The sequence below is a fragment of the Flavobacterium sp. M31R6 genome (genome assembly GCF_013284035.1).
Lineage (GTDB): Bacteria > Bacteroidota > Bacteroidia > Flavobacteriales > Flavobacteriaceae > Flavobacterium.
Map to the genome: position 1 here is coordinate 2,825,900 of NZ_CP054141.1, position 461,373 is coordinate 3,287,272.

Below are 461,373 nucleotides of genomic sequence, written 5' to 3' on the forward strand. Positions count from 1 at the left end.
CTTCAATATGTTGCAAAACATTTTGCAAAAATGAAATTCGGGTTTGTAGATTGCTGATCATAGCATAAATAATAGGTTTGCTTTCACCATTAACATCCAATTCATGCTTGATTTTTTCATAATCGCTATCTAGCGATTTCATTTGTTGCAATGCATCATTTACAATTTTTTCATTCTCAGGTGATTTTTTAGCTTTAATTTGTTCTAATTGATGTTCAATCAAAACGGTAAAAATTGAATCTGTTTGTTTGGTTTCTTTAGACGCAAATTTAAGTTCTTTAGGCCTTTCATTACTATTGGTATAAAACAATGTAATCCCAAGCATAACAACCACGGAAGCAGCTATAGCATAAATAAATCCAAAATCCTTTTTTCGTTTTTTAAGAGCCAATTTTTCTGAAAACCGATTTTGATGTTGGCTATCCATTTCATGAACATCCCATTGATTTTCTAGATTTTCAAATAATTGATCTAATTTTTCATTTTCATTTTTCATTTTCATATCTCATTTAATTTTTTTCTTAAACTTTCTTTAGCTCTGCTTAATGTAGTTCGACAATTGGCATAACTAATTTTAAGAATTTCACTTATTTCTTCTTGATCGTAACCCTCAATATAGAATAAGGTAAGAACCATGCTGTAATTGTATTTCAAGGACTGAATGGCGTCCAAAACCTGTTTGACTTTTAAATCGTTAAAATCTAATTTTTCCTCCCAATCATTTTCTGGTTCTTCTAGTTTGTAAAGTGTTTTTTCAAAATCTTCTGTTTTAAATGGATTATTCTTTTTGTAAAAATCAATACTATAATTCACTATTATCCGTTTCAACCAAGCTCCAAAGGCTACTTCTTGTTTGAAATCATTTATTTTGGTAAATGCTTTCAAAAAGCCTTCTTGCATGACGTCTTCGGCAAAATGCTCGTCTTTCACAATTCGATAGGCCACATTATACATCGCCTTGCAATAGCGATTATAAATCTCGAATTGTGCTTTCTGATTGTTCTCTTTGCAAAGCGAAATTAATTCCTCGATATTTTGACTGGTCAGATTCAATTAAATAGTTATGATTTGTAGTAAAGACATGAAAGTTTTTGGTTTGTTACAGTTTACGCTTTTTTTTTTTGATAAATAAAAAACTGTAATATTTAGATTAAAAAAAAACATAATTATAATATTTTTTAGTAATAAAAATAATGTTATTTTTGGCTTATAAAATATAAAACCAATTTATGAAAAATTTTACAACTTCTTTTTTATTACCGCTTTTAATAGCATTCTCTTTTGTTGCGTGTACTAATGATTCTTCAAGTGATGATTCAGTTGCCGAAAATTCGACTGGTGATTATTGGCCAACAACGGTAGATAATAATTGGGTTTTTACTCAAAATGGGGAAGAAACCACGATGAAAATAATTGGTACTGATGAAATGGATGGAGCTAAATATTATAAATTCAATCAAATGGTTGGAGCTACAGCTTCACTTGATGCACAAACATCTGTTTGGATTAAGAAAAACAAAGGAGATTATTATATCAAAATAGGAGAGATTAATATTGATTTTGGAAGTTTTACAGGTAAGATGACAGGATACGAATTTATTATCTTAAAAGATTATTTGGAAGTCAATCAAACCTGGAGTGGTAATTTTAAAAATACTACAAGTTATAATGTTCCTGATTTCCCCAGCATTGTCACAGCAGTAAATTATACAGGAAAAATTTTAGAGAAAGGATCCGTTTTAATAGTTAATGGTACAACGTTTAAAGATGTGATTAAATTTAGCTTTACACAAAAAGCTTCTGTTAGCGGACAAGCTAGTTCTGAAAGTGTAACAAATTATTGGATCGCAAAAAATGTAGGTGTAATAAAAATGGAAACTAATGGAGCTCTCAGTGAACTTAAATCATATGTTATAAAATAACATTTTAAAAATTTAATTCAAAAACCCAAAATTATTTTTTGGGTTTTTTTATGCTTTTTCGTTATAGTAACTCCTTTATTTTTTATAATTATAAAATAAAATAAAAATCTTGGTCATCGATTAATACTTTTTGGCACAATGATTGCCTTATTTTAGAGCTCAATATTATACTGTATTTATACATCGATATTAGCCTAAAATATTGTTGCGATACCTTATATTTGCGTTCCGATTTAAAAAATTAATGACAAAAAGACTTAAATACTACTATGTCAAATCATAAAATACTTACTATTGACAATCTGTCACTTCAAGAATTTGATTCTGAAGCCGAATTAATTCCATTATTGACTCCAGAAGATGAGGAAGAAATGAACAACGAAGAATTACCGGATTCTTTACCTATTTTACCTTTACGCAATACGGTTTTATTTCCTGGAGTAGTTATTCCGATTTCAGCTGGAAGAGATAAATCAATCAAATTGATTAATGATGCTAATGCAGCCGGAAAAGTAATAGGAGTTGTGGCTCAAATCAATGAAGAAGATGAAGACCCAACATTTAATGATATTCATAAAATTGGTACTGTAGCCCGAATTTTAAGGGTTTTAAAAATGCCTGACGGTAACGTTACAGTAATATTACAAGGGAAAAAACGTTTTGAAATAGCCGAAATGGTTTCAGAAGAACCTTATCTTACGGCCAATATTAAAGCGGTTCCTGAAAAAAGACCAACCAAAAAAGACTCTGAATTCAATGCAATAATTGATTCGGTAAAAGAATTGGCAGTTAAGATTGTCAACGAAAGCCCAAACATTCCTTCAGAAGCAACATTTGCCATCAAAAACATTGGAAGTCCTTCATTTTTGATCAATTTTGTTTCTTCCAATATGAATTTATCGGTAAAAGAAAAACAAGATTTATTATCGATAAATGGACTGAAAGAACGTGCCTTGGAAACACTTCGTTTCATGAATGTTGAGTTGCAAAAACTAGAATTAAAGAACGATATTCAATCCAAAGTTCGTTTTGACTTAGATCAACAGCAAAGAGAATATTTCTTGCATCAGCAAATGAAAACTATCCAAGAAGAATTGGGTGGTGTTTCACAGGAGGAAGAAATGGACGAAATGAGTGTGAAAGCCAAATCCAAAAAATGGGACGAAAAAACGCAAAAACATTTCGAAAAAGAATTGTCCAAAATGCGCAGAATGAATCCACAAGCTCCTGATTTTGGAATCCAAAGAAACTATCTTGAACTATTTTTGGAATTGCCATGGGGCGAATATTCTAAAGATAATTTTGACTTAAAACATGCCCAAAAAGTATTGGACAAAGATCATTTTGGATTGGAGGATGTCAAAAAAAGAATGATTGAGCATTTGGCCGTTCTTAAATTAAGAAATGACATGAAGTCTCCAATTATTTGTTTAACGGGACCTCCAGGTGTTGGTAAAACATCTATCGGTAGATCTGTTGCAGAAGCTTTGGGAAGAGAATATGTTCGTATCTCATTAGGTGGATTACGTGATGAAGCTGAGATTCGTGGTCACAGAAAAACCTATATTGGAGCTATGCCAGGACGAATCATCCAGAGTTTAAAGAAAGCTGGAACATCAAATCCTGTGTTTGTTTTGGATGAAATAGACAAACTCTCTTCTAGTCATAACGGAGATCCTTCTTCTGCATTATTGGAAGTTTTAGATCCAGAACAGAATAGTTCGTTTTATGATAATTTCCTTGAAATGGGTTATGATTTATCCAAAGTGATGTTCATAGCCACTTCCAATAATATGGCCGCTATTCAGCCCGCTTTGGTAGACAGAATGGAAATCATAAAAATGTCAGGTTATACTACTGAAGAGAAAGTTGAAATTGCAAAAAAACATTTGTTCCCAAAACAATTGACTGCTCACGGTTTGAAGGCCAAAGATTTGAGTATTGGCAAAAAGCAATTGGAAAAAATTGTTGAAGGTTACACTCGTGAATCTGGTGTCCGCGGATTGGAAAATAAAATTGCGCAAATCGTTCGTAATGCAGCCAAATCGGTTGCGATGGAGGAGGAGTACAACAAAAAAATAACCGATGAAGATATTGTAAAAGTATTAGGCGTTCCAAGATTAGAAAGAGACAAATATGAAAACAATGAAGTTGCCGGTGTCGTTACAGGTTTAGCTTGGACAAGTGTTGGTGGCGACATTCTTTTTATAGAATCATTACTTTCTCCAGGAAAAGGAGCAATGACGATTACTGGTAATTTAGGTACTGTAATGAAAGAATCGGCTACTATTGCTTTAGAATACATTAAAGCCAATGCCGAATTAATGGGATTGAATCCAGAAATACTTTCTAAGTACAACATTCATTTACACGTTCCGGAAGGAGCCACTCCAAAAGATGGTCCAAGTGCAGGTATTGCCATGCTGACATCGTTAGTTTCGTTACTTACTCAAAAACGAGTGAAGAAAAACTTGGCTATGACAGGAGAAATCACTTTGCGAGGAAAAGTATTGCCTGTTGGTGGTATAAAAGAAAAAATATTGGCAGCCAAAAGAGCTAATATTAAGGAAATCATCTTATGTCACGAAAACAAAAGTGATATCGATGAAATTAAAGCTGAATATTTAGAAGGTCTTACCTTTCATTATGTGAAAGAAATGAGTGAAGTTTTGGAATTGGCCATAACTAAAGAGAAAGTCAAAAATGCAAAAGAATTAAAATAACAAAAAATAAAATTTCAATTCTAAAAGGAATCATTTTTGATAGCCTATAAAATTCCAAACTCCAATTCATACAATTGGAATTTGGAATTTATTTTTAAAGTTTAATATAAGTATTTTATAATTTTATAATTTTATAATTTTATCTTCGCAGCTGCGTTTTAAATATTAGAAACAGCTTTTAAAGTATGTCCCAAAAACTTTTGTTATTCTATTTATTTTCTATATCTATGGTATCATACGGTCAAATAGGAGGGAAGTATACTTATGAGTTTTTAACCTTGGTTACATCTCCAAGGCAAGCTGCTCTAGGAGGAAAAACAATTACAATTTATGATGAAGATGTTAATGAAGCCTTGTTTAATCCTGCAACAATAAATGAAGAAATGAACAATCATTTGGCAGTGAATTATGGTAATTACTATAAAGAAGTTACTTATGGTACGGCTTCATATGCGTATACCTACGACCAACATTTACAAACATTTCAGGCAGGTATAAATTATATCAATTACGGAAAATTTGAAGGTTATGACGAAAACGGTTTGCCTACATCAGAATTTACAGGAAGTGAAATTGCTCTTTCTCTGGGATATGCCTATAATATTCCTTATACTGATGTTCATTTGGGAGCCAATGCCAAACTGATTGAATCTACACTAGAAAGCTACAATTCCTTTGGGGCTGCCGTAGATTTAGGAATGGTTTATATTGACGAAAAAAATGATGTGAATTGGGCATTGACCTTAATGAATATTGGAACTCAATTTACTACTTACGACGGTACCAGAGAAAAATTACCCTTTGAAATAATCGCTGGAGTTTCGCAGGAATTAGAACATGTTCCCATACGCTGGCACTTCACACTCGAAAATTTACAACAATGGAATTTGGCTTTTTCAAATCCTGTTCGCTCAGAAACTTCAATTGATGGCAGCATCACAGAAGAAAACATATCTTTTTTCAACAATGCGTTGCGGCATATGATTTTGGGAGTTGAACTTTTTCCAAAAAAGGCTTTTAACCTTAGATTAGGATATAATTTCCGAAGATCCGCTGAATTGCAAATCCAAGACCAGCGAAATTTTTCTGGTCTTTCCTTGGGATTTGGATTAAAACTAAATAAATTAAAATTCAATTATTCTTATTCGAAATATACTCTGGCGGGAAATACAAGTTTGTTTGGACTGACAGTTAATTTTAATGAGTGATTTATGAAAAAATGGCATAGACATTGATGCAGTTAGTAATGATAAAAAGTCTAATTTATAAATAAGTTAAAGTGATGAGAAAAATACTTTTAATTTTTATTCCACTATTTCTTTCGAGCTTTAGTATAAATTCTGATGATAATTCAACTGAAGAAAAACTTAATACTCAAGTTGAAGAAGTAAGAAAAATCGTTAATGAAAATCCTAAATTTAATAAGGAAATTGCTTTTTTTATTGATATGGAAATACGATCAGGTAAAAATCGCTTTTTTATTTATGATTTGAAAAATAATACAATTATTGATGAAGGATTAGTTGCCCACGGTTCAGGCTCAGAAACTGGAATTCCAGGAAAACTAAAATTTAGCAATGTAGCTAATTCTCTTAGTACATCATTGGGGAAATATTCGATAGGAAAGTATTACAATGGCCAATTTGGCAAAGCATATAAATTATATGGATTAGATGAAACAAACAGTAATGCTTTTCGCAGAAGTATAGTTTTGCACAAATTTTGGGCAGTTCCTTATGAAGAACAAGATAAATGTATATGTACAAGTTATGGCTGTCCTATGGTTAATGAAACTTATTTTAGTAGAATAGAAAAAATAATAGACAATTCTAAAACAAACATTATTCTTAGCATTTACTACTAAAGAGTAACTACTAAGAATAATGTTTGTTTTATAAAACGATATAAGACAACACAAATAATTAATTTTAGAAAATTGAAAAAAATTACCATAGCAATAGACGGATTTTCATCCACTGGAAAAAGTACTTTGGCCAAACAGCTTGCCAAACATTTGGGATATGTTTATGTAGATACAGGAGCTATGTATCGTGCTGTTACTTTGTATGCGATGCAAAACAATTGCGTTGGAACTGATTTTTTGGATAAAGAAAAATTGGTAAAAAGCTTACCTTCTATAAAATTGAGTTTTAAATTCAATCCTGAATTGGGTTTTGCCGAAATGTACTTGAACGATATCAATGTGGAGAAGGAAATCCGAACTTTGGAAGTTTCCAATTTTGTTAGCAAAATAGCAGCTATTTCAGAAGTGCGTTCTAAATTGGTAGAACAACAACAGGAAATGGGCAAAGAAAAAGGAATTGTTATGGACGGTAGAGATATTGGAACGGTTGTTTTTCCTAATGCAGAACTTAAAATATTCATGACTGCTGGAGCAGATACCCGTGCGCAAAGACGTTTTGACGAATTACAGGCAAAGGGCGATTCAGTTACTTATGAAGAGGTTTTAAAGAATGTGGTTGACCGCGATTATGTTGATACCCACCGAGATGACTCTCCTTTGGTAATGGCAGAGGATTCTATAGAAGTTGATAATTCTTATTTAGATCGAAAAGAACAATTTGATGTGGTTTTGGAGTTAGTAAATGAAGTAATTAATACTTTATAATTTTTTTGGTAATCTCAATTTTAATAGTAGATTTACGCGCCACAAAAATTCTACAAACATTAAAACGCAATTCATCTTATGGGAATTAAAAACAGATTGATAATAATGAGCTTTCTTCAATTCTTTGTTTGGGGAGCTTGGTTGATTACAATTGCAAATTATTGGTTTGGAACCAAAAACTGGGAAGGTACTCAATTTGGTTTAGTCTTTGGAACAATGGGAATTGCTTCTCTTTTTATGCCTACAATTGCTGGTATTATTGCTGACCGATGGATTAATGCCGAAAAATTATACGGAGCCCTTCATATTTTATATGGTGCAGTTTTGTTTTATATCCCAGAAGTTAGTACTCCAAGTACCTTTATTTATGTTATGCTTTTGGCTATGTGTTTTTACATGCCAACAATCGCTTTGAGCAATTCAATTTCATACAATGCTTTAAAGATTAACAACAAGGATGTTGTTAAAAATTTCCCGCCAATTCGTGTTTTTGGAACTATTGGATTTATAGTGGCGATGTGGATGACTAATTTAACAGGAAACAAAGCAACCGCTTATCAATTTTATATCGCTGGAATTGCAGCTGTTGTATTGGGAATTTATTCTTTTACTTTACCTAAATGTAAACCACAACGCTTAATCAAAGAAGACGCTTCTTTGATGGAAACATTAGGGCTGGAGTCTTTCAAATTATTTGCTAATTACAAAATGGCATTATTTTTTATTTTTTCTATGTTTTTGGGAGGTGCTTTGCAACTAACAAACGCTTATGGCGATGTCTTTTTGGATGAGTTTAAGCATTTTCCAAAATACGCTGATTCTTTTGTAATAAAATATTCTACCATTATTATGTCTATTTCTCAAATTTCTGAGACTTTATTCATACTTGCCATCCCATTTTTCTTGAAACGTTTTGGAATCAAACAGGTAATGTTGATTAGTATGTTGGCTTGGGTATTGCGTTTTGGATTGTTTTCTTTTGGAAATCCTACCGATGGATTGTGGATGATTATATTGTCTTGTATCGTTTATGGAATGGCTTTTGATTTCTTCAATATATCAGGTTCTTTGTTTGTGGAGACACATACTGATGCTAAAAATCGTTCGTCAGCTCAAGGAATGTTTATGATGATGACCAATGGAGTAGGAGCAATACTGGGAAGTACGACTTCAGGATGGGCAATTGATCGTTTTTTTACAAAGTCGTTTAATTCTACAACTGACTTGGCTTCGTTTTTACAAACAGATGTTACAAACTCAAAAATGGTCGAATTTGTAAAAAGTCAAGGAAATTCTATTTCTGCAGATGGCTTGTTTGATAAAGTAATTATGATGAAAGATTGGCATATGATTTGGTTGGCTTTTGCTGCTTATGCTTTGATTGTTGCGATTGCGTTTGCCATTTTATTCAAGCATGAGCACAATCCAAATGAAGAGGTAGTTGAGAATTTGAGTCATTAATTCTAATTTAGATTGAAATATACAATCCTAACAGGTTTTAAACTTGTTAGGATTTTTTACTTATAAAGACAAATTATAAAAGACAACTACAAAAACGATAATTATGATGAAACAAATTTTAGGGGTAATTACAGGTTATGCCATTTTTGTGATAAGTTCTGTGTTACTTTTTAGGCTTTCAGGTGTTAAACCACATGTCGAAGCATCTGTTGCTTTTATGTTTTTGACATTCATTTATGGAACTGCCTTTTCATTCCTTAGCGGGTTAGTTACTCAAATTATTGCCAAAACAAAGAACCTAAAAGTCAATTATATACTTTTTATTATTATGGCTGGTTTTGCCACTTTTTCTCTTTTTAAATCTGATGGTACTTCTTGGACTCAGTTGTTGGCTATTTTTGTTTTTTCTCCAATTTCGATTTTAGGCGGATTGTTTATAATCAAAAAAACAATATAACCTAACTAGCCCCGATAGCAGTGAAAATCCTCCCGCTTTTTTCGGGAGATTGCAACGGATAGCGGGAACAATGCCAATAAATACGCCTAATCGTTCGCTCCTAAACCTTTTTTTTGGCTGTTTAACGTTTTGTGTAAATATCTCTCTATAAATATTTTGCCATATTAAATAAAAGAATTAATTTTGCACACCTTTTGGTAGAGAAGAGTTTCCTTTAGGTATCAACAATTTAAGTAAAACAACTTCTGTATTTTTCTATCGCATGAAGAAACTCGAGAAAAAACAGAATACAAATTTTTTATCAGCATGTCTGAACAATTAAAATCACAAGAAGAGTTTTTAGCAAATTTTAACTGGCATAACTTCGAAGAAGGTATCGATGCAGTAGATGAGAAAAACTTATTGGAATTCGAAGAACTAGTATCAAAAACTTTTATTGCAACTGACCAAGAAGAAGTAGTTGAAGGAGTAGTTGTAAGAATCACAGATAGAGACGTTATCGTTGATATCAACGCAAAATCGGAAGGTGTTATTTCATTAAACGAATTCCGTTACAACCCAGCTTTAAAAGTAGGTGATAAAGTAGAAGTATTAATTGACATCCGTGAGGACAAAACTGGTCAATTGGTATTATCTCACAGAAAAGCACGTACTATCAAATCTTGGGATAGAGTTATTTCGGCTAACGAAACAGGAGAAATCGTTAATGGTTTTGTAAAATGCAGAACTAAAGGTGGTATGATCGTTGACGTTTTCGGAATTGAAGCTTTCTTACCAGGATCTCAAATTGACGTTAAGCCAATTAGAGACTACGATGTATATGTAAACAAAATGATGGAATTCAAAGTGGTAAAAATCAACCACGAATTCAAAAATGTTGTTGTTTCTCATAAAGCGCTTATTGAAGCGGATATTGAAGTACAGAAAAAAGAAATCATCGGTCAATTACAAAAAGGACAAGTATTAGAAGGTGTTGTTAAAAACATTACTTCTTATGGTGTGTTTATTGACTTAGGTGGTGTTGATGGATTAATTCACATTACTGACCTTTCTTGGAGTAGAATCAACCACCCAAGTGAAGTTCTTGAATTAGACCAAAAATTAAATGTTGTAATCCTTGATTTCGATGATGAGAAAACAAGAATTCAATTAGGATTGAAACAATTGAACGCTCACCCATGGGATGCTTTAAATGCTGATTTGAAAATTGGTGATAAAGTAAACGGTAAAGTAGTTGTAATCGCTGATTACGGTGCATTTATCGAAGTTGCTGAAGGTGTTGAAGGTTTAATCCACGTTTCTGAAATGTCTTGGTCAACTCATTTACGTTCTGCTCAAGATTTCGTAAAAGTTGGAGATGTTGTTGAGGCTGTTATCTTAACTTTAGATAGAGATGACCGTAAAATGTCATTAGGTATCAAACAATTGACTCAAGATCCTTGGACTGACATTACTTCTAAATACCCAGTAGGTTCTAAACATACAGGTATCGTTAGAAACTTTACAAACTTTGGAATTTTCGTAGAATTAGAAGAAGGAATTGATGGATTAATCTACATTTCTGACCTTTCTTGGACTAAGAAAATCAAACACCCATCTGAATTTGTAAATGTTGGTGAAAAATTAGACGTAGTTGTATTAGAATTAGATGTTGACGGACGTAAATTATCTTTAGGTCACAAACAAACTACTGCTAATCCTTGGGATCAATACGAAGATTCTTTCGCAGTTGGAACTATCCACACAGGTGAAATTTCTGAAATCGTTGACAAAGGAGCTACTGTAGAATTCGGAGATGATATCGTTGCTTTCATTCCTACACGTCACCTTGAAAAAGAAGACGGTAAGAAATTGAAAAAAGGTGATACTGCTGATTTCAAAGTAATTGAATTTAACAAAGAATTCAAAAGAGTAGTTGCTTCTCACACTGCTATCTTCCGCGAAGAAGAAGAGAAAAATGTGAAAGCTGCAACTGAAAATACTTCATCTGCATCTACTACAAACGCACCAGCTGCAACTTTAGGAGATAACAATGATGTATTGGCTGCATTGAAAGCTAAAATGGAAAAATCAGAGAAAAAATAATTTCTTGATTTTTTGAATATAGGAAGCCCCGCAAACTGCGGGGCTTTTTTTGTTTTAAAAATCATTCAAACTTATTATTGTTAAAACTCAAACTTATTTTGATCGTTAATATTAAATAAAAAGTTAAAAGTATGTTAAGTTATGTCAAAATGTTTATTTTTGGCAAAATCAAATAATATTTATGGTTCCAAAACTACGTTTTCCTACTCATTTTACATTTTATTCTTTTCTTACATTTTTCATTCTCTTTTTCTGTTCTATTGATGTTAATGCACAATGTGCGGGAATTGCAGGGAGTGATAATAACAGTTTGAATGTTTGTAACATTGCTGATCCATCAAGCGCATCTGTAGATCTGAATCTTCAATTAGGACCTCATACGATTGGAGGAACATGGTCTGATGATAATAAATCTTTAGGATTAAGCACGACAACTGGTTTTTTAAATGCACAGCAAATCAAGAAAAGTGGGATCTATAATTACACTTATACCGTTTCAGATGGGTTAGGGTGTACGGACTCTGCTGTTGTAACTGTTACTATTGGAGGGTACGCTGGAATTGCTGGTCCAGATTTTTCAGTTTGCAATAATGAAAGTTTGAATTTATTTAAGCTTTTTAAAGGAGTTCCAACGCCTTCACCACAAACAAATGGTACTTGGAATGATGATTCTGGTGCTGGTGGCTTATCAAGTAATACTCTAAACACAGCTATTCCACCCCCAGGTCAAACATATCCTTATACATATACAGTTCAATCTCCAGTAGGATCGACATGTAATCCAACTGTTTCTTCAACTGTAAATGTTTCAATATTTAGGGGTCCGGAATCGGGTACCCCAACGAATTTGCAATTGTGTTCTAATGTATTAGGCACCTACACTAATTTTGATTTATTTGGACAATTAACTGGACAAGATTCAGGTGGAGTATGGACGGATGCCGGACTAGGAGAAATAACTAGTGCCACAGATTCTAATATTAATATTCAGAATATTTACAATACGAGAGGACCAGGTATTTATAGATTTACCTATACCGTACTTTCAAATGATTTGATTTGTTCTGATAAATCATCGTTTGTAGATATAACTATAGAAAAACAACTTGATTTTACTGGGGCGACGTTAGTGGTAAACTCTGATATATGTGAAAATGAAATTCCAACAGCAACTTATAATGCGGTTTTAACACAAGGTACTCAAGTTATACCAAATGGTACTTATAACGTTACCTACACTATTTCGGGAGTACCTACACCAATACAAACTACAAAAAGTTTTTCAGGTGGTGTATTAACTTTTCCAATTCCGTCGACATATTTTCAACAAGTCAATAATTATTCCATTGATATTATCAATATAGTAGATGCAACTAGTCTTGGGATTTGTAACAATATTATTGGAACAATTGAAGATATTTTACATGTATATCCTATTCCTAAAATTAATAATGCTACACTTACTATTACACCAGTTTGCCAAACCTTTGACGTGCCAATTGATTTTTCAGGTACATCAAATCTTACTGACGGAAATTATGACATTGTTTACAACATAAGCGGTAATAATACTGCAACTGCAAAAACTACTATTATTAGTATTACTGGAGGATTAGGTGCTTTTACCATTCCAAAAGCTTTAATACCAAATGCAGGAGCAAACACAATTACAATTACCAAAATCACCAATTCTACTACTGGTTGCACCAATACATCTACACTTAATCAATCGTTTACGATAAATCCACTACCTGATGCAACCAATCTGACTGCAACAATTAAAGACATATGTCAAGGTCAGGCGACAAACGTTAAATTATCGGGTTTAGGAACATTGACTTCAATTTCGATTAATTACAATCTTTCTGGATCGAATATTACTGGTTCTCAAATTATTCCTTTGACAGTTATAGCTGGTGAAACCAATTTTGTTATTCCAACAACTGACATACCAAATGCAGGACTGACCTCTTTCACCATAACTGATTTGACCAATACAGTAACGGGTTGTACTTTGAGTATCAACAATAAAACGGATTTTACAGTAAATTCGATTCCCACTATTCCTGTTGCAAATGACCAGATTTTTTGCACTTCAGATAATGCAACAGTTGCTAATTTAATTCCACAGGGAAGTCAATATCAATGGTTCGATTCGGCAACAAGTACCGTTCCATTAACTAATACAACACCTTTAATTTCAGGAAATTATTTTGTGAAAGAGGTAAATGTGTTGACTGGTTGTGAATCAAGCTTAAAACCTATTGTTGTACAAATTAATGCAACTCCGCAAATAAATAGTGCAACATTAACAATTGTGCCAATTTGCCAAGGCTATTCAGCAAATGTAAATTTCTCAGGGACTTCCAATCTTGCAGATGGAAATTACAATATTCTTTATAACTTATCTGGAAGTAATATAGCAACTGCAATTCCCGCAACTTTAAGTATTGCTTCTGGGTTAGCTACTTTTAGTATAGCCTCCAATTTAATTCCGAATTCAGGAAATACAACTATAGCAATTACCAATATTACAAATGCCTTAACCAATTGTACGAGCACATCAACATTATCAAAAGTATTTATTGTAAACGGATTACCTGATATTGCCAATATGGTTGTAACCGTAAAAGACGGCTGTTTAGGTCAAGCCATAAATGTTGATATTACGGGATTGGGAACCTTATCGAATATCACTTTGAGTTATGCCGTATCTGGAGCAAACGCAATAAGTTCGCAAACAATTCCTTTAGCAGTAAGCGGGGGAAAAACATTTTTTTTAATTCCTGCCGGTAAACTTTTAAATACAGGAAGTAATACTTTGGTTATAACAGATTTAACCAATACTGGAAATGGTTGTTCTACAATAATCAATACTGTTTCCAAAAATTTTGTCATTAATTCCATCCCAAACAGTCCAACTGCGAGCAATCAAAAATTTTGCGAAACCAATTTAGCAACGGTAGCTAATTTAGCTCCTAACGGAAACCAATACAAATGGTATGATACTCCAACAAGTACAATTCCTTTAGCATCAAGTAAACTTTTGGTAACAGGAAATTATTACGTTAAAGAAATGAATGTAACTACTGGTTGTGAATCATTATCAACTCCGATAAGTGTGCTGATAAATACTGTTCAAATACCCGTTTTAAAACCAAATGGAGAAGAATTTTGCGGTATTGACAAGCCTACTATTCAAAATTTATCAAATAATACCTTTGCATCCGCAAATTTAGTTTGGTATGACGCTTTAACAAATGGGACAATAATTCCTAATACTGATTTGCTTTTAGAAGGAGCAACTTATTATGGTTTTGATTATGATGCAACAACTCAATGTTATTCTAGTGCATTGCCGGTAGCGGTTTCATTAACAGATTGCACTTTAACTCCTGACAAATTGAAGATTCCTGATGGATTTTCACCAAATGGTGATGGCGTAAATGATACTTTTCAAATTGTAGATATCGAATTTTCTTTTCCGAATTATACGTTAGAAATTTTTAATAGATACGGAAATGTGTTATTCAAAGGTGACATCAACAAACCGGATTGGAACGGAAAAAATTCAAATTCAAGCTTTATAGACGGTGATGCACCAGCTGGAGTCTACTTCTATATTATCAACTATAATAAAGACAATTTGCCTCCTAAACAAGGCCAACTTTATTTAAACCGATAATTCATTTCTTACCTATTAAATTTATTCTAATGAAAAAAATAATACTTTTTGTGTTTTTTTTCCTTTCCATACTAAAGGCAATCGCTCAGCAAGATCCTCATTTCACACAATACATGAACAATATGAGTGTTGTAAATCCTGCTTATGCAACGGCAACTCCCGCAATCTTAAATTTAGGAAGTTTGTATCGTTACCAATGGGCCGGAATCGAAGGAGCACCAAAAACCCTAACCTTATTTGCACACACACCTATAAATGAAAAGATAGAAGGAGGTTTCTCTTTAGTTTCAGACAATATCGGTGATGGTGCCAAAAAGGAAACAAATTTCTTTGCCGATTTCGCCTATGTTCTTCAATTGAATGAAAAGCAAAAACTTTCATTTGGGGTAAAGGCTGGTTTTTCATCAATAAGCACCAACTTTAATGGATTTCAATTAAATAGCGGTGATATCTCCACAGACAAAGCATTTGCTGAAAATATAAATGAAACTGTACCCAATATTGGAGTAGGAGCCTTTTATTTTAAGGATAATTATTATGTTGGACTTTCTGCACCAAACTTGCTTTCGGCAGAACACATAAAATCAAGACCTGACATTAATTCCTTTGGTCCTCGAGAAATTCATACTTATTTAACGGGAGGATATGTTTTTGACATTAATGAGGCTTTTAAATTTAAACCTGCTTTTATGGCAATATTTGTAAAAGGAGCACCGGTTTCTGTAGATTTAACGGCTAATGTATTGTATAATGAAAAATTCGAACTTGGTGCTGCTTATCGATTTGGTGATTCCGCAAGTTTATTGATGAATATCAATGTCAATCCAAATTTGAGAGTTGGTTATTCCTATGATTATGTCACTTCAAATCTAAGCCAATTCAGTTCTGGTTCACATGAAATTGTGCTATTGTATAACTTGGATTTATTAGGCAAAGGGTATGACAAATCACCAAGATTTTTCTAAAAAAGTAAACATGAAATCGACATGATTCAAATTTCAAAATATAATTTAGAATGGCGACACCATGTTCCTTTAAAAATCAAATATTAACTCCACATGAAAAGAATATATATAATCCTCATCGTATTTTCAATCCAATTCATTCAAGCCCAACAACAGGATTTGCAACGAGCAAACCTTTTGTTTGCTAAAACCTATTATAGTGCCGCAATTCCTTTGTATGAAAAAATTAGTACCAAAATCCAAACGGAAGAGGTAATTCAAAATTTAGGCGATTGTTATTATTTTACAAATGATTATGATAAAGCCCAAGAATTATATTCTCTATTAATTCAAAGTAAAGGCAAAGAACTAAATGAAGATTATTATTTCCGATATGCCCAGACATTGAAAGCCAAAGGAAAATATAATGAAGCAAATGACATCATGCGAAAGTTTTATTTGGCTTCCAATAATACTATAGCCATTGAAAAATTAGAGAGGGATATCAAAACCTTAAAGAACGTCAGCGCAATTGGACAAAGATTTGATATTCAAAATTTAGCAATAAATACAGCTAATTCAGAGTTTGGTGCTGTAGTTTTTGGAGATAACTTAGTTTTTGCAGCTGTAAAAAAGAAACCTAATTTATTTGATAAAACCTATAAATGGAATAATGAATCCTATCTCAATTTAGTCACCATTCCATTAAAAAATGTAAATGCAAATGATTCTATTGTGGCTTATTTTTCAAAAGATTTGAAATCGCCTATGCACGAATCGAATGCTATTTTTACAAAGGATGGCAAATTCATGTATTTTACCCGAAACAATTCAAACAACGGCAGGAGAGGGAAGAATACAGACAAAATATCGAACATTCAAATTTTCAGAGCTGAGTTTGTAAAGAATAAATGGACTAATATTGTGGCATTGCCTTTTAATAGTCCAGATTATTCTGTAGAGCATCCAGCTTTGAGTCCGGATGAAAAAACACTCTATTTTGCATCAGACATGCCTGGGACATTAGGCTCATTTGATATTTTTAGTGTTTCAATAGCGGGCTCTATTTATGGTAAACCAATGAATTTGGGAGAAAAAATAAACACTCCCAAAAGGGAGCAATTTCCATTTGTTTCGAGAGACAATAAATTATTTTTTTCTTCCAATGGTCATGAAGGCTACGGAGCTTTGGATATTTTTGTTTCAGACATTCAAGACAATACCTATTCTAAAGCTTCGAATGTGGGACTTCCAGTAAACTCGGGTTATGATGATTTTGCCTATTACATAGATTCTGATACGAAGGAGGGTTATTTTTCTTCTGATAGACCCGGTGGAAAAGGGAAAGATGATATTTATTCTTTAAGAGAAACCAAAGAATTACTTATCGAAGATTGCAAACAATATATTTCCGGTGTAATAACTGATGTCGATTCGCATCTTGTATTGGAAAATGCTATTGTAATCTTGAAAAACTCTGCCAATCAAGAGCTTGAAAAAACAATCACTACAGTAGATGGTAAATTTAGTTTTACAATTGCTTGTGAATCTAATTATTCATTATTGGCTACCAAAGAAAATTATACCGAGAATTCAAAATCGTTCCATATTTCGGGAGAAAGAAATAAATCGAATGATGGTTCTATGGAAATTCGATCTATAGAAATTATCAAAAAGGAAGAACAAGTAGCTTTGGAGAAAAAAATTGCTGCGGATTTAATTATAGCTCAACAATTGAAAGCTGCCGAATTAGTTGCACTTGAACAAAAAAAGAAAGCTGATGCAATTGCTCTTCAGGAAAAGAAAATCGCCGATGCCAATGCACTCAAACAAAAGAAAAAAGACGACGCTATTGCTCTTGAATCCAAAAGATTAGCAGACCTAGAAGCTGCTCAGCAATTGAAAAAAGACAAAATAGCTGCTGACAAAAAAGATAAAGAAATTGCTGCCGCCAAGAAAAAAGAAAAAACGGCTGCTATCGTTGCTGCCGAAAAAGATGTAGTCAAAGATAAAGACAGATTAATTATCAAGACTGATCCAATCTATTTTGATTATAACATGTGGTATATTCGAAAAGAATCGAAAAGAATATTAAATCGTATTGTTGAATTGATGAACAAATATCCTGAAATGGTTGTAGAAATTGGTTCACACACTGACAGTCGTGGAAATGCAAAATTCAACGCGGAGCTTTCTCAAAAAAGAGCGGATGCAACAAAAGATTATATTTTAGAACAAGGAATTCCTAAAAATAGAGTTCTTGCCAAAGGTTATGGAGAATCAGTTCCAATTGTAAAATGCATTCCTGATAATTCTTGTGATGAAGAACAACACGAATTAAACAGAAGAAGTGAGTTTGTGATAAAAAACTTGTAATAAATAATAGCACACAGCTGTATCATTTAAAAAAGGCAATCGGTTTTAAAACCTATTGCTTTTTTTTATTCTATTAAAAAAACATAACAAACTAAAAATCAATCAAAAAAGCTTTTTTTTCATCTTCTTAAGAAATAAAATTAAAAAAAATCATTTTTTATAAAACCAAAAGCAATCTGTTTACGTAAATGTCTTTATATAACTTTTAAAAATAGATTTTTATGAAAACTAGAAAATTTTTATCGATTGCATTTTTTGGATTAATGTTAGGAGTAACTTCTTATGCTCAAAAAAGTGTCATGGTTGGCGGAGCTGCTATGTACCCAACCAAAAATATTATTGAAAACGCAGTAAACTCAAAAGATCATACCACGTTAGTTGCTGCTGTAAAAGCAGCTGGTTTAGTTGAAACTTTACAAAGTACAGGACCATTCACCGTTTTTGCCCCAACAAATGCTGCGTTTGACAAATTGCCAAAAGGAACAGTAGAAAATTTGCTGAAACCTGAAAATCTAAAAACATTGCAAACCATTTTAACTTACCATGTAGTTGCCGGAAGAATGAATGCTACTGATATAGCAAATGCAATTAAAGAAGGAAATGGAAAAGCAATGTTGAAAACAGTGAGTGGTGGAACATTAATTGCCTGGATGCAAGGAAAAGATTTATATATTTCCGACGAAAATGGAAATAAAGCTAAAGTAACAATTGCCAATGTAAATCAATCAAATGGAGTAATTCATGTAATCGACACGGTTCTTTTACCTAAACAATAATTGTTTGTTTGATGTTAATTAGTTTATTGCCAAGTTCTGATTGATTACCAGAACTTAAAAAAAATCCCAATACTAAAAAAAATTAGTATTGGGATTTTACATTTATTATAAAGAAATTATCTCAAACTTGCTCCAAGTTCAGTTTCAAAATTCTTTATTAGTTTATTCATTATTTTATCAATCTGCGCATCTTCAAGTGTTTTCGCAGCATCTTGAATTGTAAAACTCAATGCGTAGGATTTTTTACCCTCAGGTAAATTTTGTCCCTCGTAAACGTCAAACAAATTGACATTTTTCAATAATGATTTTTCTGTTTGTCTGGCAATGGCATAAATAGCATCATAAGTGACATTTTGATCAACCAATAAAGCCAAATCTCTACGAACTTCCGGATATTTTGGAATTTCAGTATATTTTATTTTGCTCGACATTAATTTTAAAACGGCAGCCCAATTGAAATCTGCGTAGAAAACTTCTTGTTTGATTCCGAAATGTTTTAATACTGATTTCTTAACCACACCAAATTCAACTAAAGAATCATTTCCTAAACCTAAAGCAATTCCTTCTGAAAACACATCCGAATTTACTGATATACTTTTTGCGTTAGTAATTCCTAATCTTGAAAGTATGCCTTCTACATATCCTTTGAATAAAAAGAAATCGGAAGGTTTTGGGGCATTCGTCCAATTTTCTTGGTTTCTATTGCCTGTTTGAAATAAAGTTAAATGCTTAATTTCTTCGTAACCTGATAAAAATTTATGATATGATTTTCCAAATTCAAATAATTTTAGATCAGAATTTTTACGGTTTATGTTATACGATATCGCTTCCAATCCTGAAAATAACAAAGACTGACGCATTGTTGCCAAATCACTACTTAATGGATTTAACATTGTTACATTGTGTTCCTCTTTAAGCATTTCTGAAAGTTGCACATAAGAAGCAGTAGTCAATGAATTGGCCATCATTTCATTAAAACCTTGGGAATTCAATTGATTTGCTACTGTATTTTGTACTTTGTAATCCTCATTTCGTGGAGAATTTGAAACTGTTGCATTCAATTTTTTGGAGAATACAATGTTGTTATAGCCATACACCCTCAAAATTTCCTCGATCACATCAATTTCTCTTTGCACATCTACGCGATAAGCAGGAATAACCAACCCTAAACCAGCATCCGAAACACTGTTTATTTTTATTTCCAAAGAAGCTAAAATTTGTTTAATCGTATCTTTTGGTAGTTCTTGCCCAATAATGCGTGCAACATTTTTGAAATTTAAAAATACTGTAAAGTCTTCAATTTTCTTTTGATAAATATCTACAATATCGGATGTGATTTCTCCCCCTGCCACTTCTTGTATCAATAAAGCAGCTCTTTTCAAAGCATACTCCGTAATTGTTGGGTCAATTCCTCTTTCAAATCTAAAAGAAGCATCGGTATTCAATTGATGTCTTTTGGCAGATTTACGAATACTCACTGGATTAAAATAAGCACTTTCTAGGAAAATAGAATTGGTTGTTTCAGTCACTCCTGATTTTTTTCCTCCAAAAACACCAGCAATACACAAAGGTCCTTTTTCGTCACAAATCATTAAATCTTCTTCATGTAAAGTTCTTTCTACATCATCCAAAGTAACGAATTTTGTACCAGCGGGAAGTGTTTGAACAACAATCTTTCCTTTAATTTTTGCGGCATCAAAAGCGTGTAATGGTTGTCCTAAATCATGTAATACATAATTGGTAACATCCACAATATTATTTTTTGGATTGATTCCAATGGCTTTCAATCTATTTTTTAACCATTCTGGAGATTCTTTTACTGAAATACCAGAAATAGTAACGCCACAATATCTTGGCGCAAGATGAATTTCTTTGACATCAACATCTATTTTTAAAGTTCTTTTGTCAACTCTAAAATTACTTACAGATGGCGTAATTAATTCAACATTAATTCCTTTTTGAATCAATCCAGCTCTTAAGTCACGCGCAGTACCTAAGTGACTCATTGCATCAGCACGATTTGGCGTTAAGCCAATCTCAAAAACTTCGTCGTTTTCTATTTTGAAAACTTTTGACGCCAATGTTCCAGCTGGAATAGAATCATCAAGTATCATGATTCCGTCATGACTTTCGCCAAGACCCAATTCATCCTCTGCACAAATCATCCCATGACTTTCCTGTCCTCTTATTTTCCCTTTTTTAATGGTAAAAGAATTTCCATCCTTATCAAATAAAACAGTTCCAATAGTCGCTACTGGCACTTTTTGACCTACATCAACATTACTGGCACCGCAGACAATTTGCAAAGGAACACCATCGCCTAAATCAACTGTCGTGATTTTTAATCGATCAGCATCTGGATGAGGCACACAAGTAAGAACATGTCCTACAACGATTCCTTCTAATCCGCCTTTTACCGATTGGTATTTCTCAACGATTTCAACTTCAAGTCCTAAATCGGTAAGTAATGCTGATGTTTCATCCGATTTCCAATCAATTTTAATAAATTGTTTTAACCAGTTGTAAGATATTTTCATGCGAAGTTATTATATGTTTTTAATTAGAAAATGGTATTACATTTAAAATTCCAATTTAAATTTTGGAATCTAGCAATTTCATGTTTCGTTTTTTTCAAGATTACTTTGTCCGTTCGTCCTCCAGACTCGGGTGCAAATATAATCAATGTTTCGTGAGGGTCAAAACTAGTGAGCTGCAAAAATTGATTCAATTGTAACAAATTTTGATACTCTTTTTATAAAAGTTCCTCAATGTGCTTTTTAATGTTTTCTGCGATTTTTGTAGTAGGTAAATCGTTATCATCGTAACCAAAAGGTTCTTCAATTTCTTCGGAAATTAATTCGATGCTGGCCAATACATAAAAAACAAAAGACACTACAGGAATTACATAATATCCTAATGTAAAAGCGTGAGGAAAAGGCAATGTTAAAATAAAAATAAAGATTATTTTTTTAATGAAAGTACTGTACGAATATGGGATTGGGGTGTTTTTTATTCGTTCACATGCACCACAAATATCAGTAAAAGACTGAATTTCACTATTTAAAACAATCAATTGATCACCAGAAATTTTATTGGCAACATACAAATCGTTTATTTTTTGGAACAGCATCTTAGCGATTTGATTCGGTCTATGTTTGTGATGATCAATCTCTAAGTCAACATGCTCAAACAATTGCATACTTGTTTCTTCATCTTTCAAATGCTTGTTTAACATCGAAGCGTAGCTTGGAATTAGTTTCCTGAAATAAGCCAAATCCCTTTCATCCTTTAATATAACCGAAAGTTTGATAGCGAGATTTCGACTGTTATTAACCAAAGCGCCCCATAATTTGCGCCCTTCCCACCAACGATCATAGGCCGAATTGATTCTGTAAGCCAATAATAAGGAGATAACAAAACCCAATGTAGTATGAATTACAAAAAGGTTTTTGACGTGACTGGTTTCCTCTAATTTAAAATAATCAATCTCCAAGTATGCCACCACACCTGAATAAATTACAATTAAAAATAATATTGGAAATAATTGTCTAATCGTATCCGATCTATGAAAACGAAAGATATAAGCGAACCAAATCTTAGGATTGTATGAAACCATTCTTACTTTTTGGTATAAAAATAGCTAAAAATTAAGATTACCGGCTAATTCCCTTAGTGTAATTTCAGATAATTTTGCTTGGAACTGCGCACTGCTCAAACGAATTCTTGAATTGATAAAATTCAATTGGGCAGCTCTAATCTCAACAGAAGTAATGGTTCCTATTTTAAATTTTTCGGCAGTAATTTCAAGATTTTGCTTAGAAATAGCGGTATTATTAGCTTCTAAATCAATCAGCTCCAAATTGGTCAAATAAACCTGGAAAGCAACTGTCAAATTACTTCGCAATTGATTCAATTGTTTGTCAATCACTAATTTAGAATTATCAACTTGCATTTGGGCAATCTTTTCATTTCTGTTTTGTGCATCGCCATCAAACAAATTCAAAGAAGCCGAAAAACCATAGTTCAAGCCATGCGCAGATGATTGAGTCGTAAAACCAAGGCTCGATTTTGTATCATTAAAATTATATCCCGAATTTAATTTAATTGTAGGATAGCGTTCCCCTTTGATTTGCTTCAATTCTAGTTCGGTTACTTTTTTATTGATGATTTGCATTTCTAACTCTGGATTTTGCTTTTCTGCCAATGCTATCAGATCAACAAGTTTCAGTTTTCGATCTACATTGATTCCTTCAGTAACTTTAAAATCAGTGTTTAAATCTCTCGCCAATAGCTGATTCAAAAGCGTTTTGGCATTAGCATAAGTTTGTTTTTCTTTTAATAAATTACCAAGATCCGTATTCAAATCCACTTGGGCATTCAACACATCCAGTTTGGAATTTTTCCCGATAGTGTATCTGTTTTTGGTGAACTCCAGTCTCTTTTGGGAAATGATAATTGTAGAATCCAAATCAAATAACTTTTGCTGTTCCTGTATCAAATCATAATAAACCGAATTGACACTGCTTACTTTATTGATAATGGTCATTTTCAATTGGGCATCGCTCATATTTTGCAATTCTTTCAATTGATCATATTTGGCAAACATTTTTAAACCATCAAATATGGTCCAATCCAAAGCCACGCCATAATTCAAGTTATTATTTTTGGCGTTTTTTAAGTTTACCGTTGTTCCGTCTGACCGGGTTTGGGAAGTATTCAAAATACTATTATTGTCTGTAGCAACTGCACTTAGGGAAGGCAACATTCCTGCATTTCCAATAGCTACATTTGTTTTGTCAATTTTTAAATTATTATCGGCAATTTTTATTTCATAATTGTTTTCCAATGCAATCTTAACGGCATTTTCCAGAGTAAGCAATTCTTGTGCATTTCCTATTGTGAAGCAGAAGAAAAACAGCAGGAAACTTTTAAAAAACAGTTTGGTATTCATCATTGTTGTTTGTTTAAATAGATGCTAAGACACTAAGTGGCTAAGATTCTAAGTTTTTGATTATATTTTAATTAAGATGCTAAGACTCTAAGCGGCTTTCCCGATAATTATCGGGACTAAGTTAATTTACATTCTTTTCAAAAAATCTTAGTGACTCAGAAACTTAGAGTCTTAGCAACTCAAATTTACTTTTTTACATCGTTTTCATATTCATCAATATGATCAAATTCTGGGTAATGTTTACGAGCCTTAGACCACATTAGATATAAAGCCGGAATTACAAATAGAGTAAGTACCAAAGAGAAAATTGTACCTCCAACGATAACAACCCCCATTCCAATTCTACTTGTTGCAGCGGCACCTAGCGACAATGCAATTGGTAATGCTCCCAACGAAATAGCCAAACTGGTCATCAAAATTGGGCGCAACCTTGACTCTGAAGCTTCCAAAATCGCTTCTAGTTTTGGTTTTCCTTGCTCTCGTAACTGATTGGCAAATTCAACAATCAGGATTCCGTTTTTCGTTACCAATCCAATCAACATAATAGTTCCAATTTGACTAAAAATATTCCAGGTTTGATTGAATAGCCAAAGCGAAAATAAGGCTCCTGCAACCGCCATTGGTACAGTTAATATAATGATAAACGGGTCTACAAAACTTTCAAACTGGGCTGCTAATATTAGAAAAATCAACAATAAAGCCAATCCAAAGGCGAAAGAAGTATTCGAACTACTTTCGACAAAATCTCTCGATTCACCACCTAAATCAGTGGTAAACGAATCATCAAGAACTTTGGCCTTGATCTCGTTCATCGCATCAATTCCATCGCTAAGACTTTTGCCTGGAGCGAGACCTGCGGAAACTGTAGCCGACATGTATCGATTATTATGATACAACTGCGGCGGATTACTTTGTTCTTCTATCTTAACAACATTGTCCATTTGAATGAGTTCCCCTTTATTGTTTTTGACATACATTGATGTTAAATCCAACGGTTTGGAACGATCTTCTCTTTCAAATTGACCAATTACTTGATATTGTTTTCCGTTTCTGATAAAATAGCCAAAACGCTGACCACTTAAGGAAAGCTGTAATGTTTGAGCAACATCTTTCACTGAAATTCCTAAACTTTCTGCTTTTGCTCTGTCGATTGAAACATTAATTTCAGGTTTGTTGAATTTCAAATTCACATCGGTAACAGAGAAGACATCACTTTTTGCAGCTTCATCCATAAACAAAGGAATCTTTTCCCTAAGTTTTTCAAAATTGGGTGCTTGAATAATATACTGAACCGGTAAACCACCACGTCTGTTTACCGCGATAGTAGGCTGTTCAATTACCGATGTTTTAGCTTCGGAATACTGACTAGTCAATTTGGTTAATTTATCTGCAATTTCCTTTTGGGACATTTTTCTTTGATCCGGTTCCACCAATGATACTCGTATAAAACCGCTATTAACAGAAGAAGAGTTAAAACCTGGAGAAGTAATCACCAGACTCACTTTTTTCTCTGGAATAGAATCATCTACCAATTTGGAAACTTCCTGCATAAAACGATCCGTATAATCATAGGAAGAGCCTTCGGGAGTTGTCATACGCATTACGAAACCACTTCGGTCGTCATAAGGAGCCGTTTCTTTTTTCAAAATATTGAAAAACAAATATATCAATCCAAAACAAACAATAAGAATTGGAAAACTTAACCATTTTCTCTTCATAAAACGTTCCAGCGCATTGGCATAAGTGCTGTTTAATTTTTGAAAATAGGGTTCAGTACGAATGTAGAACTTTGATTTCTTTTGTTCCCCGCCTTTCATCAAGTAGGCATTTAGCATCGGGGTTAATGTCAAGGACACAAAAGCCGAAATCAATACGGCAGCTCCAATGACCACACCAAACTCTCGAAACAATCGTCCGACAAAACCTTCGAGGAAAATAACCGGCAAAAATACAGCTGCCAAAGTAATGGATATCGAAATTACTGCAAAGAAAATCTCATTGGATCCTTTTATTGCGGCTTCTATAGGCGACATTCCTTCTTCTACTTTTTTGAAAATATTCTCGGTGACCACAATACCGTCATCCACAACTAGTCCGGTGGCAAGAACAATGGCAAGTAACGTCAATACATTTATAGAAAATCCAAAAAGCCACATAATAAAAAATGTTGCAATCAAGGAAACCGGAATATCGATTAAAGGTCTGAAAGCAATTGCCCAATCCCTAAAAAACAAAAAGATAATTAAAATCACCAATACAATCGATATTCCTAACGTTTCGGCTACTTCAATTACTGATTTTTTTACAAAAACCGTATTGTCAATCGCTATATTTAATTTGATATCACTTGGCAAATCCTTTTTTAAGCGCTCAAACTCTTTGTAGAATGCACTTGCAATATCCAAATAATTGGCACCCGGAAGCGGTACAATCGCCACACCAACTAGTGGAGTACCCGATTGCGTCATTTTGGTTTCAACATTTTCAGGGCCTAACTCTGCTGTACCAACATCGCTAAAACGGACTATTTTTTCACCAACTGATCGAATGATGATATTGTTGAATTGTTCTGGTTTTGAAAGATTTCCAACTGTTTTAACCGTCAATTCGGTATTGTCACCCGTAATTTTTCCAGAAGGCAATTCTACATTTTGGCTATTCAAGGCATCACGAACTTCAGCGACAGTACAACCATATGAAGCTAACTTTTCTGGATTAATCCACAACCGCATCGCATATCTTTTTTGTCCCCAAATTTGAACTCCACTAACACCTGGAATGGTTTCGAGTCTTTGTCCGATTACATTTTCGGCATAATCACTTAGTTCCAGTGCACTTCGAGTATCACTTTGAACAGTCATCGAAATAATAGCATCTCCATTAGCGTCAGCCTTAGAAACAACTGGAGGAGCGTCAATATCTTGCGGTAAATTCCGAATCGCCTGTGATACTTTATCACGAACATCATTGGCGGCTTCTTCTAGATTTTTATCCAAATTAAATTCGACAGTAATTGTGCTGCTCCCTTGAGCACTCGAGGAAGTTACATTTCGAATTCCATCTATAGAATTGATTGCTTTTTCTAAAGGTTCGGTAATTTGGGATTCAATAATATCCGAATTGGCTCCAGTATAGTTCGTTCGAATCGAAACTTGGGCTGGATCTATCGATGGAAATTCTCTAACTCCCAGATAAGTGTAACCTATAATACCAAACAAAATAATCGTTAAGTTCATAACGATGGTCATTACAGGTCTTTTTATGCTTAAAGTGGATAAACTCATAGAGATTTATGATTTTAGAATGCTGATTTAGATTTATCTCTAAAGGCAACTAATCTTTATATTTAATAATTTCTTGTTATGTATTTTTGATTTTAGACTTTATAAAACTGCCATTTTACGGTTCTTTTTTAAAATCTGAAATGCTTCACCAATTCACTTTCGCTCGGGTCAGCAATCATTAATCTTCAATCCAAAATTTATTTTTTTATGCCTAAAATCACTTTTACCTTAGTAGAATCTTTCAAAGACATTACACCACTGGTTAATAGTGTATCTCCTGCTTTTAGGCCGGAAAGCACCAAGATAGAAGCATCCGTTCTGGTAGCTGTTTCTACCATAAGTTCTTTGGCTAAACCATTTTTGGCTATGAATACTTTTTTACCGTTTTGAACTGGAATAATCGCTTCGGTAGGAACGACAATCGCATCTTTTATAATGCTCAAAGGCAATGCTACATTTGCAAAAGTACCTGGCAATAATTTCCCCTGGCTATTTTCGGTAATAGCTCTTACCTGAAGAGTTCGTGTGGTTACAGCAACTTCTGGCTCAATAGCATAGACTGTTGCCGTAAATTTTTCATTAGAACCTTCAACTGTAAAACTCAAAGGCGTATTTGTCTTAACTTGAGAAGCATATTTCTCTGGAATCGAAAAAGTAATTTTCAATTTACTGCTGTTTACTAATTTTGCAACCAAAACTGTTGGTGTAATATAAATTCCTGGCGAAATAGAACGAAGTCCAATTTTTCCCGAAAAAGGGGCACGAACCGATGTTTTCGCAATTTGTGCTTTGATTAATTGGCTTTGCGCTTGAGTTGATTTATGGTCAGCTCTTGCAATATCATATTCTTCTTGACTAATTGCTTCTTTTTGAAGTAATAATTTAGCTCTTCTTTCATTTTCGGCCGCCAACCCTTCTTTGGTATTGGCTTGAGCTAATTGAGCCCTTAATTCAATATCATTAACTTTGAACAATAGTTGTCCTTTTGTCACATTACTTCCTTCCTGAAAATAAATGCCTTCAACAATACCTGAAACTTCCGAACGAATTTCGATTTGTTCGTTGGCTTCGATAGAACCCGAAAGTGATAAATTATTATCAAAAGTTTTAGGATGAACTACAATGCCTGTTACAGTCATTGGTTTATCTTTATCATCTTTGTCTTTTGGACCACTATTTTTGGCATTATTGGAAGAAATTCTGTAGGCAATAAATCCACCAAACCCTATTAACAATAAGGCATAAACAAGATTTTTTATTTTCATTTTATAAATGTAAAAGAAGTTTAACATATCCTTTGATAAGGAAAAGACAAATTTAGGTTTTAGAATTGTGAAAAATTGAATTGTTAATTTTTATTTAACGTTTGTACATACAAATATTAAAGTTAAGCCAAAACTGCTACTTGACTTAAAGGTTTAGACAGTAAAAAAATAGAAAGGTTTAATTGGAAAGGGAAGTTTCTAAGCTACTGAGATGCTAAGATGCTAAGATGCTAAGATTCTAAATCTTTGTTAATTTGCATTTTTGAGATTTAAATAATCCACTTTTATCCATAATAAATAATTAGCCGAATTCCAGTTTGAAATAGGAGTTAAATTATGATTTTGGAGCAGAAAGATGTGGTGTTTTTAGTAAGTATGGAACCCGCTTTCCGTTACAATATTATATGCCGAACCCCGGCATATAATGATTTTAACTGTAAACGAAGTTCACTGAACTCCTATAAAAATAAATGTAAAGTGAAGTAATCGGGGCTAAAGGGAAAGATTTTTGTTTTTTTTTCAGTCATCCAAAAAAAACTTAGAATCTTAGCATCTCAGAACCTTAGTAACTAACTAATATAATTCCAAATATTTTTCTTTTTGGTCAATTCTATAAAAACTGCTTTTAGGATAGCGTTTTCCGGTTTTTGCATAGGAGCATCATCCTTCAGAATTTTTATGGCATAGTTTCTTGCCAACATTAAAATATCCCTGTCTCGAACAATATCGGCAATTTGAAGGTTCAGTACGCCACTTTGTTGAGTTCCCATCAAATCCCCAGGACCACGAAGTTTTAAATCGACTTCGGCTATTTCGAAACCGTCATTAGTACTTACCATAGTTTCCATGCGGGTTTTACTGTCACTTGACAATTTGAAGGAAGTCATCAAAATGCAATAACTTTGATCGGCACCACGTCCCACGCGACCTCGCAACTGATGGAGTTGAGATAATCCAAAACGCTCGGCACTTTCTATAATCATCACGCTCGCATTAGGCACATTTACACCAACTTCGATTACGGTTGTGGCAACCATAATATTGGTTTTACCTTCGGCAAAGCGTTTCATTTCTTCATCTTTGTCTGCAGGTTTCATTTTTCCATGAAGAATTGAAACTGAATACTGAGGTAATGGAAAATCGCGAGAAATACTCTCGTAACCATCCATTAAGTCTTTGTAATCCATTTTTTCCGACTCCTGAATCAACGGATAGACGATGTAAATTTGGCGTCCCAGCGCAATTTCATCCCGAATGAATTTCCAAACTTTCAATCGATTCGAGTCAAAACGATGTACAGTTTGAATGGGTTTTCTACCAGGAGGCAATTCGTCAATAACGGAAATATCCAAATCTCCATATAAACTCATCGCCAAAGTTCTAGGAATAGGGGTGGCCGTCATAACCAAAATATGAGGCGGAACTGTATTTTTCTTCCACAATTTGGATCGCTGTTCCACTCCAAAACGGTGTTGCTCGTCAATAATCGCCAATCCTAAATTTTGAAATTTTACTTTGTCTTCCAATAAAGCGTGAGTACCGATAAGTATTTGTAAAGTACCATTTTCCAACTCTTCGTAAATGATTCTACGAGCCGCTATTTTGGTCGAACCCGTGAGTATTTTTATGTTGATATTTAAGGAAGCTGCCAATTCAGACAATCCTATAAAATGCTGGTTGGCCAAAATCTCTGTTGGCGCCATCAAACAGGCTTGAAAACCGTTATCCAATGCCAACAACATACTCATAAAAGCCACAATGGTTTTCCCGGATCCCACATCACCTTGCAGTAATCGGTTCATTTGGGCATTGCTGCCCATATCGGTTCGAATTTCTTTGATAACCCTTTTTTGGGCATTTGTTAATTCAAATGGTAGGTGATTTTGATAAAAATCATTGAAAAAATCTCCAACTACTGAAAAAGGATGTCCTTTTATTTTATGTTTCCGAATCAAATTCTTCGTTATCAATTGCAATTGAATGAAGAACAATTCTTCAAATTTTAATCGGAATTGGGCTTTCGCCAAAATTTCGGCACTTTTGGGAAAATGTATATTGAATAAAGCTTCGTTTTTGGGAATCAGTTTGAGTTCGCTTGTCAAATAAGAAGGCAGGGTTTCACTGAATAATGCCTGTGTTTCGAGAAACAATTGCTGCATCATTTTGTTTACCACGCGATTCGTTATGCCGCGATTTGCCAACGTTTCGGTTGATGGATAAACGGGCTGCATGGCGGAACGCAAACTTTTCTCGTACTCACTCAACAACTCGATTTCGGGATGCGCCATGCTGTATTGGCTACCATATTGCGCGCATTTTCCAAAAATCACAATAACTTCGTTGAGTTTTAAACTCTCTTTAATCCATTTGTGACCTTGAAACCAGTTGAGATCCATTTGTCCTGTATCATCAACAAATGTGGCTACTAGTCGTTTTTGGTTGCGACCAAATTCAACTGTTTTGATATTAATGATTTTACCAATAATCTGTACTTCGGCAATATTGTTTTGCAACTCATTAATCTTATAATAACGAGTGCGATCAATATAGCGATTCGGAAAAAAATTGACTAAATCTCCGTATTTAAAAATCCCTAATTCCTTACGCAACAACGCGCCCCGATTGGGACCAACGCCTTTGAGGAATTCTATTGGAGTTTCTAGGAGGTTATTGGACATTTTTTAGATTGCAGAATTTAGATTGCAGATTCTAGAATTTAGATTTTTGGAGTCTATTCTCTTTGTTCTATATTCTTTTCTCTTTTTTAGAAAGCGAAGATAGTTTTTTGTTGGGAAATTTGGAAATGGGATTGTTTAGGAAATTCTTATAATTCACAATACCTTTGAAAACAAATTAAAAAAACATAAAATGGTTATCGATAAAATTGAAAATTACAGACTATACAGTAAGCTTACCAAAAGATTGGCTAAAGGATTTGAGTTTATTACCGAAACTGATTTAGTCGCAATAGAATCAGGGAAACACCAAATCGATAATGACGATGTTTTTGCCATTGTTCAAGAATATGACACCAAAGAAGAAAAAGATTGCATCCTGGAAGGGCACCACAAATACATCGATATTCAGTATGTAATTCAGGGGGTTGAATTAATGGGATTTACCCCTTTGACTAATCAGGTTTCTGTTGAAGAAGACCTAGAAAAAGATTATACATTCTATAATGGAGAAACTTCAATGATTAGAGTGGAGGAAGGAATGTTTACCATATTTTTTCCGGAGGATCTTCATAGACCATGTGTAAAAGCAGGACAAATTTCGAAAGTAAAAAAAGTGGTTGTAAAGGTAAAAATTTAACAAACTATCATTTACCATCAATAAACACGATACTTTTACAATTATAAAAAATAAAAAATGACAACTCATCTCGCACTTCTTCGTGGCATCAATGTTTCCGGTCACAATATGATAAAAATGGACGCTTTGAAAACAACTTTAGAAGCTATTGGTTTTCAAAATGTGCAAACGTATATCCAATCGGGAAATGTTTTTGTGGATACTGAGGAGGAAAATGCGGCATCAGTTGGTTTCAAAATCAAACAGGAAATTTTCAAAGCTTTTGGACATGAAGTTCCTATCGTAGTCATTGGAAAATCCGATTTAGAAAAAAGTCTCAAAAACAATCCATTTCTAAAAGAAAAAGACGTTGATTCTAAAAAGTTATATGTGGCTTTTGTTTCCATAGCCTTGCGAAGCGACAATATCAACGATTTAAAAATGAGTCAGGTAAAACCTGATGAAGCAAATATCGACGAAAGTAGAATCTACATAAAATATTCTGTAGGAGCAGGGAAAACGAGATTTGACCAAAAATACATCGAGAAAAAACTTAATGTAACGGCAACCATTCGTAATTGGAATACCGTAACACAGTTGTTGAAAATGTATGAGGAAAGATAAATTCATCTTTTTCAAAAAAATAATTATAATTTGACGCAACCTTTTGCAATTTAAAGCATCTTATTAAGTAACTCCAAAAACTTAAGGATGAAAAGTCTTGCTATTATTGTTGTTTTCCTTGCTGTTTTTTCTTCTTGTACAAAAGACAAAGAAGAAACCACAACTACAACCGATTATCATGGAAAATGGACATTAGTAAAAATGTCTGGCTCTATGATTAATTCGGAAACCACAGGAACTGCAATGGATTGGCAAGATTCCTATTTATTCAACAATGACGGTACATTTACAAAATCCAGAACCCGAAACACAGTAAAAACAACAGTTTCGGGGACATATACTACTCAAAATATTTCTGATGTATTGTATTTAGAATTAACATATCCCAAAGAAAGCGAACTCATAGGAAGCTGTTATGGGAATCTAAAAGAAGAACTTTATTTTTCAGCTTCTGCTACTTTGTCCAGTACCTGGAAAAACTGTGACGGACCTGGATTAGATTACGAAAAGGTAAATTGATTAGGATTGTTTACCCGCATTGTTAATAATTTGATGTTTGGTTAATTTCAATTATTGCAATTTTGGAAAAGAGAACTCTAAAGTGTTTTTACTTTATTGTTCTTTTTTTTATTTATAACCAGATCGCGGTTGTTACTATTTTCTTTTTCTAAATGACAACAAAAAAGACAGAATGCTAACCTTTAGCCCCGATAGCAGTGGAAATCCTTATGGCCCGGGGTTCGGGACATAAGATTGCAACGAAAAGCGGGACGATATTTCCTAAAAACACCTAATTTTTCTGCTCCAAAATTATTAATCAAACTCCCGTTTTTAACATTACATAGGAAGAAAAAAATATGCCAACTGCAAAAAATATTTATATTTACTTCCAATTAATCAAAATCAAATCCTTAAACCAAAACAAAAATGAAATTTAAACTTTCTATTATTCTCACTCTGGCTATGATTTGTTCAACAATAGCTCAGAATGGCAACCCTAATGATTATTTATCGGCTCAATTTCACAAGGAACGAAGAGAGGCTTTACGTAAAAAAATGCCAAAGAATAGTGTAGCGGTATTTTTTGGAAATGCTGTTCGAAATAGAGCAAATGATGTCGATTTTATATACCATCAGGATCCAAATTTTTATTATTTGACCGGATATAAAGAACCTAATTGTGTTTTGGTTATTTTTTCGGATAATCAAACAAATAAAGATGGTAAAACATATAACGAACTGCTTTACGTTCAAGAAAAAAATCCAAGAGCAGAACAATGGACAGGTGTGCGCTTGGGAGTTGATGGAGCCAAAAAAAGTTTAGGTTTTGAGAATGCCCTTAACGGAAAGGAATTTTTAAACTCTGGTATTGATTTTTATAGTTTTAGCAATGTATTTTTTACGGATTTCAAAGATGATTATCGCGACTCTAAGAAAGAAGAGGCTGATTTGTACAAATTAGTCGGTTCATTTAAAGCTCAAATTGGCTACAATACAAAAACAGAAACCAAAACCGATTCTAATATCAAAAATGAAATCAATACAACCAAAACTATTGCTGCAAAAAAAGCGAATATAGACACCAAAGCGATCACAACCTATATGGCGAGTTTACGTGAGGTTAAGTCTAAGGAAGAAATGGTTTTATTGACCAAAGCAGTTCGTATTTCAGCAATGGGACAACGCGAAACAATGAAAGCAATGCATCCAGGAATGTCTGAAGCAGAGATTCAAGGAATTCACGAATTTGTGTATAAAAAATATGGCAGTGAGTATGAAGGATACCCTTCCATAGTAGGAGCCGGAAACAATGGTTGTGTTTTGCATTACATCGAAAACAGCAAGATGAAGGTTGAAAATGATTTGGTTTTAATGGACTTAGGAGCTGAATACCATGGTTATACTGCCGATGTAACAAGAACAATTCCTGCCAACGGTAAATTTTCACCAGAGCAAAAAATCATCTATGATTTGGTTTATGAGGCTCAAGAGGCAGGTATTGCAACAGTTAAAATTGGAAATAGCTTTACCGACCCAGATAAAGCCGCTCGTGATATTATCACCAATGGTTTAATGAAATTAGGAATCATTAATAAGGCTGAAGACTCCAGAAAATATTTCCCTCATGGAACTTCACACCATATAGGACTGGATGTGCACGATCCAGGTATGTACAACACATTCGAGAAAGATATGGTATTAACGGTAGAACCTGGAATTTATATTCCAAATGGTAGTGATTGTGATAAAAAATGGTGGGGAATTGCGGTACGAATCGAAGACGACATATTAGTAACAGATAATGCTCCTGTAAATTTATCTAGTGAAGCCCCGAGGAAATCAAGTGAAATAGAAGCGCTTATGGCTGAAAAAAGTCTTTTTGATAATTATAATTTACCAAAACTAGACTAGAACGTTTATTTAAAGTGATATGGCTGTCCATAATTCGTACATGTCTTTTTTTGCCACAGATTCAAAAGATTAACACAGATTATATAGATCCTATTGAAGAAATCTGTGTTAATCTTTTGAATCTGTGGCTAATTTTATAGCTTTGGTACTAGTCGCGGACAGTCTATAAAATAAACCTAAAAGCTCCGTATTTCTTAAATTACGGAGCTTTTTTATATACTTATTTTGAAAGCAGATCGCAATACCAAAATCCGTAATCAAAAGCATCCGAAGCTGAAGTATCACAAGCGGTATCAGATGAATCTTCCTCTTTTGGTTTTTCATATTTGCGATAAACCACTTCCCCAACTTCAAACTGAATCGGTTTACTAAAAATGGGCCCATCAAAAGTAAACGTATGGAATTCTCCATTTTCGCCACAAACATCCACATTTTCAGGTAAATCATTGATAAAATCTTGATCAATGACACGTCCTACAAAACTCTTGTCTAAAAATCGTTCGTTGACACAAACCACAATTGTTTTGAAGCCTAATGCGATGAATTCCTGAATCAAATCTAGAGTTGGCACTTTCCAAAGCGGAAACACTCCTTCAAAACCTATTTCGGCTAATTTATCTTCTCTGTATTTCCTCAAATCTTCCAGAAAAATATCTCCAAAAATAGAATGAGTAACGCCTTGATTCTTCAATTTGGAGAGCGTAGTTTGCATAACTGCTTCGTACACTTCCATAGTCGGCATTTCTGGAATTTGCATAATTTCAAGCGCTAATCTAATGCTTTGGGCTTGTTGTTCTAATAATTCTACCCGAACACCGTGCATAGAAATACGTTGAAACTGCTGATTTACACTGGTTAACAAACAGCTGATTTCGTATTCATCATTTTGCTGAATTTTGTACAGTGCCAAGGCAGAATCTTTGCCGCTGCTCCAATTAAATAGGGCTTTCTTTTTCAATTGTTTTCTATTAATTTATTCTGGAAGTAAACTTACAAATTATGTTCGATTTGTTGGTAAAACCTTTGTAACTTTGGATAACTTAGCAACAAATTCAATTTTAATGAAGTATTTTTTCCTATTTCTATCCACATTTGCATTCGCACAACAAACCAAATCGGTTGATTTTAAATATGTAAATGGGCAAATATCAATTAATCCAAATAATAAAAGTATTGCAGGTGCGATTACTTATTGTTTTGAAGTGCTGAAACCTATTGACACCATCAAAATTGATGCGCAGAATATGACTTTTTCAGAAGTGGAACTGAATGAAAAAAAAATCCCATTTACAACTAACGGAAAAGAATTGATATTAATTTATCCGTTCCAAAAAGGAAAAAACTCAGTTCAATTTACATACGAAGCCAAACCCAAACAAACCATGTATTTTGTAGGTTCTGAAGAAACAGACAATTTACAGATTTGGACACAAGGACAAGGAAAATACACCAGTCATTGGTTTCCGAGTTTTGATGATGTCAATGAAAAGGTGATTTTCAACATGGATATTGTTTTTGATTCGAAATACCAAGTGGTATCCAACGGTATTTTAAAAAACAAGGTCGAAAATAATGGTGTAATATATTGGAGTTATCAAATGAAAAAGCCAATGAGTTCCTATTTATTGATGATTGCAATTGGAAAATATGATAGAGGAACACAAAAAGCCAAATCAGGAATTCCATTAGAAATGTATATAAATCCAAAAGATATTGCTAAACAAGAACCTACCTATCGATACTCTAAAGAAATATTTGACTTTCTGGAAAAAGAAATAGGAGTGAAGTACCCTTGGGAAATCTATAGACAAGTTCCGGTTTCTGAGTTTTTGTATGCTGGTATGGAAAATACAAGTACTACGTTATTTACAACCCGATATGTTGTTGACAACATTGGCTTTGAAGATCGAAGTTATACCAATGTGAATGCCCATGAACTGGCTCATCAATGGTTTGGCGATTTGATTACGGCACAAAGCGGGAAAGACCATTGGCTTCAGGAAGGATTTGCAACTTATTATGCATTATTAGCCGAAAAGGAAATTTATGGGGAAGATTATTTTTATTCTAAATTATACGAATCGTCTATGCAACTTAAACAGGCCTCCAAAACCGATACCATTCCGGTACTGAACGCCAAAGCCAGTTCGTTGTCATTTTACAAAAAAGGGGCTTGGGCGTTACATGTTCTGCGCGAAGGAATAGGGGAGAAAGCCTTCAGAAAAGCAGTGAAGAATTATCTAAAGAAATATGCGTACAAAAATGTGACAACGCAAAATTTCTTCGAAGAAATCAAAAAAGTATCTAATTATGATTTGGAAAATTTCAGTAAAGTTTGGTTGGAATCATCAGCTTTTAATAGCGAAATAGCCAATGGATTATTAGCTAAAAATAAAGCAATGCAAGTACAGCTTGAAGTTGCCAAACTCAGAAACAAACCGTTGGCAGACAAATATGCTTTTTTCGAAAAAACACTGGAATCGGATGTGTATTTTACCGTAAAAGCGTCTATTGTTGGCCAATTAATGAAAGAGAAATTCGAAGATAAAAAACAATTATTGCTATTGGCGTTGCAAACCCAAAATATTCAAGTTCGTCAAGCTGTTGCAAGTACGCTACAAAAAATACCCGAAGAATTCAGAACCGATTACGAAACATTGCTGGATGATAAATCCTATCAAACCCAAGAATTTGCACTGTATTATTTGTGGAATAGTTTTGAAAATAAAAGAGCGGAATATTTAGCAAAAACCAAAGATTGGGTAGGATTTAATGATTTCAATCTGCGTATTTTATGGTTGTCATTGGCCATTTCAACACCTGAATATTCAGCCAATAAGGAAACCGTTCTTCAGGAATTGATTAATTATTCTTCGACTAATTATGAAGCCACAACACGACAAAACGCTTTGGAATACCTAATTAATTTTGACGTTATCAACGAGGCTGTTTTGAAGAATTTAGTCAATGCCACCACGCATCATATGTGGCAATTTTCTAAATTTGGAAGAGAAAATATTCGGATTTTATTAAAAAATCCTGAAATCAGAACTACGTTCCAAACTATATTACCTAGTTTGAACGAAAAAGAACAATTTCAATTGAATAGATTACTCAAAGAATAAAGATTTAAGAATTTTGATTAACGATCTGAGAATTCAGATGTAAATCAAAAATCGTTAATCAGCAATCAAAAATCTAAAATCATGCGAGCACTAGTAATTTCAGGAGGAGGCAGTAAAGGCGCATTTGCAGGTGGTGTCGCCCAGTATTTGTTGCAAAATAAAGGACGGAATTACGATCTATTTTTAGGAACATCTACCGGAAGCTTGCTAATTCCGCATTTGGCATTAGGGAATATTGAGAAACTCCATACAATTTACACGAGTGTCAATATGGATCAGATATTTGACATCAATCCTTTTATTATCAAAAAGAAAAACAAAATAAATTACGTAACTATAAACCATTTTAATGTCATTCGGCAATTTTTGAGAGGAAAACGAACTTTTGGCGAAAGCAAAAACCTTCAAAAATTTATCAAAACCAATCTAACGGTTTCTGAATTTGAATACCTGAAATCGTTACCAATAGATGTCATTGTAACCGTTACCAATATTTCCAAAAACGAAGCTGAATACAAATCCATTAAAGACTGTACGTACAATGAATTTTGCGATTGGATTTGGATATCGAGTAACTACATTCCGTTTATGAGTTTGGTCAAAAAAGGGGGATGTGAATACGGTGATGGTGGATTTTCAAGTTTGGTACCCATTCGTGAAGCCATTCATCGCGGTGCCACCGAAATAGACGTTATTATCTTGGAAACCGAAATCACATTGACCAAAACCACTTTGGGAAAGAACCCCTTTTCACTAATGATTGATTTGTTTCTGTTTTCTTTGGATCAGCTTGGGAAACATGATGTCTCTATAGGAAAACTGTCCGCTACAAACCATAATGTAAAACTCAATTTATACTACACCCCAACCAAACTAACCAATAATGCACTCATTTTTGATCAAAAGAAAATGAAAAAATGGTGGCAACTTGGATTTTTATATGCCCAAAACAAAAGCGAAGTGATGAGTGAAATGAGGTGATGAAAAAGATCCTAAGATTCTAAGTTGCTAAGACTCTAAGACAAAAAAGTCCGAATCTTAGTTTCTCAGAATCTTAGAAACTCAAAAGTTACCACATCTGGCTCACTTCTTTTTTGATATATCCCAGGGCAGCACTGCTTGGTGTTTGTCTATCCATCAAATCATTCAATAAAGCTTCTCTCAATTGATCGGCGTTATTCACAGCAGGGCTCAAAGCCGCTTTACGAATCATCTGAATTGTAGCATTCTTGGCAGTCGTGATGATTGTCCAACACTCATCAGTCATGTAGATTTGTTGCGCTAAATTGTGTTCAAATTCTTGTTCAATTTGAGCAATAACAAAATTGCTGTAATCATTTTTATCCGTCGAAATTGGAGAAATTCTAATCAATAAATTGGAAAGACTAATACGCTCCAAAAACAAAGTCATACGCTCATAAGCTTGCAAACGCAAGGGCATAGAGTTTTTTTGTCCCTCTTTCATCAATAAATAGCGACGTCTTCCTTCCTCATTTTTAGTGTGTAAATTAAAAAAGTAATAAGCAACCATCCCTGTGATAATGGCTGGCAAGGTATAACTCAGTAGTTCAAGCAATTTTGATAAATCCATTTTGTTTTCGTTTTAAAAAAAGCAAAAATAATGTTTTTGAAACTAAATCAATCGCAAATTTATCGCAATAATATAAAGTGGATTGGTATTTTTGTCTTTTCTCGCTAAGCCGCAGAGTCCCAAAGTTTCAAACTGTTTTCTTTGCCTCTTCGTGCCTTTTCGAGCAAAATGAAGCTCAACTCAAAGACAGAGCGCTGAACTTCAAAATAATTATTCCGAATTGAAACTTATTGTATGGAAACCTACATCATCGTATTACTTTGTTTAGCTGCCTTTTTCGCGGGATTTATAGATGCCATTGTAGGAGGAGGTGGACTTATACAAACACCTGTGGGGCTCATACTTCTGCCCAATCTTCCCGTTTCAACCGTGATAGGATCTTTGAAAATCCCTGCCTTTAGTGGCACCTCATTTGCAGCTTACCAATACTTAAAAAGAGTCACTATCAATTGGAGAATCCTAATTATTATGATGCTGTTGGCTTTTCCTGCTGCCTTTTTGGGATCGACATTATTGACCTATGTGAGCAATGATTTCATGAAACCTATACTACTTGTAGTCCTTTCTCTCTTAGCTATTTATACGTATGCAAAGAAGAATTTCGGGCAACATCAAGTTAGAGACCTTTCTGCCAGAACTCAAATTTTGAATGCTGTGGGAATCAGTTTTGTGGTGGGTTTTTACGACGGATTCATAGGACCAGGAACTGGAAGCTTCTTGGTTGTTGCTTTCATCGCAATAATGGGATTTGATTTCCTGCATGCTTCTGCAAATGCCAAGATGGTCAATCTCGCCACCAATTTTGGTTCAATCTGCCTGTTTATGCTCAAAGGCAAAATCATTTGGGCCATCGCCTTACCCATGGCTGCCAGCAACGCAATAGGAGGGTGGATAGGCGCCAAACTCGCCATCAATCGAGGGAACAAATTTATCCGAATCTTCTTTTTGGTAGTTGTTATAAGCACACTGCTACGTTTTGCCTACGATGTCTTTTTCAAGTAATATTTATTGTTATTTGGGCGTAACCTCCACTAGAAAAAAGGGCAACCAATAATACTGCTTATACGCCCTTTTTCCTATTGGCGGTCAGGCTATTCGCGCTACTTTGGTAGCTTGCTGCTATCCTTTACGCGAACAAAACGGATTTAAGGAAAAATGAAGATATTTTGGTATTTTTAAGAACTTTTAAAAATAATTATTCTAAGATTTAATGCGTATTTTTTTTATATTTTAGCAATATTGAAAATGATTTAATCACACAAATCTAAAGTTATGCGTCAGTTTAACCGAACGAATCCAAAAACAGAAATTAATATTTATGAAAGCTAACAAGAAAATTTTATTTATTCCGATTTTCTTTATTTGTGTATTGACGATAAATTATTTTTGTTATACTTATTATTCAAAAAAAGAATTTAAGCAGAAAATAAATTTTTCGATTGCTAAAATTAATATTACTCCTGCCCTGAGATGTGAGTTATATGATAAAAATGGAACTGAACTAGATTTAAATAGTTATACTTTTTTTAAAACTGACAGTTTAAGAACAAATGATAGTATTGTGAAAAAAGAAAACTCATCAAAAATGTTAGTTTACAGAAAAAATAATAGTGGAAAATATATCATTTTCTCAGAATTTCAACCAGATTGAATAAAAACCGAACGCACAACAGCTACTACAACGGATTTTGGTAATTGTCTTAATGGGCAGTTGGTTTTGTATTTGGAATATTTGACAAATCTGAATGATAGGCTTAATTTAATCCCAAACCAGCAAACATCAACAAATTTTAAACTCCGAACCAAACAAAATGCTACAGAACAAAAACACAATCGAAGTCCCAAAAGTAAAGTTTGATGAAAATGAAAATTTAGTAATTATAGCTTCGCCAACTTCATCCAAACATGATTTTGATTTTTATCAGGGGAAATGGAAACTCAAAAATCGCAAACTAAAATCACGATTGAACAACTGTAAAGAATGGATTGAGTTTGAATCTACTCAGGAAATGTATAGCATACTGAATGGCATTGGAAATATTGACAATTATCTTGCAACATTTGATGGTGAGCCTTTTGAAGGAATGTCATTGAGACTTTTTAATCCAAAAACAAAACTTTGGACTATTTACTGGGCTGACTCCAATGAAGGAGTTTTACAGCCAGGTGTTGTGGGTTCGTTTGAAAACAGCATCGCTCATTTTTTTACCAAAGACACTTTTAATGGGAAGGAAATAATTGTTGTATTCCGTTGGGATGCGAGGGACAAAGAGAATCCCATTTGGAGTCAGGCATTTTCGGACGATAAGGGAGAAAACTGGGAATGGAATTGGTATATGTTTTTTAGTCTTTTTGATAAAATTTAAAAACAAACACGAATTTCACGGATTGTCACTAATTACTTTCTGGAATTATTACGATACTGCAACAACCACATCGATTAGTGATAATTAATAAAATTCGTGTTTAATTAGAATTTACTAATAATCATTTATCAACACATTCAACGGTTGTAAATTTATATTTGACTTTTTCAAAATCGATTGGGGTGCCTTTGGCAAAATAAGAGCGTCCCAAATAAGTTTCTATTTTCCCACTGCCCAGAATGAGTTCGTTACCTTTTTTTAACATTGCCATTGGATTTTTGAATATTTTTTTATCATACGTTCCCTGAAAAAAGGTGTAGTCTACAAATAAGGTGTCTCCATGAAACCCACCGACAATTTTTCCAGTTTTTACAGGCATATCCATAATTTTCATCACCATATCTCCTGTGATTTTATTATCTTTTAAAGTGTTGATTTTTAATTCAATTGTATCATTCTCATACAACGCTTTATAGCATGCCACACTAATAGGCTCTTCAACCTTGGCTTTGGCAGCTTCAACATCTTTTTGGGGTTCATTTTTTTTACAGCTTTGGAGTCCAATGCAAGCCAATAACAAACAGAATAGGCCTAAATTTTTCATAGTAGTACAGATTTTAATTAATAAACTAATAGCATAGCTAATTTACGAATAAATAACGTGCATTGATAGATTCTGCATTTTATATTTTGCAGGACAATTAACTCAATAAAATAATTGTATCAAGAAATATATTTATGTATAATTTTTAAAAAAAATATTTTATAGCACTGATAATCAGATTCATTTTGCAATCATATAAGAAATTTGTATTAACTTTGATAAAAGAAATTTTACAAACAATTTAATATACTTATACTATGAAAAAATTAAATGTTATTTGGGTAATGTTGATGATTTGTGTTATTGGCACGACATCTATATTCGGACAATCAGACTCTAAAAAGGATAAAATTATAGCTGACAGCAATACGTCAAAAGCTGAGTTTATTAAAACCGACCATCTCATGAAATCAATTTTTGACAATGCCTACGGCTATGTCATTTTTCCGAATGTTGGTAAGGGTGGAGTCGGAGTTGGAGGAGCAGCTGGTAATGGAGCTGTTTATGAAAATAATCATTTGATAGGCATGGCAAAGTTATCTCAGTTAAGTATTGGTTTTCAGGCTGGAGGGCAAGCATATCGTGAGGTAATATTTTTTGAGTCAAAATCGGCAATGGAACGTTTTAAACAAAGTAAATTTGAGTTTGCAGCTCAAGTTTCAGCCGTAGCCGCAAAAGCTGGCGCTTCAGGAAATGCAAAATATACTAACGGTGTTATGGTGTTTACCATGCAAAAAGGAGGACTTATGTATGAGGCTTCTGTTGGAGGACAAAAATTTAAATTTAATAAAATATAATTTTTGCTTGTGAAAGCAATGATTGAAATATAATGGTTTTATAAAAAAGCTACAATACACAAAAACCATAAGCTATGATTTAAACAAAATCATAGCTTTTTTTATTTTTCTTCTAAGGAAAGTAGTTTCATTATAGCAATAGTATATCCGTTTTTCGAAATATTCATTACGAAATACTAAGCAATTTCTAAACCTTTGGGAAATACCTATGTATGATTATTTTAATGACAATCAATAAATTGACAAGCTAACAATTGTTAATTTTAATTTAAATATTCAGTTCCAACCCAATATCATAAATATTTGGCATTAAACTTGTACTCAAACTGATACAGATTTAAACATTTAGAGACAGTAATACAAGTTTGAATACTGCCATACAATTATTTATAATATAAGGTAATCATGAAAAATATAATTCCTGAAATTGATACAAATCATGTAAGAGAATTTATAGATCAAAAAGACAATAAATTCGAATATGATCAAAATCAATATTCAATAGTAGAGCAAAAACAAAAGAAAAAAAAATCGTCAAAGTTTATTAAAGGAAAAGTCAAAGTTTATAATAGCAGAGCAAAACTTATAAATAGTGAATACCATGACGACGAATCAGAATTAAATCTAGTTTCAGAAAGAATGTTACTTTTCTTGAAATTTACTTTTCTTTTTTTGATACTGACTGTTTTCTTCTTATTCCTTAAAAAAAGCATCTAAAAAAAACATAACGAATTGAGTTTATAGTAATCATTCAATAACAGCGATTTAGTTCGTGTTTTTGTTATAGCCTAGATGTAATTCGTCGCATAATGCGTCAAAAAAAAAAGTACTACATATAAAAACTAAAAGCTACGATCTTAAAAAGTCGTGGCTTTTTTTTATCTTTAAAATATCTAGGCTAAATAACTATACAATTTTTAAAATTACCGCATGGCAAAAAATAAGACAATTGAAACCGAAAATAGTGTCGCCGATTTTTTAGCATCCATAAATGATGTGAAAAGGTGTTAAGACTGTAAGTCAATAATCGACTTACTAAACAAATTATCCGGTTATGAATCCAAAATGTGGGGGACAGCGATTGTTGGTTTTGGTATTTATAATTACAAATACGAAAGTGGGCATGGTGGAAATGCACCACTTGTCGGGCTTGCTTCACGGAAAAATGCCATAACGGTGTATCTTGCTTCCACTTTTGAAGAAAAAGAAACATTACTTTCCAAATTAGGAAAACATAAAACTAGTAAAGCGTGTTTATACATTCAAAAATTAGAAGATATTGATATCCCTATATTGGAACAATTGGTACAAAAATCGATTGCCCGTATTAAGGAGTTGTATCCAAATTGATCTTAATAACCAAATAACTTCTATTTTTATCTTTCAAATAAAAACCAAATCTTCTCGCAAAACATGAAACTACAGTTTTCAAAAAATGATTTCCCAGCAAATCCCAAGATAAAAGAAAATTTTGTTTTGGAATTCAACGATGAGTTTGAAAAAGATACAATCAATACCGAAAATTGGTTTCCGTTCTATTTACCACAATGGAGTTCGAAGAAAATGTCCCAGCCACAATATGAAATTAATAATGGTAATTTGGTTTTACAAATTACAGAAGAACAAAAGCCTTGGTGTCCCGAATTTAACGGAGATGTAAAATGTTCTTCAATTCAAACAGGCGTTTTTTCCGGAGAAGTTGGCAGTGCCATTGGACAGCACAAATTTAATCCAAATTGTGTGGTAAGAGAAAAGCAAAACGCAGCCAAAACCTATTTGCCTCAATATGGATTTTTTGAAATTAGAGCCAAATCATTAGATACCCAATCAAATGTTGTGGCTTTGTGGATGATAGGATTTGAAGACAGACCCGAAAAATCAGCGGAGATTTGCATTTTTGAAGTTAAAGGTTTTAATGTTCAGAAAAACAAAGCTAAAATTGGCTATGGAATTCATAAATTCAATGACCCAAAATTAAAAGAAGCCTTTTATGAAGATGATTTTGACATTGATGTCACCCAATTTCATATTTATTCGGCTGAATGGACTCCTGAAAAAGTGATTTTCTATATTGACAACCAAAAAATTAGAGAGATTAAACAATCTCCAAATTATCCAATGCAATTTATGTTAGGCATCTATGAAATTCCCACAGAAATTGAGGACAAAAAAGACAAAATCTATCCTAAAAACTTTGTAATCGATTATGTCAGGGGTTACAAACATAAATAATTTTACTCTATCTCTTTTACTTTATAATAAAACCCGTTAGTTTCCAACTGACTTTAAATATTATTACGTACATTTGAAATACTTGATTAACAAGATATTGAGTGTTATTTATTTCAAAATTCCATAGCTTATTGTCCCAACAATAATTCATAACCTATATTTTTAATTACTTAAATAGGGAATTATGAAATTATATTTAGCCATTATTCTACTGTTATCTTCAATTGCCACTTTTTCTCAAACGGAAGATCAAGATTTACTTAAGCTTTTGGATAGCGTAAAGGCAATTGACCCAATTGAAAGTTTAAATTCTCAACTTATAGAACTAGATCTACAAAAAACACAAGCAAACATAGATTTGTTTGCATTGCGTCAAGATTATAACATGCTATTAGAATTTTATGTAAGACAAGATTTGTATAGAAAAATAGTTGACCAACTTGAATTAGGAATTAATCCAGACCAATCTGAATTAGAGCCTTTCAATTCTTCTCCAGGAAGGGTGAAAGAGTTGTATTTGGGCAATTGGTCTCTAGTGCAGATTCCACCCGCTGGCAGCACTCTTCCAATTACAATCTACATAGATTCAAGTCTTGGTGGCAATCCCTATTTTTGGTATTATCCAACAAAAGATTTTGGCTTAGCACTTAGTAAAGAGGATGCTATGCTAAAAAAGGTGTATCCCAAAGTTTTTGATATGATAAAAAATGGAAAGATTATTTTTCAATACAAACCATTAGCTCCGCAAATTGTAATGGCTATGCATCTTCCAGGTCTTCATTTTCCCTCCGATTTATCCAATAATTCAAATAAATCGTTGAAAAGCAAACAAAAATATGCCGATGTTTTACTCGATTGGATTTCAAACGATTTAAGTCATGCGATGGAGAGTATTGATCCAAGTAGGGATGTGTTAGGCGATTATATGAAAATTGAAAAAAAGGCATATAAGAAGGCTACAATTGATGAAAAAATTACTTTAAGAATTGAATATATTGAATTCCTCAAAAAAAAATATAGAATGACATGGAACTAAAACTATTAAATACTTGGATACTAATTATATTACTGTGTATAAGTTCTGTTATTATGCATGCACAAAAACCTCTTAAAACCGAGGATGATGCGGTGACTGAGTTTTTGGTAACACATGATTCTCTTGAAAAGAAGAAGGTAAACATACAGAGACCACCTCAGTTGGAACTTAATGTAGTTGGTTCGTCGGGAAACTCTGTTCATGACTCCATCCAATTTGATCGACAGTTAAAACAATACGATTTTGCAGTTATGCACCAACAGCGTAGTTTTGCTTGGCAGTTTTACAGCAGTATAATTATTTTTATTATGGTCGTTTTTATTGTAGTGATGGGCATTATACTGTCGTATAAACAATTTAAGCTCACGGAGGTTCAGGTAAAAGCAAATATTTTAAAACCTAAATCGGAAACCACCGAGGTATCATCTGAAGACACAAATATCGAAATTTCACAAACCGGCCTGAAAATAAATACTGGAGTTATTGGGCTTGCCATATTATTCCTCTCGCTTGCTTTTTTCTTTTTGTATCTCAAGTATGTATATCAAATTGATATTATTGATGTTGGTAATTAGATTTTTTTTGAAGAGTGCATTGTTAGTCTCTTTAAAAACGAAGTATCCGCTTTTGCAGAATCTCGCGTGAGGGGTAGGAGTAAGCTACCGAAGTAGCACGGATGACCCGACCACAATAGAGAAAGAGGCGAATGGACACAAGCTATATTGGCCTCTTTCTCTATTGTGGTCACGCCCAGAGGATTTTTAGATTGCAGAATCCTGAATTCAGTTTTTTCTATCTAGAAACTGCTATCTAAATTCTATTATCTGAATTCTGTCAAGACTCGTTTATTCATTCTTAAATTCTTATTTTTGCATTAAACTGAATTTTTTCTATGCAAAAATATATAGAACAACTTAACGAGGCACAACGTGAACCTGTATTACAAAAGGATGGTCCTATGATTATTATTGCGGGTGCAGGCTCCGGAAAGACTCGTGTACTTACCATCAGGATTGCTTATTTGATGCATCTTGGTGTTGATCCATTCAATATTTTATCCCTTACTTTTACTAATAAGGCAGCGAGGGAGATGAAGAAACGTATCTCGGATATTGTTGGTGCCAGTGAAGCCAAAAATCTATGGATGGGAACTTTTCACTCCGTTTTTGCCCGAATTTTACGTTCGGAAGCGGAACATTTGGGTTATCCGTCGAATTTTACGATTTATGATTCGCAGGATTCTTTACGTGCAATATCAGGAATTATCAAGGAAATGCAGTTGGATCGTGATGTGTACAAACCGAAACAGGTTTTGAGTCGAATTTCTAATTTTAAAAACAGCCTGATTACCGTAAAAGCTTATTTTAATGATCCCGATTTGCAAGAAGCCGATGCGATGAGCAAAAAGCCTAGAATGGGGGAGATTTATCAGAATTATGTAGATCGATGCTTTAAGTCGGGTGCGATGGATTTTGATGACTTACTATTGAAAACCAATGAATTACTAACTCGTTTTCCAGAAGTTTTGGCAAAATACCAGAACCGTTTTCGCTACTTATTGGTGGATGAGTACCAAGATACCAACCATTCACAATATTTGATTGTTCGCGCTTTGTCTGATAAATTTCAGAATATTTGTGTGGTAGGTGATGATGCACAGAGTATTTACGCTTTCCGTGGTGCGAACATTAATAACATTTTGAACTTCCAGAAAGATTATGAAGGTGTAAAAACCTTTAGACTGGAACAAAATTATCGTTCGACCAAGAATATTGTGGAAGCGGCTAATACCATTATTGACAAAAACAAAGTAAAACTGGACAAAGTAGTCTGGACAGCCAATGAATTTGGTCCTAAAATAAAAGTACACCGCAGTATTACCGATAATGAAGAAGGGCGTTTTGTGGCTGCTACCATTTGGGAACAAAAAATGAACCATCAGTTGCACAATGGTGCTTTTGCAATTTTGTACCGCACCAATGCACAATCCAAAGCCATGGAAGATGCTTTGCGAAAAAGAGATATTCCGTATCGTATTTACGGAGGTTTGTCTTTTTATCAACGAAAAGAGGTTAAAGATGCTCTGTGTTATTTGAGATTAGTTATCAACCCAAAAGATGAAGAAGCTTTGATACGTGTTATCAATTATCCAGCACGTGGAATTGGAAATACAACAATCGAGAAGCTTACAATTGCTGCCAATCATTACAAACGCTCCATTTTTGAAGTGATGCAAAATATTGAGCGAATTGACTTGAAGCTGAATTCAGGAACGAAGCAGAAACTATTGGATTTCGTTACGATGATTCAGAGTTTTCAGGTGATTAATGAGAATCAAGATGCATTTTATGTTGTAGAACATGTAGCCAAGAAAACAGGGTTGATTCAAGAATTAAAAAAAGACGCTACTCCTGAAGGAATGGCTCGAATTGAAAATATTGAACAATTGCTGAATGGAGTTAAGGATTTTATAGAAGGGCAAAAAGAGGTTGATGGAGCTCGTGGTGCATTATCTGAGTTTATGGAAGATGTGGCACTTGCAACTGATTTGGATAAAGATACCAGCGATGAAGACCGCGTGGCATTGATGACCATTCACCTAGCCAAAGGACTTGAGTTTCCTCATGTATTTGTGGTAGGAATGGAAGAAGATCTGTTCCCAAGTGCCATGAGTATGAGTACACGAAGCGAATTGGAAGAAGAACGTCGATTATTTTACGTAGCTTTAACTCGTGCGGAGCATCAGGCGTATTTGACGTATGCCCAATCACGTTACCGTTGGGGAAAATTGACCGACAGTGAACCTTCTCGTTTTATTGAAGAAATTGATGGCCAATATTTGGAATATCTTACACCAGCCGAAAGCAATTACCGTTTCAAACCTATGATTGACGGTGATATTTTTGGAGATGTGGATAAATCCAAATTACGTCTGGCCAAACCGATAGGAAGTACGCCACCAAAACACGTTGCTGATAACGAGCCAAAATCGGATATTAGTATTCGAAAACTGAAACCGGTATCGGGAAGTAATCCTTCAGCTGGAAGCGCTAATTTATTTGATAATACACTAGTTGCTGGAAATGTGGTTATGCACGAACGTTTTGGAAAAGGACAAGTGATCAACCTCGAAGGTGTTGGTGCTGATAAAAAAGCAGAAATCAAGTTTGAAGTAGGCGGTTTAAAAAAATTATTGTTGCGTTTTGCAAAATTAGATATAATAGGATAAAAAATGTTTCAGGTTTAAGGTTTCAAGTTTTGTTACAGAACAACTTTAAACTTTTAAACTTTAAACTTTAAACAAAATGACATGGCTCAAATTATAAAAATATACGAAGACAAACCCAACGAAGCAGCAATTGCCAAAGTCGTTAAAGTCTTAAAAGACGGTGGTTTAGTTATTTATCCAACTGACACCGTTTATGGATTGGGTTGTGATATCACCAATTCACGAGCTCTTGAAAAAATTGCTAAAATAAAAGGAGTCAAGTTGGAAAAAGCCAATTTTTCTTTTATTTGCCACGATTTGAGTAATTTATCAGATTATGTAAAGCAAATAAATACTTCGACCTTTAAATTGCTTAAAAGAGCCTTACCAGGACCTTATACTTTTATTCTTCCAGGAAATAATAATTTACCTAAAGAATTTAAAAAGAAAACGACCGTTGGTATTCGTGTACCCGATAATTCCATTGCATTAGAAATTGTGCGCCAACTGGGAAATCCAATTGTTTCAACATCCATTCGTGATGAAGATGAAGTAATCGAATATACAACCGATCCTGAACTTATTTTCGAAAAATGGCAAAATTTGGTAGACCTAGTTATCGATGGCGGTTATGGAGATAATATTGGCTCTACAATTATCGATTTATCTGGAGATGAACCAATTGTAATCAGAGAAGGTAAGGGAAGTCTTGATATTCTTTAAAAAAATATTAAATTTTTTATAAATTAATTGGATAATTTAGAATAAAAGCCTTAATTAGTGAAATATTTAAGAAATTAATTCATGTAGAGGCATTTATAGCATGTAATTCTTAATTTATATTTAATTGGTTGTTAAAGAAAAAATTAGGGATGCATAAAAGCAGGACTTTAGTTCTGCTTTTTTTGTGTTCAATTTTTAGCTCAAAAATTAGATTCATTCCAATTTTAAAAAACTGATTTCAAAAAAAATAAAAGTAAAAAAAAACGCCTCGAAATTATTCGAGGCGTATCTCTAATATTTAAAATGATTTATTTTTGAACCGGTGCTGCTGCAGTTGGTTTTTTCATTTCTTTTTCAACCATATCATAGAACTGATCTATTTTTGGCATTACATAGATACGAGTTCTTCTGTTTTTAGATTTATTTTCTGCAGAATCATTAGGTACCAAAGGAACGTAAGAACTTCTACCTGCCGCGATTAATTGCGCTGGATTAACTCCTAAATCATTAGATAAAATACGGATAATAGCCGTAGAACGTTTTACACTTAAATCCCAGTTGTCAATTAAACAAGAATTACCTTTTAGAACATCAGTATCGGTATGACCTTCAACCATACATTCAAAGTCTGGTTTGTCGTTAACCACTTTCGCAACTTTACTCAAAACTCCTTTAGCTTTATCACTTACTTCATAACTACCGCTTTTGAATAACATTTTATCAGATATAGAGATAAATACCACGCCTTTATCAACATTGATTTCGATGTCTTGATCATTCATCCCAACAACAGATTTCAAACTAGTAACAACTGCAAGAGTAACACTATCTTTTTTGGTCAAAGCATCTTGCATTCTCGTAATTTTCAAGTCTTTTTCTTTGATAGATTCCAAAGCTTTTTCGATATTTTCGGCACCTTTAGTAGACAAAATTGTCATATCTTTTGAAGTGCTTATTAAATGTTGATTAGTTTCTCTCAACCCATCTACAGTTGCTTTAAGACCCGCTTTTTCTTCTAAGCAAGAATTTAGTTTTACTGTACAAGTATTTAATAAATCTTGAGTTTCTTTATTCTTAGCTTCCAAAGCTGCATATTCTTTTTTAGACACACAAGATGTCAAAAGAGCTAAGGCCGATAGAGTAATCATTAATTTTTTCATAGAATGCAAATTTTAATTAAACGTGAATTACAAAGTTAGTTTTTAAATGTTAATTTTAAATGTAAATTATTGTTAAATAATGTCCGCAAAAACTGTGCCATTTTTAACATAATAACCATAAACGATGCTTTTTGTTTTAAAGTATATTTCAACCTGTTTTTTTTCTCTTTTTTTATAATTCTTTAAAAATAACCCATAAAAAGAAAAATGTGCGCGTATAATAGCCCAACAATGAGAGAATTGACCTTCTATGATGAATTTCATTCCAGCGATTCCATCCAGAAGCATTCGAATTATAAGAACCTGAAAAAGAGTATTTTGTGGTAAATTCTTGGTTAACATTAATAGTGAATTTCTAAAATTTAGATATGTTTTTTTGGGGTTCGCTTGTTGCAAAGTAGCTCCACCAACATGATAAACTATTGATTCTGAGCAATACTTTATTTTAAACCCTCTATTGATGGTTCTCCAACATAAATCAATTTCTTCTTGATGGGCAAAAAAATCTTCATCAAAACCTTTCTGTTCCTTATAAACAGAAGATCGAATAAAAAAACAGGCACCGGAAGCCCAAAATATTTCCGTGCTATCATTATACTGTCCGTTGTCTTTTTCCAAAGTATCAAAAATGCGTCCACGACAAAAAGGGTAACCAAACTGATCAATAAATCCACCGCCAGCTCCAGCATACTCAAAATAGTCTTTCTTTTTAAAATCTAATATTTTAGGTTGAATGATTGCCGTTTCGGGTTCCGTTTTAAAAGTTACCAAAATAGGTTTCAACCAATTTTCGGTAACTTCAATATCAGAATTTACTAGAGCATAAATTTCGGCATCTATATGTTGCAAGGCATCGTTATATCCACCTGCAAATCCTTGATTCATTTTGTTTTGAACTATTTTAATTGTGGGATAATTTTTCTTTACAAATGCTATGGATTCATCTGTTGAGGCATTATCGGCAACATACACAGTTGCTTCGGGAGAATATTGAATTACAGAAGGCAAAAACTGTTCTAAAAGTTTTACTCCATTCCAATTCAGAATTACTACAGCTATTTTTTCCAAGGAAGTTTATTTATGTTTAATGAATTCGAAATTAATACTCAAAATTTTCATTTTATATTTTGCTCTCTATATTCTTTTTTGTCACACCATAATCGGGAAGTTCTTTCAAAAACTCGTATTTCTCATTTTCGAAATCCATTAGACAAAAATAATGATTTAGACCGTTGGTAACCATTAAAAATTCAGCTTCCAAAGTCATGTTATATCTCGCAATTTGATCAAAAGTTGCTTGCGCGATTTTAACTTCAGGTGCTTTGCATTCGATTAATATAAGAATAGTGCCATTTGGATTGAAAACCACAACATCATAGCGTTTACGCAAACCATTGACCATTAAAACTTTCTCTACATTAATCAAGGATTTTGGATATTTTTTTTCCTCCAATAAAAAATGTACAACATGTTGGCGAACCCATTCTTCGGGTGTAAGAATGATGAATTTTTTCCTGATTGCATCAAAAATTGATACTTTATTTTCGCTATTTTTGAAACGAAAAGTATAGGAAGGAAAATTGAGTTTTTGCATGAGGCGAAATTAGTTAATTTAGTTTAAAGTTTAAAGTTTCAGGTTTACAACATGGAACTTTAAACTTTAAACCTGAAACAAAAAAACATGGACGAAGTTGTAAAGATTGTTAATGATATAAAGGCAGGAAACATCAAACCTATTTATTTTTTGATGGGAGAGGAACCTTATTATATTGACAAATTATCAGAATATATAGAAGAAAATATTTTATCCGAAGAGGAAAAAGGTTTCAATCAAACTGTTTTATACGGCAGAGATGTTACTATTGAAGATGTTGTTTCCACAGCCAAACGTTATCCTATGATGGCTGATCGTCAGGTAGTCATTATTAAAGAAGCCCAGGAATTATCAAGAACAATCGACAAAATCGAAAGTTATGTCGAAAACCCAATGCCTTCAACCGTTTTGGTATTTTGTTATAAATACAAGACCTTGGATAAACGAAAAAAAGTTACTAAACTTTTAGCCAAAAACGGAATTGTTTATGAAAGCAAAAAACTGTATGAAAATCAGGTAGGAGATTGGATTAAGCGAGTATTGGCTGGAAAAAAATACACTATTGAACCCAAAGCTTCTGCTATGCTGGTAGAGTTTCTGGGAACTGATTTGAGCAAAATCAATAATGAACTGGAAAAACTGCAAATCATATTGCCTGCAGGGACTACTATTTCGGCCAAAGATATAGAAGAAAATATCGGGTTCAGTAAAGATTATAATGTCTTTGAATTGCGAAAAGCCATTGGCGAACGCGACCAACTGAAAGCCTATAAAATAGCCGATAATTTTGCACAAAATCCAAAAGACAATCCAATAGTAATGACGACTGGTTTGGTTTTTGGTTTTTTCGTCCAATTATTGAAATACCACGGTTTAAAAGATAAAAATCCTAAAAACGCGGCCTCTGCTTTAGGAGTTAATCCTTTTTTTCTAAAAGATTATGATGTGGCAATCAAAAACTATCCGATGAGAAAAGTTAGCCAGATAGTTGCTTCATTACGAGATACCGATGTAAAAAGCAAAGGAGTTGGCGCTAATAGTTTGTCACAGGCCGATTTGTTACGAGAAATGCTTTATAAAATATTTAATTAAACAATGAAACTATGTTTGGTTCCACTAAAAAATTCCATTTCGTAATTGGTTTACTTCTCACAGCAAATTTTGCCATGACTCAAAACTCAAAAATAAACACCATTCAATATGCTTCTTTTGATACTTATCCTGTCTATTTGAATGGTGATTTAGGGGTAAATTATACAAGCAACAAAACCACAGTTAAATTATGGAGTCCCAATGTGGAGGAAGCCAGAATCAATTTGTACAAACAAGGCAATGATGGCGAAGCTATAGCTACTAAAAGTTTAGATTATGACGCTAAAACCGGAGTCTGGCAAATTGTTTTAGACGGTAATTATCATAACACCTACTATACTTTACAAGTAAAAAACAAAGGGAATTGGTCCAAAGAAATGCCCGATCCTTATGCAAAAGGAGTTGGTGTCAACGGAAATCGTGGTTTAATCTTCGACTCAAAACTAACCAATCCTTCTAATTGGAATACAGACAAACAACCTGAATTAAAATCTGTTTCGGATATTATATTGTACGAAGCACATGTACGCGATTTTTCTATTGATCCTTCATCAGGTATAAAAAACAAAGGAAAATTTCTCGGATTAACAGAAAAAAACACCAAAAATTCTTTTGGAGAAGCAACAGGATTAGCTCATTTACAGGAATTAGGAATTACCCATTTGCATTTACTTCCTGTGTTTGATTATAAATCTATTGACGAAACTTCATTAGATAAAAATCAATATAATTGGGGATATGATCCACAGAATTACAACTCTTTAGAAGGATCTTATTCAACCAATCCTTTTGACGGATTAGTGCGTATGCAGGAATACAAACAGATGGTTATGGCTTTGCATGAAGCTAAAATTCGTCTGGTAATGGATGTGGTTTACAATCACACCAGCTCTACCGATATTTTTGACCAATTGGTTCCAGGTTATTATTACAGAAGTTGGCCTGATGGAAAACGTTCGGATGCAACGGCCTGCGGAAATGAATTTGCCTCCGATCGAATTATGGCTAGACAATTTATGCTGGAATCACTTAAATATTGGGTAAAAGAATATCATGTTGATGGATTTCGATTTGACTTAATGGCCGTGCACGATATTGAAACGATGAATACTATTTCGGCAGCATTAAAGGAGATTGACCCAACAATATTTTTATATGGTGAAGGATGGACAGCTGGTAACTCACCTTTACCAATAGAAAAAAGAGCGTTAAAAAACAATGCCAAAAAATTAAATGATATTTCGGTTTTCTCAGATGACATTAGAGATGGGGTGAAAGGACATTGGTCTAATGTTACCGAAAAAGGTTTTGTAAGCGGCAATCCAAATTACAAAGAAGTAATTCAATTCGGAATTGTTGCTTCCACAAATCATCCTCAAATAAAATATGATTCTAAAAGAGGTTATGCTCAATTCCCTTATTCTGACAGCCCTACAAAAGTTATTGGTTATGTTTCCTGTCACGACAACAACACTTTGTACGATAAACTAAAAATAGCCAATCCAAAAGCAACTGAAAAGGAATTGGTGCAAATGGATAAATTAGCCAATACCATTATTTTGACTTCACAAAGCATTCCTTTTCTACATATGGGAGTAGAAATGAAACGAACCAAAATGGGAGTTGAGAACTCTTATAAATCACCAGACAGCATCAATAAAATCGATTGGAACTGGAAACACGAGAATAAAGAACTAGTTCAATACTACGAAAACCTTATTGTGTTAAGAAACAATCATCCAGCATTCAAAATGACATCCGAAAAGATGATTCAAGAACATTTGGAATTTTTAACAATAAATGATTTCTTACTTGTTGGATATACCTTGAAAAACAATGCTAATGGGGACAAATGGAAGAACATAAGAGTCTATTTTAATGGAGATGAAAAAGAAGCAAAACAAACCCTTGACGGAACATGGAAAATAGTTTGTGATGGCGAAATTATCAACCAAAATGGCATTGAAACTATTAAAAATCAATCTATAACAATTCCTGGAAGAAGTGCTGTAATTTTGTATCAGGAATAACTGTTTTAATTAAAAAAAGTTCTAAAAAATACCGATATTTGCACCTCTCTAAAAACAAATACTACAATTATGGGAATGAATAAAAATACTATTCTTGGATGGGCGACCTTTATAATGATACTCATGGGATTATTACTGATAGGATTAGGCGCTTTTCGATATGATGACGTAGCAGGCTGGGGATTTGCGGCTGTAGGATTTGGTTTTTTGGCTAATGCTTGGGTATTTAGTTCTCTTAAAGGAAGAGTTTAATTTGCATTCAAAACCAATAATTAATCACAAAATAAATTAAAACATTTAAATATGTCAGACGATAAAAAAGTAATTTTCTCAATGCAAAAATTGAGTAAAACGTATCAAGGAGCAGATAAGCCTGTACTTAAAAATATTTATTTGAGTTTCTTTTACGGAGCCAAAATTGGTATTCTGGGTCTAAATGGTTCTGGAAAATCTTCTCTTTTAAAGATTATAGCAGGAGTTGACAAGAACTATCAAGGAGATGTTGTTTTTCAACCTGGTTATACTGTAGGTTATTTGGAACAAGAACCAATTCTTGATGATTCTAAAACGGTTATCGAAATTGTTCGTGAAGGTGCTGCCGAAACAATGGCGGTTTTGGAAGAATACAACAAAATCAATGATTTATTTGGTCTTGAGGAAAACTATTCTGATCCAGATAAAATGGATAAATTGATGGATCGTCAAGCTGCATTGCAGGACAAAATTGATGCTCTTGGTGCTTGGGAAATCGATACGAAATTAGAAATCGCAATGGATGCGTTGCGCACGCCAGAAGGTGATACACCAATTAAAAACCTTTCTGGAGGTGAGCGTCGTCGTGTGGCTTTATGTCGTTTGTTATTGCAACAACCTGATGTATTGCTTTTGGATGAGCCTACGAATCACTTGGATGCTGAGTCTGTACTTTGGTTAGAGCAACATTTAGCACAATATTCAGGAACTGTAATTGCTGTAACACACGATAGATATTTCTTGGATAACGTTGCTGGTTGGATTTTGGAACTGGATAGAGGAGAAGGTATTCCTTGGAAAGGAAATTATTCTTCTTGGTTAGACCAAAAATCAAGCAGAATGGCATTAGAAGAAAAAGTGGCTTCTAAACGTCGTAAAAATTTAGAACGTGAGTTGGACTGGGTTCGTCAAGGTGCGAAAGGCCGTCAAACCAAGCAAAAAGCACGTTTACAGAACTACGATAAACTTTTGAATGAAGACCAAAAACAATTGGACGAAAACTTGGAAATCTACATTCCAAATGGACCTCGTTTGGGTACAAATGTTATCGAAGCCAAAAATGTAGCCAAAGCTTTTGGAGACAAATTACTGTATGATAATTTGAATTTTACTTTGCCACAAGCTGGAATTGTTGGAATTATCGGACCAAACGGTGCTGGTAAATCAACTATTTTCAAAATGATAATGGGAGAACAAAAAACTGATAGTGGTGAATTCTCAGTTGGTGATACAGTGAAAATCGCTTATGTAGATCAGGCGCACTCAAATATTGATCCAAACAAATCCATTTGGGAAAACTTTGCCGATGGACAGGAATTGATTATGATGGGTGGAAAACAAGTGAATTCAAGAGCTTATTTATCACGTTTCAACTTTGGTGGTGGAGAACAAAACAAAAAAGTATCGATGCTTTCTGGTGGTGAGCGTAACCGTTTGCACCTGGCAATGACTTTAAAAGAAGAAGGAAACGTATTGTTACTGGATGAGCCAACGAATGATTTGGACGTAAACACGCTTCGTGCACTTGAGGAAGGTTTGGAGAATTTCGCAGGTTGTGCAGTAGTGATTTCGCACGACAGATGGTTCTTAGATAGAATTTGTACACACATTTTAGCTTTCGAAGGAGATTCTGAAGTGTATTACTTCGAAGGTGGATTCTCAGATTATGAAGAAAACAAAAAGAAACGTTTGGGTGGTGATTTAACTCCAAAACGTTTGAAATACAGAAAATTGATTAGATAATAATTCAATTTCTATAAAAAGCAAAAGAGGATGTCCACAGAAAGGCATCCTCTTTTTTTAGACAAAAAAAACTAATCATTTCTTTTTACCAGAATTCATCATCATAAACACAGTTCCAATTAAACCAATAATTACCAATCCGAAAACAACTACCATTATAAACGCACCGTTTTCCCATGAATAGAGTGATATATTTCTCATAAAAATTAATTTTTAAGATTAGTCAAATTTATGATATCTATACGTTTAAAGAGATGACATTTATCATGAAATCCAATTATTACAAAAATTTTATTTTTAATTCTGGAGTTGGTATCATACAACTTTCTTTTTTACCGTACCATTTATATCTGTTCTTGGCAATGTAGTCGTATAGAAAGTTTCTTATTCCGATTGGAATAATTTTAAAAACAGTTCCAAAATGCCAAAATCCACCCAGATTTTGCGCTATTTGAATGGCTGCGGATGATTTGTAATAATAAGCCACTCCAGGTTCGTACAGAACAATACTATCAATATTTTTAGCATTAATCCCAATATAAGCAAGGATTTCTTGCCCTAATTCTGACTGTAAAGCCACAAACCTAAAAATATCTTTTTTATCGTGTTTAACCACAAACTGCACTGCTGAATTACAAAGATTGCAAACACCATCAAAGAGAATTATTTTTTTGTTTTTTGGAAGATTCAAAATGAATTTGTTTAAAGTTTCAAGGTATTCAATTCTTTTACGACTTTGCTAACATCGCTGCCGCCCCATTCTACTAGGGTAAATCCTTTTCTTTCGGTTTTAGATAAATTCTGTACAGAAATTTCTATACTTTTATCTAAACCATAAAATTCCATAAAAATTCTGATTGATGTTTCAGGCTTTGGAAAAACATTATTTTTCGAAATAACATCATAATCATCATTGATATAAAAATGGATAAAATTAGTTTCATTTTGCTCAAGGATTGGAAGCCAATATTGAACAAATTCATTGGTTTCAACAGTATTTAAACCAATGTATTCTAATTTTTCAATTAAGAAAGAGGTTAAATCATTTTTTGAAACAACAAAACCAGATAGATAATTATAATGCTCTTTTGTAAAATTTTGTGTTCCGTCCCAAAAAAGTGAACTATAAAAACGATTGGTTTTGGAATCGAAAATTCGTCCATCAGGATAGGCGGTAACACTCCAGTTTTTATTATATTTCGGAAAAGTTGTCAATAATTCCCCTTTGAAATTTAATTTAATAGTAATATCTAGTTTTTGAGTAGGATAGAGATAGATTACTGGTTTTTCTATCGTTTCAGAACCTAAAGAAGAAGTTCCTATTTTATATAAAACTACATTTGTTTTTTTTTCATTTCCACCATTACCCATTCTTTGAGTTACAAATCCTTCTAAAAAGCAAACCAAAATATCATTTTTATTTGCCTTCAAAGAATATTTTCCTTTAAAATCAGATTTATAAGATTCACTTTTACTTAAATTAGTAACGATAGCTCCTGAAATTGGCTTGTTTTCAGAATTAGAAATTAGTCCAGAAATTGTTATTTCATTTTTATCTCTTTCATTAAAAGGATAGGCTTTGCTTAATTTTTCTAAACTATTAATTTCATGGTTTTTTAAGGTTATTTTTTGTACACCATTTATTGCTTTTTTGCCATATAACTTGGTTGCAATTTTAGCTTCTAAATAGTCACTTTTTTTTATTTCATTCTCTTTGATTCTAGAAAAATACAAACTATTATTTTTACTATAGATTCCATTAATAATATAAATTGCATTATTTTCCTTTTTGTACAATTCTATATACAATTGCTGGCTAGAAGTCAGTTTTGGCTCTTTAAATGTGTTTTTCGATTTTTTATCCTGACCCATAGTTACACAGTAATTTACCAAAACAAGCAATAACACTACAAATTTTAAATTTTTCATATTTATTTGTTTCTAAATTTATTGTACACTATTTCTTCCCAGCTTCTACAAACTCCAAATCGTCCAAACTTACTTTCGAAGTAAACAAGCCATAATTCACCACAGCTTTATTTTTTTCAATCTTATCAATACTTCCCACAGATTTTCCGTCCAACATTCGTACTCGGTCACCCACTTTTAAAATAGGTTTCGGTTTTTCGATTACAGGTTTTAGTTTCTTCTCTTTCTTTTCCTTGCGAATCTCTTCTACAACAACTGCAACTTCCTCGATGATTTCCTTTTTCTTCTGGATTATCGCTTTCGCCTCTTTGGGAGTTGCTTTTTTACGTTTGGAATTTTCTATTTCGATGATTTTCAAAAACTCCCCAATCAGGTCTTTTTTGTTTTTATTATTGAAATATTTCTCGGCGATATCTTCTATTTTTTGACCAATGTAAATCGTCTTTTGATTGCTGTCATATAATTCCTGATAGCTTTCCAATTTTTGCTTGATTTTGATATTGATATCTTCCATTTTCTTGCCTTCCTGCCGTGCTTTCGTTTCCTCTTCTTTAAGTGTCTGGGATGTTTTCTCCATTTTGGAACGCTCCTTTTGTAAGTTGGCAATTGTTTTATCAAAACGAACTTTTCCAACCTCAATTTTCTTTTTGGCTCGATTGATTAAACTAAAAGGAATTCCATTTTTTAAAGCAACTTCAAAAGTAAAAGAGCTTCCCGCTTGTCCTAGAGCCAATTTATACATTGGTTCTAATGATTTTTCGTCAAATAACATATTGGCATTGGTTGCACAAGGGAGTTCATTAGCAAGAATTTTTAGATTTGAATAATGCGTGGTGATTAATCCGAATGCTTCTCTATGATAAAACTCTTCCAAGAATATTTCAGCCAAAGCACCTCCCAATTCAGGATCGGAACCCGTACCGAATTCATCTATCAAGAACATGGTTTTCTTGTTGCACTTTTTCAAAAAGTAGTTCATGTTCTTCAAACGGTAACTATAAGTACTTAAGTGATTTTCAATAGATTGATTATCTCCAATGTCTGTCAAAATTCTATCAAAAAGAAACGTTTCACTGCGTTCGTGAACAGGAATCAACATACCTGATTGCAACATCAATTGCAATAAGCCAACGGTTTTCATTGAGATAGTTTTACCTCCTGCATTAGGTCCCGAAATAACTATTATTCTATTTTCTTGACTTAGTTCGATGGTTTGCGGATGTGTAACTTCCTTTTTCTGCTTGTTGTTCAAATACAAAATAGGATGATAGGCCTCCCTGAAATAAAGACGACGTTCCTCTGTAATTGTTGGCAGAATTCCGTTGATTCTATTGGCGTATTTTGCTTTGGCAGCAATTACATCAATATCGCTAAGAAAATCCTGATACTGAATCAATAATGGTAAAAACGGCCGAACAGCATTCGATAACTGCTTTAGAATTCTTGTAATTTCCTCTTTTTCCTCATATTCCAAGTTACTTAGTTCCCGAGAATATTTAAGTGTGTTTTCAGGCTCTATATAAGCAATACTTCCAGTTTTGGAACTTCCCAGAATGGAACCCTTTACTTTTCGTCTGTACATAGCCAAAACAGCCAAAACACGACGGTTTTGCACAAAACTCTCTTTGATATCATCCAGATAACCCAAACTATTGTATTGTGTCAAAGCTGAACCGAAACTTTGATTCACTTTTCCGCGAACCAAATTCATTTCACGGCGAATTTCCAACAATCGGGGAGAGGCATTGTCTTTTATCTCTCCATATTTATCCACCACAGCATCCACAAGTGTGATAATCTCTTTGGTGAGTTTAATTCCAGAACTTTTGGCACAAAGATTTGGGTAATAATCATTGAATTTATTTAAAAACGCCAAAAGAACATTCGTTGTTTCTGATATTGTCGCAATTTTTCTAAATCCGCCCACTTCCAGAAAACTGTCTTCGATGGCTAGAAATTTTATTTCGTATGTAATGGCATCAAAACCGTGATTGGGAATGGCATTGTTATTCTGGAAAGAGGAAACATACTCTGAAGTTTGCAACAATACTGCCATCAAAGTGTCTTTATCCCTAAAAGGAGTTATTTCCAAGGCTTTTTGTTTTCCTATATCAGTATTACATATTTCGGAAATCGTTTCGAGAACCGTAGGAAATTGTAAATCTTGTAACGTTTTTTCGGTAATGGAGATCATTTAATAATTTGATTTTACGTTACAAAAATAAGCTTATTTAATAAAGAAACATAGCGTTATTTCGCAGAGATTCGCAGTGCAAAAATCACGTAGAATTGATTCCAGTTAGCACTTTTGTTTTCATTTTTAAACGATTCTCATTAAAATCTTAGTGTATCTTTGCGAAATAACTTTTGAATATGAACCTCAACTTAATACCTTCCTGGCAAACTATTTTATCAGATGAGATAGAGAAACCATATTTCCGCGAATTGATGGATATCGTTGAACAAGAATATCAAAATTCGGTTTGTTTTCCTCCAAAAGAGCTGATTTTTTCGGCTTTCAATAATTGTTTTTTTGAAAATATAAAAGTGGTCATTATCGGCCAAGATCCGTATCATGGCGACGGGGAAGCAAACGGTTTGTCCTTTTCGGTAAATGATTCGGTGCGAATTCCGCCTTCATTGCGTAATATTTTCAGGGAAATCAATACCGATTTGGATTCTATTTTCATGCCTACATCAGGGAATCTAGAATCTTGGGCCAAGCAAGGTGTTTTATTACTGAACGCATCCTTAACCGTGAGAAAAGACAATCCAAACAGCCATAAACATCTCAAGTGGAATCTTTTTACGGATGCTGTTATTCAAAAAATATCAGAGGAAAAAGAAAATGTAGTTTTTATGTTATGGGGAAGCTTTGCACACAAAAAAGGAGCAAAAATTAACAGGGAAAAGCATTTGGTTCTAGAATCGGGGCATCCTTCGCCCATGAGTGCCAATCAGGGAAAATGGTTTGGAAATAAACATTTTAGTCAGACGAATTTGTATTTGGAGAAGAATAATTTAGGGAAGATTATTTGGCTGTAATTTCAATTAAAAACAAAATGTCTTAATTACACTAAATATCTTGGTCACGAGTGAGGGATAAAAGCTAGCTACCGAAGTAGCGCGGATAGCCCGACAGCATAAAGGAAAGAGGCCTAATCACCACAACGAAGATTAGGCCTCTTTTCTTTATGGTGACACTCCCAAAATATTTTTATTTTATTCCAATGTCAACGCCCCCAATATTTCTTCGGACAGAAAGGGACCTCCAGGATATTTTGCCGTATAATCGAGATTTAACCATACTTGATTGCGTTCATCGATGTGGTAATTAATCTGTTTATTGCGACTTTCCTGCACAAATAATACATTTTTGATAAGATAATTTGCTTTTTCAAGATCCTTCATGCTTCCGATTAAAATTTCGGGATAGATGTGACCTTTAGTATGAATCAGCCTTGGTGTTCCTCCAATAGATCTAATGGCAGCGGCCATCAAAATGGAATGATCATCACAATCACCCGAAAAATAAAGCAATGATTCATGGGCTGTTGCAATATAATCTCCATTTTTGGGATCATTTACATAATTCCATCGACTATTGATTTCTTTGAAAACGGCAAAACACTGGATTAAGTTCCTGTAATCAGGATAGCCCCGAACTTTCTTAAAATGCTTTGTTGTTGCCATTATGGCAAAGTTTCTCACCTTTGGATTCTCGTATTCTATTGCTTTTAAAATTTCATCCTTATTGGGAAACGGTAGCAATTTGGCGACAATAATATCCTGTGGAAATGGATTATTATTCATGGTGTACAGCATCGCATTGTAATCGTCAAAAACGGAATTGAAACTAAAATTTCCGAATAAGCTACCATAAATGAGTGCCAAAAAATAGAGCGCCAAACAAATAATAATTATAGTCCTTAATGAGTATAAAGCAAGGTGAACAATTACCAAAACAAGAATAAAAAGCAGTATTCGATCCAAATTAAAATACCAATGTGGATCAATTAAATTTTGGTGAAGTACTATAAATAAAGGAATTGTAATAAGAATACTTAAAAGAAAGATAACAAAACTATCCCAAGGTTTTTTCAACTGAAACTTGGACTTTACTAAATGAAAATTCGTTTTGTTAAGTTGTATCATAATACCCAAAAGTAGGGACTTGGATTGCTTTTTTTAAGTTACTAAGATACTAAGTTTCTAAGTAACTAAGTTTTTTTTTAGTTACTAAGTTTTTACAAAGTTGCTAAGTTACTGAGGTACTAAGTTTCTAAGAGTCTTACGTGCTTAGAAACTTAGTATCTCAGCTACTTACTTAAACATTAATATCCTTAAAATCATTCAAAATGGCATAGCGAATCATATTGGTAAACGCCTCATTATCCAATTTTGGGATTTCAAGAATCGAATTCAGTAAAGTGGTGTCGTATTCGTTGGGATTGGTAATAAAATAAGGTTTTAAATGCTTACCAATACTTTCGTAATACAGTTTTTCGATGGTGTTTTTGTATTTGAAATCAAGGGGGTTTTTGATTAAAGTAAAATTAGTGTACCCCACTTCTTTCATAATCAACTGTAAACCTTTCACAATATTGAAGCTTTTGTCGTTTACGATATTCAATTGTTCAATGTCGTCACGTTCGAAAGTGTTCACAATGACTTTGGCCACGTAATCGACTGGTATAATATTTAAACCCGTCTCTTCATTGATTATAAAACGAACGTTTTCCTGTTCTCCTTTTCGCTGCGAAGTAAAGTGAAAAAACTTGGCCAAAAGATAAAAAACCATGTATTTTGGAATGAAATAAGGGCTTTCGGTTCCCAACATTTTACCTCCAATGACACTTGGTCTCAAAATTTGAAAAGGCAATCCCAACCTTTTGCATTCTTTGGCTATGAAATTCTCAGAATGAAATTTGGCATCCTCATACGCATTTCGATGCTCTGGTTTAAAATCCAAATTATGGAAATCATTATCAATCAAACCTTTTCGGATTCCGGATGAAAACGCAGTTCCGATGTAAATGAACTTCTTGATAAAAGGATGGAAAGTCTTGAAAAGCGATTTGGTTATTTTGGCATTTTCGTCAAAAATTTTCTCTTTTAGATTCTCGTCCGTAGACAAATTAACGTAACCTGCGGAGTGGATAAAGTATGCTCCTTTTATTTTTTCGGAAAAAGTATCCTGAAGATTCGCTAAATCCGAATCTATAATTTCAATATATTCATGTAGTTTTTCCAAACCGCTTTTTCGTAAAACCTGAGGAGTGTAATCACTTGTCAAAAGTTCATTAACACGATTAATGGCGCTAACTTTCCCTTTGTTTCTGGCAATAATAAAAAGTTTTCCGTTATTGTTTTGTTTGATAAAAAGCTCCAGAATATCATACATAATATGCGATCCCAAAACTCCCGTTGCTCCAGTAAGTATTATTTTCATTGGTTTATTTTTCAAAATGCAAAGATAGTTCTAAAATAAAGAATGAGGAAGTTTAAAAAGAATACTTCAAGGAGGCTTATTTTAATAAATCGTCACTGTGTTTTTTAGACAAACAAGGTTCAGCAAAATCTAATATTTCTAATTCTAAATATTCATTTAAAAAATGTTTCACTACTGAATAATCAATATCCTCTTTAATTTCTACAACAAAATACTTTTCATTAAACCCTTCTGATAAACAATTCATTACTTTGAGTTTTTCTCTAATAATTTCCTTATCAAAACTGTCTTTTAAAATTACAACCTGAATTATAGAATTTCCTGAAATTTCAATTGTTTCTTTATAAACGACTGTTTCTTCGATCTCATCATATTTAGCATAAAAAATATCATCTGTTGCAATGAGTGGACCATAGAATGGAATATTATCTAATTTATAAATTCCTTTTTCCGAATCAATTATTTCCGACCACAGGGTTTCAACCACTTCTTCGTCTAAAATATCACTATGATATCTAAATAAAATTTTTGCGTGAGTTTCTGTCATCTTTTATTTCTCTGCTAATTTCCCCAATGTATATTCAATCAATTCATCTACGGCTTTATATGGATCGCTGCTAAAAGTTCCGTTGGCACGGTTAGCAATAATCGCATTTAATGACAACGCATGATGCCCTAAAAGAGCGGAAAGTCCATAAATGGCTGAAGTTTCCATTTCGAGGTTGGTAATTCTGGTTCCTTCAAAAAGGAAATTATCCATTTTGGAATTTAATGTTGAATCTTGAATATTCAAACGCAAAATACGTCCTTGCGGGCCATAAAAACCACCTGCAGTTGCTGTGATTCCTTTGTGCATTTTGTCACTTTCTATTCTTTTTTCCAATACCGAAGAACAAGGAATAACAACAGGTTTTCCTTTTCGCAAGTCCCAATTGGTGTGTTCAACAAATGCATTTTCCATTTCAACATTTGAAACAGTATCAACCAAATAGGAGCGGAGCATATTGTCTAGTCCCAAACCAAATTGGGCCATCACAAAACTATCCACAGGAATATCCGCATGCAAAGAACCCGAAGTTCCTATTCGGATTATGTTTAAAGATGTTAGCTTTTCTTTTGGTTTTCTGGTTTCCAAATCTATATTAACCAATGCATCCAGTTCATTGATAACAATATCAATATTATCTGGACCAATTCCGGTAGACATCACCGTTAAGCGTTTGCCTTTGTAAGTCCCTGTTTGAGTTTTGAATTCTCTTTTTTGAGTAGAAAATTCAATAGAATCAAAATGTTTGGTAATTTTTGCCACTCGATCTTGATCCCCCACAAAAATAATATCGTGAGCGATATGTTCGGGTTTCAAATTAAGATGATACACACTCCCGTCAGGATTGAGTATTAATTCGGATTGTTGAATAGCCATTATTTTAGTTTGAATTGTTTAAAGTTTAATGTTGTTTAAAAGTTTAAATTGTTTAAGTTTTAACATTGTTTAATATTATAACAACTTTAAACCTTAAACTTTAAACCATTTTAAACTTTTCCTATCCTCCAACGCGTTTTACTTTAAAACCTTTTTCTTTTAAAATAGTCATTATTTTATCACGATAATCACCTTGAATGATAATAGAATCATCTTTAAAAGTACCACCAACACTCAATTTGGTTTTGATTTCTTTGGCCAGTATTTTAAAATCTTCGTCAGTTCCTTCGTAACCTTCAATTATAGTGGTCGCTTTTCCTTTTCTTTTTTCGAATTTGCAAATCATAGGCTCTTTTTGAACATATAATTCATGTGCTTCTTTTTCAACTGCCTCCTCGGGAGCCATTTCGTGGTCTGGAAAAAGATTCTTCAATTGGTCTTTTAAATCCATGTTTTTCAAATTATAAAAAACCAAATTCCAAATTCCAAAAAGTGTATCATTGGAATTTGGAATTTTGGTTTTTGAATTTTATTTTTTATTTCTTAATTAAACCTAAGTCAACTAGGCGCTCGTACAAATAGTCTCCCGCAGTAATATCCTCGAATTTTTTAGGGTTTTCAGCATCAATGCAGTTCTCTAAGCAATCCAATTTCATATCACTCACTGGGTGCATAAAAAACGGAATAGAATAACGCGAAGTTCCCCATAATTCTCTTGGTGGATTAACCACTTGATGAATCGTAGATTTTAACTTGTTATTGGTATGACGGGATAACATATCACCTACATTAATTACCAATTCATCTGGTTCTGCAACGGCATCAATCCAATCACCATTATGGTTTTGAACTTGCAACCCTTTCCCTTGAGCTCCCATCAACAGAGTAATCAAGTTGATGTCACCATGAGCTGCTGCACGTATGGCATTCTCTGGTTCGGATGTAATAGGAGGGTAGTGAATTGGTCTTAGGATTGAATTCCCGTCTTTGGCATATTCGTCAAAATAAAATTCATCCAATCCAAGATGCAATGCCAAAGCTCTCAATACATAAACACCTGTTTTTTCAAGCATTTGATAAGCTTCTTTACCTACAACATTAAAACGGGGTAATTCTTTTACCTCAACATTTTCTGGGTATTCTGAAGCATATTTGGAACCTTTATCCACATACTGTCCAAAATGCCAAAACTCTTTCAAATCCCCTTCTTTACGGCCTTTGGCATGTTCTTTTCCAAAAGAAACATAACCTCTTTGTCCACCAATTCCAGGAATCTCATAGCTGTTTTTTGTCTCTAATGGCAACGAAAAGAAATTCCTGATTTCGCCATACAACTCATCAACTAATTGATCGTTTAAAAAATGCCCTTTGAGCGCTACGAAGCCTATATCTTCGAATGCACTTCCGATTTCATTTACAAATTTTTGTTTACGTTTCGGGTCGTCCGAAAGGAAATCACGCAAGTCAACACTAGGAATGTTTTGCATATTATGTCTGTATTTAATACTTTAGAAGTTTTAAACTTCTAAAGCACAAAGATAAAAAATAAAACAGATAAGTTATTTTAAAAATTATTGACATTTCAAAATAATATAACAATTTTAAATTAAACTGTTATATTTATTTATCTTTGAGATATAGCAACAAATACTACTAAAAATGAATTTTGATAAAAAAAATCTATCTAACGACACCTTACTAGATCTATATAAAAGAATTCTGAAACCGAGACTGGTAGAAGAAAAAATGTTAATCCTCATCAGACAGGGAAAAGTGTCCAAATGGTTTTCCGGTATAGGACAGGAAGCCATTTCTGTCGGTATTACAGCTGCTTTAGATACAGATGAATATATTTTACCAATGCACCGGAACTTAGGAGTATTTACAGGAAGAGATATTCCATTGCATCGTTTATTTTCTCAATGGCAAGGCAAAGCCAATGGTTTTACCAAAGGTAGAGACCGAAGTTTTCACTTTGGAACACAGCTTTATAAAATTATAGGAATGATTTCGCATCTGGGGCCTCAACTAGGCGTTGCCGATGGAATAGCATTAGCCAATAAATTACAGAAAAACGGAAAAGTAACAGCAGTTTTCACCGGTGAAGGAGCAACAAGTGAAGGAGATTTTCATGAAGCCTTGAATATTGCTGCAGTTTGGGATTTACCAGTTCTATTTATAATTGAAAATAATGGATACGGATTATCTACTCCAACCAACGAACAATACCGTTGCGAAAACCTTGCCGACAAAGGAATAGGCTACGGAATAGAAAGCCACATTGTTGACGGAAATAACATATTGGAAGTTTTTAATTTGTTGACCGAATTAAAAGCTTCGATGGTTGAAAATCCACGTCCAATTTTATTGGAATTCAAAACATTCAGAATGCGAGGCCATGAAGAGGCGAGTGGCACTAAATATGTTCCTCAGGAATTAATGGATTTATGGGCTGCAAAAGACCCTGTAGACAATTACAGAAGTTATTTGTACCAAAATAATATTCTTACCAAAGAACATGATGACGAAATACAACACGAAATCAAAAAAGATATCGATGAAAGTTGGGCTATGGCCAATGCCGAACCAGAAATAGTTCCTACTTACGAAGGAGAATTAAATGATGTTTATCAACCCTATGTCCATGAAGAGTTCCATCCGAATACAGAAGTAGAAAATATTCGATTTATAGATGCAATTTCCATTAGTTTACTACAATCTATGGAACGACATGAAAAATCGGTTATAATGGGACAAGATATTGCAGAATATGGCGGTGCTTTCAAAATAACTGATGGCTTTGTGGCACAATTTGGCAAAGACCGCGTTCGTAATACGCCTATTTGCGAAAGCGCCGTAGTTTCAACCGCAATGGGATTGTCCATTAATGGATATAAAGCGATTGTCGAAATGCAATTTGCCGACTTTGTATCCACAGGATTTAATCCAATCGTAAATTTACTGGCCAAATCACATTACCGCTGGTTGGAAAAAGCCGATGTGGTTGTTAGAATGCCTTGTGGAGGCGGAACTCAGGCGGGACCTTTTCATTCCCAAACCAATGAAGCCTGGTTTACCAAAACTCCAGGTTTAAAAGTCGTTTACCCAGCCTTTCCCTATGATGTCAAAGGTTTGCTCAATGCTTCAATCAACGACCCAAATCCAGTGCTTTTCTTCGAACACAAACAATTATACAGAAGTTTGTCCCAAGACGTTCCTAAAGATTATTACACCATTCCATTAGGGAAAGCCGCTTTATTAAAAGAAGGAAATGATGTTACTATCATCTCTTTTGGAGCTGCAGTCCATTGGGCATTGGAAACATTGGACAAAAACCCTGAAATAAAGGCAGATGTATTGGATTTAAGAACACTTCAACCTTTGGATACCGAAGCGATTTACACCTCGGTTAAAAAGACAGGAAAAGTGATTATTTATCAAGAAGATTCTATGTTTGGTGGTGTTGCCAGCGATATTTCGGCTTTGATTATGGAAAATTGTTTCGAATACTTGGATGCTCCTGTAAAACGCGTAGCGAGTTTGGATTCACCAATTCCGTTTACAAAAGCACTAGAAGATCAGTATTTGCCGAAAGGCCGATTCGAAACGGAATTAAAAGCTCTTTTGGAGTATTAATTTTAAAAAAAAGCATTAGGGCGAGACCCCATTATGGCAAGTGGGCTACTTTTCATATCGCTCATTCGCCCACTAGCCATAATGGGGTCGGGCTATTCGCGCTACTTTGGTAGCTAGCTTCTATCCCTCTCGCAATCCAGTTTTCATAACAAAATTTATTGGAATTTCATCTTTACCAAAGACTCATAAAAAAGAGGTTGTCTAAATAGATATAGACAACCTCTTTTGGTTGAAATAAACACAAAATTCATCAACTCGCAAACAGAAGAATAAGCAACTGTGCCACTAATATCCTGCTGATAGTTACTAACGGATAAACAGTAGCATATGATTGATTAGGTATATCAGAATCTAAATATTTGGTACTAAAAGCCAATGCAGCTGGATCGGTATAAGAGCCGCTCATGATACCCACCATTTGATAAAAATTAAGCTTGAACACAAATCGGCTGATTAATACCAAAAGTGTCAAAGGTATAAAAGTAATGTAGCAACCATAGTATATCCACATCCATCCATCATTTGCTATAAAATTATCATAAAAACCATGACCCGCTTTAATTCCAACAGCTGCAAAGAATAAACAAATACCGAAATCTTTCATGAAATGAATTGCACCATTATTGATATACGAATGAATTACACCAACGCCACCATAACGACTTATAAATAAAGCGGCCAAAAGAGGTCCCGCAGCCAATCCCAATTTTAGGGGAACAGGCAAAGATGGAATCATAATAGGAATAGATCCAATAATAACTCCAAAAATCAATCCTCCAAAAAGAGAAAGAAAATCAGGTTCTAAAAGTATTTTTTTTGAATTTCCTATAATATTTTCAGCTTCTTGAATTGCTTCTTTACTGCCGACTACCAATAAAGTATCTCCATAATAAAGTTCCAATGTAGGCTGTGCTAAAATTTCTAATCCAGAACGAACTACACGAGTAACTTTTAACCCAAATTGATTGTATAAATCCAATTGTGCCAATGTTTTATGAGTAGCTGTTTTTTTAGTTACACTAAGGATTTTGGTTGTAACATCATCTTCAGATTCAATAAATAAATCCGTTGATACTTTTCCAACAGTATCAATAAACTTATTAATATCTTTTTGTTTCGCAACTACCATCAAAACGTCTTTCTCTTTTATTATAGAATCTAATGCAGGAGAAAACACTTCCTTGGTTCCGCTTTGTTTTTGTCTCGAAATAATTACGTCGTCAATGTGGTATTCTTTAAATATTTGTCGGATTGTTTTTCCTACTACATTAGGCTGTGTAACTCTGCATTTTTGGCGAACTATTTTATTTTCAGAGTCTTTATTTTTTTTATTAAGTAAAATAACTTCATTCGACAAATCAATTTTTAAAAAATTTTTGGCTAAAATTATAATTACGATAATCCCAAAAACTCCAATTGGATACGTGATCGCATACGCAATGGCGGGATCCGAAAAGTGATCAGAAGGAAGGTTCAATTGTTTTTGAATTTCAATCAAAGTCGATTTGGCAGCCCCTAATCCTGGAGTGTTTGTTACTGAACCTGACATTAATCCAACAGCATTTTCAATTTTAACATTGGCTAACAAATGAATTAAATAAGCAATAATTCCACCCAAAAAAACGGTTCCAACCCCCAAAGCATTAAAAATTAACCCTTCTTTTTTAAACGAAGAAAAAAAACTGGGGCCAACTTGAATACCAATACCATAAACGAACAGTATCAATCCAAATTCCCGTACGAATTGAATTAATTCAGCATCCATGCTAAAGCCTAAATGACCTAAATAAAGACCTACAAACATTACCGCGGATACCCCAAGCGAAACACTGCCTATTTTGAGTTTTCCTGCAAAAAAACCAACACTTATTGCCATGAACAATACAATTAAAGACTGCGTCATCTCCGGGGTCTCAGTCGGGGTAAACAATATTTTAAACCAATCAAACATAATATTATATTTTAGTTGTGAATAATGATGTAAATAAATTAATAATTTTGTTATATTAATATGATAAAAATCAGTTTTGACTTACTTTAATACTAAGAATCAACTCGTTAACAAAAATTAGTATCACTTAAAAAAATACTTTCTAACTCCTTGTAAAACAACGCAAAAGCGAAAACGTTTGCGTATATTTTTTTGACAAACATGATAAAAATCAGTTTTTTTCTTTAATAACTGGAGTACTTTTGATAAAGAAATTAACACATCAAATTACATAAATAGAAAACCATGAAAAACATCAAAATTATTCAGGAATTACACAATTTAGGAATCACAGGATACCATGAAGTTGTATACAACCCTTCTTATGAAGAACTATTCAAAGCAGAAGTTTCTAATAAAAGAAAAGGATATGAAAAAGGTGCTTTAACTGATACAGGTGCGGTTGCAGTAAAAACAGGAGTTTTTACCGGGCGTTCTCCTAAAGACAGATACATTGTTAAAGACTCCGTTTCAAAAGACACCATTTACTGGGATGATAAAGTAAATTTCCCTACAACTCAAGGAATTTATGATGAGTTGAAAGGACTAGTTCTAAAACAACTTTCAACATCTCCAAAATTATATGTAGTGGATGCCTTTTGCGGGACAAATCCAGACACAAGACTAAAAGTCCGTTTCGTAGTGGAAGTGGCTTGGCAAGCACACTTTGTAACTAATATGTTTATAAGACCTTCAATTTATGAATTGGAAAACTTTGGACAACCAGATTTCATTGTAATGAACGGGTCAAAAACGGTAAATCCTAATTGGAGAGAACAAGGATTAAACTCTGAAAATTTCGTTGTATTTAATCTTACTGAAAAAATTCAAATTATTGGAGGAACTTGGTATGGTGGTGAAATGAAAAAAGGAATGTTCTCTATGATGAACTACTACTTACCTTTAAAAGGAATGGCTTCAATGCACTGCTCTGCAAACGTTGGCGAAAAAGGAGATGTTGCAGTATTCTTCGGGCTTTCTGGAACCGGAAAAACTACACTTTCTGCCGATCCAAAAAGATATTTAATTGGTGATGATGAGCACGGATGGGATAACAATGGAGTGTTTAATTACGAAGGTGGTTGTTATGCTAAAGTAATTGACTTATCCGAAGAAAATGAGCCAGACATCTGGAGAGCTATCAAAAGAGATGCATTATTGGAAAACGTAATCGTTGACGAGTACGGAGAAATTGATTACTCTGACCATTCAATCACTGAAAACTCTAGAGTTTCATATCCTATTTACCATATCAACAAAATTGTATTACCATCAAAAGCTGGACACGCAAGCAAAATCATTTATCTTTCTGCTGATGCCTTTGGAGTATTGCCTCCAGTATCTATCTTAGATGAAGATCAAGCCCAATATCACTTCTTGTGTGGATATACTTCTAAATTAGCAGGAACTGAAAGAGGAATTACTGCACCAGAACCTTCTTTCTCTCCAGCATTTGGTGAAGCTTTCTTAACATTACACCCAACAATGTATTCTAAAACATTAATTGGAAAAATGAAAGAACACGGAGCAAAAGCATATTTGGTAAACACAGGTTGGAACGGAACAGGAAAAAGAATATCTCTTAAAAACACAAGAGCTATCATTGATGCCATCATCAGCGGTGAAATCGATTCTGCAGACACAAAAACAATTCCATACTTGAACTTGACTATCCCAACCGCATTAACAAATGTTAGCGAAGGAATCCTTGATCCAAGAGATACTTATAAAAATGCCGAGGAATGGGAAAGTAAAGCAAAAGATTTATCAGAGCGTTACATAAAAAATTTCGAACAATACACAGATACTGAAGAAGGAAAACGTTTAGTCGCTGCGGGACCTTCTTTGGAAGCAGTTTTAAATTAGTAGCTTACTAATAATTATTTAGGGTTGGTTAAACACCTATTGATAATGCGTAAAAAACAGTATTGGTAGGTGTTTTATATTTAAAAGTAAAAATATTACCCAAGATTAATTCGTTTTGTAATAATTTAATAAACTCATTCAATTCGTATTTTTTAATTTAACAAATAATTATTGAAACGTTAAAATAAAAATTGGATTGTAACTGATTTATCCTCTATATTTGCAAAAGAAACAAAGAGTTATCTAATTTTATAAAGTTATGTTATCAATTCAATTACATCATCATCATTCTCATAATTGCTCTCAAGCGATGTGTTAATGGTATGCGTGTAAATCACAATAATCTAAACCCGTTTGAGTACATCAAACGGGTTTTTTATTACCTATTCTTTGTACTCAAGCATTAATTTAAACTAAAAACTAAAAAACTACAAATGAGTACACTTAAAATTGCAATTCAAAAATCAGGACGTTTAAACGAAGAAAGCATCCAAATCCTTAAAGACGCGGGTATTTCAATCGATAATGGAATAGATCAATTAAAAGCAGAAGCATCAAATTTCCCTTTAGAGGTTTTATATTTACGAAATTCAGATATCCCTCAATATTTAATCGATGGAGTAGTTGACATTGCTATTGTTGGAGATAATTTATTGGTTGAAAAAGGAAAAAATATTGAAGTAATTCAAAAATTAGGCTTTTCAAAATGTAAAGTTTCTGTGGCAGTGCCTAAAACTTTTAATTATAAATCAGTAAAAGATTTAGAAGGGATGCGAATAGCAACTTCTTATCCAAACACTGTAATTGATTTCTTTAGCTCTAAAGGAATAACTGTTGATATTCACCAAATATCCGGTTCGGTAGAAATTGCACCAAATATAGGTTTGGCTGATGCAATTGTAGATATTGTATCCAGTGGAAGTACTTTATTCAAAAATAATTTAAAAGAAGTTGAAGTTATTTTTAAAAGTGAAGCGGTATTAGCAGTTTCCCCAAAAGTAAGTCCTGAATCTCAAAAAATAATAGACACGTTAAAATTCAGAATCGAATCAGTATTAAGAGCAAGAAAATCAAAATACATTCTGATGAATATCCCAAATGACAAAATTGATGCAGTTGGGAAAATCCTTCCGGTATTACGAAGCTTAACTGTTTTGCCTTTGGCGCAAGAAGGATGGAGTAGTGTTCACTCAGTAATCGACAAAGACACCTTTTGGGAAGTAATTGATCAATTGAAAGAAGTTGGTGCGGAAGGAATTTTAGTTTGTCCAATTGAGAAAATGGTACTTTAATCCGTTAATCACCTAAAGAAATCTAAACTTAAAAGCTCAGCATCTTAGAAACTTAGTAGCTAAAAAAATGAATAAAATATACAATCCAAAACCAGAAACTTGGTCAGCAATTTTAGAAAGACCAACCAAAACAGTTGATGATATTGAAGCAACTGTAAAAGGAATTTTCAAGGAAGTACAGTCAAAAGGGGATTTTGCTGTTGCAAAATATACATCGCTTTTTGATGGTGTTTCAGTTCCTGATTTAGAAGTTTCACAAACCGAAATAGCAACTGCAATCGCAACTATTTCAAAAGAGTTAAAAGAAGCCATTCAATTGGCAAAATCAAATATTGAAAAATTCCACGCTGCACAAAAAACAAATCGCATAGTAGTGGAAACCATCGAAGGTGTGAATTGCTGGCAAGAAAAAAGACCAATCCAAAAAATCGGCTTATACATTCCAGGCGGAACAGCTCCTTTATTTTCAACTGTATTGATGTTGGCAGTACCCGCTAATCTTGCAGGTTGCAGCGAAATCGTATTGTGTTCTCCTCCAGATAAAAATGGAAACATCAATCCAGCCATTTTATATGCCGCTTATTTATGTGGCGTGACCAAAATTCTGAAAGTAGGAGGAATTCAGGCCATTGCGGGAATGACTTTTGGAACTGTAAGCATTCCAAAAGTGTATAAAATATTTGGTCCCGGAAACCAATTTGTAACTGTTGCCAAACAATTAGCTACCCAGTTTGGAGTTGCTATCGATATGCCTGCAGGTCCATCAGAACTGTTGATTGTCGCTGATGATACCGCTATTCCTGCTTTTGTTGCTTCCGATTTACTATCGCAAGCTGAACACGGAACAGACAGCCAAGTGATTTTAGTTTCTACTTCAAAAGAATTGATTGATGCCGTTGAAACGGAAATCCAATCTCAAATGGACGTTCTACCCCGAAAAGCTATTGCTGAAAAAGCCATTGCCAATTCAAAATTGATTTTTGTAGAAAATGATACCATTGCTTTGGAATTAATCAATGAATACGGACCGGAGCATTTTATTATTTGTACCAAAGACGAAGCTTTCTATATAGATAACATTGCTAATGCAGGTTCTGTTTTCATTGGAAACTATACTCCAGAAAGTGCGGGAGATTACGCATCAGGAACGAATCATACCTTGCCTACGAACGGTTACGCCAAAAATTACAGCGGAGTAAACCTTGACAGTTTCACCAAATCGATGACTTTCCAAAAAATTTCTGAAAAAGGAATACAAAACATTGGTTCGGCGATTGAAATTATGGCAGAAGCCGAAGGACTACAAGCCCACAAAAATGCAGTTACTTTACGATTGAAGAGTTTAGAATAGAAAAAGAGACAAGAAGCAAGACTATAAGAAGAATAAAATTGAGCAATTGAAGATCGAGTCTTTAATCTGGCATCTTTCTTCTTTCGTCTAAAAAAATAAAAAAAATGACAAATAGTTTTAATTTAGATAGTTTAGTTCGTGACAACGTCAAGGTTTTAAAGCCTTATTCGTCAGCAAGAGATGAATTTGAGGATTTTGACACGGCTGATATGGTTTTTTTGGATGCCAATGAAAATCCGTTCAATAATGGGGTAAATCGTTATCCTGATCCGCAACAAGCTTCTGTAAAAAGCATATTAGCAAAGCAAAATAAAGTAAATCCGAACCAAATGCTGTTAGGAAATGGCAGTGATGAGGTACTGGATTTGATTTTTAGAGCGTTTTGTGAACCAAAAGTGGACAATGTGATTACGTTACCACCTACTTACGGAATGTACGGCGTTTTGGCTAATATAAATGCAGTAGAAAATAGAGAGGTATTGCTTACAACCGATTTTCAGCCTCAAATTGAAAAAATATTTAAGGCAATTGACGACAATACTAAAATGATCTTTTTGTGTTCGCCGAATAACCCAACTGGGAATTCTTTTTCAGAAGAAAGCATAACAACTTTATTGGAACACTTTAATGGTTTGATCGTTATTGACGAAGCGTATATCGATTTTTCTGAAAAAGAAAGTTGGTTACAAAAAATAGACCAATACCCTAATTTGATTATCACGCAGACACTTTCAAAAGCGTATGGCTTAGCCGGAATCCGATTGGGAATTTGTTATGCTTCCACAGAAATAATCTCGGTTTTAAACAAAATAAAGCCGCCTTATAATGTCAATGAATTAACTCAAAGAAGAGCTTTAGAAAGATTAGATAATACTGCAGCTATAAAATCTGAAATTACAGCAATTATAAAGGAAAGACAAGAATTACTTAAAGTATTACTTGATATAAAATACGTTGAAAAAATATATCCGACTGAAGCTAATTTCATTTTGATAAAAGTGGACGACGCCAATAAAAGATACAATGATTTGATTGCTAAAGGAATCGTAATCCGTAATAGAACAACTCAGCCATTATGTGATAATTGTTTGCGTTTGACTATTGGAACAGAAGAAGAAAATAAAAAATTAATTGAAGCATTAAAAGCTTAACAAAATGAAAAAAATACTTTTTATAGATCGTGATGGAACCATTGTTTTAGAACCTGAAAATTATCAATTAGACAGCTTGGAAAAATTGGAATTTTATCCAAAAGCATTTCAGTATTTGGCGAAAATAGCCAAAGAAATGGATTATGAATTGGTTATGGTTACCAACCAGGATGGATTAGGAACCGACAGTTTTCCTGAAGACACCTTTTGGCCTACGCAAAACTTTATCTTGAGAGCTTTTGAAAACGAAGGCGTTCTTTTTGATGATATTTTTGTGGATCGTTCTTTTCCTGAAGACAATGCACCAACCCGCAAGCCAAGAACTGGAATGTTAACTAAGTACATTGATAACCCCGAATATGATTTAGCCAATTCATTTGTCTTAGGCGATCGAATTACCGATGTAGAATTGGCTAAAAACTTAGGGGCTAAAGCTATTTTTATGAAATCAGAAGATGATTTAGGAGTAGCAGAAATTTCAAGTAAAAAAGAAGAACTAGACGAGGTTATTGTATTACAATCTACGGATTGGAAAGCTATTTATGAGTTTTTGAAACTTGAAGCGCGTTCCGCATCGATTACAAGAAAGACTAATGAAACCGATATTTACATCAACTTGAACTTGGACGGAACAGGAAAAAGCAAAATCGAAACTGGAATAGCTTTTTTTGACCACATGTTAGATCAAATTGCCCGTCACGGACAAATGGATTTAGAAATCTTGGTAAAAGGCGACCTCGAAGTTGATGAACACCACACAATTGAAGATACAGCCATTGCGCTTGGAGAGGTTTTTGCCAAAGCATTAGGAAACAAATTAGGGATTGAGCGTTACGGCTTCTGTTTGCCAATGGACGATTGCTTGTCGCAAGTAGCGATTGATTTTGGAGGCAGAAACTGGTTGGTTTGGGAAACCGAATTCAAGCGTGAAATGGTAGGTAAAATGCCAACAGAGATGTTTTATCATTTCTTCAAATCTTTCTCGGATGGTGCCAAAGCCAATATTAACATCAAGGCCGAAGGAACCAACGAACATCACAAAATTGAAGCCATCTTTAAAGCTTTTGCGAAAGCGATAAAAGTAGCCGTAAAACGCGATACAGAAAAGATGATTTTGCCGAGCACGAAGGGAATGTTGTAATAAGTCATAAAGTCGAATGTCTTAAAGTCGAAAGTAAAGCGACATTAGGACTTTTGACTTTTGACTTTAAGACTAATATAAATGAAAATAGTAATCATAAATTACGGAGCAGGAAACATTCAAAGCATTATGTTTGCTATCGAAAGATTGGGATTCAAAGCAGTTTTAAGCAACGATATGGAAGAAATTAAGTCTGCTGACAAAGTAATTTTTCCTGGAGTAGGAGAGGCGAGTTATGCGATGAAAATGCTTAAAGAAAGTGGTTTAGACACTTTAATTCCAACGCTAAAACAACCCGTATTCGGAATTTGTTTGGGTATGCAATTGATGTGTAATTCTTCTGAAGAAGGAAATACCGAAGGATTGGGAATTTTTGATGTGGATGTAGTGAAGTTTTCTTCAAAAGTGAAAGTGCCGCAAATGGGTTGGAACAACATTTACAACCTAAAATCAGATTTATTCAAAGGAATTGCGGAAAACGAATATATGTATCTGGTACATAGTTTTTATGCGCCAATTTGCAAAGAAACTATCGCAACTACTGATTACGACTTGGAATATTCTTCAGCTTTAGAGAATGATAATTTCTACGGAACGCAATTTCACCCTGAGAAAAGCGGTGATGTTGGTGAGCGCATTTTAAACAACTTTTTAAACCTTAAACTTTAAACAAATTATGCGAATAATCCCCGCAATAGACATCATAGAAGGAAAATGTGTTCGCTTATCCAAAGGCGATTACAATACCAAAATCATATACAATGAAAATCCGCTTGAAGTAGCCAAATCATTTGAAGCTCACGGAATTGAATATTTGCATTTAGTTGACTTGGATGGCGCAAAATCTAGCAAAATCGTCAATTATAAAATATTGGAACAAATCGCCTCGCAAACCAAATTGAAAATTGATTTTGGTGGTGGTCTTAAAGCCGATTCTGATTTGAAGATAGCTTTTGAATCTGGTGCAAACCAAATCACAGGTGGGAGTATCGCCGTAAAAAACAGAACCATTTTCGAGAAATGGATTGCAGAATATGGTTCGGACAAAATTATTTTGGGAGCTGACGCTAACAATGAAAAAGTAGCCGTTTCAGGATGGTTGGAAGATTCAAATGAAGATTTGGTTCCGTTTATCCAAGATTATCAAAAGAAAGGAATTCAGTATGTAATTTGTACCGATATTGCCAAAGACGGAATGCTGGAAGGACCAAGTTTTGATTTATATGCCAAAATTTTAGCGGAAGCAAAAGGTATTAAATTAATTGCATCAGGAGGAATTTCAACATTTGATGAATTGCCTAAACTTGCCGAATTGGGTTGCGAAGGAACTATCATTGGAAAAGCCATTTACGAAGGTAGAATTTCGTTGAAACAATTGGAAAATTATATAATAAAATAGATTATTCCGCAAAGAAGCACAAAGAAGACACAAAAATTCACCAAGATTTTTGTGTATCTCTGCGAAACCTTTGCGAATCTCTGTGTAACAATTATAAAAAATGTTAACAAAAAGAATAATACCCTGTCTCGACATTAAAAACGGAAGAACTGTAAAAGGCGTTAATTTCGTAGATTTGCGTGATGCCGGAGATCCTGTGGAATTAGCCAAAATCTATTCGGATGAAGGTGCTGATGAATTGGTTTTCCTGGATATTTCGGCAACCGAAGAGCGAAGAAGAACTTTGGTGGATTTGGTTCGCAAAGTAGCGGCTACCATCAATATTCCATTTACAGTTGGTGGTGGAATTTCAGCAGTGGAAGACGTGGAAGTTTTGCTTCAAAATGGTGCGGATAAAGTTTCCATTAATTCATCGGCGGTAAAAAATCCGCAGTTGATCAATGATTTGGCACAAAAATTCGGAAGCCAATGTGTGGTTGTCGCCATAGATGCCAAACAAATTGACGGAGAATGGATTGTACATTTAGTTGGAGGAAAAGTCCCCACAGAAATAAAATTATTTGATTGGGCAAAAGAAGTAGAACAAAGGGGAGCTGGAGAAATTCTTTTTACCTCAATGAATCACGATGGAACTAAAAATGGATTTGCTAATGAAGCTTTGGCCAAATTATCTCAATTGGTCAATATCCCGATAATTGCCTCAGGTGGAGCGGGAAATATGCAACATTTTGTAGATACCTTTATTGAAGGAAAAGCGGATGCAGCATTGGCGGCAAGCGTATTTCATTTTAAGGAAATAGAAATCAAAGCATTGAAAAAACAACTTAAAAATAACAATATAGAAGTTAGGATATAAATCGAAAATCCTAAATCTAAAATCTAAAATTGAATATGGACATAGATTTTTCAAAAAGCGCACACGGGCTAATTCCTGCTATCATACAAGACAGTGAAACCAAAAATGTTTTGATGTTGGGTTATATGAATGCCGAAGCCTGCCAAAGAACAATTGATACCCAAAAGGTGACTTTCTACAGCCGTTCTAAGCAAAGGCTTTGGACAAAAGGTGAAGAAAGCGGTAACTTCTTAAATTTGGTTGATATCAAAAACGACTGTGATAACGATACGCTGTTAATTCAAGTACAGCCTGTGGGTCCAACTTGCCACAAAGGAACTGATACTTGCTGGGCAACCGAAAACAAGCAAGATTATGGTTTTATTTCCAGTCTAGAAAACACCATCAAAACTAGAAGAGAAAATGCCGATTCCGAGAAAAGCTATGTAGCTTCCTTATTCAAATTGGGAATCAACAAAATTGCCCAAAAAGTTGGAGAGGAAGCTATAGAAGTGGTAATTGAAGCCAAAGATGATAACGATGATTTATTCTTGAGTGAAAGTGCTGATTTACTTTTTCATTATTTAATTTTACTACAAGCCAAAGGTTTTCAATTGAATGACGTGGTTGATGTTTTGAAAAGCCGTCAGAAGTAAAAATCAGTTTTCAGTTTTAAACATTGTACTGAAACTTTAAATTTTAAAATAATTAAGTTATAAAGCCCGATTGCAAAATTAATTGCTTTTGGGCTTTTTTTTGGTTCTAAAAAATAAAAAAAGTGTGTAGTTTTGGTAAAAATTTATCAAATACATGAAAAAATATCTTAAGCTATTATTAATTTCATTTTTAATCTCTAATGGAATACAAGCCCAAGGACTTCTTGGCAAGCCTGAAGTTGCCTTTACAAGACAAGATTCTTTAAGAGGTAGTATCACCAAAGAAAGAGCTTGGTGGGATGTAAAACGTTATTTCTTAGATGTAAAAGTAAATCCTGCAGACAGCACAATTACAGGTTCTAACACCATTCAATATAAAGTTTTACAGCCTTATAACGTAATGCAAATTGATTTGCAAACTCCAATGGAAATTACCAAAATTACACAAGACGGTACAGCATTAAAATACAAAAGAGAAGGTAATGCCTTTTTCATAACATTAGCTTCTGCGCAAAATACGGGTGCCATAAAAGAAATAAAGATTTTTTATCACGGCAAACCAAAAGTAGCTGTTAGACCACCATGGGACGGCGGATTAACTTGGAAAAAAGACAAAAATGGGAACAATTTTATTGCTTCTTCCTGTCAAGGATTGGGAGCAAGTGTTTGGTGGCCAAACAAAGACCATATGTATGATGAGGTTGAAGGAATGAAAATTAGTGTGAATGTTCCCGGAAAATTAACCGATGTTTCTAATGGTCGTTTGGAAAATGTAAAAACATTAAAAGACGGTACCAAAACCTATACTTGGGTGGTCAAAAATCCGATCAACAATTATGGAGTAAATATCAATATTGGTGATTACGTGACTTTTTCAGAGAAATACAAAGGTGAAAAAGGTGATTTAGATTGCACTTATTATGTTTTAAAAGATAATTTGGCAAAAGCCAAAGAACAATTCAAAGATGTTCCTAGAATGTTAAAAGCTTTTGAACATTGGTTTGGTCCTTATCCGTTCTATGAAGACAGCTACAAACTAGTGGAAGCTCCTTACTTGGGAATGGAACACCAAAGTTGCGTAACTTATGGAAATGGTTATCAGAATGGCTATTTGGGACGCGATTTGAGTGGAACTGGTTGGGGATTAAAATTTGATTTTATTATTGTACACGAATCAGGACACGAATGGTTTGCGAACAACATTACCTACAAAGACATTGCCGATATGTGGATTCACGAAAGCTTTACTTGCTATTCTGAAAGTCTATTCTTAGAATATTATTATGGAAAAGAAGCTGGAGGTGAATACGTAAGAGGTATTCGAAAAAACATTCAAAACGACAAACCTATCATTGGTCATTATGACGTAAACAATGAAGGTTCTGGCGATATGTACTATAAAGGCGCCAATATGCTCAATACAATGCGCCAATTGGTAAATAATGACGAAAAATGGAGAAATATTTTGAGAGGTTTGAACAGTACTTTTTACCATCAAACGGTAACTACTAAACAAATTGAAGATTATTTAAGCCAGCAAGTTGGCATGGATTTAAATCCGTTCTTTAATCAATACTTGAGAGACATTAGAATTCCAACCTTAGAATATACTTTTCAAGACAACACTTTAAAATATCGTTGGACAAATATTGTAACTGGTTTTAATATGCCTGTGAAAGTTGCCCTAAGCGGAACAGAAGTTACTTTGAACCCAAAGGCAGACTGGAGTGAATTTACAAATTCTTCCAAAATTGAAAAAGTAGAAATAAATAAAGATTTCTATGTTTTCTCTAAGAATGCTAATTAATTGATATTACTTTTTTTAATACAAAAAGACCAGCAATTAGTGGTCTTTTTGTATTAAAATTTTTTTGTTTTACAACTGAATCTAATTAAGAAATAGCAAAATAAGTTTAAATTAAATTTTTAGATACATAATCCCAACTAGTTTTAATAGAATCAGTTGGATTTGGAGAGTAGTTAGTCTCTTGTTCTACAAAAAAGTGTTGCATTCCCGAAAGTTTAGCTTCTGCAAAAATGGATTTAAAGTTGATACTTCCTTCTCCAATTTCTGTATTCCATTCTACTTTGGATTTATCCATATCTTTTACATGCCACATCGTAAATCGACCAGGGTTAGCTTTAAATAATTGCAAAGGATCATTTCCTGAGCGAACTGCCCAGTATAAATCCAATTCAAAATCCACTAATTTTTTATCTGTTTCTTTCAATAAAACATCATAACCACATTGATCACCATACTTCTTGAATTCAAAATCATGGTTGTGATAAGCCAACTTCAATCCAGATTGTTTACATAAAACTGCGGCTTCGTTTACTTTTTGTGCAATACGTTTGTAATCGTCTAAATTGCTTCTTAAACTTTCTTCCAACCAAGGAACAGTAACATATTCACTTCCTAATACATTGGCACATTCAATAGATGTTTTCAGAAAATCGACATTATTGTCTTTTATAAATGATTTAAAATCATAATGACCACTTGTTGCTTTTAGTCCATTATCAGTTAGTATCTTTTTGAAATCTTTTGGAGAAGTGCCAAAAAATCCTTTTTCAGCTGAAAATCCATACGTTTCCACTTCTTTATACCCAGACTTAGCCACATGTTCTAAAACGCCTTTTACGTCTTTAGAAAATGCTTCTCTCAAAGTATACAATTGAAGACCAATATTTTTTGGTTTTATTGAAAAGGCTAGGGAAGGGGCAATTGCCAATGCACCCAACGCCAAACCGCTGTTAATTATAAAATCTCTTCTCTTTATCATTGTTTTTACTTTTTACTAGATTAAAAATTAAATATCACAAATCGCAATTGCCTTTTTCAAAGAGGCTATTTTATCTTTTTGTTTAGGAATAAACTCTTGTCCCACAAAACCTGTAAAACCGCTATCAGCAATGGCTTTCATTATAGCGCTGTAATTGAGTTCTTGGGTTTCGTCAATTTCATTTCGTCCCGGAACTCCACCAGTATGATAGTGGGCGATGTGATTGTGATTTTCTTTGATAGTTCGAATTACGTCACCCTCATCAATTTGCATATGGTAAATATCATATAGCAATTTAAAATTTTCCGAATTAATTCGTTTCACCAATTCTACTCCCCAATAGGTTTTATCACATTGATAATCCTTGTGATCAATCTTACTGTTTAACAGCTCCATAACCAAAGTTACTTTATGTTTCTCTGCCAATGGAATCAATGTTTTCAACCCGAGTACACAATTATTCCAGCCTTCTTCATCAGTTTTTCCTCTCCTGCTTCCGCTAAAACAAATCAAGTTTTTATAACCCGCTTCAGCCACTAAAGGAATCATTTCCGTATAATTTTTAATCAATTGTTCATGAAACTTTGGATCGTTGAAACCGTCCACTAAATTTAATTCTGCCCCATTACACATGGTGGAAACAAGATTGTGTTTTTTTAGTATTGGCCAATCCTTTGGACCAACCAAATCAATACCGGTAATTCCAATTTTTCTAGCTTCCAAACAAAGCGTTTCAATATCAAAATCACTGAAGCACCAACGAGCTACTGAATGGTTAATTCTTCCTTTCAACATATTAGATTCTAAATTTAATTCTTCTTTCGGTATTGCCAGAGCCGATAATCCTGTTGGAATTCCTAAAGTCACAGTCCCTGCAAGAATGCCCTTTATAGCGGTTCTTCTATCAAAAGTTGCACTCATTTTTTTTGTATTTAAAATATTTAAACTTCTTCCACCAATTTGTTTTTATCTTGAAATAAAAGAGCGAAAATCAAGAATACTGCAAAAGCAATTCCGGCAGGAATTATCCATACCATTTGCCAATTGATTGCTCCTTCAGCCGTTTTATAATTATCCGTAATCCAGCCTGCAACTGCAAACCCAATTAACATTCCAATACCATAAGTTGCCAATGTTATCAGTCCTTGGGCAGCGCTTTTGTATTTTTCTCCTGCTTTTGAATTGGTATAAATTTGTCCTGAAACAAAGAAAAAATCATAACAAATTCCATGCAAAGCTATTCCGATAATAAGCATAAAACTCAAATCAACACCATTGCCATATGCAAATAAAACATAGCGAACTGCCCAAGCTAGCATTCCAACCAGAATTGTTTTCTTGAATCCAAAACGGGCAAAAAACACAGGAATGAATAATAAAAATAATGCTTCGGATATTTGTCCTATTGCCATTTTCCCTGTTGGGTTTTCAACTCCGGCAGCAGTTAGAAAAGGATGTGCATTTTGATAATAAAAAGCCAATGGAATGCAAATCAGAATCGATGAAATAAAAAATATCAAGAAATTTTTATCCTTTAAAAGTTTTAAAGCATCAAGGCCAATAATATCGGTAATTTTAATTTTTCCCTCACTAACTTTGGGTGGCGTTTTCGGCAATGAAAAACTTAACAAACCTAAAACCAAAGCTGCAATTCCTGCTAAAAGGAAGGTATTTTTAAGTAATCCATTAGAAACAGCTTCCGCAGAATCCCAATGAAACAAGAAACTAATAGACAATCCTGCTAAAATCCAACCAATGGTTCCCCAAACTCTAATATTTGCAAACTCTTTCTCTGGATCTTTCATTTGGTTGAATGCCACTGAATTTACCAAAGCCAATGTTGGCATATACAAAACCATATAACTCAATACATAGATATAAAATGATCCAACATCTGCCGATTGATACATCTGATACATTAAAAATGCACCTACCAGATGTAAAATACCTAAGATTTTCTCAGCATTAAAATAACGATCTGCAATCAAACCAATAATAAAAGGAGCAATGATGGCTCCCCATGATTGGGTGGAAAAAACTGCTGCCGTCTCTGAACCAGAAGCTTTTAAATTGTTCCCTAAAAAGGTACCAAGAGTGACAAACCATGCCCCCCAGATAAAAAATTCCAGAAACATCATTACAGATAATTTAATGCGGATAGTTGTATTCATAAAAGAGGTTAATTTTTGGTTAAGTTTATTTTAGAGCTATTATTTACAGCCAGTTGTAGTTTCCATCGTATTCCATTCTTTAATCATGATGTTACGATACCACACATTGTTGCCGTGATCCTGCAAAGCAATTTTTCCTTTTTTAAACGTTCCAAAACCTGGCCAAGCAGCAAATTTGCTCCCTGCAACCAATGCTTTAAAGTTGTCATCCCAAAGAGTTGTTTCAACAACAATAACTCCGTTTAAAACGTAAGTCAGTTTTCCATTTTTACAAACAACTTCAGCTGTATTCCATTCTCCAACTGGTTTAACTGGTTCCGATTTACTTTGAATTAAATCATATAAATCTCCTGCACGATGTTTGGTAATTTTTCCATCAGGGTGACCATCATTATCCAAAACTTGCATTTCTAAACCAGTTTCATAGGTGTTTTTATATTTCTCTGGATTTTCATTTACATAAAAAATAATTCCACTATTGCTATTTGGGGCAATTTTCCAGTCTACTTTTAAATGAAAATTTTCATATTCAGCATCAGTTACCAAATCTCCTCCTTGACCATTTTTGGCTGCCTCTGGATCAAAATGCAAAACGCCATCTTCAACTTTCCATCCAGCACTAGCCGAAGTTTTACCATAAGTATGCCAACCTGTTGTTGTTTTTCCATCAAAAAGAGGCTTAAAACCTTTTTGAGCATGCATGGTTTGAAATAAAGTGAATACTAATACTGCTGTTATAATTTTTTTCATGGTTTTACTATTTAATTTTACTATTTTAAAAACTTAGGTTTTTCCAACCTTCTCTATAATTACGTTTAACAAATTGATTGACATCATCGATATTGGTTACTTTCTTGGCATCATTATCCCAAAGTAGTTTAACCGAACGGCCCGGATACACATCTTCTCCTAATACTTCATTGTGCAAATCATAACCTCTTACGGCAAGATTGGCCATTAATAAGGCTTCTGTTAAAGGACCAGCAATTTCAAAAGGCGAACTCAATTCTTTTTTACCATAACCAGCAATACAGCCTTCTATCCATTGTTTTTGATGACCACTGGCACCATCTTTTACTCGAGGGTACTTCTCAGCTATTTTTAGATTCTCATTACGACTTAAAGGCAATAATCTTGGATTTTCACTATAAGTGTCACAAATCATTTTTCCTTTTGTTCCAATGAATAAAGTACCATTCCCTCCATCACCAAATATTTCGTTTGCTCCTAATTCTTCAGGACGTTCTGGTTGAATACCACCATCCATCCAATGTATTTTGACATCTCCTTTCGTTTTGTCTGTCTTAGGAAATGTTAACATCACATGACTGGAAGGAGGACAACTTTCTGGAAAATAACCTCTTTTGAATTCATCAATATAAACTGAACCTACACTGCACTGAACATCTTTGGCATATTTTAGATTTAATACTGAGAATGGTGCTTCCATTAAATGACACCCCATATCTCCCAATGCGCCAGTTCCATAATCCCACCAACCACGCCAGTTGAACGGCACTAATTTGTCCACATAATTTTTATTCGGAGCAGTTCCAAGCCATAAATCCCAATCTAATTCTTTAGGAATTTCAGTATTTGCCGTTGACCAAGGAATTCCTTGAGGCCAAACAGGTCTATCTGTCCAGGCGTAAACTGTATGAACATCTCCAATCAAATCGGCATCATACCATTCTTTTAGGATTCGAGTACCATCATTAGATGATCCTTGATTACCCATTTGTGTTACTACTTTATAACGAGCTGCTGCTTGAGTCATCATGTGAGCTTCATAAATATCATGTGCCATTGGTTTTTGTACGTACACATGTTTACCTAACTGCATAGCCGAAAAGGCTTGAATAGCATGATTATGATCGGGTGTAGAAACTGAAACAGCATCAAAGTTTTTATGTTCTTTATCGAACATTTCGCGCCAATCCTTGTAAAATTTGGCTTTCGGCAAAGCTTTTACACTATCAGCAGCTCTTCGTGTATCAACATCACACAAAAAAGCTACATTAGCGAGGCCACTTTTCTCAAAAGAAGCGACATCTGACCTTCCTTTTCCACCAACACCAATACTAGCAATTAATAATCTGTCACTTGGTGCCACAAAGCCTCTACCCATGACATGCCTCGGAATAATCATAAACGCAGCTGTTGCTAGCGCGCCTTTTTTTAGAAAATCCCTACGAACAATCGATTCTGGTTCTTTTTTTTGATTGAAGTCTTGATCCATATATTAGGTTTCAATTTATTTATTCAATGATAGAATGTATTTGGCGATTTTTTTAGCGTCGTCTTTTTTTAATGCAGTATGAGCTGCCATAGGTATAGCGCCCCAAACTCCAGAACCTCCTTTGATAATTTTATCTGCTAAATAATTGATGTTTTTATCATTCATTGGGTATTTTTTGGAAATATCCAAAAAAGAGGGTCCAATTACTTTTTTATCAATTTTGTGACAAGTAGCACAATCTTGTTTCTTCATTATTAACTCTCCTTCAGAAGGTTGAACTTCTTCTTTACCACTATACTCCGTTGGAATTGATTTATAATTCGAAAAAGAACATAAACCACCGAGAGCTATTATCGCTGCTAAAATTTTAATTTTCATATATGTGAAATTTATTTGTTATTGGTCATATATGTTATCGTCTTTTATTTATTTGTTTTTGCTTACGCAAACCTATAGTTATTGACGATTTCATATTGTATTAATTAAAACAATTTATATTCCTAAATTTTTTCTATTAAGCTGTGTGTTGGTTTCGACCGCAGCAAAATCATCAAAAGCTTTATCAGTAACCTTAATTATGTGTTTTTTTATAAATTCGGCTCCCTCACGAGCACCATCCTCTTGATTTTTCAAACAGCATTCCCATTCCATCACCGCCCAACCTTTGTAATCGTATTGTGCTAATTTGCTAAAGATGGTTTTAAAATCAATTTGACCATCACCAGGCGAACGATAACGGCCCGCACGATTCAGCCAACTTTGATACCCTCCAAAAGTTCCTTGTTTTCCAGTCGGATTAAACTCTGCATCTTTCACATGAAAAGCTTTGATTCGCTCGTGATAAAAATCAATGTATTGAATATAATCCAATTGTTGAAGGACAAAATGTGAAGGATCGTACAAAATACAAGCTCTTTGATGATTGTTTACCGCTTTGAGAAACATTTCATATGTTTCACCATCAAATAAATCTTCACCTGGGTGGATTTCATAACAAACATCTACACCATTTTTATCAAATTCATTAAGGATTGGCAACCAGCGTTTAGCCAGTTCTTTGAATCCATCTTCAATTAAACCAGGTGGACGTTGAGGCCAAGGATGAAAATATTGCCATAATAACGAACCGCTAAAAGTCGCATGTGCATTAAGACCTAAATTTTGAGAAGCTTTTGCTGCATAATGCAATTGTTGTACTGCCCATTCTTGTCTTGCTTTTGGATTACCTCGCAAAGCCTGCGGAGCAAATCCATCAAAAAAATCATCGTAGGCTGGGTGAACTGCAACCAACTGACCTTGCAAATGCGTAGAAAGTTCAGATATTTTTAATCCGTAGGAACCAACAATTCCTGTAAGTTCATCAGCGTAAGTTTTACTTTCTGCTGCTTTTTTCAAATCTATAAAACGGGAATCCAGAGTTGGTATTTGTATTCCTTTAAAATCTAGATTGGCAGCCCATTGGCAAATTCCTTCCAATGAATTAAAAGGAGCTTCATCAGAAATAAATTGCGCTAAAAAAACCGCAGGTCCTTGCATCGTGGTCATTTGTTGTGATTTAAATTTTAAATTCAGTCCATTTTTGAGATGATTTTCCTGAAGCAATTACATTTTCTATAAAAGCCATTCCTCGAACACCATCTTTTGCTGTTGGAAAATCAAGCATATTTGCAGTTGGTTCTTTGCCTTCTAATTTTGATTGCAAAGTCAAAGCAAAGTTTTTGTATAGATTCCCAAACGCTTCTAGATATCCTTCTGGGTGCCCGCTTGGAATTCGGGTATTGAAAGTAGCAATTGGTGATAAATATCCATTTCCAGTACGATACAATTGAGTAGGGGAGTCTAGCCACTTTACCACCAAAGTGTTTGGTTCCATTTGATGCCATTCTAGACCACCTTTTTCTCCATATACTTTAATTTTTAAGCTATTTTCTTCACCTGCGGCAATTTGGCTGGCCACTAAAATCCCGTTGGCGCCATTGTCAAATTTAAGCAATACATTTCCATCATCATCTAATCTTCTGTTGGCAACAACAGTATTTATATCCGCACAAAGCTGTGTGATTTTTAATCCTGAAATATATTCAGCTAAGTGAGCAGCATGAGTTCCAATGTCGCCCATACAACCGCTAATACCACTTTTGGATGGATCCGTTCTCCAAGCCGCCTGTTTGTTTCCTCCGCTTTCAAAGTTTGTACTTAACCAGCCTTGAGGATATTCAACCATTATTTTTCGAATGTTTCCAAAATCATTCTCAGCTACCATACTGCGGGCTTGCTTTACCATTGGATAACCAGAGTAAGTGTGTGTCAAGCACAAATAAAGTCCAGTTTCTTTAACTTTTTGTTCCAATAATTTGGCTTCCGCTAAAGTCAAAGTCATCGGTTTGTCTAAAACCACATGAAAGCCATTTTCTAATGCCAGCATTGCAGGAGCAAAGTGGGCATGATTTGGAGTCACTATAGAAACAAAATCCATTCTCTCATTTTTAGGTAATTTTGCTTCGGTCTCAATCATTTGCACATAGGATCCATAACATTTATCTTCTGCCAAACCGAATTCTTTACCAGATTCAAGAGATAAATTAGGATTGGAACTAAAAGCACCACAATGCAATTCGATCAATCCATCCATGTTGGCCGCAATGCGATGAACTGCTCCAATAAAAGCATTTTTGCCACCGCCAATCATTCCCATTTTTAATTTTCTCATAATCTAATAATCCAAAAATCTAGATATTTTTTTTCTTTAATTCTTTTACTGCATAATCACAAGCTCTGGCAGTTAAAGCCATGTATGTTAATGAAGGATTTTGACAAGCAGTTGAAGGCATACAAGAACCATCAGTAACAAACACATTATTCACTTCGTGCATTTGATTCCATTTATTTAACACAGATTCTTTTGGATCATTCCCCATACGGGCAGTTCCCATTTCGTGAATAGCCATTCCGGGAAAACAACCATTGTCATAGGGTTTTACATTTTTCATACCTGCAGCTTCCAGCATTTCGGCAGCATCATACATCATGTCCTCACGCATTTTAGCTTCATTTTCTTTGTATTCACAGTCAATTCCCAATACAGGTTGTCCCCATTTGTCTTTTTTAGAATGATCGATGTACACTTTATTTTCGTAGTAAGGAAGCATTTCTCCAAAACCTCCTAATCCCATTGTCCAAGAGTCTGCAGGTCTTGATAATGTTTCTTTGAAATCACCTCCAAAGGCTAATTCGGCAACTTCTTTATGCCAATTTCCTCTACTGGCTCCTCCTTGATATCCAAAACCACGCAAATAATCACGTTTGTCTCCATTAAAATTTTGATACCTTGGAATATAAATACCATTGGCTCTTCGTCCATAAGTATATTTGTCTTCAAAACCTTCAGCACTACCTTCAGCACCACATCTAAAATGATGATCCATTAAATTATGCCCCAATTGTCCACTACTATTACCCAAACCATTTGGATGAGCTTCTGAAGTTGAATTCAATAAAACAAAAGTAGAACCTAGCGTTGATCCATTTACAAAAACAATTTTTGCATAAAATTCCATGGTTTCATTGGTCTCGGCATCAATGACCATTACCCCTTTGGCTTTTTTGGTTTCTTTATCATAAATAATATGATTAACAATCGAGTAGGGGCGAACAGTAAGTCTTTTAGTAGCCATAGCTGCTGGCAATGTAGAAGACTGTGTACTAAAATAGGCTCCGAATGGACAACCTCTACTGCATAAATTTCTATATTGACAACTACCTCTACCTAAATGAGGTTGAGTAAGATTTGCAGTTCGTCCAATTGTCATAATTCTGGACTTATTATAATGCTTTTCAATGCGTTCTTTTACTGATTTTTCAACGCAATTCATATCCATAGGAGGTAAAAATTGACCGTCTGGTAATAAAGGCCAATTTTCATTTTGGCCGCTTATTCCGGCAAATTTTTCTGCATAATCATACCAAGGGGCAATGTCTTTATATCGAATTGGCCAGTCATTTCCGTGACCATCTCTGGCATTATCTTCAAAATTATGATCACTTAAGCGATAACTCTGACGTCCCCACATTAAAGACTTTCCACCTACATGAAAACCTCTGTACCAATCAAAACGCTTGTCTTCGGTATAAGGACATTCTAAATCGTTTACCCACCAGCTTTCATTAGCCTGACTGTACGGATAATCTCTGGTTTGCACGGGATGAGTTCGCTTTTGTTCTTCTGTCATTTTTCCGGCATACGGTATTTCCCAAGGGGCTTTCATCGCCGAATCATAATCTTTTATGTGCTCGATGTTCATACCACGTTCTAACATTAGGACTTTTAATCCTTTTTCCGTTAATTCTTTGGCTGCCCATCCTCCACTTATTCCTGAACCTATGACAATTGCGTCATAAGTATTTTGCTTCTTTAAATCTGTATTGATATTCACGAGTCTCTTTTTTAGGAATTAATAAAATTAGTTACAAATACTTCGGCATTATGTGGCCCAAGCCTTCTGACCAGGTTTGTATTCGGCATTTCCATCATATTTCCCAGGTATAGGCAAATATTCTCTAGCCATTGTACAACCAATTTCCGAAGAAAAATAACCCAACAGGGTCAAATCTCTAGCAATCAAAAAGAAAGAAGGTTCCTTATTGCTATCGATAGCCTGTTGCTTTAATTCATTCATGAGTTGATTTTTTTCTTCAGTATTGAGACTTAGAAATTCTTTGTTGAATTTAGTTTTGCATTTTGCCAACATATCTGCAAATCCATTCTTAAAGACTTCTTGCAGTTTTGGAGGATAACAATCTTTTACAACTAATGGAATAAAAGCACCAACACCTGCAGCTTTTGCTCCAGGAGATTTAGCAGTTGTCGGTAAAATAATTTCTGAAAATTCAGCTAAAATTTCTTCATCCGTAACCGTAAAAGAATAGGTATTCTGTTCGGGATCGAATACAGTAAAACTTTCAAATAATACACCCATTGTGGTGGCAGAAATTGCTCCTCCCATCAAATAAGCTAACTTTTTTAGTGCCTCTCGTCTTTCCATTTGCGAAATATTAAAAATATTATTTAATAATTATCAATAATGCAATTATCAATACATTACAATAATAAATAAAAAACAAACATATTCGCCATAAATGCGTTAATTAAATAAAACAAATTAAGAATTCACAATTAATAAAACGTTTTAGTGAATAATATAAAAAATACACGACGTCAAGCTCTAAGAAGCAAGAAAAAATGCAAAGTTTTAAGAAGGTGCTTTTTAAGAAAATTTCGGTATAAAATAATTATGAGGCTTTATATACTATAAAAATCTTATTAAAAATTATCAATAAGATTAAAAACTCATTTCATTGCGTTAAAACAACACACTAACTAGACTGATTAGCTCTCCTTATCAAACAACTGAACTTGACTTTTCAATCTTTCAATCAATAAATTCATCATCCTTTTGTTCAGACTGGAAGAGTTTTGAATATATAGTGCATATTCATCAGTTGTAAACAATGCGATAATCATTCCCTTTAAGGCATTTCGGAATTTAATGTCTTTTTGAATCGCATTTTCAATAATAGCTAATTTGTTTTCAACCGATTTGGTGTAAAAATCTCTTTTGTATTTACTGATATAATTTAAAAAAGAGGCGATAAACAAATCGTTCTGTAATTTCAAAATGGGCCTAAGTACTTCATTTTGAAACAACTCATCTGAAGACGACTGATTACTCACATTTCCCAATGATTCTCCTCGAATTTCTCTGATTAATTTATCTCTTTGATTCATCTTTTTTTCTTTAAAAATATAAAAATTACTGTTAGCAATGTCTTATTTTAGCATTATTAAATCAAAAAATATGCGATTTCATACTAGAAAATGGGTAAAACCAGAAGACTTAAACCCTAACGGGACATTATTTGGCGGAAAATTATTGGCTTGGATCGACGAAGAGCTGGCTTTGTACACCATTATACAATTAGAAAATTCCAGAATTGTTACTAAACACATGTCTGAGATTAATTTTAGAAGTTCTGCCAGACAAGGAGACATAATCGAAATTGGAATTGATGTTGTAAAATTTGGGCGCAGTTCTATTGAATTAATATGTGAAGCCAGAAATATGATGACACGCGAAACAATCATTACCATAGACAGCACTACAATGGTAAATCTAGGCGAAGACGGAAAACCAAAAGCGCATGGAAAAACCGAAATTGAATATGTAAAAGACAGAATAGGTTAAAAGAGAGACTAAGCTTCTGAGCCTCTAAGTTTCGCAATCTTTAATAACTTTAATCATTAAAAAAATCTTCTTAAATCTGCTGAATTTGCATTGCATTCAAATTCAGCAGATTTAAGAAGATTATGTTTTTTTTTAAAAATTCGGTCTTATCTTACGGCTTAACAATATTTTCAGATGGCATTACAAAAATTTCCAAACCAAAGTAAGAAACTGAAGCAATAATATGATCAAATATGTCCGATTGGATGTATTCATAATTCTCAAAACGTTTGTCTTTAGAAAAAGCATAAATCTCCAGAGGAATACCATATGGAGTGGGTTGTAATTGTCTGCAAAGCATTAGCATTTCTTTATTCAATCCAGGATATTGCTGTAGGTATTGGGTAATGTATTTTCGGAACAAACCTAGGTTGGTTAAGTTGCGACCATTTATAGCCAGCGTTTTATCGATTTTATTTCCCAAATTGTAGTTGTCAATTTCGCTTTTTCGAAGATTAATATAAGAGGTTAGAAGATCTATTTTTTTTAAATCAAGGAGTTCCTGATCTTCTAGAAAACGAATACTATTGGCTTTGATTATGATATGTCGCTTGATACGCCTTCCGTCAGAGTTAAGCATTCCTCTCCAGTTTTGAAAGGAGTCGGAACTCAAACTATAGGTTGGAATCGTGGTTGTGGTATTGTCAAAATTTCGAACTTTAACCGTAGCCAGATTGATTTCTATCACATCACCATCGGCACCATAACGATCCATAGTAATCCAGTCACCAATACGCACCATGTCGTTTATTGCAACTTGGACACTTGCCACAAAACCCAAAATAGTATCTCTAAAAATCAAGATGATTACTGCCGAAACAGCTCCCAAAATAGTCAGCAATTCCTTTTGGTCAATATCAAAGAGTTTTGAAATAATCAAAGCAATTCCAAACATCCACAGCACAATCATTATAACCTGAATGAAGCTATCGATAGGCTTGTCGCTGTATCGTGGAATCAATTTTAGATAGTCACGCAGGGAATTAAAAATGGTTCGGATAATCCATAAAATCAGCAAAACAATATAAACACCCACGGTTTTGCCAAAAATGCTTTCCCAGTATTCAAACTTATCCAAAATCACTGGAACCGACTTAAAGACAAAAAATAACGGAACCAAATAAGCAATATACTTAGCTGTTTTATTACTTACTAATAAATCATCAAATCTAGTTTTGGTTCTTTGGGCGACAATGGCCATTATAGTCACCAAGATAAATCGGAAAACCACGTACAAGCCATAAGCCAAAAAACAAAGCAAAATAGTATTGAAAAACAAACTCAAATAAGTCGATGTAGTTCTGCTCATTCCCCAATGTCTAAAAATAGGGTAGAGGAATTCAAAAATGAATTGAATGAGTTTGTCCATAATTTTACAAGTATTTTTTTTCTATATAGAAGGTACCAAACGGAACTAATGAAGCAATTAGTATAATCCCAAAGGCTTTAAAATTCCAATTTTGAGCCTTTTTCAATAAAAAAGCCAATAAAACGTAACCAATAAATAATACACCATGAGTCATTCCCAACGGACGTAACATAGTATGATAAAGTTCGGGATTGTTTGTTTTAATAAAAAGCATATTCGAAAATAAAACCAGAAAAGAGATGCCTTCTAAAATGGCAGTAATCTTGAAAATTTTAAGCATTTGTAGTTGTTTTTTCAATTATAAAGGGCAAAATTAGTCAATATCAATCATTATTGATGTATTCATTAGAAAACTAAATTACTTTTGTATTCTTAAACTTTGAAAATGAGCAAGCGCGATTTAAAAAAATATTTGAATGAACTCAATAAAGAGCAATTAGAAGAGCAAATACTTGAATTGTATGAAAAGTTCCTTCCCGTAAAAGTCTATTACAATTTTGTTTTCAATCCAAAGGAAGAAACCTTGTTACAGGAGTGCAAACTCAAAATCTCCCATGAATATTTTCCATTGCAAAACAAAGGCAAAAGAAAAAAGCCAAAAATGAGACGCTCGGTTGCTCAAAAATACATCAAGCATTTTATTTTATTGGGGGTTGATCCCTTTGTCATAGCCGATGTGATGTTGTATAATGTTGAAATTGCCCAAACTTTTTCTTCAGAAAACATAATAAAACAAGAATTATTTTATAAAAGCATGTTCAATTCTTTCGAACAAGCCTCAAAATTCATCATTTCAAATGGAATTATCAGTGAATTCAAAAGTCGATTAATCGCTATTTGCGATGAAGCTTCTTCCCAAAAATGGAAGAATGTCGCTGATTTCAAAACAACTATTGAACTTTTGGAGGACTGAGAGCCCCATTTGTAATTGATTTTAATTAATCCGTCCTATATATTTTTAAAAAAAATTGGCCGAATAACTGTTTTTTAGGCGTATTTTTGCAAAAATCGAAAAATATACAATGCATCAAGAGAGTTTAGAAATTGAAATCGAAGCCAAAAAAGAACTTTACGCTTACCAACAAGGAGACATTGACGCCATATTTGAGCGTATAGACAATGCACCTGCACAACATCATTTATTATACCAATTGCCTACCGGTGGAGGAAAAACAGTTATTTTTTCTGAGATTGTTCGCCGTTATTTGTCACAACACAACAAAAAAGTGGTAGTGCTAACGCACCGTATCGAGTTGTGTAAACAAACTTCAAAAATGTTGAAGGGTTTTGACGTAAAAAATAAAATCATCAACAGCAAAGTAAAAGAACTTCCAGACCAAAATGATTACTCTTGTTTTGTGGCCATGGTCGAGACTTTGAAAAACCGTATCAATGACGAAAAACTACATTTAGACAATATTGGTTTGGTTATTATCGATGAGGCGCATTACAATTCCTTTAGAAAATTATTAAAATCTTTCAAAAATGCTTTCATACTGGGAGTAACAGCTACTCCTTTGAGTTCAAACATAAAATTACCAATGCACCAAAGCTATGATGAACTAATCGTGGGTGACACCATTAGCTCATTAATAGAAAACGGTTTCTTGGCAAAAGCGGTTACCTATAGTTATGATGTTGGATTAACATCCTTAAAAGTAGGTATCAACGGAGATTACACCGTAAAATCTTCCGATGATTTATATACCAATATGGCCATGCAAGAAAAATTATTGCATGCGTACACCGAGAAATCTTTAGGCAAAAAAACCTTGATTTTCAACAACGGAATCAACACATCCTTATATGTGTATGAGACTTTCAGGGAAGCAGGCTACGGTATTCGCCACCTCGATAACACTAGCAGTACCGAAGAACGAAAAGAGATTCTGCATTGGTTTAAACATACACCTGATGCTATTCTTACTTCTGTCGGAATCCTCACCACGGGCTTTGATGAACCTACCGTTGAAACTATTATTTTGAACAGAGCGACCAAATCCCTGACTTTATATTTCCAAATGATTGGTCGTGGTTCTAGAAAATTACCCGGAAAAGACGAATTTGCCGTAATTGATTTAGGAAATAATGCTGCTCGTTTCGGACTCTGGAGCGATCCAGTAAATTGGCAACATATTTTTAAATCACCTGAGTTTTACTTAGAGAATTTAAGGGATGACAGCGAAATAGAAACGCATTTCAAATATTCGATGCCGCCAGAATTACGTGCCAAATTCAGCAAAACGGCAGACGTTACTTTTGATGTAGATGAAGAACACAAACTGGCTATAGCTCAGAACTTAAGATCCAAAGTAGTTTTAGAAAAATCAATTGACCAACACGCAGCCATGTGTGTGGACAATACCGAAGAATTACAGGAAGCCAAAGCGCTTTCAAAAGAATTGGAAGCCGATATCGAATATCGCGTAAAACGTTTTTCAAAATGCCTTAGTCAATGTAGCAAGAACTACAGAGAATGGCTAATGGACGATTATAAATTAAAAATGACCTTATTAATCGGTAAAAAATACCGTGAAAAAGTCATGAACGAAGCCGATTAAAACATTAAATTTCAGCATAGAGACGCAATACAATGTGTCTCTATGTTGATTTATATGACTGTCCGAAAGTGTACCAAGTATACTTTTTTTGCCACTGATTACACAGATTCTCACAGATTTCATACTCATTATTAAAGAAATCTGCGTAAATCTTTTTAATCTGTGGCCAATTTTATTGATTTGGTATTAGTCACGGATAGTCATGTTCATTTATATAAATAATAAAATCTGTGTAAATCTTTTTAATCCGTGGCCAATTTTATAGGTTTGGTATTAGTCACGGATAGTCATGTTGATTTATATAAATAATTTTTAGGAGCTATTTCCGGCTGTCCGCTATATCTTTTCTTGCCTAAAGGAGGCAAGAAAAGGATGCCGCTACGATCCGGGCTAAAACAACATTTTGCTATTCAAGAGCATTTTACAATTAAAAAAACAAAAAAGCATGTCAACACAATTCTCAGATTTAGGGGTTTCAAAAGGAATACTAAAAGCGATTACCGAAATGGAAATTGTAACCCCAACCGAAATTCAGCAAAAAACCATTCCGCTATTGTTAGCTAACACTACCGATATCGTAGGACTTGCCAAAACAGGAACGGGAAAAACCGCTGCTTTTGGATTGCCGTTATTGCAATTGATAGACACCAATGTCGCTGCAGTTCAAGCCGTAATCCTAGTACCTACAAGAGAATTAGGTCAACAGATTTTTACTAATCTGGAGAGTTATGCTAAGTATCTTCCAGAAGTTTCCATCGCAGCCGTTTGCGGCGGAATCCCAATCAAACCACAAATCGAAAGATTAAAATCACCAACACATATTGTCGTGGCCACACCGGGTCGTTTGATCGATTTGTTGCAACGCAAAGCCATTAGCCTAAAAGAAACCAAATTTCTAGTTCTCGATGAAGCCGATGAAATGGTGTCTATCCTTAAAGAAGCTTTGGACGAAATCATTACCGAATTACCCAAAACATACAGAACCTTTTTGTTTTCGGCGACTATGCCTGGAACAATCAAGCAATTAATCCAGAATTACTTAAACAAAAACGTAGTGACGGTAAGCGCCAGTATGGAAACTGTGGGTAATCAAGGAATTGACCATAATTATATTGTGGTAGATCCTATAGAAAAATTGGATGTTTTAATGCATTTCCTGAATTCTAAAGATGGAGAACGCGGAATTATCTTTTGTAAAACCAAAGCTGCTGTCAATAAACTGGCCAAAAACCTAGCAATCAATAGATTTTCATCAGGAGCTTTACACGGAAGTTTGTCTCAAGGAATTCGTGACCGAATTATGGAGCAATTCCGTGAGGGACACATCAATATTTTGGTGGCTACAGATTTGGCCGCTAGGGGAATTGACGTGGCAGCAATCTCCTATGTAGTCAATTATCACTTGCCTGATGTCTATGAAGTTTACGTTCACCGTAGCGGAAGAACGGCTAGAGCAGGGGCCAAAGGACTTTCTTTGACTGTATTGCAACCCGAAGAAGTTGCTGAAATTGCTGATTTTGAAAGAGAATTGGGAATCCAGTTTTCCAAATACAAAAAACCATCCGTAGCTAGTATTGAAGAGAACAACACGCTTTTATGGGCGAAGCAAATCTTCAAAACCAAACCCAATCACGACGTTGATACCGAATTAAAAACAAAAATAAAAACCATTTTTCATCATCTTACCAAAGACGAATTGATAGAAAAATTATTGGCCAATTATTTGTTGCAAAACAAAACCGAAATAGCTGAAAAGCCTGTTAAAAAACTAAAAAGAAACTAATTATTTAAAAGTTTTTTAATAATCCATATTTTTATAGCATCCATAAATAGTGTATATTTATGGATGCTTTTTTTTTAATAACATCAGCTCGTTGGGTGCATATTTTTTACCACATAGAGACATAGAAATTATGACTCTTCAAAAAGAGTTCGATAGATGTTTTACTTTTCGCATAGTCTAGCTATGTGAAAAATAGTATTATTTTCTATTATTTCTTTAATGAGTTTTTTATTTCTATGTTTCTATGTGGTTAAAGAAATACTTTTTTGAGTTGCACAGCAGATTAACATCATATAAAAAAACAATATGCAAATAGTAATTATAGGCGGAGGTTTTGCCGGAATTAATTTAGCCAAAGAACTCGCCAACCAAAAAGGAATTGAAGTAACCCTTGTTGACAAAAACAATTATAATTTCTTTCCGCCACTCATCTATCAGGTAGCCACAGGCTTTTTGGAGCCCTCAAGCATAAGTTATCCTTTCCGAAAGTTTTTTGCAGGCAAAAAGAATCTGCAGTTTCGCTTGGGCGAATTACTTAAAGTAATTCCTGGCGAAAACAAAATCATCCTCAATAACGGCGAATTGCAGTATGACTGCTTAGTTTTTGCAACGGGAGCCGAAACGAGTTATTTTGGAATGGAAAATGTCAAGAAAAATGCCATTCCGATGAAAACCCTCAATGATGCCATCGAAATGCGCAATGCATTATTGAAAAATTTGGAAAAAGCTGCCATTTGCAAAGACATACACGAACGCAGAAAACATTTAACCATTGTCGTAGTTGGAGGAGGCCCAACAGGAGTGGAAGTTTCCGGAATGTTTGCCGAGATGCGAAAAAACATTTTGCTCAAAGAATATCCCGAATTACAAACCTCCGCCAGTAATATCTATTTGATCGATGGGGGAGATGCCTTGTTATCGCCTATGAGCTTGGAATCACAAGCCGATACGCTCAAAGCAGTGACTCAACTTGGAGTCGTTGTCAAACTAAATACCCGAGTGGTTGATTACAAAGACGATACCGTTTTCTTCGCCGATGGAAAAACCATACAAACCAAGAACTTAATTTGGGCGGCAGGAGTTTCGGCAAGGGAATTTGAAGGAATTCCGGCAGAAAGTTACGGTCGTGGCAAACGAATGGCTACCGATGCATTCAACAAAGTTAACGCTACCAATAACATCTACGCCATTGGCGATACCGGCATCCAACTCAACGATGCAAATTTCCCGGGAGGTCACCCCCAAGTGGCGCAAGTGGCAATCCAACAAGGATTAAACCTTGCCGAAAACTTCAAATTAATGATTCAAAACAAACCTTTGAAACCCTTTAAATACAACGACAAAGGTTCAATGGCAATCATTGGAAAAAACAAAGCTGTTGTCGATTTACCCAAACCCAAAATGCATTTCAATGGCTTTTTGGCTTGGATGATTTGGTTATTTGTTCACTTGATGTCCTTGATAACGTATCGCAATAGAATCAACACGTTTTACCATTGGATGATTGCTTATTTCTCAAAAGACCAATCGTTACGAATGATTATCAGACCTGAGAAGAGAACGAAAGGGGAGGTGTGATACTTAAGAAATAAAAACTGATATTCTATGTAAGATACTTCTATATTTAATTGTTAAAATTCAATTAAATTAAACTATTTTAAGCAAGATGATATCTATATTTATCAGAAATTAAAAACAAAAAATGTATAGATTTTTTTTCGCAATTACTCTTTCAGTTAGCTTAAACTGTTACGCACAAACGATAATTGAAGGAAATGTAAAAAGCATAGACAATATAATAGTTCCTTATTGCTCAATTGGAATAAAAGACACAAAACTAGGAACAATTACTGATGAAAACGGAAAGTATAAATTTGAAATTCCAAATAATTTAGACAATAAAGAAATAGTTTTTAGTTCTATTGGATATAATGACAAGATTGTTTCTATAACTGACTTACAAGCAAATCCTAAAATTATTTTAGATTATAAAACAACGAATCTTAATGAAGTTGTCATTAAGACAAATAAAATGAAAAAAAAAGTTGTTGGACAAAAAACCAGACCTTTTCTAACGTTTTCAAAGATGTTTGATAAAAATGTACCAACAATTGAACAAGGTAGTTTCTTTCCAGTTTATCAAAAAACAAAGCTGAAATCTTATAATTATCATATTATACCAAGTTCAAAATTTAAGGAAATCACTTTAAAACTCAATATTTACAGTATCAAAAATAATGTTCCTGATCAATCGCTTCTTAACGAGAACATCATTTATAAAACTTCTACAACTGGCTGGCAGAATATTGATTTATCAAAATATAAACTAGTTTTTAATCATCTGGATAAGATTGCTATAACCCTACAATTAGTTGATTACAAACCATTAGAAGATACTGAATTTATATTTGGACTGTCAGCAAAAAAAACACTTTCCAAAAATTTACTTTTCAGATATCAAAGTCAGGGAATCTGGGAGTCAAGTGAAGGAGGTTTTATTTCAAACCTTGAAATCAGTTATACTAAAAATAAAGACGAAAAGAATCTAACTGAAGAAGATAATAGCACCGATAATACTAATACCGCCGATAATAGTGATACTAAAACTTTGATTGAAGTTATTACAAATAAAGAAAAAGCGCTAAAAACAAGTTATGGAAAAAGTATGGATGGAAAATATATTGATTTAGGAAATGCAAAAATATATTATGAAGAATACGGTAAAGGACATCCTTTAATATTTCTTCACGGTAACAATGGGAGTATTTCGGATTTCTATCAACAGATACCATTTTTTTCAAAATATTATCATGTAATTGCAATTGATACTCGGGGTCAAGGAAAAAGCACAGACTTAACAAAAGAGGACTATACTTATGAAGAATTCGCTGATGATTTATATAAGGTCATTCAGCATCTGAATTTGGAAAAAATGAGTATTATTGGTTGGAGCGACGGCGGAAATACAGGATTGATTTTCAATTCGCAACATCCTGAATTGGTAAATAAACTGGTGACAATCGGTGCCAATTTAAATCCTTCTGGAGTGAGTGAATATTTCATAAATGATTTAAAAAAACAAATTTCAGAAAATGAGGCAGACAATCAACGTTTAATCAAACTGATGTTAAATCATCCAGATATAACTTCAAAACAACTCATTCATATTACTAATCCAGTATTAATAATTGCTGGAAGCGATGATGTAATAAAAGAAGAACATTCTAAAGAGATACAGAAATTGATACAGAATTCTGAATTAGAAATCATTCCGAATGCAACACATTATATACCTTTTGAACAACCAAAAAAATTAAGTGAATTAATCTTCGAATTCTTAAGAAAATAAATAAACATATAACACTAAGAACCCGATAGCGTACATTTGCAATCCATCCCCGTAAAGTAAATCCACAATAAAGATTATCCTGTTGTTTCTCAATACCAAAAACAGAAACTTCCTGCAATTACAATAGATTTTAGCATTTGACTAAATTAAAAAATAGTTTTTATTGGATGTCTCGTTACAAATCCGAAGATTAGGCTTAATTTAGCATCAAACTAGCTGAATAAAGCAACATTATGAGCAATGGTGTTTTGTATAATACCTACTATTTCATCATAATGACTAAAATAAATCCAATGGAAACCAAACAAAATTTCACAAAAGTCCTTAAAAATAAATACATACCAACGGCTGAGTTTTATAGTCAAATAATTGACAGTTTACAAGATTATTCCATTTTTACATTAGACAATGACTTTATCATAAATAGCTGGAGTTCAGGTTCTACAAAAATATTTGGTTACGAAACAGATGAAGTTATTGGTGAACCTTTTGATCTAATATTTACAGAGGAAGATTTAAAAAATGGTATTCCAAAAAAGGAAATCGAAACCGCTTTAAAAGAAGGTAGAGCAACAGACAATAGATGGCACATTGCCAAAGACAAGAGCCTGTTTTATGCTTATGGATTGGTTTTTCCGCTCATCGGTTTAAACGGCGAAATGTTAGGCTACGTCAAGGTTTTAAGGGACTTGACTGACAGAAAACAATCAGAGGATGCGATAAAAAATTACATTAAAGAATTGGAAGATCTTAATACTCATAAAGAGAGTGTTATGGCGATACTTTCGCACGATTTGAGAAGTCCGCTGTCAGCAATTATAGGAACTGCAAAATATCTAAAAGAAAATTTTCGCAAAATGAATCCTGATACTGTGCAGGAAATGCTTGATTTGGTTTATAAATCGGCAACAGATGAATTGGAAATGTTGGACTATTTAGTGGAATGGGCAAGAATAAAATACGCATCAGATACCTTTTCTCCAACAAAATTGAAACTTATTGAATACATTGAAAAAGTATTTGAAACTTTAAATGAAACGGCGTCAATAAACACTATAAATCTTCATCATGAAATCGAAGAGAACACTTCAGTATTTGCCGATAGCAAAATGTTAATTTCCATCATTCAAAATATCGTTTCAAATGCCATAAAACATACCGAAAAAGGAGGTTCAATAAAGATTTCAGCAAGTAGCAAAGAGGATAAAATTATTGTTCAGGTGAAAGATACTGGAATTGGAATGTCTAAAGAAATCATGGAAAAACTTTTCACTCCGCAAATGAAAACACTTTCTGAAACAAGAAAAGAGAATAAAGGCGCTGGAATAGGTTTATTATTGGTAAAAGGCTTTTTAGAAAAAAATGGCGGTGAAATATGGGTAGAAAGCATTGAAGGGGAAGGTTCTACTTTTTATTTTACATTACCCATTGAGAAACCTCTATACAAGATAGGCAGTTCAGATGAAATTATGTTTGATGAAAGTGCCTAGTTTTTAAAAATCAATGTTATTAAGTAAGCCTCATTTCGAAAAATAAGACTATAACCTTGAAAATTCATTAAAATGCGATTTATAGTAATCTCAATGTCCTACCATAATCTCATCATCTCCAGAATTCACAACGGTTTCCTTGATTTTTCTTTTACCAATATTCAAAATAATAAAAGCGATAATAGTAGTGCAAGTCATTATCGCAACCATCGGTACCATCGAATCTTTGACAAAAATACCCACCGCGAAAGAAGATAAAGCACCAATCCCCAACTGAATAGCCCCCATCAATGCTGACGCACTTCCTGCATTTTTAGCAAAAGGAGCAAGGGTCAATCCTGCTGTATTAGGGTTAGAAATACCCAAGCAAGCCAAAAACAGAAATAGCATGGCGATTGTACCATACAATCCCAAAAGTCCATTAAGAGCCAAAATCAAAAAGGTTACACTGATTGTTATTTGGGCAACCAAAGCACCAAAAATCATCTGTTCGCTGGAAAATCGTCTCAATAATAAAGAATTCAATTGGCTGGAGCCAATAAAGCTCACCGACATAAAAGCAAAAATCCAACCATAAACCGTCGCGTCCACTTTCAAAATATCCATAAACAAAATTGGAGAGGCCGCAACATAAGTGAACAATCCTGAGAACGCAATTGAGCCAGTCAAAGCATAGGTATAAAACTGCGGTACTTTGATAATTGATACAAAATTATTAATGATAGGTTTGGGTTTTAATGAAATAGTACGATCTGGTTTGTGTGTATCAGGCAAGCCCAACTGTGATGCGATTAGCACAAAACCTCCCAGAAACGTAAGGATAAAAAATATGGGATGCCAACCGTAATAGGTTGTTACATAGCTTCCAATAGTGGGTGCCAACATTGGAGAAAGTCCAAGAACCAGCATTAATTTGGACAAAACATTAGGTATTTCCTTTACCGGAAACAAGTCCCGAACCATCGCAACCGAAGCTACTGTGGCCGCACAACTCCCAACAGCCTGAATAAACCGAAGTCCTATAAAAACATGAATATCAGCCACAACAGCGCATCCTAAAGAAGCCAAAATATAAACAAGCAATCCAATAAATAAAGGCTTTTTTCGCCCGAAACGATCCAATAAAGGCCCATACAACAATTGCCCAAACGAAATCCCGATGAAATAACTGGATAAGGATTCGGAAACTATCGTTACTGTAGTGTGAAGATCTTTGGCAATCCCTGAAAAACTGGGCAAATACATATCAATCGAAAATGGTCCAAGCGCAGTCATCGAACCCAAAATTAAGATCAGCTGTATGTATTTCCCTTTTGTCATAATCTTTTTTGTCTTTTGCAAAGATAGCATATTGAAATATCATTTTAATTTCCATAATAGGCATTCCAAAGAATTGTGTTTTCCAATTTTTCACTATCTTTCTGTTTGAAAATTACTTACATCCCGTTTCAAACACTAAAATAATATAACAATGGAACCAGAAATTTTCTCAACAACTCCAGACTGTGAAATTGTAACTACGAGAATTATGAACTTTCCCATAGATCTTTCTTTTAAAGCTTGGACTGATCCAAATCATTTAAAAAATTGGTGGGGACCAAAAGGATTCACAAATACTTTCAATGAATTTGACTTACGACCAGGCGGCAAATGGAGTTTTATTATGCACGGCCCAGACAAAGGAAATTATCCCAATGAAGTTGAATTTATAAAAATTGACGAACCAAATCTAATTGCCTGGAAACGTCATTCAAAGCCGCTTTTTAAAGTTCTTGCTACATTTGAAGAAATATACAGTGACAAAACAAAAATTATTTTCAGAATGATTTTCGACACAGCAGAAGAATCCAATAAATTAAGACCATTTGTAGTTGACAAAAACGAAGAGAACTTCGACAGACTTGAAGTTGAGTTGGTAAAGATGGCTCAATAATGGTAAAAAAGGCTCCTTTCGCTATTTTTTGTATAGTGCAAAATGAACTATAATTTATAGTATGAATATCAAAACTACATTACAAGCGTCTAACGCTTAGATTAAAGACAAAAAAACTCTTTTTTCAAATAACTGCCAGCTGGCATAATATTTGAAAAATATGACACAAAAAGAGTTAAGAATGCACAATGAATTATTGAATTATCGCAAATTTGTGATAAATTGTGATTTGCTACGTAATTTATCCCCAATTAATTTACGTACAATCCAAAGGCTTGCATATCCTCATGCAAAGACTCAAAGTATGGGAGTCAACCCTGACAAGCCGACTAGAATAACTTTTCGTTTAAAAAATTCCAAACGCTCAATTTCTATAACGCAGTTGCCTGACAATTACGTTAAAGATGTTTACTTTTTTGAAATTGGTTGGACTGATTGTAAATATGATAAGCTTGTGATTTCTGCCAAATCATGCAAGGAAATCATGTTTAAGATTAACCATGTCTACAAATTAACAAAACCGAAAAAATTATGATGTCGGTTTTATTGGCGATTGTTCCGCCCGAATATCAAGAAACGGAAAAAAGGTTTCTTTATTATCTAAAGACTTTAAAGGACAAAGTGTATAAAAAGGATATTCCTGAAGTTTCTCAGTATCAAGTACAAATTAAAAAGGATTTGAAAGGTTTGACTATTGTCAATCACGGTCATTATAAAACTGAGGTCGTTTCGCAAACTTGGAAACAATTAGAGGAACGTTTAAGGCTTCACTTTGAAAAGGAAGACATTCAGCTTCCTGATGAACAAAAACAATTTTTACTAGACCTACGATTTTAAAAAAACTAGCCGTTAGGTAAAACGGCTATCAATTCACCCAAATAAATTAACATAATGCACCCAAAAACCTTAATATCAATAGATTACCTAATAATTAATTTAAAGGGCGATTTAACCCCTAGAACGTCTAATAATTCGCTCGATTTTGAATTGCATTTAGAACCGTTCGGAACTAAAACTTTTGCAAACAAAAACCTTGTGAAGTACAAAGGGGAACAAATCGGTTTTATTTTGAGTAATCCACGTTCTAGTATATTAGATGACCAACTAAATCAATTTCAATTTGAAAATCATGTTTTTTACAGCAAATCATTAACCGAAATACGTACTATTATTTATGAATTTACCGACTTTTATAACCTTGAATTTACTGCCATTAATAGGCTCGATATTGCTTATGATATTAACGATAACAATGGCTATTATCGTGATTTGGCAAATAATGTCACTACGGGAAAGGTTAAACTTGCCGGACGTAAAAAGTCTTTTTCAACTCATAATGAACTTGTTAAGGGCGTATGTATTAACAATGGCTTTAATCTTGGTTCTCGTTCTAGCACTAAATTTTTGCGAGTATATAACAAAAGTTTATCTCTTGAGATAAAGGAAAAACAACATATAATTGATTTTTACAAAGCGAATGATTTTGAAAATCAGAATGTTTGGCGTTTTGAATATCAATTAAATGCTTCGTTTTTCAATAATTTAAAAGCCTTCGGTTATGATAAAGACTTTTTTGACATTTCGGGCGAAAAATTAAAACTTCCTTTTGAAGATTTGACTTGGTCTGTTTTTGATTATGGGGCATTAATTAACCTTACTATTATGGCACAAAAGAATTTTTTTGAATTGCGTACCAATACGGGGAAGAGTCAAACCAATAAAGAGGAAAGTGTTCGTTTTATTTTGGATTTTGAATATTTGTTAGAAACGAGGTCAAATTATAAGCCTTTGTTTGTTAAGTTAAAAAGGACGCATGTCCCTAGTGTTTTTAAGCGAAAACGCTTGGCGAAAGCCTTATTTCGGGAGTATTGCGCAAATTTTCAGAATGTAACTTATATAGTTGCTTTAAACAGGGTTTTAGACGAGATTAACCCCTTTGACGGTAAACCGTTAAAACATTGGTTCATAAATAAAATGTCTTTTTACTTGGCGGAGTTCCGACAACTTGAGAAAATGAACATAAAATTCGATTATTTACTTTACAAAGAACAAAACAACTTATTTATAGAATAATGGCGAAGCAACTACCAACACAAAAAGTCAATAAAAAGCAATTATCCGTTCTTTTGGATGTTTCCTATAAAACAGGAATTAAAGAATATCAAATCATTTTAGATAGCCTCTCTTTAACCCGAAAATATTTAACCGTTGGTGATTTGGTTGCTTATGGTTTACTGCCTTAAAATTGGTAAAAATGACCAAAAAAGAGTAATAAAGTGTAAAAAGTGGTAACCCCTTTTTGATTCTTAACAAATATTTGCATCAGTAAAATATTAAAAAAATCAAAAAAAAATGAAAATTATTAATTTAAACGGTGTTACCAAAAGTCAAGAGATTACAGTTTCTAAGTCTATCGGTGCTTTGATTGTTTGCAGTGATGTTGCGGTTCAGAACTTGTCAACTGAAAAAATTTCAGTTTATGTGGAAAGGGCGAATGGTTCAAATGTTATCCTAGCTAACAAAATTCCTTTAAAGGATTTTATTTTGGCTTCTACTTATGGAAATGAAGCGATTCAATCTGACCCAAATTTTCATACAATTGCGTTATGTGAGTTGGCAATGGACGGGGGTATTTTCTTGGACGAAAAGGAGCAAATTAAAATCTTGTTAGAGGATTTGATTGATGCAAATGAGTATGAACTTCATGGTGTAGAAGAACCTAATGCAACAAACAACCTTTATTTTTTCGAGCAAAAAACAATAGCTTCTGAGGAATTTAGTAAAAAAATGGACGTTCACGGGTTTGATTTGGCAATTATGACCGTAAAAGCAACCATTCATGATGTATCGTACACTTTTGAAAGTGGTCAAGTGGTTAAGTATTCACCTTTCGAGTTACAAACTTTATCTTCAAATGTTGACCCAGTCTCGTACATCAATGGTGTTGATGTTTATCAAAGGATAGATGGTCGTTTGTCGCTTCCTTTGGTTCATGTGGATTATATTGAGGTTAATAAGTCTCAAGGTGATGTTATTAATTTCGTAGTAAGAAACATTAGGGCGGTTTAAAAAATCCAATAATTAATTTAAAAAAAAATCTGATATTATGGGATTATTTAAAAAACTCGGTGAGAAAGTCAAAAGGGTTGTTTCCATCAAAAATGTGATAGGATTGGCTACGGGCAATTATTTAGGTGTTGCAAAAGATGCTATGAGAGTGGCGACGACAAACAAGCCTAAAAAGGCTGTGGGTGAACCTACGGTATTAACACCAGATGAAACTTTCTTAAGTCCTACTACTCAATTGCCTCAAGTGGTTCAAGATACTTTAATTACAAAGGGTGCGGAGCAAACCAATAAAATGGTTGCTAAATTGGCTACTAATAAAGACGTTCAAAATGCTGCTGACCAGTCAACAGGTTTTTTGTCAAAAGTCTATCTAAGTGCTATGTATGAAAAACATAAGACTTTGATTTGGGTTGCAGGTGCTTCTTTGGTTGCTTTTGTGGTGTATTGGTTCGGTTTTCGTAACAAAACCGCACAACGTGGCCGTAGGAGATAGAAAACCTAGAAATTACAAACGTATCTACTTGATACTTTTTATAGTAGATACGTTTGTTTTAATAGTGAAAAAATTCACTGAAATTTTATTAAATATTAAACATTTATTTATTAAATAATGGCAAATTATAAAAAAAAGACCTACTCAAATAACAGTAGTGATAAAAAGGATTACAAAAAGCATTCGGGCGCAAAAAATACCCGATATACTCCTAAAACGGGTGCAAATGCGGGTGTAGAACAACATCTTACAACGGGTTGGCGTTTGGCGGGAAAAGATTTGATTTCATTTTCTTGTGTGACCACTTCTAAAAGTGTTTTGAGTGAAAAAGGGTGGTACGGTTCAGTTGGTTGTAGCGTAGTGAATACCAAAACAGGTGCAAAGCAATTCTATTGGGGTATGATGGAAAAAAAGACGGGTAAAGTTGTGATTGCTGAAATGGCTTTGGTTCTTAATCCAAAAGCGAAAAACGGCGGTTATTGTGGAACGTTTTTAGGGTCTTAATGTTAAAGAGAATTATTAATATGATACTTCCCCGCTTAATTGACGGGGTGGTGTCTGCTCTAACTGAAAAGTATATTTTAAAGGAGCGTAAAAAATCAGATTATGAAAAGTATTAAGGGTGTGATTTCTATCATCGGTTTAATTGTCAAGTATTCCGCTATTGTAATGGCTGTAATCAAAGGAATCGAGGTAGTCTATTCTGAATTACAAAAAATCGATTTAGGAGAATCAAAGAAAAATGTTGAATCTCAAAATTTTGAAAATGAGTAATTTCTTAGGGCGAAAAGATTTGTCTAGGGGTATTCGAAATAATAATCCTGGGAATCTTAGAATGACCAAAAATAATTGGCAAGGTAAAATTCCATATGATAAAAATAAGGATGCAAACAAAGCTTTTGAGCAGTTTGAAACTATGCAATTTGGTATTCGTGCAATGCTTCGTAATTTGGTTACTCATATCGATAGGGGTGAAAATACCATTAGAAAATTGATAACCACTTATGCGCCTCCCGTAGAAAACAATACTGAATTGTATATAAAACAAGTTGCGTCCGCTGTAGGGTTAACCCCCGATGCGACGATAAAAAAAGTTGATAGTACAATGTTGTTTTTGCTTGCAAAAGCCATTATTAAAAAAGAGAACGGGCAAGATGCAAAGTATGTCTCCGATAGTGATATAACGGATTCTATCAGTAAGTTAGGTTCTTTTGATGTTGCAAATATTACGGTTGATACCTCCAAAAAAATCAGTCTTGCTTTTATTATGGGTTTGTTGCTTTTTCTTTATACTGTTTTAATCGTTTCAGTTTAAAAAAACGTAGAATTAGATAAATTAAAAATCAAAAAAAAATATTGTTATGTTAGAAAAAATAAAATTGTTTTATGCTGAGCATAAACTGTATGTGAATATCGCTTTGGGTGCTTTGGTTGTTTTCATTGGTTGGAAACTTTTGAAAAGAAAGTAATGACTGCTCGTATTAATTATAAAAAACCCGTTTCGAGTGATTCGGGTTTTTTGCAAATTTTAAGAACTAATTGGCTCTTACTCGTTGCGTTGCTTCTTGCTATGCCGGTGTTATATCGTTGGATTACCAATTTAATTGCGCAAATGAAAGGTGCTAATTTAAGCGCTGAAAAGATTGTCAACAATGCGGAAAACGGCAAGTCTAGCCCCGTTATTATTACAAAGAAATCTTTTGATATTTTTAAAAAATATCCAAACGTGAAACCGTCTGAAATGGAGCGTTATAAGGCTGTGGCACAAAAAGTGGCTGTTGCTTTGGGTACGAATGTCGAGGATAATCATTTCATTGTTAATACTGACTTGTATAACGTTAATGCTTGGTTCGAAGACGAAAAAACCGTGGTTGGATTGCTTAAAACAGTGCCTACCACTTTTCCAATTGTCGAGGATTTGTATTATAATGTTTTTACGAGGTCGAGGAATTTAAAAACCGATTTATATAAATATTTAGGTGTAGAAGAGTTGGTTCAAATTAGGGGAGTGTTTAAAAAATATGGTAAAAATTGGCTTTAGCCTTAAAAGAAAGATAAATGAAAAATTTTGTACAATATATTGATAGTACGTATGCGGTAAAGGTAAAAGAATTGCAGTTAGTTGCTCCCGATTCGCTTTTAGAAAATTATGTTTTAAGTGGTATTAACGATGATTTTTTTCCCGTTTCTGTATTTATAAAAAACAAAAGGGTTGACGGTGTTTCTTTGGCAAATGTCGATTCCTTGTTCGGTGAATCCGTTTTAAATGATTTGGGGGATTTGGATTTAAATATTATTCCGAAAAATCATTTTTTTGCCCCTTTACAGCAATTAATATTAGCGGTTCAAAAGCCCATTAGTTCCGTTGTTTCAGTGGGTTCAAATTCTGATTATTTGGGTTCTTTGCAATCTTCAAAGGTTTCTAATTATCCAAAAAGTGATAAATATGGAATTGTTAGACCTGTAATAACGACAAAGGAAAATTTTGAGTTGTATTATGGTTTTCCTTTTCCTAATGATTTGAATGTCAAACGTCTTTCTGTTTCTTATGACGCTTCGATTCAAATGTTTTCGAAAAGTGTCGTTCACAATTTGTTGTATGACCCTTTGAATCCTGATTCTCAATTTAATAGTTCGACGTATTATCATGAACAAATGACAACTTCGAGTTCGAATTATGTTTTTCATATCGATGATATTTTTGTAAATATTGCCGAATTTCCACTTGCTGAAAGTTTCGCTTTTGAGGTTGTTGTTTATCCAAATTATAATTTTGTTTGTCTCTCAAACGTTAACGGTTGGAAAGTTTTTGATGTGATAGACAATTATTGGGGTGATACTAATACCTATATTTCTTTTTCTCGATTAAGTGATAATAGTAGAGGTTTAACTATGCATGTTGATTGGAAAAAACCGCCTGTTATTGATGTGCGTCCTTTAGACGTTAATATTCTGAATCCTACCAATTTGGTGTGTCATTGCGATTGTGAGTGTTCGGGAGGTGGTTCTTCCTCTAGTCTTTTTGTGATACAATTCTCTGGTGAGGGTGAAGGCAATATAAATATAGATTATCATCCTTCAACTCCTGTTGCTTCGTATGTTCTTAACTTGTCCCGTGATGGTATTGATTTTCAAAATATAGCGGTTATAGACGGCTCACGTGTCAATTTTGATGTTTTTGTACAATCGTATGTGCAGTATATCAGATTGTTTGATTTGACTAATAATTGTTATAGTAATATTTTGGAATTGGCTTCAAATGTTGTTGGTGGTAGTGGTGTGAATGATTATTGGTATATGGGGCAATGGAATGAAGACGATACGATACATAACCCGAATGTCAATAGTTGGGTTGACTATATTGACTTCCAAGACGTTCAACAACGTTTTATAGTGGGTGGTCTTGAAAATGGCTGTCAATTGTTACAAGCGAAATCCATAGTTGCCCATAACGGTTGTCATATTTGTGACCCTTTAAACCCTTAATCTATGGCAAATAACACTCCAACGCCTTATAAATGTGTTGTGTTTCATAAGGATAAAACAAAGCATCCTTTAATTTATGCTTTTGTAAAGAGTATTTATTATTTGCATAAGCTTTTAGAGAAAGAAAATTATGATTACCATTATATAAATATTTATAACCGTAAAACTGACGTTTATCTCGGACGACAATATTTTGATAAATTCATAGTAGACAAGCCACCGTATTAAGTACGGTGGTTTTTTTTTGAAGTTAATTATTAATTCTCTGTAAGGAATATTCTCACAGCATATTATATAAATAGGTTCAAAGTTTTTTAAGGTTTATTATTAATTCTCTGTAGGAAATAAAGACAATGTATATTATATTTACGCACAAACTAAATAATTATTTTATGAGAAAAATTACGTTTTTGTTTCTTTTGGTTTCTGTTTTGGGTTTTAGTCAAAAAAAATTAAAGGCTTATGAACAGGAGACCGTGGCGGTTTCTTTTGACCAGTACGATTTGATAAAAAAAGTTAATGAATATTACCCCGATATTTTTGTTTCTAAATCAATTACAAACAATTATACTAATGATTTAAAGGAAAGGGTATTGGTTGAAAGTTATTTGGTGTATGAAATGCCGTTAAATTGTACATCTTATAGTGTTTTGGTTTATCCCGATAATACAAGACTAGATTATTCTTATAATCGTAAAGATAAAGGCTTTTTTTACGGAAATGTAACAATATTTAATGGTAGTGTTTATCGAACCGTTTTTAATATAAACGGAGATAATCGCTATTCAAGTTATTATATTGACGGAAAATTGATAAATGAAGTAAAAATATAAAGTGTTAAACCCCAGTCAAATGGGGTTTTTTTATGTTCTATTTTTTAAATTCTCACCTTAAGGAATAGGATATATTAAATAATTGTATATATCTTTGAAAAAAAAGTGAAAAGAGAGTAATTTTTTTTTAATCTGCAATGCAGTTTTTTGAACTATAATTTATATTATGTAAAATAGAATATTTTAAACACGGTATATCCTAAGTATTTCTTTTATATTTATCATTAAAAAAAACACCTTCTATTCTGCCACTTTCACAATAAATCAGAGCAAAAAAAATCATCGCCAATTTAATGACGATGATTTATAAAAATTATAAAAAAAATTATTTTACGCTAAAACCAATAATCCATTTTTCCCAAACTAATTCTACATCGGTTGCATTTATAATATACGTTAGTTTTTCCGTAGCTGAATCAGCTATTTGTGGTTTTACTTTTACACGCAGTTGATCAACTTTGTCATTGTATTTATATGCGCCCCATTGCTTGGCTTCTTTATTAAAAATAACGACGCATTCGTTTTGATTAGGAATAACAAAAAACGAATACTTTCCTGCCGGCAATCTCAACCCTTCAATGGTAAGATCTTTATCGGTTTCAAAAGTTGTAGCTTCATTAGCTCCAGCACGCCAAACTTCATTAAAAGGAACTAATTCTCCCCAAATTTTTCGGCCTCTCACCGAAGGACTTCCATAATTAATTTGAATCGTTGCTCCATTAATCGTTCCAGTCACTTTTTCTGGGGGACTCTTTGGCTTCTCTTGGGCATTTACAAATGAAATCGCAAAAAACGAGAACACCACTAGTAATGAGATTTTTAAAATTTTCATAGTTTATTTATTTATTTAGCATTAAAATTAAATAATTGCATTCAATATCATTCTAAGACATAGTATTTTATGAAAAATTTAACTATACCGCAATTTATCAAAATTAGTTTTTATAGCCTTACTTTTAAAATCTATTTTTATTATTTTTACAAGCATTACTTTACAACAAGACTATGAATACAATTGCAGAAAATATCGCTGACTTTTTGAAAGAATACCCACCATTCGACAACTTGACTTTTCAAGAACTATCAGCCATTGCTACAAGTATTCGGGTTTTGAACCTGGAAAAAAATGAAACTTTATTCCAAATAAATGACAAACTGCATGATTGTTTCTATGTAGTTGCCTCCGGTGTGATTCATTTATCCGTTATCGCTGATGCCGAAGAAACCTTGTTGAATAAGTGCCATGCAGGTGATGTCTTGGGTTTAAGACCATTTTTCGCCAAAAATAATTACATGATGACGGCCAAAGCCCGTGAAGAAAGTATTATTTATGCCATACCAATTATCACTTTTAGGCCTTTTGTAGCCAATAATCCGGATGTATTGAATTTTCTTTTAGAAAGTTTCGCTACGAATACCTGGAATCCAAAAGAAAAAGAAAACCTAAGAGGCAAATTAGCCAATGATAATGTCGTCTATATTGATCAAAAATCTGAAATGCAATATTTTCAGTCATTGACCTATAATAGACTACCACTTACGGCAACTATCAATGACATTGCCAAAGATGTTGCTCTACTAATGACAGAAAACAGTTCTACCAGTGTAGTTATTTGTGACAATCAATTACCCATTGGAATAGTTACCCATACTGATATGTGTTCCAAAATTGCAACAGGGCAGTTTCCTTTGACCGTAACCATGAAAGCTATCATGTCTGCTCCGGTTGTAACCGTTGTAGAAAATGTCTCTTTGGCTGAAGCCCAGCTTTTGATGCTAAAAAACAATGTAACCCATTTATGCGTCACTTCAGACGGAACAGATAAATCCTCCGTGAAAGGAGTGATTTCAGAACATGATCTGATTATAGCCCAAGCCAATAACCCAGGTGTTTTGATCAAAGAAATCAAAAGATCATCCAATGGAAAGGAACTAAAACATCTACGAGAAAGATTGACTGAATTGATTCAGAATTCAATCCATAAAAATATTCCGCTTTCTAATATAAACAATATTGCGAGCGAAATAAACTCAGCCATACTAAAACGTGCCGTTGAATTATCCATTTTAGATTTAGGCTCTCCTCCTGCACGCTTTGCATGGCTAAGCACGGGAAGCCAAGGTAGAAAAGAGCAATTATTACTGACTGATCAAGACAGTTTATTAATATTTGAAGATGTAGCTCCCGATAAATATAGAGACGTACGAGATTATTTCTTGAAATTAGCAAAAAGAACAACTGCAACACTGGAAAAAGTTGGTTATGAATTATGTCCAAATGGTCATATGGCAAGCAATATGCTTTGGTGTAAATCATTGACAGACTGGACTAAACAATACGACAGCTGGATGAATACTCCAGGTGAAAACAGTAATGATCTTAGTAGCATCTTTTTTGACCTGGAACTTGTTTTTGGAGAAAAAAAGATATTTGAAGCTATTGAAAATGTGATTCTAAAAGACTTGGATCATAACACATTGTTTTTTGACTTCTTAGGAAATGATGCATTAAGAAAAAATTCTCCTCTTACCTTTTTCAAGAAATTTGTAGTAGAAGAAGACGAACCTAACAAAAATAAATTTGACATAAAAACCAGAGCATTAATGCCTTTAATTGACGGAGCCAGATTATTTGCCTTGCATTTCAACATCAAAGGATTAAATAATACCTACCTGCGTTTCAAACAATTAGCAATTATTGATGCGAAAAATGCAGATATTTACTTAAATTGTGCTGAAGCATTTTTGACTTTATCAAAATTTAGAGTAAATGAAGGTTTAAAAAATGAAAATTCAGGACAATATATAAACCTGAGCGAACTAACAAAATTAGATAAAGAAAAACTAAAGAATGCCTTAGCCCCAATGAAAGAACTGGAAGAATTAATTAAAAGTAATTTCAAACTAACGCAATTTTCATAATGATGCTAGATTGGCTAAAAAATATAAATAAAGAATATCCTGATTTTTGGAAAACTTACCTCGCTAAGTTTGAACACAAATCAAAACGCTATGTTGTGTTTTCTACTGAAACTTCTGGACTTAATCCCGATAAGGATGTTATTTTGTCTATTGGTTCCTTTGCCATCGTGAATAACAAAATTCATATAGGTGACAGTTTTGAATCTATTTTACTGCAATACAAGTATTTTCACGATAATGGTCTATCAAATGAATTCATTTTGGAAAGCAAGATGAAAAAACTAAGTGAACCAGAGGCAATCGAAGCTTTTATAGATTATATAGGAAATGCCGTTTTAATTGGACATCACGTGGATTTTGATGTCGACATGATCAATAGTGCTCTGATGAGACTGGATTGCGGCAGATTAAAAAACGAAGCTTTAGACATTGATGTGATGTATCGTAAACTGATAGATGTCAACGACAAACAGTTTTCACTTGACGAATTATCAGAAATTTTTAAATTACCGAAAAGCTACCGAAAATCTCCTTCTGAAGAGGCATACACTATCGCATTGCTGTTTTTAAAACTGAAGAACAGATTAGGAATCAAATAAATTTTCAAGCTACCAGTCCAATGCAATTATCCTTTGAAAACGTCCATGATGTGTTATGGAAACTGGAGCAATTGCATTTGAAAAAGCATCCAAAATATAAGGGATTCCATTTTCTTTTTTTATATTTTCTAAAGAATCCAAAGTCTTTATTTTACTAAAAAAATCCATTTTGGAAACAGCAATTGAGTAAATATAAAATTCAGTAATATAAGTTTGGGTATAAAAAACAAACCCATCAATAGAAACCGTTCCAGAAATTTCGTCTTCATAATGACATTGCAATCGCCGCGGAAAATAACCGCTTATCCCTGTTTCTCGATTGTAAATTTTATACGCAGCTTCTTTTCTGCTCCATAAATTCCAAACCATGGTCTCCGGATTAGAATTATTAAGAATCAAGCATTGTTCTTGCTGAGAAAAAATTTTATCCAAAAATCCTTTCCGCTTACAATTGCTTTCTTTTCGGGCTAAATCAAGATCAACTATATCATTACCAATCATTGTTTTAATAATTCGGTCTCTATAACACCAATAGCTGCTTTTACATTGACCATTTTCTCCATCGATTCATTATCAATTATAATATCGAATTTTTCTTCAATATCTAATATCACATCAACCAAATTAGCCGAATTGATTCTCAAATCATTCACAAAATCAGTTTCTTCTGTAAGAGAATCAAATGCTTCCTGATTTTGAACATAAGGCTTTACTATATTCTTTAACTGTTCTATTGTCGCTTCTCTACTCATAAAGTTTATATTTTGTTAAACCAATTACTAAAACTTATCATTTACTAAGATTAATATTTTTTAAAAACAACACATCCATTCACATCTCCAAATCCAAAACTGGCTTTCATGACAATATTTAAATCTTTTTCAATCAGTTGCAATGGAATTCTTGACGAATCGATGATTTCGGTAATTTCTGGGTGCAAATCTTCACAATTACGATTCGGAAAAATAAAACCTTGATGCAATTGCAAAATACTGGCCACGCTTTCTATACTCCCCGCAGCCGATAAACAGTGTCCCACAGTTGATTTCAATGAATTAATATAAGGAAAATCCACTCCTCGTCTACCTAAAGCCATGCTCCAATTCGAAATTTCCAAACTATCCTTACTCGTAGCAGTAAGATGGCCATTAATCAAATCAACATCTTTACCTGTAATTCCAGCAGTCCTCATTGCATTTTGAATGCATTTTTGAACAGCCATAGGATTTGGAGCCGTTAAGGTACCCAAACCTCTTTGCCCTCCAGAATTTAAATTTCCTCCTAGCACTTCTGCATATATCCTAGCGCCTCTTGCCATAGCCGCCTCCAAATCTTCCAAAACTAAAGCACCGGCCCCGCTAGCAGGCACAAACCCTGATGCGCTCGTCGACATAGGTCTTGAACCTGTTTCAGGAGAATCGTTATGTCTAAATGTACAAACCCTCATAGCATCAAATCCTCCCCAAATGTAAGGACCGGAATCACTGGTGCTTCCAGCCAAAATACGCTTGGCTTGACCTGATTTTATACGATCATACGCCATAATAATACTTTCTGTTCCAGTCGTACAAGCTGAAGAATTGGTCGTAACTTGATTGCCCAAACCCAATTTTCCCGCTAAATAAGCACTTATCCCACTATTCATTGTTTGGATCACAGTGGTGCTTCCCAAACTCCTGCATTTTAAATCATCAATTTTATAAATACTTTCTCTGAATTTTTCAATACCAGAGGTTCCCGATCCAAAAATAGTCCCACTGTCCCAATCGGGCTCTTCCTGCACCTTCATTGACAAGCCGGCGTCTTTCCATGCATCAATTCCCGCTATAACACCATATAAAATCCCTGTCGCATTAAAATTCTTAAGTTCTAGTTCAGAAAAATATTGCAACGCCAATTCAGAAGAAACATCTGGCATTCCAGCAATTTGGCACGAAAATTTTAATCTTTCCAATTCCTCAAAATGTTTTATTCCGGAAATTCCGTTCTTAATCGCATGTTGAAACGTGTCAAGACCTACCCCATTTGGAGCGACTACGCCAAGACCTGTTATAACAACTCGATTTTTCATTTTTAATTAATTTTAAACTATCATACCTGCAATTATTCCACTGCAAACAATTTCTTCTTTTGCATTTTTCATACTGACTTTGCATTTTAATTTTCCAAATCTAAAATAGATTTTTTGAGAAATTACAGTTACTTTTTCATTTGGAAAAACAGGCTTTAAAAAATCAATACTAGTTGATGTTAAGGCGATTACCGACATTGAATTTAATTTTTCATTTAATAAAAATATTCCCAAACAAACCACCCCAATCTGAGCCATAACCTCCGTTAAGATCACTCCGGGAGTAACTGGATTTCCTTTAAAATGACCTTTGTAAAATTCCAGATTTTCATCAAAAGTATATTCTCCCTCCACGCCATCTTCATTAATTCTTACTATTTCATCCACAAACAAAAAAGGTTTGGAATAGGGCAATTTTGAAATTATATCTTTTTTTTCCATTGATTTTACTTAAAACAAATAATACACAGAATCTCACTAGTATTCTAAAACTGCAGCAATACTTTTTGAGCCGAAAATCCGGGTCCAAAACTCAACATCAAGCCCTTAGAGCCTTTTTCGGGTTTTTTATCCATAAATCGCTCTAAAACATACAACACGGTTGCGCTTGACATATTCCCGTAAAGCTTCAAAACAGCTTTGGTATCGTCTATATTTTTTCCATGGTCGAAAAAGAGATTCTCAACAATCTGAACGATTTTTTTTCCTCCCGGATGAAAAATTAAATGATCAATATCTGATATTTTCAAATTATTCTTTTTCAGGAAAGGATGAATAATATCGCCAAAATGAGAACTTATCGTCTCCGGAACATCAATATCCAAAACCATTTGCAATCCTGAATTGGTAAGCTTAAATCCCATCATATGAATATTGTCAAAAAAATGATACATTTCTTCTGCCAAAATCTCTGGACCTTCCTCTTCTTCAACTGATGAAAGCAAAACACAGGCCGCTCCATCACCAAAAATTGCAGCGCTCACAATGTTCGCCATCGAAAAATCATTTAATTGAAACGTAGCTGTCGGACTTTCAATCGCAATAACCGCCGCTTTTTTACCTGGATTAGCCTGAAGAAAATTCTTTGCATATATAATTCCCGAAATTCCCGCCGCACAACCCATTTCGGTCACCGGCAATCTCACTATATCCTGCCTTAATTTCAAACTGTTAATCAAATAAGCGTCCAACGAAGGAATCATTATTCCAGTGCAGCTCACAGTTATGATATAATCCAAATCCTCAGGGAGCCATCGGGCTTTCTTCAATGCTTTGCTCAGGACTTTTTCACCCAAATCAATCACTTCCCTGATATAGATATCATTTTTATCTTCAAATGAGGTGTTTTCAAAAACCTCTAACGGATCCATTATCGAATAACGCTTATCTACTCCTGCACCTTCAAAAATTTTTTTAACTTTTCGAATAAAACGCTCTTCTTGACCTTCTAACCAAATATCCAAAAAAGGAAGAATCTCCTCTGTAGTTCTTGAAAACTTTGGCAATTGCTTGGCAACACATTTTATTTTTACACTCATTATTTTCTTTTGGGGTTTATCTAAATTTCAAAAATCAACATCGTTTTATTTCTCCACAATCCATTGGTAGCGAAAAGCCCATTTCCACTGAATACTGTATTTTTTAAATCTCAAATTTTCCGAAAATGCAATCAGCTCGTCTTTTTTAAAACCTCTCAATATAGAGGTCAAGCCATCTTCCCGTGACATTTTATTCATTCGAAAAACAAAACAAAATCCCTGAAATAATCGATACGCAACTGAATTGCGATGTAAATCATTCACAACAAAACCTAGTTTGGAATTTCTATTGAATATCGTTAATAATTCAATGATTTCATCATTACTAAAATGATGTAAAGTCAAGGTGCAAAGTAATATATCAAACTTTAACTCATTAAAAGATTGACTAAAAACATCCTCGCATCGGTATTTAATATTGGGGTAATTTCTGGACAAATCGATAGCGTAATTCACGGTAAATGGATTTGCATCAACCCCTATCAATTCCAGATTTAGATTATTCTGAAAACCAAAATCGGCTAATTTTCGCAACATATCCCCATTACCGCAACCAACATCTACAATTGTGACCGGGCTTGAATTGGATTCATTTTTTAATAATTTCGCAACACCTTTCAAAGTCAATCGGTTCCCTCCTAAAAGTTGGTTTATTTGCGCTATTTTATCCAATGCTAATTTCAAAGCATCTCCCTCCAAAGTAAAATCATCCATTATTTCAGGATTACCGGTCCGATGTTTTGTGTTTACAAGCATTAATTTTTAATTATTTCAAAATTAAACTCAATTGCTTCTTTTGCCTTAAGCTCTCTAATCGCTTGTAAGTTATGAAAAAAAAATTCGGCCAAGCACAAAAATCATTAAAAACTACAATTGTGCAAAATGAATGCTTCTCATTGTAACTCTATTATTTCAGTTACATGACGATCTTAATTTTAGACATATCAAAATTCTTCCGAAGTACCGAATCGTATATGATTTCTTTCTTAATTAGTATTTTTTGAGGTGATTTTTTGCGCTTTTTATTTAAAATAACACTGCAAATCCACCAGTGAATTTATTGAAGGTATCCACGCCTATTTCAACACCAAAATCTTTATTAATTTCATACATTGCTCCAACGCCAACAAGAGGTTTATACAATACTTTATCAATTTTATTGTATATTAACTGACCATTATCGAATGTTATTTTTTTGTTATAAACAGACAATCCTGCTTTGTATTTTATTAACACTTTTCTAATGAATCCGGTACCGCCTACACCATAGATTGAGCACCATTCCTCATTTAATGATTTGGTAGCATATTGCATCTCTGATTCACTTATATGTCCGTATGCGATGGTACCATCGGATTTTTTCTGATTTAGTGCTCCGCTAAATCCTCCGCCAATATAGGAAGATTCTGTGCCTCGTATATTGAATGTCATTTCACTTCCAGCTATTTGTGACGTTCCGTAATAGAAATGTACTGTAGTTGTAGAAGTTTGCGCATAGCACATACCCGATACTAATAGTAAATAAATTGATGTTTTCATTTTATTTTGATTTTTTGGTTGTTACGTTTTCCACAGCAATTACATATGAATCTATGAATAGCTTTAGTTGTAGGCAGTGTTAACAATATTTAAAAATGATTTAGGGGCATCATCTTTGCGCAATAGTGAGAATTTGAAACAAACCTCATTTGCATTTTTACAAAAAATTAAAATATTCAGATTTATCAATTTGGGGAATGATACTTAAAAGCTCCATAACTTGTTTTATACATAACAGAGTATGATTTTTACTTAAAATCTTATCCGTTAAACACCAAGTATTCTTTCAAGAATATTTTTACAAAATTATTTTTAGAACATACATTGCAATTGCTTTTTTATTCAAATCATTTCACGGCAATTACTTTCCCGTGGGTCTGCTTTATAATAAATGGCATTAAAGACGGGAATTCAATCATTATTTTCATCAAAAAAGCCGAGACTTTTTGTTTTTGCAGTATAAAAGCCAAAACACGACCAATTCTCAATCTTTTTTTAAAATTAGCATTCCATTCTGCAACGTACTTTTTCTCCAATTCCTCTCGCGATTTTATCTTGCCTGTATGAAAATCACCAATCAACTCAGAAACTATTTTGGCACTATGAATCCCCATCGCCATACCATTACCACATAAGGGATGGATTAAACCCGCAGTATCCCCAATCATCAAAATATGATTTTCTACGCTTGCTTTTTTATCAAATGACACTTGACTGATCGTCAATGGAGTCTCAAAAAGCATTTTATTCGTATCAAAAATCTGTTTCAAATGAGGATTATTATTTACTATTTGACTCTGAAACTCCTCAATGCTTTTGTATTTCTTGAATGACTCGTAACTTGCCAAATAACAAATATTAATAGCATTATTTTCGACTTTTGAAACACCGCAATACCCTCCTTCAAAATTATGCAAACCCACCAAATCATTGGGAAATTCACCTGAATAATGGGCTTTCACAGCTAACCAATGTGATTTTTCTTGAATAAATCCTCTTTTTAATTTCTGATCAATATTAGATCGTTTTCCAAAGGCTCCAATAACAATTTCAGAAGTAATGATTCTACTCTTTAAAGTCGAAACAGTAAAAAAGCCGTTTTTATAAACGATATCATCTACATTGTCCTGAACAATTTCACACCCATTTTCGATAGCTTTTTTACATAAAAACGCATCCAATGCAAACCTACTGACACCAAATCCACCAAGTGGTAAATCACAATTGATTAATTTTCCATTTGGGGTTGAAAAATCCAATTTTGAGATATGAGTAGGATTTAATTCTGAAATATCCAGCGAAAGCCAATTCAGATAAGGCAAAACTTCATTTGAAATGTATTCGCCGCAAACTTTATGCTTTGGATATTCATTTTTTTCTATAACAATAACGTGTAAACCAATTTTTGACAAATGTATTGCTGCCGTCAGCCCTGCCAATCCTCCTCCAACAATTGTAACCAACTTATTAGTAATCATATAGAAGTAAATTTATAAAGAATGTTAATAAAATGTTCTGATTGTCTTTGAAAAGCCTAAATACTCGTTATAATAATTAAAAATGTAAGTGAAATACACAAATGTAGTTCGAAAATCGTACTCGAATGGCATTTTGACAAGAAAACTATAAGCTTAAAAAATTAAAATTTTGGTTCTTGCTTTTTGATTTTTCAAGTCCTATATTTGCTTTCGAATAAAAAAACCTATGGAACAATTTGTAGTATCGGCACGTAAATACCGTCCCCAAACATTTAAAGATGTGGTGGGACAAAAAGCGATTACCAATACATTACTTAATGCCATAGAAAACAACCATTTAGCTTCCGCTCTATTATTCACTGGACCTCGTGGTGTTGGAAAAACAACTTGCGCTCGTATTTTGGCTCGAAAAATAAATCAGCCAGGTTATGATGATCCCAACGAAGATTTTGCTTTTAATGTCTTCGAATTAGATGCTGCTTCCAACAATTCAGTTGATGATATCCGAAATTTGATTGATCAAGTGCGTATTCCTCCACAAACCGGACAATACAAAGTGTATATCATTGATGAGGTTCATATGTTATCTTCGGCTGCTTTTAATGCTTTCTTGAAAACATTGGAAGAACCGCCAAAACACGCCATTTTTATATTGGCTACCACCGAAAAACATAAAATAATTCCAACGATATTATCGCGTTGTCAGATATTTGACTTTAAAAGAATCACCGTAAAAGATGCCAAAGAACATCTTGCTGATGTTGCAACTAGTCAAGGTGTCGCTTTTGAAGATGATGCACTCCATATTATTGCCCAAAAAGCAGATGGAGCGATGCGTGACGCTTTGTCAATTTTTGACAGAGTAGTTTCTTTTTGCGGAAATAACTTAACCCGTCAGGCCGTTACCGAGAATCTAAACGTCTTAGATTACGAAACCTATATTAACGTTACCGATTTAATTCTGGAAAACAAAATCCCAGATTTATTGATGGCTTTTAATGATATTTTATCAAAAGGTTTTGACAGTCATCATTTTGTTTCAGGATTGGCTACACATTTCAGAGATTTATTGGTGAGTAAAACACCTGCAACACTCGTATTACTAGAGGTTGGGGAGCAAGCTCAAAAAATGTACGGAATTCAGGCTCAAAAATGTAGTCAGGACTTTTTGTTGAAAGGAATCGATATTGCCAACGATTGTGATTTAAAATATAAAGCCAGTCAAAATCAACGACTTCTTGTCGAACTTTGCTTGATGCAACTAGCCTCTATCACTTATGATGGAGAAAAAAAAAAGTTGAGCAATTTATAATTCCGCCTACTTATTTTAGAAAAGCTGCAGATTACTCTATAGTTGAAGCTGTTAAAAAAGAAAGCAATGTCAATGGCAATTCCAATGAAAATGAAAATGAAAATGAAAATGAAAATGAAAATGAAAATGAAAATGAAAAGATTGAAACTGTAAAACCAATTGCAGTTGCTGAAGAAAAACCTCAGATTCCAAATCCTGCAGTTTCAACACCTTCAAACAGCGAAGTTAAGTTTTCAGCTTTATCACTTTCCAGTATTCGAGCCAAAAAATCTTTGGAAGAAAACTTAAAAGGATTTGTAAAGGAAGAAAACACCAATTTACCTTCTGAGGCTTTTACAGAAACCGAAATGCTTTTGCAATGGACTAAATATGCTCAGCGTTTAGGAGAAAAAGGATTCAAAATAATGGAATCCTTATTATTGATCAATGATCCAAAATTAGACGGTACCAGCATCACTTTTGAACTTCCGAATGAGGGATCAAAATTAGATTTTGAAAAGGAAATGATTGGTCTTTTAGGACATTTGCGTGGTCATTTACACAATCACGACATTACCATCGAAGTGAATGTAAATGAAAGCATCGAAATAAGAAGAAGCTTTACTGACCAGGATCGTTACAACAGACTTCTGGAAATCAATCCAAATATTGAATTATTGAGAACCACTTTTGGCTTGGATTTAGATGCCTAAAAAATCAATTCTACAAAAATAGGAAATTCTACAATAAATGTTATTTTTACACCAATAAGCATTCAAGCATCATGCTATAATTAACCTTTATTAACTACTAACAAACCAAAAATGGAGAACAAAACAGCTAATCCAGCACCTTTAGGCCTTTTGGGCTTTGGAATGACCACAATTTTATTAAACATCCACAATTTGGGATTTTTCCCGGTAAGTGCCGTTATCATATCAATGGGCATTTTTTATGGAGGATTGGCACAGATAATTGCCGGAATACTATCATATAAAAACGGAAAAACATTTGCAGGAACTGCTTTCACTTCCTATGGTTTCTTTTGGCTTACTTTGGTTGGTATTTGGCTTTTTCCAAATACTGGATTTGAAATGGCAGGAACAACTCCTGCACCATTTTTCGGTTGTTATTTAACTCTTTGGGGGATTTTTACTGCTTTTATGTGGTGGGGAACTTGGGGTGGCAGCAAAGTACAGCAATTTGTCTTTTTATCATTAACCATTTTGTTTTTCGTTTTGGCTATAGAAAAATTTACCGGAATTGAAGCTTTATCTCCTGTTGCTGGTGTGATTGGTGTAATTTGTGGTAGCAGTGCTTTTTATTTAGCAGTAGCCGAACTTTTGGAAGAAACAAAAAACAAAAGAGTACTACCTTACTAATATCAGAATTCTAATTATACTAAAAGAAAAAGGCACAAAACAATATCTGTTTTGTGCCTTTTTCTTTTAATACGTTTTATTTTTTTGTTTAAAGACCTAAAAAGCATCAATTTCCAAATTCCAATCCAATTCACTACTATACCATAATTGTCCTTCAGAAACCAGTAATGGACAATCAAAATTATTGGTATATAATGCCCCTGTTCCTAATCCTTGTGGCATTGAATTATTCAATGTAAATGTCCATTGAGCGATAGCATTCAATCCAATATTACTTTCCAAAGCCGAAGTAATCCACCACCCGATATTGTGTTTTTCAGCCAAGGAAATCCATTCTTGAGTACCCTGAAATCCACCCACAAAACTAGGCTTCAAAATGATGTATTGCGGTTTTATTTTGAGTAACAATTCTTCTTTTTTAACAGCTGTAAACACTCCTATCAGTTCTTCATCTAATGCAATAGGAAAAGGTGTCGTTTTACACAACTCTGCCATACTGTCAGTGTTGTTTTTTTGAATCGGCTGCTCAATACTATGTAGTTTAAATTCAGATAATTGACTTAATTTAAATAAAGCATCATTTAAAGCAAAAGCACCGTTTGCATCAACTCGTATTTCGACTTGTTCCGCAGTGAAATGTTGTCTAATAAAACGCAATAATTGCAGTTCTTTATCAAAATCTATGGCACCAATTTTGAGTTTAATACATCGAAATCCATTGACTAATTTCTCTTCGATTTGTTGCTTCATAAACGCCTCTTCTCCCATCCAAACCAACCCATTTATTTCGATTGATTTTGCACCATTTGTGAAGCTTGAAGGAAAAAGTAAAAAAGGAGTTTCACTAGCCAAAGACAGGAACGCCATTTCGACTCCAAACTGTATTGAAGGAAATTCTAATAAAGCATCCCAAAGTTTATCTTTCCCGAGATGAATATTGACGCAAGTCCATTTCAATTTTTCCTCATAATCGGGACGGTCATCAATACTCAGCCCTCTTAGTATTCCACACTCACCTATCCCCTTTTTACCATTTTGCTCCAAAACAATAAACCAAGTCTCTTTTTCGGTCATTACACCACGGGAAGTTCCTGATGGACGTTTGAAGTTTAGAATGTATTTATGATAAGACGCTATCATATTTTAGATTTTAGATTTAATGAATACTAAAAATTAAATTATCGCAAACAAAATACTGCTCACTCCAAACTGAATACTGCCAACTATCGCTTACTCTTTCATCAATTTCAGCACTTTCTCAAAATCCTCGTTCTGAATTCCAGCTTTTTTGAAAGCCAGAATATCTTGTTCTGTTTTTTGAGTCCAACTCAAGCTGTCTGTTACGTTTTGATTTTGGTATTTCTTGTAGATTTTTTTGGCTTCTTTGTAATTATCATTTAGCAAATAGGCGTGGGCTAAATTCAATTGAATCAACAACTCAGTATCATCAAGTTTTTCACCATCTTTGAGGTATTTTAAAGCCTTTCCGTATTGTTTGGTCAAAAGATAACTGCTCCCAATTGCATTATAATCCAGAACTGTAGCTTTACCATCATTTATAATTACCCCTAATTTCTCAATTGCATCACCATATTTGCCCTTTTTTATCAAAAGTGATGCTTCTTTACGCAAGTCGGCATAAACCGCACTAGAGGTGCTCGTTTCGCCAAAACAATTATCTCCAGCATCTTTAAAAACTTTGGAACGTTCTACCGGTAATAATTTTTGAAACTCTTGGTATTTGTACTTAGTTTGAATTTTGTCTAATACGCATACGCAAAAGTTATCCGAATTAACCATTTTTTGAGCCAAATTGGAGGTTTTACATTGATCAATAATGGATTTTCGGTTATCCAAACTCCATCCTCGGCTTAATTTTTTATCTACCCAAGGCACGACTTCCAGAATAATTTTTTGCTTCATAATCCAATTCTTGCTTTCAAAACCAAACCATAAAACGGTAGAATTTCCGTTAAGACAACTTGATTTATCAACAGAAAGACGTTTGGCATCTTTACTGACTGGTTCGTCCTGAATCAAACAGGATTCGAGAGTTTTTCCCGAATCTTTATATTCTGCAGCTAATTTATCATCAGAAAAAATAGCATAAGTACATTTATCGTCACCAGAAATTTTTGACAAGACAAAAACGGCTCCAGCAGAACCCTGACTGATTCCAGTTGGATCGGGAATTGATTTTAAGACAGAAACCAAACTGCTTGCCAGTTGCTGATTTTCGTCCAAAAGCGTGATTCTATATACAATTTCAGTGGTACCAAGGGGCAAATCCTCAGTTTTGATAATAATTCGATCTCTTGCCGAAACATTAATTTCTTTGGTAGTGGAACGGTCTTTATCCCAATAACCGTCTTGTTGCGAGAAAGCATTGATGGAGAATTGAAGCGCAATAAATAATAGAAAATATTTTTTCTTCATTATGAAAATATTGATCTTTCTTTAAAATAAAAGATATTAAATAACGGAATACCATAGCCCTGATAGCAGTGAAAATCCTTGTGAGCCGGGGTTCGGCTCACAAGATTGTAGCGAATAGCAGGAAATAGCTCCTAATTATAATTCGATAAAACTGCCAATTTCTAGTAACATCAAGTCTTTTCCTTTGTCAAAGAATTTCTTGATGGCTTCCTCGTGATTGATTTCGATATACCCGAATGTATCGTAATGATAACCTAGAATCTTATCACATTCAACAAAATCAGAGGCAATTATGGCATCATCCACATCCATTGTAAAATTATCACCGATAGGAAAAATAGCCAAATCGAGTTTGGTGCGCATCGGAATGAGCTTCATATCCATTGTAAGTGCAGTATCGCCAGCAATGTAGATGTTTTTATGTTCACCCTCGATTACAAAACCACCAGGATTCCCACCATAGCTTCCGTCCGGAAAAGAACTAGAGTGAATGGCGTTTACATATTTTAGTTTTCCGAAATCGAAATTCCAGCTTCCACCATGATTCATAGGATGCGATTGAAAACCTTTTTTACCGTAATATCCAGCGATTTCAGCATTAGAAACAATCACTGCACTGGTGCGTTTCGCAATGGCTTCAACATCCAGAATATGATCTCCGTGTGCGTGAGTCAATAAGATAAAATCTACTTTTAGCGTATTAATATCAATATGTGCGGCTTTTGGATTTGCCGAAATATAAGGATCCACAAGGATGTGCTTACCACCAACTTCAATTCCTAAAGAGGCGTGACCGTAGAATGTTATTTTCATTTTATTTTAGATTTAAAATTAAAATATTGCAAAAATTATAAAATTATCTTCCTCCCAAGAAAACATTTACAATGATGTCTGAAATTAAAGAAATCATACATAAAGATAATAATATCGAAAGCAAAAAGGTACTCAATGCCACTTTCTTTAATTCTGGATCAAGTAGTTTTGGATCTTGGTTTTTAGAAACTGTAATTAAATGCTTAGTCAACGGAATGTAAGCCAATAAAAACAAATATTGATCGAAATGAAAACCACTCAATACTGCAAAAACAAGTACTGATACCATAGCGGTAACGATTAGAAAGTAATGGTATTTTTTGGCTGCTTCTGCTCCTATTTTCACCACGATGGTATTCTTTCCTGACTTGGCATCCGAAGCTTGATCACGCATATTGTTTAAATTCAGAACTCCTACACTTAATAATCCAATTGCCATAGCTGGCAAAATAAGTACCAAATCCAATTGTTTTGAATATAGAAAATTAACCCCTAAAGTACTTACTAAACCGAAAAACACAAAAACAAAAATGTCTCCATATCCACGATATCCATAAGCCGAAGCTCCCACTGTATAACGAATCGCTGAAGCAATCGCCAAAATTCCCAATACTAAATAAAATAAGGAATAAACAAGATTGGTTTCACCAAAAGCAACATAAATCAAGAATATTGCAGAAGCCAAAGTTAGTGCAGAAGTAATCACAAGTGCTTTTTTCATCGTTTGTGGCGTTATCACACCGCTTTGGATTGCACGTTTTGGCCCTACTCTATCTTCATTATCGGTTCCTTTAACTCCATCGCCGTAATCATTGGCAAAATTAGAAAGTACCTGTAACCCTAAAGTTGTCAATAAGGCAAAAGCAAAAATTTCCCAATTAAAAACTTCTGTTGGTGTAAGTACATTCTCGGTAGGGTTTGCCAATGCATACATACTTCCTACTATAATTCCAGAAACTGATAATGGTAATGTTCTTAATCTTGCTGCTTCAATCCAGTGTTTCATATTTTTTGTTTAAAGTTTAAAGTCTCCTATTTTCAAGCTTCAAACATGAAACCTGAAACTTGAAACTATTTTTTACATCCAATTACTATCGGAAGTTTCCATTTCGTACAACCAAAGATTAACGTATTGTTTTATAGCTGTAAAATTACCCAATTGAAAACTAATATTCCCTCCAGCAGTATGCAAAGTTAATGATCCAATATTGATATTTTTATGCCAAAATAGTTGAGAAGTTGTAATCGCCTGAATTTTACTGGGTAAAATAATTTTGTTCGTAACATCCCAAGCACCACTCTGCAAGATTATGAAGTCATTGTTTATGTAGAGTCGGTTGTTTTTGAATATATAAAATTGAATAATTCCAACAAAAATAACATACAACAATACTAAATAATCACTCATGGGCAATTGTTCCATTATGAAATCTCTAATAAAATAGAACCCTAATAATGGCAATCCAATTGTTAGAAAAACAGAAAAACCGAGTTTTCTAAAATTAGGCTTTAACATTACTCCCTTTTCAGGAATTTTTTTAAATAACAGTTTCAGAATTCCCTCTTTTTCTAATTCGTTACAACCTGGAATTTCGATAAGCTGTTTATTGCCTTCTTTTTCTCCACCAGTTGCCTGTTTTATTTTTAGCTGTAAAACATTCATTTTCTTTTGGAAAAAATTCTGTGTAACACTTGTAATTTGAACTTTCTCTGGCTTTATAATAGTACTTTTAGTATTCAACAAACCATAAGACAGTAACAAAGAGCCTTTTTGTCTTGCAATTTTATAATCAAAGTAAGTAAAAATAGTTCTTACCAAATTAATGACAATTACCGTCAAAAAGAAAACGATAAATAATGTTAAAAATGCTGTCGCAATCTGGCTTCTGTCTACGTAATCCTCAATATTTTGATCATTTAAAACATCTCTTCCTGTAATTTGTTTAATATGATCATAGAGCGAAATAAAAAAAGCCAACAAAACAAAAAAACTTTTTACATAATTTGAGGTAATTCCAATTTTCAATAAACTCAAAAAACTGATCCTTATAAACGGAATTTCAACATCGCTTCTTTTCTCAATTGAAATTTCATCTGAAGCGGTGATGTCATCATGAAAAACCAAAGCCTTTTTACTCTCATTTTCCAATAACCGAGTTTTTAGGTCCAATGCCAAAGCGTGCGAAATTGCCTTGATACTTCCCTCTTTTTTATTAGAACCTGCCGTATCGACAACCAATTCATAGACACCTACTAATCTTTGGATTAAAGACTGATTGATATTTACTTGCTGAATTTTATAAAGCTGGATAGTTGTTATAGTTTTATTTAAAATACCCTCAGTTATAATAAACTCATTATTTTCGTGATCGATATAAAATGTGAAGTTCAAGTATCTTAAATAGGATATAATTCCCATAATAGAAAAAAAAGCCAAAACAATCAATACACCTATTAATACATTTAATTTATCAAACTCATTAAATTTAAGGATACAAATTACCAATAAAGGCCAAAATGCTTTTGCATAACCCTGAATAGAATAAATGAACATTACAAAAATCCCCACAATGGACTGTCGCTGAGGCTTACCGAAATCCTCCTCCATCACAATTGTTTTTGAATTTTACCCATCAAAAGCTGCTTGATATTTTCGGCCTGTTCTTTGGCAATTCCAGGAATTTCAATATCACTGGAGCTACCACCAGCAGTAAAAATTTCTATTTTGGCCAAACCAAAAAATCGGGATAATAACCCTTCATGTAAAGCTACATGTTGCACTCTGTTATATGGAATTACAAGAGTATTCGTCGCAATTATTCCATGTCTGAACAACACATCATGATTACGAAATGCAAAACCTTTTTTCTTGAAACCCAATCTGCAAAAGAAAAGCACAATTAGCAACAAAACAACATAAGCTATACTCAATTCCGTAATAAACACGGCTAATTCCTCATTAAAATATAATGCAAGTCCTAAACCAATTCCAGTAATCAAAAAGAAAACCGATAGGCTTATCAAAATAACTTTCCAATAATTGGGATGCAAAACAGAGAATTCAACTTCCTCATATTTTGGAAGTTGCGTAGTATCGATAGTTTCGTTTGTAAAATCTTCCATTTATAACTTTTGTTTCAGATTTCAAGTTTCAGGTTTCAGCACAAATGTGAAACTTAAAACCTGAAACTTTTAAACCTTTAAACTTTTCTTATGGCAGCCATTTTTTTTCAAAATTCGGTTTACGCTTTTCAAGAAATGCATTTCTACCTTCTTTGGCCTCTTCGGTCATATAAGCCAATCTTGTTGCTTCTCCCGCAAACACCTGTTGCCCCACCATACCGTCATCAGTAAGATTCATGGCAAATTTAAGCATTTTGATAGCCATAGGAGATTTTCCTAAAACTTCTTGAGCCCATTGGTAAGCAGTGTCTTCTAATTCCGCGTGTGGAATAACGGCATTAACCATACCCATTTCAAAAGCCTCTTGAGCCGAATAATTACGCCCTAAAAAGAAAATCTCACGTGCTTTTTTCTGCCCGACCATTTTGGCAAGATAAGCTGAACCGTATCCTCCATCAAAACTGGTTACATCGGCATCAGTTTGTTTAAAAATAGCATGTTCTTTACTAGCCAAAGTCATATCGCAAACCACATGCAAACTGTGTCCACCGCCAACTGCCCAACCCGGAACAACAGCTATAACCACTTTTGGCATAAAGCGTATTAATCGTTGCACCTCAAGAATATTCAAACGATGTTGTCCATCATCTCCCACATAACCTTGATGTCCACGGGCATTTTGATCTCCTCCACTACAAAAAGAATACACCCCGTCTTTAGAAGAAGGTCCTTCAGCAGAAAGCAAAACCACACCTATAGATGTGTCTTCTTGCGCATCATAAAAAGCTTGGTATAATTCAGATGTTGTTTTTGGTCTAAATGCATTGCGCACATCAGGTCTGTTAAATGCAATTCTAGCAACACCATTACATTTTTTATAGGTTATATCTTCAAATTCTTTGGCGGTAATCCAATCCATTCTATTAACTTTTAAATTATTTTACTGTAAAAATAAACCATTTTTTTACATTTTTAAAGCATAAAATATTTTAAAACTACATTACAGCCAATAAATAAAATTCAAAATAAGCATATTTATCTATTGATGCAAGAAATTAGGGCGAGACCCCATTTTTGGAAAGAGCCATATAAAGACAGCCTATAATCTAAATCAACAACTCCGAGGGATTTACAATAAAAATAATGATAAGCATATTGCCATGACCAAACTAGCTCATTGGTATAGAAACGTAGAAGAATCAGGCTTTAAAAACTTTAATATTCTACTCAATACCATAACTTTAAATTACAAATCAATCTTAAACTATTTTGATAACAGAAGTACGAATGCTTCTACCGAATCTTTCAATGCAAAAATAAAAGCTTTTAGAAGTCAATTTAGAGGAGTGAGAAATATAGATTTTTTCTTGTTCAGATTATCGAATCTTTTTGCATAATCCCCAACTTTTGCACCTGATCCCCTAAAACTTTTATAAAAGAAAAAACCCCGTTTCTTTCGAAACGGGGTTTTGTAAAAAAAGGCAGCGACATACTCTCCCACATAACTGCAGTACCATCTGCGCAGGCGGGCTTAACTACTCTGTTCGGGATGGGAAGAGGTGAGCCCCGCCGCAATAACCACCTTAAGTCGTTAGTTGCTTTGGACAACTTTTTTAATTAATAATTAGCTTCGCTCCGTTCGGCTTTCGCCTCGGGTGATCATTAACCATTAATAATTAAAATAATATCTTAACATACTGAGATAAAGAACATAAAAAGTATTAGAAAGTTTCTCCCCCCGACTTGCATCGGGGGAAAAGGTGTACATAAGCTTACGGGTTATTAGTACTACTCGACTATGACATTACTGCCTTTACATCTATAGCCTATCAACGTGGTCATCTCCCACGACCCTTAAAAGAAATCTCATCTTGTGGTGGGTTTCGCGCTTATATGCTTTCAGCGCTTATCCCTTCCCAACGTAGCTACTCTGCGGTGCCCCTGGCGGGACAACAGATACACTAGAGGTTAGTCCAATTCGGTCCTCTCGTACTAGAATCAGATCCACTCAAATTTCTTGCGCCCACAGTAGATAGAGACCGAACTGTCTCACGACGTTCTGAACCCAGCTCGCGTGCCACTTTAATGGGCGAACAGCCCAACCCTTGGGACCTTCTCCAGCCCCAGGATGTGACGAGCCGACATCGAGGTGCCAAACCCCCCCGTCGATATGAGCTCTTGGGGGAGATCAGCCTGTTATCCCCGGCGTACCTTTTATCCTTTGAGCGATGGCCCTTCCATGCGGAACCACCGGATCACTATGCTCTACTTTCGTACCTGATCGACCTGTATGTCTCTCAGTCAAGCTCCCTTATGCCATTGCACTCTACGCACGGTTACCAAGCGTACTGAGGGAACCTTTAGAAGCCTCCGTTACTCTTTTGGAGGCGACCACCCCAGTCAAACTACCCACCAAGCAATGTCCCCCGAATTTCGGGGTTAGGCCTCAGATAAACAAAGGGTTGTATTTCAACAATGACTCCACAACGCCTGGCGACGCCACTTCACAGTCTCCAACCTATCCTACACATCATTTATCCAAGGTCAATACTAAGCTATAGTAAAGGTGCACAGGGTCTTTTCGTCCCACTGCGGGTAAACGGCATCTTCACCGTTACTACAATTTCACCGAGCTCATGGCTGAGACAGTGTCCAGATCGTTACACCATTCGTGCAGGTCGGAACTTACCCGACAAGGAATTTCGCTACCTTAGGACCGTTATAGTTACGGCCGCCGTTTACTGGGGCTTCAATTCAATGCTTCTCCGAAGATAACATCTCCTCTTAACCTTCCAGCACCGGGCAGGTGTCAGGCCCTATACTTCATCTTACGATTTTGCAGAGCCCTGTGTTTTTGATAAACAGTCGCCTGGACCTCTTCACTGCGGCCTCTGATTACTCAGAGGCGACCCTTCTCCCGAAGTTACGGGTCTATTTTGCCTAATTCCTTAGCCATGAATCTCTCGAGCACCTTAGGATTCTCTCCTCGACTACCTGTGTCGGTTTGCGGTACGGGTACTAATTACCTGAAGTTTAGAGGTTTTTCTTGGAAGCCCTTAGGCGCACTATCTCTTTGTCCGAAGACTCCGAGTACTATCGTATTTCCCCAAGCCGCGTGGATTTGCCTGCGCAGCTTATAGGTAGGTACTTCAACGAACTATTCCGTCAGTTCGCGGCGCTTTCATCACTCCGTCACCCCATCACAGTAATCAGTAGTACGGGAATATTAACCCGTTGTCCATCGACTGTCCCTTTCGGGTTCGCCTTAGGTCCCGACTAACCCACAGCTGATTAGCATAGCTGTGGAAACCTTAGTCTTTCGGTGTGCGGGTTTCTCGCCCGCATTATCGTTACTTATGCCTACATTTTCTTTTCTAACCAGTCCAGCATACCTTACGATACACCTTCAACCCTGTTAGAATGCTCCCCTACCACTTAGAGTAAACTCTAAATCCATAGCTTCGGTAATATGTTTATGCCCGATTATTATCCATGCTCGTCCGCTCGACTAGTGAGCTGTTACGCACTCTTTAAATGAATGGCTGCTTCCAAGCCAACATCCTAGCTGTCTGGGCAGACAAACCTCGTTCTTTCAACTTAACATATATTTGGGGACCTTAGCTGATGGTCTGGGTTCTTTCCCTCTCGGACTTGGACCTTAGCACCCAAGCCCTCACTGCACGGAAACATTATATAGCATTCGGAGTTTGTCAGGAATTGGTAGGCGGTGAAGCCCCCGCATCCAATCAGTAGCTCTACCTCTATATAACTTTGCGCCGTGCGCTGCACCTAAATGCATTTCGGGGAGTACGAGCTATTTCCGAGTTTGATTGGCCTTTCACCCCTACCCACAGGTCATCCGAAGACTTTTCAACGTCAACCGGTTCGGACCTCCACACTGTGTTACCAGCGCTTCATCCTGCCCATGGGTAGATCACACGGTTTCGCGTCTAACACTACTGACTAAAGCGCCCTATTCAGACTCGCTTTCGCTACGGATCCGTGGCTTAACCACTTATCCTTGCCAGCAACGTTAACTCGTAGGCTCATTATGCAAAAGGCACGCCGTCACCCCACAAAAGGGCTCCGACCGCTTGTAAGCGTATGGTTTCAGGATCTATTTCACTCCGTTATTCACGGTTCTTTTCACCTTTCCCTCACGGTACTGGTTCACTATCGGTCTCTCAGGAGTATTTAGCCTTAGCGGATGGTCCCGCCAAATTCAGACAGGGTTTCACGTGCCCCGCCCTACTCAGGATACCACTATCAATATCTTCTATTACTTATACAGGGCTATCACCTTCTTTGGCTCTACTTTCCAGTAGATTCTAATTCTATCCGCATTAAATCTCGTGGTCCTACAACCCCAACATTGCCGTAACAACATTGGTTTGGGCTAATCCGCGTTCGCTCGCCACTACTTACGGAATCACTTTTGTTTTCTTCTCCTCCGCCTACTTAGATGTTTCAGTTCAGCGGGTTTGCCCACCTATCGGTGTACTATGTCTTCAACATAGTGGGTTGCCCCATTCAGGTATTTACGGATCATATCGTGTGTGCCAATCCCCGTAACTTTTCGCAGCTTATCACGCCTTTCATCGCCTCTGAGAGCCAAGGCATCCCCCATACGCCCTTATTTTGCTTATTGTACCAATCGTAAAATCAATTACGACCGTTTTTTTTCGTTTTCTCTAATAAATTAGAAAAAACTGCTTTCTACTTTTTATTATTTCTTATCTCAATATGTCAATGAACTTTTATCCTTTCGGATCTGTGGAGAATAACGGAGTCGAACCGTTGACCTCCTGCGTGCAAGGCAGGCGCTCTAGCCAGCTGAGCTAATCCCCCAATTTTTTGAGTTATTAGTTGTTAGTAATTAGTTATTAGTCTAACTCTTAACTTCTCAACTCTAGAATTTCCTTTTTTTTAAAGGTGAAAATAGTTGTCTCGGACAGACTCGAACTGTCGACCCCTACATTATCAGTGTAGTACTCTAACCAGCTGAGCTACGAGACACTCTTCATTCTTATTTTTGCGCTTTTTTTAATTTTACGCATGTTTTTTAAATTAACAGCAAGAGTAATATAATCTTTGTTTTTGTAACCAATAGTTCTTTTCGTCTTCTTTCCTCAGCGTGTATTGCTACTAACACTAAGGCTCTAGAAAGGAGGTGTTCCAGCCGCACCTTCCGGTACGGCTACCTTGTTACGACTTAGCCCTAGTTACCAGTTTTACCCTAGGCAGCTCCTTGCGGTCACCGACTTCAGGCACCCCCAGCTTCCATGGCTTGACGGGCGGTGTGTACAAGGCCCGGGAACGTATTCACCGGATCATGGCTGATATCCGATTACTAGCGATTCCAGCTTCACGGAGTCGAGTTGCAGACTCCGATCCGAACTGTGACCGGTTTTGTAGATTCGCTCCTGGTCACCCAGTGGCTGCTCTCTGTACCGGCCATTGTAGCACGTGTGTAGCCCAAGGCGTAAGGGCCGTGATGATTTGACGTCATCCCCACCTTCCTCACAGTTTGCACTGGCAGTCTCGTTAGAGTTCCCGACATGACTCGCTGGCAACTAACAACAGGGGTTGCGCTCGTTATAGGACTTAACCTGACACCTCACGGCACGAGCTGACGACAACCATGCAGCACCTTGTAAATTGTCTTGCGAAAGATCTGTTTCCAAACCGGTCAATCTACATTTAAGCCTTGGTAAGGTTCCTCGCGTATCATCGAATTAAACCACATGCTCCACCGCTTGTGCGGGCCCCCGTCAATTCCTTTGAGTTTCATTCTTGCGAACGTACTCCCCAGGTGGGATACTTATCACTTTCGCTTAGCCACTGAGATCGCTCCCAACAGCTAGTATCCATCGTTTACGGCGTGGACTACCAGGGTATCTAATCCTGTTCGCTACCCACGCTTTCGTCCATCAGCGTCAATCCATTAGTAGTAACCTGCCTTCGCAATTGGTATTCCATGTAATCTCTAAGCATTTCACCGCTACACTACATATTCTAGTTACTTCCTAATAATTCAAGTCTGGCAGTATCAATGGCCGTTCCACCGTTGAGCGATGGGCTTTCACCACTGACTTACCAAACCGCCTACGGACCCTTTAAACCCAATGATTCCGGATAACGCTTGGATCCTCCGTATTACCGCGGCTGCTGGCACGGAGTTAGCCGATCCTTATTCTTACGATACCGTCAAGCTCCTTCACGAAGGAGTGTTTCTTCTCGTACAAAAGCAGTTTACAATCCATAGGACCGTCATCCTGCACGCGGCATGGCTGGATCAGGCTTGCGCCCATTGTCCAATATTCCTCACTGCTGCCTCCCGTAGGAGTCTGGTCCGTGTCTCAGTACCAGTGTGGGGGATCTCCCTCTCAGGACCCCTACCCATCGTAGCCTTGGTAAGCCGTTACCTTACCAACTAGCTAATGGGACGCATGCTCATCTTTTACCGTTGTGACTTTAATGTGAAAATGATGCCATTCTCACATACTATGAGGTATTAATCCAAATTTCTCTGGGCTATCCCTCTGTAAAAGGTAGATTGCATACGCGTTACGCACCCGTGCGCCGGTCTCTAATTCCGAAGAACTATACCCCTCGACTTGCATGTGTTAAGCCTGCCGCTAGCGTTCATCCTGAGCCAGGATCAAACTCTTCATCGTATATTGCTTGCTTAATTGCTTAAGCTATTAATGTTTGACTGAAGTTCTAGTGGTTCTTTATTCAAATCTTCCGATTCTATTACTCTTATTCTTTTGTTCTGATTTTCATCAGAACGGCTGTCAATTCAATATGTCTAGGAACGTGTTCTTCTTGTTTTTTGTGCGCCAGTCTCTCGATTAGCGGGTGCAAAAGTACAAAGCTTTTTCTTCTCTCACAAGCTTTTTTGAATATTTTTTGAAAATAAATTTTCAGTTTCAATTCGTTTGCTTGCCAGTATGTAAAAGAACTTGTGCGTTGTTGCGGGTGCAAAAGTAGCTAGTTTATTCGTTTAAACAATGGCTTTTTGCAATTATTTTACTTTAATTTTACAATTAATTTTTAATGCATTGATATATTGAAATTTACAGATGACCTTTTTTGTGGATATCAAAATTTCAATAGGCCATTTCTGATAATTTAATCGCTTTTGTTCCTTTTTGGTTTGTTTTGGGGTTGGGAAGGCTTGAATATAATGTAGAGAAAACACATTTCCACGAATCTTTCCTTTTCAAACCTCGTATTCTATATATAAAGGTGCGGATTTCCTTCTGTAAATGTATCTCCTATCTATATGATATGAATCTTTCACTTTCTTTCTTATGAAAAACCTGGACCCCTAGCCCCGATAAAAGCGGAAATCCTTATAAGCCGGGGTTCGGCTTATAAGATTGTAGCGGATAGCGGGAAATAGCTCCTGAATATTGGGATTAGCCTAAAAACAAAAAAAAGAGGCAACTACTTTGGTAATTACCTCTTTTATACTCAATACAAAAGTTTATTTATTTTACTTTATTACTCCAAGACTCCTCTAACTTATCAAAATCTATTGGATTTGCAGCCTCTTGCTTACGTAGTCTACCCGACTCGAACCCCCTGACCAATATAGTCTCTATTAAATAATCCTCATTGACCTCATAAGGCTGGTACTTTAATTTCAAATCAATATTAAACATACTAGCCGTTGTATTGGACCAAAATGCTTTCCAACCACTTTTGAGATTCTTTATTAAATCATAGGTCGTAGTTCCAGTTTGCCTGTCTATTAGCTTGACCAATATTTGACCTTGCTTTTTGGAGAGTTTTTTTAATCTTGCTTCAAATTCATTACTTAAATAATCTTCTACAATTTTAAAATATCTCTTTTTATCCTTGTTATTGGTAAATTTCGCCATACCCCTATTCAGCGATGTTAATCTTTCGGCTGCGATTCTGGCATAAGGATAAGTAGCGTAAACCCTTTTTTGAAGTAACAAAAATTGCTTTTTGTCTTCATCACTCATCTTATGCCTTTCAATTACCAATTCAGGTAGTACTATGGTATCTCCAAATATGCTATCGGCTTCTGTTAAGACATACCCCATTTGAGTGTTGTCATTTTGGGTTTTCGTGTCTTGCGCATAACCAGAGAGTGATATGAAAAAAGAAAAAACTAAGATTCTATAAAGCTTCATGAAGAAATATTTTTAACACAAAATTATACATTAAATATAGAACTATAAAGACAAATTTTTAATTTAGCGAAAAAATAATTTATATGAGTACTGAATCAATATTGAAAGCATCATCCATAACTTTTTTGGAGAACTATTTGAATAATGCCTCCCCAACTGGCTATGAAAGCGAAGGTCAAAAAATATGGATGGATTATTTAAAACCATACGTAGATACTTTTATTACCGACACCTATGGAACTGCTGTAGGAGTTATTAATCCGGATGCACCATACAAGGTAGTTATAGAAGGTCATGCTGACGAAATTGCCTGGTATGTGAATTATATAACGGATGATGGAATGGTATACGTAATTCGTAATGGAGGTTCTGATCACCAAATCGCTCCATCGAAACGTGTTAATATCCATACTAAAAATGGAATTGTAAAGGGAGTTTTTGGATGGCCAGCCATTCATACTCGAAACAGAGATAAAGAAGAAAATCCGAAGATTAGTAATATTTTTATTGATTTGGGTTGTGAAACCAAAGAACAGGTCGAAAAAATGGGAGTTCACGTAGGTTGTGTAATCACCTATCCTGATGAATTCATGATTATGAACGAAAATAAATTCGTTTGTCGCGCCATAGATAATCGCATGGGAGGATTTATGATTGCCGAAGTTGCCCGCTTATTGCACGAGAACAACATCAAATTGCCTTTTGGTTTGTATATCACTAATGCCGTTCAAGAGGAAGTTGGTTTAAGAGGTGCCGAAATGATTACACAAACCATCAAACCGAATGTAGCTATTATTACTGATGTTTGTCACGATTCTACTACTCCGATGATTGACAAAAAAATTGAAGGTGATACTAAAATAGGAAAAGGGCCTGTAGTTACCTATGCTCCTGCTGTTCAAAATAATTTGAGAGAACTAATTCTAGATACGGCTGTAGAAAAAAACATTCCGTTCCAACGTTTGGCATCATCAAGAGTTACGGGTACAGATACCGATGCATTTGCGTACAGCAATGGTGGTGTAGCCTCGGCTTTAATTTCGCTTCCGTTGCGATACATGCACACTACGGTTGAAATGGTCCACCGTGAGGATGTAGAAAACGTAATCAAATTGATTTATGAAACATTACTGAAGATTGAGAATAACGAAACTTTCTCTTATTTTAAATAAAAACGAAAGCATCATTTTATAATGGTGCTTTTTTTATGAAAAAAATTTTCTTTTTAATTGAACAGTTTAAACTTAGGCTCTTCATTATGAATCCATTCCAACTACATTTAAAAAAATATAAAAACATTAGTCCAAAACGTTACAAAAGACAGTAGTCTAATTGATTAATTATGACACATTAGTCATGTTTCTATCGTAAATTTACACATACTTTTAAATAAAATATTCTTATCATGGATGTTGAAATACTAGCCCGAATACAATTTGCCTTCACAATTGCCTTTCATTATATCTATCCCCCATTAAGTATTGGTATTGGATTGATAATGGTAATTATGGAAGGGCTTTACCTTAAAACAGGAAATAAAGATTACGAAATTCTGACCCGTTTTTGGATCAAAATATTTGCATTGACCTTTGGAATCGGTGTTGCTACCGGAATCATTATGGAGTTTGAATTTGGAACCAATTGGGCTGTGTATTCACGTTATGTCGGTGATATTTTTGGAAGTGCACTAGCAGCCGAAGGGTTATTTGCCTTTGGCTTAGAGAGCACTTTTCTTGGAATATTGCTTTTTGGATGGAATCGTGTAAAACCTTGGGTACATTTTGTATCTACTTTAGGAGTGTTTTTAGGTTCTATGTTCTCTGCCGTTTGGATCGTAGTTGCAAATTCATGGCAGCAAACTCCAGCAGGCTATCATATTGTTGGAACGGGATTACACGCACGTGCCGAAGTAACCGATTTCTGGGCAATGGTTTTCAATCCCTCGAGTGTTGACAGAATAATACACACTTGGCAAGGCGCTATTTTAGCAGGAGCTTTTTTAGTTTTAAGTGTACATGCTTATTACATCAGAAAAGGCCGATATGTAGAAATATCTAAAAAAGCGTTCAAAATTGCTCTGGTAGTTGCAACCATTTTTTCACTTTCACAATTGATTTCTGGTCACAGCACGGCTGACGGAGTTGCTGTTAATCAACCTGCAAAACTGGCTACAATGGAAGGGCATTTTGAAAAAGACAAACCTGCCGATTTATATCTTTTGGGTTGGGTAGATAAAGAAAACCAAAAAGTAACCGGAATTGGAATTCCAGGGGGATTATCATTCTTGGTTCATCAGGATTTTAATGCACCCATAAAAGGATTAAATAATTTTCCGGTTGAAGACGGACCTAGTCAGATAAATGCCGTTTTTCAATTTTATCACATTATGGTTGCGATAGGAATGGCATTAATCGGGCTTTCATTATACGCCAGTTTTTTATGGTGGCGAGGAAGATTATTTGAAACAAAATGGCTTTTATGGATTTTCTCATTTGCTGTCATTTTACCACAAATTGCCAATCAAGTGGGTTGGTTTACAGCCGAAATGGGAAGACAACCTTGGGTAGTATATGGACAATTACGTACCAGTGATGCATTTTCCCAAGAGGTTGCCGCCAATCAAATTGTATTTTCATTAGTTATGTTCACAGTTGTCTATTCCCTGTTGTTAGCTTTATTTTTGTACACGGTCAACAAAAAAATCAAACACGGTCCTTATGATGAGTCAAAAACACCAGTAACCTTCAAATCCTTTTAATCTTTATAGTATGGAAACTTTTTTAGGAATTGATTATCCTACTTTATGGTATTTAGTAATCGGATTATTATTTTCAGGTTATGCGATATTAGAAGGTTTTGATTTTGGAGCAGGGGCCTGGCATTTATTTTTTAGAAAAGATTTAAGCCGAAGAATCGCAATAAACGCAATTGCTCCCGTTTGGGATGCCAATCAGGTTTGGCTAATTATTGGTGGTGGAGCATTATTTGCTGGATTTCCAATAATGTATGCCACCATGCTATCGGCGATGTATGTTCCGTTTATGCTTTTTTTAATGCTAAATGTACTTCGGGCTGCAGCCATTAAATTTAGAAGTGTCGAAGAAATGAAGTGGTGGAGAAACAGTTGGGATATCATCTACAGTGTTTCAAGTATTCTGATTGCTTTTTTACTGGGAGTTGTTTTAGGTAATATTTTGCAAGGTTTCGCTTTAGGCCCAAATTTTAGTTACCAAGGCGGTGTGTTTTTTTCTTTTTTAAATCCATACGCTATAATGGTTGGATTAACTACTCTTTCTATTTTCATGACACAGGGCGCTATCTATCTTTTATTGAAAACAGAAGGGCGATTACATGCTAGGCTGACATTCTTGCTAAAAAAAGGAATGATATTTTTCATCATCAGCTTCGGAATTACAACGCTTTATACTTTAGTTTTTATTCCTGAAGTTACTGCCAATTTCAGGGCTAATCCCGTTTATTTTGTTGTTCCTGTCATCTCTTTTTTGGCTGTAGCCAATGTTCCTAGATTAGTTTCAAAAAAACAATACATGCTGGCATTGATATTTTCGTCATTAACAATGGCCTTTTTGTTGATTCTTGTTGCTTTGCAATTATATCCCACCCTACTAATCTCTACAATTGACCCAAAATTTAGTGTGACAATTTACAATGCAGCTTCTTCTCAAAAATCATTAGGAATCATGTTAACTATTGTTGCCATTGGTGCACCATTATTAGCCGCTTATTTTTTCTTTTTGTACAGAACATTCAATGGAAAAGTAAAACTTGATGATACCAGCTACTAATTTAACCTATTTTTAAAATCAAAAAATGAAATACATTTACATATTACTAATTCTATTTAGTGCAACTTTCCTTTGGTCAATTATAAATCCGAAAGAAGGCTTTACTTGTTTCCTAGAAATTATTCCCGCATTAATTGGGCTTTTGATATTAGCATTGACATTTAAAAAATTTCGATTTACCGATTTCACTTATACTTTGATTCTAATTCATTGTATTATTCTCTTCATAGGAGGACATTACACCTATGCCGAAGTTCCATTTTTTGATTATATCAAAGAGATCTTTCATCAAAGCCGGAATAATTATGATAAGGTTGGTCATTTTGCACAAGGTTTTGTTCCTGCAATGATTATTCGAGAATTATTTATCCGAAAAAAAGTAATTGCAAACCAAAGCTTTTTCAATTTTATTATAGTTTCCATTTGTTTGGCAATTAGTGCAGCCTACGAATGGATTGAATGGTTTGTTTCTATCGCTACCGGAGATGGTGGAGATGCTTTTTTAGGAACACAAGGATATGTTTGGGATACACAATCGGATATGTTGTTTGCAACTATTGGAGCTATAGCTGCTTTAACATTATTTTCAAAAGTACAAGACAAGCAACTTATAAAAATGTAATTTTAATTATAGTTCATAAAAAAAAGCATCATTATGCTCTTCATAATGGTGCTTTTTTATATCCCTAAATAAGCTTTTGCCTGTTTCACCAAGTCTTCTGTTAATTCATTCCAATAATTTTTTTAGAATTAAATGTGTTAATCAGCAAAGAATTGTTATTTATTTCCTTGAAATTCAATGGTCTTGCTTCATTGCTTTCAGTACTTTCAATGATCATTTCAAGTTCGGTAATTTCATCTTCTAATGTTCTTTCGCCATAAAGAGGGCAAGTTTCATTTGAAACAGTATTCTCAATAATTAAATCAGATTGAGCGATTATTTCTTTCATTGATTCTTCATAGGCTATAAACGCCAAATCATCTGAATTTGTATTCTCAATGATATTGTCCCCTTCAGCTATAGCTTCTTTCACTGTTTTGCGATTAAAAGCAATAACCGTTTCTGGGTTAAACACTTCTGCATCTCCGCTTAATGAAGGTTTGGTTATTTTTACTCTCTCAGTTGATACTATCCCTTCATTTTCTTTTGCCAAAACGTCTTCTTTAAATGAATTAACTGGTCTGTCAACGGTATTTGTTGCATTACAAACATTAGTTAATGACACTAATGTTATTCCTAAAATTAAAAGTGAATTTTTCATGATTGATTTGATTGATTTGATTGATTTGATTGTTTTTTTTTAATGGGACATCACATTTGATAATGTCCCATTAATTTTTTTTTAATTTTGTTTCAAAATTTGAATAGCTTCATTTGCATTTGATAATTCAGCATATTTCAAAGCAGTAAATCCATTTTCATCTTTTTCGTTAAGACGAGCTCCTTTTGAAAGTAAAAATTTAATTATTTCGGTTTTGTTGTAACGAGCTGCAATCATTAATGGACTTAAGCCGTCAGAATTTTCGTTTACATCTGCACCGTATTCAATAAATTTTTTCACAGTCTCGAAATCCCCTTTTCTAATAGCCACGCTTAAAGGCGTCATTGTTCCGCTAAATTCGATTTTGTTTTTGATTTCAGAAAATGAATTTCCATTTGATGCTAAAGAAACATTTGCAAAAGCTACTAAAGCTACTCCTAAATAAACGATTGATTTTTTCATAATAATTGATTTTTTTGATTGATGATTGATTTTTGGCTTATTAAACTTGATTCATATAATAATATCCTATACAAATATATGTCTTAAAAAAGGTATTGTGTATCACATAGTACTTAATTTTAACTTTTTATTAACTTATGCGGTGTTTTTATTGGAAAAATAAATGCTGTACTATTTAAATGAAGTACCATAATAACCTGTTTTATAATAACTTGATATTCAATAGACTTTATTTTTTTTATAATGTTACTGCAATTAATAAAAATTTAACATTGGCACAAAACATCTTAGTTTTTGATACTTTTTTTTTGCATTAGATTACATGAACCATTATATTAGAAATTAATTAATAAAAAAAACTGCTTCAAATTTTGAAGCAGTTTCTATAGATATTAAAAAATAAATAGCTTTACACTATTTTCCCTTGTACAATTTCATCTACGATTTCAGGATTTAGTAATGTTGTTATATCACCAAAATTAGAATAATCGCCTTCGGCAATTTTACGCAAAATACGTCGCATAATTTTTCCTGATCTAGTTTTTGGTAAACCGTTTACAAATTGAATTTTGTCAAGCTTAGCAATTGGTCCAATGTGATCAGACACATGTTGATTAATCTCTTTAATCAAATTGTCTCTATCTCTATACTCTCCAGATTCTTTCAATATTACATAACCATACAATGCATTTCCTTTAATATCATGTGGGAAGCCAACAATTGCAGACTCAGCAACAGCTGGGTGTTCATTAATAGCATCTTCAATAGGTGCTGTTCCTAAATTATGTCCAGAAACAATCACTACATCATCCACACGTCCTGTGATTCTGTAATAACCTACTTCATCACGTAAAGCACCATCTCCAGTAAAATATTTACCTGGAAAAGTAGAGAAATAAGTGTCTTTATATCTTTGATGATCTCCCCAAATAGTTCTTGCAATACCTGGCCATGGAAATTTGATACACAAACTACCATCCACTTGATTTCCTTCAATTTCATTGCGCTTCTCATCCATTAAAACTGGCTGAATACCAGGCAAAGGCAATGTAGCATATGTTGGTTTTGTTGGTGTAGTAAATGCCAATGGTGCAATCATAATACCACCAGTTTCAGTTTGCCACCAAGTATCTACAACAGGGCAACGCTTCCCTCCTACGTGATCATTAAACCAGTGCCAAGCTTCCTCATTAATAGGTTCTCCTACAGAACCAATAACTTTCAGTGATTTTAAAGGAAATTTTTGAACATAAGATAAGTTCTCTTTCGCCAAAGCACGAATGGCTGTTGGTGCAGTATAGAATTGAGTAACCTTATGCTTCTCGATTGTTTCCCAAAAACGACTAAAATCAGGATAAGAAGGAATTCCTTCAAAAATTACAGTAGTAGCTCCATTCAATAATGGTCCATATAATATATAAGAGTGACCAGTAATCCAACCTATATCAGCAGTACACCAAAAAATATCATTCTCTTCGTAGTTGAATACATTCTTAAATGTATAGGCTGTATAAACCATATAACCAGCCGTAGTATGCACCATTCCTTTTGGTTTCCCTGTAGATCCCGAAGTATATAATATGAATAAAGGATCTTCGGCATCCATAATTTCGGCAACACTATTATTTATTGCTTTGTCAAGTAACGGTGCCAACCATTGGTCACGACCTGCTTTCATTTTGATTTCGGCATTGGTTCTTTTGGCTACCAAAACTGAAGTAACAGTTGGACAATTTACTAAAGCATCATCAATTATTCCTTTCAAATCAATGGTTTTATTTCCACGATATCCACCATCAGAAGTAATAACCATTTTACATTCACTGTCATTTATTCTTGAAGCCACAGCAGACGCTGAAAAACCAGCAAAAATAACAGAATGTATCGCTCCAATTCTGGCACAAGCCAAAACTGAAACTGCCAATTCAGGTATCATTGGTAAATAAATACAAACACGGTCTCCTTTGCTAATACCTTGTTCTCTTAAAACATTGGCCATTTTTGAAACTCGTTCGTATAATTCGTTATAACTTATGTGTAATGCTTCTTCAGAAGGGTCGTTAGGTTCAAAAATAATAGCTGTTTTTTCACCTTTTTTTGCCAAGTGTCTATCGATACAGTTCTTTGTAATATTAACTTTTGCATCAACAAACCATTTTACTTCGGCATCCGCCATATTAAAATCGACAACTTTGTCCCAGTATTGATACCATGTGAAGTTTTCTTCGGCAATTTTTCCCCAGAATTTTCTAGGTTCACGTATTGATTTATTATAATGTTTAAAGTACTGTTCTAAACTGTCAATTTTAAAATAACTCATCTTTTTTAATTTTTGTATAAAAGTATTAAATCTGTTCGGTTTTCAAAACTATTAATTTGTAAAATGTTTTAAAAAAATAATAAAAAACGGCACTTCTTCAAAATTTTATGAATTTTTAATAACATTTTAGTTTTATCTGCGTATTTAAAGCAAGAAAAGGACATAATAGAAAACTAAAATGCCCTTTTATTAACAATATTTAACAACAATTATATTCTTTCTTTTAAATCAAAAGAATCTTTTTACAAAATAATAAACTAGGGATTACTTCACTTAACTTACAGCTCGTATGAAGTTAAGTGAATGTAAAAGCATAAAATATCATCAATTGTCCAATAAGTGCTTACTAATTCAAAATATTTAAACCTATTTGATATTATGCAAATCCCAGCACACCCTCATGTGTGGTAATCCTAATTTTTATTTTATTTATCCAATTTTTTTCATTGCAGTCATAGATTCTCTCAACCAAGCTCCAACTTCTTCAATTGGATGTTGACGAATGCTTTTATTAACCGCAATAAGAACAGCATTATCTACACCATTAGTAGTAGAAAAAGGTTTTCCAATAATATTGGTTTCAACTGTTTTCATGAATTCAGTCAATAATGGTTTACAAGCGTGATCAAATAAATAACAACCATATTCTGCTGTATCCGAAATAACACGATTCATTTCAAATAATTTTTTTCTTGCAACCGTATTTGCAATCAATGGCAATTCATGTAAAGATTCATAGTATGCCGATTCTTCAATAATACCAGCTTCCGTCATAGTTTCAAAAGCCAATTCAACACCCGCTTTTACCATTGCAATCATCAATACACCATTATCAAAATATTCCTGCTCAGAAATTTCGGCAGTTGTTGGCGCTGTTTTCTCAAAATTAGTCTCTCCAGTAGCAGCTCTCCAAGTCAATAAGTTAACATCATCATTTGCCCAGTCAATCATCATGTTTCTAGAAAACTCTCCAGACATAATATCATCTTGGTGTTTTTGAAATAATGGACGCATGATATCTTTTAATTCATCTGCTAATTCATAAGCTTCTATTTTTGCAGGATTAGAAAGACGATCCATCATATTAGTGATTCCTCCATGTTTCAACGCTTCGGTGATAGTCTCCCATCCGTATTGGATTAATTTTGAAGCATATCCTGGCTCGATTCCTTTTTCAACCATTTTATCAAAACATAAAATAGATCCAGTTTGCAATAATCCACAAAGGATAGTTTGCTCACCCATTAGATCTGATTTTACCTCTGCAACGAAAGAAGATCTCAAAACCCCAGCTCTATGACCACCAGTTGCTACAGCATAAGCTTTAGCTTGCTCTAATCCTTCTCCATTTGGATCATTTTCTGGGTGAACTGCAATAAGAGTTGGCACACCAAAACCTCTTTTATATTCTTCACGAACTTCAGATCCTGGACATTTAGGAGCACACATAATAACAGTTAAATCTTTACGGATTTGCATTCCTTCTTCAACGATATTAAACCCATGAGAATAAGCCAAAGTAGCTCCTTGTTTCATCAATGGCATGATTGCTGTAACTACAGCTGTGTGTTGTTTATCTGGTGTAAGGTTACACACTAGATCAGCCGTTGGAATTAATTCTTCATAAGTACCCACTTTGAAACCATTATCAGTAGCATTTTTAAAAGAAGCTCTTTTTTCAGCGATAGCGTCAGCACGCAATGCATAAGAAATATCTAAGCCCGAATCTCTCATGTTTAAACCTTGGTTCAAACCTTGGGCTCCACAACCGACAATGACTACTTTTTTTCCTGCTAATGCCTCTATGCCATTTTCAAATTCTGATTGATCCATGAATTCGCAAACTCCTAATTGTTGTAATTGTAATCTAAGTGGTAATGAATTGAAATAATTTGCCATTTTTTTTTAATATTTAATGAATGTAAAATTTAATAATTGAAAATTGTAATCTGTAAAAATTCTTTATGTCTGCTACAGATTTAGTTTATTTTAATGCTTCTAATAATGTTGATATTTCCATTTTTTCTTTCGAAATTGATATTCTTCCCGAACGAACAAATTGCATAATTCCAAAAGGTTTTAGTTTTGCGTATAATTCCTCAATTTCTGATCGTTTACCCGATTTTGAAATCACAAAAAAATCTCTTGATACCGTAACAATTTCAGATTTACTGTCTTTTATGATGTTCTGAATTTGTCTTTCGTCAAAAAGCAAACTGGATTCTATTTTGAAAATTGCACTTTCCAAAAAGATAGTTTCTTCATCGATATGATAAAATGCCTTAATAACTTCAATTTGTTTTTCTATTTGGCCTACAATGTTTTGCACCCATTTTTCTGTTGTATTTACAACAATTACAAATCTCGAAACATTCTCAATTTCAGATTCGGAAACATTTAGACTCAATATGTTGATGTGGCGTTTCAAGAATATACCCGATATTCTATTTAGCAAGCCAACATTATTTTCTGAATAAACAGAAATGGTGAACATTTTATTTTCCATTTTTTTTTGTTTAAAGTTTTTTTTGTTTAAAGTTTAAAGTTGATAATCGCTATTGAATTACTTCTGTTGCATTTATTAAACAACTTTAAACCTTAAACTTTAAACTATTTTAATTCAACCTTATGTCAGAAACTGAAGCTCCTGTTGGGATCATCGGAAATACGTTATTTTCTTTCTCAACCATTACTTCCAAGAAATAAGATTCTTTAGAAGCCATCATTTCAGCTACTGCAGCGTCCAAATCTTCTCGTTTGGTTACTTTTTTGGATTTGATATAATACCCCTCAGCAATTGCAATAAAATTTGGGTTTATCATTTTGGTAGATGCATATCTATTATCAAAAAACAGTTCTTGCCATTGACGTACCATTCCTAAAAACTCATTGTTCAATACCACAATTTTAACAGGAACCTTAGTTTGAAAAATAGTACCCAACTCTTGAATTGTCATTTGAAAACCGCCATCACCAATAATTGCGACCACTTCTCGATCCGGCATTCCCATTTTTGCACCAATAGCTGCTGGTAAAGCAAATCCCATCGTTCCTAAACCTCCTGAGGTAATATTACTTTTAGATTTATTGAATTTAGAATAACGACAAGTAAACATTTGGTGTTGCCCCACATCCGAAACCATAATGGCATCACCATTAGAGTGTTTATTAATCATTTCTATAGTTTCTCCCATAGAAATGCCACGATTATTTGAAGGTGCCAATTCTTCATTGATAACTGATTCCAGTTCTATTTTATACTTTTCCTTGAACTCGTTATGCCAAGCATCATGAGATTTACTTTCAACAAGAGGAATCAAAGCGTTCAATGCTTCTTTCACATCTGCTAATACAGCTACTGTTGTTTTTACATTTTTATCTACTTCAGCAGGATCAATTTCAAAGTGAATTACTTTGGCTTGTTTGGCATAAGTAGCCAGATTTCCTGTCACGCGGTCATCAAAACGCATTCCCAATGCGATTAATACATCGCATTCATTAGTTAAGATATTTGGACCGTAATTTCCATGCATACCTAACATCCCTACATTCAAAGGATGGTCTGTTGGCAAAGCAGAAAGACCTAAAATTGTCCAAGCTGCTGGAATACCTGTTTTTTCAATCAATGCTTTTAATTGTTCTTCAGCTTCACCTAAAATAATTCCTTGACCAAAAATGATATATGGTTTTTTGGCATTGTTTATTAAATCCGCAGCTTCTTTAACTTTTTCAAGATTTAAAGTAGGTCTTGGTGTATAGCTTCTAATGCTAGTACATTTTTCATAACTAAAATCCAATTCGTCAAATTGAGCATTTTTTGTAATGTCTATCAATACTGGTCCTGGACGTCCTGATCTTGCAATAAAAAAAGCTTTTGCAATAATTTCTGGAATTTCATGCGCTTCGGTAATTTGATAATTCCATTTGGTAACTGGTGTAGATATTCCTATAATGTCTGTTTCTTGAAAAGCATCCGATCCCAATAAATGTTTACCTACTTGACCCGTGATACATACCATTGGAGTAGAATCTATTTGAGCATCTGCTATTCCAGTAACTAAATTAGTTGCTCCGGGTCCAGAAGTAGCAATTGCAACTCCAACTTTTCCTGTAGCTCTTGCAAATCCTTGTGCAGCATGCGTTGCACCTTGTTCATGACGCACCAAAACGTGATGCAATTGATCTTGAAATTTATATAATTCGTCATATACAGGCATTATCGCTCCTCCAGGATAACCATAAACTAGGTCAACTCCTTCGGCTAATAAGCATCTTATAACGGCTTCTGCTCCTGATATTTTCATTTTATTTATATTTTTTACCTATAAATCTTTATAATTTTAGACTTAGAGGCTTGTTAGTTTTTATTAAATTATTTGTCGGTAACACATCCCTCAGAGGCACTGGAGACCGAACGCATATATTTAAGCAAAACTCCTTGTTTGATTGGTGATTCTGGTCGTTTCCAATTGGCTTTACGTTTAGCCATTTCTTCGTCAGAAATTTTCATATTAATGGTATTATTTACCGCATCAATTATAATAACGTCACCATTTTCTATCAATGCAATTCCACCACCTTCATACGCTTCTGGAGTGACGTGTCCGACGACAAATCCGTGAGAACCTCCAGAGAAACGTCCGTCAGTAATCAAAGCAACCGAATTTCCTAAACCAGCTCCCATAATTGCAGATGTTGGTTTTAGCATTTCAGACATACCAGGACCTCCTTTTGGACCACAGTAACGAATAATGACCACATTACCTGGCTTCACTTCACCTGCTTGTATTCCTCTAATTACATCTTTTTCACCTTCAAAAACTACTGCAGTTCCTTCAAAAAACTCTCCTTCTTTACCGCTGATTTTAGCAACACAACCTTCTGTTGCTAAGTTTCCGTACAAAATCTGAATATTACCAGTCGCTTTTAATGCTTTTTGGATTTCATGAATTACTTCTTGACCATCATGTAAATCAGGAACTGAAGCTAAATTCTCTGCAATTGTTTTTCCTGTTACTGTCAAACAATCACCGTGTAACAGACCTTCTTTCAATAAATATTTCATTACTGCTGGAACACCACCTACATTATGCAAATCTTCCATTAAATATTTACCGCTTGGTTTCAAATCGGCCAATAATGGTGTTTTATCACTGATATCTTGGAAATCTTTCAACGTCAATTCAATACCTACAGCATGTGCCATTGCAATTAAGTGCATTACTGCATTTGTAGAACCTCCTAAAACAGCTACCATCGTAATTGCATTTTCAAATGCTTTACGAGTCATGATGTCTCTAGGTTTAATATCTTTTTCTAATAATATTCTGATTGCTTTACCAGCATCAACACATTCTTGTTTCTTTTCCGGACTCAAAGCTGGATTAGAAGAACTGTAAGGCAAACTCATCCCTAATGCTTCAATAGCAGATGACATTGTGTTAGCAGTATACATTCCACCACATGCACCTGCACCTGGACAAGCATTTTGAATTACTCCTTTAAAATCTTCTGGTGTAATAGTGTTCTTAATTTTTTTACCTAAAGCTTCAAAAGCAGAAACAATATTCAAATCTTCACCTTTCCATTTTCCTGGGTGAATAGATCCTCCATAAACCATAATAGAAGGGCGATTTACTCTACCCATAGCCATTAAAGCTCCCGGCATATTTTTATCACAACCTGGAACAGCAATTAAACCGTCATACCACTGGGCACCCATAACTGTTTCGATAGAATCAGCAATTACATCACGAGAAACCAATGAAAAACGCATTCCATCATTACCATTAGATATACCATCACTTACACCAATAGTATTAAAAATCAATCCAACTAAATCTTCTTTCCAGACGCCAGTCTTAATATCTTTAGCCAAGTCATTTAAGTGCATGTTACAAGGATTTCCGTCGTAACCCATACTCACAATTCCTACTTGCGCTTTTTTAAGATCCTCTTCAGTTAAGCCAATTCCGTAGAACATAGCTTGAGAAGCTGGTTGTGTTTCGTCTTGCGTGATTGTTTTGCTGTATTTATTTAATTCCATTCTATTATTAATTTGTGTATTTTAAATTTTATCTAAAAAAAAACCTCCCAAAATTATGGGAGGTTTTAAATATGTTTTCACTTATATTTATACCAATCCCTTTTCATATGTGATAATCACAATGACACTTAGAACTAAAAGGACGTTGGTAATGCGTTTCATTTTCTTAAATTTTTAACCCTGCAAAAGTATAAAAAACAAATCCAATAAAAAAACATTTTATCAACAAACTAAGAGTTTTTAGTGATATAATTCAATATTTTATGATATTTATTAACTAAACGATAGTTGATTGCCCAATTTGAACATTATCGTTTTTGAAATACAAATCATCTTTACTTAATATGACATTCGAAATAAAATCTCCAACATCATTAGTTCCAAATCTTGAACCGGGGTTCAAATCAATGGTAACCACCTTATATTCAATAGCTTTCTCTACAGCTTCATATACTTTTTTTGCTTCTTTTTCTAATCCAAAGTGTTCTAACAACATGGCTGCAGATAAAATAGAAGCAATTGGATTAGCTATATTTTTTCCTTTCGCTTGTGGATAAGAACCGTGAATAGGTTCAAAAAGGGCTTTATTATTACCAACAGATGCCGATGCCATCAAACCTATAGATCCCATAATAGCACAAGCTTCATCCGACAGAATATCACCAAATAGATTTTCAGTTAAGATTACGTCATATTGTTTAGGATCCGTAATTATTTGCATAGCGACATTATCAATGTATTGACATACTAATGTTACATCTGGATATTGAAGTGCAATATTTTTAACAATTTTTCTCCACAATCTAGAAGTCTCCAATACATTAGCTTTATCCACTAATGTTACTTTTTTTCTTCTTTCTTGCGCTGCTTTGAATGCTTGATGTGTAATACGATTAATTTCATTTTCAGAATATTCACAAATATCTGATGCGAAAGTTCCTTCTTCATTAATTACTTTCTCACCATAATAAGAACCTCCGGTCAATTCTCTAAAAATTACAAAATCTACATTTTCGATAACCTCTTTTTTTATAGGAGATGCATCCAATAGATTTTTAAAAGGCTTAATCGGTCTAATATTAGCATAAAGTCCTAACTCTTTTCTAAGCTTTAACAAACCTTGTTCTGGACGAACTTTTGATTCCGGATTATTATCATATTTTGGATTTCCAATAGCTCCAAACAATACTGCATCTGTATTCAAGCAAAGATTCAGCGTTTGTTCCGGTAATGGATTTCTTGTTTTTTCGATGGCAGTTGCGCCTATTAATGCATCCTCAAAAATAAACTCATGATTATAGGCAACACTAATAGCGTACAATGCTTTTTTAGCTTGCAAAATAACCTCTGGTCCAATTCCATCTCCTGCAAGTACAGCTATTTTTAAGTTCATAATTATTTATTTTTTAGAAGTGATTTTTTCTATTAATAGTTATTGACGTATATTTTACTTGCTTCAATAATTTGATGAATATCTTCATCCAAAACTTCTTTTTTGATATCGGCGAATTTTAAAAACTCAACATAAACGATATCCAATTGCACTTTGGTAAGTTCGTAACCTACTTTTTTGGCTCTGTAAGCCAAAGCCGCTCTACCACTTCTTGCTGTTAGAATAATTGACGACTCATTGACACCAACATCCAAAGGATCCATAATTTCGTAAGTTGCTCTGTTTTTAATTACTCCATCTTGGTGAATTCCTGAGCTGTGTGCAAAAGCATTGGCACCAACAATAGCTTTGTTTGGCTGTACAATCATTCCCATGCTTTCAGAAACCAATCGACTCATTTCGTTCAATTGTTTGCTGTCAATATCAGTATATAAGTTTAAGTATGGATGTTGTTTGAAAATCATAACCACTTCCTCAAGTGCTGTATTTCCTGCTCTCTCCCCTATTCCGTTAATTGTACATTCTATTTGACGAGCTCCATTTACAGCTCCTGCGATTGAGTTGGCAGTTGCCATTCCTAAATCATTGTGGCAATGACAGGAAAGGATAACATTCTCAATACCTTTTACATTTTCTCTTAGGTATTTTATTTTTGCACCGTATTCTTCTGGCAAACAATATCCAGTTGTATCCGGTATATTAAGAACTGTAGCACCCGATTTGATTACTTCTTCACAAACTCTTGCCAAGAATGCATTTTCAGTTCTACCGGCATCTTCAGCATAAAATTCAACATCTTCAACATAAGATTTAGCATGCGCAACTGCACGTTTTGCTCTTGTTATCACATCCTCACGAGTTGTCTGCAATTTGTGGATGATATGAGAATCAGAAGTTCCGATTCCTGTATGTATTCTAGGTCTAACTGCATGTTTCAATGCCGCTGCAGCAACATCAATGTCATTTTCTACAGCTCTCGTAAGACCACAAACAGTTGCATTTTTAACAATTTTACATATTTCAGAAACAGATAAAAAATCACCTGGACTAGAAACAGGAAAACCAGCTTCAATTATATCTACCCCCATTTCATCAAGGCGGTTAGCTATAACGAGTTTTTGGTTGGTGTCTAATTTACATCCTGGGACTTGTTCTCCGTCTCTTAAAGTGGTATCAAAAATTTGGACTTTCTCTCTATTCATTTTAATTTATTTAATGTAATTTCACATCTTAAAACAAAAATAGTTTTCATTTATATAGAACTAAACCTGTTTTTGAATAAATATACTACTTATAAAGTAAAAAATAACATCTCAATAACCTGCTAATCAATAAGTTAAATACTTTTATAATACAATGGCTAACCATCAAAAAGATTTTTTATTTGTATTAATAAAATCCCTTTCCAAATCTGAAAAAAGACAATTTAAGATATTTGCAAGTCGGCTTGAAACAAGTTCCAATACCAAGTTCATCGAACTTTTTAATATTTTGGATAAATCAGAAGTGTATGATGAAAAACTGATCTTAAAGAATGGCTTGATTAAAAAAGTACAATTATCCAACCTAAAATCATATTTGTACAAGCAAATATTAGTGAGCATTCGCTTGAATATTCCAAGTCAGAACATTCGTTACCAACTAAGAGAACAAATTGATTTTGCTGCAATTCTCTATAACAAAGGACTTTACAAGCAAAGTCTAAAAATATTGGATAAAACCAAACAACAAGCCATAGAAAATGATGAAAAATACATGGCTTTTGAAATTGTTGAGTTTGAAAAACTGATCGAATCACAATACATCACGCGAAGTATTCAAGGCCGAGCTGATGAACTAGTTATTCAGGCCAAAGAATTGAATTATCGCAACACTATTTCGAGCAAATTATCCAATTTGTCGCTTCAATTGTATGGTATTATGCTAAAAACCGGATTTGTCAAAAGCGATGAGGAATACAAATACATCGATGATTATTTCAATAAACATATCGCTCACTTAGATCAATCTAAATTTGAGTTTAGAGAGAAATATTGGTTTTACAATGCCAATCTATGGAGAAGCTTTTTGGTGCAAGATTTTCTTTCTTGTTATAAATATGCCTATAAATGGGTAACGCTTTTTTATGACAATAAAAATATGATTTTTCTAAATCCTGTTTTCTTCCTAAAAGGAAATCATTATTTATTGGAGTCTTTATTCATGCTCAAATACAAATCAAATTTCAAAAAATATTTAGAATTACTGGAAGAAACAATCAATGACCCTCGTTTTCCCGTAAACGATAACATCGCTTCACTGTCCTTTCTTTATTTGTATAACAACAAATTAAATTATCATATTCTCGAAGGCACTTTTGATGAAAGCGAATATTTGGTTCCTGTTATTTTAAATAAAATGAAAGTTCACAGCGAACACTTGGATGAGCACCATGAGATGATGTTCTATTACAAGATTGCCTGTATTTACTTCGGAAATGAAAAGTACCAAGAGTGTATCGTCTATCTTGAGAAAATCATCAACAACAAAAACCTCACGATGAGGGAAGATTTGATGTGTTTTGCAAGGATTTTATGCTTGATTGCACATTATGAACTAGGCAGGGATTATTATTTGGAGAATCAGCTTAAAAACACCTATAAATTTTTACTTAAAATGAATGATTTGCACGAAGTGCAAAAAGAGATTATTCGTTTTCTAAAGAATTTAAGCAATTTGTATCCAAGCGATATCAAAAAAGAGTTCATCAAAATGAGAGAACGTTTTATTGAATTGGAAAAAAACACTTATGAAAAAAGAGCCTTCCTATACCTTGATATTATTTCTTGGCTGGAAAGTAAAATTGAAAATCGAAAAATAAGCGATATCATAAAAGAAAAAGCGAAGTTAATTAATCGCTAATTTTCAATACATTCTTAAACAGAAAAGCGATTCAAAATGAATCGCTTTTTTTATATCTAAATTAAATTTAAAAATTAATCTTCCTTTTCTTCCGATTGCTTTACAACGCCATTAACCATTGTGTTGGCGTTTGCACGAATTTCGGTATGGCGAATTTCACCACCGGAAGTTCCAACTTTTTGCACCAAAAACAATCCGGTAGTTGCCACACCCAGTATCAAAAAGGAAAGTAGCTTTGATTTTGCATTATTTTTATAGTTCAAATATAAACCTGCAAGCGACAATCCAGCCAAAACATAAAGCAATATGGCTAATTTTTCAGCCAATTCTTCGTGCTCGTGAATAATCTGTTTTCCTATATTCGGCATATCTTCAACCAATTCCTCTGCTCCCTCCCCGGTTCCCATACTAAATGCTCCGAAAATAGCGGCGACAATGAACAATACATAGGAAGTATTTATCAATGTTTTATTCTTCAAAATCAGTCCAACAATTAAAATACCAAATCCAAAAATGGTTCCAATAATTGGAAAATGGTTTACTACCATGTGTAAATGTGCATCGTTCATAATATTAATAATTAAAGTTTTTAATAAATTTCATTAGTTAAATTGTAGTAGCTATCTACATTGTGCATTATATTATTCAAACCTTCTTTTATGCCGCCAAAGAAACTCCAATTAGAGAACCTATTCCATAAGTGATTGCGGCGGCAGCCAATCCAAATGCCACTTGTCTAAAACCTGAAAACAAAATACTTTTTCCTGTCAACAATGTAATAGCCGCCCCAATCCCAAAAAGACCAACTACACTGCTTGCAATACTCAGTAAAATGGCATTTTTCCCATCCAAGATCATAAAAGGATAAAGTGGAATAATTGCCCCTATAGAAAACAAAATAAAGGAAGCAATTGCCGCTTCCCAAGCTGAGCCCCCTAATTCTTCTTTGTCAATTCCCAATTCTTCGGTAATAATTGCATCAATGGCGGTTTGAGGATTTTCGAATGCTTTATCTGCAAGTTTTTGAGCTTCATCTGCATCCATTCCTTTAGCTTGATACAATAAAACAAGTTCTTTTTTCTCCTCTTCGGGAGAAGCTTCGAGTTCCTCTGTCTCCAGTTCTATCTGTCGTAGATTCAATTCTCTTGAACTTTGAACAGACAACCATTCCCCCAATGCCATTGAAATTGCGCCAGCTAATAAACCCGCGATACCCGTTAGTAAAATAGTACCATTAGAAACTGCTGCACCCGCAACTCCCATCACTAAGCTCATATTGGAAACCAGTCCATCATTGGAACCCAAAACGGCTGCTCTCAATGCATTTCCACCCACTGATTTATGTCTGCTTTCAAATTTGGACAACAAGCCTCCAGAAATGTTCAATGCCGAATTGTTATTTATGGCTTCAATAATATTAAGATGATTGTGTTCAAAGCCTGTCAGTTTCTCCCCTTTTTCAATTTTATTTTTTAATGTATTGATTGCAAATTGCTTTTCCACATTGGACAAACTACTAATAATCGAACTGTAACCAAACAGTTTACCCAATTTCAATTGAAACTTTGCTTTTGAAGAAGGAAATGGCATTTTGCATTTTGAGTCAAAAGTCAAAATTTTATCCAACATGTGCTTAGCATGTCCCTTTTCAATTGAAGCTAAGCTTTGTAACACTTTGGTTAAATTCTCATCTTCTTGAACTGCAGCAATACTTTCATATAAAAATGCAGTATCGACTTCTATCTGCAATTGCTCTTTGAGTTTCTTTAAATCCATAATTGGTTTTATTTAGTTTGCAATATCAAACACACCTTTGATCAAAATTTTTGAAGAAGCATTAAATTCACTATCTGGGAGTATCTCAACATATTTTTCGGTTTTTTCACCAATTGAAACTTTGACTTTTTTAAATGAATACTCTTTTTTGGAGCTATCTAATAAAAGTACGAAATTTTTATTACTTTCTGTTATTAAAGCTTCAATAGGGATTGCCAAACCTTTTTTTGTGTCCACCGATATTCCTGCCTCCACAAACATGCCTGTCAATAATTTCTGTTTTATATTATCTTCCAAATGTCCATGAACATTTATAGTTCTATCATTGCCTTCAATTGATTTTCCCACCAAATGGACTTCTGCGTTAAACACCTCTTTTGTTGCTTCAGGCACTGTAAACTCAATTTTTTGACCTTCCTTTATTTTTAAAATATCTTTTTCAAAAACAGCCAATTCCAAATGTAAATGTTGAGTGTCTACAATTTCCAATATTACATCAGAAGGTGCAATTGGCATACCCACATTAGCATTCATAATGACAATATCTCCTGAAATTGGTGAATAAATGGTAATCACAGAAGTTAATTTTCCTTTTTCGACTTGAGCAGGATTAATGTTGAGCATTAATAATTTTTCGCGCAAACTTTGATACATTGCTTTTGTTTTACGATAATCACTCTCTGCTTTCAAATAGTTTTTTTGTGAAGAAATTTTCTCGTCATACAATGTTTTTTGACGCTCGTATTCTGATTTCAGATAATTTATTTGTTCTGCGACTTCCAGATATTCTTTTTGAATATCCAAAAATTCTGTATTCTGTAAAGTCAACAAAGCTTGTCCCTTGGTCACTTTATCACCCACCAAAAGATGAGTTGACTTAACATATCCTCCAATAAAAGTGGTTATCTGGGCTCTATTTTGTGGAGGAACATCTATTTTTCCGGAACATTTGACAACAACTTTAAAATCCTGCTGAGTTGGTGAAGCGATTTGCATCCCCGAAGATTCAAATTGTTGTTTAGTTACCGTAATTAATCCATCATCCTTAGGTGTATCTTGAACTTTTTTTGCATCCTTACAAGAAAACAATAATGACGTAATTAAAAGGGGGTATATGATTCGTTTCATGTATGTAAAATTTAAAAATTAAGATATTGTAAGTCCAATTGGGTACTATTGAATTGCAAAACGGTATCAAGATGTTCAATCTGAATGGTTGTTGCATTTTCTAAGCTTTGAATATATTGAAAAAAGTCAATTTCACCCTGCTTATAACTCTTGTTGGCTACTTTGAGAATCTCCTGTGACAACTTTTTCCCGTATTGGTTATAGTAATTAATGGCTTCTTGATATTTTGTAAGTTCTTCATTTTTTTGCGCTATATAAGTATCAATTTTTAGTTCTTCGTTTTGTTTCTTTTGTTCCCAACTTTGTAATTCGAGCTGGGCAACTTTTGTTTTGGATACAGTCCCCGAAAATAAAATTGGAACTGCCAAACCTACCTGAAATCCATACAAAGATTGAGTTAATCCATTGTTTTTCCCTTGAAAATAATCAACATTGATATCAGGTAGCCAATTTTGTTTTCTTAGTTTCACTTGGTTTTCATAAACACCGGTTACATTATTCAAATAAGCATTGTAAAATGATTTGGCAGTCTCGCTTGTTGATTTTTCAAGTGGCTTAATTTGATTGTTTTTTATGATAACTTTTTCATCCGCCTGAATCAAAGAATATAAGATTTCATACTGCGCTCTTTTGTCGCTTTCAATTTGGGAAAGCTTCGACCTGATGTGTCTGAATTTCGATTCGGCCGTAATTTTCTCCAAATAATTGGTTTCTCCCAATTCAAACTTTCTTCCGCTTGCATTAGAAAAATTTTGGTACAAACTATCCAAATACACATACAATTTTTCTTGATTTTGCAAAAAAACAATGTGCTGATAAACTTTTGAAACCTCTAAGGAAAGCTTCATTTTTTGAATATCATAATTAGCTTTTTCTTTTTCGTATTCTGAATTGTAAACCTTTTTTTGAGCGCCATAAACAGTTGGGAATTCAAACTTTTGCTGTACTCCAAATACTTTTAACGGTACATTATTCAAGGCCAAATTATTCTGGTCGTAACTATAATACACATTGGTTTTATCAAAAGAATAAGCCGTTTTTGTATTCTCATCCATTCGTTGAACTTGAAGTTGAGCCGCTTTTATCCCTTTGTTGTTTGCCATGGCTTTTGATACCAAAGTGTCTAATTCCGGGTTAGTGTTTTGAGAAAACGCCAATGAAGTACTCAACAACATTAATATAATTAGACTCGATTTATTGTGCAATTTGAATTTTGGTTTTTTACTTTCTTTTTCATCCATGACCTTATACAAAATTGGCAAAACGATCATTGTTAATATTGTTGCCGTGAAAAGCCCACCAATAACAACCGTTGCTAGTGGTTTCTGAACTTCGGCTCCTGCAGAAGAAGAAATAGCCATTGGTAAGAAACCTAAAGCCGCCGCTGCTGCTGTTAATAAAACTGGACGCAATCTGTCTGTCGTTCCTTTTAAAATCAATTCATCTAAATCTGTCATTCCTTTATGTTTGAGTTCTTTAAAATGCTCGATAAGCACTATCCCGTTCAGCACTGCGATTCCGAAGAGGGCAATGAACCCAACTCCTGCCGAAATACTGAAAGGCAAATCGCGAATCCACAAAAACAATATTCCCCCAACAGCCGAAAGCGGTATCGCCGAATAGACCATCATGGCTTCTTTAATCGAACCAAAAGCAAAATGCAACAGTATAAATATCAATACCAAAGCAATAGGAACGGCAATAGTCAAACGGGCTTTGGCACTATTTAAGTTTTCAAATTGTCCTCCATACTTTACGTAATAGCCTGAAGGTAATTTTATCTTGGTATCTACAATTTTTTGAATATCTGTCACTACGCTTTGCAAATCTCGATTTCTAACGTTTACTCCTACAACAATCCTTCTGTTAGTATTATCTCTTGAAATTTTGGCAGGACCTTCAGTATATTCAATTTTGGCCAATTCACTCAACGGAATTTGTTGTCCATTAGGCACCGAAACATACAAATTTCTCAAATCCTCAATATCATGACGATTGGCCTCATCCAAACGAACCACCATGTCAAAACGTTTTTCTCCTTCAAAAACATTTCCAACAGTTTTCCCTGCAAAACTCAATGCAATCATATCATTTAGATCTGAAATATTGAGTCCATATCTTGCAATTTTCGATCGATCATATTGCACATACATTTGTGGCAATCCAGCTGTTTTTTCGATAATAACGTCCGAAGCTCCTTCAACGTTTTTGATTGCTCTTTCTATTTCATGGGCTTTTTCTGCTAAAATATTCAAGTCTTCACCAAAAACTTTAATGGCTACATCCGAACGTGTACCGGATACCAATTCGTTGAATCTCATTTCGATTGGTTGTGTAAACTCAACTTCCATATTTGGAATCTGGGCTGTAATAGCCGCTTTTATCTTATCTGCCAATTCATCTTTACTCGAAGCTGAAACCCATTCTTCTTTAGGTTTCAATTTCACAATAACATCGCTTTCCTCCATAGACATCGGGTCTGTCGGAACTTCCGCGGCCCCAATTCTACTCACAACCTGAAGTACTTCGGGAAAATTTTTCAAAATAATTTTTTCAATTTTTGTAGTCGTGGCGATTGTTTTAGTCAAAGACGTACCTGTTTTTAATACGGGCTGAATCACAAAATCTCCCTCATCAAGCGTTGGAATAAACTCACCTCCCATAGTAGAAAACAATGCGATGGCAAAAACCAAAAGGGCTACTGAACCATAAAGCACTTTTTTGGTATTCTGCAAGGCCCAAGTAATTACTGGAACATACCAAGAATTTAATTTTTGAATCAGCCTGGAGGATATTGAATTTGGATTTTCCTTTGTGGGTTTCAAAAACAAAGAAGATACCACTGGAACATAGGTAAAACAAAAAATCATAGCTCCCAATAATGCAAAACTGAAAGTCATAGCCATCGGTTTAAACATTTTTCCTTCAATTCCTGTCAAAGAAAGAATAGGAATGAATACAATTAAAATGATAAGTTGTCCGAAAATAGCAGAATTCATCATTTTGGAAGCGCTTTTATAAGTAATTTGATCAATTTCCAATTGTCTGTCTTCTTTAGTCAAAGTAGCCAAATTTGCCGATTTACTGGCTATTTGAAAAGCAATAAATTCCACTATTATTACAGCTCCATCAATGATTATCCCAAAATCTATAGCTCCCAAACTCATCAAGTTGGCATCAATACCAAAAACATTCATAAATGAAATAGCAAACAGCAAACACAATGGTATTACCGAAGCAACCACCAAGCCCGAACGCCAATTCCCCAGCAAAAGAACCACAACAAAAATTACAATAAGACAACCCAAAATTAAATTTTCGGCAACAGTGAAAGTGGTTTTCCCTACCAATTCGCTGCGTTCCAAGAAACCATTGATATAAACGCCTTTTGGCAATGTTTTTTGAATTTGGGCCACTCTTTCTTTTACAGCACTAATCACTTGTTTCGAATTGGCATCTTTTAACATCATTACCTGACCGAGAACTTTTTCTCCCTCTCCATTACCGGTAATGGCTCCAAAACGATTGGCGTGACTAAAGCGAACTTGAGCTACATTTTTGATGTAAATAGGAATACCGTTAGTATTACTTACCACAATATTTTCGATATCTTCTATTGAATTAACCTTTCCTTCACCACGAATAAAATAACTTTGATTTACTTTTTCGATATAGGCACCACCTGCAATACTATTGTTTTTTTCCAAAGCAGTAAAAACATCTCTCATAGCCACATTCATCGCTTTCAAACGAGATGGAACAATGGCAATTTCATACTGTTTTAAAAAACCTCCCCAAGTATTAATCTCAACAACTCCTTTTATTCCTGATAATTGTCGTTTCACGACCCAATCCTGAAGTGTACGTAAATCGGTAACCGAATATTGTTTTTTGTATTCTGGTTTTACCTCCAATGTATATTGATAAATTTCACCCAATCCTGTTGTAATTGGCCCCATCTCTGGAACTCCAAAACCTTGTGGAATTTTTTCGGAAGCAGATTTCAACTTTTCTGCAATCAATTGTCTTGGCAGGTAAGTACCAATATTATCGTTAAAGACAATAGTCACAACTGATAAACCAAATTTTGATATCGACCGAATCTCTTCAACACCAGGTAAGTTTGCCATTTCAATTTCGACAGGATACGTAATAAACTGCTCAATATCTTGTGTGGAAAGGTTTCGTGAAGTTGTAATCACCTGTACTTGATTATTGGTTACATCAGGTACAGCTCCAATAGAAATTTGGAAAACCGAAAACAATCCAAATCCCAATACCGAAGCCGTAAAAAGTAAAACAACTGCTTTATTTTTTAAACTGAAAGCGATAATTTTTTCTAACATTTTAACCTTATTATTTATTGAGTATAAAATTACACCTTAAAAATAAGGAAAAACTTAAGAACAAATTAAAACAAGCTTAGCAACACCTTAAATAGAAGTGATTTAAATAAAATGTTTTGTTTGGACTTATAACCTTAAGAATGAACTAATAGCAACCAAAAAATGCTTAATAACTTCAGTTAAAAATCAAAATTACTGTAGTTCCTTTATTTAGCTCACTTTCAATTTTGAATTCAACATCTAATAATTGTGTTATTCGTTCAACAATAGAAAGTCCTAAACCGGATCCTTTAATTTCAGGATGAAATGTTGGATTTGATCTAAAAAACGGATTCACAATTTTATCCAAATCTGTTGCAGGGATTCCCATTCCACTATCCGAGATAGAACAAATGGTTTTCGAACCGCTTTTGGAAATATTTATCGAAATTTTGCCATTATCATAGGAATATTTTATGGCATTCGAAATTAAATTACTGATAATTGTCGAGACCAAATAGTTATCGGATTTAACAAAATAATCTTTTGAAAAATCATACGAAACCTGAAGCTTTTTATCATTTATTTTATTTGAATACAAAGAAAGAACGTCAAGAATTATAGCATTCAAATAAATCTTTTCTATTCGTAAACTTTGTTTCTGATTTTCGAATCGAGCCAATAAAAGCAATTGATCGACCAAATTATTCAAACGATTTACCTCCGAAATACTGAAATTAATTTTCTCTTCATATTCAGCTTGACTTCTTGGTTTGCGTACCAAAACTTCCAGAGTCCCTTTTAAAACCGTCAAAGGAGTTCTCAACTCGTGGGAAGCATCGGACGTGAATTGCTTTTCTCTTTCGACTGCATTTTCTATTCGATCCAATAAATCATTAATTGTTTTCGAAAGCACAAATAATTCATCCTTATTTTGAGGCAAAATTATTCTGTCTTTCAGATTGTCTTTTGTTATTCTGCTTGAGGTTTCGGTAATTAGCGTTACTGGTTTTATACTGCGCCCAGCAATGAGTCTGGCTATAAAAAACAAGAGTACTAAAATTAATGGGAAAGCTATAAAAAGTGTATTTCTAAGATTGGTCAAGATTAATGTAGCTTCATCCAAGGACATCGCGACAAAAAGATATCCCACTTTTTTATGTTTATCAAAAAGCGGAATTTGGATTTGCCTGATTGGTTTTTTATTCAAATAGGAATCCACAAATTGATTGTCTTTAGTGTGTTTGTGCAACTTAAGCTGTAATCCTTTAAGATTGGGGGACTTATCAATTAATTTGTTTTTATTATCTAAAAACTGAACAAAAACAGGATTTACATTCACTCTATTATTGTCGCTTTCTCTCCATTGATCAACCTGAATCAGATAGGCGTTATTATCATCCATTTCAATCTGTTCCAAATATTCACTGGATTCTTCTAAAATATCATCATTAATATGTTTGTTGATACTGTATAAAGTGATTCCATATATAGTACAAAACACTACCGATATCAATAGTGCTGTACTGAGAATATAATTAAAAGCAATTCTGTTTTTATAGGATAATAAATACATTAATTTAATTTATATCGTTTGCTATGTACCCGACACCTCGAATGGTTTTTATAAGATCTTCTTCTTTACTTAAATTGAGTTTTTTTCGGATAGCATTCATAAAAACATCGATTACTCCTGTATCGTACTCAAAATGTATATCCCAAACATCATTAATAATTTCATTTCTTGTACACACTTTACCTTTATTTTTTATCAAGTAATTAAGTAACTCGTACTCTCTTTGTGTAAGCGAAACTTCTATGTCATTTGCTGTCACTTGATGTTTGGACGGGGTAATTTTAATTTTTCCAAGCGTAAGCACTTCATTTTGGTTTTCATTTCTAAAATGAATTTTGATACGTTCTACCAATTCATCAAAACTAAATGGTTTTTTGATATAATCATTGGCTCCAGCTTTCAGACCTTCAATTGTTTCCTGAATGGTATCTTTGGCGGTTAAAAACAAAATAGGTGTTTTCGAATCTTCTTTTCGGATTTCTTTACATACGTCAATTCCTAACATTTGAGGTAAAATCCAATCCAGCAAAATAATATCCACTTTTTGGTTAATAGCACTTTCGAGTCCTGATTTTCCATCATTCGCTACTACTACTTCATAGCCTTCCTCTTCCAAACCTTGTTTTAGAAAATTAGCAATTCCAATTTCATCTTCTACAATTAAAATTTTCATATTTTATTGAAACACAAATTTAAATCCAATAGTACCAATATTTGCAGTTAAACCGTCACTTCTCACATAATGATTGAACCTGAAATCTATATTTTTTAATCCAAAAGAAAATATCTGGGCTTTTGTAAAAAGATCAGTATATGAAACTCCAAAACCATATTGATTAGCCGAAAACGTTGACAAATCAAAATCAGAAGTATAAAATTGCTCTGTTGACAAATGCGTCTGATAAGGAGCAAAATACTTGGCTTGGGTTTGTGTATAATAACGATACATAGGGTAAGCAGTGAATTTATCTGAAATTTTTACTGGTATTTCTATGTTAAAGGTATGAGCTTTTAGATCCCAATCATCAGTATAATACCTATAATATGTTCTAACAATAAAATGTTCATTAATATAATAATTGAAACGGGCACCAATAGGCAACTTAAAACGATTATCGGGAAGCCTTTCAATATCGTCAGCCAGCTCGTAAACACCGACATTACTTGGACTCGTATACTCGTTTATATATTGTGGCTGACCAATGTAATAATGCGATTTATCAGCAAAATAGGTTCTGTGGTATGGGGTTGACAATAAACCTTGTTGCTGCAATACATCAAAAAACACCGAAAACTGGAAGTTTTTTGTCAGCACTTGAGAAAAAGCGAATGAAGCCGAATAAGAATTCCTGTTAACAGAACTAATGGTTTCAAACTTGGAAGGTAAATAATCTTTTGAAGGCTGACCATTTTGATCCAAAATAGTTACACCATTGAGATATCCTTGGTTTTGAAAATTTGATCCGTAAAGGGAATATTCATGAAGCTCTGTTGGATAAATTGGTCTCCACTGATCGAGATAAACATTACCTTTCAAACTTACTTCTGTGTTTTTATCATTAAAAAGCTTGGTAACTCCACCGCCAAAACCAACTGATGTATAATCGAATTCATTAGAAAAGGAAACATCTCCATTCCAAATAAAATTTCGATCGTCACTGTTATGTGTATAAGTGGCTACTGCCGATAATAACTGGTCACTTTTTGAAGCTCCAGATGAGGCTAACCAAGGAGTTGGATTGCTAAAATTAGTTCCATTATCATCATCACCACCAGATGATCCAGAGGCACCAGTAGAAGTGGAATTAAATGGATTGATATTACTGGATGAAGCCGATGAATATGCTGACAAACCTAAATCTACAGTTAATACATCATCATCATTCAATGGCATAGCAACGGTAATATTGGTAGCAAAATCATTCAACTTTTCAGAACCTATTCCTCCTGAAACTGCAGAATGGATCCCATCTTGATCATAATAACTGGCCAAAAAATCAACTTCGGTACTTTCTAAAACTCTCTTTTTAAATACAACGGTTGAATCTTTCTCTTGCCCGTAAGAAATAGAAGCTATTAAGAAGAGAAAAAGAAATAATACTTTTATAATTTTCATTTTGGGTACTTTATTAGATAAAAAGCTTCTAAGATTCTTAGTCGCTGAGATTCTATGTTAATGTTAATATTTATGCTTTTTATTTTATCTTTTTAATTTCATGCTTAAATCTGAGACACTTAGCGTCTTAGATTCTTAGCAACTAAAAAACTAATTACAACCGCAACCTCCACCCGATTTACCTCCATTAGCTCCAGCCGCAGCCTCTCTATACACCTGAAAAGTAGTCTCATACCGTTCTGTTGTCTTTGCTCCCAATTTCATCTCAGGATCATTGATATTCACTTTTTGGTATTCTTTAACCGAATTACAGGACTGTAAAACAATGACCATTATTACTAATACAACTTTCTTCATGCTACTTTTATTTATTGTATTTCTTAATATCTATACCTTTTGACGCAAAGATTTTACCTTTATCATCAACAATAATACATTCAATTCCTTTGAGTTGATTGACTAAATCCAAACCTACATCAACCCCCAAAACAAAAATTCCCGTTGCCAGAGCATCTGCAATTTCGGTTTGTTTGGCAAATACGGATACACTTACAACCCCCATAGCCGGATAACCCGTTCTAGGATCTATAATATGTGAATATCTTTTCCCGTCAAAAATGACGAACTTCTCATAACTTCCCGATGTTTCTACTGCACTGTTTTCCAACGGGAAAGTGGCAAAAATTTTATTTTTGTTCAATGGATTCACTATTCCAACAGTCCAAGGTTTTCCATTAGGCTGTGTACCCCAGGCAAAAATATCGCCAGAAACATTTACCAATCCAGAATTACAACCTTTTGACATCAACAAAACATGAATTTTATCGGCAATGTAGCCCTGACCTATACCTCCAAGACCTAATTTCATTCCTTCCATTTTCAAGAAAATGGTATGCTCCTTTTTGTCTAAAATAATATTCTTATAACCAATTTTTTCTACCGATTTCTTAATGGCTTCCGGTGTTGGCATTTCTTTCATAGAACCATCAAACTTCCAAATTTTATCCATGGAAGCATAGGAAATATCAAATGCTCCAGATGTAATTTCCGAAACTTTAATTGCTCTTTCCACCAAATCAAAGACTTCAACAGGCACTTTTACAGGTTTTATCCCAGCGTTTCTGCTGACTTCTGAAATGGGAGTTGTTGGAATCCAATCCGAGATTTCATTTTCAATTCTTCTTACTTCACCAACCGCCATGTTGATGTAAATATTGGCTTCAGTAGTATCTTTGGCCACAACCGTCATCTCAAATGGGCTGCCCAACATTGATAATTTTCGCTTATGGATTATTTGTGCAAAGGATGAGAATGCAGCAAACAAAAAAACAAGAGATAGTATTTTTTTCATTATTTTTCGAATGAATGAATGAGTTTAATATAGTCTTGTGCAGAGACATTTTTGAAACCTGTAATTCCAAGTACTTTTCCTTTTTTATCCAAAAGCAAGACCAATGGAAAACTACCGTTCTTATTGTATTTTTCAGCTAATTTATTATTGCTTTCTGTTAATTCTGGTGAAAGTTGATTGGCTTTTTTCTTTGGAAAATCCGCTTTATAAACAACCCAATTTTTATCGGATTCGGCTTGAAATTCGGGTGATTGCCAAACTACTTTATCCAATTTTATGCAAGGGCCACACCAATCTGAACCAGAGAAAACCAGCAAAATGTTTTTATTTTCTTTTTCGGCTTTTACTTTTACATCTTCAAAGTTGGTATTCCAATTTTGGGAATAACCAACGCTTACTGTAATTAACAAAAAGAAAGTGATTATGGATTTCATATGTCTAAAATTTATTTATCAGTAGTTTATATAGTATTCACTTTTGTCTATTGCATTTATCTCGCAATGTTTTACTTTCCAAAAAGGAATTTATTTTACAAAAATAACTCAAATAGTTTCGTTTAATTGCATGAATAAATGGGTCTTAAGCCAAATTTAAGAATCAAAGAATTGTTAAATAAATACCATTTTAGATTCATTTCTGTACTTTTGCAAAAAAATAATACTTTATGAATTTTTTAAAAAAGTTTTCCCCTTTTTATAACCTTGCTCTTTTTTATATCCTTGTAAGCTTTGTTTTAAGAATTGTTTTGGTCTTCCATCCCATTACACAAACCTCTTTTTCTTTTATCGATAGTTTGAAAATCTTTTCAATGGGATTGATTTCGGACACTTTTGTGTTTGTGATAGCAACCGGTTTTTTATGGCTGTACCTTATTTTTATATCCAATTCAAAATATTATAAGCCTTATGGTTATATTATATTTGGATTCTTGGTGGCATTATTGTTTTATGTTGCATCGGGAAAAACAATTCTGAATGAATATGGTGGAGCGTTGCCAAAAATTGGGATGATTTTTGTGGGTATCAAGACTTTGCTTTTTGGTTTGTTGCTTTTTTTACCAAAATACAGAAGCAAAATCAGATTTTGGTTATTCACTTTTGTGATGTTTTTATATGTTGTCCTTATTCTTCAAAACGGGATTAGTGAATACTTCTTCTGGAATGAATTTGGGGTTAAATATAATTTCATAGCCGTAAATTATTTGGTTTACACCAATGAAGTAATCGGAAATATCATGGAATCTTACCCTGTAATTCCTTTGTTTTCGGCATTATTTCTAATAGCGGGTACAGTAACTTATTTTATTGTCAAAAGAACGAGAAACTACATTGATGACATTCCAACTTTTAATGATAAATTAAAATTATCTGCAATATATCTAGCCTTATTTGGTGTTTCCTTGTTGGCAGTTCCTTATTTAGCCAAAAAAGAAAATTCCCAAAATGTATTTGCCAATGAACTACAGTCAAATGGGATGTACCGTTTTTACTTGGCCTTTATGAACAGTGAATTGGATTATTTTAAATTTTATAAAACAATGCCCGAAAATGAAGCTTTTGCTTTGCTGGACAAACAAATACCTTCTATATCTGGGATATCGACCATAAGACAAATACAAAGCAACACGGCTGAAAATACTAAAAATGTAGTTTTAATCACTATTGAAAGTTACAGTGCTGATTTTATGAAAGCATACGGAAACAAGCAAAATATCACTCCATTCCTAGATAGTATTGCTCAAAAAAGTTTGTTGTTTACCAATTTATACGCTGTTGGAAACAGAACCGTTCGTGGTCTTGAAGCAGTAACTTTATGCTTTCCTCCTACTGCCGGAGAAAGTGTAGTAAAAAGGGAGGACAACAAAAACAAATTCTCTACTGGAGCTCTTTTTAAACAAAAAGGATACAATGTGAAATTTCTTTACGGAGGAGATGCCTTTTTTGATAATATGGAAGATTTCTTTTCTGGAAATGGTTATGACATTGTCGATAAAAAATCATTTACACCCGAAGAAGTTACTTTTGCCAATATTTGGGGCGTTTGTGACGAGGACATGGCCAATAAAGCCATAAAAGTGATGAATGAAGAAGCTAAAACAGGTAAACCCTTTTTTAATCACTGGATGACCGTGAGTAATCACCGTCCTTTTACTTATCCTAACGATAAAATTGATATTCCTGGCGACGCAAAATCTCGCGACGGTGGCGTAAAATATACGGATTACGCTTTGAGAAAATTCTTTGCAATGGCGAGCAAACAACCTTGGTTCAAAAATACCGTGTTTGTAATACTTGCCGATCACTGTGCTTCGAGTGCTGGAAAAACTGAACTTCCTGTTGATAAATACAGAATCCCGGCCATGATTTATAGCCCAGGTTTTATTGAGCCCCAAAAGTATACTAATGTAATGTCTCAAATAGACGTTATGCCGACGCTTTTTGGATTATTGCATTTTAATTACCAAAGTAAATTTTACGGACAGGATGTTTTGAAATCCGATTATAAACCAAGAGCATTGATTGCAACTTATCAGGATTTGGGATTAATAAAAGACAATGTTTTGACTATACTTTCTCCAAAACAAACCGTAAAACAGTTTCAATTGACTTTGAAACCGGATCAAAAAACAGCTTCAGACTTTCAAATTTATTACGATCAAATTCCTTTGACCAACAAGAGAACTGATCTTATAAACGAAACCATATCTTATTATCAAACGGCTTCGGACATATTGAAGAAAAAGAAATACCAAGTGATTGTTGATTAAATTTCAATCATTCAGAAATAGAAAAGCCTGTAAAACTAAAAATTTACAGGCTTTTCTATTTATTTAAGGCTACATACTAATTAAAAATCATTCTCACTTTCCAAACCAAAAAGTTTTCCGGTTTTCCAAAGTTTTAAATCATTTTTTAAATTCTTTTTATGGCGATTGGTCAATTCTTTAGAATCTAATCCATCCAAATCTGGTTTTCCTGCATTGACCCAAGCAGTGTACCAAAAATTAGCCGTTGAAACAATTGCTTTTCTCATCTGGCTCTCCACCATTCCATTCAAGGCAGTATGGAATTGAGCTACATATTCTTTAGAATATATTAAATCTCCAAACTTGTTTTTGGCAATATTTCCTTTCTCATCCTTGTTATACAGGGTCTCTGGAGTAAAGGTTGCGCGAAGTTTTCTATCAATTAATAAAAGAGGCTCTACTTGACTGTGGGAGTCTTTTAGCATATCCCAAGTTGCTTTTTCAACATTATCAACATACTTGGCTTCTCCAGTATAGTAATTATAATTTTTTCCAAACATTTCCGGAATACGAGATTCAAACATAGAATGAATTCCTTTTTGATTGGTAAGCTGTCCGTCATGGTTGGCAGAAGTATGCAATGGCATGTTTGCATCACCTATGTAATGGGCCAAATCAGCAGCCAAAAACAAAATTTCAGTTTTTCTTTTGTCTTTCATTGCTTTTGTCAATTTGGTCATTACTTCCTGAATATACCAAGGCAGAATACCATTATCGGCTAAAAATTTCTCATCGTACTTTTTCTTTGCTTCTTCAAAAGGCAACGGAATAGATTCTACGTCACCAAAATTCTCCAAATCCATAAAATGGCGTGGATTTTCGGCTTTATCACGTAAAGTATATTTACGCAAATCCGGAACAGTTGATTCCTGGGTAATAAAATCTAGGTGATTGTAAAAAAAAGTCTGCATTGGCTTTGGCAAGGCCATAACTGCTGCATTATTAATATGCTCATGACCAAAAATACCCCAAGACAAAGTAATAAAAGCAACACCAATTGCTGAAAAAGTAAGGACTGACTGTTTTAATTTAAAATTTTTCATTATATTTATTTAATTGAAATACAAAAGTATTTTTTTTAAAGATAAATTAAACAAATCAGGTTTAAATTTATGTTAATCCAAAGAAAATAAATTAAAATGTTTAGACATAAAGGCAGAAGCAGAACTTCTAAACATAATTTACGTCTCGCTACATTATTATCATTTGTAGCTGGTATCGTGAATGTAACGGGGGTTTTGTCCGTAAAAACATTGACTACCAATGTTACTGGACATTTCGCCTATTTTGCCGAAGAAGTAACTAAACACGATTACCAAGCTGCCATTGTATTTTTAATTTATACATTATTCTTTTTGGCGGGAGCATTCACATCCAATTTTCTAGCCGAATTGATTTCCAAAAAGAAACAAGAACTTTCCCATTTACCCTCAATAACAATTGAATTTCTTATTTTGGTTAGTTTGGGCCTTTTGGGCACACATTCAAATTTTTATTTATTGAATGGAAAATGGATTGCCTTCGGTCTTCTTTTTGCTATGGGAATCCAGAACGCTTTAGTGACCAAAATTTCGCAATCAACCGTCAGAACAACACACCTAACGGGACTCTTTACCGATTTAGGAATTGAATTATCACAATTGTTTTTTTATAAAAAACCAGAGGAAAGAAAAACGTTAAAAACCAGTATTTATCTAAGGCTGTCCATTATTTCATTCTTCTTTCTGGGATGTTTTATAGGCGGATTTATTTATGGCTATTTAGCACTTCAAACGCTATTGATTGCAGCTTTTTTTCTATTGGTCGCTCTTTATTATGACTATATTCGATTGCATTTTATCGCTATTAAACGAAAGAAAAAAACATTTTAGAACCCGTTGGGTGTAATTATTTTAAACACATAGAAACATAGAATTTATAGTTTTTAAAAGAACTTGATAGACGTTTTACTATTCACATAGCAATCTATGTTAAAAAATAGTGCCATTTCTATTCGTTCTTAAATGATTTGATAGTAAATCTATGTATCTATGTGGTTCATTTTTAAATTTAATTGAATTTCACCCAACAGGTATTTTAGAAATACAATATTGCCAATAAAGTCCCAACAGCAATACTCACCCAAAGCAACACACCTTGCAGCAAAGGCAATAATCCAACGGATTTCAAAACGGTACTATTCAGTCCTGCCCCAATCAAAAATAGAGTAACAGTAAGGCCTGTTTTTGCAATGGAAACCAAATGTGGAGCTACGCTCGCAACGGGAGAAAAATAAGTATTGCAAACCATAGCCAAAATAAACAATCCGATGAAGTAAGGAATCTTTACTTTGCTCTTTTTATTTTTAAAAACCACTGCTGTAATCAAGGCCACGGGAATAATCCACAAAGCTCTTGCCAATTTCACTGTTGTGGCCACTTGCAAGGCTTCTGCACCATACTTATTGGCCGCTCCAACTACAGAACTCGTATCGTGAATTGCGATAGCACACCACAAACCAAAATCGTTTTGAGACATATTCAACCAATGTCCCACCAATGGAAATACAAACAATGCAATCGAATTAAGAATGAATATAACACCTAAAGCCACCGAAGTCTGTTTTTCATCTGATTGAATTACGGGAGCGATTGCAGCAATGGCGCTTCCACCACAAATTGCCGTTCCGCAAGAAATAAGATGAGATGTTTTCTTCTGAATTTTAAACCATTTTCCCAATAAAGTGCCAAAAGTTATAGTTGCAACAATAGAACCAACCGTAAAAAAGAAACCTTCCTTTCCTGCAGTAACTGCACTATGGACATTCATACCAAACCCCAATCCAACTACCGAAACTTGCAGTAATATATTGGTCGCTTTATGATTTAAGTGCAAAAAAGGATGTCCCGATACATTGGCTATAACCAAACCTAATACTAAGGCGACAGGAGGAGAAATAATTGGGAATAAACAGAGAAGAAGTACCAAAACAAAGATGATTTGTCGCATCGTTGCATTGATTCTGATAAAATTTGATGTACTGACGCTATTGGTTTTCATTTCAATGGAGCATTTTATTAAAGCAAAGGTCATTATAAAACGCTAAGCACGCCAATCGTTATAAATAATCCACTATAACTTTAGATTATAATAACTTGAAATGTTTTTAATGAATAATTCAGAAAGAGAATCCGATTTCCCTTGTAAAGTAATAATGTAAAAATAACGTTCAATTGTCAAATTATTTACGTCAATAATTTGTAATTCCTTGTTTTTCAATTCCTTTTCGACAGCATGTATGGACATAAAAGCAACACAATTCGAATTCATCAAATAGGATTTGATGCTTTCAGTGCTTCCTAGTTGCATTTCAATCTGTAATTGGTCAATTTTGATATGGAAAGGTTTCAAGGCATATTCAATAACTTCAAGTGTTCCAGAACCTTGTTCTCGAACAAGAAAATGCAACGATTTAAGATCAGCTGGATCGATTTCTTTTCTTTTAACCAATGGATTATTGGTATTACAAACCAAAACCAGTTCATCCCTAATGAATTGAGTGTATTTTATGGATTGATTTTTGGATTGTCCTTCGACAATTCCAATTTCAATTTCTTTGTTTAATAAGGCATTTTCGATTTGCTCCGTATTGCCGTTAAGTAAATTCACTTTGACAGATTCCAGTTTTTGATGAAAACGAGCCAAAAGCGGCGGAATAATATACTGAGAAATCGTAGTACTCGCTCCCAATCGCAGCAAGCCTTTACGTTCATTGATAAACGTACTCATATCAAAGTCTATTTCCCTGTAAATCTCAAAGATGCTTTTGGTATGTTTCAATAACACTTCTCCAGCGTTAGTGAGTGCTATTTTCGAACCATTTCTTTCAAAAAGTTTGATCTTGTATTCCTCTTCCAATTCCTGAATATGCTTGGAAATTGCGGGTTGCGTGATGAATAATTCGGCAGCGGCTTTGGTAAAGCTCAATCGCGTAGCTACAGTGTAAAATACTTTTAGTCTAAAATCCATATTTGCTCTTTGAATTCTAATTTATTAGAAATCTATTCTATAAAATCAAAAAAAAATATAGAAGACTAATCTTCTATATTTTCTATTTCAATTTTTAAATTTTCTAAATGACGATTTATTATTGCCCAAACTATGGAATTATCAATACTGTCATAAGCGTGAACTAAACGATTACGAAAACCGATAATTTGTTTGTCATTTTCAATCACGATTTCAGATTCAACCTGTCTTAATTTATTTAAAGCCTCCCCAATAATAACCAATTGTCTTTCGACAGCACTTTGAGTTTTTTTGTCTTTATCATAAATATTGAAATCTGCAATATCAATAGTAAATTCGCGAATTAAGTGTATCGCCATTAAGACATCAGAAATATACTTTTTGCTCTTTTCCGTCATAAAGTAAATTTTTTGTGGTGTCTATATTTTTTCTAAGAATAGGATTTTTAATGGATGAATTAGTCAATAAATCAACTTTTCTTTGAAAAAATTCTTCGAGTTTATCCCAAATATCCATTAAGTTTTCTCCACGCTCAATTGGATCTTCGTTATCAATTTCGATTAATAAATCAATATCACTCGATTCATCATTGAAATTTTCAGTCACAGCAGAACCAAAAGCATAAATATTCTTAACATTATGACTTTTGCATAATGCTAAAAATTCAGCTAACTTCATTTGTATGGACTCTTTCATTTTCATAAAGCTAAGATAGTTTATTTTTTTGAAAGTTATCTACCAACTAATCACTAAGAACCATTAACTAATCACTCTGAAAAGCTACAACATCCCATTATACTTTCGAACAAACCATTCCGTAGAAAGGAAAACAGCGATCAAAACCAGTAACCATTTCCAATCAATCAAAGGAGATTTGGTCACAACATCTTTTTGAACGGCTTTGTATTCCTCATTCTCCAACAATGTTTTTATCAAAACATCGATTTGATTTGGGTAAAAATCCTTTCCTTTTGTTTGTGCTGCCAATTGTTTCATTTTTTGAACATCCGGGTTTACAAACTGCTTTTCAATATCAAAATCCAGGATTTCAAAATGCCCAGAATATGACGTTTTCGAATTCAGTTCCTTTACTGAGAAATTATAACTTCCCGCCAAAAGCCCGTCTAGATTCACTTTGTAGGTATTGTTTCCTTTCAAAAGGTCAAAGTTCTTCGTTTGCTTCGTCTTAACATTGGTAACTGCGATTGTCAAATTTGCTTTTTCATCAAAATCATAGTTCTTGTTGAAATATTGAGCAGTGATTTCGATAGCTTCACCAGAATTGTAAAAGCTTTCGTGATTGACAACCAATGATTTTTTAGCATTATTGGAAGCCAAATATTGTATAATCTTATTGATGAAAACATCATATTTCTCAAAGGATTGATTGTTGATATGACTTTGCAGACTCCATTTCCAACTGTTTTCCCCAAACAAATAAGCCGCTCTTTTCCCTTGATTCTCCGTAAAAGACAATAAAGGTGCCTTGGTATCAATATTTCTTATTTTGGCAGAAAGCAATATATTGACTTCCCCATTTGAGGTTATTGAACCATAATTATTCTGCAAAGGCGGTAAATTCTCAAAACCTAAATTATCCACTGCAAAAAGATTAAACTGCGAATCGAAATCGGCCAAATAGTCTTCTTCCTGACCGCTCATTTTAAAAACAAAATTGTTTTGCTCTTGGTTCAAAAATGTAAAATCGGTTGCAGTTCCCGTAATGATAAACGTATTCAAATTGGCTTTTTTATTTGCATCAAAAACCGATTTGAAAGCCGTAGTTGGCTGATATAAAATCAGCACATTGTAATCTTCCAAAGACTTCACCTCATTTGGTTTCAATAATACCACTTTATGTTGTAAATTCGATTCAATAGCTCTTTTGAAAACACCAATATCAGGATGATTGATAGCCGAAACAATAGCAACAGTCGTTTTTTGGTCAATAACTTCAACCGCAAAATTTTTGATGTTATTGAAAGTATTTTTTTCGCTTTCCTTCGATTCAATTTTAGCTTTATAAACTTGCAGTCCCACTTTATTTGCAGGCAAAAGTACATTTACGACAGCCGTTTTCTTTGATGGCGAGAATGAAACGCTTTCTTTATGCAACACTTCATTTCCTTGTGTGATACTAAAATTTGCAGTCACATTTTTATCCCCTGCATATTGCAAAAACACTTCAACCGGAAATTTATTCTTCAAGAATGCGTATCTATTAACGTTCAGCTGATTGATTTTTAAATCAAAAACTTTGGTCGTATCTCCTAAAATTAAAGGATACACTTTATTATTTTCATCAAAACTATAGACGTAATCATTGCCCGAAGTTTGATTCCCGTCGGTTATGATTACCGTTGGATAAAACGCATTTTTATAGATACTCTTCAAGTTTTTGGCAACCAAATCCAAATTGGTTTGATTTCCTTTAAAAGTCATACTATCCGATTGTCGAAAATCGGTATCAAAAAGATAGGATTGCACTTCAAATTTTTCCTGAATGGCATTATTTGAAGTTAGTTTTTTGGCTAATTCAGTTGCTTTCTCTTTGGCATTCAAAAAAGAAATAGAGCTTGAATTATCAACCACTATAGGAAATGGCGTTTTGATAATTTCAAGTTTGTTGGTTGTGATAATGGGATTTATCAAAAGCAACAAAATTGAAAAAATACTTAGAAAACGCAAAAAAGTCAAAAACAAATACACATTCGATTTGTTTTTGACTTTGTATAAATATTGAAAAAATGACAAGCAACCCGCTATTATTAAAGAAAGTAGAAGTAATAGAATCGTTCCTGCTGTCATATTTTTATATTTTAAACAATGAATTTTTAATTATTGCTACATTCAAAATTCATCATTTATAATTCATAATTATTTTAGGTAAGCATTCCACCGCAAACATTCAAAACTTGACCTGTAATATAAGAACTCATATCAGAGGCCAAAAACAAACAAGCATTTGCAACATCTTCTGTAGAACCTCCGCGTTTCAAAGGAATACCTTCTCTCCATCCTTTTACTACATCCTCACTCAATTTTGCAGTCATTTCAGTTTCAATAAAACCTGGAGCAATCGCGTTACAACGAATGTTACGTGAACCCAATTCCAAAGCTACCGATTTAGTAAACCCAATGGCACCTGCTTTCGAAGCTGCATAATTCGTTTGACCTGCGTTACCAGAAACACCAACCACAGAACTAATATTGATAATAGAACCCGAACGTTGTTTCAAAAATGTTTTCTGAATCGCTTTAGTCATATTGAAAACCGATTTCAAGTTAACATCGATAACTTGATCAAAATCAGCCTCAGACATTCTCATTAATAAATTATCTTTAGTGATTCCAGCGTTGTTAATCAAAATATCAACAGTTCCAAAATCAGCCAAAACTGCATCAACAAAAGTTTGTGCTTCATTAAAATCAGCTGCATTGGATTTATATCCTTTGGCTTTAATTCCCAAAGCATTCAATTCATTTTCCAAAGCTTGTGCGGATTCTACTGATGAGCTATAAGTAAAGGCAACATTTGCCCCGTTTTTTGCAAAAACTTCGGCTATTCCTTTTCCAATTCCACGACTTGCGCCAGTAATAATGGCTACTTTTCCTTCTAGTAATTTCATATTCTAAAATAATTTTAATTTTTATTAGGAGCTATTCCCGCTATCCGTTGCAAATGCAATTCACTGAACACCAAAACAATTATTAAATTGGTGAAGTAATCTTTTGTGTTTGAAAAAAAACACAAAAGGATTTCCACTGCTATCGGGGCTAATAACATTCGTCAAATATATAATAAAAATGCGGAATGAAAAAAATTACAATTTCAATTCTACCGTTTTTACAATCGAGTCCTTTTATAAACTTGGAGCAGAAACATTTGGATTTTTCAGGAGGCATTGGTCCCGCACACGAGGCTGAAAGCCGAACTGGCGAAGCAATCCGTTACAATCTTATATGCCGAACACCGGCATATAAGGATTTCCACTACTATAGGGGCTAAAGGGAGATATTTTGCTTTTTTGTCATCATTAAAAAAAGGAAAAAATTAAAAATAGCTATCAGAAGCTCGCAAGAAGCAGTCCGAAGACTGTTTGAAGGAGTCCGAAGATCGTTTGATGCATTCCGAAGACCGTTTGAGGGAGTCCGAAGCTACTATCAGGCTGTCCGAAGCATACAACAGGGACTCCGAAGCTCGCATCAGGCAGTCCGAAGCACGTATCAGGGCATTATTTTCTCTTCGTATGCCCTATTTTACTGAACGGAGTATAAAAACAGTTGAAATAACCAAAATTCACCTTTTACAGGATTGTGACTATTATTTTTTATCTTTGAAAGAAAGTATAAAACGAAGTAAAACTTCGCTAATCAATAAACGAATTTTGATTTTATAGGCGCTACTTTATAGCAAGTATGTACAAATTATGCGTAAGCAACCGACCCGCTCAACAGAATAATAATTTATAAATAATTAATGCTATGAAGAAAACTATAGTTTTATTAATTCTTATAATAACTACATCAAATATTCTTGCACAAGTTCAAGATAAAAAAAATAGTTCAAATGGAAGTAGAGAAAAAAAACAGAACAATCCAACCGCTATCTATCAACTTTTTCCAACACAAAATAGGTGGACATTTATTAAGTTAAACACACGAAATGGACAAATGTGGCAAGTTCAATACGGTTTAGAAGATGGAAACAATTTTGAGACAAATTTAAATTCTGTTTCTTTAGTTACCGAAGAAAAAGAAATAGATGGTCGATTTACTCTTTACCCAACCCAAAATATTTGGAATTTTATTTTACTTGATCAAGTTGATGGATACACGTGGCAAGTTCAATGGTCAACAGAAGCTACAAGCAGATTAGTTATTCCAATCCATTAAATCAGATAAATTTGTCGAACGCATAACAGCTACTGCAACGGATTTAGGCAATTCGCTTAATATAAAGTTGATTTTATATTAGGGATGATTTCGCAAATCCTAATAATAGCATAATTTAGCCCAAAACCAATTGTATTAGCAGGACGTTGGATACAATACAATTTAAAGCAAGAACTTAAATGGAAAAATTTAAAGTAGATTCCAAATTAGAAATTTTATTTAAAAACGAAGAATGGCAAATAATTTCGAACGGAATACCTTTGGAAACTAGCACTAAAAATTTATTTAAGTATTATTCCTTAACGGAATTTAATATTGATGCACTTGAAAACAACTATTTCTATTTAAGTAATCCAAAAGATTTTAATGACCCTTTTGATTGCAGTAGAAATCTAATTATCGAAAATCAAAAGGAGCTCTCTGATTGGCAATATGTAGAATCATTAAATAACAATTCAAAAGTTGGAATTACTTGTTTTTCAAAGAATGGGCTAGAACCATTGATGTGGAGCCACTATGCAAATTCATATAGAGGATTTTGTATAAAGTTAAAACCTAAATTTGTTAACTCGGCAAATGAAGAATTAATAAAACTAAAGCGGGTAATTTATTCTAACGACCCAAAGGCTATTTCAACACAGTCAAAATTTTCAAAATATTATCAGCTAATTGTAAAGCTGGAAAATTGGAGCTATGAAGAGGAATGGAGATTACTTTTTAAGAATCCTATAAGCGTTTTAAATAAGTTTTACTATAATGAGGATTCTATAGAAGAGATTTCGGTTGGATATCAATTTTTTGATGTAAGAACTGAAGCTGAAAGAAAATTAAAGGAGCGTTTTTTTAAATTAAGAGAAGGAAAATTTAAGAATATTCCGTTATACACTGTCGGACCATATCAAACAAAACTTGAATTACAGAAATTATCACTAATAAAAGGTACCGTTGATGATGGTTTAGAAAAAATTGCACATTTGTTTAAAAAATAAATTGTAACTAACACGCTTCTCTAGTCATTTACAAACCTCGATAGCGGATTTGCAATCCGTGTCCTCTCTAACTTATTTTTTTGTTATTTTCTTTTTGATGCTTGTTACAAAAAAACCCAATGCCGGCTCATTAGCCCTGATGGAAGCGGTATCCCTTCCCGTCTTTTTTAGACGGGAAGGAATATACGCGGACAGCAGGAATCCATCATTCTGATAAAGCCTAATCTTTCGCTCCTGAAACTTAAATTACTTCAACTGGGAAATCACTATAAAAACTACTGCAATCAAGGCCAGCAAAAGACCTGTTATATTCAGCTTGGTTACTTTTTCCTTGAAAATAAAAATCCCCACAAGACTGCCAATCATAATAACTCCCATATTCATACCGGCAAAAACGGTAGAAGGATTTTCGGCAAATGCTTGATGCGCTTTTAGATAAAACAGGATGTTCCCAAAATTAAAAATCCCAACCAAACCTCCAAAAATAATGCTCTTGAAATCGATTTTGGTCTTTTTAAAAAGTATTTCATAAGCATTAAAAAGTATCATTATAACAAGCGCTATCGAGAAAAGAACAAATAACGAACTCGTAAAAGGCAGTGTAGAAGTCAATGCAATTTGTTTAAAAAGAAGGTCAATCACTCCAAAACCAAGTAATACAAGTGTTGGGTAAATCCATTTGTTCTCTTTGTTTTCGGTGGGTTTATCCAAAATAAGGATGATTGCCGGAAATCCAAACAAAAGAGCCGTCAGTTTAAGTCCGCTGAATTGCTCTCCAAAAAACAACCAGGCTCCTAAAATGGAGATAATCAGTGATAATCGTTGAGCAACATCGGTTTTTACGATGCCCATATGTTTTATGGAAGTCGCCAGAAAAAGAAATACAACAGGCAACAAAATACCCAATGAAATGAATATTCCCCAAGGCGAAGAAGCGTCCAAAACCGTTAAATCCGGGCTAAAAACCAAATAACACAACGCTAAAGCAAATACATAATTATACCCCACAATTTGTGTAGCTGATACTTGATATTTGCGAGCAATTTTGAAAATAACACCTACAGTCACACTGCAAATAACAGACAGAATAAGAAATAACATAGTTCTATTTTTATTCCTGCAAAAATACTATTAAAACCTAGAATGCACATTAAATTCTCAAACCAAACATCTTTTAAATTTTACCGCAGATTCGCAGATTAATTTCTTGAAAATTAAATTTTCTAATTTCAAAGAAATCAATTTATTGAATAGGTATTCATTAAAATCTGCGAATCTGCGGTTATTCTTTATACTCTTGTCTTTAACTAGAATTAAATTCAGCTCCTATCAACAAATATGGCTACACCGAATTATTTTTAATCAATTTTATACTATTTTTAATATTATTTAAGTTCTATAAAACTAAATTGCACTAAAATAAATTGAATATGGAGAACATAAAAATACTTTGGGTTGATGATGAAATCGATTTGCTCAAACCACATATATTATTTCTGGAGAAAAAAAACTATAGCGTTACTACTTGCAATAATGGTCGTGATGCCATAGATATTTTTGACGAAAACAATTTTGACATTGTTTTTCTTGATGAAAATATGCCCGGAATGAGCGGTTTGGAAACATTGTCTGAGATGAAAGAGAAAAAATCTTCTATTCCGATGATAATGATTACCAAAAGTGAAGAAGAATATATAATGGAAGAAGCTATTGGTTCCAAAATCGCCGATTACCTTATCAAACCAGTAAATCCTAATCAGATTTTGTTGAGTTTGAAAAAAAACTTAGACCATTCCAGATTGATTTCGCAAAAAACGACTTTGGATTACCAAAAAGAGTTCCGAAAAATCACGATGGAAATGGCAATGGTCAACTCCTATGAAGATTGGGTGGAATTATACAAAAAACTTATTTTTTGGGAACTTGAATTGGAAAACATCGATGACCAAGGAATGATTGAAATTCTGGAATCCCAAAAAGTCGAAGCTAATTCTCAATTCGGAAAATACATTGAACGCAATTATGAAGATTGGTTTGCACCAAAAGCGGACAAACCGATTCAATCCCATAATTTATTCAAAGAATTGGTCGTACCTGAGATTCTTAAAAAAGACAGGCCCGTACTTTTTGTTGTAATTGACAATTTACGCTATGACCAATGGAAATCATTTGAAAGCGTTGTTGGCAATTACTACAAACTCGAAAAAGAAGTTCCTTATTTCTCTATACTTCCTACGGCTACGCAATATGCCAGAAATGCTATTTTCTCTGGATTAACTCCTCTTGAAATGGAAAAACAGTTTCCACAGTATTGGAAAAATGACCCGGAAGAAGGAGGTAAAAACCTTTATGAAGCCGAATTTCTAACGGCTCAAATTAAAAGACTCAGACTCGATTTAAAAGAAGATTATTTCAAAATCACCAATTTGGCCGGCGGAAAAAAACTAGCTGAAAGCTTTAAATCCCTAAAAGATAATGATCTTGTAACTGTGGTTTATAATTTTGTTGATATGCTTTCACACGCCAAAACCGAAATGGATGTGGTCAAAGAACTGGCTTCTGATGATAAAGCGTATCGTTCGTTGACTTTGAGTTGGTTCAAAAACTCGCCGTTGCTTGAAATTATTCAACAGGCACAAAAATTAGGATTCAAATTAATCCTAACTACCGATCACGGAACTATCAATGTAAAAAACCCATCAAAAGTGGTAGGTGACAAAAACACCAGTTTGAATTTGCGTTACAAAACAGGACGAAGTTTGACTTACGAACAAAAGGATGTTTATGCCGTAAAAGAGCCAAAACTTATTGGTTTGCCTGCAATAAATATGAGTAGTTCGTATATTTTTGCAAAAAATGATTTGTTTTTGGCTTATGTAAACAACTACAATCATTACGTGAGTTATTACAAAAACACCTATCAGCACGGTGGAATCTCATTGGAAGAAATGATTATTCCTTTTCTGGTTTTCAATCCAAAATAAAAAGAGAAGGCAGTTTTCAGTTTTTAGTTAGCAGTTATTATGCTGATGAAAAAATTGAAAACTGCATTTAAAACTATAATTCATAACTGAATACAAAAGAATGACTATCACATTTTCTATTGAACAACTTCCAGAAGTTGCTCAACAAATTTTAGATCAAAACCCCAATAAAGTAATCCTTTTCAATGGAGATATGGGCGTTGGTAAAACAACATTAATCAAACAGCTTTGTAAAACATTGGGCGTAAATGATGCAACCAGCAGTCCTACGTTTTCTTTGGTGAATGAATACCAAACAGACAATAATCAAACGGTTTATCATTTTGATTTTTACAGATTAAACAAAGAAACGGAAGCATTGGATATGGGTGTAGATGATTATTTATATTCCGGAAATTGGTGTTTTATCGAATGGTCTGAAAAAATTGAGAATTTGATTCCACTACAACATACTGTAATTACAATCGAATTACTTCCAAATGGTGAGCGTTTATTAGAATTAAAGTAATTGAATAATGAGTTTAGATACCAATAAAGTCGAAATCATCCCTTTTTCAATTGAATTAAAGGAGCCAATCAAAACCTTAAATTTAGAATGGCTTCATAAATATTTTAAGGTTGAACCTAAAGATGAAAAGGTATTATCCGATCCTCAAGGTGAAATAATAGACAAAGGCGGAATGATTTTTTATGCCCGATACAACAATAAAATTGTGGGTACTGTTTCTTTATTAAAAATAGATGATGCCACATTTGAATTAACAAAAATGGCTGTTTCTGATGGAAATCAAGGATTAGGCATTGGTAAAAAACTGATGGAACATTGTTTGAATGAGGCAAAAGAAAAAGGAATTCAAAAATTGATTCTATATTCCAATCGAAAATTACTTCCTGCAATACATTTATATGAAAATTTTGGTTTTACTGAAATTCCTGTAGAAGAAGGTGTTTACGAAAGAGCCGATATCAAAATGGAGAAAATATTATCTTAATTCTGTTGTTTTTTGATAATTTAATTAGATGCTAGAGCAAACTCATAAGCAAAAAAACTGACCGCAGATTCGCTGATTTATTTTTTTAAAAAAAATAGAATTTTCTTATTTTATAAAAACTAATTTGCGCTAATTTTGCTGAAAGCGGTTAATTCATAATGAATTTTACATTAGAATCTGCGAATCTGCGGTAAAAAACTCATATGCTTGCCCTGAATTAGGTACTACTAAAAGATAATACTTTGAATCTTTTTTGTAAATTGTACCACTAATTTCATGCCATCAATGTCTATAAGTCCATTCACAAAAGAACAATTACTGCCTCAGGAAGAAAAACTAGAAATAGCTAGACATAAAAGCCAACTTTTTATAGGAATTCCAAAAGAGACCAGTTATCAAGAAAGACGCATTTGCCTTACACCTGATGCCGTGAATTCCCTTACCTATCAAGGACATAGAGTAATGATTGAAGCTGGAGCTGGTGTAAGTTCCAGTTACACTGACAAAGAATATAGCGAAGCCGGTGCCGAAATTACCCAAGACACAAAAAAAGTTTTTGGTTGCCCAATGCTTTTAAAAGTAGAGCCGCCAACAGTCGCCGAAATCGAAATGATGAATCCAAAAACAATTGTTTTATCTGCGATTCAATTAAAAACCAGAAAAAAATCATACTTCGAAGCTTTATCCCGAAAAAAAATAACAGCACTTGCTTTTGAATACCTAAAAGATACTGATGGCTCCTACCCTGCCGTAAAATCATTGAGCGAGATTGCAGGAACTGCTTCCATACTGATCGCTGCCGAATTAATGATTACCAATGAATTCGGAAAAGGGTTATTATTCGGAAACATTACTGGAGTTGCCCCAACCGAAGTGGTAATACTTGGAGCTGGTACAGCCGGAGAATTTGCCGCCAGAACTGCTATCGGACTTGGAGCGAGCGTTAAAGTTTTTGACAATTCGATAACCAAACTTCGTCGTTTACAAAACAACTTAAATCAACGCATTTTCACATCTACCATTCAGCAAAAAGCATTACTCAAAGCTTTAAGACGCTGTGATGTAGCTATTGGTGCTATGCGAGGTGCAGAACGATGCCCGGTTGTAGTGAGTGAAACCATGGTCGAACACATGAAAAAAGGCGCCGTAATCGTTGATATCAGTATTGACACGGGAGGTTGTTTCGAGACATCCGAAGTTACAACCCACGAAAAACCTACTTTTATAAAGAATAATGTTTTGCACTATTGTGTGCCTAATATTCCTTCCCGTTACTCTAAAACAGCTTCGCTTTCCATAAGCAACATTATCACTCCCTATTTATTGCAAATTGCAGAAGATGGTGGTATCGAAAGCGCTATACGCTGTAATGCAGGCCTAAAAAACGGTATTTATTTGTATCACGGAATACTAACCAACAAAGCCATTGGCGATTGGTTTGATTTACCTGATAACGATATTAATTTAATTGTTTTTTAACTAAACTTTCCCATACCTTTGCGCAAAAATTAAAATATGAAATGAGCATACATTTCAATAGGTTGTTAACACCAATAGTAACTATGCGAATTACATATTACCAATAAAAAACAATAAATATTAAATATGAATTTCATACAACGTTTTGCTTACTATCTAGTAGGTTTGATAATGGGTTTATTTGTAGTTGCAGCAATATTCAGCGGAAAAGATACTCGTTGTAATTATTTCCCAAATGCCAGAGTTTTGAAGGATTTAAGCAGTAAACCTTTTTTCTATTCTGATAAAGCTTCCCTTATTTTATCCCAAAAATGGATTGACACTACCGATATTAAAAATACACTTAAACTTGGAGACGTCGATTTTGACCAAAGTAATGTTCCTTACAAAAAAGGAAAACTATACGTTATTGAAGGCAGAACGAGAAAAAACCAAGAAATCATAATTAAAGTGATTAATTACGAGAACAAAGCGGTCCTAGAAGACATCAATAAAAAATAAGCATATCAAACTCTTCATCTCGAAGAGTTTTTTTTTGCCCAAAAAATAGCAAGGAGCGAAAGAATTGGCTCTATCTATAAACAGGATTCCCGCTGTCCTTCCAATTCTTTTGGGAACTTTGTCAAAGTTTTGAACTTTGACAAAGTTCCCAAAAGAATATTCCCTCCCATCGGGGCTAAAAAGCCAGCATAGTCTATTTTTGGAAACGCTACGAAATTGCATAAAAAAACCATAATTCAAAATCTGAATTATGGTTTATATTTTTATCGCTATTTAGCGATTTGATTCTAATTATCTTTGTGCCAAATAAGCCAAAACGTTTTTTTCAATTCTTTCATTAATATTCGAGATATCGGCTTTTACAAACTTCTCACCAAGAATATTTTCATACAACTCAATATATCTATCTGAAACAGTTTCGATATATTCATCAGTCATATTGGGAATTTGCTGTCCTTCCAATCCTTGAAAACCGTTTTGAATCAACCAACGTCTAACAAATTCTTTTGACAATTGTTTTTGCTCTTCCCCTTTATCTTGTCTTTCTTGATATCCTTCAGAATAGAAATAACGAGAAGAATCTGGAGTGTGAATTTCATCAATCAATACAATAACGCCGTCTTTGGTTTTTCCAAATTCGTATTTTGTATCCACCAAAATCAAACCACGACTTGCAGCAATTTCAGTCCCTCTTTTAAATAAAGCACGAGTGTATTTTTCTAACACTAAATAATCTTCTTCAGTAACGATTCCTTTTTCTAGAATAGCTTCTCTTGAAATATCGGCATCGTGTTCTCCGTTATCCGCTTTTGTAGTTGGTGTGATAATCGGTTCTGGAAACTTGTCATTTTCCTTCAAACCTTCAGCCATTGTCACTCCGCAAATTTGTCTTTTTCCAAGAGCATATTCACGAGCAGCATGTCCCGAAAGATATCCACGAATCACCATTTCAACTTTAAACGGTTCACATAAATGACCAACAGCAACACTAGGATCTGGAGTGGCAATTAACCAATTTGGTACAATATCTTGAGTCAATTCCATGAATTTTGTTGCAATTTGGTTCAAAATTTGTCCCTTGTATGGAATTCCTTTTGGTAAAACTACATCAAATGCAGATAGTCTGTCAGTAGCTATCATTACAAGTAAATCGTCATTGATATTATAAACTTCCCTTACTTTTCCGCGATACACTGATTTTTGATTCGGAAAATTAAAATTGGTAGTGGTAATTGTATTGCTCATTAGTAGTGTGTTGTTGTTATTTTTATGGATGCAAATTTAAAACTAATTAATAGAGAACGCAAGGAAAACCAAAAGTTCTATTTACAAGCCAAAAGCCCTTTTCCTGATGCTTTTATTGAAGCTTTGAGTGTGCTTAGTGTAGTCTCTTTTAAGATTTTTACCTTTTGAATTGGAACTATATATATTTCACTCCCATCAGAATTGGGAATATTTACAACCGCATTTCCCTCTTCTTCATTCTGTTCTATCAAAAAACCGGGTTGCCAATAATCACCAAATTGTATTAAAGCAGGAATGTCAGTTTCTATTTTCGGTTCATCGACCAACTGCTTTTTGGCCATTTCTTTATGTTTCTCATAACCTGGAATTACTTCTTTAAGTTTAGCATCTATGCCATCACTTATTTTTTGAAAAAATGCCAATCGTACCAAATAACCACATACATATACAAGTGCCAACAAAATTAATGCTCCGAAGAAATTGGCGGCATTCGGTCCTAATATTTTGTCAAAACCAATTATTTTGGCAATTCCACCTCCAAACTTAGCGAAGTAGCCAAAAACTTTTTTAACTAAGATCAATAAAATTAAAACAGGTAATAAAAATAAAATTCCTGAGATACAGTTTTGCTTAACTCTTTCAAAATAACTGGTCATATCTATTTATATTAAGATGAAACACTAAATCCTTCTAAAATTTCAGTTAAATATTTGGCTACACCGTCTTCATTATTGGTTGAAATCACTTCTAAATGAGGTAATTTATTTTTTAAATTTTCTGGTGCATTACCCATTATTAATCCTATTCCAGCTGCGTCTAGCATTTTCTCATCATTAAAACCATCACCAAAAGAAATGGCTTGATCAAAGGAATAGCCTTCTCTTTCTAGAATCTTGGCAATTGCGACGCTTTTATCAACCGATTTATCCATAAACTCTAAACAAATAGGCAAGCTAAAAGCATGACTAAAAACATCTGAGTGGTCTTCAAGAATTTTATCTCTTAAATTTACTAATTTTTGATGATCATCATGAGTAAAAAATATTTTTATGGCGCTATAATCATCCAATGTCGCAAAATCGACCACTTCTGGAGGATATGCCAAGTCTTTTTGAAAAGCATTCAGTTTTTTATTCGTTTTTGAGGTTTGCCAAACTTTCTCCTTGAATAAAACCGTTGTAATCTCTGGATCTATATCCAATGATAAAATCGATTTGACTGCATCTCCTTCCAAATTAAAAGAATACAAAAGCTCTTTTTTTGGCGAATGGATTCTCGCCCCATTTGAAGTTACCAAATAAACAGGAAGTTCCAAACTGCTGATTATTGCCATGGCATCCATGTGATGACGTCCTGTTGCCACAATAATCAAATAATTTTGTTCATGCAATTCTTGAAAAACAGATTTGGTATAGGCAGATATTGTATGGTCTGAGTTGAGTAATGTTCCGTCTAAGTCGCTAATTACTACTTTGATTTTTTGCTTCGATATTTTCTGTTTCGACATTTCTTATTTCATTTTCATTTTTAAAACATCTCAAATTTATTGCATTTCAAGAAGATACCCAAAAAGTTACCCATATATAAACCGCTTTTAACTTAATTATATCGATATGTTAAGTTTAATTGGGAAATCAAATACAGAACTAAGAATCTTCTACATTTTCCAAAGAAAAAGGAGAAACTCTATAATTGAATTTCTCCTTTTTCTAATTTTATTATTACTTATATCTTTATACTTATAACTGCTCTAATTTTAATAATCATTATTTTCAATTTGCTTGTAAGCATCAATTACCTTTTTCACCAATCGATGACGCACAATATCTTTATCATCCAGATAAATAATCCCAATTCCGTCAACATCTTTCAAAACCAATATCGCTTCTTTGAGTCCTGAAATTGTTCTTCGAGGCAAATCTACCTGACCAGGATCACCGGTAATCATAAACTTGGCACTTTTTCCCATACGGGTCAGAAACATTTTCATTTGCGAATGCGTTGTATTTTGTGCTTCGTCCAAAATCACAAAAGCATGATCTAAAGTTCGTCCACGCATGAAAGCCAAAGGTGCTATTTGAATAATGCCCTTTAATATATAGTCTTCCAATTTTTCATTTGGTAACATATCGCGCAACGCATCATATAATGGCTGCATATAAGGGTCGAGCTTTTCTTTCATATCACCGGGAAGAAAACCTAGATTTTCTCCAGCTTCTACTGCAGGACGGGTCAGAATAATACGCTTGACTTGTTTTTCTTTCAATGCTTTTACAGCCATGGCAACACCTGTGTAGGTCTTTCCGGTACCCGCGGGTCCAACAGCAAAAACCATATCATTTTTTTCCATTGTATCCACCAACAACTGTTGATTGGGAGTCATAGGTTTAATGATTTTGCCACCTACGCCGTGAACCAAAATTTTGTCATGACCTAAAGCTTTTCTTTCCTCCTGATCATCACTTTGAATCACTCGTTCAATTACATTGTCATCAATAGTATTGTATCGGGTGAAATGCAGCATCAGACGCTGAAACCGCTTTTCAAATTCGTCTAAAACATCTTTATCTCCAAAAGCTTTAAGAGTAGTACCTCTTGCGACAATTTTTAGTTTTGGATAATATTTCTTAATTGACTCTAGGTGGGAGTCGTGAGTGCCCCAAAAATCTTTTGGAGCAATGTCGATGAGCTCGATGATTCTTTCGTTCAAAATAAGAAGTTTTTAAGTTAATTAATTGAGTTAAATCAATTTCAATATTTACGCTGCAATACTTCCATTACAGTTTTTAATTACTAAACCGGTAAATAATACTAAAAAACATCTTTCTAGAATCTGGGTCGTTCTAGTTCTAAATTATACGTTAGCTTTTAATTTTTTTAACATAGATTCATTCAAGAAATCAGAAGCTTTAATAGATAAAATTTCACAAAGATTGTCTTTTAAAAGTAATTCAATCTCAGTTTCGTTTATGTCTCTAACTGTAATAGCTTCTATTTTTTCTTTTTCAATTTCCCCTGATTTACCTAAAAAAATCGACTTATCGGTTGTGGTATTTGACAAATCGTTCTGGCTAAAACATTGCAGGCTACAAAAGAAAAGAAATAAAATCACAATAAACTTAGGCATAAATTTTTGTTTTTAATTCTAATTAAATTCTGTTCAAATAAAGTATAAAATACTTTAGCTTTGCATTTCTCAAATTTAAGAAAAAATAAGTTTCAGACGCTACAAAACCCAATAGTTATAAACAATTTTATGTCAATAATTACCCTTACTACCGATTATGGCTTGAAAGACCACTTTGTTGGTGCTTTGAAAGGGAAAATATTATCTGAGTATTCTGACGCTACAATTATTGACATTTCACATTATATCGATCCATTCAACACCGTTGAAGCCAGTTATATTATTTCGGCCTCCTATGACAGCTTTCCAAAAGGGACTGTTCATATTATTGGAGTCGATTTAGAAGCAAACAAAGAGAATCAACATATTGCCATGCAATGGAATGATCATTACTTTATTGCTGCCGATAATGGCATTTTAAGTATGCTTTCGCAAAAGATTATTCCTCAAAAAATAGTTGCAATAACCATTCACGATCGACTTCATAGCGATGCCACCGATTTGGATGTTTTTGTCAAAGTGGCTTGTCATATTGCCAAAGGTGGTGTTCTTAATGTAATTGGGAAAGAAATTAAAAGCCTGAAACAAGTAACCGATTTGCAAGTAGCTCTTTCCGACGACGGGAACCAATTAAAAGGAAATGTAATTTACATTGATCATTTTGGGAATGTGGTCACCAATATTTCAAAAAAGCAGTTTTTGGAATGTGTGAAAGGAAGAGACTATGAAATTATATACAGAAACCAATCCATCAAAACTATTTTACCTTATTATTCTGCCATTGCCAGTTCCGATAAATATCCGGTAAAATATTATGAAGGTCAAAGATTAGCCATTTTCAACGAGGCTGGTTTTCTCGAAATTGCCATTTTCAGAAGCAACCCTTTAACAGTAGGTTCTGCAAGTACTTTATTAGGGCTTAATTATAGAGATGTGATTTCGATACAATTTAAGAATTGACCCTAATTTTTTTTTGAAATTGACATTGTCATTGAAATTGCTTTTGCATTAAATAAATTATAAACATGTTTGTACGAATAGTAAAACTGAGTTTTCACGAGGAAAATATTCCTGCCTTTTTGGAAAACTTCGAATTAATGAAAGATAAAATACGAAATGCTCCCGGTAATAGTTTTCTGGAACTATATCAGGACAAAAACAACAAAAGCATTTTCTTTACTTATAGTTATTGGGAAACCGAAGCGGATTTGGAAAACTATCGAAATTCAGAGCTTTTCAATACCGTTTGGACATTTACCAAACAATTATTCAATGCAAAACCAGAAGCTTGGAGTGTAGATAAATTAGTTTCTTTGGTTTAACGTTTAAAGTTGTTTAATTTGGAACCAAATTCAAAAAAAAAAAAAAAACATTAAACTTTTTAAACATTAAACTTTTTTAAACATTAAACTTTTTAAACAAAAAATAAATAAATGAAGTCAATCGTATTTCGCGAAATAAAATCCTTTTTTGGTTCACCAATCGGGTATTTGGTAATTGCCCTTTTCTTAATTGGAAATGGATTATTCCTTTGGGTTTTCGAAGGTGATTATAATATCTTGAATACAGGTTTTGCCGATTTAACTCCTTTTTTCACCTTAGCTCCATGGATTTTAATCTTCTTGATTCCCGCGGTAACCATGCGCAGTTTTTCGGACGAAAAGAAACAAGGAACACTTGAATTATTATTAACCAAACCAATTAGTCTTTGGGAAATTGTAAATGGAAAATTCTTAGGCGCTTTTCTATTAATTGTAATGGCCATCATCCCCACTTTTATTTATGTGGAAGTGGTTTGGAATTTGGGTTCACCCGAAGGAAATCTTGATTTAGGAAGTACTTTAGGTTCCTATTTTGGTTTATTGTTTTTAATAGCCGCTTATTCTGCCATTGGAATCTTTACTTCATCTGTTTCCGAGAATCAGATTGTGTCCTTTATTATTGCAGTTTTCCTTTGCTTCTTTTTCTATTTTGGATTTCAAGGATTGGCATCTGTGTTGCCTAGTTTTTCATCTTTTATTTCTTATTTTGGAATGCAAGACCATTACAAGAGTATGAGTCGAGGTGTTATAGACACAAGAGACGTAATCTACTTTATTAGCATTGCTATTTTGTTCCTTTCTTTTACAGTCTTTAATTTAAAATCTATTAAATCGTAATGAGAGCATTTAACATTAAAAACGTCAAATCATTATTGATTACTGTTGCGGTAGTATTCCTTTTAAACATCATTAGTAATTTCTTTTTTCATCGTTTTGATTTAACCCAAGACCATCGATATACCCTATCCCCTACGACTTTAAAAATTCTTAAAGACGTAAAGAATCCTTTGTCCATAAAAGTGTATCTGCAAGGGGAATTACCTGCTGAATTCAAACGATTACAACTGGAATCCAAACAACTGTTGGAAGAATTTCAAGCCTATAATTCTAATATCATTATCGAATTTGTAGATCCTTTGGAGAACAAAGACGAAAGTATGGACAATATCAAAGAATTGTATAGAAAAGGCTTAACGCCAATAAATATTACTGTTGACGACAAAGGAAAACAGTCGCAATCAATGGTTTTCCCTTGGGCGATTGCTGTTTACAATAACAAAGAAGTCAATATTCCGCTGTTGAAAAACATCATGGGAGCTTCTACAACTCAAAAAGTGATTGGATCTGTTCAGCATCTTGAATATTCTATTTCGGATGGAATCAATAAAATTTCCAAAGACAAACAAAAGAAAGTTGCTATCATAAAAGGAAACGGAGAACTTCAGGAACGTCACATTGCTAAATTCCTAATGCAAGTACGCGAAAGTTATTTCATTGGTCCATTTACGTTAGATTCTGTTGCCAAAAATCCAGAAGGAACATTAAAATCCTTGCAAAATTATGATTTGGCTGTCATTGCCAAACCAACTGAAGCTTTTACTGATGAAGAAAAACTGGTTTTAGACCAATTCATTATCCATGGAGGAAAAACGCTTTGGCTAATCGATCAAGTCAATGCCGAAATGGACAGTCTTTATAACCCTTCAGGAGCTACATTGGCATTTCCAAAAGACTTGAATCTAAATGATATGTTCTTCAAATATGGAGTTCGTATCAATCCTGACTTAGTCAAAGATGAACAAGGAAGTCCAATAAAACTAGCTAGTGGAGAACAAGGAAGCGGAACGCAATACCAGGATTTTAATTGGAAATTTGCTCCGCAGGTTTATCCTATCAGCAAACATCCGATTGTAAAAAATCTTGGAGGAATCAAATTTGATTTTGCCAATGCAATGGACACTTTGAAAAACGGAATCAAAAAAACAGTTTTACTGCAATCTTCCGCATATTCCAAAAAAATAGGAACTCCTGTAGAAATCAGCCTGAATATGGTTTCAGAGCAAACTTCGCCAGCGGATTACCTTAATAAAGGAAATATCCCAATGGCCGTTTTACTGGAAGGTTCTTTTCACTCCATGTTTGAGAATCGCATTTTGCCTTTTGAAGAAAAATCATTTCAAGCCAAAGGAACAGAAAACAAAATGATTGTGATTTCGGATGGAGATATTATAAAAAATCAATTGGATAAAACAGGACAACCAGTAGAATTGGGCTATGACCAACGTTCTGGGAATTTATATGACAACAAAGATTTTATGATGAATTGTGTAAATTATCTTTTGGACGACACCGGACTTATTAACATTCGAAGCAAGGATCTTGATTTACCATTATTGGATAAAGAAAAAGTATATGAAAACTATACCTTTACTCAATTCATAACTATCGGGCTTCCAATCTTAATTTTGCTACTGTTTGGCCTTGGATTTACATTCCTCAGAAAAAGAAAATACAGTAAATAGATGTTAATAAAAAATTTGCAATACTAGAATAGTTTACAATATATTTGTAAAGTGTATTCTAAATTTTAATTCAGAAAAAGCACACCATAAAAAACAAAACAATACAGATGAAATTTATAGTATCGAGTTCGTACTTATTAAAACAATTACAAGTTTTAGGTAGCGTTATCAACAGTAACAACACTTTGCCAATCTTGGATAACTTCTTATTTGAATTAAATAATAACGAATTAACTGTTTCGGCGTCCGATTTGGAGACTACTATGTCAGCCACATTGACCATCGACTCCAAAAGTAAAGGAAGTGTTGCAGTACCTGCAAAATTATTATTGGAAATCCTTAAAACATTTCCAGAACAACCCTTAACTTTCACAATTGAAGAAAACAGCACTATAGAAATTAGTTCCAACTCAGGAAAATATGCTTTGGCTTATGCTCCGGGTGAAGAATTCCCAAAATCAGTAAACTTAGAAGAGCCATCAGTAACACTTGTACCTGCAGATGTTTTGGCGACTGCTGTCAGCAAAACTATCTTCGCAGCAGGAAACGACGATTTGCGTCCGGTAATGTCGGGAGTTTTCTTCCAATTTTCTCCAGAAGGTTTGATTTTTGTTGCGACTGATGCCCACAAATTGGTAAAATACGCACGCACTGATGTAAAAGCATCACAAGTGGCCGAATTTATTATGCCAAAGAAACCTTTGAATATTTTAAAAAGTATCCTAAGCAGCTCAGATGCTGAAGTAAAAATAGAATACAACGATTCAAACGCTACTTTCTCTTTCGATAACTACATTTTATTATGTCGTTTAATCGATGGGAAATACCCAAATTATGAAGCGGTTATCCCAAAAGAAAATCCAAACAAATTGATGATGGATCGTTCTCAATTCTTGAGTTCTGTTCGTCGTGTTGCAATTTTCTCCAACAAAACAACGCACCAGATTCGTTTGAAAGTTGCCGGAGCCGAATTGAACATTTCTGCCGAAGATATTGACTACTCTAACAAAGCAGAAGAAAGATTGACTTGTGATTATCAAGGAGACGATATGCAAATAGGATTTAACTCCCGTTTCTTGACCGAAATGTTGAACAACCTACAATCAGACATGATTATGCTTGAAATGTCATTACCAAACAGAGCCGGAATCTTAACTCCAATAGATGGACTAGAAGAAGGCGAAACCGTAACAATGCTTGTGATGCCAGTAATGCTAAACAGCTAGTTACCTCAAAATACTAAACTAACCAAAACCATTTTTATATTTGAAAAAACCAAAATTCCTAACCAGAGTTTTGGTTTTTTTTTGGGCTTATCGCAACCGAGGTTTGGACGGTAAATATTATTCTGTTAAAGAATCACTTGGGCGTAACCCCCGCTAGAAAAAAGGGCAAGCTGCTTTGTCGTCATTGCCCTTTTTCCTACCGGCGGTCGTGCTATCGACGCTACTTCGATAGCTTGCTTCTATCACTTACGCGTACACAAGAACTCTAAGAAAAATTATAAGATTTTGTATTTCAAAAGAACTAATATATTTTAATCGTTTACTATCCTGCAAGGTTTTTTTTGGAACCTTGTAGGTATGAAACATAACGCAAAACAGCAATTCCTACAAGGTTGAAAAAAACCTTGCAGGAAATCGTTTCAATTAATCTTTGTCAAAGTTTTGAACTTTGACAAAGATGACTGTGACTGACCACTCCTAAATAACTCCCATTTTCTTCATTAAGAAAGTGGCACTTTTATTTTTGCAAATACCATCGCGAAGTTTATAGTCAAAATGCAATTCGTTGTTGTTAATTTCAACTTCGAAGCATTTGTTGGTCAGAATATCGGGGAATTCATTAGTAGTTAGACAAACTTCAATATCGTGCGTTGCGATGGCTCCGATTGCTTTTTTGGCAATTACTTTTTTGACAACTTCGATCGTTCCATTGCGTTTGTCATCAGAGTTGGTTCCACGCAAGATTTCGTCCAAAAGGACAAAAGCAGGATTTCCTTCCAATTCATCCATAATTTGCTTCAAACGCTTGATTTCGGCAAAGAAATAAGATTCACTGTCGGATAAGGAATCCGAGAGTCGCATAGACACTAAAACAGGCAGAGGATGAACATTCGCCTCACTCGCACAAACTGGAGAACCCATTCCAGTAAGTACCATATTCACTCCCAAACTACGCAGAAAAGTACTCTTACCAGACATATTCGAACCTGTCAGAATCATAAACGACTGTGGGTGGAATTTAACCTCATTTCCTACTCTTGTTGTCGGGTTCAATAAAGGATGACTTAAATTGGAAAAATCTATCTCATAATTGGAATTTAACTTTGGGTATACAAATTCAGGATTGTTATACGAGAAATTTGCCAAACTGTTCAGCATTTCAAACTCCCCTATCACTTCAAGCCATTCTTCCAAAACAATGGCATGCTGTTTTTTCCAAGCGATCATTGATTTCAAGACGTGCACATTAAATAGAAAAGTTCCATTGAACAGTATGGAGGTCACAAAATTTCCAATGCTATCCATTTTGGAAAATAACTCGGCCAATTGCTCCAAATGAACGCTCGCTTTCTCATTTTGAAAGTTTAGTTTTTGCTGTAAAGCAATTAATTTTTCAGATTTGAAGCTTTTATTTTCAATTTTTTGCACTAATAAACTGTATTGACTGATAATCACATTGATATTATCTGCCTGAGCAATTTCCATTTTGATTCGTTTTACGAAATTCCCTAAAATGGTCAAATTACAAACAAACAAAAATGAAAAATAAGAAAGAAAAACAATATTTGAAGTTATTAAATACCCCAAAAAGCAACTTAAAAGCAATGCCGGAAACAAATAGGAAATAAACACAGCTACTTTGGACAAAGGCTTGCTATTAAAGACACTCCATTGTAATAAGGTTTTGTAAAATGTTTCATTATCCTGTCCAACTTTGGCAACAGCCAAAAACTCCTGACGCCAATCTAATTTCTCTTTTAATTCCTGAACTGCTTGATGATTATTTAGTATTTCATCATTTGGCAAAAGCGTTAGCAATTGTTTGGCCAAGGTCTTTTTACCAATAAAAGTAGCGGTTCTGTTCAGATTTTGAAATAATGAATGCTCCCCAAAAATATCCAAATCATAAGCATACGGATGGTGAAAATCATTGAATTCTAATCCGTTTTCAAAAGGAATTGATTTACGTTCTAAATAAGTAATTTCATTTTGGTTGATTTGAACCAAAGCACTTTTTATCTTTTTTTGAAATGATAATTTGGAATGGATACGCATCAAAACAAGAAAACCAGCGAACAGCAAAATTGCCGATATGACAAATACTGATTCGCTGGTTTTTATGTAATAAAATAAGCTTCCTAAAAAAAGTAAGATACTAATAAACCTAAAAAAGCTGATTGTATTGTATTTAGTATTGATTGCTTTTAACTCCTCAGAATAATTCTGGCTATTGCCTTTGTATATTTCCATTGTTTGTTTTAATGATATACAAATGTAGGGAAAGTCAACTTCAATGGCAATGAGAATTTCAATGACAATATCAATAGCAAAACTAAAAAACAAAAAATCTAAAATCTACATTCTAAAATCTACAATCACTCCTCTTCATGAAGTGCTAATATTGGTACAATTGAAATATTGGATAATTTTTGGGTCAGGCTTGGGGTAAACAACTCGGAGAAAAAATTACGTTTATGGGTTATCATTGCCAAAATATCGATGTTTTTATGGGAAACAAAATCCAAGATGGTATCTTTAACGACATCACTTTTTACAACTGAAAACTTAACGGGTTCGTTTTCAAATTCAGTTTTCCATTGATTTATCGTTTCTTCTGAAATATCTGATTTAGCCGTTTTTACATACAAACATTTCACGATTGCGTGTGTTTTTTTGGCTATTTTGATAACTTGTCTTAATGGCGCTTTGTCTTTTTCTCTAAAACGTGTGGTAAAACCAATGGTTTCAATCTTTTCAAATTGGGCTTCAGCAGGTACACTAAGTACAGGAACATCTATAGCAGTAACAATTGCTCCAGTATTGGAACCAATGAAAAAAGATTCCCAACCTGTTGCGCCAGAAGTACCCATTACGACAAAATCTATGTTTTCTTCTTTGACAACTTTCTTGATGGCATAAATTAAATCGCCGTCCATGAGTTTGTGGCTTAATTTAATATGGTCTAAGTTTCTTTGTTTGGCCAGTTCACGAAGTTTAGGAATTTCCTCTTTGAACATGTCAAATTGAGCCAATTGTAAAGAATCAAAAATACTATAATAATTGTCAGGAATAAATTGATTATCGACAATGGGCAGTTCAAAAGTATGTAACAACAATAGTTCTCCATTTACAATTTTTGCAAATTCTAATGCATGGATAAAAGCATTATTGGCGACTTCAGAAAAATCGGTGGGGAATAAAATCTTTTTCATTTCTATATGAATTTAGGTTTAATTTTTGATAAACGTTTCTGCTTACTAATTTGATACTCCTACAAAACTAAACGAAAGCTCTTTTCTTTTATACGGTTATTTGTTGTTTTGCAGGTTGCGCGTGAGGGATAAAAGCTAGCTACCGAAGTAGCGCAGATAGCCCGACCCAGTTGAGCAAAGGGGCGTATAAGCGACTCTATACATAAGCCCCTTTGCTCAACTGGGGCACGCCCAAATTATTTTAAAATTAATAGTTTTAATGAACGGACAAAATTGGTATATTGATATGAAATGTCAGCTTTTTGCTAAGGCTTACCTGAAAAATTTTTTCGAAGAAACCTCTATGCCGTTCATGAATGGCTACCATATTTATTTTATTTTTCTCAATAAAGCTTAAAATTTCTCCTTCTATATCGTTAGCTAAAACGGAATGAAAAGTAATATTCTGGTCTTTGAAAATATTTTTGAAATCGACCACAAAATCATCTTTATAGACTGTATGTGGTGCCTTTATGTTCAAACAATCGATGTGAGAGTGAAAAACATTAGCCAAAGTCACTACTTTTTTTAACGGTTCAATATCGTCCATATGGAATCTTGTGTTGAACAATATTTTTTCAATAGGCATATAACTGCATTTTTCGGGAATAGCCAAAACTGTGGCATCGCATTCATTCATTATTTTTGTAGCCACCGTTCCCAAAAACACTTCCCGCAAATGGGTTACTCCTTTGGTTCCCATAACAATAAAGTCTATATTTTCTTTTTTGGAAAGCTTGACTACTTCTTTCACTAAAAACCCTTTTATAAGAACGTTACTAATTTTTATATGCCCCATACTATTTTCTTCGGCAATATTTCGCAACAGAGGAACTTCGTCTTTATAATTTTCAAAATCACTTAACTCTTCGTACTCATAGATATCCTGCAAGTAGATGGAAACATCTAAATAAGTAGGCGAATCCAATTCATAAACGTGCAAAGTAATAATTTCGGCATGAATGGCATCGGCTAGTTTTAAAGCGTAAATAAAGGCATTTTTCGAAACTTCTGAAAAATCTGTAGGGAACAATATTTTTTTCATATCCTTAATAATTTACTGAATATCAATATTTTATATAAAGTTACAAAACTTCTAAAAAGAAAGTATGATAATTGTCATTTTGATTTATAATTAATAAAAAAATAACATAAAATGCATTGATTTAGTAGACTTGTAAGGTGGTAAGTTTTGCTTACTTTTGCATAAATTTTTTGTTATGATCCAAAACGATTCAATAGTTGCGTTGGCCACTCCTTCGGGAGCGGGAGCAATTGCCGTAATTCGAATTTCTGGCGAAGATGCCATTGCTATAGGGCACTCTGTTTTTCGATCCATAAAAAACAAAGATTTAAGACAGCAAAAATCACATACCCTTCATTTGGGGCATATTGTTGATGACCAAAAAACCCTGGACGAGGTTTTGGTTTCTGTTTTCAAAGGACCAAATTCATACACGGGAGAAAATACAATTGAGATTTCGTGCCACGGTTCAACCTATATTCAGCAGCAAATTATCCAGTTATTATTGCGAAAAGGCTGTCGAATGGCCGATGCTGGGGAGTTTACCCTTAGAGCTTTCCTGAATGGAAAACTAGATTTATCACAAGCCGAAGCCGTAGCCGATTTGATTTCTTCTGATAATGAAGCTTCACACCAAATTGCGATGCAACAAATGCGTGGTGGTTTCTCCAATGAAATTGCCAAACTGCGTGAGGAACTCTTGAATTTTGCCTCGCTCATTGAACTTGAATTGGACTTTGCTGAAGAAGATGTAGAATTTGCTGACAGAACCCAATTTCATGAATTGTTGAATCGAATTGAGTTTGTCCTCAAGCGGTTAATCGATTCTTTTGCAGTTGGGAATGTTATCAAAAACGGAATTCCAGTGGCAATTGCAGGTGAACCTAATGTTGGGAAATCAACTTTATTGAATGCTTTACTGAACGAGGAACGCGCCATTGTTTCGGAAATTGCGGGAACTACCCGTGATACAATTGAAGACGAATTGGTAATAGGCGGTATTGGTTTTCGATTCATCGATACAGCTGGAATACGTGAAACTGTAGATGTGGTTGAAAGTATTGGGATTAAAAAAACGTTCGAAAAAATTGAACAGGCACAAGTTGTTGTTTTTTTGTTTGATGGTTTCAGGTTTCAGGTTTCAGGTTCTGACTACATCATAGAAATTGAAAAAGTTAAAAATAAATATCCACTTAAACCAATATTAGTTGTTGTAAATAAAGTCGATTTATTAAGTGAAAATGAAATCGAAAAAATTGATCAAAAACTTGAAACTTTAAACCTGAAACTTTTAAAAATTTCTGCCAAAGAGAAACTAGGCGTTGATGAACTTAAAAATCAACTGCTATCTTTTGTAAATACAGGCGCTTTACGAAATAACGAAACCATTGTAACCAACACCAGACATTACGATTCGCTACTCAAAGCACTGGACGAAATTCAGAAAGTAAAATTTGGATTGGAGACCAATCTTTCCAGTGACTTAATGGCATTAGATATTAAAGAAGCTTTATACCAATTTGGAATGATTACAGGTCAGGTTACCAATGATGAGTTGTTGGGGAATATTTTTGCTAATTTCTGCATCGGAAAATAGCAAAACAAAACATCACAAAAAAACAACAAATAAACGAGTTAAAGTATTAATAAACAATATTTTAACTTGTTTTTTTACTTCCTTTTCATCTTGGATAGTATGCGATATTTTGCTTAAATTTGTACCTCAATTGTACCTTGAGAATTTGAGGTACAAAAAATATTTTTTTTTGGCCAAATTATGGCACGTGTAGACACACATAGTCACAGTGGGACACATAAAGTCACATTTCTATGAGTACAAACATTAGGATTGCCCGCATCTGGGAATTCTGCAGAAATGAAATCACAGCCAAAACAACAAAAACGCAGTATTGTTCATTAAAATGCAATAGTAGAGCCTGCAAGGCAAGAACAAGGCAGTCCAAAATTACAGAAAGCAATAAACAGACTGAAATCGCCCAAAATCATAATCTTGAAATAGTGAAAACAAAAGATTTCATTAGCGTGAATCATGCCAGTCTTTTGTTTGGAATTAGTAGAAAAATAATTTACAGAATCTTTTACAGAGGAGTATAACACTAGCAAACTTCTTATGCAGGCTAATTTAATAGTATTGAGAACTGGGCAGTTCAGAAATCTTTTGGCAGCCGATAAAACGTTTCATTTCTCGTATAAATTCTCCGCTCTCCCCTACTTACTCTTTAACTTTTAATCATACCCTTTCACAATACTCTGTTTGATCTTTGCAGCTAGACATTAGAAATCTAAAATACTATCTTCGCAATACTATCCTTGCTTAGAGGCTTTTCAATGTAACCCCGTACATTTTTGTTTTCATTTGCACGATCTTTATCGAGCTGGTCAGTCGAAGATGAAAGCATATAAATTTTTAGTCGCTCTTTTACATCAGTATCAAAACCCTCAAATTCTTCCAGGAAATCCCAACCTGAAAGTATAGGCATGTTAATATCAAGAAGTACTATTGTTGTCTTTCCAGGGGAATAGGTATAAATAGACTTGATAAATAAGAGTGCTTTCTCCGGATTGGTAAATGTTAACACATCTGCTTCAGGAAAAACGAGCTTAATTACTTTTCGGCATATAAGGTTGTTAACGGAGTCATCATCAACGACAATAAAATTTTTATTCATTTTAAAAGAGCTTATAAAGTTCATTTACAAATTTGTTTTTCAATCGGGTCTTTTAGTTTGATTAATAATCAAAACCAAACTTTCTAAGTAGTTGCAAAATAAAACCTCCCATTTTTTATTGATTTTCTCCAATGCTTCGTCCACTGTAAACCATTGCCCTTAGTCAATTTCAAGGAAACTGTGCATTGTTCCCGACTTTGGTGGCCATTCCATTTCAAAAGTATTGCTCTCTATTGTATTTGTATCTATATCCTTTTCCAGAGCCCATGCATGAACTATTTTACCCAATTTTAATTTTACAGGAGAAAGTTCCACGAAACTTCCTTCTAATCGCGTTCCAGTTTCTTCCTCAAATTCTCTGATTGCGGAGTCAAATGCATTTTCTTCATCATTAAATTCCCCTTTTGGTATTGACCAATGTCCCCTGTCTTTATTTTTCCAGAAAGGGCCACTGGGATGTACTAGCAAGACAAACAATTGATTGCGAACTCTTTTATACAAAAGGATTCCAGCACTTTTCTTAAGCTTCATTTTTAAAAGGTCTTACTAATGAGTCTCACTTGTAGGATTAGGATTTTCTGTAATTTAATCTTTATAAGTGGCCATCACAATACCCACTTTCGGTGATATTTCATTTATAAAAAATCAAAACATAGTAGGACCTTGCAATACTCTTTCCGCTTCATGTATTTACAAAAATTTTCTGCATATAAGTATTCATTCTAAAATTCAACAAGTGATATTTCTATTCTATTCTTTATATTCACAAATCATAAATTACTAATTTTAAGTAACTTAAATAATTCATACAAATTGTATCCAAACTACATTGCTAATCTTTAAAAAAAAAGGAGCATTCTAACAAATAATGATGGACTGTACTTTAATTTTTTTAGACTATCCGCTACTGCATTTTTTTTCTCAGTCTATTAAAGTAGATAATTACCTGATTTTTTATCTTTTATTAGGTACATTTTATCAATAATAAAGATAAACCTGTTCAAAATTGTTTCCCGTTTCAAGTACACAGGACATTTCACTTAAGTTAAATACAAAGAAGCAATACCTTTCTAAGGTTATTACAGCTATCTTCAAATTTTATTCTATAAAATTAAACGACCAATGAACAATATAATTATCTATAAATTATAATGTTCATTGGTAGTCTAATAATTAATGCTTATTGCTTTAAAATTCATTTCTTTATTCCGAAAACTCCACTTTTTTCAATTTGTTCCATCCGCCACGGGTAAAATCAGGAATTTGCACAGGAGTAGAACCATTGTCAAGAGAGATTTCCGTCAATGGACCAAGACAAGACCATTCGGCCAAATCATATACGTCCATATCCAATGGAAGTCCGTTTTGAAGACAATGAATCAAACGGTAATCCATTATAAAATCCATTCCTCCATGTCCACCAACTTGCTTGGCTTTTTCTTCGATACCCTTTACTATAGGATGTTTATATTTAATCATTAATGCTTTTTTCACCTCTTCAGACACATACTCCTCAGCATCCAATTTTTGGTAATCCGGAGTAATATCTTGACCAACTGCTGCAGCTCCCAAAGCATATCCTTCTACCGGATATTTATTGGCAAAACCTTTTGTTCCTGTTAATTGGTACATTCGAGTGTACGGACGCGGATTAGCCACATCATGTTGTATCTGAATCGTTTTTCCGTTCTCGGTACGAATCATTGTCATAGTGTGGTCTCCATTTCTAAAATCTTTTAAATCTTCCCCTTTTTTCTCTTTGATAAAAGCAGGAATACCAACGCTTTTGGTATCCATTGAAACCAAATAATTCATCTTATCTCCACGGTGGATATTCAACGCCAAGCAAGCAGGTCCCATTCCATGAGTTGCATAAATGTCTCCACGATGTTTTATGTTGTAATCCAAACGCCAATTGTTCCAGTAATCCATCCAATACGGTTCAAGATTATGAATATAGGAACCTTCTGCGTGAAGAATTTCTCCAAACAATCCCTGTTGAGCCATATTTAGAGTTGTCAATTCAAAGAAGTCGTAAACACAGTTCTCTAATTGCATACAATGCTTTCTGGTTTTTTCAGAAGTATTGATTAGTTCCCATATTTCATCCATTGTCATTGCAGAAGGTACTTCTATAGCCACGTGTTTTCCATCTTTCATTGCTTGAACACCAATTTGAGCATGATGTTTCCAGTCGGTTGCAACATAAACAAGATCAACATTAGGAAGTGCAGTTACTTTACGCCAAGCATTTTCATCACCGAAAAATTCTTGCGCTTTAGGAAGTCCTGCCTTTTCTAAAATCTGATTTGCCGATTTCGTGTTTTTTTCCAGTATATCACAAAGTGCAACAACCTGTACTCCAGGAATATTTGTCATTCGTTTAACCGCCCCTGGCCCACGCATTCCTAAGCCAATAAAAGCAACACGAACCGTTGGTATTGGCGCACAAGCCAAACGCAAAACATCTGTTTGTCCTTTGGCACGTTTTGGTGTAGCCGTCTTTATCATTTGGGCAGACGCCCCTATCCATCCCAATAAACAACAGATAATCAGAATGTTTTTAAAAAAAGTAGATTTCATTATTATGTTAATTAGTTTAAAAAATAGATGTAAAATCTGTATATGTTTGATCTAAATCATTCTGACAATGACTTACTTTTATGGCAAACCATTAAAATCAATTTTTGGCTTATTATTAGTCAAGGGTCTTGTGAAAATAATTTGCTTCTTAGTGTAATTATTAAAGAAACCTCCGTTTTTCAAATAGAATGATTTCTCATCCAAACCGCCTGAATAATCCATACGATACCCTTTATTCCCAGTATTATCAATTGTAAATTTTGCGGCGTTTACTTCAATCCAATTTCCTAAATCATCGTAAACCCATTGATTACTAAATAATACTTTGCGAGATATATCCCCCTGCTCTGGAATGAAATTTTCTAAAAATGAATGAAATCGCTTCAAATATGTATTTGTTTGCGGGCGATTAAAACTCGCAATTAACTGCCATTGATTCAATTCTGGAGCAAAGAAATAGGCGCTATAAATAGTCGTATTATCTTTTTGGGGCGAACCATGGAGTAAAAATTTATAAGTATTACCAGCAATCCAATTGTATTTCAAATAGCTTTGTCCTCCAGAACCTTCATTGCCAAATTCTCCGGTCGTAACGTTGTTTCCTTTTTTCAGCAACTTGATTTTTTGAGAGTCAGGTATGCTTTCCGGATTATCGGTTGCAAAAGGACTCCAAACAGAAAACAGAATTCTACGCTCGTGATCCGAATTAACCTGAATTCCAAAATAACCTTCGCCAAAACCGTTTGCCATATAATAAGAACCAATAATATCCTGACCTACTGGCACAGTTATTTCATTATAATACCATTCGGCATTTACATTTTCAGGAACTTGATAATTTAAATGAACTGAAGGCCCACGTCTGCCCCAATGATAAAAATTTCCTTCATTATTGGGAACTAGAGCAATTTTCCCATCGAAATCAGTACTACTAATTGTTAATCCCGAAATAGAAGGAAAAGCATTTGCTGTTTTGCTTATTCCTTTTATTTTTATGGCAACATAACCTGTATCCGAGATTTTCCAATTCCCAACAATTAGAGAGTGTTTTTTTGTTTCGTCGTATCTAACTCTTTTCGATGAATTATTGATAATAAATTCTAAAACTGATTTTCCAGAAACAACAACCGATTCATCTGTAGCAATTGTAAATGTTCCAGGTTTAGAAATTCGGAAGTAGGCTGTAAAATACTCTTTCGGATTCGCCCAATTTTCTATTCCGTTATTTGTGATTGTTGGATTTTCTTCATTATGCAAAGAGCTAAATGCATTTCCTCCAAGAGGCAATGATAATTCAATTTTTGAATTCTGTGCTGTCGATATAACACTAATAAGAATTGTAAAAAAGAAAGAAAAAGCAACTTTTGGATATTTCATTTTGATTAGGTTTTTGCAAACTATTTTTGATTTTACATTTTTTTCATCAAAGGAGTTACATGTTTTTTGGTGTCGTCGTCCAATGATGCCAATGCTTTATTTCCTTCTTCAGCTGAGAATTTAAACAATCCAGATATACCTGCAGCAATCACTTTATAAGACTGCTCTTTAATACTTTCATTCATTAATTCTTTATAAGCAGTGTCACCAGTTGATGCCAATTTCAAAATTGCTGCTGCTCGAACAGTTGTATTTTTATCATTTTTGGCTATACCAAGTAAGCTTTTAAATGCAGCATCTTTTGTTTGGCTATCGTTTAAATCCAATCCTTTAACACTAAGTGTCCTTAAATCATCTTGTTGATCACCTAAACCGGCCAATGCAATAAGTTGGGCAGTATGACTTTTATCTTTAAGAGCAAATTTTATTGCTTCAATTCTGTTAAAATACGATGGAGCATTTTTATATTGATATAGATAATCTTCAGCCTTCTTGTTTTCAATAATTTGGCCAACCAAAATTTTATCGGCATCCATATCCACAAAATCTGGTTTTACAGGCACATCAAAACTGAAATTTTGCTCTCTGTTTTCAATTAAAATATTCTTTCTAATTTTATTTCCGTTTACATAAAAATCAACTTTTAGTGGCAGGCTAAACAATTGTACAGAACTATCCTGAGTTTGTTTTACAGAAATAGTAGCTTTCCCATTAGCATAACCATATTTAATTTCTAAAATCGGATTACCTCCTTGATAGTACCATTGGTTAAAATAAGGACTCCAATCTATTCCGGTCACATCCTCCATTGCCAAGCGCAACTGATGTGTTTCTCCACTCTTAAAAGCATTCGTAGTCAAATAACGATTTAATGATTTAAAGAAAGCTTCATCACCCATTTGATTTTTTATAGCGTACAATATTATAGAACCTTTTGAATAGCTAATATTGTCGAACATATCTTCTTTATCATTGTAATGAAAACGGGCCAAAACTGGGCTCATTCCATTTTTGCTAGAGCCTAAATAGTTTTGTAGTTTTTCATAACGTGATCTGTCTTCTGCATCTTGTCCGGCATCATGTCCATGCCAAAGTACTTCTCCAAAAGTTGCAAAAGATTCATTCATCGTTAAATTAGACCAAGATTCGGCTGTTACATAATCCCCAAACCACTGATGAAAAAGTTCGTGTGCAATAGTACTTTCTCCATTGTCATCCAATAATTCTCTTTCTGTTTTTTGCACATATTCACCATGCAAAGTAGCCGATGTGTTTTCCATTGCGCCAGAAACGTAATCTCTAGCAACAATCTGAGCATATTTAACCCACGGATATTCAACTCCTAACATTTTGCTGTAAAAATTCATCATATCCGGTGTCTTGCCAAATATTTGTTTGGCATACGGCGCATACTTTGGTTCTAAGTAATAACTAACTTCCTTACCATTATAGGAATCTTTAAATATTTTAAAATCTCCAACAGCCATCATAAACAAGTAAGGAGCATTAGGCACATCCATCTTCCATGTATCTGTGCGAGTTCCATTTTTATTAGCTTTTTGCGCAACTAATTTTCCATTTGACAATGTCACATATTTAGCATCCACTGTCATCGAAATCTCCGATGTCGTTTTTTGATTTGGCTTATCAATAGTAGGAAACCAAGCAGATGATGCCTCTGTTTCACCTTGTGTCCATATTTCTATGGGTTTATCTTCTTTTCCGTCTGGGTTGATAAAATACAATCCTTTTGCATCAGTAATTGCAGCGCTTCCTTTTGCTTTTAACTCATTTGGTTTTGCAGTATAATCAATATAAATGGTGTATTTCTCCGTGTTTTTATATTTTCTGTTTAGAGTGATAAAGAGTTGCTCTGTATCATACGTATATTTTAAAGGAACTTTTTTTGTCCCTTCCATTATTGCAATTTCTTTAAAATCCATTCCTTTGGCGTCCAAAGTAAGGGTATCCGTTTCGTAAAAATGAGGCGTTAAAGTAAGCCATTCTTTTCCGTATAAATATCGCTTGCCATAATCAAATGACACTTCCAGTTTTGTATTTACGAGATCGTTTACCTTTTGCGCAGTAACTCTATAAGCGGCTAGCTCGTCTGTATTTTTATTAGCGTTCTGTGCACTCATTTCTACCGATACCAATGCGATGAAGCTAAAAACTGTACATTTTAAAAAAAGCTTATTCATTTTTGTTTTGTTTATGATGGTTGTTTTGATGATAAAATTACGCTAAATCATACATTGATGTAATTCTATCACCCTTTTTTATGTTAGTTAAAACTGGGATTTTGTGCTAATTTATTTTTTTAAAGTTTTTCCAAAATTCTGACTTCACCATCTTTTTCATCCTCTGTTAAGCCAACTGATTGTTTTTTGGTATAAGTATGAAGACACCACTGAATAATTTTATTGGAAGGATATATCTTTGCCTGAGCCTGTAACCATTCTTCCGCTTTTTTTGCATTAGACGTTTTTTCAATAGCCCATGCTGAAACCAATTGATTTGCCGGTAAAAAGTTCATAACCGTATTATCCACTTTTGGACTGAAAGCAATGATTTTTTGCAACGATTCATTAGCTGTTGTCTGATCTCCAAGGTTTGTGTAACACAAATAATTCAGCCAGTTTTCCAATCTTTCGTCTATGTTTTCGTCATACGGTTTCCCAACGCCTAAATTTTCAGGCCATAATTTAGCCTCTGCAATAAACTGTAATGCTTTTTTGTATTGTTTGTTTTTCATTTCTGTTACCGCCTGCATTAGTTTGGCTTCATGATACAATTGTCTGCCAATTGTGGCTCCTTCAAAAGGAAGAATTTTCAATTGGGTTAAAAATACATCTGCAACTGCATATTTTTTGTTAAGCAACAGTGTTTTGGCATATAACATTCCTATGATATAATTCTCCTTGTGCCCTTTGTAAAAAGGCTCTACAACAGCTAGTGCTTTATCATACTGTTTTTGTACGATAAAATGTTCCGTCAATAATTTAGAATATCTCCATCCTTGTTTATCCAACTTAATAGCTTGTTGAAGATCAATCAAAGCTAATTCTGGATTCTCTTTCATCAAAGCCGCCCTTGCAGCATAAAAAGCTGGATCCATCGATTTTGTGCCGCATTGTTGGAACAATTCTTTAGCTTTTGCTATATTATTTCGGTTCCATTCAATCAATGCCAAATGGTATTTTAATTGCCATTGATTATTTGTTGGTATCAATTTTTCTAACACATTGGCGGTTTCAGCACGAAATGGAAAACTGATTCCAGGTTGAATCTGACTTAAATCTACTGCTTTGTTTTCCAAAAATGCTTTCCAATACAATAGCTCTGCATTTGGTACAGCAAGTGAAAAAGCTTTTGATGCCTCTTCCTTACGATTTAATCGATAATACCACATTCCTAATTCCAGATAAGTTTGTTGTGGCATTTCATTCTGAATCAATGAAGTAAAATTTTTCTTAGAAACTTCTGAACCATCCAAAATAAATTTTTCAAAACGTACAAAATGACTCAAAGGATCAACTCCGTTAATTCTGTTAAGTATTTCAGTTGATTTTGTAGCATCATTTTGCAAGCGATATATCACAGCCAACAATTGCAGGCTTTCCAGATTATATTGATTGTTCAATAAACTTTTATCGGCATACTCAATTGCTTTTGTTGTTTCGTTTTCACAAAAGTAAATTTTACTCAACTCCGTATAAGAAGCGCTACGATATTCAACACTCGAAGCGGCAAGATCAAAACCGTCTTTTGCGTCGGTTTTGTTTCCTAAATATAAGTTGGCCATAGCATAATAATAATTGGCAGCTGGATCATACGTGTTAATTGCTAAAGCTTTACTAGCAGTTAAAATTGCCTCGGCATATTGAGATTTTCTGATTTGCAAAGATGCCATATCCGATAATGCCGGAGCATAATTTGGCTCTTTTTTCAAACATTCGATAAGCTTTTCCTCCGCTTTTATATAATCCTTAAAACTGATGTAGTTTTTCCCTTGAAGGTATAAACCATATACCGAATTATTGTCGAAATCTTTTGGAATTTCTAATGGACGACTTAGATTTCCATCTTCTGGCGCCGAATTCCAAACCAATTTATTCTCTCCGATTGCTAGTTTTAACTTATTTTCATCAACGGAAACACGAATAGAGTCTTTGAATAATTCCATAGGCTTAACGGAAATATCCTTGGAATACACCACTTTTCCATTATCAAACACAACCAGTTTTTCGTTCAACTTTTGCAATGGCGAAAAATAAATCTTCAACCAGCCATCCTCGTTTTTCACATTTACGGAACCATAATTATTTGCTTTTACAAATCCTTTGGTTTGTTTAACTGGAAACCAATACTCTGTCCAAGAATCCGACTGGTACGGTGAAAAAGAGCGGTGTTTAAAAGGCGTGTACATACTATTTTCAGCAGATTGATTGAATAATCTTCCGCTTTGCACTTCTACATATTGTCCGTCTGTGTCCGTCAATAATTTTTCCCAGATCATTCCTTGTTGTGATAAACCCCAAATCCATATTTTCTTTCCGGGTTTATCATCGTGATTGCTATATCTAGCCATTCCAAAATCTTCATCATGCCAATATCCTCCAAAAAAATCACTGTATTTACCGAACACATGGTATGATTTGTAACCTCCAAAATTGTTATTGTTGTAAAAAGAAAGATCCTTACCATTTTCCTTGTTGATGGGCCATGAATTATACTCACCATCGTGACCAAGATAATTTTTACCCGGATAAATAAATTGCAAATTACCGGCTGCTTTAATTCCCGTATTCATCCAAGTATAATAAGGCTGCTCAAATGCAGTACTATTAAACCAAAAAGAATTGGTGGTGAAATAAGCCTTATCCTTTGGCAAATTGATGTCTAATTTCCAAGAAGTTCGGGTAAGCAAATCCAATACTCCAATCACGCAACTTACACTACCGTCTTCTCTGGTAGTGGTTATGTAATCTACTGGGGTGGCACAATTTGGCGTATGCCCAATAATTCCATAATTCCCTTCAACACCACCGCTAGTCCAAGGTCCGCGCATAGCAATGTCTCTAAATTTAATCACATGATTGTTGTAAATAAAATCTTTTCCTGTTGATTTCTCGATAGCAGACCAAACTTTGCCTCCCACTTCTGGCAAAATCGTTAGTTTAATATAATCGTTCTCCAGTTCTATCACTTTCCATTCCTTTTGTACAGGCTTATCTGTAAAGCCATCAAATCGATAATATGGATAGATTTTTGAATCTGGTTTTGGAATAGGATCGGGATCTGAAAAAGGATAGGTGGTAAAAACTTTTTTATACACTTTGATTGTTGGTGCATTATTCTGTCCAACAACAAACTGACTAACAAGATATAAAAGGAAAACTGCTGATTTTAATTTCATTTTTGATATTGATTTTTTTTACGGGCTTTCTCGGCATGTTTTAGAACATCTCGAGCCAGCCCATAAAACAATTATAGAACTCAGCTCATTATTTTTTCAAAACTTACTTATTGATTTACAATCAACAGAAAGCCTTTCCCTTTAGCAACTGAAAGTTCCGAATTAACAGAAAATTGCTGAGCTGATTGAAAATTCTTTACTTCTGGAATCGTTATTTTAGCCTTAGCAGGATCAATTCCTAATTTTTTCCAGTCAATGTTCAGTTTTACCTTTACATCCTCATCGGCCCAACTTGCAATAGAGATTAATGCTGCGCCTTTCTTTTTATAAACAGTTGCCAATACCTTAGCATTAGTAGTTCTTACTGGACAGTTTTCGCTCCAATATCCTACCATTTCTGAACCCTTGATACCGAAATCATTCCATACTTTCCAAATGGGACGTGGATCTGCATTTTCACTCCAAGGCATTCTGTTCGTCATTCCGTAAATCATTCCACGCCAAGCATTACCGCCATCTTGCAACATTTCCCCCATAAGTCCGAAAGGGATTCCGCTTACTTCGGTCAAGAAAAAGTCAGGTTGGTTTTTTTCGTAATCAAAATATTCACCAAACCAAAGTTTATTTAGATATGGAAAATGCTCCATGTATAAATTGGCGCTGTTATTAAATCCATCGCTTTTGTTGTATTGGTTAGCGCTGTGCAAATCAATTATTCCGGGATGTCCGTCTTTAGTCAATACCCTTTTAACTCGCTTCATCGTAACTCTATCAAAAGCAACGTCATCTAGGTAAACACCGTCTATACCTACATTTTGAACCAACCAATTCATTCCTTCGACATAATAATTGTGCCAACGGTTCATACCGCTGTTTACAATAGCTGCGTCCTTAATTTCGGGAACAAACCATGCTGCAATATAATCTTCACCAATATGCTCTTGCAACCAATTAAATCCTCCTCCTTTACCTGGAGTAAAAATTTCGTGCCCCAAACTGCGTAAAGCATGTATCTCGTAACTTTTGTTACTAAGCTCTCTAATAGTATTGTAAATTTTTACTTTTAATCCCTTGCTATGTGCTTCATCAATATAGTTTTTCATCTTTTCATGTTCAATAAAAGGATAATTGATATATGGATTTATAGGTGTTGCATGATGAATATTCACAATTGTAGCTCCCGTTTTTGCAATGGTATCTAAATTATTATATCTGTGATAAAATCTACTATCCCACTGGAAATCTGTATTGATTGCGTGAAAAGGTGTAATCAATAAATTGAAATTATAGTACAAAACATCCCCTTTTTTCATGGTTCGGTTTCCGCTGTAAGCATTAACCAAAACCGTTTTCCCACTAGGAACAATATCAATTCCTCCTTTGTTTTCATTACCCCAAGAAGCTGGCAAGATTAATGGTTTTTGCAAATAGAAATTAGTGTTTAAAGGACGGCTGTATTTTTCATCTCTCAAAGAAAACTGCAATCCAGAATTCACATTTCCAATCCATGCACCATCCTGATTTTTATTGGCAACATCCCATTTCCATTTAAGTGATTCAGGACGTTCTCCACCTTTTTGACCTAATCCCATCAAATATTTAGCTGATGTAGGTTGCAAAGGCATTTGAAAATTGATATCATTGAAAGTAACATCTTCAAGAGCCGTAATTTTAACAGTATATGATAAAAACCCATCAAATTCAAGTGTTCCGTTTACCTGCATCTCAACAGCAGTATCTGTGTTGGTGCTTTCCCATGCTACTGTTCCTGCTTCTTTTTTTGTAAATTTGAAACTGGTATTTTTCCAATTATTGATTTCTTTTCCGGCATTATCCACTAAATGGAATTGGGCAGGAGCGACTAATATATTATTGGCTTTAGTACCAATTGAAGTCATTTCGGGTGTGAAAAAAGTTTGAATCTGAGTTGGCAATCCATTTTTATTCAAAAGCACTTTTCGCCCTAATAACGAAATCTCTGTTTCCTTTACTTCCAATGGTGTATATGGTGCAATAACGGTGTTTTCTTGCGCCATTGTAGAATTCAACCATTTTAATCGGGTCATTTTCTCGGGGTGGTCAATGCCACCATTCTTAGTAACATCTTCATTAACCACCAAATGAAGAGAAACTGCTTGGGTGGCACCACCCGAACTAACCAAAACCTCACCTAAATAATCTCCAGCCGTAGTGCTTTCCGGAACATCAATTCCGCACCACATCGCTTGTATTCTGCCTTTTGGAACATTTACACTGTTTGAAAAAACAGAACCATCATATTTTATTCCATCTGTATTGATACAGCTTATATTTTTTGCTGAAATTGTTTTTCCTTCCTTGTTTTTTAAATCTGAAAAAGTAATTTTCACGTTGCTTAAATCTTGCAAAGCATAAACTCCCAATTGAAAAGCTAAATATTCTCCTTTTAATGCAGTATCAGTGAACGTATTTTGAACACCTTTATCAATCCAGCGTTTTGGTAAATCTTTTTGCATTCGGATAGAATTCATTCGATCTTCCGGGAAAACCAAGAAAGCTTTTCCTTTATTTTGCGCAATTAAATTTTGTGTTTCAGTAGCCGTAGCAATCACTTCCATAGGATAAAAACTATTGAAAGCATTGATACTTTGAATTTCCGAAACATTACAATTAGTCTTTAAATCGGTTTTTACTGTAGACAACCATGCGGCATCGGCAGTGTTTTTAGCTTTAACATAAACCCCTTTGGGATAATACACATTTGGTCCTTCATCTATGTATGGCAAATAATACACATAATAGGTTCCTTTACCAGAAACAGGTTCGAAAAAAATAGTTCCCGATTCTCTATTTATATTTTCAGGCTTCACATTAAGAATGTCTTTACCTGTTTTAGCATCCTGAACAATAATCTGTTTCATCTCTGGATTTTCATCTCTTCTTCTCCAGTCGATTGTAGTTTTGGCAACTGTTCCGCTACCCGTAAACTGTACTACAGCACGATGATTTCCGAGTAAACTTGGATTCCAACTGTTATTTCCATCAGTGTATTTTAACTCTTGCGCATGTAAAGCACCAGTAGTTATAAAAAGACAAAGTGCAAATAAGCTACTTATAAAAAATCTCGGTTTTGAGTTGTTTTGCATGGTTATGTTTTTTTCAAAAGGGTATGTAGTATAGTAATAGATTGTTTTATAAAACTTTAATAAATAGGCTCCCACCCTTGTTTTTTCCAATATTCAATAATGGGTTTGAAAGGTCCTAACTTATGTTGTTTTTCAGAAAAAGGATCACTAAAAGGGGCATGTGCATAATCTATTGCCTTTGCCTTTGGATTTGGATAATCCAATGTTTTTGGGTTTGGTCGGGTATGAACAGAATCATCATTAACATAAGCCGCAATATCGAGTGCCTGAGCATCTGTCAAATAGGGTTTACCAACAGTTACTTTGTCAAAAGGCATATTCCCTTTTAGCCATTGCGCTTGTTTGATAACTCTATGCATGCTTGAACCGGGTTGGTAGGCATATTTTCCCCATAAAGGTGGGTAAACATATCCTGATTTGTCCTCATTGAATTTTCCTTCCCCATCATTTCCGTGACAACGAGCGCAGTTTTCGGTGAAAAGTACTTTTCCTCTTTCAGGACTTGCAGCAACTTCCGGAAATTCAATTTTTAGATTTTTAGATCCTTTAAATAAACTGTCCTTTGGCACAAACTTGCTAATCCATTTAAAATAAGATAAGAAAGCTACCATTTCATCGCTGTCCAATGGCAATGGTTTACCGGAATGCGGACGCATAACACAATTGTTAACACGTTCTGCAAGCGTGAGTACTTTGTCTTCTCGCCCTCGATATTGTGGATAATTGTCATGTGATGACATCAAATTGAAAGCATATGGTTTAGTTCCCGCATCTTGATGGCAATTGGTACAATTCATTTTGTTGCCCAAATATTTTCCCTTAATTCCATCTGGACCAATATAATATGCCGTTCTTAGCATTAATTCTCTCCCATAACGTACCGATTCACCAAACTTATCATTTGGAATTTTTGAAGTATCGATTGTAATATAAGATTCATCTTTTGTTTCTTCTTTTGCAACTGTATTGGCCGAAGAAGAATTACAAGAATTAAAAATCATTATTGGCAAAGCAAAAAGGATTCCTATAACAACTATTTTTTTCATATGTAGATAATATTTATTTTTTATATGTCATATGTAATTCGCATATCTTCATTTTTGCTTGCGACAAATTTACGTTCATGCTCATTTCATACTGATAAGATATTAAATCCAGGTAATTAAAAGTTATCCCAATTGAAACAGCTACTACCTTTTGGTTATTTTTAGTTAAAAAGAAACGGTTTGAGTTTATCTTCCGGGATAAACTTAACACGATAAGGAGGAATTTCAGACTCTAAGGCCCAAAGTAAAACCCCTTTTTTATCGGTCAGAACAGTTATGTGTCTTTTTGAACAACAACACAATATGGTTTCTTTGTCAATCATATAGGCACTTCCCATTCTGTCATTATAGATTTCCTTTGGTAATTTCACTTGGTAATCTAGTTTTATGGCATTGCCTTTTTCATCTACTTTCATAGCAAAAACAGCAGACTGTTTTTTATCGACACCATTATCAAAAAACATTAAACTACCTTCTTGGTTAATATGTGCAGCGTGGGCTTGCGAGAAATTACAATTGGCTGGCATAGTCATTGTTCCGCCCTTTCCTATTTTCCAGATTACTTTTCCGGTTTTGGCATCTACTTTCCAAATTTGGCCGTTATTATAAAACGAAATTATAAAATTGCCGTCTTTGTCATAATTCAAACTATTGGCATGCATCCAATCCTTTTTTGTTTTCAGTAATGCTTTATCTTTCATTGGATCTAAATCGTCAAAAACACTCCATTTCCAAAGTTGTTTTCCTTTTTTATCCAAAATAAGAATTCCGTCACCGTTGATGGTATCTTTCTTTTTTCCGCCTATCGAGGATAAGTCGGTTATTCTTTCATCAACAAACAAAGTCACGATTTCGTTGGTCGATTTTTTTATGATTTCATGATGAATCACTTGTTTAAAATCACCTTGACCTTTTTTAATATGTGTTAGTGTATCGCCTTGCAAATTAATTTCTAAAATCTCACTACCATAACTCGTTGGCTCATCATTTTTCCCAAGTATGGAAATAATCGTTTGGTCATCGGTAAAACAGGAAACTTTGAAACCCGTTCCTTCTACAGTATGATACCATCTCAAATTTCCTTTATAATCTACTATATAAGCTACACCCGGAGTTTCCCTTTTGCTCATAAGCATAAAACCCTTTTTGAAATTCTCTGGCAACAAATTAGGTTTTGGACAATTGGCTTTGAATTGCTTTTGAAACCATTCCGGCAATTGTCTGGATTTGAAAGCATAAACTTTGCTTGTATTTTTTACATCATCCTGAATCGTCACAACCTGATAGTTGTACTTAGTCTCTGGAGTGATAGAACAAAGTACCAAAGAATGTTTTGTTCCTCCAGATGTTGTCAAGGAAGTCATTTTACCTTTACTTCCAGTTGCTTCACGCCAATATTCTACATATACCTTTGCATCAGTACTTGTGGTAACATCGATTTGAATCTTCAATTCGTTGTTACCATGAGTTCCTACGGTGATATTTTGGATACAGTTGCCTTTATTAGAACAACTCATCAGCATTAATAGCGAGAAAACAAAAAGTGCTATGGATAAAAATCTCTTAATCATTTTATGTATGTTTTAAAAAAGCGCTAGTGCTTTTTTTTTATAAAACCCAAGGATATAATAGTCTCCCTATTTACTATATTTTATATCCTTGGTTTTAAATTTAAACAACCAAATTACTGCTTACTGTCTGTCGGCATTACTTAACTTAGGGTTAAGATCAACTTGACTTTGAGGGTACGTATAAAATTTATTTTGAGGCATCTTGATTTGAGCCGCTTCACCTACTCTAAGGTGGTATGCATTTACAAGAACATCATATTTGTTCATTCTGATTAAATCGGAACGACGTTTTCCTTCAAAGAAAAACTCCCATCCTCTTTCTTGCAAAATAGCATCTCTTAGGGTAGTTTGATTGTAATCTGCCATAACCAAAAGTTTAGCATGTGATCTCGCTTTAACTTGATTAATAAGATCTATTGCTTCGGCAGTAGGACCGCTTAGCTCATTTATTGCTTCAGCTCTACTTAACAATACATCGGCATAACGCAAAATATCTACACTGTGACCATCATAATAAGTTGTAGTCTCATCATCTGCATATTTCCTTGTAGATACATCCGGCATGTAGAATTCACCAGCGGGTGGTTCAGCACCCAATGTAGGAGCTTGCTTGTGCAACAAACCATCAACACCCATAAATTCAGGGAAGAAACATTGTTTTCTTTCATCTTCATCACCAAAAGTATTATAGAAATCCCAATTTACGGTATAATACTGCCATCTGTTTTGAACAACCGGGTGATCTACCGGTCCAAAGTGATTCAACAATTCTGTTCCATTCGTATTGGCATCACTAAGAGAAGAGAAAATATTTTCACTGCACCATTTGTTGCTTTCTTTGAACAACCCATTATAAGAAGGATAAAGACTGTATTCATTAAGATCCATTACCTGTTTGGTAATGCTCACTACTTGTTGCCAGCTGTGGCTACGCAAATATAATTTTGCCAATAACGTTAATGCAGCACCTTTGGTAGCACGCCCCACATCATTGCTATCATAAATAGTACTTTTTTTATAGTTAACCGGTAATACGGCTGCAGCTTCATTAAGTTCTTTAATCAAGAAAGCATCAATGTCCTCAACTGATGTTGGAGGTGTTTGATCTAAATACCCCGGGTTTCCTAAATTGGCTTCTGTAATTAAAATTACCGGCCCCCAAGAATCTGTCAAGTCCATATAGGCAGAAGCTCTTAAAAACTTAGCTTCAGCTATAAATTGCGCTTTTTCTGCCTCCGAAATTCCGGTCATAGGTGCGATGTTGTAAATCGCACTGTTGGCATTGGCAATCAACTTATACATTGCATTCCAATCTTCTTTAAGTAGTCCATTGGCAGCATTCCAAGTTCCCAAAGACAATTGTCCTGGGTCACCACCATATTGGCAATGCCCTAAATCTGTTGCAAGATCTGTCAAAGCAAAATGTCTCGTTGCCCAGTACGAAAAGTTATCCCCAACAACGGGTCCTTTAAGTCGACCATAGATTGAATTGACGGCCGCAATGGCATCCGACTTTGTTTGATACCCATTTGTATTGGTCAAATTACTATATACTGTGGGATCAAGATCGTTATTGCACGAAAATTGTACTCCTGCGGTAAGTAAAAGTAATAGTATTGTATATTTTTTCATTTTAATAAATTTAGTGTTAGTAAAAAAGCTTTTTAGACTAATGAATTGTAACTTTTAAACCCAAAATAAAAGTTCTGGAAGCTGGGAATGAGTTGAAATCGATTCCTCCACCCAAGTTGTTACCTGAATGTCCATTTACCTCAGGATCGTTTCCAGAGTAATCTGTAAAAGTTACCAAATTCTGACCAATAGCATACAATCTGATACTATCTATAAATTTAACTTGTTTTAATGCACTCTCTGGAATGGAGTATCCAAGAGAAACATTTTTCAAACGAATATAAGATGCCTCTTCAACAAATTTTGAATTAACATAACTACCATATTTACTTGCGTAATACCCGTTTCTTGGAATATCTGTATTTTCATTTGTACCGGCAACCCAACGATCCAAAGCGTCTGTACTCGTAGATGATTCCCCAACCATTGCTGTCATATTGTATACCGAATAATCAAAAGCTCCTTGAAAAAAGATATTCAAATCAAAGTTTTTGTATCTAAAATCATTATTAAAACCTGCAAGATAATGTGGTATAGAATTTCCTAAATAAGTTCTGTCATCGGCAGTAATTTTTCCATCTCCATTTACGTCCACATATTTTGGGTCTCCTGGTTTGGACAATGGTTGTGGCGCATAAACTTCTCCTGTTTTTACAACTCCTGCATATTCATAACCAAATAATACTCCCATTTCTTTTCCTGGCTCCAATCTTGTAAACTCTTGCCCCGAAACTACACCGCTTGGGTTGGATGTATTGGTACTAATGATTTTAACATTGTCAGCAAGTTCAACAATCTTTTGTTTATTGTATGCAAAGTTTAAAGATGTTCTCCATGAAAAATTATCTGTTCTAAAGTTTTCGCTGCTTATACCAAGTTCAAATCCTTTATTTTCAATAATACCCGAATTTACTCTTTGAGTACCAAAACCCCACCATCCACCTACTGGAACATTCAAAAGTGCATCACTCGTTGTTTTTTTATAAACATCAATAGTGGCGCTAAGTCTTCCGTTAAAGAATCCCATATCCAAACCTAAGTTGGTTTGAGCCGTTTCCTCCCATTTCAAATTAGGGTTTGCTAAATTAGCCGGTTCTGTACCTCCAACAAAACCATCAGGAGCAATTGATACTCCATAAGAAACAAGTCTGCTCATGTATGCATAATCCCCAATACCGTCGTTCCCTGTAATACCATAACTGGCTCTTAATTTTAAATCAGAAAAAGTATTTAAGTCTTGTATAAAAGATTCATTCGAAAGTTTCCAAGCAATAGCCCCAGATGGGAATATTCCAAATTTATTATTTGGACCAAAACGGGATGAACCATCTTTTCTTATCGTGAAAGAAGCTAAATATTTATCCGCAAATGAATAATTCAACCTACCAAAATACGAAGTAAGCTTAGTCTCTGTTTTCTCAGTTTCCGGTTTCGAATAAACAGCGGCTCCTTGAAGATTGTAATACGTTAGCAAATCATTACTAAAACCAGTACCTGCAGCTCTTAGTCGCTCGTAAGTGTCTTTTTGATTTGAAGTACCAACCATTGCTGTAATAGCATGTTCCTCGATATTAAACTTGTAAGTCAAATATTGCTCTGTACTCCATCTGAAATATGTTCTGTTTTCCTCAGAACCAGAACCTTTTAAGGCTGCTCCCGCAACAAGAGTACTAGGGGTATAATTCCCTTGTATGCTCTCTTGCCACTCTGCTCCTGCACCGAAATGATAAGTTAAGTTTTTGATAACTTCATAGTCCAAAAACATACTTCCGTTTACCAATCTATTGATAACATGATTTGTAGGTTCCAATAAAAGAGCCAATGCATTATCTTTTCCTTGATATTTATAATAAGTCCCATCAGGATTGTACACCGGAAGAGTTGGAGGTGCAGTTTGAAGAGAATACATTGGAGATAAAATGTTGTCCCCAAAATCACTGTTATTTCCTTCGCTAACAGCACCATAAACATTGGTACCCATATTTAATTTATCATTAAATTTTTTCTCGGCACCCATTCGAACAGTGTATCTCTCATAATCGGTGTTTTCTAAAGCTCCTTTTTGTTTTATATAGTTTCCTGAAAGGAAAAATTTAGACACTTTATCGCTTCCGCTAAAAGTAAGACTTCTGTTGATTACGCTTCCTTGACGAGTTGCTTCGTCAAACCAATTGGTATTTGCAATTGGAAAACTAGAAGGAAAAACAGGTGGTTTACCATTTTCGGCAGCAAGAGCATTTTGAAAATCGGCATATTGTTGTCCATTCAACAAAGAAGGTTCCTTAATTATATTTTGAAAACCATCGGATATTTCAGCCTCAACTTGCATTTTCCCTAATTTCCCTTTTTTAGTGGTAATTAATATTACCCCATTTCCTCCTCTGGCACCATAAATGGCTGTAGAAGAAGCATCTTTTAAAACCTGAATATTTTCAATGTCATTTGGACTAATCGATGCACCGGTGCTTGTAATAAATCCATCAACCACATATAATGGTGAATTAGAAGTATTGATTGAGTTACCACCTCTAATAACAACCGAAGGGGTACTTCCCGGAGCAAAGTTATTTTGTTGCACTTGAATTCCAGATGCACGCCCTTGCAAAGCTTGACCAACATTGGCAACAGTACCACCTAAGTTTAAGTTGTCCTTACCAATAGAACTTACAGAACCGGTAACGTCACCTTTCTTTTGTTTACCATACCCAACAACAATTACCTCGTTCATTTTTTGTCCTTCTTCTTTTAAAACGACATTTATGAAACCTGAGCCGGCTTTAATTTCTTTAGTTTCCTTTCCAATAAAAGAAAAAACTAAAGTAACTGAAGCTTCATCTGCGTTAATTGTAAAAGACCCGTCAAATTCTGATTGAGTAGATTCTTTACTCCCCTTTACCTGAATATTTACTCCTGGTATAGGTAAACCATTTTCATCGGTAACCTTCCCTTTAATTTGGTTTTGTATATTTTGAACATTAACTTCAATAGGAAAATTTGTCTTAAAACTTTCTGATGCTGAAGCTTGCAAAGTCCAGTTGAATAGTAAAACTGTGGTAATTTTGACCATTCTCCCTGAGATAATGTTAAGCCGAAAGTGTTCCTGCTTGTTTTTGGTTATTTCATTCATACTTGTAGTTTTTTTTGGTTGGTATACTTAATCGTTTTTTAATTCACTCCTCTTTTTTGCACTATGAAATCAAACACGTCTATTTTAATTTCATAAAAAAAGAAGAATTTATTTTGTCTCATTTATTCTGATTTTTAAATTTTTAAAGTGTTTTTAAAAAAGAAAATGTTTAATAAATACATATTCATTTTTAAAGTTAAAATGATAGAAAAGCCATTTTTTTGATCCTTAAAAATTAAAATTCAAACAATAAAATCTACAATTCAATTACGAAACTATATATTATATTTTTATTAAACAAGGAAAAACATAAAAAATGTGCTCGAACACATTAAATTTGTGTTCTCGAGCACAAAAAACTAGATAATCACTCATTTTTTGTAATACAATTCCAATCATTTAAAAAAGGTATTTGACAGATTTAGAATTTTATTTTCTGACAAATGATTGGAATACTGATTAAATGATATTAATTTGTTGAAAATAAATAGTATCATTGAAAATTAAATAATTATTCTCTAACGTTATAATTACCCTTTTTTAGAGTTTTATTTGCTTTATTTGTGGTTAAAAATTAGCACTGAAAAAGCACTGTTAATAAGACTACCGAAATGGTGATTTTATAAAGAAATAAATTGAAATTATTTTTAATTATTTTTTACAAAAAATAGTTCGAACTGAGCTTTATCCAAAAAATAAAATCGGCATAAAATGAATAACGGAATAAAAGAATACACAGTTAATTTAATCGAAAAAGAACAGTTGATTATCTCCGGAAAAGGAGACGATAATTTATGGAATAATGCCATGACCCTAACCGATTTTTGCTCTCCGTGGGATAATGAAAAACCATCAAAAATTACATTTAGAGCACTTTGGGATTCAGAAAAATTATTTTTCAACTTCACGGTCCTAGATTCATCAATTCACATAGAAAAACAGGATGATAGTTTTGATAGTATAAATAATTCGGATAGAGTCGAGCTTTTTTTTAGACCTGACGATTCCATGAATCCTTATTACTGTTTGGAAATGGATTCCGAAGCACGATTAATGGATTTTATTGCTTATCCAAATAAGAATTTGGATTTTAGTTGGAATTGGCCTAAAGAAGATATAGTAGTAAAATCATCCATAAAAGAGGATTCTTTCACTGTTGAGGGTTCAATTTCTATGCAATCCTTAAACCATTTTAATTTAATTAAAAACAACAAAATCGAAACAGGTATTTTTAGGGCAAAATATTCCCCAAACAAAAACGGGAATTTTGAACCTACTTGGATAACATGGGTAGATCCAAACACGGAAATGCCAAATTTCCATATTGCTTCTTCTTTCGGAACCTTGATTTTAAAAGAATAAATAAAGCATTCTCTGAATCAAATAAAAAAAAAGATAGTATTAGAATCTAATGCTATCCGTTTTTTTACATCAATTATTTATGCCTTTGATTGATTTAATTGTAAATTGAATTTTAGCTATAACTTAATAAAACATTATTACCCTCAATTACTTTCAAATCTTTTCCAACTTTAACAAAAGCCATGATCGCCTTCTTTATTTGATCCAATTCATGTCCCGCAGAAAGCTGAACTCGTATTCTGGCTTTTCCTTTTGGCACAACCGGATAGAAAAAACCAATTACATAAATCCCCTCTTCCAGCAGTTTCCTTGCGAAATCTTGGGCTAGTTGAGCATCATATAATATAATAGGCACTATCGGATGCGCACCGGGAACAATATCAAATCCGGCAGCAGTCATTTCCTGACGAAAATACTTTGTATTTTCTTCCAATTTATCTCTTAAATGAGTGGAATCAGTTAAGATTTTAAGCACTTTTAAAGTAGCGCCAACAATAGATGGAGCTATTGTATTTGAAAATAAATAAGGTCTGGAAACTTGTCGCAACAATTCAACGATTTCCTTTCTTGCAGCTGTAAATCCACCCGATGCACCGCCCAATGCTTTTCCAAAAGTTCCGGTGATAATATCGACACGATTCATTACATTGTGATATTCATGTACACCTCTCCCTTTGGCTCCAATAAAGCCCGTCGAATGGCACTCATCGATCATGACCAAAGCGCCATATTCATCTGCCAAGTCACATATTTTATCCAACTGGGCAATTGTCCCATCCATAGAAAATGAACCATCCGTAACGATTAATTTTCGCCTCGCAGAGCTAGCCGCTTTTAATTGTTCTTCTAAATCCTCCATGTTATTATGCTTGTATCTAAATCGATTTGCTTTGCAAAGGCGAATTCCATCAATTATTGAGGCATGATTAAACTCATCTGATATTACTGCATCTTCAGAAGATAGTAATGGCTCGAAAACACCTCCATTGGCATCAAATGCAGAAGCATATAAAATACAGTCTTCCATTCCTAAAAACGCAGCTGTTTTTTGTTCTAATTCTTTGTGAATATCCTGCGTCCCACATATAAATCTTACCGAAGAAAGTCCAAAGCCATATTTTTCAAGCGCATTAATTCCTGCCTCAATTACTTCTCCATTCGATGCAAGTCCTAAATAGTTATTTGCACAAAAATTTAATACATTATTTTGAGCTGTTGTATTAATTTCTGCTCCTTGTTTTGAAGTAATTACTCGTTCATTTTTATAAAGCCCGTTAGATTTTATGTTTTCCAACTCGCTTATCAATTCATTTTTTGTTGTCCCGTACATGATCTAACTAATATTAAGTTCGGTAGTATATTTTAGCTTCAATTCTTCAATCATAATGCTAGTCATTGCATCAATATCAAATTGCGGTTTCCAATTCCAATCAGCTCTAGCTGTAGAATCATCAATACTAGATGGCCAACTTTCCGCGATCTTTTGTCTAAAATCTGGCTTGTACACTATTTCAAATTCCGGATAAATCTTTTGAATGGATTTGGCTAACTCCTCAGGAGAAAAACTCATCCCCGACAAGTTATAAGACGTTCTAACGGTAATGTTTTCTTTGGGCGCTTCCATTAACTCGATGGTAGCCCTGATGGTATCATCCATATAAATCATTGGCAATACAGATGTAGGTTCCAAGAAACATTCGAAAACCTCATTCTTGACTGCTTTATGAAAAATATCAATTGCATAATCTGTTGTACCACCACCCGGCAATGACTGATGTCCAATTACACCTGGATATCTTATGGAACGAATGTCAAGACCATACTTTTCATAATAATATTTGGCCCAATTTTCTCCAGCTACTTTACTAATACCATATACCGTTGAAGGTGCCAAAACATAATCTTGTGGTGTTTGATTTTTTGGAGCATCATTTCCATAAACAGCAATAGAGCTTGGGAAAAATACTTTGTCCATATTAGTCAATCTTGAAACCTCCAAAACATTAAATAGAGATTTCATATTTATATCCCAAGTACTTAGTGGCGCTTTTTCCCCATTTGCAGATAAAATTGCTGCAAGATGATAAATTTGGGTAATTTTAAATTTTAAAACTATTTCTTTTAAGGCATCAAAATCTGTAGCATCAAGAACTTCAAAACAACCATTAAACGAATGGTTCATACGTAAATCGGAAGCAATTACATTGTCAGTCCCATACTTATCCTGTAGTTTTTCGGTCAAAACGGAACCTAATTGTCCACTAGCTCCAACTATTAATATTTTTGTCATTTTATGAAATAAATTTATTTGTTAACAGTTCATCGAAATATAATAATTGGGCTCAAAAAACAGTCTGATTTATTTGTTCCTAAAAGATTGCTTTTTCTATTTTTTTGATATTAAAAAAACTTATGATTAAAAGTCCAATTCCTCCAAAATCCATTAAGAAAAAAAATCAAAACAAACAATCATAAACAACTTATTTACAGCAAGTTACTTCGATTAAAATAATTTTTAAAAGGATATTATTCTTAAGAATTAAGGGTATCTTTTTTTTATTACGTGACGAAATTATAGATTACATTTTAATAAAACAAGTAAAAACAAATAAAATGTGCTCGAACACATAAAAATAATGTTCTCGAGCACACAAAACAACAAAACAAATTGAATTGCGTGTGCACTAATTAAATTAACTAATAGTAATTAAAATGATTACAGGATATTTTAAAACAAAATAATTAAAAAGGAAGCTGTACAGAAATCAACTAATTTCCATACAGCTTCTTTTTGGTGTCTAAATATAAGGATAAGTTATTCTATATAAAATGAAGCGTTCTCAGAATTCACTATATCAATAGGTAAAAGGATTGTGTTTGGAATCTCTTTGTCAAAAAGGAAAAATTCTATTATAGAGGTAACGCCAAGATAAGTTTGCCTTTTTTGATTTTGATGTATTAAAAAATCGATCACTCCTTGATTCAAATAATTCACATTATTCTCAATCAAATCATATCCGATGATAGCAATTTTTTTATGCTTTGTTTCACTAATTACTTTAGCAATTTGATAGGCTTTTGAAGTAGAAATAAAAATTCCTGACAAATCTGGATTTTCATTTAGGAAGTTAGTGAAATTGATTTCAACATTCGGATTTTTTAATTTTAAGGTTGTGATATTATAATCCTGATTTTCTTTTTCACTAAAATAATTTCGGAAACCCCTCTCCTTCTCCTGCATGTGAATGGCGTTCTTAATGGATTCGTCAATATGGATTACGGCAATCTGTCCTTTTTTCAAAAGTAAATCCAATAATTTTGCAGCCACTCTTCCACTATGAAATAAATCCTGTCCAACAAAACTCTTTATTGAATCAGATTGAACTTGGTTGTTAAAGGTATTTACAATAATATTCAACTCCTCATATTTCTTGATAACTTCCAATGTTTCTTTATGGAATAAAGGTGGTAACAAAACGGCATCTGGAGATTTTTCCAAAACGGCTTCATTAATTTTCAAAAAAGATTTTTTCCCTTCCGGATTAAAGAAAAAAGTTTCAATTGCAAAATTGTAGGCTCTAAATTCTTGCACAGCATCTTCAATTCCTTTTATGCAAGGCAGCCAATAGGGGTCAATTTTAGGATCTGGAAGCAATATACAAATGCGGTACACTTTATTGTTCTTTAAATTCCTGGCAATAAGATTCGGCTCGTAGTTTATAACATTTAAAACTTCGTTGATTTTTTTTAAAGCATCATCAGAAACCTTCCCTCTTTTATGCAGAACTCTATCTACAGTTCCTTTCGAAACTCCAGCTAATTGAGCAATATCTTTTATTGTATATTTCTTATCCATAATCACAAATATATAAGTTTTTCATTAAGTTTTACACCTAAGATTTAACCGTTAATTATTTTTCCTAATCTACCGAAATAAATAAATCAAATTTTAATTGAATTATCATCCTTTAATTCTGCTACTTTTACAATAATCATTCTTTTTCGCTTACAAACAAACTGTTCAAAAAGCCAGCTTTAAGCACAATAGAATGCTAATCTATTTTTAAAATTCACATCAGTAAATCCGGCACATAATTTTGCTAATTTAAGGATACTTTACATATAATGTGCTCGAAAACACAAATATTGTGTGCTCGAAAACATAAATTTAGTGTGTTCGAGCACATTTTATTGGTTTTTACTTGTTTTATTAAAAGTTAATCTATAATTTCGTCTCGTTGAAAAGAAACTAGAGAGTAGTCACCCTCAATCGTTTAACACATAAATAACTAACCTACAGCAACTTAATATATTTTATAAGTGAAGAAAATTACATCCTTAGCCCCAGGTCGAACTTGTCTCTTTGGAGACCATCAAGATTATCTTGGATTACCTGTTATAGCGTGCGCAATTGACAGGGATATAAAATTAACCGCAGTACAAAATACCACCGACGTATTTAAATTAAATATGATTGATATTAATGAAATAAAAATCATTAACATCAATGAGACTTTTCCAGAATTAAAACCACGTGATTATTTTGCATCTTCATTAAGGGTACTGAGAAGACATGGTTGCATTCCAAATGTTGGATATGATATCACTATAACCGGAGATATTCCAATCAATTCTGGTACATCAAGTTCATCGGCCCTATTAATCGCATGGATCAACTTTTTGATAACCGCATTTGGTGTAGATGAGGAAGTAACACCTGAATTTATTGCACAAATGGGTTATGTTTCTGAGGTATTAGAACATGGAGAACCAGGCGGAATGATGGATCATTATAGCATTAGTATGGGCAATATTGTACACATCAATACAAACGAACCGTTTCGCTGTTCTATTATTGGTACTGATTTAAAAGGCTTAATTATAGGTGTATCGGGTGTTCCAAAGGAAACCATCGGACTAATTGGTGAATTAAAAAACAATGCATTATTGGCGATAGATATTGTAAAACAGAATCATAAAGATTTCGATTTAAATACTGCCGAAAATGAAGATTTAAAAAAATATTGCAACTTTTTACCAGATCGATTGATTCCATATTTCGAAGCGGCAATTAAAAATCATCAATATACTAAACTTGCTTTGAAAGAATTTCAGAAGCCGACACTTGATTTAAAAAAGATTGGTGAATTAATGAATGGACATCATGCCGTTTTGAGAGATTTACTAAAAATTACAGTGCCAAAAATTGATGCTATGATAAATGCCGCATTAAACTCAGGTGCCTATGGAGCAAAAATTGTTGGGTCAGGCGGAGGTGGCTGTATAGTAGCAATTGCTGATCCTAAAAATCAAGCGAAAGTTGTCCAATCTATTTTGGATGCTGGCGCAAAAGAGGCCTATGCCGTGGGTGTAGATCCAGGAGCGAGAATTTTATAATATAATTAAATATAAAAAACATGCATAACAGTTTAATTATTTTGGCAGGAGGAGCTTCTTCAAGAATGAAAAAGCAAGCTTCATTGGGAAATTTAAGCAATGAAGAAATCCAACAAGCCAATGAGAGAAGCAAAGGACTTATTGGTGTAGGTCCAAATGGAAGACCTTTATTAGATTACCTTTTGCTAAATGCTAAAAAAGCCGGATACAAAAACATATATATTATCATTGGTGAACAGGGAAAACTATTCAAAGAATTTTACGGAAGTAAAAATGAGAACAATGATTTTCATGGATTAAACATCTCATTTGCTGTTCAATATATTCCTGAAGGCAGAATTAAACCATTTGGCACAGCAGATGCTTTATTTCAGGCGGTAGAACAGTATCCTGAACTGAACACTCAATTATATTCGGTGTGTAATAGTGATAATTTATATTCAACCAGAGCCCTTTTGGCACTTAGAGAAACGAATAGCCCAAATGCTCTCATAAGTTATGATCGGGACGCTATGGAATTTCCTTCAGAGCGAATTTCGCGTTTTGCCATTGCTAAATTAGGTACAGATAATCAACTCTTGGATATACTCGAAAAACCATCGGCTGATAGTATAGAGGATTATAAGGATTCTGAAGGTAAATTGAGAGTAAGTATGAACGCCTTCAAATTTAACGGAACGCTTTTATATCCGTATCTAAAAAACTGTCCTGCTCATCCAGAAAGAGACGAAAAAGAACTTCCAACCGCTCTTTTAAACGCCATAAAAGATCATCCTAATATGACTATTGGAATTCCTTTTTCTGAACACGTGCCTGACTTAACAGCAAAAGAAGACATACTCGAGGTAAAAGAATATTTGAAAAAATATTACCCTGAAATAAACTGGCACGAAAACTAGCAGAAAAACAAAAAAGGAAATCATGAATAAATATGTAATCACTGGAGGAGCTGGTTTTATAGGAAGTCACATTGCCGAATATTTATCAGGAAAAGGGCATGAAGTAATCATATTGGATAGTTTAAGAACAGGATTTGAAAAGAATCTTAATGGCTTAAATGTTAAATTCATAAAAGGAGACATTCGGGATAAAGATCTTGTAGATGAACTAGTGAAAGGAGCCAGCGGAATATTTCATTTAGCGGCTTTGGTTAGTGTACCTGAATCCCTTTTAAACATCAAGGAATGTATTGAAATAAATACATTAGGAACAATAAATATTTTGGAGGCTGCAAAGAAGAACGACAGCTGTAAAGTGGTGCTGTCGTCTTCTGCGGCAAATTATGGTGACAATCCTATTTTACCCAAAATTGAAACAATGACACCCGAACCAATGACACCTTATGCAATAACAAAACTGGATGGAGAGTTTTATTTGAAAATGTATCAGGATCAATGGAATGTCCCAACTGCCTCATTACGATATTTCAACGTTTTTGGACCACGTCAAAATCCACAATCAGCTTATGCAGCCGCTGTGCCTATTTTTATAAATAAAGCACTTCAAAATCAGCCTATAACTATTTATGGAGATGGTTCACAAACAAGAGATTTTATTTATGTGAAAGATGTTGTGAAAGCAAATATTTTGGCTTCAAAAATGGGTGCAGAAACCTATAATGTTGCTTTGGGATATAGCACTTCTATTTTGGAGTTAGCCCAAAAAATAATTGAAATTACCAACTCAAAATCTCAAATTCAATTTTTAGAGGAAAGACCTGGTGATATTAAACATTCAATTGCAAATCCATCCAAATTTAATCAATTAGGTTTCAAACCAGATTATACAATTGATAGGGCTTTGCAAGAAACTATTCGCTTTTATGAGAATGAATTAATGCAAATAAAATAGTTGCTTCATTAAGCAGATCCTTTTCCCTCATCAAACCACAAAAAACCTAGATTTAAAAATATAAATAGTAACGAAAATAGTATGAACGAAATGAATAATTCCCTTGTAAATAAGCAAAGCAGTACATTGGTACCAATGGCTATTTTAACCTTTATGTTTTTCATTTTTGGATTCGTAACTTGGTTAAACGGCCCTTTAATTCCGTTTTTTAAGTTAGCTTGTGAACTATCCGAATCACAGGCTTATTTCGTGACTTTCGCCTTTTACATTGCCTATTTTGTTATGGCGATTCCTTCATCTTGGATCATTGAAAAAGTGGGATACAAAAATGGCTTATCATTGGGGCTGATAATTATCGCAGTTGGAGCATTTATGTTCTATCCAGCAGCAGAAACAAGAACATTTGGTTTATTCTTAGGAGCATTATTTGTGATGGGAACAGGTTTGGCTGTTTTGCAAACGGCCTCCAACCCATATGTTGTGGTAATTGGTCCTCGTGAAAGTGCTGCTGCGCGCATAAGCATTTTAGGTACCGCCAATAAACTGGCAGGATTTATAGCTCCACTTGTATTGACAACCATGGTATTGTCAAACATGGCCGATTATACAGCCGATAAAATTGCAGCTTTAAACGCTACTGCCAAAGCTGCTGCTTTAGATTCTCTTGCACTACAACTACAAGCGCCTTATATTTATATGGGATTAATCATACTCGTTTTGGCGGTATTGGTCAAATTCTCACCACTTCCTGAAATAAGCCTTGATGAAGATGGAAATGTAGAACATCTAAGCATTTTTCAACAAATTAAAAATGTATTACAGCGTCCTCAATTAGTTTTGGGTGTGATAACTTTGATGTTATATATAGCCGCAGAAGTTTTAGCAGGGGATTCAATAGGCAGTTTTGGAAAACATTTAGGGGTATATGGTGATAATGGAGATTTTTATCTGAAGCTAACTTCTTTCACGATGACCGCAATGGTTATAGGATACATTCTTGGAATAACTTTAATTCCAAAATATGTTTCTCAAGTGACTGCTTTAAAAATTTCTGGTTTACTTGGGATTGTCCTAGTATTACTTACTGTCCTCATTTCTCCCAAAATAATGATTGCTTTACCTGGAATTCCAGCATTACCGCTAGTTATTCTTTTGGTGGCGCTCATGGGGCTTTCAAATGCATTATGCTGGCCTGCAATTTGGCCTATGGCACTTCAAGACTTGGGTGGTTATACTAAAATTGGCGGTGCTTTACTTATTATGGCGATCATTGGAGGTGCTATTTTTCCGCTAATGTATGGAGCTTTCGCCGATTCAATTAACATTGCAAACGAAACTCAAGCCATCACGAAAACGGCAAAAAGCGGAAATCAAATTGCGTACTTAATATTATTGCCCTCTTATCTTATGATTCTGTTTTTTGCAATAAAAGGGCACAAATACAGAAGCTGGTCCAGAGCCTAAAATAATAGCACAGAAAAAAACAGTAACATAATAAATCAAAAAATGTTAAAGAGTAATATAGATAAGTCGACAGGATTTGAAAAAAGATTTGAGAACATCAACACCGTAGTTTTTGACAACTCAACTTCAGCTTCGGTGGCTGTTGCAAAAGAAATAGCAAATCTTATCCAAACAAAGCAAGGAAATAATGAAGCTTGTATATTGGGATTGGCAACGGGTTCTTCCCCAAAGGGATTATATGCTGAATTGGTGCGTTTGCACAAAGAAGAAGGCTTGAGTTTCAAAAACGTAATTTCATTCAATTTGGATGAATATTATCCAATGGAACCGGATTCCATAAACAGCTATGTGCGATTTATGAAAGAATTGTTGTTTAACCAGGTTGATATTTTACCTGAAAACGTCCATATTCCAGATGGAACTTTGTCAAAAGAAGAAATTGCGGATTATTGTGCCGATTATGAAGCCAAAATAGAGGCTTTGGGAGGCATTGATTTGCAGATTCTGGGAATTGGCGGTAACGGTCATATCGGATTCAATGAATCGGGTTCGTTGCAGAATTCCAAAACGAGATTGGTGGCATTGGACCATATCACAAGAGTGGCAGCAAGTGGAGATTTCAAAGGGTTAAGCAATACTCCAAGAACAGCAATCACATTAGGTGTTAAAAAAATAATGGAAGCCAAACAAGTTATTTTAATGGCTTGGGGCGAAGGAAAATCAAACATCATCAAGGCTTCTGTAGAAGGTACTGTGACCAACCAAATACCGGCTTCCTTTTTGCAGGAACACAAAAGTGCCCTGTTTGTTTTGGACAAAGAAGCTTCTTCAAAATTGACCAGAATCAACACTCCTTGGTTGGTCGAAAAAATTGTGTGGACCGACAAATTGATTCGAAAAGCAGTATTAGGGTTGGCCCTTCATTTAAAAAAACCAATTCTGATGCTTACCGATGCGGATTACATCGAAAACGGAATGAGCGATTTATTAGCCGATTCAGGTCCAGCGTACGACATCAACATCAAAATATTCAACAAATTACAGAATACGATTACCGGATGGCCTGGAGGGAAACCCAATGCAGATGATTCCAACAGACCCGAAAGAGCCGAACCATCCAGAAAAAGAGTGCTGATTTTCAGTCCGCATCCAGATGATGACATTATCAGTATGGGAGGTACTTTCATGAGACTGCAGCAGCAGGGACATGAAGTACATGTAGCTTATCAAACCTCTGGAAATATTGCCGTTGCCGATGATGAAGCCTTGCGATTTGCACGTTTTGTTTGTGATTACAATGAAAAATTTGCAATACAAAGTGCTGAAGCGGAGGACATCTATAAAAAGGCCGAAGCCTTTCTTAAAAACAAAAAAGTCAGTAAAATAGACATTCCGGAAGTTCGATACTTGAAAGGGCTAATCAGAAAAGGAGAAGCCCGAGCAACGGCTCACTTCGTAGGTTTGCCAGACGAACAAATTCATTTTATGGAACTTCCTTTCTATGAAACGGGAACCATCGAGAAAAAACCTTTGGGAGAAGAAGACATTCAGTTGACGATGGCGCTTATCGAAAAGATAAAACCGCATCAAATCTATGCGGCCGGTGATTTGGCGGATCCGCACGGTACTCATAAAGTGTGTCTGGATGCCATTTTTGAAGCCACCAGACGTCTTAAACCAAAAGATTTTATGAAAGATTGCTGGGTTTGGCTATACAGAGGCGCTTGGCAGGAATGGGGAATTGATGAGATTGAGATGGCCGTTCCGATGAGTCCGGATCAGGTATTGGAAAAAAGACAGGGAATATTCAAGCACCAATCCCAAAAAGACGGTGTGGTTTTCCAAGGATCCGATGCTAGGGAATTCTGGCAAAGAGCCGAAGACAGAAATAGAGAGACGGCAATGTTTTATCAACAGCTCGGACTTGCCACTTATGCGGCTATGGAGGCTTTCGTTAGATGGGAATATTAAATTCCTTTCTATTTTAATATTAAAAGGGGGTAAATTGCCCCCTTTTAATATTAAATTTATCTGCCAAAATCATCCTGCAAACGAATAATATCTTCTTCATCTGAAGGATTTTCTGGATCAGTATGTTCCCAAATCTCGGCAACTACTCCCCAAGATTCTAATCCGATTAAGCAATGACGTTCCCCTTTATCCATTTCTATAAAAGTGCCAGGTCCAAGCTCTTGAATTTCTCCTTCTTCATCTGTCATACTGGTCTTCACTCCTACTACACTAGACAATATCACCCAAATTTCCGCTCTTCGAAAATGATATTGCCATGACAAACGTTTATGGGGAGCCACAACCAAAATCTTTGGACTTAGCTTATTGGCAATTGCAATCGCTTCCATCTCAAGATGCGGAAAAAATTTGGCCGCAAAAGCACCAGCCTGACTTTCATCAATTACAAAAAAACCTCCCCATGGTCTAGTCTGGTCTTCTTGAACAACTGTGAAGTTATCTTTTTTTAATTCAGCAGCAATTTGCTCAAAAACAGCACTTTTATCTAAATTATTTGAGATTTTTAAATTCATTTTTTTAGTTTCATTTTTAATATAAATGTTCTGCTTGAAATCAAAGTTTGTTAATTCTAATTTCTGTAAATAATAAAATCGTTTGTTTTTAATTTGGTACTGCCCATTAAAATTTTTCCATCTTTTGGAAGGTTCATTTTCTTTTCCGAACCAAAATTAATAACGACTGTAATTTGATCTCCTTCAAAAGATCGAGTGAACAAAATTTGGTCGTCTTTATGCTCAAGTCTAGTGTAAGTACCGTATTGTAAGACTTTTTCATTATTTCTTAAAGCAATCAACTTTTTATAGCTATTAAGAATTGAATTTTCACTGTTCAATAACTCTTGTACATTGTTTTTTTGATAATCAGAATTAATTTTAATCCATGTTTTCTCGTTTGAAAATCCTGCAAAAGCATTCCCATTCCACTGCATTGGACTTCGCGATTTATCACGATTGTGTTCATTTCCTTCCAAAAGTGCTTCAACAGGATTTTTACCTTTGGCAAGAGCCAATTGATAATGCGTTTTTCCCTGAATATCCACCATTTCTTCCAGATTATTCGCGATGATATTGTGCATCCCGATTTCTTCACCATAGTACACAAAAGGAACTCCTTTGGCGGTAAGCATCAAAGCCGCTAATGCCAAAGCTCTGTCAGGATTTCCATCTGCCAATCGGTCAATCATTCGAGGCATATCATGACTTCCAAAAAACAAAGTTGGGTAATTACTCATGTTTTTTTCCATGCTTTGCAACTCATCAAAAATGCGTTGTGAAGAAAATATTTTTATACTTCCAAAGTTGAAATTAAAAACCACATCCAATAAATCCTGTGATTGATATTGTTTCAGCACTTCAATTTTATCGCTCCCAATTTCTCCAACTATAAAACGATTATCATACTCGTTTACAGTCGATTTTATGATTCGCATGGCATTTTTAACACCCGATTGATCAATATCATTTATGTGTTGTTGCTGCCCATCTTTAAAAGAATTATCGATTGTAATTCCGTCAGTGTTTAAAAAATTAATCACGTCCAGTCGAAAACCATCTACACCACTGTCCAACCAAAATCGAAGTGCTTTTTGAACCTCAGCAACAACTTTTGGATTAGACCAGTTGAGATCTGCCATTTTTTTATCAAACTTATGATAATAGTATTGATTGGTCAGTGTGTCCTTTTCCCAAGCCGTTCCTCCAAAAAAAGATTCCCAATTGTTCGGTTTATCTTTCCAGATATAATAATCCCGATATTGATTATCAATAGATTTTCGAGATTCTTGAAACCACTTACAGTCGGTTGAAGTGTGATTCAAAACCATATCCATAATGACTTTGATTCCTCTTTTATGGGCTTCTTTCAAAAAAATATCAAAATCGGCTTTACTTCCATAAGTAGGATCTACCTCGTAATAATTGGCAATATCATAGCCATTATCCACTTTTGGTGAAGTAAGAAAAGGAGTCAACCAAATGCCTTTTATTCCCAACGATTGCAGGTAATCCAACTTGGAAGTCATTCCTTTAAAATCACCATAACCATCGCTATTGCTGTCTGCATAACTGGGCATATAGATTTGGTAAAAAACAGATTCTTTCCACCATTTATGTTCTGTATTCTGTGCCTTTACACAAACAAAATCAAACATAAAAAATGAAATCAACACCATGATTATAAATTTAGATTGCATAGCAAAACTTTTACTTTTTATGTTGAAAATTATAATCTACCACAACACCATTAACCAACATTTTTGAACCCGAATAGGTTATTTTTCCATTAGAAGGAACGATAACAATAACAGCCGAATTTAATCCCGTGATTTTAATATTTGCGGAAGCAGAAACATTTTTTGCAACAAAACTACCTGCAACAGTATCATACAAATTCACTTTTTTACCTTTTCCAATTTTTATAGATACTGTTTTGTCCGTAGTATATGGATTGTAAAATAAAAACGAAGGATAAGCTTTGTCATGGAAAAAATCGGTGGCCAGTAAATTCAATTGCAAAATTCCATCTACATCAGTTTTCTTGATGATACTACCAAAGATTCCGACATGCGCACTACCATAAACACTCAATTGTGATTCTTCTGGATTTTTACCGGGCACCCAAAGTGGTCCATCTCCTTGTGCAACAGGAGCTGGCACATAATCATATTTATCGTAATTCGATTTTTTAATCATTCCTTCATAGGCGATTACCCCTTTTCCAGCATCGGCTAATTGTGGAATTGTTTCGTGCTCATCTGGCATATACTTTGGATAAAAAAAACGGGATGCATTTGCTGCATTCAACATCCATTTTCCAATAGCAGAGGCATACGATTGATTGTATCTAACCATTGGCACCAACGGCCAAGCCATATCATACGTATTCATCAAAAAGCCATAGCCTCCATGATCCACAGTGCTTCCTACTATACCGGAAATATCAAATCCATTCCAGTTTCCGACCAATACGCCCCAGCCTTCGCGACATACAGCCGTTCCGTCAAAAGTCCAACCCAACATTTTGTCGGTATCAAAGTGAGTTCCTTCTTCGGCATTCATTTTTGCCGATAAATAGGCTCCAAATGGCATTAATAATTCATAGGTTGGATTTATTTTTTGTGATTCTAATGCTGCCATAGCGCTTTTTGCTCCCCTTAAATATTTTGGATCACCAAATTTTTTATAGGCAGAATATAAAACCCAAGCATGTCCAGCTGCTGCATCCGGTTGTGCGCAAATGGTATTTTTCATGGGTTGCATTTTGGCATAATCAAAATAGGAATAATCATAATTCCCATTCAAAACTACATCGGCCTCATAGAATTTATCAGCAATTTTTCTAGCTATTTTTTCCAATCCCGGTTCGTTTGGGTATTTGTCATATATCGCATAAAACAATAAATTAGGATACACATCATACCACCAATCTCGCCCATAACCACCTCCCAATAAAGCCACTTCGGGACAGGTATTGTTCATCATGATGTCCCAACTGGTTTCGCTGTTGAAATAATTTTTGGTCATGCCAACATAATTCAGTTTCTGCTGATTTGTTTTGTCAATCCCAACCAAACTGGCCCCCAATGTAGCACCCATAGTGGCCAGCGCTTCATGAAACATCCCTTTATTGTTAGTCCCTTGACGCACATCGGCCATAGCAGTATATAATCCCACAACTTCTTGCGGGTAATTTTTTCGGCTATTGTCTTTCCATACTAAAGGCCAATATTTGCCTTTTGCATTAAAATCGAACACTGTTTTATCAAAATCAAGTGCCAGTTTTTTATAATCAATGATTTCCAAATGAGCAGGAACATTGGGCATTTGTTCTACACGAGCTATCTTTTTTTGTACTGTTTGTGCTTCTATGCTGAGGCTGAAAAATAATAGCGCCGCGATAGCAATTTTAAAATAAGTTTTCATCAATTAAATTTTAGAATAAAGATTAACGATTTTTAAACAATATGTTCTGCCACGTGATCTAGAACTTTAAGGTCGATAGGTTCCTCTTTTTCTGGAGAAAGAATATTCCCTTCGGCAATGATTTTTTTACTGATATAAATTGAACATAATTGCAAAAGCGCAATAATACCAATGGCATAACGCAAGGCAAAATCTTCGGAAAGCGTATAATACAAAACCAAAAACGTTCCGGCTCCGCAAAGTCTTCCAACATACAATCCCGCTTCATGATTTAATATATAAGTGAATTCACCTCTTTTTTCGATATGCGAAACAATATCAATAACTCTCAATTGAATCGGAAAATAAGCTAAATCCATTAGAGGTTTGGCTATCAATAATAGCAACAAAAATATAATCACCCCTGTTTTATTATAGAAAAATCCGTTCAAACAAGCTCCTAAGGCAAAAAGTACAAGTCCTGCCGTAAATATTTTTATCCGATCAGATGGTTTGGAAAAACGGCCTATCAAGTAAATAACGATGGCCGCCAATACAGCTCCTATCGATTGTGCATTCCCCAATGCGCCTTCTTCTCCCAATAATTTAAAAATAAGCATCGCCGGAGCAGTTACCAAGAATCCTTGTGCCAAACCTTTGAATGTAGCTAAAGATAATAGTTTATACCATAACGGATGAAACTTGAAAAAGATATATTGTTTTTGTGCCGGGTTTTCAAATTTACCTCTGAAACAAACAATCGAAGCCACAATTGTGATTAGAAAAACAACTCCCGTAATGATAATATAGGCGCTATGTTTTTCAGCTTCGCCAGTTTTAGATTGAATAAACCAACCTATAGTGGCGGGAATTACTATGGCTATTATAGTATAGAAAAAAGTCTCCAAACCATAATAATAGTTACGGTTTTTGTCATTTGTAATGGCCAATGCCAAATAATCCCTGTTTGACCAATACAAACCAAACGACATTCCCATGGTAATCCCAGCGATTCCAATACCAGTTAAATCCAATATTTTGAACGACATCATGATAATCATAGCAACACCGCTCATCATCATTCCCAAGGAATACAATTTACGAATATTAAAATGTTTCAACAGAAAACCATTTAGTAAAAAGGTAAGCGGAATTCCGGTATAAATGGCCAATTGGTAAATAACCACTTTGGAGGTGTCATTTGAATTTCTCATGATGTAGGCCGCCACGAAAATATCGATTACAGGCAACACCAAAGCATACACCAAATTGGTAAAAATTAGGATGCGAAAATTACGGGTTTGACTTTGAAAATGATCAATTTCAGTTTGAATTTTTTTAAACATGGTTAAATTTTAAAAGTGAATAGATTTCTTTTATTGAAAATTTAGCACCACACACAAATTCATCCGAAGCACCATAATAAAATGTAATGGTATCTCCGTCTGGCTCCACAATGTGACCGTTTGTAAATACTACATTTCCGAAGAAACCGGTTAATTCGTATTCTTCTGTTGGAACCATAATTGGTAATTCCGTTTGTGCAATTACTTTTGAAGGATCTTCTAAATCCATTAAAAAAGCCCCCAAACAATACTGATGATTTTCGTTGGCACCATGATAAATTGACAACCACCCTTTTTCTGTTTTTATTGGAGCAGCTCCTGCACCAACTCTTTTGCTATCCCAAAGACCTTTTCTTGTTTTGATAATGCATTTATGATTTCCCCAATGTACTCCATCCGGTGATGACGCAATCCATATATAATTCCCTCCAATATCAACACTGCTAGGGCGGTGAAGGGCATAGAACAGACCGTTTATTTTTTCTTCAAAAATGGCACAGTCTTTATTGTGAGCCGGCAAAATCATACCGTGTTTCTCAAATGTTTTCCAATCTGTGGTCGTGCGTAACCCTACTCCAACCCCATTGTCTGAAACTGATGTAAAAGTTAAATAATACTTTCCGTCGATTAGTGCCACTCTACAATCTTCTATTCCAAAAGTTTCAAGCATTCCCTCACCAACTAAAAGTGGATAATCTTTTGGTTCGTAAAAATTGATTCCATCTTCACTACACAGCAACCTTAAATGAGAAAGTGTCGTTAGATAATCAACGCCTTTATAGTTAATAACCCTTGCGTCGGTGGCGATTAACTCGGGATCGTTGGTAGGAATTTCAATAATTTCTGTACCTGTTTCAGTAAGTATAGGAAATGAAATTATTCCTTCTTTTTGTTCGGGTCTTTCGGCAACTCTTACCAACAACCAAGTTTTACCCTCATATTGAAATACACCTGGATTTAACAAACACGTAATTTGTAAACCATCAATGCTTGCCGGCAAATCTTTTGGTGATAATAATGGGTTTTGTTCGAATCGTTTTGCTATGTCTTTCATAATTATATATTTTAATCTTATTTTAGTTTTTATTTTCAAAATCGGGATCCATTTTTGATGTTCTGCTCCCTGCTACTTCATCTGCCATTAGAATAAAAACATTCCAACACAAACCTCTCGTTGAAGGCCACCATGAATCGGTTGTCGTCCATTTTGTTGGAATAAATTCTTTGCTGTAAGGCCATTCCGGATTGAGGTTTATTTCGGCCCAAGCTCTATTCTCCATCATTTTTTGAGCATTCTTCCATCCATGTTTTGCTCCGACTACATAAGCACAATATTCAGCACGAAACCAACTTCCTCCATTGTAATATATCCCGTCATTAGCACCTCCTACATAATTTGATTTTCCAAATTCGCCAAAAGGTTGGTAATCTGTATTCATAAACGAATATCCTTTTTTGTCTTTAGTCAGTTGAATAATTAAAGGTGCGGTTGTTCCATATTCCGGATGTGGAGAATTAGCTACTTTATTAAGCAATGGAATTTGATTCAAATGATTTACAACCATTTCATCTGTCAAAATAGGACGTTTGAACAGCCAAAGAGAATAAAATTCAGGTTCTAAATCAGTTAGTGCTATAATGTCGGGGAATTGCTTGTCGTATAACAAATGTTTTCTTTTTGCATCATAAAAATTACGATATTCTCTTTCTGCTTTTTCAATATAGGAATCGGATATTTCATAACCCAATTCTTTTATCGTTCGCAAAGCAATCGCCAGCATCCCTTGATTGACGGCAAGTCTATCAGTTTTTGGATTAAAATCAAGAACATCCACTTGGCACAAAGGAAAATGTGATTTGCACTTTCCGTCTTTGTCATCATCAAATTCATTTAATACAAAATCGACTGCTTTCTGAATTTTATCTTTTGGCAACTCAACACCAAAACGTCTTTTGTTCATCATGGCCCAAATCAGAAATTGAATAGTAGCTTCATTGTCCTTTACTTCAATCGAACCCATATAAGGCGTGATGATGGTACCAACTGCTCCTTTTTGATTTTGGGTTTGCGCCCATTTATTCCAAATAGACAGATTCAGTTCCTTATTATAACTTGATACTATCGAAAAAAAAGAATCTCTATTATACATATCAGGCGAATAGTTCATATTCGGAACATTGAAAGGCGAAAAATCGTCAATCGAAGTAATCCAGGTAAGCATATTAAAATTGGCATACATCATTTTTTCTATTTGAGATCCTTCAAATTTTTTGGCTTCCGCCAAACGAGTCTGAGAAGATATAACAAAATCATGATGATTGGTAAAAGGCTCAACAAAAATGTATGTTGTTTTTGTCACCGTTTCGCCCATAGCTATCTTATTATAAGGTTCTATGACCGGTTCATGTGCTACAATTTGAAGATTTTTTATCTGAAGTGAACAATCTTTTGCATCGCTTGCTCCAATAAACAACGAAACGCTGTCGTTTTCAATATAAGGAACCAGAATGCTTCCTTTGAAAAGTGTCCACTCCTTTTCTTGAGTAGGAAACTTATCGATGTATTTTATTCCGTTTTCTAATTCAACTGTTTTCTTGCCGTTTTTAATTCTGAACAATTTTAATGCAAGTGGCGTAGATCCTTTGCAGAGGAATGAAATCGTATATATTTTTTGATCTTTGAAAGGAGCAATCATTTCAAAACCGGATTGCTCATTGGATTTTATATCTAAATTATAAATACTGTCCTTTTTACTAATTTCAACTGAACCAACTTTCTTATATTGGTCATTGAGTTGTAATTTTAGCTCTTTTCCTGAATCTAAATTATAAAGTTCTCCGAAGGTTTGCTTGATGTAATTTTGATTTTTGGCTCTTTCATTTACTGTTGCCACCGACACTAAATTTGGGTCTGGAAGTTTTCTCATACCGACAAATCCGCCGCCATGACCATTAAAGCGTCTTCGGGTTGTTCTTGTATAATGATTTTTATAACCTGCGTCCATCAAGAAGCCAACTACCAGATTATCTGGCGTTACAAATCCTGCTGAAGGAAACATTTCATGCGCAAAGCCTCCCGGAAAATTATCAAATTCAAAGGTTACATATTTTGAAGGTGTTTGTGCGGGTTTTGACGTTTCGGTCAACGTGTAATATACAATTGGCATCCCTGTTTGAGTAATGTCGATGCTCTTTTTTATAATGTTTTTATTGATAACTTCATACGCAACGGTAATCGAAATATTCAAATCAAAGTCTGCCAGATAGGTTTTTCGGGTCAGTTCTAGAGTATTTGAATCCCCTTTCCACTCTGCTCCTGTCCAATTTTTTATACTGGTTTTTTCACTAAAATCAGTATTTGCCAGATCAAGCGAAAACTCTTCTGTATTTTTAACCAAAAGCTGATTCCCATTATAAATAGCAACATTATAACCTTGTGTATCATCTCCTACAACTTTTAAATTAATATTCTGGCTTGACGAAATCGCTCCGACAAAACAGAATAGTAAAATAGAAAGGGTATTTAAAAATTTACACATAGTAAAATGTTTTATTATTTATCAGGTTAATCAGAATTCTAATTTTATTACTAGATTCTTCTTTCGTTTGCTGGATTTTTTATGGTTTAAAAAATAGAGAAGCAGCAATTTTTTTTAATTGCAATTGCTACTTCTCACTGGTAATTAATACTTTAAACTAACCAAACTTATTTCAATTACCTTTCTTTAGTACCCAGGGTTTTGTTTCAAAAGCCCTGCCGAAGCATCCACTTCAGATTGAGGAATTGGATACAACATATGTTTGTCTTGGAAATTTTTGCCATGGGCAGTCATCACTTGCTTAGCAATACCCCATCTTTTTAAGTCTGGCATTCTTTGATTTTCAAAACCAAGTTCGGCTCTTCTTTCAGAAATCAACCAATTTTTAATAGTTGCTTTGTCTGTAGATGCGGCTCTGTTTGGCAGTGTTCCAGCAGGTACAGGAGTACCATCGGCAGTAACGGTGTTTCTTGCTCTTGTTCTAATTTGATTTATGATGCTAATGGCACCTGAATAATCTCCAGTTTCGTTAAGTGCTTCAGCTTTCCAAAGCAAAACATCGGCGTAACGAATGAATACTTTATTGTTTGATGCATCATCATCTCCTTTATTGCCACCATCTGTGGTTCCTAAAAGTTTACTAACCCATTGTTGTGGCGCATTCACTGTATATAACTTTCTAGGGTCATTAGGTTCAAATGAATTTAAGAAATCGGTACTTGGAGCAAAGAATCCCCATCCAAGAGGTGCGCAAATTCCGTTTCCTTTTCTTGGATCACCTTGTTTAACATGATTATAAGAGAAGATAACTTCGTTGTCAGCATATTCAGTGTTCATATTGAAATTATCAAAATAATTGGCATCCAAACTAAAAAATCCTGTAGATTCCAATTCTGACACTAATGTAGTTACACCTGTCCAATCCTTGTTGTATAAAGCGGTTTTTGCAAGAAGTGCAATGGCAGCTCCTTTAGAAACTCTCCATTTTTCTGTATCGGATCCATATTTTGAATTAGGCAAAAGTGATTTAGCTTTTTCCAAATCAGTTTTGATTTGACTCCATACATCTTCTTTTGGTGCTCTTACAGCAAAATCAAAAGCTTCTTGATATGTTTTTACGGGAGCCAAGATTAAAGGCACATCTCCAAAATTAGTCACCAATGAAAAATAATAGTAAGAGCGTAAAAAATAAGCTTCACCAATTAATTGATTTTTTCTTTCGGTTGTGATTCCGGTAATTTTCTCAATATCTTCATTTAATAGAAAACTCAATGCAATATTGGTTCTTTTTATCCCCTCGTAATCGTATTTCCACAACCCATTTGGTCCTCCATTTGTCGAAGTAAAAGTAAAGTTGTTTATCTCATCCATCCAAGGTTGATCTCCATCAGGAGACCATTTTTTTTCCATATCATCGGATGCTATATCATCTATTACAATATCATTTTGAAACACCAAACCACCATTCCAATCCCATTCTGCCAACTGGTTCAACTTATTGGATAACATATCATAAGATGAAGTTACTGAACTTTCTACGGAAGCCAATGTTGGTTTAGAACTTGCCTGTTCCAAAGTTAACGCACCTACAGGTTCGGTAGTAAGTTCATCTTGGCAACTTGTCAATGACGCTAGCGAAATCATAATCGCTGTTATATATGTATATTTCATGTGTTTATATTATTTATTTTTTAACGGAACATGGTATCGCCATTCTTCATTATTTTTTACTAATTTGAATCATGGCGATTTCATGGTTCGTTTATTAAATTTTAAATTTTAAACCTATTAGGATTGAAGTAGATTGAGGATAAGTTCCTTGATCTATGAAAGAAGTCGATTCTGGATCCAAACCAGTATAGTTCGTGAAAGTCAACAAATTTTGACCTGATACATACATTCTTAAATACGTATCACCTATGATTTTTGGATCAAACGTATATCCGATCTCAAGATTTTTCAATCGTAAATATGAAGCATCTTCAACAAAAACGCTAGAAACTTGGCTTCCTCCGTTATCATTAAGTGTGTTACGTGGAGTAGTGTTACTAGTACCCTCACCATTCCATGCTCCTAATACTGCAGTAGTAGAGTTGAAAGGACGGCTATCATAATCCAAAATTTGTTTCAAATCGTTGTAACGATCTACACCTGAAACTCCTTGGAAAAGGAATGACATATCAAATCTTTTATATTCAGCATTGAATGAGAAACCGTATGTTACTTTTGGAATTGAACTTCCTATGAATGTTCTGTCATCAGCATTAATTTGACCATCTCCATTTAAATCCTTAAACTTAATATCACCCGGTTTTGCACCGTTTTCATTAGAGAATAAAGTAGAAGACACTTCGGCAGCATTTTGATAAATACCATCAAATTTTAATCCATAATACGAACTGATAGGTTGTCCAACCACCGTTTTAGTATGAGTTTTGTCATCATTAATCTCGGTAACATATTGCTGAAGTTGTTCTACATTATTTTTTAGTGTAGCAATGTTTGCATTGATTCCGTATTTAAATTCGTGGTCGTTATTTTGGAAATTAGCTCCAAACTCAAACCCTTTATTAGTTACAACTCCAGCATTAACAAAAGTTCTATTAATTTGACCAACAGTAGATGAAGGTAGACCTACAGTTAATAAAATATCATCGGTCTTTTTGTCAAAATAATCAGCTGAGAAAGTCAGTTTATTATCCATTACACCCAAATCAAGACCAAAGTTAGTTTGTGTAGTAGTTTCCCATTTTAAATCTGGATTACCATAACGAACTATGTTTATGATACCTCCAGTTTCGGTAACAAGAGTTTCATAGGCATTATTAGGAATTTCTTGATTTCCAGATTGACCCCAGCTAGCTCTCCATTTTAAGTTGGAAATCCAATCTGCTTTTTCCATGAATTTCTCTTTAGACATTACCCATCCACCAGAAACAGAAGGAAAATAACCCCATTTATTATTAGGTCCAAAACGAGAAGAACCATCGGCTCTTATAGTACCTGAAACTAAATATTTATTATCATATCCATAATTGGCAGAACCAAAGAAAGAAATAAGGTTCCAACTTTGAGCAGATCCTGAACTGTGTTTATTAACATCGCTTCCATAATCAAGATAACGGAAAGGATCAGTAGTATTATTATAGTTTTGTCTGCTCCCACCTACTGCAGACTGGTCGTATGATACCGTTTCAGATCCTAATAATGCACTGATGCTATGTTTATCAGCAATTGTTTTAGTATAATTCAAAGTATTTGCAAAAGTAAACGTAGTCGCTTCACCTCTATTTTCATTCAGGCTTGAAGGTCTATTTTGCCTACCTTGTCCAGGATACGTTTCATTTGCACTATTGTCATTATCATCTCCAAAATTTTCTCCAAAAGCTTTGTTGTGATCGAAAGTGATTTCAGCTCCCAAATTACTTTTGAATTTCAGAGATTTATCCGCTAAAAAAGCATATTCTCCATATACATTTCCAAAAGTTTTAAAAGCAGAACGTGTGTCATCTGTAAAATGAACAATTGCCAACGGATTAGAAGTTAATTCATAATTTGGATTCCAACCACCATTAGGATTGTTATTCAAATAAAAAGGTAAATCAGTGTAAGGATCATTTGCTTTATAAGTTGGATCATTTACATCTTTATACACTCCTAAAACCGATGGACGCAATAAAGCATGTCTGATAACACCGGGAGCGTCTCCACTTGAAGACATTTTATCTTGTCTAGTACTAGTAATCTGAAGATTTGTTCCAACTTTGAAACGATCAGTAACTTCAGTATTAATATTGGTTCTAAAATTAATACGTTTGTAGGTATCATTGTCACCAACCACAATACCATCTTGTCCAAAATAACCACCAGATATTAAATATTGTGTTTTCTCTGAACCTCCGCTAACTGAAAGCTGTAGATTATTAGTTCTTCCAGAAGTGAACAATTGGTCCAACCAATTGGTGTCTGATAGTGGTATCCCATTAACGTTTCCGTTAGTTTGATCTGTTTTGTATGGGCTTATTGCCCCTGCCGGATTATTGTTAGAGTTATGCCAAGCTTGATCCATTACTGTCAAATACTGATTTGCATTTAGCATTTTAGGAAGGTTTGTGGCAAAACTGGTTCCAGAGTAATATTCTACATCAATATTCGATTTCCCTTTTGAACCGCTTTTGGTGGTAAGAATAACAACTCCACCTGCGGATCTGGAACCGTAAATAGCAGTGGCAGCAGCATCTTTTAATACAGTCATCGATTTTACGTCGGACATGTTCAAGAAAGAAATGTCGCGGGTTGCAACACCATCAACAACATAAAGTACGTCGTTGTTTCCTAGCGTACCTTCCCCTCTAATACGTATTTTAAGTCCGTCTCCAGGAGCACCTGTATTAGCAGAAACTGAAACACCGGCAACTTGTCCTTGCAAAGCCTGACCTACATCAGCCACTTTTGTTTTAGACAATTCACCCATATCTACTTGCGCTACGGCACCTGTTATGGATTGTTTTTTTTGACTGGAATACCCCACAACAATTACTTCGTCCAATTTTTGTGAGTCGCTTTCTAATTTAGCATTCACCACAGTTTGTCCATTAACTGCAATTTCTCTGTTTTTGTATCCAATATAACTAAATACCAAAACAGCATCAGTACTTACATTATTTAAAGTATAGTTTCCATCAAAATCTGTTGAAGTACTTAAAGAGGTTCCTTTTACAACAACATTCACCTGCGGTATTGGACCGCTGCTATCCGAAACATTCCCTTTTACTGATTGAGCATGCAGTATGCTTCCTGATAATAGTATTCCAAACAGGAACAAATTATAAATAATTTTCTTTCTCATCATAGGGAATTATTAAATTGATTACTAATTCGAGTTAAATTTTTCATGTTAATAAAAATTAGGTTGATTAAATTCGTTAATAGTTTTTTTTATAGTCAAAAAACGATTTCGTAAATTTATCCTGTAGACACAAAAAAAGGTGTACACTATTTCATCAAAAGTGTACACCTTTTACAAAAGTGTTGATTTTTAGCATTTTAAAACTTATCTACTACTTTCCTTTGTACTTCAATTGATAATTTTTTGGAGTCACATTATACATCTTATTAAACTCACGGTAAAAATAGGAACGGTTATTAAAACCGGATTGGTAGCACACCTCAGATACTGTAAGTACATTTTTACGCAAAAGTTCTGCTGCAAATTTTAATCGTATCGTTCGAATTAAATCTCCCGGAGTAAAGCCAAAAATCTGTTTTACTTTTCGATACAATTGCGAATTACTGATGCCTAATTCTTTTTCAATAAATAAGCTTTGAAGATCTTCATTATCAATATTGGAACGAATCAGTTCAATCACTTTTTTTACAAAATCTTTTTCATCATTATTTATTGGCAGCGTAGCCAGATTCTCCGTAAGCGTATCTTGTGTAAAATGCTTTAGTATTAATTCTTTTTCTTCAAGAAGCTTCTGTATTCGTATTAATAAATGATCCGGATAAAAAGGCTTTGGAATATAGGAATTAGCACCGCTTTCCAGTCCTTCAATTCTATGGATGACAGAATCTTTTGCGGTAAGCATAATAAACGGAATATGACAGGTCTTGATATCCTGCTTGATTTTTTTACAAAGTTCTACCCCATCCATCATTGGCATCATTACGTCGCTGATAATAATGTCGGGGATTTCCCTCTCAATAACCTCAAGGGCTTCTAAACCATTATAAGCAGGGATGATTTTATATTTTTCCCCTAATAAATCATCCAGAAACAAACGGATTTCCTTCTCGTCCTCAACCAGCAAAATTGTTTTGCGGGTGTCTTGAATATCTTCCAACGAAGCAATTTTATTGGGCGTATGATCGGACTTGTTCGGAATCTCTTCAAGAATATTTTTTAGATGGTGCGAAATCAAAATCGGACTTACTTCTACATCCAATTCTTTTTCACTAAATAACTCTTTACCGCATGGAATTAGAATGGTAAAGGTAGTCTGCTCATTTGCAATACTCGAAACCTGAATTTCACCTCTCAATACAGTGACCAGTTTTTTAATATACGCCAACCCAATACCTGTTCTAAACAAATCATTATCTGGCGCTTTATTTGTATCCGACAGAAAAAATCGATCAAATAGCGAGTCTAATTTCTCTTTCGGAATTCCGTTTCCTGTATTTACTATTGTAATGTTCAGTCTTTTGGAATCATCCTGAAGCGTAAACTTAACATCAATCTTCCCTTTTATCGGAGTGTATTTGAATGCGTTTGACATCAGATTAAAAACTATTTTTTCAATCTTATCTTTGTCAAACCAGCCTGGTAACGCAGATGGAATGTCAAGATTATAATCAATCTTTTTATCCAATGCCCATTCATCAAACAATTCAGCTATTTGTTCTACCAAGCTTACAAGATCAAATTCTCTTGCATTTATTTCCAGGTAATCGTATTCCGCTTTTCGAAACTCCAATAATTGTTGTGTCAAAAACAATAACCTTGACGAATTACGTTGAATCATCTGCAGGAATTTTTGATTGCGTTCACTAAGATTTGCCGTTTCGGATAGTTTTTGGACAGGACCAACGATCAAAGTCAAAGGAGTCTGAAATTCGTGGGCAATATTCGTAAAAAAGGTAAGCCTGTTTTCGTGAAGCTCTTCCTCCCTCTTTCTAAAAAGAATGTTTTGACTCAATGATTGTCGCTTTTTATAATAACTCAATACAAAAAGAACAAAAAGAGTTGTTAGTATTAAATAAATTACAAGAGCCACATTGGATTGCCAAAACACAGGCTTTACCTTAATATCTATGGCGTGAACCGGTTTGCTCCAAACTCCATCACTATTGGACCATTTTATCCATAAAGAATAATTACCCTTAGGAACGTTTGTAAAAGAAATAATTCTTCGATTATTAATAGTATTCCAACCCTTATCGAAATTTTTCAATTGATAGGCATACTGGCATTTTTCACTGTTGACATAAGTCAAAGCTGCCAATTCGATATCAAAAAAGTTTTGATTATGGTCCAAAACAATGGAGGGATTTGTCTTTGAATCGGGAGATATTACTAATCCTTGATAATATGGGATAGGCTGATTTTGACCACTGATTTTATCTATCAAAATATCAGGAATAACGGAAGACTCTTTTATTTTTTGAGGCAAAAAATAATTAAATCCTTTTATTCCTCCCATAAAAATAAAATCCGACTTCTGATCTTGATAAAATGCCCCGTCAGCAAATTCATTATTCTGAAGTCCTTCGTTTTTGGTGTAATTAATGAACTTAGAACCATTAAAATTGGACAACCCAAAATTTGTACTTATCCAAAGATTGGACTTTTTATCAGAAACAATTCCATGAATAGTATTATTTGGCAATCCTTCTTTGGCCGTATAGCTCTTAAAAATGGCGCTTCCGTTACTCTTTAAATCTTCCAATACATTCAAACCAAAACTTGTTCCTATCCAAAGTCGGTTATTTACATCTGTCCGTAAACACAAAATATCATTGTTGGATAGACTTTTAGAATCATTTTTAATATTTTTATAAGTGTGAAATTCTTCCGTTTTTTTATCAAAAAGATTAAGGCCACCCAATCGCGTTCCAATCCAAAGTTGATTGTCATTCCTAGGGACTATAGAAAAAACAATATTGCTACTTAGTGATTTTGGTTTGTTGCTGTCGGCAAGATATCTTTTGAATTCCGTTACTTTCAATTTATGACCAGAACGCTCAATTTTACAGCGAATCATTCCGTAGCCATTGGTTCCAAGCCAAATAAATCCAGTTGAATCCTGAGAAATAGTGTAAGTTGATTTAAAATAATCACATTTCTCATTCCCTTCAATAGCAGACCAATTGATAAGTTTAGATTTTTTTAGATCAAAAACTGTAACTCCATCCCCATCTGTACCAACAAAAACAAGATTATCTTGACCTTTACACAAAGCAAATACAGCATTGTTTATGGAGCTGTTACTTTCGTTGAAGTTTTGATATTGTAATGCTTTTTCCGGATTTAGATAAAAATTAGAGGGAAAACGAAACAATCCCTTCCCTTTTGTACCAACCAAAAAAGAATTCCCATCCACCTCCAGAAATGTTCTGATAATTCCCCCATCCAACTCAGGAACTTGCGCTTTTGAAATTAAATTAAAAGCTTTTTTCAGAGGATATATTTTAAATAAACCATCTCCATCCGTTCCTGTCCAAAGCACATTTTCACTCCCTTGTATTAATGTAGTGACCTTTTGACTTTTCAAGTATTTCAACCATGGTTTGGAAACAATATTCCCTGAATTATTCATTATGAAATAACCCGATTTGGCAGAAAACACAATTCCCTCTGGAATATGACCAATGATATTGTCAATATTTTGAGTCGAAACAATTTGATTTTTACTATCGGATAAAGAATGTAAAAAAGCATTTCCTGAATTTGGAATGATACATACTTTTTCATTGGAAACCACTTCAAACGTGCGAATATCTTTTGAGATCAATTCAACTTTTGAAATTATCTTTTTTCCGTCACTGCCTATTTTAAGAGACAAAGCATAGAGTTCATTGTTCTCTAACAAAACCAATAATTCCTCCGTTGGAGAAAATTCCATTTTTTTAACCGCTTTCTTCGAAAAATTTTTTCCCTTTAATAATTGAAAAGCTGCTCCGTCAAAATATCCAATTCCCCAATCTTTTACGGCGCAAAATACTTTTTTGGAAGCATCCAGTGCCATGTTGAATTCTGATTCTGATAATGGCGGTTTATTTTCTCTGGAAAAGTAAAATCGCTGGAATGCATCCGTTTTTTTGTTATAACGATTAATACCATGAATCGTCAATATCCAAATCTGACCAGTATTATCTTCGGCTAATTTGAGGATCACCTGATTGCTCAGGCTATTTTCATTATCCAATTCAGGTCTGAAAATCTTGAAACTATTTCCGTCATATCGGTTTAATCCGTCCCAAGTTCCAACCCAAAGTAAATTCTCGGAATCTTGAAAAATGGCATTAACGGAACTATTGGACAATCCCTTGGTATTATCCAATTGTTCCAACGAATATTTTAAGTCTAAAACCTTTGATGAATCTAAAAGTGATTTTGGATTATTATTAATCTCAGTTCTTTTAGTCAATCCATTATTATTATTTAAAGACGAAGCATTTTCTTTATGATTGCATGAAATAAACCCTGCAAAAATAAAGCTGATGAGTATAATTTTAATTTTCAATTTAATAAATGTTTAGTAGTTTTTTTCAAACCAACCATGCGATTATTTAGAGCTGTCGCAATAAATTATTTGCCTTTCCTTTATAAGATGTAAAAGGCAATCTAATTATTTTGGAAGCACAAACAGTACAGAAAGAAGATTTTTTTTTACGGCAATTGAGGTAATTATCCACTATCCAAATGTACAAAAAAAGCCTAGCTCTTTAAATCAATCGTGAAATAGTTTGTAAAGTTTCCATACAAAACTCCCATCCTTAACAGTAAATTAGGTTCCGATAAATAAATATTTTTTAAATTATAAAATTTGAATAACTCTATCAAATGCATTCGGTTACAAAAATTAAACTCCAGTCATTTAATCACGGAGAATTGATACCAAAATCCTTGAAATACTTCTATCATTAATTTAAGATTAAGATGTAAAAATGCCTGCTTAATTCTTATTAATTAATTATATTTGCCGCGTTTATAAACTGGACTAATTCGATCACGAATCGATTGTAATTCAACAGTTATAAGAGCAAAAACAATTTATAATTTAAAACCAAATACTTATTTGGCCACCTTTTTAACAGCATTTACCCCCAAAAAAATGAATCCATTTAAAACTAATTTATACGCCTTTATAATTTTACTTTCTGGAAATGCCATTTTTGCTCAACAGGCAGAACAGTCAATAAACAATCAAAATCAATTACTCCCATCGCTTTCCCAAAATACAATCGCTTATTCTGAATCTCAAAAAGATAGTTCAGAAAATGTAGCTCCCTACAATTACAATATGCTTTCTTTGGTTGATAGCACATTGGTACAACCAAACATTACTACTTATCCTCCTGCCACAAGAGATTATAGAAGGTTAGGGTATAATACCGCTATGTATTTTGGAGCATCTATTGTTGCATTTGGTATCTTATATGCTATGCCCGAAAGCGTAACCAATTGGGACAAACAAGCGATGAAAGAAAATGGAATTACCTATAAATGGAAACAAAATGTAAAAGCAGGTCCAGTTTGGGATCACGATGATTGGGTTTTAAACTATGTTACCCATCCTTATGCAGGAGGAATTTATTATATGACAGCCAGAAGCAGTGGTTTTAATATATTTGAATCCTTTTTATATTCGGCTTTTATGTCCACCTGTTTTTGGGAATATGGAATAGAAGCATTTGCCGAAATTCCATCCAAACAAGATTTAGTAGTCACACCAGTACTTGGTTCTGTAGTGGGGGAAGGTTTCTTTTATGCTAAAAAAAGCATTTTTAAACATGATAAAAAAGTACTGAAATCTAAAGTTTTAGGATATACGTGCTTAGCTCTTATTGATCCTTTTAACACCCTATTGGATGGTTTTGGCTATAAAGAGAAAACTAAAGCACAATTAAATCTTGCTCCAGTTGGTTTTGACAAAGGATCGAATAAAGCCATTTGGGGACTTAATTTCAATATGCAATTTTAATTAATAAGAATTTACAAATCACTGATTTACTTATTATTAAATCATTTCTTTCAATAAAAAACAAAAGTGTTAAAGTTTAAATTAAAGGAAAAAATAAAAGCCTTCTTAGGAATCACAAATTGAATTATTTACTACTTTTAACTCATGCTAATCATTATTCTATAGTAAAACCAACGTTAGTTATTAATTCAGATTAGCACGGAGTTTTTCACTGATTTATTAACCTTAAAAATGATTTTTTTGAGTGAATTTGAAATTATTGTCGCTTGTTTTTTTATGGTTTTAAATTATATAATTTTCACAAAAACTATTTTAAAGTACAAGCAAATAAATGAGGCGTTTGCCCAAATAGTAATTCATAGAAAGTAACACCTAAGGGTTAAGTAAAAGATTTACAATCCAAATACTTTACACAAGTACAATAACAGATGGTAATCTTTAAATGTATAATCAACCAATGGTTTTAATGTGAAATTTATACTTTACTACCTAAGTAAATGTTTTGATTTATAGACAAACCATTTAATGAAGTAATTTACGCTTTGTAATTACTTGTATTACATATACGTTAAGTATATAAAGTGCTTGAATATACTTTTTAAAATGTTCGAAAATGTTTTATTTTTGTTTATATCTATAGGGTACAAACAAAAGTAAAAGGGAAAGGCTAATCAAAATGATTAGCCTTCCTTTTTTTATTCCTTAACCAAATAGATTCCATCTTCTTTAATCTCGATTAACTTTTCCTTATACAAAGCTCCAATAGCTTTTTTAAAGGTTTTCTTGCTCATCTTTAAAACCGTTTTAATGTCTTCGGGATGAGAATTATCCGTTAAACGTAAAAAGCCTCTACTGGCTCTTAGTTCGTCAAGAATTTTTTCGGCATTTGGTTCTATACTTTGATAGCCTTGAATTTGTAACGAAACATCAATCTTGTTATCAGGTCTGATATTCTTTATATATCCGCGCATACGATCTCCTGTACGTATACCGTCGTCATAAACTTCGTCTTTATACAATAATCCTTTGTGCCTTTCATTGATAATTACATTGATCCCTAATTCTGTAATATGAGAAACGATAAGATCCACTTCTTCCCCTTTTTCAACGGTAAGGTGGTCATTTTTCAAAAATTGGTTCAATTTGCTTGATGCCACCAAACGATTGGTTTTTTCATCCATATAAAGATAAACCAAATAGCGTTTTCCTTTTTCCATAGGACGTGCCTGTTCCTTGAAGGGAACCAAAATGTCCTTCTCCATTCCCCAATCCATAAAAGCACCTATTTGATTGATATAATTCACACGTAAAAGAGCGAACTCATTCAACAATATATAAGGTTCCAATGTTGTGGCAACTGGGCGTTCCTCGTGATCCAAATACACAAAAACAATAAGCTCCTCACCTATTTCAAATTCATTTGGCACATATTTATTAGGTAAAAGTATATCGTGTATTCCTTCTGGGTCTTTTTCTGGGTTGCCCAAAAACAAACCCACTTTGGTATCACGCAATATTGTAAGCGTATTGTATTTTCCTATTTCAATCATTTTATTGAGATTCTAAGTTGTATTTTCAACTAAGTTTAATGTGCAAAGGTACGAACTTTGAAAATGGGATTTATAAAAACATTATCAATAAAAAAAGCGTCCATTAAAGACGCTTTTTGAAAAGTTCAATATTTTTAATTGTAAGCACTTTCCCTTCCAAAATGTAGAGCCAATAAATAATAAACCACCGCTCTATATTTATTTTTATTAGACCTTCCATATTTTTCCAAAACAGCATCGATTCCTTTTTGAAGTTCAGGACCATCAGTCAAACCTAATTTCTTGATTAAAAAATTATTTTTTACCGTCGCAATTTCGGATTGTTGTGTTCCCGCAATAATGGAAGAATCTGGATTATATATGGACGGTCCACAACCAGTAGTCACTTTGGTCAATAAGTCCATATCTGGAGTAATCCCGCATTTTTCTTTCAAATCGGCTGCATATTTTACAATTAATACGTCTTTTGCACTCATAAAAATATATTTAAGGTTTTTACTTTTGATTTTATAACATCCTCAAATTTAGTAATTTATTATTAAAGTGTGCGATTTTTATTCAATATTTATTCATTAAATTTTGGTAACCAAATTAAATTTTAATTTTATAACAGTTTTTATTTCTTCAGCCTGTTTATGACAAAATAGTACAATTAGACCAACTCCTTAAAATACTGCAATAATATGGTATTGTTATCCAAAGTTGGTGTAAAAACTTCCAAGATACCTGGTTTATCATTTTGAGCATATAGCAAATCTAAACCTTTGGACAAACTCATCTCGTCATTTGCAATCGTATAATCAAAGCCATACATTTTTGCCAAATGTTCTGCCGTCAAGTTATGGGAAGTTTCAAAAAAAGTATTAAAAACAGGTGTTTCCGAATGTCCCGGCAAAATTCTAAAAATACCTCCACCTCCATTATTAATCAAAATGATTTTAAAATTTTTCGGTATATAATTGTTCCAAAGTGCATTACTGTCGTATAAAAATCCAATATCACCTGTTATAAAAACCGTCGGTTTGACATTGGCGACAGCCGCACCAATAGCCGTTGAAGTACTTCCATCGATTCCGCTGGTTCCTCTATTGCAATACACTTCGATTGATGGAACTATTGGTATTAATTGCGCATATCGAATAGCAGAGCTATTACTGATTTGCAATTGACTGTTTTGGGGCAAGCTCTGAATCACTTTCTCAAAAACTTTGAAATCCGTAAAAGGAATTTTAGATAAATAAATATCGTGTTTTTCTTTGCGTAAGGTTTTAACTGTATTCAATCGAGAAAAATAATTACTTTCAATTTTTGAGGTTAATGGCAAAAAAGCATTGAAAAAAGTATTGGGTTCAACCTCAAAATGTTTTGTTAGACAACCAAAAGTATCATAGGCTCTTAACGTGTCAATATGCCAATGTTGCTTGGGTTTGTATTTTCTTAAGAAAGCTTTAATACGTTTGGAGACTACCATTCCGCCAAAAGTTACTAGGATTTCTGGACGAAAAGCCTCAAAATCTTCAGCTGTAAATGGAGTAATAATGGTATCAATGTTACTTATGAAGCTTTCATGGGATACATTCGAAGTGTTCTCCGTCATCACCACAACCGATTCGTCATTTGCAAATGCTTCAATTGTTTCTTCTGCAATTGAGTTGGGTTCATTTACCCCTATCAATATCAATTTTCGGGAAGCTTTATTCCAAAGAGAAGCGGAATCCTGTAAATCTTTGATGTCTACTGTACGATTTACTTTTGCGGAAGCAAAAATGGAACTATTGACACTTAGCACCGAAACCGTTTCATACAAAGGCTCTTCAAATGGAGCATTGATATGTACTGGCCCTTTTTTGGCTATAGCCGTATTAATGGCTTCATTTATTTTTCGATCGTTTTCTTCTGAGACCTCTTCCAATAAGTTGGCATTGTATAAAGAATGATTGGCAAATACATTTCCCTGACGAATAGTTTGTCCGTCGCCAATGTCAATCTTGCTATGAGGTCTGTCTGCCGAAACCACAATTAATGGAATCTGGCTATAGAACGCTTCCGCAAAAGCCGGATAATAGTTCAACAATGCCGATCCCGAAGTACAAACCACAGCAGTTGGCTTACCAGTTTGCTGTGCTATTCCCAAGGCAAAAAAAGCGGCAGCACGCTCATCGGCGATGCTGTAACATTGAAATGCAGGATTGCTGGCGAAACCTATAGTAAGGGGTGCATTTCTTGAACCGGGAGATATGATAATGTTGGTGATTTCTTTGGCTAAAAAAATTTGAAGTATGCTTTGTGCTAAAGGTATTTTGGGGTAAGTCATTTTAACTGTTTAAAAGTTTAATGTTTAAAAGTTTAAAAATAAAACTTCTAAAAATTGTTTTGCAAAGTTACAAAGTTACCAAGGCTTTTCCTTTCAATTGAGTCTATTTTTCTTAATTTTGAACAACAAATATTGACTTTATGAAATGAGCATTACTTTGAATCTGTTGCATATTCCAATGAAGGTATACGAATTACATATAAACAATAAAAAACAATAAATAACTTCAGATGAAAATCAAATTAAGATCTTATAAAACCGAAGATACACAAGCCATACTGGATATTATAAATTATAATATTCTAAACTCAACAGCCTTGTACGATTATAACATTAGAAGTTACGAACAGCAAAAAGCAATATTGGAAGAAAAAACAAACAAGCATTTCCCTGTTATTGTTGCTATAGAAGATCATAAAGTGGTTGGTTTTGGTATGTATAGTGAATTTCGATTTCGAGAAGCTTATAAATATACCGTAGAACATTCCGTTTATGTGGATAAAGACCATCAAGGCAAAGGGATTGGAAAATTGCTATTACATGAATTAATTCAATTAGCAAAAGGACAAAAGCTTCATACTATGATTGCCGTAATCGATGCAGAAAATCAAAGCAGTGTGGAATTTCATGAGAAATTTGGTTTTAAAACCGTTGGAATCATCAAAGAATCAGGTTATAAATTTGATCGTTGGTTGCATTCGGTTTTTATGCAATTAATATTGGAGTGATATGAAGTCGAATGTTTTAAAGTATTAAATTCATTGCCTTTAAATTGCTTTATTAGATATGTTAGCAATAAGGAAACTTTTGACTTTATGACTTGTAACTTTATAGTATCTTTGCACTTTTATAAATACTATGAGCTTTACCCTGCTTTCTTCACCTTTACAAGGATTTACTGATTTTCGTTTTCGAAATGCCATCAACAAATATTTTGGAGGAATTGACACTTATTATTCTCCATACATCCGTTTGAACGGAAAACTGGTTATAAAATCGTCTTACGAAAGAGACCTTCTTCCTGAAAACAATGTTGGTTTGGAGGTTATTCCGCAGGTTATTACCAATGATGCAGAGGAGTTTTTATTTGTAGCAAAATATGTTCAGCAATTGGGTTATAAAGAATTGAACTGGAATTTAGGTTGTCCGTATCCAATGGTTACCAAATCCGGTATGGGTTCCGGGCTTATCAGTAATACCGAAAAAATAAATTACATTCTTGACCGAGCACACTCAGAGACCGATATTATTGTGTCCATGAAAATGCGTTTGGGGTATGACACTACCGAAGAAATTCTTGATGTTTTGCCTATTTTGGACAAATACCCAATTAAGAATATTGCAATACATGCCCGCATTGGGAAACAGCTTTATAAAGGAGGTGTTCATTTGGATGCGTTTCAGCAATGCATTGACAACACTAAGCATAAACTATATTATAACGGTGATATTACTTCGGTGGCTAAATTTCACGAAATGCAACAACGCTTTCCTTCCATAGACCATTGGATGATTGGTAGAGGCTTGATTGCTGATCCATTTTTACCGAGTATGATAAAAAGTGATTCTGCTGAATACCCTAAGAACAAAATGGAATTATTCAGTGCTTTTCATGACACACTTTATGAAGGATACAGCGAATCATTATCTGGACAAACGCATATTCTATTGAAAATGCATCATTTATGGGAATACTTTTCGGTTATATTTTCAAATCCCCACAAAGTCCATAAAAACATTAAAAAATCAAAAAGTATTCGCAATTATGAAGCTGCGGTTAAGGAAGTTATTGCTAAAGGGTAGTTTAGTTTTTCATAAATATACTCCACAAAAAAAGAGTTTGACTAGCAAACTCTTTTTATAACTGATTTTTCTTTAAAAAATTATCCTTTAATCCATTTTACCACTTCAGGATCTGTTGGTAATGTTTTTGGAGAAATTACTTTTTCCAATTCGCCTTTTTCATTGATAAGGTATTTTTGAAAATTCCATTGTACTTCAGAATCCTGTAAACCATTTTTAGATTTTTGGGTCAAAAATTGATAAACGGCACACATGTCAGCTCCTTTTACAGAAACTTTGTCCATCATTGGAAAAGTAACTCCATAATTTTGTTGACAAAAAGTGGCAATTTCTTCTTTAGTTCCAGGTTCTTGCGAAGCAAAATTATTGGCTGGAAAGCCTACAATCACAAAACCTTTAGATCCATATTCTTTATATAAAGCTTCGAGATCCTTGTACTGAGGTGTCAAACCACATTTTGAAGCCGTATTGACAATCATTACTTTTTTGCCTTTTAGTGTGGAAAAATCAAAAGTCTTACCGTATAAGTCTTCTACTTTGAATTGATAAATGTTTTGTTTCACTTGAGCTTGAATTTGGATACTTAAAAAGAACATCACGCAGATTGCTACTACTATTTTTTTCATATGTTTTATTTTTATATAAAATTACGCATTTATTTGTGTTATCATAAATTATTTTACTTGAACAAAAGTTAATTAAAAAAGAAAACCCAGTATCAATAAAGCTTCTGGGTTTTCAAACAAACAAATTAAATTAGGACTAAAATTTATAGATAACTCCAATTTTCAAGAAAAATGGCGTTCCTGGTGTAAAATGAATTTCTTCCACGCTGGCGGTTTCGTTCTTTAATCTGGATTCTGTGGCAAACTGAGTTTCATTCCATTCCGAGTTAAATAAATTTTCAACCGATACGCCAAAAACTATTTTTTTGAAAGTATAATTGACATTGAAATCGGTTATAAAATAGCCTTTTGCCACTATCGAATTGTCTTCGTTGGCTGGGCGGTCATTCATATAGCGATAACGTAATCCCCCTGAAAACTTTTTCCAATTTTGAAAACTTAACCCACCGGTCGAGGTAAAGCCTGGAGCCAGCGGAATGTAATTCTGTCCACTTGGTTCATTAATGCTTCTGGCATGCGTATAATTAGCATCAAAATTGAAAAAGAAATAATTATTTAACTGATAACGAATACCTAAATCAAAACCAGCTCTACTCGTTTCTCCACTTGGTTCTACAACTCCCGCATCCCCTACATATACAAACTCCTGTTGCAAATACAAATACCACAAAGCCGAATTGACAATTAACCTGGGAAAAGGTTTCCATATTGTACCAATATCTGTCCCGATTGCTGTTGGCAAAATTTCATTTCCATTATTTGCTATCACAACTCTGGCATCATTCGAGTGAAAACCTGTTCCGGCTTTAAGATAAAATTGCAAATCATTATTTTGTGAATAAACAAAATTCAATTTTGGGGACACTTTTACTTGACTCTCTGTCTGTGTCTTGTAATTCCCCGCCAACTTATCCTGATAACCGAATTTAAAATAATCCAATCGAACTGCAGGATTGATCAACCATTTGCCCAAACGAATCTCTGTATTCAAATAACTAAAAACATTTGACTCATCTATATCTCCCAATTTGATTGCTTCCAAAGTGGTACTTCTATTCAACGTATGGGACAATTCAGTATCTGTTGTCGCATCGTTTCTAACGCCAAAACCCAATTGAAATAACAAATCAACCGATTCTTTATTGATGTTTTTATTCAGCTCCGCATTGATTCCATATAAATTTCTATCCTCTTTTTGCTTAATCTGATCTCCATTGATAGGATCTTCTAAGAAAAAAGTAAAATTCGAAAACAATTCAAATTTATAATTCGAATAAAAGGTATTCGCTTTCAAAAACGTATTTTCATCAATTGGTTTGCGGAATGAAACATTAAAATTAGATCTCGAAGTAACTCCTCCTTCGGTATCATCTACTGATCCAAATCTGGAAATAGTTCCATCATCCACCAAACGTTGTGGCACTTGACCTGACGCATCCCACTTGCTGGTGAAGCGAGAAGCAATAATAGAAAACCGGCTATTATCTTCTAAAACAAATGAATATTTTCCGAACAAATTGATTCGGTTGAAATTTTGAGGCGAATCAAATGGGCCATCGGTAAGAATATATTCAGTGGCGATATAGGCACTTTGTTTTTTGTTGTTTCCCAAAAGATCAAACAAGCCCACCGTTCTAAAGGTATTAAATTGTCCAACTTCCACCCCAATGCTACTAAAATCCAGTTTTTCTTTTGTTCCAAAATCAACATATCCAGCCGTTGCAAAATCACCTTTACTTGCGTAATACGTTCCTTTTCCAAAATCAATTTTATCGACTGTTTCCGGAATTACAAAATGCAAATCGGCGTATCCTTGCCCGTGTGCATGCGAAACCATATTTACTGGCATACCATCTACGTTAATCGCGATATCTGTTCCGTGATCGATATCAAAACCACGTAAAAAGATCTGTTCCGCTTTTCCTCCGCCAGCATGCTGACCAATAAACAATCCCGGAACTTTTCTCAATATTTCCTGCGATGAATTTACAGGAGTCGTTTCCAAATCAATTTTTGAAATCACATTTATTGCTGATATTTTTGACTGAATAACAACTTCCTCCAGTTTATAACTATCACTTTCCATTAGAATACTTATTTCAGAATTCATAATAGTGTAGTCCGTTTTTTTATATCCCAATGCGCTAACATTAAGAACATCTCCTACATTGGACTTATCGATACTAAAATTTCCAGTTTCATCAGTATGTGAATGTGTATTCGATTTTGGATTGGTAATAGTTGCATTTTCAATTGGTTTTCCATTTTCATCCATAACAAACCCTTTTTGAATCTGACTGAATGCATTTAAACCAAATAAAACCAGAAAAATTAGTGTATATTTTTTCATTTCTAAATTACAATTGCTTTACTTTTTTTTCCAAAATAGGCCCTAATTCATAAGTGCTTCCCAATAATTCTTCTTTGATTGGCTTTACTTTTTCGATAATATTATTTGATTTATAAATCATTGCCAAGTGATATTGTACTTTAGGTTCAAAGGATTTACCAGCTACATATTTTTGGGCAATTTCCAAAGCTTTTTTCTTTTGCCCCAAATTTAGATACGACCAAGCCAATAAATCATAAGAATCTGGTGTTGGTCGGTGATCAATTTCGACTTTAGCGATTTCGAGCGCTTTTGAAGCGGTAGTTTTATCATCTGCATAAATCAAAACATTGTATTTATTGTACATCGCTCCGTAATTGTACTTTTTGAGCATTGAAAAATAAGCATTTCTATTCGCCACTTCCTCTGATTTATCTCCACTGAATTGTGCGATTTGTGATTTCAATAAATAAAAATCTGGTGTATCATGTTTTTTGGCGATAGCCGTAATAATTCTGTTCGCTTCGGTGGTATTTCTTTCGTGCGAAAAAACTATCCAGGCAATACCTTTCAAGGCATATGAATAATTAGGATCAATTTCCAGTGTTTTCAAATAACTATCATACGATTCCTGTATTCTGCCAGCATGTCCATAAAAATCACCTAAATTAGAATACGACCAGATTTTCAAAGTTTTATCATCATCTGCAATGGCAATGTCTCTTGCTTTTTCCATAAAAGTAATAGCGGTTTTCAAATCGCCTTTATGATCATTCCATTTGGCCAAACGAATTAAATAATCATAATCATTCATGTCACGAATGGCGTTTAGGTTTTTCAGAGCTTCAGGATAATTCCCCACTTCCATTTGCACATCAAAAAGTAATTTTTGGGTTTCTTTTCGGGCTTCGCCAATGGCTAACGCTTTATTGGCAAGATTCAAAGCTTCTTTAAAACGATGCTGGGAAATATAATTTCGTGCCAATGACCGAATGGTCGACACACGAGAATATTTATAAGCTTCATTGTATTGTGTCAGCAATTCTTCGGATTTGTATAAATCTTTTATGTTTCCCGTATATTGAAAAAGAGTACCATAATTTGAGGCTAACATACCCAAATACATCTTTTGGTTGGGAGCCGCATCAATTTTTGTTTGCCAAAAATTAATCTCCCGATTGGCAAAATCAATAGATTTATTGTCTTTTATGTTTAGATATTTCTCATAATCCAAAGTGTTGGTTATTTGAGACGGTTTGTTGGTACAACTACTAATACATAGTACGAAGAAAGCCAATAATGGTAGTATCTTTAAATTTTTCATAATCCAAATTTGTTTGTTTGTTTGTTTGTTTGTTCGTTTTGAATTAAAAAAGCAGAGCAAGCAGTCCAAAACTCACTCTGCTTTTTATATAAAATATTACCAAGCAGCTGCTAAGTATGGAAATGAAGCTGTAAATGCTTTATCATTTGCATTAACATGATCTGAAGTAAGTCCTGCATTTGATGTACCCATTGGCCCACCAAAAATCAATAATAACTCTACATCGATAACATCATCCGCTAATGCTCTTCCTGTTAAAACATTGGTTCCATCAAAGAAAGTAGTTTTGGCAGTTTTAGAAACATTCAATACATCTGTAGCTAAAAGACCTGTAAATGCAGCAGCATCTTGTCCTAAAGCATTGGTAGTATAACCAGCATTTAATGCCATCAACCTAGATTGAAAAACAGACTGATATTTGGCTCCCATCGCAGAAGGTATAGCCGCATTGAAATCATCTTTTGGTTGTCCCGAAGCAATAAAAACTGTGTTAATTGCTGGTCTGGCCATTTGATCTTGTTGTACATATGTGCCTGAAAAATCCATACTTTGCACACCATCATTAGTATTATTGTCATTATTATCGCAGTTCACCGAGATAAAAGCGACAACTAATGCAACAGTTATAATTTTGAATTTATTTGTTTTCATATTTATAAAATTTAGGAATAGTAAATTAATTATTGTTTTTTCTTGGTTTCTGCCCAAATGTTTAATGTACTTGAAGTACCTAACATTGCTTTTGGAACTTCAACAACTATTGAAAGTACATTGGTTCCAGCAAAAGTGTCTGTTCCTGGATTATTAAAACCTGTTGCTGTTCCTGCTAGAATTGATTTGAATTGTCCAAGGTCAAAGAAGAATGGATCGTCTCTTGGTCCTGCAAAAAATTTCATTCCGTTTTGCGAAGCTGTAACAGGCATTGCTCCATAAGTTGAAATAGCTACTTCTCCAGAAGCTGCACTCGTTTTAATCGTACTGGAAGTTCCTGTAGTTATAGGAGCATAAGGTCCGAAGAAATACATTTTGTCTCCTCTTTTAATCGCTTGAATTACCAAATCTTCAACATTGTCACCCGTGTTGTCAATGTTAATTTCTACCATCACATTTTCTTTAAATGTTGCAGCTCCAGTTGCATTTGGACTTAATAGTCCTTGTGTGTTTACAGCAAAAACCAAATTGTTGGCATCTTGACCCTGGAAAGTGTACACATCTGTAATGTCACCCGCATCACCACTTGAAGTTCCTGGAGCATCAATGTGATCCGCTGCTACTAAAATTAAGCCTGAGATCACCACTAGCGACAGACCTAAAATCATTTTTGTTTTTTTCATTTTGTTATAATTTAAATAGTTATAAAAGCATTTACGGGATTGGATGCGTTTTGGTTTTAAAAAAGTGAATAAAAAATTAAAATATTCTTCATGTATCTGATTTACAGTTATTTAAAAACAAAATAAAATCATAATTTTATTTAAAAAAAATAAAGTTGTTGCATTAAGAAATATAATCTGCTATTTATTAATGTAATTGTATATGTTTGTAACCACTAAAAAAGATAATATGACTCAAGATGAATTGTTAGTTTTAATTCACCAGAAAGATGAAAAAGCATTTACCTATCTCTATGATATGTACTCCAAAAGTCTATTTTCGGTAATTAACGTGTTGGTAAAAAATAGAGAAGAAGCTGAAGATGTACTCCAAGAAGTTTTTGTCAAAATATGGAAAAATATCGATTCCTATAACGAAAGTAAAGGGAGGTTCTATACTTGGATTCTCAATATCGCCCGAAACACATCAATAGATAAATTGAGATCCAAAAATTTTAATGACAGTCAAAAAAACCTTTCTTCTGATAATTTCGTACATCTATTAGACGACAGCAATAAACTGGTCAATAAAATTGATACAATTGGGATTCAGGAATTTGTCAAAAAGCTAAAACCAAAATGTATTCAAATTATAGATTTACTTTTTTTTAAAGGATACACCCAACAGGAAGCTTCAGAGGAATTGGCCATTCCCCTTGGAACTGTCAAAACACAAAATAGAAATTGTATTAACGATTTAAGACTTTATTTGAAATTATAATGGATACAAAAGAATATATAGAATCAGGCATTTTAGAACTTTATGTGTACGGTTTACTCAGTGAAGCCGAAAACTTAGAAGTCAGTACTATGGCTAAAAATCATCCTGAAGTAAACGATGAAATCATTGCTATTGAAAAAGGAATTGTTGCATTATCGTCAAGCTTTTCTCCTTTCCATTCGGTTTCCAATTTTGAAAAGATAAAAGCCAAACTCGAACTGAAACATTCGGGTGTTATCCAAATGAAACCAAGAAATTGGTCCACATATATGGGCTGGGCAGCTGCAATAGTATTATTGATTGGAATTGGTTATCAATACCAAAAACTGGGACAAACTAACAACCAAATTGTATCTATTGGTAATGAAAAAGAGAAACTAGCTAAAGAATTAAACCTTTTAGATCAAAAAAATAAAGCAGCCGAAACTAGTCTGGCAGTAATTAGAGATCAAAAAAATACGGTAGTGGCCCTTAGCGGACAGGCAGTAAATCCTAAGTCATTTGCGAAAGTTTATTGGAATAAAGAAACCAAAATTGTTTATGTGGATGCCGCAGGATTACCTGAACCACCAAAAGGAATGGTTTATCAAGTTTGGGCTTTAAAAATGAATCCTTTAACTCCGACAAGTATTGGGCTATTAGAGAATTTCGATAGTAATAATCAAAAAATATTTGCAGTTGAAAATGCAGACTACGCAGAAGCTTTTGGTATTACATTAGAACCCGCCGGAGGAAGCTTAAGTCCAACAATGGATCAATTATATACTTTAGGAAAAGTGTAATTTTAATTTTATCAGTTGAATTGTTTTCAACAAAATAAAAAAAAAAAATGCTCCTTTTGGGAGCATTTTTCTAACTAACTAAATAACAACCAACCATTATTAGATTTTCCCCATTTAAACTAACTTTAAACCTAACCTCTCAAATTTAAAATTTGTAAAATCTAATCAAATCATCTATTAACAGATTACAAACTCTATGCCAAAACCTCAATTAAAAACAAATTAAACCTTTGAAATACATTATTTTATATTAAAAATAAGTTTAACATTACTTTATTTGAAATACATATCAACTTAAAATTTGATCTTTTGAATATCATTATCAATAGTGTATTCAATAAATTCATTGTATTCAAATTCCAAAATAGCATCCGAAATCTTCTAGATTGATTTAATAGTTTTAATAGTAAAAAAAAGATGCTCCTATTGGAGCATCTTACTAACTAACTGTAACCGATAACTTTTATAGATACTCTGTAAAAACCAACTTACTAACCTATAAACACTTAGGATAACCAAACCTAATAAAATCATCTATAATCGTTATTTCAAACACTGTGCCAAAACTCAATTAAAGGCAAATAAAATCTACAAAATACATAATTTTAAACAAAATATAAGATTAATATTTCAATAAAATATTTTGAAACCCCTTTTTTTAAAAATAATCGATTAGCTAATCTTGTGTCAGTCTAGTCAAAATAAAATATGCGAAAGTGGCTTCTACAATTTCGTTATATTGTATAAAAAAGATGCTCCATAAAGGAGCATCTTACTAACTAATTGTAATCGATAATTCTATAGATATTTGAATGTAAACCAACCTACCAACCTAATCTACAATATCTTGGAGTCATAGAACTATCTATGACTAACTTTTCAAACACCGTGCCAAAATTCATTTAAAAGCAAATTATATCTACAAAATACCATTTTTTTAATTAAACGTAAGTTTTGTATTATTTTAAAAAAAAATAAATAACCATTTTGACATGAAACAAAAAAATAAGGTCCAACACGATGCCGAACCTTACTAGAATATAAATTAGTTCTAAAAATTACTTCTTATAAAACTTTCTGTATTTTGGATATGTAATAGCTCCGATTAAAGATATTGTGCCTAAAGAATACCAAATCCAACTCAATGAATGGGCTTCACCGCTTGCATAGGAATGTAATCCCACCAAATGGAAGTTTACCCCATAATAAGTAAACAAAATAGATATAAAAGCAAACATACTCATTAAATTGAAAGTCCATTTACCTCTTAAAGAAGGTACAAATCGAGCATGAATCACAAATGCATATACCATAATACTGATTAATGCCCAAGTTTCTTTTGGATCCCAACCCCAGTAACGTCCCCAACTTTCATTGGCCCATTGTCCCCCAAGGAAGTTTCCAATGGTTAACATAATCAGACCTATTGTCAGTGACATTTCGTTGATGTACGTGATTTCTTTAATATTCAAATCCATTTTCGTTTTGTTCTTTTCATTCGTAAAAAAGATTAAAAGAAGTGACACAAAACCAAGTATCATTCCCAAAGCAAATGGTCCATAACTTGCAACAATAACTGCAACGTGAATCATTAACCAATACGAATTAAGAACAGGCTGCAAGTTTGCAATTTCTGGATCAATCCAGTTTGCATAAGCTGCCGTAAGTATCATTGCAGTTACAAACGCCGCCGAAGCCACAGTCAATTTCGATTTAATATCAAAAGCCAATCCAAAGAACATTGTTGCCCAAGCCACATATACAATAGCTTCGTAAGCATTACTCCAAGGTGCATGTCCCGAAATATACCAGCGAGCACACAATGTAATGGTATGCAATACGAAAAGCACCGCAATAAAAATATGCATTGAATTCACTAAAACATTCAAAACTTTGGACTCCTTAAAGATTTTAAGAATAGTAAAGAACAGCATCAATATTGCCCCAAATAAGTAAGCGTAAGGCAACTTTTGAAGCAAATCGTACTTGTTATATGCGATTTCAAGATTAATTTTATCGTCACTTGGCCTTACTTTACTTCCAAATTTCTTTTGAAAACCGTTGATGCTTTCCAGTAAATCATCTGCAGTTTTATAATTTTTGGATTCGATGGCATGACTTAAGGTTCCAAAATAAAGTGGCAATATACTTTTAGTGTACGTAGAATCCATTCCTTTCAAACCAGCATGTTCCAATTCTAAATACGAAATCCATTTATTGCCTGGATCATTTGGTATTGGAAAAATTCTCAAGATGCTTCCGCTCAAGGCAGATTCCATCAAGTTTACTTTCTTATCCGTTTCAACAAAATCTTTCTCAAACTGATTTGGATTCCCGGCTTTGTAGGCCGCATCAAGATATGGCGATAATTTATAATTCCCCTTTTCGTCAAAGAAAGAAATAAAAGGCGCGTATTTATCTTTGGAATCAATTCCGATAATCTTACGGATACTGTCGTTTCCGGATTTAATATAGATAAGCGGAATTTCAATCCACAATTGTGCACTTTGTGTCATTGACAAAAATACCTGATCCGAATTCATTCCGTTATAAGTATCGGAATGGCTTACTTTTCGTAACAATTCAGATGAGAAAGTATTGATTGGTTTCATTCTACCGCCGGCATCCTGAATAATCAATCTACCAAACTTTGCTGCATGTTCCGGCGTAACGGTATAAGCTGTCAATACCGAATCCAATTGTTTTTGCGTTGGTTTTATCCTAACGTGCCCCGTGTTTTCAGCATGTGAATCTCCTGCCTTTTCATTTGAATGATCATGATTATGTTCTTGTGCAAAACCGGTTAGGCTCATAAACAATACCAAAATCGTGATTAATTTTGCTTTTTTATCTTTCACAACATCTAATTTTCTTTTCAAATCGGCAAAACGGGAATGCTTGGTAAACATAATAGCCATCATACTAAAAAACAGTAAAAAGTATCCTAAATAAGTAATTGTTGTTCCCCAATAATCGTGATTTACAGATAATACTGTTCCTTTTTCGTCTGGATCAAATGAAGATTGAAAAAAGCGATAACCCTCATGATCCAATACATGATTCATGTAAATTCTGGCATCAAACGGTTTTGTCGAATCCTGAACAGTAACTTGGCTTTCAAAAGAAGAATAGCTTTTCTCAGTTCCTGGATATTTTTGAGCAATAAAATCATTTAGTTTAATCTTAAATGGCAAGACATAAGCTTTGCTTCCATAGAAAAACGTATATTCATTCGCCCCAATTTTAACTGTTTTAGAATCCCCAGTTTTCCCTTTGGAACCAATTAACGTCACTATTTCCTCTTTTCCATTGGCAGAAAGCCTAACTATAAGAGCATCCTCATGATTCTTTTCTTTAAAATCATTTTTGGATTCATAGTCAATTACTCCCGTAACTGCAGGCTCTGGAAAAACAAAACGAATATCTCCAATGCTATACAATGAACGCATCATCAAAGGCTGCACAACATCTTTCACCACTTTTCCTTGTAGTTTGTCAGCCATTCGCATAAAATCTCCTTCAAAAGGCATTTGAATCGTGTAACTTTCTCCTGTGGTATTGATATTGATTGCTCCCTCAGTAAATTTATTCAAGGCAAAAAGTACATTGTGAATGTTTTGCACTTCGCCCGATTTCAAGAAATGTTCTTCACGGCCTCCGGCTCCAGCTTCGACCAATTTAAAGTATAAGCTGCCTTTTGGATCGGGCTTAACGTATTCTTTGGCACCCATAATAAAATTTTTATAGTGCACCTCAAACGGATTTCCTGCAAAATCACCCGTCATCTTAAAATCATTGTCGGTAACTGGTGACAATAAAAGAGGCTTCTCAAAAACCCTACGCTTCATTTCCCCTTTGTATTCTCCATCAACAAAAAGAGTCAGAAATGTTTTATCCGAATAAAACTGATTCTCTGCAGCGCCTTCGCGAATCGGCATCATTCCTTCAAAACTGATGTAACGCGTAATAAAAGCACCCGCTATGATAAATATAAAAGCCAAATGCAGAATTAAAGTCGCCCATTTCTCTTTTTTAAGCAACTGATAGCGCTTGATATTTCCAATGAAGTTAATCATGAAAAATCCCATGATAGCTTCGAACCACCAGGTATTATAAACTAAAATTCGAGCTGTATCGGTATTGTATTTGCTTTCGATAAAAGTTCCTGTTCCCATTGCAATTGCAAAAGTCAAGAATAATAAAGCCATCAATCGGGTAGAAAATAGGACAGAGAATAATTTTTTATCCATTTGGGAGTAAATTTCGTTTAATAAAGTGTCGCAAAAGTACTCAAAAATGTCCACTTCTTTAAGGACCCAATTGTTAATTTAATCCAAAATTAAGCGTCTTTTTTTAGAGAAAAAGCAATAAACCATACATATGCCAGTTATTGTGAGATTAAAAAATTGAAACCAACACTTCATTTTTTTTGCTAATTTTGCCAAATGATTAAAATAACGATTATCGGTTCCGGAAATGTAGCGCAACACCTGATTGACGCTTTCGCAAAAAACAATGTGGTCGAAATCATTCAGGTTTTTTCAAGAACTCAAAAAGATATTAGTCCCAATCTCGATTCCAATAAAATTACCAATGATTGGAATGCTTTGGTGGAAGCCGATTTGTACATCATTGCCGTTTCTGATGATGCGATTGCCAGCGTTTCATCTCAATTGCCTTTTGAAAATCGCTTGGTCGTCCATACATCGGGAAGCGCACCTTTGACATCGCTAAATGACAAGAATCGAAAAGGCGTTTTTTATCCGTTACAGACTTTCACCAAAGGGAAAGCAATTGATTTTAAAACTATCCCTTTTTGCTTGGAAACACAGTTTGAAAACGATTATATACTATTGGAAAAAGTAGCGAAATCCATTTCTGATAATGTTTATAAAATCGATTCCCACCAACGAAAAGCGTTGCATGTGGCCGCTGTTTTTGTCAACAACTTCACTAATTATTTGTATCAATTAGGGAACGATATTTGCCAAGAGAATCATGTTCCTTTCGATATCTTGAAACCATTGATTCTGGAAACTGCCGAGAAACTCTTGACGCTTTCGCCAAAAGATGCCCAAACTGGTCCAGCCAAACGCAATGATATTTCGACAATTGAAGCACATGAATCTTTTTTGTCAAATGAAAATCAATCCACTATTTATAAAATATTAACCCAATCTATACAAAATCATGGCAAAAAGCTATAAAGAAATAATGAATGATATTACTACGTTTGTATTTGACGTAGATGGCGTACTAACGGACGGTTCTGTTTTTGTTACCAATGAAGGAGAGATGCTTAGAACGATGAGCATCCGCGACGGTTATGCCATGAAAGCAGCTATAGAAAGTGGTTACCATGTTTGCATTATTTCGGGCGGAAGTAACGAAGGTGTTCGCGTGAGACTTCGCAATTTAGGAATTACCGATATCCATTTGGGTACTCCAGATAAAGTGAAAACGTTCAAAGAATATACTGATGTTTATGGAATCAATCCGGAACAAGTTTTATACATGGGTGACGATATCCCCGATTATCACGTAATGAAATTGGTAGGATTGCCTACTTGCCCACAAGACGCAAGTCCCGAAATCAAAGCTGTTTCGAGCTATATTTCTCACATAAAAGGAGGAAAAGGTGCCGCTCGTGATGTGATTGAACAAGTGATGAAAGTGCAAGGAAAATGGATGGCTTATTTTGACGGGAAACTTGATTAAGATTTTAGATTGCAGAATTAAGAATTAAGACTGCAGATTTTAGATTTCTGTGAATTCGTAACTCATAACTCATACCCCAAAACCAAATATTGAACATGAAATACCTCAAATTAATACGTTACCAAAACCTGTTGATGCTTGCTTTGATGCAATTGCTTTTTCGATATGCCTTTTTAAATTACCAAAATATTCCTTTGGCACTTAATGACTGGCAATACTTTTTATTGGTATTTGCAACGGTTATGATTGCTGCTGGGGGTTATGTCATCAATAACATTATGGATCAGGCAACCGACAATGACAACAAACCCAATCAGGTTGTTGTTGGAAAAAGCATATCCGAAACCAATGCTTACAATGTTTATTTTGTTTGTACCGTTTTGGGAGTTGGCGCTGGATTCTATTTATCAAATGTAATTGCGAAACCAGGGTTTGCGGCTATTTTTATTATTATTTCGGCAACCTTGTATCTTTATGCGACCAGCTTGAAACAAATTTTACTTATAGGAAACTTTATTGTGGCATCTTTGTTGGCTTTCAGCGTACTGATAATTGGGATTTTCGACCTATTACCAGTTATCAATCCTGGAAACCGAATCATTATGGCCGACTTGTTTTCTATCCTTTTGGACTATGCAATATTTGCCTTTGTCATTAATTTTATTAGAGAAATTGTAAAAGATCTCGAAGATGTGAATGGCGATTACAATCAGGGAATGAATACATTACCCATTGCTTTAGGCATCAGCAGAACATCAAAATTAGTGTTAGCTTTGAGTTTGATTCCATTGGTTATGGTAATATTCTACATCAAAAACTACTTTTTTGCATTCGATTTATACTTAGCAACAATATATGCCTTAATAGGTATTGTAGCTCCATTAATTTATTTTGCTGTAAAAATGGTAGATGCCAAAAAGAGCCAGGATTTTCATCATTTGAGTACTGTCTTAAAACTTATTATTTTATCTGGATTGTTCTCAATTGCGATTGTTACCTATAATATTTTACACCATGCTTAAAGAAAAACTCAAAAACTACAAACTTATATTAGCTTCCGGTTCTCCAAGAAGACAACAATTTTTTAAGGATTTGGACTTGGATTTTGAAATTCGGCTTAAAGAAATCGAAGAAATTTTCCCACCCGAATTGAAAGCAGAGGAAATCACTAACTATCTCGCACAACTGAAAGCCAGCGCTTTTGAAGGTGAATTGCAAAACAATGAAATTTTAATCACGAGTGACACTATTGTTTGGCACAAAAATTGTGCTTTAGGTAAACCTAAGGACCATCAGGATGCTTTTGAAATATTGAAATCGTTATCAAATGCGACGCACGAAGTAATAACTTCGGTCTGTTTCAAGACAAATTTATCTTCAAATTTGATATACGAGACAACAAAAGTTACCTTCAATGCGTTAACTGATGAAGCTATTCTTTATTATTTGGAAAATTATAAACCGTATGATAAAGCAGGAGCTTATGGAATTCAAGAATGGATTGGATTTATTGGAGTTTCAAAAATTGAAGGTTCCTATGCCAATGTTATGGGAATGCCGACAGATAAAGTATATGACTATTTGAGTAATTTATAAAAAACATAAAAAAATTAATGGATTTTTTTGATCAATATCTTAAAGAGCAGATAAGTACTGGAGTATTGATTTTGATTGTCATTTTGTCCCGCACTGTTGTTTCAAAATTAGTGAGACGATATGCAAAGACAAGCCAAATTATTGAACGAAGAACCAATTTAGTTATAAAATACATTAATATCCTTATCAATATTTTGGCTTTAATCACCTTAATATTAATTTGGGGAGTTCAAGCCAAAGATATTCTCATTACACTTTCGTCAATTGCAACGGTGATTGGAGTAGCAATGTTTGCACAATGGTCTATATTGAGTAATATTACATCAGGAATTATTTTATTTTTTTCGTTTCCGTTCAAAATTGGAGACGTTATCTTAATCCATGACAAAGATTATCTTGTGGAAGGCGAAATAGAAGATATTGGTGCTTTTCACGTGACAATCCGCTCAAAAGAAGGAGAAATAGTTATTTATCCTAACAACTTATTCTTTCAAAAAGGAATTTCAATTATTAAAAAACCTACTAACAATAATAATGAATTTACCGATTAACGGTTAAATAAATATTATTTTTTAAAATTAAACCCAACTCTAAATTTAAATACAATGAAAACAATTAAATTATTTATTATCGCAATCCTGTTTTTTACGGTGAGCTCAACAAAGGCACAGGTTTCTGTTGATGTAAATATAGGAACGCCAAACGTAAATGTACATGTAGGAACGCCTCCTCCTCCCCCAGCCCCTGCTCCTGTTCCTGTTTGGGGACCTGTCGGTTACGACGAAGTGGAGTATTACTATTTACCGGATATTCAAGTTTACTATGACATCAGATTGGCACAGTATATTTACTTTGGAAATGGAAAATGGATTCGTTCCAGATATTTACCAAGCCATTGTAGAAACTACGACTTATACCATGGCTACAAAGTAGTTTTGACTGATTACCATGGTCATACCCCTTATACTTATTTCAATACCCACAAAGTGAAATACTACAAAGGTTACAAGGGAAAACCTCAAAAAAGTAGAGGTGAGTACCAAGTACGTTATGATGATCATGACCACCATGATAATGATAATCATAACGACCATCATGGTAATGATCACCACGATAACCATGGCGAAAAAGGCCATAATGGAAAAGGAAAACATTAATTCAATATATCGTTAATTCAACAAAAAGAGTGCTATAAACGGCACTCTTTTTTTGTGATAAATTATTTATAAAAAAAACATAAAATAATAGAAATGAAGTATTTAATCGATAAAAAAAGCATTTAATCAGATTTTGGCATAGTTATTGGTTATAGCATAAAAACATTTCAAACTCAGCATTAAAAGAATGTTCAGACGGAAATTTTATTAAAACTTTAAACAATAATCCTTTTACAAAAACATGAAAAAACGTATTTTATTATTTTCAATCATAACCTTAGCTTTTATTACTTCTTGTACAAATCAGGATGATTCCAATACAGAAATAAATCCAGATAAAAATGCGATTGTAATCAATGATAATCAAACTCAGTTAAATCAACGTTTGGATTTAACCAATTCGGGGGTTATCTCGATTGTAAATCCATCAACAAGGAAAAGTTTGGTTACCGAATCGGCTCAATTACCACTAACACAAATTGCTGAATTCAATGCACCAAAAGACAGTCAAGGAAGGACGTTACAGGCTAATCACGTTGCAGTAAATGGTAATTATGCTTATGTAGCTTACACATTACAAGGGAGCGAGTATTCCGGGGCCATTGACATGATTGACGTTTCTGATCCATACAAACCAAAGTTAGTGATGTCGGCTTTAATTCCAGATACCGATATTACTTCCTTAGTGTATAGCAATGGTAAATTAATAATTGCAGGAGCGACAAATACAGATAAAAATGTTGCATTAGAATCACCAGCCATTGTAATGAACATGCAATTGACTTCTAGTGGAACATTTACCAACAGTTTAACAACAACCGACATTGCTAGCTTTGTAACCACAGATATTGCTTCCAATACTAGTAATTATTTTGCCGTATCTGGAAATACAGGAAGTTTATTCAAATTTGACAATTCAACCAAAGAAATAGTAAGCAGTAAAGCAATAGAAGATCTAAGAACGGTTGCTATCAATAACGATAAGGTAATAACGTTAAGCGGTACAAAAGGAATTAACATTTATAACGCCTCCAACTTAGAATTGATAAAATCTTTTTCTTCTTGGAAAGATGATGCTGAAGGCGCCAAAAGAACAATTGATTTCGTAGGCGATAAAGTATTGGTATCTGAAGGGTATCAAGGACTAGGAGTTTACAACATGACTACGGGAACCAAAATTCAAACTATTTCATTAACTCCAGCTGCAACAACAGAACCTGATGATGTGGTTACTAATGCTGTATCAGTAAATGGAGATTATGTTTTTGTCGCTAATGGAGGAAATGGACTTAATGTATACAAAACAGGAGATCAATTAACTCTAGTCGGAACTGTAGGAATCAATGGATCTGCTAATTATGTAAAAACAAGCGGTGATTATATTTATGTTGCCAGTGGTAAAGGCGGATTGAAAATCATCAAAATGGAAAAACCATCTGCTCCAACAGTAAATTCATGCACAGGACTTCCTGCTTATAATTTAGGGACTGATTTGATTTTAAACTCAAACGAAACTAAAGGTTTTTATGGTTCTACAGCCATAAATTCAATCATCATAAATTCAAATTCAGTTCTTACACATTGTGGTTCTATCTCAGTTCAAAACAATCTTACTATAAACAGCAAAGGAAAATTCATAATGAATGGCTCATTGAGTCAAGGAAAATACCAACAAGCAAACCCAACTGTTTTAACAGTTAATAGTAATGCAACATTACAAATTGAAGGTTCTGTAGTGATATGGGGAGATTTGACTTTAAATAGTAATTCAAACATTGAATTCATAGGTTCTGGTTCATCAATCACAATCTATGGTAAAGTAAATAAAGCCTCCAATATTTCAATAACAGGAAACTACACTGATACTGAAAATAAATTAAAAAAATAATCTTTCTCATAAAATTCAAAAAGCTGCAACAGATCAAAATGTTTGCAGCTTTTTTTATTTTTAAAGAAATTAATTAATTTTTCGAATACTTATCCAACCACTCGAATATAGTTTTAAAGACAATATCCCGTACTGGCTTTCTGGACAATACCAAATCGTGTATAGCATTTCTGAAGCCAATAACTTCTTTATGGGGAGAATCAATAAATTTTGCTTTTTCGGTAATGTCATTTACATTCAAAATAGCATCTCCCTCAAACATTTCTTCATCCCAATGCTTTGGATTTACTGATTTAATAGAATGCAAAATTAAAATCGGTTTATGAACTGAAATCCCATTTGCAATTTTCAAATGCCCATCATGTATTGCGTTTATCCATCCCGCATTGATTGAAGGCGCAACGTGGGGTTTCCATTGTAAATTGTAATCCCATTCCCCAAAATCATGCTTGTGCAAACTTTTACCATAAAATTTTGAAAATCCGATGGGCAAAGTAATATTTGGATTTAATCTCCCCAAAAAGGAAAGCACAGGAATAACTGTTTTCTTTTGAATCCAAGGCACATTAAAATCATAGAAAGGACTATTGCATATCAATACATCAAAAAGTGCCTTCTCTTTTCGATCCGAAGCATATAAAGTTATAATCAATCCACCTGTTGAATGACCGTACAATACTATTTTTTGACTTCCCTCTTCTCTAATAATAGCCAAAGCACTGTCAATATCTTCATAATATTCGGATAAGTCTCTCACATTATTTGCCTTATGATTTTGCAGAATAGATCGCCCGTATTTCCTTAAATCCAAGGCATAAAAATGATAGTCTTTCTTTAAAAATTCTTCAGCTATAACATCTTGAAAAAAATAATCATTAAAACCATGAATACATAAAATGGCTTTAGTAGCTTTTGAAGAACCTCTTTTTCGGATTAGCGTAGTGGTAACTTTGCCTTCAAAATCATCGGGTTGAACAATCGTTATTTGCTCAAAACCATTTTTCAAAACATCTTCCTCGTATTGCATATTCATTCTGGTTAGGTTAATTGTAGACAAAGGGACAATTTCAAATTCTAATGAATATTTTCATTATAACATTCTCAAATTTAGCATTCTAATTTTAAATAATTGACATAGAAAACTAATTTTTTATATCAAATTTGTTAATCTTTAAGTCGCATATTTTTTAAAAATTGTCCTAATAAATATCAAACATTAACATAACTTTTGGAATTATAGCTAAATATTCCCATTATTTAATTAGTATTTTTGGACTTGAACTAATACTTACAATTCTATTTTTTTTAGAAATAATAAATCTTGTTATATGCGAAAGCTTTTTTTTAAATCATTTTTAGTTTTAGTCCTTTCTATACAGATAACATACGCTCAAAAGCCTCAAAAACCGAATTCAGCAGAAATCTATAATCAAATTCAGAAGCTTAATTTTCTGGGGACTGTACTTTATATCGCCGCACATCCTGATGACGAAAACACCCGTTTAATTTCATTTATGGCTAATGAAATTCATGCGAGAACTGGCTATTTATCATTAACCAGAGGAGATGGTGGTCAAAACTTAATTGGTCCACAATTACGGGAACTACTTGGTGTCATAAGAACACAAGAACTTCTTGAAGCAAGAAAAATCGATGGTGGCGAACAATTTTTTTCCAGAGCCAATGACTTTGGTTATTCCAAAAACCCAGAAGAAACATTACAGATTTGGGATAAAGAAAAAGTATTGGCAGACCTTGTTTGGACGATTCGCAAATTCCAGCCAGATGTCATCATCAATCGCTTTGACCATCGTTCGCCAGGAACTACTCATGGACATCACACCTCCTCGGCAATGCTGAGTGCAGAAGGTTTTGATTTGGCCAATAATCCTGCTTCTTTTCCGGAACAATTACAACTTGTACAACCTTGGCAACCCAAACGTGTTTTTTTTAATACTTCTTGGTGGTTTTATGGCAGCAAAGAAAAATTTGATGCAGCCAATAAATCCAATTTAGTTGCAATTCCAACTGGTGTTTACTACCCTACGCTGGGGAAATCCAATCAGGAAATAGCGGCTTTAAGTCGCAGTAGTCATAAATCACAAGGATTTGGAAGTACCGGAACTCGTGGTGAAGACACCGAATATCTGGAATTTCTAAAAGGTGAACCCTTAAAAGACAAATCATCACTTTTTGAAGGAATCGATACGAGTTGGAACCGTGTAAAAGGCGGAAAAGCAATTGGCGAATTGATTACCGTTATTGCCAATCAATATGATTTTAAAAATCCTTCGGCTAGTATTCCAAACTTAATAAAAGCATATACTATGATTCAAGCCTTGGATGAAAATCATTGGAAAATAGTAAAATCTGAAGAAATAAAAAAAATCATCGCAGCTTGTTCCGGTTTGTATTTGGAAGCTGTTTCCAACTCCCAAGAAGCAACTCCTGGAAGTGTTGTAAAACTGAATTTGGAAGCTATAAATAGAAGTCCAATAGCCATGCAATTAGCAAGTGTTACGACTCTACCCGACCAAAAAACTACGGTTTTGAACACCGATCTAAAAAACAACACACTACAAAACAGTGCTCTAGATTTACAATTACCTCAATCAATAAACTATACGCAACCTTATTGGTTAAAAGAAAAAGGAACAGTAGGATTGTACACTGTAGAAGATCAAAAAAACATTGGAATTCCTGATATTATTAGAGAAGCTAAAGTGATTTTTAATATAAAAATTAACGGTATTGAAATCCCATTTGAAAGAATTATCGTTTACAAATACAATGATGATGTAAAAGGTGAAATGTATAATTTTTTGGATATTGTTCCCGAAGTTACTACGACAATTCAAGATAAAGTATTGCTTTTTCCTGATACCAAACCTAAATATGTTGGCGTAACGATAAAGGCGGGAAAAAATGACCTTAAAGGAAATTTAAAATTGGATTTATCAAAAGATTGGAAAGTTTCTCCCCAATCTATACCTTTTCAATTGGATAAAAAAGGAATGGAACAAACCGTTTATTTTGAAGTTTCGCCTCCAGCACAAATGAGCGAAATTGTTGGAAAAAGCATAGCAACTATTGATGGAGTTCCATTTGATAAAGAGCAAATCAACATTAATTATGACCATATTACAAAACAGCAGATTTTAAAAACTTCTGAGGTAAAGTGCATCCGATTTGATTTGAAAACCAATGAGGAAAAAATTGCCTATATCATGGGAGCAGGTGACGAAGTCCCAAAAAGTTTGACTCAAATGGGTTACAAAGTGACCCTCCTAAAACCAGAAGAAATAACACCAGAGAGACTTGACACTTTTGATGTTGTCATGACTGGTGTGCGTGCTTACAATACTATTGACGCATTGGCAAACAAACAGGATATTTTATTTGATTTTGTAAAAGGCGGAAAAACAATGATTGTACAATACAACACTAATAGGGATTTAATAACATCAAAAATTGCTCCTTATCCATTGACAATTTCTAACGATCGAGTAACTGAAGAAAATGCTGAAGTCCGTTTTCTTGCCCCCAATCATCCTGCATTGAATTATCCAAATACAATTACCCAAAGTGATTTTAAAGGATGGAAACAGGAACAGGGATTGTATTATCCAAAAGAGTTTGACAAAGCCTTCACTCCTATTCTGTCCTCAAACGACAAAGGAGAAAGTCCAAAGAATGGCGCTTTGTTAATTGCTCCGTACGGAAAAGGAAATTATATTTATACAGGTCTGAGTCTTTTTAGAGAATTACCGGAAGGAGTTCCCGGAGCCTATAAATTGTTATCGAATATGATTTCGATAAAATCTTCCGTAAGTATTCCTAACCAAAAAATGAAACCTTAAAAACAAAAAACATGGATTCAAAAAAACCTAAAATCTGGTCAAAAGACTATACCTTAGTCCTGGTTGCCAATGCCCTGTTTATCATTGTTTTTTATTTAATTATGAAATTATACTCTTAACCTATGCAATTATTTGACTGGATTGTACTGATAATAACACTATTATTTATCGTAATTTATGGAGCTTGGAAAACACGGGGCAGTAAAAACGTTGAAGATTACATTCTGGGCAGCAACGAAACTCCATGGTTTACTGTAGGACTCTCGGTTATGGCAACACAGGCCAGCGCCATTACTTTCCTTTCGACTCCAGGACAGGCTTATCATGACGGAATGGGATTTGTGCAATTCTATTTTGGATTACCAATTGCAATGGTAGTAATATGCCTCACTTTTATACCTATTTATCACAAATACAAAGTCTATACTGCTTATGAGTATTTAGAAAAAAGATTTGACCTAAAAACGCGCTCATTAGCCGCAGTTTTGTTTTTGGTCCAAAGAGGTTTAGGAACCGGAATTACCATTTATGCTCCCTCTATAATTTTGTCGGCACTATTGGGTTGGAATCTTACGTACATGAATATCATTATCGGTATTTTGGTTATTATTTACACCTTTTCGGGAGGAACAAAAGCTGTAAATGTCACTCAAAAACAACAAATGTTCGTGATTTTATCTGGGATGCTGATTACTTTTTTTCTTATTCTCGATTATCTGCCTAATGATATGACTTTTGACAATGCTATGCATATTGCAGGAGCCAATCAGAAAATGAATATCGTGAATTTTTCTTTTGATTTAGATGAAAAATACACTTTTTGGAGCGGAATTACAGGTGGTTTCTTTCTTGCCTTAGCCTATTTTGGAACCGATCAATCACAGGTTGGCCGCTATTTGTCTGGAAAATCCGTTCGCGAAAGCCAAATGGGATTAATCATGAACGGACTTTTAAAAGTACCTATGCAATTCTTGATTTTACTAACTGGAGTAATGGTTTTCGTTTTTTTTCAATTCAATGAAACGCCTTTGAACTTTAACCCAAACAATAAAATAACAGTTGAAAATTCAAAATACAAAGGCGAATATCAAAATTTACAAAAAGATTTAAACAAATTATCTGAAGATGAAAAAGTCGTAAATCTATTGTACATAGATCAGCTCAATCAGGATTATGACAATCCTACCCTTCGAAAAGAGTTGGTCGATTTGGCACTCAAAGAAAAAGAATTAAGAGCCAAAGCCAGAGAGATTATTTCAAAAGCAGATAACAAAGCCGAAACAAATGATAAAGATTATGTCTTTTTCTATTTCATACTCCACTATTTGCCCAAAGGTCTAATTGGTTTATTACTGGCGGTAATCATTTCAGCAGCGATGTCTTCTACCGCATCCGGACTAAATGCATTGGCATCAACAACAGCCATTGATATTTACAAACGCAATGTCAAAGAAGAAAAAACTGAAAAACATTATCTGAATGCTTCAAAACTTTTCACACTAATGTGGGGAATCATTGCTATTGCATTTGCCTGCATTGCCACGCTTTTTGAAAATCTAATCCAACTCGTAAACATCATTGGTTCTATATTTTACGGTACTGTTTTAGGGATTTTTCTGGTTGGTTTTTATACCAAAAAAATACGCGGAAAATCAATTTACTACAGTGCAATAATTAGTCAAATAGCCATTTTTATTATATACTATTTCACCAACTTCATTTATCCGAGCGGTGCAGAAAAACTAGGCTATTTATGGCTCAATTTTATAGGAGCCCTCCTCACTATTGTATTATCTTATATGTTGCAAACTACAATATTCAAAACCGAAGAACAAACAACATTGGCAGAAAATATAACGCCATAAAATTATTTATAATACAATCAATATCGAATAAATCCCGTTTCTACACGATTCGGGATTTTTAGTATAATCATCTGTAGAGAAGCACTGCAGTGTTTCTCTAAAATACAACACATTACAATATTTTTTTAAATTATTTATAAAAAAAATAATACAAATAATACTAAAATATAATTTAAAAAAATCTAAATTTGGCACGTAAATTATAACCAACCATTTAATAATGAAATCAATAAAACTTATTTGCTTAGCCCTGTTTTTTCAATTATTTTGCAGTAATACTACTTATGCTCAATTTGGTATTTCAACCGATTTATTAAAACTAGGAGCTTCTAGCCTTGGCATTGATAAGCTATTCAAAAAACCTGCAGCCATAACAACCGCTTTTGAAGATGTAAATAAAGAGGGCTCACAAATGCCTAATTTTTTCAAATTAGAAGTCGCTCAACCATTATATCTATTGCCTAAAGCACCCAATGGAGGATTTGTGCTTTGTGCCGGCTATTATGAAATGACCAATAAAAGTTATTGTTTGCACGCAGGAACATTTGCACCATCAAAAGGAGATGGCTATATGTACGCACCTACCAACGGATCCAAAAAAGAAATTGTTACAGCCATACTAAAAAGTGCTGAAAATCATCCTGAAATACACCAACATGACATCCAAATTTTACTGTGGGCAATCATTGCCAAAACAAAATTCATTGATTTTAGTACTGAAGTAAAACTGACCGCTGTAACCCTACTAACCAAAAAACAATTAATGCAACTGGAAGATGGTGCTCTCGGTTTTTTACCCGATGATGTTATCAATCAAGCCAAAGCAAAACTACCCGAAAGTGTACAAACTGTATTTGAGGCCGAAAACAACATTCGTGGCTTAATAACCTCTGGAAACTATACCTATCAAGAAATGGAAAAGTATGCCATTCTTGCTGGTTTTGCACCGCCAAGAACAGATTATCCTAGTGGTATTTGGACATTGCATCCTGATGGTTATTACGTTCGATATATTCCTTCAGGTTATTCAGTTACCAAAGTTCAAATTTATGTTCCCAAAGAACTTATCATTAGTCTAAAAGGGAAAAGTCTTATTTATGATGCAACCAATGACATTGCATGTCCGGCAAATACAGGTTCTCAAAGATTAGCACAAACCAACGAACCCTTAAATCCAGATTATTCAATTACTCTAAAAACCTTATGTGATGGTGTAAATTAATATCAAAATAATAAAACAGTTTATTAAAAAATCCCGTTTCGCCCTATAGACGAAACGGGATTTTTAATATAATAATTAGTCCGAATGCTGTTTGGTGAGCCTTATTTTTTACTCCACTCCGCAATACTTTCTCTATTCATTTTTACGTAATCTTGATTTTTTGCAGCTTCTGCAGCTACAAGAGATAGATTTGCGGTTTCAATAGCACCTTTTTTGTCTCCTGCTCTTGCTTGAATCAATGATTTTTGGCGAGTGTACCAATACGGTTTTTCAGTACTCAATTCCATAGCTTTATCCATGTAAGACATTGCTTTTGCGTTATCACCATTTGACTGATAAAGGTATTGCGCGGCTGAAAAATAATCAGCAGATGTTGGTCCCGCCAATACTTTTTCAATATTTGCTAATACTTCTTTTTGAGTAGGAACCGTAAATTTCATTGAAACAGAAGAGTTTTCGCAAGCCATATCCAAGGTAGCAGTATCTGCAGTCAAGTTACCAATACCAATTGTGAAAGACTCTACTGATTTTTGCAATGCATCTTCTTTTACCGTAGTTCTCAATACTACATTAGCCTCGTTCCAAACTTCAGGATTTCCCCAATTGTTTGTGGTAGAATAAAAAATTACTTCCCAGCTTTCTATTTTAGGGATTGTATACAAAGAGTATTTTCCTTTAGGCAAAGTTTTACCATCAATTACTACATCTTCGCTAAAAGATATAGTTGTATTTTCATTGGCACCTGTTCTCCAAACTTTTCCAAAAGGAACTAAATTTCCAAATACCGCTCTTCCTCTTGCTGCTGGTCTGCAATAAACTATTTCTACATCCGTCAACCCAACTGTTTGAAAAACAGTCGCTTTAGGACTGGCTTGAGGAGTTTTCAATTGAGCCTCAGTGATAAAGGGCGCTATAATAAATGCTAAAACAAAAAGTATTTTTTTCATTATTATTGGTTTAAGTGTTTCCTCAAATTTACAAATTCAAAAAGCTTTAAATGTTAATATTTCCTTAATTCAAAAAATAGTTATTATACTGTTTTCTTTAAATTCCATCTCTGCAAAAACAAAAAAAGCAACCCAACAGCAAACTAATAAATCATATAAGCTTTATAAAAAATTATGTAACAACAGAAAAGAGGTTCAAGTTTAAGTTTGTATTGTAATTAAATCAAATTTAATTAATAATGACGTGATTAATTTTAACAATAGTCAACTTTATAAAAACCTACTATCATGGAAAATCAAAAAATAATACTCCAAAAAGTAAAATATCTTTTTTTTAAAAGCATGTTCTACTGTTTTGAAATTCGATATATGTTTAATTTATAAACTCATTAGTACTGTGACACTTTCTCAAAGTTCAATTCATCAAAATGATTCACAACAACATCAGCCAGTGACAAATCCTGATCTTTGGAATGAAAGCTATTATATCCTACACAAAAAATGCCAGCAGCTTTGGCCGCTTTGACACCATTGGTACTGTCCTCAATAACGATGCAGTTTTCTTTTGGCGCAATTGATAAGGAAGCCGCATGGAGGAAAATAGCAGGATGTGGTTTTGATTTTGGGAAATCTTCACCACTTACGATATGCGAAAAATATTGGTGCAGATCAAAACGGCGAAAAACTCTGTCAATCGTCACTTTTGAAGCTGATGAAGCCACAATCAATTGCATTCCATTTTGGTGAAAATCTTTAATTAAATTCTCTACTCCTTCCAACAAAGCTAAGTCTTCTTTACTATCGAAAGCATCATTAAAAATAGATCTTTTTCTCAAAATCAAATCTTCCACTTCGTGTTCCAACTGGAAATGCTCTTTCAATTTTTGAAAAGTATTGCGAGTCGATAATCCTGTAAAAGAAGTGTACATTTCCTCTGGAACCACAATATTCAGTTCGCCAAATTGTTTGTAATAAGCATAACGGTGTACGAGTTCTGTATCTACAATTACACCATCCATGTCGAAAATTACGGTTTGTATCATTTGAAAAATTTTGTTTAATATTTTGTTTAAAATCGTTTAAAAGTTTAAAATTGTTTGATGAAAATCGTTTAATATGATGTTAAACCTTAAACCATCATAAACTTTTAAACTTTAAACCCTTCCTTCTTTCTTAAGCAAATATCGAATCACTGTTTCGGCAGCATACAAGCCAAATAATCCTGGCATATAACTATTGGTTCCATAAAACGATTTTTTAAAGTTAGAACCATCGGTCATGCGCAAACTGGATTCATCTTGAATTTCAGAAGAAAAAACCACTTTCACTTTATTGATTTTCTCTTTCTTTAAACGCTTTCTGATTGTTTTGGCAAAATAGCAATTTACCGTTTTGGCAATATCGGTAACTTTCACTTTGGAAGCTTCCATTTTTCCTCCAGCTCCCATACTGCTTATGATTCGGACCTTTTTTCTTTTGGCAGAAATAATCAAATTCAATTTTGGTGTTACGCTATCAATGCAATCCAAAACATAATCATATTCATTGGTCACAATCTCATAAGCACGCTCTGGTGAAAGAAATTCTTTTAGTCGAATCAAATTCAATTCAGGATTAATATCCATTAATCGATCGCCTACAACGTCTACTTTAGACTGTCCTACTGTAGAATGTAAAGCAGGTAATTGTCTATTTATATTGGTAATATCCACCACATCGCCATCCACAATGGTCATCGTACCCACTCCAGCTCTAGCCAAAAATTCTGCTGCAAAAGAACCTACTCCGCCAAGTCCTACGACCATTACATGAGCATTTTGCAAATTCTGTAATCCTTCTTTTTTAAATAATAGTTCGGCTCTTTCTGTCCACTCTGCCATATCAATTCTTTTTATTTTTATTCTTAAAGTTGCTTTTTAAAAACTGCTGCAAAATTACTCTTTATTTGTTGTTGCAGTTCATCCATATTCCATTTTTTATATCGGGCCGCCAGGGTATACACTTCCTCAATTCCTTCTTCCACTGTATCCGTTTCCAAAAAAAATCGATCATTGGGAATACTTTGAAAAACCGTTTCCAATTCAGGATTACGTAGTAAATATTTCCCGAATGAAATATAAAATCCGTTATTGATGAGTTCTTTGGCCACTTGTTTATTCTTTGAAAAACCGTGAATCAGCATTGGAACCGTAATTTTTAATCTTTTTTTGAGCGCAATTATCTCTTGAAAAGCAGCCACACAATGAATCACAACAGGTTTATTTTGTTTTTGTGCCAAAAGCAATTGTCTTTCAAAAACCATTTGCTGCAATTCTAACGGAATTTCGATACGTTTGTCCAATCCACATTCGCCTAGAGCGAGACAATTTGAATCCTGTAATTTGCTTTCTATAATTTGCAAATCGGTCTCCAATCTTTCTTCATTGATATACCAGGGGTGAATCCCAATGGAATAATACGGAATCCCAGCATCAAATTCCTGTGGATATTGATTGACGAGTTCCAAGACTGTGTCCTGATTCGTTAACTTGTGGGTATGCAAATTAAGAAATTTCATTAGTCATGAAACTTCTTTACACCTGCTTTGATCTCTATAGACAAATCGTTTTCCAATGGTACTTTTGGGCATGAATATTTATAACTGTATGCACAATAGGGATTGTAAGATTGGTTAAAATCAATAACGATGGTATTTCCGGCTGGAATCTTCAAATCAATGTATTTCCCGCCTATATAACTCTCTTTTCCCGAGGTCAAATCCGAAAATGGCAAAAACAAATGGTCTTTGTATTCTTCTTTTTTGGAAAGTTCAATATTGCGATAAATATTTAGTTTTAACTCTTTTCCTTCTAACTGAAAATGAGCTTCACCGTATTTTACATACATAGGTTTTTTCGCGCCAGTAGTTGGCATCACAAAAGGTTTTTCGTTCTCAGTTCTAATGAATTGTGCAACTACAAAGGCTTTCTCATTTATAGGATAAAAATCCAATGCCTTGAAATGGGCCAAATCTTCAGGCAAAAGAGGACTTGTTTTTGCATCGGCAAATTCGGTATTGAGGTCTTTTTGAAATTTTTCGACAACTGCCATGTCAAATTTTTCTTGACCAAAACCTACATTAAATAATGCTATTAAAACCAAAGTCAGTATAACTCTCATATCTTTAAATTTTAAGCAAAAATAGTTTAAAAATGATATACCATAAAAAAATTAACCGCAAAGAGCGCAAAGAAAGCGCTAGGAACGCAAAGCTTAGCGAACTCTACGAAATTCTTTGCGTTCTTTGCTGTTAATCATTTAAGTTTTTACCTTTGAAAAAACTCGAAATTTCTAATGCTCAAAACTGCCCTCGGTCGCTACATAAATAATTTTAAAGGATTCACACGCGAAGTTTGGATACTTGCCCTAATCACTTTTATAAATAGAGCCGGTACTATGGTGCTGCCTTTTTTATCCAAATATTTAAAGGAAGATTTGAATTTTACCTATGGCGAAGTGGGATGGATTATGGTTGCTTTTGGATTGGGTTCTATGCTAGGCTCGTGGTTAGGAGGAAAATTGACCGATAAAATTGGGTTTTATAAAATCATGATTTTTAGCCTTTTTACGAGCGGAATCCTATTTATTTTGCTGCAATATATAACAACCTTTTGGGGATTATGCTTTGGGATGTTTGTCATTATGGCCATTTCCGATATGTTTCGTCCTGCCATGTTTGTATCACTGAGCGTATATGCAAAACCCGAGAATCGAGTTCGTGCGCTGTCTTTAATTCGCTTAGCTGTAAATCTAGGTTTTACAGCTGGTCCTGCATTGGGTGGATTGATTATAATAGGAATGGGATACCAAGGCCTATTTTGGGTCGATGGAAGCACCTGCATCATTGCGATTTTGATTTTTGCATTCTACATCAAAGAAAAAAAGAAAATACCTGCTGCCACAGATCATTCGATAACCAAAACAGTTCCAAAATCGGTCTTCAAAGACAAACCTTTTTGGTTACTTCTCTTTATCAGTTTTGTAACTTTCATGGTTTTTCTTCAAATATTTTCGACTTTACCCTTATATCACAGCGAAAAATTCGGACTCAGTGAATTCCAAACCGGAATGTTGCTTTCCATCAACGGACTATTGGTTTTCCTTTTAGAGATGCCGATTGTTAGCAGGTTGGAAAGAAATAAAACTAACAAAATAAAAAGCATTGCAATTGGATCGCTATTCATAACACTTGGATATTACATTTTGTTACTCGATTCTTGGGTCGGAATCTTGACCATTAGCATCATATTGCTCACCTTTGGAGAAATTTTTTCTTTCCCATTTGTCAATGCCGTTGCCCTCAACCGCGCGCCAAAAGGTCAAGAAGGAAAATATATGGGCTTCTATACCATGAGTTTCAGTCTGGCACATATAGTCAGTTCCAAAACAGGTTTGGAAATCATTGCACATTATAATTATCAAGTCAATTGGTTTATCATGGGAACTTTGGGTACACTATCCTTCCTTTGCTGTATTTGGCTCAATAAAATTATTCACAAAGAACAAAAATAACATCTACATAATAATTAGGGTGTGCCACCATTATATAAATGGGCCAAATATACAAACCGCCTATTCGGCCCACTTACATAATGCTGTCGGGTCATAAGCGCTACTTCGGTAGCTTGCTCCTACCCCTCACACGGTAAACCACAACTATTATATTTCAAAAGATATTTTTTGCTTTTATCGTTTTCTATACACACATCCTAACAGCTTTCCAAAACCTTTTAGGCTAAAAAACACATTCCAATCTCAGTAAAAACAATACAAAACTAAAATTTTAGTTAAATAACTATATTTATAGTTTGTAAACTAGAAATATAGTTGTAAGTTTGTTTCAAATAAAATCATCATGCAAAAACTAACAAACAAAGAAGAAGAAATCATGCACATTTTATGGAAGCTCAAAAAAGCATTCGTAAAAGAAGTGATGGCCGAAATCACCGAAGACCAACCGCATTACAACACCTTATCTACCATTATTCGCAATCTGGAAGAAAAGGGATATGTAAATCACAATGCATTTGGAAACACACATCAATATTTCCCAATTGTAAGTATTGAAGATTACCGAAAAGGTTTTATGAGTACCGCTATCGATAATTATTTTAATAGTTCATATAAAAATATGGTTTCCTTTTTTGCCAAAGAAGAGAAAATATCGGCAGCCGAACTGCGTGAAATCCTTTCTATGATCGAACAAAAGCAATAAAAATGGAAACACTATTCATATATATCGCAAAATCGAGCGGACTAATTGGAATGTTCTATATCGCTTATTATTTCCTATTGCGAAAAGAGACTTTTTTTACAGCAAATCGTTGGTTTCTTTTAGCAGGTTTGTTTACATCTGCAATTTTGCCATGGATAGTTTTTACCACAATTGTTTGGGTAGAACCAACATCAACCAATTTTGATTGGTCCAAACTTCCCATGAGACCTGTCCAAGAGGAAAGCTTTGAAATCAATTGGTATCTCGTTTTGGTCGCTGCTTATATAATTGGAATAGTATTGTTTTTAGCCCAGTTTGCATTAGACTTTTATAACCTTAATCGCGTTTTAAAAGGAAAAACAATTCATCGACAAGCCGACCATAAATTCATTGACCTCAAAGAAAACATTGCTCCATTTTCTTATTTCAACACCATCGTTTACAACTCATCATTGTACAGCGAGTCTGAAATGGAAAGTATTTTGGAGCATGAAAAAGTTCACAGCGAGCAATACCATACGATAGACGTCCTAATCACGCGTTTCTTTTGCATCCTTTTTTGGTTCAATCCGTTTATTTGGTTGTACAAAAATGCCATTTTACAAAATCTGGAATTCATCGCCGACAGTGAAGCCACCAAAAACATATCTGACAAAAAAGCGTACCAACTCACGCTTTTAAAAATAACAACACACGAGAATTGTGTTGTGCTTACCAATCATTTTTATCAATCATTAATCAAAAAACGAATCGTTATGTTAAACAAAAATCAATCAAAAAAATGGAATTCCTGGAAGTATGCATTGGTACTTCCGGCTTTAATTGCCTTTGTATTTTTATTCCAAATGGAAGTGATTGCAAAGGAAAAAAATGTGAACCCAAAAGTAGAACAATCAGCCTCTGATGATGTAGATGTTTATAAAATCACAAAAAATACTACGGAAGCGGAATTAAAAGAAAAAGCCGAAATTCTAAAAGAAAAATATGGCATACAAACCACATTCTCTAAAATTAAAAGAAACTCAAATAATGAATTAATTGGTTTAAAAATTAAACTGCAAAAAGGAAAAGAAGCAGCCACAGTTACAGAAGTGGATAGCAGCGAACCTATAAAAGATTTTGCAATAGCCATTTCTAAAAATGATAATGGAACCACAAATATTGGAATCGTTACCGAAGAGAACAGAAAGAATGATAAATTAACCCTAAGTAATAACGTAGCATCCCATAACATCAGTATTCCTGATGATACCAACATTTTTATTGATGGAGCAAAATCAGATAAAACCGAAATGGATAAATTGGATCCAAAAGATATTGCCACTATGAATGTCATCAAGAATAATGACAAACAAGAAATCAGAATCATTACAAAAAATTTTGCAAAAATAGGCAGCGAAAATGATATCTATATCAATGATAAAAAAGTAGACCAGAACGAATTAGACAATTTAGACCAAGGAACAATCGAAAGAATGGACGTGAATAAAGACGGGAAAACTATTCGAATTATTACCCGAAATAGAGTTTCTCAGGATATAAATGCACCAGTCCCTCCTACACCACCAACACCTCCTACGCTAGCTTCAAAAATTAAAGCTCCTGCTTTTCCAAAAGCGCCAAAAGCACCAAAAGGAGACCCAATAAACGGAGATAAAAAGGCTTGGAAAGATTTCGAAAAGAAAATGGAAGAGTATGACGCCAAAATGAAAAAACTAGAACCTCAAATGGAAGCTTTTGACAAACAAATGGCTGAATTTGACAAACAAATGGAGCCGTTCAATAAACAAATGGAGGCTTTTGATAAACAAATGGAAGTTTATGAAAAACAAATGGAAGAATACCAATCCAAATTAGAAAAAGAAAACAAATAGCGGCGGTATTCACTAAAAATCAATAAAAAAGACGGTCACTCATCAAGACCGTCTTTTTTTATATCTTTGAAAAAAAATCAAGCTATGTTTAAAATCCTTGCCCAAGTCAACAAACTTATTTTACCAAGCTTTACTAAACAAAGATTGGATGTGTCCAAAGCCAAAAAATGGCAAATGGCAATTATTGGCTATCGTTATTATGTTACCACAAGGGCGCTTGGTTAAAATTTTAGAATGCAGAATTAAGAATTTAGAATGCAGAATTAAGAATGCAGAATGCAGATTCTAAATACTGCCTACTGTCACCTATTAATCTGCCTACTGAACACAAAACTAATACGTCATCGCCGCAAAAATCTCGTTTCCTGCAATCTTTTCTCTTCCGTTTAAGAAAGTGATTTCCATCAGGAAATTACACTGTACAATTATACCTCCCAATCGTTCCACCAATTCGCAAACCGCTTTTGCTGTTCCACCGGTAGCCAAAACATCATCGTGAATCAAAACTCTATCTCCTTTTTGTATAGCATCGGTATGAATTTCAAGCGTGTCAGTACCATACTCTAAATCATAAGAGGCAGAAATAGTCTCGAAAGGCAATTTATTGGGTTTCCGAACTGGAACAAAACCTACATTCAATTCCTCCGCCAAAAGAATCCCGAAGAAAAAACCTCGACTTTCAACTCCAATTACCTTGTCAATTTTTTTGTCTTTTACTGTAGAAACCAATATTTCCAAGCATTCTTTCCTCGCATTTGCATTAATTAGCAAGGGAGTGATGTCTTTAAACACAATTCCTTCTTTTGGAAAACCCTGAATATCACGTATATATTTTTTCAAGCTCATATTTTTTCATTTTTATACGATTTCATACTTGCAAGATACATATTTATTCCTATATTTGCACCCGCAAACAAGTTCAGTAGACAACATTGTAAACAATGAACAAGTAAGCAAAATGGCCTTGTGGCGCAACTGAATAGCGCACTTGATTACGGCTCAAGAGGTTACTGGTTTGAATCCAGTCAAGGTCACTAAAAAATCCTTAAACACACTGTAAATCAGGAGTTTAAGGCTTTTTTTTTATTATAAATAGACCAATAGATACGACAAAATTAATTATTTCGAAATATGAAATTTTCGGGATAAATTAACCCAATTAAATTTCTTGCTTCTGACTAGATACATTTGAGATTGTCAAATTTAAAGTTTAAAATTTACTAATTCTTCTTTTTCCATTCTTCAAAAACGGTCAAATAATCCATATTTGTGAGAGGATAAAGACCAATAATGATTTTCCTTTTTAATACTTTTTCTAAGACAAAATTTTAAAAAAACTTGATTTCAGTGCATTCATTGACAACTTTATCAACAATATCAATAGGGATTATATTCAATTTAAAAATAAAGACCAATTAGACCAAGTCCATTAATTTTTAATATACAAATAACCTGTTTTATGGAAACTATCACCAGTTGAATTCGAATATTTTAAAAGATAGAAGTAGGTTCCGTCAGGCAAGTTAGAATCTTTACCAATAGTTCCTTTTCCTTCAGAAACTCCTTTAAAAACATTTGTAACATTATCATATCCTTTTGCTTCGAAAACTAAAGCGCCCCATCGGTTATAAATTTCTACTGAATTATTAGGATAGCATTCAATTCCACTAATAATCAAAGCATCGTTACTACCTGGGCTATCATTTGGACTTAGAGCATTATACACTTTTATCTCACATCCATTAATTTCAATAACAGTTGGATCATCACCAAAACCATCATCGTTGTCTGATAAATCACTAATTGAATTTCCTTCAGTATCTATAGCTGAAACAATTGATTGATTTGTCACACTTCCATTCAATAAATCTTGTAATACAAGTGTATAAGTACCTACAAAAGTAACTGAATCTGATTGCTCAGGTGCAAGAACAATTGGTCCTCCCGTGATTATAACACCTGGTAATAGGTCCGAAATTGTAATGTTTGATAGTGTTACATTACCAGTATTTGTAACTGTATATTTATAGATAATTGTTTCCCCTACTTGTGCTATTCCATCTCTATTACTATCATTAAATTCAGCTTTATTGATCAATGAAATACTTGGAGAATTGCTTAATAGTACGATAGTACAAGAACTACAATTTGGATCAATTGGAGTACATGTTACGCAAGGTGTTGGATCTGTTGAAGAAGCACTTATTGGCGGGCCTACAGGGGCATTACCTGAAGCCAAAGCAAGATTGTCCACCTGACCCGTATCGATATCTGCTTGCGTAATATTATGAATCCCTGTAAAGGCTGTAGCGTTTGAAGCTCCAACAGCAAGAGTATCTATAGGACCTCCTAATACTGTTGCATTAATATCTGTAACAATAATATTAGAAAGCGCTACATTTCCAGTATTTGTAACAACAAAATTATAAAAAACCGTATCACCTACATTTGTTTTCCCATCTCCGTTACTGTCTACATAAGTTCCTTCTTTAGTTAAACTCATATTTGGAGAAGCTGTACTTGCAGTTACTATTACATTTGTTGTTGCCGTATCACAAATTATTGGATTTGCTGCTTGACAAATAGTATAGGTTACTGGATATGTTCCCAAAGCTGTTCCTGGCGAGACAGTTATAGTTCCGTCAGAATTTAGTGTTAATCCTGATGCTAATGGCTGAGAAGTTAAAATAACATCTGCTGGCAAAAATGATAAACCATTTAAGGTATCATTAGCAAATACACTTGGTGTTGTGCCACCTGATGTTCCATTTACTGTTGTTGGCGCATCATTTACTGCATCAATTGTTGTTACGACAACTGTTACTGTTGCCGTATCACAATTGGCAGGGTTTAGTATTTCGCAAATCTGGTAATTTATAGTGTACATACCTGCTGGTGTACCTGGTCTTACGGTTACAGAACCATCATTGTTAACCAATAATTCTGCAGTTGGTGTAGAAGTGATTGTTACTTGTGAAGGTATTAATGCTAAACAATTTAAAATATCATTATCCAAGATATTTATACCCGCATCTCCTCCATTTAATCCATTAATAGGACCTGCTGTATCATTAACAGCATCGACTATACCTAAAACAGAAACTATTTGCGTACAAGTTTGGGTGTTGCCCGCCGCATCGGTTGCTGTCCAGGTTACTGTCGTGGTTCCAATATTGAATGGCTCAACAGCATCATTGGTGATAACCAAATCGACTCCCGTTGAACAATTATCGGCTGCGTTTGGAGTGCCCAAAGCCACACCAGAAGCAGTACATAATCCTGCATCGGCTACTACACTCACATTCGAAGGGCAAGTGATGGTTGGTTTTTCGGTGTCGGTTACCGTTACGGTTTGGGTACAGCTTTGGGTGTTGCCTGCCGCATCGGTCGCTGTCCAGGTTACTATTGTTGTTCCAATATTGAATATTGTTGGTGCATCATAGGTGATAACCAAATCGACTCCCGTTGAACAATTATCGGCTGCGGTTGGAGTGCCCAAAGCCACACCAGAAGCAGTACACAATCCTGCATCGGCTACTACACTCACATTCGAAGGGCAAGTAATCGTTGGTTTTTCGGTATCGGTTACTGTTACGCTTTGCGTACAAGTTTGGGTGTTGCCCGCCGCATCAGTGGCTGTCCAGGTTACCGTTGTTGTTCCAATATTGAATGTTGGTGGCGCATCATTGCTGATTACCAAAGTAGCTCCTGTTGAACAATTATCGGTTGCCGTTGCAGTACTTAAAGCCACAGCGGAAGCAGTACATAATCCTGCATCGGCTGCTACACTCACATTCGAAGGGCAAGTAATCGTTGGTTTTTCGGTATCTCTTACCGTTACGCTTTGTTGGCAAGTAGCGGTATTTCCTGCTGCATCGGTTGCTGTCCAGGTTACTGTCGTGGTTCCAATATTGAATATTGTTGGTGCATCATAGGTGATAACCAAATCGACTCCCGTTGAACAATTATCGGCTGTAGTTGGAGTGCCCAAATCCACACCAGAAGCAGTACACAATCCTGCATCGGCTACTACACTCACATTCGAAGGGCAAGTGATGGTTGGTTTTTCGGTATCGGTTACTGTTACGGTTTGGGTACAGCTTTGGGTGTTGCCCGCCGCATCGGTGGCTGTCCAGGTAACTGTTGTTGTTCTAATATTGAATGTACCTGGCGCGTCATTGGTGATTACCAAAGCGGCTCCTGACGAACAATTATCTGTTGCCGTTGCTGTACCTAAAGCCACACCTGTTGCCGTACATAATCCTGCATCGGCTAGTACACTCACATTCGAAGGGCAAGTAATCGTTGGTTTTTCGGTATCGGTTACTGTTACGCTTTGTTGGCAAGTAGCGGTATTTCCTGCTGCATCGGTTGCTGTCCAAGTCACTATTGTTGTTCCAATACTGAATATTGTTGGTGCATCATTGGTGATAACCAAATCGACTCCTGTTGAACAATTATCGGTTACGGTTGGAGTGCCTAAAGCCACACCAGTTGCAGTACATACTCCTGCATCGGCTACTACACTCACATTCGAAGGGCAAGTGATGGTTGGTTTTTCGGTGTCGGTTACCGTTACGGTTTGGGTACAGCTTTGGGTGTTGCCCGCCGCATCGGTGGCTGTCCAGGTAACTGTTGTTGTTCCAATATTGAATGTACCTGGCGCGTCATTGGTGATTACCAAAGCGGCTCCTGACGAACAATTATCTGTTGCCGTTGCTGTACCTAAAGCCACACCTGTTGCCGTACATAATCCTGCATCGGCTAGTACACTCACATTCGAAGGGCAAGTGATCGTTGGTTTTTCAGTATCGCTTACTGTTACGCTTTGTTGGCAAGTAGTGGTATTTCCTGCTGCATCGGTTGCGGTCCAAGTCACTGTCGTGGTTCCAATATTGAATGTTGGTGGCGCATCATTGGTGATTACCAAAGCGGCTCCTGTTGAACAATTATCGGTTACGGTTGGAGTGCCTAAAGCCACACCAGTTGCAGTACATACTCCTGCATCGGCGACTACGCTTACATCGGTAGGACAAGTGATCACTGGTTTTTCGGTATCGGTTACTGTTACGGTTTGTTGGCAAGTAGCGGTATTTCCTGCTGCATCGGTTGCTGTCCAAGTCACTATTGTTGTTCCAATACTGAATATTGTTGGTGCATCATTGGTGATAACCAAATTGGCTCCTGTTGAACAATTATCGGTTGCTGTTGCAGTACCTAAAGCCACAGCGGAAGCGGTACACAATACAGCATCGGCGACTACATTGACATTAATCGGACAAGTGATGGTTGGTTTTTCGGTATCGGTTACCGTTACGCTTTGCGTACAGCTTTGGGTGTTGCCTGCCGCATCAGTGGCTGTCCAGGTTACCGTTGTTGTTCCAATATTGAATGTTGGTAGCGCATCATTGCTGATGACCAAAGCTACTCCTGACGAACAATTGTCGGTTGCCGTTGGAGTGCCTAAAGCTACGCCACTTGCCGTACATAATCCCGCATCGGCTACCGCATTTACATCGGCAGGACAAGTGATCGTTGGTTTTTCGGTGTCGCTTACCGTTACGATTTGCGTACACGTTTGGGTGTTGCCCGCCGCATCGGTGGCGGTCCAGGTTACCGTGGTGGTTCCAATTAAGAATGTTGCTGGAGCATCATTGGTGATGACCAAAGCGGATCCTGCCGAACAATTGTCGCTTGCCGTTGGAGTGCCTAAAGCTACGCCACTTGCCGTACATAATCCCGCATCGGCTGCAACGCTGACATCGGCAGGACAAGTGATTGTTGGTTTTTCGGTGTCGCTTACCGTTACGATTTGGGTACAGTTTTGGGTGTTGCCCGCCGCATCGGTGGCGGTCCAGGTTACCGTGGTGGTCCCTGACGGGAATGTTGCTGGCGCGTCATTGGTGATGACCAAAGCGGCTCCTGACGAACAATTATCGCTTGCCGTTGGAATGCCTAAAGCCACGCCACTTGCCGTACATAATCCCGCATCGGCTGCAACGCTGACATTGGCAGGACAAGTGATTGTTGGTTTTTCGGTGTCGCTTACCGTTACGATTTGGGTACAGCTTTGGGTGTTGCCCGCTGCATCGGTGGCGGTCCAGGTTACCGTGGTGGTTCCAATTAAGAATGTTGCTGGCGCGTCATTGGTGATTACCAAAGCGGCTCCTGACGAACAATTATCGCTTGCCGTTGGAATGCCTAAAGCTACGCCACTTGCCGTACATACTCCCGTATCGGCTGCAACGCTGACATTGGCAGGACAAGTGATTGTTGGTTTTTCGGTGTCGCTTACCGTTACGATTTGCGTACACGTTTGGGTGTTGCCCGCCGCATCGGTGGCGGTCCAGGTTACCGTGGTGGTTCCTGACGGGAATGTTGCTGGAGCATCATTGGTGATGACCAAAGCGGATCCTGTCGAACAATTGTCGGTTGCCGTTGGAGTGCCTAAAGCTACGCCACTTGCCGTACATAATCCGGCATCGGCGACTACGCTTACATTAGCTGGGCAAGTGATTGCTGGTTTTTCGGTGTCGCTTACCGTTACAGTTTGGGTACAAGTTTGGGTGTTGCCCGCCGCATCGGTGGCGGTCCAGGTAACCGTGGTGGTTCCTGACGGGAATGTTGTTGGCGCATCATTGGTGATGACCAAAGCGGCTCCTGACGAACAATTATCGCTTGCCGTTGGAATGCCTAAAGCCACGCCACTTGCCGTACATAATCCCGCATCGGCTGCAACGCTGACATTGGCAGGACAAGTGATTGTTGGTTTTTCGGTGTCGCTTACCGTTACGATTTGCGTACAGCTTTGGGTGTTGCTCGCCGCATCGGTGGCGGTCCAGGTTACCGTGGTGGTTCCAATTAAGAATGTTGCTGGAGCATCATTGGTGATGACCAAAGCGGCTCCTGCCGAACAATTGTCGCTTGCCGTTGGAGTGCCTAAAGCTACGCCACTTGCCGTACATAATCCCGCATCGGCTGCAACGCTGACATCGGCAGGACAAGTGATTGTTGGTTTTTCGGTGTCGCTTACCGTTACGATTTGGGTACAGTTTTGGGTGTTGCCCGCCGCATCGGTGGCGGTCCAGGTTACCGTGGTGGTCCCTGACGGGAATGTTGCTGGAGCATCATTGGTGATGACCAAAGCGGATCCTGACGAACAATTATCGCTTGCCGTTGGAATGCCTAAAGCTACGCCACTTGCCGTACATAATCCCGCATCGGCTACCGCATTTACATCGGCTGGGCAAGTGATCGTTGGTTTTTCGGTGTCGCTTACCGTTACGATTTGCGTACAGTTTTGGGTGTTGCCCGCCGCATCGGTGGCGGTCCAGGTTACCGTGGTGGTTCCACTTAAGAATGTTGCTGGAGCATCATTGGTGATGACCAAAGCGGATCCTGTCGAACAATTATCGCTTGCCGTTGGAATGCCTAAAGCTACGCCACTTGCCGTACATAATCCCGCATCGGCTACCGCATTTACATCGGCAGGACAAGTGATCGTTGGTTTTTCGGTGTCGCTTACCGTTACGATTTGCGTACACGTTTGGGTGTTGCCCGCCGCATCGGTGGCGGTCCAGGTTACCGTGGTGGTTCCAATTAAGAATGTTGCTGGCGCGTCATTGGTGATTACCAAAGCGACTCCTGACGAACAATTATCGGTTGCCGTTGGAGTGCCTAAAGCTACGCCACTTGCCGTACATAATCCCGCATCGGCTACCGCATTTACATCGGCAGGACAAGTGATCGTTGGTTTTTCGGTGTCGCTTACCGTTACGATTTGCGTACACGTTTGGGTGTTGCCCGCCGCATCGGTGGCGGTCCAGGTAACTGTTGTTGTTCCAATATTGAATGGTTCAACAGCATCATTGGTGATAACCAAATCGGCTCCTGTTGAACAATTATCGGTTACGGTTGGAGTGCCCAAAGCCACACCATTTGCAGTACACAATCCAGCATCGGCGACTACATTGACATTAATTGGACAAGTGATGGTTGGTTTTTCGGTATCGCTTACCGTTACGCTTTGTTGGCAAGTAGCGGTATTTCCTGCTGCATCGGTTGCGGTCCAAGTCACTGTCGTGGTTCCAATATTGAATATTGTTGGTGCATCATTGGTGATAACCAAATCGACTCCCGTTGAACAATTATCGGTTGCGGTTGCAGTACTTAAAGCCACACCAGAAGCAGTACATAATCCTGCATCGGCTACTACACTCACATTCGAAGGGCAAGTAATCGTTGGTTTTTCGGTATCGGTTACCGTTACGCTTTGCGTACAGCTTTGGGTGTTGCCTGCCGCATCAGTGGCTGTCCAGGTTACCGTTGTTGTTCCAATATTGAATGGTTCAACAGCATCATTGGTGATTACCAAAGCTACTCCTGACGAACAATTATCGGTTGCTGTTGCTGTTCCTAAAGTCACACTAGTTGCCGTACATAATCCGGCATCGGCTGCAACGCTGACATTGGCTGGGCAAGTGATGGTTGGTTTTTCAGCATCAGTTACCGTTACGGTTTGGGTACAGGTAGCTGTGTTGCCCGCCGCATCGGTTGCGGTCCAGGTAACTATGGAGGTTCCAATATTAAATGGTTCAACAGCATCATTGGTGATTACCAAAGCTACTCCTGACGAACAATTATCGGTTGCTGTTGCTGTTCCTAAAGTCACACTAGTTGCCGTACATAATCCGGCATCGGCTGCAACGCTGACATTGGCTGGGCAAGTGATGGTTGGTTTTTCGGTGTCGGTTACCGTTACGGTTTGGGTACAGGTAGCTTTATTACCCGCTGTATCGGTTGCGGTCCAGGTTATTGTGGTTGCTCCTAATGGGAATGTGATTGGAGCATCATTGGTGATAACCAAATCGACTCCCGTTGAACAATTATCGGCTGCGGTTGGAGTGCCCAAAGCCACACCAGTTGCAGCACATAATCCTGCATCGGCTACTACACTCACATTCGAAGGGCAAGTAATCGTTGGTTTTTCGGTATCGCTTACCGTTACGGTTTGTTGGCAAGTAGTGGTATTTCCTGCTGCATCGGTTGCGGTCCAAGTCACTATTGTTGTTCCAATATTGAATGGCTCAACAGCATCATTGGTGATTACCAAAGCGGCTCCTGTCGAACAATTGTCGGTTGCTGTTGGAGTACCTAAAGCCACACCAGTTGCAGTACACAATCCTGCATCGGCTACTACACTCACATTCGAAGGGCAAGTAATCGTTGGTTTTTCGGTATCGGTTACTGTTACGCTTTGCGTACAAGTTTGGGTGTTGCCCGCTGCATCGGTTGCGGTCCAGGTTACTGTCGTGGTTCCAATATTGAATGGCTCAACAGCATCATTGGTGATAACCAAATCGACTCCCGTTGAACAATTATCGGTTACGGTTGGAGTGCCCAAAGCCACGCCTGTTGCCGTACATAATCCTGCATCGGCTGCAACGCTGACATTAGCAGGGCAAGTGATCGTTGGTTTTTCGGTATCGCTTACCGTTACGCTTTGCGTACAGTTTTGGGTGTTGCCTGCCGCATCAGTGGCTGTCCAGGTTACCGTTGTTGTTCCAATATTGAATGTTGGTGGCGCATCGTTGGTGATTACCAAAGCAGCTCCTGTTGAACAATTATCGGTTGCTGTTGCAGTACCTAAAGCCACAGCGGAAGCGGTACACAATCCAGCATCGGCGACTACATTGACATTAATCGGACAAGTGATGGTTGGTTTTTCGGTATCGGTTACCGTTACGCTTTGCGTACAGCTTTGGGTGTTGCCTGCCGCATCAGTGGCTGTCCAGGTTACCGTTGTTGTTCCAATATTGAATATTGGTGGCGCATCATTGCTGATTACCAAAGTAGCTCCTGTTGAACAATTATCGGTTGCGGTTGCAGTACTTAAAGCCACAGCGGAAGCAGTACACAATCCAGCATCGGCGACTACATTGACATTAATCGGACAAGTGATGGTTGGTTTTTCGGTATCGGTTACCGTTACGATTTGGGTACAGCTTTGGGTGTTGCCCGCCGCATCGGTTGCAGTCCAGGTTACCGTTGTTGTTCCAATATTAAATGTTGGTGGCGCATCATTGCTGATTACCAAAGCAGCTCCTGTTGAACAATTATCGGCTGCCGTTGCAGTACCTAAAGCCACACCTGTTGCCGTACATACTCCGGCATCGGCTGCAACGCTTACATTAGCTGGGCAAGTGATCGTTGGTTTTTCGGTATCGGTTACTGTTACGCTTTGTTGGCAAGTAGCGGTATTTCCTGCTGCATCGGTTGCTGTCCAAGTCACTGTCGTGGTTCCAATATTGAATGTGGTTGGAGCATCATTGGTGATAACCAAATTGGCTCCTGTTGAACAATTATCGGCTGCGGTTGGAGTGCCCAAAGCCACACCAGAAGCATTACACAATCCAGCATCGGCGACTACGCTTACATCGGTAGGACAAGTGATCACTGGTTTTTCGGTATCGGTTACCGTTACGATTTGTTGGCAAGTAGCGGTATTTCCTGCTACATCGGTTGCGGTCCAGGTTATTGTGGTTGCTCCTAATGGGAATGTGATTGGAGCATCATTGGTGATAACCAAATCGACTCCCGTTGAACAATTATCGGTTACGGTTGGAGTGCCCAAAGCCACACCAGAAGCAGTACATAATCCTGCATCGGCTGTTACGCTTACATCGGTAGGACAAGTGATCACTGGTTTTTCGGTATCACTTACCGTTACGGTTTGCGTACAAGTTTGGGTGTTGCCCGCCGCATCGATTGCTGTCCAGGTTACTGTAGAGGTTCCAATATTGAATGGCTCAACAGCATCATTGGTGATAACCAAATTGGCTCCTGTTGAACAATTATCGGTTACGATTGGAGTGCCCAAAGCCACACCAGAAGCAGTACATAATCCTGCATCGGCTGCTACACTCACATTCGAAGGGCAAGTGACGGTTGGTTTTTCAGTATCGGTTACTGTTACGGTTTGCGTACAAGTTTGGGTGTTGCCCACCGCATCGGTTGCTGTCCAGGTTACCGTTGTTGTTCCAATATTGAATGTTGGTGGCGCATCATTGCTGATTACCAAAGCGGCTCCTGTTGAACAATTATCGGTTGCCGTTGCAGTACCTAAAGCCACAGCGGAAGCGGTACACAATCCAGCATCGGCGACTACGCTTACATCGGTAGGACAAGTGATCACTGGTTTTTCGGTATCGGTTACCGTTACGATTTGGGTACAGCTAGCTTGATTATTATTAACATCCGTTACCGTCCAGGTAACGGTTGTTGTTCCAATTGGAAAATTGGCAGGAGCATCATTTGTTAATGTATCCACACCACAATTGTCGGTTGTGAGTGCATTTCCAAGCGAAACATTCGAAGCTGTACAAAAACCTGCATCAGCCGAAACAGTAACAACTGCAGGACAGCTAATGATTGGAACTATGGTGTCGACTACCATTGTTATTTCGTTACTCGTCGCTGGTTTTGGGATCGCACAAGGCTTAATAGAGGTCGCATCACACACTACTTTATCACCCACAGAAACGGAATAGGTAAAAACATTACTGATTGAATTAGCAATAATAGCACCATTTACTTTCCATTCGTATAAGGTAAATGGCCCACCATTTATAGTGGTTGCCGTAAAAGTTTTAGTTGAAGGCGAAGAGCAAACAATGTCAGAATCTGTTGAAATGGAAACAGATGCAGTAACAACTTCATTAACCACAAAAATATCGGACTGGCCGGTGGTAGGCACTGTACTGCATCCGCCACTTTCGATATTGGTAATTGTAATTGTTGTATTACCAGAAATATTTAATGGTACTGTGTTGAAAGTCCCACTAACCCCACTAAATGCAACACTTTTGGTTTCAGTACCTGAATTTGCACCAGACAATACATAAGTCACATTATAATTTCCATCGGCAAGTGTTGTTGAAGAAATAGTTATTTGAGATAGTAAACCTGCGCAGGCATCGGAAGCGTCAGTTGAGAAGTTTAAAAGATCGGGTGCTAGATTGACAGTTACAGTCCATACTTGGGATGAACTTGTAAATGTAGTATTGCAACTTCCATCCTTTGCCTGACGACGATAGTATGTAGTTTGTGCCAATGTTTGCGTTGGCAAATAAGTAGCCCCATTAACCGACCCCGATCGGCCTGGTGGAGGTGGCGAATTTGGATCATAATTGCTATCAGAAATTGTTGTTACATCAGTTAAAAAACTACTATCAGTACTATACTGCCATTGATAAATAATAGAATTGTCGCCACCGCTGGCGTCGGTTGTACTTCCAATTGTAAGGGTTGGTATATTCCCCGAACAAATCGTTTCACCCGTATTTGCAATTGCTCCTGCTGTAAATGGAGGATGAAATGTTATGGTGATGGTGTTCGAAGTCGCGGTTGTAGCGGTTAAACAGGCTCCTCCACTTACCGTGATGTCGCAGGTAACTACATTGCCATCAGCCAATGTTGTACTTGCGTAGGTGTCCGACGCACTGCTTTGAACACTAACACCACCTACTTTAAAATCGTAGTTTATTGTTCCTCCGCCTGTATTACCCGCTGTAGCAGTGAAAGTAACACTCGATCCTGCACAAATTGCTCCCGAAGGATTGGCTGCTATTGAAACTGTTGGTGTCAAGTTCGGGTTGACGGTAATTGTCATTGTAGCAGTTGTGGCGCACTGGCCAGCTGTTGGTGTAAATGTATAAGTCGTCGTAGCTGTATTGTTCAAAGCAGGCGACCATGTTCCCGTTATGCCGTTATTTGATGTGGTTGGCAGGGCCGACAAAGTTGCTCCAGAACAAATAGGTGCAACCTGAGTGAATGTTGGTGTTAAGTTAGAATTAACAGTAATTGTACCTCCTATTGTTGCGGCAGTGCAAGGTGCGGTATGACCACTTGTTGTGATGGTGTAAGTCCCGTTGGCAGTTGGTGTTCCAGCTATGGTCACTGTTTTATTGGTGGTATCAACCGCTGAAGTAAGTCCGGCAGGTAAATTACTGACAGTTGCATTGGTTGCGCTTCCTCCGAAAGAATAAACGGTTGAAGTAATCGCTGTTCCTGTACAAGCTGTTTGGTTCTGTGTACCACTTGTTAAAACAATTGTGGATGCTGGGTTTACCGTCATTGTACCTCCTATTGTTGCGGCGGTGCAAGGTGCGACATGACCACTTGTTGTGATGGTGTAAGTCCCGTTGGTAGTTGGCGTTCCAGCTATAGTCACTGTTTTATTGATGGTATCAACCGCTGAAGTAAGTCCCGCAGGTAAATTACTGACAGCTGCATTGGTTGCACTTCCTCCAAAAGTATAAACGGTTGAAGTAATCGCTGTTCCTGAACAAACTGTTTGGTTTTGTGTACCACTTGTTAAAACTATTGTGGAGGTAGAATTTACTGTAACAGTGGGTGTATTACTCATTTGAGTTGTACATCCCGTTGACGTTGTAGTAGCTAAAACATTAAATGTAGTCGAAACTACCAGATTTCCAGTAGGTAGATTTATAGTACCTCCTGTACCAGTAACCGGACTTCCAATATTGATGTTTCCAGTGTTATTTCTCAACTGATAAGTCACTGTATTGACTGAAGCTGCTACTGTTATATTTGTTCCACTTCCTTCACAAACCGAAGATAATGTAGCAGCAACTGTTTTATTAATGGGATTGGGTGTAATTGTAACATCAACCGTATTGCTACTTGGGGAATCACAAAAAGTTGCATTAGTGCCCACTACATAATACCCAGTATCAGGTATGAGGTTCGTCCAAATAAGCCCTGATCCAGTTCCTGAAAGTGGAGTTCCAACCTCATTGTCGCCATTATCAAACAATTGATAATCTACTCCAGAAACCGAAGTTGATGAAGTGATTGTTCCATTATCCCCTGGACTAACACAAATTGTACTACCTGTCAAAACAAGAGCTACAGGATTTGGTGTGGTTGTGATGGCCACCGCATTACTATTTGGAGAAATACAGCCTGTTGTCGAATTAGTTCCAATTACATAGTAACCAGTGCCTGCATTCAGACTTAACCAGGAAAGCCCAGCTCCAGTACCAACTTGTGCTGCCTGTAAAAGATTATTACTACCATCATACAATTGATAGCTGACTCCTATAACCGAAGTTGTGGAAGTTATTACTCCGTCTCCGCCGGGACTGGCACAAATAGTAATTCCTGACAGAGAAAGAGCTATCGGATTTGGATTTGAAATTACATTAACCGTATTGCTAGTCGAAGTACAGGGACCAGCTGGATTTGTTGCTATTACATAGTAGCCATTGGCTACAGAAATACCCGTCCAGGTTAATGCACTACCAGTACCTGGTTTAGAAGCTTGAATAGCGGTATTACTTGAATCATATAATTGATAGTTTACACTATTTTCGGATGTTGCAGTTTTGATGGTTCCATTTCCTCCAGGACTGACACAAATAGCACTTCCGGTTAAAACAGGTATTGTTGGCGTAGTATTAATTGTTAGTATAACAGCAGTGCGGGTTGGACTTAAACATCCTAAGTTATCAGTTTCAGCATAATAGGTTCCCGCTGCAGTTGGAGTATAAGTTAAAGAATTTCCTTGTAACAAGGTCCCTCCGCTGGCTTGATCGTACCAATCGGCAGTTCCACTTGCAACCGTAACCGAAAGTGTTGGTATTGTCTGACCACTGCAAATAGTTTTATCCCCTCCACTTGTAGGGGCAACTGGAGCAGTACAGTTAATATTCAAGGCACGGGTTGCAGTTGAAAGAAAATAGCTGTCATTAACAAAATTTGGAGTGGCAGCAGTCCCACCCCAAGTTCCTGAAGACTGATTTATTCCTCCTAAAGTAAGTGACTTTGCCGTATGGTCAACAGCTCCGTTTCCAAGATTGACAACAGCCGTACCACTTACAGAAAAGTTATTATTTATTGTAGTAACATTCGTTATAGTTTTAGTTCCTGAACCTGAAAAGGCAAGATTATAAAACGTTGAATTTGCCGCAACAGTTTGATTTCCAGAAGCACCAAAATTCACCGTTCCAGCATTAGCTGTAAACACACTACCAGTTCCATTCCAGGCAGTCGTAGTTGATGAATTCACATTTAATGCACTACTACCTCCATTGAGTACTCCGGCAGTAAGGGATACATCTCCGATAAATGTATGCGTCAAACCAACACCTAAATTTAAAGTTCCGCCTGCTCCATTAATTGTCAATGGTCCTCCATTAACATTTCCTGTCAAGGTTGCAACACCTCCAGTTTTGGTCATTAAAACAGTCCCAGTAGTTGTAAATGCACCTATACTTTGGGTTGCTGTACCAGTTATAGTTACTCCACCTGTACCGCTTGCAGTTCCGCCGTTATTAACAAAATTTCCATTTAAGGTGAGTAAAAAGGTTGATATAGATAATGCAGATCCGCTGTTTACAGTAAGCGCTGCCGTTGAGTTGAATACTTTTGCAGCATTCATCGTAATTGTACCAGTATTTGCAATAATTACCCCTCCCGAGGCAACAAATGGAGTTATCCATTCAACACCTGCTGTTCTTGAGGTTGCTGTATTATAATGAAGTGTAGCATTTGCACCATACGTTGGTGCAGCAGAAACAGTAGCGGTGCCTTCCATCGAGAGAATTCCGTTTACGGTTGGTGTACTCGAAAAAGTTTTTAACCCCGAATTGGAAACAGTGAGATTATTAAAAGTAGTAGTTGTGGCAGAGAGTGTTTGTGTGCCGGCTGCGCCAAAATTAACGGTTCCAGTGCCCGCACTAAAAACGGTTCCGGTGCCATTCCAGGCAGAAGCAGTTGCAGAATTCGCATTAATTAAACTACTGCCACCGTTCAAGCTTCCGCTTCCAGCAGTTAGAGTAATATCGCCTGTAAAAGTATGTATCAACGAAGCACCCAGATTCAAAGAACCTCCACCTGTACCGTTAATAGTCAAAGCACCAGCATTTACATTTCCTGTAAATGTGGCTGTCCCTCCATTTTTTATCATCGAAACAAAACCTGTGGTCGTGAATCCCGAAATGCTTTGACTTAAGTTACAGTTGATAGTAATATTTGAACTCCCAGCATTGAAAGTACCGTTTTGGGTAAAATTGCCACCAAGTACTATTACATTGTTATTTGTTGTGAGTGTCGCTCCAGCATTTATATTTAATGGAACTCCGCAATTGAGTATTTTTGCAGCATCCAAGCTTATTGTTCCAGCACCCTTAATAATCACTCCGCCTGACCCAGAGAAAGTAGCAGGAAATTCTTCTAGTGTGGTTGTATATGCAGCTGTTTTATTGTATTGTAAAGTAGCATTTGAGCCGTAAGTTACAACTCCAGTTGTTACAACTACTGCTGCTGTTGTCCCTTCCATCGAAAGAATACCATTTACTGTTGGTGTTGTAACAAATGTCTTTGCTAATGTTCCCGAAACAGTAAGGTTATTATAAGTAACAACTGCAGCTGTTTGAGCAACTCCAAAATATTCCACAGTACCAGTTCCAGCAGTAAAAGTTCCTCCACCCGTACCAGCCACACTACCCCCAATTCTCAATAGGCTTGAACCCCCATTCAAAGTTCCATTTGTTCTTGTCCAAGTTCCAGTAAAAGTATGAGTTAATCCAGTTCCCAAATTTAACGTACCTCCATTTCCACTAATGCTTAAGCTAGCTCCATTACTATTACCAGTCATAGTAACAGTACCCGCTGTTCTTTGCCAAAGGACAGCCCCAGTTGTTGTAAAACCGGAACAAGTATTGGAAGCGGAGTTTGCACCAACAAATCTTACTGATGCATTTCCCAATGTCATTGTTCCAGTATTAGTAACGTTTCCTGTAAAAGAGACTCTACCGGCTCCAGTATAGGTTAAAGTTCCACTATTCGTGAAATCACTGGTTCCTGCTTGTGTTAATCTTCCGGTTGAAACTGAAACGGTACCATTGTTTGTGAATGGACCATTAATTGTAATACGTCTTGTGTTTACATTCAGCGTAGCACCCGAATTGATCGTAATTCCCGCACAACTAATAGTGCCTACTAATACTACCGAATTGGCTCCAGTTGTAGCAATTACAACTGTATCACCATTAGCAGGTACAACTCCTCCAACCCAAGTTCCTGCAACATTCCAGTTACCTCCAGTCGCTGTACTTGTTATTGTCGCAGCCTCGGCACTCCCTAATCCAAATAATAGGCTCATCAATACAATCAGAAAATAAAAATGCTTTTTTGAGGTAAATATAAGTCGTCTCATATGCTTTCAGTATTTAAAGTGAATAGAAAATGAAGCGTAAAACTTACAAAAACAACCAACAAAAATGCGGGGCCATAGTTCTTCAACAAAAGCCTGTATACCGAAAAACAAATAGCAGCCACGATAGGAATCAATAAATGACCTACCAAAGTTGCTCTATTGTATTTCTGTAGCCTATCCATTTCTCTTTTATTCAAAATATAAAACTTATAAAAGTGTATTTATATAGTAACAATTAAATGCTTGATTATAATAATGGTCGGATCTGCAAAATCACCATTGATACTATTTCTTTCATCAATCGCACAAACATTGAATGATTATTGTTCTAACTCTTTATTACTTAAAACCAGTTTGTCGTGCTAGCAAGTAAAATCGTCCTGTTCCTTTAAATTTATTTGGGAGCTTTACCGAGTACCCCTCTTTACTGCGATCAATTCTTGATAAAACGCCTGTCATTTTATCTTCAAGATAGAACTCCATTCCTTTTGGCAAATCAATAGTTTCTGCAGTAAACCGAACCTCTCCACCTCCAGGACAATCTAGCCCCAACGGAATTCGGTAGCTTTGATAATCCTTTAGCGGTAGACATTGAACCGCAAAATCAACACCATTGTCATCAAGCAACTGCGTATAAAGATCCATTCCATCATTCATTTTGAACATACCTGCATCATACGCCGGATCCAAATCTTTTTTCATTTCATTATTAAATGCAACAACTGTACTGCTTCTTTTCTTATCATCAGTAACTGTTATCCTAATTGCAGGCCATGAACTAGAATCTGATAAATAGGATATTCCACTTATAGATGAATGTTCTTGCATTAAGTTATCAAAAGTAACTGTTCCATTTGCAATTGCCTTTACTACAAATCCCTGCCCTACTGCGATATCACTCTGATTAAGTTCGGTTTCCCCTCCAGGTGCAGGAAAAGCATAACCAGCCTGAGTAATAACAACATATTGTCCCAGCGACTGACTCCAGATGTAAACCCCTGAAAAGCTTGGATCCATCGCTGACTGGTTTTTGGTTAGAAACCCATCGGCTCCCTTAATTTTTAATGCTGAAGTATACGGATTACCAACTGCATTCCAACCCAAGTTGCTTTTTGTGATTGGAACTGCGATTGTTCCGGTATTTATTGTTCCTGAGAAAGTTACTGCACCTGTGGCGGTTTTTCGTATTGCGTATCCTTTTCCAACTACCATAGAACTGTTATTGGAACTCTGTGTAAAGGGTGTCCAATTATTTGATGCCTCGTCTAAAGGAGACAAATCATAATTCCCAAAAGTTGCATTATTAACTATTCCATTACTACTAACAAAGGTTCCCAATGGCTGACCAGTAGCCGATGGCGAAATAACATGCCAATTCGAACTTGGAATAAATCCGTTTACTTCAACGCTCAATGTGTTTGGTGATCCCACAATTAAGCTTCCGGTGCCCGTTGCATCCGATTGAATAATTACTTTTCCCTGCGACCATCCTTGCACGACTATTCCCATCAACAAAATGACCAGAATATATTTTTTCGTTACTTTTTCCATTGGTATCTCCATTTATCATTTAGTGGTAAGCGCTTTCTTGGGTGGAAGAATCACAGTGCCTGTGGGATCAACGATTAATTTTCCGCATTTCGCTGGAAAAACATTTGGCAAATCAATTGTTGCAGTTCCCTGAATGGTTACCTGCACATTCGATCCAGGCGAACCATTACTCCAGTTTGTTTGTCCAGGTTTATTTCCTTCGCTCCAATTGCCGGTTCCAGTCCAGGTGGTCGAATCGATCAGGTTTTGAAATAAGCCGTTTGTTCTAGGAGATCCTAAGTCACTTTGAGTACTATTATTGTACCCTTTCTCCCTAACTAAAGACGGAATCCAGTTGAGCACGTCGTTGTTATCATCCGTTAATGGATTGCCCACAAAAATCAACGATTGACCGGTTCTAATATCCCAACCTAAAGATGAGTCCCAATCAATACGATCAATTAGAAGACGGCTGTCGGAACGAATATGTATGTAGTCATTCGTGTTACCGAAGAAAATATCTTTAAAAGTATAGTCAACAGGTACACCACCATTAGTTATAGGATCTGGGTTTATCCCAAGTACCAGAAAACTTTTAGCCTTAATAACTAATGTTGGATCGCTAATGGTGTGTTGTATATTGTTCACACCATCAAAACTCTCAATCAGCCAACCATTTAAATTTATATCTGCAGCGGTTGTATTAAAAATTTCGAACCACTCACCATAAGTATCATCAACACTTCCTGGGGCTGCCATAAATTCGGTAATAATTACATCTCCTTCTTGCGCGCTGCTTCCTGCGTTGGTGATTGCATTGGCTGTTGGTGGAGTACCATTTGTTTTAAAATTGATTAAATCCCCCGAATTGGAATAAGAATATATAATAAAATAATAGGTAGTATTTGGTAGCAAACCAGTCCATGACGCCTCTTCAAAACCTCCATGAAAAATATTTACACTGCCTACTCCATCACTCAAATCGGGATCTGGGGGAACCGAAGTACCATCGACAGGTGGAGTGAAAACACCGGTTGTATTCACTTGTATGTGATAGCCAAAAGGTAAATCAGGACCTAACGCATCTGTCCAAGTTGTACTAATTTCGGAGGCACTTACTGCTGTTGCTGTAAAATTTGTTGGATAATTAGTTGGTTGCGGATAAGCAACATTCGAGCTGCTAATGTGAATATCATCTACTCTCCAGGTACGGTATTCGTAGTTCGGGTTAGTGTATTTAAAGGCTAAGTAAACTCTACCGTTAATAAAAGGGGGAAGTTCTACTAATTCTGAATAGTACCATTCTTTTTTACTTGGTGGTTTCTGAAAAGGGAGTGAAATCCATGTGTACCCTTCGGGACTTCCTGTTCCAGGGTAATCCGTCGAGTACATTAAATCAAAAGTACCTACATCATCGAGTCCATAGTTATACCAAGTCTTAAAATCCATCACTTCGGTTAGTCCTGTACTTAAATCAAAACCGGGTAAAACAAGCCAGTCTTCTTCTGCTTCGCCGCTATTGTACCCGGAGGCTTCGGCAACTTTATCCTTTTTTTCTTTGAACCAGTACCAGCTATTTTTGGAACCCGTAACACTAATTGGGTAGCAATCACCTAGGCTACTTTCAAAGGGTTCAGTATAGGGCAAAGTAGTAGTCACCGCATTACGCACGGCAACTGAATATTCTTTTGAAACTCCAATAGCAGCCGCATTATCACTCGCTTCAATCGCAAAAAACACTGAACTGTTATTAATAAAAGTATTTGCAGGAATAGAATATGAATATTGATTCCCCGAAGTATTGGTCATAAGCGGAGTTTCAGTATACAAACCAGTACTTGTTCCGTATTTCAGTTTCACTGAGGAGACGGTTCCATTTACATCGCTCACATTGGCGGTAATCGTAATAGCATCACTAGTGGTCGGGTACTTAGTGTACACTACATTTTCAATCAATGGAGGCGGATTTGAAACAGTTGACACAACTACATTAATTTCATCAAGCGCTATTTCATCACGGGGTTCGGCTGTTAAGGTATTAGAATCATCAGAAGTCCAACGCAAATAAAAAAAACCATTATTGGCAACCGCCAAATCATTAATGACTGTTCCGATATCATTTGATTCCCACTTTGGCCCACCTTTAAAAGGATCCGCAACAAATACGGCCGGTGAACTGTAGTTAAGCACTGGTACATCTACAAAAGTGATATTATCATACGAATAGGCAAAACTAAGTTTTGTAGAATAATCGAAATCATTAAAATCCCAGATCTTAAATGCCAAATTGATGGCATTTATATATTGCCCTGTAGTGTTTTGTATTTTTAAAGTAATGGATCCGGGAGTAAAATCATCTTGGGTTGGCTGAAAACCAAGTGTGTAATTTGTTTTATTTTTATCGGCAACATCAAAGGCATAAAAACCACCGTCAACAATCTCTCCTTCGCTAACTCCTCTGGAAAAATCACCCGTAGTATTTGTGTCGCCAAAACCAGAAGAACCCTCTGACATACCTGTGGTTGACCAGGCATTCGAATTTAATTGCCCTACAACTGGGGTAGGACTGAAACCTGTACCCTGAAAAGCGCCGTTGTTAACTCCCGCCACATTAGCATCAAAATTTATAAGGTAATTGGTTCCGCTGGCAGAAATCTGTAATTGGGCGTATGATCGAAAACCCGAAATACAGATCAGAATAATTAATAAGTATTGCTTTTTCATTGTGACTACAATTAAAAATAAACAAATCGGCTTCTAAAAATAAGCAATAAAAATTTTAAATAACTAACCTCTCCGAATTATTCGGTCAAATGCTTTATAAATTTAATAGTTAAAAAAAGACAAGGCACAACCTAAGTCAAAAGCATTAAAATTATTTTATGCATTCTTCACATGAATTAACTTCTCCAGTACGCCTTTAAGATTGGGGTACAAATTAAGATTCGTTTCATATTTTACTAATTTAATACCGTAAGATATTTCAAAATAGTCTCATGAAAATTTGATTAAAACATATACAGCTATAGTAAACCGAAGTTAGTCATTTTTTTTTGATTTTCAGCCTATTACAAACAAATAACCCTTATAAACGCTCATTTTTTATCACAATAGATTCATCTGCTTTATAAAAAATAACTTGTCTTTTATTAATACTTCCGTAAAATTATTTTTACAAAATCACTAACAACTTGCCTCTCAATATCAATTATCAAAGTATCTAATAGTTATAACAAAATATTTAACATCTTGTGCAAAGGAACACCGTTTGGATTGTTTTCTCCCATAAAACAATTGCGATATAACGCTAAAGAGAAGCAATTTTTGAGTCTTAAATAATTATATCTGATTAATGGTTTTCTTTAACTCAATCTTTTAAAATGTGATGATTTAATAAAATAAAGACAAGCACATCTGCTGCAGGCCACATTCAATTTAATTTGACTAATTTAGCCGAAGAATGATTTTTTTGATACGGATAAGTCTATTATTCAAACAGCATTTGAACCTTATTTTAAATAGCGGCAACATTTTAATTGAATACAGAAGCCAAAACAAGAAACTGTTCTTAAAACCTAAACAAATGCTTGAAAATTTCCCTTTTTATCTTGGTATACTGCTCGTTATTTTATTGCTGATTATGCTTGCTAATAAAATAAAAGTAGCCTACCCTATACTATTAGTTCTGGCGGGTTTGATCATAAGTTTTATTCCTGGCATACCAGTAATAAACATTGAACCCGATCTGATATTCTTTATTTTCCTGCCTCCGTTACTATATGAAGCTGCATGGACGGTTTCGTGGAAAGAAATGTGGCGATGGAGACGCATTATAACAAGCTTTGCTTTTGTGGTCGTTTTTGTCTCAGCGATTTCGGTAGCATTAGTTGCTAATTATGTTATTCCCGGATTTTCATTGGCATTAGGATTTGTGTTAGGCGGAATTGTTTCACCTCCGGATGCTGTAAGTGCCGGTGCTATTTTAAAATTTGTTAAAGTCCCTAAAACCATTTCGTCTATTTTAGAAGGCGAAAGTCTGCTGAACGATGCCTCATCCTTAATTATTTTTAGATTTGCGATGATTGCTGTAGCAACCGAGCAGTTTATATTTTACAAAGCTGCGACGAGTTTTAGCTGGATGATTTTTGGTGGGGTGTCAATTGGTTTACTGATTGGGTGGATTTTTATGAAAGCTCATAAATTCCTGCCAACTGATGTAAATGCAGACAGCGTGCTGACATTGCTAACTCCTTATATTATCTATCTCGCAGCCGAAGAGGTTCACTGTTCTGGGGTATTGGCAGTTGTGAGTGGCGGACTGCTTTTGTCTAATAACAGACATCGTTTTCTTAACAGCAGATCCCGCATTCGGGGAGTAAACGTCTGGGAAAGTTTTTGTTTTATACTTAATGGATTTGTTTTCATGCTGATTGGATTAGATCTGCCTCAAATTACCAAAGGACTTGAAGAAGCGAATATTAGTATTACCGTTGCAGTTGGATATGGTGTGATGATTACGGTTGTTCTGATTATCAGCCGGATTCTGTCTTCTTATGGTGCTGTAATTGTAACACTCATTGCCCGTAATTTTATCACTGTTGCTGACAGCAAAAATCCGGGTTATAAAGTGCCTTTTATACTTGGATGGACCGGAATGCGCGGTGTAGTTTCACTGGCTGCAGCTTTATCAATACCTGTTTATCTCAATAACGGCAACGGATTCCCACAGCGTAATCTCATCCTGTTTATCACTTTCATTGTTATTCTTTTGACCTTATTAATTCAAGGATTAACATTACCCTATTTTATTAAAAAAATTCTAACCGATAATGATGACGATACCTTATCCCGCAATGAAGTCTATAATAACATCCGACAGGAATTAGCTGAATTTGCAACACATTACTTAAAAACCAATTATGGTCATCAAGTAGAAAGTAATCCTCCATTACAACATCTTATTTTGAAATGGGAACAGCACAGTAATGGAATCGATGACGAATCAATTGGTGAAGATCTGAAAGTTATTTATCTGGATTTATTAAATCAGCAAAGGCATTGGCTCATCAATAAAAATAGAGAAGATCAAAGTCTTGACGAGTCAATTATACGAAGACAAATGCATTATTTGGATATTGAAGAAGAAAAACTGCGGTATCTCTAGAAAATATTAAGTCTGCAAGGTTGAATCTCTCTAATCTGTCTGGATTAAAAATTTCGAAATTATGCAGAGGCATGATATTAGTATTTATCTGCTTTATATTCCAACCTTCCTAAAAGTTAGGTTAATCCGTGGAAGCACGTCTCTTGCTGTTTTAGGTACTTGATGTTCCCAGAAACTATTTGTTTTTCCTGCCATTAATAGGAAAGAACCATGGTGCAAAGGAATCTCAAGCGGTGGTATATGTTTTAGAAATTTATGACGCAGCCTAAATATTCGGGTTTCACCAAATGTAACCGATGCAATATTCATATCTTTATTTTCGCTGTGGGTTTTATCGCTATGCCAAGAAACCCCATCCTTTCCATTTCTGTATAAATTCAGTAAAACAGCGTTGAAGTTTATTTTGGTTTCATTTTCGACTCTGGTCTTAATAGTTCTTAATTCTTTAGGCCAATTAGATTTACCTAAATTGCTGTCACTATCATCATACCAAGCAACCATCCGCGGAGCAGTGACCATTTTATCATACATAGGCATTTCGTATTCACGCCATGGAGTATTGTTTAATAAAATGTTATAATAATTATCAGATTCTTCTTTGGTGAAAAAACTATCAATCAACATTACGTCAGCATCAGTTGCGTCAAATATTATTTTGCCGGCTGTGCCTTGTGAAAACATTTCGGTGTCGTTAAAGAGAATCATACGTGTGCCATTTTATTTTTATGTTTCTATCATTTAGAGACGTTTTACTTTTCCTGGGTATTTCTCGGCATAAGCATAAATGAGATGCATGATGTATTGGTTGCTCCGGCAAGGCGTTAGATAATCCTTTATCTCCGACAATTCAGCAAATCCAATATCTGACGGAAAATATCCCATTCCATAAAAATGCCCATTTTCAACCCAAATACAACTGTTTTCTTCTATAGATTTTCCTTTGTCTATAATAACAAAACTTGCTCTGTTACTTAATAAAAACTCAATCGCGTTTTCGATTTTCTCGTTGTGATGGGTAACATCCGGCAAATTTGTCAAATCTTTTTTTGGAAAAAATTCTCCAACTATTGACATACCGTATTGGCAAAATCGGTAATCAATTTTAAACTCTTGAGCAAGGTTTTGCAATACTGTTATTCCATTATATTGGCTATTGAATTCCTGAATACAGGTCTGAAATTTGGTTAGTTTTCCAATTGCCAAATATTTATACCCATTTCGGGCTTCATATTGAAACAATCCAAATTTAGATTCAAAACGTTTTAATGCCCTGTTATAAGCAGGCCACAACTTTTTAATCTCATCACATTCCAACAACAGCGCCATCAATTCAGTAGCGCAGACCTCAAAGGAAATTCCGTAGATATCTTTCAAGAAATTCTGCCTTTGTGCATTTACGTTATGACCGCTAAAATGTGAAGCCACACGCTTTTTTAAATTAACCGCTTTTCCAACATACACAACTTTATTTAGTTGATTATAAAAATAATACACTCCTATTTTTTCAGGCAATTGCTCAAAGTCCTGAGGAGGTAAATTAGGAGGCAGGCGCTGATCCTGTGCCGTTTTCTGAATCATCTTATCCATCACTCCCTCGCTGTCCCATTCCAATAATTTAGAAAATAATATGGCAGTCGCATCTGCATCACCACCAGCACGATGCCGATTCTCTAAACTTATCTCTAATGAATTGCAAAGATTTCCTAAACTATAAGAACCTAAACCCGGTTTAATTTTTCTTGCAGCACGAACGGTACATAATTTTCTGGCTGACCATTTAAACCCTGACTTTTCCAATTGATGCCGAACGAAAGAATAATCGAAATTGACATTATGTGCCACAAAAATTCGATCGGTGAGCATCTCCAAAACTTTTTCGGAAATATCATCAAAGATGGGAGCATTACGCACCATATCGTTATCAATTCCGGTAAGCACAAAAATGGCAAGCGGTATTTCCTGTTGCGGATTGACAAGTGTTTCCCAACGGTCAATAACCTTAGTCCCGTCATGAATAGCAATCGCTATTTCTGTAATACGGCTCCCTCTGGCATTGCCTCCTGTTGTTTCTATATCCACTATGGCATATTCCTGCTTTTTCATAAAGTATCTAACGTGAATATTATTCTTGTTCTTGTAACTGCTTTGATCCAAAATTATTTAGCAAAATTAGGACGTTAAATCACTATGTTGCTTATATTTGTAGTGACTTAAAATCCCTTTAACGTATGTTGTATATTTCTGACAATCTAAAATGGCTGAGAAGCAAGCGAAATTTGTCTCAACAAGAAGTGGCAAACGGAATGTCTCTGCCACTTGACCGCTACAAGAAATATGAATACGGAAAAAACACGCCGCCTGCAGAAACGCTGTTGATTATTTCACGGTATTATCATATCAGCATCGATTTGCTTTTAACAGTTGATCTTCGTAAAATATCCATTGATAATTTAATGCAATTGGAAGACAACCGAATTGTTTTGCCCATAACCGTCGATCAAGACGGCAACAACCTCATTGAAATTATTCCGCACAAAGCACAAGCTGGTTATCTTAGTGGTTATGCTGATGCCGAATACATAGAAAACCTGCAGCAGATAGCACTTCCGTTTTTAGGTTCAGGCAAAATGAGAGCTTTCCCTATTAATGGCGATTCTATGCCGCCACACACCAATAAATCCTTTGTGGTCGGAAAATATGTGGACAATCTGGGGGAAATAAAACAGAACAAAACCTATATATTCATTACCTCCAGAGAGGGGATTACCTATAAACGGCTCGGGAATAAAAACGATGATTCGGTAACTGTCGTTTCAGATAATATTATTTACAGCCCATACGAAATCAAACTCTCTGATATTTTGGAAATTTGGGAATATGTATGCCATATTGGAAGAGATGACGCTAAACTCCTAACCACAGAATCCGATTCAGTAAAAGAAATGTTTCTAGAACTGAAAAGAGATATCCATGAAATAAAACTAAAAAAATAAACCTCTTTCTAGATATTTTTTTAGCTAATGACTATTAAAACCCAGCATAAAAAAGAAGTAAAGTAGCAATTTTTACATATAATTTAAGTTTACAAAAACAGGAAGTATGGTTTTCACATCTGAACAACAATTATATACATATATCTAGCTGTTCTTAATAAAACTTAGTAGTAAAGATAATCATAAAAAAAGTAATTACTCTATTGACGATTGGTCTGTCCTTATTCTAGCATCTTGTTCAAAAGAAGATGACCCCATAGATAACTCATTTGCAGTAAATCCTATTACAAATAAAGTGATTAATTCCAAAAACTCAATGCTACGGAAGTAATAACGAACTTATTTTATCAATACAGTTTTATATTTATCCATGTCTTTTAAAACAATTCCTGTACCTCTAACCACAGCTCTCAAAGGATCTTCTGCAATATATACGGGTAAATCCGTCTTCTGCGAAATCCTTTTGTCAAGACCTCGAAGCATTGCCCCTCCTCCTGCGAGATACAGACCCGTATGATAAATGTCTGCAGCCAGTTCAGGTGGTGTCTGAGAAAGCGTCACCATAATGGCATCTTCAATTCTTTGTATTGATTTATCCAAAGCTTTTGCTATTTCCCTAAAAGAAACCAAAACTTCTTTAGGCTTCCCGGTAAGCATATCTCTTCCACGAACAGTTAAATCAGCAGGAGCATCTTCAAGTTCTTCCATTGCAGCGCCAACTTCAATTTTTATCGTTTCTGCGGAAGCTTCTCCAATATATAGATTATGATGTGTTCTCATAAAATACAATATATCATTGGTAAAAACATCACCTGCAATTTTTATAGATTTGTCACAAATTATTCCTCCAAGGGCAATAACAGCTATTTCTGTAGTCCCTCCACCAATATCCACTATGAGATTCCCCTTAGGCAGCATCACATCTAAACCAATTCCTATCGCAGCAGCCATGGGCTCATGAATTAAAAACACTTCTTTTCCGTTTACTCGTTCACAGGACTCTTTTACTGCTCTTTTTTCCACCGTGGTAATGCCGCTCGGAATACATACCACCATTCGGAGTGCAGGAGTAAAAAAGCTTTTCTTTAAATCAGGTATATTTTTTATAAACCAGCTGATCATTTTCTCAGAGGCATCAAAATCTGCGATAACCCCGTCTTTAAGAGGCCGGATCGTTCTAATATTCTCGTGTGTCTTACCTTGCATCAAACTGGCCTCTTTACCTACTGCGATTATCTTACCGTTTCTAATATCCCTGGCCACAATGGAAGGGCTGTCAACAACAATCTTTCCATCATGAATTATTAAAGTATTGGCCGTCCCCAAATCCATAGCGATTTCCACTATCATAAAATCAAATAAACCCATAATATCGTTTTGTTTAAGAACGCTATTGTTTCCCCTTTATTCTCAATACACTGCCTGAACATAGTAGATTTATGATAATATTAATATTAATTAACATTTGAGTTCTCCTCCACTGCAAAGTGTGGATGCTACCAAAAGTTGAAAACTAAAATCAAAACATTGCCTTTATAATAGCACGGATTCAATCACTTTATTCGTAATTTTACTTTTAGATATACTGACTTAATTATGAGCAATAATCCGTTTACAGAAAGCCCATTCAAAACCCTAATTTCATTTCATAAATTGATCGAAAATTTAGAGGAAATTGCTGCGACCAATGTAGATTACCGTTCAAATTATGCTAAAGCATTACTGAAAGAAATAGAGCCTTTCCCTGAATTTAGAGATGGAATTGAAGATTTAAACTTCATTAAGCAACAAAAAACCTTAATACATAATTTGCTTGCCGACCTATTCCCTACTGCATTAACTCACAACGAAATCAAGGCGATCAGCATTCCGTTTCAGAATATCACTTTTAATTACTCCGAAAGATTCAAACAAATTCTACAAGATGCAGGAATGACATTTGACATGGAGATACGTGATTTTGAGGAGGATGAATTTTACATTTTTAATTGTATCTTAATTTTAAACGCTTATTATGGTCAGCATTTTGACTTCAACAGGCCTTTATTTTATGATATTCCGAGCGCGAATGGCATCATGAACCATTACCGTATTCTGTATAATGCCGATTTCATCGAAATTATTCCAACTCAAAATGCACCCGAACTTTCTCAAGATGATATCGATTTCTTAATGAATAATTACGGTAACATCAATTTATGGAAAGAAAAATTCCCTATTGAAAGCTGGATACTAAAAGGTTTTGGAATAATAAGCCTCATTGATGTTACTAGAGAAAATGCCATATCCAACTTAAAGAGCAATCTTTTAAAATCAGAATCAGCACAAACTAAATTAAATTTGAGTTTTGAATCCATTTTTAGATCTATTTTTAAAATTGCTGATTTAAGAATTGGTTTTATCATATACAATGAGGAAGAAGAAAAATTCACAAACCCACCTCATGAAGAGAAAGAGATGAAAAGTTTCATCTTAAACGGCTTAGAGGAAATGGATTGTAAAAACACCATTTATGGTTGTTCTCTTGAAGCTCTTTTAGCAGAAAAAAAACCAATAATAATCTCTGAGGTTGAACAATTTTCCAAAATTTCCGGAAATGCGAGACTTGCACAACATTTGCTGCAGCAAAACATAAAGAGCTGTATTTTTGCACCAGTAATAAAAGACGATACCATACTTGGAATTATTGAATTGGTTTCTGCAAAGCCAAAAGAACTCAACACCATCAATGCAACGAATCTAGATTTGATTTTACCGTATCTCATCGATACATTAGAACGGTATAAAACCGATATGCAGCACCAGATTGAAGCGATTATTCAAAGAGAATATACTGCCATTCATTCCAGCGTTTATTGGAAATTTAGACGAGAAGCTCTCAAATATTATCAAACTAACAGCCCCAATAAAGATTATATTTTCAAAGAAATCATATTCAAGGAAGTCTATCCACTTTATGGACAAATTGACATTAAAGGTTCCTCCGAACATCGAAATGAAACGGTAAAAGAGGATTTAAAAAACCAATTAACCACTCTTATCCAACTTCTTGAAAAGCAAAAATCAAATGAAAGTCTTGTTTTATTGGAACAACGAATATTCGAACTGCAATCTTTTGATAAAGAGCTTGAATTATCATTAAAAGCAGATACTGAGCAACAAATTCAGAATTATATCGAAACCGAAATTCACCCTATCCTGAGAAACACTAAAATGGATATTGAAAGTGAAATGGCAACGAAAAACTATTTTGAAAGCTTAGACGAAAAAACAGGAATGTTTTATCAAGCCCGAAAGCAATTTGATAATGCTATGTCCGTAATCAATAAAAAACTAGCCGCAGTCCTAGATAAAAAGCAAGTTGAAGCCCAACTAATTTATCCTCATTATTACGAACGATTTAAAACAGATGGTGTAGAACACAACCTTTATATTGGTGCATCAATTGCACCCACAAAACCATTTAACAGCCTTTATTTACAAAATTTAAGATTGTGGCAACTGCAAACTTTATGCGAAATGGAAATAGAACACCACTTGCTTAAAGCTACTTTGCCGTATGAACTGGATGTTACTTCCCTGATTTTGGTATTTAGCTCGCCCATTTCTATACGATTCAGGATGGATGAAAAACGATTTGATGTAGATGGAACCTACAATGCCCGTTATGAAGTGGTTAAAAAACGGATCGATAAAGCCAATATAAAAGGGACCAAAGAACGAATCACCCAAAAAGAAAAAATCACCATTGTTTATTCTCACAATGCTGAAGAAAACGAATACTTGAAATACATCAAATACCTACAATTCAAAAAATTACTGGAACCCAATATTGAACAATTTGAAATTGAAGATTTGCAAGGTGTATCTGGATTAAGAGCCTTTAGGGTAAAAGTGGTTAACCATAATCAGGATAGTTTTTTTCAAAACAATTCTTTTCAAGATTTATTGAATGAACAAAATTAACCGCCAATTGTTTTAAAAGCTACTACAAAAGCAATTACGGACAGTACAATTCCAATCATAAAAATATTATAGGCAATTCGCAATAATCGGTATTTTTTTTCCAAAACGATACCTAAATAATACAAATCTTTTATCATTGAATTGTATAGATATTCCCTGTCTTTCATCATCTCATTCATGGCCCATTTGTAATCCTCCAAAGGCATTTTGTAAAAATTACCAAAGAAAAGAAGATTCACTTTTTTGTCTTCAATGTCCTTTTTTGTAAAAACCCCTTTGGTCACTTTTGGTCGGGTCGAAAGGATGGCAAAAATAATGGTAATTACACTAGACATCAGCATAATAAAAGTAGGAACAACTAAATGCACATTTTTTGGGCTGTCCAATTTTGGAATCAATGTGGAAAGGGCGATAGAAATAATAATGGCATTTACAGAAAGTAAAATATTGGCCTTACTGTCGGCAATACCACTCAATCGGGTATGATTACCTAAAGTAACTCGAAACAAAGTATCAATGCCTCGTTCCGGTTTTTCTTCTTTCTCTTTTCGTTTATTTCCTTTAGGCAATTCTTCACTCATTTTTTTTATTTTTTTTCGAAGTCGTTTTATGTTTTTTTCTTTTAAAGGTTTCCAATGTTCAATCGCATAAGGAGTATAAAACTGGTGAATTTTTGACAAAAACAATTCATTTTCTTTTGCCCATTCTATATCTGTTAACAATTTGCCTTCTACATTTTCCCACTCTTTTCTTAAACCTTCACATTCAAAAATGTAATCATCATTCAGAACATGATAATAGTCTGCATCCTTTATTATTTTTTCTAAAAGGTTTTGAGGCACATACTCCTTTGCTGTTGCTTTGATTAGACCGGAAACTTTAGCAATGTACTTCTCGGTTTTTCCTTTTTCCTTTAAAAAATGAGTTGCGATTTTGGCACTCGAATCTTCATGATTTTGACAACCATTTGTATAGCCCGTATCATGAAACCAAGCCGCTATCAGTAAAATTTCATTATCTGAAAGAGAAATTTTTTCTTCATCACACAATCTGTTCACCGCGTTAACTACACCTGTTGTATGGTTCAAATTATGGTACGTATAAACACCTGAAAGTTTACTTTCCAGTAAATTGGATACAAAATCCTGAACTTGATTTACGAGAGTCATAAAAAAGTTTTTACATGTCTAAATTATGAAATTGTTTTTTGAAATTCATTTAATACTAGAGAATAAACAAAACTTTGTGTAATTTTTGTTTTTTCACCTTTTAAGGTTTTTATTTAAAAGTAACATCGATTAATCAATTACCTTTATATACATTTTCTTAATTTCGTTTAAAAATTATCAAAAAACTCGACATTTCGCTAAATTTAAAATAAATAAATACGCAATCAGCCTACTATTAAGCCTTATTAAAAAGGTATGATTCTTGAAATAATAGAAGTAAGAGCATACTTGTTTTTGGTTACCGGATAATCAAAATAATATTAAATACAAAATAATGAGATTGTTTTCAAAAAATTGTTCAATAAATTTTAGCTTCATTTTTTTAATGCTGCTTCTTCAATCTTGTGCGACACACCAGGCCCAATATGGCAAAAAACTAGAAAACCACGTCATCCAAAATGAAACAGATTCTTCAAAAATTGCCCATACATTTTTCTTAATTGGTGATGCTGGAAGTCCTAACAAAGAAGAAGCTCAAGAAACATTTTCTTTACTTCGAAAAAGGTTAGAAAATTCAAATAAAAAAAGTACGCTATTGTTTCTTGGCGACAATATTTATCCTAGCGGGTTTCCGAGTGGCGTAATCCCAGAAGAATATGCAGAGGCTCAAAACAAACTTACAAAACAGTTAGAATTATCCAAAAATTTCAAAGGAAAAACCATTTTCATCCCAGGAAATCATGATTGGAACAACGGAACTGCAGGTTTAGAACGTCAGGCAAAATTTGTAACCAATTATCTCAATGATAAAAAAGCTTTTTTGCCTCAAAAAAATTGTGGCTTAGAAGAATTAAAAATTGACAAAAACATAACTCTAATTGCTATTGACAGTCAATGGTTTCTGGAAGATTGGGACAAATACCCAACTATAAATGATGATTGCAGTATCAAAACCCGTGAAGATTTTTTTGACGAACTGGCAAGTATTTTAAATAAAAATCAAGACAAAACAATAATTCTAGCTCTTCACCATCCGCTGATGAGCAATGGAACCAGCGGTGGACAGTTTTCAATGGAAAAAGAACTCTTCCCCTTCGAGCAAAAAATTCCATTGCCTGTTATTGGTTCTCTATTTAATTTGACCCGAAAAACATCGGGTATCTATCCGCAGGATATCCAAAATAAAGTGTATCTCAATTTTACAAAACGGGTCAAAACACTTTTGCAAAATCAAAGAAATGTCATCGTAGTTTCTGGCCATGACCATAATTTACAATACCTAAGCAAAAACAATATTAGACAAATCATTAGCGGTGCTGGTTCAAAATCAGAAGCTGCCAAGGCTGTGAATCCAAACGATTTTTCATACGGAGGAAATGGCTATGCAACATTAACATTGTATAAAAACGGAGAAACCAAAGTATCCTTTTATGGCAATGAAAACCAACAGGAAAAACTACTTTTGGAGCAAACCATCATAAAAGTTCGAGATACCGTTGCACCAAAAAATTTGCCCACAAAATTTTCCGCAACAACTACAACTTCGATTTACTCTAATGAGATGACTCGAAAAAGCATCTTTCATAAATTCCTTTTTGGGTTACATTATCGAAAATATTATAGTTTGCCCATTGAAGCAAAAACGGCTACTTTGGACACTCTTTTTGGCGGAGTCAAACCTACAAGGGAAGGCGGCGGACACCAATCAAAATCATTGCGACTGGTTGATGCCAATGGCAAAGAATATGTAATGCGTGCCCTCAAAAAGAGCACCTCCCGTTTTCTGCAATCAGTGGTTTTTAAAGATCAGTTTGTTTTAAATCAGTTTGATGATACCTATGCCGAAGGTTTTTTGTTTGATTTTTACACTACCTCGCACCCTTACACCCCATTGGCGGTTGGAAATCTAGCCGACAAAATTGGTGTTGCACATACTAATCCTCTTTTGTATTACATTCCAAAAGAACCAATTCTAAAGGGCTTCAATTATAATTTTGGTGATGAACTGTACCTGGTGGAAGAACAATTATCCGATAATCAAAAAAACACAACAAGTTTTGGAAAACCATTGGATATTATCAGCACTGATGATGTGATGAAAAATTTGCACAAAGATGAAAAATACACCATTGATGAACCCGAATATATCAAAGCCCGATTATTTGATATGCTTATTGGTGATTGGGACAGACACAGTGATCAATGGCGCTGGGGCGAATACAAAGAAGATGGAAAAATAGTGTACAAACCCATTCCGAGAGATCGAGATCAAGCCTTTACAAAATATGATGGAGCTCTGTTATCGTTATTAATGAATATGCCGGCGTTACGCCATCAACAAACTTTTAAAGAAGATATTCGCAACGTAAAATGGCTGAACCGTGAACCTTATCCACAAGATATTGCGTTCCTAAAAACAGCTGATGAAAAGGAATGGATAGCACAGGCCAAATACATTCAAGAACATCTTTCGGATGCTGATATTGATGGTGCTTTTACTAATTTACCCAAAGAAGTGCAGGACGAAACGATCGAAGACATTAAACGCAAACTAAAAATAAGAAAAACGAAACTACAGCAATACGCAAAAGAATATTACAGGGTATTGCAAAAAACGGTTTTGATTGTTGGAACAGACAAAAAAGACAAATTTACAATTACGAATATCTCAAAAAACAATACTGAAATAGCGGTTTACAGACTCAAAAAAGAAGGTAATGAACTGCTTTATACCAAAAAATTCACTGCAGATAAAACCAAAAATATTTGGATTTACGGTTTAGATGACGATGATGTATTTGAAGTAAAAGGAGACGCTAAATCGGATATAAAAATTCGATTGATAGGTGGGCAAAATAATGACAGCTATACTGTTGAAAACGGAAAAAAAATAAAGATATATGATTTTAAATCCAAACCGAACAATTTCACTTTGGACTCTAAAACCAAAACCTTTTTGACCGATGATTATGAGCCCAATTTTTACAACTATGAAAAAGTAAAATACAATGCTTTCGCGGGATTCCCTTTTGGAGGCTACAATCCAGATGATGGTGTGAAATTAGGCATCGTGGCAAGCTACACGATAAACAAATTCAATCAATATCCATACACTCAAAGGCACTTATTAAAAGCCAATTATTTATTTGCCACCAGCGGTTATGAATTTACTTATAACGGCTATTTTCCAAAAACTTTAGGCAAATGGGATTTTGAGTTGGAATCAAAATTCACGAGTCCTAACTTCACCGTTAATTATTTTGGCTATGGAAATGAAACGGTAAACAATGATGATTTTTATGGAATGGATTACAATCGGGTTCGATTGAGAACGCTAAAAGCCATGCCATCCATCAAAAAAACAGGTCGTTATGGAAGTGAAATTAATCTTGCTACCTCTTTTGAAAAAATAAGAGTCGAAGAAACTACCGATCGTTATATAAACATTCCGGGGGCAGTAAACCCAAATGTTTTTGATAACCAACAGTATGTGGGAGCCATAATCAAATATAGTTTTGAAAATTATGATGTTCCATCGCTGCCGACAATGGGATTTGGATTTTCAGTAGCGGGCAGTTGGAAAATGAATGTAGACCATACACAAACCAATTTTCCTGCATTAGACGCAAAAATTAATTTCAACCATAAAATTGATCCGAAAGGTCAGCTTGTTTTGGCCACTATTCTGAAATCAAAAGTATTGTTCAACAATAATTTCGAATTTTATCAAGGCGCAACTTTAGGTGGTGATTATGATTTGAGAGGTTTCAGAAACGAACGATTCTTGGGTAAAGCTTCTTTCTACCAAAGTACAGATCTACGCTGGAACATCGGCAAAATTAAAAAGAGCATTATACCAATGTCTTACGGAATTTTAGGCGGTTATGATTACGGAAGAGTTTGGCTAGATGGTGAGGACTCCCATAAATGGCATCAATCCATTGGTGGCGGAATATGGATAAATGGCCTCAATGTAATTACGGGGCGAATAACCTATTTCAAAGGCACCGATGACCGAGCCAGAATTACTTTTGGTTTAGGGTATGGCTTTTAGCTTTGAAAGATTCACTTCATAAATTTTTCCGCCAATTTTATTGGTCTTTTCATCAGCAATAATGAGGGTTTCATTGTTCTTAAAACAAATCGCTTCTTTTTGTGAAAAATGATTTAATTTCAGTTGCGACTGCTTTCCTTTAAGAAAATCATCTCCTTTAAAATTCTCCAGCAATATGATTTTATCGTGGGTTAGAAGAACCACTTTGGAAACGTCTGGACTAATTGTGGCACTGGTAATTGCGCAATGATTGTAGTTAGCGCCACTGTTTAATTTACCCATTAAAACCGCTTGATGAAAACCGGCTTTATTTGGGATTTTATATACTAAAACGGTGCCGTCAAATCCTTTGCTTCGGTTTTTGGTAAAGAGATAAAAGTTGTTTTTATATTCAAAGAAACCTTCCACATCAAAGAATAATTTAGTTTTTTTTGGTGGAAATTCTTTTTGCTCGGGATACGAAAATGAAATTTTATAGGCCGGAATTGCCTTTTCCTTCTCTAATGAATTTTTACTTATTTGATAGATGCACAAATCTTTTCGAACGTTGTCATTGTTGCCAAAATCGCCAATATACAGATTTCCTGCTTTGTCTTTTGTGATGTCTTCCCAATCTATATTTAAGGCATTTTCAATGGTAATTGTTTTCTCAATTGTGCCATTTTTGACATTCAGTCCATAGATTTTATTGGCATTACCGCTGTCTTCCAAAGTCCAGAATAAATCATTTCTTTCAGTGTAAACAATCCCGGAAACTTCTTTTAACTTTTTTGGTAAACTATAAAGTGTCGTAAGTGTTTCAGAACCGTTTTGACACGCTATTAAAATAAAAGCAATTACAATAGAGATAGAATTTTTCATAGCTTTATGTATAGTTACAAAAATAAGTCATAAATTTCGATGAAACTAAACTTATTTCTTGGCTAAATAATTGAATTTCTTGTTGACAAAATATTTTTCACCAAAATATTACAAACTAAATCTATTACAAAAAATTAAAAAAAATAATAAAGGCTATTACTTGAATTCTTACAAGTAATAGCCTTTCTGCTTTTCCTTTAAGGCTGATGCCTTATATTTCAAAGTGAAATTTATTATTCTGTATCTATACCATTATACGTATTGATTGATAATATTTTCAAAAAGCTCCTGTTTGCCGCTTTGTAAATTCAACTCCCCGTTTTCTTGGGCAATTTTATACAAATCGGTTAAACTTAATTTTCCTTCTTCAAAAGCCTTTCCGTTTCCAGAATCGAATGAACTGTAACGTTGCGTTCTTAGTTTTTCATAAGGGGAAGAAGTGATAATTTTGTCGGCTGTCAATAATGCTCTCGCAAAAGTATCGGCTCCGCCAATGTGGGCCAAGAATACATCTTCCATATCAGTCGAGTTTCTTCTGATTTTGGCGTCAAAATTCACACCACCTCCCTGTAGTCCGCCTGCTTTTAGGAAAACCAACATCGCCTCGGTAACTTCCTGGATATTGTTTGGGAATTGGTCCGTATCCCATCCGTTTTGGTAATCCCCTCTATTGGCATCCAAGCTTCCCAACATTCCTGCTTTGGCAGCCACTTCCATTTCGTGTTGGAAAGTGTGTTGAGCCAGTGTTGCATGGTTCACCTCGATGTTCATCTTGAAATCTTTCTCTAAACCATATTTATGCAAAAATCCAATGGCCGTGGCACTGTCAAAATCATATTGATGTTTCATTGGCTCCATAGGTTTTGGCTCAATGAAGAAATTTCCTTTGAATCCTTGTGCTCTGGCATAATCTCTGGCTTTGGCCAAAAATTGTCCCATATGATCCAATTCTCTTCCCATATCTGTGTTCAGTAAAGTCATGTACCCTTCACGACCTCCCCAGAACACGTAGTTTTCACCGCCTAAAGCAATGGTAGCGTCCAAAGCCAATTTTATTTGTCCTCCGGCTCTTGCCAATACATTAAAATCTGGATTGGTAGCCGCACCGTTCATGTAACGCGGGTTAGAAAAACAGTTTGCGGTTCCCCAAAGCAGTTTAACTCCAGAAGCGGCTTGTTTTTCTTTCAAATAGTCTGTGATGGTAGCTAATCTGCTTTCTGATTCTGCGAAAGTGGCTCCTTCTCTAACCAAGTCAAAATCGTGAAAACAGTAATAGTCAAATCCCATTTTGGTAATGAATTCAAATGCGGCATCCGCTTTCTCTTTTGCGGCAGCGATTGCATCAGTTGACTGATCCCAAGCAAAATGTTGCGTTCCTGGACCAAACGGATCTGAACCCTGGCCACAGAAAGTATGCCAATAAGCAATTGCAAACCTAAAGTGTTCACGCATTGTTTTTCCGGCCACGATTTGGTTTGGATTGTAGTATTTGAATGCTAACGGATTATCTGATTCTTTTCCCTCAAACTGAATTTTCCCAATTCCTTTGTAATATTCTTTATTTCCCAAAGTGATCATCTTGTTCTATTTTTTTGTTATTATTAATTCCAATTCTTTCTTCCAATTATTGTAAGCTTCCACATATGGCTCGTTATTTTTCAACGGCATATAAGTCATCACATGGTCATTCTTGATGATGTTTTCGCCAAACTTTTCAAAATCACCGTCCAAAAGTCCAACGGCCCTTGCTGCACCGACCGAACCCGTAGTATTGTATATTTCAATTTCATGCCCGATTAATGTCGCCACCGTGTTCGAGAAGATTTCAGATCGAAAAAGGTTGTCGTTTCCGGCGCGAATCACTTTAATCTCTGTATTGTCATTTTTCATGATTTCCATACCGTAAACAAAGGAGAATGCGATTCCTTCCAATGCCGCCCTGCACAAATGACCGTGACTGTGTTTGTTTAAATTTAAATTCAAAAAGTGGGTTCCCACGTTTTTATTATTCAACATACGTTCTGCCCCATTCCCGAAAGGAATCACCACAACCCCATCTGATCCTACAGGAACTTTGGATGCTTTACGGTTCATATTTTCATAAGAATCGACCACACTATGATTACGCAACCATCGGTATTGAATGCCTGCTCCGTTTATACACAATAACTTACCAACTATAGGGCGCTCAGTGGTGTAATTAACATGCACAAAGCTGTTTACCCTTGAAGTTTCCTTTGAGTCCAATTTGTCTGTTACGGCATACAAAACTCCCGAAGTTCCGCCTGTTGCAGCCACTTCACCCGGTTTGAAAATATTCAGCGACAAGGCATTGTTAACTTGGTCTCCCGCGCGATACACCACCGGAATTCCCACAGGAAGCCCCGACTCTTTTGATGCTTTATCGGTTAATTCCCCTTGGTTTGTGAAATTATCCACCAAGTCTGGTGTCAATGCAGTGTCAATTCCATAATAATCCAACAAGAAATTGGCAACCTTATTCTCTTTGTAATCCCAAAGAATCCCCTCGGATAAGCTGTTTCTGGTAGATACTATTTTGCCTGTAAGTTTAAAAGCGATAAAATCACCCGGCAACATGAATTTGCAGATATTTTTATAAATTTCCGGCTCGTTGTCTTTTACCCACTTCAATTTGGAAGCCGTAAAATTTCCGGGAGAATTCAATAAATGGGTAGCGCATTTCTCGGCTCCAATTTCCTCAAAGGCTTTATCACCAATCGCTACTGCCCTGCTGTCACACCAGATAATGGCATTACGCAACGCAGTTCCCTCTTTGTCAACCACGACCAATCCATGCATTTGATACGATATGCCAATACCTGAAATTTTTGAAGCGTCTATATTGGCTTCTTTGATGGCGCGCTTGGTGGCCGTACAAATATATTCCCACCATAGTTCTGGATCCTGTTCGGCCCAATCCTTATGAAAAGCGATTATTGCCATTTCATCGGCAGGTTCGTGCAAGGCGATAATTTTTTCACCGGTAACTGCATCAACCAAAGCCACCTTCACCGATGAACTTCCTATATCATATCCTATATAATACATTTATTATTTTTAAAATTTATGAAGCTAAAATTATAGTATTCTTTATAATTTGAATGAAAAAAGACGAAATACATACTTTTTATTCAAGAGAATGATTTCATTATTAATTTCATAAAACACATAACAAATACAACATAATCAAACACTTAATAAACTATCCTGTCCAAAAAAATCATCTTTAAATAACAACTTAAAGGTTTAAGTAACTTTTTAAAATTAACAGTGATAAAGGCAACAGATATTCCCTTTGACTATCAAGAAATCTTAAAAACATAAGTTCGATTATTATTTCTTCTTTTTTGATGATGGCAAAAAAACAAAATACTCCCCCTTAGCACCCTTAGCCCCCCTTGCTCCGCCAGTTCGCCTCGCTCGTGTGAAGTAGAAATCTTTTTGTGGCTCGTTTTTTTTACGAGAGACAAAAAATTACTTCACTACATTATTATTTTCATCGGAGTTCAGTGAACTTTGTTTGTAACAGAAAGCGGGACGATATCGGCAAAAAAGCCACCCGAGCGATAGCGAATAAGCGAAGCAAATCATTCTGCTCCAAAAATTAATAATTGAAATCAAGCCAAAACCTAAATTATTGAAATAAAAACGACTTATAATACTGCCATATTTAGAGCCAAAATCAAAAATGTATCAAGAAATTAATTTAAATTAGCCTACTACATCAAATCGCCAAATCATAATACAAAAATGAACAATAGAATTACATTAAAAAAAATTGCTGCTGAGTTTAATGTATCTATTGCGACTGTTTCGAAAGCTCTGAATGATAGTCATGAAATCAGTGTGAAAACCAAAGAAAAAATACAGGAGTTTGCCAAAAAGCATAATTACAAACCCAATAAAATAGCTTTAAGTTTACTGAACAAAAAAACCAAAACTTTGGGTGTAATCATTCCCAATATCATGAATAGTTTTTTTACGGAAGTTTTTGTCGGTATCGAAGAAAAAGCATCTGAGTTAGGCTATAATTTAATTTCCTGTATTTCTAATGAGTCCTATGACAAGGAAGTCAATACAGTGGAATTATTAAAAAGTGGAACCATCGATGGTTTTATTGTTTCCATTGCCGAAGAAACCCAAATCAACAAAAACTTCAAACACTTTAATGACGCCATAAACGAAGGTGTACCTATTGTACTATTTGACAGAGTAACCGACGAAATAGTATGCGATAAAGTAATTGTAAACGACTTTGAAGGCGCAAGGCATGCCACAGAACACCTCATCAAAACGGGGTGTGAAAAAATTGCATTAGTCTCCGTCATCGATAATTTAAGTGTAGGAAAGTTACGTGTTGAAGGTTATAAACAAGCTCTCAAAGACCATAACATCCAAATTGATGAAAAAATTATAGTACGATTAAATAAAAAAGAAGACCTCGAAACCTCCATGAAAATTGTTTTATCAGACAAATCTATAGATGGCTTATTATGTCTCGAGGAAAGTTCTGCCATTCAATCTTTACAATTGATTAAATCCATGAATTATAAAATTCCAGAAGAAATGTCAATCATTTGTTTTACTAATGGAAAATTGCCTCAACATGTTACCCCTACAATAACTACTATAAGTCAACATGGCAAATACATAGGTGAAGTTGCAACCAAGATACTGGTGGACCGTTTGGAAAATAAATCCGAGTTAGAGTTTATTACCAAAATCATTAAAACCAGCTTAATAGAACGAGGAACAACTTTACCTTTGAAATAATTAATTGTTTTTTAATGAATTATTATTTCATTATTTATTAAAACAACAAGATTTCAAAAACCTATAAGGTCCTAAAATAAGTCAACTTTTATGTTAACTTATTTCAGGACCTTACAAATATTTTATAAAAAAAGTCCTAAACACTTTTACATGTTTAGGACTTAATCACAATTATAACAACCACGTTATTTCCATCCACCACCTAGATCTCTATAAACAAGGACCGAGGCGTTGAGTTGTTCTTTTTTGGTATCTATCAATTCAAGTTTGGATTCCAAAGCATCACGCTGTGTCATCAAAACTTCAAAATAATCGGCTTTGGCAGACTTAAATAAGTCGCCAGCAATATCAATCGAACGGTTCATAGCAACTACTTGCTGCGATTTTAGGTCGTAGCTTTTTTCCAAATTATTGATTTTGGAAAGTTGGCTCGATACTTCTAAATACGCATTTAGAATTGTACGCTCATAGTTATACAAAGCCTGAAGTTGTCGTGCATTGGCACTGCTATACTCGGCTTTGATAGCATTTCTGTTAATCAAAGGGGCGGCCAGATCACCAGCTAATGAATACAGTAACGACTCCGGAAGCGTAAATAAATAGGACGGATTAAAGGCATTTACGCCAATAGCCGCAGTAATGTCTAGTGATGGATAAAACTCCGCACGAGCCACTTTTACATCCAGCTTAGCAGCTTCCAATTCCAATTCGGCTTGTTTGATATCCGGGCGATTGGCCAACAATTGAGATGGAATCCCTGAATTGATTACCGAAGGCATCAAATTCAAGAAATTACCTTTGTCTCTTTTTATCTCCTGTGGATATTGTCCTAACAAGAAATTGATTTTATTCTCTGTTTCTTTTATATTTTGAAGAATATCAAACTCCATGCTTTTTGAAGCCAAAACCTCGGCCTGAAATTTTTGAACGGCCAATTCTGTTGCTCTTGCAGCTTCTTTCTGAATTTTAACAACCTCTAAGGCGTTTGATTGCAGCTCGATAGTCTTTCTTACAATCTCCAACTGACTGTCTAAAGCTAGCAGTTCATAATATGAATCGGCTACTTCCGAGATAAGGTTTGTAATCACAAAGTTCTTTCCTTCCACAGTCGATAAATATCGGCTTACCGCCGCTTTCTTTGAATTACGAAGTTTTTTCCAGATATCCACTTCCCAATGTGCATAGGCAGCAATTTTTAAATCTCCCAATGGGTCTGGCATTTCCTTGCCTGGCTTAATTTCTGTTGAAGCATCTCCAGCTCCCTGACTGGTATATCTCCCCACTTTTTCGATTCCTGCTCCTGCTCCAACGCTAACACTTGGCAAAAGAAGACCTTTCTTCACACGAATATCGTTTTTGGCGATTTCAATTTCCTGCAAAGTGATCTGCAATTCCTGATTGTTTTTCAAGGCAGTATCAATCAAATTCACCAGATTTGGATCCTTAAAGTAAGTACGCCATGGAGTGGTTGAAGTATTGGTGGTATCAGTACCTTTACTTTTATCGAAAGATTCCGGAACAATCTTGGTTTCAGCCAAGGGCGCAATAGCCGGAGTACAACTTGCCACCGCTAAGCAAATACCTAGCGGGACAATATATTTATAGGATTTTTTATTGTGCATGATTATCGTCAAATTCTTCGGTTAATGGATTTTCTTTTTGATCTTTTACATAGGTATATCTTTCAGCGATTCTACCGAAAATGTAATACAATCCAGGGATTATGAATACACCGCATATTGTACCTATTAACATTCCTCCTGCAGCAGCAGTACCAATAGTTCTGTTACCAATTTTTCCAGGTCCTGTTGCAAACGCCAATGGAAGCAAACCGGCAATAAAAGCAAAAGAAGTCATCAAGATAGGACGGAACCTTGCTTTGGCTCCTTCCATTGCAGCATCAAGAACAGATAGGCCTGCGGCATGCCTTTGAATAGCAAACTCTACAATCAATACCGCATTTTTACCTAATAAACCAATAAGCATTACCATTGCAACCTGAGCGTAGATATTGTTCTCCAAACCTGTAAATTTCAGTAAAAGGAAAGCACCGAATATACCAGCAGGCAATGATAAAATTACTGACATTGGTAAAATGAAACTTTCGTATTGAGCCGCTAAAACCAAGTAAACGAAACCTAAACAGATAAGAAAAACCCAAATGGCTTGATTCCCTTGCGCAACCTCATCGGCAGAAATACCAGCCCAGTCAATATCATATCCTCTAGGTAATGTTTTCTCAGCCACTTCCTGAATAACTTTAATGGCAGTTCCACTACTGTATCCTGAAGCTGCAGCACCACTAATCTCCGTAGAAGTGTACATGTTATGTCTGGTAATTTCTGATAGACCGTATACCTTTTCTAATTTCATAAAGGCAGAAAAAGGCACCATTTCATCTCGGTCATTTTTTACGTAAAGTTTCAAAATATCATCTGGCTGGGCACGATATTCCGGAGACGCCTGAACGATAACTTTATAATTAATTCCGTATTTAATAAAACTGATTTCGTAGTTACTTCCCACCAGCGTAGATAACGTATTCATCGCATTCTCGATGGATACTCCTTTTTGCTGTGCTAAGTCATTATCCACTTTCATCATATACTGAGGAAAACTGGCGCTATAGAAACTGAATACATTCGATAATTCAGGACGTTTGTTGAGTTCTTTAACAAAATCATTGTTAATTTTTTCCATTTTCTTATAATCGCCTGAACCCGTTTTATCCAATAAACGAAGCTCAAATCCTCCTGCAGCTCCATATCCTGGTACTGCTGGCGGTTGAAAAAATTCGATATTAGCACCTGGAATGTCTTTAGACTTTTTCTCCAATTCATCCATAATCTCCTGAACAGAATGCTTTCTGTCTTTCCAATCTTTAAGATTGATCAAACAGGTCCCTGAATTCGATCCAGTACCTTCAGTCAAAATTTCATAACCAGCCAATGAAGAAACAGATTTTACTCCGTCTACCTTTTCGGCAATTTTTTGCAGTTTTACTGAAATATCATTTGTTCTTTCTAATGATGAACCCGGAGGCGTTTGAATAATGGCATAAAACATACCTTGATCCTCATTTGGAATAAATCCTGAAGGAACTGTACTGCTGATAAGCCAAGTTCCAGCACAAAATCCTAAAAGCACGATAATTGTAACTGCTCTTCTGTTTACTATTTTTCCAAGAATATGCTGATATTTAGTTTGCGTAAGATTAAACAGGTTGTTAAAACCATCAACAAATCTATTTATAGGTGTTTTCTTTTTCGGTACTCCATGATTATTTGTTAACATCATAGCACAAAGTGCCGGCGTTAATGTTAATGCCACAACTCCCGAAAGAATAATTGCAGTTACCATCGTAATTGAGAACTGTCTGTAAAACATTCCAACCGGACCAGACATAAATGTAACAGGAATAAATACTGCTACCATCAAGAATGTAATAGCGATAATAGCACCTGAAATCTCGTGCATTGCTTTTTTAGTCGCCTTCAATGCCGAGAGATGTTCTTCCTCCATCTTGGCGTGAACGGCTTCGATAACCACAATGGCATCATCGACGACGATTCCAATTGCCAATACCAATGCAAACAAAGTAATTAAGTTCAACGAAATATCGAAAAACTGCATGAACGCAAAAGTTCCAATTAATGAAACCGGTACAGCAATCGCTGGGATAACCGTAGAACGCCAATCTCCTAAGAAAAGGAATACAACCAATCCTACCAAAATAAACGCTTCAATCAACGTGTGAATTACTTTTTCAATCGAAGCATCCAAGAATTTAGAAACGTCATACGAAATTTCATAATCCATCCCTTTTGGGAATTTTTTCTTGATGGTTTCTAATTTGACCTTTAAGTCTTCAATAACTTGATTTGCGTTACTTCCAAAAGACTGTTTTAATACGATTGCCGCAGATGGTTTTCCGTTCAAATTCGAATAAATATCATACATCGAACTTCCAAACTCAATATTAGCAACATCCTTCAAACGTAAAATCTCTCCATTTGGATTGGATTTCAATATAATATTGGCATACTGTTCTTTCGTAGTAAACCTTCCTGAATATTTCAAAACATACTCAAATGCTTGAGAACGTTTTCCAGATGCCTCACCCGTTTTTCCTGGCGAAGCTTCCAAACTCTGACTTGATAATGCTTCCATTACTTCATCAGCAGAAATTTTATACGCTAACATACGGTCTGGTTTCAGCCAAATACGCATCGCATATTCACGAGTTCCTAAAATATCTCCCGATCCAATACCGTTTACCCTTTTTAATTCTGACAATACATTGATATCGGCATAGTTGTACAAGAACTTTTGATCCGTATTTTTATCGGTACTAAAAAGATTCACATACATCAACATACTTGGAACCTCACGGGTAATTTTTACACCCTCTCTTACTACTAACGGTGGCAGTTTATTTGTAACCGAAGCCACACGGTTTTGAACATTAATAGCGGCTTGGTTAGGGTCAGTACCTAAGTTAAATACAACTTGGATACTAGCTTCACCGTCATTTCCCGCATCAGAAGTCATGTATTTCATTCCCGGAACTCCATTCAAAGCTCTTTCTAAAGGAATAACTACCGACTTAATCATCAATTCCCCATTAGCACCAGGATAATCGGCCGTAATATTCACCATTGGAGGCGATATGGATGGAAATTGGGTTATTGGCAAATTCATCACCGACAACACCCCTAAAAAGACAATTATAAGCGATATTACTATCGACATAACAGGTCTTTGGATAAATTTATCAAACATTTGTTTCTATTTTTTATGATTAAACCAAATTCGTGTTTACATCGTAAACTGCAAACTGATTACTTAACACTGCAAACTGATTACTTAAAACTATTCTGCTTTTAATCGCAAATGAGTAATAACTTCTTGAGGCGCTACGTATTTATAGTGAATTTTATCATTGTCTTTAACCTTCTGAACACCTTCCAACAAGATTTTGTCATTTACGGTTATACCGCTGTCAATCAAATACAAATCTGGAATTTCTCCTTTAATTGTAATTTCTCTAGAAGATACAACATCGTTTTTATCCACAACAAAAACATATTTCTTGTCTTGAATTTCATAAGTAGCTTTTTGTGGAATCACAATTACATTTGGAAGAGGAGCTTCCATCAATACTTTTCCGGTTTCTCCGTGTTTCAATAACTTACCCGGATTCGGGAATCGCGCTCTAAAAGCAATATTTCCGGTTTCATTATCAAATTCACTTTCGATAACTTCTACATTTCCTTTTTCTTTAAATGTATTACCATTAGCCAAAAGTAATCCTACCTTGGTTTCTGCTCTGCCTTTAACATTGGTTTCATAATCCAAATATTCTGGTTCAGAAACATTAAAATAAGCAAACATCTGGCTGTTATCAGAAAGGCTGGTAAGCAGCTCTCCTTCATCAATAAGACTTCCTAGTTTCTTTGGGATTCTGTCGATAGTCCCATCAAACGGAGCTCTGATTTCGGTAAATGACAAATGAACTTTTGCAAGGGAAACTTCAGCTCTTGCCTGATCTAATTTAGCTTGAGCGACAGCTTGCTCATTTTTTGAAACTATATTTTTGTCTGCCAAAGTTTTAGCATTTTTAAGCTCAATTTCTGCCGCTTTTTCTTCTGCTTGAGCTCCTAACAATTCAGCTTCATACACTTTTGGCATAATTCGGAACAATACCTGGCCTGCTTTTACAAATTGGCCTTCATCAACATAAATATTTTGCAGAAATCCTTTTTCTTGTGCACGAATCTCAATATTTCGAAAAGATTTTATCTGTGCAACATATTGCTTCGTTAGCGAAGTATCAATTTTTACAGGATTAGTAACTGCAAAAGTTTCGACTTCTTCTTTTTCTTCTTTCTTACTTGTACAGCTAGCAAGAGACAACACGGCAATTAAGCCCATGAACACGAGTGATTTTTTCATTGTAATAAAAATGGTTGTTATGCAATAATTGATGGAATAGAAAATTCCTTTGAAAGCAAAAGACCATCAGTTACCAGTGTGAGACCAGAACTATCATTCAAGATGAAATAAATTTAATATACCCCCAAGAGGTATACATCATCACACTTTTGGCAACTGATGTAGGGTATATATCAAATTCTTAAAACTCCTATTCTTAAGTAAATAGGATTAGAATGGGCGCAATTGGACGCGAAGTTTTCAAACTGTTTGGAATAATCCTTGAAAATAAACTCATTGGAGAATGTCAAATACCAACTGTCTAACAAACTATGTTTTGCAGCTAAGATTTTATTGGCACCACCATTTTTAAGATCATCACTTCTGTGAAATTCCTCGTCTAAGTCCACGTCAGCATCTTCAATTAAGACACTTCCTGGTTCTGCAGTTCTAAGTTTTACTTGTTGTTTTTTTACAAAATCCCAAGAAGGAGAATCACAAATAGCAATAGGATGTGTATCGGCATGGAGATGTTGTCCACCACCCAGCAGAAAAATACACAGACATATGAAATTTATAATTACTCTCATTTGGGTGCGAAAATAATAAAAGATTGAGATAAAAAAACATTTTTTTAGCAGGCAAAAGTTATAAGAGCCAACGAAAACGTTTTCTTTCGTTTAAAACCACGAATACTTTATGCTATGTTAACAATAATTTCTTATTAATTTAATCATTAAAAACCTACATTCATATTATTGATTGTAATTTTTCTCATGATAACAAATTATTTTTGGGAAAGTTGCTAGAATAACTAAATGTGTTACTTAGCCCTGATGGAAGCGGCATCCCGTCTCGTCTCGTCTTTTTGGACGAGACGAGACGGATATAGTGGACAGCAGGAAAAATGTTGATGAAAAACGAAAAACTTCTGCTCCTAAAGATCCATGGCTTCAAATAGTCATTTTTCACTGAAGTTCTATGTCATTAAGAAATAGAAATTCGTTTCTTTGCTGAAATTAAAATTCTTTGATGCCAGAATATTTCCTAGATATCGAATACAACAATCACACTTACGGCGTTGATGAAGTTAATTTTAAGGAATTTGAATGTTGTACATTTAATAACTGTACGTTTTCGGCCTGTAATTTTATGGATGTAACTTTTATTGATTGTGTTTTTAATGACTGTATTTTTAGCGAAGGCAGAATCAATCATGTGGCTTTGAGAACCGTAACTTTCAATCGATGTAAAATCAAGGAGGTTAATTTTGCAATGTGCAACAAACTTATTTTTGAAGTCCGTTTTAACGATTGCACATTGGATTTCTCTAAATTTTATACCCTAAAAATAAAAGGGACTCCGTTTATCAATTGCAGTTTGATTGCTGTGGATTTTATGGCTGCCGATTTGACTGAAACACTATTTGATAATTGTGACTTATACCGTTCCGAATTTGCCAAAGCCATAGCCAACAAAGCCAATTTCAGAACCAGTTATAATTATACAATAGACCCAAAAAATACCAAATTGAAGAAAGCAATTTTTTCAGTGGAAGGACTAAAAGGTTTGCTTTACAAACATGATATTATAATAAAATAAGAAATTTCAACATACCATTTTATCAAATCGTCTTTGCATTTCCTCATTACTAATGTCTTCTTTATGCGTTGCTATCATCCATTTATAGCCAAATGGATCCATTACCTGCCCCACACGATCGCCATAAAACATATCATCTACTGCCATGAGTGAAGTGGCACCGGCATCGAGAGCTTTTTGAAATGAAACATCGACATCTTTAACATATAATCCAAAAGTCATTGGGTTTCCCCCGATAGACGAAGGACTTTTATTTCCCCAATCGATATTCTCATCGGCCATCATCAATAATGAACCTTCAATATCTATTTCTGCATGGCCAATTGAGCCATCAGGCATCAGTAATCTTCCTTTTTCTTTTGCCCCAAAAGCTTTTTTATAAAACTCAATAGCGTCACTGCATCCTTTGATTGTTATGTAGGCATTCAATGTGTACGCTCCCGGATAAATGTGTGATGTTTCCATGTGTATTTATTTTTTAAATTTTCATATAGCTCTTAAAACGCTATCATAAAGAGAACATTAAAATTACTCATTTTACTATATACCAACACATTACAAACTAGTATTTTTAACATAAAGAAAACATTTGAAACAAAAACACATAAAAAAACCGAAGCAAATGGGCTTCGGTTTCTCAAAATTTCTAAATAGCATCTTTATTGATTCGAGCGATAGCGAATAGGTTAAGTAATCGGTTTCTCCAACACATAATCCTCCATCAGGTAACCGTGATCCAATTCTATATTAACCTCTTCAACGATTTCAAAACCTAATTTTTGATAGAAATATAATGCTTTATTGAATCGGTTTACATTTAATGAAAGTGCATTCGAATCGTTTTCTTTTGCAACCTTTTCGATAAAATCTATTAGCTTTTTGCCAATTCCTTTACCTTGTGTTTGAGGCAAAATATAAATCTTATGAATTTTGGTTTGTTGCTTTTGGTTGTAATGATGCTCATAGGAAGCAAAACCTAAAGTCTCCTCACCTTCTCTGGCTAATATAAAATGATGCCCCTTATTGGCAACACTATCATTTAATGCTTCTTCGTTATAAAAGGCATCCAACATATAATCCAATTGTGCTTTCGAAAGGATTTCTCCATAGGCAATAGGCCATGTTTGATGCGCAATATTTTGAATCGTATTATAATCGTTTGCCGTAGCTGCTACTATCTTTATCATTTATTTCAAATATAATTAATATTGAAGTATCTATAATGATGATTAATTAAAATAACTTCTCAATATTCAATACCCACCATTCACTACTAAAATCTACCCATGAATTGTCTCGCCTTTTCCGTAGTTGGCAATAATCGATTCTTCAAATTCCAGCCATTCCCTCCAGCGTTTTTCAACGTCAATTCCAACGCCATATTTTCGAGCATACGTGATAAAGGTAGTATAATGACCTGCCTCGCTTTCCATCAAATCTCTATAGAAAATAGCCAGTTCTTCATCCTTAATATTTTCCGAAAGTACTTTGAAACGCTCACAACTTCTTGCTTCAATCATGGCCGAAAACAACAAGCGCTCCACCAAACCCGAAACTCTGCTTCCGTCACCGCTTTTTTTCATATACAAATACAATTCATTTACATAATCGTCTTTGCGCTCGCGACCTAATTTCAGTCCGCGTTTGATAATAATATTATGCACTTGCTCAAAATGATCGATTTCCTCTTTGGCCAAAGCCAATAAATCCTTTACCAAATCCTGATGTTCTGAATTATTGGTAATAATTGTAATCGCATTTGTTGCTGCTTTTTGTTCGCACCAAGCATGATCGGTAAGAATCTCTTCTATGTTTTTTTCAACGATATTAACCCATCTAGGATCGGTTGGAAGTTTTAATCTTAGTACTGACATTTTAAAATTAGTTTAGGGTTTAAAAATTTGTTTAAAGTTTAAGGTTTTCTAAAAAAGAAAAGAGTTTAAAGTTCGAACTTTTGCACAATACAAAACGTTAAACTTTAAACTCTTTAAACTATTAAACAAAAATTTAGAACACAAAGATTGCTCTTTCGCTCATCATTTCGTTTACTTCATTGGCTACTTCTTCAATAACATCTTCGTTGGTGTGATCTACCAAAACTCTGTCGATCAAATCAACGATAGTTTCCATATCTTCTTCAACAAGACCACGAGTCGTGATTGCTGCAGTTCCCACACGGATACCTGAAGTTACAAATGGAGATTTATCATCAAATGGAACCATGTTTTTATTTACTGTGATTTCTGCTTTTACCAAAGCATTTTCAGCCTCTTTTCCAGAAATTCCTTTGTTTCTAAGGTCAATCAACATCATATGATTGTCTGTTCCTCCAGAAATGATATTGTATCCTCTTTTTACAAAAGCATCAGCCATTGCATTTGCATTTTTTTGCAATTGCATAGCATAGGTAAAGAACTCATCTTTTAATGCTTCTCCAAAAGCTACTGCTTTGGCAGCAATAATGTGCATTAATGGTCCACCTTGATTTCCAGGAAAAACGGCAAGATCCAATAATGATGACATCATTCTGATTTCTCCTTTTGGTGTAGTTAATCCCCAAGGATTTTCAAAATCTTTACCCATCATGATCAAACCTCCACGTGGTCCACGCAATGTCTTGTGAGTTGTTGTTGTAACAATATGACAGTGAGGAATTGGGTCATTCATCAAACCTTTGGCGATAAGCCCAGCAGGATGAGAAATATCTGCCATTAAAATAGCACCAACACTATCAGCAATTACTCTAAAACGCTCAAAATCCATATCACGAGAGTAAGCCGAAGCACCTGCGATAATTAATTTTGGTTGTTCTTTAGTAGCTATTTCTTGAATTTTATCATAATCCAAACGACCAGTTTCTTTATCTACACCATAGAAAACAGGATTGTACAAACGTCCAGAAAAGTTTACTGGTGAACCGTGAGTTAAGTGTCCTCCGTGAGATAAATCGAAACCTAAAATTTTGTCACCTGGTTTCAAGCAAGCAAAAAATACTGCTGTATTAGCTTGTGAACCTGAGTGAGGTTGTACGTTTGCATACTCAGCACCAAATAATTCTTTTGCTCTGTCGATAGCAATTTGTTCTACTACATCAACTACTTCGCAGCCTCCGTAATATCTTTTGCCAGGATATCCTTCAGCATATTTATTAGTTAAAACAGATCCAGCAGCTTCCATTACTTCGTCACTTACAAAGTTTTCAGAAGCAATAAGTTCTAGTCCGTGAATTTGTCTGTCTTGTTCTTCAAGAATGAGGTCAAAAATTTGTTCGTCGCGTTGCATTTCTTTGATTTTCGTTAATTTGACGCAAAAATACAAAAAAACGTTTGTTTAACCCTTAGATTATAATATATTTGACAAGTAATTTTCAACAAACAATTAACATTATCATGCCAATAACAGCCAACGACACTAGTAGAAAATCATGGTTAGAAGTACTGCCAGACAGCGACTTCCCTATCCAAAACATTCCATTTGGAGTTTTTCTTACCAAAGAAAACATCGTTACAGTAGGTTCTAGAATTGGTGATTTTGCAATCGATTTGGGTGCTTTACAACAATTAAATTACTTTGAAGGAATCGAATTGACAGACGATATGTTCATGCAAGATACCTTGAACGATTTTATATCGGATGGTCAAAAAACATGGAGATTGGTACGAAATAGAATTGCCGAAATTTTTGACGCAACAAATCCCGAATTAAGAGACAATACCGAACATAGAGACATAGTGATTTTTAGAATGGAGGATGTTGAGATGCAACTTCCTGTATTAATTGGTGATTACACTGATTTTTATTCCAGCAAAGAACACGCTACCAATGTTGGGAAAATGTTTCGTGACCCGGAAAATGCTTTATTACCAAACTGGTTACATATACCAGTAGGATACCACGGAAGAAGTTCGACTATTATTCCATCGGGGATTCCAGTACACAGACCTATGGGGCAAACTTTACCAAATGGTGAAACTATGCCAGTTTTTGGTGCTTCTCGCTTAGTTGATTTCGAATTGGAAACTGCTTTTATCACGACCGATGTCAATATTATGGGAGAGAACATTCCTATTGGTGAAACCGAAGATTATATTTTCGGAATGGTTTTATTAAATGACTGGAGTGCACGCGATATTCAAAAATGGGAATATGTACCGCTTGGACCATTCTTAGCCAAAAACTTTGGTTCATCAATTTCTCCTTGGATAGTTACATTAGATGCTCTAGAACCTTTTAGAACAAAAGGTCCTAAACAAGAGCCAACTCCTTTTCCTTATTTGCAACAAAAAGGAAAACATTCATTCGATATCAATCTTGAAGTAGCTATTGCTCCAGAAAATGCTGAGCCAACAGTTGTTTCCAGAACCAATTTCAAATATATGTATTGGACTATGAGCCAGCAATTGGCACATCATACTTCAAACGGATGCCGTGTTAACTCCGGTGACATGATGGGTTCCGGAACTATTTCCGGTCCTACACCAGACAGTTATGGTTCTATGCTCGAACTGACTTGGGGCGGTAAAAACCCAATTAAATTAAATGATGGTACCGAGCGTAAATTCATAAATGATGGCGATACCGTAATTATTAAAGGATATAGTCAAAACGGACAGGTTCGTATTGGTTTTGGGGAATGCTCCAGTAAGCTACTTCCTCCCTTTGTAAGACAATAACCAAATTCTTTTTATACACAACCGACAATTTATAATTGTCGGTTTTTTTTTGAAATATTTTTAGCAAAATCTACTAAAGGAATAGTAGATTTGCAAAATATTTTTAACCTACTATTGATATAATTCATTATCCCCATAAAATGAAAAAAATTACTCTTATAATTGCTTTTTTTACACTACTTACTTCTTGTGGTGTAAAACAAACCCAAAACAATTTGACTGCCGGAAATTATGACGCCGCTATTGACATAGCACTTTCCAATTTACGTTCCAATAAAGACAAAAAAGGAAAACAAGACTATATCTATTTACTTGAAGAGGCTTTCGCCAAAGTCAAAGAACGAGATTTGAATACCCTTTCTTTTTTGAAAAAAGAAAACAACCCAAGTAATTTGGAAAAAATTTACAATACTTATTTGGCATTACATGACCGCCAAGAGAAAATAAAACCATTGCTTCCTCTAAAATTAATCAAAGAAGAAAGAAACGCTATTTTTCCTTTTGATGATTATAATGACCAAATCATCAGCAGCAAAAATGCTTTATCCAATTATTTGTATACCAATGCAAAAGCTTTGATGCTAACTAAAAACAAAATGAATTACCGCAGAGTTTATGATGATTTAATTTATTTGGACAAAATAAACCATAACTACAAGGATATTGCCAACATGCTAGATGAAGCTCAGTTGAAAGGAACTGATTATGTAATCGTATATACCAAAAACGAAACCAATATGATTATTCCTGAGCAACTTCAAAATGACTTATTGGATTTCAAAAGCTATAAATTGAATGACAAATGGACCGTTTATCATAGTGTCAAACAAAAAGACACTTATTATGATTATGGAATGCTTATCAACTTCAGATCAATTTTAATTTCTCCAGAACAAATAAAAGAAAGAGAATTTACAAAAGAACGTCAAGTAGTTGACGGACAAAGAAAACAAGTTGACTCCAATGGGAAAATCGTCTTGGACAGACAAGGAAAGCCAATAATGGTGGACAACCTAATTAATGCTATGGTAAAAATCAACGAAGTTAGACAGTTTAAATCATGTCAAATTACTGCCAAAGTGGATTACGTTGACAATAAAACCAAACAATCGTTAGGTTCTTTTCCAGTAACAAGTGAGTTTGTTTTTGAAAACATTTTTGCCTCTTACAAAGGTGATCCGCGTGCTGCAGATGACAACTACAATTCAAATTTCTACAATAAAGCAGTACCTTTCCCTTCTAGCGAGCAAATGGTCTATGATACTAGCGAAAATTTAAAAGAAAAAATCAATACCGTTATTAATAGCAATCAGTTTAGAAAATAACACCTTTAAGTATTACTAAAAAAGCAACTCCACATCGAGTTGCTTTTTTTATACCTTAAAATTAATCGAAAAACTCTGCGAAATTTGCAAAATTCTTTGTGCCCTTTGTCGTTAACAAGCACAATTTTATAATACCAACAACGGTGCAATTATACCAAAACTAAGTTGTCCAGTTGTCCCATCTACTGCGTTAAAATTATTCTCGGCATAAGCAGAATAATTGTATTTTTTAGCAACATAACCTACGTAAAACTTCATATTAAAATCAACAAAAGGAGAATATTCAACCGTTGGGATAACACCATAAGAACTCAACAAATGACTGTCTTTATTGGGATTTGGATTGCCATTCCAATAAGAATTATCATTCATGAGCGTAAGCAACAAATTAACTTTTGGACCAATCTGATATTCTGCCCTAATCCAGTTTTCGACATAAGAAACATCTTGAGCCGCATAAGAACTCTTGCTTTTGATGATATTTGAGACCACTCCCTTTTGATCTAAATCCTCTTTGCTATATTGAAAATCATAATACAGTACCAATTTATTGCTTTTGTATTTATTTCCAAGAGAAATAAAATTTCGGTTGGTATTTTCGGCGTCGATAAAATAACTGTAGCTATAGGTAGTTTCCAATTTACCGTCAAAAAAACTGCCTTTCCAATTACCAACTGCTCCCAAAGGTGTTTTGGTAGCGATAATTCCAGGAGGCACCGTAGTTCCAAATTGCTCTTGAAACGTCTTTGTTCTGGAATTCAACAACTGCAGATTGAATTTATTTTTGTGATCGTTTAATGCATACGAAAGAGCTGCTCCCACCATAAAATTGTCCGCTTTATCATTAATAGTGTTATAGGATAAAATTTCGATTGGATTCGTCAAGAGTTCGTAACCTCCCCAATCCCCAATCATTTTTCCTACCGTCAGTTTAGTTTGCGCAGCAATATCAATAGCGACATAAGCCATATCCACCGAACGACTGATGTTGTCGACAGTACTTGGATCGGCTATTTTGGTGTATCTATTTCGGAATCGAAAAGAAACTTTGTCATGAATTTTTCCTTTCACTTCAAATCGGAATTGATTCACCGAAAACAGAGAATTTACGTGTTCATTATCAACAAAATAATTATCGAAAGCCATTCGGGTATTAAAGATAACATCCACATCTTTCAATAAGGACAACTTTGAAGTTGGAATTAAAGGTGCTATTACCGCATTTCCTTCTTGAATTTGTTTTTGAGCAACAGAAAAAATAGGCAATAGTATAAGTATCCAATAAATAAAGTACTTTTTCATTATAAGATATTTTATTTTTTAAAAGTTACTTTACCGGATTCTATATCATACAACGCACCGATAATCGTAATTTTATTTTGAACAAAACGTTCTTTTAAAATTGGTTCTGCTAATTTTAAGAAATTAATACTATGAGCAATATTGGCATCAATAGCTTTATCAACAGATAATTTACTGGTACTGGTTAGATTTTTTTCTTCGTTCTCGCTTTCTATGTAATTAATGATGTTTTTAATGTGATCCGCATGCTTATAATGCCCATTTGAATTGATAAATGCTTTGATGGCGCCACAGTCTTTGTGTCCCATAACAACAATCAATTTACAGTCCAAATGTTCGATAGCATATTCCAAACTACCCAATTCATAATCTCCAATAACATTCCCAGCAGTTCTAATCGAGAATATATCCCCGAGGCCTTGGTCAAAAACAAGTTCTGCCGGAACTCTGGAATCAGAACAGCTTACAACAATAGCAAATGGATGTTGTCCTTTTTTAAGTTCCCGTAATCTTTCGAGGGTTTCATCAGGATGTACTGGTTTTCCCGAAGCAAATCGTTTGTTTCCTTCTTCCAGTTTTTGTAATGGAGATAAATTGGTATTTTCAGTGTGGCTACAAGCAGATAATACGCTTATAAAAAGTAGATAAAGTAGTCCTCTTTTAATCATGATAGTTTCCCTAAATTGCAACAACCTAAGTCTATCCGAAAAATTTAGACAAACTTATACTTGTCAATGAGGAAGTAAATGTAGGGACATCAAAAAGCTAAAATATTGATATTTATCATATTTAGAAGATTAAATATTCGTTTAAAACTATCAAACGATTTAGTTGATAAATACTTTTGAAATAGTGATTTTGTATAAGAGAAAATGTATCAATACATTTCCGGCGTCAATGTAACTACAAAAAGGTTTTTTCCGTTGATATCCATATAATGATAAATAACCGTAGAACCATTATCCCTGAAAGCTTCAAGGCTCGGATTCGTTTTGGAACTGGTCAATATTTCTTTTTCTACGGACTTTTTTAAAGCCTTGACATCAATGTTTTCTTTTTGAACACGCACCAATACAAAGTCATACTGAATAGTATTATCAGGCAATGTATTTACACTCTCCATTCGAATATCATTGCTAATCATCATCGGGCAAGCTTTGTTATAATTGGTAACCAACGCCGTTAATTCTTTCCCCACCGACTTATTTCTCGAATAATAATATGGTATCACACTCACCAAAGCCACAATCGCAATAATTTTGATTACTTTCCGAATGAGTAGTTTCTTTTTTGTTTGTTTTTCTTCCATTGCGAATTGGGAGTTTATGTTTATTTACAAATTTTAGTATTAACCAAAATTCGTTTCGAATTATTCACTTTTTCAAATATACCTAATATCCCTTACAATTTTTAAAAGAGCATTTATTTTCATATCATTTAGATCTTATAAAAACAAAATCTCTTGTTTTCCATAAAGTGGTCTCGCGTAAGGGATTACCTCACTATACATTTATTTTCATAGGAGTTCAGTGAATTTCATTTGAAGCTAGCTACCGAAGTAGCGCGAATAGCTCGACCCCGCTGAGCGAAGGGGCTGTATAAGCGATACTATAAGAAAGCCCCTTTGCTCAACGGGGACACGCCCACACGAGCTTTTGCGAACTGACGAAGTAAAAGATTTTGAAAACTAATTTTGAATCCAAACTACCTCCCTCTTAAAAAAAAAAAAAAATAACGCTAAAAAACAGTCATTTTAATTAAAATTTTCTTTTTTATTACAAAAATAGCCTGATTTGTTAAAAATTTGACTTTTACAAAAAATTTAGCATTTGGTTTGAAAAATAAGTGTACTTTTGCACCAATGAAAAATAAAGAAACATATAAAACAATTATCTCTCGGATAATTACACCTACGACTTCTCCCGAAGTACGGATGCTATAACTATAGCCTCCATAGTGTAATCGTATTATATTATTCATTTCTTATTTTTATCGTTTTGAAATTACTTCCATTTTTATTTGGATTAATACATCCTAAAAAAATTACCAAACAAATTTTATCTATCTGTAATTCAATTATTTGGATTGTTCTTTGCTTCATTTATTCTATATTTGATAGTGCAAAACCAGAACATTTCAAACTTCATTACAGTACATTATTTAACCTAAAATATAACTCTTGAAATGAATATTTCTATTGTAGTAACTCAGGAAGAACATTATAAGTACGCGCAGGAAATATGCGATACGATAGAATCATCTGCCCTGTTGAGAGGTACTGGAATTGCCAAAAGAACACCGGAATACATCCAAAAAAAGATGGAGAAGGGAGATGCTGTGATTGCACTTAACAACGGAATTTTTGCTGGTTTTTGCTATATCGAAAGTTGGCAACACGGTCAGTTTGTGGCACACTCCGGTTTAATCGTACATCCGGATTATAGAAACTTGGGACTGGCCAAAAAAATAAAATCGTTTGTATTTGACTATTCATTACAAAAATATCCAGAAGCCAAAGTATTTGGAATCACAACCGGTTTAGCAGTAATGAAAATCAACTCTGATTTGGGATACAAACCGGTTCCTTTTTCGGAACTGACAAACGATCCCAGTTTTTGGAAAGGGTGCCAAACCTGTACCAACTTCGAAATCTTAAAAAGTAAAGATTATAAAATGTGTTTGTGTACCGGAATGCTTTTTGATCCGAAAGAGAAACCGAAAGACCCGCCAAAACATCCTTTTAATGTGAGGGTCCTTAATAGATTAACAGCCATTAAAAAAGCGCTTTTCTTGACAAAATTATTTTAGAGAAAATTTAAAAAATTATAACATACAAAAAACTCGCAGCTAATAGCCAAAAGCTAATAGCCAATAAAATTATAAAATCGGAGATTCACGACCTCCACAAAACAATAAAAAATGGGAAGTAAAAAAGTAGTATTAGCATACAGTGGAGGATTAGACACATCATATTGTCTTAAATATTTGAAAAATGAAAAAGGGTATGAAGTTCATACAGTACTAATCAACACTGGTGGTTTTGATGATGCCGAACTAAAAGCAATCGAAGAAAGAGCTTATGAACTGGGAAGTGCCAAACACGCTAATCTTACCATTCTAGATAAATATTACGACAAAGCAATCAAATATTTGATTTATGGTAATGTGTTAAAAAACAACACTTACCCTTTATCTGTAAGTGCTGAGCGTGTTTTTCAAGCGATTGAAGCTATAAAATATGCCAAATCTGTTGGTGCTGAAGCAATTGCTCACGGAAGTACAGGTGCAGGAAATGACCAAATCCGTTTTGATTTAATTTTTCAAACCATCGCTCCAGAAATCGAAATCATCACTCCTATCAGAGACTTGAAACTTTCTAGACAAGAAGAAGTGGCTTATTTACAAGCTAATGGAGTTGAATATTCATGGGAAAAAGCGCAATATTCTATCAACAAAGGACTTTGGGGAACAAGTGTCGGCGGAAAAGAAACATTGACTTCTGATAAACCATTACCAAGCGATGCGTATCCATCACAATTGACAAAAGAAGGTGAAGAGAAAGTAACATTAGAATTCAAAAAGGGAGAATTGGTTGCCGTAAATGGTGTAGCCGACAAACCTTCGAACAATATTGTAGTTTTAGAAAAATTGGCAAGTGCTTACGCTATTGGTAGAGACATCCACGTGGGTGACACTATTATCGGAATCAAAGGAAGAGTTGGTTTTGAAGCAGCTGCTCCTTTAATCATTATCAAAGCGCACCATTTATTGGAGAAACACACTCTTGGAAAATGGCAGCAATACTGGAAAGAACAGCTAGGAAACTGGTACGGAATGTTATTCCACGAAGGTCAATTCCTAGATCCTGTAATGCGTAACATAGAAACATTTCTAGAAGATACTCAAAAAACGGTAAACGGAACTGTGACTGTTTCTTTGAAACCATACCACTTTTCATTGGACGGAATTGAGTCCAAAAATGATTTGATGAATACTGGTTTTGGCCAATATGGAGAAATGAACAATGCTTGGACATCTGACGATGCGAAAGGATTTATCAAAATTTTAGGGAATGCCCAAAACATATTTTCGTCTGTAAACAACGAAACTTACGAATAGTCTTCTTTTGAGGAGCAGAAACATTTTGCTTTTTCAGAAAGATTGTTCCCGCCATCATTCCAATCTTGTGAGCTGAACCCCAGCTCACAAGGATTTTCCCTTCTGTCGGGGCTAAAGAGGGAGATTGGGATTTTTAGATTTATCTCCTGCAAGGTCTTTTTCGGACCTTGTAGGTATGATTGAGAATACTTTAATACCTACAAGGTTTGGAAAAAACCTTGCAGGAAGGAACAAAACACATTTAGTTTTAAAAATTAAAATTATGATTAATGTTGGAATAATAGGCGGATCAGGTTATACTGCGGGAGAACTCATCAGAATATTGATGTTTCATCCTAATTCAAAATTAGACTTTGTATACAGTACAACTAATGCCGGCAAACCGCTTTCGGTGGCGCATCACGATTTGTTGGGCGACATCGAAATGAATTTTACCGATACCGTAAATCCAAATGTAAATGTGGTTTTCTTGTGTTTGGGACACGGAAAATCGAAAACATTTTTGACCGAAAACCAATTTGCAAGCCATACCAAAATCATTGATTTAGGAAATGATTTCAGATTGCACAAAGACGAAGTTTTCGACGGTAAAAAATTCGTTTACGGTTTACCTGAATTGAACAAAGCGGCGATTAAAAACGCTCAGTTCATTGCTAATCCTGGTTGTTTTGCCACTGCAATTCAATTGGCTTTATTGCCATTGGCGGAAGCCAAATTATTAAACAGCGATGTGCATATCAACGCCACAACGGGAAGTACCGGTGCTGGAGTTGGACTTGCAGAAACGTCGCATTTTAGTTGGAGAAACAACAATATGTCGCATTACAAAGCCTTTGAACACCAACATTTGGGGGAAATTTCAGAAAGTTTACACCAATTGCAGAATGATTACAAAAACGAATTGCTTTTCATTCCAAATAGAGGGGATTTTCCAAGAGGAATTTTTGCAACATTATACACCAATTGTACCGAAAGCCTGGAGGATCTTGTAGCAAAATACGAAGCGTTCTATAAAAACCAACCTTTTGTAACCGTTACCACAACTGGCATCAATATGAAACAAGTGGTTCAGACAAATAAATGTATTATTAGTTTAATGAAAAAAGGAAACCGGATTTTGATTACTTCGGTAATCGATAATTTAGTCAAAGGCGCCTCAGGACAAGCCATCCAAAATATGAATTTGATGTTTGGATTGGAAGAAACCACAGGATTGCATTTGAAACCAAGCGGATTCTAGAAAAAATTTGTTTCAAGTTTAAAGTTTCAGGTTACTCACAGAACTTGAAACTTTAAACCTGAAACTTCAAACTAAAAAACAATAAAAATGAACTTATTTGACGTTTACCCATTATATAACATCACTCCTGTAAAAGCACTAGACTGCACAATAACAGATGAAAATGGTGTGGAATATTTAGACTTATACAGTGGCCACGGAGTAATCTCCATTGGACACACACAACCGGATTATGTAGCCAAATTGAAAAATCAATTGGATAATCTAGGGTTTTATTCGAATGCCATCCAAAATCCATTGCAAGTGGAATTGGCAGAGAAATTAGGCAAACTTTCAGGATGTGAAGAATACAGCTTATTCTTATGCAGTTCTGGAGCTGAAGCCAATGAAAATGCACTGAAACTCGCTTCTTTCCACAACGGAAAATCAAGAGTGATTGCTTTTGACAACTCTTTCCACGGAAGAACTTCGGCAGCCGTTGCGGTTACTGACAACAAAAAAATTGTAGCTCCAATTAATGCACAACAAGTGGTTACTTTCTTGCCTTTGAACGACCTTGATTTGGTAGAAGCCGAATTAAAAAAAGGTGATGTTTGCTCTGTTATCATTGAAGGAATTCAAGGTGTTGGAGGATTGGATGAAGGAACAACCGAATTTTTCCAAGGATTGGAGAAACTTTGCAATCAATACGAAGCAGTTTTGATTTTGGACGAAGTACAATCAGGTTATGGAAGAAGCGGGAAGTTTTTCGCTTTTCAACACCACAATATCAAACCGGATATTATTACACTTGCCAAAGGAATGGGGAACGGTTTCCCGCTTGGCGGAATTTTAATTGCACCAAAATTTACCGCTAGCCACGGATTGTTGGGAACTACTTTTGGAGGAAGCCACCTTGCCTGTGCGGCTGGAATTGCCGTTTTGGACGTAATTGAAAATCAAAAACTGATAGACAACGTAAATGACGTTTACGGTTATTTCCTTGAAGCCATCAAACAAGTTCCTGAAGTGGTTAAGGTAAAAGGAAAAGGATTGATGTTGGGAGTAGAATTTGATTTTGAAGTGGGACCTTTACGTAAAAAACTAATTGTCGAAAAACTGATTTTCACAGGAAGTGCCAACAATAAAAATTTATTGAGAATCCTTCCTCCTTTGACAGTCAAAAAGGAAGCTATAGATACGTTTCTAATCGCTTTGAAAGAAAGCTTGGCTGAATTGAAAGCGGTTGACACTGTATCAATCTAAACATTGAGAATTAATTAACCATATAAGAAATGTAAGTTCATATAAGTAGAAAATTAATTATGTAAATTTATTTTACAATCGTCATTTAATTGACACCACAATTTAGACTAGCTTAAATGAACTTACATTCCTTATATGGTTACCCTTTTTTTTAACAACCAACTAGCATAAAAATAGACTTATATGTTTTAAATTTTATTTTTTGCTTTTTTAACCAAAAACCAATGAATCATTTATTATCCATAGAAAAAAGAAACGCGGTTCTCAATCGAATGGCTGTACTTTTAGAACAAGAAAGAGCCAATATTAAAGCGATTAATCAACAGGATCTAAATAATTATTCTGGAGAGGATTTGGCTATGGAAAAACGTTTATTGGTTGATGATGCCAAAATTTATGGAATGATTTTGTCTATGCAGCAATTGGCTAGCCAAGAAGATCCTGTTGGACAAGTTCGCTTTGATTTCACTCACGAAAACGGAATGAAAGTAACCAATAAAACAGCAGCTTTCGGGACAATTATGATTATTTACGAATCCCGACCTGATGTAACAGTTGAAGCGGGAGGAATTGCATTCAAATCCGGAAATAAAATCTTATTGAAAGGCGGAAAAGAATCTTTGTTATCCAATTTAAAAATTGTTTCGCTTTGGCACCAAGCCTTAGAGGAAAATGAAATTGATACGAATTGGGTAGAATACCTGAATTACAATCGCGTCGAAACTCAAGCATTTTTAGAAAAACCAACGCAAAAAGTAGATTTAATTGTACCTCGTGGTGGAGAACAATTAATTGAATTTACTAAAAAACACGCTACTTGTCCTGTTATAGTAAGCGGTCGAGGAAATAACTTTGTTTATGTAAATCAAGAAGCCGATTTAAAAAAGGCCCTCGACATTATCATCAACGGAAAAACAACCAATATTGGTGTTTGTAATGCCTTAGACAAGGTTTTGATTGATATTAAATTACCTAATTGGCAAGTTTTTGCAAATGAATTAGTTGCCGAATTAAAAAAATACAACGTAGAAGTTTTAGGTGATGCCGCTTTCGCAAATGCGACTCAGGTACCTACAATTGAAAACGAGGAAATTTGGTATGAAGAATTTTTGAATTATAAAATTGTTATCGGAATCGTAAATTCGGACCAAGAAGCAATTGAAAAAATAAATAAATATTGCGGAGGACATTCGGCTTCCATTATCACTCAAAATGATGCTTTGGCACAAGAATTCATGGAAAATGTGGATACAGCAGCCGTGTATCAAAACGCTTCTACCCGATTCACCGACGGTGGTCAATTTGGTCTTGGCGGAGAATTAGCCATCAGCACTGACAAACTACACCAACGCGGTCCAATAGGACTACAGCATTTGGTAACCAATAAATGGTATGTGTACGGTGATGGACAGATAAGATAAGAATTTAGATTGCAGATTGTTGATTTCAGATTCAAGAAAAAACTTAGGATCTTAGTAACTTAGAACCTTAGAGACTTTAAAAAAAATGACTAAAAAAAGAATATTACTAAAGTTAGGCAGCAACACCTTAACCAAGGAAACCAATCATATTTCGAGAGGGAAGATTGAGGATATAGGAATACAGATAGCTGCTTTACAAGATGAATATGAGTTTATCATTGTTAGCTCAGGAGCAATTGCTGCAGCCAAACAATTCGTAAAACTGGAAAATCAGGATGAGGATGTTTTTGTAAAACAAGCTTTGGCATCGATAGGTCAGCCACATTTGATGCGGATTTACCATGAAAACTTCAGTGATTTGGGACTACTCACCTCGCAATGTTTGTTGTCATATTCTGATTTTGAAAAGCAACAGTCCAAGGTCAATATTGTAAATACCATCAATGTATTGGTCAAAAACAATTATATCCCGATTATCAATGAAAATGACACTGTGGCTACAGATGAGATTAAATTTGGGGATAATGATAAATTGGCGGCATTAGCAGCAGTTTTATTAAACGTTGATATTCTGATAATTGCAACGAACACTAACGGTATTTACACCAAATCGTCAATTCACGATGAAGTACCAGAAACGATAGAACTAGTAACTGATTTATCGCTTTTGCAAAAAGAAATTGGAGATAAAAAATCGTCTCACGGAACAGGTGGGATGCAATCCAAAATTGATTCGGCAGCCATTGCCAAAGCTGCAAATATCGAAACTTGGATTGTAAACGGACTCGAAGATAATTTTATGTTGAAGGCTTTGGAGAACAAAATTGCTTTTACAAAGATTGTGTAGAAAGCTTAACCGCAAAGTTCGCAAAGGAAGCGCAAAGCACACAAAGCTTTGCGAACCTTGCCATAAACCTTGCGAACCTTGCGGTTAATTTTTAGAAACAAATTATTTAAAGAAAAAATCCGCACCTTATCCGTGTCAAATCATATGTATCTATACTAAACAAAAAAACCATGAACTACACCTCAATAAAAGAAATAGATTCACTCCAAAAATGGGTGAAAGAAGCTATAAAAATCAAAAAAAATCCACTTAAGAATAAGAAACTAGGAAAACACAAAACCTTAGTAATGTTGTTTTTTAATTCGAGTTTGAGAACACGTTTGAGTACACAAAAAGCAGCTTTGAACTTGGGCATGAACGTAATGGTAATGAACTTTGGCAGTGAGGGTTGGACACTCGAATTCGAAGATGGAACCATTATGAACCAAGGTGCTTCGGAACACATCAAAGAAGCGGCAGAAGTAGTTTCGCAATACTGCGACATTATTGCCATCAGAGCTTTTGCAGGTTTGGTTGACAAAGAAAAAGACAATGCCGAAACGGTAATGAATGGTTTCTTGAAATACGCCACGGTCCCAATTCTAAATATGGAAAGTGCCACAGGACATCCGTTACAATCCCTTGCTGATGCCATCACAATGGAGGAAAACAAAACCAAACACAGACCAAAAGTGGTTCTTTCGTGGGCACCACACCCCAGAGCATTGCCTCAGGCCGTACCTAATTCATTTGTAGAAATGATGCAATTGCAAACCGAAATGGATTTTGTGATTACACACCCGGAAGGCTATGAATTGAACCCTGAAATTACAAAAGATTCTAAAATCGAATACGATCAGGACAAAGCTTTTGAAAATGCCGATTTTATCTATGCCAAAAACTGGAGCAACTATAAAGAATACGGTAAAATAACTAATTCCGACCCGAATTGGACCATCACTGCCGATAAAATGAAATTGACTAATAATGCCAAATTCATGCACTGTTTGCCCGTAAGACGTAACGTAATTGTAACGGATGAAGTAATTGACAGCGAAAATTCGATTGTAATTCAACAGGCGAATAACAGAACCTATTCCGCTCAATTGGTTTTGCAGAAGATTTTGGAAAGTTTAGAGAAAAGAAAATAGAACATAGGCGAATAGATAATAGACATTTTAGTAAACACAAATCTAAAATCTTTAATCAACAATCATAAATCAATATGACTCCTTTATCAATCATAAAAATTGGTGGCAACATCATCGACAATCAAGCCGAATTAAAACAGTTCCTGACTGATTTTTCCAAAATTGAAGGCTATAAAGTACTCGTTCACGGTGGCGGAAAATCGGCAACCAAAATGGCGAAAAGTATCGGATTAGTTCCTCAAATGATTGATGGACGACGTATTACCGATGCCCCGATGCTCGATGTGGTAGTGATGATTTATGCCGGTGAAATCAATAAAAATGTAGTTGCTCAATTACAGGCCAACAATACCAATGCTGTAGGATTTTCGGGTGCAGACGGTAATTTGATTTTGTCTACAAAAAGAAACCACCCCACAATTGATTATGGTTTTGTGGGCGACGTTCAAAAAGTGAATACTCCTTTATTGAAAACGTTATTAAAGAGCGGAATAACACCTGTTTTTTGCGCCATCACTCACGACGGAAAAGGGCAATTATTGAATACCAACGCCGATACCATTGCCAGTGAATTGGCCATTGCATTGTCCGAAGTTTTTGAAGTAACCTTGACGTATTGTTTCGAAAAACCGGGAGTTTTGTACGATGCTGATGATGACAGTTCTGTAATCGAACAAATCAACCACGAATTATACACCAAATTAAAAGCCGAAAAAGCGATACATTCCGGGATGATTCCTAAGTTAGACAACTGTTTCAATAGTTTGTCCAAAGGGGTTCAAAAAATAAAAATTGGACACCATAGAATGTTACAAAATGCTGAAGTTACACATACCAGCATTGAATTATAAAAAACACTAACAAACCTAACCGGTTTTAAAAACGACTTAGGTTTCAGAAAAATATATGAAAAACATAGAAACCCTAACACAAGAAGCCATTGCGTTATTAAAATCGCTGATTGAAACTCCTTCCTTTTCGAGTGAAGAAGAACAAACTGCGCTTTTAATCGAGAATTGGTTTACACAAAATAGCATTCCATTCGAGCGGGAAAACAATAATATCTGGGCTTTCAATCAACATTTTGACAAATCCAAACCAACATTATTGCTCAACTCCCATCACGATACTGTAAAACCGAATCAAGGTTACACCAACGACCCGTTCAAAGCCATCGAAAAAGACGGTAAATTGTACGGATTGGGCAGTAATGATGCAGGAGGTTGTTTGGTTTCCCTTATGGCGACTTTTGTTTATTTTTATGCCAAAGAAAACCTGTCCCACAATATTGTAATCGTAGCTTCAGCCGAGGAAGAAAGCAGTGGCAAAAAAGGATTGAACAGTGTTTTAAAACATTTACCCGAATTGGATTGCGCCATCGTTGGTGAACCTACATTAATGCAATTGGCTGTCGCCGAAAAAGGTTTATTGGTACTCGATGTAGTTGTCAAAGGAACTGCCAGTCATGCGGCTCACAATAACCCTGACAACCCTATTTACAATGCAATGCCTGTAATTGATTGGTTCAAAACCTATCAATTCGAGAAAATATCCGAGGTTTTAGGGCCTGTAAAAATGACCGTAACCCAAATCAATGCAGGAAAACAACACAACGTAGTTCCTGCCGAATGTCATTTGGTAGTCGATATTCGCGTGAATGACTGTTACAGCAATGTCGAAATTTTAGAAACTGTCAACAAGAATCTAACTGCTCAAATAACACCGCGTTCGATGCACTTAAACGCCTCGTCCATTCCAGTTTCACACGGTTTGGTGCAAGCTGGAATCGCATTGGGAAGAACGACCTATGGCTCGCCTACCCTTTCGGATCAGTCGGTTTTGAATTGTCAATCCTTGAAATTGGGGCCAGGAGAATCACTGCGATCACACTCGGCAGACGAATTTATATTTGTAAACGAAATTGAAGAAGGAATCCAATTGTACATCAAAATACTGGGAGACTTTTTAAAGAACTAAAATAATTTTTAGGAGCTAATCCCGCTATCCGCTGCAATCTTGTGTGCCGAACCCCGGCCCACAAGGATTTTCGCTACTATCGGGGCTAGGGCTGTCAAGAATCAAGAAATTTTTTGGAATAATAAAAACTTTGTGAATTTTTGAGCTTCCTTTGCGAAACTCTGGGAAACAAAAAAACATATCTTATGAAACTTTGGGAAAAAGGAATACCGACCGATAAACAAATCGAACATTTTACAGTAGGAAATGACAGGGAACTTGATTTGGTTTTGGCCAAATACGATGCTTTAGGATCGATTGCGCACGCCAAAATGTTGGGACAAATCGGGCTGTTGACCAATGACGAAACCGAATCCTTGGTAGTCGCTTTAAACGAAATTATAAAAGACATAGCAAACGGAAATTTCGAAATCGAAGACAGCTTTGAAGACGTACATTCCAAAATCGAATATTTACTGACAGTAAAATTGGGTGATGCCGGAAAAAAAATCCACACCGCACGTTCCCGTAACGATCAGGTTTTGGTCGATGTAAATTTATACCTTAAAGATGTAGTCAAAGAATTGAAAGAGCAAGTAAAAACGCTTTTTGATTTAATGATGGAATCGGCAGAGAAACACCAAAATGTATTGTTGCCAGGTTACACACACCTTCAAATTGCGATGCCTTCTTCTTTCGGGATGTGGTTTTCCGCCTATGCCGAAACCTTGATTGATGATATAACAATGCTAAATGCAGCTTTAAAAATTGTCGATCAAAATCCATTAGGTTCTGCTGCGGGTTACGGAAGTTCATTTCCAATCAACAGAACTTTCACTACCAAAGAATTAGGTTTTGAAACTTTAAAATACAATTCGGTTGCCGCACAAATGAGCCGTGGAAAATCGGAAAAAACGGTTGCTTTTGCCATGAGCAGTGTTGCCGCAACTTTGGCAAAATTCTCAATGGATGTGTGTTTATACATGAGCCAAAATTTTGATTTTATCGGTTTGCCATCGCATCTTACCACCGGTTCCAGCATTATGCCACACAAGAAAAACCCCGATGTTTTCGAATTGATTCGCGGTAAATGCAACAAAATTCAAGCTTTGCCATATGAAATCACTTTGATTACCAATAATCTTCCAAGTGGTTACCACAGGGATTTTCAATTATTGAAAGAAGGCTTGTTCCCTGCCATTCAAAACTTAAAAGCTTGTTTGGATATTGCCATTTTCTCTATCAAAGACATAAAGGTAAAAGACAATATTCTTGCAGATAAAAAATACGATTACCTTTTTACCGTTGATACTTTAAACGAAATGGTGGTAGCAGGAATGCCATTTAGAGACGCCTACAAAGCCGTTGCTGAGCAATTGGAAAACGGAACCTACCAATCTCCAAAAGAAACTAAACACACACATGAAGGAAGTATCAATAACCTTTGTTTGGAGGAGATAAAGGCTAAAATGAAGAGCTCATATTAATTCAAAAATCAAATCAATCAAAAAATCCATAAAGTACTTTATGGATTTTTTTTTATAATCTACTCTAAGCTATCATATTAACAAAAATAACTTAAATGATTCAATTTTTTAACCTTAAAATAATAGTATGCATGCATAATATTATTTATTTTCACATAAAATTTAAAAAAACTACCCCAATGAAATTGACCAAAAAGATTGCCCTATTAGTATTTTTTAGCTCTATGCTTTTCAACAGTTGTTCAAATGACGATTCAACAAAAACCGATACTGTTGCTAATACCTCTACTTTAAAAACCTTCACCGATGTCACTTTTTCTTTAGACCAGTCAGAAGGATATGATGCTGGGCTATATTTCTCAACAGAGTTAGGAAAATCATTTAAAACTAATAAAATTGATGCCGCTACTTTACCCAAAATTGACATTGCTTTTTATAGCGCAAATTATAGTTTAAATTATTTCATGAGTCCTAATAATGCTAATTATGGAATTAAAGGTGCCTCACTTAGTCTATTTATAAATGCTCAAAAAGACCTATTGACAATTCAACAATTCAACAAAATAGAAAAAAGTACCGATTTTGATACTATCAAAATAGATAACGACGACGACGATTCATTCCCAGATGATAAAACTCCAAATGTAGTATTATTCAAAAATGCTGCTGGCAAAAAAGGAGCTATCTACATAAAATCTGTTCACAGAGTAGGTTATGATCCTAGAGTTGTAGTTGATATTAAAATTCAGAAATAAAATTGCTTACTAATTCAATTCTTGAAACCAATTTTTCTAAACAGAAAAATTGGTTTTTTTATGCTTTTTAGTTTCATACTGTTAAAGTTGGAGACAACTCAAAATAAATCATAATCCCTCTCATCTTCTTTAAAGCTTAAAATTACTCCAACGCACTCATTAATTAGTAATAAAAATTCTATATATTTGAGAGATATCTTAAATAAATAGCATGGCGAATTTCGAAGAACAAGCTACTCAAACGCTTTTTGACAAAAATCATATTACAGAAGAACAATTCGAAGCCATTCAGGCGTATCGAGGATTGAATTTATTTTCGGTTCATAACGAATTGAAGTTCTTGTTATACCTTTCGATGTTGATGTTTACGTCGGGAATTGGTATTTTGATTTACCAAAACATAGACACCATCGGACATACCGCAATTCTTGGATTGCTGCTTTTGGTGACATTGACTTGTTTTTATTTTTGTTTTAAAAATCACGTGGGCTTTAAAAAAGAAGAAGCTCTATTCCCCAATCCGCTTTATGATTATTTGGTGCTTACGGCGGTTATATTGAGCTGTTCGTTTGTGGGATATTTGCAGTTTCAATATCAAACTTTTGGAACTCATTACGGATTGGCTACTTTGGTGCCGACATTCATCAGTCTTTTTTGTGCCTATTATTTCGACAATAAAAGCGTTTTGTCTATAGGAATTACAGGAATGGCTGCTTATTTAGGACTTTCGGTCGATCCAAAGCATGTTTTTAAAAACGAGATGATCGACAATACCTACTTGAGCTATATTGGATTAGCTTTTGGATTGACCTTATTACTTTGGGTTTTGTATGCGACGAAAATCAATTTAAAAAAACACTTCAATTTGGTCTATCTAACTTTTTCACTTCATCTGGTTAGCATCGCCTGCATCGTCAATTTATTTCAGGATTACTGGCTGGCTTTTGGGGTAGTATTGGGAATCGCAGCCTACTATTTTTATAATTTAAGTTTCCAAATAAGGTCTATTTCTCTGTTTATTTTCACGGTTTTATATGGATATATTGGAATGAACATATTAATGGTAAGACTTTTAGACTCAATCCATCTGGAAGACTTATTCTCATTATTCATTTTCACAACGCCTTTTTATTTTATTGGCTCCATAATTGGATTTATAAAATTGATTAAACACTTCAACAAAAACACTACCGATGATAGTATATGATAAAACACTTTTAGACAACGTTTATATAGATGAAGAAGCCAATCGATTAAAAAAATCGGGTTTCATTAGTTTGGAGCAATACCAATCGATTGGCTACCAATTACCGAGACTGAAAAGTCAGAAGAATATCTTTATACGAATTGGTTTCTTCATTCTGGGTTGTATGTTGTATTCCTCGATTTGCGGAATGTTATCACTATTTGGATTGGCAATTATGGATGACGCCTATTTATTTTTCATCTATGTCTTTGCCATAATTGGTTTTGGAGCCAAGGAGTTCATGTCGAGAGAAATGAAGTATTTTGGTTTTGGTCTGGACGATGCCTTTATTTTGGGAGCTATTGCAACACTATTGACAGCAGTTGGACTCAGCTTTGAAGAAAATTACAATACAAACTATTTGGCTGTAATCATTGTAATGGCAATCGTTTCGACTATTGCTTATTTACGATATCTCAATCTCTCTTTGGCCCTGCTAGCCTGTTTGGGAATAACGGCAAGTCTGGCATATATAACATTTGAGTATTTAGAAATCGGAAAATCCATATTACCTTTTGTAATATTACTTTTTTCCGGCGGTTCTTATTTTATTTCCAAAAATAAACTGCAAAATCTAACTGCACCCTATTATGCTAATGGCCTGAAACTAGCCAAAGCCTTCAGTTTAATACTATTCTATCTGGCTGGAAATTATTATGTGGTAAGAGAATTAAATTTCAGTCTTTCCGGCGAGTATTATTATAATGGTGTGAGTCCAGAAATTCCTTTTGCCATATTCTTTTGGGCCTTTACGATTTCAGTTCCTGCCCTCTATTTGTTTTTCTCTCTAAAAAACAAAGACCGAATGATGCTTTGGATTGGTTTTCTTGCACTTTGTTTTGCCCTTTTTACCATCAGAATGTATCATCACGTTTTACCTCCTGAAGTGGCTTTAACCATCGGAGGGCTGGTTGTATTTGCTTTTACTTATTTTTCAATAAAAAAAACGAAGTACAACGAAACCGGAATCACGTTCAAAGAAGACCGATTTGCCAATCCAAATTCTTTTGCCAATCTGCAAACTCTTGTGGTCGCTTCACAATTTGGACTTAAACCCGAGGCTAAAGTCGATGAATCACCAATGAAGTTTGGCGGCGGTGGATTTAGCGGTGGTGGCTCTGGAGGGGAGTTTTAAAAACAAGACCATTAAAACATAAAAATCTTACCGCTGATTCGCAGATTTAAACTTTAAAAAAAATCTGCGAATCTGCGGTATTATTTTACAATCTCTCCACCAAATCTCCCGCATCAATATCACTATGCGAAGCATCATAAACCGATTGACCATTTTTGATCAACAATAATTGTGGCGATTGGTGCACTACCTGAAAACGGTTTGCGATTTCATTGGAAACATCACGGTATTCGATTAAATCCAAAAAGTAAGCATCTACCTTATCTTCTAAAGCATATTCATTTTCAAATTGCTTAAGGGCGAATCTACTGATGCTACAACGTGTGCTGTGTTTGAAAATCGCTATTGGTTTTTCATTCGATAAAACTACAATCTCATTCAATTGGTCTAAGTTAGTTAGCGGAATCCAATTGATTTTACTTCCTGTTACTTTCTTTTCTTCTGAACTACCGAATAGGGAATTGAATATGCTCATTTTGTCTTATTTTATGTCTTTTTGTCTTTTTAATATGATAAAAATCATCACGGAAACGTCAAATTGTCCGTAAATTTATAGTGGAATACCATTTGATGATTATTTTGCAAAGTTAGTTATTAAATAGTGAAATTCAGTAATCAACAATTGGTTATAACTGATTAACCATAATTAAAACTTATAGCTAATTACAAGTAAAACAAACATATAAAACATAAAACCTTTAATCATGAACATTAATAAATTTACCATTAAATCGCAGGAAGCCATACAGCTTTCCCAGCAACTGGTTCAGAGTTTGGGTCAACAACAAATAGAAAACGAACACATTTTCAAATCTATTTTTGAAGTTGATGAGAATGTGGCTCCGTTTATTTTGAAAAAACTGAACGTCAATGTGCCTTTATTTATTCAAATTTTAGACAGTACCATTCAGAGTTTTCCAAAAGTTTCCGGAGGCGAAATTCAGCTTTCCAGAACCGCCAATACAACCCTGAACGAAGCCGAAATCATTGCCAAAAAAATGAACGACGAATACGTTTCCATCGAGCATTTGATTCTAGCCATTTTTGATTCCAAAAGCAAAGCAGCCCAAATCCTAAAAGACCAAGGCGTAACCGGAAAAGGACTAAAAGCCGCTATCGAAGAATTGCGTAAAGGCGAAAGAGTAACCTCAGCCTCAGCCGAAGAAAATTACAATTCTTTGAACAAATACGCCAAAAACCTCAACGAACTAGCAAGAACCGGGAAACTGGATCCTGTGATTGGGCGTGACGAAGAAATCCGACGCGTACTGCAAATTCTTACCCGAAGAACCAAAAACAACCCAATGTTGGTGGGAGAACCAGGTGTGGGTAAAACTGCCATTGCCGAAGGTCTCGCGCATAGAATTGTGGATGGCGACGTACCCGACAACCTGAAAGACAAAATCGTATTCTCTCTCGATATGGGAGCCTTGATTGCGGGTGCCAAATACAAAGGGGAATTCGAAGAACGTTTAAAATCGGTGGTTAAAGAAGTGATTGCTGCCGAAGGAGACATCGTATTATTTATTGACGAAATTCACACGCTTGTGGGTGCAGGTGGTGGCGATGGCGCAATGGATGCCGCCAACATTCTGAAACCAGCTTTGGCTCGTGGAGAATTAAGAGCCATCGGTGCAACGACTCTAGACGAATACCAAAAATATTTCGAAAAAGACAAAGCACTCGAACGTCGTTTTCAAAAAATCATCATCGAAGAACCCGATACAGAAAGTGCCATCTCAATCCTTAGAGGTATCAAGGAAAAATACGAAACACATCATAAAGTACAAATCAAGGACGACGCTATCATTGCTGCCGTAACACTTTCGCAACGCTACATCACCAATCGTTTCCTTCCGGACAAAGCCATCGACTTAATGGACGAAGCGGCTTCCAAACTGCGTATGGAAATCAACTCCAAACCAGAAGAACTGGACGTTTTGGATCGAAAAATAATGCAGTTGGAAATCGAAATTGAAGCCATAAAACGCGAAAAAGACGAAAGCAAACTCAAAATATTGGGAATGGATTTGGCCAATCTCAAAGAAGATCGAAATGAGATTTATGCCAAATGGAAATCCGAGAAAGAAGTTGCCGATAATATTCAGGAAGTAAAAACCGAAATCGAAAATTTCAAATTCGAAGCCGAACGCGCCGAACGTGAGGGCGACTACGGAAAAGTAGCCGAAATCCGTTACGGAAAAATCAAGGAAGTCCAAGATCGATTGGCTGTTTTCCAAAAACAATTGGCCGAAAACCAATCGGGAACTTCATTGATTAAGGAAGAAGTAACCCGCGAAGACATTGCCGAAGTAGTGGCCAAATGGACCGGAATTCCCGTAATGAAAATGTTGCAGGGCGAACGCGAAAAACTGTTGCATCTAGAAGAAGAACTGCACAAACGTGTGGTAGGACAAGAAGAAGCCATACAAGCCGTGAGTGACGCCGTGCGTCGTAGCCGTGCCGGCTTACAGGATATGAAAAAACCGGTGGGAACTTTCCTTTTCCTCGGAACAACTGGAGTTGGGAAAACCGAACTTGCTAAAGCTCTGGCTGAATATCTTTTCGATGACGAAAACGCCATGACCCGAATCGACATGAGCGAATACCAAGAACGCCACAGCGTGAGCCGATTGGTAGGTGCGCCTCCGGGATACGTGGGCTATGACGAGGGTGGACAATTGACCGAAGCCGTGCGTCGTAAACCGTATTCTGTGATTCTGCTGGACGAAATCGAGAAAGCCCACCCGGACACCTTCAACATCTTGTTGCAGGTACTCGACGAAGGCCGTCTGACCGACAACAAAGGACGTTTGGCCGATTTCAAAAACACCATTATCATTATGACTTCCAACATGGGAAGCCAGATTATTCAAGAAAAATTCGAGAATCTAAAAGGAAGTATCGAAGCCGCCACCGAAATCGCTAAAGTTGAAGTACTCGGATTATTGAAACAAACTGTACGCCCCGAGTTCATCAACCGTATCGACGAAATCGTAATGTTCACGCCGCTTACCGCCAAAAACATTACCAAAATCGTTGGCTTGCAGTTGAAAAACGTTACCGATATGCTTGCCCAACAAGGCATCACGATGGACGCCACTCCCGAAGCTATCGCGTATCTGTCTCTGAAAGGTTATGACCCGCAATTTGGTGCCAGACCCGTAAAACGAGTAATTCAAAGAGAAGTCCTCAACCAACTCTCCAAAGAAATCCTCGCCGGAAAAGTACATCCCGAGAGCATCATCCTACTCGATGCCTTCGACAACGAACTCGTTTTTAGAAATCAAACCGAGTTGGTACACTAATATAGCTTACTAAAACGTTTGCCAAAATTTTGAACTTTGGCAAAGGTCATCAACAACACCAGTCGAAAAGCTGGTGTTTTTTTTGTTTTAGGAGCAGAGGAATTAGCTTTTTCATCAACTTCACTCCCGCTGTACGCAATATCTTTTGGGCTGAACCCCATCCCAAAAGGATATTTGCTTCCATCGGGGCTAGACAAGGCATCTAATTTTTTAGAAATATTTTTTTTGGATAAATAAAATTATAACGCCGATAACAACATCTATAATTATTTGCAAATAAACTTTTTTGCTTCTAGTCCAAAAACTAGAATAATTTGGAGAGTTTATCGGGATATTAAATTGATTTGATTTTTTTGAGGAAATTTCATTTTGTGAATCTTTATTCACTTGTGTCATAGTAAACACAAACAGTTTTTTTTCGGTAGTACAACTAAGTACAACTTTGCGGGTAATATGCTTCATCACATACTTTATTTTAAATTAATAATATCAAATTTACTGATAATCAAGTTTAATAACTTAAATTACACCATTACTTATAAACAAAAATTGTTAGTTATTTAACCCGCTCAACGGCGTCTCCCGACTTCGTCGCACACCCTCAACAACACCAATAACGCGAATTTGCAATCCATTCCCATTCCAATTTGAACTTAAAATAAAACGTATGTCAAAACGAGATGAATTACAGAAATTCCCTTTATATCAAAAAGCAGAACAAATTTTTAAAATCACACAAGGATTAGTAGAAATTGTCCCTGCTGACAATGAATTTCTACAAGAAACAAGAGTTCGATTTATGTTGGAAAATGCAATGATAATACCCGCTAAAATTGCAGGAGCCCAAGCAGTCGAGTTGTATGATATAAAAATGGAAAATGCCACCATAATTCGAAAAGCAGCTAGGGAGTTATATGTCCAAGCTGGTAGTTTACGTTTTGAAGAGGATATCTCGGACAAAGACTATATCCTTTTGTTGAGAAAAGAAATCGATGAATTCCGATTGTTATTTATTGATTGGGTAGCTGGTTTTGATGTGTGGAATTATATTAAAGACGATTGGGGATTGTTCAACCCACCAGGAGTAAATGCACACGATAAAGACCCCGATGAAGACATTCCTTTTAATCCTGATGATTTTTTTAATTTTGAGGATGATGATGAGAATGAATAATTCAAATACACCATTAATTCTATGCCTCTGGGTCGTTAACAGAAGCCTAGTATTTACAAAACAAAAAAGCAACTCTTGATGGAGTTGCTTTTTTAGTTTATCTAATGAATAACCCGTAAATAATACAACTTTTCTAAAAAGTATTATAATACAATCTTTAACCAATACTCTGACCTTTACAAGGTTGAAAATAATTTAAAAACTAAACATTATGAACAATATATTCAGAGGCCTGCTAGCAGGTTATGGAGCAAAAAAACTAGGAGGTGGATGCTTCGGCACAATTTTAGTTTTTATAATTATCTGGGTGCTTTTGGGGCAGTGCAGTTAAAAATTTAAATTCTATTCAATATAAAAATATAAACAATCTAAAACAAAACAGTTATGAGTACAGGTAAAGTAATATTAGGAACAGTAGCGGGTCTTGCCATAGGCGGAATTTTAGGAATTCTATTTGCTCCCGAAAAAGGTTCGGTAACCCGAAAACAAATCTTGGATAAAGGAAATGATTATGCTGACGATTTGAAATCAAAACTTAACGAGTTTTCTGATTCCATCACAGATAAACTTCAAAACGCAAAAGAATTTGCTCAAGGCCTAACAGAGGATGCTAAAGCAGAATTTGATGAAGCAAAATTTGATACCAATCACAGCGCTTCAAAATATTAATCCAAAATAAATATATTATGACTGAGGATACAAGCCCTATAGCAATGCTTTTTGAGCGGGCAGAAGATTACAGTAAAACAACTCTAAAGTTGATTAAGCTAAATGCCATAGACAAATCCGCCGATGTAGCCTCATCTCTTGTTGCTCGACTTGCAGTGGTTATGACCGTTGTATTCTCAGTTTTAATTATTAGCATGGGCGTATCAATATGGTTAGGAAAACTGCTTGGTGATACCTCTTACGGATTTTTTATAGTAGGTGCTTTTTATGTTTTTATGGCAATTCTTCTTCATCTATTTCGCAAACAATGGTTAAAATATCCCGTTAGCAATTCTATTATTAAACAATTGCTAAAAGAAAAAATGCTATGAAAATGAGAAACGAAACAGATTCATTAAATGAATTGATTCTTCTACAGGAGAAAAAACACGATACTGAATTGGCTTTATTGAGAAACCAATTTGATCTTACCTATGAAAGTTTAAAACCTGTCAATCTGATCAAAAGCCTATTTCACGAAGTAACCACTTCACCCGAGATAAAAAATGATTTGGTTGGAAACACGCTTGGCTTAGGTGCTGGATTTCTTTCCAAAAAAATTTTTGGAGACAATCCACAAAGTCCTGTCAAAAAGGTATTAGGAACCATGCTCCAATTTGCTGTGACCAATGTGGCGGCGAAGCATTCAGATAGCATCAAAAACATTGGAAGCAATCTTTTGAATCATTTTTTTCATAAAAATAAAAGCTAAACAAATTATTGTATAGACAATAATTTAGATTTTATTTTATCGAAAAGACAGCTCTGCGATTCCAATACTACATTATGGAAGTGCCGTTTTTTAGTAGATATCCTTCTGATTTCATTATTCATTAAAACAATGTTATTTCTTACTTTTAAATAAAATAAATGTATTTTATCGATATATTAATAAAGTTTAACTAATTTTATGACAGATTTTGAGAACCAAATCCAAGCTTAAAAGCAGTAACGGTTTGTCTCTCAAAGAATTTAAAAACAAAAGATATAAAACAACTATACTACTATGAAATCAACATTACACTTCTTAATTGATTTTTTTGCGACTCTTTATGATTTGGTTATTGATTTTTTTGCATTGCAATATGATTTGGTCGTTGGCTTTATAGTTTTTTTGGGGGAGTATTTCAAATGGGCTACCACTAGCTCTCGCAAGTCTACCGATTTTGCAGAACCCGCTGAGGAATCAATTAAAGTACACAATCAAAACCCTTTTGATGTTAGATAACTATAATTCATAAAATTCTAAATGTTTAAAAAACAATATTCCTACCTTTGACACAATACCAAAACAACAATCGAAAAGCACATCCTTTCGATTGAATTAAAAAATAAAGAATGAAATTCAAAGGAGTTATTTTTGATTTAGACGGAACACTGGTTAATTCACTTGAAGACATTGCAGATGCTATGAATAGTGTCCTTCAAGGTCTCAACTACCCTACTCATAATTATGATGCGTACCAATATTTTATTGGGAGCGGCCTTCGAAATTTGGTAAGCAAATCATTGCCCGAAACACATAATGATGAAAAGCATATCGATCATTGTTACCAATTGATGATTGAAGAATATAGCGATAATTGTACTCGTAAAACAAAACCTTACGATGGGATTGTCCAATTATTGGATCACTTAATTTCACATAATATCAAACTAAGCGTATTCTCCAATAAATCGGATGAGCTTACCAAGAAAATCACGACTGCTTTATTCCCAAACTATTTTGCCCCTATAGTGGGTTTGAGTGTTGAATCACTAAAAAAGCCTAATCCATCTGAAGCCATAGCAATAAGCAAAACTCTAGGACTAAAAGATGAAGAAATAATTTTCGTGGGAGATTCTGGAATTGATATGCAAACAGCTACCAATGCCAATATGTTTGCGGTGGGGGTTTCATGGGGATATCGACCAGAAGAAGAACTGATTGCAAATGGAGCAAAATATGTATTAAACCATCCATTGGATTTAATTAAAGTTTTGCAACCCGAAGGCGTTACTATATTGATGTAATTCGTGCCTCCCTAAAACGCAACTCACATCAAACTTTGACCAGGAATTGGTATTTGAATACAAAAATTGACAAAGATTTTTTTCTATATCTTTGATATTCAATCCAAAAAACTATAATTATGGTCAATAACATCTTAAGAAACGGAATTTTAGGAGGAATAATTGCTGCAATTGTTATGGCTTCGATGGTATTTTATATGAAAGCCAATCCGGGAGAGGAGCCCAATTCAATTATAAGTTTTATCAGTATGCTTTTAGCTTTTACCTTCCTGATATTGGGTATCAATCAACAACGCGAAATCAATAATGGTAAAATCACTTTCGGCAACGCCTTCCTGACAGGATTGGGAATTTCATTTGTCATTGCAACCATTTACGTTTTGGTCTGGCTGGTTATTTATTACAACTTTTTTCCTGATTTTATGGATAGATATGGTGAAATGGTCTTAAAAAACGCCAAACCCGAAGATCTTGCAGCCAAAACTACCGAAATATACCAAATGAAGGAATGGTATAAAAGCCCTTTAATGGTAATCTTGCTTACTTATATGGAAATTTTCCCAATTGGCATTGTAATTTCTTTAATTGCAGGACTAATTCTAAAGAAAAAATAAACTGCTTTTTTATTGTACTATTTTTTCAAAAGTCAAATAATCAATAGCGGTTTCACCCTTGCTGTCATCCTTTAGTTTCACAGAAGTACCTGTATTCTCCATTACCTTCCAATCCCCATTTAAATCTTGAAAGATATCTACGGGACTCATTGAAATTTTAAAAATCGTGCTGAAAAGATCATTATCACTGGTACTTTTGGCTACCGACCACATACCTATATAGGAATTTGTTTCTTTGGTTGAAGTCAATACGTCATTACTTCCAAAAACAAAATTATAACCCGCATAATTCAAAGTTTCATCCTTTCCGGAATCGTAAAAATAACTAACCTTCCATGTTCCGTCTTTTATAGTATCGCTGACGTCGTCGACCGTATTTTTACTATCATCATTACTACAGGAAACAAAAGTTGCGACCACAACAGTTATGAATAAAACAAATCGGTATATATTTTTTAATTTCATAATCACCTATAAGTCTTTAAGTTATCACTATTTTAAAATCTGCCTTTGTAAAATTAAGAATTAAAATTAGACTTCAAATTAATTATCAAAAAGTAATATTTATCAATAAAAACCTTTAAATATTTAACTCATATTTGTATCTGCTTTTTCATTAAATCGATACATTTGTTAGGTAACCATATTTTAAAATCATGAGAATAGAAACCGAACTTAAATTAGGATTTAAAGATGTAATGATCAGACCCAAACGCTCTACTTTAAAGAGTCGATCACAGGTTTCTCTAGAGAGGGAATACAAGTTTTTACATAGTTCCATCGCTTGGTCAGGAGTTCCCATCATGGGAGCCAATATGGATACGGTGGGAACTTTTGAAATGGCATTGGCATTGGCCAAAGAAAACCTTTTCACAGCAATCCATAAGCATTATTCTCTTGAGCAATGGGATGAATTCATGAGAAATGCACCCGAAAATATTCAGGATTATATCGCAGTGAGCTCAGGAACCGGAAAAAATGATTTCAAGAAAATAGGTGAAATATTTGAACAAAGCCCCCAATTAAAATTCATTTGCATTGATGTTGCTAACGGCTATTCCGAACATTTTGTGAGTTTCCTGAAAAAAGCACGCGAAAAATATCCAGACAAAGTAATTATTGCCGGCAATGTAGTTACCGGCGAAATGGTCGAAGAATTATTACTAGCCGGTGCCGATATCGTAAAAGTGGGAATAGGTCCAGGATCGGTTTGCACCACAAGGGTAAAAACAGGTGTGGGTTATCCCCAACTTTCTGCCATTATCGAATGTGCGGATGCGGCTCATGGTTTAGGAGGTCATATTATAAGCGATGGCGGATGTGCCACTCCAGGCGATGTAGCCAAAGCATTTGGTGCCGGTGCAGATTTCGTAATGCTCGGTGGTATGCTTGCAGGACATAACGAAAGCGGTGGCGAAATGGTTGAAATTGCCGGTGAAAAATTTAAAAAATTCTACGGAATGAGTTCGGAGACGGCCATGAACAAACACGTTGGCGGTGTCGCCGAATACAGAGCAAGCGAAGGAAAAACGGTTCAGGTTCCGTTCAAAGGGGATGTCATCGATACCTTAAAAGACATTCTTGGCGGATTAAGAAGCACTTGCACGTACGTAGGCGCTTCCAAATTGAAAGAATTGACCAAAAGAACCACCTTTATTCGAGTGCTGGAACAAGAGAATGTTATTTTCAATAAGTAATCAAATCATCGGTAGAAATGCCGGTGTTTTTTTTAGGAGCAGAACGATAGTTTTTCATAACAGCTTCACTCCCGCTGTCCGCAGTATCTTTCATCTCGTTTGAGGACGAGATAAAAGGATACTTGCTTCCATCGGGGCTAAACGAGAAATTTAGTATTTCAAAACATAGATTTCATAAATAAATTCAACCAAAAAAGCATTAATTTCGCAGAAAGTAAATCAAATGTCTTGATTGAATTTTATATCGAAACCAAAATCAATACACTCCTTAAAAACAAATTATAATGGCATCAGGTTTTTTTGCACTATTAGATGATATCGCAGCACTTATGGATGATGTTGCAGTAATGAGTAAAATTGCAGCCAAAAAGACAGCTGGTATTTTGGGCGATGATTTGGCCGTTAATGCCGAAAAAGCTTCCGGTTTTGTTTCCTCAAGAGAACTTCCTGTATTGTGGGCAATTGCAAAAGGTTCTTTCATCAATAAATTAATTATTTTACCTATTGCCTTTCTGCTAAGTGCTTTTTTTCCTTTGGCAATTATAATAATCTTAGTGCTTGGAGGTCTTTTTCTAGCGTATGAAGGCGCCGAAAAAATATACGAATACCTGTTCCCTCATAAACATTCAACAACAGAAACCAAAATCCAAGAGTTCACCGAAACCGAAATTCTGGCATTTGAGAAAGAAAAAATAAAATCCGCGATAATAACTGATTTTATATTATCGGTAGAGATTGTAATCATTGCGCTGGGAACCGTAATTAAGGAAACTCTAATGTCTCAGATTGTTGTAGTTTCTTTTATTGCAGTATTGGCAACCGTTGGTGTTTACGGAATCGTAGCCATTATTGTAAGAATGGATGAACTGGGTTTCAAACTTATTGGGATGAGTGCCAAAGAAAACAGCCCGTTAAAAATTATCGGTAACATATTGGTACAAGCACTTCCAAAAGTCATTAAAAGTTTAGCCGTAATTGGCACTATAGCCTTGATTTTGGTGGCTGGTGGTATATTTGTACACAATATTGATTTCTTGCATCACATATTGCCTCAATTGCCTTCCTTCTTAAAAGAATTTATCATCGGACTTATAATAGGATTGATTGTTTTAGGAATAGTAAACGTATTCAAAAAGGTGTTTGGGAAAAAATAGTGAAAGTATCTTATGCTAAATTAGATGTTTTCATAAAGTGGTGATGTAATAAAATGATTAAGACAATTTACTTGGACTATAATATTTATACAATCTGCATTAATTATTTTTAATCTGCCAAATCTGCCAAATCTGCGAGCAACTTTTCACGTAGATTTTCGCAGATTTTTTTTAATACCTATTGAGATGAATTTAGTTTGCCTTTTTATTTTTTTTTTAGATGATAACAAAAACGCAGAATGTTGACTCTTAGCCCCGATAGAAGTGGAAATCCTTTTCTTTTTTTCTTTAAAAAAGAAAAGATTGCAACGGAAAGCGGGACGGTATTGCCTAAAAAGCTAAATGTTTCTGCTCCTAAAATTAACAATCGACTTATACTTCCACTATTTTTCTCTCTCCAATTTGTTGCCTCCACATCGCATAATACAAGCCTTTTTCATTCAATAAATCTTGATGCTTTCCTTGTTCTATAATAGCTCCCTGCTCTAATACATAGATTCTGTCAGCGTGCATAATGGTTGACAAACGGTGTGCAATCAATACTGTAATCTGGTCTTGCTTAGAAGAGATGCTACGAATGGTTTGTGTAATCTCTTCTTCTGTGATGGAATCCAAAGCCGAGGTCGCTTCATCAAATAACAATAATCTTGGATTTCTCAATAATGCCCTTGCAATCGATAATCTCTGTTTTTCTCCACCAGATACTTTAATTCCGCCTTCACCGATAGTCGTATCCAATCCCTTTTCAGCACGAGACAATAAATTTTGACAAGCCGATTTTTGTAGAACATCATTTATCTCTTCATCGGTTGCATTGGGTTTCACAAAGAGTAAATTGTCTTTTATCGTGCCCGAAAACAGTTGAGCATCTTGGGTCACAAATCCCAATTGCTGGCGCAACTCGGTTAAGTCAATCTCTTTGGCATTTTTTTCATTGTAAAAAATAGCGCCTTCGTCTGTAGTATATAATCCAACCAACATTTTTACCAAAGTCGTTTTTCCGCTTCCCGAAGGGCCGACAAAAGCAATGGTTTCACCGGCTTTTGCTTCAAAAGAAATATCTTTGACGGCGTAAGAAGTGGCAGTTTGGTGCTTGAACGAAATATTTGAAAATCTCAAATTATTGATAAACCCGATAGTTTTTGGGTGCAACGGTTTTACTTCACTTTTGGCATTCATTAAATCACCAAAATTATCCATCGAGGCTTTTGTTTCGTTATAAGTCGCAATAACATTTCCAAGTTCCTGCAGTGGATTAAACAAAAAGAAAGAGAAAAACATTAACGTAATCAAATCCCCCGGCTTAATGATTCCTTGAAAAATAAACATGTATAATGCAAAAACCAATCCAGTTCTCATAAAATGAACCGTAGTTCCTTGTATAAAACTTAGTGAACGGATAAATCTAACTTTCTTCAGCTCAAGACCCAATATTTTTATCGTGGTACTGTTTAGACGATTCACTTCTTGCTCGGTCAAACCCAAACTTTTTACCAATTCGATATTGCGCAACGATTCGGTGGTAGCACCTGCCAAAGCGGTTGTTTCGCCAAGAATTTCCTTGGACACTTTTTTGATTCTTGTACCCAAAAAGGAACTGATAAAAGCAATAACGGGAACGGTTGCCAAAAAGATAGGCCCCAACAGCCAATGGATATTAATCGCATAGGCCATCACAAAAACAATCCCGATAAGCGTTTGAAAAATTAGCGAAATGGATAAAGTGATGAACTTTTCACAATCTATTTTTACTTTCTGAAGTTTTCCGAGTGTTTCACCGCTTCGCTGATCTTCAAAATCCTGAAATGGTAATTCAAGCGCTTTTTGAATACCGTCGGTATACATTTTTGCACCTGTTCTCTGAATGATGATATTGGTGAAATAATCCTGAAAATTTTTGGCAATTCTTGACATCATCGCGGCTCCTAAAGACAGTGCCAGCCAACCCAGAACGGCTTTGGTGAAGAGTGCAAAATTGTGATGGAACCCAGCAACGCCAACACCACATTGATTCAATAATTTACCAATAATAATGGAGTCACATAGGGAAAAACATTGGTTGATAGCCGCTAAAAATAAAGCTAAAAATAACAGGGACTTGTGTTCTTTGATGTAGGTATATAATATTTTCATGTACTTTTCTAAAATTAAAATACAAAACTACAACTATTGGCTTCAAAAAATTAAAATTAACCTAATAATAACACAACAAATTCCCGTTATTATATAACAATTTCCCTTGTTTAAATTTTCATTTTTACAAAAAGAAATTAGTTATGCAAAAGTCAGTCCTCATATTATTGCTACTTGTCATTTTCTGTTCGTGTAAACAACAGAATCAGGATCATGTGGTATCCAAAAAAACAATAATTCGAAAACATCCCAAAAGTATTTCGTTTCATTTCGAAAATACCAAACAATGGCTCGAAAAGACCAAAGATAGTGCACAATTTCGAATCGTTTTTGCGATAAACCGAACCGATAAATCCAATATAACCAAAATGGATTCCATTATCATCCCAGGGGATTTGACGGGCGATATTGAGTTTTATCTTCCATTTCCGCTAGAGGTTCCTTATTTGAAAGACATCAATAAAATTATCTTCTTTTCGTATCCTACGCAAACTTTTGCCGCTTACGAAAACGGCGACCTGATCTATACCGGCCCTACCAATATGGGACGAAAAAAAGATCCCACACCTACCGGCCTTTTTTACACCAACTGGAAAGCCGAAAAAACAACAAGCACTTTCAATGATGAGTGGGATCTACGTTGGAACTTTAATATTGCCAACAAATTAGGAGTTGGTTGGCATAAATATGAATTGCCCGGCTATCCTGCCTCACATTCCTGTTTACGACTACAGGAAAAAGACGCCAAATACCTTTACACTTGGGCAGACCAATGGATATTGAAGGATGATGAAAATGTGCTTGTAAAAGGAACTCCAGTGATTGTTTTTGGCAAATACGATTTTGATGCGCCAAAACCCTGGTTACAATTGACTCAAAATCCTAAAGCATTGAACATTTCAGTTGTCGAAATAGAAAACGAGGTAAAACCGCGCTTAAACGCAATTTTATCGGAACAGAAGAAAAGAGAAAATCAGCCTAGTAAATAATTGTATTTCAAATTTATAGACACGAATTACACAAATTTACACGAATCTATGCGGTTATTATAGTTTGTGTAATAATTTCACGAACGAATTCGTGTAAATTCGTGCAATTCGTGTTTATTTTTTTGACTTTTATCCTAAAAAATGCACATTCTCATTAATACCATCAATAACCTCCTTGGCTATCATCAGACTCTTCAATTTATCCTGATGATCAAAAATCGGACTCGTAATCATCAATTCATCCACACGGGAATAGTTGATAAATTCTTTCAGTTCTTTAGTCAACGTTTCCCTGCCGCCTATAAATGAACCCGCCGTCATTTGGTTAACATGAAAACGAGCTTCTTCGCTCATATTATTCATGAGATCAGACAGGGAAGCCACTGGAGGCTGCAACGGTTTTCTAGTATTTTGAACCAAATTCTGAAACATTTGATACAAACTCGTCGATAAAACTTCGGCTTCATTATCCGTATCGGCGGCAATTACATTCACGCAGGCCATTGTTTTTGGCATGTCCAAATAGACCGAAGACTTAAAATTTTCTCTATAAAACTCAAAAGCCTGAATCATTTGTCTTGGCGCAAAATGTCCTGCAAAAGCATACGGCAATCCATAAGCCGCCGCCAACGAAGCGCTGTCCATACTCGAACCCAAAATCCAAATGGGAACATTTGTCCCTTCAGCCGGAAAAGCACGAACTTTGGCCTCCGCATTCGCTTCCGAAAAATAGTCCTGCAACGCTTTTACATTCTGCGGAAACCGTTGCGATTCGGCAATAAAATCAGGTCGAATGGCTTGTGCCGTCAGCGAATCGGTTCCGGGAGCCCTTCCCAAACCAAGGTCAATTCGCTCAGGATACAAAATTCCCAAAGTCCCAAACTGCTCGGCAATAATCAATGGCGAATGATTGGGCAACATAATTCCACCCGATCCTACCCGAATATTCTGCGTCTGGCTCGCAATAAAACCAATCAGAACAACCGTTGCCGTACTCGCAACATGAGCCATATTATGGTGTTCGGCCAACCAAAACCGTTTATAGCCCAAACCATCGGCAAGTTGCGCCAATTCTTTGGTCTTTTGCATCGTTTCGCTGGCATCGCTGTCCTGCGTAATTATCGCTAACTCTAATAAGGAAATTGGAATTGAGGTTTTCATATTCATCATAAGTTTGCACAAATTTAATCATTACCGCTTAGGGTATTTATGTTGAGATGTTAATTCAATTATAATATTTAAACCGAGTTTCTTTACAATTATTTAGGAGCAGAAGTATTTGTCATTCTATCAACTTCACTCCCGCTGTCCACAATATCTTTTGGGCTGAACCCCAGCCCAAAAGGATATTTGCTTCCATCGGGGCTAGGCGAGAAGTTTAGTTTTTCAGTTGAAGTGATGTTGAGATGTGATTAGTAAGATTATGTTTCTTAAATTAAATACATATATTTACTACAATAATAATTCAAAAACCAACTAACTTAGATACGATGGGCTGCATTGATCGCACAAATAAATAAGATGGAGGCTATTTTGACAAAGTAAGTAAATAACAAAAATGACAACAAAAAACATGAAAAATTTCCTTTTTACACTATTGGCGACTGGACTTTTATTCCAAACTGGATTCGCTCAAAACCTTGACAAAACCAAATTGGAACAATATTTCAATGTGCTTGAAACGAATAACAAGTTTATGGGAAGTGTGGCAATTTCTCAAAATGGAAAAATCATTTATACAAAGCAAATTGGATTTTCCGATATCGAAAATAAAGTAAAACCTAATGAAAATACTAAATACAGAATTGGTTCTATTTCAAAAACCTTTACTACTGTTTTAGTTTTTAAAGCGATCGAAGCTAATAAACTAAAATTGACAGACAAGCTAAATCAATATATCCCCGAAGTTCCAAATGCCAATGAAATAACCATAAGCAATTTGCTCAACCATCGAAGCGGAATCCACAATTTTACGGATGATGTAGAGTATTCAAAATGGGATACAAAAAAGACATCTGAAAAGGAATTACTAGCCACTATCATAAAGGGCGGCAGCGATTTTAAACCTGATTCCAAAGCTTCATATAGTAATTCCAATTTTGTGCTTTTAACATGGATACTGCAAAAGATTTATAAAAAGGATTACGCCCTTTTATTGAATGAACAAATTATCCAGCCATTGCATCTAAAGAATACCTATTTTGGAAAACCTGCTAGTATAAAAGACAATGAAAGTTTTTCCTATTCACTCCAAAACGGCAATTGGGCAAAACATTCCGAAACCGATATGTCAATCCCCTTGGGAGCTGGTGCAATCGTTTCCACGCCAAGCGACTTAACTCTATTTTCAGACGCATTATTTAATGGTAAATTAGTTTCAAGCCAAAATCTTGAACTAATGAAAACATTAAAAGACGACTTCGGAATGGGGTTATTTCAAGTCCCCTTTAATGAAAAAAAAGGCTATGGACATACTGGAGGAATAGATAATTTTACTTCAGCTTTTGCTCATTTTGACGACCAAAATGTAACAATTGCACTTACAAGTAATGGCTCGGTTTTCAATAATAACAATATCTCAATTGCTTTAGCAAGTGCAGTATATAATCAGCCATATGAATTGCCATCATTTAAAACGATATCGGTTACAACTGAGGAATTAGACAAATACTTAGGAGTTTATTCAAGCAAAGACATCCCTATAAAAATTACATTCACTAAAAACAATACCACCTTGATAGCACAAGCTACAGGCCAATCTACCAGTGAACTCGTAGCAACTGATAAAAACAAGTTTTCATTCGAACTGGCAGGAGTTATTATGGAATTTAATCCCACAGAAAAAACAATGACTTTAAAACAAGGAGGGCAACAATTCCTATTCACAAAAGAATAAAACAGCGGCTAAGATTTGTGTTTGTGTTACCCTCGCTCGGCCAAATCTCCCGACTTCGTCACACACCCTTAGCAAGCATATATAAAAGTAATCAAAGTCTTTGCGAGGCACGAAGTAATCACACTATCAAAGTAAATCTTGCAAATTACTAAATAAAATATAGCAAGAGAGATTGCTTCGTGCCTCTCAAAGACCTTAAAAAAGAACTCATCAGAATCCTATCGTTCTGCTCGCGAACACTAATCCATTACCGCTGAAAAAAACGCAACTTTTGATTCTTAGAATAGAGTTTTTCATATCTTTAACTAGATCTTGTTTAAAACAACAAAAGTCATGGAACCAAAATTTATATGGGCAAACTTAGCCTCAAGTGATCTTGAAAAAACAACCCAATTTTATACAGCATTAGGTTTTGAGTCAAATGGAAAAATGGATGAAGGAACTAGTTTTTTCTTTGGACAAAACAAATTTGTTATCAATTTCTTCATTGAACAAAGATTAAAGAAAGATGTAAACGGCAATGTTGGTATTCCTAAAGAGAACGAAGTCATATTTTCCCTTTCTGCCAGCAGTAAAGAAGAAGTAAATAATTGGGTTGAAAAAGTAAAATCGGCGGGTGGAACAATCTTCGCAGCACCACAAGATTATGAAAAAGGTTATACTTTTGGCTTTGCCGATCCAGATGGTCACAAATTCAATATTTTGTATTGGCCAGGAATGTAATCCTTTCCGCTAACCATAAGCTTAAAAAATAGAAGTATGAACAATAATTGGATTTATCATCCTGTGCTATTAAAAGGAGATGAAATAGAACTGCTACCTTTAGAAGGGGAACATTTAGAAGATTTATTTCTTGCAGCAGCCAATAAAGAAATATGGGAACTAACCTCCGTAAACTATTCAGTTGAAGAAATATTTTATCCCAATTTCAACAATGCAATGAATGATAGAGAAAAAGGAACAGCCTATCCTTTCGTAATCGTTCACAAAAACTCCAATAAAATCATAGGAACTACAAGATTTATTGAAATATGCCCTAATGACAAAAAATTAGAAATAGGCGTTACTTGGATAATGAAAGAATATTGGGGAACAACCGTAAACCTGGAATGCAAATTATTATTACTCAACTATTGTTTCGAAACTTTAAAAGCCAACAGAGTTCAATTCAGGGCAAAAGACAATAATTTACGTTCTAGAAAAGCAATTGAAAAAATTGGCGGACAATTTGAAGGGATTTTGAGAAAAGACAAAATAGAACCGAATGGAATCCCAAGAAACACTGCTTTTTACAGCATTCTGGATGATGATTGGAAAAATGTAAAAGAAAGTATTAAAAACCAAATTGAGATAAAAACCAAGCTATGAACGATACCAGCCATCATGATGAGCGAATCGCCAAAATGACATTCGCTACTGTATATCCACATTATCTCGCAAAGGTGGAGAAAAAAGGCAGAACAAAAGAAGAATTGCATCAAGTAATCGAGTGGCTAACTGGCTATGATGAAAAGAAACTACAGGAACTCATTGCAGAAAAAGTCACTTTTGAAACCTTCTTCCAGAATGCTTCCATAAACCCCAATGCTCGCCTCATTACTGGTGCAATTTGTGGCTATAGAGTTGAAGAAATCGAAAACAAGTTGACGCAACAGGTGAGATATTTGGACAAATTGGTAGATGAATTGACAAAAGGACGCAAGATGGAGAAGATTTTACGACTTGCATAGGACGGCTTGCAAACAATAGAATACCTCTTAATAAATTTAGCATTTCCCTTGCCCATTTGCTTTATTTTTTTAACTTTATAATTCCATAATTTATAAGAAAATATAATGAAAATAGCAGTTTTAGGTACTGGAGGCGTTGGCACGACCATAGCCTCCAAATTGATCGAATTGGGTCATCAGGTAATGATAGGTTCCCGAAGCAAAACCAACGAAAAAGCAATTGAATTTGTAAATAAATTTGACAAAAATGCCAGTAATGGCACTTTTGAAGAAGCGGCAACTTTTGGAGAAATCGTCTTCAATTGTGTCAAAGGACAATTTGCAATTGAGGCTTTAAAGCAAACTGGCAACGGAATCGTCAATAAAATTCTCATTGACATTTCTAACCCTATCGATACTAGCAAAGGAATGACATTTAGTTTAATTCCGGAACTTTGCAACACCAATTCATTGGGAGAAGAGATCCAAAAAGTCTTTCCAACTACTAAAGTGGTAAAAACCCTAAACACCATGTGGAGCACTCTGATGATGATTCCATCCATGCTGAAAGATGGAGACCATACCAATTTTATATGCGGCAATGATGAGGAAGCCAAAAACATAGTGAAAAATTTACTAAAAGAAATCGGTTGGAAAGAAGAAGCCATTGTGGATTTGGGTGATATTACTGGCTCTAGAGGTACTGAAGCAATGCTCCAATTGTGGTGGAAAATTTGGGGAGTCACAATGGGAACTTTCAGCATTAAAGTTGTCAATTAATAAAACAACACTTTAAAAAATACAATTTAAAATGCCTCCAAAAAGCTAAGATCTTTTTGGAGGCATTTTTCTTTAGCCTAAACACAAAAAGATAGTCGATTTAACTTTTTAAAAAATCCAAAAGTCAGTACCGCTACTCTTTTAAAAAATAACTATTTTTGCAATCTAATTTTTTTACCATGTCAAAGAAGAAATACAAAATAGCGGTGATTCAATTGAATCTAAACGATGTTGCCGAAAACAATCTTAAAAAATGTTTGAGTTGGGTACGTGATGCCGCCAATCAAGGAGCTGAGGTGATTTCGTTGCCTGAGTTATACAGCAGTCATTATTTTTGTCAAAGTGAAGATGTAGACAATTTTGCTTTGGCAGAACCATTGTACAGCACTTCATTTATAGCTTTTAGTGCTTTGGCAAAAGAATTGGGAGTGGTAATCATTGTTCCTTTCTTCGAAAAAAGAATGGCAGGAATCTATCATAACAGCGCCTATATCATTAATACTGATGGAACGGAAGCAGGATTGTACCGCAAAATGCACATTCCGGACGATCCTCATTTCTATGAAAAATTCTATTTTACACCAGGTGATTTAGGTTTCAAAGCTTTCCCTACCGAAAAAGGAAAAATAGGAACTTTAATTTGTTGGGATCAATGGTACCCGGAAGCGGCTCGTTTAACAGCACTGCAAGGTGCTGATGTGTTGTTTTACCCAACAGCAATTGGTTGGCACCCACTTGAAAAAGAACAATACGGTGAAAACCAACATGGCGCTTGGATGAACGTGATGAAAGGTCATGCCGTTGCCAATGGTGTGTATGTAGCAGCCGCCAACAGAATTGGTTTGGAACAATATATTGAAGGAACAGCTGGAATCCAATTTTGGGGATCATCTTTTATTGCGGGACCACAAGGTGAAATTTTGGCGCAGGCCTCACATGATAAAGAAGAAATACTGATTGCCGAAGTGGACTTGGATCTACAGGAAAATGTACGTCAGAACTGGCCTTTCTTTAGAGACAGAAGAATTGATGCCTTCGGAGATATTACCAAAAGAGCAATCGACTAATCATGAGTGCAAACAGTAGAAGATTTCCAGCGGAATGGGAAAAGCAACAAGGGATTTTATTGTGTTTTCCTCATAACGGAAAAGATTGGCCGGGAAAATACGAAGCCGTTCAATGGGCTTTTGTTGAATTCATCAAGAAAGTTGCTACTTACGAGCAAGTTTTTTTGGTCGTTGCCGATGAAAATCAAAAAAACAAAGTAGCCGAAATGCTAGAAACAGCTCATGTAAAAACGAGCAATGTCTCTTTCATTATACATAAAACCAATCGCAGCTGGATGCGTGACTCTGGACCGATCATTGTAAAAAATGGTACAGAAAGAGAAGCTTTAAATTTCAATTTTAATGGTTGGGCAAAATACAAAAACATCAATTTAGACAAACATGTTCCTGCCAAAGTAGGCGAGTTTCTAAATATTCCCGTAACACAAGTAATGTACAAAGGGAAACCAGTAATTGTTGAAGGCGGTGCTATTGACGTAAACGGAAAAGGAACATTGCTAACTTCTGAAGAATGTTTAATGCATCCCGATATTCAGGTTCGAAATCAAGGATTTACCAAAGAAGATTACGAAGCCGTTTTTAAAGAATATTTGGGAGTTACCAACGTAATTTGGTTGGGCGATGGAATTGAAGGCGATGATACGCATGGACATATCGATGATTTATGTCGATTTGTAAACGAAGATACTATTGTAACAATAGTAGAATTGGATCCAAATGACAACAATTACAAACCATTGCAAGATAATCTGAAAAGACTTCAAAATGCTAAACTAGAAAATGGAAAAGCTCCAATTGTAGTAGCATTACCAATGCCAAAAAGAATTGATTTTGAAGATTTGCGTTTACCTGCAAGTTATGCTAATTTCTTGATTTTGAACAATTGTGTTTTGGTTCCAACTTTTAATGATGTAAATGATAGAGCTGCCTTAAATATTTTAGCCGAATGTTTCCCTGATCGAGAAATCATCGGAATCAGTGCAATTGATTTTATTTGGGGATTTGGAACGTTGCATTGCTTGAGTCAACAAATTCCAGAATAAAATTATCATAACAAAAGAAAGCTAAACTCATTTGATTTTCAATAAAAAAAGACTTGTAGATTATTTTCTACAAGTCTTTTTTTTTATTGAAACAAAAGCTTTTAGTCTCTTGTAAATGGTATCTTTTGATTTGAACTAATAATCATATCAAATCCGCTTTTAGCTTCGTTAAACTCAAATGTAACTCCTGCTTCTTTGGATTCAAATTTATCTTTACCACTTGGTTCTAGTGAAAATTTTGGATAATCGGTAATTTCAGCAAAAAGCACACTGTTTTTCTCAGTAAATTCAATTTTATATTTTGAAACCTTAGAAGAAAATTTACCAAGATATCCGTCTAAAATAATATCTTTTTCAACTGCTCCACTACCCGATTTCCAAGTGTTATTACTTTCATTCACATCAGGAAATGCATGATCTGGATCGATAACGACACTCTCGATTTCCTCAGTAGTATTAACCTTGAAAGACCAATCTATATTACGTTGCCAAATTTCTACAGGCAATTTAACACGGGTTACTTTTCCGCTTTTGGTTTTTACGTCCAAAACAACAGGCATAGCCATTTTTTCAAAGTTTTCAATAGTGATTACAGCTCCTTTACTTGGATCATTTTTTACATATTTAACAGAATTTACTCCTTGATCCAAACGCCAGTTATTCACAAACCAACCTCTCCAAAACCAGCTTAGGTCTTCACCCGCCACATTCTCCATTGTTCTGAAAAAATCATCTGGAGATGGATGCTTGAATGCCCAACGTTCTGTGTAAGTTCTAAAAGCCAAATCAAAACGTTCTGGCCCCAATATTTGTTCTCTTAAAGTAATCAATCCAGAACTTGGTTTGAAATAACACAATAGACCAATATTTCTTTCCTTCATATTATCCGGAGAACTCATTATTGGTTCATTCTTTGGGTCGGTAAAGTATTCCGCATTTTTATGAAAATCAGTTGGCTTAGCTTTATATTCACCATTATTAAAATCAACTGAACTAATTGAATTAATAAAAGTATTGAATCCTTCGTCCATCCAACCAAATAAGCGCTCATTAGAACCCACAATCATTGGGAACCAACCATGACCAAATTCGTGATCAGTAACTCCCCATAAATCTTCTCCTTTAGATTCCCATCCACAAAATACAATCCCTGGATATTCCATTCCGCCTTCATTTCCGGCTACGTTTGTTGCAACAGGGTAAGGATATTCAAACCATCTTTTGGAATAATTCTCAATCGAGGTTTTAGTATATTCTGTAGCACGTCCCCAAGCTTCGTTTCCAGCACTTTCAACTGGATAAGCAGATAATGCAAGTGATTTTGCACCGCTAGGTAAATTAATTCTTGCTCCATCCAATATAAATGCAGGTGAAGATGCCCAAGAAAGATCACGAGCGTTTTTGATTTTAAAATGCCATGTTTTTTCAGATGTAGTTCCTGCTTTTGATGCATTAGCTGCCACTTCTTCGGCAGTACGAATCATTACTGTTTTTTCGCTTTGTTTGGCTTGGGCAATTCTTTTTTGCTCTTCAGCAGAATAAACCGCAGTTGAATTCAACAACTCACCTGAACAAACTACAATGTGGTTTGAAGGTACAGTAATATTCACATCAAAATCACCATATTCTAAATAAAACTCAGAAGCTCCTAAATACGGATTGGTATTCCAGCCTCTCAAATCATCATACACACACATACGAGGATACCATTGTGCTATAGTAAAGATTTTACCGTTTTTTGTGTCCAAAACTCCCATTCTATCCGAACCTTCTTTTGGTGAAATGAATGAAAAATCAATTTTTATTTTCACAACTCCGCCTCTCGCTTTCAAATCATCTGGAAGAAAAACTTGCATTCTAGTGTCGGTGATTATATATTTTGCTTCTTTCTCAACCGATTTTCCTTTGGAAGTAGTGACAATTTTTACCGATTTAATTTTATGACCTCCGTCAAAAATTTCGCCTCTGGCCCCATTACGGCTTCCATTTAATGGTATAAGTGCATTACCTCTAGAATCAGATTTGAATAAGTTTTGGTCCAAATTCATCCATACAAAGGACATTTTATCATAACTGTTGTTTGTATAGGTAACTATATCTGTTCCAACAATTTCATTCGTTTTTTCATTTAGCTTGGCAGTTAATTTATAGTCTGCTCTGTTTTGCCAATATTCATGACCCGGTTCTCCGCTAGCTGACCTTGTAGATGTACCGTTATTTAAATAAAAAAATGGTCCAAAGGCATCATGATAATCATACTTTGAAACTGGATTGGCAGTAGATGTGCTAGTTACAGGAGCATCTTGACTCCATGAGGTACTAAACACGATTAATAAAGTCAGTTGAAACAGGGCTCTAATACAATTATTTCTCATAAGGTAATTTTTATTGATTTCTATTGGGGTATTACATAATTAGTATCTCTGCAATTGATATTTAAAACCACTTTCTTTATGCTTATTTCATAAAATTTGTGTTTCTAAAGCAAATTAATGGAAAAAAAATCAGATTTCCGCTTAAAATTAAGAATTTGATTGATTTTATGTTCCAAATATAATCTCTGTTTTCTTTCTTAAAACAAGAATTATAAAATATCTTTACAACACTAATTTTAACAACAAAAAACAACTCTTATTGTGACCACAACTATATCCAACTCCTATTTAACTGCTCAAATAAAACATACTGGAGCCGAATTATGTTCCTTAAAAGACAATTCCAACAAAGAATACATTTGGAGTGGAAACCCAGAATTTTGGGGAAAACATTCTCCTGTTTTATTCCCAATTGTAGGTACTCTAAAAGATAATACTTACCAACATGACAATGTTCAATATCACTTATCCCGTCACGGTTTTGCCCGTGAAATGGAATTTGAATTGATTGACAAACAAGAAACCAGTGCCACTTTCTCATTAGTTTCATCTCCAGAAACCAAGGAGAAATATCCATTCGATTTTGATTTACACTTAATTTATACTTTGGAAAACAAATCCTTAAAAATAGAGTACAAAGTATTCAATAATGGTGAAACAAAAATGCCGTTTTCTATTGGAGCTCATCCAGCATTTGATTTGCCTGGAAATTTTGAAAATTACAGTTTGGTTTTCGAGAAAAACGAAACCTTAAACTATTATTTATTGAAAGATGGCTTGATTTCGGATACTACCGATGAATTGCATTTGGATGAAAATGAATTGCATTTGAATTACGAATTGTTTGCTAACGATGCTTTGGTTTTCAAAAAAATAGCCTCCAAATCGATAACTATTTTGGAAAAATCCAAACCGTTTTTGAAAGTAAGCTATTCTGATTTTCCGGATTTAGGAATCTGGACTCCATCGAATGCGCCTTTTATATGTATAGAACCTTGGTTTGGCTATTCTGACACCATTGATAAATCAGGCAATCTTTTCGAAAAAGAAGGCATCCAAATATTGGAACCAAACGGTATTTTTCATTCTCTTTTCAGCATCATAATTATATAAGAAATTTATAAAACTATAATACTTAAATAAAATCAAACAACCGAAATTCGTAATTAAAAATCCATGCGTAATTTCATTTTTTTATCGTTCAATATATTCTTATTAGTAGGTTGTTCCAGTTTTAAAATAGTACCTGATTATGTGTTTGATTCTTTGCATAAGAAAGAGTTATATATTAAATCATACGACGAAACATTAAAATTATGGGATGTCCCGTTTGAAGAATTAGATGTCGCAACAAATTATGGTAGTGCTCATATCATCGTTAGTGGTCCAAAAACAGGCGAGCCTTTGATTTTATTTCATGGTACAGATGCAAGTTCCACAATGTGGTATCCCAATGTAAAAGAATTTAGTGCAACATATAGAGTTTATGCCATTGACTTCCCTTTGGAAGCAGGAAAGTCAGTTTCAAATTCCATAAAATTAACCAATAAACAGGCCGCTTTATTTTACAACGAGATTTTTAAGCACTTTAAAATGGAAAATATTAATTTATTAGGAGTGTCAAGAGGCGGGTGGATGGCGACCTATTTAGCCATACAGCCCAACAACACCATTAAAAAAATAATTCTGTTAAGTCCCGCACAAACTTTTGGCGGAGTTGCAAACTTAGGAAAAGTCCTTACTGGAATAAATCTTAAAATGTTTCCAAGCCCAAAAAGCACAGATAGATTTTTTAACGCATTTTCCTATTATCCTGATGGAATTAGCTCTGTATTCAAAAATCAGCTTTATCTTGCTTACAAATATGGCAATAGCAAACCCCGTTTATTAAACATGATGCCGTTTTCCAAAAAAGAATTGAAGTCGCTGAAGATTCCTGTCTTGATTTTGATTGGTGATCATGATATTGTGAATAACGAAAAAACACTTACTAAAGCACACAAATTTATCCCTAATGTAGAAACTGCAGTTATCAAAAATGCAGGCCATTTTATGTCCATTGATCAATCTGAAAATACAAATAAAAAAGTTGTTGAATTTTTAAATAAAACCGAATAATGTTAGATATAAACTTTTCACCTTTTCCAAATCTTGAAACTAAACGTTTATCATTAAGACAAGTAAAAGCAAATGATGCTGACGCAATTTTATCATTACGTTCGAATGATGAAGTTATGAAATACATTCCGAGACCTTATCTTAAAACCAAAGAAGATGCCTTGGAACTCATAGTTATGTTTGATGACAAAATAGAAAGTGGAATTGGTATCAACTGGGGGATTTACTTTCTGGAAGAGCCGGAAAAACTTTTAGGAATCATTGGTTATTACCGAATGAAACCGGAACATTACAGAGCTGAAGTAGGCTATATGCTATTTCCGGAATACAATGGAAAAGGAATCGTATCGGAAGCATTACAAAGGGTCGTGGAATATGGTTTTAAGGATATGAAACTGCATTCCATAGAAGCTGTTTTGGATCCTGAAAATAAAGGATCCGAAAAGGTTTTAATAAAAAATGGCTTTGTAAAAGAAGCGCACCTGATTGAAAATGAATATTACGAAGGTCGTTTTCTTGATTCGATGATCTACTCACTTTTGAATAAATAATTTTAAATGTCTGATAAAGTATAATTGCTTTAATTTAAAAAAATGAAAATCAAGAAAGCAAGTATAAATGACAATGAAATTTTGACAGAAATAACAAAAAAGTCAAAAGCATATTGGGGATATTCTGAAGAGCAAATTTTAAAGTGGAATAACAACCTGACCATTTCCGCAGCCTATATTGAAACCAATTGTGTCTTCACATTGGTAAATGACAATAAAATAATTGGTTATTATTCTTATATCATAAAAGAGGAAAAGAATGTAATACTTGACAACTTATTTATTTTACCAGAATATATTGGAAAAGGATTTGGGAAATACTTGATGACCGATTTTTTAGATCGAATGAAAAATGAGGGATTTGAAAAGATAACTCTAGATTCTGAACCAAATGCAGAAAATTTTTATCTAAAAATTGGATTCAAAAAAATTGGCGAATTCGAAACTTCAATAAAAAACAGGTTTATGCCAATTATGGAAATGAGTCTTTAAAATAACAGCTACATTCCAAAATAAACAGTATTTAATTTTAAACATATAAGTCATGTAAGTTTGAAATAGTTAGTGCGTCAAATTAGAAATAAAAAGTGAATATAAGTTAAAATTATTCTTTGTAAGGAAGTGATTTTACTTAAATGAACTATTGATTTTACTCGATTTTATTCAAATTAAAACTTATATGACTTATATGTTTAAAGAATCAAAATTAGCCAAAATGGATTTAGACAACCAAAAAGAATATTGGAACGAAGTCGCACAAATTAAAACTTTCACCCATCCGATAGACCTAGAATTAATAAATCATTTTTTAACCAAACAAAGCAAAATTGTTGACTTTGGGTGTGGATATGGAAGAATTGTAAAAGAATTGACGAATTTCGGTTTTGAAAATGTTTCAGGGTTTGACACTTCCAAAGAATTAATTGCCAGAGGAATATCCGAAAATAATCTTTCTCTTCACCATATTGAAAATCCGACTGATCTGAAACTTAAAGATAATTCTGTTGACTGCATCATTCTTTTTGCTGTTTTAACTTGCATACCTTCCAATGCAGGACAAAGTAGTTTGATAAATTTACTATTGTCTAAACTTAGAAAAGGTGGCATAATCTACATAAGCGATTACTATATACAAGAAAAATCAGTTGAAGTTGAACGCTATGAATATTTAAATGGAGACGAAAACAATTATGGTGTTTTCAAACTTCCTGAAGGAGCCACGTTTCGTCATCACACAAAAGAGTGGATTAAAATATTGACCAAAGATTTTGAAACTTTAATAGAAAAGCCTCTAATTGTAAAAACAATGAATGGTAATATTGCTAATGGATTTCAATTAATAGGTAGAAAATAATTACTCGTTACAATACACTAATCTTTCTTATGAAAACCAATCCCCTAGCCCAGATGGAAACGGCATCCTGTTGTCCCAGGGTTTGGGACAACAGATATAGTGGACAGCTGGAAATAGCTTCTAATTATTTGGATTGTATTTTCGGAATGGTTTTTAGATACAGTTCCTCGACTTGTTTTCTGGCCCAATCTGTTTTTCGCAAAAAGGTGAGGCTTGATTTCACACTCGGATTTTCATTGAACGATTTTATTTTAATCAATTCTCCCAAGGTATCAAATCCATAATATTCCACTAGTGTTTCCACTATTTTTTGAAGTGTGACTCCGTGAAGCGGATCTTTTGACTGTTGTTTTTCCATGATGCAAATTTATAGCATTTTCCTAAAAACAATTGTTCTTTCATTAATTAGTTCCTAAATTTGCCCAACTATGCAAAAAACTGTCAACATACTCAATAAAAGAGCCCGTTTCGATTATGAAATCCTTGAGACCTATACCGCTGGTATTGTTTTGGCCGGAACCGAGATTAAATCCATTCGATTAGGAAAAGCAAATATTACCGAAAGTTTCTGTGAATTTAGTGGTAATGAACTTTTTGCCATCAATACTTATATAGAAGAATATACTTTTGGGAATCAATTTAACCATAAAGCTCGCAGTGAGCGAAAACTGCTTTTGAACAAAAGAGAATTAAAAGGGCTGGCTCGTAGTGTCCAAGCCAAAGGTCTTACAATTGTTCCATTGAAACTGTTTACTAACGAAAAAGGCTTAGCCAAACTACAAATCGGACTTTGCAGAGGTAAAAAAACATACGACAAAAGAGAATCACTTAAGGAACAAGACACTAAAAGAGACTTAGACAGAATAAAAAAAGCATATTAGAGCAATTCGGATTAAAATTTAACCTCTTTTCATAGTTTTTATTTTCAAATTATAATTACTTTTACTTACATTATAACGAAAAACAAACAAACTATGAAAAAATTATTTATCACTTTAATCAGTGTATGCTTAGCAAGTTGCGGAAGTAATACATCAATTGTATCCAGTTGGAGAGATCCTAATGCGACACTTGCTAAAGAACAATTCAAAAAAGTATTGGTAGTTGCATTAGCAAAAGACGAAAGCACTAGAAGGTCTACAGAAAATAGAATTGCTTCCATAAACCCATCGGTATTAAACCCCTCTTATAATTATTTAAATCAGCAAAATTTAAACCTTACTCAAGAACAGAAAATAAGCATTGTTCAATCTGAAGGTTTTGACGGAGCTATTACTATGCGTTTCATTAAAGCTGATAAAGAAACACAATATGTTCCTGGAACAACAAACTACTATAGCGGTATGGGATATCCTGGTATGGGATATGGCTATGTAGGTGGTTACGGCATGGGCTATGGTGCAGGATTTGGTGGATGGTATGGTGCTTATGCTCCAGCTTATTACTCCCCTGGATACTATCAAGAAAACACTTATTACTATATCGAAACCAATATTTTCGACTTGAAAAACAATAAATTAGTTTGGAGTGCCACTACAAAATCACTTGATGTATCTGATGTAAACACTACCGTTGATGAAATCATGGAAGCTTGCGTGCAACAAATGAGAGCTGATGGTTATATGGCTCCTAAATCAAAATAAAAAATAGTTCTTTTTCCTAAAAAGGATTCAAACAAAAAAGCAACACTGAAAATTTAGTGTTGCTTTTTTTATATGATACAGTTTTTTTAATTTTTATCTTCTAACAAAGGAACAAAACGAAACTCTCCAAATTCGTGTTTTTCAAATTGCGTTTCATTGATTCGAATTAACAGTGTCATAATTTGAATATCCTCTCCCAACGGAATAACAAGCCTTCCTCCTATTTTGAGTTGAGCCATTAGCGGTTGTGGGATAATAGGTGCACCCGCAGTAACAATGATACTGTCAAAAGGAGCATGATTAGGTAGCCCTTTATAACCATCTCCAAAAGAAAGATGTTTGGGACGTATTCCTAGTTTAGGCAATAAAGCTGATGTTTGTTTGAACAATTCATTTTGTCTTTCTATGCTAAATACCTGAGCACCCACCAAACACAAAACGGCCGTTTGATAACCGGAACCTGTACCAATTTCCAAAACTTTATGTCCTTTTTTTATTTCTAATAACTGAGTTTGAAAAGCAACTGTATAAGGTTGGGAAATAGTCTGACCTGCAGCAATAGGAAAAGCCTTATCCTGATAGGCATAATCTTCAAAACTTGAATTTAAAAATAAATGACGCGGGATTTTTTTAATAGCTTCCAAGACATTCTTATCAATAATACCCTTTTTCTGCAAAACGGTTACTAATTGATTTCGAAGTCCTTGATGCTTGGCTGTATCTTTCAAAATTTAAGGTTTTATTATAGAACAAAAATAGAAAACTAAATCAATTTCCAATCCAAAATAAAACCTAATTCACATTCTAAATAATAATACATATCAGCTGAATTTAGTATTTTTATAAATTGGAATTTCTTAATTTATTACTATTTTTGTGGAAACAACTTTATTATGCTGAAAATTGGAGTATTGGGTGCTGGGCATCTAGGTAAAATACATTTGCGTTTATTACAACAATCTGAGAAGTATGAATTAGTCGGTTTTTATGACCCCAATCAAGAAAACGCTGAAAAAATAAGCAAAGAATTTGGATATAAAAATTTCAGTACTATAGCAACATTAATTCACGCAGTTGATGTTATTGATATTGTCACCCCTACACTTTCCCATTATAAATGTGCCAAGGTAGCCATCAAATCGGGTAAACACGTTTTTATAGAAAAACCCATTTCCAATACGGTTGAAGAAGCCGAAGAAATCATTGCCCTTGCCAAAGAATATAATGTAAAAGGACAAGTTGGGCATGTTGAGAGGTTCAATCCAGCATTTATTGCAACCAAGAATATGATTGAAAACCCAATGTTTATCGAAACACACCGATTGGCTGAATTCAATCCTCGTGGAACTGATGTTCCTGTCGTTTTGGATTTAATGATACACGATATTGACGCCATCTTGAGTGTAGTTCAATCAAAAGTAAAAAACATAAATGCCAGTGGAGTTTCTGTAATAAGTGACACTCCGGATATTGCCAATGCCAGAATTGAATTCGAAAATGGCTGTGTAGCCAATTTAACTGCGAGCCGAATTTCAATGAAAAACATGCGTAAATCTCGCTTTTTTCAAAAAGACGCCTATATCTCAGTTGATTTTCTGGAAAAAAGATGTGAAGTGGTAAAAATGAAAGATGCTCCAGAAGTTCCTGGTGATTTTGATATGATTTTACAAAATGCCGAGGGAGTAAAAAAACAAATTTATTTCTCAAATCCTGATGTAGAACAAAACAACGCGATACTTGACGAATTGGAATCATTTGCTGATGCTATCAATAACGATACTACAACAGTAGTTACTTTGGAACAAGCTACAGAAGCTTTGAGAGTTGCCTATCAAATTATAGATTGTTTTAAAAAATAGAAACTAAAAAAATACACATTGAAAGTTTAAAGTTTAAAGTCAATCACTGGTCTTTAAATTTTAAACTTTTTTAACTTTTAAATAGAAAAAAAATGAAAATTATAGCTGTAATCGGAGCAGGAACCATGGGTAACGGAATAGCTCATACTTTTGCACAAAGCGGTTTCACCGTAAAATTAATTGATGTTTCCGAAAAATCATTGGATAAAGGAATGGCAACAATAGCGGCCAACCTAGATAGAATGGTTTCAAAAGGAACTATAACCGAAGATGATAAAGCCAAAACAATTACCAATATTATTACATATACAGACATTAAAGACGGTGTTGTTGGAGTTGATTTGGTAGTAGAAGCTGCTACCGAAAACGTAGAATTAAAACTGAACATTTTCAAGCAATTAAACGAAGCGTGTTCACACAACACGATTTTGGCAACCAATACTTCTTCAATTTCCATTACGCAAATTGGAGCCGTTGTGGCACACCCTGAACGTGTAATAGGAATGCACTTTATGAATCCGGTGCCAATTATGAAATTGGTAGAAATCATTCGTGGTTACAACACAAGTGACGAGGTGACGAACATCATCATGAAGCTATCCGAAAAACTTGGCAAAGTTCCCGTAGAAGTGAACGATTATCCGGGCTTTGTTGCCAATAGAATTTTGATGCCAATGATTAATGAGGCAATCGAAACTTTATACAACAAAGTTGCAGGTGTTTATGAAATTGACACCGTTATGAAACTGGGAATGGGACATCCGATGGGACCTTTACAACTAGCCGATTTCATTGGTCTTGATGTATGTCTTGCCATCTTAAATGTAATGTACGACGGTTTCAAAAATCCAAAATATGCTCCTTGTCCGTTATTGGTAAATATGGTGAGAGCAGGAAAATTAGGAGTGAAATCAGGTGAAGGTTTTTATGACTATAGCGAAAGTAAAAAAGCTGAAAAGATTTCGAGACAGTTTGTTTAATCTCTTTATTTTAATTTTGCTCTGCAAATGGAAGAATGTCGTTTTTGCCAGATAATTAAAGGTGACCGAATAAATGAGGAAATCATTTATGAGGATAACGACTTTATCATTCTGACTGATAAATATAGAAAAACAGCAGTTGGGTCAATTTGTTTATTAATACCTAAAAAGCATTTAAAAAACATATTAGAACTTACTGATGAGCATTCTGCAAGATTAGTTCCTATATTAAATCTGGTAAGTAAAGCGATGCAAAGTGCTTTTAAAAATAAAGGTCTCAGAATTTGGACTGCTGTAAATAAAGAAGCAGGACAATCAGTCTTTCATTGTCATATTCATATTGTACCTTGTGATTCATTAAAAGACAGAATAATAGCTAGCTTTCCTGGTGTTTATGATTTAAAAAGACGATTTTTAAAATTTGGAAATAATGAATTAAGGGTAAATGAAAATTTTCAACTTGCTGAAAAATTAAGAACTGAAATTAAACTAACATAGATGAGCATTCAATCTAATTTGCAAAATATAAAATCGACTCTTCCGGAGCTTGTTACTTTAGTAGCTGTCTCCAAAACCAAACCCGTTTCTGATTTGATGGAAGCCTATAATGCTGGTCAACGCGTTTTTGGCGAAAACAAAATTCAGGAAATGGTCGATAAATGGGAACAGATGCCCAAAGATATCGAATGGCATATGATTGGACATGTACAGACTAATAAGGTCAAATTTATGGCTCCTTTCGTGAGCTTGATTCATGGAGTGGACAGTTTAAAATTATTGGAAGAAATTGACAAACAGGCTCTAAAAAACAATCGCATTATTGATTGTTTGCTCCAAATATACATCGCCGAAGAAGAATCAAAATTCGGACTAGACGAAGAAGAACTAACAACGCTCCTAGCCTCACCAACTTTTAAAGAGATGAAAAACATCCGAATTGTTGGTTTAATGGGAATGGCAACTTTTACAGATAATCAAAACCAAATCAAAAAAGAATTTACGCATTTGAAATCTATTTTTGATCAATCCACAATCCACAATTCACAATTCACAATTCTTTCAATGGGAATGTCCGGTGATTACCAATTGGCCATTTCATGTGGAAGCACAATGGTTCGGATTGGAAGTAGTATCTTTGGAGGACGATAAAATTATACAATGGCAAAAATCAATGGCAATAGCAAAAATCAATTTTAAAAAATGAATATCAATAAACCAAAATTTCCTAAAATATTCAATTTTGAAGACCGATTAGTAAGATTTGCTGGAGAGTGCATTATTTTTAGTCGTAAATTAGAAAAAACATTTGAACATGATTACTATAAAAATCAACTCATTAGATCATCAGGCAGTTCTTCCTTAAATTATGGTGAAGCTCAAGGTACGATTACTGACAAAGATTTTATTTTTAAAATTTCATTAAGTATAAAAGAACTTAAAGAATCTAGAAATTCATTAAAAATTCTTGATTATATAAAGGCTGGAATTGAAGATGAAAGAAATGATTTATTAACTGAAGTTGAAGAATTAATAGCTATTTCTTCAAAAATGATGAATAATAAGAGAATGTAAAATCAATTAAAAAATTTAAGATTGATTTTTGATATTGTAATTGATTTTTGATATTTAACATGTACGCAATACTCGACATAGAAACCACAGGAGGACAATTCAACGAAGAAGGGATAACGGAGATTGCTATCTATAAATTTGATGGACATGAAATCGTAGACCAGTTCATCAGTTTAATCAATCCAGAAATTCCCATTCAGCCGTTTGTGGTCAAACTCACCGGTATAAACAACGAAATGCTTCGTAGTGCTCCAAAGTTTTTTGAAGTGGCCAAACGCATTATTGAAATGACAAACGACTGCGTACTTGTTGCACACAATGCCTCTTTTGACTATCGAATTCTACGTACCGAATTTCGTCGTCTCGGGTATGATTTCAACATTAAAACCCTTTGTACCGTAGAATTATCCCAACGTCTATTACCGGAACAGCCCTCACATAGCTTAGGCAAACTGGTACGTGCACTAGGAATTCCTATGGCCGACAGACACAGGGCTAGCGGTGATGCCATGGCGACAGTTAAACTTTTCAAGATGCTTTTGGACAAAGATTTGGAAAAAACAATCACAAAAGAGTTGATCAAATTTGAAGTTATCAAAGGAGTATCTCCAAAATTACTGGATATTATCGAAAGCCTACCTTCCAAAACCGGAATTTACTACATTCATCGCGAAGATGGCAGTATTATATTTATTGGACAAAGCAAAAACATCAAAAAAAGAGTCAATCAGCATTTTACAGGTATAACCAAAAGTTCCAAGAAAATCCAAGCAGAAGTATTCACAGTTACTTTTGAGGAAACTGGAAGTGAATTGATTGCATTATTAAAAGAATCCGAGGAAATAAAGAAAAATAGTCCCATATATAACCGAATGGCTCGCAAGAATACTTTCTCATGGGCTATTTATGCTGAAAAAGATCCAAATGGATATTTGAATTTAAAACTTCAAAAAGCCGACGGCCGTAAAAAAGAAATAACGGCATTTGCCAACCAACAGGAAGGAAAAAACGCTCTCAATCGCATTACAGAAAGCTATCAACTGTGCCCAAAACTTACCGGTCTTTCCAATTCAAAAACTCCTTGCACCCAACATGAAAACAATCAATGTGATGGCGCTTGTATCGGACAAATAACATCTGAAGAATACAATTCAAGAGTTCAGGTTTTTATCGACAAAAACCTTTTCGACAACAAAAACATGATTATCATTGACAGAGGAAGAAAAACAGGTGAACACAGTGCAATATTAATAGAAAAAGGAATTTGCAAAGGATACGCATTTTATGATTTAAATTATCAAATCATAAACCCCGAAATCCTAAAAAACATCCTGGTCCCAATACCAAATAACAGAAACACCCGAACTTACATTCAAGGTTATTTAAGAAAACATAGAGTAATGAAAATTATTAATTTTTAATAATCATAATTGGAAAAAGTAAAGTCAAAATATGGTGTTTTCAGACAAAAAACTCAAATTATAATCTACGGAACAAACACAAGAGCTGGTAGATTATTTGATTTGATTCTTTTAGGAGTTATTCTATTGAGTGTCTTTTTAGTAATGATGGAAACAGTAGAAGGTTTTGATGCAAAATACCACAATCAACTTGTTTTATTTGAATGGGTCATTACCATTTTTTTCACTCTTGAATACATCTTACGAATAATTTCAATTAACAAACCTATAAGATACATATTCAGTTTTTACGGCCTAATAGATTTAATTGCGACATTACCAATGTATTTATCTCTATTTTTCCCTGGAACAAGAATATTGTCAGTAATTCGGGCATTGCGATTATTACGGTTATTCAAAATCCTCAATCACCCCAAATTTACAAGCCAATCCTTACACATGAAAGAGGCTCTCAATGCCAGTAGAGGAAAAATTATAGTCTTTATTTATTTTGTACTTATCAGCACCATTATAATTGGATCAATCATGTACATTGTAGAAAGCAAAGAAAGTGGTTTTACAAGTATTCCCATGAGTATTTACTGGACTATTGTAACCTTAACAACCGTTGGCTATGGTGACATTTCCCCTCAAACTCCCCTAGGTCAATTTTTAGCCGCATTGGTTATGATACTAGGATATGGAATCATTGCCGTTCCTACCGGAATTGTAACTGCCGAATTTGCAAAAAGAAATACCAATCAAGAAACAGACTTAGACACGATTAAAACTGCTTGTTCATCATGTGGCACATTCACTCTAAATAAAGAAGCTAAATTTTGCTACAGTTGCGGAAACAAATTAAACAATAATAATTAGGAGCTAATCCAGCTGTACACTACAACTCCTCATTATTCCAGCAGTTTTTCTAAGGAATAAAAGGAGCTTCTTTCAGTCGCTCTTTTATACCAAGAAAAACAAACTGGAATAACTCCGGGGTTTTCGTTACCATCTGGGCTATCAAAAAAAATATGAAATACTTAATTACCATCGTCGGACCAACAGCCATAGGAAAAACAGCCTTAAGCATAGACCTGGCCAAACACTATAATTGTCAAATTATTTCCTGCGACAGCCGACAGTTTTTCAAAGAAATGACTATTGGAACAGCTGTGCCCAATCCAGGAGAATTGGCATTAGCAACACACCATTTCATTCAAAACAAATCCATTTTTGATAATTACACTGTAGGTGATTTTGAAAAAGAAGCACTATTAAAAATAGAAGAATTATTCCAAAACAATGATTACGTAGTGCTTGTTGGCGGTTCTGGATTATATGTAGATGCCATTTTAAAAGGGTTTGATGAATTTCCAACCATAGATTCCTCCATTCGGGAAAACGTGAATTTAAGTTATGAAAATCAAGGAATTGAATATTTACAAAAACAATTAGAAACTCTTGATCCAATCTATTTTCAAAAAATAACTTCCGAAAACCCACAAACCTTGCAAAACCCGCAACGTATGATGCGATTTGTAGAAGTCTGCCTTGGAACCGAGAAACCTTATTCCTCTTTTTTAAATCAAAAGAAAAACAATCGAAATTTCATGCCTATCATCATTGGCCTTGAAGCAGACAGAAACGTGATTTACGAAAGAATAAACCAAAGGGTAGATATAATGCTTAATCAAGGACTTTTGGCCGAAGCTCAAGCTTTATACGAACACAAAGAATTAAACGCCTTACAAACGGTAGGATATCGAGAATTATTCAGTTATTTTGATGGAGAATTTACGCTCCCTTTTGCCATTGAAGAAATTAAAAAAAACACCCGCCGATTTTCAAAACGCCAACTCACTTGGTTCAAACGCAAAGAAAACACCAAATGGTTTGACTATTTAACGGAACGAAAGGAAATAATTGAATATATAGATAATCAAACAAAAATCTAAATTCTATTTTCTTTTTTCTAAAATCTTAATTCTGCAATCTTAAATCTTAAATTTCCATGCCAATAGATCCAAATTTCACTTCCATATTGAGTAAAGACTGGGAAATCAATTTTACCCAATGTACTCCAAATGGCTATTTAAAATACACTGATTTATGCAATCTTTTGCAATTAACAGCTGCTGCTCACTCCGAAGTGGGAGGAATCAGCTTTACAGATATGCAGGAATTTAACCAAGCTTGGGTTTTGAGCAGAATGAGGGTAGAAATTACCGATTTACCCAAATGGAGAGACGTTGTAACCATAAAAACCTGGATTAATTCCCTAGAAAATTCCCGTTCGGTTCGTGCGCTCGAAATGCATGTCAACGGTAAAAAAATAGTGGGATCAGAAACCTTTTGGGCTGTTTTCAACACCAAAGCCCGCAGGCCAGAACCTTTGGCACTTCCCTACCAGCATTTTGAATTGTATCCTGAAAAGAGAGCAACTGAGATGGGTTTCTCAAAAATAAATTTACCCCAAGAAAAAGAAGAAATTTTTGAAAGAACAGTTTCCTTATCCGATTTAGACATTGTCAATCATGCCAATAATGTAAAATACTTGGAATGGTGCTTGGATTTAGTCGATGAAAACAAAATACTATCCCAACAAATAAAAAGCTTTGAGATGAACTTTTTGAAAGAACTCTCGCTAAAAGATAAAGTGATAATTCATGAATGCATAAATGATAACGATGTTGTTTTTAGCATCACCAAAGAAGATAAAACATGTTTTGCTTTGCAGCTCAATTGGAAATAAAAAAAAGCTTCGAAATTAATCGAAGCTTTTCTTTATGAATTAACAAGACCTATTATTTCCCTTTCACAACTAATCTAAATCCTTCACCGTGAATGTTCAAAATTTCAACATCCTCGTCTTGTTTTAAATACTTTCTTAGTTTGGCGATGTAAACATCCATACTTCTAGAAGTAAAATAGTTATCATCTCTCCATATTTTTGTTAAAGCCAATTCCCTTGGCATCAAATCATTTTCATGCAAAATCAACATTTTAAGTAGTTCATTCTCTTTTGGAGACAACTTAATAGGTTCTTCGTTATTAAACGTTAAGAATCGAAGTTTCGAATTAAGATGAAACTTACCAACATTAAATTCAAATTGAACCGCTTCTGTTTTTACATCAGATGCTTTTCTTTGTATGATGGCTTTAATTTTCATCAATAAAACTTCAGAATCAAAAGGTTTGTTCAAATAATCATCTGCACCAGCTTTATAGCCTTTCAACACATCCTCTTTCATTGACTTTGCAGTAAGAAAAATGATAGGCACATCATTGTTCTTTTCTCTTATTTCTTTTGCTAAAGTATACCCATCTTTGTATGGCATCATCACATCAAGAATGCATAAATCATAGGAATCCTTCTTGAATTTTTCAAAACCTTCCATACCATTTTTAGCTAAAACAACATCAAAATCATTTAGCATTAAATAGTCTTTTAGAACTGCACCAAAATTAAGGTCATCTTCTACTAATAGTATTTTTTTATTTGTGTTTTCCATACTCTAATTTATTAAAGGTAATTTTATAATGAAGGTACTTCCTTTTCCCTTTTCACTTTCTACATATATTTGACCATTATGGTCGTCTACAATTCTTTTTACATAAGCTAGACCTAAACCATGTCCTTTTACATTATGTATGTCTCCGGTATGTTCTCTATAAAATTTTTCAAAAATTCTTTTTTGAGCAATTTTACTCATACCCACGCCATTATCTTTTATTTTAATAAGAACCATGTCCTTGATATTTTCAGTATAAATGTCAATTTTAGGAATACCAGGAGTATATTTTATGGCATTTTCCAAAATATTGACTATTACATTCGTAAAATGGACATCATTCAGTAAAACTGTTTTTCTTATAGCTCCAAAATGAATATCAATAGTTCCTTCTCTATCTTCTAAGATCAAGTTAACATGTTCAATAGCATCATTTATAACTTCTTCTATATCACTTGATTCCTTTATAATATTTAATTCTTTCTTTTCTAATTTAGAAATCCTTAATACATTTTCTACTTGGGCATGCATTCGTTTGTTTTCGTCCCGAATCATTTCGAGGTACTTAAACACTTTCTCTTTGTCTTCAATGATCTTCGGATTTCGAATCGCGTCTAAAGCAAGATTTATTGTTGCAATTGGTGTTTTAAACTCATGCGTCATATTATTGATAAAATCAGTCTTAATCTCCGAAATTTGTCTTTGACGAATCAACTGATTTAAAGCAGTGGTATAAGCGATTATAATAATTAACGTAAATATGATGGACAAAATCGTAATACTTACCAATTCAGACAGTAAAAACTTCTTTTTGTGTGGGAAATAAACCAATAATTTATATTTTTCATTTCCCTCATTATCTGTGAAAACTGGAATCGAATAAGTGGCATCCTTAACATACATGAAATTATCAGATTTTACTTTAGTTTGTATTCCATTACTTAAAATTCCAAACTCAAACTTGGTTTTTACACCATATTCTTCTAATTCCTTTTTAATGATTTCTCTTAAAACTTCCTTTGAAATTCTTTCTTGAAGAGGCATTGCAGAAGCAATATCTTTAAAGAAAATCTCAAATTGAGCATTATCCAATATGTCTAAATTACCCGATTTTTCAATTTTCACATCCGGAATCAAGCTCTGCTGTATGCCGGAATTATCAAGGCTGTTTTTATTATAAACTTCAGTAACCCTTCTAGAATTGAAGTTTTTAAAACTTTCAGTGTCAAATTTTTTATCAAAAAGTCCTGCAGAAATTTTAAAGTCTTCGGATATTATACTATTCGAATAAATTATAGTCTGATTAGTCTTTGGATTTTTTTGAACATAATAAAATTCTAATAAATCATCCCTTTTAGGAATTTTACCCGTACTATCTTTATAATGGTTGTACTTATCATAAAAACTATAAGCTTCTCGATTCTGCAGTTTTTCAGCAACATTACCAATTACCTGCTTAACATGAAACTTAAATTGTTCATCATTATTCTTAAATGAAGTATTAAACCAATATACCTGCACAAGAATTATCCCTATCAAGGATAAACTCATTAACAATACAAGTAATCTAAAAAATAATTTATTCATTCAAGCAAAATTAGTATTTTAACAATATAATAGATAAAGCATTAACCAAAGATTAACATTTAAGACTTCATTTGTTTAATTCTTAAAAATTTAAGAATTTTAACAATTTCAGGCTTTATCGCCTCCATACTAGTGTTTTTAATAATAAAATCACTTTTTGATGATTTTTCCTCATCATTCCATTGATTTTTTATTCTTTCCAAAACTTTTTCGCGTGTCGTTTTATCTCTTTCAATAACTCTTTGAATCCTAATTTCAAGAGGAGCTACAACATTTATAATATAGTCACACTCTTTATAACTGCCGCTTTCAAATAAAATTGCACTTTCGTAAATAACAAACGGATTATTTTGATGTTCCAAAAGCCATTCTCTGAAATGTTGTTTCACTGCAGGATGCACAATACTGTTAAGCTTTCCTAATCTTTTGTCATCATTGAAAACAATTTCGGATAGTTTATCCCTAAGCAAAACACCTTTATCAAAAACTGCGCTTCCAAATTCTTCTTTAATTTGTTTCAAAACAGAATCAGACTGCATCAATTTTTTGGCCTCCAGATCTGTAATATAAACTGGAACTCCAAGAGATAAAAATTCATTGGCAACGGTAGTTTTACCGCTCCCAATACCTCCAGTTAAACCAATTATTTTAGTCATATTATATTTTAAAAAACAATTCAGGAAAAGCTTCCTTTGGGTCTTGTTTTAAAATTATTACTTTAACATAAGACTTTAAAAATCCAATACCATATCCATAAAACTGTTTCCAAACTGCAATAATTGATAAATAGCCAATTTTAACACTTTTATTCTGAATAGAAGATAACAAAAATAATGCCAAAAAGTAGCCAAAATAAAATTTAAGCAGAATATCTTGATTAAAAACCAACAATACTAAAGATACAAAAAATCCTATTATAAAAACCGTTGGGAAGAAAAAAGTTAATTTATTATATTCTGGATACCAACTATTTAGTATTGGTCTGGCTTTACCAAATTTATTTACTTGCACAGAAAATTTTTCCCAATCAATTCTCCTTTTGTGATAAACAAATGCTTTCGAAAAAAGTCTGGTTTCAAAACCTAAGTTCCACAAACGGATTGACAAATCTGGATCTTCTCCAGGATGAATATTACCAAAGCCTTTTGAAACTTCGAATGCCTTACGCGAAATTCCCATATTAAAACTTCTGGGTTGAAATTTTCCTATTTTTTCCGAACCGCCTCGGATTCCTCCCGTAGTAAGAAAAGAGGTCATTGCAAAATTGATGGCTTTTTGAATATCCGAAAAACTATCCAAAGCTTTATCCGGACCACCAAAACAGTCCACATAATTTTCTTTTAAGGCTTTATCAACTTCATTCAAATAATTACTGGGTATAATGCAATCAGAATCGAAAATGATATAATAATCCCCCCTAGCCTTATTCATTCCGTAGTTTCTGGAATCGCCTGGACCAGAGTTTTCTTTATAGTAGTATGAAATATCCAGTCTATCACCATATTTTTTTGCAACGTCTTGACATCGAATTGTAGAACCATCCTCTATCAATACAATTTCAAAAATTTCTTCATAGGTTGATTTTGCTAAACTTTCTAATAATTCATCTACTTCATCAGGGCGATTATAAACGGGAATGATCAATGAAAACAACATAATAGTAATTGGGTTATTATTTTTTTATTCGTTTAATTTAATTTTTAGCAAAGGTACTCTTTATCAATAAAAAAACCATCAAATAAATAATGATGGTTTTTATACTACAAACTGTTTATATCCCTATTCAAACATTTCCATAACTTCCTGGCTAACTCCCATATTGGAGAATCCACCGTCGTGCAATAAGTTTTGTAAAGTTACTTTTCTAGTCAAATCCGAAAACATAACAACTATATAATCTGCACATTCTGCAGCTGTCGCATTGCCTAGAGGAGACATTTTATCAGCAAAAGCAATAAAACCTCCAAATCCTTTAACTCCTTGTCCAGCTCTAGTGGCAGTTGGAGATTGCGAAATGGTATTTACTCTCACTTTTTTATCCCTTCCAAAGAAATACCCAAAACTACGAGCAATAGATTCTAGAAAAGCCTTATTATCTGCCATGTCATTATAATCTGGAAAAACACGCTGCGCAGCCATATAGGATAAAGCAATGATACTACCCCACTCGTTCATGGCATCTTTTTTATACAATACCTGCATCAGTTTATGAAAAGAAACCGCAGAAACATTCCAGCCTTTTTCGGTATACTCATAATTTTGATTCGTGTAATGATTTCCTTTTCGAACATTAACCGACATACCTATCGAGTGCAAAACAAAATCAATTTTACCTCCTAAAATCTCAACCGCTTTATCAACCAATACTTCTAAATCAGTAACCGAAGTTGCGTCAGCAGGAATTATTTGGCATCCAATTTTTTCTGCCAATGCATCAATATTTCCCAATCGCATTGCTGCAGGAGCATTTGTCAAAACAAAAACCCCTCCTTCTTCATTAATACGTTCGGCTGTTTTCCAAGCTATTGAATTTTCGTCTAAAGCACCAAAAATAATTCCTCTTTTTCCTTTTAATAAATTATACATAAAATGATATTTTTAATAGTTACTAAGACTCTAAGTTCCTAAGTTTAGAAAGACTCTTAGCGACTTAGTCAATTAGAAACTTAGAAACTATTTACTAAAAAACACCTTATTCTCTTGATTTTAAACCATCAAGTAATAAGGTGTTTTTGAAAATTATAAATATTGTTTGCTAATTACCCAATACTTGGAATAGCAACCATTTCGTTTGTGTCTGCTTTATAATCAACACCATCAAATCCAAAACCAAAAAGATTATAGAAATCACTTCTGTATCCTTCTAAATCTCCTAATTCCGCTAGATTTTCAGTAGTAGCTTCTAACCATAATTTAGCTACTTGAGCCTGAACATCCTCACGCATTTCCCAATCGTCAATACGGATTCTTCCTTTGTCATCAGTAATCATAGGTTCTCCAGTATACAATCTTTGTTGGTACAAACGCTGAATTTGTTCAATACATCCTTCGTGAATTCCCTTTTCCTTCATTATTTTGTACAATAAAGAAATATACAATGGAATAACCGGAATAGCAGAACTTGCTTGGGTTACCAAAGCCTTATTTACAGAAACATAAGCTTTACCGTTGATATCGGCTAAACTATCAGTAATCGTGAATGCTGTAGCTTCCAAGTGATCTTTGGCACGACCAATTGTTCCTTTTCTATAAACAGCTTCAGTTAATGATGGCCCGATGTATGAATAAGCAACAGTTGTAGCGCCTGGAGCCAATAAATTTTCAGATTTTAAAGCATCAATCCACATTGCCCAATCTTCACCGCCCATTACGGCAACTGTATTGGCAATATCTTCGTCATTGCAAGGCTCAATAGAAATTTCAGAAACTTTTCCAGTATGAAAATCAACTGTTTTATTTGTAAAAGTACTTCCGATAGGTTTCAAAACAGAACGGTGTAAAACACCTGTGTTTGGATTTAATCTTACTGGTGAAGCAAGACTGTATATAATTAAGTCAACTTGACCTAAATCAGCTTTAATAAGATCTAAGGTTTGTCTTTTTACTTCATTAGAAAAAGCATCTCCGTTAATACTTTTTGCGTACAAACCAGCTTTATGAGCTTCATTTTCAAAAGCAGCTGAATTATACCAACCTGGAGAAGCCGTTTTTCCTTCTGCAGGTTCTTTTTCAAAAAACACACCAATTGTAGCGGCATCAGAACCAAAAGCACTTGTAATTCTTGAAGCCAAACCAAAACCAGTTGAAGCTCCGATAACCAATACTTTCTTAGCTCCAGCTATAGTTCCTTTTGATTTTACATATTCAATCTGATTTTTAACACTTTGTTCGCATCCTTTTGGTTGGGCTGTCAAACAAATAAATCCTCTCATTCTTGGTTCTATAATCATATTAGTCTGTACGTTAATTTATATTATATATTTTCAATTAATTGAATCGTTTAAAGCTTTTAAAATTGAATGGGCAAATATAGTCCAATTATTTAGTTCAACAAGGCTTTTGCGTGATTTAAGGCCGAATCTGAAATAACAGTTCCAGACAACATTTGTGCAATTTCCACAACTCGTTCATCGACTGTCAATAATTTCAATTCTGATTGAGTATCATCTCCAACAGTAGATTTAAACACTTTAAAATGCTCATTACCCTTAGCGGCAATTTGAGGTAAATGGGTTATGGCAAATATTTGCATCTGAGTACTCATTTCTTTCATAATTTCTCCCATTCTATTGGCAATTTCCCCAGAAACACCAGTATCAATCTCATCAAAAATCAATGTTGGCAATTTTGAATACTGCGCTAAAATCGCTTTCACTGCCAACATAATTCGCGACATTTCACCTCCAGAAGCCACTTTTTTTAATAACCCAAAATCAGTTCCTTTATTGGCAGAAATTAAAAATTGCAACTCGTCTTTTCCATTTTCAAAGTATGTTGAAGTGCTTTTTAATTCCATATTGAAACGCACATTAGGCATTCCCAAGGTCTCTAAAATGGATATTAATTTTTGTGACAAAAGTGGAATCGCTTCCAACCTATTCTTATGTATAGTGTCACAAATTTGGTCTAGCTCCTTGATATTATCATCAACCAATTCAGTTAGTTTTGCGATCTCTTCATCAATATTTCCCAATTCCAATACTGAGTTTTCCAATTTGGATTGAATGTCCAATAACTCATCCACAGTTTTTACCTGATGTTTCTTTTGTAAATTATAAATCAACTGCAATTTCTGATTAATCAAATTTAATTGCTCAGGATCATTTATTAATTTTTCGGAACAGCGATTAAGCTCAGTTGTAATATCTTCAAACTCGATTTTCAAACTTGTTATCCTTTCAAATAGCAAATTATAATCAGCAGAGAAAAGAGCAATTTTCTGAATCGCATTTTTTATTTCGTTCAAATTATGAAAGACCCCAATTTGTTCTTCATTGGCGATAGCCAAAGACTTATCGAGTGCTTCTTTAATAATTTCAACATTATTCAGTTGCTCATAATTTTCTTCAAGAAATTCTTGCTCACCAGATTTTAGTTTTGCCGACACTAATTCTTCCAAAAGAAAAGTATTGTATTCTTGTTCTTTAGAGGCTTCAGATTTTCTTTTGGTTAAGGCATTTAATTTGGACTTATTCGCCTTATAGTTTTTCAAGATCGATTGATAAGTCACAATTGTATCTAAATTACCAGCGATAGCATCAATAATTTTGAATTGAACATTCTCATCAGACAACTCTTGAGTTTGCTGTTGTGAATGAATATCTATTAAATACAAACTCAACTCTTGTAACTCCTGCAAATTAACAGGGCTGTCATTTATAAAAGCTCTGGATTTTCCGGAAGGTAAAATTTCTCTTCGAATAATTGTTTCTGGTTCGTAGTCCAGATCATTGGCATCAAAAAAAGGCAGCAAATTGTATTTGGATATATCAAAATGGGCCTCAATCACACATTTTTCTTCTTTATTTTTAAGCGAAGTCAAATCAGCTCTTTTTCCCAAAGCTAAACCTAATGCACCTAATATTATAGATTTTCCAGCTCCTGTTTCCCCAGTAATTATTGAAAATCCTTTCGAAAAATCGATTGTCAATTTTTCGATTAAAGCATAGTTTTTTATAGCTAGTGAAGTTATCATTTTTGAAATTTTACGAGTAGGTTGGATTAAATAAAAGAAATTATAAAAAGACTAATATTTTAACAATTGCCATTTACCGGAGTTTGATGAAGATGTTTTGTTTAAACTATCTACCATATCATTTATTGCAATACTGGGTCCTCCTGAAAAAATAGAAACAATTTCATCTGATTTGGAATCCATAAAAACTCGCAATAAATAGGAATTAGGTTTAGTGCTATTCAATTTAGACAAATTCATTAAAGAGCCTTTCACAATTTCTTTCGCTTTTTTAAGATCTTGGTGCATCGTATCCAAACCTAAATAATACTGAAAGCTGGATTGTCGTATTTCATTATAAGTTGGCGACATTAAATCATTAATCAAAACAAATCTGCTCAATGTACCATCGGACTGATTCCATCCTTTGTATCCACCTTGTTGTGCCAAATTAGAAATATTCAATGCTTCTTTATAATAGCGATCTCCAAATAATGGAATAAAAGTATCGGCATCCATTCCTAAAATTATGTAACTATAGAATGACAATACCGAAACCAGATTGGAATCATAACTTGTTGGGATGTATGTCAAATTCTCGAATTCAGTATAATTAAAAGTAAAATCTTTATCATTTATATTTATAACTGGAGAGGAATAAGTCGAATTGTAAATATTTCTGGAAGATTGCACTTGTATATTCGCAACAAATTGATCAGAACTATAACTAGAAATGGTAATATACATTGAACAACTGATTTTTTCCTTTTGTGAAAGGGTTTGTCCAGTCCAATCTGTTTTATTCACAAATTCATTTATTGCAGTTTGCAGTGTTTTAAAAACTTGCTGATTGGCATTGCTTATTTTTTGGGTATTTAAAGTCACGGTACAATTCAGCTGTTGGGCCTGAATAAAGCCACAACTAAAAAATAAAAACAAAACAAATCTAACCATAAAAATGCGCTATTACTTTGTTTAAAATATCATCAGCCACAGCCTCTTTAGATTTCAAATCCATTGGCTCAATTCGAAATGCACTATCTATAAAGGTGACTTTATTGGTGTTTTTTCCAAATCCAGCACCTTCATCCTGCAGCGAATTAAGAACTATCAAATCTAAGTTTTTTTTCTGAATTTTCGCTTTAGCATTTTCAATTTCATTTTCAGTTTCTAAGGCAAAGCCAATTAAAAACTGATTTTTCTTAACTTCTCCTAATGAAGCCAAAATATCTTTGGTTTTCTCAAGTTCAATAGTAAAATCATCTGCCGCTTTTTTTATCTTTTGCAGAGCGACATTCTTTGGTCTATAATCAGCTACGGCAGCAGCCGCAATTGCCACATCCACTTCTTGATAATACTGATGACAAGCTTCATACATTTCTTGAGCAGAAACCACTGGAATTACTTGAACCAAAGGATGATTTATTTTACAATGAGTAGGTCCCGAAATCAATATTACTGACGCACCAAGATTAGCTGCACTTTGAGCAATATCAAATCCCATTTTACCAGAAGAATGATTTCCAATAAAACGAACTGGATCAATTGCTTCATAAGTTGGCCCAGCAGTAATTAGTATTTTTTTTTCTTTTAAAGGTAATTTACTTTCGAGATCAGCTTCTAAAAAAGCAATAATATTTTCAGGTTCTGCCATTCGTCCTTCTCCAGATAAACCACTGGCTAATTCTCCATTTTCGGCTGGTATCATTGTATTTCCGAATTCCTTTAAAGTTTTAAAACTCTCAAGCGTAGAAGGATGAATATACATGTCTAAATCCATTGCTGGCGCAAAATAAACAGGACATTTAGCCGATAGGTAACAGGCAATTAAAAGATTATCACATAACCCATTTGCCATTTTTGATAAAGTATTGGCAGTTGCAGGCGCAACAACCATTATATCAGCCCAAAGACCCAATTCTACATGACTATTCCATTCCTCATTTTTTTCATCTTTATTGTAAAATTCAGAAAAAACGGGATTCTTGGAAAGAGTAGATAAGGTAAGTGGAGTTATAAAATCCTTAGAAGCAGGTGTCATTATCACTTGGACATGTGCACCTGCTTTTATGAAGAGTCTAACTAATGAAGCCGTTTTATATGCAGCGATTCCGCCAGAAATTCCCAGCAAAATCTTTTTTCCACTTAAAACTGACATTAGTATAGATTATTTATTTGCTTCTCTGTGGTAAATTTTACCGTCTAACCACTCTTGAACCGCTAAAGCGTGTGGTTTTGGAAGTTTCTCGTAGAATTTTGAAACTTCTATTTGCTCTTTATTTTCAAAAACTTCTTCTAAACTATCATTATAAGTAGCAAATTCCTCTAATTTTTCAGTTAATTCTTTTTTAATTTCAGAATTAATTTGATTTGCTCTTTTAGCCATAATTGTTATCGCCTCATACACATTTCCAGTAGGTGCTTCAATAACTGTTTTATTGTAAGTTATTGTATTTACTGGAGCATTTGTCTTTTTTAAATCCATGACTTTATTTATTTATTATATTTTTGCAATTCAACATCAATTTGTGCTAACATTTCGTCAGCTTTCTTTTTGTATTCTGTATTTGGTTTGAATTTAACCAAATTATTGTAACTCGTTTTGGCTGTAATCAATCGCTCTTCCATTTTTGAAGGAACACTATTTATTGCCAATGAATAAGCAGAATCCAATTTATAATACAACGCTTTTTCTTTTAAAGGAGTTCCTGGATAATCTGCTATAAAATTATCAAAAGCAATAATAGCCGATTTATAGTTCGAAATTCTATTGTATTCTAATGCATTTTCATAAACTTTACGTTCAATCTTATCATTTAACTTTCTAGAAGTCGCATTGGCCTCAGTAATATATTTAGAATTTGGATAGCGATCAATAAAACCTTGAATCTTTTCTATTGCCTTAAAAGTATCTGTTTGATCAATACTGTAAACTGGCGATAACATTGAATAACTTTGAGCTCCTAAATAAGCACATTCTTCTAATTTTTCACTTTTAGGATAACCGGAAACAAAACTATCGAATTGATATCCTGCCAAATAATATTGTTTGGTTTTGTAACATGATTGAGCATACATGTAAAACAATTTTTCCCCTGATGGTTTACCTCTATATGCTGGTGCCAACTGTTCAAAAAGACGAATCGCTTTTGTATATTTCCCAGCTTCGTACATTTTGGTTGCAACGTCAAACTTTGCTGCAACATCTTCGTTCTTCAATGCTGCTTGATAATCACTACAAGAGTACAAAAAGAGAGCAACAAGCAATACAGATATTATTTTCTTCATTTTATTCACTGATTTTATTTTTACAGCATAATATTATATGCAATAAAAGCCACCAAAGTTAGGTGGCAAATTTAGTTATTAATTTAGCTATTACAAAATATTTCTTTATTTAAAAAAAACGACAGCTATTTATGAGTTTTTAACCATTTTCTTTACAAAAGAATCCAATCGGCTTGCCAAAGATTCATCTACAGAAACCAATGGCAAACGAACAACATTCTCCGTAATACCCAGAATACTGAATACTTCTTTGATACCTGCTGGATTACCTTGCTCAAAAATCATATCAATACAATCCGCCAATAAATAATGTAATTTAAAGGCATCATCTACTTTTCTATTCAAACCCAATCGAATCATCTCTGAAAACTCTTTTGGAAAACCTTGTCCTATAACCGAAATTACTCCCGCACCTCCAGCCAAAACTACTGGCAAAGCAATCATATCATCACCAGAAATAACCAAAAAATCTTTAGGTTTATTTTTCAATAACTGCATAGCTTGCACTAAATCGCCAGCTGCTTCTTTTATTGCTACTATATTATCAAAATCATTTGCCAATCTAAGAACCGTTGACGGCAGCATGTTACTGGATGTTCTTCCCGGAACATTATATAAAATCACAGGAATAGGCGACGCTTCAGAAACGGCTTTAAAATGTTGGTATATTCCTTCTTGACTAGGTTTATTATAATAAGGAGAAACAGACAAAATAGCTACAAAATCGGATAAATCTCTAGTACGTAATTCTTCAACAACATTTAAAGTATTATTTCCTCCCACACCAAGAACTAAAGGTAATCTACCTGCATTCACTTCAATTACTGTCGCGATTACAAGCTCTTTTTCTTCTTCAGACAAGGTCGCATTTTCGGCTGTTGTACCTAAAACAACAAGATATTCGATTCCTCCGTCTATTGAAAAATTCACAACTCTTCTTAAAGCATCAATATCAATTGTAAAATCGTCTTTAAACGGCGTGATTAGGGCAACACCTGTTCCTATTAATGATTGCATATTTTAAATTATATTTTGTTTAATATTTTTAAGTACCGGAATAACTCATTTGTAAACCCCTTGTAATTCTCTGGATCTATATTTATCATAAAATGATTTAATCTTTCATCGACAGTTGAAAAACCAACCTTAAATTTTGCATTGGAACTATTCGTTAAAAGCAACAAAAAGGGCTTTTCCTCATTATAATAATTAATCAATAAATCAAATTCTTCAGAAATAAACTCATTTATTGGCTGTTGTGTAAATTCACTTTTTAAATTCAAATCCTTTAACCCAAATGTAGGTTCTAGATAAACTTCTTTACTTTTTAAAAGGTCTCGAAAAACAATAACTTTAATATTATTTTCTAAAACTCCATTGGAAATAATTTCCTGTTTCAAAGCTGCTGTTTCCAAAAAATTGCTTTCATCAACAATCAAACCGACCATAGTAATAGGCGAGTTTAATGACTCACCCTTGACATTACGCAGGCTCTTTTTTAAAGTTTTTTTTAATATAAAGCTCTTTATATAGTTTAAAAACATATCACTTTTAAAAGATTACAAATTTAATTATTTAAGTTACATTTGAGATGGCAAATCTAAAAAACTATAACGACTTTTTAAAACTTTTTGTTATATTCTTAACATTATTTATGTTTTTGATTTAAGTAAAAAAAAATTAATCTTCTTTTAAATCATCTGAAACTTTATCTTTTTCCAATAAATAATTTACCATAAAGAAATAGGATAAAAATTGAGTAACAATACTAAGCAGAATAAAAGCATAATTGTAAAAATAAAATTTATACAACACAAAAAAGATATCCGTTATTATAAAACAAATACACATTAGCATAGCATTAAAAAGAGCATAACTACCACTTTTAATGTAGTTTATAATAGAAACGATACTCAAAATACTTAGAATTATACCAAAAGCCACATACAATGAAAAATCGAGCTCTAAGTTTTCAAGCTCTAAGTTTAAAACGGAATAGCAAATACTCCCAATACCTAGAATCAAAATAAAAATCGAAAGACTATCCCTATAACTAAATTTTAGATATTTAAAATCTTTTTGGGCTAAATATAAAAGTAAAACATAAACTGCCAATACACATAAAAAAGAACCCATTGCAGATTCACTAATATTTAGTGTGGTAAAAATATCCCTCACAAAAAGCAGCAAGAAAATCAATCCTTTGAAGAAGGTAATTTTATAATTATTCGATACCAAATAATAGATAAACAAAGAGGGAATTATAATTGACTTACCGCATAGCACCAACCCTTCATAGTCTAACAACTTAAATAGCACGACCAATGCTGAAGTAACAAAAAACAATATAAGTGATGGAGTACTAGCTTTCATTTAACATGGTTATAAATTGATCTTCAGAAATTATTGCTATGCTGAGTTTGTTGGCTTTTTCAAGTTTAGCAGGTCCCATATTATCTCCAGCAACAACAAAATCTGTCTTGGCCGATATAGAACTTCCCACTTTTCCTCCGTTGTCTTCAATGGCCTTTTTTAATTCATCCCTAGAAAAAGCAGAAAAAACACCAGAAACGACAAATGTTTTCCCTAAGAATTTCTCCGTTGCATTTGGATTTACTTTTTCAACAATTTCAAATTGTACGCCATAACTTTTTAATCTTTCGATGATGATTTTATTTTCATTATTTTCAAAAAAGTCAATTACGCTTTGCGCAATTCTTTCTCCAATTTCATCTACCAAAATCAAATCCATAAGAGTTGCCTGTCGCAATGCATCAATATTTTTATAATGCTTAGCCAACTTTTTGGCAACTGTTTCCCCGACAAATCGAATCCCCAAAGCAAACAAAACACTTTCGAAAGGAATATTTTTTGAATTTTCAACACCCTTCACTAAATTCTCAGCTGATTTCTGGGCCATTCTCTCCAAAGGCAGAATTTGCTCAACTGTTAGTTCATACAAATCGGCATAATTGTGAACCAATCCGTTATTGAATAGCAATGCCACAGTTTCGCCTCCAAGACCTTCTATGTCCATAGCTTTTCGTGAAATATAATGCTGAATTCTACCAATAATTTGCGGAGGACAACCATAAAAATTAGGACAATAATGATTGGCCTCACCCTCCCCGCGAATCAATTCCGTATTACACTCAGGACAGTGGGTTATATACTTTGTAGGCTCAGAATAATCGGGGCGTTTACTTAAATCAACTGCTGTAATTTTAGGAATAATCTCCCCGCCTTTTTCTACAAAAACGGTATCATCCACTCGAATATCTAATTTCTCAATCTGATCAGCATTATGCAATGAAGCGCGTTTCACAATCGTTCCAGCTAATTGTACCGGTTCAAGATTTGCTACTGGAGTAATAGCTCCGGTTCTTCCAACTTGATAGGATATAGAATTTAGTTTTGTAGCAACTTGCTCTGATTTGAATTTATATGCAATTGCCCAGCGTGGAGATTTGGCAGTATACCCTAACTCTTCCTGATGGCGGAAATCATTTACTTTTATAACCACACCATCCGTTTCATAAGGCAATTCATGACGATGTACATCCCAATAGTCAATAAACTCAAAGACTTCATTTAGACTCTTTGACAACTTTGCTTCGGTCGGAGCTTTGAATCCCCATTTTCTGGCAACCTCCAATCCTTCAAATTGAGTGCTAAAAGGTAAATTTGGTCCAATTAAAAAATATAGCAAACAATCCAAAGGGCGCTTTGCCACTTCAGCACTGTCTTGTAATTTTAAACTTCCGGACGCAGTATTTCTGGGATTAGAATAAGGTGTTTCGCCAATTTCAATTAATTCCTGATTCATTCTTTCAAATCCGGCAAAAGGCAAAATAATTTCACCCCGAATAGCAAACTGCTCAGGATAATTTCCTTTCAACTGCAAAGGAATAGATTTTATTGTCTTTATGTTATTGGTCACATCATCTCCTTGAAAACCATCTCCACGAGTCACAGCCCGCTTTAATTTTCCATTTTCGTAAGTGATGCTTATCGACGCTCCGTCATATTTCAATTCGCAGGTATATTCTAATGGAACATCACCCAAAACTTTCTGAATTCGATTTTCCCAATCAATCAAATCTTCTTTGGAATAGGAATTGTCTAGCGAATACATGCGATATTCATGCGGAATAGTTTCAAAATTTTTAGTCACTGTTCCACCTACTCTCTGTGTTGGAGAATTGGCATCAAAAAATTCGGGATGTTTATTTTCTAAATCTTGAAGTTCCTTTAATTTCATATCAAACTCAAAATCAGACAATGTTGGTTTATCCAACACATAATAATTATGATTGTGTAGATTGAGTTCTTCCCTAAGTGTTTGGATGGTTTGCAGTATATCCATAAAACAAAAAATTGGCTATTTTAGTGTATTAAATAATCTACTAAAATAACCAATTTAAACTGTAAAAATCAAATTTATCCCTCGATAATCGAATTAATTTGATTGTATAATTGACCATCACTCAAAAAGGAGCCTTGTTGTATCAATTGAAAAATAGAAAGATTTCGCTCTTCAGTAAATTCTTTTTTACCCACTTTCATTTCAATTGTTTCTGTAAACATATTATCGCTAAGCCATTCCAAACCTTCTTTTGTCAAAAAATCAGTTTCCGGAACCAATGATTTTAAAACAATCGATTTTATATGTGTGTCAAAACAATGAAAAAGGAAAATATGGTTTTTGGAGAAAAACTCTAAATAGGTAGCTTTTGTAAGCACACCTTCCCAAATCAAATCTGAAAAAACATCCAATTCTTGTTCTGCCACCTCTGGTTTTTCGGCTTTGATTTTGACCCATTCCGTTTTATCAATTGCCTGAGTTGCCAAAAAATTAGTAAATTCCTGTGTTAACTCTTCAAATTGTTCTTTTGTAAGTCTGGTGTATTTCATAATTAAACACTTAGCATTTGAACTGCTCAAACTTTATTCTAAAAAAGTACAAGCAATACGAATTATTTTTTGTTAAACAAAAAAATCCCGACTTTCATCGGGATTTTGATATAATAATTTAGAGTTTATGCTTTTTCAGCGATAATTTCATAAGGTAATTCAACAATAACATCTCTGTGCAATCTTACAGAAGCGCTATATTTACCAATACGTTTTACAATCCCTGAAGTGATAAATTTTCTGTCAATTACTTGACCACCTTTAGCTAAAGCTTCAGCGATATCAATGTTTGTGATTGAACCAAATAATTTTTCACCACCTGCTTTTGCAGAAATTTTAATTTCGATAGCTTTCAAAGCTTCAGCCAATGCTTTAGCATCTGCTACAACTTTAGCTTCTTTGTGAGCTCTTTGTTTTAGGTTTTCAGCCAATACTTTCTTTGCAGAAGAAGTAGCTAAATGAGCGAATCCTTGAGGAATCAAGAAGTTACGACCGTATCCGTTTTTTACAGTTACTACATCATCTTTAAATCCTAAATTTTGAACATCTTTTCTTAAAATAAGTTCCATGTTGTTGTCCTTTATTTGAGAAGTTAGGTTTCATATTTCAGAAAACCAACAACTGTTAATTTTTAATTATTTTAATAAATCGGCCACGTATGGCATTAAAGCTAAGTGACGCGCTCTTTTTACAGCTACAGACACTTTTCTTTGGTATTTTAATGAAGTTCCAGTTAAACGACGAGGAAGAATTTTTCCTTGTTCGTTTACGAATTTCAATAAGAAATCAGCATCTTTATAATCGATATATTTGATACCTGATTTTTTGAAACGACAATACTTTTTAGTTTTGTTAGTTTCTATATTCAAAGGCGTAAGATATCTGATATCCCCGTCTTTTTTTCCTGAAGCAGATTGTTGTAATGTTGCCATGATAATTAAGCTTTTTGAGATTTAAGTTTTGCTCTTCTTCTTTCAGCCCAAGAAATAGCATGTTTGTCAAGACTTACAGTTAAGAAACGCATAACTCTTTCGTCACGTCTAAATTCAGTTTCAAAAGCAATAAGAACTTCTCCTGATACTTTGAATTCGAACAAGTGGTAAAATCCACTTTTTTTGTTTTGAATTTCGTAAGCCATTTTTTTAAGGCCCCAATCTTCTTTCGACACCATTTCTGCTCCTCTACTAGTAAGAAAATCTTCAAATTTGCTTACTGTTTCCTTTACCTGAACTTCAGATAAAACGGGATTTAAAATGAAAACAGTTTCATAATGATTCATAAAAAATTTATTTATTTGTTAAATTGGCTGCAAAAGTAATCTTTTTTTTTGAACATGCAAGTACAAAAATACTATAATCGACGTATGACAAAAAAAGATTTGCTTTTTTTAGTTTTATAAAAAAAAAAGGCTATTTTTACTTGACCAAATCAAAAATTTGAAATTATGAAACTAAACTGTGTAGTCGTAGATGATAGTTCAATACAAAGAATGATTATTGCAAAGTTAGTTAATAATCACACTAACTTAAATTTAATTGGTGATTTTTCTAATGCAATAGAAGCCAAAAGTTGTATGACTGTTCATACGGTAGACTTAATATTTCTTGATATTGAGATGCCTGTTATTAGTGGTTTTGATTTCCTTGATGGTTTAAAAACCAAGCCCCAGATTATCTTCATCACCTCAAAAGCCGAATACGCAATGAAAGCCTTTGACTATGATGCCACAGATTATCTACAAAAGCCTATTTCTATTGAGCGTTTTAATGCCTCAGTTCGTAGAGCAATTGATCACTACCTTCTTAAGAAAGAAAACAAAGAAGATGAAGGCGAACATATATTTATCAAAAGTAACTTGAAGAAATTAAAAGTTTTTACTTCTAAGATTAAATGGATTGAAGCTTTTGGTGATTATGTAAAAGTAGTTACGGAAGACGACAGTAATCTTGTGCTTTCGACAATGAAATCATTTGAGAATGATTTGTCAAAAGATAAATTTATAAGGGTCCACAAATCCTACATTGTAAATATTGACAAGATTGATCGTTTCAACAGTAAATTTGCCGAAATCGGAGTAACAAAAATTCCTTTGAGCCGAAACAAAAAAGAAGATTTAGTAAAAGCACTTGCCTATTCTTAGAAAATTACTCATTAATAAAAATCAACATTTACAGTAACTTTTATAGCTCTGTATTGTGAAACAGCCTCAAAACTATTTAGAATTTTCTGAATAGTTTTTTTTGTGCTCACAATTGAGGTATTTTGAGGTATCTTAATAATTATAGTTCTAATGTATTCATTTCGTATTCTGCTGATTGCAGGTTCTTCCGGACCTAAAACCGGCATAGCCAAATTTTGGCTCAACACTTGATACAACCACATAGCGCCTTCCTTTAGCTTATCAAAATCACGTTGTTTCAAGGTTAATTTTACAATTCTAAAGTATGGCGGATACTTATAAATTTGCCTGTCATACAATTGCTCCTTATACATTCCTGCATAATCGTTATTAGTAACTTGCTGTATGGTATTATGGTTCGGATTATAAGTCTGAATAATTACTTTTCCTTTTTTCTCAGATCTTCCTGCACGTCCTGCCACTTGAGTCATCATTTGAAAACTTCTTTCAAAAGCACGAAAATCTGGATGATACAACATTGTATCAGCATTCATAATGCCCACCAAATTAACATTGTCAAAATCCAATCCTTTGGCAAGCATTTGAGTTCCTACCAAAATATCAAATTCCCTATTCTTGAAACTATCGATAATTTTCTCAAAACCAAATTTCCCTCGCGTCGTGTCTTGATCCATCCTACCAATTTTTGCACTAGGAAAAATAGTCAATAATTCTTGCTCAATTTGCTCCGTTCCTAAACCTTTGGTTGTCAAGTCAACACTATGACAAGCATGACAATGAGTAGGATTTGCAATAGCATAACCGCAATAATGACAACGCAATTGGTTCTTGTGTTTATGATATGTCAAACTCACATCACACGACTGACAATGAGGAACATGCCCACAGGTTATGCATTCGATAATTGGCGAATATCCCCTTCTGTTTTGAAACAAAATCACTTGCTCACCCAAAGACAAAGCTGCCGTAATTTCATCGATTAAAACGTCGCTAAAATGACCATTCATTTTTTTTCGAAAGTATTTGTCTTTCAAATCCACCAATTCAATTTCAGGCAAACTTACATTCCCAAAACGTTTCAAAATTTCAACAAAACCGAATTTGCCCGATACTGCATTATAATAGGTTTCAATACTTGGCGTAGCTGAGCCCAAAAGCACTTTGGCCTGATGTGCATTTGCCAAAACAATAGCCGCATCACGCGCATGATAGCGAGGAGCAGGATCAGATTGTTTAAAAGTCTGCTCGTGTTCTTCATCAATAACAATAAACCCCAAATCATTAAAAGGCAAAAACAAAGCCGATCTGGCTCCAATTACAATTTGGGCTTTTTCTGCATTTAACAAAACCTGGTTCCAAACTTCCACTCTTTCATTATTACTGTACTTCGAATGAAAAACAGCTACTTTATTTCCGAAATGAGCCCGTAATCTTGAAACCAATTGCGCTGTCAAAGCAATTTCAGGCAACAAATACAATACTTGTTTCCCAGTCGCTAAGTACTCCTCTATAAGTTTAATATAAATTTCAGTCTTCCCGCTTGAGGTTATTCCATGCAAAAGACATACTGATTTTTGTTCAAAATTTTCTTTTATGGATACAAAAGCCATATGTTGGTCTGCACTTAATTTAAGTTCACCATCCCTTCCTTTTCCAGCAAAATTGATTCTGTCTTCCTGTAAAAAATACTCTTCAAAAATTTCTTTTTCAACTAATGCTTTAACAATAGCAGGAGAAGATTGAGCTGTGTCAACCAACTTTTTTACAGTAATCGGTTTTTTTTCAGTAGCGCTTAATTGGAAATAATTCAAAACTACTTCCTTTTGCTTATTGGCACTTTTTAGAATTTCAAGCAATTCCTTCAAACCATCGTTCGTATTGTATTTTGCATGCAATCGAACGTACCGCACTAACTTTGGTTTATAACTTTCCTGAATTTCTTCTTGTAATACTAAAATATTTTTATCGATCAATTTTTGAATCACAGGGAAAATATTCTTCTTATTCAGAATTGAAATAATATCCTGAACTTTTAAAGAACTCTGTTTTTGAAGAGCCTCGTAAACTAAATATTCATCATCCGAGAGTACACTTTCATCAACAAATAAATCGTTCTTTTTAGTAATCACTGTTTCACTTTCCAGCAACAAGGCGCTTGGCATAGCACCGCGATATACATCACCAAGAGCGCACATATAATAATCGGCAATCCAAATCCAATGATTGATTTGAAATTCGGTTACTATAGGACTGTTGTCTAAAATTTGATGAATTTCTTTGGCTTCGTATAGTGTAGGTTTGTTATTGTGAATTTCAATCACCAAAGCCGTATAGATTTTACTTTTTCCAAAAGGTACCGTCACCCTCATTCCTTTTTTTATAAAAAGAAACTCAGCTTCAGATACACGATAGGTGAATGTTTTGGCTAAAGAAAGCGGTAAAATGACTTCGACGAAATACATGTAAAGGTTTTATAGTCTGTAAAATTACTTTTTATTTAATCCAACAGATGCATTTTTTTTATATTCCTGAACCAATTTCAATGTATGATCCAAAGACCCTATATCAGTCCAATCTTCATGGCCCGGAATAATAAATTTTGGATTTTTAAATTTTGTCTGTACTTTATTAATAGATTTCTCCCACTCATTCACATTGGCATCGCCCAAATAACCTAAATCTTTTGCATCAGCACTCTTAATAAAGCATCCTCCATAAAGTACTTTTTCTTTATCAAACCAAACTACAATATTATCTGGCGCATGTCCTTTTCCTGGATAATAAACTTCAAATTTATATTCTCCTACTTTAAAAATAGTATCATTCGGAATTACGAATTCAGCTCTTTTTTCATTTTTATTTTTTAGAATCTCGTCAGTTAATTTTATAGTATAGGTTTTAATTCCTTTTTGTCTAAAAAACTCCAAGCCTCCTGCTCGATCGTCATGAGAATGCGTTGCAAAACACATCACAATATTTTTATTATGTTTGAATTTTATGCTGTCTAACAAAGGCTGAAATTGAGATTTATCCCACGGAGCGTCAAATAAAACAACTCCTTTATCTGTAACCAGATACATTGCGTTTGCAGAAATGAGAGTTCCTTTATAATCATGAAAAGTTTTATAAACATAAAAGTCACCTATAAGATGACTTATTTGCAAAGGCGAATTTTTAGATTGTCCAAAACTATTTGACAGCACTATGAAAAATAAAATTATCGCTGTTATTTTTCGCATTTTATATATTAAGAAATTAATTTTTCACTCTATACCAGTATTGTGTTCTTCCAAACAAAGAAACACCAACATAACCCCTCACTTTTAGTTTGTCTTTACCTTCAAGGGCTATTAAGCACTTATATTCTTCCCCTTTCACAGGATCTAAAATTTTACCTCCATTATATTCATCTCCATCTTTGTCAAGACCTTTGATGATTATCAGTCCCATAATTGGTGCATTTTTATCTTCACCAGAACATTTTGTACAAAGGGATTTTCTTTTTTCTGGATTTAATACATCTATAATTTTTCCGTAGATTTTACCTGATTTTTCATAGATTTCGACGATAGATTTGGCTTGCCCCGTCTCATCATCAATGGTTTTCCATTTTCCAAAAATAGTTTGGCTTTGGGCATTGAAAACCATTGCAAAAAACACAACTAAACTAAATACGATACTTTTTTTCATTTTTCTTAAATTATTATCTCACTTTTTTATTATTCCAAATCGTTGCAACAAACAACGCTTGGGTTTCTTTCGACAAGAATACAAAATTTCATTTAAACAATCTCATTATATTGTTAAACTTTAATGTCATCCTTTGCCTTTTTTAGTTTACGAATTGTAGCATTCAATTCGAATCCCAGTAACAAAATCATACAGTTAATCCAGATGTAAAACATCATAATTAACAATGTTCCAATTGAACCGTATAATTCATTGTATTTTGAAAATCGTAATACCCAAATTCCAAAAAAATAGGAGGAAATAATTATAAGTACCGTTGTAAAAACCGACCCAACACTAATAAATGGAGGTTGATACGATTGTTTTGTCCCGTATCGCAATAAGATAGAAGTTGTTATTAATATCATCAAAATCACAAAAAGGTATCGTCCCAGAATAATCAACGGAATTTGGTCACTCAATACATCCTGTATCGTCGTACTTTGAATTACAACCTCAAAAACAACAATAATTGCAACTGTCAAAAGCAAAATAATGGAAAGTAGCAATGATATTCCCAAAGCAACAAAATATTGATTTATAAAGCCTCTTTTATCCAAAACATGTCGGGAAGATTCAAATCCGCCAAGAATTCCGTTTATACCATTTGCCATCAAGAAAATAGACAGCAAAAACCCAGAAGACACTAATCCAGAATGACTATTATTAAGAATATCGTTTATAATATTGGCAATGGCATCATACGTATTAGGAGGAACTCCTTCTTTTACAAACTCCAGAAAATCGTTTTGAAATCCTTCAATGGGTATGTAGGGAATTAAGTTTAGAATAAATAATGCGAAAGGAAATAATGCCATAAAAAAACTAAAGGCAACTGCGCTGGCATGATAGGAAAATGCGCCATCGATGATTCCCTCAAAATACAATTCCAATAAATCATAGAAAGAAAAACCTCCCAAACCAGGCATTTTAATCTTTTTCAAGACATGCATCAAGTTTCTAACTATCGGAATTTTTTCGAGTTTAGCTTCAATTATTAAACTCATACTATTAGATTGCTTTTAAACTTAGATCCATATTGTAAACCGAATGGGTTAAGGCTCCTGATGAAATATAATTGACACCGCAATCAGCATAAAACCTCATCGTATCTTCGTTAATATTACCCGAAGATTCTGTTTGACATTTGTCGCCAATTAAGGCTACTGCCGTGCGAGTATCTTCGTAATTAAAATTATCAATTAAAATTCTGTGAACTCCTTCACTTTTTAAAATTTCTTCTATTTCAGCAAGGTTTCGGGCTTCGACAATTATTTTAAGATCTAAATTGTGCTCCTTGAGATAGGCTTGAGTTTTGGTTATTGCCAAAGTAATTCCTCCCGCAAAATCTATATGATTATCTTTTAGCATTACCATATCATACAATGCAAAACGGTGATTTTCTCCACCCCCAATTTTCACTGCCCATTTTTCGGCCACTCGGAATCCAGGTGTAGTTTTTCGGGTATCCAATATTTTTGTGTCAGTACCTTTCAGTAATTGTACAAAACTATTCGTTTTGGTTGCAATCGCACTCATACGTTGCATTGTATTCAATACTACCCTTTCAGATTTTAAAATTGATTGAGAGCTGCCCGAAACATGAAAAACAACATCCCCTTTTTTGACTGCAGTTCCATCTTCAATAAAGGTTTCGATTTGCATTTTAGGGTCTACATACTCAAATATCATTTTGGCAAATGCAACTCCTGCAATTATACCATCTTCTTTTACCAATAACTTTGCTTTTCCTTGTGCATCTGCAGGAATACAGGCCAATGAGCTATAATCTCCAGATCCTACATCTTCTCGAATAGCATTTGTAATTAAGCTATTTAATTCGTTTTGAAATTGCGCTTCACTAATCATTTTTTATTCTTTTTATAGAATGCTAAAGTAGGATTTATTTTGTGTATTAAAAAGTAAGTCCTTTTTAAAAATTTTGAATTTCACATTTATTTATGACTATTCATTCTTTCAATTACTAAATCGTCAAAAAAACTATAAACAAGACTAATTTTCAAAAGAAAACCTGCAAGTATTTGGACTACTTGCAGGTTTCTATTTCCTTTATTTTGGCTTAAATATGTGAATTATTCAATACCATTTTGGTCCATCATATAGATTAAAGCAGCCATAGTTCCAGCTCCTAATTCTAATTCCCTTTTATTAATAGCGTCAAATTTATCATTTGCTGCATGATGATAATCAAAATAACGTTGTGAATCTGGCTTTAACCCTGCTTTTACAATTGCTTTCCCTGTTAATGGACCAATATCCGATCCAGAATGACCTTTTACAAAACTATGAATTAGATAAGGCTCGAATAATGCTTTCCAATTTGTAATCTTACTAAAATTAGAGTCATTACATTCTAATGAAAAACCTCTCGGGGTAAAACCTCCTTCGTCACTCTCTAAAGCAAAAATGTGGTTTTCTTTATTTGCCAATGACAATTCTTCATACTTCTTTCCGCCTCTTAATCCGTTTTCTTCATTCATAAAAAGCACCACACGAAGCGTATTTTTAGGCTTGTAATTTAAATTTTTGAAAATATTCATCACTTCCATACTTTGCACTACTCCTGCTCCATCATCATGCGAACCATCAGCCAAGTCCCAAGAATCAAGATGACCTCCAACAACCATAATGTTATCCGGATGTTCCGTTCCCTTAATTTCGCCAACTACATTATACGAAAGTGCATCTTCCAATTGCTGACATGATTGTTTGAAATAGAATTTCAAATTCGGATTGCTTTTCAAAGTCTTGCTTAACAATTCGGCACCATTGGTACTAATGGCGGCTGTTGGAATGTATTTTTCTTTTGGAATATCTCCATAGCTTTGCCCTCCAGCATGTGGGAAATCGTCCAGCCTCAAATTCATTGAACGCACAATTGTCCCAACAGCTCCCATATTAGCAGCTTCTTTGGCACCGGCATATCGTTGATCTACCGCTCCAGAATAGGCATCGAAGGCTTCAATAGCTCCGTTGTTCATGGGTCTGTTATAGAAAACAATCTTCCCTTTTATTTTATCCGCCCCCAAAGCTTTCATTTCATCAAAACTATGAACTTCTACCACTTCGGCAATTAAACCATTTTTTGGAGTTGCTACAGAGCCTCCCAAAGCACAAATCGGCACTTTAATTTTGGTTTTATTGTCTTGAATGTAAGCTGTTTCTTTTTCACCACGAACCCAGTGAGGTACCATTACTTCTTGCAAATACACTTTATCAAAACCCAATGTTTCCATTTGACTTTTGGTGTATTGAACACCTTTTTGAGCTCCCTCAGAGCCCGACAAACGAGATCCTACATTATTCGACAAATGATCCAACCAAGAATAACATTGTGATTTTGTTAATGCAGAATTGTAAATTTCCTTAAAAAATTGTTCGTCTTTGTTTTGGGCAAACAAAGCAACACTATTTACAAAAAGTAAAGAAAGAAGTAGGTTTTTTTTCATTTTGGGTGATTCTTAATTTATAGTTTTAATTAATCGTTGTGCAATTTCGAAATTCTAAAGTAAAATTGATGTTAAAATCAAAAAAAAATCCTGCTCACTTTAAAAGTTTACAGGATTTAATTAAATCGCAACTAAATTTATTACTTAATTGGCTCAAAACTAACGGCAGTTCCTCCACCAGGAGCCAAAACCAAGTTTAGTTTTGACTTAGTAGTAACTTCCACAGTTCTAATTTTGTATGCCATTGGGTTATTTTTCCAATCGGCGTCTTTGGCATCTTCGTAGATAATCGCTTTGTACCTTTGTCCCTTGGCCAGAAAGTCTAATGCGATTTCAGATTTACGGGCATTTTCATCTGTGATTGCTCCCAAAAACCAAGTTTCCTTTCCTTTTGTTTTTCTGGCAATGGTCAAATAATCTCCAGGTTCTGCTTCCAGAATTTTGGTATCATCCCAATCCAAGGCAACATCTTTGATAAATTGAAAGGCATCCATACGTTTTTCATAGCTTTCAGGCAAATCGGCAGCCATTTGCAAAGGCGAATACATCGTTACATACAATGCCAATTGTTTAGCCAAAGTAGTATGAACCTGTTCTTTTTTATTCTTATCATAATAGCCCATTTTGATTTCGAAGATACCCGGCGTATAATCCATTGGTCCTCCAAGGAGTCTTGTAAAAGGTAAAATGGTTTCGTGACTTGGTGCATTACCTACACTCCAAGCATTGAATTCATTACCACGAGCGGCTTCGGCATCAATGTAGTTTGGATACGTACGGCTGTAACCTGTAGGTCGAGACGATTCATGAGAATTTAGCATTAATTTATAATCGGCGGCTCTTCTTGCAACAAAGTTGAAGTGGTTTACCATCGTTTGTCCATCATGGAATTCACCACGAGGAATAATTCTTCCTACATAACCGGTTTTTACAGCTGGGTAATCGTATTTTTTCATCAAATCAAAAGCTCGGTCTAAATGACGCTCATAATTGGCTACAGATCCCGAAGTTTCATGATGCATAATCATTTTTACGTTTTTTTCTTTGGCGTAAGCCGTAACTTCTGCCAGATTGAAATCAGGATAAGGCGTTGTAAAATCAAATACTTCTTCTTTCCAATTTCCTGCCCAATCTTCCCAGCCTACATTCCAACCTTCAACTAATACGCCATCAAATCCATTTTTGGCAGCGAAATCAATATATCTTTTTGTATTTGCTGTTGTTGCGCCGTGTTTTCCTGTAGGAATTAAATCTTGTGAAGATAAATTTTGTGCGTTTTGTGAACCTGCATAATCCCAAGTGGATATTCCAACATGCATTTCCCACCAAATTCCAACATATTTCATTGGTTTTATATATGAAACATCGTCCAGTTTACAAGGCTCATTTAAATTCAAAATCATTTGTGAACCCACAATGTCACGGGCATCTTTGCTTATCATAATGGTTCTCCAAGGTGATACACAAGCTGCTTGTAAATAGGCCTTGTCACCAATTGCATTCGGTACCAAATGCGATGTAAGTTTATAATTGGCTACATCAACATCCAAATGCATGACAGGATAATTCACAACAGCAGCCTCAAAAATATTAACATACAAACCTGATGGTGATTTCATCATCAAAGGTGCTTGAACTCTGCTTTTACCAAGATCTGTTGTCATCCCGATTCCTGTATTTTTATCCAATTTGGTATTGTCAATTTCAGAAAGTTTGGTTTCGTTATATGGATATTCGTTAGTATCAAAATCACCTGGAATCCAGAATGCTTTATAATCTTCGGTTAAATTAAAATGGGTCTCCTCGTCAGAAATAATGAAATAATTTAGTTTTTCTTGTTTTGGGAATTCATATCTAAAAGCTACTCCTTCATCATAAACTTTGAAAACAATATTCATTTTCACATTCGTTTCTTTTTGAATCAAAGCAATAGTGAGCTCGTTATAATGGTTTACAATTGACGCTTTTTGACCTAAAACTGGTTTCCAAGATTCATTGAATGTATCCGCTTTTGAGGACTGAATCTCAAAATTAGCATCAAGAGCTGGTTTGTCTTTGAGTTTTATCCCCAAAGTACTTTCTACAATTACGGGTTTGCCATTGTAATTCACAGTATAAGATGGTTGCCCATTATTTACTAATTTAAAATTCACCTCAAGGGCGTTGGATGGAGATTTTACACTTTGTGCATGAAGCAAACTCAAGGCAAAAACGAGAATAACAGAAAATATTTTCTTCATTTGGTTATGTATTAATGATAGATAGTAAAAATACTTATTTACATTATGAAATTCTAAATAAAACCAAACTACAACCTTGTAGTAAAGGCGAAAACGTTTTCGTTTTCACTAATAAATTAATTATAAAAATTCAATTCTTTTAATAAATTGTATAAAGAATTGACTTTTTAATAATAGTCCTTACAAATAGATTTTCACTTTTATTGCAAAATTTAATTAGAAACAGTAAGAGTGGTTTTAGCTCCAATTCCATTTTCATTAAAAGCTTCTATGGCAAAATAATAGCCTGTACCTTTGTCCAATCCTCTGAAATCATATGAATTGCCATCGTAAACCATTATACTGTTGTATAATTTATCAGGGGCAATTCCATAGTAAATTGTATAGCCAACTGCATCTGTCTGTGCTTTCCAAGAAATCATAGCGTTTCTGGAATCGATAGCATTTCTGTCGACTTTAAATTTCGTAACCGATTTTGGCTTTTCGGATAATCCATTTCCAAAAATACGGAAATCAGAAACGGCAAATAATCCTGATGCGTTGTGGATATTCACCATTTTTACGTAACGTGCTTCAATGGCTTTTGTCAATTCCAGATAATCGTGAGGTGTATCTTTATCACTTTTGGATTTATCAACTACCAAAGTCCAATTTTGATTATCATCCGACATGAATATTTGGTATTGATAATAAATATCCATTGCCTTGTTGTGTTGCGTGGCTTTATGATCGGCATAATTAATCTGCAAAGCATTGATTCGCATTTTTCTTCCTAAATCAATTTGTAACCATTCGCCAGGTTTATCCGTTTTTGCCGACCAATACGATTGAATATCCTCATCGGTTAAATTCTGGGCGCTGTAACAGATTTTTTCAAATACTTTTTTTCCGCCAGTATCCACTCTGTGAGTCTGCACATCCATACATTCTTCGGATGAAGACACGGTTGCAGTTTTCTTGTACGAAAGTAACATCCACCCTGTGAAAGCTCCTTTAGTCTGATCACGATTTTTAGTCGGCAGTAAAGTTGGATAATCCCCATAAGCAGTGATGGAATACATAATATCATCCTTGTCAAATCCTGCGGGAAACATATCGATGCGGCGTTCAAAACGATCTTTCACCGAAATTTTACAGGTTCCGGTATTCCAATAATTACCAAAGTTATCGGCAAAAGTATTTCCGTGCCCTGCCCCAATTACAAATCCTCCCGGTTTATATGACATCGGATTGTGTTTTTGATAAGTAAACGGTCCCAAAGGACTATTGCCTACATGAACACCATTGGCATAACCTTTAAACTCGGTAGCAGGTGCACCGTATTGCATATAATATTTACCGTTATGTTTGGTCATCCAAGCACCTTCAATAAAATTTCCCCAAGGTGCTGGTTCCATATCATTATTAGGCCCGAAGCGCTCCCAACCATGCTTAGCTGGATTCAAATTGACAACTGCTTTTATTTCGCCATAAGGGCGTTGAATATCCTCAACTTCGGTTGCTTCATATAGTTTTTTGTAATCTGCCTGATTCCCTTTTGGTAACCATGTTTTATAATCTACCTCTACACCACAAAGCGGTAATTTTCCACTTGAACCATAGTACATGTACACTTTTTTGTCGTCATCCTGAAAAATGGCAGGATCCCAAGTGGGTAACATTGCTGTATCGACATGACGAACCCAACGACCCGATTTTGGATCGGCAGTTTTCCATACTGGATGATCTTTTTTCCAAGTTGAACCTACATAAAATAAAGTGTCATTTACTACCCAAGCAGCTGGTGCACATTGGTCATCATCCCCTGGATTTCTTTGAAAACTTCCATACACAAAATTCCAGTCCGATAAATCTTTGCTCCAAAAGAAACCAGCTTGATTGGTTGCAAACAGGTAATAGTCGCCTTTATAAGCAATAATTAATGGATCGGCACTCGAACGACGAGAATCAGGAATTCCATTATGGTTTGCTGTAGTATAATTGTAACCGATATTGATTGGGTTACAATACGTAGAAGCTGGTTTATTAGGATCAAACCATTCCGTTTTTCCAATACTATTGATTTTAGATTGTGCCATTATGATTTGGTGGCTCAACAATAGTAGCAACAGTGGTATAAAATATAGTTTTCTCATTTTTAGAACTTTTTAAAAAATTACTTAATTTACAGCTATTCAGATTAAACACTATAATTTGCTGTTCTGAGTGATTTTAAATTAAAAAAAAGCCCTCCGTCTAACCAAAAACGGAGGGCAACCAAATAAACTAACCAAGCTTAATTTACTAAATTAAAACTTACCTTATTGTCTGCGTTTGAGTTTCCTCCAACGAAAACTTCAAACTGTCCAGGCTCAGCAACAAATTGCAAATCAGAATTGTAAAACTTCAAATCTTCTTCACTAATTTCGAATATCACTGTTTGCTTTTCGCCTTTTTTAAGGGCTATTTTTTGGAAACCTTTAAGTTCTCTAACCGGTCTTGTTACAGAACCAACTACGTCTCTTATATACATTTGTACTGTTTCTTTTCCGTCAAAATTTCCAGTATTTGCAACCTCAACACTTACATTCACTTTACTATTGGAATTCATTTTATCCGATGAAATTTTCAAATTTGAATACTCAAATTTGGTATAACTCAATCCGAAACCAAAAGGGAATAATGGTTCATTTCTTTCATCTATATAATTAGATCTAAATTTTTCGAATTTCCCTTCAGTGTTAACAAGTGGTCTTCCTGTGTTTTTATGAGCATAATAAATTGGTAATTGACCTACACTTCTTGGGAAAGTAGTAGTTAATTTTCCTGAAGGATTTACATCTCCAAACAAAACATCAGCTATAGCGTATCCAGCTTCACTACCAGCAAACCAAACATTTAGAATAGATGGAACTGTCTCATTTTCATCTTTTATAACCAATGGACGACCATCAAATAAAACTAAAACTACCGGCTTTCCTGTTTTTAACAATGCATTCAATAAATCTTTTTGTGCCTGTGGAATTTCCAGATTCGTGCGGCTACTACTCTCTCCACTCATTTCGGCAGATTCTCCTAGTGCAGCAACAATAACATCTGATTGATTGGCTACTTTTAGTGCTTCGTCCAAAATTGCTTCTTTGGATCGGTTGTCTCTATTCAAGGTTTTACCAAACATAGTGGCATTGGTCTCAAAAGTTTCATCATAATCAAGATTACTACCTTTGGCGTAAAGCACTTTAGCTGATTTACCAGCTACTTCTTGAATTCCAGTCAATAATGAAATACATTTTTCACCATTTGTAGCCACACTCCAAGTTCCTGACATATTGTTTTTAGCATCTGCCAATGGTCCGATAAGTGCAATTGTTCCCGATCTTTTCAAAGGCAATAATTGGTTTTGATTTTTTAGTAAAACCAATGATTGAGCAGCTATTTTTCTAGCCTCATCTCTGCTGCTAGCAGTAAAAATTTCGGTTTTAGCTCTTTTGTCATCACAATATTTATAGGGATCTTGAAACAATCCCAAATCGTATTTGGCATTCAAAATAAGTGTTACTGCATTGTCTATTTGCTCAATAGCAACTTTCTTTTCATCCAATGATTTTTTTAAAGTGGTCAAAAATCCTTCACCAACCATATCCATTTCAACTCCGGCATTTAGAGCCAAAGCAGATACTGCTTGCAAATCGCCCATTCCGTGTTCAATCATTTCAGGAATTCCTGTAAAATCGGTAACCACAAAACCTTTGAAACCCCATTGTTTTCTCAAAACATCTGTCATCAACCATTTGTTTCCAGTTGCTGGAATTCCGTCAACTTCATTAAAAGAAGCCATAACCGATCCTACACCAGCATCAACAGCAGCTTTGTAAGGAGGAAAATAATCATTGAACATTCTGATATGACTCATATCAACAGTATTGTAATCACGACCTGCTTCTGGGGCACCGTATAAGGCAAAATGTTTAACACATGCCAAAATGGAATTGTTTTTGGAAAGATCGTGTTGTTGATATCCGTTTACCATCGCTTTGGCAATTTGGCTTCCCAAAAATGGATCTTCTCCAGAACCTTCAGAAATTCTTCCCCAACGTGGATCACGAGAAATATCAACCATTGGAGAAAAAGTCCAATTGATTCCATCGGCACTAGCCTCCTGTGCAGCAATTTGAGCACTTCTTTCAACCAATTTCATATCCCAGGTACATGACAGTCCAAGAGGAATAGGAAAGGTTGTTTCGTATCCATGAATAACGTCCATTCCAAAAATTAAAGGGATTTTCAAGCGGCTTTTTTCAACCGCAATTCGCTGTACTTCTTTTATTTTCTGAACTGATTTTATATTAAATAATCCACCGACCTTGCCTTCTTCGATTTTCTTTGCAACATCAGAGCTATTCGCTTGACCGGTGGTTATATCGCCCGAAGTTGGTAAATTCAATTGCCCCAATTTTTCATCCAAAGTCATTTTTGATAACAACTCGGCTACAAATTCGGTTTTGGGTTTAATTACGACGGCTTTTTTATTTTCTTTCTTTTGGCTATAGCCCAAAAAAACGGAGCCTAAGAGTATTATAATTAATGTCTTTTTCATTTTTTATCTGTTTTTTATTTGTTTCAACATCCAAGCATACGTTTCTGGATTACCATAAACTTGGGTCCAACAATCATGACCCGCGTCATTAAAAAGAGTTAACTCAACATCTTTATTACATTTTTTTAGTTCTTTATAGATCGTAATATCATTATCGACAGGAACTACATCATCTAGTAAACCATGAAAAATCCTAGTTGGGATAACCTCCATTTTACAAATTTCTTCCAATTGAATGATGTCAACAAAACCCGAAACTGGCATTACAGCTGCAAACATTTCAGGATGTTTTAAAGCAAGACTATAAGTTCCCCACCCTCCAGAACTCAGTCCTGTTAGATAAATTCGATTGGCATCAATATTATTTTCTTTTTGAACTTTTAAAATCAACTCATATAAAATATCAGGATTCCATTGCTGTCCTTCCGGGCATTGTGGTGCAAGAACATAAAAATCAAGATCATGGCTTTTCAAATATTTGAAAGGTCCATGAATTTTCACTTTCTCTACATCCGAGCCATTTTCGCCAGAACCATGAAGAAAAATTAACAAAGGCTTTTTTTCTTTAGTATTTAACGGAATATGCAATGCGTAACCCAATTCCTGTTTTTGTACTACCTCTATTTTTACTTTAGAAACAATATCTTTTTGTGCAAAAGACATTAGCGACAGCAAAAAAACAGGTACAATTAGATTATATTTCATCTACCGCTCCGTATTAAAATCCATATTTACCAGAATGAAAACCAAGATTCAGCAAACCTTGTTTTACCTCCGGCGCATTCATAAACAATTTCCATATCAAACCTGTACGATAATTTTCAATCATTGGCGCTATGGTTCCTTGATCTATTGCCAAATAACGTGGTGTCACCCAATTAAATTGAGGTGAAAAAGCATCATAAGGCCCCGCAATTCCAACGTAAGTACTTTTCTTTTCATCATACAGAAAATGCAAAAATTTCATACTTTCTTTTGGCATATATGGAAAAGAAGATAATGCAGCTGTTGGAGTTATAACCCCTAAATCATTGTCAGTGTCATGGGCAGAATAGCCCGTTGATCCATCAGTATTTCGAGAATAACTGGCAGTAAGTCCCCAACATTTATCAGAATAACCGTTCCATTTTTTTGGATTATCAACACAATAACTGTAAATGATTTTTGCCTGATTTTGAGTTAATTCCCAATAGTTTGCATACTTATCCGATAATTGAGAAGGATCTAATCCTAAGTAAGAATATTGAGCCCAAAACAAAGGTCCAGCATTTCCAGTAGCAGTATTGTATTTGAATACCAGAGGAATTCCATACTGTGTTTTTCCTGTTGCAATAGTTCCGTTTCGTGTCCATCCTTCGTGATAAGCTGCAGCTGGAATCGGATGAGTTGTTGAAGCAGCTCCCAAAATATAGGCAATCAAGCACTCATTGTATCCTTCCAATTTAAATTTCATCTCCCATTGATAGGTAGGAGACCAATGCCAATACATTGCGTTTTCACCATTAGTGTACCAACTCCATTCCACACCTTTCCATAGATTATCTGCTTTGGCAGACAATGCTTTTTCTTGGGCGTTTCCATCCTTGAAATATTCTCTCACGGCAATCAATCCTTGGCATAAGAAAGCTGTTTCAACGATATCCCCACCATCATCTTTATTCCCAAAAGAAATGGCATGTCCTGTATTTCCGTCCATCCAATGTGCCCATGCTCCGTGAAAACGATCAGCTTTTTCCAGAAAATCCATTGCGGTGGTCATTCGAGTAACGGCTTCGGCTCTTGGAATAAAACCTCTTTCTACTCCAACAATCAAAGACATCAGTCCAAAACCTGAACCTCCAGTGGTAACTTTATTGGATTCAAAACTAGGATCATCCGTGTGATAACGCTCTCTGCCTAATTTTGAATTGGGTTCGGCATAATCCCAAAAATACTTTATAGCATCTTTTTGAACTTGATCTAATGCTTGTTCATCGGTCAAAGCTGTGACAGGTGTCGCAGGAGTTGTTGGCAAAGGCGTACCTCCAGTGTTTTTATCCGACGGAGTTGATGATGAACATGAATTGAAGAAATTCAAAAAAATCAATAAGAATAAGTGATTTTTCATTTTTATAAAATGTATTAATTACTAAAAAATACACACCTGATTTTTGTATTGATCAGGTGTGTAAAATAAATCCTTATCTGTTATCTTTTTCTAATTTATAAAGAGCAACAACTTCATTGTCAGCTAGAACAGCGTCATAAATTCTGAATTCATCCATTAAACCAGTGTAATGAAGCATCCAGCCATCAGGATTACCCCATGGAGCTCCTAAATGTTGTTGGTAACCACCAATAATAAATTTAGAAACTTCCGAATTTGCTAGCTCTCCATATCCTACACCTCCTGCTAAAGGGTCGCTTGCGTACCTTTTAGAAATTGAAGCAGGCAAATCTAATTTTACACCATCAACATATAAGCTATAAGTAGAACTTGTTCCGTTGTAAGTCCAAACCAAATGTTTCCATGCGCCAAACATATTTTTCAAAACATTATCTCCACCATGCTCTATAAATTGTCCTGACCAAGGAATACTAGGCGTTACATCTTTTTGAATATGATTTTTCAATAACATTGTTGTTGCTGGTCCTGTACCTTCAATTAAAGTGAAAATATTTCCCCAGAAATCTGTTTTTTTGGGCAGCATAAATAATGATTGTGCTCCTCCAGTATGAGGATCCGTTTTTATCCACATTGAAACTGAAATACTTTTTAGATTTATTACAGAATTTGCCACAGTATTATAAGCAATGAATGAACTTGAAGAACCTTTATAGGCCTGCCCTTTTATACCTGCTTCATAAGTAACATTTGTTCCCACTCCGTCAGTTATTCCGTTTTTTGAATCCGTAATGTTTCCATCAAAACTAAACTTAGAAACTAAATGTGAAGCCGCAACATCATCAGAATTCTCATAACCCCCAATTGATTCATAAGGAATTGGATCGTTAACTTTATCTATACTATCCTCGTTACAGCTTGCAAAAAATTGTGCAACTATAACCGAAGTAAATAAGAAAACATATTTATATTTTTTCATTTTTAGTGTTTTTAAGAATTAATAACCAGGATTTTGAGATGATAAATTACCAGTCTGTTTTAAGAATGCTGCAGGAATAGGGAATAATTCATTTTTTCCTTCAGTAAAAACTTTCCCATCTACCGCAAAAGCTGCTTTAGCTTGACCTGTACGAACTAAGTCAAAAAATCTATCGTGTTCAAAAGCCATTTCTACTCTTCTTTCTTTCCAAATTGCTGTTCTCACATCAGCTTGAGATGCCGCAGTGGTATTGGCCAATCCGGCTCTATTTCTTATTTGGTTTAATAACGGAATAGCTTCAGATGTTTGCCCCAATTCATTTAATGCTTCAGCCTTCATTAACAAGACTTCAGCATATCTAAGGTATTTAATATCAACATCTGTTTCCCAAGCATCTGTATATGCAGATGAATATGCTTTGTAGTTGTAACGTTCGTTTTCAACAGTATTAGGCACTACTCTGCCATCATATAAGGTAGATCCTCTAAATATAATAGTAGCATTTTTTCTAACATCGCCTGCTTCATAAGCATTTACTAAACTTTGAGATGGAGTATTGAACCCCCAACCCCAACCACCGGTACCACGAGCACCTTGTGTGTTAGAATAACCTTCTATACCTTTTGCAGGAACAGCGCCTTGTGCATATATTTCGAAAATAGATTCTGAATCAAATTTCCCAGCTGGTCTATACATAGAGGCATAATCACTTACAATTGAGTAACCTGCAACTTTATTACAATTATCAATTACTTTTTGCCAGTTTTTTTGATACAAACTTACTTTTGCCAATAAAGCATAAGCAGCACCTTTTGAAGCTCTAGATCTTTCATTTACTGAATAAGCCGTTTTTTCTGGTAAAGCTGTAATAGCATCATTCAAATCACTTTCGATAAAAGCATATACTTCTGCAGATGTTTTACGAGTCAACTGCATGATTCTATCAGAATCTGAACCAGGAACAGGTAAATGATCTACAATTGGTACTCCTCCGTAGCATTTTACCAAAGTAAAATACATAAAAGCTCTTAAAAACTTGGCTTCCCCAATTAATCTAGCTCTTAAATTTGGATCAGCCTTGTCTAATTTTGGAATAATATTTAGGGCCTGATTACATCTGTTAATTCCATCATAATTTGCATTAAAAGTACTCTCTGCAGATGGGTTTGAAGCATTGTAAGTTAAAGCATCTAGCACATCTTTATCTGTTCCTGTATCTCCAGGAGATGATCCTTTATCGGCATCATCAGAGGTAATACTCGAAAGACCTATCCATCCGAATGAAGTCATATCCCAATTCAAGAATTTATTATAAATGGCTGTTACAAACTGAGCTGCACCAGCATCATTATTATATAATTCTGTATCTTTCGTAGAAATAGATTCAGTTTGATCTACATCTAAATAATCGTCTGCACATCCCGCAAAAAAGAACGTTGAAAGAACAAACGTGGTTATATATATCTTTTTCATTGTATTAAAATTTTAAATTAGCACCAATTACAAATGATCTTAAAGTTGGATAAGCATCAAGCTCAACACCTTGAGTTCCGTAAGGATTTCCATCTCCATTTAATTCAGGAGAGAAACCAGAGAATTTTTGTGTAATAAATGGGTTTATAGCGTTTACATAAATTCTGCAAGAGCTAATAAAATTATCACTTTCTATTGGCAGTTTATATCCTAATGTAATATTGTTGATTCTAAAGAAATCACCAGACTCTAAATAATAAGTAGATGCAACTGGCACTTGATTAAATGGTGCAGGATTAGAAGCGGTCAGGTTATTTGGTGTCCAGAAATCTGTAGCAAGAGATTCTTCAATGTTCTCGCCTGAAAAACGCTGAGCTTTTTTACCGTTATAAACTTTTGCACCATTAGTTCCATATCCATCAACTGAAAAGTCGAAGTTTTTGTAATTTAATCCTAATGTTATTCCGTAGTTTGATTTTGGTAAACTAGATCCAACATATTTTCTGTCTGTATTTGCATTTAATGCATCTTGAGTCACTTTTTGCCCAGCTGCATTATAATACATCATTAGTCCGTTTGTCGCATCAAAACCAGCATATTCATAAATATAAAAGCTACCTAATGGCTGACCTATTGTAGTATTATCTAATAGTTTTGTATCTTGTCCGTTACCCAATCCTCCACCAATAACTGGTGATAAAATAACATCTTTCAAACCTGTCAGTTCATTTTTATTGTTCGAGAAATTACCTCCAATCCAATAACCAAAATCATCATTGATCTTGTCATCCCAACGCAAAGAAATCTCATATCCTTTGTTTGAAACTTCTCCAACGTGCGCTGGTGAAGCGACTGTAATTCCGGAAGTTGAATATGGTTTAGTATTTAAAATAACGTTTGAAGTATTTTTATCGTACAAATCAAAAGATCCTTTTAATCTACTGTCTAATAATTCAAAATCTAAACCTACAGAAGATTCCTCTGTAATTTCCCAAGATAAACTTGGGTCAATTTGAGAACTAATAGTTGTTCCACTATTTAAAATAGAGCCACCTAAATAAGCATTTTGACCAGAAGTATAAGCCTGATTGTTGAGTGGTACGTTTTGGTTACCTAATCTACCCCAACCACCTCTTAATTTCAACATGTTAATTACTTTCACATCTGTCATAAAGTTTTCTTTGGTGATAACCCAACCTAAACCAAAGGCAGGAAAATTACCCCAACGATAATCTTTAGCAAAATTTGAAGACCCATCACGTCTGATAGTTCCAGTAAACAAGTATCTCTCCATTAATTTATATTGGAAACGGCCAAAATAAGATGCTAACTTTGTTTCGTTAAAAACTTCATCTTGGTAACTTGTAATATTTGTTTCATAATCATTATCTCCTTTTAAAGACCAATAGTTAGAATCTGAATTAACATTTTTTCTAGCAATTGTCAGTTTTTCCCTTGGGCCTCTTACTGAAGTCTCTATACCAGCTGTCAACTCTACATCGTGAATTTCATTAAATACTTTATTATAAGTCAGATAATTAGACATATTCCAATTAAAATATTCTTCTCTGCCTTTTGTCAATAAATTTATATTAGCATTTGGAAATTCTTTTTCATAATCACTGGATATCTTGTTAGGGTTTGCTGCTAACCAAATATTTTTAGTGTCATCATAATTGTATTGTTTCCAAGTATAATATTCACCATTAAATTGCGAAGTAAATTTTAATGATTTTATAATTTCATAATCTAATTTCAAACCACCCTGTAAGGTTACACTTCTTTGTTGCTCATCAAAAAAATTCAATTGAGCCACTGGATTTCCAACATTGTTAAATGCAGATCCTGATTCACTTGCAAACCCGTCATCGCCTACACGAGAAACTCCATATTTCCCATCAGGAAAATAAACTGGCACAATTGGCGATTGTTTGTATGCATTTGTAAAAGCACTTAATGGCTTAGGCGCTGATTTTCCAGAGGTAAAACTGAAAGTTTGATTTAAAGTCAGTTTTTTAGAAATTTTATACTCATTATTATTTCTGAAAGTTGTTCGACCATAGTCTAAACCATTTAAAACTGCTTTTTCTTCGTAGTTTCCTAAACTGAAAAAGTATTTTATGTTTTCAGATGCGCCTGAAATAGATATGTTATTTTGAGTATAACTTCCAGTTCTGGTAATCTCGTCAAACCAGTCAGTGTTAACGGGTTGATCTTGCGAAAATGTAGTCGATTGCAACGCTACATTAGAGTAATGTGAATATTTATTACTACCGGCCATTTTAACTCTTTTTAAAGGCTCTCTCATACCTGCAAAGCTTTCAATTTCAACAGAAATCTTCTCCCCTTTACCTTTTTTAGTTGTAATAATGATTACTCCATTAGCAGCCCTTGTACCATAAATTGCAAGTGCGGATGCATCTTTTAAAATTTCGTAAGAAGTTATATCATTGGTATTAATGTTATTGATATTTTCTGTTTGCATTCCATCAACAACATATAAAGGGGTTCTTCCTCCTAAGGCAGTACCCAAACCTCTAATAATTACCGAAGGTGTACTTCCTGGCAAATCTGAAGAAACAACTTGTACTCCAGCCGCCTTACCTTGAATAGCCTGAGAAGCATTCAATACTTTGGTTTTCGAAATCTCCTCCGCTTTTATGGAAGAAATAGCTGTAGTGTTATCTATTTTCTTTCTTGTACCATATCCAATAACCACCACTTCTTTTAGTGCTGTGTCTTCGGATTCTTTTAGTGTAATTGTCATCGGTGTCAAAGTTGCTGCAACTGATACAGATTCAAAACCGACTAAACTAATTTTTAATATTGTGCCCTCTTTGGCGTTAATACTAAAATTTCCATCAAAATCAGTATCAGCGGAAACATTTCCTGCAACAACAAATGCTCCAGGGATTCCGAGTCCGGTTTTATCCAATACTTTTCCTTTGATTACTTGACCAGACATATAGGCTGGAAGTAGAATGAGTGCTAAAAAGCTAAAAATAAAATTTCTCATAGGTTTGTTAAACGTTTAAGTTAGTTCAGCTAAATTAGCTAAATACAACGTTGTAGTAGCTGAAACGGCACTACTACACGAATACATCAAACCTAAATAACGCAATAATAAACCCCTATTTTACAACAATTTACAAAGAACCTGAAGTACTACACCGCAGCGTGATGATGTAGTGATGATGTATTGTAATTCCATAATAAAAGCGTAAAAAAAACTTAATATTAACAAAAAAATACACTTTTTTATACAGATAATAGAAATTTAGAAAGTATTTCTTCTTGTGAAAGGCCTAATTTTTTTCTTAAGCGATAGCGATGTAGTTCTACTCCTCTAAAAGAAATATTCATCATCGGTGCTATTTCCTTTGATGAAAGATTCATTTTGAGGTACACACACAACTTAATATCCTTCGAAGTTAAGTGTGGGTATTTCTTCGAAAGTGCAATAATGAATTCATTATTAATTTGATTGAGATTGGTTTCAAAAACTTCCCATTCATGCTTATTTACAGCATTAATTTTTATGGCTTTTTTAATCTCACTTTTTAATTTATTGAAATCAGATTCTGTATCCAAAATGTTTTGAATATTTTCAATCATTTCACTTTGTTTGGCAATAGAAAGTGATTTGCCTGCCACTTCGGAAGATTTTGATTGTAATTCCAATTCCAAAATATGTTTTTCATATTCCTGGCTATTCAATTCATTTTCGGCTTTCAATTCCATTTCCAAAATTTCCTTCTGATGCTTTAATTCTTCTTTTTGCAATTTTAGCTTCTGAATGTATTTCATCTTATTCCATTTATAATAAAGATACAGGATAAGCCCAATCAAAATCATATAAACGAAAATCATCCAAGCTGAAAAATACCATGCCTTGGCCACAACAAATTCAAAATTGGCTATTTTATTATAATTTAACCCATCGTTGCTATAAATAGTGACATCATGAGAACCACTACTTAAATTATTCAAAAGAATCAAACCTTCCTTGATTTGAAAAAAATCTTTTGTTCCATTAATTTTATAAAACAAATCTGGTTTTGTTGCACCATAAATTCCAGATATTACATTTATCCTAAGCTCTGAATTATGATTAATTTTTGAATTGTTTTCAACCAAAATATCATTATTGAAAGCTTCAATCTTTACAGTGGTTTTCTTCTTTTCATCGTATTTTAAATCAAGTGAAATAAAACCATCATCCAGATTTAGCAGATAATTATTTTTATCCTTAAACACTTTCAAGTTATCATTGATGATTTTTCCTTTGTAATATTTCTCTTGAATACTGTTTCTGATGAATTTAGTACCCTGTGCATATATATGGTACAAAAGCCCATCCTGAAGTACCATAAAATGATTTTCATCAATAGCAACAATATCAGAGGCGTTTTTAAAATTAGTATTAAACAATTCATTTGCTTCCAATTGATTGGTAATGGAATTAAAAGTATACCAAGAATTATCTATCAAAAAAAGAATTTCATTTCGAAATTCAAATATCTTAACTCCAAAGTCATTGCTGATTTTACTGCGTTTAGTGATGTTATCAACTTTGGTGGTTGCATAGTCATCATTATAAAGAATGCGATACAAACCTCTATTATTATCTGCAGCCCAAATTTCATTTTTTCTGTTTTGTGCTAGATATTTAATAGGTTTCTGTATTCCTTTTATTACTATTTTTTGGTTTAAATCATTGGCATCATTGTAAACAACAACTCCACTGTAAGTAGCTTGCAAATATGAATTATTAATACTGCTTTTGGCCAAATTCCAACCTCCGTTAATAATACTCAATTTACTGAACAATCCGTTTTTATAAATATATGTTCCCTCGTTATGACCTATGAGATACTGATCATTGATTTTACTAATATTCCAAGCTTGCCCTTGCGTGTTGGGAATTAATGAAAGTTGTTTGTCTTCATATTTGAAAACACCATGATTGGAAGCCATCAAATACCCTTTTGGAATACTTGCCACTGAATACACAGACCCTAAAATTCCAGAACTGTCATAAAATATTGAAATTGGCGAATTGACTTCAATATGGGCTATTCCATTATCAAGTCCCAGCCATAAATCATTCTCTTTATCCTGACCAATACTCAAAATTGAATTGTTCATCAAGACGTTATTCCTATTGATATTTTTATAGGATTCATCATTTAAATCCAGAATATAAACTCCTTTATTGGCAGTTCCAATAATCAATTTATCATTTTTGATAAATTGAGCCACATTAATATTGGCCGTTTTTAATATGTTGTTTAAACCATTCTTCCAGGGGCTCAAAACATTATTCTCAAACACATAAACGCCACTTTTTTTTGTAAAAAAATAAATTTTCTTTTGATGTTTTTGAATACTATGAATGACATTATTTTCCAAAAGAGACAATCCATTTACTTTTTCAATTTTCCCATTAGTCAACCGAAAGATTCCTTTTTCAACTGAAGCGATCAATATCTGATTGTCGACAACAAAACAATAGGAAATCAAAAAAGGAAATTGTTTTTCCTTTATGATCTTACCGTCAAACACGAAAATACCATTGAAAGACTGAAAGTAAATTTTGTTCTTAAACTTGAATATTTTCCAGATTTCTTCATTATTATTTGCATCAAAAACTTTTTTCCCTTTCGTAATGGAAACATAATGCATCTTGGCGTCTTTACGAAACCAGTAACCGAATTCTTGATAAGAACCCGAGTAAATTCGGTCTCCATCTACCATTATAGAACGAATAATTGTTTTGTTGGGCAGTGTGTATTTCTCCCATTTTACACCATCATATCGCAACAAATAATAATTGTTGGCAAAATACATAGCATTGTCATTCCCCTGTACAACATTCCAAATCTGATTATCACCTTGATAATTTGATTTGCTATAATTTTCAACAAAAGGAAGCAACTCTTGAGCAAATAGTTGCGATGACATAAAACAAAAAAAGAATATGTAGAGTAGTTTAGTTTTCAAAACGCGAAGATTTTTTATCAAATATAATTACATTTCCTCAATAAAATTCACAAAAAAAGCCTCTGAATACAGAAGCTTTTTGATGAAGTGATTTTATTTTAACTCAATAGCAATTCATAAACCTGATTTGCTATTTCAATTTCTTCATTAGTAGGAATAACTAAAATTTTTGTTTTTGAATCTGGAGTATTGATTTCTCGGATTTCTTTGGAACGAATTTCGTTTTTGGCAGAATCCAATTCTAAACCAAAATAATCCATATCAGTACACACGAGTTTTCTGATGTATGATGAATTCTCTCCAATACCGGCAGTAAAAATAATAGCATCCAACCCATTCAAAACGGCTGCATAAGAACCTATAAATTTCTTAATCCTATAGGCATTCATATCCAAAGCTAGTTGACAATCCAAATTTCCTTTTGCGGCATTGCTTTCGATATCTCTCAAATCACTAAATCCGGTAAGACCAAGCATTCCGCTTTGTTTTTGCAGCAAATTGTTTACGGCATCCAATGAATATCCCAATGAATTCACCATGTGAAAAATTATTGACTGATCTACATCGCCACTTCGCGTTCCCATAATCAAACCGTTCATAGGTGCAAATCCGAGGGTATGATCAATACTTTTTCCGTCTTTTATGGCAGTCATGCTACATCCATTTCCTAGATGTATGGTAATAATTTTAGATGATTTTCCAGAATTATTTTCATTCAAATAACGAATTGCTTTTTCTGAAACATATTTATGGCTTGTTCCATGAAAACCATAGACACGTATCTTATTTTCTGTCAAAAGATAATTAGGTAATGCGTATTTGTGAGCTACAACAGGAATAGTTTGATGAAAAGCGGTATCAAAAACAGCTACTTGTGTTGCATCACCGAAAATTTCCTCGGCAACATTAATCCCTTCCAAATTGGCAGGGTTATGCAAAGGCGCCAAATCTGAAAGTTGTCTTATCTTCTCCTTAACTTCTTTTGTAATCGTTACTGTATTTGAAAAATTACTTCCTCCGTGCACTACACGATGACCAACTGCCTCGATCTCCGAAGTACTTTTGATAACCCCAACTTTATCATCCATCAACAATTGGGAAATCTTCTGTAATCCTATTTTATGATTGGCGATTGGCAACGTTTCCTCTACTTTGACAGTATTGGTTACATAACTAAAGTTTGATGATTCTAAACCAATTCTATCAATCATTCCACTACAAATTACTTCATTGGCAGGCATATCAATCATTTGATATTTAATAGACGAACTTCCCGAGTTTATAATTATTATTTTCATTTATTTATTTTTTAGTGAGCTTCTGAGAGGCTAAGATTCTAAGATTTTGAGTTTATAAGCAGCATTTATTTTTTAATGATCTTAGCAACTTAGAGTCTAAGTATCTTAGCAACTTTTTTTTACAAATCCTGTGCTTGTATAGCTGTAATTACTACTGTATTTATGATATCGTCGACGGTACAACCTCGGCTCAAATCGTTTACTGGTTTGTTTAAACCTTGCAACATTGGACCAATTGCCAATGCTCCCGTTTCTCTTTGAACCGCTTTGTATGTATTGTTTCCAGTGTTCAAATCGGGAAAAATCAATACACTCGCACGACCGGCAACTTCGGAATTTGGCATTTTGCTTTGCCCTACTTCTAAGTCAACTGCGGCATCGTACTGTATTGGTCCTTCGATTTTAAGATCTGGGCGTTTTTGTTTTACTATTTCGGTTGCAAGTCGTACTTTTTCAACTTCATCCCCTTTTCCAGAGGTTCCTGATGAGTAGGATAACATGGCTATTTTTGGTTCAATTCCAAAAGAAATACTCGAATCGGCAGATGAAATAGCTATTTCTGCCAATTGCTCCGCAGTTGGGTTCGGATTGATGGCACAATCTCCAAAAACAGAAACGCGGTCTTCCAAACACATGAAAAATACTGAAGAGACTACTGATGAATTTGGTTTGGTTTTAATAAACTGCAACGCTGGTAAAATGGTATGCTGTGTAGTATGTGCAGCACCCGAGACCATTCCGTCTGCATGCCCTTTATAGACCATCATTGTTCCAAAATAGGAAACATCTTCCATTAAATCTCTAGCCATTCCAAGAGTTACATTTTTGGCTTTTCGCAACTCATAATAAGTATTTACGTAATCCTCATAATTTTCAGATTCTATTGGATTAATGATTGGCACTTTAGAAAAATCAAAATCTAAGCCTAATTCGGCTACTTTACTTTCTATTTGTTTTTTATTTCCAATAATAGAAATATCCACTACATCCATTGCCAGCAAACGAGAGGCTGCTATAATAATCCTTTCATCATTTCCTTCCGGCAAAACAATATGTTTTCTATGGGCTTTGGCTCTTTTCACCATATTGTATTGAAACATTTTAGGAGTCATTCCTTCTGCTTTAAAAGCATTAAATTTGTCGATTAAAACATCTAAATCAACGTATTTATCAAACGTATTTATCGATGTCTCAATTTTTTGAATATTATTGGCATATATTTTTGACTTAATATTTCCAATTTGATTGGCAATATGATAGGTACCGCCTTCAACTGTGATAATTGGCACCACAGAAGAAAGCCCTTCTATTAATTTCAAAATACTGTCTTCGGGAATTATATTTCCCGTTAAAACAATTCCGGAAACAGTTGGATAATTGGCTGATTCATTTGCCTGCAATGCTCCAAGAATAATATCGGCTCTATCGCCTGGAGTGATAATAAGGTTATTTTCTTTAAGGTGTAACAGATAGTTACATAATTGCATCGCACCAATGCTATAACTACTCACCTGATTGTTCAAATATTCCTGGCCAAACAATACTTTAGCATTCAATACTTCAACGATTTCTTGCATCGTAGGATTATTCAAACTACTAATTAATGGAATCGAATTGACTAGAATTGATTCTGGCAAACTTTTCTGCAATCCAGTTGTCACCAATTCTAAATTTTCAGGTTGCACTTTATTTGCAATTACCGCCAATACTTCAACTTCTTTTACTTTAAATGAATTATAGGCTAAATTCAAATTGTCGATTAATTCTTCTAATGTTTTCCCTTCTCCGGAGCCAACAATTATGGTAGGAATTCCAAGATTTTTGGCAATCAGCACATTCATGTCCAATTCTATGACAGTTCCTTCTCCCGTAAAACTAGTTCCTTCAACCAACACAAAATCAAAACGGTCTTCCAGTTGTTTGTATTTTTCAATAATCAAATCAACAACTTCACCTAATTTTCCATTATTTTTTTTCTTGATTAATTTACTTTTTGTAATCGCATAAGCATTTTCATATGTAATATCTAAATCAAAATAAGATATAACCATCTCGATATGAGTATCCTTTTTTCCCTCTTCATAATCTTCAATCACAGGCCTGAAATACCCCACTTTTGCAGTCTTTCCTAATAGCATTCTCAGTAACCCCAGGGTAATTATTGTCTTACCGCAATTCTCCTCAATCGTTGCGATATATATAGCTTTTTTCATATTCTTACTTTTAAAATTTAATCTCTTTAAACGCTTTATACAAAATTACACCTTTAATTTTCTTATAAATATGACCAAAATCAGCTTTAAATAATAAACTGTTATTTAACCACAAAAATTAAAACCATCTTCGCCTTTTGAAATAAAAAACCATCCCAATTACTACCAAGAACATAAAGGCCATAACCAGATAATATCCATTGTGAGCTCTCAATTCGGGCATATTATCAAAATTCATCCCATAAACTCCCACAATAAAAGTAAGCGGAATAAATATGACGGAGATAATGGTAAGTGTTTTCATAATCTCATTCATCTTATGCGTTTGTGCCGCAAAAAAGAAATTGGATGCGCTTTCCAGGGACCCCATATCAGACTCTATTTGTTCCAAAAGTTCAAGACATTTTTGATGCAAACGGGTAAAAAAACTAAAATTATCCGGATCAATTTCATTAAATACATTATCCTCTTTAATGCTTTTGATATCATATAATGAATCCCGAAGCGGAATAATGGAACGTTTCAGGAAATTAAAATTATCCCTATGCTTTTCAATTTTTTCCAAAATAATAGGATCGGCACTATTTTTGGTCATATCAATTAAATCTTCAATTTTGTCCTCTTCATTTTCAAGAGTTATGTAAAAGTTACCTATAATGGCATCCAACAGAATATACAATAAATAGTCTGCATTCTTGGTGCGTACAATTCCCGAATTAGTTCGAATACGTTCCCTAATATGAGTAAAAAAATCACTCCTTTTTTCCTGAAAAGAAATTAAAATTCCTTTTTTTAGCAAAAAACTTATTTGCTCCACTCTTATATCATCAGTGGTTTCTGAAGGCAGCATTGATTTTATATTAAAAAATAAAACATCTTTTTCCTCTTCAAGTTTGGTTCTTTTGGTTGTATTCAAAATATCAGCCAACATAAAATCGTCTATACTAAAATGGTCTGCTATTTCTTTAAGCAAATTAATATCTGTTAATCCATGAATATTTAACCAATTTATTTTAGCTAAATCAATATGCTTTTCCAAGTTAGCAATAGTACCATTCTCATATTCACCAACCGTACAATCGTCATAAACAAACAATTGCATCTCGATCTCTTTGTTTCTGTGCAAACCAGTATACTCTAGTGTATAAGGCTGTAGCCGTTTACCTTTCTTGTATTTAATCTTTCTCATAAAATAATTTGTAAAGTAATATTACGAAAAAAAATATAATGTATTTGACTTTAAAGCATAAAAAAACCGAGCTATTACTAGCTCGGTTCCTTATTTATTATGTTGCGGAAATGCACCAAAATGCATCTCTACGAGAAATAATTATTTTACTTCTTCGAATTCAACGTCTTCAACATTGTCTCCTTGCGCTTGAGCTTGTGGCTCAGCAGCTTGTTGACCTTGTTCTCCTTGAGCGTACATAGCTTCAGTAGCTTTTTTCCAAGCTGCATTGATGTTGTCAAGAGCAGTTTGAATTGCAGGAATGTCTTGAGATTGGTGAGCCATTCTCAATTCAGTCAATGCATACTCAATAGCCACTTTGTTATCATCAGACAATTTAGCTCCAAGTTCTTTCAATTGAGACTCAGTTTGGAAGATCATTCCATCAGCTTCGTTTAATTTTTCAGCTCTTTCTCTTGCAATTTTGTCAGATTCAGCGTTAGCTTCAGCATCTTGTTTCATTCTTTCGATTTCTTCAGAAGTCAATCCAGAAGAAGCTTCGATACGAATGTCGTGAGATTTACCTGTTCCTTTGTCAGTAGCAGTTACTTTGATGATACCATTAGCATCGATGTCAAAAGCAACTTCGATTTGAGGAACTCCTCTTGGTGCTGGTGGAATACCATCTAAGTGGAAACGACCGATAGTTTTGTTATCTGCAGCCATTGCTCTAGCTCCTTGCAATACGTGAAGCTCAACAGATGGTTGAGAATCAGAAGCAGTAGAGAATACTTGAGATTTTTTAGTTGGGATAGTTGTATTAGCTTCAATTAATGTAGTCATAACACCACCCATAGTTTCGATACCTAAAGATAAAGGTGTAACGTCAAGTAACAATACATCTTTTACATCTCCAGAAAGAACTCCACCTTGAATAGCTGCTCCAATTGCAACAACTTCATCAGGGTTAACTCCTTTAGACGCTTTTTTACCGAAGAATTTTTCAACCTCTTCAACGATTCTTGGGATACGAGTAGAACCTCCTACCAAGATAACTTCGTCAATGTCATTTACTGTTAAATTTGCATTTTTCAACGCTTTAGCAACTGGTGCCATAGAACGTTTTACTAATGAATCAGTCAATTTTTCAAATTGAGCTCTAGTTAATTTTTTAACTAAGTGTTTTGGTCCAGAAGCTGTAGCAGTTACGTAAGGTAAGTTGATTTCAGTTTCTGCAGAAGATGACAATTCAATTTTAGCTTTCTCAGCAGCTTCTTTAATACGTTGCAATGACATTGGATCCAAACGCAAATCGATACCTTCTTCAGCTTTAAATTCGTCTGCTAACCAGTCAATAATTTCGTGGTCAAAATCATCTCCTCCTAAGTGAGTATCTCCATCTGTAGATAATACTTCGAATACACCATCTCCTAATTCAAGAACAGAGATATCAAAAGTACCTCCTCCTAAATCGTAAACAGCAATTTTTTGATCAGTTCCTTTTTTATCCAAACCGTAAGCCAATGCCGCAGCAGTTGGTTCGTTGATGATACGCATTACTTTAAGACCTGCAATTTCACCAGCTTCTTTTGTAGCTTGACGTTGTGCATCATTAAAGTAAGCAGGAACAGTAATAACCGCTTCAGTAACTGTTTGACCTAAATAGTCTTCAGCAGTTTTTTTCATTTTTTGAAGTGTCATAGCTGACAATTCCTGCGCAGTGTACAAACGACCATCAATATCCACACGTGGAGTATTGTTGTCACCTTTTACTACAGAATAAGGAACTCTTTTTGCTTCTTCAGTGATTTCAGCAAAAGAATGTCCCATAAAACGTTTGATAGAAGCAATAGTCTTAGTTGGGTTAGTTACTGCTTGTCTTTTCGCAGGATCACCCACTTTAATTTCTCCACCTTCAACAAAAGCGATGATAGATGGTGTTGTTCTTTTTCCTTCAGCATTAGGGATTACTACTGCTTCATTACCTTCCATTACAGAAACACAAGAGTTTGTTGTACCTAAATCAATTCCGATTATTTTACCCATTTTTAATATATTTAATTTTTATTGTATACTTATTTTAACGGCTCGAAGACTCTAAGGCAATCTTTATGCCAATATAAAAAACCGAGTAAATTGTCAGTTTTATTTACAATTGTCATAAAACAATATGACAAACTGACATTTTAAGAATCGGTTGGGCAAGTCCCCATTATGCAAAGAGGCCAAATAGAGCACATGCTTATTCGGCCTCTTTACAAAATACAGTCGGGCTATTGTTATTACTTTCGCAATTACTTGTTACCATCTAAAGTCTTAACGTCATTAGTCTATGAAAAGAAATTTTATCTTTTTAAACTAAAATAAATTTTGAAAATTATGCGATTAATTTGAAACCAACAAAAAACAACATAACTGCTATGGCGTTTCTAAGTAATAAATCAGGTAATTTACCGCTTAGCATACTTCCTATATATATTCCCGGAAGTGACCCCATTAATAACTGTCCAAGCAAAGTCAAATCTAAATTCCCCATAGAGGCATGTCCCAATCCAGCAACAAGCGTTAAAGGTACAGCATGAGCAATTTCGGTTCCAACCAATCGAGGCGTTGGTAATATCGGATATAAGAAAAATAAAGTCACAGTACCTAATGCACCCGCTCCAATCGAAGTAAGTGTCACAGTAGCTCCTAACATTACGCCAATAGCAACTGTCAATAAATTTTGGGTTCTACTCTCACTATGGAATTTATCCCCTGCATGTTTTTGGGAAAATACCATTATTTTATTTTTGAATAAAATAGCAACTGATGTAAAAACTAGCGCCCAGCCCAAACTGTATTTTATCATTTTATTCAACTCGGTCGTATCAGTATTCAAACTATGGAGAATCCACAGAGTCAATAAAGCCGCGGGAACACTACCCAAAGAAAGCCAACCTGTAATAGTCCAATTGATATTTTTCTTTTTATTATGCACAAAAATACCCCCAGCTTTGGTCACTGCTGCATATAATAAATCGGTACCAACGGCTGTTGTCGGGGGGATACCAAACCACAATAAAATTGGAGTCATCAAAGAACCTCCTCCTACACCAGTCATTCCTACCACAAAACCAACTACTAAACCTGCAACTACTAAACCTATTTGAAAATCCATAAAAGAGACTTGATTTTTTTTTGATGGCAAAAATAAAGAAAACAACTTATATTATAGTCAACTTGTCGAGTTAAGATTTAGTTTTCAGCCATTAAACTCCATGAATTTACGGTCAAATAACTATCATCATAAATTCGCCTCATTGCACTAGCGCACCAAAATATTGTCAAAATCATTTTAAACCCGACCAAAATCATAGAAATTTACTTTTTTTCTAAAAAAAACACAAATATTTATTAAATACCCTATAGGTCAACTAGGTTATGTAGAATTGATTTAAATTATAAAAATGAAATGTTAAAATATAAAAATATAAGAAATATCACCTAAAAATATTTGAAAAAAGAAAAAAAATAGAAAAAAGATGCTATAAATAATTAAAAAAATCAAACAAAAATGTAAATTGTCTTTATGTCCAACTTGAATATGCTCAAAAATTCAAATCACTTTTTTGTAACTTTGCCTCATTGAAATCCAATAAAATGAACATCAAACTTATCGCCATCGGCAAAACCGACAATAAATCATTACAAACCTTAATCGACGAT

At 34.7% G+C, this 461,373-nt stretch carries 373 protein-coding genes, 3 tRNA genes, 3 rRNA genes and 1 pseudogene (2 of these 380 only partly in view); 175 read left to right on the forward strand and 205 right to left on the reverse strand.

The features are described 5' to 3' along the window. Window positions 1–496, reverse strand: partial view of an anti-sigma factor gene (locus tag HQN62_RS11575; protein WP_173504461.1) — the 5' portion only. Its footprint begins 44 nt before the window's first position; the window shows 496 of its 540 coding nt (coding positions 1–496); the start codon lies at window positions 494–496; its stop codon lies off the left edge, out of view. 2 nt (window positions 497–498) lie between these two features. Then, window positions 499–1,053: an RNA polymerase sigma factor gene (locus tag HQN62_RS11580; RefSeq protein ID WP_116798188.1), complete on the reverse strand. Its 555-nt coding sequence runs from the start codon at window positions 1,051–1,053 to the stop codon at window positions 499–501. Between the two features lie 176 nt (window positions 1,054–1,229). Between HQN62_RS11580 and HQN62_RS11585 the strand changes: the two genes are divergently transcribed. The 12 genes from HQN62_RS11585 to HQN62_RS11640 all read left to right on the forward strand — a co-directional run bounded on the left by HQN62_RS11585 (window position 1,230) and on the right by HQN62_RS11640 (window position 19,058). Beyond that, window positions 1,230–1,922, forward strand: a complete 693-nt coding sequence (locus HQN62_RS11585; RefSeq protein ID WP_173504462.1) for a hypothetical protein — start codon at window positions 1,230–1,232, stop codon at window positions 1,920–1,922. A 269-nt stretch (window positions 1,923–2,191) separates the two neighbouring features. After that, window positions 2,192–4,645, forward strand: a complete 2,454-nt coding sequence (gene lon / locus HQN62_RS11590) for an endopeptidase La (protein WP_116798186.1) — start codon at window positions 2,192–2,194, stop codon at window positions 4,643–4,645. 185 nt (window positions 4,646–4,830) lie between these two features. Beyond that, window positions 4,831–5,853 carry a type IX secretion system protein PorQ gene (gene porQ / locus HQN62_RS11595; RefSeq protein ID WP_173504463.1) on the forward strand — a complete coding sequence of 341 codons (1,023 nt, stop codon included), beginning with the start codon at window positions 4,831–4,833 and terminating at the stop codon, window positions 5,851–5,853. A 74-nt stretch (window positions 5,854–5,927) separates the two neighbouring features. Beyond that, window positions 5,928–6,509 (forward strand): murein L,D-transpeptidase catalytic domain-containing protein, encoded by a 582-nt coding sequence (locus HQN62_RS11600; protein WP_173504464.1) that lies wholly within the window; start codon window positions 5,928–5,930, stop codon window positions 6,507–6,509. Window positions 6,510–6,581: 72 nt separating this feature from the next. Beyond that, window positions 6,582–7,274 carry a (d)CMP kinase gene (gene cmk / locus HQN62_RS11605; RefSeq protein WP_116798183.1) on the forward strand — a complete coding sequence of 231 codons (693 nt, stop codon included), beginning with the start codon at window positions 6,582–6,584 and terminating at the stop codon, window positions 7,272–7,274. 78 nt (window positions 7,275–7,352) lie between these two features. Further along, window positions 7,353–8,735, forward strand: coding sequence for a nucleoside permease (locus HQN62_RS11610; protein WP_116798182.1), 1,383 nt, complete (start codon window positions 7,353–7,355; stop codon window positions 8,733–8,735). Window positions 8,736–8,838: 103 nt separating this feature from the next. After that, a complete protein-coding gene (locus HQN62_RS11615) occupies window positions 8,839–9,192 on the forward strand; it encodes a hypothetical protein (RefSeq protein ID WP_173504465.1) in 354 nt (117 codons plus the stop codon). 306 nt (window positions 9,193–9,498) lie between these two features. Continuing rightward, a complete protein-coding gene (rpsA, locus tag HQN62_RS11620; protein ID WP_111410796.1) occupies window positions 9,499–11,277 on the forward strand; it encodes a 30S ribosomal protein S1 in 1,779 nt (592 codons plus the stop codon). A 181-nt stretch (window positions 11,278–11,458) separates the two neighbouring features. Further along, window positions 11,459–14,962 carry a T9SS type B sorting domain-containing protein gene (locus HQN62_RS11625; RefSeq protein WP_173504466.1) on the forward strand — a complete coding sequence of 1,168 codons (3,504 nt, stop codon included), beginning with the start codon at window positions 11,459–11,461 and terminating at the stop codon, window positions 14,960–14,962. Between the two features lie 29 nt (window positions 14,963–14,991). Continuing rightward, complete coding sequence (locus HQN62_RS11630; RefSeq protein WP_173504467.1) at window positions 14,992–15,927, forward strand: PorP/SprF family type IX secretion system membrane protein; 936 nt, start codon at window positions 14,992–14,994, stop codon at window positions 15,925–15,927. A gap of 93 nt (window positions 15,928–16,020) precedes the next feature. Continuing rightward, window positions 16,021–18,282, forward strand: a complete 2,262-nt coding sequence (locus HQN62_RS11635) for an OmpA family protein (RefSeq protein WP_173504468.1) — start codon at window positions 16,021–16,023, stop codon at window positions 18,280–18,282. Window positions 18,283–18,503: 221 nt separating this feature from the next. Then, the gene (locus HQN62_RS11640; protein ID WP_173504469.1) at window positions 18,504–19,058 is read left to right on the forward strand and encodes a fasciclin domain-containing protein; all 555 of its coding nucleotides are present in this window, start codon (window positions 18,504–18,506) and stop codon (window positions 19,056–19,058) included. A 116-nt stretch (window positions 19,059–19,174) separates the two neighbouring features. On the opposite strand, the gene pheT is transcribed toward HQN62_RS11640, so the two are convergent. The 6 genes from pheT to recG form a co-directional block, all read right to left on the reverse strand. Next, entirely contained in the window at window positions 19,175–21,595 is a 2,421-nt protein-coding gene (gene pheT, locus HQN62_RS11645) for a phenylalanine--tRNA ligase subunit beta (RefSeq protein WP_173504470.1), read from the reverse strand. A 215-nt stretch (window positions 21,596–21,810) separates the two neighbouring features. Beyond that, a complete protein-coding gene (locus tag HQN62_RS11650) occupies window positions 21,811–22,674 on the reverse strand; it encodes a bestrophin family protein (RefSeq protein WP_173504471.1) in 864 nt (287 codons plus the stop codon). Between the two features lie 24 nt (window positions 22,675–22,698). Further along, window positions 22,699–24,009, reverse strand: a complete 1,311-nt coding sequence (locus HQN62_RS11655) for a TolC family protein (RefSeq protein WP_173505567.1) — start codon at window positions 24,007–24,009, stop codon at window positions 22,699–22,701. Between the two features lie 185 nt (window positions 24,010–24,194). Continuing rightward, a complete protein-coding gene (locus HQN62_RS11660) occupies window positions 24,195–27,293 on the reverse strand; it encodes an efflux RND transporter permease subunit (RefSeq protein ID WP_173504472.1) in 3,099 nt (1,032 codons plus the stop codon). Window positions 27,294–27,490: 197 nt separating this feature from the next. Next, window positions 27,491–28,558 carry an efflux RND transporter periplasmic adaptor subunit gene (locus HQN62_RS11665; RefSeq protein WP_173504473.1) on the reverse strand — a complete coding sequence of 356 codons (1,068 nt, stop codon included), beginning with the start codon at window positions 28,556–28,558 and terminating at the stop codon, window positions 27,491–27,493. Between the two features lie 569 nt (window positions 28,559–29,127). Continuing rightward, window positions 29,128–31,236: an ATP-dependent DNA helicase RecG gene (gene recG / locus HQN62_RS11670; protein ID WP_173504474.1), complete on the reverse strand. Its 2,109-nt coding sequence runs from the start codon at window positions 31,234–31,236 to the stop codon at window positions 29,128–29,130. 190 nt (window positions 31,237–31,426) lie between these two features. On the opposite strand from recG, the gene HQN62_RS11675 reads away from it, so the two are divergent. From HQN62_RS11675 to HQN62_RS11690, 4 genes are all read left to right on the forward strand, one after another. Further along, a complete protein-coding gene (locus tag HQN62_RS11675; RefSeq protein WP_173504475.1) occupies window positions 31,427–31,873 on the forward strand; it encodes a NanQ anomerase/TabA/YiaL family protein in 447 nt (148 codons plus the stop codon). 57 nt (window positions 31,874–31,930) lie between these two features. Then, complete coding sequence (locus HQN62_RS11680) at window positions 31,931–32,476, forward strand: DUF1697 domain-containing protein (protein ID WP_173504476.1); 546 nt, start codon at window positions 31,931–31,933, stop codon at window positions 32,474–32,476. An 87-nt stretch (window positions 32,477–32,563) separates the two neighbouring features. Beyond that, complete coding sequence (locus HQN62_RS11685; protein WP_173504477.1) at window positions 32,564–32,995, forward strand: hypothetical protein; 432 nt, start codon at window positions 32,564–32,566, stop codon at window positions 32,993–32,995. A 408-nt stretch (window positions 32,996–33,403) separates the two neighbouring features. Beyond that, a complete protein-coding gene (locus HQN62_RS11690; RefSeq protein WP_173504478.1) occupies window positions 33,404–34,888 on the forward strand; it encodes an aminopeptidase P N-terminal domain-containing protein in 1,485 nt (494 codons plus the stop codon). Window positions 34,889–35,108: 220 nt separating this feature from the next. Here the strand turns inward: HQN62_RS11690 and HQN62_RS11695 are convergent, their stop codons facing one another. Beyond that, a complete protein-coding gene (locus HQN62_RS11695) occupies window positions 35,109–35,846 on the reverse strand; it encodes a Dph6-related ATP pyrophosphatase (RefSeq protein ID WP_173504479.1) in 738 nt (245 codons plus the stop codon). A gap of 103 nt (window positions 35,847–35,949) precedes the next feature. Here HQN62_RS11695 and HQN62_RS11700 point away from each other — a divergent pair, with 103 nt between their 5' ends. After that, window positions 35,950–38,013 carry a M1 family metallopeptidase gene (locus tag HQN62_RS11700; RefSeq protein WP_173504480.1) on the forward strand — a complete coding sequence of 688 codons (2,064 nt, stop codon included), beginning with the start codon at window positions 35,950–35,952 and terminating at the stop codon, window positions 38,011–38,013. 81 nt (window positions 38,014–38,094) lie between these two features. After that, window positions 38,095–38,994, forward strand: a complete 900-nt coding sequence (locus HQN62_RS11705; RefSeq protein ID WP_173504481.1) for a patatin-like phospholipase family protein — start codon at window positions 38,095–38,097, stop codon at window positions 38,992–38,994. An 88-nt stretch (window positions 38,995–39,082) separates the two neighbouring features. On the opposite strand, the gene HQN62_RS11710 is transcribed toward HQN62_RS11705, so the two are convergent. Then, window positions 39,083–39,604 carry a DUF7935 family protein gene (locus tag HQN62_RS11710; protein ID WP_173504482.1) on the reverse strand — a complete coding sequence of 174 codons (522 nt, stop codon included), beginning with the start codon at window positions 39,602–39,604 and terminating at the stop codon, window positions 39,083–39,085. Between the two features lie 234 nt (window positions 39,605–39,838). Here HQN62_RS11710 and HQN62_RS11715 point away from each other — a divergent pair, with 234 nt between their 5' ends. From HQN62_RS11715 to HQN62_RS11725, 3 genes are all read left to right on the forward strand, one after another. Beyond that, on the forward strand, window positions 39,839–40,606 hold the full coding sequence (locus HQN62_RS11715) for a sulfite exporter TauE/SafE family protein (protein WP_173504483.1): 768 nt from the start codon (window positions 39,839–39,841) through the stop codon (window positions 40,604–40,606). Window positions 40,607–40,922: 316 nt separating this feature from the next. After that, on the forward strand, window positions 40,923–41,255 hold the full coding sequence (locus tag HQN62_RS11720; RefSeq protein ID WP_173504484.1) for a hypothetical protein: 333 nt from the start codon (window positions 40,923–40,925) through the stop codon (window positions 41,253–41,255). Between the two features lie 160 nt (window positions 41,256–41,415). Beyond that, a complete protein-coding gene (locus tag HQN62_RS11725; RefSeq protein WP_173504485.1) occupies window positions 41,416–41,970 on the forward strand; it encodes a hypothetical protein in 555 nt (184 codons plus the stop codon). 121 nt (window positions 41,971–42,091) lie between these two features. On the opposite strand, the gene HQN62_RS11730 is transcribed toward HQN62_RS11725, so the two are convergent. Next, window positions 42,092–42,574, reverse strand: a complete 483-nt coding sequence (locus HQN62_RS11730) for a hypothetical protein (protein WP_116798160.1) — start codon at window positions 42,572–42,574, stop codon at window positions 42,092–42,094. Window positions 42,575–42,831: 257 nt separating this feature from the next. Here HQN62_RS11730 and HQN62_RS11735 point away from each other — a divergent pair, with 257 nt between their 5' ends. The 8 genes from HQN62_RS11735 to HQN62_RS11770 all read left to right on the forward strand — a co-directional run bounded on the left by HQN62_RS11735 (window position 42,832) and on the right by HQN62_RS11770 (window position 50,570). Continuing rightward, the gene (locus HQN62_RS11735) at window positions 42,832–43,371 is read left to right on the forward strand and encodes a lipid-binding SYLF domain-containing protein (protein ID WP_116798159.1); all 540 of its coding nucleotides are present in this window, start codon (window positions 42,832–42,834) and stop codon (window positions 43,369–43,371) included. A 405-nt stretch (window positions 43,372–43,776) separates the two neighbouring features. Then, window positions 43,777–44,088, forward strand: a complete 312-nt coding sequence (locus HQN62_RS11740) for a hypothetical protein (protein WP_173504486.1) — start codon at window positions 43,777–43,779, stop codon at window positions 44,086–44,088. A 348-nt stretch (window positions 44,089–44,436) separates the two neighbouring features. After that, window positions 44,437–44,721, forward strand: coding sequence for a DUF1801 domain-containing protein (locus HQN62_RS11745; protein WP_254454435.1), 285 nt, complete (start codon window positions 44,437–44,439; stop codon window positions 44,719–44,721). 63 nt (window positions 44,722–44,784) lie between these two features. Continuing rightward, complete coding sequence (locus HQN62_RS11750; RefSeq protein ID WP_173504487.1) at window positions 44,785–45,603, forward strand: glycoside hydrolase family 16 protein; 819 nt, start codon at window positions 44,785–44,787, stop codon at window positions 45,601–45,603. 184 nt (window positions 45,604–45,787) lie between these two features. Next, a complete protein-coding gene (locus HQN62_RS11755) occupies window positions 45,788–46,639 on the forward strand; it encodes a hypothetical protein (protein WP_173504488.1) in 852 nt (283 codons plus the stop codon). A gap of 53 nt (window positions 46,640–46,692) precedes the next feature. Continuing rightward, window positions 46,693–47,214, forward strand: coding sequence for a hypothetical protein (locus HQN62_RS11760; RefSeq protein ID WP_173504489.1), 522 nt, complete (start codon window positions 46,693–46,695; stop codon window positions 47,212–47,214). Between the two features lie 317 nt (window positions 47,215–47,531). Next, entirely contained in the window at window positions 47,532–49,868 is a 2,337-nt protein-coding gene (locus HQN62_RS11765) for an ATP-dependent helicase (RefSeq protein ID WP_173504490.1), read from the forward strand. An 81-nt stretch (window positions 49,869–49,949) separates the two neighbouring features. Further along, window positions 49,950–50,570 (forward strand): L-threonylcarbamoyladenylate synthase, encoded by a 621-nt coding sequence (locus HQN62_RS11770; protein ID WP_173504491.1) that lies wholly within the window; start codon window positions 49,950–49,952, stop codon window positions 50,568–50,570. A gap of 308 nt (window positions 50,571–50,878) precedes the next feature. On the opposite strand, the gene HQN62_RS11775 is transcribed toward HQN62_RS11770, so the two are convergent. The 3 genes from HQN62_RS11775 to HQN62_RS11785 all read right to left on the reverse strand — a co-directional run bounded on the left by HQN62_RS11775 (window position 50,879) and on the right by HQN62_RS11785 (window position 53,324). Beyond that, window positions 50,879–51,730 (reverse strand): OmpA/MotB family protein, encoded by an 852-nt coding sequence (locus HQN62_RS11775; protein WP_116798150.1) that lies wholly within the window; start codon window positions 51,728–51,730, stop codon window positions 50,879–50,881. A gap of 72 nt (window positions 51,731–51,802) precedes the next feature. Further along, complete coding sequence (locus HQN62_RS11780) at window positions 51,803–52,798, reverse strand: glycosyltransferase family 2 protein (protein ID WP_173504492.1); 996 nt, start codon at window positions 52,796–52,798, stop codon at window positions 51,803–51,805. A 52-nt stretch (window positions 52,799–52,850) separates the two neighbouring features. Then, window positions 52,851–53,324, reverse strand: coding sequence for a type I restriction enzyme HsdR N-terminal domain-containing protein (locus tag HQN62_RS11785; protein WP_116798148.1), 474 nt, complete (start codon window positions 53,322–53,324; stop codon window positions 52,851–52,853). A gap of 87 nt (window positions 53,325–53,411) precedes the next feature. Between HQN62_RS11785 and holA the strand changes: the two genes are divergently transcribed. From holA to ettA, 4 genes are all read left to right on the forward strand, one after another. Beyond that, on the forward strand, window positions 53,412–54,416 hold the full coding sequence (holA, locus tag HQN62_RS11790) for a DNA polymerase III subunit delta (protein ID WP_173504493.1): 1,005 nt from the start codon (window positions 53,412–53,414) through the stop codon (window positions 54,414–54,416). 11 nt (window positions 54,417–54,427) lie between these two features. Further along, window positions 54,428–56,446 (forward strand): type I pullulanase, encoded by a 2,019-nt coding sequence (pulA, locus tag HQN62_RS11795; RefSeq protein ID WP_173504494.1) that lies wholly within the window; start codon window positions 54,428–54,430, stop codon window positions 56,444–56,446. A gap of 69 nt (window positions 56,447–56,515) precedes the next feature. Continuing rightward, window positions 56,516–56,698, forward strand: coding sequence for a CAL67264 family membrane protein (locus HQN62_RS11800; RefSeq protein WP_116798145.1), 183 nt, complete (start codon window positions 56,516–56,518; stop codon window positions 56,696–56,698). A gap of 51 nt (window positions 56,699–56,749) precedes the next feature. Beyond that, a complete protein-coding gene (gene ettA, locus HQN62_RS11805; protein WP_077378908.1) occupies window positions 56,750–58,441 on the forward strand; it encodes an energy-dependent translational throttle protein EttA in 1,692 nt (563 codons plus the stop codon). Window positions 58,442–58,516: 75 nt separating this feature from the next. Here the strand turns inward: ettA and HQN62_RS19035 are convergent, their stop codons facing one another. The 4 genes from HQN62_RS19035 to HQN62_RS11820 form a co-directional block, all read right to left on the reverse strand. Next, on the reverse strand, window positions 58,517–58,642 hold the full coding sequence (locus HQN62_RS19035; RefSeq protein ID WP_256411984.1) for a hypothetical protein: 126 nt from the start codon (window positions 58,640–58,642) through the stop codon (window positions 58,517–58,519). A 79-nt stretch (window positions 58,643–58,721) separates the two neighbouring features. Then, on the reverse strand, window positions 58,722–59,135 hold the full coding sequence (locus HQN62_RS11810) for a thiol-disulfide oxidoreductase DCC family protein (RefSeq protein ID WP_173505568.1): 414 nt from the start codon (window positions 59,133–59,135) through the stop codon (window positions 58,722–58,724). A gap of 8 nt (window positions 59,136–59,143) precedes the next feature. Further along, window positions 59,144–60,370: a hypothetical protein gene (locus HQN62_RS11815; RefSeq protein ID WP_173504495.1), complete on the reverse strand. Its 1,227-nt coding sequence runs from the start codon at window positions 60,368–60,370 to the stop codon at window positions 59,144–59,146. 28 nt (window positions 60,371–60,398) lie between these two features. Then, the gene (locus tag HQN62_RS11820) at window positions 60,399–62,564 is read right to left on the reverse strand and encodes an endonuclease MutS2 (protein ID WP_173504496.1); all 2,166 of its coding nucleotides are present in this window, start codon (window positions 62,562–62,564) and stop codon (window positions 60,399–60,401) included. A 179-nt stretch (window positions 62,565–62,743) separates the two neighbouring features. Here HQN62_RS11820 and ung point away from each other — a divergent pair, with 179 nt between their 5' ends. Continuing rightward, window positions 62,744–63,415 carry a uracil-DNA glycosylase gene (gene ung / locus HQN62_RS11825; protein ID WP_173504497.1) on the forward strand — a complete coding sequence of 224 codons (672 nt, stop codon included), beginning with the start codon at window positions 62,744–62,746 and terminating at the stop codon, window positions 63,413–63,415. A gap of 177 nt (window positions 63,416–63,592) precedes the next feature. Here ung and HQN62_RS11830 read toward each other — a convergent pair whose 3' ends face one another. The 6 genes from HQN62_RS11830 to HQN62_RS11855 all read right to left on the reverse strand — a co-directional run bounded on the left by HQN62_RS11830 (window position 63,593) and on the right by HQN62_RS11855 (window position 68,732). Beyond that, window positions 63,593–64,525, reverse strand: coding sequence for a transglutaminase-like domain-containing protein (locus tag HQN62_RS11830; protein WP_116798141.1), 933 nt, complete (start codon window positions 64,523–64,525; stop codon window positions 63,593–63,595). A 172-nt stretch (window positions 64,526–64,697) separates the two neighbouring features. Beyond that, entirely contained in the window at window positions 64,698–65,822 is a 1,125-nt protein-coding gene (locus HQN62_RS11835; protein ID WP_173504498.1) for an SDR family oxidoreductase, read from the reverse strand. Between the two features lie 76 nt (window positions 65,823–65,898). Further along, window positions 65,899–66,369: a DUF4265 domain-containing protein gene (locus tag HQN62_RS11840; RefSeq protein ID WP_173504499.1), complete on the reverse strand. Its 471-nt coding sequence runs from the start codon at window positions 66,367–66,369 to the stop codon at window positions 65,899–65,901. Between the two features lie 3 nt (window positions 66,370–66,372). After that, complete coding sequence (locus tag HQN62_RS11845) at window positions 66,373–67,245, reverse strand: nucleoside phosphorylase (protein ID WP_173504500.1); 873 nt, start codon at window positions 67,243–67,245, stop codon at window positions 66,373–66,375. Window positions 67,246–67,366: 121 nt separating this feature from the next. Continuing rightward, window positions 67,367–67,696: a translation initiation factor gene (locus tag HQN62_RS11850; protein ID WP_173504501.1), complete on the reverse strand. Its 330-nt coding sequence runs from the start codon at window positions 67,694–67,696 to the stop codon at window positions 67,367–67,369. A gap of 85 nt (window positions 67,697–67,781) precedes the next feature. Next, entirely contained in the window at window positions 67,782–68,732 is a 951-nt protein-coding gene (locus HQN62_RS11855; protein ID WP_173504502.1) for an isopenicillin N synthase family dioxygenase, read from the reverse strand. Between the two features lie 172 nt (window positions 68,733–68,904). Here HQN62_RS11855 and HQN62_RS11860 point away from each other — a divergent pair, with 172 nt between their 5' ends. Continuing rightward, a complete protein-coding gene (locus tag HQN62_RS11860) occupies window positions 68,905–70,881 on the forward strand; it encodes an alpha-ketoacid dehydrogenase subunit alpha/beta (protein WP_173504503.1) in 1,977 nt (658 codons plus the stop codon). Between the two features lie 250 nt (window positions 70,882–71,131). Here HQN62_RS11860 and HQN62_RS11865 read toward each other — a convergent pair whose 3' ends face one another. Further along, the gene (locus HQN62_RS11865; protein WP_116798134.1) at window positions 71,132–72,832 is read right to left on the reverse strand and encodes a putative transporter; all 1,701 of its coding nucleotides are present in this window, start codon (window positions 72,830–72,832) and stop codon (window positions 71,132–71,134) included. A 285-nt stretch (window positions 72,833–73,117) separates the two neighbouring features. Between HQN62_RS11865 and pckA the strand changes: the two genes are divergently transcribed. The 10 genes from pckA (at window position 73,118) to HQN62_RS11915 (ending at window position 84,369) form a co-directional block, all read left to right on the forward strand. Then, a complete protein-coding gene (gene pckA / locus HQN62_RS11870) occupies window positions 73,118–74,737 on the forward strand; it encodes a phosphoenolpyruvate carboxykinase (ATP) (RefSeq protein ID WP_116798133.1) in 1,620 nt (539 codons plus the stop codon). A 434-nt stretch (window positions 74,738–75,171) separates the two neighbouring features. After that, entirely contained in the window at window positions 75,172–76,029 is an 858-nt protein-coding gene (gene hisG / locus HQN62_RS11875; protein WP_116798132.1) for an ATP phosphoribosyltransferase, read from the forward strand. A 67-nt stretch (window positions 76,030–76,096) separates the two neighbouring features. Continuing rightward, entirely contained in the window at window positions 76,097–77,380 is a 1,284-nt protein-coding gene (gene hisD / locus HQN62_RS11880) for a histidinol dehydrogenase (RefSeq protein WP_173504504.1), read from the forward strand. Between the two features lie 104 nt (window positions 77,381–77,484). Further along, complete coding sequence (gene hisC, locus HQN62_RS11885; RefSeq protein WP_173504505.1) at window positions 77,485–78,531, forward strand: histidinol-phosphate transaminase; 1,047 nt, start codon at window positions 77,485–77,487, stop codon at window positions 78,529–78,531. Window positions 78,532–78,535: 4 nt separating this feature from the next. Continuing rightward, window positions 78,536–79,672 (forward strand): bifunctional histidinol-phosphatase/imidazoleglycerol-phosphate dehydratase HisB, encoded by a 1,137-nt coding sequence (gene hisB / locus HQN62_RS11890; protein WP_173504506.1) that lies wholly within the window; start codon window positions 78,536–78,538, stop codon window positions 79,670–79,672. An 81-nt stretch (window positions 79,673–79,753) separates the two neighbouring features. Then, a complete protein-coding gene (gene hisH, locus HQN62_RS11895) occupies window positions 79,754–80,341 on the forward strand; it encodes an imidazole glycerol phosphate synthase subunit HisH (protein ID WP_173504507.1) in 588 nt (195 codons plus the stop codon). 7 nt (window positions 80,342–80,348) lie between these two features. Next, window positions 80,349–81,071, forward strand: a complete 723-nt coding sequence (hisA, locus tag HQN62_RS11900) for a 1-(5-phosphoribosyl)-5-[(5-phosphoribosylamino)methylideneamino]imidazole-4-carboxamide isomerase (RefSeq protein ID WP_173504508.1) — start codon at window positions 80,349–80,351, stop codon at window positions 81,069–81,071. Window positions 81,072–81,171: 100 nt separating this feature from the next. Then, a complete protein-coding gene (hisF, locus tag HQN62_RS11905) occupies window positions 81,172–81,927 on the forward strand; it encodes an imidazole glycerol phosphate synthase subunit HisF (RefSeq protein ID WP_173504509.1) in 756 nt (251 codons plus the stop codon). Window positions 81,928–81,962: 35 nt separating this feature from the next. Beyond that, entirely contained in the window at window positions 81,963–82,562 is a 600-nt protein-coding gene (hisIE, locus tag HQN62_RS11910) for a bifunctional phosphoribosyl-AMP cyclohydrolase/phosphoribosyl-ATP diphosphatase HisIE (protein ID WP_173504510.1), read from the forward strand. A gap of 154 nt (window positions 82,563–82,716) precedes the next feature. Continuing rightward, on the forward strand, window positions 82,717–84,369 hold the full coding sequence (locus HQN62_RS11915; protein ID WP_173504511.1) for a M1 family metallopeptidase: 1,653 nt from the start codon (window positions 82,717–82,719) through the stop codon (window positions 84,367–84,369). A 106-nt stretch (window positions 84,370–84,475) separates the two neighbouring features. On the opposite strand, the gene HQN62_RS11920 is transcribed toward HQN62_RS11915, so the two are convergent. The 11 genes from HQN62_RS11920 to HQN62_RS11970 form a co-directional block, all read right to left on the reverse strand. Next, a complete protein-coding gene (locus tag HQN62_RS11920; protein ID WP_173504512.1) occupies window positions 84,476–85,348 on the reverse strand; it encodes a sugar phosphate isomerase/epimerase family protein in 873 nt (290 codons plus the stop codon). Between the two features lie 27 nt (window positions 85,349–85,375). Next, the gene (locus HQN62_RS11925) at window positions 85,376–86,269 is read right to left on the reverse strand and encodes a hydroxypyruvate isomerase family protein (RefSeq protein ID WP_173504513.1); all 894 of its coding nucleotides are present in this window, start codon (window positions 86,267–86,269) and stop codon (window positions 85,376–85,378) included. A 20-nt stretch (window positions 86,270–86,289) separates the two neighbouring features. Further along, entirely contained in the window at window positions 86,290–87,519 is a 1,230-nt protein-coding gene (locus HQN62_RS11930) for a nucleoside permease (protein ID WP_173504514.1), read from the reverse strand. Between the two features lie 39 nt (window positions 87,520–87,558). Continuing rightward, the gene (locus HQN62_RS11935; RefSeq protein WP_173504515.1) at window positions 87,559–88,269 is read right to left on the reverse strand and encodes a 3-keto-disaccharide hydrolase; all 711 of its coding nucleotides are present in this window, start codon (window positions 88,267–88,269) and stop codon (window positions 87,559–87,561) included. Window positions 88,270–88,294: 25 nt separating this feature from the next. Then, window positions 88,295–89,758, reverse strand: coding sequence for a Gfo/Idh/MocA family protein (locus HQN62_RS11940; protein ID WP_173504516.1), 1,464 nt, complete (start codon window positions 89,756–89,758; stop codon window positions 88,295–88,297). Between the two features lie 15 nt (window positions 89,759–89,773). Further along, window positions 89,774–90,136, reverse strand: coding sequence for a c-type cytochrome (locus HQN62_RS11945; protein ID WP_173504517.1), 363 nt, complete (start codon window positions 90,134–90,136; stop codon window positions 89,774–89,776). A 114-nt stretch (window positions 90,137–90,250) separates the two neighbouring features. Next, entirely contained in the window at window positions 90,251–91,303 is a 1,053-nt protein-coding gene (locus HQN62_RS11950; protein ID WP_173504518.1) for a sugar phosphate isomerase/epimerase family protein, read from the reverse strand. 10 nt (window positions 91,304–91,313) lie between these two features. Continuing rightward, entirely contained in the window at window positions 91,314–92,468 is a 1,155-nt protein-coding gene (locus HQN62_RS11955) for a Gfo/Idh/MocA family protein (RefSeq protein WP_173504519.1), read from the reverse strand. Between the two features lie 19 nt (window positions 92,469–92,487). Then, complete coding sequence (locus HQN62_RS11960) at window positions 92,488–94,191, reverse strand: GMC oxidoreductase (protein ID WP_173504520.1); 1,704 nt, start codon at window positions 94,189–94,191, stop codon at window positions 92,488–92,490. A 48-nt stretch (window positions 94,192–94,239) separates the two neighbouring features. Continuing rightward, window positions 94,240–94,800 (reverse strand): gluconate 2-dehydrogenase subunit 3 family protein, encoded by a 561-nt coding sequence (locus HQN62_RS11965; RefSeq protein WP_173504521.1) that lies wholly within the window; start codon window positions 94,798–94,800, stop codon window positions 94,240–94,242. Window positions 94,801–95,144: 344 nt separating this feature from the next. Then, window positions 95,145–95,543, reverse strand: a complete 399-nt coding sequence (locus HQN62_RS11970; protein WP_173504522.1) for a glyoxalase — start codon at window positions 95,541–95,543, stop codon at window positions 95,145–95,147. Window positions 95,544–95,613: 70 nt separating this feature from the next. On the opposite strand from HQN62_RS11970, the gene HQN62_RS11975 reads away from it, so the two are divergent. Continuing rightward, the gene (locus tag HQN62_RS11975; protein ID WP_111410862.1) at window positions 95,614–96,000 is read left to right on the forward strand and encodes an acyl-CoA thioesterase; all 387 of its coding nucleotides are present in this window, start codon (window positions 95,614–95,616) and stop codon (window positions 95,998–96,000) included. Window positions 96,001–96,151: 151 nt separating this feature from the next. Here the strand turns inward: HQN62_RS11975 and HQN62_RS11980 are convergent, their stop codons facing one another. Beyond that, window positions 96,152–97,408, reverse strand: coding sequence for a mechanosensitive ion channel family protein (locus tag HQN62_RS11980; protein ID WP_173504523.1), 1,257 nt, complete (start codon window positions 97,406–97,408; stop codon window positions 96,152–96,154). 4 nt (window positions 97,409–97,412) lie between these two features. After that, window positions 97,413–97,688 (reverse strand): DUF3817 domain-containing protein, encoded by a 276-nt coding sequence (locus HQN62_RS11985; protein ID WP_116798110.1) that lies wholly within the window; start codon window positions 97,686–97,688, stop codon window positions 97,413–97,415. Window positions 97,689–97,793: 105 nt separating this feature from the next. Here HQN62_RS11985 and HQN62_RS11990 point away from each other — a divergent pair, with 105 nt between their 5' ends. From HQN62_RS11990 to HQN62_RS12015, 6 genes are all read left to right on the forward strand, one after another. Further along, window positions 97,794–98,321, forward strand: coding sequence for a DUF6155 family protein (locus HQN62_RS11990; protein WP_173504524.1), 528 nt, complete (start codon window positions 97,794–97,796; stop codon window positions 98,319–98,321). 109 nt (window positions 98,322–98,430) lie between these two features. Further along, window positions 98,431–99,969: a DEAD/DEAH box helicase gene (locus HQN62_RS11995; RefSeq protein WP_116798108.1), complete on the forward strand. Its 1,539-nt coding sequence runs from the start codon at window positions 98,431–98,433 to the stop codon at window positions 99,967–99,969. A gap of 445 nt (window positions 99,970–100,414) precedes the next feature. Beyond that, window positions 100,415–101,752, forward strand: coding sequence for a DEAD/DEAH box helicase (locus tag HQN62_RS12000; RefSeq protein WP_173504525.1), 1,338 nt, complete (start codon window positions 100,415–100,417; stop codon window positions 101,750–101,752). Window positions 101,753–102,058: 306 nt separating this feature from the next. After that, entirely contained in the window at window positions 102,059–103,330 is a 1,272-nt protein-coding gene (locus HQN62_RS12005; RefSeq protein ID WP_173504526.1) for an NAD(P)/FAD-dependent oxidoreductase, read from the forward strand. Between the two features lie 124 nt (window positions 103,331–103,454). Then, the gene (locus tag HQN62_RS12010; protein ID WP_173504527.1) at window positions 103,455–105,101 is read left to right on the forward strand and encodes an alpha/beta fold hydrolase; all 1,647 of its coding nucleotides are present in this window, start codon (window positions 103,455–103,457) and stop codon (window positions 105,099–105,101) included. A gap of 293 nt (window positions 105,102–105,394) precedes the next feature. Then, window positions 105,395–106,591 (forward strand): PAS domain-containing sensor histidine kinase, encoded by a 1,197-nt coding sequence (locus HQN62_RS12015; protein ID WP_173504528.1) that lies wholly within the window; start codon window positions 105,395–105,397, stop codon window positions 106,589–106,591. Between the two features lie 90 nt (window positions 106,592–106,681). Here the strand turns inward: HQN62_RS12015 and HQN62_RS12020 are convergent, their stop codons facing one another. Beyond that, window positions 106,682–107,911: a multidrug effflux MFS transporter gene (locus HQN62_RS12020; RefSeq protein WP_173504529.1), complete on the reverse strand. Its 1,230-nt coding sequence runs from the start codon at window positions 107,909–107,911 to the stop codon at window positions 106,682–106,684. A 151-nt stretch (window positions 107,912–108,062) separates the two neighbouring features. Here HQN62_RS12020 and HQN62_RS12025 point away from each other — a divergent pair, with 151 nt between their 5' ends. The 13 genes from HQN62_RS12025 (at window position 108,063) to HQN62_RS12085 (ending at window position 116,405) form a co-directional block, all read left to right on the forward strand. Beyond that, a complete protein-coding gene (locus tag HQN62_RS12025; protein ID WP_173504530.1) occupies window positions 108,063–108,524 on the forward strand; it encodes an SRPBCC family protein in 462 nt (153 codons plus the stop codon). Between the two features lie 531 nt (window positions 108,525–109,055). Then, window positions 109,056–109,361: a hypothetical protein gene (locus HQN62_RS12030; protein WP_173504531.1), complete on the forward strand. Its 306-nt coding sequence runs from the start codon at window positions 109,056–109,058 to the stop codon at window positions 109,359–109,361. A 54-nt stretch (window positions 109,362–109,415) separates the two neighbouring features. After that, window positions 109,416–110,597 carry a replication initiation factor domain-containing protein gene (locus HQN62_RS12035; protein ID WP_173504532.1) on the forward strand — a complete coding sequence of 394 codons (1,182 nt, stop codon included), beginning with the start codon at window positions 109,416–109,418 and terminating at the stop codon, window positions 110,595–110,597. Next, on the forward strand, window positions 110,597–110,767 hold the full coding sequence (locus HQN62_RS12040; protein ID WP_173504533.1) for a hypothetical protein: 171 nt from the start codon (window positions 110,597–110,599) through the stop codon (window positions 110,765–110,767). The genes HQN62_RS12035 and HQN62_RS12040 overlap by 1 nt, the downstream gene beginning before the upstream one ends. Window positions 110,768–110,876: 109 nt before the next feature. Continuing rightward, complete coding sequence (locus HQN62_RS12045; protein WP_173504534.1) at window positions 110,877–111,593, forward strand: hypothetical protein; 717 nt, start codon at window positions 110,877–110,879, stop codon at window positions 111,591–111,593. 37 nt (window positions 111,594–111,630) lie between these two features. Further along, window positions 111,631–112,086: a hypothetical protein gene (locus HQN62_RS12050; protein WP_173504535.1), complete on the forward strand. Its 456-nt coding sequence runs from the start codon at window positions 111,631–111,633 to the stop codon at window positions 112,084–112,086. Window positions 112,087–112,203: 117 nt separating this feature from the next. Next, window positions 112,204–112,590: a hypothetical protein gene (locus tag HQN62_RS12055; protein ID WP_173504536.1), complete on the forward strand. Its 387-nt coding sequence runs from the start codon at window positions 112,204–112,206 to the stop codon at window positions 112,588–112,590. 102 nt (window positions 112,591–112,692) lie between these two features. Next, window positions 112,693–112,860, forward strand: a complete 168-nt coding sequence (locus tag HQN62_RS12060) for a hypothetical protein (RefSeq protein ID WP_173504537.1) — start codon at window positions 112,693–112,695, stop codon at window positions 112,858–112,860. Further along, the gene (locus tag HQN62_RS12065; RefSeq protein ID WP_173504538.1) at window positions 112,853–113,401 is read left to right on the forward strand and encodes a hypothetical protein; all 549 of its coding nucleotides are present in this window, start codon (window positions 112,853–112,855) and stop codon (window positions 113,399–113,401) included. The genes HQN62_RS12060 and HQN62_RS12065 overlap by 8 nt, the downstream gene beginning before the upstream one ends. Before the next feature lie 153 nt (window positions 113,402–113,554). After that, the gene (locus HQN62_RS12070) at window positions 113,555–114,127 is read left to right on the forward strand and encodes a hypothetical protein (protein WP_173504539.1); all 573 of its coding nucleotides are present in this window, start codon (window positions 113,555–113,557) and stop codon (window positions 114,125–114,127) included. A gap of 17 nt (window positions 114,128–114,144) precedes the next feature. Further along, complete coding sequence (locus HQN62_RS12075; protein WP_173504540.1) at window positions 114,145–115,572, forward strand: hypothetical protein; 1,428 nt, start codon at window positions 114,145–114,147, stop codon at window positions 115,570–115,572. A 3-nt stretch (window positions 115,573–115,575) separates the two neighbouring features. Next, on the forward strand, window positions 115,576–115,800 hold the full coding sequence (locus HQN62_RS12080) for a hypothetical protein (protein WP_173504541.1): 225 nt from the start codon (window positions 115,576–115,578) through the stop codon (window positions 115,798–115,800). Between the two features lie 164 nt (window positions 115,801–115,964). After that, complete coding sequence (locus HQN62_RS12085; protein ID WP_173504542.1) at window positions 115,965–116,405, forward strand: hypothetical protein; 441 nt, start codon at window positions 115,965–115,967, stop codon at window positions 116,403–116,405. Between the two features lie 325 nt (window positions 116,406–116,730). On the opposite strand, the gene HQN62_RS12090 is transcribed toward HQN62_RS12085, so the two are convergent. Further along, complete coding sequence (locus HQN62_RS12090) at window positions 116,731–117,237, reverse strand: DUF2911 domain-containing protein (RefSeq protein ID WP_173504543.1); 507 nt, start codon at window positions 117,235–117,237, stop codon at window positions 116,731–116,733. 173 nt (window positions 117,238–117,410) lie between these two features. Between HQN62_RS12090 and HQN62_RS12095 the strand changes: the two genes are divergently transcribed. Then, on the forward strand, window positions 117,411–119,327 hold the full coding sequence (locus tag HQN62_RS12095) for a DUF294 nucleotidyltransferase-like domain-containing protein (RefSeq protein WP_116798101.1): 1,917 nt from the start codon (window positions 117,411–117,413) through the stop codon (window positions 119,325–119,327). After that, window positions 119,327–119,926 carry a 3'-5' exonuclease gene (locus tag HQN62_RS12100; protein WP_243412129.1) on the forward strand — a complete coding sequence of 200 codons (600 nt, stop codon included), beginning with the start codon at window positions 119,327–119,329 and terminating at the stop codon, window positions 119,924–119,926. Before HQN62_RS12095 ends, HQN62_RS12100 begins: the two co-directional genes overlap by 1 nt. 9 nt (window positions 119,927–119,935) lie before the next feature. Here the strand turns inward: HQN62_RS12100 and HQN62_RS12105 are convergent, their stop codons facing one another. From HQN62_RS12105 to HQN62_RS12140, 8 genes are all read right to left on the reverse strand, one after another. Continuing rightward, window positions 119,936–120,427, reverse strand: a complete 492-nt coding sequence (locus HQN62_RS12105) for a 4'-phosphopantetheinyl transferase family protein (RefSeq protein WP_173504544.1) — start codon at window positions 120,425–120,427, stop codon at window positions 119,936–119,938. Continuing rightward, on the reverse strand, window positions 120,424–120,678 hold the full coding sequence (locus HQN62_RS12110) for an acyl carrier protein (RefSeq protein ID WP_116798099.1): 255 nt from the start codon (window positions 120,676–120,678) through the stop codon (window positions 120,424–120,426). Before HQN62_RS12110 ends, HQN62_RS12105 begins: the two co-directional genes overlap by 4 nt. A 50-nt stretch (window positions 120,679–120,728) precedes the next feature. Next, window positions 120,729–121,997: a beta-ketoacyl-[acyl-carrier-protein] synthase family protein gene (locus tag HQN62_RS12115; protein WP_173504545.1), complete on the reverse strand. Its 1,269-nt coding sequence runs from the start codon at window positions 121,995–121,997 to the stop codon at window positions 120,729–120,731. A 12-nt stretch (window positions 121,998–122,009) separates the two neighbouring features. Then, complete coding sequence (locus HQN62_RS12120; protein ID WP_173504546.1) at window positions 122,010–122,438, reverse strand: 3-hydroxyacyl-ACP dehydratase FabZ family protein; 429 nt, start codon at window positions 122,436–122,438, stop codon at window positions 122,010–122,012. 44 nt (window positions 122,439–122,482) lie between these two features. After that, the gene (locus tag HQN62_RS12125) at window positions 122,483–123,535 is read right to left on the reverse strand and encodes a type III polyketide synthase (protein WP_173504547.1); all 1,053 of its coding nucleotides are present in this window, start codon (window positions 123,533–123,535) and stop codon (window positions 122,483–122,485) included. Between the two features lie 45 nt (window positions 123,536–123,580). Next, window positions 123,581–124,291, reverse strand: a complete 711-nt coding sequence (locus HQN62_RS12130; protein ID WP_173504548.1) for a methyltransferase domain-containing protein — start codon at window positions 124,289–124,291, stop codon at window positions 123,581–123,583. A 270-nt stretch (window positions 124,292–124,561) separates the two neighbouring features. After that, complete coding sequence (locus tag HQN62_RS12135; RefSeq protein ID WP_116798094.1) at window positions 124,562–125,074, reverse strand: hypothetical protein; 513 nt, start codon at window positions 125,072–125,074, stop codon at window positions 124,562–124,564. Window positions 125,075–125,421: 347 nt separating this feature from the next. Then, window positions 125,422–126,552 (reverse strand): NAD(P)/FAD-dependent oxidoreductase, encoded by a 1,131-nt coding sequence (locus tag HQN62_RS12140; RefSeq protein WP_173504549.1) that lies wholly within the window; start codon window positions 126,550–126,552, stop codon window positions 125,422–125,424. A 226-nt stretch (window positions 126,553–126,778) separates the two neighbouring features. Between HQN62_RS12140 and dnaX the strand changes: the two genes are divergently transcribed. From dnaX to HQN62_RS12155, 3 genes are all read left to right on the forward strand, one after another. Further along, window positions 126,779–127,864 carry a DNA polymerase III subunit gamma/tau gene (dnaX, locus tag HQN62_RS12145; protein ID WP_173504550.1) on the forward strand — a complete coding sequence of 362 codons (1,086 nt, stop codon included), beginning with the start codon at window positions 126,779–126,781 and terminating at the stop codon, window positions 127,862–127,864. 272 nt (window positions 127,865–128,136) lie between these two features. Then, complete coding sequence (locus HQN62_RS12150; protein ID WP_243412128.1) at window positions 128,137–128,556, forward strand: DNA polymerase III subunit gamma/tau; 420 nt, start codon at window positions 128,137–128,139, stop codon at window positions 128,554–128,556. A 111-nt stretch (window positions 128,557–128,667) separates the two neighbouring features. Then, window positions 128,668–129,225, forward strand: a complete 558-nt coding sequence (locus HQN62_RS12155; RefSeq protein WP_173504551.1) for an acetate uptake transporter — start codon at window positions 128,668–128,670, stop codon at window positions 129,223–129,225. A gap of 96 nt (window positions 129,226–129,321) precedes the next feature. Here HQN62_RS12155 and HQN62_RS12160 read toward each other — a convergent pair whose 3' ends face one another. The 7 genes from HQN62_RS12160 to HQN62_RS12190 form a co-directional block, all read right to left on the reverse strand. Further along, on the reverse strand, window positions 129,322–130,365 hold the full coding sequence (locus tag HQN62_RS12160; protein WP_173504552.1) for an o-succinylbenzoate synthase: 1,044 nt from the start codon (window positions 130,363–130,365) through the stop codon (window positions 129,322–129,324). A gap of 90 nt (window positions 130,366–130,455) precedes the next feature. Next, complete coding sequence (locus HQN62_RS12165; protein WP_173504553.1) at window positions 130,456–131,661, reverse strand: tetratricopeptide repeat protein; 1,206 nt, start codon at window positions 131,659–131,661, stop codon at window positions 130,456–130,458. A gap of 135 nt (window positions 131,662–131,796) precedes the next feature. After that, window positions 131,797–132,474 (reverse strand): metal-dependent hydrolase, encoded by a 678-nt coding sequence (locus tag HQN62_RS12170; RefSeq protein ID WP_173504554.1) that lies wholly within the window; start codon window positions 132,472–132,474, stop codon window positions 131,797–131,799. A gap of 43 nt (window positions 132,475–132,517) precedes the next feature. Next, a complete protein-coding gene (gene menA / locus HQN62_RS12175; protein ID WP_173504555.1) occupies window positions 132,518–133,480 on the reverse strand; it encodes a 1,4-dihydroxy-2-naphthoate octaprenyltransferase in 963 nt (320 codons plus the stop codon). 72 nt (window positions 133,481–133,552) lie between these two features. Beyond that, entirely contained in the window at window positions 133,553–135,082 is a 1,530-nt protein-coding gene (locus HQN62_RS12180) for a PH domain-containing protein (RefSeq protein WP_173504556.1), read from the reverse strand. Then, entirely contained in the window at window positions 135,082–135,597 is a 516-nt protein-coding gene (locus HQN62_RS12185; RefSeq protein WP_116798085.1) for a PH domain-containing protein, read from the reverse strand. Before HQN62_RS12185 ends, HQN62_RS12180 begins: the two co-directional genes overlap by 1 nt. 88 nt (window positions 135,598–135,685) lie before the next feature. Next, window positions 135,686–136,516 carry a 1,4-dihydroxy-2-naphthoyl-CoA synthase gene (locus tag HQN62_RS12190; protein WP_173504557.1) on the reverse strand — a complete coding sequence of 277 codons (831 nt, stop codon included), beginning with the start codon at window positions 136,514–136,516 and terminating at the stop codon, window positions 135,686–135,688. A gap of 169 nt (window positions 136,517–136,685) precedes the next feature. Here HQN62_RS12190 and HQN62_RS12195 point away from each other — a divergent pair. Continuing rightward, window positions 136,686–136,994 (forward strand): annotated as a pseudogene (locus HQN62_RS12195) (transposase); the annotation flags it as partial. A gap of 79 nt (window positions 136,995–137,073) precedes the next feature. Here the strand turns inward: HQN62_RS12195 and rrf are convergent. The 6 genes from rrf to HQN62_RS12225 all read right to left on the reverse strand — a co-directional run bounded on the left by rrf (window position 137,074) and on the right by HQN62_RS12225 (window position 143,765). Beyond that, a 5S ribosomal RNA gene (gene rrf / locus HQN62_RS12200) occupies window positions 137,074–137,183 on the reverse strand. 176 nt (window positions 137,184–137,359) lie between these two features. After that, window positions 137,360–140,245 (reverse strand): 23S ribosomal RNA (locus HQN62_RS12205). Between the two features lie 126 nt (window positions 140,246–140,371). Then, a tRNA-Ala gene (locus tag HQN62_RS12210) sits at window positions 140,372–140,445 on the reverse strand. Between the two features lie 94 nt (window positions 140,446–140,539). After that, window positions 140,540–140,613 (reverse strand) — tRNA-Ile (locus HQN62_RS12215). A gap of 147 nt (window positions 140,614–140,760) precedes the next feature. Beyond that, a 16S ribosomal RNA gene (locus tag HQN62_RS12220) occupies window positions 140,761–142,274 on the reverse strand. Together the 16S, 23S and 5S rRNA genes with 2 tRNA genes alongside form the textbook arrangement of a ribosomal RNA operon. An 819-nt stretch (window positions 142,275–143,093) precedes the next feature. Beyond that, the gene (locus HQN62_RS12225; protein WP_173504558.1) at window positions 143,094–143,765 is read right to left on the reverse strand and encodes a DUF4294 domain-containing protein; all 672 of its coding nucleotides are present in this window, start codon (window positions 143,763–143,765) and stop codon (window positions 143,094–143,096) included. 83 nt (window positions 143,766–143,848) lie between these two features. Between HQN62_RS12225 and HQN62_RS12230 the strand changes: the two genes are divergently transcribed. The 4 genes from HQN62_RS12230 (at window position 143,849) to HQN62_RS12245 (ending at window position 148,193) form a co-directional block, all read left to right on the forward strand. Continuing rightward, window positions 143,849–144,937, forward strand: coding sequence for a M42 family metallopeptidase (locus HQN62_RS12230; protein WP_173504559.1), 1,089 nt, complete (start codon window positions 143,849–143,851; stop codon window positions 144,935–144,937). A gap of 233 nt (window positions 144,938–145,170) precedes the next feature. Then, on the forward strand, window positions 145,171–146,523 hold the full coding sequence (locus tag HQN62_RS12235) for a cytochrome ubiquinol oxidase subunit I (RefSeq protein WP_173504560.1): 1,353 nt from the start codon (window positions 145,171–145,173) through the stop codon (window positions 146,521–146,523). 10 nt (window positions 146,524–146,533) lie between these two features. Further along, complete coding sequence (gene cydB / locus HQN62_RS12240; protein WP_173504561.1) at window positions 146,534–147,571, forward strand: cytochrome d ubiquinol oxidase subunit II; 1,038 nt, start codon at window positions 146,534–146,536, stop codon at window positions 147,569–147,571. A 25-nt stretch (window positions 147,572–147,596) separates the two neighbouring features. Continuing rightward, the gene (locus HQN62_RS12245; protein WP_173504562.1) at window positions 147,597–148,193 is read left to right on the forward strand and encodes a DUF2238 domain-containing protein; all 597 of its coding nucleotides are present in this window, start codon (window positions 147,597–147,599) and stop codon (window positions 148,191–148,193) included. Window positions 148,194–148,293: 100 nt separating this feature from the next. Here the strand turns inward: HQN62_RS12245 and HQN62_RS12250 are convergent, their stop codons facing one another. From HQN62_RS12250 to HQN62_RS12290, 9 genes are all read right to left on the reverse strand, one after another. Continuing rightward, window positions 148,294–148,833 (reverse strand): hypothetical protein, encoded by a 540-nt coding sequence (locus HQN62_RS12250; RefSeq protein WP_173504563.1) that lies wholly within the window; start codon window positions 148,831–148,833, stop codon window positions 148,294–148,296. An 81-nt stretch (window positions 148,834–148,914) separates the two neighbouring features. After that, window positions 148,915–149,295 carry an ankyrin repeat domain-containing protein gene (locus HQN62_RS12255; protein WP_116798078.1) on the reverse strand — a complete coding sequence of 127 codons (381 nt, stop codon included), beginning with the start codon at window positions 149,293–149,295 and terminating at the stop codon, window positions 148,915–148,917. A 409-nt stretch (window positions 149,296–149,704) separates the two neighbouring features. Continuing rightward, window positions 149,705–151,615: an acetate--CoA ligase gene (acs, locus tag HQN62_RS12260; protein ID WP_116798077.1), complete on the reverse strand. Its 1,911-nt coding sequence runs from the start codon at window positions 151,613–151,615 to the stop codon at window positions 149,705–149,707. A 429-nt stretch (window positions 151,616–152,044) separates the two neighbouring features. After that, window positions 152,045–153,514 carry a ketol-acid reductoisomerase gene (gene ilvC, locus HQN62_RS12265; protein ID WP_173504564.1) on the reverse strand — a complete coding sequence of 490 codons (1,470 nt, stop codon included), beginning with the start codon at window positions 153,512–153,514 and terminating at the stop codon, window positions 152,045–152,047. Window positions 153,515–153,599: 85 nt separating this feature from the next. Continuing rightward, complete coding sequence (gene ilvN, locus HQN62_RS12270; RefSeq protein ID WP_077378789.1) at window positions 153,600–154,121, reverse strand: acetolactate synthase small subunit; 522 nt, start codon at window positions 154,119–154,121, stop codon at window positions 153,600–153,602. A gap of 109 nt (window positions 154,122–154,230) precedes the next feature. Then, window positions 154,231–155,919 carry a biosynthetic-type acetolactate synthase large subunit gene (gene ilvB / locus HQN62_RS12275; protein ID WP_173504565.1) on the reverse strand — a complete coding sequence of 563 codons (1,689 nt, stop codon included), beginning with the start codon at window positions 155,917–155,919 and terminating at the stop codon, window positions 154,231–154,233. 68 nt (window positions 155,920–155,987) lie between these two features. Continuing rightward, window positions 155,988–157,661 carry a dihydroxy-acid dehydratase gene (gene ilvD, locus HQN62_RS12280; RefSeq protein ID WP_173504566.1) on the reverse strand — a complete coding sequence of 558 codons (1,674 nt, stop codon included), beginning with the start codon at window positions 157,659–157,661 and terminating at the stop codon, window positions 155,988–155,990. 277 nt (window positions 157,662–157,938) lie between these two features. Continuing rightward, on the reverse strand, window positions 157,939–159,054 hold the full coding sequence (leuB, locus tag HQN62_RS12285; protein WP_173504567.1) for a 3-isopropylmalate dehydrogenase: 1,116 nt from the start codon (window positions 159,052–159,054) through the stop codon (window positions 157,939–157,941). A gap of 32 nt (window positions 159,055–159,086) precedes the next feature. Further along, on the reverse strand, window positions 159,087–160,256 hold the full coding sequence (locus tag HQN62_RS12290) for a 2-isopropylmalate synthase (RefSeq protein ID WP_173504568.1): 1,170 nt from the start codon (window positions 160,254–160,256) through the stop codon (window positions 159,087–159,089). A gap of 154 nt (window positions 160,257–160,410) precedes the next feature. On the opposite strand from HQN62_RS12290, the gene HQN62_RS12295 reads away from it, so the two are divergent. Further along, window positions 160,411–161,955, forward strand: coding sequence for a hypothetical protein (locus HQN62_RS12295; RefSeq protein ID WP_173504569.1), 1,545 nt, complete (start codon window positions 160,411–160,413; stop codon window positions 161,953–161,955). Window positions 161,956–162,029: 74 nt separating this feature from the next. Here the strand turns inward: HQN62_RS12295 and HQN62_RS12300 are convergent, their stop codons facing one another. The 10 genes from HQN62_RS12300 to HQN62_RS12345 all read right to left on the reverse strand — a co-directional run bounded on the left by HQN62_RS12300 (window position 162,030) and on the right by HQN62_RS12345 (window position 174,661). Beyond that, entirely contained in the window at window positions 162,030–162,524 is a 495-nt protein-coding gene (locus tag HQN62_RS12300) for a DUF2231 domain-containing protein (protein WP_173504570.1), read from the reverse strand. An 88-nt stretch (window positions 162,525–162,612) separates the two neighbouring features. Next, window positions 162,613–163,731, reverse strand: coding sequence for a VIT1/CCC1 transporter family protein (locus HQN62_RS12305; RefSeq protein WP_173504571.1), 1,119 nt, complete (start codon window positions 163,729–163,731; stop codon window positions 162,613–162,615). Between the two features lie 12 nt (window positions 163,732–163,743). Next, on the reverse strand, window positions 163,744–164,859 hold the full coding sequence (locus tag HQN62_RS12310) for an efflux RND transporter periplasmic adaptor subunit (RefSeq protein WP_173504572.1): 1,116 nt from the start codon (window positions 164,857–164,859) through the stop codon (window positions 163,744–163,746). An 11-nt stretch (window positions 164,860–164,870) separates the two neighbouring features. Next, the gene (locus HQN62_RS12315; RefSeq protein WP_173504573.1) at window positions 164,871–169,205 is read right to left on the reverse strand and encodes a CusA/CzcA family heavy metal efflux RND transporter; all 4,335 of its coding nucleotides are present in this window, start codon (window positions 169,203–169,205) and stop codon (window positions 164,871–164,873) included. 175 nt (window positions 169,206–169,380) lie between these two features. Then, a complete protein-coding gene (locus tag HQN62_RS12320) occupies window positions 169,381–170,760 on the reverse strand; it encodes a sensor histidine kinase (protein ID WP_116798066.1) in 1,380 nt (459 codons plus the stop codon). 4 nt (window positions 170,761–170,764) lie between these two features. Beyond that, a complete protein-coding gene (locus HQN62_RS12325; RefSeq protein ID WP_116798065.1) occupies window positions 170,765–171,433 on the reverse strand; it encodes a response regulator transcription factor in 669 nt (222 codons plus the stop codon). 3 nt (window positions 171,434–171,436) lie between these two features. After that, a complete protein-coding gene (locus HQN62_RS12330) occupies window positions 171,437–172,876 on the reverse strand; it encodes a DUF3570 domain-containing protein (protein WP_173504574.1) in 1,440 nt (479 codons plus the stop codon). Between the two features lie 150 nt (window positions 172,877–173,026). Then, a complete protein-coding gene (locus HQN62_RS12335; protein ID WP_116798063.1) occupies window positions 173,027–173,233 on the reverse strand; it encodes a DUF4266 domain-containing protein in 207 nt (68 codons plus the stop codon). Between the two features lie 7 nt (window positions 173,234–173,240). Continuing rightward, window positions 173,241–174,227, reverse strand: coding sequence for an FAD:protein FMN transferase (locus HQN62_RS12340; RefSeq protein ID WP_173504575.1), 987 nt, complete (start codon window positions 174,225–174,227; stop codon window positions 173,241–173,243). Continuing rightward, on the reverse strand, window positions 174,227–174,661 hold the full coding sequence (locus HQN62_RS12345) for a thioredoxin family protein (protein WP_173504576.1): 435 nt from the start codon (window positions 174,659–174,661) through the stop codon (window positions 174,227–174,229). The genes HQN62_RS12340 and HQN62_RS12345 overlap by 1 nt, the downstream gene beginning before the upstream one ends. 230 nt (window positions 174,662–174,891) lie before the next feature. Between HQN62_RS12345 and HQN62_RS12350 the strand changes: the two genes are divergently transcribed. Further along, on the forward strand, window positions 174,892–176,994 hold the full coding sequence (locus tag HQN62_RS12350; RefSeq protein ID WP_173504577.1) for an LTA synthase family protein: 2,103 nt from the start codon (window positions 174,892–174,894) through the stop codon (window positions 176,992–176,994). 80 nt (window positions 176,995–177,074) lie between these two features. Here the strand turns inward: HQN62_RS12350 and HQN62_RS12355 are convergent, their stop codons facing one another. Continuing rightward, on the reverse strand, window positions 177,075–178,076 hold the full coding sequence (locus HQN62_RS12355) for a zinc dependent phospholipase C family protein (RefSeq protein ID WP_173504578.1): 1,002 nt from the start codon (window positions 178,074–178,076) through the stop codon (window positions 177,075–177,077). Between the two features lie 96 nt (window positions 178,077–178,172). Between HQN62_RS12355 and HQN62_RS12360 the strand changes: the two genes are divergently transcribed. Continuing rightward, on the forward strand, window positions 178,173–178,904 hold the full coding sequence (locus tag HQN62_RS12360; protein WP_173504579.1) for a YoaK family protein: 732 nt from the start codon (window positions 178,173–178,175) through the stop codon (window positions 178,902–178,904). 205 nt (window positions 178,905–179,109) lie between these two features. Here HQN62_RS12360 and HQN62_RS12365 read toward each other — a convergent pair whose 3' ends face one another. The 6 genes from HQN62_RS12365 to fabG form a co-directional block, all read right to left on the reverse strand. After that, window positions 179,110–180,072: a YeiH family protein gene (locus HQN62_RS12365; protein ID WP_173504580.1), complete on the reverse strand. Its 963-nt coding sequence runs from the start codon at window positions 180,070–180,072 to the stop codon at window positions 179,110–179,112. A gap of 72 nt (window positions 180,073–180,144) precedes the next feature. Then, the gene (locus HQN62_RS12370; protein ID WP_173504581.1) at window positions 180,145–181,041 is read right to left on the reverse strand and encodes a LysR family transcriptional regulator; all 897 of its coding nucleotides are present in this window, start codon (window positions 181,039–181,041) and stop codon (window positions 180,145–180,147) included. 65 nt (window positions 181,042–181,106) lie between these two features. Further along, window positions 181,107–181,439: a HepT-like ribonuclease domain-containing protein gene (locus HQN62_RS12375; RefSeq protein WP_116798055.1), complete on the reverse strand. Its 333-nt coding sequence runs from the start codon at window positions 181,437–181,439 to the stop codon at window positions 181,107–181,109. Beyond that, window positions 181,408–181,737, reverse strand: coding sequence for a nucleotidyltransferase family protein (locus HQN62_RS12380; protein ID WP_254454436.1), 330 nt, complete (start codon window positions 181,735–181,737; stop codon window positions 181,408–181,410). Before HQN62_RS12380 ends, HQN62_RS12375 begins: the two co-directional genes overlap by 32 nt. An 84-nt stretch (window positions 181,738–181,821) precedes the next feature. Then, window positions 181,822–183,849 carry a hypothetical protein gene (locus HQN62_RS12385; RefSeq protein ID WP_173504582.1) on the reverse strand — a complete coding sequence of 676 codons (2,028 nt, stop codon included), beginning with the start codon at window positions 183,847–183,849 and terminating at the stop codon, window positions 181,822–181,824. Between the two features lie 74 nt (window positions 183,850–183,923). Further along, complete coding sequence (fabG, locus tag HQN62_RS12390; protein WP_173504583.1) at window positions 183,924–184,670, reverse strand: 3-oxoacyl-[acyl-carrier-protein] reductase; 747 nt, start codon at window positions 184,668–184,670, stop codon at window positions 183,924–183,926. A gap of 856 nt (window positions 184,671–185,526) precedes the next feature. On the opposite strand from fabG, the gene HQN62_RS12395 reads away from it, so the two are divergent. Continuing rightward, the gene (locus tag HQN62_RS12395) at window positions 185,527–185,937 is read left to right on the forward strand and encodes a hypothetical protein (RefSeq protein ID WP_173504584.1); all 411 of its coding nucleotides are present in this window, start codon (window positions 185,527–185,529) and stop codon (window positions 185,935–185,937) included. A gap of 179 nt (window positions 185,938–186,116) precedes the next feature. Further along, entirely contained in the window at window positions 186,117–186,926 is an 810-nt protein-coding gene (locus tag HQN62_RS12400; RefSeq protein ID WP_173504585.1) for a DUF2971 domain-containing protein, read from the forward strand. Window positions 186,927–187,172: 246 nt separating this feature from the next. On the opposite strand, the gene HQN62_RS12405 is transcribed toward HQN62_RS12400, so the two are convergent. After that, window positions 187,173–188,027, reverse strand: coding sequence for an EamA family transporter (locus HQN62_RS12405; protein ID WP_173504586.1), 855 nt, complete (start codon window positions 188,025–188,027; stop codon window positions 187,173–187,175). Between the two features lie 329 nt (window positions 188,028–188,356). Here HQN62_RS12405 and porX point away from each other — a divergent pair, with 329 nt between their 5' ends. The 5 genes from porX to HQN62_RS12430 all read left to right on the forward strand — a co-directional run bounded on the left by porX (window position 188,357) and on the right by HQN62_RS12430 (window position 192,882). After that, the gene (gene porX / locus HQN62_RS12410) at window positions 188,357–189,910 is read left to right on the forward strand and encodes a T9SS response regulator signal transducer PorX (RefSeq protein ID WP_116798050.1); all 1,554 of its coding nucleotides are present in this window, start codon (window positions 188,357–188,359) and stop codon (window positions 189,908–189,910) included. A gap of 100 nt (window positions 189,911–190,010) precedes the next feature. Continuing rightward, window positions 190,011–190,418 carry a tRNA (adenosine(37)-N6)-threonylcarbamoyltransferase complex ATPase subunit type 1 TsaE gene (tsaE, locus tag HQN62_RS12415; RefSeq protein ID WP_173504587.1) on the forward strand — a complete coding sequence of 136 codons (408 nt, stop codon included), beginning with the start codon at window positions 190,011–190,013 and terminating at the stop codon, window positions 190,416–190,418. A gap of 7 nt (window positions 190,419–190,425) precedes the next feature. Beyond that, window positions 190,426–190,902 (forward strand): GNAT family N-acetyltransferase, encoded by a 477-nt coding sequence (locus HQN62_RS12420; RefSeq protein WP_173504588.1) that lies wholly within the window; start codon window positions 190,426–190,428, stop codon window positions 190,900–190,902. Between the two features lie 285 nt (window positions 190,903–191,187). Beyond that, window positions 191,188–192,381: an alanine dehydrogenase gene (locus HQN62_RS12425; RefSeq protein ID WP_173504589.1), complete on the forward strand. Its 1,194-nt coding sequence runs from the start codon at window positions 191,188–191,190 to the stop codon at window positions 192,379–192,381. Window positions 192,382–192,507: 126 nt separating this feature from the next. Continuing rightward, window positions 192,508–192,882 carry a DUF4258 domain-containing protein gene (locus tag HQN62_RS12430; protein WP_173504590.1) on the forward strand — a complete coding sequence of 125 codons (375 nt, stop codon included), beginning with the start codon at window positions 192,508–192,510 and terminating at the stop codon, window positions 192,880–192,882. 291 nt (window positions 192,883–193,173) lie between these two features. Here the strand turns inward: HQN62_RS12430 and HQN62_RS12435 are convergent, their stop codons facing one another. The 5 genes from HQN62_RS12435 to HQN62_RS12455 all read right to left on the reverse strand — a co-directional run bounded on the left by HQN62_RS12435 (window position 193,174) and on the right by HQN62_RS12455 (window position 197,254). Beyond that, window positions 193,174–194,127, reverse strand: a complete 954-nt coding sequence (locus tag HQN62_RS12435) for a phosphoribosylaminoimidazolesuccinocarboxamide synthase (protein ID WP_173504591.1) — start codon at window positions 194,125–194,127, stop codon at window positions 193,174–193,176. Window positions 194,128–194,204: 77 nt separating this feature from the next. Next, window positions 194,205–194,783, reverse strand: coding sequence for a hypothetical protein (locus tag HQN62_RS12440; protein WP_173504592.1), 579 nt, complete (start codon window positions 194,781–194,783; stop codon window positions 194,205–194,207). Window positions 194,784–194,794: 11 nt separating this feature from the next. Beyond that, window positions 194,795–195,634, reverse strand: coding sequence for a Cof-type HAD-IIB family hydrolase (locus HQN62_RS12445; protein ID WP_173504593.1), 840 nt, complete (start codon window positions 195,632–195,634; stop codon window positions 194,795–194,797). 249 nt (window positions 195,635–195,883) lie between these two features. Further along, window positions 195,884–196,837, reverse strand: a complete 954-nt coding sequence (locus HQN62_RS12450) for a PhoH family protein (RefSeq protein ID WP_116798041.1) — start codon at window positions 196,835–196,837, stop codon at window positions 195,884–195,886. A gap of 144 nt (window positions 196,838–196,981) precedes the next feature. Beyond that, on the reverse strand, window positions 196,982–197,254 hold the full coding sequence (locus HQN62_RS12455; protein WP_116798040.1) for a hypothetical protein: 273 nt from the start codon (window positions 197,252–197,254) through the stop codon (window positions 196,982–196,984). 129 nt (window positions 197,255–197,383) lie between these two features. Here HQN62_RS12455 and HQN62_RS12460 point away from each other — a divergent pair, with 129 nt between their 5' ends. The 5 genes from HQN62_RS12460 (at window position 197,384) to dnaN (ending at window position 202,324) form a co-directional block, all read left to right on the forward strand. Further along, a complete protein-coding gene (locus HQN62_RS12460; protein ID WP_173504594.1) occupies window positions 197,384–198,214 on the forward strand; it encodes an SAM hydrolase/SAM-dependent halogenase family protein in 831 nt (276 codons plus the stop codon). Window positions 198,215–198,279: 65 nt separating this feature from the next. Continuing rightward, window positions 198,280–198,576 (forward strand): putative quinol monooxygenase, encoded by a 297-nt coding sequence (locus tag HQN62_RS12465; RefSeq protein ID WP_116798038.1) that lies wholly within the window; start codon window positions 198,280–198,282, stop codon window positions 198,574–198,576. Window positions 198,577–198,687: 111 nt separating this feature from the next. Next, the gene (gene gldF / locus HQN62_RS12470) at window positions 198,688–199,413 is read left to right on the forward strand and encodes a gliding motility-associated ABC transporter permease subunit GldF (RefSeq protein WP_116798037.1); all 726 of its coding nucleotides are present in this window, start codon (window positions 198,688–198,690) and stop codon (window positions 199,411–199,413) included. Further along, a complete protein-coding gene (gene gldG / locus HQN62_RS12475; RefSeq protein WP_173504595.1) occupies window positions 199,413–201,098 on the forward strand; it encodes a gliding motility-associated ABC transporter substrate-binding protein GldG in 1,686 nt (561 codons plus the stop codon). The genes gldF and gldG overlap by 1 nt, the downstream gene beginning before the upstream one ends. A 107-nt stretch (window positions 201,099–201,205) precedes the next feature. After that, window positions 201,206–202,324, forward strand: a complete 1,119-nt coding sequence (gene dnaN / locus HQN62_RS12480) for a DNA polymerase III subunit beta (protein WP_173504596.1) — start codon at window positions 201,206–201,208, stop codon at window positions 202,322–202,324. Window positions 202,325–202,801: 477 nt separating this feature from the next. Here dnaN and HQN62_RS12485 read toward each other — a convergent pair whose 3' ends face one another. The 3 genes from HQN62_RS12485 to HQN62_RS12495 all read right to left on the reverse strand — a co-directional run bounded on the left by HQN62_RS12485 (window position 202,802) and on the right by HQN62_RS12495 (window position 206,620). Then, window positions 202,802–204,574 carry a MutS-related protein gene (locus HQN62_RS12485; protein ID WP_173504597.1) on the reverse strand — a complete coding sequence of 591 codons (1,773 nt, stop codon included), beginning with the start codon at window positions 204,572–204,574 and terminating at the stop codon, window positions 202,802–202,804. Window positions 204,575–204,699: 125 nt separating this feature from the next. Beyond that, on the reverse strand, window positions 204,700–205,536 hold the full coding sequence (locus HQN62_RS12490; RefSeq protein ID WP_173504598.1) for a universal stress protein: 837 nt from the start codon (window positions 205,534–205,536) through the stop codon (window positions 204,700–204,702). Between the two features lie 256 nt (window positions 205,537–205,792). Next, entirely contained in the window at window positions 205,793–206,620 is an 828-nt protein-coding gene (locus HQN62_RS12495) for a universal stress protein (RefSeq protein ID WP_173504599.1), read from the reverse strand. A gap of 175 nt (window positions 206,621–206,795) precedes the next feature. On the opposite strand from HQN62_RS12495, the gene mnmE reads away from it, so the two are divergent. Both mnmE and HQN62_RS12505 read left to right on the forward strand, forming a co-directional pair. Beyond that, the gene (mnmE, locus tag HQN62_RS12500) at window positions 206,796–208,196 is read left to right on the forward strand and encodes a tRNA uridine-5-carboxymethylaminomethyl(34) synthesis GTPase MnmE (protein WP_173504600.1); all 1,401 of its coding nucleotides are present in this window, start codon (window positions 206,796–206,798) and stop codon (window positions 208,194–208,196) included. Window positions 208,197–208,429: 233 nt separating this feature from the next. After that, window positions 208,430–208,714, forward strand: a complete 285-nt coding sequence (locus tag HQN62_RS12505; RefSeq protein ID WP_173504601.1) for a DNA-binding protein — start codon at window positions 208,430–208,432, stop codon at window positions 208,712–208,714. A 188-nt stretch (window positions 208,715–208,902) separates the two neighbouring features. Here the strand turns inward: HQN62_RS12505 and HQN62_RS12510 are convergent, their stop codons facing one another. From HQN62_RS12510 to HQN62_RS12560, 11 genes are all read right to left on the reverse strand, one after another. Then, the gene (locus tag HQN62_RS12510; RefSeq protein ID WP_173504602.1) at window positions 208,903–209,289 is read right to left on the reverse strand and encodes a response regulator; all 387 of its coding nucleotides are present in this window, start codon (window positions 209,287–209,289) and stop codon (window positions 208,903–208,905) included. Between the two features lie 159 nt (window positions 209,290–209,448). Then, window positions 209,449–209,820 carry an NUDIX domain-containing protein gene (locus tag HQN62_RS12515; RefSeq protein WP_173504603.1) on the reverse strand — a complete coding sequence of 124 codons (372 nt, stop codon included), beginning with the start codon at window positions 209,818–209,820 and terminating at the stop codon, window positions 209,449–209,451. 672 nt (window positions 209,821–210,492) lie between these two features. Beyond that, on the reverse strand, window positions 210,493–211,872 hold the full coding sequence (locus HQN62_RS12520) for a Gfo/Idh/MocA family protein (RefSeq protein ID WP_173504604.1): 1,380 nt from the start codon (window positions 211,870–211,872) through the stop codon (window positions 210,493–210,495). A 78-nt stretch (window positions 211,873–211,950) separates the two neighbouring features. Beyond that, window positions 211,951–213,249, reverse strand: coding sequence for a DUF3472 domain-containing protein (locus HQN62_RS12525; protein ID WP_173504605.1), 1,299 nt, complete (start codon window positions 213,247–213,249; stop codon window positions 211,951–211,953). 32 nt (window positions 213,250–213,281) lie between these two features. Then, window positions 213,282–215,450: a M1 family metallopeptidase gene (locus HQN62_RS12530; protein WP_173504606.1), complete on the reverse strand. Its 2,169-nt coding sequence runs from the start codon at window positions 215,448–215,450 to the stop codon at window positions 213,282–213,284. Window positions 215,451–215,569: 119 nt separating this feature from the next. Next, window positions 215,570–218,668: a DUF5107 domain-containing protein gene (locus tag HQN62_RS12535; RefSeq protein ID WP_173504607.1), complete on the reverse strand. Its 3,099-nt coding sequence runs from the start codon at window positions 218,666–218,668 to the stop codon at window positions 215,570–215,572. Window positions 218,669–218,775: 107 nt separating this feature from the next. Continuing rightward, window positions 218,776–221,793 (reverse strand): glycoside hydrolase domain-containing protein, encoded by a 3,018-nt coding sequence (locus HQN62_RS12540; protein ID WP_254454437.1) that lies wholly within the window; start codon window positions 221,791–221,793, stop codon window positions 218,776–218,778. 56 nt (window positions 221,794–221,849) lie between these two features. Beyond that, window positions 221,850–222,839: a c-type cytochrome gene (locus HQN62_RS12545; protein ID WP_173504608.1), complete on the reverse strand. Its 990-nt coding sequence runs from the start codon at window positions 222,837–222,839 to the stop codon at window positions 221,850–221,852. Between the two features lie 161 nt (window positions 222,840–223,000). Further along, window positions 223,001–224,410: an aryl-sulfate sulfotransferase gene (locus HQN62_RS12550; protein ID WP_173504609.1), complete on the reverse strand. Its 1,410-nt coding sequence runs from the start codon at window positions 224,408–224,410 to the stop codon at window positions 223,001–223,003. 120 nt (window positions 224,411–224,530) lie between these two features. Further along, complete coding sequence (locus tag HQN62_RS12555) at window positions 224,531–226,042, reverse strand: RagB/SusD family nutrient uptake outer membrane protein (protein WP_173504610.1); 1,512 nt, start codon at window positions 226,040–226,042, stop codon at window positions 224,531–224,533. A gap of 37 nt (window positions 226,043–226,079) precedes the next feature. Beyond that, entirely contained in the window at window positions 226,080–229,169 is a 3,090-nt protein-coding gene (locus HQN62_RS12560; protein WP_173504611.1) for a SusC/RagA family TonB-linked outer membrane protein, read from the reverse strand. 711 nt (window positions 229,170–229,880) lie between these two features. Between HQN62_RS12560 and HQN62_RS12565 the strand changes: the two genes are divergently transcribed. Next, entirely contained in the window at window positions 229,881–230,531 is a 651-nt protein-coding gene (locus tag HQN62_RS12565; protein ID WP_173504612.1) for a sugar-binding protein, read from the forward strand. 112 nt (window positions 230,532–230,643) lie between these two features. On the opposite strand, the gene kbl is transcribed toward HQN62_RS12565, so the two are convergent. The 3 genes from kbl to HQN62_RS12580 form a co-directional block, all read right to left on the reverse strand. Further along, entirely contained in the window at window positions 230,644–231,861 is a 1,218-nt protein-coding gene (kbl, locus tag HQN62_RS12570) for a glycine C-acetyltransferase (RefSeq protein WP_173504613.1), read from the reverse strand. A 3-nt stretch (window positions 231,862–231,864) separates the two neighbouring features. Further along, window positions 231,865–232,821, reverse strand: coding sequence for an NAD-dependent epimerase/dehydratase family protein (locus tag HQN62_RS12575; RefSeq protein ID WP_173504614.1), 957 nt, complete (start codon window positions 232,819–232,821; stop codon window positions 231,865–231,867). A gap of 525 nt (window positions 232,822–233,346) precedes the next feature. Further along, window positions 233,347–234,387: a substrate-binding domain-containing protein gene (locus tag HQN62_RS12580; protein ID WP_173504615.1), complete on the reverse strand. Its 1,041-nt coding sequence runs from the start codon at window positions 234,385–234,387 to the stop codon at window positions 233,347–233,349. Between the two features lie 464 nt (window positions 234,388–234,851). Between HQN62_RS12580 and HQN62_RS12585 the strand changes: the two genes are divergently transcribed. The 5 genes from HQN62_RS12585 (at window position 234,852) to nagB (ending at window position 241,214) form a co-directional block, all read left to right on the forward strand. After that, the gene (locus HQN62_RS12585) at window positions 234,852–235,928 is read left to right on the forward strand and encodes a mevalonate kinase family protein (protein ID WP_173504616.1); all 1,077 of its coding nucleotides are present in this window, start codon (window positions 234,852–234,854) and stop codon (window positions 235,926–235,928) included. 20 nt (window positions 235,929–235,948) lie between these two features. Then, on the forward strand, window positions 235,949–236,827 hold the full coding sequence (locus HQN62_RS12590) for a sugar phosphate nucleotidyltransferase (RefSeq protein WP_173504617.1): 879 nt from the start codon (window positions 235,949–235,951) through the stop codon (window positions 236,825–236,827). Window positions 236,828–236,849: 22 nt separating this feature from the next. Continuing rightward, window positions 236,850–237,779, forward strand: a complete 930-nt coding sequence (locus tag HQN62_RS12595) for an NAD-dependent epimerase/dehydratase family protein (RefSeq protein WP_173504618.1) — start codon at window positions 236,850–236,852, stop codon at window positions 237,777–237,779. Between the two features lie 90 nt (window positions 237,780–237,869). Next, window positions 237,870–239,243 (forward strand): sugar MFS transporter, encoded by a 1,374-nt coding sequence (locus HQN62_RS12600; protein WP_254454438.1) that lies wholly within the window; start codon window positions 237,870–237,872, stop codon window positions 239,241–239,243. A 42-nt stretch (window positions 239,244–239,285) separates the two neighbouring features. Then, window positions 239,286–241,214, forward strand: a complete 1,929-nt coding sequence (nagB, locus tag HQN62_RS12605; RefSeq protein ID WP_173504619.1) for a glucosamine-6-phosphate deaminase — start codon at window positions 239,286–239,288, stop codon at window positions 241,212–241,214. Window positions 241,215–241,270: 56 nt separating this feature from the next. Here the strand turns inward: nagB and HQN62_RS12610 are convergent, their stop codons facing one another. From HQN62_RS12610 to HQN62_RS12650, 9 genes are all read right to left on the reverse strand, one after another. Further along, window positions 241,271–241,786 (reverse strand): cupin domain-containing protein, encoded by a 516-nt coding sequence (locus HQN62_RS12610; RefSeq protein WP_173504620.1) that lies wholly within the window; start codon window positions 241,784–241,786, stop codon window positions 241,271–241,273. 56 nt (window positions 241,787–241,842) lie between these two features. After that, window positions 241,843–243,465: an alpha-amylase family glycosyl hydrolase gene (locus tag HQN62_RS12615; RefSeq protein ID WP_254454439.1), complete on the reverse strand. Its 1,623-nt coding sequence runs from the start codon at window positions 243,463–243,465 to the stop codon at window positions 241,843–241,845. 10 nt (window positions 243,466–243,475) lie between these two features. Continuing rightward, entirely contained in the window at window positions 243,476–245,194 is a 1,719-nt protein-coding gene (locus HQN62_RS12620) for a glycoside hydrolase family protein (protein ID WP_173504621.1), read from the reverse strand. A gap of 32 nt (window positions 245,195–245,226) precedes the next feature. Continuing rightward, window positions 245,227–246,519 (reverse strand): MFS transporter, encoded by a 1,293-nt coding sequence (locus HQN62_RS12625; RefSeq protein WP_173504622.1) that lies wholly within the window; start codon window positions 246,517–246,519, stop codon window positions 245,227–245,229. After that, window positions 246,512–247,573, reverse strand: coding sequence for a glycoside hydrolase family 130 protein (locus HQN62_RS12630; protein ID WP_173504623.1), 1,062 nt, complete (start codon window positions 247,571–247,573; stop codon window positions 246,512–246,514). The genes HQN62_RS12625 and HQN62_RS12630 overlap by 8 nt, the downstream gene beginning before the upstream one ends. Before the next feature lie 22 nt (window positions 247,574–247,595). Continuing rightward, entirely contained in the window at window positions 247,596–250,058 is a 2,463-nt protein-coding gene (locus HQN62_RS12635) for a hypothetical protein (RefSeq protein ID WP_217362488.1), read from the reverse strand. A gap of 186 nt (window positions 250,059–250,244) precedes the next feature. Further along, entirely contained in the window at window positions 250,245–251,729 is a 1,485-nt protein-coding gene (locus tag HQN62_RS12640; RefSeq protein ID WP_217362489.1) for a RagB/SusD family nutrient uptake outer membrane protein, read from the reverse strand. A gap of 94 nt (window positions 251,730–251,823) precedes the next feature. Continuing rightward, window positions 251,824–254,910 carry a SusC/RagA family TonB-linked outer membrane protein gene (locus tag HQN62_RS12645; protein ID WP_173504624.1) on the reverse strand — a complete coding sequence of 1,029 codons (3,087 nt, stop codon included), beginning with the start codon at window positions 254,908–254,910 and terminating at the stop codon, window positions 251,824–251,826. 208 nt (window positions 254,911–255,118) lie between these two features. Continuing rightward, entirely contained in the window at window positions 255,119–259,306 is a 4,188-nt protein-coding gene (locus HQN62_RS12650; protein ID WP_173504625.1) for a hybrid sensor histidine kinase/response regulator transcription factor, read from the reverse strand. A 591-nt stretch (window positions 259,307–259,897) separates the two neighbouring features. Between HQN62_RS12650 and HQN62_RS12655 the strand changes: the two genes are divergently transcribed. Continuing rightward, window positions 259,898–260,767: a DUF3943 domain-containing protein gene (locus HQN62_RS12655; protein ID WP_173504626.1), complete on the forward strand. Its 870-nt coding sequence runs from the start codon at window positions 259,898–259,900 to the stop codon at window positions 260,765–260,767. Between the two features lie 695 nt (window positions 260,768–261,462). Here the strand turns inward: HQN62_RS12655 and HQN62_RS12660 are convergent. The 3 genes from HQN62_RS12660 to menD all read right to left on the reverse strand — a co-directional run bounded on the left by HQN62_RS12660 (window position 261,463) and on the right by menD (window position 264,631). Beyond that, entirely contained in the window at window positions 261,463–262,317 is an 855-nt protein-coding gene (locus HQN62_RS12660) for a CvfB family protein (protein ID WP_173504627.1), read from the reverse strand. A gap of 134 nt (window positions 262,318–262,451) precedes the next feature. Then, the gene (locus HQN62_RS12665) at window positions 262,452–262,793 is read right to left on the reverse strand and encodes a DUF2853 family protein (RefSeq protein WP_173504628.1); all 342 of its coding nucleotides are present in this window, start codon (window positions 262,791–262,793) and stop codon (window positions 262,452–262,454) included. Window positions 262,794–262,969: 176 nt separating this feature from the next. Continuing rightward, window positions 262,970–264,631: a 2-succinyl-5-enolpyruvyl-6-hydroxy-3-cyclohexene-1-carboxylic-acid synthase gene (gene menD / locus HQN62_RS12670; protein ID WP_173504629.1), complete on the reverse strand. Its 1,662-nt coding sequence runs from the start codon at window positions 264,629–264,631 to the stop codon at window positions 262,970–262,972. A gap of 230 nt (window positions 264,632–264,861) precedes the next feature. Between menD and HQN62_RS12675 the strand changes: the two genes are divergently transcribed. Continuing rightward, complete coding sequence (locus HQN62_RS12675; protein ID WP_173504630.1) at window positions 264,862–265,359, forward strand: GNAT family N-acetyltransferase; 498 nt, start codon at window positions 264,862–264,864, stop codon at window positions 265,357–265,359. 130 nt (window positions 265,360–265,489) lie between these two features. Beyond that, complete coding sequence (locus HQN62_RS12680) at window positions 265,490–266,434, forward strand: tRNA dihydrouridine synthase (protein WP_173504631.1); 945 nt, start codon at window positions 265,490–265,492, stop codon at window positions 266,432–266,434. Between the two features lie 80 nt (window positions 266,435–266,514). On the opposite strand, the gene HQN62_RS12685 is transcribed toward HQN62_RS12680, so the two are convergent. The 5 genes from HQN62_RS12685 to HQN62_RS12705 all read right to left on the reverse strand — a co-directional run bounded on the left by HQN62_RS12685 (window position 266,515) and on the right by HQN62_RS12705 (window position 272,047). Next, window positions 266,515–267,060, reverse strand: a complete 546-nt coding sequence (locus HQN62_RS12685) for a glutathione peroxidase (RefSeq protein WP_173504632.1) — start codon at window positions 267,058–267,060, stop codon at window positions 266,515–266,517. 136 nt (window positions 267,061–267,196) lie between these two features. Continuing rightward, window positions 267,197–269,410, reverse strand: a complete 2,214-nt coding sequence (locus HQN62_RS12690) for a TonB-dependent receptor (protein ID WP_173504633.1) — start codon at window positions 269,408–269,410, stop codon at window positions 267,197–267,199. Window positions 269,411–269,417: 7 nt separating this feature from the next. Beyond that, window positions 269,418–270,713, reverse strand: a complete 1,296-nt coding sequence (locus tag HQN62_RS12695; RefSeq protein ID WP_173504634.1) for a tetratricopeptide repeat protein — start codon at window positions 270,711–270,713, stop codon at window positions 269,418–269,420. A gap of 96 nt (window positions 270,714–270,809) precedes the next feature. Beyond that, window positions 270,810–271,364 (reverse strand): DUF4331 family protein, encoded by a 555-nt coding sequence (locus HQN62_RS12700; protein ID WP_116797975.1) that lies wholly within the window; start codon window positions 271,362–271,364, stop codon window positions 270,810–270,812. Window positions 271,365–271,393: 29 nt separating this feature from the next. Then, a complete protein-coding gene (locus HQN62_RS12705) occupies window positions 271,394–272,047 on the reverse strand; it encodes a DUF4331 family protein (RefSeq protein ID WP_173504635.1) in 654 nt (217 codons plus the stop codon). Window positions 272,048–272,276: 229 nt separating this feature from the next. On the opposite strand from HQN62_RS12705, the gene HQN62_RS12710 reads away from it, so the two are divergent. After that, window positions 272,277–272,807 (forward strand): RNA polymerase sigma factor, encoded by a 531-nt coding sequence (locus HQN62_RS12710; protein ID WP_116764335.1) that lies wholly within the window; start codon window positions 272,277–272,279, stop codon window positions 272,805–272,807. Next, window positions 272,807–273,589, forward strand: a complete 783-nt coding sequence (locus tag HQN62_RS12715) for an anti-sigma factor (RefSeq protein ID WP_173504636.1) — start codon at window positions 272,807–272,809, stop codon at window positions 273,587–273,589. Before HQN62_RS12710 ends, HQN62_RS12715 begins: the two co-directional genes overlap by 1 nt. Before the next feature lie 1,058 nt (window positions 273,590–274,647). Here HQN62_RS12715 and HQN62_RS12720 read toward each other — a convergent pair. After that, window positions 274,648–277,839 carry a cytochrome c biogenesis protein CcsA gene (locus HQN62_RS12720; RefSeq protein WP_173504637.1) on the reverse strand — a complete coding sequence of 1,064 codons (3,192 nt, stop codon included), beginning with the start codon at window positions 277,837–277,839 and terminating at the stop codon, window positions 274,648–274,650. 195 nt (window positions 277,840–278,034) lie between these two features. Between HQN62_RS12720 and HQN62_RS12725 the strand changes: the two genes are divergently transcribed. From HQN62_RS12725 to HQN62_RS12755, 7 genes are all read left to right on the forward strand, one after another. After that, on the forward strand, window positions 278,035–278,796 hold the full coding sequence (locus HQN62_RS12725; protein ID WP_173504638.1) for a Rossmann-like and DUF2520 domain-containing protein: 762 nt from the start codon (window positions 278,035–278,037) through the stop codon (window positions 278,794–278,796). Continuing rightward, window positions 278,780–279,307, forward strand: a complete 528-nt coding sequence (locus HQN62_RS12730) for a KdsC family phosphatase (RefSeq protein ID WP_116797970.1) — start codon at window positions 278,780–278,782, stop codon at window positions 279,305–279,307. The genes HQN62_RS12725 and HQN62_RS12730 overlap by 17 nt, the downstream gene beginning before the upstream one ends. A gap of 95 nt (window positions 279,308–279,402) precedes the next feature. Further along, window positions 279,403–280,329, forward strand: a complete 927-nt coding sequence (locus HQN62_RS12735; protein WP_173504639.1) for a geranylgeranylglycerol-phosphate geranylgeranyltransferase — start codon at window positions 279,403–279,405, stop codon at window positions 280,327–280,329. Next, complete coding sequence (locus HQN62_RS12740) at window positions 280,322–280,903, forward strand: Maf-like protein (protein WP_173504640.1); 582 nt, start codon at window positions 280,322–280,324, stop codon at window positions 280,901–280,903. Before HQN62_RS12735 ends, HQN62_RS12740 begins: the two co-directional genes overlap by 8 nt. Window positions 280,904–280,920: 17 nt before the next feature. Continuing rightward, window positions 280,921–281,454 (forward strand): mechanosensitive ion channel domain-containing protein, encoded by a 534-nt coding sequence (locus tag HQN62_RS12745; RefSeq protein ID WP_173504641.1) that lies wholly within the window; start codon window positions 280,921–280,923, stop codon window positions 281,452–281,454. 54 nt (window positions 281,455–281,508) lie between these two features. Beyond that, on the forward strand, window positions 281,509–282,060 hold the full coding sequence (locus tag HQN62_RS12750; RefSeq protein ID WP_173504642.1) for a hypothetical protein: 552 nt from the start codon (window positions 281,509–281,511) through the stop codon (window positions 282,058–282,060). Between the two features lie 241 nt (window positions 282,061–282,301). Then, window positions 282,302–283,948, forward strand: a complete 1,647-nt coding sequence (locus tag HQN62_RS12755) for an LVIVD repeat-containing protein (protein WP_173504643.1) — start codon at window positions 282,302–282,304, stop codon at window positions 283,946–283,948. A 73-nt stretch (window positions 283,949–284,021) separates the two neighbouring features. Here the strand turns inward: HQN62_RS12755 and HQN62_RS12760 are convergent, their stop codons facing one another. Then, window positions 284,022–285,005 carry an alpha/beta hydrolase gene (locus tag HQN62_RS12760; RefSeq protein ID WP_217362490.1) on the reverse strand — a complete coding sequence of 328 codons (984 nt, stop codon included), beginning with the start codon at window positions 285,003–285,005 and terminating at the stop codon, window positions 284,022–284,024. Window positions 285,006–285,276: 271 nt separating this feature from the next. Between HQN62_RS12760 and HQN62_RS12765 the strand changes: the two genes are divergently transcribed. The 3 genes from HQN62_RS12765 (at window position 285,277) to HQN62_RS12775 (ending at window position 290,895) form a co-directional block, all read left to right on the forward strand. Beyond that, on the forward strand, window positions 285,277–287,808 hold the full coding sequence (locus HQN62_RS12765; protein ID WP_173504644.1) for a PIG-L family deacetylase: 2,532 nt from the start codon (window positions 285,277–285,279) through the stop codon (window positions 287,806–287,808). Window positions 287,809–287,930: 122 nt separating this feature from the next. Continuing rightward, window positions 287,931–289,673, forward strand: coding sequence for a sodium:solute symporter family transporter (locus tag HQN62_RS12770; protein WP_173504645.1), 1,743 nt, complete (start codon window positions 287,931–287,933; stop codon window positions 289,671–289,673). Between the two features lie 220 nt (window positions 289,674–289,893). Continuing rightward, on the forward strand, window positions 289,894–290,895 hold the full coding sequence (locus HQN62_RS12775) for a hypothetical protein (protein ID WP_116797961.1): 1,002 nt from the start codon (window positions 289,894–289,896) through the stop codon (window positions 290,893–290,895). Between the two features lie 101 nt (window positions 290,896–290,996). Here the strand turns inward: HQN62_RS12775 and HQN62_RS12780 are convergent, their stop codons facing one another. The 5 genes from HQN62_RS12780 to HQN62_RS12800 all read right to left on the reverse strand — a co-directional run bounded on the left by HQN62_RS12780 (window position 290,997) and on the right by HQN62_RS12800 (window position 295,001). Beyond that, on the reverse strand, window positions 290,997–291,842 hold the full coding sequence (locus tag HQN62_RS12780) for a DUF2911 domain-containing protein (RefSeq protein WP_173504646.1): 846 nt from the start codon (window positions 291,840–291,842) through the stop codon (window positions 290,997–290,999). Between the two features lie 389 nt (window positions 291,843–292,231). Beyond that, on the reverse strand, window positions 292,232–292,885 hold the full coding sequence (locus tag HQN62_RS12785; RefSeq protein ID WP_173504647.1) for an HAD family hydrolase: 654 nt from the start codon (window positions 292,883–292,885) through the stop codon (window positions 292,232–292,234). A gap of 111 nt (window positions 292,886–292,996) precedes the next feature. Continuing rightward, a complete protein-coding gene (locus HQN62_RS12790) occupies window positions 292,997–293,722 on the reverse strand; it encodes a tRNA threonylcarbamoyladenosine dehydratase (protein WP_116797957.1) in 726 nt (241 codons plus the stop codon). A gap of 23 nt (window positions 293,723–293,745) precedes the next feature. After that, window positions 293,746–294,399, reverse strand: a complete 654-nt coding sequence (locus HQN62_RS12795) for a TatD family hydrolase (protein WP_173504648.1) — start codon at window positions 294,397–294,399, stop codon at window positions 293,746–293,748. Beyond that, window positions 294,399–295,001, reverse strand: coding sequence for a DUF1684 domain-containing protein (locus tag HQN62_RS12800; RefSeq protein ID WP_173504649.1), 603 nt, complete (start codon window positions 294,999–295,001; stop codon window positions 294,399–294,401). The genes HQN62_RS12795 and HQN62_RS12800 overlap by 1 nt, the downstream gene beginning before the upstream one ends. 174 nt (window positions 295,002–295,175) lie before the next feature. Here HQN62_RS12800 and HQN62_RS12805 point away from each other — a divergent pair, with 174 nt between their 5' ends. The 4 genes from HQN62_RS12805 (at window position 295,176) to HQN62_RS12820 (ending at window position 299,195) form a co-directional block, all read left to right on the forward strand. Continuing rightward, entirely contained in the window at window positions 295,176–296,393 is a 1,218-nt protein-coding gene (locus HQN62_RS12805; RefSeq protein WP_173504650.1) for an MDR family MFS transporter, read from the forward strand. Window positions 296,394–296,736: 343 nt separating this feature from the next. Then, window positions 296,737–297,096 (forward strand): BlaI/MecI/CopY family transcriptional regulator, encoded by a 360-nt coding sequence (locus HQN62_RS12810; protein WP_116797953.1) that lies wholly within the window; start codon window positions 296,737–296,739, stop codon window positions 297,094–297,096. A 2-nt stretch (window positions 297,097–297,098) separates the two neighbouring features. Next, window positions 297,099–298,970, forward strand: a complete 1,872-nt coding sequence (locus HQN62_RS12815; RefSeq protein WP_173504651.1) for a M56 family metallopeptidase — start codon at window positions 297,099–297,101, stop codon at window positions 298,968–298,970. Between the two features lie 84 nt (window positions 298,971–299,054). Further along, a complete protein-coding gene (locus HQN62_RS12820; protein WP_116797951.1) occupies window positions 299,055–299,195 on the forward strand; it encodes an SsrA-binding protein in 141 nt (46 codons plus the stop codon). Window positions 299,196–299,303: 108 nt separating this feature from the next. Here HQN62_RS12820 and HQN62_RS12825 read toward each other — a convergent pair whose 3' ends face one another. After that, window positions 299,304–299,816 (reverse strand): adenine phosphoribosyltransferase, encoded by a 513-nt coding sequence (locus HQN62_RS12825; RefSeq protein WP_173504652.1) that lies wholly within the window; start codon window positions 299,814–299,816, stop codon window positions 299,304–299,306. A 114-nt stretch (window positions 299,817–299,930) separates the two neighbouring features. Here HQN62_RS12825 and HQN62_RS12830 point away from each other — a divergent pair. Beyond that, window positions 299,931–300,004, forward strand: a tRNA-Arg gene (locus tag HQN62_RS12830). Window positions 300,005–300,399: 395 nt separating this feature from the next. Here the strand turns inward: HQN62_RS12830 and HQN62_RS12835 are convergent. The 3 genes from HQN62_RS12835 to HQN62_RS12845 form a co-directional block, all read right to left on the reverse strand. After that, the gene (locus tag HQN62_RS12835; RefSeq protein WP_173504653.1) at window positions 300,400–316,212 is read right to left on the reverse strand and encodes an HYR domain-containing protein; all 15,813 of its coding nucleotides are present in this window, start codon (window positions 316,210–316,212) and stop codon (window positions 300,400–300,402) included. Window positions 316,213–316,551: 339 nt separating this feature from the next. After that, window positions 316,552–317,763: a hypothetical protein gene (locus HQN62_RS12840; RefSeq protein ID WP_173504654.1), complete on the reverse strand. Its 1,212-nt coding sequence runs from the start codon at window positions 317,761–317,763 to the stop codon at window positions 316,552–316,554. Between the two features lie 15 nt (window positions 317,764–317,778). Continuing rightward, window positions 317,779–320,466, reverse strand: a complete 2,688-nt coding sequence (locus HQN62_RS12845) for a lamin tail domain-containing protein (RefSeq protein ID WP_173504655.1) — start codon at window positions 320,464–320,466, stop codon at window positions 317,779–317,781. Window positions 320,467–321,325: 859 nt separating this feature from the next. Here HQN62_RS12845 and HQN62_RS12850 point away from each other — a divergent pair. Next, window positions 321,326–322,906: a Na+/H+ antiporter gene (locus tag HQN62_RS12850; RefSeq protein ID WP_173504656.1), complete on the forward strand. Its 1,581-nt coding sequence runs from the start codon at window positions 321,326–321,328 to the stop codon at window positions 322,904–322,906. A 93-nt stretch (window positions 322,907–322,999) separates the two neighbouring features. Here HQN62_RS12850 and HQN62_RS12855 read toward each other — a convergent pair whose 3' ends face one another. Beyond that, window positions 323,000–323,611 carry an alpha-ketoglutarate-dependent dioxygenase AlkB family protein gene (locus HQN62_RS12855; RefSeq protein ID WP_173504657.1) on the reverse strand — a complete coding sequence of 204 codons (612 nt, stop codon included), beginning with the start codon at window positions 323,609–323,611 and terminating at the stop codon, window positions 323,000–323,002. 33 nt (window positions 323,612–323,644) lie between these two features. Then, window positions 323,645–325,009: an exonuclease domain-containing protein gene (locus HQN62_RS12860; RefSeq protein ID WP_173504658.1), complete on the reverse strand. Its 1,365-nt coding sequence runs from the start codon at window positions 325,007–325,009 to the stop codon at window positions 323,645–323,647. A gap of 125 nt (window positions 325,010–325,134) precedes the next feature. Here HQN62_RS12860 and HQN62_RS12865 point away from each other — a divergent pair, with 125 nt between their 5' ends. Further along, window positions 325,135–325,899 carry an XRE family transcriptional regulator gene (locus HQN62_RS12865; RefSeq protein ID WP_173504659.1) on the forward strand — a complete coding sequence of 255 codons (765 nt, stop codon included), beginning with the start codon at window positions 325,135–325,137 and terminating at the stop codon, window positions 325,897–325,899. A 339-nt stretch (window positions 325,900–326,238) separates the two neighbouring features. On the opposite strand, the gene HQN62_RS12870 is transcribed toward HQN62_RS12865, so the two are convergent. Beyond that, window positions 326,239–327,267 carry a rod shape-determining protein gene (locus HQN62_RS12870; RefSeq protein ID WP_173504660.1) on the reverse strand — a complete coding sequence of 343 codons (1,029 nt, stop codon included), beginning with the start codon at window positions 327,265–327,267 and terminating at the stop codon, window positions 326,239–326,241. 228 nt (window positions 327,268–327,495) lie between these two features. Between HQN62_RS12870 and HQN62_RS12875 the strand changes: the two genes are divergently transcribed. Beyond that, window positions 327,496–329,865 (forward strand): GAF domain-containing protein, encoded by a 2,370-nt coding sequence (locus tag HQN62_RS12875; protein WP_173504661.1) that lies wholly within the window; start codon window positions 327,496–327,498, stop codon window positions 329,863–329,865. Here HQN62_RS12875 and HQN62_RS12880 read toward each other — a convergent pair. After that, complete coding sequence (locus HQN62_RS12880; protein ID WP_173504662.1) at window positions 329,862–331,034, reverse strand: Pycsar system effector family protein; 1,173 nt, start codon at window positions 331,032–331,034, stop codon at window positions 329,862–329,864. The two genes, HQN62_RS12875 and HQN62_RS12880, sit on opposite strands and share 4 nt — an antisense overlap. A gap of 385 nt (window positions 331,035–331,419) precedes the next feature. Between HQN62_RS12880 and HQN62_RS12885 the strand changes: the two genes are divergently transcribed. Beyond that, window positions 331,420–335,088: a metallophosphoesterase gene (locus tag HQN62_RS12885; protein WP_254454440.1), complete on the forward strand. Its 3,669-nt coding sequence runs from the start codon at window positions 331,420–331,422 to the stop codon at window positions 335,086–335,088. Here HQN62_RS12885 and HQN62_RS12890 read toward each other — a convergent pair. From HQN62_RS12890 to HQN62_RS12900, 3 genes are all read right to left on the reverse strand, one after another. Then, window positions 335,071–335,949, reverse strand: coding sequence for an esterase-like activity of phytase family protein (locus HQN62_RS12890; RefSeq protein ID WP_173504664.1), 879 nt, complete (start codon window positions 335,947–335,949; stop codon window positions 335,071–335,073). The two genes, HQN62_RS12885 and HQN62_RS12890, sit on opposite strands and share 18 nt — an antisense overlap. 252 nt (window positions 335,950–336,201) lie before the next feature. Then, entirely contained in the window at window positions 336,202–337,527 is a 1,326-nt protein-coding gene (gene xylA / locus HQN62_RS12895; RefSeq protein ID WP_173504665.1) for a xylose isomerase, read from the reverse strand. A 6-nt stretch (window positions 337,528–337,533) separates the two neighbouring features. Continuing rightward, window positions 337,534–339,018: a xylulokinase gene (locus tag HQN62_RS12900; protein ID WP_173504666.1), complete on the reverse strand. Its 1,485-nt coding sequence runs from the start codon at window positions 339,016–339,018 to the stop codon at window positions 337,534–337,536. A 702-nt stretch (window positions 339,019–339,720) separates the two neighbouring features. On the opposite strand from HQN62_RS12900, the gene HQN62_RS12905 reads away from it, so the two are divergent. After that, window positions 339,721–340,743 carry a LacI family DNA-binding transcriptional regulator gene (locus HQN62_RS12905; protein WP_173504667.1) on the forward strand — a complete coding sequence of 341 codons (1,023 nt, stop codon included), beginning with the start codon at window positions 339,721–339,723 and terminating at the stop codon, window positions 340,741–340,743. 185 nt (window positions 340,744–340,928) lie between these two features. Here the strand turns inward: HQN62_RS12905 and HQN62_RS12910 are convergent, their stop codons facing one another. From HQN62_RS12910 to HQN62_RS12925, 4 genes are all read right to left on the reverse strand, one after another. Beyond that, window positions 340,929–342,365, reverse strand: a complete 1,437-nt coding sequence (locus tag HQN62_RS12910) for a TolC family protein (protein WP_173504668.1) — start codon at window positions 342,363–342,365, stop codon at window positions 340,929–340,931. Continuing rightward, the gene (locus tag HQN62_RS12915) at window positions 342,355–345,525 is read right to left on the reverse strand and encodes an efflux RND transporter permease subunit (protein WP_116797931.1); all 3,171 of its coding nucleotides are present in this window, start codon (window positions 345,523–345,525) and stop codon (window positions 342,355–342,357) included. Before HQN62_RS12915 ends, HQN62_RS12910 begins: the two co-directional genes overlap by 11 nt. Window positions 345,526–345,615: 90 nt before the next feature. After that, the gene (locus HQN62_RS12920) at window positions 345,616–346,698 is read right to left on the reverse strand and encodes an efflux RND transporter periplasmic adaptor subunit (protein ID WP_116797930.1); all 1,083 of its coding nucleotides are present in this window, start codon (window positions 346,696–346,698) and stop codon (window positions 345,616–345,618) included. Between the two features lie 173 nt (window positions 346,699–346,871). Next, the gene (locus HQN62_RS12925; RefSeq protein ID WP_116797929.1) at window positions 346,872–347,267 is read right to left on the reverse strand and encodes a hypothetical protein; all 396 of its coding nucleotides are present in this window, start codon (window positions 347,265–347,267) and stop codon (window positions 346,872–346,874) included. 442 nt (window positions 347,268–347,709) lie between these two features. Here HQN62_RS12925 and HQN62_RS12930 point away from each other — a divergent pair, with 442 nt between their 5' ends. Then, window positions 347,710–348,279, forward strand: a complete 570-nt coding sequence (locus tag HQN62_RS12930) for a pentapeptide repeat-containing protein (protein ID WP_173504669.1) — start codon at window positions 347,710–347,712, stop codon at window positions 348,277–348,279. 6 nt (window positions 348,280–348,285) lie between these two features. Here the strand turns inward: HQN62_RS12930 and HQN62_RS12935 are convergent, their stop codons facing one another. The 4 genes from HQN62_RS12935 to glyA all read right to left on the reverse strand — a co-directional run bounded on the left by HQN62_RS12935 (window position 348,286) and on the right by glyA (window position 351,561). Continuing rightward, window positions 348,286–348,744, reverse strand: coding sequence for a VOC family protein (locus tag HQN62_RS12935; protein WP_173504670.1), 459 nt, complete (start codon window positions 348,742–348,744; stop codon window positions 348,286–348,288). A 221-nt stretch (window positions 348,745–348,965) separates the two neighbouring features. Beyond that, window positions 348,966–349,466, reverse strand: a complete 501-nt coding sequence (locus tag HQN62_RS12940) for a GNAT family N-acetyltransferase (RefSeq protein ID WP_173504671.1) — start codon at window positions 349,464–349,466, stop codon at window positions 348,966–348,968. A gap of 93 nt (window positions 349,467–349,559) precedes the next feature. Beyond that, entirely contained in the window at window positions 349,560–350,153 is a 594-nt protein-coding gene (locus HQN62_RS12945) for a MiaE family protein (RefSeq protein ID WP_116797923.1), read from the reverse strand. A 133-nt stretch (window positions 350,154–350,286) separates the two neighbouring features. Next, the gene (glyA, locus tag HQN62_RS12950) at window positions 350,287–351,561 is read right to left on the reverse strand and encodes a serine hydroxymethyltransferase (RefSeq protein WP_116797922.1); all 1,275 of its coding nucleotides are present in this window, start codon (window positions 351,559–351,561) and stop codon (window positions 350,287–350,289) included. 107 nt (window positions 351,562–351,668) lie between these two features. On the opposite strand from glyA, the gene fahA reads away from it, so the two are divergent. Together fahA and HQN62_RS12960 are read left to right on the forward strand one after the other, a co-directional pair. Then, a complete protein-coding gene (gene fahA / locus HQN62_RS12955; RefSeq protein ID WP_116797921.1) occupies window positions 351,669–352,952 on the forward strand; it encodes a fumarylacetoacetase in 1,284 nt (427 codons plus the stop codon). A gap of 140 nt (window positions 352,953–353,092) precedes the next feature. Beyond that, window positions 353,093–354,277 (forward strand): hypothetical protein, encoded by a 1,185-nt coding sequence (locus HQN62_RS12960; protein ID WP_173504672.1) that lies wholly within the window; start codon window positions 353,093–353,095, stop codon window positions 354,275–354,277. Between the two features lie 126 nt (window positions 354,278–354,403). Here HQN62_RS12960 and HQN62_RS12965 read toward each other — a convergent pair whose 3' ends face one another. From HQN62_RS12965 to HQN62_RS12980, 4 genes are all read right to left on the reverse strand, one after another. Next, a complete protein-coding gene (locus HQN62_RS12965) occupies window positions 354,404–355,579 on the reverse strand; it encodes a porin (protein WP_173504673.1) in 1,176 nt (391 codons plus the stop codon). A gap of 11 nt (window positions 355,580–355,590) precedes the next feature. Further along, entirely contained in the window at window positions 355,591–356,247 is a 657-nt protein-coding gene (locus HQN62_RS12970) for a carbonic anhydrase (RefSeq protein WP_173504674.1), read from the reverse strand. Window positions 356,248–356,456: 209 nt separating this feature from the next. Then, window positions 356,457–356,888, reverse strand: coding sequence for a hypothetical protein (locus HQN62_RS12975; protein WP_173504675.1), 432 nt, complete (start codon window positions 356,886–356,888; stop codon window positions 356,457–356,459). Between the two features lie 428 nt (window positions 356,889–357,316). After that, entirely contained in the window at window positions 357,317–357,559 is a 243-nt protein-coding gene (locus HQN62_RS12980; RefSeq protein WP_173504676.1) for a hypothetical protein, read from the reverse strand. 204 nt (window positions 357,560–357,763) lie between these two features. On the opposite strand from HQN62_RS12980, the gene HQN62_RS12985 reads away from it, so the two are divergent. From HQN62_RS12985 to HQN62_RS13045, 13 genes are all read left to right on the forward strand, one after another. Then, entirely contained in the window at window positions 357,764–358,387 is a 624-nt protein-coding gene (locus HQN62_RS12985) for a GNAT family N-acetyltransferase (protein WP_116797915.1), read from the forward strand. Window positions 358,388–358,498: 111 nt separating this feature from the next. Then, entirely contained in the window at window positions 358,499–359,698 is a 1,200-nt protein-coding gene (locus tag HQN62_RS12990) for an argininosuccinate synthase (protein WP_116797914.1), read from the forward strand. Between the two features lie 262 nt (window positions 359,699–359,960). Beyond that, entirely contained in the window at window positions 359,961–360,938 is a 978-nt protein-coding gene (argC, locus tag HQN62_RS12995; protein WP_173504677.1) for an N-acetyl-gamma-glutamyl-phosphate reductase, read from the forward strand. A gap of 87 nt (window positions 360,939–361,025) precedes the next feature. Continuing rightward, on the forward strand, window positions 361,026–362,183 hold the full coding sequence (locus HQN62_RS13000; protein ID WP_173504678.1) for an aspartate aminotransferase family protein: 1,158 nt from the start codon (window positions 361,026–361,028) through the stop codon (window positions 362,181–362,183). 224 nt (window positions 362,184–362,407) lie between these two features. Continuing rightward, complete coding sequence (locus tag HQN62_RS13005) at window positions 362,408–363,604, forward strand: glutamate-5-semialdehyde dehydrogenase (protein WP_173504679.1); 1,197 nt, start codon at window positions 362,408–362,410, stop codon at window positions 363,602–363,604. A gap of 85 nt (window positions 363,605–363,689) precedes the next feature. Further along, a complete protein-coding gene (gene proB, locus HQN62_RS13010) occupies window positions 363,690–364,451 on the forward strand; it encodes a glutamate 5-kinase (protein ID WP_173504680.1) in 762 nt (253 codons plus the stop codon). A 170-nt stretch (window positions 364,452–364,621) separates the two neighbouring features. Next, window positions 364,622–365,581 carry an N-acetylornithine carbamoyltransferase gene (locus HQN62_RS13015; RefSeq protein ID WP_116797910.1) on the forward strand — a complete coding sequence of 320 codons (960 nt, stop codon included), beginning with the start codon at window positions 364,622–364,624 and terminating at the stop codon, window positions 365,579–365,581. A gap of 74 nt (window positions 365,582–365,655) precedes the next feature. Further along, complete coding sequence (gene argB, locus HQN62_RS13020; RefSeq protein ID WP_173504681.1) at window positions 365,656–366,432, forward strand: acetylglutamate kinase; 777 nt, start codon at window positions 365,656–365,658, stop codon at window positions 366,430–366,432. A gap of 55 nt (window positions 366,433–366,487) precedes the next feature. Continuing rightward, entirely contained in the window at window positions 366,488–367,558 is a 1,071-nt protein-coding gene (locus HQN62_RS13025; protein ID WP_173504682.1) for a M20 family metallo-hydrolase, read from the forward strand. 185 nt (window positions 367,559–367,743) lie between these two features. Next, entirely contained in the window at window positions 367,744–369,024 is a 1,281-nt protein-coding gene (gene argH, locus HQN62_RS13030) for an argininosuccinate lyase (RefSeq protein WP_173504683.1), read from the forward strand. Window positions 369,025–369,203: 179 nt separating this feature from the next. Next, entirely contained in the window at window positions 369,204–369,779 is a 576-nt protein-coding gene (locus HQN62_RS13035) for a hypothetical protein (protein ID WP_173504684.1), read from the forward strand. 211 nt (window positions 369,780–369,990) lie between these two features. Further along, window positions 369,991–370,986, forward strand: a complete 996-nt coding sequence (locus tag HQN62_RS13040; RefSeq protein WP_173504685.1) for a DUF2157 domain-containing protein — start codon at window positions 369,991–369,993, stop codon at window positions 370,984–370,986. Beyond that, window positions 370,973–372,160, forward strand: a complete 1,188-nt coding sequence (locus HQN62_RS13045; RefSeq protein WP_173504686.1) for a hypothetical protein — start codon at window positions 370,973–370,975, stop codon at window positions 372,158–372,160. Before HQN62_RS13040 ends, HQN62_RS13045 begins: the two co-directional genes overlap by 14 nt. 85 nt (window positions 372,161–372,245) lie before the next feature. On the opposite strand, the gene ytxJ is transcribed toward HQN62_RS13045, so the two are convergent. Next, entirely contained in the window at window positions 372,246–372,635 is a 390-nt protein-coding gene (gene ytxJ / locus HQN62_RS13050; RefSeq protein ID WP_173504687.1) for a bacillithiol system redox-active protein YtxJ, read from the reverse strand. A gap of 229 nt (window positions 372,636–372,864) precedes the next feature. Between ytxJ and clpB the strand changes: the two genes are divergently transcribed. Continuing rightward, window positions 372,865–375,468 carry an ATP-dependent chaperone ClpB gene (gene clpB / locus HQN62_RS13055; RefSeq protein ID WP_173504688.1) on the forward strand — a complete coding sequence of 868 codons (2,604 nt, stop codon included), beginning with the start codon at window positions 372,865–372,867 and terminating at the stop codon, window positions 375,466–375,468. On the opposite strand, the gene HQN62_RS13060 is transcribed toward clpB, so the two are convergent. Both HQN62_RS13060 and HQN62_RS13065 read right to left on the reverse strand, forming a co-directional pair. Further along, entirely contained in the window at window positions 375,465–375,665 is a 201-nt protein-coding gene (locus HQN62_RS13060) for a hypothetical protein (RefSeq protein WP_173504689.1), read from the reverse strand. The genes clpB and HQN62_RS13060 overlap by 4 nt on opposite strands. Window positions 375,666–375,678: 13 nt before the next feature. After that, complete coding sequence (locus HQN62_RS13065) at window positions 375,679–375,930, reverse strand: hypothetical protein (RefSeq protein WP_173504690.1); 252 nt, start codon at window positions 375,928–375,930, stop codon at window positions 375,679–375,681. A 205-nt stretch (window positions 375,931–376,135) separates the two neighbouring features. On the opposite strand from HQN62_RS13065, the gene HQN62_RS13070 reads away from it, so the two are divergent. The 7 genes from HQN62_RS13070 to HQN62_RS13100 all read left to right on the forward strand — a co-directional run bounded on the left by HQN62_RS13070 (window position 376,136) and on the right by HQN62_RS13100 (window position 379,977). After that, on the forward strand, window positions 376,136–376,642 hold the full coding sequence (locus HQN62_RS13070; protein ID WP_173504691.1) for a hypothetical protein: 507 nt from the start codon (window positions 376,136–376,138) through the stop codon (window positions 376,640–376,642). A gap of 384 nt (window positions 376,643–377,026) precedes the next feature. Then, entirely contained in the window at window positions 377,027–377,311 is a 285-nt protein-coding gene (locus tag HQN62_RS13075; RefSeq protein WP_116797896.1) for a YtxH domain-containing protein, read from the forward strand. Between the two features lie 17 nt (window positions 377,312–377,328). Then, window positions 377,329–377,682: a hypothetical protein gene (locus HQN62_RS13080; RefSeq protein ID WP_116797895.1), complete on the forward strand. Its 354-nt coding sequence runs from the start codon at window positions 377,329–377,331 to the stop codon at window positions 377,680–377,682. 2 nt (window positions 377,683–377,684) lie between these two features. Then, window positions 377,685–378,062 (forward strand): hypothetical protein, encoded by a 378-nt coding sequence (locus HQN62_RS13085; RefSeq protein ID WP_173504692.1) that lies wholly within the window; start codon window positions 377,685–377,687, stop codon window positions 378,060–378,062. A gap of 294 nt (window positions 378,063–378,356) precedes the next feature. Next, on the forward strand, window positions 378,357–378,578 hold the full coding sequence (locus tag HQN62_RS13090; protein ID WP_116797893.1) for a hypothetical protein: 222 nt from the start codon (window positions 378,357–378,359) through the stop codon (window positions 378,576–378,578). A gap of 110 nt (window positions 378,579–378,688) precedes the next feature. After that, window positions 378,689–379,363: an HAD family hydrolase gene (locus tag HQN62_RS13095; RefSeq protein WP_173504693.1), complete on the forward strand. Its 675-nt coding sequence runs from the start codon at window positions 378,689–378,691 to the stop codon at window positions 379,361–379,363. A 119-nt stretch (window positions 379,364–379,482) separates the two neighbouring features. Further along, window positions 379,483–379,977, forward strand: coding sequence for a DUF4199 domain-containing protein (locus HQN62_RS13100; protein WP_173504694.1), 495 nt, complete (start codon window positions 379,483–379,485; stop codon window positions 379,975–379,977). 9 nt (window positions 379,978–379,986) lie between these two features. Here HQN62_RS13100 and HQN62_RS13105 read toward each other — a convergent pair whose 3' ends face one another. Then, window positions 379,987–380,442, reverse strand: a complete 456-nt coding sequence (locus HQN62_RS13105) for a hypothetical protein (protein ID WP_173504695.1) — start codon at window positions 380,440–380,442, stop codon at window positions 379,987–379,989. 191 nt (window positions 380,443–380,633) lie between these two features. Here HQN62_RS13105 and HQN62_RS13110 point away from each other — a divergent pair, with 191 nt between their 5' ends. Together HQN62_RS13110 and HQN62_RS13115 are read left to right on the forward strand one after the other, a co-directional pair. Further along, entirely contained in the window at window positions 380,634–381,674 is a 1,041-nt protein-coding gene (locus HQN62_RS13110) for a GMP reductase (protein ID WP_173504696.1), read from the forward strand. 284 nt (window positions 381,675–381,958) lie between these two features. After that, window positions 381,959–382,828, forward strand: a complete 870-nt coding sequence (locus HQN62_RS13115; protein ID WP_173504697.1) for a DUF808 domain-containing protein — start codon at window positions 381,959–381,961, stop codon at window positions 382,826–382,828. Between the two features lie 372 nt (window positions 382,829–383,200). On the opposite strand, the gene HQN62_RS13120 is transcribed toward HQN62_RS13115, so the two are convergent. Beyond that, a complete protein-coding gene (locus HQN62_RS13120; RefSeq protein WP_173504698.1) occupies window positions 383,201–384,961 on the reverse strand; it encodes an ABC transporter ATP-binding protein in 1,761 nt (586 codons plus the stop codon). Between the two features lie 143 nt (window positions 384,962–385,104). On the opposite strand from HQN62_RS13120, the gene HQN62_RS13125 reads away from it, so the two are divergent. Then, window positions 385,105–385,950, forward strand: coding sequence for a L,D-transpeptidase (locus HQN62_RS13125; protein ID WP_173504699.1), 846 nt, complete (start codon window positions 385,105–385,107; stop codon window positions 385,948–385,950). Between the two features lie 129 nt (window positions 385,951–386,079). Here the strand turns inward: HQN62_RS13125 and HQN62_RS13130 are convergent, their stop codons facing one another. Next, a complete protein-coding gene (locus tag HQN62_RS13130; RefSeq protein WP_173504700.1) occupies window positions 386,080–387,111 on the reverse strand; it encodes an LLM class flavin-dependent oxidoreductase in 1,032 nt (343 codons plus the stop codon). A 412-nt stretch (window positions 387,112–387,523) separates the two neighbouring features. Between HQN62_RS13130 and HQN62_RS13135 the strand changes: the two genes are divergently transcribed. The 7 genes from HQN62_RS13135 (at window position 387,524) to HQN62_RS13165 (ending at window position 393,445) form a co-directional block, all read left to right on the forward strand. Continuing rightward, a complete protein-coding gene (locus HQN62_RS13135) occupies window positions 387,524–388,846 on the forward strand; it encodes a serine hydrolase domain-containing protein (RefSeq protein WP_173504701.1) in 1,323 nt (440 codons plus the stop codon). A gap of 333 nt (window positions 388,847–389,179) precedes the next feature. Next, window positions 389,180–389,569, forward strand: a complete 390-nt coding sequence (locus tag HQN62_RS13140) for a VOC family protein (RefSeq protein WP_173504702.1) — start codon at window positions 389,180–389,182, stop codon at window positions 389,567–389,569. Window positions 389,570–389,605: 36 nt separating this feature from the next. Continuing rightward, entirely contained in the window at window positions 389,606–390,214 is a 609-nt protein-coding gene (locus HQN62_RS13145; protein WP_173504703.1) for a GNAT family N-acetyltransferase, read from the forward strand. Beyond that, window positions 390,211–390,576 carry a DUF2200 domain-containing protein gene (locus tag HQN62_RS13150; protein ID WP_173504704.1) on the forward strand — a complete coding sequence of 122 codons (366 nt, stop codon included), beginning with the start codon at window positions 390,211–390,213 and terminating at the stop codon, window positions 390,574–390,576. Before HQN62_RS13145 ends, HQN62_RS13150 begins: the two co-directional genes overlap by 4 nt. A 105-nt stretch (window positions 390,577–390,681) precedes the next feature. Further along, window positions 390,682–391,335, forward strand: a complete 654-nt coding sequence (locus tag HQN62_RS13155) for an NADPH-dependent F420 reductase (RefSeq protein WP_173504705.1) — start codon at window positions 390,682–390,684, stop codon at window positions 391,333–391,335. A 179-nt stretch (window positions 391,336–391,514) separates the two neighbouring features. Further along, complete coding sequence (locus HQN62_RS13160) at window positions 391,515–392,402, forward strand: carbon-nitrogen hydrolase (protein WP_173504706.1); 888 nt, start codon at window positions 391,515–391,517, stop codon at window positions 392,400–392,402. A 2-nt stretch (window positions 392,403–392,404) separates the two neighbouring features. Then, window positions 392,405–393,445: an agmatine deiminase family protein gene (locus tag HQN62_RS13165; RefSeq protein ID WP_173504707.1), complete on the forward strand. Its 1,041-nt coding sequence runs from the start codon at window positions 392,405–392,407 to the stop codon at window positions 393,443–393,445. 101 nt (window positions 393,446–393,546) lie between these two features. Here the strand turns inward: HQN62_RS13165 and HQN62_RS13170 are convergent, their stop codons facing one another. Next, on the reverse strand, window positions 393,547–395,820 hold the full coding sequence (locus tag HQN62_RS13170) for a M1 family metallopeptidase (protein ID WP_173504708.1): 2,274 nt from the start codon (window positions 395,818–395,820) through the stop codon (window positions 393,547–393,549). A gap of 261 nt (window positions 395,821–396,081) precedes the next feature. Here HQN62_RS13170 and HQN62_RS13175 point away from each other — a divergent pair, with 261 nt between their 5' ends. The 5 genes from HQN62_RS13175 (at window position 396,082) to HQN62_RS13195 (ending at window position 399,843) form a co-directional block, all read left to right on the forward strand. Next, window positions 396,082–396,933, forward strand: coding sequence for an aldose 1-epimerase family protein (locus tag HQN62_RS13175; RefSeq protein ID WP_173504709.1), 852 nt, complete (start codon window positions 396,082–396,084; stop codon window positions 396,931–396,933). A 63-nt stretch (window positions 396,934–396,996) separates the two neighbouring features. Next, on the forward strand, window positions 396,997–397,938 hold the full coding sequence (locus HQN62_RS13180) for an alpha/beta fold hydrolase (protein WP_173504710.1): 942 nt from the start codon (window positions 396,997–396,999) through the stop codon (window positions 397,936–397,938). Next, window positions 397,938–398,489: a GNAT family N-acetyltransferase gene (locus HQN62_RS13185; protein ID WP_173504711.1), complete on the forward strand. Its 552-nt coding sequence runs from the start codon at window positions 397,938–397,940 to the stop codon at window positions 398,487–398,489. Before HQN62_RS13180 ends, HQN62_RS13185 begins: the two co-directional genes overlap by 1 nt. A gap of 42 nt (window positions 398,490–398,531) precedes the next feature. Beyond that, complete coding sequence (locus HQN62_RS13190; protein ID WP_116797875.1) at window positions 398,532–398,981, forward strand: GNAT family N-acetyltransferase; 450 nt, start codon at window positions 398,532–398,534, stop codon at window positions 398,979–398,981. Window positions 398,982–399,177: 196 nt separating this feature from the next. Beyond that, window positions 399,178–399,843 carry a class I SAM-dependent methyltransferase gene (locus tag HQN62_RS13195; RefSeq protein WP_217362492.1) on the forward strand — a complete coding sequence of 222 codons (666 nt, stop codon included), beginning with the start codon at window positions 399,178–399,180 and terminating at the stop codon, window positions 399,841–399,843. Between the two features lie 124 nt (window positions 399,844–399,967). Here HQN62_RS13195 and HQN62_RS13200 read toward each other — a convergent pair whose 3' ends face one another. Beyond that, window positions 399,968–400,201, reverse strand: a complete 234-nt coding sequence (locus HQN62_RS13200; RefSeq protein WP_116797873.1) for a VF530 family protein — start codon at window positions 400,199–400,201, stop codon at window positions 399,968–399,970. Window positions 400,202–400,271: 70 nt separating this feature from the next. Here HQN62_RS13200 and smpB point away from each other — a divergent pair, with 70 nt between their 5' ends. Further along, on the forward strand, window positions 400,272–400,724 hold the full coding sequence (smpB, locus tag HQN62_RS13205) for an SsrA-binding protein SmpB (protein ID WP_173504712.1): 453 nt from the start codon (window positions 400,272–400,274) through the stop codon (window positions 400,722–400,724). Between the two features lie 93 nt (window positions 400,725–400,817). Further along, window positions 400,818–401,486: a DUF4136 domain-containing protein gene (locus HQN62_RS13210; protein ID WP_116797871.1), complete on the forward strand. Its 669-nt coding sequence runs from the start codon at window positions 400,818–400,820 to the stop codon at window positions 401,484–401,486. A gap of 86 nt (window positions 401,487–401,572) precedes the next feature. On the opposite strand, the gene HQN62_RS13215 is transcribed toward HQN62_RS13210, so the two are convergent. Then, window positions 401,573–402,214, reverse strand: a complete 642-nt coding sequence (locus HQN62_RS13215) for a protein-L-isoaspartate(D-aspartate) O-methyltransferase (RefSeq protein ID WP_116797870.1) — start codon at window positions 402,212–402,214, stop codon at window positions 401,573–401,575. Window positions 402,215–402,379: 165 nt separating this feature from the next. On the opposite strand from HQN62_RS13215, the gene HQN62_RS13220 reads away from it, so the two are divergent. The 9 genes from HQN62_RS13220 (at window position 402,380) to HQN62_RS13260 (ending at window position 410,049) form a co-directional block, all read left to right on the forward strand. Next, window positions 402,380–403,345, forward strand: coding sequence for a Gfo/Idh/MocA family oxidoreductase (locus tag HQN62_RS13220; protein ID WP_173504713.1), 966 nt, complete (start codon window positions 402,380–402,382; stop codon window positions 403,343–403,345). A gap of 92 nt (window positions 403,346–403,437) precedes the next feature. Continuing rightward, window positions 403,438–404,325, forward strand: a complete 888-nt coding sequence (locus HQN62_RS13225; protein ID WP_173504714.1) for a 3-hydroxyacyl-CoA dehydrogenase family protein — start codon at window positions 403,438–403,440, stop codon at window positions 404,323–404,325. A 27-nt stretch (window positions 404,326–404,352) separates the two neighbouring features. Next, window positions 404,353–404,823, forward strand: coding sequence for an HIT family protein (locus HQN62_RS13230; protein ID WP_173504715.1), 471 nt, complete (start codon window positions 404,353–404,355; stop codon window positions 404,821–404,823). Continuing rightward, window positions 404,824–405,474, forward strand: a complete 651-nt coding sequence (locus HQN62_RS13235; RefSeq protein WP_173504716.1) for a YggS family pyridoxal phosphate-dependent enzyme — start codon at window positions 404,824–404,826, stop codon at window positions 405,472–405,474. Between the two features lie 51 nt (window positions 405,475–405,525). Beyond that, window positions 405,526–405,897 (forward strand): four helix bundle protein, encoded by a 372-nt coding sequence (locus HQN62_RS13240; RefSeq protein ID WP_116797865.1) that lies wholly within the window; start codon window positions 405,526–405,528, stop codon window positions 405,895–405,897. Window positions 405,898–405,956: 59 nt separating this feature from the next. Further along, a complete protein-coding gene (locus HQN62_RS13245; RefSeq protein WP_173504717.1) occupies window positions 405,957–407,318 on the forward strand; it encodes an exonuclease domain-containing protein in 1,362 nt (453 codons plus the stop codon). 9 nt (window positions 407,319–407,327) lie between these two features. Further along, a complete protein-coding gene (locus HQN62_RS13250) occupies window positions 407,328–408,176 on the forward strand; it encodes an ion transporter (RefSeq protein ID WP_173504718.1) in 849 nt (282 codons plus the stop codon). 152 nt (window positions 408,177–408,328) lie between these two features. After that, a complete protein-coding gene (gene miaA, locus HQN62_RS13255) occupies window positions 408,329–409,252 on the forward strand; it encodes a tRNA (adenosine(37)-N6)-dimethylallyltransferase MiaA (RefSeq protein ID WP_173504719.1) in 924 nt (307 codons plus the stop codon). Window positions 409,253–409,308: 56 nt separating this feature from the next. Then, the gene (locus tag HQN62_RS13260; protein WP_173504720.1) at window positions 409,309–410,049 is read left to right on the forward strand and encodes an acyl-[acyl-carrier-protein] thioesterase; all 741 of its coding nucleotides are present in this window, start codon (window positions 409,309–409,311) and stop codon (window positions 410,047–410,049) included. A gap of 52 nt (window positions 410,050–410,101) precedes the next feature. On the opposite strand, the gene HQN62_RS13265 is transcribed toward HQN62_RS13260, so the two are convergent. The 19 genes from HQN62_RS13265 to rpsF form a co-directional block, all read right to left on the reverse strand. After that, window positions 410,102–410,809, reverse strand: coding sequence for a response regulator transcription factor (locus tag HQN62_RS13265; RefSeq protein WP_077373802.1), 708 nt, complete (start codon window positions 410,807–410,809; stop codon window positions 410,102–410,104). Between the two features lie 3 nt (window positions 410,810–410,812). After that, window positions 410,813–412,396, reverse strand: a complete 1,584-nt coding sequence (locus tag HQN62_RS13270) for a sensor histidine kinase (RefSeq protein ID WP_116797859.1) — start codon at window positions 412,394–412,396, stop codon at window positions 410,813–410,815. A gap of 59 nt (window positions 412,397–412,455) precedes the next feature. Next, entirely contained in the window at window positions 412,456–413,052 is a 597-nt protein-coding gene (gene coaE / locus HQN62_RS13275) for a dephospho-CoA kinase (RefSeq protein ID WP_173504721.1), read from the reverse strand. A 1-nt stretch (window position 413,053) separates the two neighbouring features. Then, window positions 413,054–414,052, reverse strand: a complete 999-nt coding sequence (locus tag HQN62_RS13280) for a glycosyltransferase family 2 protein (RefSeq protein WP_116797857.1) — start codon at window positions 414,050–414,052, stop codon at window positions 413,054–413,056. 123 nt (window positions 414,053–414,175) lie between these two features. Further along, the gene (locus HQN62_RS13285; protein ID WP_173504722.1) at window positions 414,176–414,982 is read right to left on the reverse strand and encodes an enoyl-ACP reductase FabI; all 807 of its coding nucleotides are present in this window, start codon (window positions 414,980–414,982) and stop codon (window positions 414,176–414,178) included. Between the two features lie 173 nt (window positions 414,983–415,155). Next, window positions 415,156–416,346, reverse strand: a complete 1,191-nt coding sequence (gene fabV / locus HQN62_RS13290) for an enoyl-ACP reductase FabV (RefSeq protein ID WP_173504723.1) — start codon at window positions 416,344–416,346, stop codon at window positions 415,156–415,158. Between the two features lie 92 nt (window positions 416,347–416,438). Continuing rightward, a complete protein-coding gene (gene recN / locus HQN62_RS13295; protein ID WP_173504724.1) occupies window positions 416,439–418,091 on the reverse strand; it encodes a DNA repair protein RecN in 1,653 nt (550 codons plus the stop codon). Window positions 418,092–418,142: 51 nt separating this feature from the next. Beyond that, entirely contained in the window at window positions 418,143–419,024 is an 882-nt protein-coding gene (porD, locus tag HQN62_RS13300) for a type IX secretion system protein PorD (RefSeq protein WP_173504725.1), read from the reverse strand. Further along, window positions 419,017–420,228 (reverse strand): bifunctional phosphopantothenoylcysteine decarboxylase/phosphopantothenate--cysteine ligase CoaBC, encoded by a 1,212-nt coding sequence (coaBC, locus tag HQN62_RS13305; RefSeq protein ID WP_173504726.1) that lies wholly within the window; start codon window positions 420,226–420,228, stop codon window positions 419,017–419,019. Before coaBC ends, porD begins: the two co-directional genes overlap by 8 nt. Before the next feature lie 9 nt (window positions 420,229–420,237). After that, window positions 420,238–420,555, reverse strand: a complete 318-nt coding sequence (locus HQN62_RS13310) for a DNA-directed RNA polymerase subunit omega (RefSeq protein WP_111408714.1) — start codon at window positions 420,553–420,555, stop codon at window positions 420,238–420,240. An 8-nt stretch (window positions 420,556–420,563) separates the two neighbouring features. Beyond that, window positions 420,564–421,358 (reverse strand): outer membrane protein assembly factor BamD, encoded by a 795-nt coding sequence (locus HQN62_RS13315; protein ID WP_173504727.1) that lies wholly within the window; start codon window positions 421,356–421,358, stop codon window positions 420,564–420,566. 129 nt (window positions 421,359–421,487) lie between these two features. After that, window positions 421,488–422,375: a 4-hydroxy-tetrahydrodipicolinate synthase gene (gene dapA / locus HQN62_RS13320; RefSeq protein WP_116797851.1), complete on the reverse strand. Its 888-nt coding sequence runs from the start codon at window positions 422,373–422,375 to the stop codon at window positions 421,488–421,490. A gap of 8 nt (window positions 422,376–422,383) precedes the next feature. Next, window positions 422,384–422,902: a DUF6913 domain-containing protein gene (locus tag HQN62_RS13325; protein ID WP_173504728.1), complete on the reverse strand. Its 519-nt coding sequence runs from the start codon at window positions 422,900–422,902 to the stop codon at window positions 422,384–422,386. A gap of 136 nt (window positions 422,903–423,038) precedes the next feature. Next, window positions 423,039–423,731, reverse strand: coding sequence for a hypothetical protein (locus tag HQN62_RS13330; RefSeq protein ID WP_173504729.1), 693 nt, complete (start codon window positions 423,729–423,731; stop codon window positions 423,039–423,041). Further along, a complete protein-coding gene (gene ligA, locus HQN62_RS13335) occupies window positions 423,721–425,724 on the reverse strand; it encodes an NAD-dependent DNA ligase LigA (protein WP_173504730.1) in 2,004 nt (667 codons plus the stop codon). Before ligA ends, HQN62_RS13330 begins: the two co-directional genes overlap by 11 nt. Window positions 425,725–425,798: 74 nt before the next feature. After that, complete coding sequence (locus HQN62_RS13340; RefSeq protein WP_173504731.1) at window positions 425,799–426,272, reverse strand: DUF6495 family protein; 474 nt, start codon at window positions 426,270–426,272, stop codon at window positions 425,799–425,801. A gap of 125 nt (window positions 426,273–426,397) precedes the next feature. Beyond that, the gene (gene rplI / locus HQN62_RS13345) at window positions 426,398–426,841 is read right to left on the reverse strand and encodes a 50S ribosomal protein L9 (RefSeq protein ID WP_116797846.1); all 444 of its coding nucleotides are present in this window, start codon (window positions 426,839–426,841) and stop codon (window positions 426,398–426,400) included. A gap of 66 nt (window positions 426,842–426,907) precedes the next feature. Beyond that, complete coding sequence (rpsR, locus tag HQN62_RS13350; protein ID WP_007138295.1) at window positions 426,908–427,204, reverse strand: 30S ribosomal protein S18; 297 nt, start codon at window positions 427,202–427,204, stop codon at window positions 426,908–426,910. A 5-nt stretch (window positions 427,205–427,209) separates the two neighbouring features. Then, complete coding sequence (rpsF, locus tag HQN62_RS13355) at window positions 427,210–427,551, reverse strand: 30S ribosomal protein S6 (protein ID WP_077370382.1); 342 nt, start codon at window positions 427,549–427,551, stop codon at window positions 427,210–427,212. A 165-nt stretch (window positions 427,552–427,716) separates the two neighbouring features. Between rpsF and HQN62_RS13360 the strand changes: the two genes are divergently transcribed. Continuing rightward, a complete protein-coding gene (locus HQN62_RS13360; RefSeq protein ID WP_111408723.1) occupies window positions 427,717–428,412 on the forward strand; it encodes a LytR/AlgR family response regulator transcription factor in 696 nt (231 codons plus the stop codon). Between the two features lie 11 nt (window positions 428,413–428,423). On the opposite strand, the gene priA is transcribed toward HQN62_RS13360, so the two are convergent. The 20 genes from priA to HQN62_RS13460 all read right to left on the reverse strand — a co-directional run bounded on the left by priA (window position 428,424) and on the right by HQN62_RS13460 (window position 460,825). Beyond that, on the reverse strand, window positions 428,424–430,874 hold the full coding sequence (priA, locus tag HQN62_RS13365) for a replication restart helicase PriA (RefSeq protein WP_173504732.1): 2,451 nt from the start codon (window positions 430,872–430,874) through the stop codon (window positions 428,424–428,426). A gap of 24 nt (window positions 430,875–430,898) precedes the next feature. Next, on the reverse strand, window positions 430,899–431,651 hold the full coding sequence (gene bla-B1-FLAV / locus HQN62_RS13370) for a subclass B1 metallo-beta-lactamase (protein ID WP_173504733.1): 753 nt from the start codon (window positions 431,649–431,651) through the stop codon (window positions 430,899–430,901). Between the two features lie 16 nt (window positions 431,652–431,667). Next, on the reverse strand, window positions 431,668–432,102 hold the full coding sequence (locus HQN62_RS13375) for a DUF2147 domain-containing protein (RefSeq protein WP_173504734.1): 435 nt from the start codon (window positions 432,100–432,102) through the stop codon (window positions 431,668–431,670). Between the two features lie 113 nt (window positions 432,103–432,215). Then, window positions 432,216–433,148: a YihY/virulence factor BrkB family protein gene (locus tag HQN62_RS13380; protein ID WP_173504735.1), complete on the reverse strand. Its 933-nt coding sequence runs from the start codon at window positions 433,146–433,148 to the stop codon at window positions 432,216–432,218. A gap of 4 nt (window positions 433,149–433,152) precedes the next feature. Next, window positions 433,153–434,010, reverse strand: a complete 858-nt coding sequence (gene nadC, locus HQN62_RS13385) for a carboxylating nicotinate-nucleotide diphosphorylase (RefSeq protein ID WP_173504736.1) — start codon at window positions 434,008–434,010, stop codon at window positions 433,153–433,155. Between the two features lie 224 nt (window positions 434,011–434,234). Then, window positions 434,235–435,611 (reverse strand): M28 family peptidase, encoded by a 1,377-nt coding sequence (locus HQN62_RS13390; protein ID WP_173504737.1) that lies wholly within the window; start codon window positions 435,609–435,611, stop codon window positions 434,235–434,237. 140 nt (window positions 435,612–435,751) lie between these two features. Then, entirely contained in the window at window positions 435,752–437,851 is a 2,100-nt protein-coding gene (locus HQN62_RS13395) for a glycoside hydrolase family 97 protein (protein ID WP_173504738.1), read from the reverse strand. Between the two features lie 212 nt (window positions 437,852–438,063). After that, window positions 438,064–439,986, reverse strand: coding sequence for a discoidin domain-containing protein (locus HQN62_RS13400; protein WP_173504739.1), 1,923 nt, complete (start codon window positions 439,984–439,986; stop codon window positions 438,064–438,066). Window positions 439,987–440,126: 140 nt separating this feature from the next. Next, window positions 440,127–442,427 (reverse strand): beta-glucosidase BglX, encoded by a 2,301-nt coding sequence (bglX, locus tag HQN62_RS13405; RefSeq protein ID WP_173504740.1) that lies wholly within the window; start codon window positions 442,425–442,427, stop codon window positions 440,127–440,129. Window positions 442,428–442,430: 3 nt separating this feature from the next. Continuing rightward, window positions 442,431–443,132: a carboxylesterase family protein gene (locus HQN62_RS13410; RefSeq protein WP_173504741.1), complete on the reverse strand. Its 702-nt coding sequence runs from the start codon at window positions 443,130–443,132 to the stop codon at window positions 442,431–442,433. 13 nt (window positions 443,133–443,145) lie between these two features. After that, window positions 443,146–444,534, reverse strand: a complete 1,389-nt coding sequence (locus tag HQN62_RS13415) for a glucoamylase family protein (RefSeq protein WP_173504742.1) — start codon at window positions 444,532–444,534, stop codon at window positions 443,146–443,148. A 73-nt stretch (window positions 444,535–444,607) separates the two neighbouring features. Continuing rightward, window positions 444,608–445,510, reverse strand: a complete 903-nt coding sequence (locus HQN62_RS13420) for a LamG domain-containing protein (protein WP_173504743.1) — start codon at window positions 445,508–445,510, stop codon at window positions 444,608–444,610. An 18-nt stretch (window positions 445,511–445,528) separates the two neighbouring features. After that, window positions 445,529–446,983: a RagB/SusD family nutrient uptake outer membrane protein gene (locus tag HQN62_RS13425; RefSeq protein ID WP_173504744.1), complete on the reverse strand. Its 1,455-nt coding sequence runs from the start codon at window positions 446,981–446,983 to the stop codon at window positions 445,529–445,531. Window positions 446,984–446,987: 4 nt separating this feature from the next. Continuing rightward, window positions 446,988–449,999 carry a SusC/RagA family TonB-linked outer membrane protein gene (locus HQN62_RS13430; protein WP_116797833.1) on the reverse strand — a complete coding sequence of 1,004 codons (3,012 nt, stop codon included), beginning with the start codon at window positions 449,997–449,999 and terminating at the stop codon, window positions 446,988–446,990. Between the two features lie 242 nt (window positions 450,000–450,241). Continuing rightward, on the reverse strand, window positions 450,242–452,947 hold the full coding sequence (locus HQN62_RS13435; RefSeq protein ID WP_173504745.1) for a helix-turn-helix and ligand-binding sensor domain-containing protein: 2,706 nt from the start codon (window positions 452,945–452,947) through the stop codon (window positions 450,242–450,244). A 137-nt stretch (window positions 452,948–453,084) separates the two neighbouring features. Further along, a complete protein-coding gene (locus HQN62_RS13440; protein ID WP_173504746.1) occupies window positions 453,085–454,284 on the reverse strand; it encodes an acetate/propionate family kinase in 1,200 nt (399 codons plus the stop codon). Window positions 454,285–454,403: 119 nt separating this feature from the next. After that, on the reverse strand, window positions 454,404–456,497 hold the full coding sequence (gene pta, locus HQN62_RS13445; RefSeq protein WP_173504747.1) for a phosphate acetyltransferase: 2,094 nt from the start codon (window positions 456,495–456,497) through the stop codon (window positions 454,404–454,406). A 118-nt stretch (window positions 456,498–456,615) separates the two neighbouring features. Beyond that, the gene (corA, locus tag HQN62_RS13450; RefSeq protein WP_173504748.1) at window positions 456,616–457,686 is read right to left on the reverse strand and encodes a magnesium/cobalt transporter CorA; all 1,071 of its coding nucleotides are present in this window, start codon (window positions 457,684–457,686) and stop codon (window positions 456,616–456,618) included. A gap of 141 nt (window positions 457,687–457,827) precedes the next feature. Next, window positions 457,828–459,711, reverse strand: coding sequence for a molecular chaperone DnaK (dnaK, locus tag HQN62_RS13455; protein WP_116797829.1), 1,884 nt, complete (start codon window positions 459,709–459,711; stop codon window positions 457,828–457,830). 331 nt (window positions 459,712–460,042) lie between these two features. Further along, the gene (locus tag HQN62_RS13460) at window positions 460,043–460,825 is read right to left on the reverse strand and encodes a sulfite exporter TauE/SafE family protein (RefSeq protein WP_173504749.1); all 783 of its coding nucleotides are present in this window, start codon (window positions 460,823–460,825) and stop codon (window positions 460,043–460,045) included. Between the two features lie 482 nt (window positions 460,826–461,307). On the opposite strand from HQN62_RS13460, the gene rlmH reads away from it, so the two are divergent. Beyond that, window positions 461,308–461,373: the beginning of a 23S rRNA (pseudouridine(1915)-N(3))-methyltransferase RlmH gene (rlmH, locus tag HQN62_RS13465; RefSeq protein ID WP_173504750.1), read on the forward strand. 408 nt of this gene lie beyond the right edge of the window; 66 of the gene's 474 nt are visible here — the first part of the coding sequence; the start codon lies at window positions 461,308–461,310; the stop codon falls past the right edge of the window.

Excerpts from the sequence above, each read along its gene's own strand:
- HQN62_RS13245 (WP_173504717.1), top strand. The coding sequence starts at position 405,957 with ATGTACGCAATACTCGACATAGAAACCACAGGAGGACAATTCAACGAA.
- cydB (WP_173504561.1), top strand. The coding sequence starts at position 146,534 with ATGGAAACTTTTTTAGGAATTGATTATCCTACTTTATGGTATTTAGTA.
- HQN62_RS12165 (WP_173504553.1), bottom strand. The coding sequence starts at position 131,661 with ATGAAGAAAAAATATTTTCTATTATTTATTGCGCTTCAATTCTCCATC.
- HQN62_RS12100 (WP_243412129.1), top strand. The coding sequence starts at position 119,327 with ATGATGCTAGATTGGCTAAAAAATATAAATAAAGAATATCCTGATTTT.
- HQN62_RS11705 (WP_173504481.1), top strand. The coding sequence starts at position 38,095 with ATGCGAGCACTAGTAATTTCAGGAGGAGGCAGTAAAGGCGCATTTGCA.
- HQN62_RS13080 (WP_116797895.1), top strand. The coding sequence starts at position 377,329 with ATGACTGAGGATACAAGCCCTATAGCAATGCTTTTTGAGCGGGCAGAA.
- mnmE (WP_173504600.1), top strand. The coding sequence starts at position 206,796 with ATGATCCAAAACGATTCAATAGTTGCGTTGGCCACTCCTTCGGGAGCG.
- HQN62_RS11800 (WP_116798145.1), top strand. The coding sequence starts at position 56,516 with ATGGGAATGAATAAAAATACTATTCTTGGATGGGCGACCTTTATAATG.
- HQN62_RS13435 (WP_173504745.1), bottom strand. The coding sequence starts at position 452,947 with ATGTCATCGCAACTATTTGCTCAAGAGTTGCTTCCTTTTGTTGAAAAT.
- HQN62_RS13195 (WP_217362492.1), top strand. The coding sequence starts at position 399,178 with ATGTTTAAAGAATCAAAATTAGCCAAAATGGATTTAGACAACCAAAAA.
- HQN62_RS12485 (WP_173504597.1), bottom strand. The coding sequence starts at position 204,574 with ATGGAAATATACAAAGGCAATAGCCAGAATTATTCTGAGGAGTTAAAA.
- HQN62_RS13265 (WP_077373802.1), bottom strand. The coding sequence starts at position 410,809 with ATGGAAAACACAAATAAAAAAATACTATTAGTAGAAGATGACCTTAAT.
- HQN62_RS13115 (WP_173504697.1), top strand. The coding sequence starts at position 381,959 with ATGGCATCAGGTTTTTTTGCACTATTAGATGATATCGCAGCACTTATG.
- HQN62_RS11680 (WP_173504476.1), top strand. The coding sequence starts at position 31,931 with ATGACAACTCATCTCGCACTTCTTCGTGGCATCAATGTTTCCGGTCAC.
- HQN62_RS12085 (WP_173504542.1), top strand. The coding sequence starts at position 115,965 with ATGAGAAAAATTACGTTTTTGTTTCTTTTGGTTTCTGTTTTGGGTTTT.
- recN (WP_173504724.1), bottom strand. The coding sequence starts at position 418,091 with ATGATAACTTCACTAGCTATAAAAAACTATGCTTTAATCGAAAAATTG.
- HQN62_RS13420 (WP_173504743.1), bottom strand. The coding sequence starts at position 445,510 with ATGAAAAAATATAAATATGTTTTCTTATTTACTTCGGTTATAGTTGCA.
- HQN62_RS11765 (WP_173504490.1), top strand. The coding sequence starts at position 47,532 with ATGCAAAAATATATAGAACAACTTAACGAGGCACAACGTGAACCTGTA.
- HQN62_RS12180 (WP_173504556.1), bottom strand. The coding sequence starts at position 135,082 with ATGGAGGAGGATTTCGGTAAGCCTCAGCGACAGTCCATTGTGGGGATT.
- HQN62_RS12540 (WP_254454437.1), bottom strand. The coding sequence starts at position 221,793 with ATGCAAAACAACTCAAAACCGAGATTTTTTATAAGTAGCTTATTTGCA.
- HQN62_RS12360 (WP_173504579.1), top strand. The coding sequence starts at position 178,173 with ATGTTTAGACATAAAGGCAGAAGCAGAACTTCTAAACATAATTTACGT.
- HQN62_RS11760 (WP_173504489.1), top strand. The coding sequence starts at position 46,693 with ATGCATGCACAAAAACCTCTTAAAACCGAGGATGATGCGGTGACTGAG.
- HQN62_RS12225 (WP_173504558.1), bottom strand. The coding sequence starts at position 143,765 with ATGAAGCTTTATAGAATCTTAGTTTTTTCTTTTTTCATATCACTCTCT.
- HQN62_RS13415 (WP_173504742.1), bottom strand. The coding sequence starts at position 444,534 with ATGAAAAATCACTTATTCTTATTGATTTTTTTGAATTTCTTCAATTCA.
- HQN62_RS12010 (WP_173504527.1), top strand. The coding sequence starts at position 103,455 with ATGTATAGATTTTTTTTCGCAATTACTCTTTCAGTTAGCTTAAACTGT.
- HQN62_RS13130 (WP_173504700.1), bottom strand. The coding sequence starts at position 387,111 with ATGAAAACCTCAATTCCAATTTCCTTATTAGAGTTAGCGATAATTACG.
- HQN62_RS12155 (WP_173504551.1), top strand. The coding sequence starts at position 128,668 with ATGGAGAACAAAACAGCTAATCCAGCACCTTTAGGCCTTTTGGGCTTT.
- HQN62_RS11855 (WP_173504502.1), bottom strand. The coding sequence starts at position 68,732 with ATGCAAAACATTCCTAGTGTTGACTTGCGTGATTTCCTTTCGGACGAC.
- nagB (WP_173504619.1), top strand. The coding sequence starts at position 239,286 with ATGTTAAAGAGTAATATAGATAAGTCGACAGGATTTGAAAAAAGATTT.
- HQN62_RS12875 (WP_173504661.1), top strand. The coding sequence starts at position 327,496 with ATGAGCAATAATCCGTTTACAGAAAGCCCATTCAAAACCCTAATTTCA.
- HQN62_RS13210 (WP_116797871.1), top strand. The coding sequence starts at position 400,818 with ATGAAAAAATTATTTATCACTTTAATCAGTGTATGCTTAGCAAGTTGC.
- HQN62_RS13000 (WP_173504678.1), top strand. The coding sequence starts at position 361,026 with ATGAACTTATTTGACGTTTACCCATTATATAACATCACTCCTGTAAAA.
- HQN62_RS12920 (WP_116797930.1), bottom strand. The coding sequence starts at position 346,698 with ATGAAAAAATCACTCGTGTTCATGGGCTTAATTGCCGTGTTGTCTCTT.
- clpB (WP_173504688.1), top strand. The coding sequence starts at position 372,865 with ATGAACATTAATAAATTTACCATTAAATCGCAGGAAGCCATACAGCTT.
- HQN62_RS12380 (WP_254454436.1), bottom strand. The coding sequence starts at position 181,737 with ATGAAAGAGTCCATACAAATGAAGTTAGCTGAATTTTTAGCATTATGC.
- HQN62_RS11700 (WP_173504480.1), top strand. The coding sequence starts at position 35,950 with ATGAAGTATTTTTTCCTATTTCTATCCACATTTGCATTCGCACAACAA.
- HQN62_RS19035 (WP_256411984.1), bottom strand. The coding sequence starts at position 58,642 with ATGAGAAATATATCACTCTATTCATGGGAAAACGGTGCGTTTATAATG.
- HQN62_RS11775 (WP_116798150.1), bottom strand. The coding sequence starts at position 51,730 with ATGAAAAAATTAATGATTACTCTATCGGCCTTAGCTCTTTTGACATCT.
- ilvN (WP_077378789.1), bottom strand. The coding sequence starts at position 154,121 with ATGGAAAATAAAATGTTCACCATTTCTGTTTATTCAGAAAATAATGTT.
- HQN62_RS12975 (WP_173504675.1), bottom strand. The coding sequence starts at position 356,888 with ATGGAAGAAAAACAAACAAAAAAGAAACTACTCATTCGGAAAGTAATC.
- HQN62_RS11980 (WP_173504523.1), bottom strand. The coding sequence starts at position 97,408 with ATGGACAAACTCATTCAATTCATTTTTGAATTCCTCTACCCTATTTTT.
- HQN62_RS12035 (WP_173504532.1), top strand. The coding sequence starts at position 109,416 with ATGCACCCAAAAACCTTAATATCAATAGATTACCTAATAATTAATTTA.
- HQN62_RS11965 (WP_173504521.1), bottom strand. The coding sequence starts at position 94,800 with ATGGAAAGACGAGAGGCACTAAAAAAGTTAGCTTATTTGATGGGAGGA.
- HQN62_RS12045 (WP_173504534.1), top strand. The coding sequence starts at position 110,877 with ATGAAAATTATTAATTTAAACGGTGTTACCAAAAGTCAAGAGATTACA.
- HQN62_RS12135 (WP_116798094.1), bottom strand. The coding sequence starts at position 125,074 with ATGAAAACATCAATTTATTTACTATTAGTATCGGGTATGTGCTATGCG.
- HQN62_RS12080 (WP_173504541.1), top strand. The coding sequence starts at position 115,576 with ATGGCAAATAACACTCCAACGCCTTATAAATGTGTTGTGTTTCATAAG.
- HQN62_RS11725 (WP_173504485.1), top strand. The coding sequence starts at position 41,416 with ATGCTACAGAACAAAAACACAATCGAAGTCCCAAAAGTAAAGTTTGAT.
- menA (WP_173504555.1), bottom strand. The coding sequence starts at position 133,480 with ATGAAACACTGGATTGAAGCAGCAAGATTAAGAACATTACCATTATCA.
- HQN62_RS11690 (WP_173504478.1), top strand. The coding sequence starts at position 33,404 with ATGAAATTTAAACTTTCTATTATTCTCACTCTGGCTATGATTTGTTCA.
- HQN62_RS12020 (WP_173504529.1), bottom strand. The coding sequence starts at position 107,911 with ATGACAAAAGGGAAATACATACAGCTGATCTTAATTTTGGGTTCGATG.
- HQN62_RS11720 (WP_173504484.1), top strand. The coding sequence starts at position 40,923 with ATGAAAGCTAACAAGAAAATTTTATTTATTCCGATTTTCTTTATTTGT.
- HQN62_RS11755 (WP_173504488.1), top strand. The coding sequence starts at position 45,788 with ATGAAATTATATTTAGCCATTATTCTACTGTTATCTTCAATTGCCACT.
- HQN62_RS12385 (WP_173504582.1), bottom strand. The coding sequence starts at position 183,849 with ATGACAGCAGGAACGATTCTATTACTTCTACTTTCTTTAATAATAGCG.
- HQN62_RS12765 (WP_173504644.1), top strand. The coding sequence starts at position 285,277 with ATGCGAAAGCTTTTTTTTAAATCATTTTTAGTTTTAGTCCTTTCTATA.
- miaA (WP_173504719.1), top strand. The coding sequence starts at position 408,329 with ATGAAATACTTAATTACCATCGTCGGACCAACAGCCATAGGAAAAACA.
- HQN62_RS13310 (WP_111408714.1), bottom strand. The coding sequence starts at position 420,555 with ATGGATTTAAAAAAGACAAATGCTCCAGTAAATACAATAACTTACAAT.
- HQN62_RS12695 (WP_173504634.1), bottom strand. The coding sequence starts at position 270,713 with ATGAAAAATTTAAAGATACTACCATTATTGGCTTTCTTCGTACTATGT.
- HQN62_RS12750 (WP_173504642.1), top strand. The coding sequence starts at position 281,509 with ATGAAAACAATTAAATTATTTATTATCGCAATCCTGTTTTTTACGGTG.
- HQN62_RS11920 (WP_173504512.1), bottom strand. The coding sequence starts at position 85,348 with ATGATAAAGAGAAGAGATTTTATAATTAACAGCGGTTTGGCGTTGGGT.
- HQN62_RS12710 (WP_116764335.1), top strand. The coding sequence starts at position 272,277 with ATGACTCAAGATGAATTGTTAGTTTTAATTCACCAGAAAGATGAAAAA.
- HQN62_RS11990 (WP_173504524.1), top strand. The coding sequence starts at position 97,794 with ATGAGCAAGCGCGATTTAAAAAAATATTTGAATGAACTCAATAAAGAG.
- HQN62_RS12700 (WP_116797975.1), bottom strand. The coding sequence starts at position 271,364 with ATGAAAACAAATAAATTCAAAATTATAACTGTTGCATTAGTTGTCGCT.
- HQN62_RS11940 (WP_173504516.1), bottom strand. The coding sequence starts at position 89,758 with ATGGATCAAGACTTCAATCAAAAAAAAGAACCAGAATCGATTGTTCGT.
- HQN62_RS12495 (WP_173504599.1), bottom strand. The coding sequence starts at position 206,620 with ATGAAAAAAATATTGTTCCCTACAGATTTTTCAGAAGTTTCGAAAAAT.
- recG (WP_173504474.1), bottom strand. The coding sequence starts at position 31,236 with ATGTCCAATAACCTCCTAGAAACTCCAATAGAATTCCTCAAAGGCGTT.
- nadC (WP_173504736.1), bottom strand. The coding sequence starts at position 434,010 with ATGATTAGTGAAGCGCAATTTCAAAACGAATTAAATAGCTTAATTACA.
- HQN62_RS12890 (WP_173504664.1), bottom strand. The coding sequence starts at position 335,949 with ATGAAAAATTCTATCTCTATTGTAATTGCTTTTATTTTAATAGCGTGT.
- fahA (WP_116797921.1), top strand. The coding sequence starts at position 351,669 with ATGCCAATAACAGCCAACGACACTAGTAGAAAATCATGGTTAGAAGTA.
- HQN62_RS12090 (WP_173504543.1), bottom strand. The coding sequence starts at position 117,237 with ATGAAAATTTTAAAAATCTCATTACTAGTGGTGTTCTCGTTTTTTGCG.
- HQN62_RS13225 (WP_173504714.1), top strand. The coding sequence starts at position 403,438 with ATGAAAATTATAGCTGTAATCGGAGCAGGAACCATGGGTAACGGAATA.
- HQN62_RS12300 (WP_173504570.1), bottom strand. The coding sequence starts at position 162,524 with ATGAACGATGCACATTTACACATGGTAGTAAACCATTTTCCAATTATT.
- HQN62_RS12465 (WP_116798038.1), top strand. The coding sequence starts at position 198,280 with ATGTTTGTACGAATAGTAAAACTGAGTTTTCACGAGGAAAATATTCCT.
- HQN62_RS12330 (WP_173504574.1), bottom strand. The coding sequence starts at position 172,876 with ATGAAAATTATAAAAGTATTATTTCTTTTTCTCTTCTTAATAGCTTCT.
- porD (WP_173504725.1), bottom strand. The coding sequence starts at position 419,024 with ATGGTTAGATTTGTTTTGTTTTTATTTTTTAGTTGTGGCTTTATTCAG.
- HQN62_RS12435 (WP_173504591.1), bottom strand. The coding sequence starts at position 194,127 with ATGAGCAATACAATTACCACTACCAATTTTAATTTTCCGAATCAAAAA.
- HQN62_RS12340 (WP_173504575.1), bottom strand. The coding sequence starts at position 174,227 with ATGAAAAAAATACTATCTCTTGTTTTTTTGTTTGCTGCATTCTCATCC.
- HQN62_RS12510 (WP_173504602.1), bottom strand. The coding sequence starts at position 209,289 with ATGAATAAAAATTTTATTGTCGTTGATGATGACTCCGTTAACAACCTT.
- xylA (WP_173504665.1), bottom strand. The coding sequence starts at position 337,527 with ATGATCACTTTGGGAAATAAAGAATATTACAAAGGAATTGGGAAAATT.
- HQN62_RS11925 (WP_173504513.1), bottom strand. The coding sequence starts at position 86,269 with ATGAGTGCAACTTTTGATAGAAGAACCGCTATAAAGGGCATTCTTGCA.
- HQN62_RS12745 (WP_173504641.1), top strand. The coding sequence starts at position 280,921 with ATGGATTTTTTTGATCAATATCTTAAAGAGCAGATAAGTACTGGAGTA.
- HQN62_RS12645 (WP_173504624.1), bottom strand. The coding sequence starts at position 254,910 with ATGATGAGAAAGAAAATTATTTATAATTTGTTCCTGTTTGGAATACTA.
- HQN62_RS13200 (WP_116797873.1), bottom strand. The coding sequence starts at position 400,201 with ATGGAAAAACAACAGTCAAAAGATCCGCTTCACGGAGTCACACTTCAA.
- HQN62_RS12445 (WP_173504593.1), bottom strand. The coding sequence starts at position 195,634 with ATGTCGAAACAGAAAATATCGAAGCAAAAAATCAAAGTAGTAATTAGC.
- HQN62_RS11600 (WP_173504464.1), top strand. The coding sequence starts at position 5,928 with ATGAGAAAAATACTTTTAATTTTTATTCCACTATTTCTTTCGAGCTTT.
- HQN62_RS12295 (WP_173504569.1), top strand. The coding sequence starts at position 160,411 with ATGGCTAACCATCAAAAAGATTTTTTATTTGTATTAATAAAATCCCTT.
- HQN62_RS13460 (WP_173504749.1), bottom strand. The coding sequence starts at position 460,825 with ATGGATTTTCAAATAGGTTTAGTAGTTGCAGGTTTAGTAGTTGGTTTT.
- HQN62_RS12705 (WP_173504635.1), bottom strand. The coding sequence starts at position 272,047 with ATGAAAAAAACAAAAATGATTTTAGGTCTGTCGCTAGTGGTGATCTCA.
- HQN62_RS13145 (WP_173504703.1), top strand. The coding sequence starts at position 389,606 with ATGAACAATAATTGGATTTATCATCCTGTGCTATTAAAAGGAGATGAA.
- HQN62_RS11995 (WP_116798108.1), top strand. The coding sequence starts at position 98,431 with ATGCATCAAGAGAGTTTAGAAATTGAAATCGAAGCCAAAAAAGAACTT.
- HQN62_RS12720 (WP_173504637.1), bottom strand. The coding sequence starts at position 277,839 with ATGGATAAAAAATTATTCTCTGTCCTATTTTCTACCCGATTGATGGCT.
- HQN62_RS12030 (WP_173504531.1), top strand. The coding sequence starts at position 109,056 with ATGATGTCGGTTTTATTGGCGATTGTTCCGCCCGAATATCAAGAAACG.
- HQN62_RS11715 (WP_173504483.1), top strand. The coding sequence starts at position 39,839 with ATGGAAACCTACATCATCGTATTACTTTGTTTAGCTGCCTTTTTCGCG.
- HQN62_RS12025 (WP_173504530.1), top strand. The coding sequence starts at position 108,063 with ATGGAACCAGAAATTTTCTCAACAACTCCAGACTGTGAAATTGTAACT.
- HQN62_RS12625 (WP_173504622.1), bottom strand. The coding sequence starts at position 246,519 with ATGTTTAAAAAAATTCAAACTGAAATTGATCATTTTCAAAGTCAAACC.
- fabG (WP_173504583.1), bottom strand. The coding sequence starts at position 184,670 with ATGAAATTACTAGAAGGAAAAGTAGCCATTATTACTGGCGCAAGTCGT.
- HQN62_RS11660 (WP_173504472.1), bottom strand. The coding sequence starts at position 27,293 with ATGAGTTTATCCACTTTAAGCATAAAAAGACCTGTAATGACCATCGTT.
- HQN62_RS12675 (WP_173504630.1), top strand. The coding sequence starts at position 264,862 with ATGAAAATCAAATTAAGATCTTATAAAACCGAAGATACACAAGCCATA.
- HQN62_RS11835 (WP_173504498.1), bottom strand. The coding sequence starts at position 65,822 with ATGAAAATAATACTTACTGGAGCAACGGGAGTTTTGGGATCGCATATT.
- HQN62_RS13330 (WP_173504729.1), bottom strand. The coding sequence starts at position 423,731 with ATGAAAGCTAGTACTCCATCACTTATATTGTTTTTTGTTACTTCAGCA.
- HQN62_RS12515 (WP_173504603.1), bottom strand. The coding sequence starts at position 209,820 with ATGAAGCTTAAGAAAAGTGCTGGAATCCTTTTGTATAAAAGAGTTCGC.
- HQN62_RS13395 (WP_173504738.1), bottom strand. The coding sequence starts at position 437,851 with ATGAAGAAAATATTTTCTGTTATTCTCGTTTTTGCCTTGAGTTTGCTT.
- HQN62_RS13040 (WP_173504685.1), top strand. The coding sequence starts at position 369,991 with ATGGCGAATTTCGAAGAACAAGCTACTCAAACGCTTTTTGACAAAAAT.
- HQN62_RS13180 (WP_173504710.1), top strand. The coding sequence starts at position 396,997 with ATGCGTAATTTCATTTTTTTATCGTTCAATATATTCTTATTAGTAGGT.
- HQN62_RS12060 (WP_173504537.1), top strand. The coding sequence starts at position 112,693 with ATGAAAAGTATTAAGGGTGTGATTTCTATCATCGGTTTAATTGTCAAG.
- ilvC (WP_173504564.1), bottom strand. The coding sequence starts at position 153,514 with ATGGCAAATTATTTCAATTCATTACCACTTAGATTACAATTACAACAA.
- HQN62_RS13090 (WP_116797893.1), top strand. The coding sequence starts at position 378,357 with ATGAAATCAACATTACACTTCTTAATTGATTTTTTTGCGACTCTTTAT.
- HQN62_RS12820 (WP_116797951.1), top strand. The coding sequence starts at position 299,055 with ATGTTTAAAATCCTTGCCCAAGTCAACAAACTTATTTTACCAAGCTTT.
- HQN62_RS13235 (WP_173504716.1), top strand. The coding sequence starts at position 404,824 with ATGAGCATTCAATCTAATTTGCAAAATATAAAATCGACTCTTCCGGAG.
- HQN62_RS11685 (WP_173504477.1), top strand. The coding sequence starts at position 32,564 with ATGAAAAGTCTTGCTATTATTGTTGTTTTCCTTGCTGTTTTTTCTTCT.
- HQN62_RS13340 (WP_173504731.1), bottom strand. The coding sequence starts at position 426,272 with ATGAAATACACCAGACTTACAAAAGAACAATTTGAAGAGTTAACACAG.
- HQN62_RS12630 (WP_173504623.1), bottom strand. The coding sequence starts at position 247,573 with ATGAAAGACATAGCAAAACGATTCGAACAAAACCCATTATTATCACCA.
- HQN62_RS11815 (WP_173504495.1), bottom strand. The coding sequence starts at position 60,370 with ATGAAAAATTTAAAATTTGTAGTGTTATTGCTTGTTTTGGTAAATTAC.
- HQN62_RS12580 (WP_173504615.1), bottom strand. The coding sequence starts at position 234,387 with ATGGATAAGAAATATACAATAAAAGATATTGCTCAATTAGCTGGAGTT.
- HQN62_RS12835 (WP_173504653.1), bottom strand. The coding sequence starts at position 316,212 with ATGAGACGACTTATATTTACCTCAAAAAAGCATTTTTATTTTCTGATT.
- hisF (WP_173504509.1), top strand. The coding sequence starts at position 81,172 with ATGTTAACAAAAAGAATAATACCCTGTCTCGACATTAAAAACGGAAGA.
- HQN62_RS11610 (WP_116798182.1), top strand. The coding sequence starts at position 7,353 with ATGGGAATTAAAAACAGATTGATAATAATGAGCTTTCTTCAATTCTTT.
- bla-B1-FLAV (WP_173504733.1), bottom strand. The coding sequence starts at position 431,651 with ATGCGAAAAATAACAGCGATAATTTTATTTTTCATAGTGCTGTCAAAT.
- HQN62_RS12730 (WP_116797970.1), top strand. The coding sequence starts at position 278,780 with ATGGCAAAAAGCTATAAAGAAATAATGAATGATATTACTACGTTTGTA.
- ligA (WP_173504730.1), bottom strand. The coding sequence starts at position 425,724 with ATGGATATACTGCAAACCATCCAAACACTTAGGGAAGAACTCAATCTA.
- HQN62_RS12320 (WP_116798066.1), bottom strand. The coding sequence starts at position 170,760 with ATGTATTTATTATCCTATAAAAACAGAATTGCTTTTAATTATATTCTC.
- HQN62_RS11915 (WP_173504511.1), top strand. The coding sequence starts at position 82,717 with ATGAAAAAATATCTTAAGCTATTATTAATTTCATTTTTAATCTCTAAT.
- HQN62_RS11950 (WP_173504518.1), bottom strand. The coding sequence starts at position 91,303 with ATGACCACGATGCAAGGACCTGCGGTTTTTTTAGCGCAATTTATTTCT.
- HQN62_RS12170 (WP_173504554.1), bottom strand. The coding sequence starts at position 132,474 with ATGAAAATAACATTCTACGGTCACGCCTCTTTAGGAATTGAAGTTGGT.
- menD (WP_173504629.1), bottom strand. The coding sequence starts at position 264,631 with ATGACTTACCCCAAAATACCTTTAGCACAAAGCATACTTCAAATTTTT.
- HQN62_RS12755 (WP_173504643.1), top strand. The coding sequence starts at position 282,302 with ATGAAAAAACGTATTTTATTATTTTCAATCATAACCTTAGCTTTTATT.
- HQN62_RS12965 (WP_173504673.1), bottom strand. The coding sequence starts at position 355,579 with ATGAAAAAGTACTTTATTTATTGGATACTTATACTATTGCCTATTTTT.
- dapA (WP_116797851.1), bottom strand. The coding sequence starts at position 422,375 with ATGCAATCATTAATAGGAACAGGTGTTGCCCTAATCACGCCGTTTAAA.
- HQN62_RS12005 (WP_173504526.1), top strand. The coding sequence starts at position 102,059 with ATGCAAATAGTAATTATAGGCGGAGGTTTTGCCGGAATTAATTTAGCC.
- HQN62_RS12290 (WP_173504568.1), bottom strand. The coding sequence starts at position 160,256 with ATGAATAGAGAGAAAGTCCAAATTTTTGATACCACTTTAAGAGACGGA.
- ilvB (WP_173504565.1), bottom strand. The coding sequence starts at position 155,919 with ATGAAAATATCAGGAGCAGAAGCCGTTATAAGATGCTTATTAGCCGAA.
- HQN62_RS12855 (WP_173504657.1), bottom strand. The coding sequence starts at position 323,611 with ATGATTCTCTTTAACGACACCGAAATGTTTTCACAAGGCACAGCCGGC.
- HQN62_RS12015 (WP_173504528.1), top strand. The coding sequence starts at position 105,395 with ATGGAAACCAAACAAAATTTCACAAAAGTCCTTAAAAATAAATACATA.
- HQN62_RS12140 (WP_173504549.1), bottom strand. The coding sequence starts at position 126,552 with ATGATTACTAATAAGTTGGTTACAATTGTTGGAGGAGGATTGGCAGGG.
- dnaN (WP_173504596.1), top strand. The coding sequence starts at position 201,206 with ATGAAATTTATAGTATCGAGTTCGTACTTATTAAAACAATTACAAGTT.
- dnaX (WP_173504550.1), top strand. The coding sequence starts at position 126,779 with ATGGAACAATTTGTAGTATCGGCACGTAAATACCGTCCCCAAACATTT.
- HQN62_RS12505 (WP_173504601.1), top strand. The coding sequence starts at position 208,430 with ATGAGTACAAACATTAGGATTGCCCGCATCTGGGAATTCTGCAGAAAT.
- pta (WP_173504747.1), bottom strand. The coding sequence starts at position 456,497 with ATGAAAAAAGCTATATATATCGCAACGATTGAGGAGAATTGCGGTAAG.
- HQN62_RS12430 (WP_173504590.1), top strand. The coding sequence starts at position 192,508 with ATGAATTTCATACAACGTTTTGCTTACTATCTAGTAGGTTTGATAATG.
- HQN62_RS12795 (WP_173504648.1), bottom strand. The coding sequence starts at position 294,399 with ATGAAATTTCTTAATTTGCATACCCACAAGTTAACGAATCAGGACACA.
- lon (WP_116798186.1), top strand. The coding sequence starts at position 2,192 with ATGTCAAATCATAAAATACTTACTATTGACAATCTGTCACTTCAAGAA.
- glyA (WP_116797922.1), bottom strand. The coding sequence starts at position 351,561 with ATGCAACGCGACGAACAAATTTTTGACCTCATTCTTGAAGAACAAGAC.
- HQN62_RS13160 (WP_173504706.1), top strand. The coding sequence starts at position 391,515 with ATGTCAAAGAAGAAATACAAAATAGCGGTGATTCAATTGAATCTAAAC.
- HQN62_RS12655 (WP_173504626.1), top strand. The coding sequence starts at position 259,898 with ATGAATCCATTTAAAACTAATTTATACGCCTTTATAATTTTACTTTCT.
- HQN62_RS12440 (WP_173504592.1), bottom strand. The coding sequence starts at position 194,783 with ATGACCAGTTATTTTGAAAGAGTTAAGCAAAACTGTATCTCAGGAATT.
- HQN62_RS13260 (WP_173504720.1), top strand. The coding sequence starts at position 409,309 with ATGCCAATAGATCCAAATTTCACTTCCATATTGAGTAAAGACTGGGAA.
- HQN62_RS13125 (WP_173504699.1), top strand. The coding sequence starts at position 385,105 with ATGCAAAAGTCAGTCCTCATATTATTGCTACTTGTCATTTTCTGTTCG.
- HQN62_RS13035 (WP_173504684.1), top strand. The coding sequence starts at position 369,204 with ATGAAATTGACCAAAAAGATTGCCCTATTAGTATTTTTTAGCTCTATG.
- HQN62_RS13240 (WP_116797865.1), top strand. The coding sequence starts at position 405,526 with ATGAATATCAATAAACCAAAATTTCCTAAAATATTCAATTTTGAAGAC.
- HQN62_RS13155 (WP_173504705.1), top strand. The coding sequence starts at position 390,682 with ATGAAAATAGCAGTTTTAGGTACTGGAGGCGTTGGCACGACCATAGCC.
- HQN62_RS11740 (WP_173504486.1), top strand. The coding sequence starts at position 43,777 with ATGAAAAATATAATTCCTGAAATTGATACAAATCATGTAAGAGAATTT.
- HQN62_RS12350 (WP_173504577.1), top strand. The coding sequence starts at position 174,892 with ATGAATTTTTTAAAAAAGTTTTCCCCTTTTTATAACCTTGCTCTTTTT.
- HQN62_RS11865 (WP_116798134.1), bottom strand. The coding sequence starts at position 72,832 with ATGTTTGATTGGTTTAAAATATTGTTTACCCCGACTGAGACCCCGGAG.
- HQN62_RS12980 (WP_173504676.1), bottom strand. The coding sequence starts at position 357,559 with ATGAATAATATAATACGATTACACTATGGAGGCTATAGTTATAGCATC.
- HQN62_RS11945 (WP_173504517.1), bottom strand. The coding sequence starts at position 90,136 with ATGAAAATTAAAATTTTAGCAGCGATAATAGCTCTCGGTGGTTTATGT.
- HQN62_RS13220 (WP_173504713.1), top strand. The coding sequence starts at position 402,380 with ATGCTGAAAATTGGAGTATTGGGTGCTGGGCATCTAGGTAAAATACAT.
- HQN62_RS12190 (WP_173504557.1), bottom strand. The coding sequence starts at position 136,516 with ATGGATTGGATTACCGCCAAAGAATTTGAAGATATAACCTATAAAAAA.
- HQN62_RS12325 (WP_116798065.1), bottom strand. The coding sequence starts at position 171,433 with ATGAAAATTTTAATTGTAGAAGATGAAATTGGAATTGCTAATTTTCTA.
- HQN62_RS13390 (WP_173504737.1), bottom strand. The coding sequence starts at position 435,611 with ATGAAAAAAAACCTACTTCTTTCTTTACTTTTTGTAAATAGTGTTGCT.
- HQN62_RS11710 (WP_173504482.1), bottom strand. The coding sequence starts at position 39,604 with ATGGATTTATCAAAATTGCTTGAACTACTGAGTTATACCTTGCCAGCC.
- rpsR (WP_007138295.1), bottom strand. The coding sequence starts at position 427,204 with ATGGCAACATTACAACAATCTGCTTCAGGAAAAAAAGACGGGGATATC.
- hisB (WP_173504506.1), top strand. The coding sequence starts at position 78,536 with ATGAAAAAAATACTTTTTATAGATCGTGATGGAACCATTGTTTTAGAA.
- HQN62_RS13280 (WP_116797857.1), bottom strand. The coding sequence starts at position 414,052 with ATGTTGTTTTCATTGATCATTCCCGTTTATAATCGCCCTGATGAAGTA.
- HQN62_RS12055 (WP_173504536.1), top strand. The coding sequence starts at position 112,204 with ATGGCAAATTATAAAAAAAAGACCTACTCAAATAACAGTAGTGATAAA.
- HQN62_RS12690 (WP_173504633.1), bottom strand. The coding sequence starts at position 269,410 with ATGAAAAAATATACACTAATTTTTCTGGTTTTATTTGGTTTAAATGCA.
- HQN62_RS11785 (WP_116798148.1), bottom strand. The coding sequence starts at position 53,324 with ATGCAAAAACTCAATTTTCCTTCCTATACTTTTCGTTTCAAAAATAGC.
- HQN62_RS12680 (WP_173504631.1), top strand. The coding sequence starts at position 265,490 with ATGAGCTTTACCCTGCTTTCTTCACCTTTACAAGGATTTACTGATTTT.
- HQN62_RS13230 (WP_173504715.1), top strand. The coding sequence starts at position 404,353 with ATGGAAGAATGTCGTTTTTGCCAGATAATTAAAGGTGACCGAATAAAT.
- HQN62_RS12725 (WP_173504638.1), top strand. The coding sequence starts at position 278,035 with ATGATTAAAATAACGATTATCGGTTCCGGAAATGTAGCGCAACACCTG.
- HQN62_RS12160 (WP_173504552.1), bottom strand. The coding sequence starts at position 130,365 with ATGATAGCGTCTTATCATAAATACATTCTAAACTTCAAACGTCCATCA.
- HQN62_RS12930 (WP_173504669.1), top strand. The coding sequence starts at position 347,710 with ATGCCAGAATATTTCCTAGATATCGAATACAACAATCACACTTACGGC.
- HQN62_RS12925 (WP_116797929.1), bottom strand. The coding sequence starts at position 347,267 with ATGAGAGTAATTATAAATTTCATATGTCTGTGTATTTTTCTGCTGGGT.
- HQN62_RS12120 (WP_173504546.1), bottom strand. The coding sequence starts at position 122,438 with ATGGAAAAAAAAGATATAATTTCAAAATTGCCCTATTCCAAACCTTTT.
- HQN62_RS12355 (WP_173504578.1), bottom strand. The coding sequence starts at position 178,076 with ATGAAAAATTTTAAATTAAAACAGTCAGTCCTTACTTTTTCAGCAATT.
- gldG (WP_173504595.1), top strand. The coding sequence starts at position 199,413 with ATGAGAGCATTTAACATTAAAAACGTCAAATCATTATTGATTACTGTT.
- HQN62_RS12845 (WP_173504655.1), bottom strand. The coding sequence starts at position 320,466 with ATGAAAAAGCAATACTTATTAATTATTCTGATCTGTATTTCGGGTTTT.
- HQN62_RS12235 (WP_173504560.1), top strand. The coding sequence starts at position 145,171 with ATGGATGTTGAAATACTAGCCCGAATACAATTTGCCTTCACAATTGCC.
- HQN62_RS12810 (WP_116797953.1), top strand. The coding sequence starts at position 296,737 with ATGCAAAAACTAACAAACAAAGAAGAAGAAATCATGCACATTTTATGG.
- HQN62_RS12900 (WP_173504666.1), bottom strand. The coding sequence starts at position 339,018 with ATGTATTATATAGGATATGATATAGGAAGTTCATCGGTGAAGGTGGCT.
- HQN62_RS13105 (WP_173504695.1), bottom strand. The coding sequence starts at position 380,442 with ATGAAATTAAAAAATATATACCGATTTGTTTTATTCATAACTGTTGTG.
- HQN62_RS12065 (WP_173504538.1), top strand. The coding sequence starts at position 112,853 with ATGAGTAATTTCTTAGGGCGAAAAGATTTGTCTAGGGGTATTCGAAAT.
- acs (WP_116798077.1), bottom strand. The coding sequence starts at position 151,615 with ATGAGTTATTTTAAAATTGACAGTTTAGAACAGTACTTTAAACATTAT.
- HQN62_RS11930 (WP_173504514.1), bottom strand. The coding sequence starts at position 87,519 with ATGAATACAACTATCCGCATTAAATTATCTGTAATGATGTTTCTGGAA.
- HQN62_RS12990 (WP_116797914.1), top strand. The coding sequence starts at position 358,499 with ATGGGAAGTAAAAAAGTAGTATTAGCATACAGTGGAGGATTAGACACA.
- HQN62_RS12125 (WP_173504547.1), bottom strand. The coding sequence starts at position 123,535 with ATGAGTGTAAAAATAAAATGTGTTGCCAAGCAATTGCCAAAGTTTTCA.
- HQN62_RS11820 (WP_173504496.1), bottom strand. The coding sequence starts at position 62,564 with ATGATCTCCATTACCGAAAAAACGTTACAAGATTTACAATTTCCTACG.
- HQN62_RS12560 (WP_173504611.1), bottom strand. The coding sequence starts at position 229,169 with ATGAATGAAATAACCAAAAACAAGCAGGAACACTTTCGGCTTAACATT.
- HQN62_RS13150 (WP_173504704.1), top strand. The coding sequence starts at position 390,211 with ATGAACGATACCAGCCATCATGATGAGCGAATCGCCAAAATGACATTC.
- HQN62_RS13045 (WP_173504686.1), top strand. The coding sequence starts at position 370,973 with ATGATAGTATATGATAAAACACTTTTAGACAACGTTTATATAGATGAA.
- HQN62_RS12590 (WP_173504617.1), top strand. The coding sequence starts at position 235,949 with ATGCATAACAGTTTAATTATTTTGGCAGGAGGAGCTTCTTCAAGAATG.
- HQN62_RS12865 (WP_173504659.1), top strand. The coding sequence starts at position 325,135 with ATGTTGTATATTTCTGACAATCTAAAATGGCTGAGAAGCAAGCGAAAT.
- HQN62_RS11750 (WP_173504487.1), top strand. The coding sequence starts at position 44,785 with ATGAAACTACAGTTTTCAAAAAATGATTTCCCAGCAAATCCCAAGATA.
- HQN62_RS13120 (WP_173504698.1), bottom strand. The coding sequence starts at position 384,961 with ATGAAAATATTATATACCTACATCAAAGAACACAAGTCCCTGTTATTT.
- HQN62_RS12105 (WP_173504544.1), bottom strand. The coding sequence starts at position 120,427 with ATGATTGGTAATGATATAGTTGATCTTGATTTAGCCCGAAAAGAAAGC.
- HQN62_RS12525 (WP_173504605.1), bottom strand. The coding sequence starts at position 213,249 with ATGAAATATCCAAAAGTTGCTTTTTCTTTCTTTTTTACAATTCTTATT.
- HQN62_RS13095 (WP_173504693.1), top strand. The coding sequence starts at position 378,689 with ATGAAATTCAAAGGAGTTATTTTTGATTTAGACGGAACACTGGTTAAT.
- HQN62_RS12825 (WP_173504652.1), bottom strand. The coding sequence starts at position 299,816 with ATGAGCTTGAAAAAATATATACGTGATATTCAGGGTTTTCCAAAAGAA.
- HQN62_RS13360 (WP_111408723.1), top strand. The coding sequence starts at position 427,717 with ATGAAACTAAACTGTGTAGTCGTAGATGATAGTTCAATACAAAGAATG.
- HQN62_RS12000 (WP_173504525.1), top strand. The coding sequence starts at position 100,415 with ATGTCAACACAATTCTCAGATTTAGGGGTTTCAAAAGGAATACTAAAA.
- ettA (WP_077378908.1), top strand. The coding sequence starts at position 56,750 with ATGTCAGACGATAAAAAAGTAATTTTCTCAATGCAAAAATTGAGTAAA.
- HQN62_RS12040 (WP_173504533.1), top strand. The coding sequence starts at position 110,597 with ATGGCGAAGCAACTACCAACACAAAAAGTCAATAAAAAGCAATTATCC.
- porQ (WP_173504463.1), top strand. The coding sequence starts at position 4,831 with ATGTCCCAAAAACTTTTGTTATTCTATTTATTTTCTATATCTATGGTA.
- HQN62_RS13135 (WP_173504701.1), top strand. The coding sequence starts at position 387,524 with ATGAAAAATTTCCTTTTTACACTATTGGCGACTGGACTTTTATTCCAA.
- HQN62_RS12885 (WP_254454440.1), top strand. The coding sequence starts at position 331,420 with ATGCTGCTTCTTCAATCTTGTGCGACACACCAGGCCCAATATGGCAAA.
- rplI (WP_116797846.1), bottom strand. The coding sequence starts at position 426,841 with ATGGAACTTATTTTAAGAAAAGATGTTCAAAATTTAGGATTTAAAGAT.
- HQN62_RS11735 (WP_116798159.1), top strand. The coding sequence starts at position 42,832 with ATGAAAAAATTAAATGTTATTTGGGTAATGTTGATGATTTGTGTTATT.
- tsaE (WP_173504587.1), top strand. The coding sequence starts at position 190,011 with ATGACTATCACATTTTCTATTGAACAACTTCCAGAAGTTGCTCAACAA.
- holA (WP_173504493.1), top strand. The coding sequence starts at position 53,412 with ATGGACGAAGTTGTAAAGATTGTTAATGATATAAAGGCAGGAAACATC.
- HQN62_RS11970 (WP_173504522.1), bottom strand. The coding sequence starts at position 95,543 with ATGAATCAAAGAGATAAATTAATCAGAGAAATTCGAGGAGAATCATTG.
- HQN62_RS13425 (WP_173504744.1), bottom strand. The coding sequence starts at position 446,983 with ATGAAAAAGATATATATAACCACGTTTGTTCTTTCAACGTTCTTTTTT.
- HQN62_RS13375 (WP_173504734.1), bottom strand. The coding sequence starts at position 432,102 with ATGAAAAAAAGTATCGTATTTAGTTTAGTTGTGTTTTTTGCAATGGTT.
- HQN62_RS12405 (WP_173504586.1), bottom strand. The coding sequence starts at position 188,027 with ATGTTATTTCTTATTCTGTCTGTTATTTGCAGTGTGACTGTAGGTGTT.
- HQN62_RS12530 (WP_173504606.1), bottom strand. The coding sequence starts at position 215,450 with ATGAATAAGCTTTTTTTAAAATGTACAGTTTTTAGCTTCATCGCATTG.
- HQN62_RS12660 (WP_173504627.1), bottom strand. The coding sequence starts at position 262,317 with ATGATTGAAATAGGAAAATACAATACGCTTACAATATTGCGTGATACC.
- HQN62_RS11770 (WP_173504491.1), top strand. The coding sequence starts at position 49,950 with ATGGCTCAAATTATAAAAATATACGAAGACAAACCCAACGAAGCAGCA.
- HQN62_RS11745 (WP_254454435.1), top strand. The coding sequence starts at position 44,437 with ATGTGGGGGACAGCGATTGTTGGTTTTGGTATTTATAATTACAAATAC.
- HQN62_RS11615 (WP_173504465.1), top strand. The coding sequence starts at position 8,839 with ATGATGAAACAAATTTTAGGGGTAATTACAGGTTATGCCATTTTTGTG.
- HQN62_RS11830 (WP_116798141.1), bottom strand. The coding sequence starts at position 64,525 with ATGATACAACTTAACAAAACGAATTTTCATTTAGTAAAGTCCAAGTTT.
- HQN62_RS12870 (WP_173504660.1), bottom strand. The coding sequence starts at position 327,267 with ATGGGTTTATTTGATTTTATGATAGTGGAAATCGCTATGGATTTGGGG.
- HQN62_RS13430 (WP_116797833.1), bottom strand. The coding sequence starts at position 449,999 with ATGAGAAATTTTATTTTTAGCTTTTTAGCACTCATTCTACTTCCAGCC.
- HQN62_RS12365 (WP_173504580.1), bottom strand. The coding sequence starts at position 180,072 with ATGAAAACCAATAGCGTCAGTACATCAAATTTTATCAGAATCAATGCA.
- HQN62_RS11625 (WP_173504466.1), top strand. The coding sequence starts at position 11,459 with ATGGTTCCAAAACTACGTTTTCCTACTCATTTTACATTTTATTCTTTT.
- HQN62_RS12455 (WP_116798040.1), bottom strand. The coding sequence starts at position 197,254 with ATGCCTAAGTTTATTGTGATTTTATTTCTTTTCTTTTGTAGCCTGCAA.
- coaE (WP_173504721.1), bottom strand. The coding sequence starts at position 413,052 with ATGACTAAAATAATTGGTTTAACTGGAGGTATTGGGAGCGGTAAAACT.
- HQN62_RS12425 (WP_173504589.1), top strand. The coding sequence starts at position 191,188 with ATGTCTATAAGTCCATTCACAAAAGAACAATTACTGCCTCAGGAAGAA.
- proB (WP_173504680.1), top strand. The coding sequence starts at position 363,690 with ATGACTAAAAAAAGAATATTACTAAAGTTAGGCAGCAACACCTTAACC.
- HQN62_RS12815 (WP_173504651.1), top strand. The coding sequence starts at position 297,099 with ATGGAAACACTATTCATATATATCGCAAAATCGAGCGGACTAATTGGA.
- HQN62_RS11730 (WP_116798160.1), bottom strand. The coding sequence starts at position 42,574 with ATGAAAAATTTAGGCCTATTCTGTTTGTTATTGGCTTGCATTGGACTC.
- HQN62_RS12945 (WP_116797923.1), bottom strand. The coding sequence starts at position 350,153 with ATGTCAGTACTAAGATTAAAACTTCCAACCGATCCTAGATGGGTTAAT.
- HQN62_RS12840 (WP_173504654.1), bottom strand. The coding sequence starts at position 317,763 with ATGGAAAAAGTAACGAAAAAATATATTCTGGTCATTTTGTTGATGGGA.
- HQN62_RS12310 (WP_173504572.1), bottom strand. The coding sequence starts at position 164,859 with ATGAAACGAATCATATACCCCCTTTTAATTACGTCATTATTGTTTTCT.
- HQN62_RS12775 (WP_116797961.1), top strand. The coding sequence starts at position 289,894 with ATGAAATCAATAAAACTTATTTGCTTAGCCCTGTTTTTTCAATTATTT.
- HQN62_RS12785 (WP_173504647.1), bottom strand. The coding sequence starts at position 292,885 with ATGATACAAACCGTAATTTTCGACATGGATGGTGTAATTGTAGATACA.
- HQN62_RS12805 (WP_173504650.1), top strand. The coding sequence starts at position 295,176 with ATGCTCAAAACTGCCCTCGGTCGCTACATAAATAATTTTAAAGGATTC.
- fabV (WP_173504723.1), bottom strand. The coding sequence starts at position 416,346 with ATGATTATAGAACCAAGAATGAGAGGATTTATTTGTTTGACAGCCCAA.
- HQN62_RS13085 (WP_173504692.1), top strand. The coding sequence starts at position 377,685 with ATGAGAAACGAAACAGATTCATTAAATGAATTGATTCTTCTACAGGAG.
- HQN62_RS13170 (WP_173504708.1), bottom strand. The coding sequence starts at position 395,820 with ATGAGAAATAATTGTATTAGAGCCCTGTTTCAACTGACTTTATTAATC.
- HQN62_RS12315 (WP_173504573.1), bottom strand. The coding sequence starts at position 169,205 with ATGTTAGAAAAAATTATCGCTTTCAGTTTAAAAAATAAAGCAGTTGTT.
- rpsA (WP_111410796.1), top strand. The coding sequence starts at position 9,499 with ATGTCTGAACAATTAAAATCACAAGAAGAGTTTTTAGCAAATTTTAAC.
- HQN62_RS12400 (WP_173504585.1), top strand. The coding sequence starts at position 186,117 with ATGGAAAAATTTAAAGTAGATTCCAAATTAGAAATTTTATTTAAAAAC.
- HQN62_RS12230 (WP_173504559.1), top strand. The coding sequence starts at position 143,849 with ATGAGTACTGAATCAATATTGAAAGCATCATCCATAACTTTTTTGGAG.
- HQN62_RS12635 (WP_217362488.1), bottom strand. The coding sequence starts at position 250,058 with ATGTGTAAATTTTTAAATACCCTTTCTATTTTACTATTCTGTTTTGTC.
- HQN62_RS13070 (WP_173504691.1), top strand. The coding sequence starts at position 376,136 with ATGTCAAAACGAGATGAATTACAGAAATTCCCTTTATATCAAAAAGCA.
- pckA (WP_116798133.1), top strand. The coding sequence starts at position 73,118 with ATGAAAAACATCAAAATTATTCAGGAATTACACAATTTAGGAATCACA.
- HQN62_RS12535 (WP_173504607.1), bottom strand. The coding sequence starts at position 218,668 with ATGAAATTAAAATCAGCAGTTTTCCTTTTATATCTTGTTAGTCAGTTT.
- argC (WP_173504677.1), top strand. The coding sequence starts at position 359,961 with ATGATTAATGTTGGAATAATAGGCGGATCAGGTTATACTGCGGGAGAA.
- HQN62_RS13025 (WP_173504682.1), top strand. The coding sequence starts at position 366,488 with ATGAAAAACATAGAAACCCTAACACAAGAAGCCATTGCGTTATTAAAA.
- smpB (WP_173504712.1), top strand. The coding sequence starts at position 400,272 with ATGCAAAAAACTGTCAACATACTCAATAAAAGAGCCCGTTTCGATTAT.
- HQN62_RS12790 (WP_116797957.1), bottom strand. The coding sequence starts at position 293,722 with ATGGCAGAGTGGACAGAAAGAGCCGAACTATTATTTAAAAAAGAAGGA.
- HQN62_RS13075 (WP_116797896.1), top strand. The coding sequence starts at position 377,027 with ATGAGTACAGGTAAAGTAATATTAGGAACAGTAGCGGGTCTTGCCATA.
- HQN62_RS12555 (WP_173504610.1), bottom strand. The coding sequence starts at position 226,042 with ATGAAAAAATATACAATACTATTACTTTTACTTACCGCAGGAGTACAA.
- priA (WP_173504732.1), bottom strand. The coding sequence starts at position 430,874 with ATGTATTTCGTCGAAGTCATTTTACCGCTTTCTTTAGCCAAAACATTC.
- porX (WP_116798050.1), top strand. The coding sequence starts at position 188,357 with ATGGAGAACATAAAAATACTTTGGGTTGATGATGAAATCGATTTGCTC.
- HQN62_RS12185 (WP_116798085.1), bottom strand. The coding sequence starts at position 135,597 with ATGGAAGATTTTACAAACGAAACTATCGATACTACGCAACTTCCAAAA.
- HQN62_RS12600 (WP_254454438.1), top strand. The coding sequence starts at position 237,870 with ATGAATAATTCCCTTGTAAATAAGCAAAGCAGTACATTGGTACCAATG.
- HQN62_RS12115 (WP_173504545.1), bottom strand. The coding sequence starts at position 121,997 with ATGAAAAATCGAGTTGTTATAACAGGTCTTGGCGTAGTCGCTCCAAAT.
- HQN62_RS12960 (WP_173504672.1), top strand. The coding sequence starts at position 353,093 with ATGAAAAAAATTACTCTTATAATTGCTTTTTTTACACTACTTACTTCT.
- HQN62_RS12905 (WP_173504667.1), top strand. The coding sequence starts at position 339,721 with ATGAACAATAGAATTACATTAAAAAAAATTGCTGCTGAGTTTAATGTA.
- HQN62_RS13100 (WP_173504694.1), top strand. The coding sequence starts at position 379,483 with ATGGTCAATAACATCTTAAGAAACGGAATTTTAGGAGGAATAATTGCT.
- HQN62_RS12935 (WP_173504670.1), bottom strand. The coding sequence starts at position 348,744 with ATGGAAACATCACACATTTATCCGGGAGCGTACACATTGAATGCCTAC.
- HQN62_RS13110 (WP_173504696.1), top strand. The coding sequence starts at position 380,634 with ATGAGAATAGAAACCGAACTTAAATTAGGATTTAAAGATGTAATGATC.
- pheT (WP_173504470.1), bottom strand. The coding sequence starts at position 21,595 with ATGAAAATATCTTACAACTGGTTAAAACAATTTATTAAAATTGATTGG.
- HQN62_RS12985 (WP_116797915.1), top strand. The coding sequence starts at position 357,764 with ATGAATATTTCTATTGTAGTAACTCAGGAAGAACATTATAAGTACGCG.
- ung (WP_173504497.1), top strand. The coding sequence starts at position 62,744 with ATGAACCTCAACTTAATACCTTCCTGGCAAACTATTTTATCAGATGAG.
- HQN62_RS11665 (WP_173504473.1), bottom strand. The coding sequence starts at position 28,558 with ATGAAAATAAAAAATCTTGTTTATGCCTTATTGTTAATAGGGTTTGGT.
- HQN62_RS12460 (WP_173504594.1), top strand. The coding sequence starts at position 197,384 with ATGTCAATAATTACCCTTACTACCGATTATGGCTTGAAAGACCACTTT.
- hisG (WP_116798132.1), top strand. The coding sequence starts at position 75,172 with ATGAGTACACTTAAAATTGCAATTCAAAAATCAGGACGTTTAAACGAA.
- kbl (WP_173504613.1), bottom strand. The coding sequence starts at position 231,861 with ATGTACGGGACAACAAAAAATGAATTGATAAGCGAGTTGGAAAACATA.
- argB (WP_173504681.1), top strand. The coding sequence starts at position 365,656 with ATGACTCCTTTATCAATCATAAAAATTGGTGGCAACATCATCGACAAT.
- HQN62_RS11640 (WP_173504469.1), top strand. The coding sequence starts at position 18,504 with ATGAAAACTAGAAAATTTTTATCGATTGCATTTTTTGGATTAATGTTA.
- HQN62_RS13015 (WP_116797910.1), top strand. The coding sequence starts at position 364,622 with ATGAACTACACCTCAATAAAAGAAATAGATTCACTCCAAAAATGGGTG.
- pulA (WP_173504494.1), top strand. The coding sequence starts at position 54,428 with ATGTTTGGTTCCACTAAAAAATTCCATTTCGTAATTGGTTTACTTCTC.
- HQN62_RS11635 (WP_173504468.1), top strand. The coding sequence starts at position 16,021 with ATGAAAAGAATATATATAATCCTCATCGTATTTTCAATCCAATTCATT.
- HQN62_RS13190 (WP_116797875.1), top strand. The coding sequence starts at position 398,532 with ATGAAAATCAAGAAAGCAAGTATAAATGACAATGAAATTTTGACAGAA.
- HQN62_RS12345 (WP_173504576.1), bottom strand. The coding sequence starts at position 174,661 with ATGAAATCCATAATCACTTTCTTTTTGTTAATTACAGTAAGCGTTGGT.
- HQN62_RS12740 (WP_173504640.1), top strand. The coding sequence starts at position 280,322 with ATGCTTAAAGAAAAACTCAAAAACTACAAACTTATATTAGCTTCCGGT.
- HQN62_RS12640 (WP_217362489.1), bottom strand. The coding sequence starts at position 251,729 with ATGAAATATACATATATAACAGCGATTATGATTTCGCTAGCGTCATTG.
- HQN62_RS12620 (WP_173504621.1), bottom strand. The coding sequence starts at position 245,194 with ATGAAAACTTATTTTAAAATTGCTATCGCGGCGCTATTATTTTTCAGC.
- HQN62_RS12880 (WP_173504662.1), bottom strand. The coding sequence starts at position 331,034 with ATGACTCTCGTAAATCAAGTTCAGGATTTTGTATCCAATTTACTGGAA.
- HQN62_RS13325 (WP_173504728.1), bottom strand. The coding sequence starts at position 422,902 with ATGTTTTTAAACTATATAAAGAGCTTTATATTAAAAAAAACTTTAAAA.
- leuB (WP_173504567.1), bottom strand. The coding sequence starts at position 159,054 with ATGAACTTAAAAATAGCTGTACTTGCAGGAGATGGAATTGGACCAGAG.
- HQN62_RS13165 (WP_173504707.1), top strand. The coding sequence starts at position 392,405 with ATGAGTGCAAACAGTAGAAGATTTCCAGCGGAATGGGAAAAGCAACAA.
- corA (WP_173504748.1), bottom strand. The coding sequence starts at position 457,686 with ATGAGAAAGATTAAATACAAGAAAGGTAAACGGCTACAGCCTTATACA.
- HQN62_RS11585 (WP_173504462.1), top strand. The coding sequence starts at position 1,230 with ATGAAAAATTTTACAACTTCTTTTTTATTACCGCTTTTAATAGCATTC.
- HQN62_RS12305 (WP_173504571.1), bottom strand. The coding sequence starts at position 163,731 with ATGGATTTAAAGAAACTCAAAGAGCAATTGCAGATAGAAGTCGATACT.
- HQN62_RS12545 (WP_173504608.1), bottom strand. The coding sequence starts at position 222,839 with ATGAAAAAAATAGTTGTTATAGGAATCCTTTTTGCTTTGCCAATAATG.
- HQN62_RS13005 (WP_173504679.1), top strand. The coding sequence starts at position 362,408 with ATGAATCATTTATTATCCATAGAAAAAAGAAACGCGGTTCTCAATCGA.
- HQN62_RS12735 (WP_173504639.1), top strand. The coding sequence starts at position 279,403 with ATGAAATACCTCAAATTAATACGTTACCAAAACCTGTTGATGCTTGCT.
- HQN62_RS12245 (WP_173504562.1), top strand. The coding sequence starts at position 147,597 with ATGAAATACATTTACATATTACTAATTCTATTTAGTGCAACTTTCCTT.
- HQN62_RS12070 (WP_173504539.1), top strand. The coding sequence starts at position 113,555 with ATGACTGCTCGTATTAATTATAAAAAACCCGTTTCGAGTGATTCGGGT.
- HQN62_RS12770 (WP_173504645.1), top strand. The coding sequence starts at position 287,931 with ATGCAATTATTTGACTGGATTGTACTGATAATAACACTATTATTTATC.
- dnaK (WP_116797829.1), bottom strand. The coding sequence starts at position 459,711 with ATGGGTAAAATAATCGGAATTGATTTAGGTACAACAAACTCTTGTGTT.
- HQN62_RS11850 (WP_173504501.1), bottom strand. The coding sequence starts at position 67,696 with ATGGATTTAAAAGACCAATTGAAGAATCTTTTTCCAGACCACGAAATG.
- HQN62_RS12335 (WP_116798063.1), bottom strand. The coding sequence starts at position 173,233 with ATGAAGAAAGTTGTATTAGTAATAATGGTCATTGTTTTACAGTCCTGT.
- HQN62_RS12665 (WP_173504628.1), bottom strand. The coding sequence starts at position 262,793 with ATGAGTGCAAAAGACGTATTAATTGTAAAATATGCAGCCGATTTGAAA.
- ytxJ (WP_173504687.1), bottom strand. The coding sequence starts at position 372,635 with ATGAGCATATTCAATTCCCTATTCGGTAGTTCAGAAGAAAAGAAAGTA.
- HQN62_RS13440 (WP_173504746.1), bottom strand. The coding sequence starts at position 454,284 with ATGAAAATAATAATTATAAACTCGGGAAGTTCGTCTATTAAATATCAA.
- HQN62_RS12050 (WP_173504535.1), top strand. The coding sequence starts at position 111,631 with ATGGGATTATTTAAAAAACTCGGTGAGAAAGTCAAAAGGGTTGTTTCC.
- hisIE (WP_173504510.1), top strand. The coding sequence starts at position 81,963 with ATGGACATAGATTTTTCAAAAAGCGCACACGGGCTAATTCCTGCTATC.
- HQN62_RS11985 (WP_116798110.1), bottom strand. The coding sequence starts at position 97,688 with ATGCTTAAAATTTTCAAGATTACTGCCATTTTAGAAGGCATCTCTTTT.
- hisA (WP_173504508.1), top strand. The coding sequence starts at position 80,349 with ATGCGAATAATCCCCGCAATAGACATCATAGAAGGAAAATGTGTTCGC.
- HQN62_RS11860 (WP_173504503.1), top strand. The coding sequence starts at position 68,905 with ATGAATTTTGATAAAAAAAATCTATCTAACGACACCTTACTAGATCTA.
- rpsF (WP_077370382.1), bottom strand. The coding sequence starts at position 427,551 with ATGAATCATTATGAAACTGTTTTCATTTTAAATCCCGTTTTATCTGAA.
- HQN62_RS12395 (WP_173504584.1), top strand. The coding sequence starts at position 185,527 with ATGAAGAAAACTATAGTTTTATTAATTCTTATAATAACTACATCAAAT.
- HQN62_RS11650 (WP_173504471.1), bottom strand. The coding sequence starts at position 22,674 with ATGGTTTCATACAATCCTAAGATTTGGTTCGCTTATATCTTTCGTTTT.
- HQN62_RS12420 (WP_173504588.1), top strand. The coding sequence starts at position 190,426 with ATGAGTTTAGATACCAATAAAGTCGAAATCATCCCTTTTTCAATTGAA.
- HQN62_RS13285 (WP_173504722.1), bottom strand. The coding sequence starts at position 414,982 with ATGTATAATTTATTAAAAGGAAAAAGAGGAATTATTTTTGGTGCTTTA.
- gldF (WP_116798037.1), top strand. The coding sequence starts at position 198,688 with ATGAAGTCAATCGTATTTCGCGAAATAAAATCCTTTTTTGGTTCACCA.
- HQN62_RS12970 (WP_173504674.1), bottom strand. The coding sequence starts at position 356,247 with ATGATTAAAAGAGGACTACTTTATCTACTTTTTATAAGCGTATTATCT.
- HQN62_RS11955 (WP_173504519.1), bottom strand. The coding sequence starts at position 92,468 with ATGAGAAAATTAAAAATGGGAATGATTGGCGGTGGCAAAAATGCTTTT.
- hisC (WP_173504505.1), top strand. The coding sequence starts at position 77,485 with ATGACAAATAGTTTTAATTTAGATAGTTTAGTTCGTGACAACGTCAAG.
- HQN62_RS12255 (WP_116798078.1), bottom strand. The coding sequence starts at position 149,295 with ATGAAAAAATCAATCGTTTATTTAGGAGTAGCTTTAGTAGCTTTTGCA.
- HQN62_RS12550 (WP_173504609.1), bottom strand. The coding sequence starts at position 224,410 with ATGATTAAGAGATTTTTATCCATAGCACTTTTTGTTTTCTCGCTATTA.
- HQN62_RS13140 (WP_173504702.1), top strand. The coding sequence starts at position 389,180 with ATGGAACCAAAATTTATATGGGCAAACTTAGCCTCAAGTGATCTTGAA.
- HQN62_RS12490 (WP_173504598.1), bottom strand. The coding sequence starts at position 205,536 with ATGAAAAAGATTTTATTCCCCACCGATTTTTCTGAAGTCGCCAATAAT.
- HQN62_RS11630 (WP_173504467.1), top strand. The coding sequence starts at position 14,992 with ATGAAAAAAATAATACTTTTTGTGTTTTTTTTCCTTTCCATACTAAAG.
- HQN62_RS13315 (WP_173504727.1), bottom strand. The coding sequence starts at position 421,358 with ATGAAGAAAATAATATCTGTATTGCTTGTTGCTCTCTTTTTGTACTCT.
- HQN62_RS12130 (WP_173504548.1), bottom strand. The coding sequence starts at position 124,291 with ATGCTTGTAAACACAAAACATCGGACCGGTAATCCTGAAATAATGGAT.
- HQN62_RS11845 (WP_173504500.1), bottom strand. The coding sequence starts at position 67,245 with ATGGCTATTCAACAATCCGAATTAATACTCAATCCTGACGGGAGTGTG.
- coaBC (WP_173504726.1), bottom strand. The coding sequence starts at position 420,228 with ATGTCAGTTTTAAGTGGAAAAAAGATTTTGCTGGGAATTTCTGGCGGA.
- argH (WP_173504683.1), top strand. The coding sequence starts at position 367,744 with ATGAAACTTTGGGAAAAAGGAATACCGACCGATAAACAAATCGAACAT.
- HQN62_RS12715 (WP_173504636.1), top strand. The coding sequence starts at position 272,807 with ATGGATACAAAAGAATATATAGAATCAGGCATTTTAGAACTTTATGTG.
- HQN62_RS11935 (WP_173504515.1), bottom strand. The coding sequence starts at position 88,269 with ATGAAAAAAATTATAACAGCAGTATTAGTATTCACTTTATTTCAAACC.
- ilvD (WP_173504566.1), bottom strand. The coding sequence starts at position 157,661 with ATGGAATTAAATAAATACAGCAAAACAATCACGCAAGACGAAACACAA.
- HQN62_RS13410 (WP_173504741.1), bottom strand. The coding sequence starts at position 443,132 with ATGAAATATAATCTAATTGTACCTGTTTTTTTGCTGTCGCTAATGTCT.
- HQN62_RS12250 (WP_173504563.1), bottom strand. The coding sequence starts at position 148,833 with ATGAAAAATTCACTTTTAATTTTAGGAATAACATTAGTGTCATTAACT.
- HQN62_RS12915 (WP_116797931.1), bottom strand. The coding sequence starts at position 345,525 with ATGTTTGATAAATTTATCCAAAGACCTGTTATGTCGATAGTAATATCG.
- HQN62_RS12110 (WP_116798099.1), bottom strand. The coding sequence starts at position 120,678 with ATGAGTAGAGAAGCGACAATAGAACAGTTAAAGAATATAGTAAAGCCT.
- HQN62_RS13400 (WP_173504739.1), bottom strand. The coding sequence starts at position 439,986 with ATGAGAAAACTATATTTTATACCACTGTTGCTACTATTGTTGAGCCAC.
- bglX (WP_173504740.1), bottom strand. The coding sequence starts at position 442,427 with ATGAAAAAGACATTAATTATAATACTCTTAGGCTCCGTTTTTTTGGGC.
- HQN62_RS12860 (WP_173504658.1), bottom strand. The coding sequence starts at position 325,009 with ATGAAAAAGCAGGAATATGCCATAGTGGATATAGAAACAACAGGAGGC.
- hisH (WP_173504507.1), top strand. The coding sequence starts at position 79,754 with ATGAAAATAGTAATCATAAATTACGGAGCAGGAAACATTCAAAGCATT.
- HQN62_RS13185 (WP_173504711.1), top strand. The coding sequence starts at position 397,938 with ATGTTAGATATAAACTTTTCACCTTTTCCAAATCTTGAAACTAAACGT.
- HQN62_RS12800 (WP_173504649.1), bottom strand. The coding sequence starts at position 295,001 with ATGAGAGTTATACTGACTTTGGTTTTAATAGCATTATTTAATGTAGGT.
- HQN62_RS12615 (WP_254454439.1), bottom strand. The coding sequence starts at position 243,465 with ATGCAATCTAAATTTATAATCATGGTGTTGATTTCATTTTTTATGTTT.
- HQN62_RS11975 (WP_111410862.1), top strand. The coding sequence starts at position 95,614 with ATGCGATTTCATACTAGAAAATGGGTAAAACCAGAAGACTTAAACCCT.
- HQN62_RS13380 (WP_173504735.1), bottom strand. The coding sequence starts at position 433,148 with ATGAGTTTAATAATTGAAGCTAAACTCGAAAAAATTCCGATAGTTAGA.
- HQN62_RS13270 (WP_116797859.1), bottom strand. The coding sequence starts at position 412,396 with ATGAATAAATTATTTTTTAGATTACTTGTATTGTTAATGAGTTTATCC.
- HQN62_RS12075 (WP_173504540.1), top strand. The coding sequence starts at position 114,145 with ATGAAAAATTTTGTACAATATATTGATAGTACGTATGCGGTAAAGGTA.
- hisD (WP_173504504.1), top strand. The coding sequence starts at position 76,097 with ATGAATAAAATATACAATCCAAAACCAGAAACTTGGTCAGCAATTTTA.
- HQN62_RS12575 (WP_173504614.1), bottom strand. The coding sequence starts at position 232,821 with ATGACAAAAATATTAATAGTTGGAGCTAGTGGACAATTAGGTTCCGTT.
- HQN62_RS12850 (WP_173504656.1), top strand. The coding sequence starts at position 321,326 with ATGCTTGAAAATTTCCCTTTTTATCTTGGTATACTGCTCGTTATTTTA.
- HQN62_RS11655 (WP_173505567.1), bottom strand. The coding sequence starts at position 24,009 with ATGAATACCAAACTGTTTTTTAAAAGTTTCCTGCTGTTTTTCTTCTGC.
- HQN62_RS12375 (WP_116798055.1), bottom strand. The coding sequence starts at position 181,439 with ATGACGGAAAAGAGCAAAAAGTATATTTCTGATGTCTTAATGGCGATA.
- HQN62_RS12780 (WP_173504646.1), bottom strand. The coding sequence starts at position 291,842 with ATGAAAAAAATACTTTTTGTTTTAGCATTTATTATAGCGCCCTTTATC.
- HQN62_RS12370 (WP_173504581.1), bottom strand. The coding sequence starts at position 181,041 with ATGGATTTTAGACTAAAAGTATTTTACACTGTAGCTACGCGATTGAGC.
- HQN62_RS11675 (WP_173504475.1), top strand. The coding sequence starts at position 31,427 with ATGGTTATCGATAAAATTGAAAATTACAGACTATACAGTAAGCTTACC.
- HQN62_RS12940 (WP_173504671.1), bottom strand. The coding sequence starts at position 349,466 with ATGATAAAGATAGTAGCAGCTACGGCAAACGATTATAATACGATTCAA.
- HQN62_RS12685 (WP_173504632.1), bottom strand. The coding sequence starts at position 267,060 with ATGAAAAAAATAGTAGTAGCAATCTGCGTGATGTTCTTTTTAAGTATC.
- HQN62_RS12910 (WP_173504668.1), bottom strand. The coding sequence starts at position 342,365 with ATGCACAATAAAAAATCCTATAAATATATTGTCCCGCTAGGTATTTGC.
- HQN62_RS12520 (WP_173504604.1), bottom strand. The coding sequence starts at position 211,872 with ATGAAATCTACTTTTTTTAAAAACATTCTGATTATCTGTTGTTTATTG.
- HQN62_RS12610 (WP_173504620.1), bottom strand. The coding sequence starts at position 241,786 with ATGAATTTAAAAATCTCAAATAATTTAGATAAAAGTGCTGTTTTTGAG.
- HQN62_RS13065 (WP_173504690.1), bottom strand. The coding sequence starts at position 375,930 with ATGAAGCATATTACCCGCAAAGTTGTACTTAGTTGTACTACCGAAAAA.
- HQN62_RS12095 (WP_116798101.1), top strand. The coding sequence starts at position 117,411 with ATGAATACAATTGCAGAAAATATCGCTGACTTTTTGAAAGAATACCCA.
- HQN62_RS11840 (WP_173504499.1), bottom strand. The coding sequence starts at position 66,369 with ATGACAGAAACTCACGCAAAAATTTTATTTAGATATCATAGTGATATT.
- HQN62_RS12565 (WP_173504612.1), top strand. The coding sequence starts at position 229,881 with ATGAATAACGGAATAAAAGAATACACAGTTAATTTAATCGAAAAAGAA.
- HQN62_RS12595 (WP_173504618.1), top strand. The coding sequence starts at position 236,850 with ATGAATAAATATGTAATCACTGGAGGAGCTGGTTTTATAGGAAGTCAC.